Annotated in this window: 442 protein-coding genes, 4 tRNA genes, 6 pseudogenes, 3 riboswitches and 2 other annotated features (2 of these 457 only partly in view); of the genes and pseudogenes, 94 read left to right on the top strand and 358 right to left on the bottom strand. The window is 45.3% G+C overall.

Annotated elements, in window-relative coordinates:
* The 4 genes from AC6RGY_RS04960 to AC6RGY_RS04945 all read right to left on the bottom strand — a co-directional run.
* Positions 1 to 1,265: the 5' portion of a Glu/Leu/Phe/Val family dehydrogenase gene (locus AC6RGY_RS04960; RefSeq protein ID WP_499860136.1), read on the bottom strand. It extends 25 nt beyond the left edge of the window; the window shows 1,265 of its 1,290 coding nt (coding positions 1-1,265); its start codon is at positions 1,263 to 1,265; its stop codon lies beyond the left edge, outside the window.
* 389 nt (positions 1,266 to 1,654) lie between these two features.
* Positions 1,655 to 2,242 carry a genetic competence negative regulator gene (locus AC6RGY_RS04955; protein WP_499860134.1) on the bottom strand — a complete coding sequence of 196 codons (588 nt, stop codon included), beginning with the start codon at positions 2,240 to 2,242 and terminating at the stop codon, positions 1,655 to 1,657.
* A 290-nt stretch (positions 2,243 to 2,532) separates the two neighbouring features.
* A complete protein-coding gene (locus AC6RGY_RS04950) occupies positions 2,533 to 2,883 on the bottom strand; it encodes a hypothetical protein (RefSeq protein ID WP_499860132.1) in 351 nt (116 codons plus the stop codon).
* Between the two features lie 97 nt (positions 2,884 to 2,980).
* Positions 2,981 to 3,541: a CPBP family intramembrane glutamic endopeptidase gene (locus tag AC6RGY_RS04945; protein WP_499860131.1), complete on the bottom strand. Its 561-nt coding sequence runs from the start codon at positions 3,539 to 3,541 to the stop codon at positions 2,981 to 2,983.
* Positions 3,542 to 3,810: 269 nt separating this feature from the next.
* On the opposite strand from AC6RGY_RS04945, the gene AC6RGY_RS04940 reads away from it, so the two are divergent.
* Positions 3,811 to 4,029, top strand: coding sequence for a ferredoxin (locus tag AC6RGY_RS04940; protein ID WP_499860129.1), 219 nt, complete (start codon positions 3,811 to 3,813; stop codon positions 4,027 to 4,029).
* 35 nt (positions 4,030 to 4,064) lie between these two features.
* Here the strand turns inward: AC6RGY_RS04940 and AC6RGY_RS04935 are convergent, their stop codons facing one another.
* Complete coding sequence (locus AC6RGY_RS04935) at positions 4,065 to 4,394, bottom strand: rhodanese-like domain-containing protein (protein WP_499860128.1); 330 nt, start codon at positions 4,392 to 4,394, stop codon at positions 4,065 to 4,067.
* Between the two features lie 182 nt (positions 4,395 to 4,576).
* Between AC6RGY_RS04935 and AC6RGY_RS04930 the strand changes: the two genes are divergently transcribed.
* The 3 genes from AC6RGY_RS04930 to AC6RGY_RS04920 all read left to right on the top strand — a co-directional run bounded on the left by AC6RGY_RS04930 (position 4,577) and on the right by AC6RGY_RS04920 (position 7,719).
* Positions 4,577 to 4,888 carry a hypothetical protein gene (locus tag AC6RGY_RS04930; protein WP_499860126.1) on the top strand — a complete coding sequence of 104 codons (312 nt, stop codon included), beginning with the start codon at positions 4,577 to 4,579 and terminating at the stop codon, positions 4,886 to 4,888.
* A 272-nt stretch (positions 4,889 to 5,160) separates the two neighbouring features.
* Positions 5,161 to 5,661, top strand: a complete 501-nt coding sequence (locus tag AC6RGY_RS04925) for an inorganic diphosphatase (RefSeq protein ID WP_499860124.1) — start codon at positions 5,161 to 5,163, stop codon at positions 5,659 to 5,661.
* A gap of 198 nt (positions 5,662 to 5,859) precedes the next feature.
* The gene (locus AC6RGY_RS04920) at positions 5,860 to 7,719 is read left to right on the top strand and encodes a glycosyltransferase (RefSeq protein WP_499860123.1); all 1,860 of its coding nucleotides are present in this window, start codon (positions 5,860 to 5,862) and stop codon (positions 7,717 to 7,719) included.
* A 122-nt stretch (positions 7,720 to 7,841) separates the two neighbouring features.
* On the opposite strand, the gene AC6RGY_RS04915 is transcribed toward AC6RGY_RS04920, so the two are convergent.
* The 3 genes from AC6RGY_RS04915 to AC6RGY_RS04905 form a co-directional block, all read right to left on the bottom strand.
* A complete protein-coding gene (locus tag AC6RGY_RS04915; protein WP_499860121.1) occupies positions 7,842 to 8,009 on the bottom strand; it encodes a hypothetical protein in 168 nt (55 codons plus the stop codon).
* 87 nt (positions 8,010 to 8,096) lie between these two features.
* Positions 8,097 to 8,858 (bottom strand): DUF3050 domain-containing protein, encoded by a 762-nt coding sequence (locus AC6RGY_RS04910; RefSeq protein WP_499860119.1) that lies wholly within the window; start codon positions 8,856 to 8,858, stop codon positions 8,097 to 8,099.
* A gap of 13 nt (positions 8,859 to 8,871) precedes the next feature.
* Entirely contained in the window at positions 8,872 to 11,037 is a 2,166-nt protein-coding gene (locus AC6RGY_RS04905) for an ATP-dependent helicase (protein WP_499860117.1), read from the bottom strand.
* 247 nt (positions 11,038 to 11,284) lie between these two features.
* Here AC6RGY_RS04905 and AC6RGY_RS04900 point away from each other — a divergent pair, with 247 nt between their 5' ends.
* The 3 genes from AC6RGY_RS04900 (at position 11,285) to serA (ending at position 15,497) form a co-directional block, all read left to right on the top strand.
* Entirely contained in the window at positions 11,285 to 12,100 is an 816-nt protein-coding gene (locus AC6RGY_RS04900) for an enoyl-CoA hydratase/isomerase family protein (protein WP_499860115.1), read from the top strand.
* A gap of 358 nt (positions 12,101 to 12,458) precedes the next feature.
* Positions 12,459 to 12,688: a binding site (T-box leader), on the top strand.
* An 84-nt stretch (positions 12,689 to 12,772) separates the two neighbouring features.
* Positions 12,773 to 13,924, top strand: coding sequence for a pyridoxal-phosphate-dependent aminotransferase family protein (locus AC6RGY_RS04895; RefSeq protein ID WP_499860113.1), 1,152 nt, complete (start codon positions 12,773 to 12,775; stop codon positions 13,922 to 13,924).
* Positions 13,917 to 15,497, top strand: coding sequence for a phosphoglycerate dehydrogenase (serA, locus tag AC6RGY_RS04890; protein WP_499860111.1), 1,581 nt, complete (start codon positions 13,917 to 13,919; stop codon positions 15,495 to 15,497). Before AC6RGY_RS04895 ends, serA begins: the two co-directional genes overlap by 8 nt.
* A gap of 320 nt (positions 15,498 to 15,817) precedes the next feature.
* On the opposite strand, the gene AC6RGY_RS04885 is transcribed toward serA, so the two are convergent.
* Positions 15,818 to 16,363, bottom strand: a complete 546-nt coding sequence (locus tag AC6RGY_RS04885; protein WP_499860110.1) for a GNAT family N-acetyltransferase — start codon at positions 16,361 to 16,363, stop codon at positions 15,818 to 15,820.
* A 167-nt stretch (positions 16,364 to 16,530) separates the two neighbouring features.
* Between AC6RGY_RS04885 and AC6RGY_RS04880 the strand changes: the two genes are divergently transcribed.
* Together AC6RGY_RS04880 and coaA are read left to right on the top strand one after the other, a co-directional pair.
* Positions 16,531 to 17,550: an LLM class flavin-dependent oxidoreductase gene (locus AC6RGY_RS04880; protein WP_499860108.1), complete on the top strand. Its 1,020-nt coding sequence runs from the start codon at positions 16,531 to 16,533 to the stop codon at positions 17,548 to 17,550.
* 450 nt (positions 17,551 to 18,000) lie between these two features.
* A complete protein-coding gene (gene coaA / locus AC6RGY_RS04875) occupies positions 18,001 to 18,945 on the top strand; it encodes a type I pantothenate kinase (protein WP_499860106.1) in 945 nt (314 codons plus the stop codon).
* A gap of 188 nt (positions 18,946 to 19,133) precedes the next feature.
* Here coaA and AC6RGY_RS04870 read toward each other — a convergent pair whose 3' ends face one another.
* From AC6RGY_RS04870 to AC6RGY_RS04860, 3 genes are all read right to left on the bottom strand, one after another.
* On the bottom strand, positions 19,134 to 19,496 hold the full coding sequence (locus tag AC6RGY_RS04870) for a nuclear transport factor 2 family protein (RefSeq protein WP_499860104.1): 363 nt from the start codon (positions 19,494 to 19,496) through the stop codon (positions 19,134 to 19,136).
* 393 nt (positions 19,497 to 19,889) lie between these two features.
* Positions 19,890 to 20,021 (bottom strand): hypothetical protein, encoded by a 132-nt coding sequence (locus AC6RGY_RS04865; protein ID WP_499860102.1) that lies wholly within the window; start codon positions 20,019 to 20,021, stop codon positions 19,890 to 19,892.
* Between the two features lie 19 nt (positions 20,022 to 20,040).
* Entirely contained in the window at positions 20,041 to 21,366 is a 1,326-nt protein-coding gene (locus AC6RGY_RS04860) for a Na+/H+ antiporter NhaC family protein (protein ID WP_499860101.1), read from the bottom strand.
* Positions 21,367 to 21,472: 106 nt separating this feature from the next.
* A riboswitch (SAM riboswitch) is annotated at positions 21,473 to 21,582 on the bottom strand.
* A 248-nt stretch (positions 21,583 to 21,830) separates the two neighbouring features.
* On the opposite strand from AC6RGY_RS04860, the gene AC6RGY_RS04855 reads away from it, so the two are divergent.
* Positions 21,831 to 24,095: a type IA DNA topoisomerase gene (locus AC6RGY_RS04855; RefSeq protein ID WP_499860100.1), complete on the top strand. Its 2,265-nt coding sequence runs from the start codon at positions 21,831 to 21,833 to the stop codon at positions 24,093 to 24,095.
* A 117-nt stretch (positions 24,096 to 24,212) separates the two neighbouring features.
* Here AC6RGY_RS04855 and AC6RGY_RS04850 read toward each other — a convergent pair whose 3' ends face one another.
* Entirely contained in the window at positions 24,213 to 25,223 is a 1,011-nt protein-coding gene (locus AC6RGY_RS04850; protein ID WP_499860098.1) for a catalase family protein, read from the bottom strand.
* Positions 25,224 to 25,557: 334 nt separating this feature from the next.
* Here AC6RGY_RS04850 and AC6RGY_RS04845 point away from each other — a divergent pair, with 334 nt between their 5' ends.
* The 3 genes from AC6RGY_RS04845 to AC6RGY_RS04835 all read left to right on the top strand — a co-directional run bounded on the left by AC6RGY_RS04845 (position 25,558) and on the right by AC6RGY_RS04835 (position 28,125).
* Complete coding sequence (locus tag AC6RGY_RS04845; protein ID WP_499860096.1) at positions 25,558 to 26,253, top strand: SDR family oxidoreductase; 696 nt, start codon at positions 25,558 to 25,560, stop codon at positions 26,251 to 26,253.
* 97 nt (positions 26,254 to 26,350) lie between these two features.
* The gene (locus AC6RGY_RS04840; protein ID WP_499860095.1) at positions 26,351 to 27,052 is read left to right on the top strand and encodes a Gmad2 immunoglobulin-like domain-containing protein; all 702 of its coding nucleotides are present in this window, start codon (positions 26,351 to 26,353) and stop codon (positions 27,050 to 27,052) included.
* A 311-nt stretch (positions 27,053 to 27,363) separates the two neighbouring features.
* A complete protein-coding gene (locus AC6RGY_RS04835) occupies positions 27,364 to 28,125 on the top strand; it encodes a TspO-related membrane protein (RefSeq protein WP_499860093.1) in 762 nt (253 codons plus the stop codon).
* A 67-nt stretch (positions 28,126 to 28,192) separates the two neighbouring features.
* On the opposite strand, the gene AC6RGY_RS04830 is transcribed toward AC6RGY_RS04835, so the two are convergent.
* From AC6RGY_RS04830 to AC6RGY_RS04800, 7 genes are all read right to left on the bottom strand, one after another.
* Positions 28,193 to 30,079, bottom strand: a complete 1,887-nt coding sequence (locus AC6RGY_RS04830; protein WP_499860091.1) for an ATP-binding protein — start codon at positions 30,077 to 30,079, stop codon at positions 28,193 to 28,195.
* The gene (locus AC6RGY_RS04825; protein ID WP_499860088.1) at positions 30,076 to 30,795 is read right to left on the bottom strand and encodes a response regulator transcription factor; all 720 of its coding nucleotides are present in this window, start codon (positions 30,793 to 30,795) and stop codon (positions 30,076 to 30,078) included. The genes AC6RGY_RS04830 and AC6RGY_RS04825 overlap by 4 nt, the downstream gene beginning before the upstream one ends.
* Before the next feature lie 35 nt (positions 30,796 to 30,830).
* Positions 30,831 to 32,036, bottom strand: a complete 1,206-nt coding sequence (ccsA, locus tag AC6RGY_RS04820) for a cytochrome c biogenesis protein CcsA (protein WP_499860087.1) — start codon at positions 32,034 to 32,036, stop codon at positions 30,831 to 30,833.
* 18 nt (positions 32,037 to 32,054) lie between these two features.
* Positions 32,055 to 33,665, bottom strand: a complete 1,611-nt coding sequence (locus tag AC6RGY_RS04815; protein WP_499860085.1) for a cytochrome c biogenesis ResB family protein — start codon at positions 33,663 to 33,665, stop codon at positions 32,055 to 32,057.
* A gap of 100 nt (positions 33,666 to 33,765) precedes the next feature.
* Entirely contained in the window at positions 33,766 to 34,479 is a 714-nt protein-coding gene (locus tag AC6RGY_RS04810) for a pseudouridine synthase (protein WP_499860083.1), read from the bottom strand.
* Between the two features lie 254 nt (positions 34,480 to 34,733).
* A complete protein-coding gene (locus AC6RGY_RS04805; RefSeq protein WP_499860082.1) occupies positions 34,734 to 35,180 on the bottom strand; it encodes a DoxX family protein in 447 nt (148 codons plus the stop codon).
* 80 nt (positions 35,181 to 35,260) lie between these two features.
* Positions 35,261 to 35,944 carry an NAD(P)H-dependent oxidoreductase gene (locus tag AC6RGY_RS04800; RefSeq protein WP_499861464.1) on the bottom strand — a complete coding sequence of 228 codons (684 nt, stop codon included), beginning with the start codon at positions 35,942 to 35,944 and terminating at the stop codon, positions 35,261 to 35,263.
* A 167-nt stretch (positions 35,945 to 36,111) separates the two neighbouring features.
* Between AC6RGY_RS04800 and AC6RGY_RS04795 the strand changes: the two genes are divergently transcribed.
* Complete coding sequence (locus AC6RGY_RS04795; RefSeq protein ID WP_499860081.1) at positions 36,112 to 36,477, top strand: winged helix-turn-helix transcriptional regulator; 366 nt, start codon at positions 36,112 to 36,114, stop codon at positions 36,475 to 36,477.
* 211 nt (positions 36,478 to 36,688) lie between these two features.
* On the opposite strand, the gene AC6RGY_RS04790 is transcribed toward AC6RGY_RS04795, so the two are convergent.
* The 13 genes from AC6RGY_RS04790 to AC6RGY_RS04730 all read right to left on the bottom strand — a co-directional run bounded on the left by AC6RGY_RS04790 (position 36,689) and on the right by AC6RGY_RS04730 (position 49,829).
* A complete protein-coding gene (locus AC6RGY_RS04790; protein ID WP_499860080.1) occupies positions 36,689 to 37,351 on the bottom strand; it encodes a type 1 glutamine amidotransferase domain-containing protein in 663 nt (220 codons plus the stop codon).
* Between the two features lie 228 nt (positions 37,352 to 37,579).
* Complete coding sequence (locus tag AC6RGY_RS04785; protein WP_499860079.1) at positions 37,580 to 38,683, bottom strand: DNA glycosylase AlkZ-like family protein; 1,104 nt, start codon at positions 38,681 to 38,683, stop codon at positions 37,580 to 37,582.
* 236 nt (positions 38,684 to 38,919) lie between these two features.
* Complete coding sequence (nrdF, locus tag AC6RGY_RS04780; protein ID WP_499861463.1) at positions 38,920 to 39,849, bottom strand: class 1b ribonucleoside-diphosphate reductase subunit beta; 930 nt, start codon at positions 39,847 to 39,849, stop codon at positions 38,920 to 38,922.
* A gap of 71 nt (positions 39,850 to 39,920) precedes the next feature.
* The gene (gene nrdE, locus AC6RGY_RS04775; protein ID WP_499860078.1) at positions 39,921 to 42,005 is read right to left on the bottom strand and encodes a class 1b ribonucleoside-diphosphate reductase subunit alpha; all 2,085 of its coding nucleotides are present in this window, start codon (positions 42,003 to 42,005) and stop codon (positions 39,921 to 39,923) included.
* Complete coding sequence (gene nrdI / locus AC6RGY_RS04770) at positions 41,941 to 42,357, bottom strand: class Ib ribonucleoside-diphosphate reductase assembly flavoprotein NrdI (protein ID WP_499860077.1); 417 nt, start codon at positions 42,355 to 42,357, stop codon at positions 41,941 to 41,943. Before nrdI ends, nrdE begins: the two co-directional genes overlap by 65 nt.
* Positions 42,358 to 43,226: 869 nt before the next feature.
* Positions 43,227 to 44,084, bottom strand: a complete 858-nt coding sequence (locus AC6RGY_RS04765; protein WP_499860075.1) for a hypothetical protein — start codon at positions 44,082 to 44,084, stop codon at positions 43,227 to 43,229.
* A 280-nt stretch (positions 44,085 to 44,364) separates the two neighbouring features.
* Positions 44,365 to 44,901 carry a spore maturation protein gene (locus AC6RGY_RS04760; RefSeq protein WP_499860073.1) on the bottom strand — a complete coding sequence of 179 codons (537 nt, stop codon included), beginning with the start codon at positions 44,899 to 44,901 and terminating at the stop codon, positions 44,365 to 44,367.
* Between the two features lie 52 nt (positions 44,902 to 44,953).
* On the bottom strand, positions 44,954 to 45,544 hold the full coding sequence (locus AC6RGY_RS04755) for a nucleoside recognition domain-containing protein (RefSeq protein ID WP_499860071.1): 591 nt from the start codon (positions 45,542 to 45,544) through the stop codon (positions 44,954 to 44,956).
* Positions 45,541 to 46,692: a D-alanyl-D-alanine carboxypeptidase family protein gene (locus AC6RGY_RS04750; protein ID WP_499860069.1), complete on the bottom strand. Its 1,152-nt coding sequence runs from the start codon at positions 46,690 to 46,692 to the stop codon at positions 45,541 to 45,543. Before AC6RGY_RS04750 ends, AC6RGY_RS04755 begins: the two co-directional genes overlap by 4 nt.
* 157 nt (positions 46,693 to 46,849) lie before the next feature.
* Positions 46,850 to 47,638, bottom strand: coding sequence for a DUF6612 family protein (locus AC6RGY_RS04745; RefSeq protein ID WP_499860064.1), 789 nt, complete (start codon positions 47,636 to 47,638; stop codon positions 46,850 to 46,852).
* Positions 47,639 to 47,808: 170 nt separating this feature from the next.
* The gene (locus AC6RGY_RS04740) at positions 47,809 to 48,294 is read right to left on the bottom strand and encodes a spore germination protein GerW family protein (RefSeq protein WP_499860061.1); all 486 of its coding nucleotides are present in this window, start codon (positions 48,292 to 48,294) and stop codon (positions 47,809 to 47,811) included.
* Positions 48,267 to 48,944: a DUF2953 domain-containing protein gene (locus tag AC6RGY_RS04735; RefSeq protein ID WP_499860059.1), complete on the bottom strand. Its 678-nt coding sequence runs from the start codon at positions 48,942 to 48,944 to the stop codon at positions 48,267 to 48,269. The genes AC6RGY_RS04740 and AC6RGY_RS04735 overlap by 28 nt, the downstream gene beginning before the upstream one ends.
* Before the next feature lie 126 nt (positions 48,945 to 49,070).
* Positions 49,071 to 49,829, bottom strand: coding sequence for an alpha/beta hydrolase family protein (locus AC6RGY_RS04730; protein WP_499860056.1), 759 nt, complete (start codon positions 49,827 to 49,829; stop codon positions 49,071 to 49,073).
* Between the two features lie 118 nt (positions 49,830 to 49,947).
* On the opposite strand from AC6RGY_RS04730, the gene AC6RGY_RS04725 reads away from it, so the two are divergent.
* Positions 49,948 to 50,436 carry a hypothetical protein gene (locus tag AC6RGY_RS04725; protein ID WP_499860054.1) on the top strand — a complete coding sequence of 163 codons (489 nt, stop codon included), beginning with the start codon at positions 49,948 to 49,950 and terminating at the stop codon, positions 50,434 to 50,436.
* A gap of 51 nt (positions 50,437 to 50,487) precedes the next feature.
* Here AC6RGY_RS04725 and scpB read toward each other — a convergent pair whose 3' ends face one another.
* The 11 genes from scpB to AC6RGY_RS04670 form a co-directional block, all read right to left on the bottom strand.
* Positions 50,488 to 51,219, bottom strand: a complete 732-nt coding sequence (gene scpB, locus AC6RGY_RS04720; RefSeq protein ID WP_499860051.1) for an SMC-Scp complex subunit ScpB — start codon at positions 51,217 to 51,219, stop codon at positions 50,488 to 50,490.
* Positions 51,185 to 51,982: a segregation and condensation protein A gene (locus AC6RGY_RS04715; protein WP_499860048.1), complete on the bottom strand. Its 798-nt coding sequence runs from the start codon at positions 51,980 to 51,982 to the stop codon at positions 51,185 to 51,187. Before AC6RGY_RS04715 ends, scpB begins: the two co-directional genes overlap by 35 nt.
* Positions 51,983 to 52,107: 125 nt before the next feature.
* Positions 52,108 to 52,578, bottom strand: coding sequence for a 6,7-dimethyl-8-ribityllumazine synthase (ribH, locus tag AC6RGY_RS04710; RefSeq protein WP_499860044.1), 471 nt, complete (start codon positions 52,576 to 52,578; stop codon positions 52,108 to 52,110).
* A gap of 104 nt (positions 52,579 to 52,682) precedes the next feature.
* Positions 52,683 to 53,882, bottom strand: a complete 1,200-nt coding sequence (locus tag AC6RGY_RS04705) for a bifunctional 3,4-dihydroxy-2-butanone-4-phosphate synthase/GTP cyclohydrolase II (protein ID WP_499860040.1) — start codon at positions 53,880 to 53,882, stop codon at positions 52,683 to 52,685.
* Between the two features lie 16 nt (positions 53,883 to 53,898).
* Positions 53,899 to 54,549: a riboflavin synthase gene (gene ribE, locus AC6RGY_RS04700; protein WP_499860035.1), complete on the bottom strand. Its 651-nt coding sequence runs from the start codon at positions 54,547 to 54,549 to the stop codon at positions 53,899 to 53,901.
* Positions 54,534 to 55,655, bottom strand: coding sequence for a bifunctional diaminohydroxyphosphoribosylaminopyrimidine deaminase/5-amino-6-(5-phosphoribosylamino)uracil reductase RibD (gene ribD / locus AC6RGY_RS04695; RefSeq protein WP_499860033.1), 1,122 nt, complete (start codon positions 55,653 to 55,655; stop codon positions 54,534 to 54,536). The genes ribE and ribD overlap by 16 nt, the downstream gene beginning before the upstream one ends.
* Before the next feature lie 232 nt (positions 55,656 to 55,887).
* Positions 55,888 to 56,032, bottom strand: a riboswitch (FMN riboswitch).
* A gap of 167 nt (positions 56,033 to 56,199) precedes the next feature.
* Complete coding sequence (locus AC6RGY_RS04690; protein WP_499860032.1) at positions 56,200 to 57,174, bottom strand: COX15/CtaA family protein; 975 nt, start codon at positions 57,172 to 57,174, stop codon at positions 56,200 to 56,202.
* Between the two features lie 371 nt (positions 57,175 to 57,545).
* Positions 57,546 to 59,627 carry an SBBP repeat-containing protein gene (locus tag AC6RGY_RS04685; protein ID WP_499860031.1) on the bottom strand — a complete coding sequence of 694 codons (2,082 nt, stop codon included), beginning with the start codon at positions 59,625 to 59,627 and terminating at the stop codon, positions 57,546 to 57,548.
* A gap of 318 nt (positions 59,628 to 59,945) precedes the next feature.
* Entirely contained in the window at positions 59,946 to 62,528 is a 2,583-nt protein-coding gene (locus AC6RGY_RS04680) for an FtsX-like permease family protein (RefSeq protein WP_499860030.1), read from the bottom strand.
* Entirely contained in the window at positions 62,525 to 63,208 is a 684-nt protein-coding gene (locus AC6RGY_RS04675) for an ABC transporter ATP-binding protein (protein WP_499861462.1), read from the bottom strand. Before AC6RGY_RS04675 ends, AC6RGY_RS04680 begins: the two co-directional genes overlap by 4 nt.
* A 63-nt stretch (positions 63,209 to 63,271) precedes the next feature.
* Positions 63,272 to 64,540 (bottom strand): sensor histidine kinase, encoded by a 1,269-nt coding sequence (locus AC6RGY_RS04670; protein ID WP_499860029.1) that lies wholly within the window; start codon positions 64,538 to 64,540, stop codon positions 63,272 to 63,274.
* 219 nt (positions 64,541 to 64,759) lie between these two features.
* Between AC6RGY_RS04670 and AC6RGY_RS04665 the strand changes: the two genes are divergently transcribed.
* Positions 64,760 to 65,886 (top strand): IS3 family transposase gene (locus AC6RGY_RS04665; RefSeq protein ID WP_499860028.1). Its coding sequence is split into 2 segments (ribosomal slippage): positions 64,760 to 64,958 and positions 64,958 to 65,886, totalling 1,128 coding nucleotides; the frame shifts between segments, so codons are not numbered across the junction.
* On the opposite strand, the gene AC6RGY_RS04660 is transcribed toward AC6RGY_RS04665, so the two are convergent.
* The 16 genes and pseudogenes from AC6RGY_RS04660 to AC6RGY_RS04585 form a co-directional block, all read right to left on the bottom strand.
* Entirely contained in the window at positions 65,858 to 66,598 is a 741-nt protein-coding gene (locus AC6RGY_RS04660; protein WP_499860027.1) for a hypothetical protein, read from the bottom strand. The genes AC6RGY_RS04665 and AC6RGY_RS04660 overlap by 29 nt on opposite strands.
* Before the next feature lie 44 nt (positions 66,599 to 66,642).
* Positions 66,643 to 66,819: pseudogene (locus AC6RGY_RS04655) on the bottom strand (transposase); the annotation flags it as partial.
* Between the two features lie 136 nt (positions 66,820 to 66,955).
* Positions 66,956 to 67,651: a response regulator transcription factor gene (locus AC6RGY_RS04650; protein ID WP_499860026.1), complete on the bottom strand. Its 696-nt coding sequence runs from the start codon at positions 67,649 to 67,651 to the stop codon at positions 66,956 to 66,958.
* Between the two features lie 401 nt (positions 67,652 to 68,052).
* Positions 68,053 to 68,709, bottom strand: coding sequence for an SBBP repeat-containing protein (locus tag AC6RGY_RS04645; protein ID WP_499860025.1), 657 nt, complete (start codon positions 68,707 to 68,709; stop codon positions 68,053 to 68,055).
* Complete coding sequence (locus AC6RGY_RS04640; protein ID WP_499860024.1) at positions 68,710 to 70,137, bottom strand: DUF7948 domain-containing protein; 1,428 nt, start codon at positions 70,135 to 70,137, stop codon at positions 68,710 to 68,712.
* A 184-nt stretch (positions 70,138 to 70,321) separates the two neighbouring features.
* Positions 70,322 to 70,546, bottom strand: coding sequence for a hypothetical protein (locus AC6RGY_RS04635; RefSeq protein WP_499860023.1), 225 nt, complete (start codon positions 70,544 to 70,546; stop codon positions 70,322 to 70,324).
* Positions 70,547 to 71,099: 553 nt separating this feature from the next.
* The gene (locus AC6RGY_RS04630) at positions 71,100 to 72,356 is read right to left on the bottom strand and encodes a HEAT repeat domain-containing protein (RefSeq protein ID WP_499860022.1); all 1,257 of its coding nucleotides are present in this window, start codon (positions 72,354 to 72,356) and stop codon (positions 71,100 to 71,102) included.
* 111 nt (positions 72,357 to 72,467) lie between these two features.
* On the bottom strand, positions 72,468 to 73,049 hold the full coding sequence (locus AC6RGY_RS04625) for a hypothetical protein (protein WP_499860021.1): 582 nt from the start codon (positions 73,047 to 73,049) through the stop codon (positions 72,468 to 72,470).
* A gap of 104 nt (positions 73,050 to 73,153) precedes the next feature.
* Complete coding sequence (locus AC6RGY_RS04620; protein WP_499860020.1) at positions 73,154 to 73,468, bottom strand: hypothetical protein; 315 nt, start codon at positions 73,466 to 73,468, stop codon at positions 73,154 to 73,156.
* A 115-nt stretch (positions 73,469 to 73,583) separates the two neighbouring features.
* The gene (locus AC6RGY_RS04615) at positions 73,584 to 73,919 is read right to left on the bottom strand and encodes a hypothetical protein (RefSeq protein ID WP_499860019.1); all 336 of its coding nucleotides are present in this window, start codon (positions 73,917 to 73,919) and stop codon (positions 73,584 to 73,586) included.
* The gene (locus tag AC6RGY_RS04610; RefSeq protein WP_499860018.1) at positions 73,916 to 74,155 is read right to left on the bottom strand and encodes a hypothetical protein; all 240 of its coding nucleotides are present in this window, start codon (positions 74,153 to 74,155) and stop codon (positions 73,916 to 73,918) included. Before AC6RGY_RS04610 ends, AC6RGY_RS04615 begins: the two co-directional genes overlap by 4 nt.
* A gap of 48 nt (positions 74,156 to 74,203) precedes the next feature.
* A complete protein-coding gene (locus AC6RGY_RS04605; protein WP_499860017.1) occupies positions 74,204 to 74,818 on the bottom strand; it encodes a hypothetical protein in 615 nt (204 codons plus the stop codon).
* A gap of 259 nt (positions 74,819 to 75,077) precedes the next feature.
* On the bottom strand, positions 75,078 to 75,398 hold the full coding sequence (locus tag AC6RGY_RS04600; protein ID WP_499860016.1) for a hypothetical protein: 321 nt from the start codon (positions 75,396 to 75,398) through the stop codon (positions 75,078 to 75,080).
* A gap of 1,436 nt (positions 75,399 to 76,834) precedes the next feature.
* Complete coding sequence (locus AC6RGY_RS04595; RefSeq protein ID WP_499860015.1) at positions 76,835 to 77,167, bottom strand: hypothetical protein; 333 nt, start codon at positions 77,165 to 77,167, stop codon at positions 76,835 to 76,837.
* 143 nt (positions 77,168 to 77,310) lie between these two features.
* On the bottom strand, positions 77,311 to 82,941 hold the full coding sequence (locus AC6RGY_RS04590) for a DNRLRE domain-containing protein (RefSeq protein WP_499860014.1): 5,631 nt from the start codon (positions 82,939 to 82,941) through the stop codon (positions 77,311 to 77,313).
* 177 nt (positions 82,942 to 83,118) lie between these two features.
* Positions 83,119 to 83,265: a hypothetical protein gene (locus tag AC6RGY_RS04585; RefSeq protein WP_499860013.1), complete on the bottom strand. Its 147-nt coding sequence runs from the start codon at positions 83,263 to 83,265 to the stop codon at positions 83,119 to 83,121.
* A 305-nt stretch (positions 83,266 to 83,570) separates the two neighbouring features.
* Between AC6RGY_RS04585 and AC6RGY_RS04580 the strand changes: the two genes are divergently transcribed.
* A complete protein-coding gene (locus tag AC6RGY_RS04580; RefSeq protein WP_499860012.1) occupies positions 83,571 to 83,969 on the top strand; it encodes a DUF3224 domain-containing protein in 399 nt (132 codons plus the stop codon).
* A gap of 89 nt (positions 83,970 to 84,058) precedes the next feature.
* On the opposite strand, the gene AC6RGY_RS04575 is transcribed toward AC6RGY_RS04580, so the two are convergent.
* The 5 genes from AC6RGY_RS04575 to AC6RGY_RS04555 all read right to left on the bottom strand — a co-directional run bounded on the left by AC6RGY_RS04575 (position 84,059) and on the right by AC6RGY_RS04555 (position 89,025).
* Entirely contained in the window at positions 84,059 to 84,265 is a 207-nt protein-coding gene (locus AC6RGY_RS04575) for a hypothetical protein (protein ID WP_499860011.1), read from the bottom strand.
* 23 nt (positions 84,266 to 84,288) lie between these two features.
* Positions 84,289 to 86,376, bottom strand: coding sequence for an SBBP repeat-containing protein (locus AC6RGY_RS04570; RefSeq protein WP_499860010.1), 2,088 nt, complete (start codon positions 86,374 to 86,376; stop codon positions 84,289 to 84,291).
* 322 nt (positions 86,377 to 86,698) lie between these two features.
* Complete coding sequence (locus AC6RGY_RS04565) at positions 86,699 to 87,496, bottom strand: ABC transporter permease (RefSeq protein ID WP_499860009.1); 798 nt, start codon at positions 87,494 to 87,496, stop codon at positions 86,699 to 86,701.
* A gap of 1 nt (position 87,497) precedes the next feature.
* Entirely contained in the window at positions 87,498 to 88,388 is an 891-nt protein-coding gene (locus tag AC6RGY_RS04560; protein ID WP_499860008.1) for an ABC transporter ATP-binding protein, read from the bottom strand.
* A complete protein-coding gene (locus tag AC6RGY_RS04555) occupies positions 88,381 to 89,025 on the bottom strand; it encodes a TetR/AcrR family transcriptional regulator (protein ID WP_499860007.1) in 645 nt (214 codons plus the stop codon). The genes AC6RGY_RS04560 and AC6RGY_RS04555 overlap by 8 nt, the downstream gene beginning before the upstream one ends.
* A gap of 384 nt (positions 89,026 to 89,409) precedes the next feature.
* On the opposite strand from AC6RGY_RS04555, the gene AC6RGY_RS04550 reads away from it, so the two are divergent.
* A complete protein-coding gene (locus AC6RGY_RS04550) occupies positions 89,410 to 90,417 on the top strand; it encodes an NADP-dependent oxidoreductase (RefSeq protein WP_499860006.1) in 1,008 nt (335 codons plus the stop codon).
* Positions 90,418 to 90,590: 173 nt separating this feature from the next.
* The gene (locus AC6RGY_RS04545) at positions 90,591 to 92,066 is read left to right on the top strand and encodes an SBBP repeat-containing protein (RefSeq protein WP_499860005.1); all 1,476 of its coding nucleotides are present in this window, start codon (positions 90,591 to 90,593) and stop codon (positions 92,064 to 92,066) included.
* Positions 92,067 to 92,116: 50 nt separating this feature from the next.
* On the opposite strand, the gene AC6RGY_RS04540 is transcribed toward AC6RGY_RS04545, so the two are convergent.
* From AC6RGY_RS04540 to AC6RGY_RS04495, 10 genes are all read right to left on the bottom strand, one after another.
* Positions 92,117 to 92,983 carry an acetoacetate decarboxylase family protein gene (locus tag AC6RGY_RS04540; protein ID WP_499860004.1) on the bottom strand — a complete coding sequence of 289 codons (867 nt, stop codon included), beginning with the start codon at positions 92,981 to 92,983 and terminating at the stop codon, positions 92,117 to 92,119.
* A 94-nt stretch (positions 92,984 to 93,077) separates the two neighbouring features.
* A complete protein-coding gene (locus AC6RGY_RS04535) occupies positions 93,078 to 93,404 on the bottom strand; it encodes a DUF1428 family protein (protein WP_499860003.1) in 327 nt (108 codons plus the stop codon).
* Positions 93,405 to 93,469: 65 nt separating this feature from the next.
* Positions 93,470 to 94,063: a stage V sporulation protein SpoVABEA gene (gene spoVAEA, locus AC6RGY_RS04530; protein ID WP_499860002.1), complete on the bottom strand. Its 594-nt coding sequence runs from the start codon at positions 94,061 to 94,063 to the stop codon at positions 93,470 to 93,472.
* Positions 94,064 to 94,184: 121 nt separating this feature from the next.
* Positions 94,185 to 94,607, bottom strand: a complete 423-nt coding sequence (locus tag AC6RGY_RS04525) for a stage V sporulation protein AB (RefSeq protein WP_499860001.1) — start codon at positions 94,605 to 94,607, stop codon at positions 94,185 to 94,187.
* Entirely contained in the window at positions 94,591 to 95,214 is a 624-nt protein-coding gene (locus AC6RGY_RS04520) for a stage V sporulation protein AA (RefSeq protein WP_499860000.1), read from the bottom strand. The genes AC6RGY_RS04525 and AC6RGY_RS04520 overlap by 17 nt, the downstream gene beginning before the upstream one ends.
* Before the next feature lie 239 nt (positions 95,215 to 95,453).
* Complete coding sequence (gene sigF, locus AC6RGY_RS04515; RefSeq protein WP_499859999.1) at positions 95,454 to 96,224, bottom strand: RNA polymerase sporulation sigma factor SigF; 771 nt, start codon at positions 96,222 to 96,224, stop codon at positions 95,454 to 95,456.
* Between the two features lie 9 nt (positions 96,225 to 96,233).
* Positions 96,234 to 96,686 carry an anti-sigma F factor gene (spoIIAB, locus tag AC6RGY_RS04510; protein ID WP_499859998.1) on the bottom strand — a complete coding sequence of 151 codons (453 nt, stop codon included), beginning with the start codon at positions 96,684 to 96,686 and terminating at the stop codon, positions 96,234 to 96,236.
* On the bottom strand, positions 96,683 to 97,036 hold the full coding sequence (gene spoIIAA, locus AC6RGY_RS04505; RefSeq protein WP_499859997.1) for an anti-sigma F factor antagonist: 354 nt from the start codon (positions 97,034 to 97,036) through the stop codon (positions 96,683 to 96,685). The genes spoIIAB and spoIIAA overlap by 4 nt, the downstream gene beginning before the upstream one ends.
* Before the next feature lie 199 nt (positions 97,037 to 97,235).
* Positions 97,236 to 98,531 (bottom strand): D-alanyl-D-alanine carboxypeptidase family protein, encoded by a 1,296-nt coding sequence (locus tag AC6RGY_RS04500; RefSeq protein WP_499859996.1) that lies wholly within the window; start codon positions 98,529 to 98,531, stop codon positions 97,236 to 97,238.
* A gap of 177 nt (positions 98,532 to 98,708) precedes the next feature.
* Entirely contained in the window at positions 98,709 to 105,242 is a 6,534-nt protein-coding gene (locus AC6RGY_RS04495; protein WP_499859995.1) for a fibronectin type III domain-containing protein, read from the bottom strand.
* A gap of 471 nt (positions 105,243 to 105,713) precedes the next feature.
* Between AC6RGY_RS04495 and AC6RGY_RS04490 the strand changes: the two genes are divergently transcribed.
* Positions 105,714 to 106,019 carry a hypothetical protein gene (locus AC6RGY_RS04490; RefSeq protein WP_499859994.1) on the top strand — a complete coding sequence of 102 codons (306 nt, stop codon included), beginning with the start codon at positions 105,714 to 105,716 and terminating at the stop codon, positions 106,017 to 106,019.
* Between the two features lie 86 nt (positions 106,020 to 106,105).
* Here the strand turns inward: AC6RGY_RS04490 and AC6RGY_RS04485 are convergent, their stop codons facing one another.
* From AC6RGY_RS04485 to AC6RGY_RS04440, 10 genes are all read right to left on the bottom strand, one after another.
* Positions 106,106 to 106,618 carry a DinB family protein gene (locus tag AC6RGY_RS04485; RefSeq protein WP_499859993.1) on the bottom strand — a complete coding sequence of 171 codons (513 nt, stop codon included), beginning with the start codon at positions 106,616 to 106,618 and terminating at the stop codon, positions 106,106 to 106,108.
* A gap of 192 nt (positions 106,619 to 106,810) precedes the next feature.
* Entirely contained in the window at positions 106,811 to 107,584 is a 774-nt protein-coding gene (locus AC6RGY_RS04480; RefSeq protein WP_499859992.1) for a creatininase family protein, read from the bottom strand.
* A 104-nt stretch (positions 107,585 to 107,688) separates the two neighbouring features.
* Positions 107,689 to 109,011: a pyrimidine-nucleoside phosphorylase gene (locus AC6RGY_RS04475; RefSeq protein WP_499859991.1), complete on the bottom strand. Its 1,323-nt coding sequence runs from the start codon at positions 109,009 to 109,011 to the stop codon at positions 107,689 to 107,691.
* Complete coding sequence (locus AC6RGY_RS04470) at positions 109,011 to 109,838, bottom strand: purine-nucleoside phosphorylase (RefSeq protein ID WP_499859990.1); 828 nt, start codon at positions 109,836 to 109,838, stop codon at positions 109,011 to 109,013. Before AC6RGY_RS04470 ends, AC6RGY_RS04475 begins: the two co-directional genes overlap by 1 nt.
* A gap of 68 nt (positions 109,839 to 109,906) precedes the next feature.
* Positions 109,907 to 110,728, bottom strand: coding sequence for a purine-nucleoside phosphorylase (locus tag AC6RGY_RS04465; protein WP_499859989.1), 822 nt, complete (start codon positions 110,726 to 110,728; stop codon positions 109,907 to 109,909).
* 19 nt (positions 110,729 to 110,747) lie between these two features.
* Positions 110,748 to 111,941: a phosphopentomutase gene (deoB, locus tag AC6RGY_RS04460; protein WP_499859988.1), complete on the bottom strand. Its 1,194-nt coding sequence runs from the start codon at positions 111,939 to 111,941 to the stop codon at positions 110,748 to 110,750.
* 236 nt (positions 111,942 to 112,177) lie between these two features.
* Positions 112,178 to 112,423: a DUF4227 family protein gene (locus AC6RGY_RS04455; RefSeq protein ID WP_499859987.1), complete on the bottom strand. Its 246-nt coding sequence runs from the start codon at positions 112,421 to 112,423 to the stop codon at positions 112,178 to 112,180.
* A 60-nt stretch (positions 112,424 to 112,483) separates the two neighbouring features.
* Positions 112,484 to 113,617, bottom strand: coding sequence for an alanine dehydrogenase (gene ald, locus AC6RGY_RS04450; RefSeq protein WP_499859986.1), 1,134 nt, complete (start codon positions 113,615 to 113,617; stop codon positions 112,484 to 112,486).
* A 93-nt stretch (positions 113,618 to 113,710) separates the two neighbouring features.
* Entirely contained in the window at positions 113,711 to 114,220 is a 510-nt protein-coding gene (gene fur / locus AC6RGY_RS04445) for a ferric iron uptake transcriptional regulator (protein ID WP_499859985.1), read from the bottom strand.
* Positions 114,221 to 114,336: 116 nt separating this feature from the next.
* Positions 114,337 to 114,888, bottom strand: a complete 552-nt coding sequence (locus AC6RGY_RS04440; protein ID WP_499859984.1) for an NUDIX domain-containing protein — start codon at positions 114,886 to 114,888, stop codon at positions 114,337 to 114,339.
* Positions 114,889 to 115,033: 145 nt separating this feature from the next.
* On the opposite strand from AC6RGY_RS04440, the gene AC6RGY_RS04435 reads away from it, so the two are divergent.
* Entirely contained in the window at positions 115,034 to 115,171 is a 138-nt protein-coding gene (locus AC6RGY_RS04435; RefSeq protein ID WP_499859983.1) for a hypothetical protein, read from the top strand.
* Between the two features lie 4 nt (positions 115,172 to 115,175).
* Here AC6RGY_RS04435 and spoIIM read toward each other — a convergent pair whose 3' ends face one another.
* Positions 115,176 to 115,880 (bottom strand): stage II sporulation protein M, encoded by a 705-nt coding sequence (gene spoIIM, locus AC6RGY_RS04430; RefSeq protein ID WP_499859982.1) that lies wholly within the window; start codon positions 115,878 to 115,880, stop codon positions 115,176 to 115,178.
* A 181-nt stretch (positions 115,881 to 116,061) separates the two neighbouring features.
* On the opposite strand from spoIIM, the gene AC6RGY_RS04425 reads away from it, so the two are divergent.
* Positions 116,062 to 116,283 (top strand): hypothetical protein, encoded by a 222-nt coding sequence (locus tag AC6RGY_RS04425; RefSeq protein ID WP_499859981.1) that lies wholly within the window; start codon positions 116,062 to 116,064, stop codon positions 116,281 to 116,283.
* Between the two features lie 289 nt (positions 116,284 to 116,572).
* Here the strand turns inward: AC6RGY_RS04425 and AC6RGY_RS04420 are convergent, their stop codons facing one another.
* The 3 genes from AC6RGY_RS04420 to AC6RGY_RS04410 form a co-directional block, all read right to left on the bottom strand.
* Positions 116,573 to 117,943 carry a D-arabinono-1,4-lactone oxidase gene (locus AC6RGY_RS04420; RefSeq protein ID WP_499859980.1) on the bottom strand — a complete coding sequence of 457 codons (1,371 nt, stop codon included), beginning with the start codon at positions 117,941 to 117,943 and terminating at the stop codon, positions 116,573 to 116,575.
* Positions 117,931 to 119,124 (bottom strand): amino acid deaminase/aldolase, encoded by a 1,194-nt coding sequence (locus AC6RGY_RS04415; RefSeq protein ID WP_499861461.1) that lies wholly within the window; start codon positions 119,122 to 119,124, stop codon positions 117,931 to 117,933. The genes AC6RGY_RS04420 and AC6RGY_RS04415 overlap by 13 nt, the downstream gene beginning before the upstream one ends.
* 257 nt (positions 119,125 to 119,381) lie before the next feature.
* Positions 119,382 to 121,463: an SBBP repeat-containing protein gene (locus tag AC6RGY_RS04410; RefSeq protein ID WP_499859979.1), complete on the bottom strand. Its 2,082-nt coding sequence runs from the start codon at positions 121,461 to 121,463 to the stop codon at positions 119,382 to 119,384.
* A gap of 168 nt (positions 121,464 to 121,631) precedes the next feature.
* Between AC6RGY_RS04410 and AC6RGY_RS04405 the strand changes: the two genes are divergently transcribed.
* The gene (locus AC6RGY_RS04405) at positions 121,632 to 121,985 is read left to right on the top strand and encodes a four-helix bundle copper-binding protein (protein WP_499859978.1); all 354 of its coding nucleotides are present in this window, start codon (positions 121,632 to 121,634) and stop codon (positions 121,983 to 121,985) included.
* A 94-nt stretch (positions 121,986 to 122,079) separates the two neighbouring features.
* Here the strand turns inward: AC6RGY_RS04405 and AC6RGY_RS04400 are convergent, their stop codons facing one another.
* The 9 genes from AC6RGY_RS04400 to AC6RGY_RS04360 all read right to left on the bottom strand — a co-directional run bounded on the left by AC6RGY_RS04400 (position 122,080) and on the right by AC6RGY_RS04360 (position 131,475).
* Positions 122,080 to 122,481 carry a hypothetical protein gene (locus AC6RGY_RS04400; protein ID WP_499859977.1) on the bottom strand — a complete coding sequence of 134 codons (402 nt, stop codon included), beginning with the start codon at positions 122,479 to 122,481 and terminating at the stop codon, positions 122,080 to 122,082.
* A gap of 235 nt (positions 122,482 to 122,716) precedes the next feature.
* Positions 122,717 to 123,871 carry a conserved virulence factor C family protein gene (locus tag AC6RGY_RS04395; protein ID WP_499859976.1) on the bottom strand — a complete coding sequence of 385 codons (1,155 nt, stop codon included), beginning with the start codon at positions 123,869 to 123,871 and terminating at the stop codon, positions 122,717 to 122,719.
* A 245-nt stretch (positions 123,872 to 124,116) separates the two neighbouring features.
* Positions 124,117 to 125,235, bottom strand: a complete 1,119-nt coding sequence (locus AC6RGY_RS04390) for a M20/M25/M40 family metallo-hydrolase (RefSeq protein WP_499859975.1) — start codon at positions 125,233 to 125,235, stop codon at positions 124,117 to 124,119.
* A 188-nt stretch (positions 125,236 to 125,423) separates the two neighbouring features.
* Positions 125,424 to 126,542 (bottom strand): M20/M25/M40 family metallo-hydrolase, encoded by a 1,119-nt coding sequence (locus tag AC6RGY_RS04385; protein WP_499859974.1) that lies wholly within the window; start codon positions 126,540 to 126,542, stop codon positions 125,424 to 125,426.
* A gap of 58 nt (positions 126,543 to 126,600) precedes the next feature.
* Complete coding sequence (locus AC6RGY_RS04380; RefSeq protein WP_499859973.1) at positions 126,601 to 126,876, bottom strand: hypothetical protein; 276 nt, start codon at positions 126,874 to 126,876, stop codon at positions 126,601 to 126,603.
* Between the two features lie 480 nt (positions 126,877 to 127,356).
* Entirely contained in the window at positions 127,357 to 128,898 is a 1,542-nt protein-coding gene (locus AC6RGY_RS04375; RefSeq protein ID WP_499859972.1) for an acyl-CoA carboxylase subunit beta, read from the bottom strand.
* Between the two features lie 79 nt (positions 128,899 to 128,977).
* Positions 128,978 to 129,394, bottom strand: a complete 417-nt coding sequence (mce, locus tag AC6RGY_RS04370) for a methylmalonyl-CoA epimerase (protein WP_499859971.1) — start codon at positions 129,392 to 129,394, stop codon at positions 128,978 to 128,980.
* Entirely contained in the window at positions 129,391 to 129,801 is a 411-nt protein-coding gene (locus AC6RGY_RS04365) for a cobalamin B12-binding domain-containing protein (protein ID WP_499859970.1), read from the bottom strand. Before AC6RGY_RS04365 ends, mce begins: the two co-directional genes overlap by 4 nt.
* Before the next feature lie 21 nt (positions 129,802 to 129,822).
* Positions 129,823 to 131,475, bottom strand: coding sequence for an acyl-CoA mutase large subunit family protein (locus tag AC6RGY_RS04360; RefSeq protein ID WP_499859969.1), 1,653 nt, complete (start codon positions 131,473 to 131,475; stop codon positions 129,823 to 129,825).
* Between the two features lie 154 nt (positions 131,476 to 131,629).
* Between AC6RGY_RS04360 and prli42 the strand changes: the two genes are divergently transcribed.
* Together prli42 and AC6RGY_RS04350 are read left to right on the top strand one after the other, a co-directional pair.
* Positions 131,630 to 131,725: a stressosome-associated protein Prli42 gene (gene prli42 / locus AC6RGY_RS04355; protein ID WP_499859968.1), complete on the top strand. Its 96-nt coding sequence runs from the start codon at positions 131,630 to 131,632 to the stop codon at positions 131,723 to 131,725.
* A gap of 75 nt (positions 131,726 to 131,800) precedes the next feature.
* On the top strand, positions 131,801 to 131,971 hold the full coding sequence (locus AC6RGY_RS04350; RefSeq protein WP_499859967.1) for a hypothetical protein: 171 nt from the start codon (positions 131,801 to 131,803) through the stop codon (positions 131,969 to 131,971).
* Between the two features lie 256 nt (positions 131,972 to 132,227).
* On the opposite strand, the gene AC6RGY_RS04345 is transcribed toward AC6RGY_RS04350, so the two are convergent.
* The 10 genes from AC6RGY_RS04345 to AC6RGY_RS04300 form a co-directional block, all read right to left on the bottom strand.
* The gene (locus AC6RGY_RS04345; protein WP_499859966.1) at positions 132,228 to 134,255 is read right to left on the bottom strand and encodes an SBBP repeat-containing protein; all 2,028 of its coding nucleotides are present in this window, start codon (positions 134,253 to 134,255) and stop codon (positions 132,228 to 132,230) included.
* Positions 134,256 to 134,433: 178 nt separating this feature from the next.
* Positions 134,434 to 136,593, bottom strand: coding sequence for an SBBP repeat-containing protein (locus AC6RGY_RS04340; RefSeq protein WP_499859965.1), 2,160 nt, complete (start codon positions 136,591 to 136,593; stop codon positions 134,434 to 134,436).
* A gap of 253 nt (positions 136,594 to 136,846) precedes the next feature.
* Positions 136,847 to 138,175, bottom strand: coding sequence for a dihydrolipoamide acetyltransferase family protein (locus AC6RGY_RS04335; RefSeq protein WP_499859964.1), 1,329 nt, complete (start codon positions 138,173 to 138,175; stop codon positions 136,847 to 136,849).
* Between the two features lie 27 nt (positions 138,176 to 138,202).
* Positions 138,203 to 139,186, bottom strand: coding sequence for an alpha-ketoacid dehydrogenase subunit beta (locus tag AC6RGY_RS04330; protein WP_499859963.1), 984 nt, complete (start codon positions 139,184 to 139,186; stop codon positions 138,203 to 138,205).
* Between the two features lie 14 nt (positions 139,187 to 139,200).
* A complete protein-coding gene (locus AC6RGY_RS04325) occupies positions 139,201 to 140,202 on the bottom strand; it encodes a thiamine pyrophosphate-dependent dehydrogenase E1 component subunit alpha (RefSeq protein ID WP_499859962.1) in 1,002 nt (333 codons plus the stop codon).
* Positions 140,203 to 140,361: 159 nt separating this feature from the next.
* On the bottom strand, positions 140,362 to 141,786 hold the full coding sequence (gene lpdA, locus AC6RGY_RS04320) for a dihydrolipoyl dehydrogenase (protein WP_499859961.1): 1,425 nt from the start codon (positions 141,784 to 141,786) through the stop codon (positions 140,362 to 140,364).
* A 24-nt stretch (positions 141,787 to 141,810) separates the two neighbouring features.
* Positions 141,811 to 142,893: a butyrate kinase gene (gene buk / locus AC6RGY_RS04315; RefSeq protein WP_499861460.1), complete on the bottom strand. Its 1,083-nt coding sequence runs from the start codon at positions 142,891 to 142,893 to the stop codon at positions 141,811 to 141,813.
* 42 nt (positions 142,894 to 142,935) lie between these two features.
* Positions 142,936 to 144,027 carry a Glu/Leu/Phe/Val family dehydrogenase gene (locus tag AC6RGY_RS04310; protein ID WP_499859960.1) on the bottom strand — a complete coding sequence of 364 codons (1,092 nt, stop codon included), beginning with the start codon at positions 144,025 to 144,027 and terminating at the stop codon, positions 142,936 to 142,938.
* Entirely contained in the window at positions 144,027 to 144,962 is a 936-nt protein-coding gene (locus AC6RGY_RS04305; RefSeq protein ID WP_499859959.1) for a phosphate butyryltransferase, read from the bottom strand. Before AC6RGY_RS04305 ends, AC6RGY_RS04310 begins: the two co-directional genes overlap by 1 nt.
* A gap of 245 nt (positions 144,963 to 145,207) precedes the next feature.
* The gene (locus tag AC6RGY_RS04300) at positions 145,208 to 147,265 is read right to left on the bottom strand and encodes a sigma-54 interaction domain-containing protein (protein ID WP_499859958.1); all 2,058 of its coding nucleotides are present in this window, start codon (positions 147,263 to 147,265) and stop codon (positions 145,208 to 145,210) included.
* A gap of 164 nt (positions 147,266 to 147,429) precedes the next feature.
* On the opposite strand from AC6RGY_RS04300, the gene AC6RGY_RS04295 reads away from it, so the two are divergent.
* The 3 genes and pseudogenes from AC6RGY_RS04295 to AC6RGY_RS04285 all read left to right on the top strand — a co-directional run.
* Positions 147,430 to 147,708 (top strand): DUF2627 family protein, encoded by a 279-nt coding sequence (locus AC6RGY_RS04295; protein WP_499859957.1) that lies wholly within the window; start codon positions 147,430 to 147,432, stop codon positions 147,706 to 147,708.
* 248 nt (positions 147,709 to 147,956) lie between these two features.
* Positions 147,957 to 148,796 (top strand): DUF2785 domain-containing protein, encoded by an 840-nt coding sequence (locus AC6RGY_RS04290; protein WP_499859956.1) that lies wholly within the window; start codon positions 147,957 to 147,959, stop codon positions 148,794 to 148,796.
* Between the two features lie 357 nt (positions 148,797 to 149,153).
* Positions 149,154 to 149,834: pseudogene (locus tag AC6RGY_RS04285) on the top strand (superoxide dismutase); the annotation flags it as partial.
* Between the two features lie 146 nt (positions 149,835 to 149,980).
* On the opposite strand, the gene AC6RGY_RS04280 reads toward AC6RGY_RS04285, so the two are convergent.
* From AC6RGY_RS04280 to AC6RGY_RS04145, 28 genes are all read right to left on the bottom strand, one after another.
* A complete protein-coding gene (locus tag AC6RGY_RS04280) occupies positions 149,981 to 150,973 on the bottom strand; it encodes a vanadium-dependent haloperoxidase (protein WP_499859955.1) in 993 nt (330 codons plus the stop codon).
* A gap of 164 nt (positions 150,974 to 151,137) precedes the next feature.
* Entirely contained in the window at positions 151,138 to 151,845 is a 708-nt protein-coding gene (locus tag AC6RGY_RS04275) for a glycosyltransferase family 2 protein (protein ID WP_499859954.1), read from the bottom strand.
* Positions 151,846 to 151,926: 81 nt separating this feature from the next.
* Positions 151,927 to 152,700 carry a sporulation transcription factor Spo0A gene (gene spo0A, locus AC6RGY_RS04270; protein WP_499861459.1) on the bottom strand — a complete coding sequence of 258 codons (774 nt, stop codon included), beginning with the start codon at positions 152,698 to 152,700 and terminating at the stop codon, positions 151,927 to 151,929.
* Between the two features lie 130 nt (positions 152,701 to 152,830).
* A complete protein-coding gene (gene spoIVB, locus AC6RGY_RS04265; protein WP_499859953.1) occupies positions 152,831 to 154,165 on the bottom strand; it encodes a SpoIVB peptidase in 1,335 nt (444 codons plus the stop codon).
* Positions 154,166 to 154,313: 148 nt separating this feature from the next.
* Positions 154,314 to 156,002: a DNA repair protein RecN gene (gene recN / locus AC6RGY_RS04260; protein WP_499859952.1), complete on the bottom strand. Its 1,689-nt coding sequence runs from the start codon at positions 156,000 to 156,002 to the stop codon at positions 154,314 to 154,316.
* A gap of 12 nt (positions 156,003 to 156,014) precedes the next feature.
* Entirely contained in the window at positions 156,015 to 156,467 is a 453-nt protein-coding gene (gene ahrC / locus AC6RGY_RS04255; protein WP_499859951.1) for a transcriptional regulator AhrC/ArgR, read from the bottom strand.
* Positions 156,467 to 157,333: an NAD(+)/NADH kinase gene (locus tag AC6RGY_RS04250; RefSeq protein ID WP_499859950.1), complete on the bottom strand. Its 867-nt coding sequence runs from the start codon at positions 157,331 to 157,333 to the stop codon at positions 156,467 to 156,469. The genes ahrC and AC6RGY_RS04250 overlap by 1 nt, the downstream gene beginning before the upstream one ends.
* Positions 157,334 to 157,347: 14 nt before the next feature.
* On the bottom strand, positions 157,348 to 157,866 hold the full coding sequence (locus AC6RGY_RS04245) for a hypothetical protein (protein ID WP_499859949.1): 519 nt from the start codon (positions 157,864 to 157,866) through the stop codon (positions 157,348 to 157,350).
* 71 nt (positions 157,867 to 157,937) lie between these two features.
* Positions 157,938 to 158,756 (bottom strand): TlyA family RNA methyltransferase, encoded by an 819-nt coding sequence (locus tag AC6RGY_RS04240; RefSeq protein ID WP_499861458.1) that lies wholly within the window; start codon positions 158,754 to 158,756, stop codon positions 157,938 to 157,940.
* 10 nt (positions 158,757 to 158,766) lie between these two features.
* Complete coding sequence (dxs, locus tag AC6RGY_RS04235) at positions 158,767 to 160,659, bottom strand: 1-deoxy-D-xylulose-5-phosphate synthase (RefSeq protein WP_499859948.1); 1,893 nt, start codon at positions 160,657 to 160,659, stop codon at positions 158,767 to 158,769.
* The gene (locus AC6RGY_RS04230; RefSeq protein ID WP_499859947.1) at positions 160,640 to 161,263 is read right to left on the bottom strand and encodes a hypothetical protein; all 624 of its coding nucleotides are present in this window, start codon (positions 161,261 to 161,263) and stop codon (positions 160,640 to 160,642) included. The genes dxs and AC6RGY_RS04230 overlap by 20 nt, the downstream gene beginning before the upstream one ends.
* Before the next feature lie 791 nt (positions 161,264 to 162,054).
* Positions 162,055 to 162,942, bottom strand: a complete 888-nt coding sequence (locus AC6RGY_RS04225; RefSeq protein WP_499861457.1) for a polyprenyl synthetase family protein — start codon at positions 162,940 to 162,942, stop codon at positions 162,055 to 162,057.
* Positions 162,943 to 162,947: 5 nt separating this feature from the next.
* Positions 162,948 to 163,193: an exodeoxyribonuclease VII small subunit gene (locus tag AC6RGY_RS04220; RefSeq protein WP_499859946.1), complete on the bottom strand. Its 246-nt coding sequence runs from the start codon at positions 163,191 to 163,193 to the stop codon at positions 162,948 to 162,950.
* Complete coding sequence (gene xseA, locus AC6RGY_RS04215; protein WP_499859945.1) at positions 163,193 to 164,554, bottom strand: exodeoxyribonuclease VII large subunit; 1,362 nt, start codon at positions 164,552 to 164,554, stop codon at positions 163,193 to 163,195. The genes AC6RGY_RS04220 and xseA overlap by 1 nt, the downstream gene beginning before the upstream one ends.
* 25 nt (positions 164,555 to 164,579) lie before the next feature.
* Positions 164,580 to 165,446, bottom strand: coding sequence for a bifunctional methylenetetrahydrofolate dehydrogenase/methenyltetrahydrofolate cyclohydrolase FolD (gene folD / locus AC6RGY_RS04210; protein WP_499859944.1), 867 nt, complete (start codon positions 165,444 to 165,446; stop codon positions 164,580 to 164,582).
* Between the two features lie 209 nt (positions 165,447 to 165,655).
* Positions 165,656 to 166,084: a transcription antitermination factor NusB gene (gene nusB / locus AC6RGY_RS04205; protein WP_499859943.1), complete on the bottom strand. Its 429-nt coding sequence runs from the start codon at positions 166,082 to 166,084 to the stop codon at positions 165,656 to 165,658.
* A gap of 154 nt (positions 166,085 to 166,238) precedes the next feature.
* On the bottom strand, positions 166,239 to 166,646 hold the full coding sequence (locus AC6RGY_RS04200) for an Asp23/Gls24 family envelope stress response protein (protein ID WP_499859942.1): 408 nt from the start codon (positions 166,644 to 166,646) through the stop codon (positions 166,239 to 166,241).
* The gene (accC, locus tag AC6RGY_RS04195; protein WP_499859941.1) at positions 166,643 to 168,001 is read right to left on the bottom strand and encodes an acetyl-CoA carboxylase biotin carboxylase subunit; all 1,359 of its coding nucleotides are present in this window, start codon (positions 167,999 to 168,001) and stop codon (positions 166,643 to 166,645) included. Before accC ends, AC6RGY_RS04200 begins: the two co-directional genes overlap by 4 nt.
* 15 nt (positions 168,002 to 168,016) lie before the next feature.
* Complete coding sequence (gene accB, locus AC6RGY_RS04190; RefSeq protein WP_499859940.1) at positions 168,017 to 168,544, bottom strand: acetyl-CoA carboxylase biotin carboxyl carrier protein; 528 nt, start codon at positions 168,542 to 168,544, stop codon at positions 168,017 to 168,019.
* Between the two features lie 207 nt (positions 168,545 to 168,751).
* Positions 168,752 to 169,300, bottom strand: a complete 549-nt coding sequence (locus tag AC6RGY_RS04185; protein WP_499859939.1) for a SpoIIIAH-like family protein — start codon at positions 169,298 to 169,300, stop codon at positions 168,752 to 168,754.
* Positions 169,301 to 169,313: 13 nt separating this feature from the next.
* On the bottom strand, positions 169,314 to 169,937 hold the full coding sequence (spoIIIAG, locus tag AC6RGY_RS04180; RefSeq protein WP_499859938.1) for a stage III sporulation protein AG: 624 nt from the start codon (positions 169,935 to 169,937) through the stop codon (positions 169,314 to 169,316).
* 12 nt (positions 169,938 to 169,949) lie between these two features.
* A complete protein-coding gene (gene spoIIIAF, locus AC6RGY_RS04175) occupies positions 169,950 to 170,648 on the bottom strand; it encodes a stage III sporulation protein AF (RefSeq protein ID WP_499859937.1) in 699 nt (232 codons plus the stop codon).
* A gap of 9 nt (positions 170,649 to 170,657) precedes the next feature.
* Positions 170,658 to 171,866, bottom strand: a complete 1,209-nt coding sequence (spoIIIAE, locus tag AC6RGY_RS04170) for a stage III sporulation protein AE (protein ID WP_499859936.1) — start codon at positions 171,864 to 171,866, stop codon at positions 170,658 to 170,660.
* A gap of 15 nt (positions 171,867 to 171,881) precedes the next feature.
* Positions 171,882 to 172,271 carry a stage III sporulation protein AD gene (spoIIIAD, locus tag AC6RGY_RS04165; RefSeq protein WP_499859935.1) on the bottom strand — a complete coding sequence of 130 codons (390 nt, stop codon included), beginning with the start codon at positions 172,269 to 172,271 and terminating at the stop codon, positions 171,882 to 171,884.
* 18 nt (positions 172,272 to 172,289) lie between these two features.
* Positions 172,290 to 172,496, bottom strand: a complete 207-nt coding sequence (gene spoIIIAC, locus AC6RGY_RS04160) for a stage III sporulation protein AC (RefSeq protein ID WP_499859934.1) — start codon at positions 172,494 to 172,496, stop codon at positions 172,290 to 172,292.
* A 24-nt stretch (positions 172,497 to 172,520) separates the two neighbouring features.
* A complete protein-coding gene (gene spoIIIAB, locus AC6RGY_RS04155; protein WP_499859933.1) occupies positions 172,521 to 173,039 on the bottom strand; it encodes a stage III sporulation protein SpoIIIAB in 519 nt (172 codons plus the stop codon).
* Positions 173,036 to 174,010: a stage III sporulation protein AA gene (gene spoIIIAA, locus AC6RGY_RS04150; protein ID WP_499861456.1), complete on the bottom strand. Its 975-nt coding sequence runs from the start codon at positions 174,008 to 174,010 to the stop codon at positions 173,036 to 173,038. Before spoIIIAA ends, spoIIIAB begins: the two co-directional genes overlap by 4 nt.
* A 303-nt stretch (positions 174,011 to 174,313) precedes the next feature.
* Positions 174,314 to 174,763, bottom strand: coding sequence for a CD1247 N-terminal domain-containing protein (locus AC6RGY_RS04145; protein ID WP_499859932.1), 450 nt, complete (start codon positions 174,761 to 174,763; stop codon positions 174,314 to 174,316).
* A 156-nt stretch (positions 174,764 to 174,919) separates the two neighbouring features.
* Here AC6RGY_RS04145 and AC6RGY_RS04140 point away from each other — a divergent pair, with 156 nt between their 5' ends.
* The 7 genes from AC6RGY_RS04140 to AC6RGY_RS04110 all read left to right on the top strand — a co-directional run bounded on the left by AC6RGY_RS04140 (position 174,920) and on the right by AC6RGY_RS04110 (position 179,941).
* Positions 174,920 to 176,191, top strand: coding sequence for an MFS transporter (locus AC6RGY_RS04140; protein ID WP_499859931.1), 1,272 nt, complete (start codon positions 174,920 to 174,922; stop codon positions 176,189 to 176,191).
* Positions 176,192 to 176,471: 280 nt separating this feature from the next.
* Positions 176,472 to 176,822: a hypothetical protein gene (locus AC6RGY_RS04135; RefSeq protein WP_499859930.1), complete on the top strand. Its 351-nt coding sequence runs from the start codon at positions 176,472 to 176,474 to the stop codon at positions 176,820 to 176,822.
* A 294-nt stretch (positions 176,823 to 177,116) separates the two neighbouring features.
* Positions 177,117 to 177,854 carry an SDR family NAD(P)-dependent oxidoreductase gene (locus AC6RGY_RS04130; protein ID WP_499859929.1) on the top strand — a complete coding sequence of 246 codons (738 nt, stop codon included), beginning with the start codon at positions 177,117 to 177,119 and terminating at the stop codon, positions 177,852 to 177,854.
* Positions 177,838 to 178,848, top strand: coding sequence for an S-adenosylmethionine:tRNA ribosyltransferase-isomerase (locus AC6RGY_RS04125; RefSeq protein WP_499859928.1), 1,011 nt, complete (start codon positions 177,838 to 177,840; stop codon positions 178,846 to 178,848). Before AC6RGY_RS04130 ends, AC6RGY_RS04125 begins: the two co-directional genes overlap by 17 nt.
* Positions 178,797 to 179,225 (top strand): VOC family protein, encoded by a 429-nt coding sequence (locus AC6RGY_RS04120; RefSeq protein WP_499859927.1) that lies wholly within the window; start codon positions 178,797 to 178,799, stop codon positions 179,223 to 179,225. Before AC6RGY_RS04125 ends, AC6RGY_RS04120 begins: the two co-directional genes overlap by 52 nt.
* Before the next feature lie 226 nt (positions 179,226 to 179,451).
* Positions 179,452 to 179,646 (top strand): hypothetical protein, encoded by a 195-nt coding sequence (locus AC6RGY_RS04115; RefSeq protein WP_499859926.1) that lies wholly within the window; start codon positions 179,452 to 179,454, stop codon positions 179,644 to 179,646.
* A gap of 22 nt (positions 179,647 to 179,668) precedes the next feature.
* A complete protein-coding gene (locus AC6RGY_RS04110; protein ID WP_499861455.1) occupies positions 179,669 to 179,941 on the top strand; it encodes a spore coat protein in 273 nt (90 codons plus the stop codon).
* A gap of 354 nt (positions 179,942 to 180,295) precedes the next feature.
* Here AC6RGY_RS04110 and AC6RGY_RS04105 read toward each other — a convergent pair whose 3' ends face one another.
* Positions 180,296 to 180,934 carry a DUF4291 domain-containing protein gene (locus AC6RGY_RS04105; protein ID WP_499859925.1) on the bottom strand — a complete coding sequence of 213 codons (639 nt, stop codon included), beginning with the start codon at positions 180,932 to 180,934 and terminating at the stop codon, positions 180,296 to 180,298.
* Between the two features lie 226 nt (positions 180,935 to 181,160).
* Between AC6RGY_RS04105 and comA the strand changes: the two genes are divergently transcribed.
* From comA to AC6RGY_RS04090, 3 genes are all read left to right on the top strand, one after another.
* Complete coding sequence (gene comA, locus AC6RGY_RS04100; protein ID WP_499859924.1) at positions 181,161 to 181,961, top strand: phosphosulfolactate synthase; 801 nt, start codon at positions 181,161 to 181,163, stop codon at positions 181,959 to 181,961.
* The gene (locus tag AC6RGY_RS04095; protein ID WP_499859923.1) at positions 181,958 to 182,668 is read left to right on the top strand and encodes a 2-phosphosulfolactate phosphatase; all 711 of its coding nucleotides are present in this window, start codon (positions 181,958 to 181,960) and stop codon (positions 182,666 to 182,668) included. The genes comA and AC6RGY_RS04095 overlap by 4 nt, the downstream gene beginning before the upstream one ends.
* Positions 182,669 to 182,888: 220 nt before the next feature.
* Positions 182,889 to 183,344, top strand: a complete 456-nt coding sequence (locus tag AC6RGY_RS04090) for a DUF441 domain-containing protein (protein ID WP_499859922.1) — start codon at positions 182,889 to 182,891, stop codon at positions 183,342 to 183,344.
* Between the two features lie 209 nt (positions 183,345 to 183,553).
* On the opposite strand, the gene efp is transcribed toward AC6RGY_RS04090, so the two are convergent.
* From efp to aroQ, 3 genes are read right to left on the bottom strand one after another with little or no spacing between them, the layout of a single operon-like run.
* Positions 183,554 to 184,111 (bottom strand): elongation factor P, encoded by a 558-nt coding sequence (gene efp, locus AC6RGY_RS04085; RefSeq protein WP_499859921.1) that lies wholly within the window; start codon positions 184,109 to 184,111, stop codon positions 183,554 to 183,556.
* Positions 184,112 to 184,152: 41 nt separating this feature from the next.
* On the bottom strand, positions 184,153 to 185,229 hold the full coding sequence (locus AC6RGY_RS04080; RefSeq protein ID WP_499859920.1) for a M24 family metallopeptidase: 1,077 nt from the start codon (positions 185,227 to 185,229) through the stop codon (positions 184,153 to 184,155).
* A 3-nt stretch (positions 185,230 to 185,232) separates the two neighbouring features.
* Positions 185,233 to 185,694 carry a type II 3-dehydroquinate dehydratase gene (gene aroQ / locus AC6RGY_RS04075; RefSeq protein WP_499859919.1) on the bottom strand — a complete coding sequence of 154 codons (462 nt, stop codon included), beginning with the start codon at positions 185,692 to 185,694 and terminating at the stop codon, positions 185,233 to 185,235.
* A 213-nt stretch (positions 185,695 to 185,907) separates the two neighbouring features.
* Here aroQ and AC6RGY_RS04070 point away from each other — a divergent pair, with 213 nt between their 5' ends.
* Together AC6RGY_RS04070 and AC6RGY_RS04065 are read left to right on the top strand one after the other, a co-directional pair.
* On the top strand, positions 185,908 to 186,813 hold the full coding sequence (locus AC6RGY_RS04070) for a DUF1385 domain-containing protein (RefSeq protein WP_499861454.1): 906 nt from the start codon (positions 185,908 to 185,910) through the stop codon (positions 186,811 to 186,813).
* A 41-nt stretch (positions 186,814 to 186,854) separates the two neighbouring features.
* Positions 186,855 to 187,181: a hypothetical protein gene (locus AC6RGY_RS04065; RefSeq protein WP_499859918.1), complete on the top strand. Its 327-nt coding sequence runs from the start codon at positions 186,855 to 186,857 to the stop codon at positions 187,179 to 187,181.
* 76 nt (positions 187,182 to 187,257) lie between these two features.
* Here the strand turns inward: AC6RGY_RS04065 and AC6RGY_RS04060 are convergent, their stop codons facing one another.
* From AC6RGY_RS04060 to AC6RGY_RS04020, 9 genes are all read right to left on the bottom strand, one after another.
* Positions 187,258 to 189,372 (bottom strand): SBBP repeat-containing protein, encoded by a 2,115-nt coding sequence (locus AC6RGY_RS04060; protein ID WP_499859917.1) that lies wholly within the window; start codon positions 189,370 to 189,372, stop codon positions 187,258 to 187,260.
* 111 nt (positions 189,373 to 189,483) lie between these two features.
* Complete coding sequence (locus AC6RGY_RS04055) at positions 189,484 to 191,553, bottom strand: SBBP repeat-containing protein (protein ID WP_499859916.1); 2,070 nt, start codon at positions 191,551 to 191,553, stop codon at positions 189,484 to 189,486.
* A gap of 235 nt (positions 191,554 to 191,788) precedes the next feature.
* The gene (locus AC6RGY_RS04050; protein WP_499859915.1) at positions 191,789 to 192,763 is read right to left on the bottom strand and encodes an aldo/keto reductase; all 975 of its coding nucleotides are present in this window, start codon (positions 192,761 to 192,763) and stop codon (positions 191,789 to 191,791) included.
* A 108-nt stretch (positions 192,764 to 192,871) separates the two neighbouring features.
* Positions 192,872 to 193,807, bottom strand: coding sequence for an NAD(P)-dependent alcohol dehydrogenase (locus tag AC6RGY_RS04045; protein WP_499859914.1), 936 nt, complete (start codon positions 193,805 to 193,807; stop codon positions 192,872 to 192,874).
* 30 nt (positions 193,808 to 193,837) lie between these two features.
* Positions 193,838 to 194,149, bottom strand: coding sequence for an ArsR/SmtB family transcription factor (locus tag AC6RGY_RS04040; protein ID WP_499859913.1), 312 nt, complete (start codon positions 194,147 to 194,149; stop codon positions 193,838 to 193,840).
* A 470-nt stretch (positions 194,150 to 194,619) separates the two neighbouring features.
* Positions 194,620 to 196,677 carry an SBBP repeat-containing protein gene (locus AC6RGY_RS04035; RefSeq protein ID WP_499859912.1) on the bottom strand — a complete coding sequence of 686 codons (2,058 nt, stop codon included), beginning with the start codon at positions 196,675 to 196,677 and terminating at the stop codon, positions 194,620 to 194,622.
* A gap of 587 nt (positions 196,678 to 197,264) precedes the next feature.
* Complete coding sequence (locus tag AC6RGY_RS04030; protein ID WP_499859911.1) at positions 197,265 to 198,254, bottom strand: patatin-like phospholipase family protein; 990 nt, start codon at positions 198,252 to 198,254, stop codon at positions 197,265 to 197,267.
* A 168-nt stretch (positions 198,255 to 198,422) separates the two neighbouring features.
* Entirely contained in the window at positions 198,423 to 198,851 is a 429-nt protein-coding gene (gene mntR, locus AC6RGY_RS04025) for a transcriptional regulator MntR (protein ID WP_499859910.1), read from the bottom strand.
* 103 nt (positions 198,852 to 198,954) lie between these two features.
* The gene (locus AC6RGY_RS04020) at positions 198,955 to 199,422 is read right to left on the bottom strand and encodes a PCYCGC motif-containing (lipo)protein (protein ID WP_499859909.1); all 468 of its coding nucleotides are present in this window, start codon (positions 199,420 to 199,422) and stop codon (positions 198,955 to 198,957) included.
* A gap of 329 nt (positions 199,423 to 199,751) precedes the next feature.
* Here AC6RGY_RS04020 and AC6RGY_RS04015 point away from each other — a divergent pair, with 329 nt between their 5' ends.
* On the top strand, positions 199,752 to 199,895 hold the full coding sequence (locus tag AC6RGY_RS04015; protein ID WP_499859908.1) for a hypothetical protein: 144 nt from the start codon (positions 199,752 to 199,754) through the stop codon (positions 199,893 to 199,895).
* Positions 199,896 to 200,064: 169 nt separating this feature from the next.
* On the opposite strand, the gene AC6RGY_RS04010 is transcribed toward AC6RGY_RS04015, so the two are convergent.
* Positions 200,065 to 200,523, bottom strand: a complete 459-nt coding sequence (locus tag AC6RGY_RS04010) for a hypothetical protein (RefSeq protein WP_499859907.1) — start codon at positions 200,521 to 200,523, stop codon at positions 200,065 to 200,067.
* A gap of 208 nt (positions 200,524 to 200,731) precedes the next feature.
* On the opposite strand from AC6RGY_RS04010, the gene hutH reads away from it, so the two are divergent.
* The gene (gene hutH / locus AC6RGY_RS04005) at positions 200,732 to 202,261 is read left to right on the top strand and encodes a histidine ammonia-lyase (protein WP_499859906.1); all 1,530 of its coding nucleotides are present in this window, start codon (positions 200,732 to 200,734) and stop codon (positions 202,259 to 202,261) included.
* Positions 202,262 to 202,302: 41 nt separating this feature from the next.
* Here hutH and AC6RGY_RS04000 read toward each other — a convergent pair whose 3' ends face one another.
* Complete coding sequence (locus tag AC6RGY_RS04000) at positions 202,303 to 203,070, bottom strand: metallophosphoesterase (RefSeq protein ID WP_499859905.1); 768 nt, start codon at positions 203,068 to 203,070, stop codon at positions 202,303 to 202,305.
* 111 nt (positions 203,071 to 203,181) lie between these two features.
* Between AC6RGY_RS04000 and AC6RGY_RS03995 the strand changes: the two genes are divergently transcribed.
* A complete protein-coding gene (locus AC6RGY_RS03995) occupies positions 203,182 to 203,835 on the top strand; it encodes a GDSL-type esterase/lipase family protein (protein ID WP_499859904.1) in 654 nt (217 codons plus the stop codon).
* A gap of 83 nt (positions 203,836 to 203,918) precedes the next feature.
* Here AC6RGY_RS03995 and AC6RGY_RS03990 read toward each other — a convergent pair whose 3' ends face one another.
* A complete protein-coding gene (locus AC6RGY_RS03990; RefSeq protein WP_499859903.1) occupies positions 203,919 to 207,221 on the bottom strand; it encodes a vitamin B12-dependent ribonucleotide reductase in 3,303 nt (1,100 codons plus the stop codon).
* Between the two features lie 269 nt (positions 207,222 to 207,490).
* Here AC6RGY_RS03990 and dat point away from each other — a divergent pair, with 269 nt between their 5' ends.
* A complete protein-coding gene (gene dat, locus AC6RGY_RS03985) occupies positions 207,491 to 208,327 on the top strand; it encodes a D-amino-acid transaminase (RefSeq protein ID WP_499859902.1) in 837 nt (278 codons plus the stop codon).
* A gap of 45 nt (positions 208,328 to 208,372) precedes the next feature.
* On the opposite strand, the gene AC6RGY_RS03980 is transcribed toward dat, so the two are convergent.
* The 5 genes from AC6RGY_RS03980 to AC6RGY_RS03960 all read right to left on the bottom strand — a co-directional run bounded on the left by AC6RGY_RS03980 (position 208,373) and on the right by AC6RGY_RS03960 (position 213,136).
* The gene (locus tag AC6RGY_RS03980) at positions 208,373 to 210,229 is read right to left on the bottom strand and encodes a hypothetical protein (protein WP_499859901.1); all 1,857 of its coding nucleotides are present in this window, start codon (positions 210,227 to 210,229) and stop codon (positions 208,373 to 208,375) included.
* Between the two features lie 227 nt (positions 210,230 to 210,456).
* The gene (locus AC6RGY_RS03975) at positions 210,457 to 211,278 is read right to left on the bottom strand and encodes a lipoate--protein ligase family protein (RefSeq protein ID WP_499859900.1); all 822 of its coding nucleotides are present in this window, start codon (positions 211,276 to 211,278) and stop codon (positions 210,457 to 210,459) included.
* Positions 211,279 to 211,623: 345 nt separating this feature from the next.
* Positions 211,624 to 211,941 (bottom strand): hypothetical protein, encoded by a 318-nt coding sequence (locus AC6RGY_RS03970; protein WP_499859899.1) that lies wholly within the window; start codon positions 211,939 to 211,941, stop codon positions 211,624 to 211,626.
* A 41-nt stretch (positions 211,942 to 211,982) separates the two neighbouring features.
* Entirely contained in the window at positions 211,983 to 212,546 is a 564-nt protein-coding gene (locus tag AC6RGY_RS03965) for an O-acetyl-ADP-ribose deacetylase (protein WP_499859898.1), read from the bottom strand.
* A gap of 5 nt (positions 212,547 to 212,551) precedes the next feature.
* Positions 212,552 to 213,136: a putative glycolipid-binding domain-containing protein gene (locus AC6RGY_RS03960; RefSeq protein ID WP_499859897.1), complete on the bottom strand. Its 585-nt coding sequence runs from the start codon at positions 213,134 to 213,136 to the stop codon at positions 212,552 to 212,554.
* 360 nt (positions 213,137 to 213,496) lie between these two features.
* Between AC6RGY_RS03960 and AC6RGY_RS03955 the strand changes: the two genes are divergently transcribed.
* A complete protein-coding gene (locus tag AC6RGY_RS03955; RefSeq protein ID WP_499859896.1) occupies positions 213,497 to 215,197 on the top strand; it encodes a lytic polysaccharide monooxygenase in 1,701 nt (566 codons plus the stop codon).
* Between the two features lie 265 nt (positions 215,198 to 215,462).
* Here AC6RGY_RS03955 and AC6RGY_RS03950 read toward each other — a convergent pair whose 3' ends face one another.
* Complete coding sequence (locus AC6RGY_RS03950; protein ID WP_499859895.1) at positions 215,463 to 216,125, bottom strand: DUF1048 domain-containing protein; 663 nt, start codon at positions 216,123 to 216,125, stop codon at positions 215,463 to 215,465.
* Positions 216,091 to 216,456 (bottom strand): PadR family transcriptional regulator, encoded by a 366-nt coding sequence (locus AC6RGY_RS03945; protein ID WP_499859894.1) that lies wholly within the window; start codon positions 216,454 to 216,456, stop codon positions 216,091 to 216,093. Before AC6RGY_RS03945 ends, AC6RGY_RS03950 begins: the two co-directional genes overlap by 35 nt.
* 279 nt (positions 216,457 to 216,735) lie before the next feature.
* On the opposite strand from AC6RGY_RS03945, the gene AC6RGY_RS03940 reads away from it, so the two are divergent.
* Complete coding sequence (locus AC6RGY_RS03940) at positions 216,736 to 217,785, top strand: flavin-containing monooxygenase (RefSeq protein ID WP_499859893.1); 1,050 nt, start codon at positions 216,736 to 216,738, stop codon at positions 217,783 to 217,785.
* Between the two features lie 59 nt (positions 217,786 to 217,844).
* Here the strand turns inward: AC6RGY_RS03940 and fadH are convergent, their stop codons facing one another.
* From fadH to AC6RGY_RS03880, 12 genes are all read right to left on the bottom strand, one after another.
* Positions 217,845 to 218,612: a 2,4-dienoyl-CoA reductase gene (gene fadH, locus AC6RGY_RS03935; protein ID WP_499861453.1), complete on the bottom strand. Its 768-nt coding sequence runs from the start codon at positions 218,610 to 218,612 to the stop codon at positions 217,845 to 217,847.
* Between the two features lie 160 nt (positions 218,613 to 218,772).
* Positions 218,773 to 219,264, bottom strand: coding sequence for a tetratricopeptide repeat protein (locus AC6RGY_RS03930; RefSeq protein WP_499859892.1), 492 nt, complete (start codon positions 219,262 to 219,264; stop codon positions 218,773 to 218,775).
* Between the two features lie 18 nt (positions 219,265 to 219,282).
* Complete coding sequence (locus tag AC6RGY_RS03925; protein WP_499859891.1) at positions 219,283 to 220,446, bottom strand: GNAT family N-acetyltransferase; 1,164 nt, start codon at positions 220,444 to 220,446, stop codon at positions 219,283 to 219,285.
* 29 nt (positions 220,447 to 220,475) lie between these two features.
* Entirely contained in the window at positions 220,476 to 221,372 is an 897-nt protein-coding gene (locus AC6RGY_RS03920; protein WP_499859890.1) for a PhzF family phenazine biosynthesis protein, read from the bottom strand.
* A 78-nt stretch (positions 221,373 to 221,450) separates the two neighbouring features.
* On the bottom strand, positions 221,451 to 221,738 hold the full coding sequence (locus tag AC6RGY_RS03915) for a GNAT family N-acetyltransferase (protein WP_499859889.1): 288 nt from the start codon (positions 221,736 to 221,738) through the stop codon (positions 221,451 to 221,453).
* Between the two features lie 369 nt (positions 221,739 to 222,107).
* Positions 222,108 to 222,497, bottom strand: a complete 390-nt coding sequence (locus tag AC6RGY_RS03910) for an HIT family protein (protein WP_499859888.1) — start codon at positions 222,495 to 222,497, stop codon at positions 222,108 to 222,110.
* A 12-nt stretch (positions 222,498 to 222,509) separates the two neighbouring features.
* A complete protein-coding gene (locus tag AC6RGY_RS03905; protein ID WP_499859887.1) occupies positions 222,510 to 223,037 on the bottom strand; it encodes a GNAT family N-acetyltransferase in 528 nt (175 codons plus the stop codon).
* Positions 223,038 to 223,051: 14 nt separating this feature from the next.
* A complete protein-coding gene (locus AC6RGY_RS03900) occupies positions 223,052 to 223,660 on the bottom strand; it encodes a class I SAM-dependent methyltransferase (protein WP_499859886.1) in 609 nt (202 codons plus the stop codon).
* A 300-nt stretch (positions 223,661 to 223,960) separates the two neighbouring features.
* Positions 223,961 to 224,575, bottom strand: coding sequence for a DUF4328 domain-containing protein (locus AC6RGY_RS03895; RefSeq protein ID WP_499859885.1), 615 nt, complete (start codon positions 224,573 to 224,575; stop codon positions 223,961 to 223,963).
* Positions 224,576 to 224,867: 292 nt separating this feature from the next.
* Positions 224,868 to 225,410 carry a DUF420 domain-containing protein gene (locus AC6RGY_RS03890; protein WP_499859884.1) on the bottom strand — a complete coding sequence of 181 codons (543 nt, stop codon included), beginning with the start codon at positions 225,408 to 225,410 and terminating at the stop codon, positions 224,868 to 224,870.
* Positions 225,411 to 225,574: 164 nt separating this feature from the next.
* Positions 225,575 to 226,807, bottom strand: a complete 1,233-nt coding sequence (locus tag AC6RGY_RS03885) for an iron-containing alcohol dehydrogenase (protein ID WP_499859883.1) — start codon at positions 226,805 to 226,807, stop codon at positions 225,575 to 225,577.
* A gap of 47 nt (positions 226,808 to 226,854) precedes the next feature.
* Complete coding sequence (locus AC6RGY_RS03880; RefSeq protein ID WP_499859882.1) at positions 226,855 to 227,757, bottom strand: R2-like ligand-binding oxidase; 903 nt, start codon at positions 227,755 to 227,757, stop codon at positions 226,855 to 226,857.
* A gap of 285 nt (positions 227,758 to 228,042) precedes the next feature.
* Between AC6RGY_RS03880 and AC6RGY_RS03875 the strand changes: the two genes are divergently transcribed.
* The 5 genes from AC6RGY_RS03875 to AC6RGY_RS03855 all read left to right on the top strand — a co-directional run bounded on the left by AC6RGY_RS03875 (position 228,043) and on the right by AC6RGY_RS03855 (position 232,550).
* Complete coding sequence (locus tag AC6RGY_RS03875; protein WP_499859881.1) at positions 228,043 to 229,644, top strand: long-chain-fatty-acid--CoA ligase; 1,602 nt, start codon at positions 228,043 to 228,045, stop codon at positions 229,642 to 229,644.
* A gap of 16 nt (positions 229,645 to 229,660) precedes the next feature.
* A complete protein-coding gene (locus AC6RGY_RS03870; protein WP_499859880.1) occupies positions 229,661 to 230,830 on the top strand; it encodes an acyl-CoA dehydrogenase family protein in 1,170 nt (389 codons plus the stop codon).
* Between the two features lie 17 nt (positions 230,831 to 230,847).
* A complete protein-coding gene (gene fabG, locus AC6RGY_RS03865) occupies positions 230,848 to 231,612 on the top strand; it encodes a 3-oxoacyl-ACP reductase FabG (protein ID WP_499859879.1) in 765 nt (254 codons plus the stop codon).
* Between the two features lie 72 nt (positions 231,613 to 231,684).
* Positions 231,685 to 232,134 (top strand): MaoC family dehydratase N-terminal domain-containing protein, encoded by a 450-nt coding sequence (locus tag AC6RGY_RS03860; protein WP_499859878.1) that lies wholly within the window; start codon positions 231,685 to 231,687, stop codon positions 232,132 to 232,134.
* A complete protein-coding gene (locus tag AC6RGY_RS03855; protein ID WP_499859877.1) occupies positions 232,131 to 232,550 on the top strand; it encodes a MaoC/PaaZ C-terminal domain-containing protein in 420 nt (139 codons plus the stop codon). Before AC6RGY_RS03860 ends, AC6RGY_RS03855 begins: the two co-directional genes overlap by 4 nt.
* Before the next feature lie 259 nt (positions 232,551 to 232,809).
* On the opposite strand, the gene AC6RGY_RS03850 is transcribed toward AC6RGY_RS03855, so the two are convergent.
* From AC6RGY_RS03850 to gcvT, 6 genes are all read right to left on the bottom strand, one after another.
* Positions 232,810 to 233,553 (bottom strand): sulfotransferase domain-containing protein, encoded by a 744-nt coding sequence (locus AC6RGY_RS03850; protein ID WP_499859876.1) that lies wholly within the window; start codon positions 233,551 to 233,553, stop codon positions 232,810 to 232,812.
* 96 nt (positions 233,554 to 233,649) lie between these two features.
* The gene (locus AC6RGY_RS03845) at positions 233,650 to 234,045 is read right to left on the bottom strand and encodes a hypothetical protein (protein WP_499859875.1); all 396 of its coding nucleotides are present in this window, start codon (positions 234,043 to 234,045) and stop codon (positions 233,650 to 233,652) included.
* A gap of 182 nt (positions 234,046 to 234,227) precedes the next feature.
* The gene (locus AC6RGY_RS03840) at positions 234,228 to 236,321 is read right to left on the bottom strand and encodes an SBBP repeat-containing protein (protein ID WP_499859874.1); all 2,094 of its coding nucleotides are present in this window, start codon (positions 236,319 to 236,321) and stop codon (positions 234,228 to 234,230) included.
* A 337-nt stretch (positions 236,322 to 236,658) separates the two neighbouring features.
* Positions 236,659 to 238,125, bottom strand: coding sequence for an aminomethyl-transferring glycine dehydrogenase subunit GcvPB (gene gcvPB / locus AC6RGY_RS03835; protein WP_499859873.1), 1,467 nt, complete (start codon positions 238,123 to 238,125; stop codon positions 236,659 to 236,661).
* Positions 238,122 to 239,468: an aminomethyl-transferring glycine dehydrogenase subunit GcvPA gene (gene gcvPA, locus AC6RGY_RS03830; RefSeq protein WP_499859872.1), complete on the bottom strand. Its 1,347-nt coding sequence runs from the start codon at positions 239,466 to 239,468 to the stop codon at positions 238,122 to 238,124. The genes gcvPB and gcvPA overlap by 4 nt, the downstream gene beginning before the upstream one ends.
* A gap of 14 nt (positions 239,469 to 239,482) precedes the next feature.
* Positions 239,483 to 240,583 carry a glycine cleavage system aminomethyltransferase GcvT gene (gene gcvT / locus AC6RGY_RS03825; protein ID WP_499859871.1) on the bottom strand — a complete coding sequence of 367 codons (1,101 nt, stop codon included), beginning with the start codon at positions 240,581 to 240,583 and terminating at the stop codon, positions 239,483 to 239,485.
* A 162-nt stretch (positions 240,584 to 240,745) separates the two neighbouring features.
* A riboswitch (glycine riboswitch) is annotated at positions 240,746 to 240,910 on the bottom strand.
* Between the two features lie 303 nt (positions 240,911 to 241,213).
* Here gcvT and AC6RGY_RS03820 point away from each other — a divergent pair.
* Both AC6RGY_RS03820 and AC6RGY_RS03815 read left to right on the top strand, forming a co-directional pair.
* On the top strand, positions 241,214 to 242,911 hold the full coding sequence (locus tag AC6RGY_RS03820; RefSeq protein ID WP_499859870.1) for a DEAD/DEAH box helicase: 1,698 nt from the start codon (positions 241,214 to 241,216) through the stop codon (positions 242,909 to 242,911).
* Between the two features lie 12 nt (positions 242,912 to 242,923).
* Positions 242,924 to 243,739 carry a YqhG family protein gene (locus AC6RGY_RS03815; protein ID WP_499859869.1) on the top strand — a complete coding sequence of 272 codons (816 nt, stop codon included), beginning with the start codon at positions 242,924 to 242,926 and terminating at the stop codon, positions 243,737 to 243,739.
* 80 nt (positions 243,740 to 243,819) lie between these two features.
* Here the strand turns inward: AC6RGY_RS03815 and AC6RGY_RS03810 are convergent, their stop codons facing one another.
* The 7 genes from AC6RGY_RS03810 to AC6RGY_RS03780 form a co-directional block, all read right to left on the bottom strand.
* The gene (locus AC6RGY_RS03810) at positions 243,820 to 245,385 is read right to left on the bottom strand and encodes an FMN-binding glutamate synthase family protein (protein ID WP_499861452.1); all 1,566 of its coding nucleotides are present in this window, start codon (positions 245,383 to 245,385) and stop codon (positions 243,820 to 243,822) included.
* A 244-nt stretch (positions 245,386 to 245,629) separates the two neighbouring features.
* Complete coding sequence (locus tag AC6RGY_RS03805; RefSeq protein WP_499859868.1) at positions 245,630 to 245,788, bottom strand: hypothetical protein; 159 nt, start codon at positions 245,786 to 245,788, stop codon at positions 245,630 to 245,632.
* Positions 245,789 to 246,000: 212 nt separating this feature from the next.
* Complete coding sequence (locus AC6RGY_RS03800) at positions 246,001 to 246,213, bottom strand: hypothetical protein (RefSeq protein WP_499859867.1); 213 nt, start codon at positions 246,211 to 246,213, stop codon at positions 246,001 to 246,003.
* Positions 246,214 to 246,441: 228 nt separating this feature from the next.
* Positions 246,442 to 247,242, bottom strand: coding sequence for a DUF4097 family beta strand repeat-containing protein (locus tag AC6RGY_RS03795; RefSeq protein WP_499859866.1), 801 nt, complete (start codon positions 247,240 to 247,242; stop codon positions 246,442 to 246,444).
* Entirely contained in the window at positions 247,235 to 247,795 is a 561-nt protein-coding gene (locus tag AC6RGY_RS03790) for a DUF1700 domain-containing protein (protein WP_499859865.1), read from the bottom strand. Before AC6RGY_RS03790 ends, AC6RGY_RS03795 begins: the two co-directional genes overlap by 8 nt.
* Positions 247,788 to 248,111 (bottom strand): PadR family transcriptional regulator, encoded by a 324-nt coding sequence (locus AC6RGY_RS03785; RefSeq protein WP_499861451.1) that lies wholly within the window; start codon positions 248,109 to 248,111, stop codon positions 247,788 to 247,790. The genes AC6RGY_RS03790 and AC6RGY_RS03785 overlap by 8 nt, the downstream gene beginning before the upstream one ends.
* Before the next feature lie 296 nt (positions 248,112 to 248,407).
* Positions 248,408 to 248,635 (bottom strand): PhzF family phenazine biosynthesis protein, encoded by a 228-nt coding sequence (locus AC6RGY_RS03780; protein WP_499859864.1) that lies wholly within the window; start codon positions 248,633 to 248,635, stop codon positions 248,408 to 248,410.
* 96 nt (positions 248,636 to 248,731) lie between these two features.
* Here AC6RGY_RS03780 and AC6RGY_RS03775 point away from each other — a divergent pair, with 96 nt between their 5' ends.
* The gene (locus AC6RGY_RS03775) at positions 248,732 to 249,583 is read left to right on the top strand and encodes a hypothetical protein (protein WP_499859863.1); all 852 of its coding nucleotides are present in this window, start codon (positions 248,732 to 248,734) and stop codon (positions 249,581 to 249,583) included.
* Between the two features lie 57 nt (positions 249,584 to 249,640).
* Here AC6RGY_RS03775 and AC6RGY_RS03770 read toward each other — a convergent pair whose 3' ends face one another.
* The 3 genes from AC6RGY_RS03770 to AC6RGY_RS03760 all read right to left on the bottom strand — a co-directional run bounded on the left by AC6RGY_RS03770 (position 249,641) and on the right by AC6RGY_RS03760 (position 253,615).
* Complete coding sequence (locus AC6RGY_RS03770; protein ID WP_499859862.1) at positions 249,641 to 251,602, bottom strand: hypothetical protein; 1,962 nt, start codon at positions 251,600 to 251,602, stop codon at positions 249,641 to 249,643.
* A gap of 41 nt (positions 251,603 to 251,643) precedes the next feature.
* On the bottom strand, positions 251,644 to 252,897 hold the full coding sequence (locus tag AC6RGY_RS03765) for an ATP-grasp domain-containing protein (protein ID WP_499859861.1): 1,254 nt from the start codon (positions 252,895 to 252,897) through the stop codon (positions 251,644 to 251,646).
* 349 nt (positions 252,898 to 253,246) lie between these two features.
* Positions 253,247 to 253,615 (bottom strand): DoxX family protein, encoded by a 369-nt coding sequence (locus tag AC6RGY_RS03760; RefSeq protein WP_499859860.1) that lies wholly within the window; start codon positions 253,613 to 253,615, stop codon positions 253,247 to 253,249.
* 141 nt (positions 253,616 to 253,756) lie between these two features.
* Between AC6RGY_RS03760 and AC6RGY_RS03755 the strand changes: the two genes are divergently transcribed.
* Entirely contained in the window at positions 253,757 to 253,951 is a 195-nt protein-coding gene (locus tag AC6RGY_RS03755) for a YwbE family protein (RefSeq protein WP_499859859.1), read from the top strand.
* An 83-nt stretch (positions 253,952 to 254,034) separates the two neighbouring features.
* Here AC6RGY_RS03755 and gbsB read toward each other — a convergent pair whose 3' ends face one another.
* Together gbsB and betB are read right to left on the bottom strand one after the other, a co-directional pair.
* Positions 254,035 to 255,246 (bottom strand): choline dehydrogenase, encoded by a 1,212-nt coding sequence (gene gbsB / locus AC6RGY_RS03750; RefSeq protein ID WP_499861450.1) that lies wholly within the window; start codon positions 255,244 to 255,246, stop codon positions 254,035 to 254,037.
* Between the two features lie 103 nt (positions 255,247 to 255,349).
* A complete protein-coding gene (gene betB / locus AC6RGY_RS03745) occupies positions 255,350 to 256,819 on the bottom strand; it encodes a betaine-aldehyde dehydrogenase (RefSeq protein ID WP_499859858.1) in 1,470 nt (489 codons plus the stop codon).
* Positions 256,820 to 257,260: 441 nt separating this feature from the next.
* Between betB and cudC the strand changes: the two genes are divergently transcribed.
* Together cudC and AC6RGY_RS03735 are read left to right on the top strand one after the other, a co-directional pair.
* Positions 257,261 to 257,827 carry a choline uptake/conversion transcriptional regulator CudC gene (gene cudC, locus AC6RGY_RS03740; protein WP_499859857.1) on the top strand — a complete coding sequence of 189 codons (567 nt, stop codon included), beginning with the start codon at positions 257,261 to 257,263 and terminating at the stop codon, positions 257,825 to 257,827.
* Positions 257,828 to 257,836: 9 nt separating this feature from the next.
* Positions 257,837 to 259,501, top strand: coding sequence for a high affinity choline transporter 1 (locus AC6RGY_RS03735; RefSeq protein WP_499859856.1), 1,665 nt, complete (start codon positions 257,837 to 257,839; stop codon positions 259,499 to 259,501).
* A gap of 67 nt (positions 259,502 to 259,568) precedes the next feature.
* Here AC6RGY_RS03735 and AC6RGY_RS03730 read toward each other — a convergent pair whose 3' ends face one another.
* Positions 259,569 to 260,348, bottom strand: a complete 780-nt coding sequence (locus AC6RGY_RS03730; protein WP_499859855.1) for a carbon-nitrogen family hydrolase — start codon at positions 260,346 to 260,348, stop codon at positions 259,569 to 259,571.
* Between the two features lie 196 nt (positions 260,349 to 260,544).
* On the opposite strand from AC6RGY_RS03730, the gene AC6RGY_RS03725 reads away from it, so the two are divergent.
* The gene (locus AC6RGY_RS03725) at positions 260,545 to 260,721 is read left to right on the top strand and encodes a hypothetical protein (RefSeq protein WP_499859854.1); all 177 of its coding nucleotides are present in this window, start codon (positions 260,545 to 260,547) and stop codon (positions 260,719 to 260,721) included.
* A gap of 183 nt (positions 260,722 to 260,904) precedes the next feature.
* Here AC6RGY_RS03725 and megL read toward each other — a convergent pair whose 3' ends face one another.
* The 5 genes from megL to AC6RGY_RS03700 form a co-directional block, all read right to left on the bottom strand.
* Positions 260,905 to 262,104: a methionine gamma-lyase gene (gene megL, locus AC6RGY_RS03720; RefSeq protein ID WP_499859853.1), complete on the bottom strand. Its 1,200-nt coding sequence runs from the start codon at positions 262,102 to 262,104 to the stop codon at positions 260,905 to 260,907.
* Positions 262,105 to 262,129: 25 nt separating this feature from the next.
* Complete coding sequence (locus AC6RGY_RS03715; protein WP_499859852.1) at positions 262,130 to 262,477, bottom strand: hypothetical protein; 348 nt, start codon at positions 262,475 to 262,477, stop codon at positions 262,130 to 262,132.
* Between the two features lie 112 nt (positions 262,478 to 262,589).
* Positions 262,590 to 263,237 carry a hypothetical protein gene (locus tag AC6RGY_RS03710; protein ID WP_499859851.1) on the bottom strand — a complete coding sequence of 216 codons (648 nt, stop codon included), beginning with the start codon at positions 263,235 to 263,237 and terminating at the stop codon, positions 262,590 to 262,592.
* 290 nt (positions 263,238 to 263,527) lie between these two features.
* Complete coding sequence (locus AC6RGY_RS03705; protein WP_499859850.1) at positions 263,528 to 264,178, bottom strand: flavin reductase family protein; 651 nt, start codon at positions 264,176 to 264,178, stop codon at positions 263,528 to 263,530.
* A 75-nt stretch (positions 264,179 to 264,253) separates the two neighbouring features.
* Complete coding sequence (locus tag AC6RGY_RS03700; protein WP_499861449.1) at positions 264,254 to 265,414, bottom strand: homogentisate 1,2-dioxygenase; 1,161 nt, start codon at positions 265,412 to 265,414, stop codon at positions 264,254 to 264,256.
* A gap of 251 nt (positions 265,415 to 265,665) precedes the next feature.
* On the opposite strand from AC6RGY_RS03700, the gene AC6RGY_RS03695 reads away from it, so the two are divergent.
* The 5 genes from AC6RGY_RS03695 to AC6RGY_RS03675 all read left to right on the top strand — a co-directional run bounded on the left by AC6RGY_RS03695 (position 265,666) and on the right by AC6RGY_RS03675 (position 269,006).
* A complete protein-coding gene (locus AC6RGY_RS03695; RefSeq protein WP_499859849.1) occupies positions 265,666 to 266,562 on the top strand; it encodes an ABC transporter ATP-binding protein in 897 nt (298 codons plus the stop codon).
* A complete protein-coding gene (locus AC6RGY_RS03690; RefSeq protein WP_499859848.1) occupies positions 266,559 to 267,365 on the top strand; it encodes an ABC transporter permease subunit in 807 nt (268 codons plus the stop codon). The genes AC6RGY_RS03695 and AC6RGY_RS03690 overlap by 4 nt, the downstream gene beginning before the upstream one ends.
* A 24-nt stretch (positions 267,366 to 267,389) precedes the next feature.
* Positions 267,390 to 267,995, top strand: a complete 606-nt coding sequence (locus tag AC6RGY_RS03685) for a TetR/AcrR family transcriptional regulator (protein WP_499859847.1) — start codon at positions 267,390 to 267,392, stop codon at positions 267,993 to 267,995.
* A gap of 111 nt (positions 267,996 to 268,106) precedes the next feature.
* Positions 268,107 to 268,355 (top strand): SafA/ExsA family spore coat assembly protein, encoded by a 249-nt coding sequence (safA, locus tag AC6RGY_RS03680; RefSeq protein ID WP_499859846.1) that lies wholly within the window; start codon positions 268,107 to 268,109, stop codon positions 268,353 to 268,355.
* 129 nt (positions 268,356 to 268,484) lie between these two features.
* Positions 268,485 to 269,006: a GrpB family protein gene (locus AC6RGY_RS03675; protein WP_499859845.1), complete on the top strand. Its 522-nt coding sequence runs from the start codon at positions 268,485 to 268,487 to the stop codon at positions 269,004 to 269,006.
* Positions 269,007 to 269,078: 72 nt separating this feature from the next.
* Here AC6RGY_RS03675 and lplA read toward each other — a convergent pair whose 3' ends face one another.
* The gene (gene lplA, locus AC6RGY_RS03670) at positions 269,079 to 270,071 is read right to left on the bottom strand and encodes a lipoate--protein ligase (protein WP_499859844.1); all 993 of its coding nucleotides are present in this window, start codon (positions 270,069 to 270,071) and stop codon (positions 269,079 to 269,081) included.
* Positions 270,072 to 270,334: 263 nt separating this feature from the next.
* Between lplA and AC6RGY_RS03665 the strand changes: the two genes are divergently transcribed.
* Positions 270,335 to 271,102 (top strand): YheC/YheD family protein, encoded by a 768-nt coding sequence (locus AC6RGY_RS03665; RefSeq protein WP_499859843.1) that lies wholly within the window; start codon positions 270,335 to 270,337, stop codon positions 271,100 to 271,102.
* A 78-nt stretch (positions 271,103 to 271,180) separates the two neighbouring features.
* On the opposite strand, the gene AC6RGY_RS03660 is transcribed toward AC6RGY_RS03665, so the two are convergent.
* The 6 genes from AC6RGY_RS03660 to AC6RGY_RS03635 form a co-directional block, all read right to left on the bottom strand.
* A complete protein-coding gene (locus AC6RGY_RS03660; protein WP_499859842.1) occupies positions 271,181 to 271,696 on the bottom strand; it encodes an adenine phosphoribosyltransferase in 516 nt (171 codons plus the stop codon).
* Positions 271,635 to 274,046: a single-stranded-DNA-specific exonuclease RecJ gene (gene recJ, locus AC6RGY_RS03655; protein WP_499859841.1), complete on the bottom strand. Its 2,412-nt coding sequence runs from the start codon at positions 274,044 to 274,046 to the stop codon at positions 271,635 to 271,637. The genes AC6RGY_RS03660 and recJ overlap by 62 nt, the downstream gene beginning before the upstream one ends.
* A gap of 101 nt (positions 274,047 to 274,147) precedes the next feature.
* Positions 274,148 to 275,092, bottom strand: a complete 945-nt coding sequence (locus AC6RGY_RS03650) for a cation diffusion facilitator family transporter (RefSeq protein ID WP_499859840.1) — start codon at positions 275,090 to 275,092, stop codon at positions 274,148 to 274,150.
* Positions 275,093 to 275,156: 64 nt separating this feature from the next.
* Positions 275,157 to 276,068 carry a protein translocase subunit SecF gene (gene secF / locus AC6RGY_RS03645; protein ID WP_499859839.1) on the bottom strand — a complete coding sequence of 304 codons (912 nt, stop codon included), beginning with the start codon at positions 276,066 to 276,068 and terminating at the stop codon, positions 275,157 to 275,159.
* Entirely contained in the window at positions 276,058 to 277,299 is a 1,242-nt protein-coding gene (gene secD, locus AC6RGY_RS03640) for a protein translocase subunit SecD (RefSeq protein ID WP_499859838.1), read from the bottom strand. The genes secF and secD overlap by 11 nt, the downstream gene beginning before the upstream one ends.
* A 165-nt stretch (positions 277,300 to 277,464) precedes the next feature.
* Positions 277,465 to 277,761 (bottom strand): post-transcriptional regulator, encoded by a 297-nt coding sequence (locus AC6RGY_RS03635; protein ID WP_499859837.1) that lies wholly within the window; start codon positions 277,759 to 277,761, stop codon positions 277,465 to 277,467.
* A gap of 402 nt (positions 277,762 to 278,163) precedes the next feature.
* Here AC6RGY_RS03635 and spoVB point away from each other — a divergent pair, with 402 nt between their 5' ends.
* Positions 278,164 to 279,753 (top strand): stage V sporulation protein B, encoded by a 1,590-nt coding sequence (gene spoVB, locus AC6RGY_RS03630; protein WP_499859836.1) that lies wholly within the window; start codon positions 278,164 to 278,166, stop codon positions 279,751 to 279,753.
* Here spoVB and AC6RGY_RS03625 read toward each other — a convergent pair.
* Positions 279,729 to 280,427, bottom strand: a complete 699-nt coding sequence (locus AC6RGY_RS03625) for a DUF421 domain-containing protein (protein ID WP_499859835.1) — start codon at positions 280,425 to 280,427, stop codon at positions 279,729 to 279,731. The two genes, spoVB and AC6RGY_RS03625, sit on opposite strands and share 25 nt — an antisense overlap.
* Before the next feature lie 114 nt (positions 280,428 to 280,541).
* Here AC6RGY_RS03625 and AC6RGY_RS03620 point away from each other — a divergent pair, with 114 nt between their 5' ends.
* Both AC6RGY_RS03620 and AC6RGY_RS03615 read left to right on the top strand, forming a co-directional pair.
* Positions 280,542 to 280,907, top strand: a complete 366-nt coding sequence (locus AC6RGY_RS03620; RefSeq protein ID WP_499859834.1) for a TIGR04086 family membrane protein — start codon at positions 280,542 to 280,544, stop codon at positions 280,905 to 280,907.
* 123 nt (positions 280,908 to 281,030) lie between these two features.
* The gene (locus tag AC6RGY_RS03615) at positions 281,031 to 281,882 is read left to right on the top strand and encodes a phosphatase PAP2 family protein (protein WP_499859833.1); all 852 of its coding nucleotides are present in this window, start codon (positions 281,031 to 281,033) and stop codon (positions 281,880 to 281,882) included.
* 127 nt (positions 281,883 to 282,009) lie between these two features.
* On the opposite strand, the gene yajC is transcribed toward AC6RGY_RS03615, so the two are convergent.
* The 10 genes and pseudogenes from yajC to AC6RGY_RS03565 all read right to left on the bottom strand — a co-directional run.
* Complete coding sequence (yajC, locus tag AC6RGY_RS03610; protein ID WP_499859832.1) at positions 282,010 to 282,291, bottom strand: preprotein translocase subunit YajC; 282 nt, start codon at positions 282,289 to 282,291, stop codon at positions 282,010 to 282,012.
* Between the two features lie 46 nt (positions 282,292 to 282,337).
* On the bottom strand, positions 282,338 to 283,471 hold the full coding sequence (gene tgt / locus AC6RGY_RS03605) for a tRNA guanosine(34) transglycosylase Tgt (RefSeq protein WP_499859831.1): 1,134 nt from the start codon (positions 283,469 to 283,471) through the stop codon (positions 282,338 to 282,340).
* 350 nt (positions 283,472 to 283,821) lie between these two features.
* Positions 283,822 to 284,682 carry a DUF7948 domain-containing protein gene (locus AC6RGY_RS03600; RefSeq protein ID WP_499859830.1) on the bottom strand — a complete coding sequence of 287 codons (861 nt, stop codon included), beginning with the start codon at positions 284,680 to 284,682 and terminating at the stop codon, positions 283,822 to 283,824.
* 138 nt (positions 284,683 to 284,820) lie between these two features.
* Positions 284,821 to 286,503, bottom strand: coding sequence for a phospho-sugar mutase (locus AC6RGY_RS03595; protein WP_499859829.1), 1,683 nt, complete (start codon positions 286,501 to 286,503; stop codon positions 284,821 to 284,823).
* Positions 286,504 to 286,615: 112 nt separating this feature from the next.
* Positions 286,616 to 287,965, bottom strand: coding sequence for a glucose-6-phosphate isomerase (locus tag AC6RGY_RS03590; RefSeq protein ID WP_499859828.1), 1,350 nt, complete (start codon positions 287,963 to 287,965; stop codon positions 286,616 to 286,618).
* A 519-nt stretch (positions 287,966 to 288,484) separates the two neighbouring features.
* Positions 288,485 to 289,858 carry an alkaline phosphatase gene (locus AC6RGY_RS03585; RefSeq protein ID WP_499859827.1) on the bottom strand — a complete coding sequence of 458 codons (1,374 nt, stop codon included), beginning with the start codon at positions 289,856 to 289,858 and terminating at the stop codon, positions 288,485 to 288,487.
* 218 nt (positions 289,859 to 290,076) lie between these two features.
* Positions 290,077 to 290,373, bottom strand: a complete 297-nt coding sequence (locus AC6RGY_RS03580) for a hypothetical protein (RefSeq protein ID WP_499859826.1) — start codon at positions 290,371 to 290,373, stop codon at positions 290,077 to 290,079.
* 84 nt (positions 290,374 to 290,457) lie between these two features.
* Positions 290,458 to 291,297 carry a diaminopimelate epimerase gene (dapF, locus tag AC6RGY_RS03575; RefSeq protein WP_499859825.1) on the bottom strand — a complete coding sequence of 280 codons (840 nt, stop codon included), beginning with the start codon at positions 291,295 to 291,297 and terminating at the stop codon, positions 290,458 to 290,460.
* A gap of 91 nt (positions 291,298 to 291,388) precedes the next feature.
* Entirely contained in the window at positions 291,389 to 294,133 is a 2,745-nt protein-coding gene (locus AC6RGY_RS03570) for a calcium-translocating P-type ATPase, SERCA-type (protein WP_499859824.1), read from the bottom strand.
* Between the two features lie 341 nt (positions 294,134 to 294,474).
* A pseudogene (locus AC6RGY_RS03565) lies at positions 294,475 to 295,150 on the bottom strand (group II intron maturase-specific domain-containing protein); the annotation flags it as partial.
* 176 nt (positions 295,151 to 295,326) lie between these two features.
* Here AC6RGY_RS03565 and AC6RGY_RS03560 point away from each other — a divergent pair.
* A complete protein-coding gene (locus AC6RGY_RS03560) occupies positions 295,327 to 295,914 on the top strand; it encodes a hypothetical protein (protein WP_499859823.1) in 588 nt (195 codons plus the stop codon).
* A gap of 361 nt (positions 295,915 to 296,275) precedes the next feature.
* Positions 296,276 to 297,115 carry a phosphodiester glycosidase family protein gene (locus AC6RGY_RS03555; protein ID WP_499859822.1) on the top strand — a complete coding sequence of 280 codons (840 nt, stop codon included), beginning with the start codon at positions 296,276 to 296,278 and terminating at the stop codon, positions 297,113 to 297,115.
* A gap of 83 nt (positions 297,116 to 297,198) precedes the next feature.
* Here AC6RGY_RS03555 and AC6RGY_RS03550 read toward each other — a convergent pair.
* Together AC6RGY_RS03550 and mtnN are read right to left on the bottom strand one after the other, a co-directional pair.
* Positions 297,199 to 298,026: pseudogene (locus AC6RGY_RS03550) on the bottom strand (group II intron maturase-specific domain-containing protein); the annotation flags it as partial.
* Positions 298,027 to 298,602: 576 nt separating this feature from the next.
* Positions 298,603 to 299,310, bottom strand: a complete 708-nt coding sequence (gene mtnN, locus AC6RGY_RS03545) for a 5'-methylthioadenosine/S-adenosylhomocysteine nucleosidase (protein WP_499859821.1) — start codon at positions 299,308 to 299,310, stop codon at positions 298,603 to 298,605.
* A gap of 313 nt (positions 299,311 to 299,623) precedes the next feature.
* Between mtnN and AC6RGY_RS03540 the strand changes: the two genes are divergently transcribed.
* The gene (locus AC6RGY_RS03540) at positions 299,624 to 300,034 is read left to right on the top strand and encodes a hypothetical protein (protein WP_499859820.1); all 411 of its coding nucleotides are present in this window, start codon (positions 299,624 to 299,626) and stop codon (positions 300,032 to 300,034) included.
* 115 nt (positions 300,035 to 300,149) lie between these two features.
* Here the strand turns inward: AC6RGY_RS03540 and moaA are convergent, their stop codons facing one another.
* The 6 genes from moaA to AC6RGY_RS03510 all read right to left on the bottom strand — a co-directional run bounded on the left by moaA (position 300,150) and on the right by AC6RGY_RS03510 (position 304,518).
* A complete protein-coding gene (gene moaA, locus AC6RGY_RS03535; RefSeq protein WP_499859819.1) occupies positions 300,150 to 301,142 on the bottom strand; it encodes a GTP 3',8-cyclase MoaA in 993 nt (330 codons plus the stop codon).
* 34 nt (positions 301,143 to 301,176) lie between these two features.
* The gene (locus AC6RGY_RS03530) at positions 301,177 to 301,428 is read right to left on the bottom strand and encodes a MoaD/ThiS family protein (protein ID WP_499859818.1); all 252 of its coding nucleotides are present in this window, start codon (positions 301,426 to 301,428) and stop codon (positions 301,177 to 301,179) included.
* The gene (locus AC6RGY_RS03525) at positions 301,421 to 301,861 is read right to left on the bottom strand and encodes a molybdenum cofactor biosynthesis protein MoaE (protein ID WP_499859817.1); all 441 of its coding nucleotides are present in this window, start codon (positions 301,859 to 301,861) and stop codon (positions 301,421 to 301,423) included. Before AC6RGY_RS03525 ends, AC6RGY_RS03530 begins: the two co-directional genes overlap by 8 nt.
* Positions 301,852 to 302,385, bottom strand: a complete 534-nt coding sequence (gene moaC / locus AC6RGY_RS03520; RefSeq protein WP_499859816.1) for a cyclic pyranopterin monophosphate synthase MoaC — start codon at positions 302,383 to 302,385, stop codon at positions 301,852 to 301,854. The genes AC6RGY_RS03525 and moaC overlap by 10 nt, the downstream gene beginning before the upstream one ends.
* A 48-nt stretch (positions 302,386 to 302,433) precedes the next feature.
* Complete coding sequence (locus tag AC6RGY_RS03515) at positions 302,434 to 302,943, bottom strand: MogA/MoaB family molybdenum cofactor biosynthesis protein (protein ID WP_499859815.1); 510 nt, start codon at positions 302,941 to 302,943, stop codon at positions 302,434 to 302,436.
* A 213-nt stretch (positions 302,944 to 303,156) separates the two neighbouring features.
* Positions 303,157 to 304,518 (bottom strand): FAD-binding oxidoreductase, encoded by a 1,362-nt coding sequence (locus tag AC6RGY_RS03510; RefSeq protein WP_499859814.1) that lies wholly within the window; start codon positions 304,516 to 304,518, stop codon positions 303,157 to 303,159.
* A 294-nt stretch (positions 304,519 to 304,812) separates the two neighbouring features.
* Between AC6RGY_RS03510 and AC6RGY_RS03505 the strand changes: the two genes are divergently transcribed.
* Complete coding sequence (locus AC6RGY_RS03505) at positions 304,813 to 306,864, top strand: SBBP repeat-containing protein (protein ID WP_499859813.1); 2,052 nt, start codon at positions 304,813 to 304,815, stop codon at positions 306,862 to 306,864.
* Positions 306,865 to 307,201: 337 nt separating this feature from the next.
* On the opposite strand, the gene AC6RGY_RS03500 is transcribed toward AC6RGY_RS03505, so the two are convergent.
* From AC6RGY_RS03500 to AC6RGY_RS03470, 7 genes are all read right to left on the bottom strand, one after another.
* Positions 307,202 to 309,271 (bottom strand): SBBP repeat-containing protein, encoded by a 2,070-nt coding sequence (locus AC6RGY_RS03500; RefSeq protein ID WP_499859812.1) that lies wholly within the window; start codon positions 309,269 to 309,271, stop codon positions 307,202 to 307,204.
* A gap of 351 nt (positions 309,272 to 309,622) precedes the next feature.
* Positions 309,623 to 310,204, bottom strand: coding sequence for a tetratricopeptide repeat protein (locus AC6RGY_RS03495; protein ID WP_499859811.1), 582 nt, complete (start codon positions 310,202 to 310,204; stop codon positions 309,623 to 309,625).
* Positions 310,205 to 310,504: 300 nt separating this feature from the next.
* On the bottom strand, positions 310,505 to 311,437 hold the full coding sequence (opp4C, locus tag AC6RGY_RS03490; protein ID WP_499859810.1) for an oligopeptide ABC transporter permease: 933 nt from the start codon (positions 311,435 to 311,437) through the stop codon (positions 310,505 to 310,507).
* A 14-nt stretch (positions 311,438 to 311,451) separates the two neighbouring features.
* Complete coding sequence (locus AC6RGY_RS03485; RefSeq protein WP_499859809.1) at positions 311,452 to 312,414, bottom strand: ABC transporter permease; 963 nt, start codon at positions 312,412 to 312,414, stop codon at positions 311,452 to 311,454.
* 94 nt (positions 312,415 to 312,508) lie between these two features.
* Positions 312,509 to 314,197, bottom strand: a complete 1,689-nt coding sequence (locus AC6RGY_RS03480; RefSeq protein WP_499859808.1) for a peptide-binding protein — start codon at positions 314,195 to 314,197, stop codon at positions 312,509 to 312,511.
* Between the two features lie 163 nt (positions 314,198 to 314,360).
* Positions 314,361 to 315,350, bottom strand: a complete 990-nt coding sequence (locus AC6RGY_RS03475) for an ABC transporter ATP-binding protein (protein ID WP_499859807.1) — start codon at positions 315,348 to 315,350, stop codon at positions 314,361 to 314,363.
* Entirely contained in the window at positions 315,347 to 316,354 is a 1,008-nt protein-coding gene (locus tag AC6RGY_RS03470) for an ABC transporter ATP-binding protein (protein WP_499859806.1), read from the bottom strand. The genes AC6RGY_RS03475 and AC6RGY_RS03470 overlap by 4 nt, the downstream gene beginning before the upstream one ends.
* Before the next feature lie 229 nt (positions 316,355 to 316,583).
* On the opposite strand from AC6RGY_RS03470, the gene AC6RGY_RS03465 reads away from it, so the two are divergent.
* The 3 genes from AC6RGY_RS03465 to AC6RGY_RS03455 all read left to right on the top strand — a co-directional run bounded on the left by AC6RGY_RS03465 (position 316,584) and on the right by AC6RGY_RS03455 (position 320,416).
* Positions 316,584 to 318,311 carry an Rqc2 family fibronectin-binding protein gene (locus AC6RGY_RS03465; protein WP_499859805.1) on the top strand — a complete coding sequence of 576 codons (1,728 nt, stop codon included), beginning with the start codon at positions 316,584 to 316,586 and terminating at the stop codon, positions 318,309 to 318,311.
* Positions 318,312 to 318,432: 121 nt separating this feature from the next.
* Positions 318,433 to 319,347 (top strand): YheC/YheD family protein, encoded by a 915-nt coding sequence (locus AC6RGY_RS03460; protein ID WP_499859804.1) that lies wholly within the window; start codon positions 318,433 to 318,435, stop codon positions 319,345 to 319,347.
* A gap of 466 nt (positions 319,348 to 319,813) precedes the next feature.
* A complete protein-coding gene (locus tag AC6RGY_RS03455; RefSeq protein WP_499859803.1) occupies positions 319,814 to 320,416 on the top strand; it encodes a Maf family protein in 603 nt (200 codons plus the stop codon).
* A gap of 62 nt (positions 320,417 to 320,478) precedes the next feature.
* Here the strand turns inward: AC6RGY_RS03455 and AC6RGY_RS03450 are convergent, their stop codons facing one another.
* The 3 genes from AC6RGY_RS03450 to AC6RGY_RS03440 all read right to left on the bottom strand — a co-directional run bounded on the left by AC6RGY_RS03450 (position 320,479) and on the right by AC6RGY_RS03440 (position 325,171).
* Positions 320,479 to 322,506, bottom strand: coding sequence for a hypothetical protein (locus tag AC6RGY_RS03450; protein WP_499859802.1), 2,028 nt, complete (start codon positions 322,504 to 322,506; stop codon positions 320,479 to 320,481).
* A gap of 26 nt (positions 322,507 to 322,532) precedes the next feature.
* A complete protein-coding gene (locus tag AC6RGY_RS03445; RefSeq protein ID WP_499859801.1) occupies positions 322,533 to 322,892 on the bottom strand; it encodes a hypothetical protein in 360 nt (119 codons plus the stop codon).
* A 143-nt stretch (positions 322,893 to 323,035) separates the two neighbouring features.
* Complete coding sequence (locus AC6RGY_RS03440; protein ID WP_499859800.1) at positions 323,036 to 325,171, bottom strand: DUF7948 domain-containing protein; 2,136 nt, start codon at positions 325,169 to 325,171, stop codon at positions 323,036 to 323,038.
* A 295-nt stretch (positions 325,172 to 325,466) separates the two neighbouring features.
* On the opposite strand from AC6RGY_RS03440, the gene AC6RGY_RS03435 reads away from it, so the two are divergent.
* Positions 325,467 to 326,300, top strand: a complete 834-nt coding sequence (locus AC6RGY_RS03435; protein ID WP_499859799.1) for a YheC/YheD family protein — start codon at positions 325,467 to 325,469, stop codon at positions 326,298 to 326,300.
* 105 nt (positions 326,301 to 326,405) lie between these two features.
* Here AC6RGY_RS03435 and pyrE read toward each other — a convergent pair whose 3' ends face one another.
* The 44 genes and pseudogenes from pyrE to AC6RGY_RS03215 form a co-directional block, all read right to left on the bottom strand.
* Positions 326,406 to 326,984 carry an orotate phosphoribosyltransferase gene (pyrE, locus tag AC6RGY_RS03430; protein ID WP_499859798.1) on the bottom strand — a complete coding sequence of 193 codons (579 nt, stop codon included), beginning with the start codon at positions 326,982 to 326,984 and terminating at the stop codon, positions 326,406 to 326,408.
* A gap of 84 nt (positions 326,985 to 327,068) precedes the next feature.
* On the bottom strand, positions 327,069 to 327,818 hold the full coding sequence (gene pyrF / locus AC6RGY_RS03425) for an orotidine-5'-phosphate decarboxylase (RefSeq protein ID WP_499859797.1): 750 nt from the start codon (positions 327,816 to 327,818) through the stop codon (positions 327,069 to 327,071).
* Positions 327,819 to 327,999: 181 nt separating this feature from the next.
* A complete protein-coding gene (carB, locus tag AC6RGY_RS03420; RefSeq protein WP_499859796.1) occupies positions 328,000 to 331,221 on the bottom strand; it encodes a carbamoyl-phosphate synthase large subunit in 3,222 nt (1,073 codons plus the stop codon).
* Positions 331,208 to 332,308, bottom strand: coding sequence for a glutamine-hydrolyzing carbamoyl-phosphate synthase small subunit (gene carA, locus AC6RGY_RS03415; protein ID WP_499859795.1), 1,101 nt, complete (start codon positions 332,306 to 332,308; stop codon positions 331,208 to 331,210). Before carA ends, carB begins: the two co-directional genes overlap by 14 nt.
* 2 nt (positions 332,309 to 332,310) lie before the next feature.
* Positions 332,311 to 333,615 (bottom strand): dihydroorotase, encoded by a 1,305-nt coding sequence (pyrC, locus tag AC6RGY_RS03410; RefSeq protein WP_499859794.1) that lies wholly within the window; start codon positions 333,613 to 333,615, stop codon positions 332,311 to 332,313.
* Positions 333,616 to 333,646: 31 nt separating this feature from the next.
* Positions 333,647 to 334,549 carry an aspartate carbamoyltransferase catalytic subunit gene (locus tag AC6RGY_RS03405; RefSeq protein WP_499859793.1) on the bottom strand — a complete coding sequence of 301 codons (903 nt, stop codon included), beginning with the start codon at positions 334,547 to 334,549 and terminating at the stop codon, positions 333,647 to 333,649.
* A gap of 365 nt (positions 334,550 to 334,914) precedes the next feature.
* Positions 334,915 to 335,466: a bifunctional pyr operon transcriptional regulator/uracil phosphoribosyltransferase PyrR gene (gene pyrR / locus AC6RGY_RS03400; RefSeq protein ID WP_499859792.1), complete on the bottom strand. Its 552-nt coding sequence runs from the start codon at positions 335,464 to 335,466 to the stop codon at positions 334,915 to 334,917.
* A 212-nt stretch (positions 335,467 to 335,678) separates the two neighbouring features.
* Positions 335,679 to 336,428, bottom strand: coding sequence for a sulfotransferase family protein (locus AC6RGY_RS03395; protein ID WP_499859791.1), 750 nt, complete (start codon positions 336,426 to 336,428; stop codon positions 335,679 to 335,681).
* Between the two features lie 528 nt (positions 336,429 to 336,956).
* Entirely contained in the window at positions 336,957 to 337,892 is a 936-nt protein-coding gene (locus tag AC6RGY_RS03390; protein ID WP_499859790.1) for an RluA family pseudouridine synthase, read from the bottom strand.
* A complete protein-coding gene (lspA, locus tag AC6RGY_RS03385) occupies positions 337,889 to 338,380 on the bottom strand; it encodes a signal peptidase II (RefSeq protein ID WP_499859789.1) in 492 nt (163 codons plus the stop codon). Before lspA ends, AC6RGY_RS03390 begins: the two co-directional genes overlap by 4 nt.
* 212 nt (positions 338,381 to 338,592) lie before the next feature.
* Complete coding sequence (locus tag AC6RGY_RS03380; protein WP_499859788.1) at positions 338,593 to 340,662, bottom strand: SBBP repeat-containing protein; 2,070 nt, start codon at positions 340,660 to 340,662, stop codon at positions 338,593 to 338,595.
* A gap of 322 nt (positions 340,663 to 340,984) precedes the next feature.
* Positions 340,985 to 341,686 (bottom strand): TraR/DksA C4-type zinc finger protein, encoded by a 702-nt coding sequence (locus AC6RGY_RS03375; RefSeq protein ID WP_499859787.1) that lies wholly within the window; start codon positions 341,684 to 341,686, stop codon positions 340,985 to 340,987.
* Positions 341,687 to 341,719: 33 nt separating this feature from the next.
* Positions 341,720 to 342,040, bottom strand: a complete 321-nt coding sequence (locus AC6RGY_RS03370; RefSeq protein WP_499859786.1) for a DUF5665 domain-containing protein — start codon at positions 342,038 to 342,040, stop codon at positions 341,720 to 341,722.
* Positions 342,041 to 342,374: 334 nt separating this feature from the next.
* Positions 342,375 to 346,772, bottom strand: a complete 4,398-nt coding sequence (locus AC6RGY_RS03365) for a S8 family serine peptidase (RefSeq protein WP_499861448.1) — start codon at positions 346,770 to 346,772, stop codon at positions 342,375 to 342,377.
* Positions 346,773 to 347,366: 594 nt separating this feature from the next.
* Complete coding sequence (ileS, locus tag AC6RGY_RS03360; protein ID WP_499859785.1) at positions 347,367 to 350,114, bottom strand: isoleucine--tRNA ligase; 2,748 nt, start codon at positions 350,112 to 350,114, stop codon at positions 347,367 to 347,369.
* Between the two features lie 66 nt (positions 350,115 to 350,180).
* Positions 350,181 to 350,423, bottom strand: a binding site (T-box leader).
* A gap of 312 nt (positions 350,424 to 350,735) precedes the next feature.
* Positions 350,736 to 351,323 (bottom strand): annotated as a pseudogene (locus AC6RGY_RS03355) (DivIVA domain-containing protein); the annotation flags it as partial.
* Between the two features lie 242 nt (positions 351,324 to 351,565).
* The gene (locus AC6RGY_RS03350; RefSeq protein WP_499859784.1) at positions 351,566 to 352,345 is read right to left on the bottom strand and encodes a YlmH family RNA-binding protein; all 780 of its coding nucleotides are present in this window, start codon (positions 352,343 to 352,345) and stop codon (positions 351,566 to 351,568) included.
* Between the two features lie 4 nt (positions 352,346 to 352,349).
* Positions 352,350 to 352,622, bottom strand: coding sequence for a YggT family protein (locus tag AC6RGY_RS03345; protein ID WP_499859783.1), 273 nt, complete (start codon positions 352,620 to 352,622; stop codon positions 352,350 to 352,352).
* 4 nt (positions 352,623 to 352,626) lie between these two features.
* Entirely contained in the window at positions 352,627 to 353,040 is a 414-nt protein-coding gene (locus AC6RGY_RS03340) for a cell division protein SepF (protein WP_499859782.1), read from the bottom strand.
* 67 nt (positions 353,041 to 353,107) lie between these two features.
* Positions 353,108 to 353,800, bottom strand: coding sequence for a YggS family pyridoxal phosphate-dependent enzyme (locus AC6RGY_RS03335; RefSeq protein WP_499859781.1), 693 nt, complete (start codon positions 353,798 to 353,800; stop codon positions 353,108 to 353,110).
* A complete protein-coding gene (gene pgeF / locus AC6RGY_RS03330; RefSeq protein WP_499859780.1) occupies positions 353,797 to 354,636 on the bottom strand; it encodes a peptidoglycan editing factor PgeF in 840 nt (279 codons plus the stop codon). The genes AC6RGY_RS03335 and pgeF overlap by 4 nt, the downstream gene beginning before the upstream one ends.
* Positions 354,637 to 354,697: 61 nt before the next feature.
* Complete coding sequence (locus AC6RGY_RS03325; protein WP_499859779.1) at positions 354,698 to 354,982, bottom strand: YlmC/YmxH family sporulation protein; 285 nt, start codon at positions 354,980 to 354,982, stop codon at positions 354,698 to 354,700.
* A 239-nt stretch (positions 354,983 to 355,221) separates the two neighbouring features.
* Positions 355,222 to 356,001 carry an RNA polymerase sporulation sigma factor SigG gene (sigG, locus tag AC6RGY_RS03320; RefSeq protein ID WP_499859778.1) on the bottom strand — a complete coding sequence of 260 codons (780 nt, stop codon included), beginning with the start codon at positions 355,999 to 356,001 and terminating at the stop codon, positions 355,222 to 355,224.
* Positions 356,002 to 356,083: 82 nt separating this feature from the next.
* Entirely contained in the window at positions 356,084 to 356,806 is a 723-nt protein-coding gene (sigE, locus tag AC6RGY_RS03315) for an RNA polymerase sporulation sigma factor SigE (RefSeq protein WP_499859777.1), read from the bottom strand.
* A gap of 23 nt (positions 356,807 to 356,829) precedes the next feature.
* Positions 356,830 to 357,741 carry a sigma-E processing peptidase SpoIIGA gene (gene spoIIGA / locus AC6RGY_RS03310; RefSeq protein ID WP_499859776.1) on the bottom strand — a complete coding sequence of 304 codons (912 nt, stop codon included), beginning with the start codon at positions 357,739 to 357,741 and terminating at the stop codon, positions 356,830 to 356,832.
* A 142-nt stretch (positions 357,742 to 357,883) separates the two neighbouring features.
* Positions 357,884 to 358,996 (bottom strand): cell division protein FtsZ, encoded by a 1,113-nt coding sequence (gene ftsZ / locus AC6RGY_RS03305; protein ID WP_499859775.1) that lies wholly within the window; start codon positions 358,994 to 358,996, stop codon positions 357,884 to 357,886.
* Between the two features lie 31 nt (positions 358,997 to 359,027).
* Complete coding sequence (gene ftsA / locus AC6RGY_RS03300; protein ID WP_499859774.1) at positions 359,028 to 360,266, bottom strand: cell division protein FtsA; 1,239 nt, start codon at positions 360,264 to 360,266, stop codon at positions 359,028 to 359,030.
* A 131-nt stretch (positions 360,267 to 360,397) separates the two neighbouring features.
* Positions 360,398 to 361,114, bottom strand: coding sequence for a cell division protein FtsQ/DivIB (locus tag AC6RGY_RS03295; protein WP_499859773.1), 717 nt, complete (start codon positions 361,112 to 361,114; stop codon positions 360,398 to 360,400).
* Between the two features lie 120 nt (positions 361,115 to 361,234).
* A complete protein-coding gene (gene murA, locus AC6RGY_RS03290) occupies positions 361,235 to 362,506 on the bottom strand; it encodes a UDP-N-acetylglucosamine 1-carboxyvinyltransferase (RefSeq protein ID WP_499859772.1) in 1,272 nt (423 codons plus the stop codon).
* 14 nt (positions 362,507 to 362,520) lie between these two features.
* Positions 362,521 to 363,429, bottom strand: coding sequence for a UDP-N-acetylmuramate dehydrogenase (gene murB, locus AC6RGY_RS03285; RefSeq protein ID WP_499859771.1), 909 nt, complete (start codon positions 363,427 to 363,429; stop codon positions 362,521 to 362,523).
* Positions 363,430 to 363,753: 324 nt separating this feature from the next.
* A complete protein-coding gene (locus AC6RGY_RS03280) occupies positions 363,754 to 363,903 on the bottom strand; it encodes a hypothetical protein (RefSeq protein WP_499859770.1) in 150 nt (49 codons plus the stop codon).
* 3 nt (positions 363,904 to 363,906) lie between these two features.
* Positions 363,907 to 365,016: a stage V sporulation protein E gene (spoVE, locus tag AC6RGY_RS03275; protein ID WP_499859769.1), complete on the bottom strand. Its 1,110-nt coding sequence runs from the start codon at positions 365,014 to 365,016 to the stop codon at positions 363,907 to 363,909.
* Between the two features lie 35 nt (positions 365,017 to 365,051).
* A complete protein-coding gene (gene murD, locus AC6RGY_RS03270) occupies positions 365,052 to 366,425 on the bottom strand; it encodes a UDP-N-acetylmuramoyl-L-alanine--D-glutamate ligase (RefSeq protein WP_499859768.1) in 1,374 nt (457 codons plus the stop codon).
* A complete protein-coding gene (mraY, locus tag AC6RGY_RS03265; protein WP_499859767.1) occupies positions 366,425 to 367,447 on the bottom strand; it encodes a phospho-N-acetylmuramoyl-pentapeptide-transferase in 1,023 nt (340 codons plus the stop codon). Before mraY ends, murD begins: the two co-directional genes overlap by 1 nt.
* A gap of 13 nt (positions 367,448 to 367,460) precedes the next feature.
* Entirely contained in the window at positions 367,461 to 368,849 is a 1,389-nt protein-coding gene (locus AC6RGY_RS03260; protein WP_499859766.1) for a UDP-N-acetylmuramoyl-tripeptide--D-alanyl-D-alanine ligase, read from the bottom strand.
* A complete protein-coding gene (locus tag AC6RGY_RS03255) occupies positions 368,846 to 370,333 on the bottom strand; it encodes a UDP-N-acetylmuramoyl-L-alanyl-D-glutamate--2,6-diaminopimelate ligase (RefSeq protein WP_499859765.1) in 1,488 nt (495 codons plus the stop codon). The genes AC6RGY_RS03260 and AC6RGY_RS03255 overlap by 4 nt, the downstream gene beginning before the upstream one ends.
* Positions 370,334 to 370,464: 131 nt before the next feature.
* The gene (locus AC6RGY_RS03250) at positions 370,465 to 372,393 is read right to left on the bottom strand and encodes a stage V sporulation protein D (RefSeq protein WP_499861447.1); all 1,929 of its coding nucleotides are present in this window, start codon (positions 372,391 to 372,393) and stop codon (positions 370,465 to 370,467) included.
* Between the two features lie 112 nt (positions 372,394 to 372,505).
* Entirely contained in the window at positions 372,506 to 374,266 is a 1,761-nt protein-coding gene (locus AC6RGY_RS03245; protein ID WP_499859764.1) for a peptidoglycan D,D-transpeptidase FtsI family protein, read from the bottom strand.
* Positions 374,267 to 374,278: 12 nt separating this feature from the next.
* Positions 374,279 to 374,662, bottom strand: a complete 384-nt coding sequence (gene ftsL, locus AC6RGY_RS03240; RefSeq protein WP_499859763.1) for a cell division protein FtsL — start codon at positions 374,660 to 374,662, stop codon at positions 374,279 to 374,281.
* Positions 374,663 to 374,695: 33 nt separating this feature from the next.
* Positions 374,696 to 375,631: a 16S rRNA (cytosine(1402)-N(4))-methyltransferase RsmH gene (rsmH, locus tag AC6RGY_RS03235; RefSeq protein ID WP_499859762.1), complete on the bottom strand. Its 936-nt coding sequence runs from the start codon at positions 375,629 to 375,631 to the stop codon at positions 374,696 to 374,698.
* An 18-nt stretch (positions 375,632 to 375,649) separates the two neighbouring features.
* Positions 375,650 to 376,087: a division/cell wall cluster transcriptional repressor MraZ gene (gene mraZ / locus AC6RGY_RS03230; protein ID WP_499859761.1), complete on the bottom strand. Its 438-nt coding sequence runs from the start codon at positions 376,085 to 376,087 to the stop codon at positions 375,650 to 375,652.
* A 151-nt stretch (positions 376,088 to 376,238) separates the two neighbouring features.
* Positions 376,239 to 377,501, bottom strand: a complete 1,263-nt coding sequence (locus tag AC6RGY_RS03225; RefSeq protein WP_499859760.1) for an adenosylhomocysteinase — start codon at positions 377,499 to 377,501, stop codon at positions 376,239 to 376,241.
* A 71-nt stretch (positions 377,502 to 377,572) separates the two neighbouring features.
* Entirely contained in the window at positions 377,573 to 379,201 is a 1,629-nt protein-coding gene (gene bshC / locus AC6RGY_RS03220) for a bacillithiol biosynthesis cysteine-adding enzyme BshC (RefSeq protein WP_499859759.1), read from the bottom strand.
* Positions 379,202 to 379,487: 286 nt separating this feature from the next.
* Positions 379,488 to 380,111 carry a hypothetical protein gene (locus AC6RGY_RS03215; RefSeq protein WP_499859758.1) on the bottom strand — a complete coding sequence of 208 codons (624 nt, stop codon included), beginning with the start codon at positions 380,109 to 380,111 and terminating at the stop codon, positions 379,488 to 379,490.
* Between the two features lie 236 nt (positions 380,112 to 380,347).
* On the opposite strand from AC6RGY_RS03215, the gene AC6RGY_RS03210 reads away from it, so the two are divergent.
* Entirely contained in the window at positions 380,348 to 380,782 is a 435-nt protein-coding gene (locus AC6RGY_RS03210; protein WP_499859757.1) for an SRPBCC family protein, read from the top strand.
* Positions 380,783 to 381,104: 322 nt separating this feature from the next.
* On the opposite strand, the gene AC6RGY_RS03205 is transcribed toward AC6RGY_RS03210, so the two are convergent.
* The 12 genes from AC6RGY_RS03205 to AC6RGY_RS03150 all read right to left on the bottom strand — a co-directional run bounded on the left by AC6RGY_RS03205 (position 381,105) and on the right by AC6RGY_RS03150 (position 389,678).
* A complete protein-coding gene (locus AC6RGY_RS03205) occupies positions 381,105 to 381,932 on the bottom strand; it encodes a DUF1259 domain-containing protein (RefSeq protein WP_499859756.1) in 828 nt (275 codons plus the stop codon).
* A 173-nt stretch (positions 381,933 to 382,105) separates the two neighbouring features.
* A complete protein-coding gene (locus AC6RGY_RS03200) occupies positions 382,106 to 382,540 on the bottom strand; it encodes an SMI1/KNR4 family protein (protein WP_499859755.1) in 435 nt (144 codons plus the stop codon).
* 63 nt (positions 382,541 to 382,603) lie between these two features.
* Entirely contained in the window at positions 382,604 to 383,071 is a 468-nt protein-coding gene (locus tag AC6RGY_RS03195) for a PM0498 family protein (RefSeq protein ID WP_499859754.1), read from the bottom strand.
* 247 nt (positions 383,072 to 383,318) lie between these two features.
* Entirely contained in the window at positions 383,319 to 383,744 is a 426-nt protein-coding gene (locus AC6RGY_RS03190; RefSeq protein ID WP_499859753.1) for a hypothetical protein, read from the bottom strand.
* Between the two features lie 94 nt (positions 383,745 to 383,838).
* Positions 383,839 to 384,297, bottom strand: coding sequence for a hypothetical protein (locus AC6RGY_RS03185; protein WP_499859752.1), 459 nt, complete (start codon positions 384,295 to 384,297; stop codon positions 383,839 to 383,841).
* Between the two features lie 55 nt (positions 384,298 to 384,352).
* Positions 384,353 to 384,898, bottom strand: coding sequence for a hypothetical protein (locus AC6RGY_RS03180; protein ID WP_499859751.1), 546 nt, complete (start codon positions 384,896 to 384,898; stop codon positions 384,353 to 384,355).
* Between the two features lie 369 nt (positions 384,899 to 385,267).
* On the bottom strand, positions 385,268 to 385,540 hold the full coding sequence (locus AC6RGY_RS03175; RefSeq protein ID WP_499859750.1) for a barstar family protein: 273 nt from the start codon (positions 385,538 to 385,540) through the stop codon (positions 385,268 to 385,270).
* 256 nt (positions 385,541 to 385,796) lie between these two features.
* Complete coding sequence (locus AC6RGY_RS03170) at positions 385,797 to 386,246, bottom strand: contact-dependent growth inhibition system immunity protein (protein WP_499859749.1); 450 nt, start codon at positions 386,244 to 386,246, stop codon at positions 385,797 to 385,799.
* 328 nt (positions 386,247 to 386,574) lie between these two features.
* Complete coding sequence (locus tag AC6RGY_RS03165) at positions 386,575 to 386,832, bottom strand: hypothetical protein (protein ID WP_499859748.1); 258 nt, start codon at positions 386,830 to 386,832, stop codon at positions 386,575 to 386,577.
* Between the two features lie 231 nt (positions 386,833 to 387,063).
* Positions 387,064 to 387,549 carry a hypothetical protein gene (locus AC6RGY_RS03160; RefSeq protein ID WP_499859747.1) on the bottom strand — a complete coding sequence of 162 codons (486 nt, stop codon included), beginning with the start codon at positions 387,547 to 387,549 and terminating at the stop codon, positions 387,064 to 387,066.
* 1,065 nt (positions 387,550 to 388,614) lie between these two features.
* Positions 388,615 to 389,292, bottom strand: a complete 678-nt coding sequence (locus tag AC6RGY_RS03155) for a hypothetical protein (protein ID WP_499859746.1) — start codon at positions 389,290 to 389,292, stop codon at positions 388,615 to 388,617.
* A gap of 221 nt (positions 389,293 to 389,513) precedes the next feature.
* Positions 389,514 to 389,678, bottom strand: a complete 165-nt coding sequence (locus AC6RGY_RS03150; protein ID WP_499859745.1) for a hypothetical protein — start codon at positions 389,676 to 389,678, stop codon at positions 389,514 to 389,516.
* A gap of 283 nt (positions 389,679 to 389,961) precedes the next feature.
* Between AC6RGY_RS03150 and AC6RGY_RS03145 the strand changes: the two genes are divergently transcribed.
* Positions 389,962 to 390,348 (top strand): hypothetical protein, encoded by a 387-nt coding sequence (locus AC6RGY_RS03145; RefSeq protein ID WP_499859744.1) that lies wholly within the window; start codon positions 389,962 to 389,964, stop codon positions 390,346 to 390,348.
* Between the two features lie 10 nt (positions 390,349 to 390,358).
* On the opposite strand, the gene AC6RGY_RS03140 is transcribed toward AC6RGY_RS03145, so the two are convergent.
* The 22 genes from AC6RGY_RS03140 to AC6RGY_RS03035 form a co-directional block, all read right to left on the bottom strand.
* Positions 390,359 to 390,682, bottom strand: a complete 324-nt coding sequence (locus tag AC6RGY_RS03140; RefSeq protein WP_499859743.1) for a hypothetical protein — start codon at positions 390,680 to 390,682, stop codon at positions 390,359 to 390,361.
* A gap of 716 nt (positions 390,683 to 391,398) precedes the next feature.
* Positions 391,399 to 391,641: a hypothetical protein gene (locus tag AC6RGY_RS03135; protein ID WP_499859742.1), complete on the bottom strand. Its 243-nt coding sequence runs from the start codon at positions 391,639 to 391,641 to the stop codon at positions 391,399 to 391,401.
* 139 nt (positions 391,642 to 391,780) lie between these two features.
* Positions 391,781 to 392,056 (bottom strand): hypothetical protein, encoded by a 276-nt coding sequence (locus AC6RGY_RS03130; protein WP_499859741.1) that lies wholly within the window; start codon positions 392,054 to 392,056, stop codon positions 391,781 to 391,783.
* A 417-nt stretch (positions 392,057 to 392,473) separates the two neighbouring features.
* The gene (locus AC6RGY_RS03125) at positions 392,474 to 392,767 is read right to left on the bottom strand and encodes a hypothetical protein (protein ID WP_499859740.1); all 294 of its coding nucleotides are present in this window, start codon (positions 392,765 to 392,767) and stop codon (positions 392,474 to 392,476) included.
* A gap of 215 nt (positions 392,768 to 392,982) precedes the next feature.
* Positions 392,983 to 393,486 (bottom strand): hypothetical protein, encoded by a 504-nt coding sequence (locus AC6RGY_RS03120; RefSeq protein ID WP_499859739.1) that lies wholly within the window; start codon positions 393,484 to 393,486, stop codon positions 392,983 to 392,985.
* A 331-nt stretch (positions 393,487 to 393,817) separates the two neighbouring features.
* Positions 393,818 to 394,264, bottom strand: coding sequence for a hypothetical protein (locus AC6RGY_RS03115; RefSeq protein ID WP_499859738.1), 447 nt, complete (start codon positions 394,262 to 394,264; stop codon positions 393,818 to 393,820).
* Positions 394,265 to 394,868: 604 nt separating this feature from the next.
* Positions 394,869 to 395,150 (bottom strand): DUF6881 domain-containing protein, encoded by a 282-nt coding sequence (locus tag AC6RGY_RS03110; RefSeq protein ID WP_499859737.1) that lies wholly within the window; start codon positions 395,148 to 395,150, stop codon positions 394,869 to 394,871.
* Positions 395,151 to 395,333: 183 nt separating this feature from the next.
* Positions 395,334 to 395,669: a hypothetical protein gene (locus tag AC6RGY_RS03105; protein ID WP_499859736.1), complete on the bottom strand. Its 336-nt coding sequence runs from the start codon at positions 395,667 to 395,669 to the stop codon at positions 395,334 to 395,336.
* A 266-nt stretch (positions 395,670 to 395,935) separates the two neighbouring features.
* A complete protein-coding gene (locus tag AC6RGY_RS03100) occupies positions 395,936 to 396,289 on the bottom strand; it encodes a hypothetical protein (RefSeq protein ID WP_499859735.1) in 354 nt (117 codons plus the stop codon).
* 425 nt (positions 396,290 to 396,714) lie between these two features.
* On the bottom strand, positions 396,715 to 397,311 hold the full coding sequence (locus AC6RGY_RS03095) for a hypothetical protein (RefSeq protein ID WP_499859734.1): 597 nt from the start codon (positions 397,309 to 397,311) through the stop codon (positions 396,715 to 396,717).
* 239 nt (positions 397,312 to 397,550) lie between these two features.
* A complete protein-coding gene (locus AC6RGY_RS03090) occupies positions 397,551 to 398,213 on the bottom strand; it encodes a hypothetical protein (RefSeq protein ID WP_499859733.1) in 663 nt (220 codons plus the stop codon).
* Positions 398,214 to 398,305: 92 nt separating this feature from the next.
* Entirely contained in the window at positions 398,306 to 398,503 is a 198-nt protein-coding gene (locus AC6RGY_RS03085; RefSeq protein WP_499859732.1) for a hypothetical protein, read from the bottom strand.
* Entirely contained in the window at positions 398,490 to 398,753 is a 264-nt protein-coding gene (locus AC6RGY_RS03080) for a hypothetical protein (protein WP_499859731.1), read from the bottom strand. The genes AC6RGY_RS03085 and AC6RGY_RS03080 overlap by 14 nt, the downstream gene beginning before the upstream one ends.
* A gap of 156 nt (positions 398,754 to 398,909) precedes the next feature.
* The gene (locus AC6RGY_RS03075) at positions 398,910 to 399,470 is read right to left on the bottom strand and encodes a CPCC family cysteine-rich protein (RefSeq protein WP_499859730.1); all 561 of its coding nucleotides are present in this window, start codon (positions 399,468 to 399,470) and stop codon (positions 398,910 to 398,912) included.
* A 249-nt stretch (positions 399,471 to 399,719) separates the two neighbouring features.
* On the bottom strand, positions 399,720 to 400,310 hold the full coding sequence (locus tag AC6RGY_RS03070; protein ID WP_499859729.1) for a hypothetical protein: 591 nt from the start codon (positions 400,308 to 400,310) through the stop codon (positions 399,720 to 399,722).
* Positions 400,311 to 400,799: 489 nt separating this feature from the next.
* A complete protein-coding gene (locus tag AC6RGY_RS03065) occupies positions 400,800 to 401,492 on the bottom strand; it encodes an ABC transporter permease (protein WP_499859728.1) in 693 nt (230 codons plus the stop codon).
* Positions 401,492 to 402,340, bottom strand: a complete 849-nt coding sequence (locus AC6RGY_RS03060) for an ABC transporter ATP-binding protein (protein ID WP_499859727.1) — start codon at positions 402,338 to 402,340, stop codon at positions 401,492 to 401,494. The genes AC6RGY_RS03065 and AC6RGY_RS03060 overlap by 1 nt, the downstream gene beginning before the upstream one ends.
* Before the next feature lie 153 nt (positions 402,341 to 402,493).
* Positions 402,494 to 403,444: a LytTR family transcriptional regulator DNA-binding domain-containing protein gene (locus AC6RGY_RS03055; RefSeq protein ID WP_499859726.1), complete on the bottom strand. Its 951-nt coding sequence runs from the start codon at positions 403,442 to 403,444 to the stop codon at positions 402,494 to 402,496.
* Positions 403,445 to 403,912: 468 nt separating this feature from the next.
* Complete coding sequence (locus AC6RGY_RS03050) at positions 403,913 to 404,749, bottom strand: IS3 family transposase (protein WP_499861446.1); 837 nt, start codon at positions 404,747 to 404,749, stop codon at positions 403,913 to 403,915.
* Positions 404,750 to 404,760: 11 nt separating this feature from the next.
* A complete protein-coding gene (locus tag AC6RGY_RS03045) occupies positions 404,761 to 405,057 on the bottom strand; it encodes a transposase (RefSeq protein ID WP_499859725.1) in 297 nt (98 codons plus the stop codon).
* Positions 405,058 to 405,225: 168 nt separating this feature from the next.
* The gene (gene imm40, locus AC6RGY_RS03040; protein ID WP_499859724.1) at positions 405,226 to 405,567 is read right to left on the bottom strand and encodes an Imm40 family immunity protein; all 342 of its coding nucleotides are present in this window, start codon (positions 405,565 to 405,567) and stop codon (positions 405,226 to 405,228) included.
* An 84-nt stretch (positions 405,568 to 405,651) separates the two neighbouring features.
* Entirely contained in the window at positions 405,652 to 406,188 is a 537-nt protein-coding gene (locus tag AC6RGY_RS03035; RefSeq protein ID WP_499859723.1) for a DUF2247 family protein, read from the bottom strand.
* A 191-nt stretch (positions 406,189 to 406,379) separates the two neighbouring features.
* On the opposite strand from AC6RGY_RS03035, the gene AC6RGY_RS03030 reads away from it, so the two are divergent.
* On the top strand, positions 406,380 to 407,216 hold the full coding sequence (locus tag AC6RGY_RS03030) for a DUF1259 domain-containing protein (RefSeq protein WP_499859722.1): 837 nt from the start codon (positions 406,380 to 406,382) through the stop codon (positions 407,214 to 407,216).
* Positions 407,217 to 407,526: 310 nt separating this feature from the next.
* Here AC6RGY_RS03030 and AC6RGY_RS03025 read toward each other — a convergent pair whose 3' ends face one another.
* Positions 407,527 to 407,955, bottom strand: coding sequence for an Imm7 family immunity protein (locus AC6RGY_RS03025; protein ID WP_499859721.1), 429 nt, complete (start codon positions 407,953 to 407,955; stop codon positions 407,527 to 407,529).
* 278 nt (positions 407,956 to 408,233) lie between these two features.
* Between AC6RGY_RS03025 and AC6RGY_RS03020 the strand changes: the two genes are divergently transcribed.
* A complete protein-coding gene (locus AC6RGY_RS03020; RefSeq protein ID WP_499859720.1) occupies positions 408,234 to 408,902 on the top strand; it encodes a hypothetical protein in 669 nt (222 codons plus the stop codon).
* 156 nt (positions 408,903 to 409,058) lie between these two features.
* On the opposite strand, the gene AC6RGY_RS03015 is transcribed toward AC6RGY_RS03020, so the two are convergent.
* The 7 genes from AC6RGY_RS03015 to AC6RGY_RS02985 form a co-directional block, all read right to left on the bottom strand.
* On the bottom strand, positions 409,059 to 410,411 hold the full coding sequence (locus AC6RGY_RS03015) for an MFS transporter (RefSeq protein WP_499859719.1): 1,353 nt from the start codon (positions 410,409 to 410,411) through the stop codon (positions 409,059 to 409,061).
* A 43-nt stretch (positions 410,412 to 410,454) separates the two neighbouring features.
* On the bottom strand, positions 410,455 to 411,405 hold the full coding sequence (locus AC6RGY_RS03010) for a ketopantoate reductase family protein (protein ID WP_499859718.1): 951 nt from the start codon (positions 411,403 to 411,405) through the stop codon (positions 410,455 to 410,457).
* 252 nt (positions 411,406 to 411,657) lie between these two features.
* Complete coding sequence (locus AC6RGY_RS03005; protein ID WP_499859717.1) at positions 411,658 to 413,193, bottom strand: acyl-CoA carboxylase subunit beta; 1,536 nt, start codon at positions 413,191 to 413,193, stop codon at positions 411,658 to 411,660.
* Between the two features lie 13 nt (positions 413,194 to 413,206).
* Positions 413,207 to 413,980: an enoyl-CoA hydratase-related protein gene (locus AC6RGY_RS03000; RefSeq protein ID WP_499859716.1), complete on the bottom strand. Its 774-nt coding sequence runs from the start codon at positions 413,978 to 413,980 to the stop codon at positions 413,207 to 413,209.
* A gap of 78 nt (positions 413,981 to 414,058) precedes the next feature.
* Entirely contained in the window at positions 414,059 to 414,955 is an 897-nt protein-coding gene (locus AC6RGY_RS02995) for a hydroxymethylglutaryl-CoA lyase (protein WP_499859715.1), read from the bottom strand.
* A 25-nt stretch (positions 414,956 to 414,980) separates the two neighbouring features.
* Positions 414,981 to 415,193, bottom strand: a complete 213-nt coding sequence (locus tag AC6RGY_RS02990; RefSeq protein WP_499859714.1) for an acetyl-CoA carboxylase biotin carboxyl carrier protein subunit — start codon at positions 415,191 to 415,193, stop codon at positions 414,981 to 414,983.
* Between the two features lie 81 nt (positions 415,194 to 415,274).
* Positions 415,275 to 416,609: an acetyl-CoA carboxylase biotin carboxylase subunit gene (locus AC6RGY_RS02985; protein WP_499861445.1), complete on the bottom strand. Its 1,335-nt coding sequence runs from the start codon at positions 416,607 to 416,609 to the stop codon at positions 415,275 to 415,277.
* 202 nt (positions 416,610 to 416,811) lie between these two features.
* Here AC6RGY_RS02985 and AC6RGY_RS02980 point away from each other — a divergent pair, with 202 nt between their 5' ends.
* Positions 416,812 to 417,279: an N-acetyltransferase gene (locus tag AC6RGY_RS02980; RefSeq protein WP_499859713.1), complete on the top strand. Its 468-nt coding sequence runs from the start codon at positions 416,812 to 416,814 to the stop codon at positions 417,277 to 417,279.
* A gap of 315 nt (positions 417,280 to 417,594) precedes the next feature.
* On the opposite strand, the gene AC6RGY_RS02975 is transcribed toward AC6RGY_RS02980, so the two are convergent.
* Together AC6RGY_RS02975 and AC6RGY_RS02970 are read right to left on the bottom strand one after the other, a co-directional pair.
* Positions 417,595 to 418,206, bottom strand: coding sequence for an RsfA family transcriptional regulator (locus AC6RGY_RS02975; protein WP_499859712.1), 612 nt, complete (start codon positions 418,204 to 418,206; stop codon positions 417,595 to 417,597).
* 302 nt (positions 418,207 to 418,508) lie between these two features.
* Complete coding sequence (locus AC6RGY_RS02970) at positions 418,509 to 419,270, bottom strand: enoyl-CoA hydratase/isomerase family protein (protein WP_499859711.1); 762 nt, start codon at positions 419,268 to 419,270, stop codon at positions 418,509 to 418,511.
* A gap of 185 nt (positions 419,271 to 419,455) precedes the next feature.
* Here AC6RGY_RS02970 and AC6RGY_RS02965 point away from each other — a divergent pair, with 185 nt between their 5' ends.
* A complete protein-coding gene (locus tag AC6RGY_RS02965; RefSeq protein ID WP_499861444.1) occupies positions 419,456 to 419,674 on the top strand; it encodes a DUF2626 family protein in 219 nt (72 codons plus the stop codon).
* A gap of 27 nt (positions 419,675 to 419,701) precedes the next feature.
* Here AC6RGY_RS02965 and AC6RGY_RS02960 read toward each other — a convergent pair whose 3' ends face one another.
* The 6 genes from AC6RGY_RS02960 to AC6RGY_RS02935 all read right to left on the bottom strand — a co-directional run bounded on the left by AC6RGY_RS02960 (position 419,702) and on the right by AC6RGY_RS02935 (position 425,824).
* Positions 419,702 to 420,826, bottom strand: a complete 1,125-nt coding sequence (locus AC6RGY_RS02960) for a class I SAM-dependent methyltransferase (protein WP_499859710.1) — start codon at positions 420,824 to 420,826, stop codon at positions 419,702 to 419,704.
* 420 nt (positions 420,827 to 421,246) lie between these two features.
* Positions 421,247 to 421,564: a rhodanese-like domain-containing protein gene (locus AC6RGY_RS02955; RefSeq protein WP_499859709.1), complete on the bottom strand. Its 318-nt coding sequence runs from the start codon at positions 421,562 to 421,564 to the stop codon at positions 421,247 to 421,249.
* Between the two features lie 27 nt (positions 421,565 to 421,591).
* A complete protein-coding gene (gene resA / locus AC6RGY_RS02950) occupies positions 421,592 to 422,134 on the bottom strand; it encodes a thiol-disulfide oxidoreductase ResA (protein WP_499859708.1) in 543 nt (180 codons plus the stop codon).
* Between the two features lie 40 nt (positions 422,135 to 422,174).
* Positions 422,175 to 422,891: a cytochrome c biogenesis CcdA family protein gene (locus AC6RGY_RS02945; RefSeq protein ID WP_499859707.1), complete on the bottom strand. Its 717-nt coding sequence runs from the start codon at positions 422,889 to 422,891 to the stop codon at positions 422,175 to 422,177.
* Between the two features lie 12 nt (positions 422,892 to 422,903).
* Positions 422,904 to 423,518 (bottom strand): TlpA family protein disulfide reductase, encoded by a 615-nt coding sequence (locus tag AC6RGY_RS02940; RefSeq protein WP_499859706.1) that lies wholly within the window; start codon positions 423,516 to 423,518, stop codon positions 422,904 to 422,906.
* 215 nt (positions 423,519 to 423,733) lie between these two features.
* On the bottom strand, positions 423,734 to 425,824 hold the full coding sequence (locus AC6RGY_RS02935) for a DUF7948 domain-containing protein (RefSeq protein ID WP_499859705.1): 2,091 nt from the start codon (positions 425,822 to 425,824) through the stop codon (positions 423,734 to 423,736).
* Between the two features lie 113 nt (positions 425,825 to 425,937).
* Here AC6RGY_RS02935 and AC6RGY_RS02930 point away from each other — a divergent pair, with 113 nt between their 5' ends.
* A complete protein-coding gene (locus AC6RGY_RS02930; RefSeq protein WP_499859704.1) occupies positions 425,938 to 426,135 on the top strand; it encodes a hypothetical protein in 198 nt (65 codons plus the stop codon).
* A gap of 144 nt (positions 426,136 to 426,279) precedes the next feature.
* Here AC6RGY_RS02930 and copZ read toward each other — a convergent pair whose 3' ends face one another.
* From copZ to AC6RGY_RS02915, 3 genes are read right to left on the bottom strand one after another with little or no spacing between them, the layout of a single operon-like run.
* On the bottom strand, positions 426,280 to 426,486 hold the full coding sequence (gene copZ, locus AC6RGY_RS02925) for a copper chaperone CopZ (protein ID WP_499859703.1): 207 nt from the start codon (positions 426,484 to 426,486) through the stop codon (positions 426,280 to 426,282).
* Between the two features lie 33 nt (positions 426,487 to 426,519).
* Entirely contained in the window at positions 426,520 to 428,916 is a 2,397-nt protein-coding gene (locus AC6RGY_RS02920; RefSeq protein ID WP_499859702.1) for a heavy metal translocating P-type ATPase, read from the bottom strand.
* A 25-nt stretch (positions 428,917 to 428,941) separates the two neighbouring features.
* Positions 428,942 to 429,205, bottom strand: a complete 264-nt coding sequence (locus tag AC6RGY_RS02915; protein ID WP_499859701.1) for a metal-sensitive transcriptional regulator — start codon at positions 429,203 to 429,205, stop codon at positions 428,942 to 428,944.
* A gap of 9 nt (positions 429,206 to 429,214) precedes the next feature.
* Between AC6RGY_RS02915 and AC6RGY_RS02910 the strand changes: the two genes are divergently transcribed.
* Positions 429,215 to 429,409, top strand: coding sequence for a hypothetical protein (locus AC6RGY_RS02910; RefSeq protein ID WP_499861442.1), 195 nt, complete (start codon positions 429,215 to 429,217; stop codon positions 429,407 to 429,409).
* A gap of 1 nt (position 429,410) precedes the next feature.
* On the opposite strand, the gene AC6RGY_RS02905 is transcribed toward AC6RGY_RS02910, so the two are convergent.
* From AC6RGY_RS02905 to AC6RGY_RS02845, 13 genes and pseudogenes are all read right to left on the bottom strand, one after another.
* Positions 429,411 to 430,238 (bottom strand): aldo/keto reductase, encoded by an 828-nt coding sequence (locus AC6RGY_RS02905; protein ID WP_499859700.1) that lies wholly within the window; start codon positions 430,236 to 430,238, stop codon positions 429,411 to 429,413.
* Between the two features lie 104 nt (positions 430,239 to 430,342).
* Positions 430,343 to 431,878, bottom strand: a pseudogene (gene tnpB / locus AC6RGY_RS02900) (IS200/IS605 family element RNA-guided endonuclease TnpB).
* Between the two features lie 183 nt (positions 431,879 to 432,061).
* Positions 432,062 to 434,155, bottom strand: coding sequence for a heavy metal translocating P-type ATPase (locus AC6RGY_RS02895; protein WP_499859699.1), 2,094 nt, complete (start codon positions 434,153 to 434,155; stop codon positions 432,062 to 432,064).
* A complete protein-coding gene (locus AC6RGY_RS02890; RefSeq protein ID WP_499859698.1) occupies positions 434,148 to 434,534 on the bottom strand; it encodes an ArsR/SmtB family transcription factor in 387 nt (128 codons plus the stop codon). Before AC6RGY_RS02890 ends, AC6RGY_RS02895 begins: the two co-directional genes overlap by 8 nt.
* Before the next feature lie 359 nt (positions 434,535 to 434,893).
* Entirely contained in the window at positions 434,894 to 436,186 is a 1,293-nt protein-coding gene (gene aroA, locus AC6RGY_RS02885) for a 3-phosphoshikimate 1-carboxyvinyltransferase (protein WP_499859697.1), read from the bottom strand.
* A 10-nt stretch (positions 436,187 to 436,196) separates the two neighbouring features.
* Positions 436,197 to 437,351 carry a prephenate dehydrogenase gene (locus tag AC6RGY_RS02880; protein ID WP_499859696.1) on the bottom strand — a complete coding sequence of 385 codons (1,155 nt, stop codon included), beginning with the start codon at positions 437,349 to 437,351 and terminating at the stop codon, positions 436,197 to 436,199.
* Positions 437,341 to 438,150 carry a tryptophan synthase subunit alpha gene (gene trpA / locus AC6RGY_RS02875; protein WP_499859695.1) on the bottom strand — a complete coding sequence of 270 codons (810 nt, stop codon included), beginning with the start codon at positions 438,148 to 438,150 and terminating at the stop codon, positions 437,341 to 437,343. Before trpA ends, AC6RGY_RS02880 begins: the two co-directional genes overlap by 11 nt.
* On the bottom strand, positions 438,147 to 439,361 hold the full coding sequence (gene trpB, locus AC6RGY_RS02870; RefSeq protein WP_499859694.1) for a tryptophan synthase subunit beta: 1,215 nt from the start codon (positions 439,359 to 439,361) through the stop codon (positions 438,147 to 438,149). The genes trpA and trpB overlap by 4 nt, the downstream gene beginning before the upstream one ends.
* On the bottom strand, positions 439,339 to 439,989 hold the full coding sequence (locus tag AC6RGY_RS02865) for a phosphoribosylanthranilate isomerase (RefSeq protein WP_499859693.1): 651 nt from the start codon (positions 439,987 to 439,989) through the stop codon (positions 439,339 to 439,341). The genes trpB and AC6RGY_RS02865 overlap by 23 nt, the downstream gene beginning before the upstream one ends.
* Positions 439,986 to 440,768, bottom strand: coding sequence for an indole-3-glycerol phosphate synthase TrpC (trpC, locus tag AC6RGY_RS02860; protein WP_499859692.1), 783 nt, complete (start codon positions 440,766 to 440,768; stop codon positions 439,986 to 439,988). The genes AC6RGY_RS02865 and trpC overlap by 4 nt, the downstream gene beginning before the upstream one ends.
* Entirely contained in the window at positions 440,758 to 441,795 is a 1,038-nt protein-coding gene (trpD, locus tag AC6RGY_RS02855) for an anthranilate phosphoribosyltransferase (protein WP_499859691.1), read from the bottom strand. Before trpD ends, trpC begins: the two co-directional genes overlap by 11 nt.
* The gene (trpE, locus tag AC6RGY_RS02850; RefSeq protein ID WP_499859690.1) at positions 441,792 to 443,330 is read right to left on the bottom strand and encodes an anthranilate synthase component I; all 1,539 of its coding nucleotides are present in this window, start codon (positions 443,328 to 443,330) and stop codon (positions 441,792 to 441,794) included. Before trpE ends, trpD begins: the two co-directional genes overlap by 4 nt.
* Before the next feature lie 487 nt (positions 443,331 to 443,817).
* A complete protein-coding gene (locus AC6RGY_RS02845) occupies positions 443,818 to 444,156 on the bottom strand; it encodes a hypothetical protein (RefSeq protein ID WP_499859689.1) in 339 nt (112 codons plus the stop codon).
* A 235-nt stretch (positions 444,157 to 444,391) separates the two neighbouring features.
* Between AC6RGY_RS02845 and AC6RGY_RS02840 the strand changes: the two genes are divergently transcribed.
* A complete protein-coding gene (locus tag AC6RGY_RS02840; protein WP_499859688.1) occupies positions 444,392 to 445,909 on the top strand; it encodes an L-lactate permease in 1,518 nt (505 codons plus the stop codon).
* A gap of 7 nt (positions 445,910 to 445,916) precedes the next feature.
* Here the strand turns inward: AC6RGY_RS02840 and AC6RGY_RS02835 are convergent, their stop codons facing one another.
* Positions 445,917 to 446,174, bottom strand: coding sequence for a hypothetical protein (locus AC6RGY_RS02835; protein ID WP_499859687.1), 258 nt, complete (start codon positions 446,172 to 446,174; stop codon positions 445,917 to 445,919).
* A gap of 205 nt (positions 446,175 to 446,379) precedes the next feature.
* Between AC6RGY_RS02835 and AC6RGY_RS02830 the strand changes: the two genes are divergently transcribed.
* Positions 446,380 to 446,763, top strand: coding sequence for a hypothetical protein (locus tag AC6RGY_RS02830; protein WP_499859686.1), 384 nt, complete (start codon positions 446,380 to 446,382; stop codon positions 446,761 to 446,763).
* Between the two features lie 93 nt (positions 446,764 to 446,856).
* Here AC6RGY_RS02830 and AC6RGY_RS02825 read toward each other — a convergent pair whose 3' ends face one another.
* The 3 genes from AC6RGY_RS02825 to AC6RGY_RS02815 form a co-directional block, all read right to left on the bottom strand.
* On the bottom strand, positions 446,857 to 447,414 hold the full coding sequence (locus AC6RGY_RS02825) for a beta-class carbonic anhydrase (RefSeq protein ID WP_499859685.1): 558 nt from the start codon (positions 447,412 to 447,414) through the stop codon (positions 446,857 to 446,859).
* 29 nt (positions 447,415 to 447,443) lie between these two features.
* Positions 447,444 to 448,091, bottom strand: coding sequence for an MBL fold metallo-hydrolase (locus tag AC6RGY_RS02820; RefSeq protein ID WP_499859684.1), 648 nt, complete (start codon positions 448,089 to 448,091; stop codon positions 447,444 to 447,446).
* A 95-nt stretch (positions 448,092 to 448,186) separates the two neighbouring features.
* Entirely contained in the window at positions 448,187 to 448,642 is a 456-nt protein-coding gene (locus tag AC6RGY_RS02815) for a pyridoxamine 5'-phosphate oxidase family protein (protein ID WP_499859683.1), read from the bottom strand.
* A 150-nt stretch (positions 448,643 to 448,792) separates the two neighbouring features.
* Here AC6RGY_RS02815 and AC6RGY_RS02810 point away from each other — a divergent pair, with 150 nt between their 5' ends.
* Both AC6RGY_RS02810 and AC6RGY_RS02805 read left to right on the top strand, forming a co-directional pair.
* Positions 448,793 to 449,131 (top strand): DUF5665 domain-containing protein, encoded by a 339-nt coding sequence (locus AC6RGY_RS02810; protein WP_499859682.1) that lies wholly within the window; start codon positions 448,793 to 448,795, stop codon positions 449,129 to 449,131.
* 19 nt (positions 449,132 to 449,150) lie between these two features.
* A complete protein-coding gene (locus tag AC6RGY_RS02805) occupies positions 449,151 to 449,351 on the top strand; it encodes a DUF2197 domain-containing protein (protein ID WP_499859681.1) in 201 nt (66 codons plus the stop codon).
* A 127-nt stretch (positions 449,352 to 449,478) separates the two neighbouring features.
* Here AC6RGY_RS02805 and AC6RGY_RS02800 read toward each other — a convergent pair whose 3' ends face one another.
* From AC6RGY_RS02800 to AC6RGY_RS02780, 5 genes are all read right to left on the bottom strand, one after another.
* Positions 449,479 to 449,754 carry a hypothetical protein gene (locus tag AC6RGY_RS02800; protein ID WP_499859680.1) on the bottom strand — a complete coding sequence of 92 codons (276 nt, stop codon included), beginning with the start codon at positions 449,752 to 449,754 and terminating at the stop codon, positions 449,479 to 449,481.
* Positions 449,755 to 449,775: 21 nt separating this feature from the next.
* A complete protein-coding gene (locus AC6RGY_RS02795) occupies positions 449,776 to 450,072 on the bottom strand; it encodes a YlaH-like family protein (protein ID WP_499859679.1) in 297 nt (98 codons plus the stop codon).
* A 35-nt stretch (positions 450,073 to 450,107) separates the two neighbouring features.
* Entirely contained in the window at positions 450,108 to 450,944 is an 837-nt protein-coding gene (locus AC6RGY_RS02790) for a deoxyribonuclease IV (RefSeq protein WP_499859678.1), read from the bottom strand.
* A gap of 59 nt (positions 450,945 to 451,003) precedes the next feature.
* Positions 451,004 to 451,738 carry a glycerophosphodiester phosphodiesterase gene (locus AC6RGY_RS02785; RefSeq protein ID WP_499859674.1) on the bottom strand — a complete coding sequence of 245 codons (735 nt, stop codon included), beginning with the start codon at positions 451,736 to 451,738 and terminating at the stop codon, positions 451,004 to 451,006.
* A 280-nt stretch (positions 451,739 to 452,018) separates the two neighbouring features.
* Entirely contained in the window at positions 452,019 to 452,210 is a 192-nt protein-coding gene (locus tag AC6RGY_RS02780; protein ID WP_499859668.1) for a YkzI domain-containing protein, read from the bottom strand.
* Between the two features lie 286 nt (positions 452,211 to 452,496).
* On the opposite strand from AC6RGY_RS02780, the gene AC6RGY_RS02775 reads away from it, so the two are divergent.
* The 3 genes from AC6RGY_RS02775 (at position 452,497) to AC6RGY_RS02765 (ending at position 455,465) form a co-directional block, all read left to right on the top strand.
* Entirely contained in the window at positions 452,497 to 453,135 is a 639-nt protein-coding gene (locus AC6RGY_RS02775; RefSeq protein WP_499859663.1) for a DUF1054 domain-containing protein, read from the top strand.
* Positions 453,136 to 453,370: 235 nt separating this feature from the next.
* A complete protein-coding gene (locus AC6RGY_RS02770) occupies positions 453,371 to 453,877 on the top strand; it encodes a hypothetical protein (protein ID WP_499859661.1) in 507 nt (168 codons plus the stop codon).
* A gap of 112 nt (positions 453,878 to 453,989) precedes the next feature.
* On the top strand, positions 453,990 to 455,465 hold the full coding sequence (locus tag AC6RGY_RS02765) for an aminotransferase class I/II-fold pyridoxal phosphate-dependent enzyme (RefSeq protein ID WP_499859656.1): 1,476 nt from the start codon (positions 453,990 to 453,992) through the stop codon (positions 455,463 to 455,465).
* Between the two features lie 178 nt (positions 455,466 to 455,643).
* Here AC6RGY_RS02765 and AC6RGY_RS02760 read toward each other — a convergent pair whose 3' ends face one another.
* Both AC6RGY_RS02760 and AC6RGY_RS02755 read right to left on the bottom strand, forming a co-directional pair.
* On the bottom strand, positions 455,644 to 455,778 hold the full coding sequence (locus tag AC6RGY_RS02760; RefSeq protein ID WP_499859651.1) for a GapA-binding peptide SR1P: 135 nt from the start codon (positions 455,776 to 455,778) through the stop codon (positions 455,644 to 455,646).
* Between the two features lie 360 nt (positions 455,779 to 456,138).
* Positions 456,139 to 456,588 carry a hypothetical protein gene (locus AC6RGY_RS02755; protein WP_499859647.1) on the bottom strand — a complete coding sequence of 150 codons (450 nt, stop codon included), beginning with the start codon at positions 456,586 to 456,588 and terminating at the stop codon, positions 456,139 to 456,141.
* A 329-nt stretch (positions 456,589 to 456,917) separates the two neighbouring features.
* Here AC6RGY_RS02755 and AC6RGY_RS02750 point away from each other — a divergent pair, with 329 nt between their 5' ends.
* Entirely contained in the window at positions 456,918 to 457,319 is a 402-nt protein-coding gene (locus tag AC6RGY_RS02750; protein WP_499859643.1) for a DUF1885 family protein, read from the top strand.
* A gap of 78 nt (positions 457,320 to 457,397) precedes the next feature.
* Positions 457,398 to 458,621, top strand: coding sequence for a DNA polymerase IV (dinB, locus tag AC6RGY_RS02745; RefSeq protein WP_499859638.1), 1,224 nt, complete (start codon positions 457,398 to 457,400; stop codon positions 458,619 to 458,621).
* Between the two features lie 28 nt (positions 458,622 to 458,649).
* Here dinB and AC6RGY_RS02740 read toward each other — a convergent pair whose 3' ends face one another.
* The 5 genes from AC6RGY_RS02740 to AC6RGY_RS02720 form a co-directional block, all read right to left on the bottom strand.
* The gene (locus AC6RGY_RS02740; protein WP_499859633.1) at positions 458,650 to 459,171 is read right to left on the bottom strand and encodes a phosphatase PAP2 family protein; all 522 of its coding nucleotides are present in this window, start codon (positions 459,169 to 459,171) and stop codon (positions 458,650 to 458,652) included.
* Positions 459,172 to 459,297: 126 nt separating this feature from the next.
* Positions 459,298 to 459,372, bottom strand: a tRNA-Val gene (locus AC6RGY_RS02735).
* A gap of 26 nt (positions 459,373 to 459,398) precedes the next feature.
* Positions 459,399 to 459,474, bottom strand: a tRNA-Ile gene (locus AC6RGY_RS02730).
* A gap of 8 nt (positions 459,475 to 459,482) precedes the next feature.
* Positions 459,483 to 459,558: transfer RNA gene (locus AC6RGY_RS02725), tRNA-Asp, on the bottom strand.
* A gap of 15 nt (positions 459,559 to 459,573) precedes the next feature.
* Positions 459,574 to 459,649, bottom strand: a tRNA-Met gene (locus AC6RGY_RS02720).
* Positions 459,650 to 460,099: 450 nt separating this feature from the next.
* Between AC6RGY_RS02720 and AC6RGY_RS02715 the strand changes: the two genes are divergently transcribed.
* On the top strand, positions 460,100 to 460,624 hold the full coding sequence (locus AC6RGY_RS02715; protein WP_499859629.1) for a 2'-5' RNA ligase family protein: 525 nt from the start codon (positions 460,100 to 460,102) through the stop codon (positions 460,622 to 460,624).
* A 16-nt stretch (positions 460,625 to 460,640) separates the two neighbouring features.
* Complete coding sequence (locus AC6RGY_RS02710; RefSeq protein ID WP_499859625.1) at positions 460,641 to 461,075, top strand: GNAT family N-acetyltransferase; 435 nt, start codon at positions 460,641 to 460,643, stop codon at positions 461,073 to 461,075.
* A gap of 109 nt (positions 461,076 to 461,184) precedes the next feature.
* Here the strand turns inward: AC6RGY_RS02710 and AC6RGY_RS02705 are convergent, their stop codons facing one another.
* Positions 461,185 to 461,373, bottom strand: partial view of a hypothetical protein gene (locus AC6RGY_RS02705; protein ID WP_499859620.1) — the 3' portion only. Its footprint extends 27 nt past the window's final position; the window shows 189 of its 216 coding nt (coding positions 28-216); its start codon lies beyond the right edge, outside the window — the gene reads right to left on this strand; it ends in the stop codon at positions 461,185 to 461,187.

The following is a 461,373-nucleotide window of genomic DNA, read 5'->3' as shown; positions in this document are numbered from 1 at the left end:
GCTTCTGCCATTTTGCGCACACCAACCATGTAGGCGGCTAAGCGCATATCCAGCTGACGGGTCTTGGCCGTATTATAGACATTTTCAAATGCAGAAACCATCACATCATTTAACTTCTTCTCCACTTCTGATTCCGTCCAATAGTAGCCTTGATTATTTTGTACCCACTCGAAGTAAGATACCGTCACCCCACCAGCACTGGCGAGTACATCTGGAACAAGCAAAATATCGCGCTCAGACAAGATTTTGGTCGCCTCTAGTGTCGTTGGACCATTGGCTGCTTCCACAACAATACCCGCACAAATGCGGTGTGCATTCGCAGCTGTAATCTGGTTTTCTACGGCAGCTGGTACCAAAATATCGCAATCAATCTCCAATAGCTCTTGGTTGGTGATCGTATCCTTAAATAACCTCGTTACCGAGCCAAAAGAATCCCGACGATCCAATAAATAATCGATATCTAGTCCATTTTCATCCGTTAAGGCTCCATAAGCATCCGATATTCCAATAACATTCGCACCTGCATCATGCAGGAATTTCGCAAGGTAACTACCTGCATTCCCAAACCCTTGAATGACAACCCGCGCTTTCTGTATATCCAGACCACGCTTTTTGGCCGCTTCACGAATCATAATGGTAACCCCTTTGGCCGTTGCCGTCTCACGACCACGAGAACCACCTAGCACCAAGGGCTTCCCTGTAATAAAACCGGGTGAATCAAACTCTTTAATACGACTGTACTCATCCATCATCCACGCCATGATCTGCGAGTTGGTAAATACATCAGGAGCAGGAATATCCTTTGTAGGTCCTACAATCTGACTGATCGCTCGCACATATCCGCGAGATAAACGTTCCAACTCACGAAAGGACATTTGTCTAGGATCACAGACAATCCCGCCCTTGCCTCCACCATAAGGGAGATCCACAATTCCCGACTTCAGGCTCATCCATATAGAAAGCGCTTTCACTTCATGTTCCGTAACATCGGGGTGAAAACGAATCCCCCCCTTGGTTGGTCCAACCGCATCATTATGCTGTGAGCGATAGCCTGTAAACACACGAATTTGGCCATCATCCATGCGAATAGGAATCCGCACATGCATAAAGCGCATCGGCTCTTTTAATAAATCAAAAACATGACCTGGATACCCCAATTTCTCTAGTGCTTTCTTAATCACCGTCTGGGTCGAAGCCAAGACATCTAGGTTTTCCTGCGGTTCCACTGGATCGCGTTTCGTTGTTACATCTGAATTTTGCCCCATCCCTGACCACCTCAACAAAAGAGTTCCCAACAAATCCACTACCAAGTATACAATACTTGGCCGCAGAAAGAGAACAGGATATCCGCCTTTTGAAAAGTTTTTGTACTGCTCTCCATTCAGTTACAAAGTTCATTCACATAGCACGGCCTAATTATTGTAAAGAACGCAACCTCTTTCGTATATGGCAACTATCAACGCAATGGCAACACATGACCAAAGAGAGAAACGCCCTTCATCACATTTCTGTCTAAAATCCTTGCCTACGTTAGATCTTCATCTGTGTTCAGCGACATAGAAAAATAGCCAAAGGCATTTAATATCATAAAATAAAAATTGCAAGAGGAAGCGGCACTTCCTAGTAGGCCGCTTTCTCTAACCCTATCCTTCGCTCAAGAGAAATAGCGAACAATTTCATCCAGTGCGTTTTCTTTCCAAATAATCTTTCCATATTCATATAAGACAGCTTCACTCATCGAAGCAGCTTCACCATATTCCGTCAGAACGGCTACAAATCCTTGCAGATGCTCAGCATCCTCTTTGGCATCAATCAGCAGGTAGTATTTATCTTTGTAGTAAAACACCTTTCCTCCACCGATTCCAAGTGTTTTCCCTCTTTTAGCCGCTTGAATAAGGTCCTCAAAGTCATAAAATTGAAAGGCGACTTCATCACTTTCTTCCATCGTCACTTCTAATTCATACATGGCATCATAATCGTATTCGTCCCCTATTTTGGAGGAGGTTCCGCGTGTGACGACGACAATCATCCCCTGTGCCGGCATGGCGTATACCTCAACGGCGACTGGACCTGACACCTCAAATCCCAATTCATGGTAAGCTTGCTCCATCATATCATTAAAAAGTTCGTGTACTTTCGGCATATCATGCCACATATCTTCTTTTTTGATTCCTCGTTCGGCCAGATCATCCAGGGATAAAAAAAACCGAATCTTGTCCCGATCCAGACGTTCCACACGCATCGTTTACCCTCCCTCTTGTGAAGACCCCTCTTATAGCGTATGAGGACTCCTCATCGTTGGTTACGCTATCGCACAGTCTCACTTTTCTTTACCTTTAGCATACATCATTTTATGCTTGTTTGCATCCGGAAAGTTGAGTAGATTCAAAGAGAATGAAACAAAAAAGAACCCTCGATCAAACAATGCAACTGGTCTCGGATTCCTGCACAAAATGCAAATGAACTGCTTATTTTCCTTCCAGAGACAAACCTTTATGTAAGGATGGTGCGACCACATTATACGGTGTTTCCTTACACCTCGTCAAGCGAGCTCTTCTTTCTCATGATCGCCCTTCGCTTTTTGAATACTTCCCATCCTTCGCGTGCAGAGAAGAGAACGAGCCAGAATAATGTCAATTCTGGAAATTCAATAAATGAAACACTGATACTGATAACCACCAACAGCACAGGGACTAAATACTTCCATCTGTGGATAGAGAAAAGAGGCCCTGGCAATTCCACCAACCATTGAATCGCCTTTACCGCACAGCGAATGCCTAAGAACAGGCTAAAAAGCAGACAGACCCACGTAAAGAGATAAGTAACAGAAAAGTAGGTCCAAACCCCCTCAAATGCTAACTCATCCGGATAAACCCCGCTCACGATAAGTGCCAGCAGAAGGGAAATCGTCCCTCCTAATGTATAGTAGAACAGAAACCATCCCCCCTTCCCTCATTGTATACGAGAGCGAACGTCCTCATCACTCCTTTTTGGTTACAATCCACTTCTTACTGATCATCATTCCTAAGAGAAAATCCAACACAAAGTGGGCGGCGATCGCAGGAGCGAGCGTTCCTTGCCAATCCACTAACCAGCCGAACACGTAACTAATAGCGAAAACCACAATCATCAAGAGCCAGCTTTTCAGATAACGAACATGAATCAGCGTAAACAAAAGGCTGGTAAGAAAAACACCCAGCCAATATTGAAGCACTCCGCGAAACAATAATTCCTCCGCTATGGCCGCCGACAACGCGATAAGTGTCACTTGCCACCAAGAGCGATCCATAAAGAGGGCTTCATTAATCCCTCCGTCATCAAATAAACGAGCGGGGGCCCATCGATAGATAGCGACATCCAGTATCACGACAAGCAAGCCAACGCTTCCACCTATAAGCCAACCCACATCGTTTTGCAGACCGAACAGTTCCCACCTCAGTCTTCCTTGTACCAATAGTAATATGAAAGCACTTATCAAAATAAATCCTTGTGTGATAAAAAGACTCATAAGTAAGCCAAATCGCCATTCCGGCGATGTCATATTTTGTTTCACTCCAACGATTTCCCTTTCTCCTCAGTACAATTTCGTTACCGAGATTGCGAAATGACTGTATAAATATTTATCTATCATTCTATTGCTTACAATCGTACACTTCTAGTAGAAATAAAAAAGATTACCAGGATGAAAACAACTTCCGCGGCTAAAATAGTGATGTATTCCTTGCAATTGTTGATGGCTCATTCTACAATAAAAATGGGGATTGGGAATACATTCTCTCTTGGAATATAAATGGGAGGAGACTAAAGCCAATGCGTACTTGGGTCGATAAAGATACTTGCATTGCGTGCGGAGCTTGTGGGGCTGCAGCACCTGATGTATATGATTACGATGAAGATGGGATCGCCTATGTGATTCTTGACAATAATACAGGGACTGCCATCATCGACGAATCGTTGCATGAAGAAGTCCTCGACGCCCAGGAAGGTTGTCCAACGGATTCCATTAAAGTGGTAGAAGAGGACGATTAATCCGTTTAAAAGCTGAGCTGCTCTTGAAGAGTTGCTCAGCTTTTATCTGTGTAGTTAGGATTTTCAAGATAAAGTAATACTTTGGTAATCCCGCCTTCTACATTCACCACATCTGTAAAACCGGCAGTATTTAAATAATGGGTGGCATGCTGACTGCGCACACCGTGAGCGCATAGTACATAGATGGTCTTTTTCCGCGGTAAGCGGGCAAGGGCTTCCGGAAGCGTTTGAAGCGGAATGAGCTCAGCTTCCTCCAAGCGGTATGCCTCCCATTCGTGCGTCTCACGCACATCGATAAGCTTCTCCTCCTTCAACCCATTCTCACGGTACATCTCCGCAAATTGTTGCGCTGTGATCTCTTTCATCCCATTCTCTCCTCTCACTATTCTCCTTATGTATTCTAACACGAGGCTTCTCTTCTCAAAACCCATCCACCATCCAACCCATTCGAATCCAATTCCAGGCGAGATTAATTATATGAATCTAGTAGATATATACAAACAAAAGTTAATTTATAGAATATATATATTATAAGGAGAGTGATAAAATGGCGAGAGTAATATTTAGAAATATAGCTGCAAATGTAACTTTACGAGCAATTTCAAACTATACGATTCCAACTAGTAATGAAATAATAAATGATGTAGCCCTTGTTCCACCTACTCAAACACGCTTTTTCTTTGTTCCTGATAATGCAGAAAATGTCGCTTTTACTATTGCTTCAAGTTCAGGTGCTGCATCTAGTTTTCAGGTAGTGGATACAATCACCTTAGCCAGAACACCTGTATCCGCCGAATTTATTGGGGCAGAAGCCAATGGCAATGTCGTTATTGTGTCTAATTTAGTAAAGAGGGCATAAGTTTATCCAGTAGGCAATCGTTCTGACAGTCTTAATAATTGAGAAAAACTACAATGCGAAGAATTATGAGTAGTCAGATGAAGAAGGGCGACTTTTTTTGTCTGACTTTCTTTGTTTGAGCTAATACAACAAATGTTGCCATCACTCACCCAATCGTCGATTAACCAACGGCTTATCTTATTGATTCTTGTGCGCGAAGAGAATACAATAGGATTGGTTCATCCTTTCTATACATAGGGTGCGTCACTACTACTTAAGGAGGTCTGTCACTTATGACCAACCAAGAACTCATCGTCGATGCCATCGTCGAAATCCCTACCGGGAGTCAAAACAAATACGAATATGATAGCGAAATCGGAGCTTTTCGCTTGGACCGCGTCCTTTATTCTCCTATGCATTATCCAACAGAATATGGGCACCTACATCATACATTAGCTGAAGATGGCGATGAACTGGATATCTTGGTTCTCACCAGCTTCCCTACCTTCCCTGGTTGCGTCATTTCGAGCCGAGTGATCGGAGTATTGATGATGTCCGATGATAAAGGAAAAGACGAAAAGCTACTCGCTGTTCCTACAGAAGACCCACGGTGGAGCGAAGTTCACACACTAGAAGATGTTGCTCCTCATGTTTTAAAAGAGATTGAGCACTTCTTTACTGTATACAAAGATCTGGAGAACAAAAAAACCATCATTGAGGGCTGGAAAGGTGCCGACGTAGCGCAAAAGCTTTACGAAGATAGCGTTCAGCGTTACCAAGCAAACAACAGCTAAATAATCTCTATAATAAAGGCTTTGTGAGGCTTCCCTTACAAAGCCTTTATTCATGAAGCTTCTTATCATTTGTCTGGCAACAACCAGAAGTGACCGCCTTCTCCCCACAAAAAAAACGATTTCCTCATAAACATAAAACGCATGTGCCTTCACATATAATGCTGATGAACCATTTAAGGGGAAAGGAAGGAACCCTCCATGAAAGAAAAGCGACTATTAATCGCAAGCCCGATCCATCTCTCCCCCGGTCCGATGCGCGAATTTTTCCTCTCCCTTTTCGAATTGGATTCAGCGGGTTGTCAGGTTGACTATCTTTTTAGTGATCTCAATACTGATCAAGAATCGAGCCTACTCTTAGCAGAATTTCGAACACGTGCTGAAAATGTACATATAAGCAAACCTCGCCCCTGTCCGCGATGGAATCAACAACCACAACTAGAATTGTACCAAATAAAAAATGCGTTCTTACAGTATGCGCAAGAGGAAGGGTACGATTATCTGCTCATCCTTCTTCCCAACCTGATCCTTCATCCTTATACGCTCAAATTACTCTTACAAGCGAACAAAGACATCATATCTCCTGTTTTTTGGATACAAACAGAGGAACACCCTTCTCCCGTTCCTCAGGTATGGAGCTACAGGGAGAAGCAAGATGAACCTGCTTTTCATGCGCGTCTTCAGCAACCGGGTGTCTATCCTGTCGATCGTGTTGGTGGATGCATACTCATTCAAAAGAATGCGATAGACAAAGGCGTCACATTCTCCCCCACTCACAGTCCCTTGGTCAAAAATGAAGATGATTGCTTCAGCCACAACGCACGGCAATGTGGCATTTCTATGTACGTGGATACTCATCATCCTGCCTTCCCTCTTATTCGCACAAGTGATATAGCTAAACTTTATGAATATAAAAAAGAAAACAACAATCAACTTTCCGCCATAGACAAAAAGATCAGTATTAGCCTTTGCATGATCGTGAAAAATGAAGAAGACGTCTTAGAGCGCTGCCTTCGTTCCGTTGAAGGAATCGTAGATGAGTGGATCATCGTAGATACCGGTTCCACCGACCGCACGAAAGAAATCATTGCGAAATTTTCAGATCAGATTCATCAGTTTACCTGGATTGATGACTTTTCAGCCGCACGCAATTATGCTTTCAGCTTAGCTACCAAAGATTTTATCTTGTGGTTGGATGCAGACGATGTCTTACCCGCAACGGATTATCAAAAATTGATGCATATCAAGCACTCCATTGAACCTACTACGGATATTGTCAGTATGGCTTATCATACATCCTTCGACGAACATGGCAACATCGCTACGAGTCAACGACGCAACCGCCTCGTGCGTCGATCATGCAATTTTAAATGGATCGGCTTTGTACACGAGTATTTAGATGTATTTGGAAACACATTCCACAGCGATATCGCCATTCATCATTTGAAAGAAAGAGAGCAATCTGAGCGCAACCTCAACATTTACCGCATGCATATTTCCAAAGGCAGTACCTTTTCACCAGTGGATCAATATCATTATGGTAAAGAATTAGTCAACCATGGCTTTTATGAGGAAGCTACCCAAGTCTATTCGCAATTTCTCATCGATGATAAAGGATGGAAGGAAGGTTATATATATGCTTGTTTGGCGACGGCAGTCAGTTACTACCGTCTACACGAGCGTGAGCAAGCCCTAATGTATGCGTTAAAGACCTTTAAGTATGATCTCCCCCAAGCAGAGGCGTGTTGCCGCATTGGTAGCTACTTCATGGATGATGGGGGGTATCGAGAGGCTATCTTTTGGTTTGAGCAAGTATTCAAACTAACGAAGCCACAACACAGCTACGGCAATGTAGAAAATGACTTATGGACCTGGTATCCACACCTCAAATTGTGCATCTGTTATGACCGCTTGGGCCAGCCCGAAAAAGCGAAGTACCATATTGATCGCGCTTATGAGTTTAACCCTAACCATCCATCCATTCAACATAATAAGCGCGCATTCGACCAATTGATGAGCTTAGGAAACACACAAGCCGCATCGCAATTTCATCGGCGTTAAGAGGAGAGTGTAAGACCTCCCTTTCTTTTTCACCTCTTCACTATACAACAAAATGAATACTACAACAGCCAATAGAGGATATCTATTGGCTGTTGTAGTAAGTAATATCCGATATTCATCTCTTAGCTGCCTGGAAGTTTATCCATACACAATAATATCGCCGTAGCAATAGGACCTAATAGAAGCGATAATAAGAACCAATTAAGACCGGAGCGATTCTTTCCTTGAGCCAGCCCACCATTGATCAATGCTAATGTCCCCCAACCAACATAAAAATCATTAATCTCCATCAACTTCATCCCATTCTATCCTCATCTTATAAAGATAGCCCACTTTATTAGGAGAATAAATAACCTAATAGAGGAGGATCATCCTCCTCACAATCCCTTTGCCTCAATCTCCCGCATCACACCGTCCCATAGCTGAATCCGCATGGCTAACGAGGCTAGTGCCACCTTTTCCGCATCTTCGCCACGAGTAGTATCCTCTCCACATAGGGAGGTAAGAAGTTTCTCCGCTAGAGGACCATGCTCATCTTGATCGAGTTCAATGTGGCGCTCCAAATAGTAGGGTAGCCACTTAACAGATAGCCCACTTTGTTTCATACCCTCGACTAAAACAGTGAACATGTCAGGAATAAGCCCCTCTCGACCATAGAAGAAAGCCGACGCTACTTCATGGGACTGACCCGTCTTGGCTAACTCTACATGGTGAGCGATAAAAGCGGTGACCACTTCTGGCAGATGGCCACTCGCTGCTTCCAAGCTCTCTCCTTTTTGCAGAGCAGAAAGGAACAGATTGATCGGTTCACTATCCGCTCCTACCTCTTCCATCGCCCGCAAGTACAGTTCAAAGTGACTTATATATCCTCCCTCGCCATCTTCATCTGTCTCTTCTTCCAAAACGATCTCATTAATAAAGCGCGCATAGCTCGTCTCTTGCATAGGAAGCCAGGGAAGAGTGATACGGGTAAAATCCTGTTGGAGACGTTTTAGTAATGTCATGAAATCCCATACAGCGAACACATGATACTTCATAAATACCTTCACACGCTCAGGACTGGTCATTGCTTGATACACAGGGTGTTGTAATAGCTCGTTTCGTTGTGTTTCAATCGTTGCTACATCAATCGTACGCATATTCTTCTTCCTTTCATTCTAAATCCAAATCGCTTTTTAGAAGGCCTAGCTGGCGTGAAAGCTCATAGTGAATACTCTTTTGACCATCGACAAAGTTTACTGCCACGTTGCGCCCTGCTGTCAACCCCGTGATAAACTCAATTTTCATCACTTGTCCGCTTCCCCAGCGGGTATGATGAAGGGTTGATCCCACTTCAATTTCTTCATGAGCAAATTTTTGATGGGGCTGTTCATCCTGATAGGGAGTGGTCGAGGATCGTCTTCTTATGCTCTGTGTGGCTCCCTGCCTTACCCTTTCTTTTCCCTCTTCCTTTTCTATCGCTTCAGGATCAATCCAACCCAGTTCCTTCATAAAAGGAGAAGGAGCTACCCGCTTTCCTTGACGGCTCCGGCTGATGGAAAGAATGAGCTCAGATTGTGCACGTGTCAACCCAACATAGAGCAGGCGCCGCTCTTCTTCCCATGCCCCCCGCTTCTTCGCTTCCGGTACATCGAGGCTTCTGCGGTGAGGAATCGTCATCGCATGCAGACCAATCAAAATCACTCGTTCAAACTCTAGTCCTTTTGCTCTATGAAAGGTCATCAAATGGAGCGTCGGTACTCCGCGTGGATTACGAACCGCTTGTTTCACTTTTTCTACATGCTGCAAAAGTGCTTGTCCATCATGGAAACGAGTTGCCGCCAGCGAAAGCTCCTCAACCGGTTCCAATAATCCAGTCGCATCTTGACTGGCATGTTTGGCAAAATCACGCAAGAAGCGATCGTAGCCAATATGATGACGAATGAAGGAGAGCTTATCACTCGCGCGTTGCACTTGAGCTAATTGCTTGATCTCACTCGTTAGCTTTCGCAGAGTACGCTGTTGGTACACCTTTAACCCAGGTAGATCCGGTAACACCTCTATTAGAGACTTTTTCTTCTCATGCGCCAGCAAAATGGCAGTCTCAATCCATTCCTCACCTACTAGATATCGTTTCGGTTTATTCATAATCCGCTTTAGCGCCATTCGGTGATCTGGATTCTCTGCTAACTGAAGATAGGCGAGAAGATCTCGCACCTGCCACTGCTGATAAAACCAAGCATCTCCACTAGAAACGGAGAACGGGATGTCTTGTTGAACGAGGGCATCAATCAAGGCACGTGCTTGGGTTCCGCTACGATATAACACAGCGGTCTGCATCCCTTCTTCTATATAGGATAGCAGTTGATTGGCTTCTTCCTCTTCGTCTGCTGGTGTAAGCCACACGGGTTTCGCTCCTTCTTGATCCGTCCCCGTTAACCGCTTCTCCTGTCTCTCCTGATTTCGATGAATAAGACGTTGGCTCAGACTAATGATAGGGTCGCTACTACGGTAGTTGGTAGACAACACGATTTTTTGACATTGAGGAAAAATCCGCTCCATCTCCAACATCCACTTGGGATCGCTTCCCCGAAACCCATAGATCGATTGATCATCATCCCCGACGACAAATAGATGATGGTGCTCCGACACCAAGCCTTGTAGGGCTTCAAATTGCACCTTGTTCACGTCTTGAAATTCATCTACTAGCACAACATCGTAGGTAGGTACCCATGTGGAAGATTGCTTCAGCACAGATAGAAAGCGAACGAGTATGTCATCAAAATCCCACACACGCTCTCTTGTTTTGCGATCTTCATACGCTTGGTACAGCTCTCCAAAACGCACATTCTCTTTTTTCTTTACTTGGAGCGATTCTGGATAGATGCGATGACTTTTACAGAGCCCGATACGATGGATAAGGGTTTGCACTTCATCATCTTCAGCCGGAAGATCCGCCTCCAACAAGATTTGGCGTAACCAGGTCCGCTGCCTCTCTTCCCCGATCAGATCCGGCGACGAGTACCCTAGTTGGCGGAATATCTTAAGATAAATAGAATGAAAGGTACCAATCATCAGCCGATGTACCTGGCTTCCAATCAACGGAACCAGTCGCTCCTTCATTTCATCAGCCGCCGCCTTGGTAAACGTCACCACCATCATCTTCTCCGGTTGAAAACCATTTGCCAATAGATAGGCAACCCGCCTAGTAAGTACAGTCGTCTTCCCACTTCCGGGACCAGCAAAAACAGCCACCGGGCCAAAAGAATGGGTAACCGCTCGCTGTTGGCTTTCATTTAATCCTCGTAGTAAAGAAGAGGTATCCACAGCGATACTCATCCCCGCGTTCCTCCCCTCTATCAAACGTTCTCTGACCCTATCATATCACAGAATAACCTCTCCTCTATCCGAAAAAATTAAGGATATATGAATCTCGAGACCGTGATAAATGTTGTATTTTGCGCAAATCTTCCTTTCTCTGATGTGTATATAATTTAACAGTATTGGTGAGATTAGCTTTTGACCAACAGACACCATAATTGAATAACGATCATTTCATCAAAACATCGTTTTGGAGGTATAAAATTTGAACCATATTAAAATCAATAAAAAGACCCCTCAGTACTGGTGCGTTGTATTTAATAACCCTCCTCTAAATCTGGTGAACGCCGATACCTATACTGATCTATTGGACCTACTGGATCAGGTGGAGCATGATGCGGAGGTGAAAGTCCTTGTTTTTGAAAGTGCTAATGAGGATTATTTCCTCGCTCATTTTGATGTTGCCCGCGCAGCAGAAAAAGTGGACAAACCGATTGCCTCAGAGTTACCAGCGTTTATCGATATCGCTACTCGATTAGAAAAATCTTCTGTAGTTAGTATCGCGAAAATCAGAGGCAGAGCTCGTGGCGTGGGGAGTGAATTTTCCCTTGTTTGTGACATGAGATTTGCAAGTATAGAAAAAGCGATTCTTGGTCAACCGGAGGTAGGCACCGGGGTAATACCTGGAGGTGGCGGTATAGAGAGGCTTTCTTTATTAGTGGGACGTGCTCGAGCTCTGGAAATTGTCTTGGGTGGTGAAGATTTTAATGCGGAATTAGCGGAACGCTACGGTTGGATTAATCGAGCGATTCCAGATAATGAATTGGACTCATTTGTTGATCGCTTTGCCCGTCGTTTGGCATCGTTTGATAAACAAGCATTAAGCGAGGCAAAGAGATTAATGAATCGCAATGGTCTTCCTAATATTGGGGACTTATTAGAAACCCTAAAAATATTCCGTTCCGCAGCCGCTTGGGAAGGAGCACAAAAAAGAATCCCTACCGCTCTAAAAATGGGGTTAGGTCAACCCGGAGATTTTGAACTTCGATTTGGCGACTATTTGAATGAGATCAATGACTAAATAAAATATTGAAGTACTAGCTTCTTTTGTATCGTCTCAGGGACAGTGAATGGATTTTCTAATTCCCCTGTTCATGTTATCTCGGTTTTTATGCTCTCCTTTCGGGCTATCCGGATGAGTACATCATTTCCGTTCGCATCCCTCATACCCACCTGATAGTCTGGAATGTTCCTTTATAGAAACTCATCTCACACGTGGTCCACATGTATACAATTTTCACATCTTCTATTCTTCCCACCCTCTTCCTTTCGGAGTTGCAATTTTTATGCCAATCACCATTGACTTTCTTCACTCTTCCATGTTAAAGTGATAAAAATCACAAATCGCTTAATAGTGCGAAATGTAAATTGAATCGATCATTATGACGTTGATGGAGAGTAAGAGTCCTATTGAACCCTCAGAGAGCCGGTGGTTGCTGTAAACCGGCGGTCAAAGGTTTCTGTCCACTCCGGAGTCGACCCGCTGAAATCTACCAGTAAGCAGGTCCGGTCTTTCCGTTAACAAAGAGGAGGAGCAATCCTCCACTAAGGTTGTAGGCGTAAGTCTATAGCAAATGAGGGTGGCACCACGAGGTCTCTCGTCCCTCACACGAAGGTATTTATCTTCGTGTGAGGGACGAGGGACTTTTTTTATTTCTTCAGCTCGATTTACCTCGACAAGGAGGACAACAACATGCTCATCCCAGAAAAAATGAATTTACGCATCCCTGGACCGACCCCCATTCCCCCTCAGGTTCAGCATGCCATGAATCGCCCTATGATTGGGCATCGCAGTGAAGCCTGTAGTCAGCTCATTCAACAAACCAGTAGGCGCTTACGCCCTTTCTTTGGGACGAATGAAGAGGTATTAATCCTTAGTGGGAGTGGAACAGCCGCTTTGGAAGCGGCGGCTATCAATTGCGTAGGTCCGGATGAGGAAGCTGCTGTTGTAGTAACAGGCAACTTCGGCGATCGCTTTGCCAATATATTAAATAGCTATCAAATTCCTACTCATCGTCTCGACCTTCCTTGGGGAAGTGCTTGTACACCCGAGGTGCTGGAACCCTTTTTGAAACAACATCCCCATGTACGTGCTGTTTTTCTCACCTATTGTGAGACATCTACTGGTGTGCTCAATCCCATCCGTGAACTCACTCATCTTATCCGGCAAAAGTCAGAAGCACTTGTCATCGTAGACGGAGTCAGCTGCTTGGGTGCACTCCACTGTCAGATGGATGAATGGGGCGTTGACGTTTTGGTAACGGGTTCGCAGAAAGCGTTGATGTTACCTCCAGGGCTTGCTTTTCTCGCGGCTAGCCAGCGTGCTCAGACACAGATGAAGAAACAGAAAAACCCTCGCTTCTTTCTAAACCTCGTCACCTACTATGAACAGATGGAGAAAGGGAGTACCCCCTATACTCCCGCGGTTTCACTATTATTTGGCTTGGATGCCGCTTTAACGATGTTAGAAGAAGAAGGATTAGAACACGTCGTTCGTCGTCATGAACAAATGAGGGAGATGACGCGTCGTGGAATTGAATCGCTTCACCTCCCCTTACTAGCAGAGGAAGCTTTCTCCTCTCCCACCGTTACCGCAGTGAGGGGGACAGACGAGGTCGATTCGGAAGCCATTCGTGCCTATTTAAAAGAACACGGTATCTTGGTTGCAGGAGGACAGAAGCAACTAAAAGGTGAGATTTTTCGCATTGGACACATGGGTTATTGCGATCCGATGGACCTCTTCCCCGTACTAGCAGCAGTCGAGATGGCACTTACACATCTAACACCGAATAAATTACACGGTATCGCAATCCAAGCAGCCGAGGAGGCAATCAACCATGTATGAAGTATTGGTTACAGACCCACTTAGTCCACAAGGTTTGGCTCAATTTGAAAAGGAGAAGGACATTCGCGTCATCCAAAGATATGATCTCACTCCAGAGGAACTAGAAAATGCCATCTCCACGGCGGATGCTTTACTGGTGCGTAGTCAAACCCAGGTAACGGCTGAGCTATTGCAAAAAGCAACTCGTCTCAAAGCAATTGGACGTGCGGGAGTTGGCATCGATAATATTCACATCGATGCTGCCACCCAGCGTGGAATTATTGTCATCAATGCGCCGGATGGCAACACAATCTCCACCGCTGAGCATGCCTTCGCCCTTCTCATCTCCTTAGCACGCAATATACCTCAAGCACACGGTTCCACCATCTTAGGGGAATGGAAACGCAAACGATTTACCGGAACCGAATTAAAGGGAAAGGTACTCAGTATTATTGGCGCCGGGCGGGTTGGCTCCGAATTAGCCAAGCGCGCAAAAGCATTTCAGATGGAAGTACTCGCTTTTGATCCTTATCTCACAGCGGAACGTGCACAGAAACTTGGCATACGAAAAGCAGATTTTGACGAAGTGATTGCGCAAGCGGACTTTCTTAGTGTTCACACTCCCCTTACCAAAGCGACTCATCATCTCATTAACCGTGATGCGCTAGCGCAAATGAAAACCGGAGTCCGGATCATTAATTGCGCACGAGGTGGCATTATCGACGAACAAGCAGTGGAAGAAGCAATACAAACAGGACGTGTGGCTGGTATCGCCTTAGATGTTTATGAGACGGAACCACCACAAGCGCATCCCCTCTTTCGCTACCCACAGGTGATTGCAACTCCTCATCTCGGGGCATCTACTGCGGAAGCGCAAGAAAATGTAGCCATCGATGTGTGCCAGGAAATGATTCATATTTTACGTGATCAACCCTTTCGCAATGCCATTAATCTGCCTTCCCTCCCTGCCGATCTACGGGAAAAGATCCTTCCCTATCAAGAGTTAGCAGAGAAATTGGGTCGATTCGCAACGCAAATCTGTCACGGTGCTCCCACGCGGATCACATTATCTTTTGCCGGAGAATTGACAGAATGGGACACATCCTATCTCACCCGTATTGTGCTTAAAGGGGTGCTTTCTCCTCACTTGGACGCGATCAACGACGTCAATGCCCCCCTTATCGCAGAACAACGTGGGATTGTGGTCACCGAACAAAAAACATCCCTACGCCATGGATTTACCAATCAGATTTCCGTAGAAATAGGAAGCAATCACCAACAACATACTGTCGCCGGAACCTTATTAAATGGATTGGGAGCACGTTTTACCAAAGTGGACCAATATGCGATCGATGTCGCTCCCTCTGGTCACCTGCTCTTTATCCATCATCATGATCGACCTGGTGCAATCGGGCGAGTTGGTTCACTCTTAGGAGAGTTGGAGATAAACATTGCAACGATGCAAGTAGGGCGCAGAGATCGTGGAGGTCCTGCCATTATGATGTTAACAATGGATCGACCGGTGACGAGCGAAGGCATAGAGAATCTTCGACAGCTAGAGGAGATAGACGAAGTGGTAGAAGTGGAACTTTGACACTCTTCCCCACACATAAATAGAGGAGATTATGTATAGTGACAGATGTATTCCAATCTTAGACGGTTTACTCGATTGCAATGAATCGGCTTTCCGTCATTCTAGATGTTCCGGAAATTGTACTTGTCTCGATCATGATGTGTATCACACACTAGACAGGTACGCTCCCTTTCATTAAGATTTTTCATCTCCTTTTTCTTAACCACATCCCAGAGTGTCTGATCAAGAATATAGGGCGTCGGTCCATCAACCTCTTAGCAAAGAAGGAAGCACTCTTCTTTGCTATCTCTTTTCTTTCAAGGTATTAGGCGATTAACGCATCATCCACAACATCTACCCATAACAACCGTGTTGTAATACTTACCATCCGAGAGTATGCGATCGTTTTTTAGTACACCTTCAACTTCAAAGCCCATCGTTTCATACAACTTAACAGCCTTCTCATTGGTTTCTACAACAGATAGTGACATCTTCTTTAATCCATTGGCATCAGCCCACACAATGGACTCTTTTAGTCGGTTTTTTCCGATGCCATATCCCCAAAACTCCTGTAGTACACCCACACCAAATTCCGCTTTATGTGAAAATCGCATTAACGAATGGCCTGCACATCTCGCGTACCCTACGATCTGCTCCTGAACAGTCGCAACTAAAAATAAGTTTTTGGGATTAGCCCGATCTTCTTTTATAACCTCTTCAAACCCCTCTCGATCAATGAATGCTTCTCCTTTCTCTCTGTCCATATTTTCTGTTTCACCATCAATCTGCACCCGTAAATTAGACATTGCTTCTGCATCTTCATGAGTGGCACATCGAATCGTATAGGTTAGGTCTCTACTGTGGAATGTTTGTTCGTTTATCACCATGATTTTCCTCTCAGTACGATGGTTTGTCTAATCCTCAATTACTAAGTATATCCGATCGTTCCAAGCTTTCCATCGCTTACGGAAGGAATCGATCCCTTTGGTTTTGTCTTACTACCGAATGGGAAAAATAAAGGGACGTCTTTCAACTTATCCTTTGAGGTGAAATCATGATAAAACTTAGCATACTAGACCAAACACCTATCCCCGCAGGAAAAACAGCCGCGGAAGCACTTACCGATACCCGCCGATTAGCACAAGAAGCAGACCGCCTGGGGTACCACCGCTTCTGGGTATCCGAGCACCACTATTCGCCTAGCCTGGCCGGCTCCAGTCCAGAAGTACTGATTAGCCATCTCGCAGCCACAACAAAACAACTGCGCGTTGGATCAGGTGGTGTGATGCTCCCTCACTATAGCGCATATAAAGTAGCAGAAAATTTCAAGGTACTAGAAGGACTTTATCCTCATCGCATTGACCTCGGAGTCGGACGCGCTCCTGGTGGTATGCCCCTGGCAACGCGCGCTTTGCAAGAAGGGCGGAAGCATGATCGAGACCGCTACCCCGAACAGTTAGATGACCTTATCACTTACTTATCTGACCAAGCCGATGAAAAACATCGCTTTCCTGGCTTAATGGCTACTCCCGTGTTAGAGAGCTCCCCCGAAATGTGGCTTTTGGGGTCCAGCGGAGGAAGCGCCAGACTCGCAGCCGAACGAGGCATCGGTTACGCCTTTGCACAATTTATTAATGGAGCCGGTGGAGCGAAAGTCGTAAAAGATTATGTGAAACATTTCCGTCCTACAGTCGTCAACTCCTCCCCGCAAACCTTGCTAGCGATTTTTGTCATCTGTGCAGAAACGGCAGAAGAAGCCGAGAGACAAGCAAGTTCATTGGACTTGGCTCTTCTTCTATTAGAGAAAGGAATGCGCATGGGCGGAGAGCAAGGAATCCCTTCCATTGAAGATGCGCAGAACTACCCCTACTCTACAATGGACCGCTTCATCTTAGAACGTAATCGAAACCGCATGATTGTTGGCACGAAAGAACAGGTAAAAGAGCGTCTGCTACAATTGAAGGAAGAATACGCTACCGACGAATTCATGCTGGTAACGATCACGCATGAATTTGAGGCGAAGCTCCGATCCTATCAGTTGGTCGCAGAAGCCTTTGCGTTGCAATCGTCCTGAAAAAAGGTGGAGAGAATCTCTCCACCTTTTTCCTTGTAGACAAGCCTAAAGCCGCCTATTATGTTAAGACGAATTCAGTTTGCTCACGAGCACATTTGGGGCCACAATCTGGGTGTGAAAAGCTCGATGTTTCATCTTATGATGGAGGAACCCTATTGGGGATCGATTATCTTTAGGAACACCGATTCTACTAGATCCTGTGACCCATCTCTGTATTCATTTTCTCATTGCTGTTGCCGTTTTAACAATCCAGGTAGACGCATCAAGAATAGAAGTTTATGATAAGTGGGAGTAGAAATACGTACTTGGGCAAGTTGGATCCTCTTGCATACATTTCCTATCATCATTCATACTACGATGAGATGATCCATCTTCTATAACAAAACTTTCGGACAATACAAGAAAAGACTTATTCAGATAACATGTCACACGCGTCTTTAGGGAGGAAAGATGAAGCAATCATTTTCACCATACTTAACTTTTTCAAAAGAGGATTGGGCAAATTTACGTTTTCATACACCGATGACATTAACCGAGGCGGATCTGGATGAACTACGTGGGATTAATGAATCCGTTTCCATCACGGAGGTAGAAAATATCTATCTCCCATTAACACGCCTTATTAATCTCTACACAACGGCGTCACAACAACTGCATGCCGTCACCGACAATTTCTTCGCACGCAGTACACGCAAAGTCCCTTACATCATTGGAATTGCTGGAAGTGTGGCTGTCGGAAAGAGTACCACGGCACGAATCATCCGAGCCCTTCTCTCCCGCTGGCCCAATCACCCACAAGTAGAGATTATCACAACCGATGGATTTTTGTATCCCAACGCTGTATTAGAAGAAAAGGGATTGATGGAGAGAAAAGGATTCCCCGAGAGCTTTGATCTACCCTCGTTGATTGCCTGCTTAGATCAGCTGAAATCGGGCTCAGGTGAAGAGGTGTCCGTCCCGCTCTATTCCCACCTCGTATACGATGTTCTCCAAGAGGAGAAACAGCGCATTTACCGACCCGACATCGTGATCGTAGAAGGAATCAATGTCTTACAAGTTCCTCAGGCTAACGATGGAACACTTCCCAGTGTATTTGTATCCGATTTCTTCGACCTTTCCATCTATGTCGATGCTGCCGAAGAGGACCTTCATGCTTGGTACATAGAACGCTTCAAAAAGCTACGTGCCACTTCCTTCAGTGACGAGAAATCCTATTTTCATCGGTTTTCTTCTCTCTCTGACGAAGAAGCCGAAGGCATTGCGACGGATGTGTGGAGACGGGTAAATTATGTCAACTTGAAAGAGAATATCGAGCCGACCAAAAGCCGAGGAGATATTATTATGAAGAAAGCCCGTGACCATTCCATCTCCCAGATTCATTTAAGAAAGGTGTAGAGAGCGGTACATAAAGTAGAGAAATTCCTTTTGAAATAAAGCGAAAGAACTCATCCGCTACATTTTAGTGGATGAGTTTTTTCCTAACCAGCTTGATTACTTGTAAACTCTGCTTCACTTATTGTCTTGCCACACTTCCACCCCTATAATCCATAAACAATTATTTTTGACAAGAGAAGCGAAGCGCCCTATTTGATACAATAAGAATCAATTCTTTGCAGTTCATCTTTGTCATTAAAAATGTAGACATCACAGGCTGAAACAAAAGATAATCGTTCACCATTGCGAATAAATTCAGCTGTTCCATTTACTGCAACGCGATTTTCTTCGGAAATCACATTTAATGTAGTGAAATTGGTGGTTATCGTTTTGAAATAATCCGAAATTTGTTTGCATTCTTCTATTACTGCTTCTTTACCTACTAAGGTTCTTTCACCAACGACATTCCATTCAACCGTTTCTGATAGAAATGGAAAAGAGAGTTCAAAGTCGCCATTAGAGTATGACTCTGCAATTTGTTTTTGCGTAAGAACATGGCTTTCTGAAGTCATGGTTTCATTCCTCCTCGAATAATTGGACAAACTTCTCACCTGGTCTAGTAAAAGAAAATAGCTCTTGCAAGAAAGCACCCACAATCATAACCTAAACCAAGTTCGAAATTTGCAGGTTATTCACTTCCTCTTCTATATTCATTAGCGACATCTTATCAGATTTCCTTCATCCGCTTATGTATTTATTCCTGCGAATGCTGTAACTGTTCTAAGTCTCCAGCCATTTAACCTGTTTTCTAATGTACGGTTGGCTTCTTTCATATTCCCCTTTAACAAGGAGAATCTTATCTACAAAAAGTTTGCGGTCATGGTTACGCTCTTCTCGATTTTTTCTTAGAGTTAGCTCCATGTAGATGAAATAACTGCCCTTGAAGATAAGGATGAAACTTCACCTTAAGAGTAATGGGAAGAGGGACGAGCGACTTCTCCTTGAGAGACTTTGAGCTGTCGATCATGCAACCAAGGAGTTGCCACCGCCCATCCACCACATTGCGAGAGAACCTGACGCTCGCAGTCTGCTTTCATCCGAGGTGTGTAATCCTTTTTATTGATTTACCACCACCGCGGAAGATGACTTCTTTTCTTCCCTTTTCACCAATCGAGGAAAGCCGAAAACGATCGCGGCAATTCCACATAGACCAATCAATGCGGGATAAAATGCATACGGAATGATTGACAACGGGGACACGCCTGCTGTCTCAGCAACTAATAGCATTTGTGCACCATAGGGAAGAAGTCCTTGCACTGCACAAGAGAGGATATCCAACAAACTTGCTGATTTGCGATGATCCACAGCATAGGTGTCAGCTAGCTCTTTTGATACGGGACCCGCAAATAGAATCGAAATCGTATTATTAGCCGTCGCGACATTAGCAAGACTGACGACACCCGCAATTCCTGCCTCTGCTCCTTTCTTGGAGCGCACACGACGATGAATCGTCTCCAGTAAGTACTGCATCCCACCATTGGCTCGAATCAGTTCTACCAAGCCACCAATAAGCATGGAAAGCAGGATCAACTCGGACATGCTCACCATCCCTTCTGAAACCGTCTGTGCAACATTCCCAAGCGTATAGCTCCCATCGATCCACCCAATGCCTACTGAAAGTAGAATGCCTCCTGCTAATACCGCAATCACGTTCACACCGAGTACCGCAGCGATTAGGACACCGACATAGGGCAACACCTTCATGATCTGATATTCGCCAACCGCCACTTCCGACGTGCTTCCTGATCCTAAGAAGAATAAAATCAGTATGGTCACGACTGCAGCCGGTAAAACAATCCAAAAGTTTGTTTTAAATTTATCGCTCATCTTCGTTTTTTGCGTCCGCACGGCCGCAATGGTGGTGTCAGAGATGATGGAGAGATTATCACCAAACATGGCTCCTCCCACGACCGTTGCCATCACGAGTGCCAGTGTGATATCCGTTTGTTCACTAACACCCACCCCGATTGGAGCCAGGGCAGCAATGGTTCCCATAGAAGTACCCATTGCGAGCGAGATAAAAGCTCCAATAATAAAAAGACCGATTAAAATCAGGTTTTGCGGAATCCAAGCCAAAGCGAGATTAACCGTCGCATCGACAGCCCCCATGCCATTTGCTGTGCTACTAAACGCCCCAGCCAAGAGAAAGATAAACACCATTACGATAATATCCGCTTGGCCTGCTCCTCTCGCCAACCGCTCGACCTTATTTGTTAACGTTTCCTTCCGATTCAGCACTAGCGCGGTGGCTACCGCTAGTAGAATAGCCACGAGTGCCGGTAATTGATAAAAGTCTCCTGTTAGGATTCCTGAACCTACAAATAGTACCAAGAAGACAGCTAGTGGTAAGAGAGCAATTGCACTTCCTTTTGTTTGATTCATATAAATGACCCATCCTTTGTCAACAAGTTACTATCAAAAAGAAACGACCCCTTCTAAAGAATAAGAAGAGGTCGTCTTACTTGTTTATAAACATATAAGCTTCCTCTTCTTATCTTTCAAGCGAATAGTTTCGCTTGCTGGAGTTGGCACAGCACTCCTTACAGAGTAGTTGCCGAGGTTTCAAAGGGCCAGTCCCTCCACCTCTCGGGATAAGAAGATTGGATCGTATTCGATTATCTTAGTTCTTTTTACTGTAAAGCGTGTAAGCCGATTTGTCAAATGGGTATTTACTTTCGCAACAAATACTGAGAGTGGCTATTACGAAAATCTTATCGAAAATGGTGTAGCCGATCCAGAAACCATCCCGAAAGTCCTACAGACATCATTTCTTTTCTCTCCCCATTCTCTACTCGAATATTGTAGACTAGTATTACAACCTAACCTTTCGAAAGGAGGACCCCATCATGAAACTCGTCATTGCAGAAAAACCAGACCAGATGCGAAAGCTAGCCGCTTGCTTCCCCATACAATCAAAGTCGAGAGAATCCATCCAAATTAAACCGTGTCCTGCCTTTCCACAGGGAGCTGTCTTCGTCACTTGTTATGGACACATTGTTCGTTTAAAGGAACCTCATGAAATTGATCCGTCCCTTAAACGATGGAGCCTCAAACAATTGCCGATTCTACCGGAGCGCCTTGAGTATAAAGTAGAAAAGAACAAAGCCAATAGTTTTCAACTCATAAAAAAGTACGTGCAAGACGCCAAGATTGATACGGTCATTATCGCCACCGACCCGGCGCGTGAAGGTGAAGCGATTGCCCGCCTTCCTCTGCTTCTCGCACAAAATCGCAAGCCAATCAAACGTTTGTGGACCTCCTCTCTAACGGAATCAGCGATAAAAAAAGCGTTTATGAATGTAAAGGATGGGCGCGAAACCTATCCCCTATTTGAGGAGGCTCAAGCTCGTGCTATCTCTGACTGGATGATTGGAATGAATGGCAGTCGCACCTATACCCTTCTCCTCCAACAAAAGGGCGTAGGAAAAGAAGTCTTCTCCGTCGGACGAGTTCAAACCGCACTCCTTCGTCTTCTATATGACCGAGAGATCGCGATCGAACGTCATGTTCCCACCCCTTTTTACGAAGTGTTTGCCACCTTCGATATCAACGGCAAAATTTATACGGGAAAAGCCTTTAATGAAAAAAGCGATCGCCTCGATAAGCGCGAAGATGCAGAGAAAGTAAAAGCGTATTGTCTCGATAAAGACGCACAAGTAAAAGAAGTAAAGAAAGAACGGCAAGTCGTGCGCCCGCCCAAGTTATTTGACTTAAACAGCCTGCAAACAACGGCCAATCGGCGCTACAAATTTGCTCCTTCTAAGACGCTGAAAATCGCACAATCCTTATATGAAAAATCGTACATCAGTTATCCACGAACCAACAGCCCGTATGTATCTAGTGAGGAAATCAATGACTTTCCTCCTATCCTAAAACAATTTCAACAGAAAGGAATATTATCTCCTTTTTTACCAACACCTAAAGCACCAGCAGACCTTTACAAAGACAAGCGCTACTGCTATCCACAAAAGATCGAAGATCATTATGCGATCATACCAACAGAAAAAGTACCGACACTCACGAAATTGGGTGCAGATGAGCGAAAGATCTATGAGTTAATCGCACAACGATTGGTGTCCGCGCTCTATCCTGATGCCCTTTATGACACCACGGAAGTGATTACAGCTGTTCACAATCGCCTTCTTTTTCGTAGCAAAGGAAAGGTCTTAGTGGATCTCGGCTGGAAAGTCGTCTACGGAGGAGAAACGAAAGAGGACGAAGAGGACGGAAAAGCCAAAGGAAAAAAGAGTAAGAAAGACGAAAAAAAGAACAAAGAAGAGCAAGAAACAACTTCTCTACCTCCATTGGAAGAGGGAGAGCAGGGGCAGGTTCAATCGGCTGAAGTCAAAGAAAAGATGACACAAGCAAAACCACGCATTACCGCGGGACAGCTGATCAATGTGATGAAAAATGCCTATGATTACTTGGAAGACAAAGAAAAGAAACAGTTCAAGAAGAAAGAAATGAGTATCGGCACACCAGCTACTCGCGCCTCCATTATCGATACGCTGCAACAGCGCAACTATATTGAGACCCACAAAAATGAGATCTACGTCACTTCCAAAGGACGTGTCCTCATCGAGGCCATTGGTGATCACCTGATTACCTCTCCCATCATGACGGCTTCCTGGGAAGCCTACCTGATGAAAATCGGCAAAGGGGAGAAAGCAGCAGAACCCTTTATTGCTCAGTCAAAGAAAGTATGTCAAGACTTGCTTCATCATGCACAAAAACAGGCCCGTTCTTGGCGTTTTCCTCCACTTGCACCGACTGTCGCCGCAACGGCAAAAAACCAAAAAACGGAGAAGAAAAAGGGTTCCTCCACTATCAAGGAAGAAGCCAAATCCATCGCTCCTTGTCCGCTTTGCCAAGAAGGTTCTATCGTTGATCTGGAAAAACAATATGGTTGCACAACCCGTTCTTGTTCCTTTACCCTTCCTAAGAAATGGTGCGGAAAGCCGGTTTCTGCCCGCTCGGTAAAAAAGATAACAGGTGGTGAGGCCACTCAAGTATTAAAAGGCTTTAAAAGTAAAAGTGGCAAGGTATTTGATGCCCAATTAATCTATGACAAGACGAAACAGAAAATCATTCCTTTATTTAAAAAGGCATAGAGAGGCTAGCGAGCCTCTCTATGCCTTTCCCTTCTGTTTGGACAACCCTGACACCGAAACCAATTTCCATTAGACCGCATACTCTTTCACGAACATAGCATCATGGAGCATCGATCATCACTTCTCATCTGCCCTTGGCTCTAGCATAGGACGGTGATCTCGTTGATGACGGAAGTGAGACATTGTTTTATAAATGGCCATTCTCGCACGATTGATTCCTCCAATCGGCTGGTGTTCCTTTCTGGTATGACCCGGAGAGAAAGAGAGCGCCTCTGCCAATTGATTCCGCTCCTCTGTCCAAAAGTCCTGAGGAGGAATGTGTATGGTTGCCACTTTAACAAATGGTGAATCTTCCTCACGCCATTCTACTCCTGCATCTTCTATCGGCATCTTTTTGGGATCTGTACGTAGTTGCACCATAAAATCAAAAGTTGCTTCGTGCTCCACTAAATGTGATTGTGTATTTTCACGCAAATAGTGATCTGTCAACACATCTGGGAGTCTACTCCGATAAGAAGACGTCGGAACGACCGAATATTTCACCACCTGATTCTCTCCGAACAAATAAGGAGTCGTGCTCCAATAACGAATATCCAGTGGAGACGAAGGATTGGTTTGTCCTCTTCTTCGATCTGCCAGTTTTGACGCATTTCCACTAAGTAACATGCGGGCAAGAAACAACAACGGAGAGCGTTTAAGAGTGTAATAGACAGCGTCCCGAAATAGCTTTACCGTTCCGAGTGGCATAATCGGAAAAGACATCAGGACAAAATCCTGTGTTTTCTCCTCCTCATCCTCTAGTATTTTCTCCCCTTCAACATCCATTAGTTTGATAGCAAAACCACGAAAATCCTTCTTTTTGTCCGATTGAACTTTCCCGCTCGCATGAGATAGACGAATCCAAGCATCGTACGAGCCAGGTTCTTGAAATATTCCTTTTGCTAATTCTGATGGTAAATCTGGTTCTACTACAAACTTCGCCTGTAAAAGACCCACATGTTTTGGGTGTGCATCCCTTTTTGTTTCACCTACAGGGTAACTCTTCTCTAACTCTTCACGTAAGATCATGGTCATTTCTTCGATATTCTGATGTTCATTCTTTTCTATGCTTTCAAATTTAGTAAGCATAAGACCATCCTCTCTCACAATTTAATTGTGCACAATATTATTTTGTATTATATTTATTGTAATCCGCATGCTAATCTCTGTCAACTACTATTATCTCACTCCCCTTCTGCTTGCATGGTATGCTAAAAAATCCTTTCTAATCCTCTAGTATTCTCTATGAATATTGACCGCATTCCCTCTGCTCCTTGCTCACTCCACATTCTGACTCTGCCTGTAACCTTTCAACCTTCTTGAAAAAGGTTTGGGCTCGCGCATTCAGTGGAAATATAACGCTGTCCGCCACAAAGAAAAAGGTGCATTCTCAACACCTAGAATATAGGAGGAATCCAATCAAATGAAAGAGAATCAAAATGTAGCTATCGTGACTGGAGCCAGCCGTGGCTTAGGAAAGGCCATTGCAGAAAAGTTTGCACGTGAAGGACTCCAAGTGATTGCGGCCGCTCGGAATGAAGAGGAACTGAAGCAGTTAAGTGAGACGCACCCGCAACACATCACCGCTATTCCCTGTGATGTCACTTCCTCTGAACAAGTAGAGAGCGTAGTCCAGAAAACCCTACAACTTCACGGAAGAGTGGATTTCCTGATTAACAATGCGGGCATTGGTCATTTTGCACCTGTTCATGAATTATCTGAGGAAAAGTGGGATCAAATGATCGATGTTAACCTAAAAGGAACCTTTCTCACCTGTAAATACACCATCCCTTCTCTCATCGAACACAAAGGACATATCGTCAATATCTCTAGTGTCGCGGGAACAGTTACCTTTCCCAAAGGTGGCGGATACTGTGCCTCTAAGTTTGGAGTGGGAGCACTTTCTGATGTCTTGACACAGGAGCTAAAACAGCATCAAGTAAAAGTGACCACACTCTGCCCCGGCTCCATTCAGACTCACTTCTCACCATCAAACAAATCGTATGCCCTCAAACCCGAGCAGGTGGCGAACACCGTATGGTCCATTATCTCTGCAGAGGAAGAAATCATCTATAATCAAGTGATCATGCGACCTCAGGTTCCACCAGAACAGCAATAACCCGAAAGCGCAAAAAAATTGTAAATAAATATTAAAAGAAGATTCAAAAAAGAGTGGATTGTGTTATAGTATCTATGAAAATGAAAGGAGGAGACCAATGAAGAAGTGGGTGCTCTCTTTGGTCAGTTTATTGATGGTATGTGTGGTTTTTACTCCGATGGCGGAAGCAAAGATGGAAGAAACGTCTTCATTTCGTAATGTGGTGATTTCCGAAGCCGAAGTGCTTTACTCGATTCATGGAGAGGCGCGCACCTTTGAAGGTTCCTACTCGTATGCCGTAAAAGATGGAGAGGAAACGCTACTTGAAGGTTATGGTACCGCATCTGCAGGCGGTCCACTCTGGGGAGTAATTGCGTTTAACATCCAGCTATCTAAATCCGATTTTCCGAGCGATCACTCGCTCACGCTGGAGCTATTTGAGTACTCCGCCAAAGACGGGTCCAAAGTTAATATTTTGTCCGTTCCGCTACAACCAGGGTCAAGCAGTGCAGAAAATACCGCTTTTCGTGGCATTACCATCGAGGAGCCACAATATCAATATACGGTAACCGGTGAAGCTCGCACCTTTGAAGGCGTTTATCACTATGCTGTCAGTGACGGACATAATTACCTTCTCAGCGGATATGGCACCGCATCTGCAGGCGGTCCCTTATGGGGAGAATTTACTGAAGTCCTTACTTTTGAACAAGCGGATCTCCCTATTAATGGCGCGATCATTCTAGAACTATCCACGCAATCAGCAAAAACAGGCGAGCTCATTCTAGAAGACTTCTACTTAATCGATATCTTCCCATGGTAGATTGGAAAATAGCGAAGAGAAGGCAAATCAGAGAGCTCGACACACCAGCATTTTCTTAAATGTATGAGTCCCTATTTCGCTTAGAGATAGCAAAGTAGCTCAACATTCCTTCGCAAAAAGGTATCCGTTAAACAGAGGGGCTCTCACACCCCTCTGTTTTATTACAAAAATCCCAAGATAAACAATGTGAGCAATAAACGGCAGGCCAAATGCATAATGATCAACCATACATTCATCTCACTATCCAATATTCACACAGCTAGTGTGATCGCTTTGGAACCTTTTATCATTCATTCTACAGGAGGAATACCATGAAGAGTGAGAATACAATGCTTCTAAAGATAGGGAACATCCTTGCCTTTCTGGCCATGGCAGTGGTTAATTTCCTAGCCAACTGGCTCCCGATCAACGGCAAAACGACCGGAGAGCTGTCCGATCAGTACCCGGTACTCATTACTCCGGCGCCCTATGTTTTTTCCATCTGGGGCTTAATCTATCTCTTATTGGCTGGTTTTGTGCTTTACCTTTTTTTCTTAGCAAAAGAAGAATCCTCAATCATCCAGCGGATTGACGGGTGGTTTATCCTTAGTTGTGTACTTAATATCTCTTGGATCTTCTTATGGCATTACGAGCAGGTTGGTTGGTCGGTCGTTGTCATGATTCTTCTTCTGCTCTCACTCATTGTTCTTTATCATAAAGTACATGCAAATTCCAGTGCCGCTGCAGATACGATCGGACAAAAGCTGTTCGTACGCCTCCCCTTCAGTGTCTACTTGGCGTGGATCTGTGTCGCTACCATAGTCAACATTAGCGTCTATCTATATTCGATTGACTGGAGTGGCTGGGGTCTTTCCGATGAAATGTGGACTGTCATCATGTTGGTCGTCGCTGCGCTTCTTGCCGTCATCGTCAGTAGGCGCTACCTCGATATCGCTTTCGTGTTGGTCTTTGTCTGGGCATTCGTCGGAATTGCTGTTAAACAACAGCAAGACCCTATCATCGTCACGGCAACGGGATATGTTCTCTCGCTTGTTCTACTCGGCTATACCTTTTTGTTGGCTAAAAAGCAGTAAGAGGGAGATGACCTCTCCCTCTTACTTTCTTTCGCTTCGCTTCCGTATTTCGTATATGGACAGGCCTCTAATACTCCTCCACCCCATCCTCACACTTTGTGCAAGGAAGTTGCATAGTGAAGGTAGTCCCTTCGTTCATCTGACTATCCGCCATCACATTGCCACCATGCGCCTCTACAATGTGCTTGACAATCGCCAGTCCAAGCCCAGTTCCCCCTTGCCCTCTTTTACGTGCTTTGTCTGCTTTGTAGAAGCGTTCAAAGATAAATGGCAAATCTTCTTCTGGAATGCCACTTCCCGTATCTCGCACGGTCAATTGGATGATCTCGTGAGACGCTTCCTGAAGCATTTCCGCTCCTACTTCAACTGATCCACCTTCTGGTGTATGACGAATCGCATTATCAATTAGGTTCGTGAGCACCTGCTCCATCTTATCCACATCCCAATAGCATGCGGTAAGTGGAGACAAGGCATCAACATTAACGTGTAGCTGGATCTTTTGTTCCGCGGCCAAGCCATGAAACTTGCGTTGCACGCGTTTCAACCACTCCTGCACATCCACCTGCTCGCGGTGCAGGCGAATATGACCGGACTCCATGCGTGCCAGATCCAACAATTCACGTACCAACCGACCCATTCGCAAAGACTCATCATGGATCACTTTCGTCAGCTCTTGTCGCTCTTCAGGAGATTGTGCTACTTCGTCCAGCAACGCTTCGCTATATCCTTGGAGCATAGCCAGTGGTGTACGCAATTCGTGAGAAACGTTGGCTACAAAATCTTTTCGTAATTTGTCCAGACGCTTCGCTTCCGTTACGTCCCTAAGGACCGCTACCCCACCTCGCACTTGTTCCTTAGCGTAAAGCGGAGCCATCACGACTGACCAGGTACGTCCCCTCACTGTGATCTCTCCACTATGGTCTTCTTCATCCTGCACAACCGTTTGAAAGATTTCCTTCAACGGAGCGGGAAGGTCTTCTTCCCATAATTGAACCGGAGCATCATTTGTCTCTTGATCACGCCATTGTGTGAGCAATCGCTCAGCCGGAGGGTTGGTCACAACTACACGTCCATTGGCGTCCATGGTGATGACTCCATCCACCATGCTGCGCAAGATACTAGCCAGTTGCTCCTTCTCCTGCGAAAGTGCGGTTACCGACTCATGAAGCCTGCCCGCCATACGGTTAAAAGTAATCGCCAAATCACCTATCTCATCTCGCTCGTATATACGTACCGGAATACGGCGTGCAAAATGACTCTGGGCCATCTCCTCCGCTGCTTTCTTCATCAGAATCAACGGCTTGGTAATTCGTGAAGATAAAAAGAAAGCAAAGAAGGTGGTCAAAAGGATACCGATGAGTGCAGAGTAGAAAATGAGCTGATGCACATGTGGCTCATCTATGGGCTGGTAAATCACTACCGCTCCCTCAACGCTATCTCCAGTACGGATCGGAACGGCCACCAGGCGACTCTCCTGCGTAAACAAGGAGAATTGGCTTAAAGGAACCATGCTCGCTCCTTCTTCCTGTTCATCACCAAAGTCTCCTTGTAAGGTGACCTCTTCGCCATCATATACCCGATCCAACTCAATTTGATCGGCAAAGTTGGACCAAGAATAGGAAGGAACATTATCCGATGTGGCTATCGGTTTTGCTTGTTCCTGTGACCCAAAGAGAATCACATGCGAATCAAACTGGGTTGTCACAGAGAAGACGTCTTGAATATATTGCTCTTCATCAAAATCGGATTGATCGCCACCATCGATGTCCAACCACGATAAACCCTCTAACGTTTGCTGAATATGGTGGGCTAGTTGAAGTAGGTTTTCCTCCTGGCGTGACCCATAGGTCTCTACGATCTGTTCACTAATGAAAACACCAAGAACAACCAGAATCAAGGCAACCAGCCCAATAATCGTTAACCATAGCTTTCCAACAACACTGCGCCAGATCACTCTTTAGGCACCTCAAGTTTATACCCAACGCCCCACACGGTTTTGATCATTTCCGCTGCTCCCTCAGAAGCGCGGCTCAACTTTTCGCGCAAGCGTTTGATATGCGTATCCACCGTGCGTAAGTCTCCGAAAAATTCATATTGCCATACATCCCGCAATAAATCTTCCCGAGAAAAAACCTTATCAGGTGACCGTGCCAGATAATGAAGCAGTTCGTATTCCTTGGGAGTAAGAGAGACCGATTGCTCTCCTGCCCTTACTTCATGAGCATCATGATCGATAACCAGTTCAGGGAAAACGATCACATTATGTGTTTCTGGCTCTGGCGATAAAAATGCGGTTGCTGACGAACGGCGTAACACAGCCTTGATGCGGTGAACGATCTCACGCGGACTAAAGGGTTTCACCACATAGTCGTCTGTTCCCGCTTCAAACCCTTCCACGCGGTTCATTTCTTCTCCCCGTGCCGTCAACATAATAACCGGTGTTGCTTTTTCTTCGCGTAAACGGCGACACACTTCCAATCCATCCATACCCGGAAGCATCAGATCCAATAAAATGAGATCATAATCCACCTCAATCGCTTTCTCCAAGGCAGACTCTCCATCTTCCGCTTCTTCAATCTCATAACCTTCACGTTCCAAATACATGCGTAAGAGGCGACGAATACGATCCTCATCATCAACGACTAAAATATGAGCATGTTGTTGTTCCAACGACAAACACCTCCAAAGATAGGGTGATCTCTACTTTAGGCATAAGAATGTAAACCTGAAACCACTAAGTTAATCGCAATCAAGTTGATCATAATGATAATAAAACCAATGACCGCAAGCCACGCCGATTTTTCCCCTTGCCAATCACGCGACAAACGCAAGTGCAAATACGCACTATAGAAGAGCCAAGTAATGAGCGCCCAGTTTTCTTTCGGGTCCCATCCCCAAAAGCGACCCCAAGCTTCATGTGCCCAGATCATGGCAAATACAAGACCGCCTAAGGTAAAGAGTGGATAACCAATTACATTGGCACGGTAACTGATTTCTTCCACCAATTCTGGGTTAAGACCTTTAAGTGGTGGATAGAAGAGCTGATAAAGTGGTTTACGCGTGATAAGGCGTACCAATCCATATAAAATCAGGCCCGTGATGAACGACCAGATGACCGAGTTTAATTGTTTCGCTGCGCCTTCTCCTTTCATCCAAGAGGGGGCTTCAAACAAAGGCTCTTCTTGACCGAGGAAAGGATCGATTGATTCTACTTCCCCATTGTATGGCGCTACAATCACGGGCATATGATACTCCTGTGCCACCTGTTGTCCATTAAAGGTGTATTTAATATTGGCTTCATAGCCCGCAAACGAAAACGCAAACGACGTAATAATAAAGCCAATCACCAGCATCACCATTACCAGTGACGACTCTAGAAAGAACGCGCTCTTGCGATTCGGTTTTTCTCCCACAATACGTATTAAGTAGATCAATCCCACAACGAAACCAATGGCAAATGCTCCTTGACTCAAAGCGACGACCGTCACGTGAATATAGAGCCAGTAGCTTTGAAGAGCCGGGATCAGTGGCTCTACCTCGCGTGGAAAGACGGATGCATAGGCTAACAAAATCACCGCCAGTGGCATCGCAAAAGCACCAATAGCCACCATACGATAAAGATAAAAAATCACCACAAAAAAGATGACGATCCCAAAACTTAAAAATGCCATAAACTCAAACATGTTACTCGTAGGGAAATGACCGCTAATAAAAATGCGTGTCACCGTAAACGCCAATTGTGCCAATAAGCCGATGATGGTGACTACCATCCCCGCTCTTCCCCAGCGACGCACATGTTCTTCTTCGCCTGACTGCACCTTCTTTCCCACAATGGCACCGATAAAAATAACCGATGCCAATAGGTACAAGAAGAAGGTACCTAACAATAGCCAATCCATTATCTCAATCATACCCCGATCCTCCTACACCTACCGTTTTTCCGTTAAGGTTAGCGACCATGTGACCCCTTCTGCTGCTCGCTCTACCTCTTTTTTCAATCCAAACCAGTTTTTATTGGTATGCGTACCTACATACATCGTTCCCTCTTCAAAGCGGAACCAGACACGACGGTGCTGCCAATAGAAACCGACGATCAAACCGAGCATTCCGATCGCTGCTCCCAAAAAGATTACCGGCAGACTCTTTTCCGTCCGTACCATTAAACCCGTTTCATTGGTAAAGCCAAATTGACTAAAATTGATGTTATAGCGGTTCTCCGGCATCTCTTTTCCCCAATCCGTCCCCGGAATCACCCACATCTTCTCCCCTTCTGGCTTTTCCGGAGAGGTGACACTAAATACCATGGCAGGATTGTTAGGAATATTGGAGCGCGTTGTCGGCACACCTTCCTCCACGAAAAAGTCAGGGAAGTAGTCCAGCATTCGCACTTCGCTACCATCCGCTAACGAGAAGACTTGATCCGGATCATTCTCATAAAGGTTGACAGTAAACGTTCCTAGATCTTTTTCTTCTTCTTGATCAACCAATACCAATTCCAGTTCATTCATTCGTGGTTCCAAAGCCGACTGATAGAGGAGCAATCCTTCATATTTAAAGGGATCGTTCACCTCTGTAACCCCTTCTTTTACAGGAGTTAGCTTGCCTGCACCGTCATCCTTATACAAGATAAGCTCCGTGCGATACTCTTTGACTGCCATAACTGACTGGCTCTTGTCCACACCAGGAGCGAGCTCACCCTGTTTATAGGGTACACTCTCTGCTTTCACATTCTTTACCTGATAGTCTGAATAAGGTGCGGGCAATTGCTTTGTTTCACCGTTACGAATCCACACAAACTCATCCATCGACCAGCCTGGAATCAAGCGCAGAAAGGTTCCAAAAAAGAAAAGAATCAATCCGACGTGCAAGATATAGGGACCCCAACGACTGATGCGTCCCTTCTCTGCCAACATCGCTCCTTCTTCTTTTCTTACTTTGTAACGCTTCTTCTCTAGAGCCGTTTTCATCTCTTCCATGCGCGCCTCTGCCTCTTCTTCTGTTAACTCTTCCTCCGCATGGTAACGCTGTCTCGTTAAAAAGAGCGGGCTTTTTTGTACCCGTTGGTTTTTCAGCGCTTGATAAAGCGGTACCACGCGATCCAAGCTACAGATGATCAGCGAAGCAGATAATAGCGCGAGTAGAAGCATAAAAGGGATGGAGGCGTACACATCATACAGCCCCGTCTCATAGTACATCTTCCCCCAGAACCCGTATGTTTGTTCATAGTATAGTTCTGGACGGTTGGAAGGAATATATCGTTTCTGTGGAAAAATCGTCCCTAGAGCGGAGACGATCAAAATGATCACAATCAACCAAATGGCTACTTTTACGGACGAAAAAAAGTTCCAAATGCGATCGACGACGCTATTTTTGAACGTCTGTGAGCGCCTTGCTTTTCCTTCATAACGCATATCGATCGGACCATCGCCCGCCGCTTTCTCATCCAACGGTTTCCCACAATACTCACATAAGACCGTACCTACGGGGTTGGGATGGCCACATTCGCATTTTATCTCATTTATCATTTGTGCTTCATTCACCCCTTGCCGCCTACCTATATTCGTCTAATCTACCCCTCATTATATCTTTCCTATTTCGCTCGTTTGCTCGTTCATTATGAAGATTATTTGAAAGATCCTCCTATCGGAGTAGCTTATACAACTTCTGCACTTCCCCTGGACTCAATTCACGAACCTGACCGCGTCCCAGTCCTTTTAGGCGCAAAAAGGCCACTTGCGTTCGCACCAATTGCTGGACTGGATGGCCCACCGCTTCACACATACGCCGGACCTGACGGTTTTTCCCTTCGTGAATCACCAGCTCCAACACCGTCTGCCGTCCAGTCGTCTTAATCCGCTCCACTTGAGCAGGCTGTGTCCAACCGTCTTCCAAACGTACTCCTGCTTGCAAACGCTTCACAGCAGCGTCTGTTACCTTGCCTTTCACTGTCGTTAAGTAGGTTTTTCCAATTTCATAGCGTGGATGCATCAGACGATTGGCCAATTGACCATCATTCGTCAAAAGAAGCAATCCTTCCGTATCATAATCGAGTCGCCCTACCGGATAGACCCGCTCGGGGATAAAGCGAAGATAGTCAGCTACTGTTTTTCTTCCTTCTGGATCCGACATGGTAGTCATTACGCCTGTCGGCTTGTAAAAGAGAAAGACCCTTTTCGTTTCTTGTTGAATTGGACTTCCCTCTACCTCAATCACGTCTGATTGGGGATCTACTTGTGAACCTAGCTCGGTGACCACCTGCCCGTTCACCTTTACTTTCCCTTCTTCAATCAGGCGCTCGCATTTGCGCCGCGAGGCAACACCTGCATGCGCCATCACTTTTTGTAATCGTTCCATCTTTTTCACCTCATTCTCTATTGTAACGGTTCGCCTATGGTAAAAGCGAGCGCAAGCAGTTTATTGATCATCAGCCGCCGTCGTCCACTCCCACGTAACCTGCTATTTCTGACCCTAATAGCCAATAGGTCAGTGGCTCCTCATGAGGTTTAATGCAAATCAACAGATAAAACGCATTCCATGCAAAAACAGCCAACGATCAAGCTCGTCAGCTGTTTTCCCTTACTTTAGATAAGTGTGTGAGGCAATCGTGATTACCATTTATCCCATTGCGTAAGCGCTACAGCCACAATAAAAATCAATTGCAGGAGAAGGCGTGGGATTAATGGTGGATTTGTTTTCTTCCCAATGGGAAGTTTTTTACGTGCGGCATAAACATTGGCTGGGAACATCAATATCATGAGCAAAATCAGTCCGATGGCTGCCGCTTTCGAAGTGAAAGGAATGAGAAGTCCAATCCCTCCCAATAACTCCAATACTCCTGTAATATTCACCCAAAATGCAGGAGCAGGAATGGAAGGTGGGACCATGCGGATAAAATCTGCTCGATTTTTGCCCCAATGTGCACTCGCAGCTAAGATAAACATGAGCGCCAGTGTGTAGCGGAGGGCAATTTGCCATTCTGCGAGTGGCAACCCAAAAGCATAGCCGATCAATAAAAAAATAAAGAATGCAACGATGAGCAGGATAGGTAGTAACATTGTCGCTCCTCCTTTACTATCTCTTATCTAGTAGGAGATGATCTTAGGCGTGAGTTGCACCAATCTTTCGTTTGATCTCTTCACTCGATCCATTCCACTACTTCATCAATCGATTGCCTTGCTTTTGGTCGGCGTGGCTCTTCTGCACGATAGCCAAATGCCACCATGGTCGACAAACCAAATTGCTTTCCTCTTATGATTCCTTCCTCTCGTAAGATCGTTTCTGTCGCCTCTTTATCAAAACCTTCGATCGGACAAGAATCAATGCCAATCTGTGCTGCTGCGGTCATCATATTGCCTAAAGCAATATACGTTTGTTTGCTGGCCCAATCAAAAATAGCTCGCTCGCTTTCCAAAAGAGAGAAATCCGACTCCTGAAATTTTTTGACAGCGCCCTGTTTCCACTCAAGCACGTCTTCAGGCATTTGTCGAATTTCCTTGTCCATATAAGAAAGATAGGAGGAACCGTAGTGCATATCCTCTACCGTTCGGGATAAGATCAAAACAAAATGGCTCGCTGTCGGCAGCGTCCCTTGTGCTCCCCATGTAACCGGTAAAAGCTTCTCTCGCAAAGACTCCTTTTGTACCACGACAAATTTCCAGGGTTCATATCCAAAAGAGCTAGGAGACAGTCTCCCTGTCTCTAAAATAAAAGCAAAATCCTCTGCGGAGATTTTGCGCGAGGGATCAAACTTCTTACAGGCATGACGAAAACGATAGGCAGCCAAAATTTCTTCCTTGCGTGTTTGGTTATCCATATTCATTCCTTCCCCTTTCATCAAATAACGATCGAGATCGAAAATGTTCATCCCTCCTTAAATTAAGGAGAGTTTCTTTACAAGATCTATTATAACCGCTACAATTAAAATTAGAAGTACGCACATTTATGTTGTATAGTATACTTTTTTATACTGTAAAGGAGGGAAAGTTCTTGTCATTTCCTACAAAAGAAAAGTGGGCATCCGATGTCTTTGCTTGTCCAGTGGAAGTAACCATCGATGTGGTAGGCGGAAAATGGAAAGCGATTATCCTTTATCACCTCATGAAAGAAACTCGACGCTTCAATGAGCTCCGGCGATTAATTCCTGAGATTACCCAGCGGATGCTCACTCTACAATTACGAGAATTGGAACGAGACGGAGTCATTCATCGTAAAGTATATAAGCAGGTCCCACCCAAAGTGGAGTATTCCATTACAGACTTTGGTCAAACCCTGACACCCATCATCCATCAGATGATGGAGTGGGGAGTCGCACATACCGAACAACTTGCTGCCTCACGCAAAGAAAATACGTAACTGCAAACATAGGAAAAATTCGTTTCAACCCCTCTTTAATCTGGCAAGAATGATCTGCCTATGTGTTAAAGAAATTTGATTATCCGTACCCCATACAATGACGGAAGAGCGGAATCATTTATAGCTACAAAAAAGCGAGGACCCCTTATAAACGGTCCCTCGCTTTTTTATTTATATGCGCTATACACCTGGTTCCAACATTTTGTATGCTTTAACCTAGTAATTTTACTACTTCGTCTGCTACGCTTTTACTCGATTGTGGGTTTTGCCCCGTAACCAAGTTCCCATCTACTTCTACGTGATCCTGCCAGTCAGCGGCGACAATCACTTCAGCCCCTTGTTCACGCAGTTTGCTTTCCAAGAGGAATGGCATGTGAGAAACCAAGTCGACCGTCGCTTCTTCTGAATCCGTAAAGGCGGTAACCTTCTTCCCAGCCACCAATGGCTTTCCACTAGCGTCTTTCACATTGACCAAGCCAGCAGGACCATGACAGACAGCGGCGATCACTTTATCGCTCTTAGCAAAGTATTGCAGAGCCTCAATCAGATCGGCGTTATCGGGGAAGTCAAACATGGTCCCATGACCACCAGGCAAAAAGATGCCATCAAATCCTTCCACGTTAACCTCCGCTAAGGGCAATGTGTTTTCACACTTGCTTAGCACTTCTTGTGATTCTTTGATATCACTTTCATTAGAAATACTATTGGGGTCCAATGGTACCTTGCCACCTTGCGGACTGGACAAGGTAACCTCGTATCCTTTTTCTTTAAAAGCCTGATAAGGAACAGAGACTTCTTCCAACCAAAATCCCGTTGGCAGATCATCCGTAATCTTATCGTGGCTTGTAATAACAAATAATATTTTTTTACTCATGATCCTACCCCTTTCACTAACATGTCCAAGATCTAGGAGTCAGCTTCGCTCCTCCAACTACTATACCCGTTTGAACCCATATTCAAAAGTACGCACATTCTTGTGATTTAGTACCCTCTATGATACTAGGTAGATAGAGGGACTACGAAGGGCTTTGCCCGGTTAGTTTCTTTCTTGTTAACCTGGAACGACATCATATCTCTTCTTCATGGTTCTGGATATCCACAGTTACCCAAAGTAACCTGGATCATTGTACAAGTGATTTTCTTCGAGTGTTTTCCCAGCAAACTTTCGGATTCTCGTTGTCTCAGGATGATACTCGCTTCGTATTTCATGGATGATCTCTTCTGTGCGCTCGGAAATTTCATCTTCACTCATCAGTAGGGTAACATCATCAATATCATGTGGACCGATCTTCCATTGCCCCTGCACTGCCCCTCTAAACTCTCCATCTATGAATAAATACTGCAGGACCTTTTGTGCATGAAACTTCTCTTTTAGTTCGGCCATATGGGCGCGAACCAGTATATCCGACTTATTCATCATCCTTACTAGTTTCGGTACAGACTGGCGCTCGAGGTCCACATCTTCCGGTTTGATAAATCCGTCACCTAAGCCTTCTACGTGGACTTTCATCAGCTTGTTTTCGACTTGAAGATGCGTTATTGCCTTATTTATCTCGATCATCTTTAGCCTCGACCAGCTTTTCATTTGTTCCGGCGTAGTAAAAACAAAGAGATGTTGAAAGTTGAGTATAATTTGTGCAATGGCTTCTTCCCTGGTTAATTTTATCTCCTCTATGTCAAACCATTCTGTCTTAAAATCAAACCAACCAGTATTCCAGTCTGTGTCTATTTGATCTTCGTAAACGAAGAAAGCTTCTTGTAATTGTTGCAACGCTTGAGTGATCTCTTTTCCGCTATAATCTAGCTCCGCTTTTAATTCCTCTTTTGATATCCCACTCATCGTTTTTATGGCTTTCAATATTTCCTCATGAATTTTCTTAGGCCTCTTAAGTTCTTTTTTAAACACATAGGAATAAAGCCTCAAATCTTCCTCTAGTACATAGCCAACTAATCCTCCTTGAAATCTCCCCTTCACAATCTGATGCTTTTTTCTCCAGTTGCTAGTAAGGAATGCATCATTAAATTCTGTTCTATATCTCAGCCTGGGTGGTTCACCAGGACGCGAGTTAAACACTGGCGCCACCGGTTGATGAAGCTTAAACAGCTGTCTATACTCCTCCACATCCTGACTCTCTTTTAGTGGATCAATCAGTCTTTGCCTCTGTAGACGTGTGTATAATACCGTCTGTTTCTCTATTTTCGCCATATTCCGCTCTCCTCCTAGATTATTGATTACATTAAGTATTTTAAGGGCATTAACTCTATCATCCGTATTACTGATTCGGAGTCCTAATAGTCTTCTCCATACTGTTCCAGGTCACAATCCACTCTACCTGCTTCCAAATACAACAGAAAAAAGCTTGTCGTTGATCTTATCTTCGACAAGCTTTTCCTAACTCACTTTATTCGTAATCTCTCACCGTGTTAGACAGACTCCATCTCTTACGCAAACAGAAAATCATCATCCGTCAGCCGCTCCACATTTAGCGCTTTTACATATCCGTTCCCCTTCGTGGAGAAGAAGTCATGGGTCTTCGTTTCTGTCTTAATCCCATTCTCTACAATCGGGTTAATGGTTGGGTCCGCGAACACAGGGTCTAATCCTATATTCATCAGAGCTTTGTTCGCATTATACTCTACGTAGTTAATCACTTCGTCCGTCAGCCCGATTGGATCATACATTTCAGCCGTATACTCTCGTTCCAACTCATACAACTGCTCCATGAGAGACGAGACGTCACTTTTGAGGCGTTGCTGTTGTTCTGCGGTCATCTCACCTAATAACTCTTGTGCCAATAGCCCCACGTAAACACCGTGGATCGCTTCGTCACGCAGAATCAAGGAGATGATTTCACCGGAGGCCGTCAATTTTCCTTGCCCCGCCAGATACAAAGGATAGAAAAAACCACTGTAAAAAAGAAAACTTTCTAGGAAAACACTCGCCACCATCGCCATGTACACTTCTTCTTTGCTCGCTTCTGGCTTGAGCAAGGCATGATAATACTTCAAAACCAGACTGGCTTTCTTCTGTAAGAGCGGATTTTCTTCTACCCAACGGAAGATGGCATCGTTTTCCTCATCCGTCACCAGCGTGGTAAAAATACTACTATAGCTCTTGGCGTGGATCTGTTCCATCGCACCAAAGAGGGCGAGCACCGCTTTTTTCTGTAATCCTTCCACATGGGTCGTCAGAAGTGGCATGCCCTCGCCACCTTGCTGTGTGTCCAGCAGGGTGAGTCCGCCTAGCACCAGCTTATACGTCTCTTTCTCCGCTTCAGATAATCCTTTCCAGGTATTCAAATCCGCAGAGAGTACAATCTCCTCTTCCGTCCAAAACTGTTGTATTTGTTGCCGATAAAACATCAAACTCATCTGATCTTCTTCGCGATTCCAATTGACGGCTTTTAAGGTCAAGCCGATCCCTCCCCAACAACAAACTTAAATCAAACCGAACAAGATAAACACTCTTCCACATCTAGCTTACGGGTACGTGTGTAATAGAGGCTTTTTAACCCTTTGTGATTGGCATAAACATAGTAGCGCGCCAATTGACGCGTGGAAATGTCGCTATTAACAAAGAGGATGGCACTAATCCCTTGGTCGATGTGCGCCTGTGCTTCTGCCACCAGATCCATCACTTTCATCATGTCCATATCATAAGCGGATTTATAGTACCAGAAGTTTTCCCGTGCAAGGAACGGCATGGGGAAATAGGTGGTCGCATTGGCATAAGTTCTCGACTCAATCGCACTCGTGATTGGCATAATGCTGGATGTCGCATTTTGTAAGTACGAGATACTTCCCGTTGGGGCAACAGCCAAGCGATAAGCGTGATACAATCCATGTGTCTGTACCTGCTCCATCAACTGTTGCCAATCCGTCTTCGTAGGAATATCCATATCTGCAAAGAGCGAAGCAACACGTTCACTACGAGGCGAGAAGTCCTCCTGCAGGTATTTCTCAAAGTAGCGACCCGTAGCGTAATCGGAGCGCTCAAAATCTTTGAAGGTCTCCCCTTTTTCTTTGGCGATCATCATCGATTTCTCAAGTGAATAATAATTGACGATCATAAAGAAGGTGCGTACGAAGTCGCGTGCTTCTTCCGATTCAAACATGATCCGATTTTTGGCGAGATATCCGTGTAGGTTCATCGCTCCTAAACCGACAGAATGTAACTCCTCGTTCGCCTTGCGCACGGTCGGAGCATTCTCGATGGTCGTCATGTCAGAAACCGCCGTGAGTGCTTCCATCCCGGTATGAACCGCTTCACGAATCTTCGCTGATTCCATCACATTGACGATATTTAAGGAGCCCAAGTTACAGTTGATATCACGTTTGATGATATCCGGTTGGCTGTAATCGGTGATTTCACTCGTCTCCATCATCTGGAAAATTTCCGTGCATAAGTTGGACATCTTCACTTGTCCAATCCCTTGAAGAGCATGGGCTCGGTTGGCATTAGACTTGTACATGATATAGGGATAGCCCGATTCCAATTGGATGGCAGCAATCTTGGATAAGAAGTCACGCGCACTCATCAATATCCGCTTGTTTACATTTGGATTGGCTACCAGCTCTTCATAGCGCTCATCCAAATCCATATCGTCCAAGTGCTCTCCATACTCCGCATAAACAGAATAAGGGGCAAACACATAGAGTGGTTGATCCTCTTTCGCTAACTGGAAAAGCTTATCGGGTACGATTAATCCGATGGACAGAGAGGCAATCCGTGTCTTCTCATCCGCGTTAATTTTTTTGGAATCGAGAAACTCATTCACATCCCAATGGAAACAATTGAGGTAGGCTGCACCAGCACCTCGACGCTGTCCCAATTGATCCACATAGGAGAAAATATCTTCTAACAGTTTCAGCACCGGCATAACGCCACTCGCCGCTCCTTCAATTCCCTTGATCGGTTCTCGACGGGCCCGCAAACGGGAGAGATTAAGGGCAATTCCGCCCCCATTTTTACTCAGTTGTGCCGCAGTGTTCACATTAAACATAATCGAATTCAAGGTATCATCCATACCCAAGAGGAAACAACTGACCATCTCACCACGCCGGCTTTTACCCGCATTTAAAAAGGTAGGCGTAGCCGGCTGATACCATTGGTTCATCATCGAAATCACAAAGCTTTTGGCTTTCTCTACATCTCCTTGTGCCAAATAAAGAGAAACAGCCACTACCCGGTCTTCGTAAGTTTCAAGGTATTGCTTCTTATCATTGGTTTTTAGCGCATAATCCGTGTAAAACTTTGTGATGGCCATATAGGAATCAAAGGTGAAATTCTGTTCATAGGCTAGTTGATAGATCGACTCAATCGCAGAGAGTGAGTATTGTTCCAACAAGCGCGGATCATAGTAATCCTTCTCTACCATATACTCCATCTGTTCTTTAACAGAGGAGAAGCGAATCAGCTTTGTCTCTACCTCTTTTTGGAATTCAGCAATTGCTTCATGATCCTTATGTAGCTGATAAAACCCGTCCGTCATTTTCGTAACTTCGTTGTTCAACTCGATATGATTCATGCTCTAACTCCTCCACCCTTTCCTTAAAGATCTCTCGATCGCTCTTGGTTCCAGAGAGCTCAAATTTATGAAGAATGGGCACTTGATACCTCGCCCCAATAACATCTGCACTGCGCGCAAAGTGTTGCGCAAAATTGCGGTTACCACTCGCTGCTACGCCTTGTAAATAATCGCCGTTCGTCTGCAAGAATGTTTCCACCGTCGGGGGAACTTGTCCAAAACCCGTCGTAAACGTAACCAAAACATAAGGTTCTTCTATTACCAGGTCAGGTTCGATCTTTATCGCATCCCAACCAAGATGTTTCATAAAGCGGTCCACATTTCCCGTTTTGGAGTCATAGATTACGAGCATCCGTCTTCCTCCTAGCAAGCAAAAAGAGAAAGAATAGTGTCAATGCTTCTTTCTCCTCAAGGTGTGTTAAACACAAGATATAGTATGTATATAGTAAATCGTATTCAAGATCCTGTGTCAATAAAGAGAAACAGAGGATTTTTGTCAAGAAGTTTTTGAGGGGTTTTTAAGGATCTCTTTCTTTATTTAGGGGGAAAAAGAGAGAGAAAATCATAGAGGAAATTCGTCACCTTGAAAAGTGTAATCGCGGACGAAGCAGTTGTCAACGTGCTAGCAAAAATAAAAAAGGTTTTATAGTTACCGGCAGAGGAGAGATGGAACGTAAGTGTTCTGTCATTTGTTTTGTCTAACATAGGAGGCTTATTCTCCGACTGACATTCATTCGTTATCATTAAAAATATGAACCCCAATAAGAAATGTAATCAAAAAATAAATCATGTTTGTAATATCATCTATTTCATTTAATAGAAGGAACAATACACCAAATAGCAAAGTTGCATCCGTTATAAAAGCGTATATTCGATATAGTGATCCTTGAAAACTAATACGTATGAAACTTGAAATTATAGTAAACAGACCGAATAAGAGACATATAAGAACCAATATACTAATATCAAGGGATGAAATAGAAATGTCTGCAATTAGATAGAGAAGAAATAGGACAAAAATATAAGTAAGCCCTGTTGAAGCTATCTCTTTAAAGTATTTCATAGAAAATAAGCCTCCTGCTAATGTTGAAATTAGGGGATATATCTACTTGTCCACTAACCCTACCCTCCCCATAGAAAGACCCCTCCATAGTTAACAGATGAAAATGGTTTCTTTTCTCTGTCCACTATAAGGGGATCATATCACGAATGAGGAATCCCTTATTTACTCATTCCCTGTTCTCGGAGTAAGTACTGAAGAGAATCCGGTGACAGACGAGGTTTTATTGTCGTCATGTTAAGGAGAGTGGAAAACGTCTCCCCTTCCACTTCATACTTGAGTCGAGGGCGAAAGTAGACGTATCCATCCGTCTCTTCAACATTGAAAGCACGATGGAGACCATAGCTCTCATCGGGGGGAATCGTACCCAGAATGTTTCCCGTCTCTTCCTCTAGCTTAATCTGATCGATATTATGTTCAAAAGAAAGCAAAGTTATCTCTTGGTCATAATGATTTTCTAGTGTATCAGAAAAAGAGAGGGAAATCACGGGAAGCTCCGTTTCCTGCTCCATACCTCCTTCACCACCCGCTAGTAAGGACTCTTCTTCTTTTTCTTTCACTTGAAAGTAAAAATCTCCTATATTCACACGATACTCTTCATCTGTTTCAGAAGTAATTACTACCTCCATGCCTTTTGCATGCAATTCACCTATTTCATTCGGGATCAGATCAAAAGAAAAGATATAGTGCGTAAAATGTTTGTACTGACCTGCTGGATCTAACCGAGAGTTATCTATCTTAAACCCATCTGGTTGAGGAAATTGTATCCCATAGCCGACCAGTTCATCAGAAAAATCGAAGAGATCTACTTGCAGACGAATCCGCTCACCTTTTATGGCAGAGATGTCTCCCACCCAACCAGGTTGCGCTACTACCCCATCAATATCCCTTGCAAAACTGTATTCATCTGTATATTCAAGGTACAAATGTGTCGCTAACACACCCATAAGAAAGAAGGAGAGTGCGATAAAAATAATAAACAATCCTTTTCTATCTATAGCCATTTTTCTCTTCAACAAGTACATTCCCCCCTGTCTATTTCTATACTTTTATATTCCACATTTTCTTGCTCTTCCCTTCACTCCAAGTGGCTGTTCGTACACATAAAATAATCCTATAGATAAATGACTCAGTTTAATTGTCTTTCCTCAAACATAGAGAAAGAACAGAAGTCCTAATTAAAAAGCGATCTCTGAGAAAATAAATAGTCTAGTCACCATTTTTTGATCGATTTTATGCTCCTATAAATGGAAAAGTTTTGCTACTCCCAGTATACAAGCCATTCCATACTACCCGCATTCAAGCACCCATCATCATGCTTACGATCAACCAAGAGGCCATCAGCCCTGCGAAGTCAGCCATAAATCCAACCTTTACAGCATACATCGAGCGACGAATACCGACAGATCCAAAGTAAACCGTGAGTACATACAAAGTAGTATCGGTACTTCCTTGCATAGTGGAAGCCAGCACCCCTAAGAATGAGTCCGGCCCTTGTTGCTGAAAAATATTTTCCATGAAAGCCAGTGCTCCCGCTCCTGAAATAGGACGCAACAACCCCAGTGGAAGTACTTCCTTTGGGAAATCCACCCATGAAGTAAGGGGAACTAAGAGATTAAGGTAAAATTGGAGCGCTCCCGATTCACGAAAAACGGCTACTGCCACCATCATCCCTACTAAATGAGGGATGATTTGCACAATTGTTGGAATTCCTTCCTTCGCTCCCTCAGTAAAACTTTCATAAATGGGTACTTTCCTAGCGAGTGCATAAACAGGAACAAAAGCTAAGATCACGGGTAACATCCATTTGGACAAAGCGGTTATCCACTCGATCATCGTCATCCCTCCTTCCCCACGGGTTGATGTCTATTCGCTGATGAGAATGGGCTTATGCATCACTCCCCCATGTTCGCCGGCGATACCAACGATCCAAAAGCACCGCTACCACCGTCGAACAGAGAGTGGCTAAGATGGTGGTCCCAATCACTGCAGCCGGTTCTACCGAACCATATTGCATGCGGAGGCCAATAACCGTCGTCGGCACCAGTGTCAGACCTGAGGTATTAATTGCTAATAGCGTGCACATAGCAGGTGTGGCCGTCTTCTTATCCGGATTTAATTTTTGTAGTTCCTCCATCGCTTTCAACCCCATGGGTGTAGCGGCATTTCCTAGACCAAAGAGGTTGGCCGACATATTGGAAAGGATATACCCCATCGCAGGATGATCACGCGGAATACCCGGAAATAAAAAACGGGCGATGGGTCCCAGGAGACGAGCCAATTTCTCAATGAGGCCTGCATCTTGCGCAATCCGCATCATTCCCAACCAGAAAACAAGAATACTGAGTAGACCGAAGCAGACGGCAATCGCATCTTTCGCCCCGGTCAAGGCTGCTTCCGTAACGAGTTCGATATTGCCCTGTGCAGCGGCCGCGATAAATCCACTCACCAGCATAAACAGCCAAATATAGTGGATCATACTGCCTCCTCCTCTCTCATGCCCAACACGCGCCCTAGCACTTTAAGCCATGAGGAAAGAAATGTTTCTTCCTCCTCCACCTTAACTACCAGCGGGATGGACCCAATGGGTTCACTCTGAAAGTAGATACGCAGTGTCCCTGCTACTTCCCCTTCTTGTCCAATTTGATCAATCGGAAGGGTAACAAGTGGTTCCAACTTAATGTCCCCTTCTTCTTCCTCCGTCAATGGATAGGAAAATCCGCGTGCTGCAACCAAGTGAACCGCCTCATCCTTGGTCGTTCGAATCGATTCTTGAACGATTCCTCCTTCCGTAACAAGCTCTCGTAAAGGGTAGTTCTGAAAGCCATACTCAAACATATGCATCGTATCGTTCCAATCATCCGGTGCATTTAAGGTGACGGCAACCAGTTGTTGTCCTTCACGTGTAGCGGAAGAGACCAGTGTGCGCCCAGCCCTTTTGGTATAACCTGTCTTTACACCATCCGCTCCTTCATAGAAACGCAACATCTTATTTTTGTTATACCATTTGCGATTCCACTCTTCTCCTGGCCATGGAACAGTCGCCACTTTCGCCTTAACAATTTTCTGGAAATCTGGATTCTTTAATGCATAAGCACTTAAGATCGCAAAGTCAGCAGCCGAAGAATAATGTTGGGGATCATCAAGACCATGAGGATTAGCAAAATGTGTATTGGATAGCCCTAAATATTCCGCCTTTTCATTCATCAAATGAACAAACCCTTCAAGCGAACCGCCTACATGCTCAGCAATCGCTACAGCTGAATCATTCCCGGAACGAAGCATTAATCCATAGAGAAGGTGCTCTAAAGGAACCTTCTCTCCCGCTTTTAGATAAATGGAGGAACCTTCTACGCCTTCTGCTCGAGAGGTAACCGTTACTTCCTCCTCTAAGTCCCCTAGTTCGATCGCGATAATCGCCGTCATGATTTTCGTAATACTCGCAATGCGCATTTGCTTATGCGGTTCTTTCTCATAGAGAACCCTGCCTGAAGTCCCATCAATCAGAACAGTAGCTTCTGCACTCACCTGAGAGAGGCGTGGCTCTTGTGCCTGTCCAGTACTAGAGATCCCCCAGAGAGGAAGGGTAACCAATCCACAACAGATCCATTTCATCATCCGCTCCATGCCTCACCCATCCTTCACCTCAATTATTCGCTCGTTTCATATATATGTCGATAAGACAAGGTTATGAGGACAAACCTTACGAAGAGGAATAGAATCGATCATTGACATACAAAAAACACGCCCCCTTTTTGGTAAGCGTGCTTTTTATGTCTCCAGCTTATTTTGCGCTCTCTTTCACTTCTTCTGGAATCGTGATCTCCTCTTCCAACTCTCCAGTCAAATTCATTTCATAGTTTAGAGAGAAGGAACCGGCTGAACCTTCTATCTCGATATCATAGGTTTGCACGACTACTTGCTTTTCCGGAAGAAGCGTCTCTTTACTAACATGTACTTCCCGTTTTTCTTCAACCAGCTCTACTTTCGTCATACCGGAATCTTCACCCATCGCCGCCTGCAAATTTTCTTCTGTTCTCTCGAAGTATTCTTTCATATACTCTTTCATTTCTTTTTTGGTCAGTTTAGCTTCCAAGATGTAGAGACCCTCTTCTTCTTTCATTTCCGTTTTGTCAGATGCCTCCGACAGGAATAGCAAGCCTGTCATGGGGTCAAGAATGTATACATCCTCTTCTGCATAAGGGGTTTTCATCCATTCCCCTGTTTCCGACATTTCGTAGAGGGCGCCTTCCTCCATGTAGCTCTCAACCGTTTCTTCGCCCATTCCTTCAATAGATACCGTTTCTTCTCTCGCCATTTTATAAGGTTCATACTCTACGTCATACTTGCCCGTCGAGTCCAATTCGATCGATTGTTTCATGCCTTGTTCCTTCACTTCAATGGTTTGCACACCTTTTGTTTCAAAAGATATTCCTTTTTTCTCAATCATAGCCGATTGTGCTTCGCTCAAAACACCCTCTGCACCCATGATGGCAATCATGATATTACTGCAACCCGTAAACACGAGAGATAAAATAAGTACTACAGCCAAGGAAAAAAATCGTTTATTCATTTCTAATCTCCTCTTTACTATGTATATATATATATTTCTTGAACTACTATATTATTCTATAATAAACAGCCAAAAAAATCTATACTTTTATAGAAAACATCCTGAGCTGTGAATCTGAGGAAAATAATAATATAATATAAAAACCCCGGAAGCACCCGGGGCTTTTACTCCTAGATATCGTTTTTCGGTTCAGCGCATTTATCTTCTTTCTTTCCTGACTTCACCATGCCTTGAAGCCGATCCATCAAATGGGGAGCTGCGTCTAATAAGCGGTCATATAAGTGGGTTGTGCCTTCCATATTGAGAATACGAATGCCTTTGCCATTAACAACCAAGAAAGCCACTGGCGAGATCGACATGCCACCCCCGCTCCCGCCACCAAAAGGGAGCTTTCCCGAGGAAGAGCTTCCATCCCCGGAAGCAGAACCGCCACCGCCTCCACCACCGCTATCTTCGTCATTGCCTTCCTCAGAAGACCTGCCACCTTTAAATTCACTACCACCAGCGGCAAAGCCAAAGCCCACCCTGGAGACTGGAATTATCACACTTCCATCAGGTGTTTCCACAGGATCTCCGATAATGGTGTTCACATCCACCATCTGCTTGATGTTTTCCATTGCCGTTGACATTAAACCTTGTATGGGGTGTTCGGCCACTCCAGATTTCCCCCTTTACGTGAGTATCGCAGAATACGAATTCCCGTAAGGATAGCTTGCCCTACCCGAAAACGGATCATGCAATCCACTTCTGTCTGTAAAATTGCCTCATTAAAGCGAGGAATCAGTTGGATATCTGGTGGATCGATCCACTTGATATACGACCCGAGAACACCCACAAGGGTGCTTTTCACTCCCCATCCCATTCCTGCAAGTACACCTGTTTCGGCTGCATCACCTGTCCCCAGTGAAGTATGCCAGGTCAACTCCTCACAATAAACATGGGATAAAAAACGCTTCATGATACTCGACAATCCAAATACATCTTCTTGCACCTGCTTCACTTGTTTGCGCAATCGCTTCACAGTGCCTAAGGTTATCCGATCCGTCCACGTTTTCTTTTCCTTCGCACCTGAAGCATCGGTTTGTTCTGTCCGAACATCTACTCCGCCTTTAGCAGATAAATCAAGGGAAGGCAACTGATAACGAAAGCGTATCAATCCCCACAGCAAGTAAATCTGCAAGCCTGCATCATCATCTTCGCCGCGCCGGGAGTAATAGAGGTGGATTCGTACACTGGTGAAAAAGAAAATCAGTACGCACATTAGCAGGAGAGCTACGATGATTAGGACAACCTTTATTTGACCCACCCCCTGTCTTGCCTATATTATCCACAAACTAGCCATGGATCATGCAAAGACAAGGAGATTTCATCCAATTTGAATCAACCCAATCAGCAACCACATGATTGAACACAAAGTGAAGATGAGTCCCCCCTACTCCAACCATTTCTTATACCATGAAAGAGCGAGTTGTTCCAATTCGTTCATATGATTATGAAAATGATGTTCTGCTCCAGAGATGATTTCTATACGAGATGAAGGGGGTAACCACTGCAAGGCTTTACGAGAGTAAGTGGCAAGAAGCCTTTCTTCTTCTCCTTGATCTCCATGGATGATTAGAACTGGACAAGTGATAGTAGGGAGTAAAGTTTCCTGCTTTATTTCTGCAAAATCAGACAAACTTTGTCGCTCGTGTCGCACTTCTTTTCGCCATACAAGCGATTCACGATGAAAGGTAATGGTGCCATCACGCTCTAGCTCCTGTTGCTCTTCACTGGAAAGCAGAGCGTCCCAATCGTATTCCATCGGTCCGGTTAAAGCACCCGTTAATACCATCGCTTCCACATCGACTTCAAATGCGCGCAAAGCTACGTAGCTACCATGACTATGTCCATGAAGAGCGATTCGGCTAAAACTTTGTGATCTCACCCACTGAAGCGCTGCACACAAGTCTTCTTCGCGCTTGGTTACGGTGACGTTCTCCCCATCACTCTCACCGTAACCAGCCGAATCGAAGGCAAAGACATGATATCCCGCACGAGTGAACGTATTGGCTAGCCGATCAAATCGCCCCTCCGATGATTTATCAGAGACAAAGCCATGAAGGAGAACAATGATGGCCTCCCTTGTCGAAGGATAGTAATGACCCACCAACCGTTGATTGCGCGCATTGTAAAAATAAATCTTCTCCATTACAGCCCCCATCCTTCGTTTCACTGCTCTCACTTTCGTTTGTGATATGATGTGCCTAACCCTACAGACAGTCATCATCTTATATCTAGTAAAACCTCAGAGACAGGAGAATGAGCGTATGGTCGTTTTACCAGCTGGCATCACCGGATTCATTGACTATGATAATAACCATTCTCGCTCTTCCTCACCTTCTGTCCGCGAATGGAAAAGCATTTGCTCCCACGCAGCATTCCACTTACAAGGAAGCATTCTTGCCTTTCACGAGCCTGATGTTACCCCCAACTTTTATAGTTGTCACGCCGCTTTTGATAAACAAGAGGTCCATATTCTCCTTCATACCCTTCATCCCTATGTAACCATCGCTCATACTGCTACGTTCTCGGGGATTAAATTTATTGATCATCCAAGGTTAACAACCTTCTTGCAAAAAAATAGTCCTTATACCGTTCTCACCGAAGAAGCGTGTGAGACTCCCCTTGAAATTCGCTTTAAAGGTCAAGAGGTTCAGCTCTCTCAACCTCAAGAACTAAGCCAAAATGAGCTACGTGAGGTTGCCTACTGGAAACCGCAAACAGTTGGAGAGCTCATCTTCAATTTTTGGGATTAAAATCTTTATGAAAAGGAGAGTTCTTTCAACCTCCCCCTTTCGTAAGAAATATTAAGATGACTCTTCTTCTTTATCCTCACTAGAATCGGTTATTGTTTCTTCCATAGTTATAGGCTCGCTTTCCTCTTGACTCTCAACGAGTTCGAGCTCGCTCTTTCCTTCCTTGTCTTCTTCAACCGCTGAAGCATCCAGCATGACTTCTTCTCGACCAACACCTAAACGCTGGTACAGCGCTTCTCGCTCCGATTCCCACTCCGCCCATTCAAAGAGAGAGTCCGGCTCGGGCAATTCTTGCAGGTGGCTCAACCCTAAATATTCCAAAAATGCTTTCGAGGTACCATACAGAATCGGACGTCCGATCGCTTCTGCTCGACCCACCTCTTTCGTCAAACCTTTCCTTCCTAGTGATTGAATCGTTTTATCACACTTTACTCCACGAATTTCTTCAATCTCAATACGGGTAATCGGTTGCCGATACGCAATGATAGCAAGTGTCTCCAATGCCGCACGTGACATTTGTGCACGATTGGAACTAGAAGCTAGCTTCGTCAGGTAAGGAGCATGCTCGGCCAATGTGGTCAGCTGATATGCTTCCGCAACCCGGACGATTTGCACCCCCCGCCCCGCTGCTTTCCAGTCGGACTGCATTTCTTTGATCAGCGTTTTCACTTCTTTGGCTGTTACTTCCACCACCTCAGCCAATTCACGCAGCGTAAGCCCCTCTTCTCCTGCAGCTAGGAGCAATCCTTCAATAATCGCTTGCTTCTGCTGAGATGGGTTCACCAACATCCTCTCCTTCTCTCTCTATAGGTTCAATAATCATTTCCTCATCACTATGGTGTTGCCACACACGAATCCGCTTCAATTTCATCAATTCAAGCACGGCGAGAAAGGTGGTAATCACCCGTTCCCGTGTCCACACTTGATAGGAGAGTAGCTCGGTAAAAGAACGCTTTTTCGTCCTCGTCATCTCCGTCATAATTTCATTCATCCGATCACTAACAGAAATTTCTTCCCGTGTCATATTGGTCATGGGTTCTTCTTCCTGCTCGCGTTCTTGTTGCTGCCGGAGCGCTCCGACAAACACCTCCAATAAATCATCCGGACGTACCCCTTGCACTGGGTTGGGTGTTTCCATATAGGAAGAAAGATCCATCGGATCGCGTGTATATACCTGTTGCCAGTTGCCCTCACGTTCACGCAATTCTTGTGCCAAACGCTTGTATTTCTTATATTCCAACAGCCGTTGAACCAGCTCTTCCCGCGGGTCCAGCATCATCCCATCTTCCATTAAAGGATCATCAACAAAAAGCTCTTGTTTCGGAAGAAGCATCCGACTCTTAATCGACAATAATGTCGCCGCCATCACCAAAAACTCACTTGCTACTTCCAAGTGTCGCTCCTGCATCTGATCCAGGACAGATAAATACTGTTCCGTAATGCGTGCAATAGGTACTTCGTAAATGTCCATCTCTGCTCGCTCAATCAGCTGCAAGAGCAAGTCGAGTGGACCTTCAAACGTCTCTAATTTAATCTTAATATCCATTTTTCGCACACCCCCCTTTCCACTTTTCATCCCCATAGAGAAAAGAAGGGGGACACGTACCCCCTTCTTCCCTATCCATCCCTTATCCTACCCGCAAAGCATCACTCAAGAGGTGAAATTCTTCTTTATTTCCCTAACGATCGGGATAAATTGGCCATCTCAATAGCAGAAGCCGCCGCTTCCCAGCCTTTATTCCCCGCTTTGGTTCCCGCCCGTTCAATCGCTTGTTCAATGGTGTCCACGGTTAAAACACCGAAGATGATGGGAAGTCCATGTTTCAGGTTGATCGCAGATACGCCTTTCGCTGCTTCGTTACAGACATAGTCAAAGTGCGGGGTCGATCCACGGATAACCGCCCCCAATGTGATGATGGCATCGTAACGCCCTGAATCCGCCATCTGATCCGCAATCAATGGAATTTCGAATGCTCCTGGTACCCAGGCAATGTCCACTCCTTCTTCGTCAACGCCATGGCGACGGAGGGCATCCTGCGCCCCGCCCAATAACTTCCCCGTGATAAACTCATTGAAACGGCCAACAACAATGCCAATACGAAGCCCTTTTCCCACCAGATTGCCTTCATATGTTTTACCCATCACAAACACGCTCCTTCGTTACAATAAATGTATTTTTGGTAATCGTATGTTTCCCCTCCTTATGCGTAACTTTCTATCGCAGGAGGGGAGTAAGTGCTTTTTCATTAAAAATGTAGCAGATGGCCCAACTTGCTTTTCTTCGTATATAGATATTGTTCATTATTGATATTGGCAGGCATTTGAATAGGTAAGACTTCGACCACTTCTAAACCGTACCCTTTCAATCCCGTGATTTTACGCGGGTTATTGGTGAGAAGACGCATCTGACTCACGCCGAGATCCCGCAGAATTTGCGCACCAATCCCGTATTCCCGCAAGTCAGGACCAAACCCTAACTTCTCATTGGCTTCCACCGTGTCATACCCTTGTTCTTGTAACTCGTAGGCACGTAGTTTATTTAACAGCCCAATCCCGCGCCCTTCTTGCCGCATATATAGAAGGACGCCTGAACCTTCTTCACTGATTTGCGCAAGTGCTGTGTGGAGTTGTGGCCCACAGTCACAGCGATACGAACCGAAGACATCACCGGTTAAACATTCCGAGTGGACACGTACCATTACGGGCTTCGTCGGGTCAATCTCTCCTTTGACGAGAGCTACATGTTCCTTGCCATCCACTTCATTTTTGTAACCAACCGCTCGAAAATCGCCAAAGGCAGTCGGCATCCGCACCGAGGCAACCCGTTCTACTAGCTTCTCTTTTTTGTTCCGATATTGAATGAGGTCTTGAATCGTAATCATTTTCAAGTCATGCTCACGCGCAATCTCCATCAGATCAGGTACACGAGCCATCGTTCCATCTTCCTTCACTACTTCACAGATGACCGCTGCCGGATAAGAACCGCACATCCGTGCCAAATCTACGGAAGCTTCCGTGTGACCGGCGCGCCGTAATACCCCACCCTCTTTTGCAATCAAAGGGAAGATGTGTCCCGGTCGGCGGAAATCACGAGGCTTCGCATGAGGATCAATCAGAGCACGAATCGTGTCCGCCCGTTCATAAGCAGAAATTCCTGTCGTACTCTCATGATGATCCACGGAAACCGTAAAAGCGGTACCGTGCGTATCCGTATTGTGATTAACCATGAGGGGCAAATCCAATTCTTGTGCCCGTTCAGCTGTGAGGGGTGTACAAACCAAACCACGACCGTGCGTAATCATAAAATTGATAACCTCTGGCGTCGCTTTCTCTGCTAAAACAACAAAATCCCCTTCATTTTCACGGTCCTCATCATCTACAACGATAACCACTTTCCCTTGCATCAGATCATAAATGGCATCCTCAATCGGGTGAAATGCATCCATTTCGTTATCCCCCTTTTTAGGCAAAACCTAGACTCGTTAGTTTCTCTTTCGTTATTCCTTCTTCACCTGGTTCTTTAATCAGCTCTTGCAACTGCTTCCGTATATATTTCCCCATCATGTCGCACTCAATATTAACTGAATCACCCACACTGGCTTGCTGCAATTGCGTTTCTTCCAAGGTATGCGGGATAATCGAAACCGCAATATGGTCACTCGATACCTCAAAGAGAGTCAGGCTGATCCCATTTAGGGCTACTGATCCTTTTTCAATCATATTGCGGGTCAACGTAGAGGGTACTTGCAAACGGAAGAGGATGGCATTTTCCACTGGCTTGCGTTGTACGATCTCACCGACCCCATCCACATGACCTTGCACAAAATGACCACCAAAACGGTCACCCGCTGCCATCGCCCGTTCCAAGTTGACGAGAGAGCCACTCCGTAGTGCGCCCAATTGCGTATGCAACATCGTCTCTGGCATCACATCCGCTGTAAATGAATCATGGTCAAAGCGAACCACCGTGAGACAAACCCCATTGATAGCGATGCTGTCACCCAGTTTCACATTTTCCAGCACCTTTTTACAGCCAATGGTCAGTTTCATCGTCAATCCTTGTTGCCTCTTCTGACGAACCGTGCCGACCTCTTCTATCAGTCCTGTAAACATGAATCACCCTCGCTTTCCTTTTTCACGTCTCCTTTGATCATTACATCATCCTTGTAGGTTTTTAGCGTAAGGTTTTCCAGCTCAACTGCGTCCTTCATTTGTTCAAAGCCCGTCCCCTCGATCGGAGTTGGACTGCTTGAACCACCAAGTAATTTAGGGGCGACAAACGCCACTACCTGGTCAATCAGGCCGGCAGTCAGAAGGGAGCCATTTAACCTACCGCCTCCTTCTACCAAGACCGACAGGATATTCTGCTTACCCAGATAGGTAAAAAGCTGATCCAGATCGACACGTGCTCCACTTCCACAAGGGATCACTTTGACACCCTTCTTCTCCAGCTGTTCTCTTTTCTTCTCGTCTACTTGGTTCGTACAGAAGACCCATGTTTCCGCTTCGTTCGTATCCACCACGGGTGTATCCAACGGAATTCTCAGAGTAGAATCGACGATCACACGGATGGGGTGTTTGCCCCCTTCCGGCAACCGTGTGGTCAAACGAGGGCGATCCGCCAGCACGGTACCAATACCCACCATGATCGCATCCCTGTCATGACGCATGCGATGGACAGCTGCTCGCGACTGCTCATTGGTCACCCATTGGCTATCCCCTGTTGCTGTCGCAATTTTGCCATCCAAAGTCATCGCCGTCTTCAGCGTCACCAGTGGGCGACCGGTGAGGCGATGATGGAAATAAGCTTCATTTAGTAGCCGACATTCCTCTTCTAATACGCCTACTTCTACTTCCACTCCCGCTTGACGCAGGCGCTCAATGCCTGTACCAGCCACGCGCTCATCGGCATCTTCTACGCCAACCACTACTTTGGCGATACGGGCATCGATGACGGCGTTCGTACAAGGGGGAGTCCGGCCATAATGACTACAAGGTTCTAAAGTAACATAAAGCGTCGCCCCAGCTGCGTTTTCTCCCGCCATCGCCAGTGCGTGCACTTCCGCATGCGGCGTTCCTGCTTTTAGATGGGCTCCACTGCCAATTAATTGTCCATTTTTCACAATCACCGCACCAACCATCGGGTTGGGGGATGTTTGTCCTTGGGCACTGCTTGCCAAGGTAAGCGCCAATTGCATCCATTCTTCGTGTCGATTCATCTATAGCCTCCCACCATTCATCAAAAAAAGCCCCGATTCGTTTCGAGGCTTTTTCATGAGGGAATCAGGAGGGTCCATATCTAGCGACAACGCAAAGAAGCGTCATCTCTTAGACAACAATCTCAATCGATTCTGATGACAAATGAGCGCACACGTAAAGAAACCTCGAATAGTAAAAATTACCAATCAAGTAAACTGCACTCATCGCTATCATTCATCGTGACCGCTCCTGTTCACCCTTCTCCCATCCAGACTTTCACTGTCGGCCCCGGAGTTGCACCGGATCCACCGCAAAGTTGCGGGTCACGGACTGAAGGGGAGTGCAAGACTTCCCTATCACCGCCGGTCGGGATTTTCACCCAGCCCCGAAGGATGTACAGTATGCTATTTACTTTCGTACATCTACCGTAAGTATACTGGATTGCGTAATGAATGTCTATTCAATATTAAGATATGGGCAAGATCATCCATAACGAAAGAAGCCAAAAAGCCCCTTCCTCTATTCGAGAAAGGGACTCTCTTCATTAGAATGGTCAAAGGAACATTATACCGATGAGTTCTTCTCTTTCGTCGATACCTTATTGCCCTTCTTCCACGGCCATCCTACTTGCATGCATAGATAGCAGAGGGCGGCAAAAAAGAGCGATACAATGGTGGTATGAGTTAATGCCATCATCAAATAATAGCGCACGGGAAGGAGGACAATCGAAATTCCACTGGCCGCTTGCAATGTAACAAAGAGAAACCCGAGAACACTTCCCCAGTACAAGTCACGTCGCTCTCGATAGTGACGGATGATCCATACCATCAACATCAATGCCAACAACCAAGCCACTATCGCAAATAGACGGTGCGTAATTTGTACTCCCGCAGGAGTTATCAGGTCAGGGAGGAAGCGATCCCCACAGAGAGGAAATGAAGGGCATCCCATGGTAGCTCCAGCATGACGAACATAAGCACCAGTATAAATCACTAGATAAACATAACAGGCATACACCCAGATGAATGTTCGCAAACGGTTACTTAAGCCCCGGCGCTTCTCCTTTGCCTCCATCACTCGTCCCGCTGTCTTTTGAAATAAATAAATGGATAATAAGGCAACCGCGGCGAAACAGATAAGAGAGAATCCAAAGTGGAGCGCCATCGTCATATCTTCACGCCATGCCGTACCGTCTTGCCCCCAAACCACCGTAGCGGCTCCCAGTAGTCCTTGTAAGATGATAAAAAAGACACTCGTAAAGCCGAGAAATTTCACCGTGCGATCCTGACGAAAGGCCAGCCATGACCAGATGGCAAGAACGACGACCACCAGACCGACAAGTCCTGAAACTGCGCGATGACTATATTCAATCATCGTGGTTACCGTCGCATAGGTAGGGAAGACCTCACCATGACAAAAGGGCCACGTTCGCCCACAACCTTCTCCCGAATCTGTCTTGGTAACCAGTGCTCCCATAAGTAAAATGAGATAGGTGCTAAAAGCAGCAAATACGGAAAATCCTTTTAACGAACGGTGCATTTGTACCCCCTCCTTCACAACATATATCTCGAATCATTGCTCACTTAAGTTTTTTAAATCTCGCTTACTCTCCTTTATTCTCGGAACGACTTTCATTCATTCCGCTGTCCTGGAGGCATCGAAGATTTCCTATTTTCTATAAAGAGTCAGCATCACAACATCGCTATTTATTCTACCACAACACACAAATCCATCATGCACAGGCTATCGTTTCGGCACAAGATAGTCACAGACAAAGGTAGCATACAAAAATAAAAGCACTCTATTTTACTGGCCGTTACAATTTTGATTGGCCAGGACAGAATGCTGATTCAACTTCCCTATCAACTATCATGATATGAAACTTCCCCTGAAAAACCCTGCTTAGGATGCTACAGCCCCATTGCTCCTCCATCCGTACCACGCGGTCCTCTCGGCCCTCTTGGTCCTCGTCGCCCTCGTGGACCTGGCATTCCTATTGCACCTGTTGGACCAATTGGACCAGTCGGACCCGTTGGGCCCGCTGGACCGGTTGCAACAATAGGGGGCAATTCCCCTATTTTCATAACGAAGGCATCGGAACCTCCTCCAAAAATACTCTGAAAAGCATTAGAAGTGACAGGGAAGTTCGACGAATTTGTACTTCCTGTAAAATAAGCATTACCGAGCGTGTCAAGGGCCACACTCAATCCTTGATCTATATTGCGACCCCCTAGATAGGATGAGAAAGAAAGTCCTTGACCCAAAAAACTAAGTTGCGTGATAAAGGCATCTTGAGTTCCAGTTAGGCTGTCTTGAAAAGCATTAGATGTTAGCGGAAAGTTATTGGACAGTGTGTAACCCGTCACCCAAGCTGCTCCAAGTGAATCCACTGCAATGTCGTTGCCGACATCAAATTGATTTCCTCCTAAGTAAGTAGAATACACCAGGGCGTTTCCGTTCGCATTGAACTTGGTCACAAAGACATTTTCAGTCCCCCCCAACATTGTCTGAAAAGCATTGAGGGTGGTGGGGAAGTTTGCTGAGGTGGTTGATCCAGTTACATAAGCATTCCCATCATCATCCAGAGAGATGCCATTGCCTGCATTAAAGGTAAACCCTCCATTTCCACCTAAAAAGGTGGAATAAATTAAGCTACTTCCTGCCCCGTTCAATTTGGTCACAAAGGCATCGGTAATTCCTCTTAATTGAGTTTGAAAAGCCCCCGATGTCACAGGAAAATTGACCGATGATGTCTGTCCCGTTACATAGGCATTGGCGTTTTCATCCAATGAAATTCCAAAACCTGTACTTTCTTCACCCAACAAGGTGGAGTAAATTAAACTGCTACCTATCCCGTTCAACTTTGTTACAAATCCATAGTTTCCTTTGACAGATGCGGTCTGAAATGCACCTGAGGTTGTTGGAAAATCGGTGGAATTTGTTTGACCTGTTACATACGCATTTTCTGATTGATCGATGGCCAGATCACATCCTGAATCGAAACCACTTCCTCCAAGATAAGTGGAATAAAGAAGAGAAGTCCCGGTGGAGTTAAGCCGAGTCACAAAAGCAGCACATGGCCCGCTCAATGTCGTTTGAAAAGCGCCAGATGTAACAGGAAAGTTTGTCGATACAGTTGAACCAGCGATAAAAGCATGACAACTTGCATCATCTACCACAATCCCAGTAAAGGCAGGAAAGGCAATCAGTGAACCTGTCCCTCCAAGATAGGTGGAATAAATCAAGGATGTTCCCGTGGCATTAAACCGCGTTATAAAGAAATCAATCCCTCTCACGATCGTTTGAAAAGCCCCGGATGTAATAGGAAAATCTGTAGACGAGGTTTTCCCCGTAATATACGCGTCTCCACCCGCGTCAACTGCAATCCCTTGCCCTTGATCAAAGTTATTCCCGCCTAAGTAAGTGGAGTAGAACACCACAGGGTCAATGATGAGTAGTTGGGTTGAATCATAAGTCGCTAGGCTAAACCCAAAGGAAGCATCGGGAAGAAGGCGAAACACTGTTGCAACCATTCGCTTCTTCCCTTGCACCCACTGAAAGCTCATCGGTTGTTCTTCGTTGAGAAGTCCGTGTGGCGTATGGATCAATAAATCTCCTTGCTCATTTAATGCCACTCCGTCTCCACCCTCATATTTCAGACGAATATCCTCCACACTTGCCCCTGGATGAACCACCACATCATACTTCAACTGTTCTCCCATCCCAGAGAACACCACATCAATTCCCTGCCACACGCTTTCGTAGACAACCTGCTGAATTCTCTGTTCTTCTTGATTTCTCCGTCGCGGGCTGACATCCTTACGCGCATCCACAAATCGCAACATCAACTGCGTCGATTCGCCCAGCGTATACCTTACTCCCTCCGGCAAAAAAGTGTACAGAATCCCCTGACATTCTGCCGTATAAATACCTTTGTCATCTCCCCAGTCACACGCTTCGAATAGAAATCCAGCCTTCTTTATACTCTTCACTCCATATCCCTCCGTTGAATGTCACCCTGATGCTTTATCCTATGATCAACATCCATCCTGGGTATGGGCATGATGACACAATCCCGTCGATTGAAGTATACACCCCGCTCTATTGCGTCATCCTTGAGGTGTTCGCTTGGTTCATACGAGCTCCATTCATACCTCTTCTCACGTAAAAAATTGGTTCGTGGTAAAGGCCCCACCGGTTCCCAGTCCCACCCCTATCCGTTTTTAGGAGGACCAATTCAAACTGAAAGGAGCAACCTCTCCGGTCTTATACCGAAGCAAGGTTGCTCCAATTCACATCATCCACTCTATCTAATCCATCATCCGAATATCTTCCATAGTGTGGATATTACTAAGTCGCTTCAGCGGAGGCAGCGTAGAAAGAACCCCTATCCCTACAGTCACTACGACGATGATCCCTATATCAAGCCAGGGAGTGGACCAGGCGATACCCAATTCGCGATTCATCGTCATATGCAGCAAGTAAGAGAGAGGCAATCCAATAAGGATCCCATAGGTCGCACCTGTTAACCCATAAAACCCTCCTTCTGTCACCATCATGATCTGAAGTTGGCGTTTACTCATCCCAATCGATTGAAGCATCGCAAACTCTCGCTTTCGAAGTAGCAGGTTGGTTGTCACTGTATTAAAGATGTTGACACTACCAATCAAGGCGATGACGGAAATAAAGCCATACAAGAAGACCAGAAGTTGAAGTGTAACTGCTTTGTTCGCCTGTTTCTGCTCCACGACATCCATCACTTCGACGGTGTCCTCATCCTCTGTGATCGCTTTCAGTTCTCGTTTTACCTGCTCATAATCCTCTTCCGAGCGAAGTTGGATATCATATCCACTGACCTTGGTCACTTGGGGAAGAGTTCTTCTTTCATTCTCATAGCTCTCCTTATCGATCTTGGACACCAATGACTTGGCGACCTCTTGCGTGGTTATCAATTCAAACCCTCCACTAACATAAGCAGAATCATAGGGAGAGGATTCAAGAATCGCCATCACTTTGACCTGGGGCGTCCGTTTCCCTTCTTCCATCTTTTTTTCTTGTGAATTTCTTTCTCCTATCCCGCCATAGAGATCAAGAGTGAGTCGATCTCCTACGCGGATATCCGCTATGTCCATAAAGGAGGTCTTCTCTTCATTGTAGAGGATATTCTTCATAACCAGGATGACGCCGTTTTCTTCTTCCAATTTCTCTGCGTCGATCTCCCCTGACTTTACATACTTCTTAGCTACTTCCAGCCTTCTCTCGTCATAAATCTCTACAAAGGAATCGATGAATACCTTTTCTTTCTCCGTTCCTGTGGCATCTTGGATGGCTTCATGAAAGATATATTCCTCTGGATCAATCGTTAAATCTTTGCGCAAGAGTAACGTATCCACAGTGAAAGAGTCATATCGTGGATAGACATCTGCTTCCAATCCCTCTATTTGTTGAATAACACGATCAGATAGGAAGAGGGATTCGTCATGTATACCTTCCTCATTCTCATACACCCTATTTTCTAATTGAAAACCCAAATTCATATCTTCATTCATCTGACTTTCGACTCCTGCGTCCATGTAAAAAGAAATGAACGTATTAAATACTAGAAATAATACTACGCTGATCATGACAGAAAAAGTGGTTATCCAGTAGCGCTTCCGGTTTCGACGCATATTTTTATATGCCATCAAGGGTTCAATCCGCCAATGACGGACCACCCACCCTCGTTTACGTTTGATTTTCTCCTTCGTTACTTCCCCCCGTCCCAGAATGGCGTCCATCGGTGAAATCTTACCAGCGCGCCTAGCGGGTAGAAAAGCCGAGATAAAGATGGCACCTAGCGCAATAGCCGTACTAATTAGCAATAAGCGAGGAGAGAGAGAAAGGGAACCCTCGTTGATCCATTCTGTGCCAAATAAATAAAGGATGAGATAAAGAGACCCTACCCCGAATATTAACCCGAGCGGAATCCCCACTAGGCTATAAAAGATTGCTTCTGAAAAAACCAATCGCCGCACCTGAGTAGGTGTCGCGCCTATCGAACGAAGTACCCCAAATTGCTTGGTCTTCTCCAGTACAGAGATGGAAAAAGCGTTATAGACGACAGCAATCGTAGCGATCACCACCAGAGACGTTAAAATTCCGCCAACGATGATCATCGACAAAAACATGCCACTATCACCTGACTCACCAATTAGATCTAATAAATTACTATTTTCATAATAAAAACTTATTGATTCAGAATTTTCTTCTAGCTTCTGAAACTCCAATAAGTTTTCTCGGATGGAAGTCTCCGCTTTTAGTTCGGCATACACATGAGTCCTCTCGTCTACTTGAGAGCGGTCCCCCAATAGAGTGATCGCTTGCCCCTTTCGTTCACTCTGCGAAAAAAGATCGTTTCGCAAGATCCCTACCACCTGAAAGGACCTTTCCTCCTCTTTCACGGTCAAACGAACCGTATCTCCTATTTGTGGCTCTGGATTCATCTTGTCTACGATCCATTGCTCTATCACGAGTTCATTCTTTCGCTGTGGAAGCTTTCCTTCTACTAGGTGGATGGGAAGCAATTGAAAAGCACCTTCATCGTATTGATCCACTCGCACAGATACATCCTCTTTAATGGGAATCGGCTCTCCACGATCCACCACACCTGTCGTCTCTACTTTTGTATGATTCTCTAGTATAGATAGAGTCGTAGTATCGACTCCTTCATAGGCAAAATGGTAGCTTCCCGCATTTTCAATTACATCTGTAATTTCCTTCTGCTGCAGACTATGAAGCATCGTACTAATCGAGCTGATAAGAGAGACAGCCATCACAATACCTACAATGGTTAGGATCGTACGGCGCTTCTGCTTTTTCAAATAGCGCCAGCCAATCGTGCGATAGCCCTTCATTCTTCCACCCCCTCATCTTGTACGAGCATGCCATCTTGCATGGTCAAGATGCGATCCGCTTCTGCCGCTAGTTGCAGGTCGTGCGTAATGAGAAGTACGGTCTGGTTGTATTTCTTGGCTGTTAGACGTAATAAGTCCATCACTTCGTCTGTACTTTTGGAATCCAGATTGCCTGTGGGTTCGTCCGCTAACAAGATCGAGGGCTTGTATGCCAATGCGCGTCCGATAGCCACTCTTTGTTGCTGTCCTCCTGATAATTCAGAAGGAAGGTGATTCCTTCGTTCGCTCAGCCCCAGCAATTCTAATAGTTCATCGATATGTGCTTGATCCACCTTTTGATGGTCCATTAATATGGGCAAAGTCATATTTTCCTCTACATTAAGGACAGGGATGAGATTGTAGAATTGAAAGATGAAACCCACCTTCCGTCGTCGAAAGACGGCCAAATCTTTTTCCTTAAGTCGTGAAAGTGAAGTCCCTTCGATTCGAATCATGCCCGAGGTCGGCTGGTCCAGTCCACCGATCATATGTAATAACGTACTCTTTCCCGAACCACTCGCTCCTACCACTGCTACAAATTCTCCTTTGTCAATGCTGACATTCACTTCTTTTAATGCTTCTACCTTCGTCTCTCCGTTACCATAGGACTTATGTAAATCGATGGTTTTAATCACTTCCATCATGAAATCCCTCCTTTCTTCTCATCATAGTAGGCGAAGCTTTCATTCCCGTGACATCTTCACTTACGATTTTGTAAGGTGATGAAGAGGCTTGTAGAAAGTAATCGTGAACGTACTTCCCTTTCCTTTTTCACTTGTCACTTTGATCATCCCATCATGCTGATGGACAATCGCTTGTGTGAGGGAGAGACCAATACCAACACTATCTGGACGAGCATTTTGTGCCTTATAGAAGCGACGGAACAGAAAGGGTAGATCTTCTTTGTCTATCCCTCTTCCTTCATCTTGAAAGCGAATTTCGATCACAAAGGGAGATTCCGCAATCGCGACGGTAACCTTCCCACCCACATCAGAGTGTTCAACGGCATTTTTCAATATATTTGTAAATGCTTCGCTCAACCAATTCCCATCATGGACCAGAACCTTCCCTTCAGATGAGGATCGAATCTCTACCTCTATCTCCTTTTGCTCTATTTCAAATTTTAACTGCGAGACACTGCGCTTAAGCGTTCCCAATACATCCTTTTCTGTGCGAACAAGCGTAGTAGCACCTGCCTCCATTCTGGCTGTTTGTAAAAGGGTGGTAATCAACCACTGCATGCGCGCCAATTGTTCATGGAATTTGGAGAGTAGACGTTCTCTTCTTTGTTCATCAAGATCGGATTTTTCTAGTAAGTCTGTTAGAAGAAACATCGAAGCAAGTGGCGTTTTTAATTGATGAGAAACATCCGAGAGAAAGGTTTGTAAAAACATTTTCTCTTTCTCTAAATCTGATATTGTCCGTTTTAGCCTTTCCATCATCAGGTGAAGGTGATGAAGCAGCAGAGAAAACGCTCCTTCACTCGTATCTTCTAGTTCCAATACAGATTGAAATCGACCTTCGACGGCATCCTCTACTCGCTTCGTTACGAGCCTCAGGCGACGAAAGTTTCTAAGATATTCTATATAGACCAACCCTAGCACGGAGCATGCATTTAGGAGGAAAAGACATAGTCCACCCCATTCCACTTCCGAAGAGAAGGTACGAAAGGCTGGAACCATCTCTGCTTCTAAGCCAGTTCCTAGTCCAACCTTTTCAGCCACTTCCTGTCCAGTCGCCACCTCTTCTACTGTTGGATCCTTCGTAAACAGGTGGATAATCTCCTCTTCTAAAGAAGGCTCTTCAAGTAAGACTTTTCCTAAGACGGCTGTTTGTTGTTCAATCCACCTTTGCTTTAATTGCTCTTTCTCAAACGTCACCCATGCCCACAACAGCATCATCCAACAAACTTGTATTAATAGTAGTTTCCATGTGATTCGTTTCACTTCTGGATTTTGAAAAAAAGATTCCATCTCGCTCCTCCTCCATAGATAATCCCCTCTATTTCCCTATACAACAAATACAACGAGAGAGTTCCTCCTCCCTCGCTACGTGAGCGACGGGAAAGAACTGGATCGGCACAGTAGATTGGACAGAAAAATTACGGTCAGGTAGTTCAATCACTAAAGAGGGGCGAACCGATCATGACAAAAAGAAAACAACGCACGTTTACGCACGAATTCAAGCAGTAGATGGTACGATTGCACGAGAATGGCAAGCCAAGAAGAGAAATCATTGAAGAATATGAGTGGACAGCATCCGCTTTTGACGAGTGGATAAGACAAAGCCAGAATAGCGGTTCGTTTAAAGAAAAAGATAACCGCACTCCCGAGGAATCAGAGTTAATGAAGCTAAGAAAAGAAAATCAACGTCTTTTAATGGAGAACGATAGTTTAAAGCAAGCTGCGCTGATCACGGGACGAAAGTAAATGTGATCCGAAATAATCGGCACAAATACTCGGTATCAGCAATGTGCGGTGTCCTACAAATCCCAAGAAATTCATACTACAATGAGAAGAAAAATGAGCCATCGCGAGAGGAAGAACTTGTGGCGATCATTATCGAGATCTTTCATAAGAGCCGTCAAACCTACGGGACACGGAAGATCAAAGTGGAGTTGAAGAAAGAAGGCTGGGCAGTATCTAGAAGGCGAATTGGAGGAATTATGAGAAACCAAGGCCTTGTATCCAAGTACACCGTTGCTCAGTTTCGACCGAGTAAAAGCACCTGTAATGAGTCCAATCTAGCCAATCGGCTCAATCGTGAGTTTCATCAAGATCAAGCGCTGAAAGTGGTTGTAAGCGACTTAACTTACGTCCGTGTTCAGCAGGGGCATGACATCTGTGTTTTTATCGACCTCTTCAATCGCGAAATCATCGGGTATAGTGCGGGAGCGAAAAAGGATGCCCTGCTGGTATACCGTGCCCTTTCTTCCATTCAGCAAGACTTATCAAAAATCGAACTCTTTCATACGGACCGGGGCAATGAATTTAAGAATAGGCTCATTGACGAAGCTCTTGAAACCTTTGAGATTCAACGATCCTTGAGTTTAAAAGGCTCCCCATATGACATTGCCGTAGCAGAAGCCATGTTCAAGGTGATCAAGACAGAGTTTGTTAAAACAGTGCATTTTGAAAGTCTGCAACAACTAGAGTTAGAATTGTTCGACTATGTTCACTGGTTTAATCACTTTCGAATCCACAGCACACTCGATTATTTAACACCGGTAGAGTACAAACAGAGACACCTTAAAAATCTGTCTAGTTTGCTGTTGACAATCCACCCTTTCACTATTTCACACTTACAAACTTATCTTTAAACATATCCCTGACTGGTTCAATCCAAAACACACTATTAATCATCATTCCTAAATGACCATTAGCATTTCCAGATTCATATTCCTTATATAACATCTGTATTTGGGGTTCGTTTGGATCTCCGGCTAATTCATTGAGGTGATTTCTAATATCATCTGTGAAAAAATTGGTAAACTCTTCTGTTGTCCCAGAAATCTTGTATATTTGTTGATCAACTGGGACTTCAATGTACACTTTCTTTACTTCTTCCGGGTGTAACTTAGAAATTAGCAGAGCGTGTGTAAAAGCATCTGAAAGACTCCATACATTTTGTGTGAATTGGTTATCTTCTAAGCCATGCTTCGCATTGCTATTTCTCCACCATAAAAACTCTTCGTTTGACATGAGCCGTGAACTAGAACTAAATTCTTTTGCATAGTCATTATAGGAACTAAAGTAAATGAATTTAGCCACACCATCTTTTATTTCCGCCCTTTTCAAAAAAGATTCAGGGGAAATGGTACGTTGGATGTATTGTTCAAATGTCCCTTCTGATGCTTCATCTCCACTGTTGTTTACCTCATTTTCAGTAGCTTTTTCCTTCTGTAGCTCTATCTCCATATCCATACAAGCAATAAGAATTATCCCCATCATAATGATAATGAGAACGATAAAGAATGTATTTTTTTTCTTGTTCCACTGCACACCTTTATATATTTTCTCCATTTTCCCCAACATATCGTCTCCCTTTCCAGTTGACGTTCGGAACAAATACCCTACAAATAACCAAGGGACATCATCTTAAAGAGAACCACTGGATCGATGGAAGGACGACCGTTGTTCTCACAATAGAGCCCCCGAACTTTCTCGATAATGAAAGAAAAGTCAACATACTGATCCACCTTCCGTAGGAGGTGATCCTCAGGAACCCGCTCCTCAATACAGACGAATTCCATTTCACTTTGTTTCTATTTATTTGAATGTAACATCTCAATCGCCCTCCTCTTATCTATTTCTATATTAATCCACTAAGGACAAACAGAAAAGAGCAAAAAAACAAGCTGCCGAGAAAGTCTCGGCAGCCTGACCGCTTCAGGGGAAGCGGTATCCCATTCCTCTAACCGTCAGGATATATTGAGGATGGGTGGGGGCGGGCTCAATTTTCTCACGCAAGCGGCGGATATGGACAGAAAGGGTGTTGTCATCGACAAAGCCACCCGTAGGATCCCATATCTTCTCCAATAACTGTTGCCGCGTAAGTACTTGTCCCCGATGTTGGAGAAAAAAGTAAAGCAACTTGTATTCAATCGGAGTTAATTCTAGCAACTCACCTCTTCTTCGCACCTGTTGTTCCAGCGGATCCAATGCTAGCTGTCCACTGATGAGGACCGCATCTGCTTCTACCTGTCTATCTTTATGTAGCGCTGTTCGACGTAGGGTAGCTCGAATGCGAGAAAGCAATTCACGTAGACGAAAAGGCTTGGTAATGTAATCATCTGCTCCTAAATCAAGTCCCATCACCACATGAACTTCTTCATCACGCGCGGTAAGAAAAAGGATGGGAACAGAATCTCGTTGGCGTATGCTCCGACAAAGGTCAAAGCCATTGCCATCAGGCAAGGAGACGTCTAATAAGATGAGGTCAAATGTGCCATGCTCATAACAAGACCAGCCTTCCGAGACATGCGTGGCTACCGTTACCTCCATTCCTTCATCTTGAAGGGCATATTGAATCCCCATTGCCAGCGTTTCATCGTCTTCTACAAGGAGAATTCTTGGCATACTCATCCCTCACTTCCCTCTAAATAAAGTAAATCTATTTTCTATATGTAAGGACTCACCTATCTTTTAATTCACCGAAGATCAATTTTTCCTTAGCTATATCCACATCTCCACCTTGCTTTCGTCACCTAAATGCTATCCATTATTGTATCACTTCCAAATACATCCTCCCACCCCGCTTTTCTAGCACGCCTTTTCAAGGCAAAAAAACACCCTTGTCATAAGAGTGTTCTGTAACATTGTATGAATAAGGTTTTGTGATGATCTGTTACTTCCTAAATGATCGTCTCGATCTCTCATCATTTATAAAAGTTAGCTTTTTTGCCATTGTGACCTTCTCATTTCCTCATCCAGATCTCTAATTGCCTCGTCTCATCTATGCATCTATCATGAGGTGTATTCTCCCCCTACCTTCCCACCTCTCCCTCACCTGCACCACGTGATCCTCTCGGGCCTCTTGGACCGCGCCGTCCTCTCGGGCCCGCTGGGCCTTGCGCTCCACTTGTTCCTGTTGGACCTGTCGGACCCGTTGGACCCGTTATGCCTGCCGAAGTAAGCTCTCCCACTTTCATGACGAATGCATCTGTTGACCCTGCCAATTGAGACTGAAAAGCCAGGAAGGTAACTGGAAAATCAGATGAATCCGTATTTCCAGTAAAATACGCACTTTCCTCTGTGTCGACCGCTACATCAGACCCGACATCCGCATTCCTTCCTCCGAGGTATGAAGAAAAGGAGATCCCTTGACCTGAATAACTCATTTGCGTCACAAAAGCATCGCTGTCCGTACTAACAATGCTCGCATCGCTATCTTGGAATGCATCTGATGTAATGGGGAAGTTAGTAGAAGTAGTCAAACCCGTCACCCATGCATTTCCAAAAGAATCAACGGCAATTCCATTCCCTCTATTCGATCCGCCGCTCCCACCTAAATAGGTAGAATAGACCAAAGCACTTCCCACTGGATTAAGTTTTGTCACAAACGCATCAAAAGTACCTGATAAACTCATCTGAAAAGCATTGTTGGTAGTGGGAAAATCAATAGACCTCGTTTCTCCCGTCACTTACGCATTCTCACCACCATCCAAATCGATGGATCTTCCTATATCCCCAGCCGATCCGCCTAGTAAAGTGGAATACAACAAGGAGGATCCAGCAACATTCAATTTGGTGACGAAAGCATCACTTGCTCCACCAAACACGGTTTGAAATGCACCTGTGGTTGTTGGAAAATCTGTCGATGCTCCCCCTGTGATATAAGCTTGATTGCTATTATTGATAATAATCCCTAACCCTTGACTACTTCCATTTCCCGCTAAAAAGGTAGAGTACAGAAGAGCTGTTCCTGCCGGATTGAACTTCGTTACAAAGGCATTGATTCCTCCGCCTGAAATCTGTGTCTGAAAAGCACCACTAGTAGTAGGGAAGTTAGTGGAAAGAGTAACTCCTGTTACATAAGCGTGATCCGTTTCATCAATATCGATGCCAAATCCGCGATCAAGACTATTTCCTCCAAGGAATGTCGAGTAGATCAGAGAAGTTCCTGTTCCATTAAACTTTGTTACAAAAGCATCATCAACTCCATCACCATACACGGTTTGAAATGCACCCGCAGTAACAGGAAAATTTGTTGAGCTTGTTCGTCCCGTTACATAGGCAATCCCTGATTCATTCACAGCAATGTTTTCTCCTCTGTCAGAGTTCGTCCCTCCAAGATACGTGGAATAAAGAAGGGAACTCCCTGATTCATTAAACTTACTGGTAAAGGCATCAAAGCTTCCCTGTCTAACTGTTTGAAATGCACCAGATACAACAGGGAAATTATCGGAAGCTGTACTCCCTGTTATATAAGCGCTCTTCACTGCGTCTACGGCAATTCCGATTCCAAAATCTGCACTTGATCCTCCTAAAAAGGTAGAATAGAATACGATTGGATCTATAATAAGTACCTCTTCAGAATCATACTTCTCCCTTTTAACATTAAAGCGGAAAATTCCATTCGGTTCTAGTTGAAAACACGTATCAACCACTTTCTTTCCCTTATCTGTCCATTGAAAGCTGACTGGCTTTCTTTCTCGGAGAACACCCTGCCGCGAATGAACAAATAAGTCGCCTTGTTCACTCAACCCCACATCCGAGCCACCTTCATACCGTAATCCAATATCCTCGATCTCCGCACCCGGATAAACCACCACATCATACTTCAACTGCTCTCCCTGCCCATAGAAAACCACATCAATCCCTTGCCAGACCGCTTCGTAGACAACTCGTTCCATCCCTTGCGCCTGTGGCTTAACTCCCTTGGGTTCAACTCCTTCACGTGCACCTACAAAATGCAAGAACAATTCTGCCGATCCATCTATCGTAAACTGGACTCCTTCTGACAGAAAAGTGTACTGAATTCCCTCTCCTTTCGCAACAAAAATACCTTTCAGATTGTTGTTTCCTCTACACTCCTGAAACCGCAACTCTGCCACATTCACACTCTTCACCCCATATCCCTCTATTGGATATCACCATGATGCTTTATCCTATGATGAACACCCAATTTTGGGAAGGGCATTTACCTCTAAAAAATTATATAAACTCCTCTTTTATAAGAATCCGTCTCAAAATAAAATTCGCAATAATATACAAAAAAACACAAGTGACTATTTAATGCTACTAGTTATATTTTTATCCTAGATAAACCATTACGTTTAGTAATAAAATCACCATACCCAATGAGATGAGTAGCAACTTTGTTACAAACCACGGAAGAATCGAGAGTAGTATCACTACTATCTCTCCAAATGAATTACCGTATACCTCCACTTCTTCTGATCCTTTGTGGTACCTAACACCAGAATAAATAAAGGCTAACCCTATTCCTGAAATAAACACATGGACCAATACGAACATTCCTTCACCCCACACTACGAGGAATATTATCTGAATTTTTATACATAATATTAATCAATACCAACATCACCATCACACAAAAACCTACTATACCAAAATTATAAATACCAATTCATCAATAATGGATTTGTAATCCAACCAAGAGATAAAAAGATTATACAAAAAGAATAGAAACTATTTCTACTCTATCCATTTGATAGTACTCCTTGCAAGATTGGTTTTCTTCTTTTAATTGGTCGTAATCATAACGATCTTCATATTTTCTTTTTCTAACCACTAGATCTAACTATCTTATTCCTCCATCCATCCAGTAGATACGATCACACTACCATAATAGCTCCACTTTCACGGTAATAGCGGTCAGATATCGATCAAAAAGCGGTCAAAGACTCAGTCATTCTGTCAATCTAATAACCTAAAAGACCTATTAACATAAAAAATCCAAAAATAATCAATCCCACAGCTACTTTCTCCAATAACCCTCTTGCTGGATCAAATAATGCAGGAAAATAGGCCCTCATACACATCCACTACTTAAGCTACACATAAGGCGTCAAGTTTCTTTCTTTAGATTCTTAAGGGTATTCACTAAGACTTCTTTGACATTTTTATTTTGTTCAAATTTATATAAATTTTCTAATTTAGTTAGTATTTCTTTTCGTTTTTCTACATCCTCAAAGCCTATTTCTTCTAAATAATGTATAGTCGCCTCACGTAAATCAGAGTCTTCACTGGATAGGAATGAGAAGATATCTTGTAAATATTTTTCATTTGTGTGATACAATCCATAATACATTCTTAAACGAGCACAATCTTCAACCTCTGATTTGACTTTAGCTAAAAGAATTTCTCTTACAGAAGATAGTCCTACCTTACCTAATGAAGCACCGGCATAACCTCGAACAAGGGGATTAGGATCATCCAACGAATTCAATAATGGTTCTATCACATCTTTGTTCCCACCTTCGTGAAGCCCAAGACCTTGTACAGCATAAATCCTTGCCAATATTTCTGAATCATTGAGACCATTTATACACGTTTCAACTACTTTTTCGCCAGCAAACTGAGTTAAGGAATAATATGCGTAGTACCTTATTTTTGAAATAGGGCTTTTCGTACAGTTTATTAATAAATTTTCTGCTTCTTCATAGTCCGAGTAATTTTCAAGAACATCTATTATAGATAATTGAATATCTAGAAGCTGACATTTATATAGATAAAGTAGTTTATTTAGGTTTTTGCGATTCGGCTTGCTTAATTTCTCAATATTTTTGCACATATCTTCTATGAAGTCATAGACGATTTGCTCTTCTTTATTTTCCGCTTCCTCTTCGTCAAATGGTCGATCATCTAACCACTGGTCATAATGAGTTAGCTCATGAGCGATCAATGCTAGATAAGAATATAGAGCCATGCCCTCTTCACATTCTAATTGAAGAGCATCATATCCTCCAGTAGCAACTTTAGCGTAAGGCTCATCCGCCTTGCTATAAGGGGCGAAAAATAATGCATTCACTCTCTCCCCATTCCGATTGAGTATCAGTTCTTCTTCTTTCAAGTAAACCACTACTCGAATGGGAAAATCTCTATTCTCCCTTAACCACTTTGCAAATAAGTGTACTGCCTGCTTGATATCCGAATGAATCTCTTTTGTACTTCTAATAAATAAACCTGTTCTACTTCCCAATGCTGTCACCTCTATTGTTCTAGCTCTATACAGCATTTGTTCTATACTACTTTCCTGAAATACTGTATTTTTATTATATTTCATAACTAAGGTAATGGAGTTAGTATAGTTTTGTGGACACAAAACTATACTAACTCCACTATCCCGGCATACCGCTCTCATATATAACAGTGAGAAAATATTTTCTAAAGAGGACTAGAATTTTTGCAAAATTCAATTAGTGGTCAAGTGGCGTCAATGTTTTCCTGATCCGTTCCGATGTCGAAACAGCAGTTCCAAATTCATTTCATCCACACTTTTGAAATTCATTTTGATGATATCCTCAAGCAGAAAGGTGGATTCACCATCGTACTCCCCTTGATAAGTAACCCTTGAAATCGCAACCGCTGTATCATCGATCACATTGACAAAACCTACTATGTCACCTGATTCTCCAGTTTCGTCTATACAAATGGTCACCAAACTCTTTTCAACTTTAGCGAGGTTGAGACAAAGAACAACCAAATCTGACTCTTTACTATCTGGCGTCAATTTGAATCCCTCGTGTCCCTGATTTCTTAATGTGTACAGCAACCCAAGCCTTTGTTCATACTCACCATTCATATCCACTCTAAAAACATCTTCAAGCTTTCTTACAATAAAACCATCACTAAAACCCTCTGGCGTTATATGCTTCATCACAAAATGCTCAGTAGACAAATTACTGACAAACCCTACGGATGAACTTTCAGGTTGACTTCGATCTGTATATACTGAAATGATCAATTCTTCTTCCATCGATCTCTTTAGTGCTACTTTTAATTGATTTTCTGACATATTTTCCATCTCCCGAATTTAATACTTGAGAAAGTTGAATCGATGTCAATACACCGATCCAACTTCAGCGCTACAAAATATTTTATCTAAATATTTCCATATTTTTATTTCCATATAAAAAAGAAGAATACAGATGCTTGAGCAATTACGGTAGTAATAGTAAATACATCAATTATTTTAATTAATTTTATATTTCTACTACCTTTGGCTTTCACATATTTACGGTATTTCTTCTCTCTATTCAGGACCACTACAGTCAACAAAACCAATAATATTACTCCTACGTGTTGATAAAGTTGGATCTCTAATAACCAGCTTAAACAGATAAAACCCGATATTATGAATATCCTACTTAGAACGATGAAAAATATAGCTTTTTTACTATCACTTCTGAATAACTCTCTTTGATTGCTAGCCATTTGTCTCCTCCTAAATTAAATAATTTGTCTTCAAAAGGCAGGGTGGAGGGGTATTGCCTCCACCCTTATTAAACCTAATTCCACTTTTTCATATAAACTCTGTGTCTCCATACTTTCATTTTCCTTTTTGCTTTCGCAAGAGGACGAACCCATTAGAGTACCGATGAAGAGTTATCTTTGTACCTTTTTTCCCAATATATGTGCTAGCTTTGTACGATAGCATTCCAAATATTATTGCGCCTAATCTCCACAATCCAGGAATGAACCCAAAAACAGCTGCCAAACCAATAAGTCCTTCAACAAGGAGATGCATATATCTAGCACTAACATAGTATGTCTTTTTCCAATACCCCTCTGGATCAACATTTATTAAAGGACTGTTATGGACATAAATATACTTGTGGAGGCTAATTGGATCTTCCTCAAACCCTTCAAATGTATCCCTCGTCAAGAACCTCCCCGTTGCCGGATTGTAGTACCGACCTGTAGATAATACATCCCTGTCTCTTCATCATACCGATACCCGGCATAACGATACGGATTTTCTACATCGCCCGTCTCGCTGATTAGGTTACCATAGGCATCATAATCATACGTTGCTATAGTAGCTCCCGACGAATCGGTTAGTGCTACTACATCCCCACGATAATTCGTCTGATAATGATACGTCTTCCCATCACGCGTCATGTGAAAGTATGGCCACCAAACGCTTCAACGCCTCCTAATGCACCCACCTCAAATTTTATGAACAATTACGTTGGAAGGTAATATCTTCTGTACTCCTTCCAGATCCATATAAGATTGTTCATTTGAAAAAATACACACACCACTTGAGTCGAAGTCTGCCCAAAAGAATGTATCATTTTCATTCATAGTAATAGTTATATCTACTTCTTTATGGTCTCTGGTTAATTTGGAGAAGAAACCATAGCATGATTTTTCTTTGAGTTCATAGTTTAATTTTAGCTTGTCATACGACCAACAAACAAAGTTATTATTACTAGCCGCAAAATACAGCATAGGAAAAACAGCTTTTAATTCAACATCATTTCTTATCCATATATTGTAATTGATTACTTTTCTGATTGTTCCTTTAGTATGGTCCATATCAAAATTCTTTAGGACACTATCTAGTTGTTCTTCTTGGATATCAAATGGTTCTATTATCATGTTAATTGGATAATTTTGTTGTTTCAATAGTAACTCTTGTAGAAATTTCTCGTCTTTATTTTTTGTTTGTTCAACAAATATTAAATAGACTATATTATTTATATTTCCATTTACTTTGAAAGGAAAATGATCTTTTCTGAGCTTATAATCCGAATTCATTTGTACATCAAGGTGATACATACTTCAAACCTCCTTTTAGTGTAGCTTTGCACTTAATCGAGTGCAAAGCTACACTAAAAACTCCATTATTCACTAGAAACACCCAATAAATTTACTATGCCGTGTGTAATAGTATAATAGCGAAAACAAAAAATACAAATCCCTAAAAAGACCCTTTTTATGCGAATACTAAATAAAATCAAGACTATCCCAATTATTCTTATAACTCGTCATCAGCATTAGAAACTTTACTCTTAACTAGAATCTTGGATTTTGTATATTACCATATGAACATATCAAATATCCACATTTCAATCACAAACATAACAAACAAAAATATGTTCAATACTCTCAAGAGTAACGAAAATCGAGTTCCTTTTAGTTTATCTGGTATTTTGTATTTCCTTCTTACATTAACAATAATGAAAGGTGGAGCAAACCAAATCAAATATGACAAAAGAAGGGCAGCAACCCCTAACTGAAATCCTAATATCAAATTAAACAAGATTGAACCTAATAATAAATAAAATCTCCAAAATATTTCTATTAAAGCTATTTTTTTATGTTTTCCTTCGAATATACTCTCCAGCTCTTTAAACATAATTCCCTTCCTCCTATATTTTAAATAGTGCTAAGATAGACAGGTAAAATTTATACTCTGTCTATCTTAGCAAGTACTCTGTTGCTAATTACCAAATGCCAAATTGGACATATAATAATCGTTGATCACTTGAAATATTGAATAGAATACTCTCTTTTACTCGTAAAGAGTTAGAGAATTCCACAGTTATCCATCAGAAGAGAACCAACTCAGTCTCTTGCTCTGATACTCACACTATAACTAGTAGACCTATGCTTGTAACCTTAGCGATGCGAATATCTCCAAACTCTCCTTTTTATTATAGTAATTTTCGATCCCCTACCACCAACATACACTCCATCAAAATATGCGGTACCAATTGCAGTTGCAACAGCAGCAGCTGCCCACCAACCTATTCCAGGTATCAAAGCTAAAATAACTCCAATTCCTACTGCACAAGAGATCCACCATCACATTGTTTGTCTTGAAATATAGTAAGTTTTTTTACTCCAGTGATATTTGTTCTGGACAAAGAAGGGAGACCGTCTATTTGCTTTTAAGAGTGTGTAAGTTGAGATTTAACGAGTATCGATTTAGCTCCATACAAAGAAGTAGAAACATAATGTTTGAATAACTGTAAACCCGATAGCACATAGATCAATTTTCATCTTTATATTCCAGAATCCAAGTCCTTTTATCCTCCTAGATATCCTATATTTGTTGTTTATTTCACCGAATGCTCCAGTTAAAAGAATCCAAGACACCAAAAAGAAAATGAGCGTATAATCAGAACGATGAAACTCTGCCAGCCAATTAAAACATACAAATCCTAGTACAACAAATAGTCTACTAATAATCAAAAACCAAATAACTTTTTTGGTATTCTCACCGAATATATCTCTTAAATTATGATTTATTCTTATTGTCTCCTTCAGCAAACATCAAGATATTTACTGTATTTAGAATTTTACTCTGTTATCCATTCCGTCTGTTATAGTTCATTAATTTTCAGATTAGTGTGCTATCCTTTTTCTCTACATACCCCTTTATAAGCAATTCCCTCTTTAAATAAATTGCAGGTGAAGGAAAAACCTCCGCCACAATATTAATTCCATTTATTTGGATGAAACTAGGAAATGAACTTTCCATTTTTCAGCAGGCAGTGGTCTGACCCATTTATACGTTATACTTACAGTGAATTTCGTCCCTTTTCGGCCAACATAATGTCTGTCTAGCTGCCAAAGAATCATTGCAGTTAGTGCTTCAGCAAGTGCCCACCAGATTGCCTTTCAGCAATGTATGAAAAGTCGAATTTACATATTATAGATAATCAACAAACCTGCTATTATCTTCTTTTCTTCCAACTATCCCTGCTTTGCAGATAATATAGCCCTATTTCATAATGATCTCCCCTATATGCCTCGTCTTTCGAAAGAATATAATTCTATCAATAAAATTTATTTGTTATCTTTGATTATATAAACTCCAACAAGAACTACGATTGAAAATAAAGTGATATTTGTAACACTATCTATTTCATTTATCAATAGTAAAGTTACACCAAATAGTAAAGTTGCATCCGCTATAAATGAATACCATTTATATGTAACTCCTTGAAATCTAATACTTATAAAACTCGAAATTATAGTAACTAAACTAAATAAGAGGCCTATAAGAACCAAGATACCCACATCCAGGGATGAAATAGAAATACCTGCGATTAGATAAACAAGAATTAATAAAAAAATATAAGTAAACCCTATTGATGCCATCTTTTTAATATATTCCATCAAAAAAATAAACCTCCTTCTAAGAGTACAGAGATGGATAATTTTAGCAATATACCTAATTATCCATTGACTCGATACTCTTATTTTAATATGCTACCTGATAAGCTGAACCTCACAGTAATTAATAATATATTATATCTAAATTACCATTTAGCTCTTTTCCAGCCAGTATCAGAATAGACTGTTGAACCTTTGTATACTTTATTTCTCAAATACCATTTGTTTGTTCCCTTTTTTCTTCGGTACGTCAATTTAATAGTTGATCCTTTAGGTGGAACAGTCCATAGAGTATCTTGTATTCGATAAATAGTGTAGCTTATAATTCCCCACTTAATACGTTCACCACGACCCTTCATGATATTATAAAGTGGTTTTAATACTTTACTAGCGTACCAAGAAATCCATGTTGCAATAGCCCACCTTAATCCATGGGATATATTATAACTTAACCATGATTGCGTATACTTCCTTTCATAGTACTCGTACTTACTAGTATGCCAGTTCTTGTATCCGTGGTACCCTTCAGGATCAATCTTCATTACAGGGTTATTCTCTACGTATACATATCTATTAAGACTTAAGGGAGAATCCTCAAACCCTTCAAATGTATCCCTCGTCAAGAACCTCCCCGTTGCCGGATTGTAGTACCGACTCTGTAGATAATACATCCCTGTCTCTTCATCATACCGGTACCCGGCATAACGATACGGATTTTCTACATCGCCCGTCTCGCTGATTAGGTTACCATAGGCATCATAATCATACGTTGCTATAGTAGCTCCCGACGAATCGGTTAGTGCTACTACATCCCCACGATAATTCGTCTGATAATGATACGTCTTCCCATCACGCGTCATGCTCACCAATTGATTGTTTGCTCCGTAGGTGTAGCTTGCCATTACCTTGTTCTCTTTATCTGTCTCGTAGGTAACATTTTTATTCTCGTCATAGTGAAAAGTAGTTACTTCGTTCCCTACTGTCATCGACTTCCGCATGCCATCCGCACGGTACGTATAAGAGGAAATCGTCGCTCCGCTCTTATCTTTTACTTTCGTTAGACGATTCTCTGCATCATACTCATACGTACGGTCCCCGTCACTAAGAAGGTTTCCATTCTTATCGTGGGTATAGGCTGCTTCATTCACTTTCACTAATTGATCAGCTTGATCATAGGAGTAGGTTGTGGTTGTCGCCTTTCCTTCTTTCGTCACTTTCATGGAAAGACGGTTCCCGACTTCATCGTACGTATACTCATAGATGGTCCCATCCGGACGAGTTTCTTTGAGCAACTGCTCACGATCATCATACCCATACTTGGTGGTGCCGGCTGCACTTACGATCTGAGTGATATTCCCTTTCTTATCATACGTATAAGCAAACGAATCGAGGGTTTCTCCCGCTTTGTTTAGGATGATCTGCTTGACCAGGTCACCTGCGCCATTGTAATGGAAGAGCGTCACGCTTCCGTCTTGGTTCTTTCGGCTGGCTACCCGGTCATTTTCATCATAGGTATACGTTGCGCGACTAGCGCCATCTTCTTGAATACCGGTCAATACTCCATTTTTGTTATACGTATAACCCTGCTTGAGAATGGAATGGCCCGCTGTTATCTCTTGACCTGTTACATTCCCATTTTCATCATAGGTGTAAGCCGTCTTGTTTCCATCTGCCCTAGTAACAGATGTTATTTTGTTGTCATGGTCATATGAATAGGAGGTATCTTCGCCTGTCAGATGATCCGTCTCTTTCGTCACATTTCCATTGGGATCATAGGCGAAGGAGTAACGCTCTTCGCCATCGTAGACAACTGAGGTCAGGCGATCCACCGCATTGTAACCATATGATAAATTCATTCCATTGGGTTGCGTGATCGCGGTTACATTCCCCGTGATATCATAACCGTACGCTGTTGATTGTCCCAGTGCATCGGTGGTTTTCTTCACTTGGTTAATTTCATTGTATTCGTAAAGAGTCGCTTGATTTTTTGCATTCGTAACCTTGGTTTTGTTTCCATTTGGATCGTATTCATACTGGGTGATTGCTGTGCTCTCTACAACTTCAGTCAGACTATCCAGTGCATCGTATGCATAAGAGGTGTTCTTGTCATCTTTTTTTACGAACGATAGATTCCCCTGTTGATCATATTCCATTTCTACTACTCGACCTTCGGGGTCAATGGTCTTCGTTTCCTCATTCCCAGCCGAGTCATAGGTATGATGGGTTGTAATAGAACCCACAATCACCTTGGCGGTATCAAACCAAGCGGTTCCCGATTGCTTACTGTACTCATAATAGACACGAATGGAATCAAAGTCTTTTTTGGCTTGAATCTCGGCCGCTTTATGCTCCCAATCATGCGATTTTGACTTATCAAAGTTGAAGGTGAATCGTTCCTGTTCAGTCGTTCCAAGCAAACCTTTCTTGTAGGTTTTGATGATGTACCCATAAATCCCACCATTAGGATTGGGGTCTTCTACCTTAGAGAAACCAGAGACAGTAAATACTGAACCTGCCTTACCACTGACAGGGAGATCTTGATAGTACTCTTTCCACTGTGATGTGTTGCCAACAATTTTCGCAGACTTCGCTCCCACATAACTTTCCGTCGCATCGATACCATCTCCCGCCGATGTATCTCCAGATAAAGACCACCGATCCGGAATCGCATCCAAGGGATCATCATTTTTCTCAAAGTCCCCGTTCTCTACAAGATTGTACCCACCGTAAAACCCTTCTTCCACCTGAAAACCATCAAAGAGATAGGTTCCATCATAGCTGCCCTCTTTTTTGAAGACAAAGCCCCGTATGCGGAACGTAGTAGTCTTTTCTCCTAAGGCTCCTGGCTCAAGTGCCACATGCAGACGCGTGGGCCCTTGGGTTCCGGTAATCACATTGGACTTGATCTCTGTGGTTATATTGCCTTGAGCATCATACCCTGTCGCCCGAATTCCCACGATTCCCTTGGCGTCAATGGTTTGGACATATCCACTGAGGAAATAGGTATTCTCTCTGTCATAGGTGATTTTATTGCTATTTCCCACGTAGAAATTTTCTCCTGGATCAACCACCTTCAGGTGGCGTTCGCCCAAAGAGATCCCATCCATAATCAGGCCTTTGTCATTCCAAGTCCCTTTACTTCTTCCACTGGCTGTCCACTGGTACCAATCATCCGGCCAATTATTGCTATCGCGATCAATTTCCAAGCTCCCGTTATACACCAAGTCGTATCCCGGACTCATGAAAGCGGTTTCTTCCGTTACATTCCCGTACTTGTCCACTTTTTGTGCTGACGATTTCTCCACTGCATCGGTTGTCGAAGTTAGATTCCCTTCATCATCATATTCGTTGGTAGTGCTATTTCCTTCGGCATCTATCTCTTTTACTGGGTTATTGTCCTCGTCATACTCTGTTGTTGTTGTCTCCTTCAACGGATTGATCACCTTAGTCAGGTTGCCCTGCTCATCGTACTCGTAGTTGTACGTTGCATCGCTTCCATTGGCATTGGCGTTTGCGTCCTTCTGACTCGTCATTTCATTGCGATCATTATAGGCAAACGATTGCTTGTAATTTAAACCTTGAGGATCTTCCGTCATTTGAATAACGTTTCCATATTCATTGTGGGCATAGACGGTTTTCGTTCCTTTGGCATTGGTGACCGTAGTCAGCTTGTTAACCGAATCATACAATAAGGTGGTGGATGCTGTCTCACCCTTTCCCTCTATCGTGATGTCATAGGTCAAGCGGTTAACTTGATCACGATCATTGTACTCAATCAACTGCTTGTTTCCATTAGGGTCAGTGATGGCTGTCAGGTTATGCTTCTCATCGTATTCGTACAATACGGTCGATAAGGTATTCCCCTTGTTGTCTTTCTTCGTTACCATCGTCTGATTCCCCTTGTCATCGTAGGTATACTCTACCCTGCGATTAGAGGAATCCGTCACTTTTTCTATTAGATGATCGCTATTAAGCGAAAGCTGAATCACCCGTCCCGATGCATCCTGGATACTGGTGGGGAGAGAGTTGGTATATCCAATGGTCGTTGTATTCCCATTGCTATCCTTCATCGTAGTAAGTTGACCCTTAAGATTAAATTTCCATTCCGTCTGAGCACTATCTAAGATCGTATAGGAACCATCCGCTTCTTTCGCCAGCTCCAGATAAACCCCATCAGGTGCTTGGTACGTCCCATCACGATTGGGGGTGAAAGTATGAGGCGTTCCGTCACCATCTCGATAAAGAACAGGTCCTGCTCCACTATCTGTAATGCTCTGTTCCATGATCGAAGTCCATCCGTAACCAAACCATCCATTCTCTTTCGAACGGCTATTGTAAGCGCGATTCACGGTAGCCGATATTCCGCGTCCTTCTAAGCTCACATCGGTTTCTGAAAGGTACAAGTTTCCGTTATAGGTATTCACATTGCTACTCGTCGTCGTCCAGTAACTTTCTTCCCCTACGGGGTCGATGGTATATTCAATCGTCAGTTTTGGGGCTTTTGATTGGTCTTGTCCATAATCGCTCGAACGAAACGATTTGCGATCCCCGCTCTCTGTCTCGTGCTTCAAAGCCACCCCGTATTGCGTGGTGGTGCCACTATACCACTCTTTCACCAAGGAAGTGACATCCCAATGGTATGCACCTACTCCCCCTACCGTGGTTGAAGATAACTTCTCTCCTAAACGAGGTTGGGCATTCCAAGTGATGGTACTTGAGCTCCAATTTTCTGTCACCGGATAGAGATTCACTTTCTGATTCCCATCAGTTTTATATTGATCCAGGACCAAGGAAGCAGAAGTAATATCCGCACCACTTAAAAGCGGTTTCAGATCAAAGTTGATGTATGAACGATTCATTCCATAATCCGGATGAGTACCAGTAATGAGGTAGGTTTCACTTCCGAAATTCGTGGACGGCAAGCGACTGCTGACATAAGCGTCAAACGTGTCGTGGACTCCTTGTACAGACAAAGAAGGGTCCACTGTTACAGGGAATTGACGTTCGGGTTCCGCTAACCACTCTTCATCTGCCACGAGATCCAAGTACGTTTTCTTTCCTTCGGTACGCACTTCTACTTGGATATCATGAGAAAAGCGGTCATTGGCATCATACATGACCGGACGAGGGATCGAAAACAACACCTCACCCTTTTTATCGATAAATTGAATCGATCCATCCGCTTGTGGATTTGCTTCCACGTCCTTCATATTCAAATCCATGGTAAAGGTAGATCGATCGGGTCTCTTATGTAATACCCACTCTTCCTTCACGCCACCACTATTCACGTAGTACACCAAATCGGTATTGGCATACACATCCGGATAAGTAACTTTATTTTCTTCTTTTTTCGCGGTGACGTTCTTCGCTCCAATCAGGCCAAGGTCTACATAGGCTTGTCCCAACTGAAAACGAATCAGCTTCTCTGCTGTGGTATGTTTCGCAAAGCCAATCTCATAAGCATTGGCTTCATTTCGATAGGGAAGATCCGTATCCACTTTTTCATTCCCAGAGACAGCAGTCACACGGTTATCAATCTCTTCCCAATTCCCTTTCTCTTCGTAATGAATAGGTTCCAGGTACTCTTCTAATACGTAGGTCTTATCTCCCTTGATGTATGTTTTTGAATTTTCCGTTCTAAGCTCAGGGATTTCAATCTTTTTGTGTTTTTCCTTTTCAGCCGCAAGTGCTTCCGAGTAATCAGGCAGAAGCAACGTTGCCAATAGACAGACTATTAGCAATAAAGAGAGTGAAGATACTATTTTTCGCTTTGACATCTTGTTTTTCTCCTACTTCCATAAGGTGTACTTCACCATGAACGAGAAACTCTCCACTCGAAGTAGATTTATTATACTTCCCTTTCTATAGAAAAGGAATATACTTTTTTCTGTTGTTAAAAATAAAATTATTCATTTATATCTGCTTATATTGAAGGGACAACATCATTTATTTGCTTAGCCCGTATACCCCTCAAATAATAAGCGACTCCATCTAGCCACATAGCGAGATAGAGTCGCCTCAACATGTCCCTCCGCTTCTACCCCCTCCTCCTGCACCACGCGGTCCTCTCGGTCCACGTCTTCCTCTGGGTCCTCTCGCACCTTGTGCTTCCGTTGTTCCTACAGGACCCGTCGCTCCTGTTGGGCCGGTTGGGGCCAGTAACGCCTACTTGCCTCTCCTATCTTCAACACCTCACCATCGCTAATATTAGACTGTCGAATCCTTCATTGCACGATTGGGTACTCCTATGTCGATACTCTCTATAAGCTGACATATAGAAGTTGGTATAAAATCACGAAATATGATATGATGTTAAAAATATTTATAATTGTCTATGGTGTAATGCTCAACAGACTGTCGAAGTGATTGTGAATCAATCGGAACATGAAATGAGGGAGATTAAATCATGGAAACAACTTTTACAGTGAACAAATGGGAAGAGAAGCCCCTTGATACAACAAGATCAGAATTCCCTATACATATAGCTCATGTAGAATATGTAATGAGCGGTCTACTAGACGGAAAAGCTTCTGTAGAATACTTGCTTTATTATACTGATTTAAATAAGGAAAACCCACATTTATCAACTTCTAAGATTTCAGGATTCTTACATTTTGAAGGAACATTAGGAGGAAAAAAAGGTAGCTTTACAGCAATTGAGCAGGGAGAATATGATAAAGGACAGTTAAACTCACCTGGTCGAATCGTAAAAGCAACGGGTGAATTACAGCACTTACAAGGTTCTTATCAATATCAATTTGATGAAAAGATTAGCAAATTGATATTCGACCTTACGAATGAATAAAAAAAGAAAGCAAAAAGGTCATTCTTTTTGCTTTCTTTTTTAAATGTAAAGTTATGGATAGGGAAAACCAACGTAATAGATCCAATATTCTAATATCTTATCGGATCGAAACCCAATAAAGTATCTAATATCATAAGATAAACAGCAATCCACACCAAATCCAACGTCACCGCGACCTTCTGCATCTCTTCCTTCTTACTTCCGTTTATAAGTAACCTTCCGAATGATGAACGACTCCATCCGATCTCTTTACCAAATGGAATCGTTCGCACAACTTCCTTCCGCCATCTCTCCATAATCCTATCTACTCCATCCGCTTCTACAGACCGATCTCCCCTCCTCCTGCACCACGCGGTCCTCTCGGCCCCCTCGGTCCACGTCTTCCTCTAGGGCCTCTCGCACCTTGTGCCCCTGTTGTTCCTATGGGACCCGTCGCTCCTGTTGGGCCGGCGGGGCCAGTAACGCCTACTTGCTCACCTATCTTCAGCACAAAAGCATCCTGCTGACCTCCAGATTGACTTTGAAAAGTTCCAGAGGTGACGGGAAAATTCGTCGACTGTGTATTCCCTATAAAGTACGCATTCTCTTGATTATCCACTTGCGTAGCAAACCCAATATCCAATCCTGCCCCTCCTAAATACGAGGAAAAGGAAATCCCTTGACCGGAGAAGCTCATCTGGGTCACAAAAGCATCTAGTCCACCAGCCAGGCTGTCTTGGAAAGCATCCGAAGTGACAGGAAAATTAGTGGATTGGGTTCGACCCGTTACCCATGCTCCTCCAAAAGAATCGACCGCAATCCCATCTGCACGATCCTGACCATCTCCACCTAAATAGGTGGAGTACACCAACTGACTCCCTGAGGGATTCAGTTTGGTGACGAACGCATCTTGTGAACCATTGTATAGGGTTTGGAAGGCATTGTTGGTGATTGGAAAATCTGCGGACTGAGTGGGACCTGTCACATAAGCATTGTTGTCTCCATCAACATCAATACCCCTCCCAATGTCGGAATTATTCCCACCTAAGTAGGTGGAATACATCAAGGAAGACCCTGTTGGATTGAGTCTCGTAACAAATACGTCTTGACTCCCTCCATTAAAAACGGTCTGGAAAGCGCCTGAAGTTGTTGGGAAGTTGGTCGAGTTCGTTCTTCCCGCTACAAAAGCTTCATTACTGGTATTGAGAACAATGCCGTTTGCCAGATCGCTATTGTTTCCTCCTAAATATGTGGAGTAAACCAAGGAAGATCCCATTGGATTGAGCTTGGTGATATACGCATTTTCTACTCCCCTTAACATTGTCTGAAAGGTGCCAGATGTGATTGGAAAGTTTGTGGACGAGGTATTTCCGGTTACGTAAGCATTCCTCCCATCATCTATAGCAATGGAAGTTCCTGTGTCCTCAGCCCTCCCTCCCAAAAAGGTGGAGTAAATAAGAGAACTTCCTTCCGTATTAAATTTTGTAATAAAAGCACTTCTCACTCCTATTGCTGGAATCATGGTTTGAAAAGCACCTACCGTTGTCGGGAAATTCATGGAGTCTGTCATCCCTGTCACGAAAGCACTTCCCGTAGAATCAACTACGATTGCATTACCAATTTCGCTTTCACTCCCACCCAGGTATGTGGAATAAAGTAACGAACGACCTGTCTCGTTAAATTTGGAAACAAACACATCACTTGCATTCGAAAATACCGTCTGAAAAGCTCCGGTTGTAACAGGAAAATTATTCGAATTCGTACTTCCCGTCACATATGCGTTACGAGTGGAATCAACGGCAATGCCCAATCCATTTTCGTCTTGGGTCCCTCCTAGATAGGTGGAATAAAAGACGACCGGATCAATGATCAACAGGCGGGAGTTGTCGTACTCTTCCTCCTCGATGGCAAAGCCAAACGAACCCTCTTCCTTTTGTTGAAATTGGGTTGGTATCACATTCTCTCCTTGCGTCGTTAATTGAAAACTGACAGGCTTTTCTTCACGAAGAATACCTTCTTGCGTAAAAATCAGCAAATCGCCTTGCTCACTCAGTGTAAGACTTCTCGCTCCTTCATACCGTAAGCGCACATCTTCCACAGAGCTACCTGGATGAACCCTCACATCGTACTTCAACTGCTCTCCTAGTCCGTAGAATACGACATCAATTCCCTCCCAGACATCCTCGTAGACAACCTGCTCATTATCTTTTTCATGTTGCTCCTCTCTTTTGGGTATCACACCTTCACATGCATCGACAAATCGTAAGGTGACTTCTGTCCGTTCATTTAGTATCAGCCGCACTCCTCCTGGCAAAAAGGTGTATTGGATTCCCTGTCCTTCGCCAATCCGAACTTTCTTACCTTCTCTATCTTCCTCACTGAGACTAAATCTGGTCGCTGGCAATCCAACTTCTCTGACTCTTTTCATTGTCTACCCTCCATTGGATATCACGTAAGATACTGTATCCTATGAGGTGACATCCCGTCCGGGAATGGGTACCTATCTATAAAGCGGAACAAATCACCTTCATCCTCCTTCTCGATAAGCTTTCTATTCCAACAAAGTGTAGCACCATGCGACACCCTTTCGAACAAGGCGCTCTCCTCATCGCTATAAGTCGTTCCTGGTACATCTTATCTCTTCCTTTTGAACAAAACTCCCTCCTTCTAAACCAACAAACCCCTATTCTCTCTGTAAGGGAGAGGGAATAGGGGGGAGATACAAAATTACTTATTTTCTTAAAGCATGTTTAAACATCCAATTCCTTACGTTGGAACGTCACGAGAGCAGCGAGGAAAGCGACTGCTCCTATACCCAGCAGAATGAACAAATGACCAATCTCTCCTTCGCCGACAAACCACTGACTGCTGTCATAATAGTAGGCAAATGAGAGATAGCGTAGTGGCTCCATCTGTTCGCTGATCCCGCCAATCATATTGAAGAGGTAACTGGCGAGGAAGAGTCCCACAGACGCCATGGTTCCCTTTTGTTGTTCGTTTACCAGAGTGGAAAGGAAGAAACCAATGGAAGAAATCGCAAACAGCATACATCCTCCGGCTCCGATACTTTTCGCAATTCCTCCCCAATCAGGTGAATCTTCCACGGTAAATAGGGCTCCCCACAAAGCGAACGTGACTAGGGCCACAAAAACGACAAGGAGAAGGAGCATCGCCATATACTTAGATACAGCTACTTGTGTCCGACTGTAAGGACGAGAAAGCAACAGCCCTATCGTTTTTTGTTCTACCTCACGTGCAATGAGTGTCCCACCCAGCACAGAGGCGAAAAGTCCCCCCACAAGAAGCCAATTGCTCTGGAAGTACTGTGATGCCAAGTAACCATCGATCGTGGTTATAGAGAGCAATTGGTCACCCATCATGTTTTGTAGGAAATCAGGTAGACTGTCCACGTATTCTTGCAACGCAGGGTCCCCACTCACCGATGAAAAGGCCGGTATCGTCAACAGGGTCATCCCGATGAGAATGAAACTCCAGATCAGCAAAGAACGAAAACGCTCCTTCAAACTCTGATTAAAGATAGCGTACACGTCACTTTCCTCCTTCTTGACCTTCATAATATTCAGAGTAAATCTCTTCTAACGAGGCATCTCGCAGGTTCATGTCATGAATCGGCAGTTGTTCCAACTTTGCCAGAAGCAACGGCAATTCGCCTTGGTAGTGGAAGGTATAGCGCTTCTCCCCCACTTCTGTGCAATCCATCACTCCGAGAGAAGTTAATTCCTCCGCCTTCATCTCCTCTGTCAAAAAGAGCTCCACGACTTTTTGACGTTGATGCTTCAACTCTTCCATCGCTTGCACCAGTTCTAACTTCCCATGGCGAATGATCCCGACGTGGTCACACGCTTTCTCTACTTCGGTGAGGATATGGGATGACATAAAAATCGTTTTTCCCCGCTTCTTTTCTTCTAACAACAACTCGACAAAAGCACTTTGCATATGAGGGTCCAACCCCGAAGTGGGTTCATCTAAGATGTAGCAATCAGGGTCATGTTGGAAAGCTTGGATAATTCCAATCTTTTGCCTCATCCCCTTGGAGCAATCCCGCATCTTCGTCGACATAGAACTAGCAAAACGATCCACCAATTCTTTCTGCCGCGTCGGATTAACTCCACCATTAAGCTTCCCACAGTACTCCAGCAACTCGCTTCCTGTCATGGCACCATATAGCGCCACATCACCTGATAAAAAGCCGATCCGTTTCTTGATCTTCACGGCATCTTTTTGACAATCCAGACCAAAAATCTTAGCTGAACCCTTGGTCGGCCGAATGAAATCCAGCAAGCACTTGATGGCAGTCGTTTTTCCTGCACCATTGGGTCCCAAGAAACCAAAGACTTCTCCTGTCTCCACGCGAAGTGTCACCTCATCCACCGCTCGCTTTTTTCCATATACCTTGGTAAGTCCCGTCATCTCAATCATTTGTCTCCCCCTTCCGCAAGTACAAACCGTGCCGCAAAAGTTCTAGGTACTCACCCATCTCCTTCATCATCTCCGGCAACTTCTCCAAGCTACGATCCACATCTCCTTCCACCCTCGCCATGAGTCGCTCAAACAAAGATTCATTTACCAACTGAATCAGTTGGAGCGCTTTCTCACGGTCGATTCCTCTGTGCATCTGGCTCCAATCAATTCCCGCAAAGAAGTCTTCTTTCTTTTCGGTTTGCATCTTCATAAAATAACGTTCTAAATCCTTTTGTACCTCAGGCGGTGTATCGTGCCAAGCCTCGATCACGAGTCGGTAAATGGCAGGACGTCTCATGAATAGACGCAACTTCGCTTCTCCTAATTGCAAGACCCGCTCAAAAATATCCGAGGAAAGGGTACGCATTTCGGGAAGCTCGGTTTGTGACTCTTCCACACAATAGCGAACGCACGTTAGATACAAGTTCTTCTTACTGCCGAAATAGTGAAACAATAATCCTTTCGAACTGCCTGCTTTCTCAATAATCGTGTTGGTTGAAGCTCCTTTGTAACCTTTTTCTGCAAATTCTTCAATAGCGGCAAACAACAAAGCACATTTCTTTTCTTCCGCTGATGATGGTGGCAATGACGACATCTTTCTTTCCTCCAACCTATTGACCATATGGTCAATATCTGTTCCTTTATAGTGTACTGCTTTTTGACCACATGGTCAATGGGTTTTCATTGACGTTTTGTTTCTTTCTTAATACAATTGGTTTAAACGATTAATCTCTTTGACTATTGTTTGCACTAGCCCGTTAACGGGGAAAGTTAGAGTGGAGTCTTCTCACAAGACCCCTTCAAAAAACTTTTCTCCTTAACGATGGCTCTACAGGAAAAGAGAGTAAAAGCTTCTACACTTACATGACGAAAAACCTCTCTTCTCCAGAAAGCGCTGGCTTAGGTAGCCAGCCTGGAAAGCGAGGAGCACGAAGCAAAACAAAATATCTTTTACCAATATACTTAGGAGGAGTTCACTATGACTACAACCAACCGTCAGATTCTTTTTGCCGAACATCCAGAAGGAATGCCTAATTCATCCACTTTCCGCTTGGAAGAGACCAGCTATCCACAACCAGCGGATGGTCAGTTTGTCGTACAGACGTTATATCTTTCCGTAGACCCTTATATGCGCGGACGCATGAGTACCGCCAAATCATACATTGAACCCTTCGCTCTAAACAAACCACTAGAAGGAGGGGTTGTTGGGCGCGTCGTCCAATCCAACCACGCCGACTACCAAAAAGGCGAAATCGTGAGTGGCATGTTTCCTTGGCAAGATTACTCCCTCTCAGATGGCTCCAACGTCATTAGCAAACTGGATCCGAACCTGGCGCCGATCAGTACTTCCCTCGGAATTCTCGGTATGCCTGGTTTGACCGCCTACTTCGGCTTATTGGATATCGGCGAACCAAAAGAAGGAGAAACCGTTGTCGTTTCCGGGGCTGCTGGCGCAGTAGGAAGTATCGTTGGACAAATCGCCAAGATTAAAGGTTGCCATGTTGTCGGTCTCGCAGGCTCAGATGAAAAGCTGGCATACTTAAAAGAACTTGGTTTCGATCACGTCATCAATTACAAAACAGAGCACGTACCGGAAGCGCTGGCAAAAGCTTGTCCTGATGGAGTAGATGTCTACTTTGACAACGTGGGTGGAGACATCACCGACGCTGTTCTTTCTCTTATCAACCGGGCTGCCCGCATCGTTGTTTGTGGACAAATCTCCATGTATAATTTGACAGAACCAGATATCGGTATGCGTCCCCAAGTGCACCTTGTGAAAAATAGTGCCTTGATGAAAGGCTTTATTGTCAGTGACTACCAAGATCGGATGGCAGAAGGCGTTCAACAACTGGCCATGTGGCTACAGGCCGGTAAATTAACCTATCGCGAAACGATGGTAGAAGGGCTAGAAAATGCTCCTTCCGCCTTCATTGGACTGTTCAAAGGCGAAAACATTGGGAAGCAGCTGGTAAAGGTAGCCGAATAGGCGAAGCAAGTCTACTCGATGCAACTATCCCTTAAGATTCATAGGAAGCCCCCTTCGAACCACACCATGTGGTTCAAAGGGGGTTTTTTAAGTAAATTAAGACATCGTAAACTCACACAATAAGAGCACCGGAATAAAATAGGGTGAAAGATAGTGAAAGGGGAATACAATGTATGGGAAATGTCATCTATAGTAGTTTTTTAGGGGGTAGCCTGTTTGATAATGGACTATCGATTGCCGCTGACAACGAAGGGAACGCCTATATAACTGGAGATACAAATTCTAATGACTTCCCGATTACATCAGGTGCCTTTCAAACAGTCAAAGATCCTTCTCCTTTTTCTTTTGCTGCCTTTGTAAGCAAAGTGAATCCGAATGGAACGTCACTCATCTACTCCACCTTCTTAGCAGGCAAAGCCAATGATGCGGGAACCTCCATCGCAGTCGACGTTAGCGGGAACGCCTACGTAACAGGTATAACGGGTTCTACCGACTTCCCCATCACCTCAGGAGCTTTCCAGACGAAAACCAGCGAGTGTTTTGTCACAAAATTAAATCAAACAGGGTCCGCGCTTGTCTATTCCACCTTTTTGGGAGGGCGTAATGAGGACTTTGGCAGTGGCATCGCGGTTAATGAAAATGGGAATGCCTATGTGACCGGATGTGTTGGATCAAGCGAATTCCCAACTACTTCAGGAGCCTTTCAAACAAAGAAGGGGCTGATTGGATCCGATGCATTCGTCACTAAGTTTTCTGTTAGCGGAAGCACCTTAATTTACTCCACCTTGTTAGGCGGAAATTTAATCGATGTCAGTAGTGATATTGCTGTTGATGACGTTGGAAATGCCTATGTTTTTGGCCAGACCGATTCCTTCGATTTTCCTGTTACGTCGAATGCTTTTCAGCCCACCAAAGCAGGGGAGCAGGATACCTTTATCACCAAATTTAACGCTACAGGTTCCGCTCTCATCTATTCAACTTACCTTGGAGGACGGGACAAAGATTTCAGTTTTGGTATCTCCCTTGATGGAGCCAACAATGCTTACGTCATCGGTACGACCAGTTCTAGTAACTTTCCCACAACGATCAATGCCTTCCAGGAAGTGTTTAATGGTGCCTCGGATGTCTTCGTAACAAAAATAAATGAGACCGGAGAAACCCTCACCTATTCCACTTTCTTAGGAGGGAATGGAATTGATCGAGGAGGACAAATCGCCGTAGATGCCTTTGGAGCTGCCTGGGTAACAGGGGTTACCTTTTCCACTAATTTCCCAATTGCGTCCAACGCGTTTCAAGATCAAAGAAATGGGGATTCCGATGCGTTTGTAACCCAACTAAGCTACTCCGGACAAGGAATTAATTTCTCTTCTTATTTAGGCGGAAGTGGAGAGGAAAATGGCAGTGGAGTCGCAGTCGATCGCTTCCAGAGCGCCTATTTCACAGGAACCACCTCTTCACAAAACTACCCTGTCACTTTTAATGCCTTTCAACGCCGTTACGGCGGAGGAGAAACAGATGGGTTTGTGTTTAAACTGCGAGAAGGGCAAATCGGACCCACTGGCCCCAACGGGGCTACTGGACCCAGGGGACCACGAGGACCGCGCGGTGCCAGAGGGCCTCGGGGAGGCGAAGGAGAGTTTGGAGGTTAATTAAAACCCCTTTCTATTGGGATATTCTCCAATAGAAAGGGGTTTATTTCTTACAACTTGCTTTCTGGTAAGTCAAAACAGCTATTCATGCTCCTAGCATAGCGGGTTTGAAAGGGTTGCTCCTCGATTTCCAACTCTTTTAACACCCTTCCATTCGGTGTGTCTCCAATCTTCAAGATGGGGACCTCCGCCTTTCCACCTTTCTTCCACAATGCTTTCATATTCTTCTGCACCTGAAAGGGCGCTTTAAAGTTGGTTTCACTCTTCAATAAGTCTCCCTCTAACTTGGAGTAAAGGTAAGAGGAAACATCAAATTCGGTATTGGTACCTTCCATCGGAATCGAGAGTTCAAAATAAGGTGTACCATCTTCTTCTTTCGCTTCTGTGACACAACGCCCCGCCTGCTCAGAAATGTTGATCTCTTGCACTTTTTTAGGTAGACCCCAGATTTTATGACCACGAATTTGATTTTCCAGTGAGGTAACCGGCATGGAAAAAACATAGTAACCGAAGTTAGGAAACATCTTCTCTGCCACCATAGGCAAGAGGGGTGGATTCCACTTCGCTTGCACCTGAACTGGAATGGTCATGGCAATTTCATTGTATGGGGGAACACCCATTACATTTTTATACTCATAACAAGAGAAAATAACCAGAGAACGGCCTTTTGTCATACGAACCGGCTTCATGCGTGGATCGATCATCATCTTCTCTGCTTTTTCGTAACTACAATGAAAAATTCCAATCGCGCAAGTAACATCGCTATAAAAAGTAGGGAATAAATAATTTTTAGAAATGTTTTCATCCAATTGAAGGGGTTGATCACCATGTCTTAACTGGAATCTTGCAAAAAACTCATCCGTAAATTGATCCTGATTCTCCATTAGGGAGTCATCATACTGAATTGTCGGCTTCATATCCTACCCTCCATTACGTTTATCATCTTCGACATTTATTTTAACATAGAATGATGGAGAGAGGGGGCAAAGTCCAATACATTTTACCTGCTTTCTATACAATTCGCTGAGAGGTGCTTCTTAACACATAACCATGCTCTATACATTGCTCAAGCTCTTCCATTAGAATTTGCATTCGTACGTCTGTCTCCACTCTTTCCATTACTTCTTCGTAGTGGGCACGGTCGCGAAATCGGCGAATATGGGTATATATCTGTTCCTCTCCTGTAAGCGCTTGCATACCGGAGTATTCATTTGTTCGATACGTTGCATCATCGACCACTCCATGTTTCTTCATCAGGTGTGAGGTTGCCTGTTGAATCCGAATAAAAGATTGAATATTCGGCTTTTTAATGTGATAAATGTGTACGTTTACATACACGCTCATCCCTCCCTTTCCATTAGTATACACGATGAGAGGGTCTTCATAAATATTTTCCAAGCATTCTATTTGTATAATCCTTGCTCACTTTTTTTCGCCAAGATTAGCTTAACCGCTTTCATGGTAATAGGAGCTCCTGACACCAACTCGTCATGCTGATCCATCTTTCCGATATCTCCAATCCCCACGATCAACGGCACCTCACGCAACTCGTTGATCACCCCTACCGTATCCCCATAAATGCGTGGCGATTTTTGCTGGGGACACACGGGCGGCTGGGCCACACCATACTTATTTACTCCATAAGGGACCTCTCTTCCCTGTTGATCCAATGCCACATCCACATGCGCCCAACGGGCCAATTGGTTATGGGATGCAACCGCAATCACCCCCAATACGTTGATGTCAGGATGAGTGGCCACATACTTGAGGGACATCTCTCCTTGTCCCACCCCACGAGCACCACAATCATCAAACATGACGAGGACAGGATCGTACTTGGCCTGGTGAATCCGCTTAACAATCTCAGTCCCAGATAGGGGTGTCGGATTTCCGGCAGAGGTGGAGATACATCTCCCACCAACACGTCGTGCCACATGCTCTAACACTTGACAGGCAATACGATCTCCATCAGTCACCAGGATCACGTCCCGTCTCATCCTTTCACCTCCCATCACGCAAAACTCATCTCCCAAGAGGATGGTTCCACCACAAGCGAGGCAAAATCCATATCTACGCTTGTTTATACGACCCTCTACTTATTTACTAACGAAAGAACGTTTACGGAATTCCAATGATCCATTGTATGAGTGAACCGATCACCTTGCCAAAAACCATCGCCATCAAGAGCGTGATCACATGAGACTCCATTCGCAACCGCTTCGAGAGAATGGGCAATACGTTGACCACTTCCGTAAGGGCACCTGCCAAAAACCCCACAAAACAGCCCGCGAATATCCCTAAAGGCACGGTAATGAAGGCGGTTAATGAGAAGTGGATATTCCGGAAGTCCATCCATGTAAACACGATGGCTCCCCAGATAAAAGCATACTCATATTTATGAATCGCCTCTGGACTTCGCGAAAACCGAGCCATGCGAGGAACGATATCCAGTACGGTGATAAAGGCAACAAATCCACTTCCGACGGCAATTCCCCCAGCAAAGCCAATCAGTATGAGGAGAAAGCTACGGAGTAGGTCCACGAATGGTCGACTCCCGTTCTTTTTCATTATCGATCACGTATTGATCGAGATTTTCTTGATAAAGGAACATCTCTACTTCCAAGGGGCTGGGTTCATCATTAAATTTCCGTTTAAAAAGGTGGTTAAAAAAAAGGATCATTCCCACACCAATCCCGATGGAGTAAGGAATTTGCATCAGCAACGGACGAGATGCTTCCACCCCTGTGATCAGGTAATAGATGCGTTGGAGAACGGCTTCCATGCTCACATCTTTGTGAAAGTTCATAATGGCTAGGCCCGATCCAATAAAGAGCAACACCCATACAAAGGAAACGAGATAAGACTTCGGTATCCAGTGGGATGTCTTCCACTCAATGATCGTCTGACCAACTCCAACATTGCGTACATCTAAAGAGGGTGCTTCTTGATGAATCCGTTGAATCACATCGATCACGTCAATCACTGCTAAGGTACCATCCGAGAATTTGGATTGGTAAATCGTAAGTTCACGAATGGCTTGGTACGACTCATCCACAATGAGTTGACAAATGTCTGCCAAGCGTAGGAGTTGACCCGGTTGAGCACGCACCCGTTTTTTCAAGCGAATATAGACGATTTTCGAATGCATAGTGACCCCCCCCATTCTGCCATACCATCTCAACCATTAGTATGCATCGGGCAGAATAGAAAAAAACATCCGCAGCAGTATGAATCCAATCATCGCAAAAAAATGCATCCTCTCCTAGGCTCTATGAGAGACAGGAGTGCACAAAAAAATATCCACCTAGCCAAGGTGGCACTTGTCCAATCATATTTACCCTTTATCGGTTTAAGAAGAGAGAAAAATTCGTTATTTCATCTCCTTCCTTATCCCTCTTCTGACTGCGCTTCAATTTCCTCCCGCATACGGCGAATAATCTTTTTCTCCAAGCGTGACACTTGTACTTGTGAGATTCCCAAACGCTGGGCTACCTCTGACTGGGTTTGATCTTTATAATAGCGCATCATCACAATGAGTTGTTCTCGTTCAGATAACCGTTGAATCGCTTCTTTTAAGGCGATCTTGTCAAACCATGCTTCCCCCGACTCATCCGAGATCTGATCCATCAACGTGATGGGGTCCCCATCGTTTTCAAAAACGGTTTCATGTATGGAGGTGGGAGAGCGATTCGCTTCCTGCGCAAACACGATTTCTTCCGGTTCCACATCCATTCGTTCCGCTATTTCATAGATGGTGGGCAAGCGACCCAGTTCCTTCGTCAATTCATCTTTCGTTTTTCGTACATGATTGGCCAGTTCCTTCAGGGAACGACTTACTTTCACCATCCCATCGTCCCGCAAAAAGCGTTGAATCTCTCCGATGATCATGGGAACAGCATAGGTGGAGAACTTGACCCCATAGGTAAGGTCAAACTTATCCACCGCTTTTAATAGACCAATACAGCCGATCTGAAACAAATCCTCCGCTTCGTACCCACGATTTAAAAACCTTTGTACAACAGACCAAACCAGGCGAATATTATGCTTAACCAATCGATCACGTGCGGCTTGATCCCCTTCTTGGCTCGCTATAATTAACGACTTCACTTCCTCATCCGACAGGTGAGCATGTTTGGAATTGCGTACATCTGAATCCATGGAATCCCCTCAATGACTCGTCGTTTGACGATGAGATTTTAATTGCTTGATAAGCCGGACCGTTGTCCCTTTTCCATTTTGTGAGAGGATCTCCACATCATCCATGAAGTTTTCCATGATAGTAAAGCCCATCCCTGATCGCTCCAACTCTGGCTTGGAGGTATACAGGGGTTGTCTTGCTTCTTCAATATCTTGAATACCAACCCCATTATCCACAATCTCGATTTTGATGCCTGCATCATTGAGCTCGGTACGAATATGAACCACTCCTTCCGCATTCTCCTCGTATCCATGGATGACCGCGTTGGTGACCGCTTCGGACACCACTGTTTTGATATCTGTCAACTCTTCTAGTGTTGGATCCAATTGGGATACAAAAGAAGCTACTGCCACGCGGGCAAACGATTCATTTTCAGAGCGACTCGCAAAAGAGAGCTCCATAAAGTTATGTACCTTGGTCATGACGCCACCCCACAAGCATGCAAAGCTAATTCTTCCGTATCATAGACAGTTAATATTTTGAAAATACCTGACAGTTGAAACAGACGAGCAATCGTAGGCTGAATGGAACACAAGCGCATCGTTCCTCCTTGTTCAGCCATTCGTTTGTACCTCCCCAGCACGACTCCCAATCCAGAACTATCCATAAAGGATAAATTCTCTAAACTAAACACAAGATCATGATAAAAATCGCGGTCCAGTTCCTCCTCAACACGCTGACGAACCAAATCCGCTGTATGATGATCCAACTCACCTGATAAACGAACCACTAATACATTCCTATGTGGAGCCAACTCAATTTGCAAACTCATCGCTTCCACTCCTTCCATTTTCTCTATCCAATTCTCCATAAACCCGGCCGTTCCTTCTATCTGACAAAATAACTAAAAAACCGAGGGTATCAGTAAAGATACCCTCGGTTTTGCTATTGCACCTCACTAGACTAGTCCACTTATAAAAAGGGGGACGAAACCCATCCGGAAAGCAGAGGCCTTATCCCTCCAATCCCCATCACTTTCTTGCTGGAACAACCTTTTCTAAAGTAGCGTCCGTTTCCTCTTCCTGCGACTCTTCTCCTTTCTCATCCTTGATCTCACTTTCCTCATCATCCTTCTTTTTCACTTCGGGATCTTCCGCTTCATCCGGCAAGAAGAGAATTTTCTTCGTCGAACGCTTTAGCAAGGTCCACCATCCTGCACGACCAACATCTTCACCACTAGTAAGAACAAAGTTCTCAATTACTTTTCCTTCTTTCAGCACCTGCACTTTCCCTACTGCGTCTCCTCTATGAATTGGAGCTTCCAGCGGGTCCCACAAAATGGACTGTGTATACTCCTCAGGCTTTTCTCCCTTTTTGATCAAGATACTCAAGCGATGTGGCGCTGTCACCCTTAGTCGTGGGGCTTCCCCCTTACTTATCTTGCGTGTATCGATCACATCTCCTGTCTCATAAAGAACATGAGAGCGATACTGACTAAAAGCAAAGTTCATCATCTTCGCGATTTCTTGATTCCGTGATTTGGGATCAGGTTCTCCCATAACGACAGCAATTAAGCGAAGCCCCTCCCGCTTGGCGGTTGCTGTTAAACAATACTTGGCTTCTTGAGTAAAACCGGTCTTTAATCCATCCATGCCATTATAAAACTTTACCAGTCGGTTCGTATTCACCAACCAGAAAGGGTTGTCCGACTCCTGACGCAAATAATCTTCATAGACACCTGTATACTTCGTGATTTCCGGATGCTTTAAGAGCGCTTTAGACATTAACCCAATATCACGAGCCGTCGTATAATGATCCGGCTCCGGTAAACCATTGGTATTACGGAACTGGGTATGCGTCATACCAAGATCTTTGGCCTTGCGATTCATCTTTTGTACAAATGCTTCTTCCGTTCCTGCTAGATGTTCAGCTACTGCCACCGTCGCATCATTGGCAGAGGAGATCGCTATCGCCTTTAATAGCTCATCTACTCTCATTTCTTCCCCAGGCTTTAAGAAGATTTGCGAGCCTCCCATGGAAGCCGCGTGTTCACTCGCTTGTACAGCTTCATCCAAACGGAGATTGCCCTCATCGATCGCTTCCATAATGAGAAGCAACGTCATCACCTTGGTAATGCTAGCAGGCGGTAATTTATCGTCCGCATTTTTTTCATAAAGAACGGTTCCTGTATCTGCATCCAGCAGAATGGCAGATCGTGCTTTATCAGCTAATTCTTTTCCCTCACCCACTACCGTCTTTCCGGGCAGAACAAAGCCGGCTAATAGCAAGCAAGATAAGAACACAAGCAAAATTTTATGGATTCGCATCGGATCTTTCCCTTCTATTCAAGCTACACATTAGTGTGAGCGATAAATAGGAGGATTATTCCATAATGCATCCGCAAAATACTTCCACTCGGGCAGTATAGTTTCTGCTCACATCAACAGAAAAGCCGGAGCTTCTGCCGCTCCGGCTTTCTTGGATAAATCCATTACGATTGCTCTCTAATCCAACTCATCTTCCAAGTACATGCTGGAGAGAAGTCCAGCCAACTCAGTCGCAGTAAGATCAGGGGTAATTTCTTGTAATACGGCGATCGTCTCCTCTGCGGAGTAATGATTTTTGGACATGGCACGGGCGAGGGAATCATGTGAAAGGTGAGGATAATAAGTTTGGAACGCTTCTGCCATTTCACTCTCCGAATAACCCTTTTCCTTCAATCTCAAAACAAACTGTTCTGGCTCTTGATAAGCATAGTGGAATTGCACTTGATGGCTACAAATGGAGTAGACATTGTCTGAATACGCGCGAACTTGAAGCAAGTAATCCCGATCAGGAATGAGTTGAGTGGCGTCAATGGTAGCCGTATTCCCTTCATAGCGAATCGGGGGTGCCGGTTCCACCTTGTCTTTCTCCTGATCCCAAACATATAGGAAATAGCCTGTAGCTTCTGCGATTTCTTCCCATTCTACTACCACCAACGAGCCTCTGTTTTGAATGGAGGTAATGACAGGAGTGGGTAAATCGGTCACTGTTAGGAATTCTGTGCGCCAACCACTCTCTGCGGTAGCAGAAATCGCTTGCACGGCAAATTGAATTTTCTTCCCATAGAGCGCGGGGAACTGATCCACTGACCAGGAAGCTGAAGTTTCTTTAAATGAAAGTTTAGGCTGGGGAAAGTGTGGTTGAGGGAACAAGGAGTATCCTCCTTCGTCCCGTATTTCTACAACGTAACCCTCTGCCTTCTTCGATTCTGTCCAGACCGCACACACGCTTCGCTTTTCTCCGTCATAATGAAGTTGGAGTTTGGCCGGAGCGGAAAGTGACTCAATTTTAAAGGAAACTGGCGCACAGTAGCACCCTGTAGCATTCTCAGCTGTCGCTTGAAAAGCCACCTCAATATCCAACCCTTCAATCAAGGCACTACCATGGATAAACGCTTCCGTACCATTAAATAAAATTTCCGGGTGTGGTGTGAGGAGCTCACCATTCTTGTAAGTTAGGCGTCCGACATAGCTGGTTGCTCCCTCTACCGGTTGCCAACGAGCGACCATGACGGTGTTTTTCATACTCAGAGTGAGCCCTAATGGTGGCGCCAGCTTCTTAATCACCAATGGAGTCGCTTCGGACCATGGGCTTACCGCAGTTGGCGATGTTGCACGTACCTGCACATAAAACGCGCCTCCATCAGCAAAGACGGCCGCACTCAGCTGTACTTCTTCTTTCTCTGACTGTGCTCCAATAATCGTGCGCCCTTCCTTATTCGTCACACTTACTTCATATTGTTGAGAGTCGTTCACTCCTTGCCACTTCACATACAATACTTCTTTGATAAAGGTGACACGAGGAGCAACCGGCGCACACAGCAATCGTAAACTTGTGCTCAGGCTAGGCTCGCTCATTCCACCACTTCCTGAGGCAAAAAGTTGCACAGATACTTCTTCACCAAGAAAACGAGACTCGACAGGGATCATCACCTCTTTGCCTGATACCGCCGACAATGGCATCAGCTCTTCGCCGACCTTCAATATGATGCCATAATGATGAGACTTGCAACTGGTGAAGTCATCACGTTCTTCCCAGCGAATAACAAGATGATCTGCTTCAAAGAAAAGGGACGGGGCTGCTGGCACAGGTGGTATGGCGCGATCCGCTTCTTTTCTATCCAGCTCTCTCTCTCGTTTGTTCGTTCCCTCTTCAGTCACAATCGTTACCATCCCTTCCGCAATCGTTGCAATCACACCACCGATAGGGAGTCCTCTTCCTCCCGTTGACACCGGAATTGTTCCTATTTCCGCTGACGAAGCCAGTTTTACTAGACGCTCTGCCTCTGTTGCGATAAATCCTCTTCGGATGAGCTCTTCCCTCAATGCTGCTTGCGACCACGTACACCCTTTGGCCACGAGGAACTTTGCTAATGTGAACGCGTTCTCCATTCCTTTCGTCATCTCGGTTTGTAAGAAATGACGGATCTTCTCCACAATCAACTGAATGAAATCATGCCATGTAAAGGACCCTTCCTCTGGCAACGACAGTACAAAAGCAGGTACGATGAAAGGAAGATCAAGGGAATCATCCGCAGCATAAGCGCGGCTTTTCAAGTCAAGCGAAAGGCTACCCTTTATCTCTACCCGTAGTTTCGGTGCAGATTCATCTGTAGGAGGAAGAATAGAGAAGTTGATCTCCAAGTCGGTCTCAGTATCCAACGGTAGTTGTTTGATCAGTGGAAGGCTAGCGGATGCAGAGGCATATAGATCGTTTAACGTAAAAGTCGGTAGGGAAAAGGAAGGAAGCCTCCAGTTCCGCACATGGAAACCCGCTTCGTCCCAAAGAAACGGAATCGGAGAAGAAGGTACGCTATCATAAACGTCGGAGAGTACCAAGCTACCCGTTAATGCCGATTCATCTACTTGCATCTTTACACGTGAGATCTCTTCCGTGAACAACGTGAGGTCCGATTCCAATGTCATCGACTCTTCCACTGTATCCAACCATATCTGTGGGCCTACCCCATCTTCTTGTTCTTGTGTTCCAGCAAATGAGATAAATCCCCAATCGATGATTTCATTAAACTCGGCATATCCGTTCCACATTTGTGGATTCCGATCCTCTGAAGCTGCAAAGCAAATTTCAAAGGTGACCTCTGGAAGAAAGAGCAGGTGGGTTCCAAACAGTCCGTGGAAACCAGGAGGATAAGATACCTCTTGATACATCACCTCATCGCTTCCTGGTACAAACCAAATCTCCCCATGTTCCAACAGCAGATCGGGAGCGTCCGACCACTCTTGCCCTGTTAAATGACGATATAGCTGGCTTATTTTCATCGGAGAATCTTTGCCACGCCGATCCGTTAAGGACATCCATACCATCTGTGGCTCATCACTTAAGAGAGGGAGAATCGCTTGCATCGGCGTACCCTCAATCTGCGCCTCTCCAATCAGATGGGCTGTTTCCTCATATACACTCTCTTCCTCAAAGGAACAACTGGCCACCAATCCAATACGGTCCAAATTCACCGCTGGCATACCCAATGGATTGGCTATGGACTTCTCTGTCATGGAAAGAAACTCAGCCGTTTCTTTGCCCACATGGAGTACACCACTAAAGATATGTTCGTCTGTATCCATTTGCACATGAATCTGTCCTTGCAGATGCACTTGCGAAGAATCATCCGACTTGTTCCAGTAGATCGGGTATTGCAATTCCACATGGTAGCAGGGCAAGAAGCCAAAGAGAAACTGATTGCCAAGATCAGCCCGTAAAAGAATCCACTCACTCTTCTCTTCAGGCAATGTGCACTCCACCAACGGACTCCCTTCTGTAGAAAAAATCGCCTGTGTGTTGGTCAAGAGAAACCCTTTTGCAAAATGAAGCAGGGAATGCAGATGACTTCCTGGTAAAATCCTCAATACCTCTTCTCTACCCAACCACTCGGTTGCGTAGGATTCTGCATAATCAAGTGATGAAAAAGAAAGAACCGCTCGTTCTCCATCTAGTGCGATCTGCTCATCCCAATCAGCAAAATAAGGAAGGTAATCTTTCAGACGCTCCTTCTTCATCTGTGTTAGTAGCATGAAGCCCCACTTCTCTTTGTCTCGCTCCTTTCGTCCAAGAAAAAGTTCCATCTCTTGATCATAACCGGTTCCCTCTTCCCCATGCTTCGCCTCACCTGTTAGGATGAACTCCTGTTCTTGTGGATAGTACCTTCCTTCCATATCAACCATCAAAGGAACAAGTGGCAAGTACTTTGGTGGACGTGAGTCAAAAAAGACAGAGCGTCCAAACCAATCTTTTAGTGTGGATTTTACCTCCAGCGGTTCCGCAATCTCTGTTAACTTGATACAAACATCTTCGTGTGGGTTCAGTGCAATCGATGCTTTCCCAGTAATTCCTCCAAAAGTAAACAAAGCACACAATTGACCGAGAGTCTGGCTTTCCTTTTGCCCTTCATCCCAGCCCTCATGATAAAAATCACCAGATAATTGTTTTAAAGTAAGGGAGGAATTTGCAATAGGAAACACGGCTTCATCTTTCCCCCTACCCGTCAAATGAATTTCTGTCGTTTGCGGATTGCATTTTATCTGGGCTTGGTCGAAAGTCAGGTCAACAGGTAACCCATCCTCTGGTATCCATACACTCAGATCAAGCTGTTCCAACGCTCGACTAACATGAAGGGACCCACCAGATTCCATCTCGCCGTGGAAAGACCATTCTTCTTGTGACTCTTCCTTATCGGCCTGTAGTTCAAAGGAAGCTCCTCCAAGACGAAGCATCCCCCAGATGAGACCACTTAGTTGCAATTCCTTTGTTGATCCCCGATCGAGGGAAAGATCGAAAACGATGTCTTCTAGAGATGAGAGACCCACAAACTTCTTCCATGTTGTATGGCTTTTGAGCAGAAAACGTGCGCTGCTCAGCGTAAAGTCGGAAGCGTTCACCTCCACTTCCCATCCTTCCAAACCGTACGAGGTCGTGAGAGGCATCGCTTTCGGTAAAAAAGCAGCTAACCGGTCATAGGAGATGAGATCTTCAATAACATCCAATCCTGGAAGAATCGAAGAGAAAGTGGCTAGACGTACGGTCCATGTATCCTCTTCACCCGCTATATACGAGGCATAAACCCCAAATTGCACTTCTTTCAATACCATCCAGCCATTAATTTTCCCTCTACTGTTTCTCAATGTGCGAGATTGTGGATAGTCAACCTCCCAATCCATCGACACATCTTTCGCACCGAACCAATCCATACCCGGAATCGACCACTCATTTCCTCTTAATTGCAATGAAAGGGAGTCAATATGAGCAGGAAATTGATCGGTACAAGTAAACGAGAGTGCCTCAACATCCTTTACCTTCCATACGCCAAATTGATTCACTCGCTCTGTAAGGTAAGCAGCATCTCCATCAAAGAAGGCACTCACTTTCTCTAGTTCAAACGGACAATCCGCATATTCGGTCGTCACGGAAAATGATCCATCTACTGCTGGCAAAGCAACCTTGGCCTTGGTCAAATATTCTTCTCCTACACAGAGAGAACCGATGAGGGAACCGAGAAAGCGATGCTGATTTTCCATTGCTGACCACGTCATCTGCACTTGAAACTCCATTCCCTGCAAAGAGACCCTATCCGGAATCATCTCCCATGATTGATGCTCATCAGCAGGTGCAAAGGTGGCTTCTACCCGCCATGTAGCCGGCGTAGCAACCATCTCCATCTCAAAATGGCGTAAGCGAAGTGCAGCTTGTTGCGGAATAATTGGTGGGAAATTCCCTTCAGATAGATGCAGGAAGGAGAGAAGTTGAGTAAAATCTTCTATTAAACATCCTTCTGCTGATTCTGAAAAAAGTTGCACCCTCGTCCCTGTTCCTCCCTTGGGAAAGGTGAGCTTTACCGGTACATCGATCCCTTGGCCACCCCATTGCAACGAGGCTTGAGCCGTTGCTTCGAAGAGCATTTTCCCTTCTGCTGCTCTCTGTTTGCAGAAGTAGGGGGATAACGAGGTAAATGTAGCTTGCTTCCCTCCAAGCAGGAGCTTCCAATCGGTTTCAATGGCTGTCAACGTTACTGCTTCTTTAGCGGATTCCAAAATAAGCTCCACCTGCTGAAAAGAGGGTAGCTCAGCATACCACTCCACCATTTCTTGTTTACAAGCAGGAATCATTCCCTCTTGTAACAACTTATACAACGAACAAGTTGCAATAGAGGCACGTAAGTCGCAATTTAATTCTCCTTTCTTCATAGAAAAAGCCCATTTGACGGTTTCTGCTCGTGCAAACGAAAATTGTGCCTCTCCCTGTAAGGTGATTTGTTCTGAATCATACTCTAATTGATATCCCTCCATCGGAATGCCTTCCTTCGCTCCCAAAAGCTCCTGTAACAAAGAAGCTAACGAAGAGGAAAGCCAATCGAAAGAAAAGAAAAAATCCTTATCTTGTTCTTCTGCACCCTTTTTCATATTGGCTAACAGTGCTCTTAATGCATCATCATCTGGCAATTTTTTATCTAACTGAAAGGAGGTTGCCTGAATCCACTCACTATAGGACCCTGCCTTCACAGCACGCACAGCCACCTTGTAAGATTCCTGATCTGTCAACTTGTCTCCCGCAATTTTTAGGTCACACTCGCCTTGAGATACATGATAAGTATGTGTTTCTCCTTGGTCCCCTCGTATCTCTACCTCAAAGCCATCCTCTTGAAAAGTGACCGACTTCCATCCTATGGTCAGTTCATTCTTCCTCCACTCCACTTGAACCTCTTTTACCGGCTCCACTTCACTAACCACAATTCGTTTGGTCTGACTCCAAGGCGAATAAGCACGTACTCGCGCATAATATTCTTCACCTTGTGCTACCTCATCGATCAACACCGCCTTGCCCTCTTTCATCTCTAGTCGAGGCTGTGGTGATAGTGGTTTGCCTTCGCGATCCACGAATTGAACCGATAAGTCGTATTGGTCTGGAAGGGTTCCTTCTTCCCAAAGAAGCATCGCCTTGCCCTCTTCATAACGAAAATCAAATTCCATCTTCTTTTCTTTCATCCTATATCCTCCCTCTAACAGCAATCAGAGAAATGGCTGTTTTCACTTCTTCCTCCCTACATCCATTATTCAAAGAAGATAGAAATTAGACATGGAGGACAGGCTCAAATGATAAGAATAGCGACGTACTAAGGAAGAGCTTTCCTATCTTTCATTCGAAATCACTTTTGGTTCTAGTCACTACACTAATACAGGGGAGTAAGCAATCTCTTATGTGATTGCATCTGTTCTAACTTTGGGTGGTCGAAGTGCGAAGAAGGTATAAAAATGAAATGCCTACTTTAATCTTGAAAGTAGATAAATTCGAAGAAAAAAATGCTCTATTCTTCATTCATGATTTCAATTCTTCATCTATAAGGTGCAGGTAATCCTATCTATAACTTAAACCTATCTAATCTCATTGAAAAAGTTCTATTATTTTGATATTTTAGTCTTGAACTTGATTGAAATATTTTGAAAGGCGGGGATTTAATGAAGAAAGTCCTGGTAATGATGTTGACTGTTGCATTACTGCTTGCCGTACCGACCCCAGCTTTCGCTACTTCCAGTAGTGAAGAGGATCTCTCACCACAATTCGCAAAAAGTCGGTATTTCACAGAGTACTTCTACTTCTCCAAGATTCTTTACCCTAGTTGGTTGGACATCCCCTTCAGACAGGGCCATCAGGAGTATTACAATGGCGACTTGTATCAAGGACTTCTTCGAAAGAACACCTGTGTGGACATTCAAACGCAATGGCTTTGTACCTATTCTGGATACCTATTTCATTTTGATTGAGCATAAAAAAGAGGCAAGCCTCTCAAAGCTTGCCTTATGTAATCAGAGCTTGCAATCTACTAATCACTTCCCTCTATGTCAGTGATCTATGATTGACGAGCAAAAGGTGATTCATCCGCTGTTGGGCCATAGATCGAAGGGAGCGGTACATCCAATAAGCGTAGGTAGACGGAAAGTTGACCACGATGATGATAAAGGTGGTTCAACATCATCGATCGAATCACTGCCACCCGGGGAGCGGTAAACATCTCCTGCTCTTTATTCATCAGTGACCATTCCTGCATGGCTTCTTCAGGAGATAGGGAACCCAAAAAGGCCAGCGCTCCCTCTACTCCTTGATCAAAAAGATCGATAAACTCTTGCCTACTCTCCGGTAGAGAAGGTCCCTTAAAGCCACTCGCATCTACTTTTTCTTCTTTAAGAATGGCAGCAATCCCTCCAACCGACTCCGCTATATGCTTAGCGAGCACGCCAAGTGGCATCGATTTCGAGTGTGGTCGCCACTCCAGTTGATCCTCTGGAACTCTCTCTAGCATGGTTCGTGTCAATTTCGCTTCATGACGAAGTTCCATTTGCAATGATTCTAAGTGTCTACTCATTTCTCCTCCACCTTTCATGTGGTCATCATGAACAAACATCAGGTGACCGCCACTTTATCAATCTATTTGTTTTCTGTATTTCAATAGATTATCTTCACGATCGACCTTGGTTCACTTTCTGTATATACCTATTCGAGATAGAGAGTGGAAATCCCCCCTGAACGGCAAATCTCGTGGCGGATAAAAGAATACCTATCCTTCACCCTCTCCCATCTTCATCTTCCAAGCAGTCTGCACATGATTGAATAAACTTTCTGCTTGCTTTGGTAAAAAAGTGCTCCAAAAATGAGTTCCCATCTCTGTTAACTGCTCTTTTGTCCACTGCTCTTTCACAAATCGACCCCAGCTTCCATCCGTAGTAATGTTTCCCCATCCAAGGTAATCCATCCACTCGTTCCATGCAAATGGGACATCTCTACCAAAGTCTTGTAAGCTCTCCCAATCAATCGACTCTGGACAGAGATAAAGTGCCGTCGCTAAAGCAAACACCCCTCCATGCAAGTTATTATCATCAGGAAAGCCTGCTCGCTCGACGGCATCCTGCCAGTTTCGGCGCGCATTGCGATGAGCATCCACCACCAATATGTCCGGATAACGAGCGTTAAGATCTTTGATGAGAGGAGCCAACCACAAAGCCCCTCCATGTCCCGTACTTAGCACAAACTTTCGAAACCCTTGCATCCGCAGTTGATTGATGATCTCTTCTGTTACGATCATCATGGTTTGTGGTCGAAGACTGACTGTCCCGCGAAAACCAGCATGCTCTTCACTCGTGTTGTAAGGAAATACCGGAAGAATATAAGCATGCAAAGCCGTTCCATAATGGCTCGCATAGGCCGTCGCCATGTGACAATCGATATCCATCGGCAGATAAGGGCCAAATTGTTCGATAGAACCAAACGGGAGGATCGCGGTATCTGTTTCATACTTCGTAAGCTGGTTCGTTGAATGCTTGGTTGTAATCAAAGAATTTTTCTCCTCTTTCCGAATACTTTTTTCAAAAAAAGTCGAAGCCCTTTCTCAACATAGAAGAAGGCTTCGACTTCTATTCTCTCATCATTTTGCTTAGGTTAGAACGGTTTAACGCCTTCACGCGTAACGACGCAGCGGATTAACTCAGGAGCGGTTACCTTCTCCTGCGAGATCTTCACTGCCTCCATCAATCGCTCACTTACCTGCTTCGCTTTGGCTTCATCATTGGCGTAGAGCGTGGCAATCGCCTCACCGGCTGTTACCGAATCCCCAACTTTCTTATGAAGCATCACACCAACAGATAAATCGATCTCAGAAGCTTTCGTCTCTCTCCCTGCTCCTAGTTGCATCGCACACAAACCGATTTCTTCGGCTTGCATGCTGGATAGATAACCACTTTCTTTCGCCACCACGGGGAGGTGATAAGAAGCTTGTGGGAGTCTTTCCCCATCGTCAATGACTGTGGCGTCGCCTCCTTGACTGGCAATAAACTGGCGAAACTTCTTCAGAGCACGGCCATCATTAAGCCTCTCTTCTAACTGCTGACGCGCTTCTTCTGCAGTCAACTCGGTGGCGAGTGAAACCATGTGCGCTCCCAAAGTTAGGGAGAGTTCTGTCAGGTCAGCGGGACCTTGCCCGCGCAGGGTATCGATGGCCTCTTGTACCTCCAGCGCGTTGCCAATCGCCAATCCCAGGGGTTGATTCATATTGCTAATCACAGCCACCGTCTCACGTCCAACTTGATCCCCAATCGCCACCATGGCTTGCGCAAGCGTAATGGCATCCTTCTCTTCCTTCATAAATGCCCCTTGTCCGTATTTCACATCGAGCACGATGCTATCGGCACCAGAAGCAATTTTCTTACTCATGATGGAACTAGCAATCAAAGGAATAGAGTCGACCGTGGCTGTCACATCGCGAAGCGAATACAACTGCTTATCAGCAGGGGTCAAATCTTTCGATTGACCCGCAAGGGCGATGCCAATTCGATTCACCCGTTCGGTAAAATCAGCATTGGTCATCTCGGTTGAAAAGCCAGGAATCGCTTCCAGCTTATCAATCGTCCCTCCGGTATGTCCGAGACCCCTCCCCGACAATTTCGAGACAGGGACATCACAGGAGGCAACCAATGGACCTAAGACAAGCGTCGTTGTATCCCCCACGCCTCCTGTACTATGCTTATCAATCTTCTTCCCATGAATCGAAGATAAGTCTACTTGTTCCCCTGACTCTACAATCGCCATCGTCAAGTCAGCCGTTTCTCGCGCACTCATGCCTTGAAAGTAGACAGCCATCGCCCACGCTGCCATCTGATAGTCTGGAATTTCTCCTCCTGTATAGCCAACAATCAGTTGATGGATTTCCTCACGGGTCATTTCCTGACCATCGCGTTTTTTTCGAATCCAATCCACCATTCCCATTACTGCTTCACCTCTGCTACAATCCCCTTAACGAGCTGGATGAAGCGCGGACGTGTCCGGTCGGCCACTGCCATGACTTGCTCGTGGGTGAGCGGCTCCAATTCCTCACCGATTGCCATATCTGTAATGCAAGACATACCAAGAACGGTCAGCCCCGCATGACGTGCTGCAATCACTTCAGGTACGGTAGACATTCCTACGGCATCTCCACCTAAGTTCCGGAGCATCACCAATTCAGCTGGAGAGAGGTAGTTAGGACCACTAATCCCTGCATAGACGCCTTCTTGAATCTTTGTATCTTGTTTCGTAGCAACGCTCTTCGCCACTGCACGTAGATCTGCACAATAAGCAGTAGACATATCAGGAAAGCGTGGACCTAACTCTTCCTCATTGGGTCCAATCAACGGGTTACTACCCGTCATGTTCAAATGATCCTCGATCAACATTAAGTCACCCGCTTGGAAGTTTTTATTCATTCCACCAGCGGCATTGGTTGCCATCAGGGTATGTACACCCAATGCTTTCATCACATAGACGGGGAAAACCACTTCTTGTTGGCTGTACCCTTCGTAGTAGTGAAAACGACCTTGCATGGCAACGACGGTCTTCCCTTCTAATTGTCCAATAACAAGTTGTCCAGCATGTCCAGCTACCGTGGAAACAGGGAAATGAGGAATTTCATTATATGGAATGTGAATAGCCTCTGTAATTTCGTCAGCCAGCACACCTAACCCAGATCCTAAAATCAACCCGATCTGTGGTGATTGTTTTATTTTTCCTGCAATATAGGCACGAGCCTCTTCTATTTTTTTCATTCGATTATTCATGGTTTCTTCCTCCTGATTATACGTTTCTCATTTTCGCGCTTATTCTAACGGTGGCACAAACCCATCCACTATGCCTGCCGGAGAATGCCTCGTACCAACTCAATAAATCGAGGCTTTACTTGCTCCGCTACTTCCATGACTTCCGCATGAGATAAAGGTTGGGGAAGGATTCCTGCCGCGAGGTTTGCAATGCAAGAGATTCCCACTACTTCGATTCCCATATGACGGGCGATCACGACTTCGGGTACAGTGGACATTCCCACGGCATCCGCCCCTAATTTGCGCATCATACGGATTTCAGCTGGTGTTTCATACGAAGGACCTGTCAGCCACAAGTAAGTACCTGCTTGTAAGGTAAAGTTCATCTCTGTCGCAACGGAATGTGCCACTTTTCGCAGAACAGGGCTATAAGCATCCGACATATCTGGGAAACGAGGACCCAACTCCTCCTCGTTAGGACCCATCAAGGGATTCTGGAAAGCAAAATTGAGGTGATCCTCAATCAGCATTAAATCTCCTGCCGCAAAATTCGTATCAATGCCACCAGCCGCATTGGTAACCAACAACTTTTCAACACCCAGTGCTTTCATCACCCTCACTGGGAAAGTAACTTCTTGCACCGAATATCCTTCATAATAATGAAAACGGCCCTGCATCGCGATAACAGGCTTACCTTCCAGCTTCCCGATAACGAGCTGACCCGCATGTCCTTCCACAGTGGAAGTAGGAAAGTAAGGAATCTGGTCATAGGAGATGGTGACGGCATCTGTAATTTCTTCTGCCAGTACACCCAAACCCGAGCCTAATATGAGTCCCCATTCTGGAACAAGTTCTGTTTTTTTCTTGATTGAAGCACTCGCTTCATTCATTTTCTTCAAGATTTCTTCCATTGATAATCCCTTCTTTCCATCAATCTCTTCGTAATCGTATCTCTTGTAAAAAACTACGTCCATATAGAGGTGCTTCTACTTTAAAGTTGTCCGCAATCGTCGCGCCAATATCGGCGAAGGATTCTCGTATACCCAGAGAATCTCCCACATCGGTACACTTCGGACCCGTCACTAATACGGGAACGTATTCACGGGTGTGGTCCGTACCCCGATAAGTGGGATCGTTTCCGTGATCAGCTGTAATAATAAGCAAATCATCTTCTCGTAGCGCAGCTAATATTTCAGGAAGACGTTCATCAAATGCTTCTAAAGCATCGCCATAGCCCATGGGATCACGGCGATGACCAAATTTCGCATCGAAATCAACCAAATTGACAAAAGCCAAGCCAGTGAAAGGTTGATTTAAAACGTCAATTAATTGATCGACTCCATCCATATTGGACTTCGTTTTCACGGAACGAGTAACTCCCTCACCATCATAAATATCAGAGATCTTGCCTAGGGCTATCGACTCTAGTCCTGCATCTGCCAAGCCATTCATCACCGTCGGTTGAGGCGGCTTCACAGAGTAGTCCCTGCGATTAGCAGTGCGCTCGAAGGAACCGGGCTCGCCGACAAAGGGACGGGCAATCACCCGTGTTACAGCAAAGCGCTCATCCAATGTTAACTCACGTGCAACCTCACAAATGTGGTACAACTCTTCTAGTGGGACCACATCCTCGTGAGCGGCCACCTGAAGCACACTGTCAGCAGATGTATAAACAATGACGGAACCACTCTTCCTGTGCTCTTCACCTAATTCATCGATAATCGTGGTGCCCGACGCTACTTTATTTCCTAACACTCCCCGTCCAATTCGCTCGGAAAAAGCATCAAGTAGCTCTTGCGGAAATCCATTTGGATACGTACGAAAGGGGACAAACGTCGGAACTCCCATTATTTCCCAATGACCTGTCGTCGTATCTTTGCCCTTGGAGACCTCCATCATCTTTCCATAGCTTGCCTGCGGACGCTCCACTGCTGGAATGCCTTCCACCGCTTCAATATTTCCTAATCCTAGCTTCATCATGTTGGGCATATGAAGCCCGTTGCGATAAGAGGCAATATGTCCTAACGTATGTACATCATCATCACCAAAATCTTTTGCGTCAGGTAATGCCCCAATCCCCACGCTGTCCAGTACAATTAAGGCAACGCGCTTGAATGATTTCATATTCCGTACACCTCACTTTTTTCAAACAAAAAACCCCGCAAAAGGATAACCTCCTTGCGGTATAGATGGTCCACTTCCATTGAGAGATAAGTTTAGCATCAAACGGATACTTGTCAATCCCCACTTTTATCTAAGTGCGGTTTGCCTTGCATCACAGAACCAGCTATCTTAAGCTCATAGACCAGATGTTGCCCCGTGCAAGAAGGAGATGCTTTTCCAGTAAACACCCTTTGCTCCTACTCTCCCAACCAGTAAAACAACAGCCAACGCTCTTCCACCTCATGTAGATGACGAGCCAGACCCTCTTCCGCATAAGCAGGCGCCATCACCTTCACGGCTCGTCCGCGTGGTTCGCGGTACTGGTGAGTGGGCATTTTCATTGCTGAAAACCAGTGAATAAGCTGAAAGAAGAGGGCACACAAGATAACGAACCACATTAACCACTTACACCACTGTCCGATTCTTCGTATTGAGATGATCATGTGCTTCGATCCTTTTCCATGACTTTGTTTTATCCTATGGAAAAGGATGTCCCATTATGATTATTGAACGAGCTGTTCACCCAAAACATCCATCAAAGGAACGTAGGGAAAGTTCAAATCTTCCGCTACCGCCTGATACGTCACTGCACCACCCATGACGTTCACCCCTTTTGCCAATGCGGTATGATTCATGACCGTTTTGCCCAAGCCTTGAGTGGCAATCTTTAAAGCATAGGGGATGGTCACATTGGTCAGCGCAAAGGTGGAAGTTCTTGGTACGGCACCAGGCATATTGGCAACCGCGTAGTGGACCACTCCGTGCTTTTCATAAGTTGGGTTGGAGTGAGTGGTCGTACGATCAATCGTCTCGATGGAGCCACCTTGATCAATCGCCACATCAACAATAACGGAGCCTGCGGTCATGTCAGCCACCATCTCATCTGTTACCAATTTGGGCGCACGATGGCCGGGAATTAAGACTGCTCCGATGAGGAGATCCGCCTTCTTCGCCGCTTCTGCCAAATGGTAGTTATTTGACATAAGTGTTCGAACATGTCCATCAAAAATATCATCCAATTGCCTCAAACGATCCGGATTGACGTCTAGCAGGGTAACATTGGCACCCATGCCAAGAGCGATCTTGGCTGCATTGGTCCCGACCGTGCCTCCACCAACGATGACGACCTCACCGGGTAAAACTCCAGGTACGCCACCAAGGAGTGTACCTTTGCCTCCCTTGGTTCTCTCTAAGTACTGTGCTCCGATTTGGACAGACATGCGTCCTGCCACTTCACTCATCGGAGTCAACAATGGCAAAGAACCATTTTCTAACTGGATGGTTTCATAGGCAATGGCAGTTACCTTATTTTCCATCAATGCTCTTGTCAGATCAGGTAGCGGGGCTAGGTGAAGATAGGTAAAAAGAATAAGCCCTTCACGAAAAAAGCCGTATTCGCTCGGTTGTGGTTCCTTCACTTTGAGCACCATATCTGCAGTATTCCATACATCCGCCACATCTTCTACAATTTCTGCTCCACGTAATGTGAACGCTTCATCTGGAAATCCACTACCTACTCCTGCCTCTTTCTCTATTCTTACATGGTGACCTGCTCGTACGAATGCATCCACTCCAGCAGGGGAAATGGCCACGCGATTTTCATTATCTTTGACCTCTCTCGGTACGCCAATAATCATAACCCGTCCCTCCTTTTTCCCTCTTATCATACCACTGTCCACTCGTTGTTCATACTCGTATCATATAAAAACGCGAGATCGATGTCCTCAATCTCACGTTACTTTTGAACCGACCAGTTTTCCTGGATCTTTTACGAGATCTTTACAACGATAACAGACACCATGAAAGGTAAGACGGTGGTCCACGATCCGGAAATCCAATTCCCGTTCCACCCGTTCCTCTACCTCTCCCAACCAGTCATCCATAATCTCATCCACCGTACCACAATGTAAGCAGATGAGGTGATGATGATGATGCTCTGCTCCTTCAGCACGGAACTCATAGCGTGTGACTCCATCACCGAAGTTAAGCTTATGAATGATGCTGAGCTCACTTAATAGTTCCAGCGTGCGATAGACCGTCGCTAAACCAATCTCTGGTGATTTATCCTTCACCAGTAGATAGACATCCTCCGCACTAAGGTGGGCTTCTACATTTTCAAGGAGAACACGAACTGTTGCTTCCCGTTGAGGGGTCAATTTGTAACTATGGGATGACAACTGTTGCTTAATTTGGCTGACCCGATCTTCCACATCCACACCCCCCAATATCTCTTCCCTCATTATATTGGAGAGATAAGGGAGAAGTCAAACAGATAACAAGCAGTATCAAGTGAGAATAATTATAATCATTTTGCATACGGGCAAAAGATGCTGTGCAAGGGGTGCCCGTATCTATACTACATTTCCCCATTTTGTAGAAGTGAATTTTGCCAATGATAAATGGCCGTTATGGTTTTGGCATCATGAATTTCTTGGCAAGCGATCTTTGCTAATGCCTCATCCAAAGTTAATTCTACAGTTTCCACAAACTCATCCTCATCTGGCTTCGCCTCTCCTGAAGTTAAGCCTTTTGCCTCAAATATGTATATGATCTCATCCGCATAACCAGGAGAAGTATAAAATGAGATCACTTCTACCATTGATTGTGCACGATAGCCTGTCTCCTCTTCTAGCTCACGATGGGCACACGACTCAGGTGCTTCTCCTGGATCGATCTTCCCAGCTGGGATCTCCAAAATCGCCTTCTCTAGTGGTTTGCGATATTGGCGCACCAGGACGATTTTTCCTTGCTCCGTTACGGCTAATACGGACACCGCACCGGGGTGCTTCACCAATTCACGAGTAGAAGTATTTCCATTAGGAAGGGAGACTTTGTCAATCTGCACCTTAATAACGCGCCCTTCAAAGAGAACTTCACTTTCGATTGTTTTCTCTTCCAAATGACTCATGATTCTCACTCCTTACACCTTAGCCTCATTCATCCATTCTAACACACACATTAGCGAAAAAGGAAAAAGGTTTATTGATACCGTCTTTCGAGTAAACTGTTAGGCATATATTCAGGTAAAACCATTTTACAGGAGGTGACTAACCATGAGAATGGACACAGGGCGAAATCAATTACGGATCGTAGGAAAAGGGTGGCAAGTAAAGGCCATGCTGAGGCAATTAGCCCAACACGACCTTACAGTAAAAGAGTTTTTACTTCGTGTAAATGGCCATAACAAGTAGCTATCTACACAAGCATGGTTACCAGGATCGCTGCTTCAGGGATCGCTGAACGCATCAGAAGAGGGGATAAATACGCTTCCATGAGTGAAGCCGCCAGGAAGACACCTACTAAGACCATCGCAACCATCGCGTAAGACAAGAACTGCGGATAAATGCTCCCCCGACGTGCAATGAGACGATTTTTTATGAGTAATGAGGCAAATTGCATCGCCCACACTGCCAAGATCATCATTGCTGGAACCACGAGTAAATTTTGAGGGACGACCGACAATGAAGCGAACCAAAGTCCCTGCCATGAGAGTTGGTTGACAAGAAAACCAATGGTAAAGCCGATGACCAACCCCTTGAAAAAAACCAATAATAACACAAAGGGAATCCCAATGACTGAGAGCCCCAAAATCCACATGAGCCCTAGCGTCTTTAAATGGTTTCCTAAAGAATGTTGAAACGCCATCTTCGGATCAGCAATCGTCTGTTGGTCCAATCCCTGAAAGAAATAACCCATATAATGAAGTAATTCCTCTTTCTGTGTAGGTGATAGTGTATTTACAATGACCGCACCGAAGATGAGGCCCATAATAAAGAGCACCAGTACAAACACATATTGCGAAAAATGGAGTTGGATGTTTTGTTTGATTTTCTCACTCAGTCGATTTCTTCTCCTTCTTCCCGCCCCACTCTTTCGTTTGCTCACTATATTCTGCTTCATTTTCCCTGCCTCCCCTTTCCACTCATTTCTTTCTCTATCTCTATGTGCAAAGAAGAGAGATATGATAGTTTTCACTATATTTTTTGTACTGACCCTACTCTCAAAAACTTGTTCTCATAGAAGGAATACCCTAGGTAACAAGTCGAATACCCTCTTATATTTGTATAGGAGGAGGAGGTTTATGTTTACAACCATTAGTATTCTTTTGGTTCTAGCTGGTCTACTCTTGCTCTATATGGCGAAAGTGGCGATGGGAAATCGTGATGAGGGTTACATGGATGCACAAGTAGAAAGCAATCGTCCCAAGCAAGAAAAAGAGAATAATGCCCGTCGTGCTACTCTATATGTTGTGATTGGTTGCGCTCTATGTGGTGTCGGTATCGGTTTATCGATGTTTACTTGATGGGAAATCCGCTCGCCCATCTTCCAATCATTCTTAGCATGGTTGGTGCCACACGCCCCGGATGAAAGTGCACTACCTGAGAGCACCCTGTTCTCTCGGTGCCTGATTGATAGGCAGGCGGCATCTTCCATTCATCTTTAGGGGAGCTTTCACCCCTATCTTCAACAGCCGATTTCTCATAAGTGGAAATAAGCGGCATCACATAGAGACTTTCATAGAAAAGACGATCCTGTGTAGGACCGTCTTTTCTATAAACATCTATTTAGTGAGGTATTTTCCTATCTCTCTATTATCCCGTTTGTACTCCCACTGTTTCTCTTTCTCTTGTCTCCAATCCAAACACCCTCTTCAGATAAGGGTTAAGAAAGACACCGGTCGGGTCTAATTCTTGTCGCACGCGTAGAAAGTCCTCCCACTTGGGATATCGATTCTTCAACTCTTCGGCAGTCAGTGTATGCATCTTCCCCCAATGAGGACGCCCCTCATGCCGAAGGAAGATCTCCTCCAAAGCCGCGAAATACTCCTTATAGGGCATTCCTTTATACATATGAACGGCAATATATGCGGAATCACGACCATAAGCAGGACTCAGCCAGATATCGTCTGCTTTCACATAGCGGCATTCCAGTGGAAAATGGACAGCAAAGCGGTACTTCTCTATACAAGCTTGTACCTCCTTTAATACTTGCGAAAGGCGTTCCGCTGGTATGCTATACTCCATCTCATGAAAGCGAACCAACCGAGGGGTAGCAAAGAGGCGATGGCTTTCATTTACTTCCTTTAAGCTAGGTACAGCACGCGCCGACAGCTTACTAACGGAACGGCTGGTTTGTGGGATAAGGCGAGAACATTCGGATACCAACCAAAACATTCCATTTTCAACCACGGTTTTATTAAACCGGTTCCATAAAGTTGAGCGGGTCGCTTCCTCATTCGTTTTATCTAATGTTTTCTTCTGAACCCAATCCGTATAGGGAAACCAGTAGAACTCAAAATGACGGTGCTTCTCATTATATTCATCTAGTCGGTCCAGACACTCCGACAAACGGACACGTTCACTCTGAAAACGCAGGTGATATTTCGGTTCCAGGGAAAGAGTCAAATTGGTTACGATCCCTAGAGAACCAAGGGTAAGTTGGGCTGCTGGGAACCATCCTGCCTGCTCTTCTCGCGAGAAGGTGCGCTCTACTCCTTCTGATGTCAGAATTGTAACCGCTTTCACTTGTGTTGCTAAACTTCCAAAAGCACGTCCTGTTCCATGAGTTCCCGTACTGATGGCACCTGCAATCGACTGAACATTAATATCCCCTAGGTTTTCCTGCGCAAATCCCCGCTCTGCCAATGCATCGCCAAGGGTGTACAACTTCGTCCCTGCCCATACCTTTGCTTCTGCTTTCTCCGCATCCAGCTGAATGATGCCTTGTAGCTCATCCAAGGAGACGATCGTATCATTCGTCTCTACCAGAGGGGTGAAAGAGTGACCCGATCCAACGACGCGCACACTTCTTCCCTGTTCATAACTGGCTTTTACAACTTCTCTTAGCTCGTCCACTCCGCTAGGGGCGACCCATTGCTGAGGCGTACATTGCACGTCTCCAGACCAATTGCTCCATGATTTCTTTTCTTTTCTTTCTTTCGTGTCTAGTCCTATAGAAAGCATTGTTCATCACCTCGATAAGTGGTTACACGCTCAATAACTTTACGATTGCGATAAAGGTATAAATAACGAAAACGTTCGCATAATTCGCCCGCTTTGCTATGGCGAAAGAAGACGGGGTCTCCTATTTGCAAGTCGAGCCACTGCGGTGCACGAAAAGGGGTTTGTACTTCACCTGCCCCTTCCATCGACAATAACTTTAAACCTTCTGGTAAATATGGTTTGGGCGTTTTATCTTTTCCTGTAGCGCCCGAAGCGATATAACCGCCGCCCAAACAGGTATAATGCCTGGTGTCTGGTTCTCGCACGATCTCTAAGGCGAAGCCAGCAGCAGGTTGAAAGCGAAAATCACGATAGTAATCAAACAAAGCGGGAGAGAAAAAGCCTGAGCCGACCGTTACCTCGGTAACGGCTTCCTCACGACAAGTGGAGGCAAGGCTTCCTGTACCGCCTCCATTCACAAAGCGAAGCTGAGCTCCTCGATCGCGAAGTGCTGTAACCACCTCTGCTCTTTGCTTCTGTATCTGGGGGATGGATCGCTTTTTTAACCATTGGACCAGTTTATTCTTCATCCATTGCTGGGGATAGCGATCTCCCACTCCCGCAATTTGTGCTTCGTACCCCATCAGTCCTACTAGCTTCAGATAAGAAGAAGCTAAGATAGCCTCAGCAAGCTGAATCACATCTTCTGTGGTTCTTAATGGGGAGCGACGGACCCCAAAGTGTAATCCCGGTAGAGAAAGAGAGAGATCGAGATCGATACAAAGATCCAATTCTCCTGCTTCTTGTTTAGCGATTTCCTCTAAATGATGAACATGAGCAATAGAGTCCACCATTAAGGTAATGCCCGCTCCTTTTTTATGTGTTTGCACAACCTTTTCCAGATGGGTACGCTCCCACATGGGGTAAGCAACCAATAAATCTCGTAAGCCGTTATCCGCTAAATAGAGCGCTTCTTCCGCTGTAAAACACATTACTCCTCTGATACTAGGGTGAGAGGTAAGAAGGTGTCGAATAAGAGGAAGACTACGGATCGATTTACTGGCAATCCTTATGTTTTTTCCCTGTGCTCTCTGCAGGATCGCTGTCACGTTTTCATCCAATAGATCCAGATCAACATAGGCAAACGGCTTGGGTACTTGAGCAAATGCCTTTTGATACTGCGAATATGTCCGAGACAATATGGAACCCCCTACTTCCTACTTACTGAATTACCATGAATTCAAAAAGAAAAGCTGAAAAATCGTATATAAATATAATTTTAAGAAAGATCGGGCAAAAAGTACAGCTTTTTATCTTGATCCGTATCGAAGGTCTATGCCAATTCAAACAAACAAAGAGCTTCCTCACCAATGTTTAAATTGGGTGAGGAGGCTAAATTCTAGAGTGAAAGATTATCTTCCCATTTGCATGCTAACTCCTTTGCAATCCGAAGATATCCTTAATTACCCTTTCCCGCCTCTCCCCGAGCACCCCTCGCGCCTCTTAATCCACGTTGGCCACCAGGTCCAACCGATCCTGTTGCGCCTCTCTCGCCTGGGGGAGTGACAGAGCCCACTTTTAATACGAATGCATCTCCACTCCCGACACCAGAGTTAAGACTTAACTGAAAAGCTCCTGGTGTCACAGGAAAATCCCGAGCTGATGTTCCACCGGTAACATAGACTCGCTCCAACTCATCGATCGCAAGCGATGTCCCATCATTCTCTCCATCCCCTCCAAAATAAGTAGAGAAGATCAAGCCGGTCCCGGCATAATTCACTTGTGTGAGGAAAATGTCTGATAAGCCGACAAACCGTCTCTGAAAGGCATCCGCTGTTATTGGAAAGTTTCTAGCCTCTGTCGCTCCTGTTACCCACGCATTTCCAAACGAATCCACCGTGATTCCGTCTCCTTCCGAGGCATCGTTTCCAGCTAGAATCGTCGAATAGGCGAGGGCTGATCCCGACAGGTTTAGTTTGGTGACAAAGACCGCCCCACCAGTAATCGGGACAACGGTTTGAAAGGCGCCAGGAGTAACAGGGAAGTTTGCCGAATTGGCTTCCCCTGTTACATAAGCAGAGCCCGTCGCATCGACAACCAACGCATTGCATTGATCATTCGAATTCCCACCTAGATAGGTAGAGTACAGAAGCGATGTTCCATCTCCATTTAGTTTAGAAACAAAGCCGTTGTCTGCAACACCCCCTCCTGGACTCTTCGTTTGAAAAGCTCCGGGTGTCGTGGGAAATTCCTGAGAATCCGTCCTTCCTGCGACATACGCATTCCCTTCAGGGTCGATATCAATAGCCATTCCAATATTAGAAGTGTTGGATAGGCCCCCACCCCCTAAGAGAGTTGAATAGACAAGAGTAGAACCATCTATAGACAATTTACTAATAAATGCATCAAAAAAGCCCGCGGTCATGGTTTGAAAGGCACCGCTAGTGACAGGAAATCCCGGGCCATTTGAACTCCCTACCACAAAAGCGAATCCATTATCATCGATTACAATGCCATTCCCAAGAGTCTCTGCCGTATTTCCCAGGTAGGTAGAGTAAATCAATGAGGAGCCGGAAGGGGCTATTTTGGTAACAAATGCGCTTGCTAGTGGACCGGTCACTGTTTGTAACGCACCCAACGTAACAGGATAATTGGTGGATGTTGTTGCTCCTGTAACATAGGCAGCCCCTTCAGCGTCCACGTCAATCGAGGAACTAAACTGACTAACTGTCCCTCCCAAAAAAGTGGAATAAACGAGCGAGGAGCCTGTACGGTTGAGTTTGGTCACAAACACACTTTGTGCGACAGCAGGAAATTTCGTTTGAAAGGACCCCGATGTAATGGGAAAGTCAGCAGAAATGGTAAACCCGGTTACATAGGGGCATTGGAGATTATCAACAGCAATTCCTTCGCCACAATCATCATTACTGCCTCCCAAATAAGTGGAAAAAAATACAATGGGATCAATCGTAAGTGGTTGAGTGGGGTCATACTCCTCTGCCAGTTGAAACCCTATAGTCTGATCGGCAAACAAAACAAATTGGGTATCCAGTTCTCTTCCCGCTTGATAGCTGATGGGTCGCTTTTCCGTTACCGTTCCACTCTGCGTCTCTATGCGTAAATCTCCTTCTGCCAAACGGGTAATCTTTGTACTCCCTAAATAAGAAAAACGGATATTTTCAATACTCGCTCCTGGCTGAAGGGTAAATTCGTACTTCATTTGCTCGGCATTTCCCCAAAAAGTGGCTCCAATTCCTGGCCATATCTCCTCATAGTGAACTTCGCCAGCCTTTTTGCCAAAGAAAAAAGTAGGCTTGGTTTCTACTAATCGGGGAAATGAAGTCTCAATATTGTGGAACTGCATCACTAAATGAACATAAGGCGCATGAATGGTAGGCGATAACTCTTCTCTCTCAAATCGAAACATCACGCTGTCCTCATCAAAAGAATAGTCAGCCCGTCTTCTTGCGTTCTCAAATCCAAAAGAGAGATTTTCTTGAACAGGCAGATTCTCCTCTTTACGAACTTCTTGTCCGAACACGCTTATCACTTCTCCTCATTCACTCCAGACTAAAGTATCCTATGCAGAAAAATGAAAGAGCGTCATTTCCCACCGTAAATATTGCCGACTCTTTATCTTGTTGTATATTCCTCACTCGTCTACACATACTTTGAGGAGAATGACCCTAACCAGAAAGAAGTGACCGCAATGCCGACGATGACAAGCCCTACTTTTACAGAATCTATTCAAGTATGTATCGATGCTTGCAGAGAATGCAGTCAAGCCTGTCGTATGTGTCTAGCCGCCTGTTTACAAGAAGCCGATGTTGCTAATCGGGTGGATTGCATTCGCATCCTACAGGATTGCGCTCAGATCTGTGACACTGCCACCCACTTTATGACGTCCGGCAGCCCCTATGCTTCACAATTGTGTGACTTATGTGCCACCATTTGCTCCGCGTGTGCGCAAGAATGTACACAAATGAGTGACGATCATTGCCAACAATGTGCTACTATTTGTCAGAAATGTGCAGACACTTGTCGAAATATGATCGCTAGTTGATCAAAAAAGCAATCGAAAGACAAAGTCTTCTCGGTCTTAGGGTATGTAAGTTAAGTAGAGGCTGATTCCAAGGAATCAGCCTCTACTTTAAGTTTTAATAAGGTTGAACACGAGAGTAGTTATTTCCATTATCTGAATTTAGATTGAAATTAATAGGGAAAGAGCGAACGCGATTGCCTTCCCTAACAAACAAAACGAAAGCTGTTGGATCATCTTGGCTGACCTCAAATTGTTGAATACGTAGAAGTTGTGTTCTCACGGACCTATTCGGAACTTCGACGACACGCAGAGTGGAAACAACCCTCGTACAACTTGGACTAAAGCGAAACAGTACACGGGAGGTCTCTAATTCACGGACAACATCAATAACGACATTGACTGCAGCCAATCGCAAAGGACGTTGGTCCAGTAACCCTGTTGGAAGCTGGGCCACTACATTGTTTGGACAAGGGCCATTTGATCCTAAAATAACATACCTCTGAGCTACCGGCTGCAACGTCGTATAATCTCCTGTGAGAGCAGCACGAACAGTCTGTTCATTTCTATTAATCTTGATTCACTCCCTTCTACTTTATACTATGAAACGGAACAACTAATTGACTAAACACCGATTACCTTCGGGCAGAGCAATAACAACACAGTACCCTTTATAGAACCACATAAAAAAAACAACTCAGCCCCTCTTTTGATGAGCTGAGTTGTTAGGGTAGCATTCTTGCGATAGGCTCCCTCTATTTTTCTTCTCGATCCGCTTCCAAACGGCGAGTCATCTGTTGCCACACCGAGCCACTCGCTTCATGACCACCTTCAATTCGTTCAATCGCGAGCTGAGCTTGCATCTTCACTTCAAATTCAGGATCATCTGCCGCTTTCCGCAAAGCAGGTAGAGCCTTTTCATTCCCTACTTCAAAGAGAAAGCGGGCCGCACGCCAACGGACAATACGATTCCGATCCTCTAATGATTCACACATGACATCCATCGCTTCCGGATCGCCAATATCGGAGAGTGTGTCGCCCGCAGTTCTCCTCACCGTAGCTGAAGCATCTTTCATCGCCTGATAAAGATAAGGCAATGCTGCCGTACGATCATCTACTTCCCCTAAGAAAGCTGTTGCCAAGCGTCGGACGGACATATTATCATCCTGTAGTGCCTTACCTAGTAATGGCATTGCTTCCTCATTCATTTCGATACGGGTAAGTGCCGCATAACGCTTTTTCCAATCTGACTCATTTAATGCCTGCTCCACTTCCTCCGTCGATAACTTCTCCAACGGCTCCGGTTCAGCTGTCACCTTCTCATCACGCAGGGCACGTTTAACAAGTGACCCTAACCGTTTTTCATCGTAAGAGGCAGCAAATTCCTGGGCCACCGTCTCGGCTACCTCCTCTAACTCTCCGTAGCGGATATCTTGTTCGATCCACTTGCGTTCCATAACCATATTGTCTGCTGCCGCTTGTGCCTGAAGCACCGCCTCGGCAAAACGCTCTGGTAATGCCACGCGCTTGGTTTCCTCACCCGCTGTCACTTTAACTTGTACAGGCAACCCACGGAACATCTGAACAGATACCTGTACTTCACCAAAGTGATCATTCAGCTCTTTCTCCTGTTGTACGGCAGATAATGATTCCTCTTCACCAAATACGGAGCGTACTTGAGGCAAGATTGTCTCCCAACCTACCTTTGGATGACGATCGACAGCGAGAAAGTCACGTACTTGAAAGATACTTTTGACTCCCTCAATCTCCATCAGCTTTTGAATATAGTCAGGAGCTTCTCCTTTATTTTCTGCACGAATACTATACCGCACCCCTTCCGGTAGCGGCTGATCTACATTAATCTTCATCGATAACGGGCTTGGCGTAGGCTCAATAGACGTAATACGCATGAAATCCCTCTTTCTACAACAATTTACTACTCGCTTTACTAACAAACACTTGTATCAAATCATCCCACGATAACAAACGGGACCTACTCGCATTCAATCTTTGAATCCACTTTCGATTTGCGTCCATTCGGCTCTTTACGTCCTCAGAAGGATATGATCTTTGTGATCCCACACCAACTCTAAGGAATGACTCTCTCACACTTTATCATGGAAATTCGAAACCATTCAACTGGACACCTTCCACTTTAAGTAGCAGAAACCTCAATTAGTGCAACGACCAAGGCTGCTGCTTTGTATAATTCTTCTAATGGCATGCGTTCGTTAGTCGTATGAATTTCTTCATATCCGATGCCAAAGTTCACAGTGGGGACACCCATTCCAGCAATGACATTGGCATCACTGCCACCCCCGCTTGCTACCAATTCAGGTGTTCTCCCTACTTTTTCCACAGCAGTAATCGCTTTTTGCACCACTTCATCTTGTTCCGTAAATTTATAGGCAGGATACATATGATCCACTGCAATTTCCACTTGCGCTCGGAGAGCGTCGGCCGCTCCCTGTAATGCTTGTACCATATGGTCTACCTGTGCCTGCAACTTATTGTTATCCCGACTACGTGCCTCCGCTACGATCTCCACTTGCTCCGCCACCACATTCATGGCTGTACCACCATGAAATTTCCCCACGTTGGCAGTGGTTTCTTCATCGATTCTCCCCAAGCGCATGTTGGCAACCGCTTGCGCTGCTACTTGGATCGCACTTATTCCATCTTCAGGATTCACACCAGCGTGAGCCGACTTCCCTTTAATCGTAGCCGACAAGCTGGCTTTGGCAACGGCAGAAGTATAGATTTGTCCCACTCGACCATTGGAATCCATAGCAAAGCCGAAATCAGCCTCTATCAGCGATGCCTCCAATTGTTTTGCGCCAACAAGACCCGACTCTTCCCCTGCTGTGATAATAAATTGAATTTGACCATGCGCAGTTCCTAGCTCCTGTAATGCACGTACTCCCTCCAGCATCGCAGCTAAACCTGCCTTATCATCTGCTCCTAGCGTCGTTGTACCGTCAGTGACCACGTATCCATCCTTGATCGTAGGCTTTACCCCTTTGCCCGGAGCAACTGTATCCATATGAGCCGTGAAGTAGATCGCTGGCAACCCTTCCTTCGTAGCAGGCAAAGTGGCGATGAGATTACCTGATCCGTGGCCGGTCACCTCAGCTGAATCGTCTTCTTTAACCGTAAAGCCAAGCGCGTGCAACTTTTTGGTCAGAAGGTCACACAACTCCCGCTCTTCTCCCGTTTGGCTGTCCGTCTGTACCAATTCTAGAAATTCATCCAACATCCGTTCCTCATTCACCATGCAACTTTCCTCCTCGGTCATTCTTACGGTCCTCCGCAGTTGAAGCTTCACCCCGGAAAACCTTCATCAATTATTGAAATAGAGGTCATAAGTCCTCTTAAGTACTCTTGCTGCTTCTCTATGTAACTCGCCTCATAAGCCAGAATGGACGGCTCATGAAGCGAATCTTATGTTTGTTAATTGCTCTTTTACTCCGCAGCAACTTCAATTAATGCGACAATTAACTCCGCGGCTTTATATAACTCCTGCAATGGCATTTTTTCGTTCGTGGTGTGAATCTCCTCATACCCGATACCGAAGTTCACTGTGGGAATTCCTAGACCAGCAATGACATTGGCATCACTGCCGCCTCCACTTGCCAATAACTCAGGTGTTCTTCCCACCTTTTTCACGGCAGCAATCGCTTTTTGCACGATTTCATCTGACTCCGCAAATTTATATGCAGGATACATTTTATCCACGTCGAATTCAACGCTAGCTCCTAATTCAGTCGCCGCTTCCTCAAATGCCTGCTTCATATGATCCACTTGCGTCTGTAATTTTCCTTCGTCACGACTTCGCGCCTCTGCAATGATCTCCACCTGCTCAGGCACGACATTCATGGCCGTTCCGCCTTGGAATCTACCAATATTGGCGGTCGTTTCTTGGTCAATTCTTCCTAAGCGCATTTTGGAAATAGCACGGCTGGCTACCTGTATTGCACTCACCCCATCTTCTGGGTTGACACCCGCATGAGCAGATTTCCCCTTGATGGAAGCTTTAAAGAGCACCTGCGAAGGGGCAGAATTGACAATGTGACCCACCGGTCCATTGGAATCAATCGCAAATCCAAAATCTACATCAATCAGTGAGGCATCAAGCGCTTTTGCTCCTACTAAACCCGACTCTTCCCCAGCAGTAATAATAAATTGGATGCGACCATGCGGGATATTCTGTTCCTGAACGGTCTTCACCCCTTCTAACATCGCTGCCAAACCTGCTTTATCGTCCGCTCCCAAGGTAGTCGTTCCATCCGTGACGACGTATCCTCCTTCAATGGAGGGTTTCACGCCTTTCCCTGGGGCAACGGTATCCATATGAGCGGTAAAATAAATGGCGGGTGCCTCTTCCCGTGTAGCTGGAAGAGTGGCCACTAAATTGCCTGATCCGTGTCCTGTCACTTTGGCGGAATCGTCTTCGACAACGTCAAAGCCGAGCTTGGTTAATTTTTTCGTCAAGAGATCACACAGCTCTCGTTCTTCTCCTGTTTGACTATCTGTGGTTACTAATTCGAGAAACTCTTCAAGAATACGCTTTTCTTGTATCATGATCCTCTTCCTTTCCTCTTGGTTACTACTTTCTCGTCATGCTTATATGGAAATATCCCTACGATCGCTCTCCTATACGCTTTTCCCGTGGTACTTTACGTTTTTGTGATTGATCGGTCCATTTGCCACGAACCAGGGATGCACGTTGTTCGATTTGGGCTAATCGACCTTCTTTACTCCAAGGACAATCATCCTTTGGACTTCGAATAAATGTATAATCGATAGCAGGGGAAGGCAATTTCAACAAGCTACTCACTTCCTTTGTCGTGCAGTAACAAGCATAAGGGGGGTGCTTTTTCACGTTCCAGCGGACATCTTGTTTATAGAACCGCATGCTCTACCTCTACACGCCCGGATGAGAGCAGTTAACGTGGGAGCACCATGTTCTCTCGCTACGTGGTTGATGGGCGGCGGCATCTCCTTTCGCTGCCTGATCCACGGCTCAGAGTCTCTCAAGGAGAAACCGCTCGCCCATCTTCCAACCACTCTTAGGGTGAGCTCTCACCCTTATCTTCAAAGGTGATTTTTTCATCTAATGAGATCGAGTCTCACCTAGTGAAGGATTGTATTGAAAACACTCATGCTCCCTCAAAGCAAACTACGTGAGAGTTTCAGACTTTCTCATCACATGGCGGAGGGCCAGGGAATTCTTCTTCATGACGGTTGCACGGAAACATTGTCAAGGTCACTCCGAAGGACACCCTGCACACTCTTCCATCCATGAAAAGGGCGAGTTTTCACCTAGTAAAATCAAATTTCACTAAGTGGATGCTTTCATAGAAGTACTTTTTTCTCTTGTAAATGACTTTCATCTCTACAATGGGATATTCCCATGCTTTTTCGTTGGGCGACTTTCTCGCTTCGTCTTGAGCATCTCCAAAGCTTCTTTCAGCTTTTTCCGTGTCTCGCGTGGGTCGATTACATCGTCTATCATTCCATGAGAAGCAGCGACGTAAGGATTAGCGAAACGTTCACGGTAGTCAGCAATTTTTTCTTGACGGGTGGCATCCGGATCTTCGCTACCCGCAATTTCGCGGCCATAAATAATATTGGCAGCTCCCTCTGGTCCCATTACCGCCACCTCTGCACTTGGCCAAGCAAATACCATATCGGCCCCGATCGCTTTTGAATTGAGTGCTACATACGCTCCACCGAAGGCTTTGCGGGTAATCACCGTGATTTTGGGTACCGTAGCTTCAGAGTAAGCATACAAAATCTTCGCACCGTGGCGAATGATTCCACCGTGCTCCTGTTTAACCCCAGGGAAGAAGCCGGTTACATCCACAAACGTAATAAAGGGGATGTTAAAGGAGTCACAGAAACGAATGAAACGGCTGAGCTTGTCCGAAGAATTGATATCCAAACCACCCGCCATCACCTTGGGTTGATTCGCAGCAATCCCTACCGTTTGCCCATCAATACGAGCCAAACCAACAACCACATTCTTTGCAAAGCTTTGCTGTACTTCCATAAAATCGCCATCATCCACAACGAGATTAATTACTTTGCGTATATCGTATACCTTGGTTCCCTCAATCGGCACCACTTCCGCCAGCTCTTCACGCCATTCTTCCTCTTCTTGATGAAAGAGGCGGGGAGGATCTTCAATATTGTTTTGCGGGAGGAAACCCATGAGACGGCGAACTTCGTCAAGCACTTCTGGCTCGCTCTTGCCCGTGAAATGAGCGTTCCCACTGATGGTAGAATGAACCTTGGCACCACCCAAGTCTTCCGAGCTAATATTTTCTCCCGTAACCGTTTCGATTACCTTGGGACCCGTGATAAACATCTGACTGGTCTTCTCCACCATAAAAACAAAATCCGTAATAGCAGGAGAATAAACGGCTCCTCCCGCACAAGGGCCCATGATCACCGAGATCTGCGGAACAACTCCTGAATAGATGGAGTTCCGATAAAAGATATGTCCATAACCATCTAAGGACATCACTCCTTCTTGAATGCGGGCTCCGCCAGAGTCATTTAAGCCAATGATCGGCGCTCCATTCTTCGCAGCTAGGTCCATGATACGGGCAATTTTGAGCGCATGCATCTCACCTAATGCTCCACCAAAGACAGTGAAATCCTGTGCAAACACATAGACCAGCCGTCCGTGGATTTTCCCATAACCCGTTACCACCCCTTCTCCGGGTGCCTCTACTTGATCCATCCCTAAGCTAGTCGATCGGTGTTCGATAAATGAGTTCGTCTCCACAAACGTATCCTCGTCTAAGAGTAAATGGATTCGTTCACGGGCGGTCAATTTACCACGAGCATGTTGCTTCTTCCGTCGTTCATCTCCACCGCCCATCTCCACTTGACGGCGACGCTGATACATTTCATCGATTTTTTTATGCATCATATTGCCCCCTCTATATCATGCAAGCGATAATCCAACCTTTAATGGAACTCTCCTTATTCCTTCGTCTTTCCTTGTATTACTCTTCTTTCGGTTCACACAGCTCATAAAGCACACGCCCCGTCGACTTCGGATGCAAAAATGCCACTTTCGACTGGTGTGCACCTTCTTTCGGCTGTTCATGAATTAAGCGAATGCCCTCTTGAGATAAAAAGGAAAGTTTCTCTTCCATTCCCTCTACGTTTAACGCAATGTGATGGATGCCTTCTCCTCGTTTATCCAAATACGTGGCGATGGCACTCTCTGGCGATAGTGGCTCTAATAGCTCAATACGCGTTTCTCCAATCTTTAAGAAAGCGACGCGTACTTGCTCACTGGGTACCTCTTCTGTTCCTTCCCATTCCAACCCGAGAATGTCTGTATAGAATGGAAGCGAATTCTCTAAGTTACGCACTGCAATCCCGATATGGCCAATTTTGTCTGGGGAGACTGTCATGATGTTGTCTTCCTCTCTGCTAAGGCCTGCCGGATATAATCCGCCGTCTCCTTGGTCGTTGTTCCCGGTGTGAAGACTTTGGCAACCCCTTTTTCTTCGAGAAAGCGAATGTCCTCTTGCGGAATTACCCCTCCGCCTACAACGAGGATATCTTCTGCCCCTTTCTCTTGCAAAAGACGCACCACTTCTGGAAACAACTCATTATGCGCACCCGATAGACAGGAAAGACCAATCACATCCACATCCTCTTGGATCGCGGCTACAGCAATTTGTGCTGGCGATTGACGTAAACCTGTGTAGATAACTTCCATTCCCTCGTCTCTTAGTGCTTGTGCAATGATCAACGCTCCACGGTCATGACCATCTAATCCTGGTTTCGCTACCAGTACCCGAATCGGTCGCTCCATCTTCTTCACTCCCATTTCTTATTAAACCGGTTGATATTCCCCAAATATGTCGCGCAGGGCATGACAAATTTCACCCACCGTCGCGTACGCTTTTACCGCCGCCAATATGTGGGGCATCAAATTGTCCGTCCCTTGGGCCGCTTTTTTTAGTGTTGCCAGCCTTTGATCAACCAGAACCTGATCACGTTGCGCACGCACCTTGTTAAGCCGTTCGACTTGCTCTCTGCCCAAAGCAGCATCCACACGATACAACTCTGGCTCTTGTTCGTTTTCCATACGGAAAGCATTCATCCCAACAACCACTTGCTCGCCCGACTCAATCGCGCGCTGTGTCTCCAAGGCTACACGGTGAATTTCTCTTTGCATATAACCTTGTTCTACAGCACTCACCGCCCCTCCCAACTCATCGATGCGGGAAATGTACTGGCTCGCTTCCTCTTCCATCCGATCCGTCATCGCTTCAATGTAGTACGAACCCCCTAACGGATCGACCGTATCCGCAATCCCGCTTTCATGCGCCAAGATTTGTTGCGTACGTAGCGCCAAGCGAGCGGATTCCTCCGTCGGTAACGCTAACGCTTCATCGCGTGCATTGGTATGTAAACTTTGCGTTCCGCCCAGTACGGCTGAGAGCGCTTGCATAGCGACGCGCACCACGTTGTTATCTGGCTGCTGTGCTGTCAATGTGGACCCACCCGTCTGTGTATGAAACCGCAATTGCAAAGAACGCGGATCTTTCGCGTGAAAACGCTCTTTCATGATACGGGCCCACATACGGCGTGCCGCACGAAACTTGGCTACTTCTTCAAAAAAGTAGTTGTGCGCATTGAAAAAGAAGGATAACCGCGGAGCAAACTGATCCACATCCAATCCAGCTTCCAATGCAGCTTCCACATAAGCAATCCCATCCGCCAAAGTAAACGCCATTTCCTGTACTGCGGTCGAACCCGCCTCACGAATGTGATAACCACTAATACTAATGGTATTCCATTTGGGTACCTCTTTCGCACAGAAGGCAAAAATGTCCGTAATTAAGCGCATTGATGGCTGAGGTGGAAAAATATAGGTTCCACGAGCAATATACTCTTTTAATATGTCATTTTGGATCGTACCCGTCAGTTTCGCTAACGGAACCCCTTGCTTCTCCCCTACCGCTAGGTACATCGCCAGCAGAACAGAGGCAGGAGCATTGATGGTCATCGAGGTACTCACCTTGTCTAAGGGAATCTCCTGCAAGAGAATTTCCATATCGGCTAATGAATCGATTGCTACTCCCACTTTTCCAACTTCGCCTGCCGCCATCGGATCATCGGAATCGTATCCGATCTGCGTAGGCAAGTCGAAGGCGACACTAAGTCCAGTCTGACCTTGTTCCAATAGATAACGGAAGCGCTTGTTCGTCTCCGAAGCAGAGCCAAACCCTGCGTATTGACGCATCGTCCAGTAACGTCCACGATACATCGTAGGGCGAATCCCACGCGTATAAGGATACATTCCCGGAAGACCGAGCTTTCCATCATGCGTCTCTCTTTGTTCATCATCCGTATACAACCGTTCCACCTGAATACCCGATAAGGTGGAAAATTCTTCTTTTCGTTCAGGGTATTTTTCTAAGAGCTTTTGGGTCTGGGCTTCCCATTCCGCATACAGCTCTGCAAACGATTTTTCTGACACGTCTTCTTCCTCCCACACTGCAGTTGCTTAGACTTTCTCTCCTTCTAATATATCAAAAAAATGAGCTTCTGTCGGTGATTATGGACAGCCGGGACAGATTTCGCTACAATTAAACATTGAAGTAAGTTGTCCACACGTTAGAGGTGAACTATTTATGCAACCAAAATGGATTCGTGTAGTTGTTTATATTATCATTGTCTCAATGGTTATTACCACACTCTTCGTTGGTGGCGGAGCATTGTTCTTTTAGTGTTCATTGTTTTTTCGCTTGGATTTTGCTTATAATAAGAAGGATCGATTTTTGAAAGAAGCGAGGGAGATACCTATGTATATGGTCATAATCATGATCATCATGTCTATCTTAGCGGTGGTGGGAACGCTTTATAACAAACGGACGGATAACAAGCCCGGCTTTGTCATCGGTGGGGTCTTTAGTCTTGGACTAGTCGCGTCCACCCTCCTCGCTATCTATGATGCCATCATTGGATTGCAATAATCCACGAACCGTCAACCATTTTTATTACATAGGTTGGCGGTTTCTATTTTTTTTGTGCCTATTAAGCAACTATTCCAATCAACAGAAAGAGGGACAGCCGGGGTACTGTCCCTCTTTCCTTCGCTAACCTCTCACTACAGGGGCCTTTCAAACCATCTTTGCAGGAGCTTTCAAATGCTTTTGTCACAAAATTCAATCCAACAGGATCCACTTCCTGCTATCAGTATATGCACAAAGCTGTCAATGTTTCATGATTTTAATTTTTTATCTCTCCATCGATCCCTCTTGCCCCTCTCGCTCCACGGGGACCGCGTGGACCTTGTGCTCCGATTGCCCCTGATGGTCCCGTTATCCTTCTCAGCGAACCAACTTTTGCAACAAAAGCATCTTGGATGCCCTCCTCAAAATTCTTCTGGAAAGCACCAAAAGTAGTGGGGAAATTTCCAGAGAACGTACACCCTGTGACATATACATTCCCCTGACTATCCAATACTAAATCGTTTCCCTCCTCACTACTGCTCCCACCAAGATAAGAAGAAAAAGAAATTCCTTGACCGGCATACTGGAGTTGTGTAAGGTAAGCATCCGAAATCCCAGCTTTTCTCCTTTGAAAAGCATCCGAGGTTACTGGAAAATCAAGCGACTCCGTAAATCCTGTAATCCAGGCACCTCCAAAGGAATCTACTGCAATGCCCAACCCTTGATCAAGAGAACTTCCTCCGACAAATGTAGAATATTGTAACGTTTCTCCTCTGCTATTCAATTTTGTGACAAAAGGAGAAGCAACCTTTACGATGGTCTGAAAAGCATGTGCGGTGATGGGAAAGTTACTGGAGGCGGTTGTGCCAATCACATAGGCGTTGCCCTCTCCATCCACATCGACAGCATTTCCTTGTTCTACAGATCTACCACCTAAATAAGTAGAGTAGACGAGTGACGATCCAAAAGCATTCAATTTGCTGACAAAAGCATCGCTGCCTCCTCCACCATACATCGTTTGAAAAACACCCGCGACAATAGGAAAGTTAGTGGAATTTGTGAATCCCGTCACATAAACCTCGTTCTCGTCTGTTCGTGCGATCCCATTTCCGTTATCACATTTCGTTCCACCTAGAAACGTGGAGTATAATAAAGAGCTACCTGATCGACTAAACTTCGTTAGAAAAGCATCCTCCTCTCCACCTAAAACGGTCTGAAACGAACCAGGGGTAACCGGAAAATTACGAGAGGCTGTGGTTCCTGTTACATAAGCATGGAGGTCTTCATCCACTACGATATCATTTGCAAAATCGATGAGTCTTCCGCCGAGATAAGTGGAGTAAATCAATGAGTTCCCTTGTGCATTTAGCTTGGATACAAAGGCCACCAAACCGAAATTTACTGTCTGAAAGGCGTTAGGGGTGATCGGAAAGTTCTCTGAATCTGTAAATCCTGTCACATAGGCATCTCCCACCTTATCTACGGCTACACTCGCACCCGAATCATTGCCTATTCCACCGATAAAAGTCGAATAAACGAGTGAACTTCCACTAGGTGTAAACTTGCTAACAAATGCATCAATATTTATAGAATTTAATGAAGTTTGAAATGCACCTGAGGTAACAGGGAAATTGGGTGATTCTGTCTGCCCTGTGACATAGGCACTCCCTGCATCATCCACAGCGATTCCACGCCCAATATCCTCCAATCTGCCACCTAAGTAAGAGGAATAAAACACCACGGGATCAATCACCAGAATTTTTGTTGGATCATAACTTTTGCGGCTTAGTAAAAAACCGATAGAGCCATCCGCATGCAATTGAAACTTCGAGGGGACCCTCTTCTTTTCATTCCCGACATATTGGTAACTGAAAGGTCTCTTCTCATGGAGAACTCCGTAAGAGGCGGTTACAACTATATCTCCCTGCTCACTCAAAGCGACTTCCTCTCCACCCTCATAGCGAAAACAAATATCACTTATCGTAGCTTCTGGATAAACAAGGACATCATATTTCAATTGCTCATCAGTGAGTAGAAAAACCAGATCGATTCCTTTCCATAGCTCTCTATAAATAAGATGATATTCGTTAAAATAGACCTGAACATTGTTCATCGGATGAACATTTTCAAAGCGAAGGATCAATTTTTCCTGATGTGAATCGGTGAAAAAAAGGAGCTCGACGCGATCAATAAAAAAAAGAACATCGCCACGCTCCCCTTGTGCACGATAAATAGGAGCACTTTTTTTGGCCTCAACATTCTCCACGGTAAAGCGTGGGGATAAAGGCATAGCCTCTTGTTTCACTTATTCTCCTCCTTATAAAAACGAAAGAATGAGGGGCAACCGAGCTACTCATCCCTTTCGCTATTTTGTAGAAAACCCGCATGGTTGGTGCCACACGCCCCGGATGAAAGCAATTAAACATGGGAGCATCCTGTTCTCTCGCGCCTGGTTGATGAGTAGTCTAAAATGCTCGCCATTCCTAATGACTAATTTCTCCTCCACTCGAACGGCCTCTCGCTCCACGAGGTCCTCGTGGCCCTCTTCTGCCTTGTGGACCTCGTGCACCTACTGGACCGGTTGCTCCTCTCTGTACACGTTGGCCTAGCTTGAGGACATAGGGATCAAGTCCCCCAGCAAATTTCCTTTGAAATGCACGGGATGTTGTAGGAAAATCTGATGCCGTAGTAACACCTGTAAAGTAAACATTATCTTCCTTATCAATCGCTATCCCTGAACCTAGAGTTGCCCCCAAACTCCCACCTAGATAAGAAGAATAACTCAATCCCGTTCCTGCAAAACTGAGCGAGGTTAGAAAAGCGGCACTAACTCCTCGTTTGTTCGCTTGAAAAGCATCTGAGGTAAGTGGATAATCAGTCGATATCGTGCTTCCCGTCACCCAAGCCTCATCAAATGAGTTCACTACAATACCCAGTCCATTTTCAGAATCACTCCCCCCTAAAAGAGTGGAGTAGCATAGAAAACGACCAGAGCTCTCTATTTTCGTCACAAAGGCATCTCCTCCTCCTGAAAGGAGGGTCTGAAAAGCCCCCATGGTAACGGGAAAATCAGTGGATTCCGTTCTACCCACAACATAAACTTCATTGATCTCATCAACCGCAATCCCCTGCCCCCTATCCTCCTCTCGACCACCTAAGAAAGTAGAGAACAACACCGTCTCTCCATCCGCAGCCAATTTGGTTATAAAGGCGTCTGTTTCTCCTTTGTAAACCGTCTGAAAAGCTCCATTCGTTACGGGGAAATCCATTGACTCCGTCTCTCCTGTCACATAAGGGCGGAAAAGCGAGTCCACAGCAATGTCACTGCCCATATCTTCCGCACTTCCTCCCAGAAAAGTGGAAAAGACCAGAGACGAGCCACTCGTGTTCAATTTGGTGACAAAGACATCCCCCATCCTCCCCTTCTGGGTTTGAAAAGCATTGCTTGTAATGGGGAAATCAGTTGATACCGTTTCTCCTGTCACATAGGCAAAATTCAGTGAGTCTACCGCAATGCCGAAAGCAAAATCACTACCATCTCCTCCTAAATAGGTGGAATAAATAAGGGAGCTTCCTGTCGCATTTAATTTGCTAACAAAAATATCGATTATGCCCTTAAACTGGGTTTGAAAGGCACCACTAGTCACCGGATATTGAGTAGACGTGGTGACCCCGGTCACATAGGCGTTATCCACTGAATCCACCGCAATGTTCGAACCAATCGCATTCTTCCCCAGATACGTCGAATAGATGAGGGAAGACCCGGTACTAGCTAGTTTGGTTACATAAGCACTTGCCACCCCGCGTAATTGAGTTTGAAATACACCACTTGTTACGGGAAATTGGGTGGAGGTTGTTTGGCCTGTAATAAAGGCATTTTGCTCTGAATTTACCGTCATTTTATTCAAAAAAATGATCGAAGCATCTATTCCCGGTCCCCCAACCAAGGTAGAGTAAATTACAACCGGATCAATAAGCAAGGGAAGATCGTGGCGATACGCTTTTTCCACTTTAAACCCGACACTCTGGTCATCACGGAGGATAAAAGAGGTTGGAATCCGCTGAATTTCTCCATTAACTTCTTGAAAGCTTATCGGCTTCTGCTCGTATAGTATTCCTCGTGGGGTGTGAATAACCAACATGCCATTGTCAATAGACATTTGATGAGCCCCTTCGTATCGAAAAGCAATATTCTCTATGGGAGCACCCGGCTCCACCATCATATCGTATTTTAAATGCCCCTGTTGCCCAGAGAAGATCGCAGAAATACCGGACCACATCTCCTTATAGACCACTTTCTTAAATTCACCGGAAACGCAATGGGGAAGAGGCTCTCTCCCTTCCATTCTCCCCTTCCCATCTGTATGTAGAAAGCGAAGAGTAAGGAAGGGAGAAGGAGGAAGAACAGGGGAGGACAAGTTGTTTTTTTCTTGCTCGTTCATACCACTAGCAGACACATGCTCCATCATGGTAGTTCCGTCGACAAACTCCACTCCATCAGCCGTACAGATAAGTTGTAGCCAATCCTCCTCTAGTTGTGTGCCTCTTACTCTATATCGACCTTCATCATGAACAAATGTTAGCAGGTCCTCTGCTAGCACCTTAGACCTTGTCTGTATTTCGTTGGAGGTTTTCACTTTCACCGCTACCCTCTCCCCTCTGCCATTCACTACCTTAGCATATGAAGAGAATGGGGGATTGGTTAAGATGGATATAGCGTTCCAAGACCTAGACTGCGAGTTTTGAATACGAAAGAGACGGATAGACCGGATGGGATCGCCCTCCTATGATCACCCCATCGAAGCAGATAAACAAATAGCCCTTCCCTTCGCTACAGAAGTGGCGAAGGGAAGGGCTTTTCTTATCAATAATATTTCGGTGTGATCTCTTCTGTGATTACAACTGTGTTTGCGGGCCGTACGCTTCTAGACGTTCTTTGACACGTTGCAAGAAGCGTCCTGCCATCAACCCATCCAGGATGCGATGATCCAAAGAGAGACAGAGGTTCACATGATCACGCACGGCAATCATATCGTCTTTGATGACCGGTTTCTTCACGATCGATTCCATCGAGATAATGGCCGCCTGTGGATAGTTAATAATCGGCTGTGAAGCGATCGAACCAAAGGAACCGGTATTATTCACCGTGAAGGTACCACCTTGTAGATCCTCCATCGATAATTTCCCATCCCTGGTTTTTTCAGCAAGACGATGAACGGCTTTCGCCAGCCCCAGCACGCTCTTCTCATCCGCATCATGGATAACAGGAACATAGAGAGCATCATCAGTCGCCACCGCGATCGAAATGTTGATGCGCTTCTTCAAAATGATCTTGTCTCCACCCCATACAGAGTTCAGGTGCGGGAATTCCTTCATCGAATCGACGACAGCCTTGATAAAGAATGGCATATACGTCAGGCTAATGCCTTCCCGTTGTTTGAAATCATCTTTCATTTTCTTACGTAGTTGCACAAGTCCCGTCACATCCGCTTCTACCATCGTCCAAGCATGGGGAGCTTCGTGCTTACTTTGCGACATGCGTTGGGCAATGGTTTTGCGCACGGTCGTCAACGGGATTTCTTGATCGCCTTCTTCTAAATCAACCTCTTTTGGTGCTGATGCCGGCTTAGAAGTGCTAGCAGGCGTTGACGACGGAGCGGTAGAGGGCGCCTCTGTAGTCGAAGATGACGCTTCGGCTGCCGCTGGGGTTCCTCCTTGTTCAATCACCTGTAAAATATCCTTACGGGTGATCCGTCCTCCTTTGCCCCTGCCTGCAACCTGCGTGAGATCAATATCATTTTCTTGCGCCAGTCGCATCACCGCTGGGGAATAGCGCGCTTTCTGCGAGCGATCTTGTTTCGCAGGAGATGCCTTCTCTCCTGCCGGCTGCTTCGCTTGAGATGAAGAGGGTGCTCCTGTAGATGCTTGAGTAGATTTCTCCGCCGTTTTTCCTGAGGATGCTTCTGGTGCGGGCGTTGCTGCTTCACCCTCTTGTTGAATGCGACAGATCAATTCGCCCACGGCGATGGTCTGCCCTTCCTCTGCCAAAAGCTCTGTCACCTTGCCTGCAAAGGTAGCCGGTACTTCTGCATTTACTTTATCCGTTTCTACTTCGCATAAGGGCTGATACTTGCTTACTTCGTCACCTGGTGAGACCAACCAATTGGAAATGGTCCCCTCGGTCACACTCTCGCCTAATTGCGGCATCGTAACATCGGTTGCCATGAATTTTCCTCCTTCCAACTATCGCAATTAAAACTCCGCCAATTCACGGATGGCAGTAGCTACTTTTTCCGGGTTGAGCATAAATTCTTTTTCCAGTGGTCCACTGTAGGGCATCGCCGGAACGTCCGGGCCACACAAGCGTTGAATAGGGGCATCGAGCTCAAAAAGGGCTTCTTCTGCAATAATCGCGGATACTTCGCCACCCACACCACCTGATTTATTATCTTCATGAACAATAAGTACTTTCCCCGTCTTGGCCGTCGCCTCCAGAATCGCTTCTTTATCTAGCGGTTGCACCGTACGAAGATCCAAGACATGAACACTGATGCCCTCTTTCTCCAATTCCTCTGCCGCTTGCAGCGCAAAGTGGAGCGTCAGTCCATAAGAGATTACCGTCACATCCGTGCCTTCCCGCTTCACATCCGCTTTCCCGATCGGCAAGGTGTAATCCTCATCCGGTACTTCCCCTTTGATCAAACGGTAGCAACGCTTGTGCTCAAAAAAGATAACAGGATCTTCGTCGCGAACGGCTGCCTTAAGTAGTCCCTTCACATCGTATGGCGTCGAAGGCATCACCACTTTAAGACCTGGCACAGAAGTAAACAGCGCTTCCACACTTTGCGAATGATAAAGGGCGCCGTGCACCCCTCCCCCATAAGGAGCACGAATCACCATAGGGCAGTGGAACGTATTATTGGAGCGATAGCGCATTTTGGCGGCTTCACTCACAATCTGATTCAATGCGGGCATAATAAAATCAGCAAATTGCATCTCTGCTACCGGGCGTTTGCCGTAGACCGAGGCACCGATGGAAACACCTGCAATAGCCGATTCGGTTAAGGGAGTATCTATTACGCGCTCTTCGCCAAACTCTTCGATCAGACCAGCGGTAGCACGAAATACACCACCGCGTACACCCACATCTTCCCCTAAGACAAATACATTTTCGTCGCGTCGCATCTCTTCTGCCAACGCTTTCGTCACAGCATCAATATATGACATTACCGGCATATCTCACTCGCCTCCTATTCCGCTTCCTCTGCATATACATGTGTTGCCATTTCACTTGGATCAGGCAAGGGAGCGCTCTCCCCAAAGTCTGTCGCTTCATCAATTTCGTGTGCGATCTCATCGTTCATCGCTTTTTCCTTCTCTTCCGTCAGCACACCTGCTTCCAATAAGTAAGCGCGGAACTGGACCAAAGAATCTTGTGCGCGTGCCTCTTCCACTTCTTTCTTCTCACGATAGGTACTATCATCATCATCACTGGAGTGTGGAACCAGACGATAGGAAATCGCTTCGACCAAAGTAGGACCATCGCCACGGCGAGCACGATCAACTGCCTCTTTCATCACTTCATATACAGCAAGGGGATCATTTCCATCTACCTGAATTCCTGGCATACCATAACCTGCGCCACGTGCTGCCACACTTCCTCCAGCCAATTGTTTGCTCAGTGGAACGGAGATGGCGTATTTATTATTTTCACAGAGGAAGATCACCGGCAATTTATGTACTCCGGCAAAGTTGAGCCCCTCATGGAAATCACCTTGGTTGCTGGACCCCTCGCCAAAGCAGGTAAGGGCCACATGATCTTTGCCTTCCATTTTACCCGCCAATCCAATACCCACGGCGTGCAGAAGCTGGGTCGTTACCGGGCTGGAACCAGAGACGATACGGTAGCGTGCATCCCCATAGTGTCCCGGCATTTGACGACCACCGCTATTGGGTTCATCTTTCTTGGCAAAAGCACATAACATCTGATCCTGTGCCGTTTGTCCAAAGACAAGGGCCATCCCTAAATCACGGTAGTAGGGACACAACCAGTCCTTTTCGCGATCCAAAGCGAAAGTTGCTCCCACTTGAATCCCTTCCTGTCCTTGACAAGAGATAACAAAAGGGATCTTGCCTGCACGGTTTAACAACCACATGCGCTCATCGATACGGCGCGCTAAGAGCATGTAGCGGTACATGCTAAGTACATCTTCATCTGTTAATCCTAATTGAACGTGCCTGGATGTTGCCATTATTGTTCACTCCTTTATTGGGAAGCTAGAGGTTGAAGACAGGAGGCTAGAATCAGCTTTGCCTTCTTTCTCCTCCTTCTTCACCCTACTCTACTCCCTATCTTTACACTCTGTTATTTCTTTTTTCCTGCTTCTGACTGCCTACCTCTTCTCTTTCACTTAACCGTGTATCGCCTTACCATCTACCTTCATCGCACCCTCTGCGTAGATCTCAGATAGTGTTGGATGAGGATGAACAGTATGACTGATCTCCCATGGTGTTGCATCCAATACTTTCGCCAATCCTGCTTCCGATATCAGGTCGGTCGCATGAGGACCAATAATATGAACCCCTAAAAGGTCTTCTGTCTCTTTATCCGAAATAATTTTGATAAAGCCGTCCACTTCGCCGTATACGATGGATTTCCCAATGGAGCGGAAAGGAAGCTTGCCCACCTTAACATCAAAGCCTTGCTCCTTCGCTTCCGCTTCCGATAGCCCAATACTTCCTACTTCAGGACGACTGTAGGTACAGCGGGGTACCATCGATGGATCGAGTGGATGCGGGTCTCCTCCCGCCAGATGTTCGGCTGCCGTTATGCCTTCGTGAGAAGCCACATGGGCCAGCTGATAACCACCCACAATATCCCCAATAGCATAGATATGTTTCTCCGCTGTCTGCATCACATCATTTACCTGAACGATGCCTTTTTCCACTTTGATGGCCGTATTTTCAATGCCAATTCCTGCGGTGTTCGGCTCGCGACCCACGCAAACCAAGACACGTTCCGCCTGCAGATCCAACGTTTTCCCATCTTTTTCTGCCTGGAGATTGACGCTTCCTTCTCCCACCTGAACGCTGTCTGACAAGACTTTCGCGTTGGTGTGTACTTTTACTTTTCGTTTTTTCAATAGGCGGGTCATTTCTTTGCTCACGTCCACATCTTCAAAAGGAAGAATCCGCTCAGCAAATTCCACAACAGTCACATCCACACCAAAGTCGTTTAACATGGATGCCCATTCAATTCCGATCACGCCACCACCGATGATCACCATCGATGCTGGTAACTTCTCTAATTGCAGAGCATGATCGGAGTTAAGAATATATTCGCCGTCTAGCTCTAGACCAGGAAGCGAACGCGGACGCGAACCGGTTGCGATGATCACATTATCCGGAATCAGCATCTCCGCTTCACTACCATCTGCTTTTTCAACCGCTATCGTTCCCGGTTGAGGGGAAAAGATCGAAGGTCCTAAGATGCGCCCAATCCCTTCATAAACGGAGATATCGTGTTGCTTTAAAAGGCTCTGCACCCCTTTATGAAGCTGGTCCACTACTTTGCCTTTGCGTTGTTGCACCAAATTCATATCGAGGCGCACATCGCCCACCGCAATCCCATATTCTTCACTATGCTGCATCTGGTGATAGAGCTCGGCACTACGTAGCATCGACTTGGAAGGAATGCATCCTTTGTGTAAACAAACGCCGCCTACCTTTTCTTTTTCGACAACGGCCACCTTTTTTCCCAGTTGTGCAGCTCGAATGGCTGCAACATAGCCACCGGGACCGGCTCCTAATACGACGACATCATAATTGGTTGCCAACCTCTCCACTCCTTTCTCTGATTCCTATAATGATGTATAGATGGCGGCTTCTTCTTGCCCGCGCAACACACGCAAAGCTCCTTCTGTAAGCGCTTGCATCTCATTTTCTCCCGGAATGACCTCCACATCGGCAATCCAAGAGACTCTTTCACGAATCCAATCACAAAACACCTGACCGTAAGCAAGCCCGCCTGTGAGAATGATGCGATCGACTTGTCCTTTCAATACGGTCGCATAAGCACCGATTTCTTTCGCAACTTGATAAGCCATCGCCTCATAGACTAAACGCGCTTCTTGCTCTCCCTGTTCCATGCGCTCTTCTACCTCACGTGCATCATTGGTCCCTAAGTAACCCATCAGCCCACCGTTTCCAACAATCATTTTCATGATTTCGCTCGCAAAGTACTTCCCGGAGAAACTGAGTGCGATGAGGTCTCCGACGGGCAGGGTGCCTGCTCGCTCTGGGGAAAACGGACCTTCCCCATGGAGGCCATTATTCACATCGATCACTCGTCCCCGCTGATGAGCACCGACCGTAATTCCGCCCCCCATGTGGGCGATAATGAAGTTTAGCTCTTCATAGGGGCGATCCAGCTTCATCGATACACGCCGCGCTACGGCTTTTTGATTCAACGCGTGGAAGATACTGCGCCGTTCTATCTCCGGTACGCCAGAGACACGGGCGATGGGTTCGTATTCATCCACCACGACGGGATCCACAATAAAAGAGGGGATGTTTAAGCTAGAAGCAATCTCGTGAGCCAAAACCGCCCCTAAATTGGATGCATGGGTCCCATACTGGCCAGATCGGAGGTCGTTAATCATTTCTTCATTGACGGGGTACGTTCCTCCTGGTATCGGACGGAGCAAGCCCCCACGACCCACCACCGCATTTAGTCGCGTCAGATTAATCCCTTCCCGATCCAGCGTCTCCAAAATCAACTGCTTGCGATACTTATACTGGTCAAATAACTCGGGGTAGTTCGCTAAGGTCTCCCCGTCATGGCGTAACGTTTCTACTACGACTTCTTTTTCATCGTCATAAACGGCGATTTTGGTGGAAGTCGATCCCGGGTTGATCGCCAGTACCCGAATCGTCTCATGCACATCCAACACTCCATTTCTCCTACTACCAACTAGCTCGAAAGATTAGCGGTCCAAAATACTTTGCTCATTGCGCAAGAACATACTGCGCGATTGACGCACCGATGCGATTCGCTCTTCCGCCATCCGATCCGCTGCTAAATTACTCGAAATGCCATCTCGCTTGGCAATGGTAAATACACGCTCAATGTTGTCATAAATACTTTCTACACGCTTCATCGCCCGCTCACGGTTATAGCCGATCAGCTCATCGGCAACGTTAAATACGCCACCTGCGTTGATCACATAATCTGGCGCATAGACAATCCCACGTTCTTGTAATTCTTTTCCGTGATGGTCTGCTTTTAGTTGGTTATTGGCAGCACCAGCAATGACTTTGCATTGAAAGCGTGGCAGGGTATCGTCATTGATGATGGCCCCGAGAGCGCATGGTGAGAAGATGTCACAGGCAACATCATAAATTTTATCCGGCGCTACGGTTTCTGCACCGAAATCACGCACCGCTCGTTCCATGTTTTGCTTATTGATATCCGTTACGATCAGTTTGGCCCCTTCTTCATGCAGGTGCTTACACAACGTATAAGCTACACTACCTACCCCCTGCACAGCCACCGTTTTTCCTTCAAGGGAATCATCGCCAAAAGCCTCTTTGGCTGCTGCTTTTACGCCACGATAAACACCGTAAGCGGTTACTGGAGAAGGATTCCCGCTGGAACCAAACTCTGGGGAAACACCGGTAACAAAGTTGGTCTCTTGATGAATAAGATCCATGTCCTCCACTGTCGTCCCTACATCTTCCGCTGTAATGTAGCGGCCATTAAGCCCTTGAATGTAACGACCAAATGCGCGGAACATCTCTTCACTCTTATCTTTTTTCGGGTCACCAATAATCACGGTTTTTCCGCCACCAATATTTAAGCCTGCAGCAGCGTTTTTATATGTCATCCCACGAGCCAGTCGTAAGACATCCTCGATCGCCTCTTCTTCGGTCTTATACGTCCACATACGTGTTCCACCTAAAGCAGGTCCTAACGTCGTATCATGGATACAGATAATGGCCTTGAGGCCGGAGTTTTTATCATGACAGAATACCAATTGCTCATAATCGTATTCCTCCATGCGAGTAAATAAGTTCATTACAAACTCCTCCTTGTTCTTGCTTTTTGTTGGCGCGCTTGTAAAGCGGCTAATGCGATCGAGCGCAACTTGTTTTCATGACCATCTGCACGAGAAGTAAGCACCACAGGTGCAGATGCTCCTACAACCAATGATCCGATCTGGCTGTGGGCAAAATACGAAAGTGCTTTGTATAAAATATTACCTGATTCGATATTGGGCACCATCAATACATCTGCCTGACCCGCAACAGCACTTTCAATTCCTTTTTGCTGCGCTGATTCCCATGAGATAGCACTATCTAGGGCCAGTGGGCCATCCACAAGAGCCCCTTTAATTTGGCCTCGGCGATTCATTTGCGTCAGCACAGCAGCATCCATCGTAGGTGGCATATTGGGGTTTACCAATTCGATCGCCCCTAATATGGCTACCTTCGGTTCTGCCACTCCTAACGAATGACCGAGAGAGACAGCATTCTCGATGATTTGCTTTTTTTCGTTTAAAGTTGGTGCAATATTTAATCCAGAATCCGTCACCAACACCAGCCGGTCATAGCCAGGAATCTGAAAAGCCGCCACATGACTTAATACCTTCCCTTGTGCTAACCCGTTTTCTTTATGCAGAACGGCACGCAAGAAGTCGGCTGTCTGAATCATGCCTTTCATCACGATATCTGCTTTTTGTTCTTTCACGAGTCGCACGGCTTCGCTAGCCGCTTTTGCCTGCACAGGTTGATGAATCACTTCCACCTCTTGCAGGGAAAAGTGGTTCAACTCAGCAATCCGCTCAATCTCTTCACGATCATCAATCAAGATGAAGTTGGCAATTCCTTGCTGTTGCGCATCGGTGATGGCTTCCATCACATTACGATCGGCAGCCGCCGCTACGGCAATCGTAACAGGCTCGTATGCTTTGACTGTATTTATTACTTCATCAAAATGACGTAGGAGAGTCATCTATCCCACCTCGTCTTTCTACATTTCTTAGTACTAGCTGGCACGAGAGCCTTTCACTCTAAATTAAATGCAATTTCCATGCCAACTTTTTGAGAGATACAAAAAAAAGGCTTCTATCCCTGGTTTGACAGTCAAAAAAAGTCTTCTTCTGTCAATTAAAAAGCGAATTCCATTCCGAAAGTCTGCAATCATTTGCAGAGATAGCGCATGTCATTGCCTGCAAAAAATTGCAGACATAAAGGAGGTTAGTGTGAGTCAAGTTCGTATTTTTCCAGTTTATAGTAAAGACTGCGAATGGAAATGCCTAGCTGCTTCGCCGTCTTTGTCTTGTTCCCATTATTATCTTCCAATACCTGATAGATATGTTCCTTTTCCGTATCATCCAGTATCTCTTGTAGCGATGGCTGTTCACTCCGTTCGTGATTCTTCGCCACATATCCCCTGTCTCTTCTCTCCGATAACAGAGGGAGATGATCCGCTTGCATGACACGCTCATGAAAGGGCATATGAATCATCGCTCGACCCAATACATTCTCCAGCTCTCTCACGTTACCCGGCCAATAATAACGTTGTAGCTCGCTAATCGCCTTGGGGTTAATCTCTTCTACATTACGGCCATACTCTTGATTAAACTTCTTTATTAAGTGAATGGAGAGAGCATGCAGGTCTTCCATTCGCTCTCGTAGTGAGGGAATGAATATGGGGAGTACATTGAGACGATAAAAGAGGTCTTTCCGAAAACGTTGCTCCGAAATCGCCTGTTCCAAATCAACATTGGTCGCTGCCAGCACCCGTACATCGATCGGAATCGGTTTCGTGCCACCGACACGCACGACTTCCTTTTCCTGCAGAACGCGTAACAATTTTGCCTGAATGCCAGGTGCAAGCTCTCCAATTTCATCTAGAAAAATTGTTCCCCCGCTCGCCTCTTCAAATAATCCCTTTTTCCCACCGCGACGAGCCCCCGTAAATGCCCCTTCTTCATAACCAAATAGTTCACTTTCTAACAGGGATTCAGAGATAGCAGCACAATTGACTCGGATAAATTGATGGTACTTCCGATCCGAATCGTGGTGAATGGCATGGGCAAAAAGCTCTTTTCCTGTCCCAGATTCCCCCCGCAAGAGTACGGTCGCAGGTGTACTGGCGGCTTGTTTTGCTTGCGTAAAAGCCGTTTGCATCACTTTGCTATCACCAATAATATCAGAAAATGTATATTTCGCTTCCAAGGTACGGATAATACGCCTCGCTTTTTCTAATTCATTATAGAGCGATTTCATTTCCGACATATCATGAATAATGCCGACGCTCCCTTTCTGCTCTTCTCCAATGACAATCGGCGCCACGTTGACCACAACATCTTTACGTAGAGGGCCGACCTTCATCCGTGCACCACGAATCGCTTTATTGGTACGAAGAACTTTCATGTGGATGCTTTCCCCTTCTGATATATCGGTCTCCGCCGGCTTTCCAATCACATCCTCCGGGGAAAGCCCTGTCAAACGCGTATATGCCGGATTAATCAACAACCCCTTCCCATTCGCATCCACAACTGAGATGGCATCATCGGATGAGTTGATAATCGCTTGCAGGAGACTTCGCATACTTTCCAAATCCGTCACCTGTTGCGTAAGTGACAGAACCTCCGTCACATCGCGAAAAACGGCTACCGCACCAATCACTTCGCCCGCTTTGGTCTTCACCGGAACGCGGTTCGTTACAATACTTACCCCATTGATTAGCTTTTGCTGACGGTTCAGTTCCGGTTTTCCCTGTTGCAGCACATAGTCGAGGCGCGTATTGGGGATCGACTCTTCTACCCAGGTCCCCATCACCGATTCTGCAGACAGACCAATTAAGCGTTCCGCCGCCCGATTAAAGAGTGTCACTTTCCCCTCTCGATTGACGGCAATCATGCCATCATGAGTAGAATTGACGATGGCATCCAATTCGCGCTGGCGGATTCGCCACGCTGCAAACCATTTTTCTTTCTCTACAATCAGCTGGAGCATCAAGCTGGCAACGGCACCCGAAACCACTAAGGCACTTTGACCTACTTTTTCACACAATGCTTCGTATACCTTTGGCTCCCCTGTTACCTCTAATATGACATCCGGGTGAAAACGCAAAAAGGGTTGCACTTCTTCACCCGTGGGGATTTCCCAAGAGCGAGCGATCTCCATTGCAGGGGCATGTGGATCAATATCGACCACACCCACAACAGAAATATTCTCCAATCCATGAATCGTACGTAAGAGGGCTGTTCCACCTTTGCCTGCTCCAACAATCAACAGCCTTTTCATACACATCCCCCTTCCCCATCGCTCTACTTCCTATCTTATCATATGATCTGAAGATGAATCCCTTGATCTCGTAGATGATCTCCGCATAGTCATCACACAAAAAATGCGTTACGATAGAGAAGGTCTACTCTAGTTATCGGAAAACGAAAGGCAGTTGACAATACATGATCTATCAACGGTTAGGAGCATTAATCATCCTTTTGCTCCCTGGTGTGGCCAGCATCTGGGGCTGGACCATCATGCGCGACGTCACCTATGACTTCTTCGCAGGCGAAGGATTTGCTTGGCTTCCTTTTAGTGGCGGGCTCTTCTTGTTACTAATCGGTATCCTGTTTATCGGTGGCTTCATTCTAAGACATGACTCCAAACGAAATTATGTACAGCCGATGATTCAGAAAATCCTACGCCGAAAGAAAAAAGAACACCACACTGAGAAGAAATAGTCCTGTCGGAAGTTGACATAAATGCCGTTTCCTTATGGTTTCATTATCCCACCTGAGATAAAAATCAATCTATTTTAGAGAACATACCGCTCATCTTCAGCCCTCTCTGAGCGGTATTCCTGCTCGCAAAAAAATGATCAGCCCAATATAAACAACACTGACAAGTATATGTCAGTGTTGTTTTGCTATGATCGCATAGAGAGACATAAAAGAATTTCACTCCAATATATTTAAGGGGATAAATCACAATGAAAAATGATCAGTTATTTCAAATTCTGAAGGAAGTAGAAAAAAACGACTATACTATTCAGCAAAAAGATCAGCTCAAGATCATCATGGAAGCCATGTTAGAGCATATAGGAGATACAGATCCGATTTTACGCGACGAATTAATTTATCCCACATTTTATCATTGGATTATTGAAAAACAATATTTTGAACCGATCGAACTCCAACAGTTACTAGACATCTTGCTAGATGACCAACATTTATTTTCCGGTATCGATAAAAAAGAAGATGATGCTGTATTTACGAGGGCGTTCTCCTCTCTCGTCATTGCCTTGATTTTGCATCAACACCGGAAACACCCCTGCTTGTCCAAGAAAAAAATACACACTACCACTGAACAGTTTCTTCACTATATCCACAAAGAAAAGGATCTTCGCGGAATGGTCGAAGGAAAAGGATGGGCTCATGCCGCCGCTCATGGCGCTGATGTACTGGATCAACTGGCATTATGTGAGGAATTAGCGGAACAACACTTTCACCAAATTTTATTAGCCATTGGTCATACCTTATTAAATAATCATTCTATTCTTCACCACGAGGAGGATGAGCGTCTAACTACCGTCGTCTTTCATTTAATACAACATGACAAACTGGCTTCATCTGCCATCACCTCATGGATAGAAAGTCTCACTCCAAAATGTATGTATGGATCGCAGCCAATGGATCACCATCAATATATCGCCCGCATCAACCTTAAAAATTTTGTTCGAAGCTTGTTGTCACGCTTAAGCAAAACCAATCTTTTTGCGCTAAGAGATTCCTTGAGTACAGCCGAATCCAATCTGAATCGCTTTATTTAATCGTTCTTTTTGGAAGCCAGGTGAGGAAGCATGCTCACCTTTCCCCCCTCCTTACATACATTATACAAAGACCCAGACGTACGAGGAGCGAGCTAGATGTTACATGCCCATTGTCGTGCGCAAGCAGATGCAATCAGCCAAAGTGGTTTGTGGATTCTTGATGGCATGAAAAATCACCATGCAGCAGCACTTTCCTCTCAAGAGATCATACAGATCGAAAAGCAATTCCACCATCTTCTCTATCAAGCCAAACGAGGGCCAAATGATTCGCTCTACCTTGCTTCGCTAGCCCATCAAGCCTGGAACCTGTATCAGCACCTTACCCTTCATGCCATGCAGCAACCCGCAAACAGGGGAGGAGCAAACAGCCTCCCTCCTACCATGACCAAAGAGGAGCGAGACTCCCTTCATCCCACACCCATCGGTCAACACCGCCTTCCTCCTCTTCCCTATCCATATAATGCCTTGGAACCTTCCATTGATGAAAAAACGATGCGCTTGCATCATGATATTCATCATCGAGCCTATGTAAATGGACTGAATCAAGCAGAAATCGCTCTCGAACACGCACGGAAAAAGAAAGATTATTCATTCATTTCTTATTGGGAAAATCAATTGGCGTTTAATGGTGCTGGCCATTATCTACACACCATCTTCTGGAACATTATGAGCCCCAACGGTGGAGGGGAGCCTGATGGCTTATTGCGTCAACAGATTGAGCACTACTTCGGGAGCTTCTCTCATTGCAAAGAACAGTTTTCTGCCACCGCGAACAAAGTACAAGGGAGCGGATGGGCGATCCTGACATGGAATGCTCGCTCACAACACCTCGAAATCCTGCAAGTAGAAAAGCACCAGTTAGGTACTCAATGGGAGACCACTCCCTTATTGGTGCTCGATGTTTGGGAACATGCTTATTATTTGAAGTATAACAATCGGCGGAGTGAATACATCGATGAATGGTGGAAAGTGGTTTATTGGCCTGCTGTTGCTAAACGTCTAGAAAAAGCACGGTGTCTTCGTTGGAAGGCAGATTAATATAGAAGATGCATGCCCCCTAGATGGCGGAAAGATGGGCGAGCAGTTTCACCTACTCTCGAAACAGAGTCATCGATCATCCCGCCCATCCACCCCTCTATCGAACTCATGTTATACTCGCTTGTTTGTTTTTACGTGATATCCACTTAATCTCTCCGCCTCGTTCTCCTCGTAGCACGTCTTTTTGCTGGAGGCCTTTTCCTGTCTCTACTTGCCTTTCGTACTCTCCTCGTCTGGTTAACCTGTGCCGATGGACGCACTTTGCGTCGTTTTTTCTTCCTATTTTTTCTGAAAATGAGTTTGGATTCACAATCTGAGGGGAAAGGAAAATCGATACTCTGCTCATAGGGGGGTGGGATCAATTTGGCATCTCCTTGATAACGGACAGGAGAATCCACAGCATGACGCATGTCATCCTTATCATTGGATAAAGTACGTACAATCGCTCGACCCACGGAGCGACCTAATCGCAATCCTTGATAATTATCAATAGGGAAATTAACCAATCCGTAAAGGCGAGAAAGCGCCGCTTCTTCTGCTAAAGCGGTCAATTTCTCTTCTTCTGTAGGAAAGAAAAAGGAGAGTATCGTTGAGGAAACTCCTGCGATAGAAGCATGCCCAGATACATACGAAGGGTGACGCGGAGTACATGTGACGGTACCCAACTCGGAGTTTAGCTGATTCGGACGAGCTACGTTCAGTTTATATTTGAGATACCAAGCAATAACGAGGGTATCATTAATTCCAGCATGAAGAGCAGCCAGGATACGAGCAGCCCACGGAGCGGAAACAAGAAAATTTCCAGAATTTCCTGCTGAGATGTAAGTATCAAGCAGTCGATCTGCCATCGGGGCCCACTGCTTCGTTCCAGGACCTGCACCCCAATATTTGGCGATCGCAATCTTTTCTGGTGTCAATCCCCGTGCGGTTTCCTCCACCACATTTAGTTGCGCATTCCAGTCAATCCTCTCTGGATCGCGCACCATCCCGATGGGGCTTCCAGCCGGATCTAGAAACATTCCATTGGGCGCTCTTCGTAGAAAAAAGAGAGGCCACGTTCCTGCAAGTGATTGTTCCGCATTGCGTGGTGCTTCCTCTTCACCTGCATATGGGAGTTCCGTCCAGCGTTCATAATCCATCTATCTTCCACCTCGCTTTCAATCCCTACTATCATACGTGAAAGCGAGACTTTTGTTCAAAAAAATAGGATGAGCCCCAGAAAAATAGATAAATACCGTTACACTTCGTAAGGGTTTATGTAAAGTAGGCTCATGGAGAAAGGTTAGAAGAAAGAGCACATTCCTTAGCTTCCGGATTCCTGTTTTTTGCTTGCTTCATGGGAAACTCTCCAAAGACGAATAAAGGTAGCAAAAACCCCCCATGCCTCCCGGCTTTTCTTAAATACTGGGATACGTTTTCCCAGATAGGTAAAGTCAATGGGGAGAGGAATTTCTTTCACCACATAGCCCCTGTCCAACGCTTGTATCATCATACTAAGCTCCATGCCCCATCCTCGAGGCTGATAGATCAGGTGTGAAACAATTTCCCGACGTAATGCTCGCTGGCCAGACAAAGGGGCTTGTATCTTTTTCCCTGTGAGCAAATGCACACCCACAGAGGCAAAGCTTCGTAACCGCAACAAGTGCGGACTGCTTTCCTCTGCGGGATAGCGTGCCAAGGTCATATCCGCTTCTCCCCGAAGAAGGGGAGATACCAACGCATGGCAAAGCTTTACTCGCTCCTTCGCCTGCGCATCCAACAACAAAAAGATCGCTCCCCTAGCTGAGCGCATCCCTTCCAACCAAGCTAAGCCTAGTCCAACCTGCTTGGGAAAAATGACTGTTTGGTCTGCATATCGTCTCGCAACCTCATCTGTGTGATCAGAGCTCCCATGATCGACGACTATCACTTCGTCAATACGGCTGGCTTGTCGTAGAGCTCTTAACGTTATGCGCAAGGACTCGGCTTCATTTCTTGTCGCAATCACGGCACTGATCAACGGTTGATCCATCCAGCGTTAGCTCCCTTTTCACCATTTTCTATAGTATGAGGAGCAAAATAAAAGCGCATGTAGAGTAATAACTACCAATTACTAGCCAACTTTGTGTTCAATACGCAGCTTGTCGGCAACCATGGCGATAAACTCGCTATTGGTTGGTTTCGCTTTGCTGACATTGATGGTATAGCCGAATAGGCTTCGTATGGAATCCATGTTTCCACGACTCCATGCCACCTCAATCGCGTGGCGAATCGCACGCTCGACCCGACTAGGGGTGGTATCGTATTTGTCTGCAATTCGTGGATAAAGCGTTTTTGTTATGGCTCCAAGTAGCTCCACTTCGTTGTACACCATATGAATGGCGTCTCGTAGGTAGAGATACCCTTTGATATGAGCCGGTACGCCAATTTCATGAATCACATTGGTGATGCTGGCTTCTAGATTTTGTGGCTTTCTCTGTGTCACGGCAGAAGTGCGAACAGTCTCCGTGGGCCTCCCTTTGATTTGCCGGATCCGATGGGTCAAGACTTCCATATCAAACGGTTTTAAAATATAGTAGGCTGCACCCAATTCGACTGCACGTTGTGTCACATTCTCTTGCCCAAAGGCTGTCAGCATAATGATCTTGGGCATCGGTTGAATGTGACTCGCTTGCAATTTTTCTAGTACACCCAATCCATCCAAATGAGGCATGATAATGTCCAATACTAATACATCAGGAGGATCTTGCTCAATCAACTGCATCACTTCGTTCCCGTGATGTGCAACGCCGATTACCTCCAAATCGTCTTGTTCAGATAAGTACTCTTCTAATAGCCCAGCAAACTCTCGGTTATCGTCTGCTAAGACGACACGAATGGTATCCAATCGAACCGCTCCTTTTCTCCCCACAAAAATCCTCTTTTACTCTCGTTTCTATCTCGTCTTAATTGGTTTCGACACCTACTTATATCAATCCTGCAAAGCTCCACCTATTTTCCGAAATTTTCCGTTTTGCTCATCCGGAAAACAGCGGGCTCAAGTGAGACCCGCTGTCTGTGATCGGAGGAAAGCTACCCGCATCCCTTAACATCCATTCAATGAACGTGGCGTATCCGGAAGTTGGATCATTAACAAATACATGAGTGACCGCCCCGATCAGCTTACCATTCTGTATGATGGGACTCCCGCTCATTCCTTGGACAATCCCGCCCGTCTTCTCTAAAAGCTTGGGATCCGTAATACGGATGATCATTCCTTTAGTAGCTGGAAATTTTTGATCGGATGCATGCAAAATTTCAATATCAAACCGCTCCACTTTTTGTCCTTCAATCACCGTCAAAATTTGGGCGGGTCCTTCTTCTACATCTTCCGCTAATCCAACGGGAACGGTATCGTCCACCTCGCTCCCATCAGGGGCATGCTTCATCTCACCAAAAATTCCAAAGGAGGTATTGCGAACGATCGAACCCAATACATGGTTTTCCTGCATGAATATCGCTCTTTTTTCACCCGGTTCCCCTGATGTTCCCCGTTCGATCGAAGTCACATTGGAACGTACCACCTGGCCGCCCCCAACCTTGATGGGCTCTCCCGTATCGATATCAGCGATCACATGCCCTAAGCCACCGTACACTTGATTTTCCGGATCATAGAAGGTGAGTGTCCCGACACCAGCCGCCGAATCCCGGATATACAAGCCGATTCGATACATTCCCTCTTGTTGATCGTATTGTGGCCTTAGCGAAAGGGATTTTTTCTTCCCTTTACGCATGACCTCCAATTGGAGTGGGTCTCCATTCTCTCCCGCTTCTTGTACGGATTTCGCAACATCCTGTACATCTGTAACCTTCTCACCATTAATCGATTGGATATAATCTCCCACGTAAACAGGTGATTTACTTGAGGATTCTCCTTTTGCCTGCAAGTGATGATGCCCTACTACCAGTACCCCATGCGATTTTAATTTCACCCCGATGGATTGTCCACCTGGCACCACCTTGATTTCGGGTAATACCGATACATGGACTGTCTTCAAGGGCACCTTGCCAAACAAACGCAAAGTAAGTTGTGATTCCCCTCTGTGCTTTGATAAAACAGTCAACGGGTCTTTTAAATTGATGGAGATGGGGGCATGTCCTTGTTGACCATTCACCTCCACGACATCCGGATTAGAGATGGTTGCTGTCGCAAGGGCTGGGAAGGGAAAACGCAATTGTTGCTGCGCACCCATAGTTAAGCGAAGCTCTTTCGGAAAAGAAACAAACTGCTGAAAAGGTGTGGACGTATAACACCAAATGAAACACCAAGCAACGAATAAAACCATCCATTTTTTTCTATCTGTTGGCTGCAAGCGGATCACACTCCTGCTCCTTGCCTACACCTCCACTTTCGATGATGGGTCATCGTAAACTTAAGGTATCCGTGCTGGTTTGCTTTTATGTCCATCAAATGATTCCTACGAACACAAAAACCCTCCACCAGGTTTTTGCTGGAAGGTTTTATGGGAGCATTGCTTTATTTTGATTGGCCAATCGCAACATTTCACGCGCATGATTGCGTGTCGTCTCTGTCACTTCCACGCCACCAAGCATACGTGCCAATTCCGTGATGCGCTCTTCTCCCTCTAATACACGAACACGCGTGGTCGTACGTTGATTTCCGCTTTCCTTGTAGATATAAAAATGTGTGTCCGCCATACAAGCAACTTGTGGTAAGTGGGAAATCGATAACACTTGGTGGTCATTTCCGAGAGCCACCATTTTTTCTGCTATCGCTTGAGCCGCACGACCACTTACCCCCGTGTCGATCTCATCAAAGATAAGTGTATTCAACGTTCCAGCATGAGCGAATAAGGACTTGATTGCCAACATCAAGCGAGAAAGTTCTCCACCAGATGCAATCTTAATCAAAGGCTTGAGTGGTTCACCAGGATTAGGGGCAATATAATACTCCACCTGGTCTTTGCCCGTCTCCTTCCATTCTTCTGCCGGTTCGATGGAAACATGAAATTGGGTGCTCTTCATATTTAGTTCCGATAACTCTTTTTGCATCTCTGTTTCAATGAGACGAGCTAAGGATTGCCGTCGACCGGTTAGTCCAGTGGCACACTCCTCCATCTCAGGTGAAAGGGCATCTAGGCGAGTTTGTAGCGCCTCTTTCCGTTCATCCCGAAAGGTGAGTTGATGAATTTCTTCCTCCACCTGTTGTCCATGTTGCAAAATATCCGCAATCGTATCACCATATTTTCGTTTTAACTGGGTGATATTGTACAAACGTTCGCCTACTTGTTCCAAACGTTCAGGATCAAATTCCACGTCATCCCGATAGCGTCCCAATTGCCGTGCCGCCTCTTCTAATTGGTAATAAGCCGACTGAACCGTCTCTAAAATAGGAGCCAGTGACTTATCGACGGGCACCATATCTTCTAAATGAGAGATCACTTGATGAAGGTTATCCAATCCCTTGCCATCCCCGTGCAAATAATCAAACGCTTGCGTGCTTTCGCTTAACAGCCGTTCTGCATGAGACAAACGCTGTTCCTCTTCTTCCAAAGATTCTTCCTCATCGACACGTGGCTGTACACGATGTATTTCATCCAATTGGAATTGCAGTAAATCCAAGCGTTGTGCAATTTCTTTTTCATTCTGTTCCAGTGTCTGCTTTTCTTGTAGCAACTGTTTATACTCTTGGAAAAGCAAGCGATACGTTTCCACCTGTGCAAGGTGATCGCTTCCACCATAGGCATCCAACCAGTGAAGGTGAGATTCAGAAGACATAAAGGATTGATGTTCATGTTGTCCATGAATATCCAACAGCGTCGTACCCAACTCCCTCAGCAAAGAGAGTGTTACCACCCGTCCATTTACACGAGAGAGGCTCTTCCCATGTTGTGTAATTTCACGACGAATGACCAACCATGGATCCACATTCTCAATCCCATTTTCCTTCAGCCAGAGCTGAGCGGGATGATCCAAGTCGATGGAGAACAAGGCTTCGACTTCCAGCTTTTTCGCTCCATGGCGGACAAACTCCTGTGAACCTCTTCCCCCTACTGCGAGGGAAAGCGCATCGATGAGAATCGATTTCCCAGCTCCGGTCTCTCCGGTAAGGACATGAAAGCCGCGATCAAACTTTATTTGTAGCTGTTCGATAATGGCAAAATCACGAATGGAAAGTTCAACTAACACCGATAACCACCCCTACAACATATCAATAAGACGTTCAACCAATTGCGGTACCTTTTCTCGATCACGACAAATAATGAGTATGGTATCATCCCCGGCAATCGTTCCGATGATATCTGGCCAATCCAAGCTATCAATTAAGGCTCCAACCGCATTGGCATTACCAGGAAGCGTCTTCATGACTAATAAATTTTCACTCGTTTCGATTCCGACGAACGACTCTTTCAGCATACGACGTAACTTCTGCATCGGATTAAAACGCTTATCTGCAGGAAGAGAGTACATGTACCGGCCAAAATCTGTTGCTACTTTTACCAGACGTAACTCTTTAATATCACGCGATACTGTCGCTTGTGTGACATTGTAGCCGGATTGTTGCAACTCCTCGACTAACTCTTCTTGCGTTTCAATATTTTTGCTTGTAATGATTTCTCGAATGCGAATATGTCGCTGTGCTTTGGTTTTCATCACTTTTCCTCCAGCAACTCTCCATGCAGTTTTTTCCTTACAACCTCGAAAAATGACCGCTCTTTCCACTTAATTAAGGTTGTCTTACAGCTTGAGCGACGGATACGAATCACATCATCCAACTGCAAACGAAAACCCCATTGACCGTCAATTGTCAGCCCAATATCTTTATGAGAAGCACTCACAACAATTTCAATGATCGGATCCGGTGGCAAGACAATCGGACGTGCGGTCAACGTATGTGGACAAATTGGCGTCAACAGTAATGTTTCTACATTGGGCCAAACAATGGGTCCTCCACAGGAGAGCGAGTAGGCTGTAGAACCCGTTGGCGTGGAGATGAGTACACCATCTCCAGAATACGTTCCTAGGTAAGCATGATCCATATAAACCTTCGTCGTAATCATCCGGCTAAAAGAGTTCGCAATACCTACTTCATTTAAAGCAATGCTCTTTTCCAAACGAACTCCATCTCGCAGTACCTCGGCCTCCAACATTAAGCGCTCTTCTAATATGTAATCTTCCGCCAATACCATGTCAATCGCACAGGCCAGATCCTCTGGTTCTGCCTCTGATAAAAACCCTAAGTGTCCCAGATTAAATCCGAGGAGAGGGAGATCATAGGAGGCAAACTCCCGCGCAATGCCCAATAACGTTCCATCTCCACCTAACACAAATAAAATGTCTACGGTGTGGGGAAATTGGTGAAAGTCTAAACCCAGCTCAGGTCTTCCCATATTTTCTGCAACTTCAACATCCAGGTAGACATCCGCCTTGCGCTTTTCCAATAGCAACACCAGTTCTGCTGCAACTTGTGGTGCTTTCGGTTTATCATTGTTTAATGTGATACCAATCTTTTTCGTCATGGTCTCCACCTCAACTATTGCAAAAGGATAGCCAAGCAGGCTCCCAGACCAACTGCTACCAAGTAGGAAATCCAAGGGCGACGTGGGGAAGGAATGTGCGCAGCCTCGACTCGAAATCGGATCTCCTCAATCCGTCGTCGATCCAGATCCACGTACAAAATCCCTTCTGGCTTGAAAGCGAGGTAATGGGCTAAAAAATGGTCGCGCACAGAAGATCCGGTCATGCGAAGGGGTTTTTTCCGCTTCGCAATCACTACCAAAAAAACCTGGTTGGATCTTGTGACCACATAGTCTGTATACAAGCGACTTTCATACGCTTTTTTCCCTACATGTACCCAGACGGGCGTTCGCTGTTTTGCCGCTACAACGACATACCCTTCCTCTTGTAGCCACTCTGGTATCTCACCTGTTATTTCTTCTTGGCGATTGTTCCAAGAGGGAGTGGGAGTTGAATAAGATAGACGCTTAAACAAGAAATAGACCAATCCCAATAAAAACAGGAAAAGGAAGACGATGTCGCCTCTTTGCAACATAGGTCAAACCTCCTTCTCCTATTGATTCTAAGGGAACAGGGATTATTCCTCTCTCATTCGCTCTTTTACCCTTATGGGCGCTGACTCACTTCGTTCATTACCTGCCCAATCATCCGTTCCAGCTCAGCCATGTCCGTTTGTCCTGGCTCACTTTTCTGTAGGTAAAGCAAAAACTCAATATTGCCTTCCCCTCCCTTAATAGGAGAAGGTGCAAGCCCTTTTACCTGAAAGCCGACTTCATCTGCCATCCTTGTCACTTTGCGTATCACTTCACGATGCACATCTGGATCACGCACAATTCCTTTTTTCCCAACAGCCTCTCGTCCTGCTTCAAATTGTGGTTTTACGAGGGCCACCACTTCCCCCTCCTCATGAAGAAGCAGATACAAAGGAGGGAGAATATGTGAGAGAGAAATAAAGGAGACATCGATGGTGGCAAAATCAGGTTGTTCATCGCTCAATTCCTCGCGTGTGAGGTAGCGAAAATTTGTCCGCTCCATGACACGTACATCAGCGTGCTGACGCAGTTTCCAAGCAAGCTGACCATATCCCACATCGACTGCGTACACAAGGCTCGCACCGTTTTGCAAGGCACAATCGGTAAAACCTCCGGTAGAAGCCCCAATGTCAATCACTGTGCGTCCTTGTAACGCTAAGTGAAAGCGCTCCACGGCTCCTTGAAGTTTCAAGCCACCCCGGCTCACGTAAGGGTGAAGACGCTCTGTCACCGATAGGTGAGCGTCTATATTCACCTTGGTACCCGCCTTGTCCACTCGCTCTTGGTCAGCAAAAACAATACCTGCCATGATGGCACGCTTGGCTTGTTCCCTGCTTTCGAAAAACCCTTTATTTACAAGTAGTACATCTAAGCGCTCTTTTGCCACGGCAATCTCCTTGCTCTTAAGCCCGCTGACGCTTGCTCGGTAGCAATGCTCGTGCCACATGAGCAATATTTTCCGACGTCAAGCCCACTTCTGCTCGTTGTTGAGTGGAGCTCCCATGCTCCACATAGTAATCAGGCACACCCATCGTCTTCACCATCATGCCGTACAAACCTTCTGCTTCATAAAATTCCATCACACTACTACCAAAACCACCCATGATGGCTCCCTCTTCAATGGTAACAATCGGGATTTGCCTTTGGTATAGATCAAGAAGCATCTCTTTATCTAATGGCTTCACAAAGCGAGCATTAACAACGTGAGCAGAAACTCCCTCTTGTGCTAAAAAGTCTGCCGCTCGACTAGCCAGCTCCACCATCGGTCCTAATGCTAGTAATGCCACATCTGAACCTTGCTTTACCACTTCCGACTTTCCAATAGGCAACTCTTTAAATTGTCCATCCATGGGCACCCCTACGCCTGTTCCACGAGGGAAACGGACGGCAACCGGCCCTTCTGTAAAGTTGGAAGCTGTGTACAGCATATGCTGAAATTCATTTTCGTCTTTCGGCATCATAATGGTCATGTTAGGAATACAACGCATAAACGGAATATCGTAGACTCCCTGATGGGTTTCTCCGTCTTCACCCACGAAGCCAGAACGATCAATGCCTATTACCACATTTAAGTTTTGGCGGGCAATATCATGGATCAGCTGATCATACCCACGTTGCAAGAAAGTGGAATAGATCGCGAGAAACGGTTTCATCCCTTGAGTCGCTAGTCCTGCTGCATAGGTAGCCGCATGCTGTTCCGCAATGCCCACATCAAATGAACGTTCGGGAAATTTTTCGTGAAATTCAATTAAACCAGAGCCCTGTAACATGGCCGGAGTAATCGAGACGATCCGCTCATTCTGTTCCGCGAGGCGAACCAGGGTATTTCCGTACACTTTTGCATACTTAAGCGGACTTTTCTTTCCTTTTTCTTTCTCGGCCGCCGTTTCCCATTTTCCTGCTCCAACACCATGATAAGCGATCGCATCCTGTTCAGCTGGTTCATAACCTTTGCCCTTCTTGGTTTTCACATGCACCAACACCGGACCTTTGGTATTTAGGCCCTGACGCATGCATTCCATCAATTCGGGCAACTTGTGTCCATCAACCGGACCCAGGTACGTGAAGCCAAATTTTTCGAACAGTACTCCGGATACAAGAAGGTATTTCATACTATCTTTAATGCGTTCCAACGTTTTCGCCAAAGGCTCGCCAACGGAAGGAATACGCTTTAAAAGACTTTCAATATCTTCTTTTACTTTATGGTAATGCTTATGCGTACGCAGTTTTCCTAAGTAATTATGAAGGGCACCCACGTTGTCAGTAATCGACATTTCATTATCGTTCAGAATCACCATTAAATCACGCTGTTCCTCACCAATGTGATTTAATGCTTCCAGCGCCATTCCACCTGTGAGCGCACCATCTCCGATCACAGCAACGACTTTATTATCTTCACCTTTAATATCTCTAGCCACCGCCATACCCATTGCGCCAGAGAGCGAGGTAGAACTATGCCCTGTTTCCCAACAATCGTGTTCACTTTCTCTCATCTTAGGAAAGCCACATAATCCTTCGTATTTCCGTAAAGTAGGAAAAAGCGCTTGCCGTCCCGTCAAGATTTTATGAACATAAGCTTGGTGACCTACATCCCATAAAATTTTGTCTTTCGGACTATCCAACAGAGTATGAAGCGCTAGCGTTAATTCGACAACTCCTAAGTTAGAGGCAAGATGTCCGCCTGTTCCCGCTAAACTCTCTATCAAGAATTGGCGAACCTCTTCTGCTATCCGAGGGAGTTCTTCTACAGGTATATCTTTTAGTTTCGCTGGTGAATCAATCTGTTCGAGGTTCACGAAGAACACCTCGCTTTCGCTTTCTTTTCTTCTTTTTAGGGTGTACATCAAACAATCGAATATGAAAATTCTTTTCTAGTATATATAAAAACTTGCCGACCTTAAAGATGATCTCGTTTGCATAACGGATGGAGTAAGCTTTTCCTAAAGCTTTTCCTCCGACTGTAATCGCAGACAGAATGGATACCATCAGCACATCCAATAGCCACCGGTTGGTCATCCCATCAAAATCATGGACCAGTGTGACAACCACAGCAGCACCCGCTGCCCCACTTATAATTCCGCTGATGTCACCAACGACATCATTACAAAACGTAGCAAACTTATCCGCTTTACGAATGACGCCGATCGCTTGCTTAGACCCAGGCAACCTTTTGGCAGCCATAGCATGAAAAGGGGTTTCACGAGCAGCCGCTGCGGCAAGCCCAAGCATATCAAAAGTAACGCCGATGGCAACAATGACAAACACCACCAACAGCCCACCATTCCAAGGAAGGCTTTGTAATATATTAGTGGATAGAATAGAAAGAATCATCGCAATCAGCGCAGTGACCAGTCCAATACCGATCGCCCAACCAATCGATTTGCGAAACGTCTCCCCCATGGATCTATTTCAATCTCCTCTCCCCGTTAGGGAAACGGAACACTTCCACTTTTTATTCGCGAAATATTCGCACGCCGAATAAGGAGTGGCGACTACTTAGGTAAACCCTGCGGCTTAGGTCCAGTAGGATTTCCCAAAAAAGTATCCCGATCGTTGCCAATCAGGCGGTTTCCCTTTATAACTTTTCTCGATGCTGTCACCAGACATCGGACTGGATTGCCACTTAGTCCGCACTTCAATCCCTAAGTAGCCCTGCTCAAACTTTTAAGAGCAAACAGTCTAGGAGTTTTCCTCGGGCAGTCCTCACGTCCTCCTAGCCTCTTTTGCAGTACAACTTTCAGCGCGACACGGCTTCCCCATTGCACCACGCAAGGCAGGCTACGCTGCAACAAAGGCATTTTTGAAACTGCCCTCATGAGCAGGTTCTTCCCCCAAGCCATAGACCCCGTACGGTAACGGCAATCTACGCACTTGGGCCTCCACGGAAAACGGGTCAAACGCCCACATGCCCTTGTGGATCGCCCTTCTTCCTTAACTCTCAGCATCAACCCCCGACTGGGCGTCGAAAGCCAACACCAAGAACTTCATCGATGTGCCCTTTAGCGGATTTTTAGGCCCGCCTTCAGAGGACAAGAACCGACTAGAATACTGCACCACTCCACCTTGCTCACGATTATATCATAGGATTGTCGCACTCCACAACGAAGTTGACTTTCGCTATTAAGTACGTGTCCGGCTATGTGAAATAGGGGTGATCCTTTTTGAGAGAGGAATATTGCGTAACAGAAGGTTCAGCGGTCTCGTTCCAGCAAATAATCGACAAAGAGAAGCAAGTGTTGTCCATTAATGCTCGGCTCAGCTGCTATCACTTGTTTGGCTTCTTCTGCTAGCCTTTGCATCCATCTGTGTGATTCTTCTAGACCCATCAAACCAGGATAGGTCGATTTTTGTTTCGCCTCATCACTTCCGACGGGTTTTCCTATTTTCGTTTGGTCTCCAATTACATCTAGTATATCGTCCTGGATTTGAAAAGCAAGCCCAATCCGGTCCGCGTATTGACTAAATGCGTTCAGCTGGACTTCATTCGCCCCACCTAACATCGCCCCTAGCCGGACAGCAAAAGAAATTAAGTCACCTGTCTTACGTCGGTGAATACTTTCTAGCTCTTGTAAGCTGATTTTTCGTTGCTCGCTTTGAATATCGACGACTTGTCCTCCAACCATTCCTTCCGCTCCCGCACGCGTGGATAACTCTTCGATAAGTTCCAGCACAACCTCTGGCGCGAGTCCCGCTTTCTTACCTGAGCGAGCCAACAGTCCAAATGCTTTCGTCAAGAGAGCATCTCCTGCTAAGATGGCCATCCATTCGCCAAAAACTTTATGGTTGGTTGGGCGACCTCGCCGTAGATCATCGTCATCCATGGCCGGTAAATCATCATGGATGAGGGAATAAGTATGAATCATTTCGACCGCACACGCCACAGGTAATGCTTTCTCTTCTTCCCCCTGCAGTGCTTCGCTTGCCATCAGTACCAAAATTGGACGAAGACGTTTCCCTCCCTCTGCTAGAGAGTACGCCATCGCTTCCTTTAACTCAGGCGGGATCATGGACCAGTCCGCTATATTCTGCTCTATTTCCTTTTGAATGCGCTTCTCTTTTTCTTGTAAATAGGATCTCATTGCACTCACGGCGTCTCCTCTTCCTCCTCCAACTGAAACGGAGTCTCTACCCACTCTTGGTCTTTCTTAGTCAGAATGGCTACTTTTTCTTCAATTCGTCCCAACTTCTCTTCACAAAGCTTCGCAATCTTCGTTCCTTCCTCAAACAGCTCGACAGACTCTTCTAGCGAGGTTTCGCCCCTCTCCATTTTTTCAACAACTTCTTCTAAGCGGGTCATCAACGTTTCAAAATCAGCCGCCCGATCGGTCATCATTCTTCCTCCTTCTTCTCTGTTACTTCGGCCTTTATCTTTCCGTCTGCCATCCGAATCTCCAAGGTGTCTCCTACGCTAACCTCAGCAAGGGAGCGAAGCGCAACTTTTTTTGGTTCGTGATAGACAAGAGCATACCCTCTTGCCATCACTTTAAGTGGACTTAAATCATCCAGCCTCTCCACAAGACGAATCCATCGTCTTCGCTGTTCGACCAATCGCTTCTCTATCCCTTGCTGTAGTTCACTCGTTTGTCGCGTTAGCTCGGCACGTGGCCTATCCACCATCACGCTTGTCCGCTGTGCCTCCAAGCGAAAGCGAAGGCGTTCCACTTGGCGCTCTTGTTGCGCAATAACCTGGGAGATCCCTTGATGCAAGCCTGCTGTAGCCATATCGAGACGCTGTTCCCACTGCTGCAAACGCTGAGCAGGGCTCGCTAGCAGCAAGCGATTGCGCAACCCATCTGCTCTTCTCTCCGCTTCCTTCATCCGTTGTTCCTGTGCATACAGAAGGCGAAGTTGATAGTCCCTCAGGTATTGGCGAACATCTGTCAGCGAAGGCGCGACCAGTTCCGCTGCAGCGGTCGGGGTAGCCGCCCGAACATCTGCAACAAAATCCACAATGGTCACATCGCTCTCATGGCCTACAGCAGACACGACCGGAATACGTGAACGATCCACGCTCATCGCAACTGCCTCTTCATTAAATGCCCACAATTCCTCGAGTGATCCCCCACCTCTACCCACGATAAGCACATCGATATCTGCTCGTTCGTTCAGATGATCGATCGCTTCTGCAATGGCATCACCTGCTCCCTCCCCTTGCACCGGCACGGAGCGAATAAGGATAGAAACCATCGGTGCTCGACGCTGGATAGTAGAGACGATGTCACGCACGGCAGCCCCACCCGCCGCCGTGATCACGCCGATCCGTTTAGGCAAGTGAGGCAATGCTTTTTTCTTATCCGAGGCAAACAGACCCGCTTCCTCTAGCTTTTCTTTCAAGCGCTGATACGCTAGGTAAAGATCGCCCACACCATCCGGTTGCATATACTGTACATATAGTTGGACGGTTCCTCCTCGTTCATAGACGGAGACATATCCACGTACCAATACTTGATCCCCATCTTTGGGACGAAAGCGCAAGCGTCGATTGTTCCCATGAAACATGACTGCTTTCAGCTGACTCGTCTGATCCTTCAGTGTAAAGTACATATGACCTCGTTCATGGTGACGAAAGTTGGAGATCTCCGCTTGCACCCAAACCCGACTTAAAACGGGATCTTCTTCTAAATGTCCGCGCAAGTATTGAACGAGATCACTCACTGTAAAGGTTTGTCGTTCTTCTGTCAGGTGATCCATGTCAGCCGCCCCCATCCCTTCTCGGTCAGCTTCTACTATCTATTTCCTTTGTTGCCGCCTCCACTGTATTATATAACAGCATAGCGATCGTCATCGGTCCCACTCCGCCAGGCACCGGTGTAATATGAGAGGTTAGCGGACGAACCGCTTCAAAGTCTACATCCCCGACCACTTTCTTGCCACCTAAACGGTTCATACCCACATCGATTACGACCGTCCCTGGAGAGACATGCTCCTCCGTAATCACGTGTGCTTTCCCCACAGCAGCAACAAGAATATCCGCCTGTCTTGTATGGTTAGCCAAGTCTCTTGTACGAGAATGGCACATCGTAACCGTCGCCTGCTCTCGTTGGAGCAGAAGCGAGACAGGTTTGCCTACAATGTTACTCCGTCCAACGACAACTGCATGCTTTCCTGCCAATTCAATCTGACTTCTACGCAACATTTCGATGATCCCATGGGGAGTACAAGGAAGAAGGCTAGGCTGACCAATCATTAAACGCCCTACATTTTGTGGGTGAAATCCATCGACGTCCTTCTCTGGATGAATGCGATCAATCACGCGGTCCGCACACACCTGTGAAGGGAGTGGCAATTGGACCAAGATCCCATGAATATTAGGATCAATGTTCAACCGGTCGACCTCAGCTAACACGTCTTCTTCTAGCACATCGCTTGGGAGTATCACTTGTTCTGAATAGACGCCTACCTCTTCACACGCACGCACTTTCCCACGTACATACAACTGCGAAGCTGGATCTTCTCCCACAAGGACTACTGCTAATCCAGGCTTTACCCCATGCTCGATCTGCCTGTCCACCTTGCTTTTTAATTCCTGTCGGATCGTCTTTGCCATTTCTTTTCCGTCGATCAGCATTCCTGTTTGTCGCATATGAAATAAGCTCCTCTCTTCGTCTTGCTGTTAACAGTGTAGCTTGTCAACAAAACAATGTAAAGAGAAAACGCGAACGTTCACTTATTAAATTTGATTATCGTTCGTCTTTAAAGGAGTGTCCGTTCCTTTCGAACCCTAAATAACCCACTCTACAAGCATTATCTCCTTGGTCACTTGAGAATAGGCTCTTTCTTTATCCATCTTCTCTAGCTTTCTTTCGTCAATTCGCGTGCCAGATTCCCTAACACCCCATTAATAAAGCGACTGGATTCCTCCGTACTAAACGTTTTTGCCAATTCGACTGCTTCATCGAGGGTTACCTTAACCGGGATATCCTCTTCGAATAGTAGTTCATAAGTAGCCAATTGCAGAATACGATGATCCACTTTAGCTAAGCGAGAGGGAGACCAGCCTTTCTTCAAAAAGCGCGCCAGATTCTCATCCAAAGTTTTTTCCTCTCGACGAATCCCTTCCACCAGACGCAAATAAAACTCCTTTTGCTCGGGCTCGTCCTCTGTCAATCGATTGATCGTGCCGGAAATGGCCTCATCGGCTTGTTCAGCATCAAAAGATAGCTGATATAACGTTTGAATGACCCTCTCCCGTATTCGTCTTCGTGTCGATTTCTTGCTCATCATGAACCTCCCATACTTGCCTCACGTTACTTGTACTTTTCTCTTACTATATGCGAAGAGGGGCCCCACTTCGCTTGGGTGAACCAATGTCCCGAAACGATAGAGCCCCCGTTAGATTCGTTATTCCCCTTAAGGGTGAATGACGCTTTAGACATTATTGCGGTTTGTTGGTATCTGATTCTGGCTTTTCTTTTTCCTGCTTTGGAAACTGCACATGAACGATATGAACCCGAATATGATTAACATCGAGGCCGGTCATCATTTCAATCGCATTTTTGATCTTTTCCTGCACAGACCGCCCCACATCCGGAATGAAATGACCATACTCAATGACCAGGGATACTTCCAAAGAAAGCCCTTCATCAATGTGGACTTTCACCCCTTGCTTGACGTTTTTACGCCCAAGCCATTGCGTCAAATCATTCACCACTCCACCGCCACCAAGGCCAAGAACACCTTTGGTTTCAAGCGCAGCTAGACCGGTAATGGTCTGAATCACTTCAGGGGCAATCTCGATTTTTCCTAATTTCGTGCTTTTATGAACTTCTTGCATCTCTGTCATTGTTCATCCTCCTCTGCCAGTACCGTGCTCTCTAGAAATTGTATATGAACATCACCGGAAATGAAACGGGGATGGCGCAGAAGTTTCAGATGATAGGGGATCGTCGTTTTCACCCCTTCCACGGAGAACTCCCTCAGGGCTCGCTTCATTCTGGTAAGTGCTTCTTCGCGATCCTTCCCCCACACGATCAACTTGGCAATCATGGAATCGTAAAAGGGAGGGATTTTGTATCCTGGATAAGCGGCACTATCCACCCTCACACCAACGCCTCCTGCCGGTAGGTAGAAATCAATCTTCCCTGGTGAAGGCATAAAGTTCCGATCCGGATCTTCGGCGTTAATGCGGCATTCGATTGACCAACCATTCCATTCTACTTCCGACTGCTGAATGGAAAGAGGCTCACCTGTTGCCACCAGAATTTGCTCACGTACCAAATCGACTCCCGTTACCATTTCTGTAACAGGATGCTCCACTTGGATTCGGGTATTCATCTCCATGAAGTAAAAGTGGTGATCCTTGTCCAACAGAAATTCGACCGTCCCCGCACCAGCGTAATCGACCGCTTTGGCAGCGGCAACTGCCGCCTGTCCCATGCGTTCGCGCAACTCAGGGTCAAGCGCAGGAGAAGGCGCTTCCTCGATCAGCTTTTGATACCGACGTTGAATCGAGCAATCCCGTTCTCCGAGATGAATCGCATTTCCATGTTTATCTGCTAACACTTGAATTTCGATGTGGCGAGGTTCGACTAAGTATTTTTCTAGGTAGACACCTGGATTACCAAAGTTGGCTTCTGCTTCCTGTTGAGCGGTCTGTACAGCGCGTTTCAATTCACTTTCACTGTGAACCACTCTCATTCCTTTGCCTCCGCCACCCGCGGTCGCCTTCACAATAACCGGGTATCCAATCTCATGCGCGCGCGATAATGCGTCCTCTATGGTGGAGATGACGCCTTCTGTTCCAGGAACAACAGGTACCCCTGCCTTCTCCATGGTTGTGCGCGCTGTGGTCTTGTCTCCCATGCTGGTAATCGCTTTCGGATCTGGTCCGATGAAGGTGATATTGCAAGCTGCACATAGCTCAGCAAAGTCCGCATTCTCCGCCAAAAACCCATATCCAGGATGAATAGCGTCCACCCCAAGCAAGGTAGCTATGCTCATCAGGTTGGTCATATTTAAGTAACTATCTTTTGATGGGGCCGGTCCAATACAATAAGCTTCATCAGCCAATCGGACATGCAAAGCTTCTTCATCTGCCTCAGAATAGACGGCAACTGTTTCGATTCCTAAATCTTGGCAAGCACGAATCACACGAACCGCAATCTCTCCTCGATTGGCGACCAATACTTTTTGAAACATCCTTATCCCTCCCACCTATGAGGTGGTCTTCACTTGAAAGAGTGGTTGACCATATTCAACGAGCTCTCCATTGTCGACGAGTACCTTAACAATCTTCCCACGTGTTTCTGCCTCGATCTCATTCATCAATTTCATCGCTTCAATGATACAGACAATCGTTGTTTCTTCCACTTCGGCTCCCTCTTCTACATACGAAGCTTGATCAGGAGCTGGCGCACGGTAAAAAGTTCCTACCATGGGCGATGTGATCTCATAAAGGTTCCCATCTGCTTTTTCGCTCGGCTTCTCCGTCACTGGAGTTGGAGCGGGAGCAGGAGCCGATTCCTGTTTCTCAGGAATGGAAGGAGCAGGTGGAGCAGATGTCTGGATATTCTCCACACGCGCCGTTCTTTCCTCCACGGGAGGTGAGAGAACCTCTGCCCCTCCAGAAGACTTTTTCTTGATTTTAATCTTGGTACCTTCGTTTTCTAATTTAAATTCTTCAATTTGCGACTCATCCACTAGCTGAATCAGTTCGCGCAACTCATGCATTCGTAGTGGCATGAGAATCACTCCTTTCCAACGAGCTCCCTTATCGGTGTCTAACTCTTGGCTAAAGGGTATAATCAATTTAATGATAATGCTTTTTGCTGGGATTGACTACCCCTACTTTCTCATTCCTATTGTTAACCGATTTCAGCAGAAAAAACCCTCAAGTGGAGAGGGTTTCGTCAGGGTGACTTCCGTGATCAAGCGTGAATATGATCGCATTTAAGGGCGATAAGTAACCGAAACCTGGTTGGTCGCCACACCCAATTGTTTTTTTGCCAGGCTTAAAAGATTGACTACCTCTTCCGATGTTAACTCGTCGCTTTGTACAATGACATTGACATGTTCATCATTGTTGATGACCACGGCATCCTGGTAGCCTTCTTCACGAATCAGCTCTTCCAATACCGTTTCCGTCTGATCCACTTCCATCAAATCGTTGATTTTCGCCTGTGCTTCATCAATCTCTTCCTGTGTCGCTTCAGGGTCTGTTATTTTCTCCATGTATTCAGCGGAAATCTTTGACCGGAGTGCTTCTCTTTCCATATGATAGCCGACAAAATAGTCACCCGCTTCCTGCGCGGTTTCTTCACTTGGCTCTTCTGCTCCCGTCGTTGTGTCCACTTCGCCATTCACTTTCTCTGCACTTTGCTTTTCTTTTCCTTGCTCATCTGCTGGCTCCACCGGGCCTGTCACTACGTAGTACGCAGACAGTACCACCATCAACGTCAACATGGTCACCAACCACACCGTTTGTCTATTCATTTTCATCCTTTACACCCTCCTAGCCTTTTGGCATTACAGAAATTCGATGAGGCGGAACATCAAGCGACCGTTCAATCGCCTCCATGATGGCTGCCTTCACTTTCAGATTCTCTGCCCCTTTTGCTACTACCAACACCCCACGCACTTCCGGCTTCACCTTTTTGATGATCAACGGTTCTTCTGTCTGCCCGTTCTTATAAATCACCACCTTTTCGTCACTCGTCTCTTCATGAATTTTACGAGAACCTCCCTGACGGTCCGTCTCATCGGTCATCCTTTCCTGTTTATGACGGTCTTTTTCGATCACTGTTTCCATCGACGCATCTAAATTGATCATCACAGAGACTTGTTCCACTCCAACAATGTTCTCTAAAAGTTTCGTCATTTCTTCTTCATACATTTGTTCAAAATCTTGAATCGTGATGTCATCGCTTGTATTTTTATCTCCAAAAGTGGCACGCTCTTCGGCTTCGCTATTTTTTTCTGTTACAGGGGGAGAGAGCCCCTCTGGGTCGACACGAAAAAAGTTGGCCACAATCATCACAGCAAGTCCAATACATCCTATTAACAAAAGCCAGCGAATCGACTGCGCTCGACCTGCCCCCCACTTCTCTTCCACCTGATCCAACAGCCGTTTGATCACCCCATTCCCTCCTCATCCCTTACTTTCATTAATAAATATCACATGGGTCTCATCCAGCCCCCATACTTCTTTCACATGGGCTTGGATCAAATGAGTCAACCTCGTCTGCGTCGCCGAGGGCATCACCCCCTCTTTCTGCATATTACTAGCAGGTACCGTCTCTTCGCTTATTTCCACCTTCCCAATCGGTTCCACAGGTTCGATTTCTATCGCTTCTATCTCCGCTGTCTCGGCAGACTCATCCATCTGTTCGTTGCCACTACTTTCTTTTACATATACGGTTAATCCCTTTAGTTCTGCTGGCTGACCCTCTTCGCCCCATTCAATCAGCAATTCCGCTTGGCTAGTGTGGATGGAAAATCGCTTCTCGATATCCTTTACCATTTCCTCTTCCAATTGCTTGTTCACCTGTGCTCGCATCCACTGTTGTTGTTCGCTTTCTAATCGTTCTGATTCTTGCTTAATCTCATCCAATGAACGCATGGATCCTGTCGCTAGCTGCGTGTCACTTTCCCAGGTCCACTGCGAAATATCCAAATCATCATTTAAAAATTGAAAGATAGGAGCCAAAATAGCGAGAATGATGAGCAAACCCATCACTAATTTCACATACCGATCCAGCGCATGGTTGGGTAAAAGCAAGTCAATAAAGCTCGCCATCAGAACCAATAGAATGATGGGCTTGAGCCAATCACTAATCAATTCGACCATCTGTGCCACCTACCGCATCATCACTGTAATATTGCCCGCCGTAATCATGATGGTCACAGCGAGAAAGAACATCAAACCTACTGTAGCGAGGGCCGCGAAGATATAGATGAGCGTCTTTCCGATAACCGAGAGGACCCCGATAATGGGACTATTCCCCAGTGGTTGCAACAAAGCTGCCGAGAAGTTGTAGATAAAGGCAAGTGACAAAATCTTAATAGCGGGAAAGGCGCAGATGAAAAGAAGAAGGAGTACCCCTGTAATCCCAACTGCATTTTTCACCAAAAGAGAAGCACCTACCACCGTATCCGCCGCATCCGAGAAAACCCTCCCTACGACGGGTACAAAGTTGCCTGTTACATACTTGGCCGTACGCAAGGTGACGCCATCAGCTACAGCCGCTGTGGCCCCTTGCACCGAGATAATGCCAAGGAAAATTGTCAGCATCCCGGCTAGTAAACTCATCCCCAGTTTTTGCATGAAACCAGCCAGTTGGTTTACTTGGTATTTCTCCGACAAGCCACTCACGATGTGCAAAATAGCCGAGAAGAAAAAGAGAGGGAAGACAACAGTGTAAATGATCGTTCCCACTGCATGGATCATGAACACAATCAGCGGATGAAACATCGCCACCGATCCAATATTGCCAACCGAAGCGAGCAAGGTGAGAATGAGTGGGACGAGTGCGATCATAAAGTCGATCATGGTGGCAATGGCCGACTTAGCGGAATCCACGGCAACCGTAAAGCTCTGAATGGCTAAGATGATAATCACCATGAACGCAATCGCATAAGCTACTTTACTTACTTGGTTTCGCTCAAACGCCGTCTGTAAGGTTTGTAAAATCATGCTAAAAACTGTCAACACGATGATGGTCCCAATTAGCTTACTATTGTAGAGAAGCTCGTGGAAAAAGTAACGAACCATCCCTCGTGAAATTTCCTTAAAAGAGAAGCCTTTCTCCCCACGCTCCATAATTACTTCAAACAGGCTTGGCTGTTCCGTCGGCAGGTAATCATGATAAGTAGACTGAATTTGCTCCCAAAACCCTTCTACCTCGTCTGTTTGTAGATACTGTAATTGCTCCTGTACAACATCATCTGCCACTGTTGATGGATCACCCGTCTCCTCTTCTCCAGTCGCTAAAGCGATGCTTGGCCATAAGCATAGTGTGAATACGAGAAGTGCGAACAGGCGAGTGATCGATAAACGCACCCTCATGTGTCATCATCCTTCTCAAGCAGGGAGTATTTCCACTACCGTTTCGATAATCGTCGTAATAATCGGGATCGCTAATACCATGATGAGAATTTTCCCAGCTAGTTCGATCTTGGAAGCAATCGCCCCTTGCCCAGCATCACGGGTCACTTGTGCACCAAATTCGGCTATATAGGCAATACCAATAATCTTTAGTATGGTTTCTAGAAAGACCGTGTTCACGCGCGCTTGATTCGCAAGGTGGATGAGAATCTGAATAATATCTGAGATTTTTCCGGCGACACTGATAAAGATCATGACCCCAGCAAAGGTTGCGAGCAGGAAAGCAAAAATCGGTTTTTGTTCTTTTAAGACCAGAATGAGAAAGGTGGCGATCAATCCCAAGCCCACAACCTGGATAATCTCCAACTAGACCGCCTCCACAGCTTAAGATCGAAACAAGAACACACTTTTAATCGTCTGAAAGAGGTCCTCAATATAGGCAGCAACCATGAACAAAACCACGATAAACCCAATCAAGGTGACCCAATGGGCCATATCCTCTTTCCCCATTTGTTTTAATACCGTATGAATCATCGCAATGATAATCCCTATACCTGCAATCTGAAAGATGGCATCCACATCATATGGCATGGTTCACCCTCACCCCTATTAACATTAGTACAGCAAGATAATGATGAGGGCTCCGCCAAGAACCCCAAAACTTTTGCACATTTTTTCATACTGTCTTTGCTCATCCCTTGCATGATTCTCTTCTACTTTTAGACTGCTAATCGCCATTTCCAGATGATTCAATTGATCATCGCGGTCGGATAGTCCCAATGTTTTGCCAAAAGCGAGGAGGATTTCTTGCTCCGCTGCTTTTAGATGCAGGTGCGACCAGGAGGCTTTGACGGCTTTTTCCCAGCATTCATAGGTGGAAGCACCATCTAGCTCTTGTAGATAAGTGGCACAGGATCCGAAGACCCGTCCCACAGGAGATCGTTCACGAGTAGCAATATAAGTGAAAGCTTCTTTCAAAGGACGCGAACCATAGATAATATCGGTTTCTAGCAAAGATAACGCTTGACATAATTGACGAATCTGCCGTGGCCTTTCAGAAAACCCGCGTGCGAGCATAAAGCCAACCAACGTAGTGGAAGCAAGGATGAGTGCCGCACCGATGAGTTTCATCATGAGGACTCAACCACCTGGCTCGTTCGTCCTGAATGAAGGAGCCGTCGTCGCTCTTGATCATATACTCCTTCAATGGTACCGGGTCCCTTACGCCGACTAAGCACAACATAGCGAGAAAAGACCCCTTCGCGAATCAGAGCGGATAGCACTGGCCTTCTGCAAACATCTTTCAGATCAAAACCATGCGCGGTCGTAAACACACGAACACCGGCGTAAACCGCTTCATGAATCGCTTCACCATCTTCTTGTCGACCGATCTCGTCCACAATTAATACATCAGGGGACATAGAGCGAATCATCATCATCATGCCTTCTGCTTTTAGACACCCATCCAGTACGTCCGTGCGAACGCCCACATCATGTTGCGGAACCCCATGGACACAACCCGCTATCTCCGATCGTTCATCGACAATCCCTACCTTGAAAGCCAAACGATCTCGGCCACCGTTACTTGTCAACCGCGCAAGATCACGGAGCAAGGTTGTTTTTCCACACTGGGGGGGTGAAATAATAAGCACGTTTTCTGCTTGATCTTTCTGAATAATAGAGGGGATAAGAGACTCTCCCACACCTTTCACTTGACGAGCAATACGAACGTTAAACCCTGTCACATCGCGCAGGTGCCGTACCTCGCCTTTTTCCATAATAACCTTCCCAGCCAGTCCCACACGGTGACCGCCAGGGATCGTAACGTAACCACGCTTGAGCTCTTCTTCCATCGCATAGAGAGAATGGTTGCTTACCAGGTTGAGCATCTTATGACAATCTGTTTGCGACGGTTGATACGCTTCACCTGTAGCTTGTGTAAGCCTCCCCTTTGTATCGATGAAGCAGGACCGATGGGTGAATATCATTTCCAATGGACGCCCCTGTCGAATACGAATCTCTTCTAGTTGGTTGGTCAAGGTATCAGGCAGTGCTTGCACCATATTACGCAACGAAAGCGGTAGTACTTCTAACACTGGTTTCAGCAATCTCCACCTCCTGTTCGATCGTTTACCTAATCCATATGAACGGCTTGTTCACAATATGACCGTAAGTGATAGAAAGAAAGAGAGGAGAGATGATAGAGGGAAAACTAAAAAAAGTCTCCTTAGAAGCTCCTACCACTGGAGACTTCACTCTCATGCAAACGGGAGAGGACGAACATTGAAGTAATGCCGTCATAATCATTACGGGTTTAAATTAGAAAATTGAGATCATTCAGCATAATTAATATAGAGCTGGCTATGCCAATACTTCATGGCATTCACCAGCTCCTTATCCTATACACCTTAATGCGGGCTACTCATATTCATTGTTCCATAATCGTTAGTCGAATCATCTGTACCCGACAAAGTTTCCGCTTCTTCTACTTCGTCTGTCATTAATAACACTTCTCCACAACAGGGGCATTCTATTTGTTTCATTTCGTCCGATCCTAACAATTGTTCGTCAATCACTACCCCTTCATGGCACTCTGGACACTCCAATTCAATTAAGTCCTCTCCTGCCTCATCATAGAGAAGAATTTCCACATCATTTAAATCTTCATCTATCGCCTCTACATACTCTTCCAGTTCGTCTTGACGACGGAGTAACAACTCTGCTTCTTCCACATGTTCATCGAAGAGCCCGATAAGCCGCGTCAATACTTTGTATTCCACACGATTCTCGTTGTTGGTTGAGTCCATCATGCCATGCAAATAAGACAGCTCACGCCGTATGTGTTCAAACGATTCCATTTTCCATCCCTCCATGGCGAGTGTGCGTTTCTATTCTCACCACAACCATGCCTCGCCATACCTCCAGTAGAAGAGACAAATATCTGGTAAGAAGGAAGGGTAGGATAAAGGAGCATGTGATATAGATCTTTCAATTTGAAACATGAGGTGAGCGCGTTGCAGAGCCACTCAAGGAACCAAGAGTCTCCCCGTCCTGCCATCATCGTCGTATTAAGTACCATTCCCTTATTAATGGTGCTAGGCAATTCGATGATCATACCGGTGTTACCCGCAATGGAAAGCCAATTACATCTTACCTCCTTACAAGTAAGTATGGTTATAACCGTTTTCTCATTATCTGCGGGCATCGTCATTCCCTTCAGTGGTATTCTCTCTGATCGGGTCGGACGGAAGAAGGTGATTCTCATCAGTCTCATCATCTATGGCGCCGGCGGAATCGTGGCCGGAACGGCAGCGATCATCGGAGGAGGTTCCTATTCGATCCTTATGGCCGGACGCATCATTCAAGGGATTGGTGCGGCGGGAACTGCTCCCATTGCCATGGCGCTAGTGAGTGATTTGTATGTTCAAAAAGAGCGAAGTAAAGCTTTGGGAATCATTGAAGCTGCCAATGGCATGGGCAAGGTACTTAGTCCCATCCTTGGAGCCCTCATTGGACTGATTACTTGGTATGCTCTTTTCTTTGCTTTCCCTCTCCTCATTCTGCCGACGATTATTGCTTTTTGGATCGTCATTAAAGAGCCAAATACAACGCGTAAGCCTCCTTCTCTCGCTCAGTATAAAAAACATCTATCCAAGACATGGAAAAGGCAAGGGAGGTGGATGACCGTTGCTTTTTTATCCGGAGCGGTTACGCTCTTCATCCTATTTGGGGTTTTGTTTTATCTATCGGATAGTTTAGAGAAAAGGTACGGAGTGGAGGGAGTGCTCAAAGGGCTTATTCTAGCCATCCCATTACTTTTTCTTAGTGCTGCCTCCTATTGGACCGGTGTGCATATACAAAAAGCCGTTCGTCACATGAAGCCGTTAATCCTCATAGGCTTATTCACCTCTGCTATCGTCATGGCAATCGTTCCATTCGTACAAAATACCTACTTACTCATCGGTTTGCTTGTGTTTGTTGGCGCGGGGGGTGGCTTGGTTTTGCCTTGCCTCAATACCATGGTCACTTCTGCTGTCCATTCAGAAGAGCGTGGAATTGTTACCTCCATTTATGGTAGTGTCCGCTTCCTAGGTGTCGCTTCTGGTCCACCTGTATTCGGCGCACTCTTGTCTTCTCCATTTCTTCTGTTTATCGGGAGTAGTGGGCTAGCAGCAATCATCGGATTGCTGGCACTTCTTCTCATCCATCCACCACACCGTCTCAAAAGTCCCCATGGGCATTCCCGATTGCTGGTGCGTAAGAAAAGACTACGGCCTATCAGTTAGTGCCCTTCTCAAGCATCTTTTCTTTTCTCTCGTTGCAACTAAGAAAGAGACCCTCAGCAAGAAGAGGGTCTCTTTCTTAGTTGCACATCCATGATGGATTCCTCGATACGATAGTACAGAACATCAAGCAAAGAGAGACCGATGTCTATTCGTTGATGGGGCACTCGTTCGTTCCTTCACCACACAGTAATATGAATAAAATAGTTGTTTTTCTCTCTTTAACCATCCAAGCAGACAGATAGACCTCCACATACGTTATGTAATGAGAAGGGGGAGTGAGATGATAATGAAAATTGTTAATGTAGATGGTCGGGTATTCCTTGTTATTCAAGATCCACAAGGGAGAAATTCCATTGTCGGCATTAGTTCTCAATATGCGGAGCAACTAAAGCACAAATACCATATCCCCATCATTCAAGTAAATCAGCCTCAGCTACCACACCGATCTCCATCCGTGAAGCCACTCCAAAAGCCAACACCACCTGACCCACCTGTTGCAGAATTTGAACTGCCTGATCAAATCCTACCTATTGCCAATCAAACAAAGAAAAGATCACAAAGTGAGTCCAATCCACTGGCTGAGCTAGAAGAGTTGCTCGAAGAGTATCGCGAGAGAAAGCTTAAACCATAACAAGCATGCGATGCCAGGAAGAGAAAATATCCTTTTCTATCAGACGGCAGGCTTCTGCCGTTTTTATTTATGTTTCTTTCGGAGAAACCGCTCGCCCATCGATGACCAATCTCCTTCGATGCTCGTGCTGGTTCAGACACGAGTCGTTGCATATCAATTCCTTTCCTTTTTTCCGTCTAAAGTCGTAATCTTGCTTCCTCCTATTTCATGAAAGCCTACCCCTCCCTCTTTCCGATTCTTTCCCGGTTAAACCTCGATACAATAAAAGCAACAACCAAGGAAAGAGGGATAATCATGAAAAATCAAGTAATTATGATCAGCGGAGCATCGAAGGGACTAGGGAAAGCATTGGCCATCTCCTTTGCTAAGCAAGGAGCGAAGCTTGCCATCTGTGCACGTGATGAAGTGAACTTGGAGCAGGTTCGCCAAGAAATCGCTCCCTTCGCGCAAGATGTTCTGGCGATCCGAGCTGATGTAGCCAATGAGCAGGATGTGGATCGCTTTGTCTCTGTCACTGAGGCCACTTTTGGAAGCATAGATGTCTTAATTAACAACGCCTCCATATTTGGACCAGGCCCCACCCTTCTAGCCGATTACCCCGTAGATTCGTTCGAAGACGTACTTCGAGTAAACAGTCTCGGCCCTTTTCTTCTCACCAAGCGGGTTCTACCGGGTATGCTTGCACGAGACCGCGGAAGTATTATCAATGTCACTTCAGAAGCGGGGAAGACTGGTTATGCTGAGTGGGGGGCTTATGGCATCAGCAAATTTGCTTTAGAAGGGTTAACGCAAACGTGGGCAGATGAACTGACAGACACCGGTATACGGGTTAATATGGTTGACCCAGGAGAGATGGATACCGAAATGCACGACCTAGCTGTGCCTGGCTGTGACTATCCACTAGCAGCTCCCGCTACGGTTACAGAAGTCTTTCTCTACCTTGCCAGTGACCGTTCACACGACATAAACGGGCAGCGTCTAGAAGCTCAAGCATTCGGTAAGGAGGATAAGAATCATGCTTCATTCGATTAAACCCTCGTTTGTGGTCCCTCCTCATCTGCACGCCTCCTCACCACCCACTAGGCGGGAAGATGTACGCATGATGATCTTGGAGCGGGAAACAGGAAACATCCAACATTCTCACTTCCAAAGCGTCCCCTCCTTTATCCAACCAGGTGATTTAGTCGTCTTAAACAATAGCCGGACGATCCCAGCTAAGCTCATCATGGATGGGGTAGAAATTCGCTTGTCCAGACAAATTTCTGACCAAGAATGGGATGCACTGGTACTAGATAAAAAGGCGAAAATCGGTAGCCACTACTCCCTCCATGAAGCGTTATCTGCTGTTGTTACGGGAAAAGGAAGTGAACCTCCCCTCTTACGCCTCTCTTTCTCGCAGAAGGGGGCACAGCTACTGGAATCCATCTATCAGTACGGTGCCCCTATCCATTATGACTATGTTGATCGACCGTGGGAACTCGCACATTATCAAACCATTTATGCCTCACAACCCGGCTCCGTAGAGATGCCTTCTGCGGGGAGGGCGTTTACCTGGAACATTCTGAAGGAGCTCCAACAGCAGGGAGTACAAATCGCTTTTATCAGTCTACATGCCGGTTTAAGCTATTATCAGGATGATCACTGGCCTCAGCCGACAGAGCACCCGGAGCAGGTGATCATCTCACAAGAAGTAGCCGACCAAATTAATACCACTAAGCAAAAAGGCGGAAACATCGTTGCTGTCGGCACGACTGTCGTACGTGCTTTAGAGGCAGCGGGACAAAAAGGAGCAGTCTCTCCTTATCATGGATCGACCAATCTGTATATCCAAGAAAACTATCCTCTACAAATAGTAGATGGGCTCCTCACCGGTTTTCACGAACCAGAAGCGAGCCATTTGCAACTATTAACTGCCTTCGTGAGAAAAGAACTACTGTTTCGCGCCTATACAGACGCATTGGAAGAAGGGTATCTATGGCACGAATTTGGCGATCTCAATCTTATCCTGCCACAGCAGAGACGATAATGCAGGTTCACCATATCGGCTTCTCCGTATCAGATGTGGAAATGGTCAGCCTATGGTTAGAGCAACAAATGGGCTTTACACAGGAGACTTGTCTTAAATGGGCGGGGGAGAGCATCATCTTTTTAACTCGAGGGTCATTACGAATCGAACTTGTGCAGACAGAAAAAAGAAGTAGTAAGGATATGCAAGACGAACAGGTTCACGTCGCTTTTACCGTGGATTCACTAGAATCAGCACTTCCATACTTTACACTCTTAGAGGGACCTTATGTTCTAGATAATGGATGGAGAGTGGCGTTTGTTGAATGGGGTGAGGAGAGATGGCTGGAGTTGATTGAATTGAGCTACCAACATCCATCCTTTGAGGAGAGTGATTGATACAGTTGCCTTGCTTAAACAGCACAGAAAGCCAACATGGTCTATTCCAAGCTCGGATGAAAGCAGACCGGCGAAGAGGTGTCTAGGTGTCTGACTTTCTCGGTGCGTGGTGGATATTTTCATATGAAGATCGACTTCCATTTATTATCATCATAATTTTCGTATAGAGAATCATCCTATAAGGGGTACACCCCATTCACCTTCTTAAGAAAAGGAGAACGTTTCTATGAACACTGTCAATCAACTTTCCGAGCTGGATTTGCAAAATCTGCGTCATCTTATTGGCGGGCATGAAACCGTTGCTAAGAAGCTCGACTTTTATGCTCAACAGTGTAATGATCCCCAATTTAAACAGATGCTTCAGAAGGACGCCGAAGATGCAAGAAATACAAAACAACGACTCTTGTCGTTTTTAGGCTAAGGGAGGCAAAGTGATGAACACCATGAATCCAACCATCAGTGGTACATTAACAGAGAAAGATATGATCAATGACTACCTCTCCGCGATTAATGGTAATCTTACTGGTTACGCCAATATGATTGCCCAGACGGAAAATCCACAGTTACGCCAAACCCTACAGGAAATCCGCAATGGCGATGAGAACAGACAATTCAACCTGTACCAGGCCGCCAAACAAAAAGGGTATTATCAACCGGCTGGTCCTGCGAATCCTGGTCAAATTCAACAGGTAAAATCGCAGCTTAGTCAAGGATAAAGGGTTAACGTGTAACAGCCTACTCCCACTGGGACGTAGGCTGTTATTATTTAAGTGCAAGGAGTGAATCATCGCAACAAAGAGGCATTACCAAAGAGGAACCATATTAGGTTCCGAGATGCATGGTTGTTCCTCATCATTCATTCGGATTCGGCTACCCTGTCATTACCACTATTTGTATAACTTCCACTCGACTAAGTAGAGTAAAACGGTATCGGATCAAGGATGAGTTTCGTGACTGGACAACGATCTTCCCCTACCATAAATCCCAAACGGGCCATTAGCATGCAAAGAATCTCCGGATATGCTCAAACAAAATGTGAGCTAAAATTAACCCTCTTTACAGCTCACTACTCACCTATCTAGCCCAACTCTCTTTCTCAGCATGGTATCCTCAATCTCATAAGGACGCTCCTTCGGAATAACCAGCTTGTCTAACTCCTCGTTCCGAACATGCTGACGCTGTTCTCGGACAAACGAGGATACATCTTCGATACGGTATATCCACTCTGTTGCATAACGCCTCAATGTCTCCCCTCTTAAGCCCAATTGAATTGCACGGCGTTCTACTTTGTTTCCCATGGGATCATGATCGGGGTCCCATTGCAGACGCACATCCGTCTGTACGCCTGCCTCTTTCCAATCTTCGTATGAATGATAGTCAAGCGGATCAAATGAAGATGAGACTGCTTCTCGCAAAATCGTATGAAAAGCCTCCCGCTTCAACCAGATCGCTAACACCCTCTCTTGATTCTCTTTCATCCCCCAACCACAGCGGTACATCATCCAAAGGAAATTAGGTTTGATCCAACTCATCCGCGTAAATTTAAACCCGCCTCCAAACTGCTGATGCAACGCAGCGTACTCCCCAATGGAAGGATGATACGCCTGATACACCACAATGGCTTCTTCATCGTACTGTGCTAAGATATGGCGACCTGTTGACGGCCACTGCTTAATCTGCTCTTTATATGGCTCTGTTATTAGCTTCATATTGTTTATCCCTTCTCTCAGAATCGTTTTGTACTCTTAAGATCATCCGCACTCGAATCCATTCAACCGCGGAACGTAAGCCTCACTTTTATGCGCCTTTTATCCACGATGCCTATACGTCCATATTTTTTACTTATTGATTATAAAATCCATTTTCTAACTATAGGCACATGTACGCTACCTCGCGCATAGGTATACCTATGATGTGATGAGGGAGGCGAATGATATGACGACATCTTTTCCACAGTGGGAGCCTAACCTTCTTGATCCTACTCGTAAGCGATCTGGTAAGCCCCGCTCAAATGGAATAACGATGGTGATTGATAAAGGAATCGGAATAACCTCTTTTCAAGATGTGCTCGAATTGGGATCTCCTTATATCGATTTTATTAAGCTAGGCTTTGGGACCTCTGCTCTAACCCCTCGCCCACTTCTACAAAAAAAAGTGGAGCTAGCTCAGCAATATCAAGTGGCTCTTTATCCCGGTGGCACCTTCTTCGAAGTCGCATACAAAATGCAACTACTGCCTTCTTATATCCAAACCCTGAAAAACCTCGGCTTTCAATGGGTAGAGATCTCAGATGGTGGCATATCGCTTTCTAGCGATGAACGTTCTCAAGTCATTGCTCTAGCAGTAAGCAGTGGCTTACGTGTCATCACAGAGATCGGAAAAAAAGAAAGTGGTTCATTCATTGAGTGCGAAGAGCTCCTCAAAGTGTATCACCAAGATCGAAAAGATGGTGCCACGTGGGTGATTGTCGAGGGACGTGAATCCGGTAAAGGAATCGGAGCCTTTGACGAAAGGGGCAAAACCGATACCTCCTATGTTGAAAGTATTCAGCGTGCTACCAATGGAAAGCAACTTATCTGGGAAACACCACTGAAAGAACAGCAGGCTACACTCATTCAAACCGTAGGACCTGAAGTAAACTTAGGAAATATTGCCTCAGACGAAGTCATTGCTTTGGAAGCACTGCGTAGAGGGCTACGTGCCGATACTTTTTCCTTATGGAGTACAAAATCATGAATGTAACCATTGAAGCCCATGTTGATGATATCCAAAGCGACCATCTCGTCAATAAAACCGTCATTGTCATTGATGCCTTCCGCGCCTCCACCAGTATGGTTACAGCCATGGCCAATGGTGCAGCAGCCATCATCCCTGTCGATACAGTAGGAAAAGCACGCAACTTAGCACAAAAGAATGAAGAGGCCCTTCTCGGAGGAGAACGCTTCGGAAACCGCTTAGATGGATTCGATTTCGGTAACTCTCCCGAAGAATATACTTCCTCACGCATCCAAGGAAAAGAGATTATTCTTACTACTACCAATGGAACACGAGCCCTGATTAAGGCAACCCGTGGTAGCAAAGTTCTTATCGGTTCCTTTATCAATGCGGCAGCCTGTGCGGAAAAGGTAAAGGGGATTCATAAGGATGTCGCCATTTTATGTGCAGGGACACGTGGTTCCTTCTCTTTTGAAGATGGGTTAGCCGCTGGTTGCATCTTGGAACGCTTATCTACACTCATTCCTTCTCTTGCGATCGATGATTTGGGATGCGCCTTGCTTCATAGTTATCGTCAATGTCAACACCAACTGCTGTCTATCCTTGCTTTTAGTCAGTCTGGACAACGGTTAATGCAACGTGGATTAAAAAAAGACATAGAAGATTGTCTCGAAGTTGACAAGTTTGCACTCGTTCCCATTTTCACTAATAATAAAATTATCCTATAAATTTCTATATTTTTGTCCTTCATCCCAGTCATTCATCCTAATCATACAGGAAGCAAATAGAATTTACAGCAGTCATGAGAGTGAACAGCATTACTTTCTTCAACCCCGTTCTCCAAAAGAGAAGGGGGTTCTTTTCTTCTCTATGGGAGGACAAACTCTACTATTCAGCCTTCACTCAACATACAGTGGTACTAATCACCTTGGGACAAGGAGTTCATACATGAAACCAGAGCTCATTTTGGTCATTCTCATCGTTATCGGTTTGCTCGGTCGCTCTCCTATCATTGCAACAGCCGCCAGCTTACTTTTAATTATTAAGCTCATTCAGTTGGAGCGGTTTTTTCCAGCAGTAGAAAGGCGGGGATTGGAGTTTGGGTTATTATTTTTAACCATATCTGTCTTAGTCCCATTCGCAAGCGGAAAAATCACCATGAAAGAGGTACTGGCTGTCTTCACCAGTCCGCCTGGTGTATTGGCCTTGATCGGAGGTGCGATCGCCACCTATATGAATGGAAAAGGGTTGGATCTCTTACGATGGGACCCACAGATGATTGTCGGGCTGGTGATCGGATCGATCATCGGTATTTTGTTCCTCCGTGGAATCCCCGTTGGTCCTCTTATGGCGGCTGGGATTACGGCACTCTTGATTAAATTGTTTTCCCTCTTTTGGCCGTGAATAGAAGCAAAGAAAAGCTTCTATAACAGCAGGTCCCATCCTCTCCAACAGATGCGTTCCGTACAAGAATAAAAAATCCCCCGTCATGGGGACCTTCTTTTCGGGACAGGAGGCGCACGAACATCACCTTCATCTGTCCTCTTGATAGAAGTCCTACGCATGGTTGGAGGGATTTATTAACCAAGAAAGTCCACTTGGTTCGCTTTTAATTAGGCCCGGGAAATGTAATCGCCACTACGTGTGTCAATCAAGAGGTGTTCCCCTTCATTGATAAACAGCGGCACCTGAACAGAGTAACCTGTTTCTAGTTTCACTGCCTTCGTCGCACCCGTAGCGGTATCTCCCTTGATTCCAGGTTCTGCTTCCACCACTTCCAACTCCACGGTGTTAGGGAGTTCCATTCCGAGAGTAAGGCCGTTGTAAGTAACAATGCTCACATTCATATTCTCTTTCAGGAATTGCAATTCGTATTCCAGTTGTTCACGTGGAAGCTCTAATTGCTCGTACGTTTCCGTATCCATAAAAGTGAACACATCACCACTATCGTACAGATACTGCATTTGACGCCTCTCAACATGAGCACGTGGAACTTTCTCCCCTGCACGGAAGGTTTTTTCCTGAATCGTACCCTTTTGTAGATTACGCAATTTGGAACGGACAAAAGCAGAACCTTTTCCTGGCTTCACATGTTGAAAGTCGATGACCTGCCATACTTCCCCTTCCAGTTCAATCGTCAAACCACTACGGAAATCGTTGGTTGAAATCATGTTAACTTCCTCCTTATTCAGTTAAAAACGGTGATAGACTGCTATTTAATGATCATTAACTTTTTTGATGTATGGGTGAGTACTTCGTAACCTTGCTCGGTAACCACCACATCATCTTCAATACGTACGCCCCCGAAGTCCGGTAAATATATACCTGGCTCCACGGTAATCACCATTCCTGGCGCAAGCTGTTCACTTCCTCGCGCCGACACCCCGGGCGCTTCATGTACTTCCATCCCCAGTCCATGACCTGTACTGTGACCAAAGTATTCCCCATAGCCATGCGAGGCAATGTGGTTTCTTGCCACATCATCGATGTCTGAAGCCTTCACACCAGGAGCGATCGCTTTAACTGCCTTCTCCTGTGCCTCTAATACGATTTCATAAATTTCTCGTTGTTTCTCATTCGGTTCTCCCAACATGAACGTGCGCGTCATGTCCGAGCAATACCCCTGATAGAGTGCTCCAAAGTCAATGGTTACCAAGTCGCCTTCCTCCATCACTTTATCACTAGCCACTCCATGCGGAAGGGCAGAACGATGGCCGGAGGCAACAATCATATCGAAACTGGAGCTGGTCGCACCCATCTCCCGCATCAAAAATTCCAATCGCATCTCTACTTCACGTTCTGTTTGTCCAGAACGAACCTCTTTTATGAGAATAGCGAAGGCATCATCGGCAATTTTGGCTGCCTTTCGCAACAACTCCAGCTCCGCCGGACCTTTTCGTTTACGTAGGGATTCAACCTTACCATCGGAGGGAACAAGTGATGTCTTTTCCAAGGCATCCTTCAAGGTCTCCGCTTGACGATACGTTAGATGATCCTGTTCAAAGTGGAGAGAGTGAATTCCTAATCGTTTGCATTCCTCAGCTACAGTCGTCAGCGCGTCGCGCTCCTGTTTCACCATAGTGAGATGAGGGGACTGCTCCTGCGCTTGTGCAACGTACCGGAAATCGGTTATCAGGAGTTGTTCTTTTTGTGAAACCAACACTAGCCCCGCCGAACCAGTAAATCCCGATATGTATTGGCGGTTAATGGGATGGCTGATGAGTAGGGCTTCCACTTGTTGTTCTTTCATGACTTGCAATAGGGCTTCCGTGCGTGTTCGTTGTTCCATCCACTATTCCTCCTTCGGCTCTATGCATTCACTCTTTTCTGTCGCAATCTGATAGAGGGCCATTTCATAACTACGAAAGCCGAATCCGCTAATTTGCCCACGACAAACGGGCGCAATCACCGATACGGAGCGAAAGGGCTCTCGCGCATGAATATGAGAAAGATGCACTTCAATCGCTGGTACAGAGACAGCAGCAATCGCATCGCGTATCGCATAGCTATAATGCGTGAAGGCCCCTGGGTTAATGATGAGATAATCGTACTCTTCATCATCCGCTGTTTGAATCCGATCAATAAGATCTCCTTCATGGTTGGACTGGAAGGCATCAACCGTTATCCCCCACTCTGCCGCGCCGGCATGAAGGCGTTGATGAAGATCATCCATCGTCATGCTACCATAATGCTTACGTTCTCGCTTGCCCAATAAGTTTAAGTTGGGGCCTTGAATCACCAATACCTTCGTCATCCGAAACCCTCCAACCCGCAATCTTCCCTCGTCTGTGGTACCCCATCGTTTATTGTATCACAAATTGTGCCACTTGCCGTGTAAAGGATTTCCCCTCTACCACACCCTCTATGATAGAATGAGGGTAAATTCAAGTGTTTGGAAGAAGGAGTGGCACATAACTTGGAGAAAAAACCAACTCTTTATGGTGGTCAAGCCGTGATCGAAGGGGTTATGTTTGGTGGAAATCGCGCGCAAGTGACCGCCATCCGGCGAAAAAACGATGAAATTGAACTATTCGAGACTCCTAAAAAAGAGAGCTCACGCTTAAAACGATGGCAGTTTCTTAAAAAGATACCTATATTGCGTGGAAATATCGCTTTGATTTCAGCTAGTGCATCCGGGTCCAAGCACTTACAGTTCGCTAGTGAGCGTTATGATGTGGAACCTGGTGAGGAGAGTGCAGAAAATCCTTCTAAGTTGGAAATGGTTCTCGGTGTCGCACTTGTCGGAGTCCTCTCCCTTATCTTCGGGAAGATCGTATTTACCGCTCTGCCTGCTTTTCTCGCTAGTATCCTCTTCGACGCATATGTAAGCAACATCATCTTACAAAACTTGATCGAGGGTGGCATCAAAACACTCCTCCTGCTCACCTATCTTCTGCTGATTGCACGTACGCCCATCATCAAGCGCGTCTTTCAATATCATGGAGCAGAGCACAAAGTGATTAATGCATATGAAGCTGGGAAAGAATTAACAGTAACCAATGTACTTGCCCAATCTAGGCTCCATTATCGTTGTGGAAGTAGCTTTATTATCTTATCCATTATCGTCGGTGTCGTGGTTTATTCTTTTTTTGGCTACGATAGTGTCTGGGAACGCATCGGTATCCGCTTACTCTTACTCCCTGTTGTCATTGGACTTTCCTTTGAAGTCTTAAAGCTAACCAATGCCGTCCGTGAGATTCCCGTTCTCACCTATCTGGGTTACCCCGGATTGTGGCTACAAAAACTAACGACCAGCGAACCGGATGCGGCTCAAGCAGAGGTAGCCATTGCTGCGTTCCAACGCATGCACGAACTGGATCACGTAATCCACACGCATGCGTCGTCTTCATCTACAATGGATCATGCAGGGTAAGTAGTTGGTACTATTCAATTAGCAAGGAGGAAGAGCTTATCATGAACAGTCAATCCGGTTTACGCCTCCTTATATTATTGTTCGTCGGCATCGGGCTTATCAATCTCATCCTCACACGCCCTTATATGGGGGGGATCATCGTAGCGCTCATCGCGGTGGGATTTTACCTTTACAAACGACCTCCTCGTTGGCTGATGCGGTTTGCCCAGCCCTCCTCTACGCGTGTGGTGAAGAAAAAAACACAAGCGAAGCAAAAAAACAAAAACAAAAACAAAAAGATGTCTCTCAGCAAGCGGCTCAAGCGACGCAAACGTGCTTTCCGCGTCATTGACGGAAATAAAAAAGACTCTTTCCGGAAGCATTTGTGAAAGAAGTGCGCACAAGCATCAAAAAGAAAAAGCCCCAACACAACCCCAGTCGCTACGTTGCGGCTTTTTCTTTTTGCTAACCGCCCAACCCTCTACCCCTCGCACCACGCGGTCCCCGCGGTCCCCGCCGGCCCCTCGGTCCTCGCCGTCCTCGTGGCCCTCTTGCACCTTGCATCCCCGTAGCACCCATCTGGCCTGTTCTCCCCGTAGGGCCCGGAAGAGGAACCGAAGACGGGTCTCCTACTTTTGTAACGAAAGCTGAATCGTTTCCAGTGCGTTGATCCTGAAACGCATCAAAGGTAATCGGAAAATTATTGGAGTTCGTCCTCCCTGTCGCATAGGCACTTCCATCCCCATCCACTGCGATCGCACCTGCATCGTCGTTATTACTTCCTCCTAAATAAGAAGAAAAGGCTATTCCTAAACCAGAGAATCTCATCTGCGTAAGTGTTACGTCAAAATCCCCCCTCAGTGAATCTTGGAAAGCATCTGAAGTAACAGGGAAGTTCGTCGAATTGGTCGATCCTATTACCCATGCCATGCCAAAGGAACCTACCGCTATACCGATCCCATCACTAACCCCTGTTCTTCCATGTAGGTAGGTAGAATACTTTAAAGTGCTCCCCGCAGGGTTCAATTTCGTGACAAATATACTGGAGCGACCACCCACAAAGGTGGTTTGAAAAGCATTACTGGTTGTAGGGAAATTACTAGATTCTGTGATTCCTGTCACATAGGCATTTCCCCCACCATCGATATCAATGCCTAATCCGCCATCTAGACTCACTCCACCCAAATAAGTGGAGTACACTAGAGTTGACCCCGTAGCACCCAATTTGGTGACAAAGGCATCTTCTAAATTATTTGCCTCCCCTTTGAAAATTGACTGAAAGGCTCCGGAAGTTATCGGGAAATTAGTAGATGCCGTCATTCCTGTTACGTAAGCTCGATTGCGCTTATCTGCCTTGATCCCGTTCCCTGTGTCGTCTCCTCTGCCACCTAAATAAGTCGAATAGAGAAGAGAAGTGCCCTGTACATTGAATTTGGTAACAAACACATCCCCACCCCCACCTCCAAATAAGGTTTGAAAGGCATTGGATGTAACAGGGAAATTTTGCGATTCTGTACCTCCCGTCACATAAGCACCCTCTGATGAGTCCACTGCTATACTATTACTTACACTATCACCTGATACTCCGCCCAGATAAGTAGAGTAGATGAGAGAGCTCCCACTCTCATTCACCTTCGTTACAAATGCTTGAATACTACCCAGAGCCCCCGGTTTGTTCATCTGAAAAGCTCCTGAGGTGACCGGAAAATTTAATGAATCGGTTTCACCCGTAATATAAGCATGGTTGGATTCATCTACCGCAATGCCATACCCAATATCTTCACCAAAACCACCAAGATAAGTAGAGTACAAAAGAGTAGAACCTGCCTTGCTAAACTTACTAACAAATACATCAAATAAACCCACTAACCTATTCATCGTCTGAAAAGCTCCTGGTGTCACTGGGAAATCAGGGGAATCCGTCGCACCCGTCACATAAGCATGATTTCCCGTATCCACCGCAATCCCATTTCCAACATCCGTATCAGAACCACCCAGAAAGGTGGAATAAAAAACCACAGGGTCTATCACAAGCAAATGGGAAGGATTGTACGCTCTTTGCCCGACAATAAATCCGATAGAGCCATCGGGAAGGTGTTGAAATTGGGTGGGAACTTCTCTTATCTCGTCTTCTAGCCATTGAAAGCTCTCCGGTTTTCCTTCACGGAGTATGCCTTGTCGTGTATGAACAAACAAGTCTCCACTTGCATCCAGCCTGACCGCCTCCCCCCCTTCATAACGCAGGCGTATATCTTCGATACACGCACCAGGGTGGACAATCACATCATACTTTATCTGTTCCTCATTTCCATAGAAGATTAGGTCAATCCCGCTCCAGACCCCTTTATAAGTAAGCTGACCCTCTTCGCCCAACTGTATGTCTACATCTGCATGCGCATCGACAAATCTCAGAGCAAGCTTGACGTCCTCTTTTCCCTCTCCAGCCACACTAAAACAAAACTCTACACCATCATGGGTAAAGGTAAACGCGCAATCTTTTCTGTCTGCACGGTACCCATCCCCTTCATTCCTGCTTTCTCGGGGTACGAACAGAAGCGCGCGGGTGGCATTCTTATTCACGTTCCTCTTCCTCCTTCTTTCCGCTCCATCGGGGATTTCCACACCCTCATTCTATTGTTTTGCATCTGATTTACGTTCTCATTCCCCTTCTATTATTGAAGGAGCAAGACGCTAATCACCCCCACTCATCCCTCCTAGACCACGCAGTCCTCTTAGTCCCCGCCGTCCTCTCGGTCCTTCTGGACCTTGCTCACCGGTAGCTCCAGTTGGTCCAGTAGCTCCAGTGGGACCGGTAGGTCCGGTGGCACCAACCGACGTAGGTTCTCCCGCCTTTATCACAAAAACATCATCGTTTCCCGCACGTTCCGTCTGAAACGCGCCAAAGGTCACAGGAAAATTATTGGAGCTTGTGAAACCTGTCATATAAGCATTCTCTTCTCCATCAACCGCTATCGCATTAGCAACATCTAGACCGCTCCCCCCTAGATAAGAAGAAAAGGAAACTCCTTGCCCCGAGTAGCTCAATTGAGCAATAATGGCATCAGCACTTCCCCCCAGTGAATCTTGAAAAGCATCTGAAGTAACAGGAAAATTAGTAGAGGCGGTGCTTCCTGCTACCCAAGCCATGCCGAATGAATCGACCGCTATGCCCGAGCCAAAATTACCTTGTGATCCTCCTAAGAATGTAGAATAAATCAAGGCATTCCCCAGCGGATTCAGTTTCGTTACAAATATTTGAGATAGACTAAGAAGTGTTTGAAAAGCATTATTGGTTATGGGAAAATCTCCAGAAAAAGTTCTCCCTGCCACATAGACAAATCTTCTTCCATCAAGATCGATGCCTGCCCCTACATCTTCTTCACTCCCACCCAAGTAGGTGGAAAACACGAGAGATGTTCCCATAGCATTCAATTTACTGACAAAGGCATCAGTCCCCCCAGCGAGAATCATTTGGAAGGCTCCGGCAGTGGTTGGGAAGTCAGTGGAATCCGTTCCTCCCGTCACGTAGGCCAGATTGCTACCATCGACGACGATTCCATTCCCAACATCTCCACCACTCCCACCCAAATAAGAAGAATACACGAGGGAAGAGCCCGTAGCATTTAATTTGGTTACAAACGCATCTGGTCTAACCCCTCCCCCTGTCGTTTGAAATGCATTACTGGTAACAGGAAAATTTGAGGATACCGTCTGTCCCGTCACATACACACTCCCTACCCCATCCAATGCGATCCCCAGACCGGAAGTATCTCCTATATTTCCACCCAGATAAGTGGAGTAGATGAGGGAAGTCCCACTCACATTCACCTTTGTCAAAAAAGCTTGAGAATTCCCTGGATTGATTGTCTGAAAAGCACCCGAGGTCACGGGAAAGTCTGTTGAACCTGTCTCACCCGTCACATAAGCCTGATTGGCTTCATCTATCGCAATACCATTTCCGACATCGGTGGCGCTTCCTCCCAATAGAGTCGAGTATAGAAGCGAAGAGCCTGCCTCATTAAACTTACTGATGAAAACATCACATCCTCCGGCGTTGACCGTCTGAAAGGCCCCTGAAGTCACCGGAAAGTTATTCGATAGCGTCTCACCCGTTACATAGGCACTTCTCTCCGCATCCACCGCAATACCATTCCCAAAATCCACATTGGAGCCTCCGAGAAATGTGGAATAAAAAGCCACGGGATCAATCACAAGCACATGGGAAGGATCGTACTCTCCTGGGGCCACGACAAATCCAATAGACCCACCGTCATGGCATTTGAATTGAGTGGGTACTTCTCTTCTCTCTTCTTCCATCCATTGAAAGCTCACCGGCTTTCCTTCACGGAGTACACCTTGTCGTGTATGAACAAACAAGTCTCCGCTCGCATCCAGACTGACAGCCTGACCGCCCTCATAGCGCAAGCGAATATCCTCGATACACGCCCCAGGATGGACGATCGCATCATACTTTAAGTGCTCCTCATTTCCAGAGAAGATCAGGTCAATTCCGCTCCAAATCCCTTTATACGTAAGCTGACGATCTCCATCCATCAGTATTTCTACTCCTGGATTCACATCGACAAAGCGCAGAGCAAGCTTGACTCCCTCCTCGCCCTTTATAGACTCTGCAAAGCAAAACTCCACGCGATCATGAAAAAAGGTAAATGCACAACCTTCTCCGTTTGCGTGATACCCATCCACTTCACTTCTGCCCTCTCGAGGGACAAACAGAAGTGCACGGGCGACATTTTCACCCACGTTCCTCTTCCTCCTTTGTTTCCGTTCCATATGGGACTTTCTATCCTCATTCTATTCGTTTGCCTATAGGAGGTGCGGACGGACGTTGCTTTAATAGAAGCAGGAACGCTTCCTGGAACATCTTACTAGAAGCTTGGAATCGATCCAATCACTCGCTAGGAGCTACCCAGCGACTGAAAGAACGGCCTATAGTGAATCCCCCACCTCTTAGCAGAGGTGGGGGAGGTTCATTCACTTATAAGCTGACTACTTGTCTTGAAACTCGATCAATTTCTTCTAATTCGTCTTCATTCAACCGGAAGGAAAGGGAAGCAATGTTATCTTTAGCATGTTGAACTTTTGTTGCCCCGGGAATCGCTACGACGGTATCTCCATGGAATGTGATTAGCCAATTCAAAGCAACTTGGGTCGCTGAGACCTGATACTTGTCTGCAATTCGTTCCATCGTATTAATTAAAGGTTGTGACTGAGCTAAATTTTTGTGTTTCTTTCGACTGGTAAGACGACGTGCGATCGACATCTTTTTTATCTGTTCTGGGTTATGGTGAAACTTCCCTGTTAATAGCCCTTGCTCTAAAGGAGAGTAAGCAATAATCGTCATCCCTAATTCCTTTGCTGTCTCGATAATCTTGCTTTCCTCCACCCTTCGATCCAATAAATTATATTTCACTTGGTTTGACACCAGAGGAATTCCAACCTTTGCTAACTCTTCGTGCGCTTCGCGCATCTGCGTGGCACTAAAGTTACTAACCCCTACCGTTACAATCTCCCCTTCTTGAACCAGTTCTGCCATGGCCTGCATCTGCTCTTTTATGGGGGATAGAGAATTGGGTTGATGAATCTGATACAAATGAATGGTTCTAGAATCAAGATTCGCTTTGCGTTGACCAATGGTTTGCGTGATGGAAGAAGCACGACGATAAGCTGGCCACCATTTGGTCGCAATGAACGCTTGACTGTCTGGCACATCCAATTTGTTTAAAATACGTGCAAGTGTTTTCTCCGATTCGCCTCCTCCATATGCTTCAGCTGTGTCAAACCAGTTTATCCCTCCTGCCAGAGAGGTTTGAATAATCTCCGCAATTTCGCTGTCTTCTAAGGGTGACCAGAACTTTCCGGATAAACCCTTCCCTTTGCTAAATTGCCAACATCCTAGACCTAGTGGAGAAATCTCCAGCTCTGATTTTCCTAATTTCCTATTGTATAGCATGTTTTCTCTGCTATCAGACCACATCCTAGAATCGAGCTTATACACCTCTACGTAACCCTATTCTAGGATGTTATTCGTCCATAGCAGATTTCACCTACCTTCCTTATTTTAATGGACGTTAATAATAATTTTTCCACTGGCTCGACCCGACTTACTTATTTCATAGGCTTCGGTTATGTCATCAAGGGGAACGACACGATGGATCGGTGTCGTAACTTTTCCTTTAGCCATTAATTTGCTGATTTCATTCAATTGTTTCAACCCACGAGTAGGAATTAAAATAACCGTTGCTTTTTTACTACCAAAGGAAAGCTTTCCTTTTAGTTTCCCCATGAAATTACGGAATGTCGTAACAGAAGTAACATACTGGCCTCTTTTTTTAAGGAGAGGGAAGAAATCCTTATAGTGTTCAACGGACACCAAATCTAGAACGAGGTCAAACTGGCCATACAGAGAGCGATCTTTGACAACACGATTTTTGGTATAATCAATGGCACGATCCGCCCCTAATTCTTTTACTAGTTCCAGACTATCGCCTCCGCTTACCCCAGTCACCTTGGCTCCTAGAGCTTTTGCTATTTGGACTGCATAGGCGCCTACACCTCCTGATGCGCCAATGATGAGGACCTTTTGTCCTGCTTTCACTTTCCCGTAAGTGACTAAACCGTGCCACGCTGTAATGCCAGCTGTAGGAACACCAGCGGCTTCTTCCAATGAAACCGAATCGGGTTTACGAACCACCTGATTTTCATGAACGGTAAGGTATTCACTGGCCGCTCCTCCTCCGGGTCCCTTATGGGCAAATACAGCATCCCCTTTCTTAAATTTGGTTACTTTATCCCCTACTCCTTCAATGACACCACTAAAATCTGCCCCCGCATGATAAGAAAGGCCGTATTTCGCAAATCTCTCTTGCATCTTCCAGTCGGATGGATTCACACTTGAAAAGTGTACTTTTACTAATAATTCATGTGACTTAGGGGTTGGTTTCGGTCTTTCTCCCACGATTAACTGTTTTTGTTTATTGACAAAAGCTGATTTCATTTTTTAAAACCTCCTATTATTTTGTGTTCATTATTCTTCGCATCGTGAACCTAAAACCTCAGAAAGCAAGCGAAGATTTGACGATAAGACCTTACGATCTAACCAGTAGTAGACCTCTTGCCCTACCTTCTGGTTGTTAATAATCGAAGCCTCTTTAAGAATTTTAAGGTGGTGGGAAATCGAAGGTCTACTTATATCGAAGTGTTTGGTTAGTTCCCCTACATTTAATTTCCCTTCCTCTCCCAGAACATAGGTTATTTCCAAACGAATGGGATCTCCCAGTGCAGTAAAGAACTTGGTAATTGTTTTCCCATCGTTTAAATCAATACTATATTGAGCCATAGAGACACCTCCCTTATATAGATTCGTTTGAACTTATCTACCTATTGCGCAGCCCTGTGTATCCCAGTTAATTGCTTAACCAGATCTATCCCTGGGGTTTTATTCAAATAAAAGAGCTTGTCTGGTTTCCTTACTACATGGTTCCCTCGAATGGGTTGACCTCCACTTCCTACACCTCATTTCCTGGACAGATACAGCCTCTCCACTTTTATATGGGGTCACTTTGTCCCTCTTTTTATTGTGATTTTGAAGCGATACACTCATTTAATTAGATGAACTTAAACATATCTACAAACAGAATATATCACGTTCTTTTGTGTGTGTCAATGAAAAGACTGTAGAATACCCGATATTTTTATCGGTAAATAAAGGTATTTTATCTTTCGTTAGTAAAAGGTAAGTCCGTAATAAAGAAGGCATTCATTAAGAATGATGCTAATGAATGCACGTATACTTTCTCATGGCTAATACTAAAAATCTATTTCTCCTTCGCCACCTGCGCCGCGCGAACCTCTTGGACCCCGTGGTCCACGTCTTCCTCTTGGTCCTCGTGGACCCAGCGCGCCGGTTGCTCCCGCAGGACCTGTTGCGCCCGTTGGTCCCGTGACGCCTAGGGAAGTAAGGGTACCAACTTTGGTGACGAAGGCATCATCAGGACCAGCATTTTGAGACTGAAATGCAGCAAATGTAACAGGAAAATTCGTTGACGCGGTATTACCCGTAAAATATGCAGATCCGATATCATCAACCGTCACATCGAATCCTTGGTCCCTTAACGTCCCTCCAAGATAAGAAGAGAACGACAACCCTTGACCAGAAAAACTCACCTGCGTGACAAAAACATCATTGACACCCGCCAAGCTGTCCTGGAAAGCGTCGGAGGTCACAGGAAAATTGATCGAAAACGTTTCCCCCGTCACCCAAGCCGCTCCAAATGCATCCACTGCTATACCAAATCCTCTATCAAAAGCATTGCCACCTAAATAAGTAGAGTACACCAAAGCGCTCCCACCAACATTTAATTTAGTAACAAAAGCATCGTTCCCAGACACCAACGTCTGAAACGCATTATTGGTTATAGGGAAGTTAGTCGAATTCGTTCCCCCTGTGACATAAGCATTATTGGCCCCATCCAAATCAATCGCACTTCCTCTTTCATCGTTATTTCCACCCAGAAAGGTCGAATACACGGGTGATGAACCTAGAACGTTTAATTTTGTGATAAAGACATAAGTACCACCGGCAAATACGGTCTGAAAGGCGCCCGAAGTCACGGGGAAATCAGCAGATTCTGTTTCTCCTGTGACATAAGCATTTCCTACATCATCCACTGCAATGCCTCTTCCCCCATCAACGCTACTCCCTCCTAGGAAAGTCGAATACGCCAGCGACGTTCCCAGAGTATTGAACTTTGTCACGAAAGTGTCTGTTCCACCGCCAAATAGAGTTTGAAAGGCGCCAGGGGTTGTTGGGAAGTTATTTGCTGTTGTAGAACCAGTGACATATGCATTAAAACTGCCATCCGACACGATACTGGCCCCAAAAGAATTTCCGGTCATGCCACCTAGGTAGGTTGAATAAACTAACGAAGATCCTGCGGCATTCACTTTGGTGACGAAAGCACTCAGTGTAGAGGGTAACATCGTTTGAAAAGACCCAGATGTGACTGGATAATTAGTGGAAGCGCTAACACCCGTCACGTAGGCATTATTCAAGGTATCCAATGCAATGGCTACCCCAACATCGAGGTTACTTCCACCAATGAACGTTGAGTAGAGAAGTGAGCTACCCATCGCATTCAATTTGCTAATAAATACATCCACATTACCCGCATTCGTTGTCTGAAACGCGCCCGATGTAATGGGAAAGTTAGTAGACAATGTCTGCCCCGTTACATATGCATTACGCCCCTCATCCACCGCAATACCAATTCCGACATCTGTATTATTTCCACCTAAGTAGGTAGAGTAGAAGACGATTGGATCAATAATGAGCACCTCCGCTGGATCATATGATGGCCCCTTCACCGCAAATCCGATGGATCCATCAGGATACAGACAGAACTCCGTCACGATCGTCTTCTTTCTCTCCGCTGTCCATTGAAAACTAACCGGCTTTCCCTCTCGGAGAACTCCGTGTGACGTATGCACAAACAAGTCTCCCTGTTCATTTACTCTCACTTTGTCTCCGCCTTCATATCGTAATCGAATGTCCTTGATACAGGCTCCTGGATGGACGATAATATCGTATTTCAGTTGCTTCTCATTGCCGGAGAAAACGAGGTCGATTCCGCTCCATACCTCCTTATAAATGACTCGGCTTGCTTGGGAATCGATATCGATCTCCCCATCCGGATTCACGTCGATAAACCGTAAAGCAAGAGGTGGCGCATCCTGTTCGATATCAAGAAAATCCAATGCCACGTGATCACGATTAATATAAAACTGACATCCTACTCCATCTGCTCGATAACAATATTTCGCCTTCCCACCTCGCTGTTCGAAGACAAGCGACCTAGACCCTTTCACTTTGTCTGTCTCCTTTCAGATAAACTCCGTAGTCAGTTCCTCATCCTAGTTATACGTCGTCATCCAAAAGACGGTGTAGGCGCTACAAACCATCATCTCTATTAGGCATGGGTACTGAGCCAACAAATATCCTTCTCATACCGATACGCTAACGCAACCCATATACAATCGATCTTTCATCAAAGGACGCTGCATCATGATGACCCTTTCGAAGATAGTTCATCATTCGCGTGACGGTATCCGGATCATAGCAAATGAACTTTGCCAACTTTTCGCGGTTTAAATTGGAGGACATCGAGGTCTCTTTCATCCGGGTTTGAACAAAGGTAATAGGTCTTGAAATGAAAAAACGGCAGGATCTTTATAGCATCCCTGCCTGATTAAGCGATAGCTTTCCACTGAGTTCGCGCCTCTTCACTTGATACAATTTCGTAAAGGATTCACCCTTAATCAAAGTTTCCTGTCGTGTAATAGGTAGGCTGCGTTATATTTATTACTGCGCTCATTCTTCGTAACCTCGATCATATTAACTCCTGCAATTGGTCCAAGATCTCTTTCATGGCTTTTTTGACGCGAACCAGCATCTTCTAAATATCGTCTTGTTTTAACTCCTTCCCCTCGTTAACCAAGCGCCCCCGCTTTTTCACCCCGACCCGGTACGACGGCTGTATCTTTTTACCACGAACTGCAAGATAGGTCTGAAAAGAAAAGTCAGAGAAAAAAGCTTCAGCAGCTTCCACACCCGCTTGAAAAAGGCGTTCCCTTCCCTTTCGATCAATGTCGAAATCGTCCGTTCTATATCCCAAGGTTGGAACAAGGATAGAACGCAATTTATCCAGTTCTTTAATCGCACGATTATCATGTGCATCCATCATGGTCGAAAATAAAGCACGAAACAATGACAGAGGACCTTTGATTTGATGCGGTTCTCCAAATGAATCAGTAATTAAGCGAAAACCAATCGTTGGCCATCTTGGCTCCGCTTGATCATATAACCATACAGGAAAATTGCTTAAGACACCGCCGTCCACAATATAACTAATCGATTGCGATGGCTCATGCATAAAGGTTACGGGGTCGAAAAAATAAGGAATACTGGTACTCATCCTGACGGCTCTTGCCACTGTCAAACAATCGCGCGGACAGCCGTACTCACCCAATTCATCTGGTAGCACCAAGAGCGACCCGCGACTAATATCAGAAGCGATGATGGATAATTGGCAATTCTTAATATCATTAAAGGTATAGACTCCTTTCTTTGCTAAGAGCCCACCTACCCATTCTTCCAAGTCATCACCATTGTATAAACCTTGTCGTAACCATAGACGTATCGCCATTACACCAGGTATATGGTGATACCAAGACTTGGGCGTCAATTCTTTAAAATCCTTCTCCAGCAAGATAGTATAGATATCTTCACTCGAGTAGCCCGCTGCATACAACGACGCCAAAATAGCTCCAACGGAAGTTCCTGCTAAACGCTGAAATCGCACACCCATCTTTTCTGCTACGCTGAGTGCTCCCACTAATCCAATGCCCTTTATCCCTCCACCTTCAAAAACCGCATCTGCTTTCACCCTGCTTCACCCCTTCGTTGCCCCGATCCATGGCATACAAGATATAAGACGAAGAAGCCATGCTTTATTATCTTATTATTAAGACTATTAAAGTGTTTCTAACTTCTTGACAGCCGGACAATATCCTTCTTTTGCCCGGCTGTCTATTTTTCCTGAGCTTTTCTTTCCTTAACGATTGAGCGCATCATACTTCTCTTTAAACGATTGAAATTCCGCAATTCTCTCAGGGTTTTGTTGGAAGTATTCGACGAGGAGTTCAATACACATAATGGAATCCCAACTTAGGTGGTGCTCAATGCCTTCCACATCGTCATAAACCAACTCCTCTTTCACCCCGATCACACGCAGGAATTCTTCCAGTAAGCGATGCCGATCAAGTAAGCGTTTTCCGAACTTCTCTCCCTTAGGAGTTAAAACCAATCCTCGATATTTCTCATACACTAAGTATTCTTTCCCGTCCAATTTCTGTACCATCTTGGTAACGGATGATGGGTGAACGGATAAGGCTTCTGCAATATCCGATACCCGCGCGTACCCTTTTTGATCGATTAACTTATAAATATTTTCTATATAATCTTCCATACTTGGTGTCGGCATACAAAGACCCTCCCTATCATTCAACCTCTGTTCCCGATCAAGGAACATTTATTTTACCACAACCCGCTCTTATAAACTGGCTCGCCGTAACAGCAACCCAAACTTATAGGTTTTCAGGAGGGTATGGGGTGTTGGTCGGTTCTTTATCTACACCAATCGTATTATCCACTTCTTGTCGAATTTGCTGCAATGCCTTTCCCTCTTCTAGACCCACTTTTGTTTCCAGAGCGATATTGACACAAATGTCACAACCTGCCCCATGCTCATTGAACGAAACACCCTCTTCAGCATGATCCTTGATGAAACAATCACGCACACTCTGATGATCAATTCGACCACATTGACAGTAACACGGAATGTAAGAGAGTTCTTCTGGATGATCCGCAGCAAATGCATAAGCGTCTTTCGCATAGGTTACGCGTGATGCTTCTACAAACGCGGGGAAAGTGTATTCATTCTCACTTTGGTAAGAGTAATCTTTTCCATTTGCTTCGTGATCCTCACTGGCACACCCGATCACGCCCCCTGCCAGCAGTATTACTACAGCAAGTCCTAGCCACCAACGACGCATTAAATCCCCTCCTCTACTTGGTCAATATACTCTTATTTTATCATATTTCGCTATACAAATTCGAAGCGAAGATTGTCACAATACCGTGACCACACTCTCTATAACTAATCCAGTCCGTTCTCAAACGACCTCATTGGTCCATCCTTCATCTGTTCCCACTCCCCATGTTTATAGACTGTATACTGAAAATGGAAGAATGATCGATTTATCCCGACTCATTGATGAACCCGAGTGGACGCCTATTTTTCACCTCTGTATTAAAACAGTATTTACAAATCCACATCTGTTATAGTATACTGAAGTTACACCAACAAACGGAGGGTTACGATATGAATAAGCAAAATGAAGTGAAAAATCATACGAATACTTGTCCAGAGTGTGGAAACCGCATCGAAAAAGAAACGGAATCTGGCCTGAATGAGTGTTGCTCACAATATTGGATTAAACAACAATTAGATAATCGTTACTGGTAAGGATTACTATCCTCCCATCACGGGGGCTTTTTTTTGTTTATTTCACACATACATAGTAGCCAAAAGGTGCCTCTAGGAGGCACCTTTTATTTTTGAAGTACAAGAGAATATCCACTCTCTACTCTCATTTCAGAAGCGCATAACATCATCGTATTCTCTTAGAAGAACCCTATTCTGCTTTCAGTCTAATATTTTCCAGTATGATACTGCCTCTTACCACAGAAAAAACAACAGCTACGTGTCGAGCATTCGATGGTGGAGGAGAAACAACCACGTAAAAACGATTAAATTTGTCTTGTGGTTGTTTATTCGGAGAGATTTGCGCTTCCGTAGTGGTAATCGGATGATGGTTCTCATCTAAAAAAGCGACTTGAGCATAAAGATAGGGAATCACCTTCTTCGGATTCATATTAAATATACGAAATCGCAAATAGTATTTCCGACCCTCTTCAAACGGACCAGGAATCGCTTGGCTGACAACACCAGGGTGCTTCGGTCCTAATTGCAATGAGGTAACCCCTTCTCGTCGCGGATGAGGAACAAAATTGAGATTTTTCCCTCCCCAGTGCTTTCTTCCATTCTTTATATTCTTATCTTTCACTAGATTCCTTCTTCTCCCTTTATTCATCACTCTTCCCTCCTTCAATCCTATTTATATATCATATGAATTTTCTAGAATAGCGACTGGACAGTTCGGCAAAAATAAAAATATGATAAAATAGACTTGAAGAATCAATAGTGAGTCAAATCGTCTGACTAAAGATGAAAGGAGGGGATCGGCTAAGGCCAATCCCCTCCTTTCATTCGCTTTACTTTGATAATGGAGGAAAGTAATCATGCAACCATTCATATTAGATGGGAATCACCTTACGCTAGATGAATTTCAACAAGTCGTTTATCACCATCGATCGGTAACATTATCCCCTGAAGCGATAGAAAGAATGGTTCAGTCACGAAACGAAGTAGAGCGCTTGGTTACGGATGGAGATACCGTCTACGGTATTACCACTGGATTTGGTAAGTTTAGCGATGTCTTGATTGATCAGGACCAATCCGCCGAATTGCAACTTAATCTAATTAGAAGCCATGCGTGCGGAGTTGGCTCCCCTCTATCAACCGAAGCTGTACGTGGGATCATGCTATTGCGAGCCAATGCACTTACCAAAGGCTATTCAGGAGTACGCCCGCAAACTGTACAGTTGTTGCTTCATTTCTTGGAACACCGTATTCATCCTATTATCCCCGAAAAAGGATCTTTGGGTGCTAGTGGTGACTTAGCTCCTCTCGCCCATATGACGCTCCCTATGTTAGGTCTAGGAGAAGTAGAGTATCAGGGACAGCGTATGGAAGGGCGACAAGCCTTGCAAAAAGCGGGCCTTACTCCCATTCAATTAGAAGCAAAAGAAGGTTTAGCACTTATAAATGGAACACAAATGATGACCAGCTTGACAGCTATCGCACTCATCCAAGCGAAAAACCTCCTTCTCTCTGCAGATGTGATCTCTAGCTTAACGGTCGAAGCCTTAGCTGGCATTCCTCATGCTTACCATCCACTCTTGCATCACGCTCGTGGACAACAGGGACAAATCATCACAGCAGAAAATCTACTGCAATTACTCCAGAAAAGCAAACATACGACCTTACCTGGAGAAAAACGTGTACAAGATGCCTATAGCCTACGCTGTATTCCTCAAGTACATGGCGCTACAAAAGATACGTATCGGTATGTGGACGAAATCATTGCTCGCGAACTAAATGCCGCGACGGATAATCCACTTATCTTTTCGGATGAAGGAGAATTCATCTCAGGTGGCAACTTTCATGGTCAACCGATCGCACTCGCCGCCGATTTTCTTGCGATCGCACTCTCTGAAATAGGAAATATCTCAGAACGGCGTACAGAGCGACTCGTCAATCCTCAATTAAGTGGCCTCCCTGCTTTTCTCACTAAGAATGGCGGTCTCCATTCTGGTTATATGATTTTACAATACTTAGCCGCTTCCTTGGTTTCAGAAAATAAAACCTTATGCCACCCCGCATCTGTCGACTCCATTCCCTCCTCTGCTAACCAAGAAGACCATGTGAGCATGGGCTCCATCTCTTCGCGCAAACTATTACAGGTGATTGATAACCTCTATCATATTTTAGCTGTCGAGTATGTATGTGCGGGACAAGCTCTTGAGTTTCAATCACAACTTCAGCTGGGAGTGGGTACGCGTGTCGCTTATCAGCTGTTACGAGAGCAAGTCGATCCACTTACAACCGATCGTGAAGGGCATCGCGATGTAGAGAAGGTGGTCGCACTCCTGCAAAAAGGAACATTGGTCCAAACCCTTACGAACCAGCTCTCATTACGCTTAAACTAATGCAAAACCCGATCACTTAAAGTGATCGGGTTTTCTCGTTATCATTCCAATTTTATGGGGCGAAAGTTGAGAGAGTCACATGAAACCAGATAGAGTTGAATGCCTTCTACTTCTCCCTGAATACCTTCTTTTGTAGAAGTACCATGTAAATGTCCATAAATACACGTTTTAACCCCAAATTCTTTCATCGTATCCATGAAGCTGGACTCCTGTGAATACTTGTTCACGGGTGGATAGTGGAGCATGGCGATTCGTTCTCGGTCAGGCTCTTCTTTAGCCGCTTGCTCTAATGCCATTCTTAAGCGACCCACTTGCCGATCATAAATACGCCGATCGCGTTCTTCTTCCCAGAAGCGATCACCTGGCAGATTCCATCCTCGCGTGGCTACGACCACTTTTTCTTCCACTACCGTATAATCTCCATCCAGCCAAGTCATTCTTTCCGGCAACGCGCGACGCACCTTGGACTTACTCTGCACATAATAACAATGGTTCCCAGGTGAACACACCTTTTTTCCGGGAAGTTGATTAATCCAGTTAAAATCGTGAATGGCTTGTTCCATTTTCATTGCCCAGCTAATATCACCTGGTATCAAAACCGTATCTTCTTCCGCCACTCGCTCCAGCCAGTGGTCCCGTATCTGATCGTAATGATACTCCCAGCCGAAAACATCCATCGGCTTCTCAATATCTTTCTCGGCTTGAATGTGATAGAGATCAACGGGTTTATTAAAAGATAAATGCAAATCACTTATCGCATAGATTGCCACACATTTCACTTCCTTTGCCTTTTCATCCCCAACCGCCATTCATTGCTCTCTATTATACCAAATGTGGAAAATGAGGTGGCTTCGCCGTCTCACTCCTTCATCAATTTCCATATTATATAGAAAACAAAATTGATGATAGGAGGGAGTGATATGTCCTCCTTTTACTATACCGCTCTAGGGGATTCGATCACTGCAGGGTATTCCGCACCCATGAGGCGAGGATTTGTCGATCTATTTACGGAACGTCTCCTATGTATCTACCCCCATACCTGTCTGTTTAATTACAGCAAGGGAGGGATTTCTAGTGGCGCATTATACCGACGGATCCGAAGTTCTAATCCCATCCGCTGTGCTATTTGTGAAGCCGATCTTATCACGCTCACCATCGGTGGAAATGACTTGTTATATGCTTATCTCAAAGCTTCCTTCCTCCAAAACCCTGTTGCCTTTCAGCAAGCAAGCGAACGCTTCGCTCTAAATTTAAACGGGATCTTCCAATGCATCCGCAGGCTGACTCCCGCTCCGGTCTATATCATGAATTTGTATAATCCTTTTCCACTCTCTCCCCTCGCCATCCATTGGATCAATGTATTTAATAACATCATTCAGTCTACTGCTTCTTGTTGGAATATCGGAGTCATTGACTTATACTGCCTTTATAGTGGACATCAACCCGAACTCATCTCCGGTTACAAAGGCGGAGAGCTCACCGGCATCCGTCTTGTGGGTGGAAATCCCATTCATCCAAACTTACAGGGACATGAACTCATTACGCAAACGCTTTGGCAGACAGCCATTGGATAATACTTTTGAAAAGAAGACCGCCCGAGGGGTATTCGGCACGGTCTTCCTTCTATCCATCTTTTTTTTAAGCGGCTCAACCTCCATCAAGAACAGCCCGTGGTAGCTCCGCAATCCAGGCAGACATAACAAGATCCATTTCGCTTCGTCATGCCCCCACAGTCAATACATAAGGGAGCTCCACTGCTGGCACGAATGGCCTCTAAGTTCTCTCTTCGTGTCTCTTCCGATGTTCCTGTTACTTCTTGATATCCTCGATTCATCTCGCTCTGCGCCCCTGATGGAGGAAAAGAAGAGAAATCTTGCTCCTTCTGTTGCTTCTGCGCGTACAAACGCAATTCTTCTAAGCTGGGAGGAACTTGCACAAAGTCGGTCTTTTCTAGATACTCCATTCCGATCATGCGGAAGACATAATCAATGACCGAAGTGGCCATCTTCACATTGGGATGATCCACCGTACCGGCTGGTTCAAAGCGCGTAAAGGTCATGGCTTCCACATATTTCTCTAAAGGGACACCATATTGCAAGCCAAGGGAAACAGCAACGGCAAAGGCATCCAACATCCCACGCATGGTACTCCCTGCTTTATGCATATCAATAAAGATCTCACCCAAAGAACCATCTTCGTATTCGCCCGTTCGGACAAATATTTTTTGACCGGCGATCCGTGCTTCCTGTGTAAACCCTTCTCGCTTGCGTGGCAAACGTCGACGGATACTGGGAACATGCCCCTTAGCCACTTCCTCTTGTAGTTTGGTAACTGCCGTGAGGGAGGCTGAGGAAACCATCTCCTCTTTTTGCTCTTCATCCGGTTGCTTATCTTCCTCACTCTCATCACTTTTCGCATTGAGTGGTTGAGAGCTCTTGGATCCATCTCGATAGAGGGCAATCGCCTTCAAACCCAATCTCCACCCCTCTTCATAAGCGTGCAAAATGTCCTCCACGCTCGATTGATGAGGCATATTAATGGTCTTCGATATGGCCCCGCTCAAAAACGGTTGTGCAGCCGCCATCATCCGCAAATGCCCCATATAATGGATATAGCGTTTTCCCCGTTTCCCACAAGGGTTGGCCGTATCGAAAACAGCATAGTCCTCGGTTGAAAGGTGGGGAGCGCCCTCTGTGGTCAATCGACCACAAATTTCTTCACTCGCTTCTTCTATTTGTTGCTTCGTAAAACCCAAAGCTCGTAGAAGTTGGAAATCAGGCGCACGATATTCTTCTGCTACAAACCCAAGTCGCTCCATACATTCTTCGCCCAATGTCCACACCGTGAAGGCAAAAGGCAGATCAAATACCGAAGGCAAAATCTCTTCTACTTTAGCCAAATCGTCTTCCGTCATCCCTTTTTCTTGCAATGTTTCCCGATTAATATGAGGAGCTCCCTGCAACGAGAGGGTTCCCGTAACATAGCGCAAAATGTCTTCAATCTCTTCCACTTCATATCCGAGATTAACTAAGGCAGGACGGATAGACTGGTTCGCAATCTTAAAATAACCACCCCCTGCCAACTTTTTAAACTTGACCAAGGCAAAGTCGGGCTCAACCCCTGTTGTGTCACAATCCATCAAAAGTCCGATCGTACCTGTAGGAGCAAGCAAGGTGGTTTGCGCATTGCGATACCCATGTTCCTCTCCTAATGCGAGGGCTTCATCCCAACTCATCCGCGCTGCAGCCAATAAATCTGCTGGACAGTAAGACGGATCGATCCCTTTTGGCTGAATGGTTAACTCTTCATATTCTGCTTCATCCGCATGATACGCCGCCCGGCGATGGTTACGCATGACACGCAACATCGACTCGCGGTTGGTTGCAAATGCTTTGTATGGACCTAGCTCCTTCGCCATCTCAGCGGAAGTTTTATAGGATGTCCCCGTCATCAAAGCAGTTACCGCTCCTGTAATGGCTACCGCCTCTTGGGAATCATAAGGAATTCCTGCGACCATCAACACCGTGCCAATATTGGCATATCCCAATCCCAGCGTTTGGTATTCATAGGAGCGTTGCGCAATCTCTTGCGAAGGATACTGCGCCATCAAGACAGAGATCTCCAATACCACAGTCCACAAACGAGTCGCATGTTGCAACGCTTCTAAGTGGAAAGAGCGGTTCTTCTTATTAAAAAATTTAATCAGATTAAGGGAAGCAAGATTACAGGCCGTATTATCTATAAACATATACTCTGAGCAGGGGTTAGAGGCATTAATCCGATTATGCCTTGCTCCGAGCTTGCCATCCATTCCTGCTGGACTCGTGTGCCATTCATTAATGGTGCCATCGTACTGTACTCCTGGATCCGCACACTCCCATGCCGCTTCGCCAATTTGCTTCCAAAGATCTGGCGCACGTAAGCGCTTATTTACTTTGCCATCCGTTCGATTCTTTAACTCCCATTCTCCTTCGGCCTGCAACGTCTCAAAAAAGGAATGAGGGATACGAACCGAGTTATTGGAGTTTTGTCCAGAGACCGTTTCATATGCCTCCCCATTGAAGGAAGGATCAAAGCCAGCTTCGATTAACACACGCGCTTTTTTCTCTTCCTTCGCTTTCCATTGAATAAACTCCTCTACATCGGGATGATCCAAGTCTAACGTCACCATCTTGGCCGCTCTTCGCGTCGTTCCACCAGACTTAATAGCGCCTGCGGCCCGATCACCAATTTTTAAGAACGAGAGCAATCCCGAGGAAGTGCCGCCACCAGACAACTTCTCTCCTTTTCCACGGATGTTAGAGAAGTTGGTTCCCGTCCCGCTTCCATATTTAAAAAGACGCGCTTCTCTTACCCATAAGTCCATGATGCCACCCTCATTGACGAGATCATCTTCAATCGACTGAATAAAGCATGCATGAGGTTGTGGGCGTGTATACGCATCATCACCTTGCCGCAATTCTTCTGTTTCGGGATCAACGTAGTAGTGGCCCTGCGCTTTTCCTTTTATATTGTAGGCAGAAGCCAAACCTGTATTAAACCACTGCGGAGAGTTAGGAGCCGCCATCTGATGAAGAAGCATGTACACGAGTTCATCATAAAAAGCTTCTCCATCCGCTTCTGTATCGAAGTAACCATAGCGTTGTCCCCATTCTCGCCAGCAGTCAGCCAAGCGATGAATCACTTGCTTGGCACTTCTTTCTGGACCCGTGATCTGCTTTCCATTTTCATCCCTTAGAAGCTCTCCGCTTTCATCAACCTGTGGCACACCCGCTTTACGAAAGTACTTGGAGACCATAATATCGGATGCCACTTGGCTCCACGTCTCAGGCACTTCAGCACCCTGCATTTCGAAAACCACAGATCCATCTGGGTTCGTAATTCGACAATCTCGCCATACATAACGAATCGACTGGAATGGATCTTCCCCTGCTCGTGTAAAATAGCGGTTGATCTTCATCCTCTTCTCCTCCACTCAGCTATAGATTGGCGATCGATACACTCTTCTTGTTGGTATCTCCAGGTTGTGGATCGCTATATATTGATGTAACTTATTATACCACTACAATATGTAGCGATCCAAGGGGTTATTGGCAAGGCTTCCATACTGTAAGCTAAATGATGAAAATAAAAAAATTGTTACGAAATTAGGTATACAAGCAAGCGTTTTTCTTCACTTTGGTGTAGAATGGAGCAAAAGCAATTTATTTTATTCTAGGAGGTTGTAACATGATTTTATATAATGATCAATTGATAGAGAGAAAAGACGCTCCCATCGATATTGAAGATCGTGGCTATCAATTTGGAGACGGTGTTTACGAAGTGATTCGTGTATATAACGGCCGTCCCTTTTTTTTAAAGGAGCATTTGGAGCGTTTTAAACAAAGTGCCGGTGAAATCCGCATAGCATTTCCTTATGAGCCAGACCAGTTACACCAATATCTTGAACAATTAGTCGAAAAGAATAACTTACTAGAGGGAATTGTCTATCTGCAAATGTCTCGTGGTATTGCACCACGTTCGCATCCCTTTCCTCCAGACGCGCGACCACTCATCGTCGCTTATACCATTCCTTCCCCTCGTCCACTCTCAAACCTAGAGAAAGGCATTGGCGTCATCCAAACCGAAGACATTCGTTGGCTTCGCTGTGATATTAAGAGCTTAAATCTCTTGGGAGCCGTACTAGCCAAGCAAGAAGCTACAGAAAAGGGTTGTCAGGAAGCGATTCTGCATCGTGATGGTCGTTTAACAGAGGCGAGCGCATCCAATGTTTTCATCGTGAAAGATGGGACCATCTATACTCATCCTGCAAACCACCTCATTCTACACGGTATTACAAGAGCCCTCACCCTCGACATTATTAAAGAGGCAAACCTTTCTCTCAAAGAAGAAGCCGTACTTATCGAGCAAGTCAAGGAAGCAGATGAAGTATTTATCACAGGAACGACGGTAGAAATTTCTCCTGTCATTGAGGTGGACGGACAACCGATCGGCAATGGCAAACCTGGTCCCATTACCCGGCAGCTACAAGCAAGTTATGAAAAACTGATTGAACTAGATAAATAAAGAAAAAAGGAGCGACTCCCTCTTAGGGGATTGCTCCTTTTTTCTTTACTTTGTGATGATTTCCATCGACGACTCGCTTTGAATCGCAATATGTTCAATCTCCAGTTTCTCCATAAAAGGAAAGTGGGTATGAATCTCGTTGGAAGGTCCCTGCGAGATCTCAAAGGCCAGATTTTTCCCTTCGGTTTTGACTCCCACCTGAGTATCTAAACCTGGTTCCCAATTCCAAGCAACGTCCTGGCTCGCTACTTCTTCTTTTTGACCCTCATTAATCATTTTGTTCAGCGTGAGGCGATCATCTGCTGACCAAATCAACTCGTATACCTGACCATTACTTTCTTTTACATAGAGATGTAGTGGGTTGCCATTAAAACCCGCTGGCCTTTGGAAAGTAATCGGCTTCCCTTTGATCGACTCGTAATCCGCCTGAAGAACCACATGATCATATAAGTTCAAAGCATGCGAAGCCATAAAGGCCACACCAGAGACCACATCCCATCCGTGCCCCATATTCCATTCCTGGAGGACAGACTCAGAGTCACTGAAAGCAACCTCTGTCGGTGCGGCGATCGAAGTCTCTTCCCGATTACCAATCGCCTCCACAAAATATTCTCCCTCAGATAGTTCACTTCCCGCCGCTAACCAGCGCGTCTTGTCACCCTCTTTGGAAATGGAGACTCGAAAAGGTTCATTCGGCATGTAAATCATAGAAATTTGATAACGCGTGTCTGGCTGCAACACAAAATCATCGCCTGAATGAGCCATTGTTCGTGTCGTATTAACGAGTGATTGGAAGAGCTCCACTCGACCATCTTCATTCATACGCAGACCAAAAGTTTGTTTCCCTTTTAGTTGGATCGTAAAAGGAGTTACATCCTTCTGCTCCAACGTCAAATCAATTTTCGTCGGTCCATTGATTTGTTGCTCCCCAACATAGAGAGAAGAGCCTTCTAAGTCATCACTTTTCTCTTTGCTTACTTCCCCCGCATTAATTCCTGCTAGTTGAACAATTTCCGTCGCATTCGCCTCGGGTGCCTGCTGCTTGGTGGAGCCGAGAAAGAGAAAGACAAATAATCCAATTGCCACTGAAGCCATGGCCAGTGTTGTCCCAATCAGCATCCAGCTTTTCTCCGGAGTTGGTGGTTCAGGAAGCTTGGGCAACTTCGGCAAAGACGGTACAACACTCTTCTTGTTCACCATGTTGTCCATCCGCCGTAAGATTGAATAAACCGAGTTATTCTCGATTAGCGCTTCCAGGGCAATATCTTGAATGGGCTGAGGAACTTTATGTTTTTGCAACTCCTCTTTCTTGTTTTCTATCCCGCTTGCTTGCCGTCCCGTAAGCAAATAGAAAAGCAAAGAACGCCATTTCGAATCGGTTTCTGTCTTCCATTTATTATCAGGCTCTCGGTGACCGTAGGCAGCATCACCATAAAATATAATGTACGGACAATCGCTATCCAGGATGATATTTCGCGGATCCAGTGTGGTATAGAGGGGCAATGATATCCGAGTTAAATCGAGCATGGTATAAGTAAGGCGTTGTGTCAACTTCAACGCTTTAAATGGTTCCATCGGCCCTTGTTCCTTCATAGCAAGTGGCAATGGCTCCCCCTTCAGTGGAGGATGGACCAAAATCATCCGTTCCGGTTCCTCGATTATATTCATCACAGGAGCGAGGTGGGGATGGTTCAGATGCAAGAGTAATTCTTTGAAATCTTGCGGTATAGAGCGGGGAAGAGGAATCTCTTGCAAAAACACTTGTGAACCATCCGGTGCAGAAGCACGTAACAGTTGCCCGGAGAAAAACATAATCTCATCACTTATGACATAATTCCCTACTTTACTTCCAGGTTTATATTTCTTTTCTTCCAACATTTTCCCTCCCCAACCAGTCTGCACAAACGTCCCCCATAAATCAGTCTCTATTAGTATCATAGCGCTCTGATAGAAAGGATTTTGTCTTTATCCTAACCTTCTTTCTGATAAAAATCAAGCAGTTTCGACATATCCCGCTTCCATTCCAAACAGTGCATCATTCAATTATTTTATGAATAAAAATATATTAATATTGGCTGGTTCCCCAATCTTTTCACATGAGAATCGACGATCGTTCGTCTCTTCTTTCATTAGCGTCGCAAATTCCATTCATCCGTCCCATAACGGGATTGACATAATTGCTCAGCAAGGTCTTGTTCATAAGGGGTGAGATCTTCCTTGACAAGGTCAATTTTCATCCCTCTTATAAAACCTTCACGAAAGGCAGAAGACATCTCCTCCATACTTACGGGCGTTGATCGCAGTTGATGGATGGATACCGCTTTTTGTGTAAATTTCTCCTTCATTCTTTCCTTTTCTACAACAGAAGAAAAGCGTAAGACGTCAAATAAAGCTTCTGCATCCAACTCGAGCGGAATAGAACCATGTTGCAAGATCATTCCTCGCTGTCTCGTCTGAGCACTTCCAGCTACCTTTCGTCCTTCTACCACTAATTCGTAGGAGGAAGGAGTGTCAAAACAAGCAGAAGTCGTGATTTTCATTTTCTCTTCCAGTGGCGCTGTCATTTGTGCCGATAAACCCAGTTGACGGAACCCTTCCACCAAACCCTGACTAATGATGCGATAAGAATCTGTTACGGAAGTTGGCATCCCTGGATAAGATTCCGGCAAAATAACGCTATAGGTTAATTCTTGCCCATGGAGGATCGCTCTCCCTCCGGTAGCTCGTCGCACAAAACCCAATTCTCGCTCTTTTACTTTGCTAAGATCAAGCTCTTTATGTACACGTTGAAAATATCCTATCGATATCGTCGCTGGATTCCAGCCGTAAAAACGAATCGTAGGCAGGACTTTTCCCTCGCTATTGGCAATCAAGATCGCTTCATCAATTGCCATATTTTCTGCTCCCGACAAACATCCACTTTCGACAAAACGCCAACGTTGCTGAGTCATATCAGTCACCTCTCACTGGCCTGGTTCCGCTTTTTCTTCCTCTATTGTATCTTCCCTTTGCCTTAGACACAAATCTCTTTCTATGAAAGTCTCCACGTGGTGAAACAATATTTCGTGTTATAAGGAGCAACTCACCTTTTGATAAAGGATGAAAGCTCACCCTAAGATTGATTGGAAGGTGGGCGAGCGGTTTCTCCTTGAGAGACTCTGAGCCGAGTGATCAGGCAGCGAGAGAAGATGCCACCGTCCATCAACCAGGCACCGAGAGAACATGGTGCTCTCAGGTAGTCCACTTTCATCCGGCGCGTGTGGCACCAACCATGCGGGGGTTTTTATATCTGACTTTTATTCTTCCTTAATGGAGCAACACACAGGGGGATTGGGGTGAAAGAGGGTAAACTTGCCTGTTTGTTGATCCCAATCGATTTGCACTCCTTCAATCTGCTTTTCTTCCTGCGGGTGCCAAACAATCGGGATTCCTTCAATCCACATACATCGAAAGAGCGACCGGATTTCCGTAATTTCTAGTGCATAGGAAGGCGTTTGACAGCCAGAAGTGCGAGGAACCACTCGCACGGAGAGTGACCCTTCTTCATCCATCTCTTCTTGATGCAGCAGGACACGTAAACGAGCTATAGCCAAAGGGCTAATCGACAGATTCATAGCAAGACCTCCTTAATACCTTAATACTTGAAAGATGACAGTCACTCCTTAATCGAATCAATGCCTTGCTCTATTTTTTCTTCGTATAACCGATAAGACTCTTGATCAAATAAGATAAAGCGAATCTCTTCTATGGAGCTCTTCTCATTCGAGATAAAATCATGGCTTGCGCGCAAAGCAACCGCAGCTGCAGCCTCCTTGGGAAAACGATAAATCCCTGTACTGATCGCTGGAAAAGCAATGCTATGTAGTTGATGTTGCGTCGCTAGCTTGAGCGATTCAACATAACATCGATGGAGGAGATTGATCTCTCCCTTTTTTCCTCCATTCCAAACAGGACCCACCGTATGAATAACATGATCAGCAGGTAGATTTCCTCCCACAGTAATGACGGCCTCCCCTACTTGGCACCCTCCCTGTTTTGCTCGAATTTGTTGACACTGCTCTTTCAACTCTCTGCCCGCCGCTCGATGGATGGCACCATCCACTCCCCCTCCTCCCAGAAGGCTCGTATTCGCAGCATTCACAATCGCATCTACACGTTCTTTTGTGATATCGCCTAACTTAATAATGAAATTTACTTGATGGTGTTCCCATCGAAACATCTTTTTCACTCCCATTGTCCACTATGGACTCTACGAAATAAATTCGGATAATCCCATACAACACCATCTTCATCAACAACTAAATCAGCCGTAAAACCGGTCGTTATGGAGTGATAGCGAAAAGTACTTCGCTCCCCTGCTCGTTTTATACATTGATATGTCTGCCACACTTTATGTATCTGCATCTCTTCAATATCAATATAAACAACGGCAAGTGGATCGGATTTCTTACCTTCTTCCCACAAATGCCTGCGTATGGGGAGGGTATTGGTAAAAGGAGTAAGAGAGATGTCCACATCCGTACAACCTTCCAGATCCACTATGTGTTGCCCCCATGCATTCGTCCATCTTCCTGTTCCATCTCGATATAACGCGATAGGCTCGCTCCCGTTCCGATCAATCTGACAGTGAGAAACATTTCCCTCTACATCGCATGTTACTTGGTAATGAACACGAAGCGCTTCTCCACCCACTCTTTCAATAATACAACCATCCACTCTGAAACCATCCATGCTTTTGAATAAAATCAAGTGCTCCAATCCCGTTCCATCCCAGGTTTCCCACATGATTTTCCTCTGTTCCTGTTTCACCAATCTCCCTCACTCTCTCCGAAATCCTCATCTGCTCGTTTGTTTGGTCGTTACTACGAACCGTCCCTTTAGCTGATTTTCAGAAACAAACGGAGATTTCCTCTTTCCTCTATAATGATAATCCCTAGAGCAATGCCTCCAAAAATAGAAATTACCATATTCCTTTCTCAAGCTTACTATATTCCGCCTCTATTCACACGTAATCCAACCATTTTCCTTTTTTGCAAATTTTCATGTCACCTTAACCTTTCTCCAAGTAAGCTCGCAAAAGTTTCATAGTAATAATTTCTACTAAATATTCACTATTCTTATTCGTGTTTTAATGATAGCATGATAAAAAACGCGAAAGGATGATGGATATTGAATCTATTCAAGAAAATCTCGAAGCGTTCATTTGAAATTATTACTCTTATGATCGCGCTCGGTGCCGGTTTTACCCTAGCTGCTGATAGCGCCTATGCGCATGGGTACATCGAAGAGCCCGCTAGCCGAGCCTACACTGGGAGTCTAGAAAAAGAAACACTTGGCTACTATGATGCCTATGAAAAATATGGAGAAGCCATGAACTGCCCACACTGCGTCGAAGGACCCAAAGGATTCCCCGATGATGGACCCGTTGACGGTCAAATCGCTTCGGCCGAAGGTGGTTATGGACAAATAGATTTCGTGATGGATAATCAAACAGAAGATCGATGGGTCAAACAAGATATCAAAAGTGGTATGAATACATTTACATGGTCTTACGACGCACCACATTCTACTGCAAAGTGGCACTACTACATCACAAAAGAAGGATGGGATCCCAATGAACCTTTAAAGAAAGAAGACTTTGAGCTCATTGGTACGATTGAACACGATGGTTCAGCGGCAGATACCAACTTATCGCACGATGTCGATGTACCCGAAGATCGAAGCGGTTACCATGTTATCCTAGGTGTATGGGATGTAGCGGATACCGATAATGCTTTCTACCAAGTCATCGATGTCAATGTTAATAGCAGTGACTCAGTGCAAGAGGATAAGGAAGCCCCATCAAAAGTAACCGATCTAGAAACCACCGTTGTGACAGACCGTCAAGTGACCCTGTCATGGTCCGCTGCTGATGACAATGTGGGTGTAGATCAATATGAAATATACCGAGATGGCGAAAAGATCGGTGAATCTTCTAATCCAAATTACACAGATGAAGAGGTCGAAGCAGACACCTCTTATGTATATACCATACGAGCCATTGACCTTGCAGGAAATCAATCTGACGTGAGTGAAGAATTGGAAGTAACCACTGCTGAATCTTCCAATGATGAGGGTAATGGACTGAGTGCCCCCACCGGATTACACATGATGGCGTCCTATGATGACTCGATTGATCTGATGTGGACAGCTTCAGAAGATAGCGAAAACATCGAGGAGTACGAGATCTACCGTGACAATGAGAAGGTGGGTTCTACGCAGGAAACTCGCTACGTTGATGAAGGATTGTCCCCTGGAACAACGTACACTTATTTTGTAAAGGCCGTTGATGCAGAGGGGAATACCTCCGAAAACAGTAATGAAATTACGGTAAAAACAAGTAACCACGAAGGGGACACAGATGACGGGGAAACCGGCGAAGGTGATGATGGTGATACCGGTGAAGGTGATGAACCTACAGGTGAGTTAGAAGAATGGGACCCTAATAAAACCTACGAAAAAGGGGACCGTGTTTTATACAATGGTGCAGAGTATGAAGCTTTATGGTGGAATACCAATGCTCAACCCAATCTCCTCTATGAGTGGAAGCTTATCAGTGATGATGTCTTAGAGTGGGAAGCAGAATCGACCTACAGAAGTGATAGTCTGGTTATCTACGAAGGGGAAACCTACCGTGCAAAATGGTGGACAAAAGGAGATATACCCGGCGAGAGCGATGTTTGGGAAAAAACGGACGATGAAGCACTCAGTAATAGCATAGTAGAGGCGAAAGCGAGTGATGATGATAAGATTACATCTTCATCTGATAAGAGCACCCTATGGGAGAAGTTCAAAGTTGCCTGTACAAGCTTTATAAAGAAGTTTGAGTGAGTGAAACGAACAACGTGAAGGAACTACAAATTTCAATAAAATGACCTCTTAATATAAAACGGCAAAGAGGATTACTCCCTTTGCCGTTTTTTTCGTCGCTGGGAAACCCAACCTAGTATGATGAGTGGACCTGTAGTTAAGATGGTTAAGCCGACAATCATCCACCATTCACCTGAAGTCATGGGGATTCCACCTCATTTCGCCATTTTCGTTAGCGTTCCCCAAAGGAAATCTCCTCATGCTTTCTAGAACATCATTCCTCTTATCACGAAAAATCTCTTTTTAATATCAAACGAACAACCGCATATCCAGCCCCTGCTAGTATGAGGCTTATCCATGGGGAGAGTTGAAAGGTAGGTGCATCTTCCCATACTCTTGAAATAATGATAGATGGAAGAAGGAACAACAAAAACGCCGAACCCAGTATTAACGCCCCTTTCAGAGCTTTTCCACCCTTCGTTTTTTCAAAAGCCCACCAGCGAAATAGACGGATAACGACAAGGACATACGGGATAGCAAAGAGTGCACTAACGGTAGCTCCCAGTCCAATATCCTGACTAAATTCGATTCCAATAAAGGGCAGAAACAGTCCTAGTACACTATGAGCGAGAAGCCATGCAACAGCAAAGCTACATAACATTAGTAGGCCAAGGGATATCGCCTCTTTCTTTCTTTGTTTTGGCAAAATCCCTACCAGTTCATCACAATAAGCTTTGGCATCATCTCCAATTACCTCTTCAACCGACTTCCCTTCTTTTTGTGCCGCTAGCAAATGATCCAGTATTTCCAACAATAATTCTTCCACTCTTCTTGTCGATTCGGAGCCACTTCGTAAGTAAACAACCATCTCTTCGTATACTTCCAAACTTTCAGGTGTTAGCTGGTTGCGGCGTTCATTGTTTATTTGAGTCATCTCGCTTACCTTCATGATGCTCTCCTCTCCCTTTCAATATGCTCCTTACTGACACCTGAAGTTGGTGCCAATCCGTTTGAAATTGATTCAATGCTTCTTCTCCTTGCTCTGTCAGTTGATAATACTTCCGCTTTGGTCCCGCTGGTGAATGACGAAACCCTCCCTTAATCAATTGTTGTTTTTCTAAGCGCAAAAGTAATGGGTAAATACTCCCCTCGCTGACAAACGAAAAGCCGTGATCTGCCAGGCGAACGGTCAATTCGTATCCATAAGTCTCTTTGTCTGCAATCAGTGCAAGGATACAACCTTGCAAAACACCCTTAAGAAGTTGGCTTTGCTTTGCCATCACCATCGTACCCCTCTTACCTTGTAATACAAGATAGTTGCGTTTGAAGTAGCTAACTTGCAATGCAAGTTAGCTACTCTAGCCTACCAAAGTATTGGAGAATAAACAAGTGAGAAATCATCACCTTGCTCTTACCTCTGAACTGAATTCCCCGCTAAGCCTCACGTTCGAGGTCCCACTATCTAATTTTTCAGCGCGATCATTCAAATAAACAGTTGAATGTTTGATCGATCTCCATTACACTATATTCAAACATACATTAGAATGAGTGATTATATAATGTTTAACTATGATGTTATTGTTATCGGGGCAGGACAAGCAGGACTAGCCATGGGATTTCACTTGCAGAGAACAACCTTAACTTATTGTCTATTAGAAACGAATGAGCGGATAGGGCAAAGCTGGCGAAACCGATATGATTCCTTGAGATTATTTACACCGAGGAGATATAGTCATCTACCCGGTCTTCCTTTCCCAGGTTCACCACAAGCGTATCCAACTAAGGAAGAGACAGCGGATTATCTGGAGCAGTATGCACAAGCTTTTTCTCTCCCCATCCGTTTCAATACAATGGTATATTCTTTGCAGAAGAAGGAAGAGGCTTATCTTATTCGGACAAATCAGGGGAACTTTTCTGCTAGGCAGGTGGTAGTAGCTACAGGCCCTTTCCAAAAACCGACGATCCCTTCCTTTTCTAAAAAACTGGAGTCAACGATCTATCACGTCCATTCCTCTTCTTATCGTCATCCGAATCAATTGCAAAAAGGAACTGTTTTAGTTGTTGGTGGAGGCAATTCAGGAGCTCAAATTGCACTCGATTGTATGGAGTGGGGAAGGACCTCCCTATCCGTGCGCCATCCACTTCAGTTTGTCCCTGAACGAATTGGTGGACAGAGTATCTTCTGGTTCTATGAGAAGTTTGGCTTTTTAGATGCCAATATAAAGACGCGAAGAGGGGAATGGCTAAGGAGAAGGCCGGAGAAAGTATACGGACTAGAATTGAAATATAAAATGAAAGAAGGGAAAGTAGAAGGTAAACCAGAAGCGATTGACGTCCTCGAGGGGCGTAAGATCCTATTTGCTGATGGGACTTCTATTAAACCGGACAATATTATTTGGGCAACAGGTTATCACTCGGATTATCGTTGGATTCAGGTGGAAGGTGCTCTTAACGAACAAGGGGAACCTTTGCATCGCCAGGGACGAAGCCCTGTTCCCCACCTCTACTTTGTCGGTTTGCGCTGGCTTTCTACGCGAGGCTCTGCTTTACTCGGATGGGTAGGTAAAGATGCTGAGCGACTAGTTACAGAAATCACGAAGGAAGCGTAAAAGAAGAAAGAGTTGCTTCCTCTAGGGGAGCAACTCTTTCTTTAACATGCTTTATTATGCTACATAAAACGCGCACCGTTGAGCGACTGTCCTCCATCAATCGTAATCACATCACCATTAATATAACCTGACTCATCAGAAAGAAGGAAGGAAGCAAGGCTTGCAATTTCGTCCAAGCGACCAAAGCGTTTCAGCGGAACGCTTTGTAGCGCCATCTTGTGCATCTTATCGGACAAGATGAGTTTATCGGTTCCACCTGTATCTTCAATTGGGCCTGGCGCGATACAGTTAACACGAATTCCATACTTTTCGCCCCACTCGACTGCAAGCGTACGGCTCATGGCAACCACACCTGCTTTAGCAGACGCAGAGTGAATCACGCCAGCGGCACCTGACTGTGTATACGTAGTCACGATGTTAACGATGGAGCCTTTGTGGCCATCTTTAATCCATTCCTTCCCAACCGTTTGCGTACAGTACCAAGTTCCATTCAAGACAATATCAATAACGGACTTCCAACCATTCACCGAGAGGTCTTCTGCATTTACTAGAAAGTTGCCCGCTGCATTATTAACTAAGTAATCAATTTGACCAAAGGTTTCCTTCGTCTTCTTCACCATTTCCTGTACCTGCTCTAAATCACGAACATCCATGGAAATCGTAAGAACCTGCCCGTCGAAGGTCTCCATCTCTTTTTTCGCTGCATCCAGTTTTTCTTGGTTACGACCGATAATAACGACGTTGGCTCCATCTTGACAGAAACGGGTAGCCATTCCCTTGCCCATGCCGTTGCTACCACCGGTTACGATTGCTGTTTTTCCTTGCATTTTTCCTGCCATTCCACACACTCCTATCAAATTAATATTAAGGATGTTAAATTTCAAGATTATAATGAATGATGCATCATTCATTGAAATGAATCAATTGAATCCGCTTTCACGACCCATTATACCGTTATTTAGTATTCTTGTGAAGAAGCGATAATCTTCAGTCCTTCCAAGTCTGATCGAGTCGCTCGGAATAGTAGAGTAGCGCTTTTTGATAGTCTTGCAACTGCGGATCTCGTGTGGTTTTCGCTAAACTCTGCAAGAGAATCTGCATCGCCTGCTCCATTTCTCCCAGATTATACAGCGTCATAGCAAGAAAGACTTTTAGCGGATGACTTTCAGGAAACCGTTCCAATCCTGTGAGCAGGGTGATTTTTGCTTTCTCATACTCTCCCAGACAGCGATAGGTACTCCCCAAGCCAAGCATCGCCTCTTCGAGGTCTTGGCCATCCAATCCTTCTGCTATCGCCTTTTCGTAATGAGGAGCTGCCTGACGCTCTTGGCTCATGTTATCGTAGACCCATGCAAGTCGGTAGTGAAACGCGGCAGACGTAGGATCGTCTGCCAGTAGAGCAAGCAGACGATCTCGTGCTTCTTCTAACTTCCCTGCTTGATGTAGATGAATCGCTTCAGTAAATGCTGCTTGCTTCATGATGTTTAACCCCTTCGATTAAAAGATATCTACCATCCATGGTTGGGGACCTGCAAAGAGAAGTAACGCCTTTTGTAGCTCCTCTTCGCTATCCGTTTGTAAATATCCTGTTTGAATTAATTGTTGTGGTGTTTGACGCCCTGTAAATAATGCCGCCAATCCTCTTACATCCAGAGAGATGCGCCCTTTCCCTCCGCGTTGAACGCTGGCCTCTCCATGCTTCGATAGAGTGAGGAGAAAGCGACCACAGTTTTGTTTAAACCAAGGATCAAACACTTCAAGGTGTAGCTTCATCGGCAAACCTGATGGATAACCTCGCAAGGTAAGGGCCTTTTCTACGTCCAAAATCCGTAGCATCCATTCCTCGTAACGATCCACACTCAAATCAAAGGGATTTTCCAGCAGTGGGACAGTGGGGTCTTGTGGTCCTCCCCACCATTTCACCTCATCAAACATCGTCCCGTGATCCTTAATAAAAGCGAGGAGGCGCTGGGCCGCATCATTCGTATTGGTCAGCATTTCTCGCACGACGAGGGTGGTATCTTGTGCCTCTTGTGTCAGATAGATATACCCTTCCATCTGCCCATCTCGTTCCACACGGTAAAGATAAAGGTCGTGTTCGGGCAGGAGAAATAGCTTATCCCACATCTGCTTCGTCCGCTCAAGGAAGCCATTGGCGCGTGCAGCATGCTCTTGGTAAAAGTGAGCGATCTGTTCATCGTAGCCAGCAGGAACCTTCACCAACTCCAATGCATTCATCGTCCCACTCATTTGATCTAAGGGTAGGCGATAGAGATAGCGGGTACCTGCTAAAGCAAATCCAGCCTTCCGATACAGCGAAACAGTAGCCGGGTATAAGGTAACAAGTGGGAAACCATCATGGAAAAGTTCCGTTAAGCTCGCGCGCATGAGCTGAGTGGCAACTCCTTTTCCTCTTCCCTCTGGTGCGATAGCCACAGCTGATATCCCTGCCATGGGAAGGGACTTCCCTCCAAACCACTGCCCCATGCGTAGCAAGCAAACACTACCAACAATCGCTTCCCCTTGAGTAACAACACGCATGTTGGCATGACCCATCCAATTCAACCACTTGTCTGTAAATTCCTTCTCAAAATTAAAGGACTGTTGCAATAGCGAGCGCAGATGAGGAACTTTTTCTTGAGCAATTGGACCGTAATGCATGACAGGCTCCCCCTTTTCGTATAAACAAATTATACCGCCACTGTAACCGCTCTACCGCGTAAACGAATCTGCTTAATTACTCCATCCTCCTGCTGCATTTCCACCTGCATTTTGCTAGGTGCATCCATTTCCACTCCTTGACCCACGCGAAGAGTAAGCCAATCCCCTACCTTTTCACCGAGTGAAGGAGCATATTTAGTCAGGTAAGCACCCAAAGCACTGGCAGCGACACCCGTAGCCGCATCCTCCACATACCCTACCTGGTTAGGAAACTGACGCGCTTCAACATGATATTCGCCTGAACCATCCAAGACGACGAAGGGATAGACACCCGTCAAATCGTAGCGATCACACATCCTCCACAACGTTTCAAAATTAGGCTGGAGTAGCTGCAGAGCTTCTCGACCTTGGAGTGGCACCATTAATTTGTTGCTTGCAGTTGAAACGGCTTCGACTGGTCCTAAGGCAAGATCCATATCGTGCTTCGTTATCCCTAGGGCAGCCGCTACTTCGAAGTCAGCGGGAACGCGCTCTGAATACTGCGGTAGAAACTGCTCCACCACGACATCAATTTGTCCGTCTCGATGGACCCAATTGGCTGTCACCATCCCTTTCGCTGTTTCCACACGAAAGGGAAAGGGGTGAACCCCCACTCGATGCCGTAGAATGGCTGTCACAGCAGCGACCGTACCATGAACACACATATCCAGCTCTTTACTCGGAGTAAAAAAACGTAGGCGAATATCACATTCTGGGTGAGAAGAAGAGAGAAGGAAGGCTGTTTCCACCCCTCTTTCCTCAGCAATACGCAGCATTTCTTCGGAAAGAAAATCGTCCCCATTCATGATGACCGGACAGGGATTTCCACCCTGTGGACTTGCTCCAAATACTCTTGTATGTACAATCTCTAGATGTTTCACTTTCATGCCGATCCTCCTCATGCTTCACACCTTGCCATCTGTCCACTTCCCCATCATTAAAAGGTCCACGTATTCCCCCTCTCTTCATACAGCCTTCCGTTTGCGGCCTTCTTGACTGAAGCCAGCCGATTGAAATAAGCGGACATCAGCAATATTATCTGGATAAACTTCCAATTCCAAACGCTTGCACTTCAGCCATTTCTCATTAAAGTCTATCACATGAGAAAGCAAAGCTGTACCAATCCCTTGTCCTTGCCATTCATCATGCACCGCCATCCCAATGGCACCAACATGAGCTCTGACTCCACCATACTGTTGAAGGGTAATGGACCCACGACTCTCCTTTCCATTTCTGCGCCAAAAGCGTGACATAGGCTCTTCTAATAGAGAAGCCCACTTGTCAAAAAATTACTTTCGGGATAGGATAAAGTCCCATGGATCACCTGCGGTTGCCTCTTAATCTGGTAAACATCTTCTGCATCCGCTTGTATCAATGGCCGAATGAGACATCCACTGTGTGCTTCTGCCGTCTTGTCTCCACCCCACGGAAAATCATTAAAGCATAGAATGATTTTATTATTCTGATTCTATTATTATATACTGTTCATAGCTCCCTGGCGATGAGAAAATGAAGGGAGGCGATGGAGGCACTCTAAAAATTCTAAGATCGTGTACATAAAAAAGGAAGAAGATCCTCTTCGCGACGGATTTTCTTCCTTCTTGTCGTCCTATCATAAAAGACTACCGACGTAGATTTTCCGGTTGCTCCAGCCAGTACCGGATTCCTCGACCCGCATAGGGTTCATCTTGATAACGTAAGATAATGTGCATGTGAGCATGATGAATCTCTTGTCCGGCCACTTCCCCACTATTCCACCCGATATTGTATCCGTCCGGCTGATAGGCTTCATCTAGGTAGAGCTTCACTTCTTGCAACAATTCATATGTAGCCTCCCATTCTTGCGGTGTAAGATCAAAGACCGTCTCACGGTGCGCATTCGGAATAATGAGTCCCGATCCTTTGAGGACAGGCTGTGGCTTTTGCACAAATGTACATAAATCGTTACTTAACATCACTCTTTGGTCAGATACGAGATCCAATTGACAAAAAGGACAGTTTGACTCTTTCATCTCTTATCCACCTCACGACTTCTCTTTATAGGGACCGTCTATAATTTTGGCCATATAGTATTCATCGATATAGTGATCTTCCAACCATAATGAATCTTTCTTGATCCCCTCTTTGTGAAAACCCATTTTGTGATAAAGCGCGATCGCCCGATCATTATGCTTCATCACCGTCAACTCTAGACGATGAATGCCCTGCTGGATCGCCCACTCTTCTAAAGCAGTAAACAAACGAGAGCCTAACCCTTTTCCTGTGTATGCTTGTAGTAAACCGACAATAACATAAGCCGTCCGGCCATTACGACGATATGGACCGCCGATCGCCGCTAAAAACCCCACCAATCTCTGTCCCTCTTCCGCCAGCAGGATGGTTTGATTCTCTTGTGCTACGATCTCTTCAATTTTCCTTTCCTCTTCGTCAACCGTGCTTATTCGTTCATCCGGCTCCAACATCATAAAGGATGATTCCTGTTCTAGCGTTTGTGTCAACAGCAAAAATTCTGACGCATCTCCTCTGCGAATCGTACGAATAATGATATCCATTCCAACCCTCTTCCCTACTCCTTTTTACGCAAAATGACAAGATTGCCGTCCAAACCATATCCGCCTTTATTGGAGACCATTTGAAGCGGAAGGACTGGTCCATAATCAAAGTGGGGTGCGAAGAGCCGTTCAATCACCTCACAGGTAACCGGAATAAACGATGCTTCCTCGTCCGGATTTTTACGGCATCCTCGTAAGAGTATTCTGCCACCGGGCTTTAACACGCGCACCATCTCTTCTACATATTGGGGGCGATCCTCTTCCGCAATAAGGTGAAAACATCCACGATCATTGGCAAAATCGATCGATTCCTTTTCTACAGGCAATTGCAATGCATTGCCCAGCCGAAAGTCTACCTTCGTCCCTGCCTGTTCTGCTCGTTTCTTGGCAATTGTAAGAGCTTTCTCTGTCATGTCTATCCCTATGACAGAGAACCCTTGTTGTGCTAAAAAAATAGCCTCCCGTCCTCCACCACAGCCTACGTCAAGCACGGCTCCTTGTGCAGGAAGCAAGCCTGTCGCCGTAAAGGCAACCAGCTCCTGTGACGGGTACTGATAGTCCCACATCTCGAGAAATTCCCCACTGCCGTAAAGATGGTCCCAATCACGTAATTTTTCGCTCAATCTCCTTCACTCCTTTCATCTCTATCCAGTCATTCTTTTTTCTTTTGTGATTTCCTTCCTATTATTGCATTTGTCTCATTTTATTCATAATGGGTATTTTCAGAACAAAGCCCTTTTTCTTTTGCCTCATCATCTACTTTGAACACGAAAGTATATTCTTCTATTCTAGAGTCAAAGAGCAACTCATGAAAAAAATCCTGTCGTTGGACAGGATTCTCTTCTACAACCTTTTTGTTAGACAATAGTAAGCAAACTACACGTACCTGCAACCTTTCCATCTACTTCTAAGTCAATCCTACCTTATGAGACGTGCATAGGGCGACGATCCTTGTTTTTCTCCATTTCTTGTATCACTTGAAAACGTGTTTCTTGGCGCTCTGTCAATTTCTTCAGCAATAAGATCGTCCACACGAGGGCAACGATCGCCAAAGATTGTTGCAGGATATCCAACCAATGATTCGTAACCAGCGTAGATTCATACGTAGAAACATCCGTTAGAGTAGCAACTTGACCATTATAATAGACGCTCTTCATGATTCGCGTCACTTCTTTGCCGATCCAAAACAACCACCAAAAAAGAACAATACCTGAAACTGCCTTCCTTATTCCCTCTCCCCGTTCTTCTTTTTCAGGCGAAGCTGCGTTTGCATGCCAGGCTTCATTCGCTACCTGAAAAGGCACAATCACGTTAGCTAATGGGATAAAAAACCACCCTACTGCCCATCCAGGAGTAAAATCGATGTCCGTCGCTCGTAACGAAGGAGCATTACGAAAAATACGGTGAAACCACATTAAAAACCAGATAAATGCCAGCAGAATAAAAAGGTAATAAATAATCCGAACAAGCGAATGCAATCCAATCTCAGCCAATCTCACCTGCCGCGAAACCATTTCCCCAGTCATAACTTTATTCATTGCCCATATAGAAAATCCATCTAATATGATAATAGATACTAATAAAGGTATGCATATACTACATAATATGATTGCGATTCTCGCTCTTCCTCTCGCAGATTCATAAGGAATTACTTCTTTGTCAGACATGTCTTCTTTCTCCTCTCTTTGCGACGCACAATTATTGATTATGACATGAGTAAAGCCCTCTAGCAAGAATTTCTCCTATATATCGGAAAGTGATTCTTCATAAATAAAAAAGCTGATGACAAGTGCTTCCGCACTTTACCATCAGCTTGATGCAAAACTCGCTTTAGTAATAAGGAGAAATCATTAAGTATACGATCACTCCGGTCAAGCTTACATACAGCCAAATCGGCATCGTCCAACGAGCAATCTTGCGATGGCGGGGTTTGTCCATTTTCCAGCCATAGTAAATAGAGAACAAAGCTAGAGGTACGATGATAGCTGCTAAGAAGATGTGTGTCAGTAAGATGAAGAAATAGATATAGCGAATGGGTCCTTCCCCACCATAAGAAGTGGATTCAGCTAGCGAATGATAGGTCAAGTAGGTGACCAAAAAGAGGGCTGTCGCCGTAAAAGCAGCTAAGATAAAGCGGCGGTGCCAGGTAATGTTTTTTTGCTTGATCATGATCAAGGCCGCTACCAAAAACACAAATGTAAAGCTATTTAATACCGCATTGATCAGCGGAAGAAATGTCAAATCCATATGGCTAAATTGATCTGATTTCGGTATAAAAAAGAGAATGGCCACAATGGCATTAATCGCAATAGAGAGTGCGACGATTACTTTGGTTGCCATTCCCGATTTCGCCGATGTCTGCTGATTGGGCATACTGATCACCTCGTCTATCCATCGTTTTCTCCAGTTTACCACGAATGAAAGGTTGCTAGACCTTCAACCTTAACAATTGCGTGACCAACGCTAAAAAGCAACCTCCCATTCCCACAGAACGAGGTTGCTCGATAGCATAGCTATATTGACACTAGCAAAAATGCCTACAAACTTTTCTCCATTCTCACCTGCCCTACGTGTTGCACCACCTCACCGATCTTCTCCTCAGCAAGTGGAAAAATTCGTGCAACCGGATCGTTTTTGACCGCTTCCACAACGCGTGCAAATGCTTCTTCCTCATCTTTTTCCCCTGCCATCCTTGCATTTTCATCTGAGAAATCCTTCGGTAGCCCCACTTGGTGCCGAAATTCCTCGATGTGGCGAATAACAGCCTGTAATCGGTCTTCTCTACACCCAGTGGCTTCAACAGTGAGTGCCTGTGCCAGTACATCTACTTTTGGTAAGTACAAGTCTGGAAATACCTTCATCACCACAGGTAAAAAGAGGGCATTCGCAAGTCCATGGGGAATGCGAAATAATGCTCCATAAGCATGCGCAAAGTTGTGCACAGGAATCGCCTTAAGCGATAGGCTAAAAGCAGTAATGGCCATGGCACTAGCTTCCAGCATCTCCATACGAGACAACAGGTTCTCCCCTTCTTGTACAGCGAGCGGGAGGTTTTTTTCAATGGTACGAATCGCGTGTAATGCTAAAGCGTCCGTATACGTATTGGAGGCTGGAGAGGCTACCGCTTCAATCGCATGCGTTAGCGCATCAAAACCAGTAAAAGCCGTGATAAATGGAGGTAGGCTAACGGTCAATTCAGGATCTAATACCGCCATATCCGATGGTAAATGCGGATGAATCAAATTGGACTTGATCTTCTTCTCCTCATTATAAATAACGGTTATGGGAGACACTTCTGATCCGGTACCCGCAGTGGTTGGTATCGAGAGATGCGGTATTTGGAAAGGTCTCGCTTGGGGCCATTTTTCAGATATAATCCCCTTCGTCAAAACTGACTTTATATCCGTTAATTCGTGAGCGAGAGAGTACTTCACTCCTTTTACCGCATCCATCACACTCCCTCCGCCCACTGCCAATAGGGAATCTGCTCCTAGCTCACGGGCAAAGCGAGCTGCCTCATTCACACACTTACTCGTCGCATCTTGATCCAAATCCAAAAAAGTCCCTACAAGTTCTGGACCTGCCTGATCAGTCTGAGAAAAGACAGCTTCTACTTGTTCCACTACTCCTGATCTTTTTAACCCTTGATCGCTAAACAGAACCACACGTGAGCCTTGCATTCCCCGAAAGAGATCGGGAATCATCGCACGAGTACCCGCTCCATTATGAAGAACGGTTTTCAATGAAAAAGGGTGATAACTCAAAGGCATCCTCTACTCCTCCAATCCATTTTATCTATCTATCACTGACATCCGTTTTACCGAGACCGCGTAGTCGGTTGAACATCTGCTTCATTCATCTTGTAGATTTCTTCCACTGTTTTTCCTCGCGCACGTGCCAAAACATCCATGCGAATCGTTAATTGTCTCGTCATAAACTGGCTCACTCGATCGAGATCATTACCAAATGACCCGGTATTTCTTCCCTTGCTATTTTCCATATACATCTCTACCGCGAGAGGGGCCAATTCATTCATCTTTTTTTCCACCACCTCATACAAACGAGCATCTTCTGCAATATACCGTTGCAAGAGGTACGTGCCAAAGGCAATGTGACGGGACTCATCTTGTTTCAAATGACCAATCCCCTTCAGTAATCCTGGCATCAATCCTTCCTTCTCCAACGATTGATAGAATGAATAGTACCCTGTCTCCGCCAATACTCCCTCTACAAACAAGTTATACACGGTGGATGCTTCGACAACCGCAACCGCAGAATCATCATGAGTGAGTCGTTGCATGGCCTCAGGTAAGACTTCATAAAAGATCTTGCGATAAGAATCCGTATGAAAGCGACTCAAATCTCCTGTATCCTCGACATTCTTCAGGAATCGCCCGAAAAATTCGGTATGCTTCGCCTCTTCATATAGAAAAGTAGTTAAGTACATTTCTTCATCGAGGCGCCCCTCTTTGGCAATCACCATCATCAAAGGCAAAAGATCCATGGTAACTGCCTCTTCCCCACCTTGAAACTGAGCAATGAGTCCCAAGATATCCTCCTGCTGTTTGGAAGATAACTTCTGCCAATCTCTCTTGTCCTGTGAAAAATCAATCTCTTCTGGATTCCATATGCCAAACCGCTTCGCCTTGCGATACAAACGCATCGGAAAAGAATCCTCTTTTAGCCCTTCACTACTCGTCGTCACCATTCTTTCTCTCATCCTTCTCCCTCCTCATGTATTGATCTAATGAAGAATCTACCGTATACTAGTTACATATTTATTAGCAGAGAAATGTAAGCGATTACATCTTGATCACTTAATCTAACCTATACGTCGAAATGTTTAAGATATCCTCCCACATCTGAATTACTACTTCATGATTTGTAGAGGTTGTTTTTTTGCAATCGATGCAAAGAGCCTGGAAAACGACCTATCCACCAGTGAACGTAGATATTGTGGCAGGGATGAATTCTGAAACATTAGACTATTAAGGAGGATAGTATCATGGAACGAAGACCCTGGAACCAACACGTTGCTAACGGCAATCCAAAAGAAGTGGAGTTACCTATCTGCTCATTACCTGAATTTCTTTATCAGTCTGTAGAAATGTATCCGAACCACACCGCTGTTACCTTCTATGACACTTCGCTTACCTATGGGGAGCTCTATGCGAAGATCCAACGCTTCGCTCGTTGCCTGCAACAATTGGGGCTTAAGAAAGGGGACCGCATCGGCATCATGCTCCCCAATAGTCCACAATATCCCATAAGCTTCTATGCCGCTCTCCTCTGTGGAGCCACCATTGTCCAACTAAGTCCCATGTATAAACCGGGAGAACTACGCTATGCCTTAAACGACAGCGATGTCTCCTTCTTAATCATCCTGGACAAACTTCTCCCAGTAGCCAACTCCATCCTCGGAGAAACCTCTGTCAATCAAATCATTACGACCTCTTTAGAGAAGGATTCTTCTTTTGATGCGCTTCTCGCCCAAGCTGAGAATAATCCTCCTCTTCTCCCTGCTGACATTGATCCTCAAGAGGATATAGCTGTCATCCAATACACTGGTGGAACCACTGGTCGCTCCAAAGGAGCGATGCTAACACACTACAACATTGTTTCGAACACCTTACAATGCGCTGCTGCCTCGTACATCAAGACGCGCAAGGGAGAGGAGCGCATTTTGTCTATTGCTCCTCTGTTTCATGTGTACGGCATGACGGGTGCGATGAGTCTCACCTTTTATCATGGCGGAAACATGATTCTCGTCCCTAAATTTGAAGTAGGCGAAGTGGTTGAGCTAATCAAAAAGACGAAACCTACCTCTTTTCCTGGAGCCCCTACCATGTACATGGCACTCCTTCAGTATCATGAGAAATCTCCCTTCGATTTAAGCTGTTTACGAAGCTGTACGAGTGGATCCGCTCCCTTGCCACTTGAAGTTCTTCATCGCTTTAACAGCCTAAGTGGCACAGAAGTCGCTGAGGGATACGGATTATCGGAAGCTTCACCCGTCACTCACCGCAATCCAGTGGAAGGGTTGCAGAAAGCGGGTAGCATCGGCATTCCCCTTCCCAATACCGATGCCAAAATCGTCGATGCCAAAACGGGTGAGCAAGAAATGTCCTGTGGAGAGATAGGAGAACTGATCATTCGTGGACCACAAGTCATGAAAGGATACTGGGGAATGCCTGAAGAGACCGCAAGAGCATTGCGTGATGGCTGGCTCTATACAGGTGACCTTGCCAAGATGGATGAGGATGGATTCTTTTATATCGCCGGACGCAAGAAAGAATTAATTATCGCCAGTGGATACAATGTCTACCCGATCGAAGTGGAAGATGTACTCTATCGCCATCCAGAGATTGTAGAAGCAGCTGTAATCGGGGTACCTGATCATTACCGTGGCGAAACCGTCCTCGCGGTCATCGCTGTGAAAGAGGGATCAACTTTAACAGACGAAGCATGCATCAGCTACTGCCAGGAGCATCTCGCCACCTATAAAGTCCCCACCTCCATCACTTTCATGGAGGAATTACCTAAGTCAGATGTAGGGAAGATCCTAAAAAGAAAAATAATTGAGGAACTTTCTATCAAACAAAATTAATGTGGGAGGAATGAAGATGAATTTCCGACTGACCGAAGAACAACAGATGGTGCAGAAAACGATTCGTAAATTTGTCCAGAAAGAATTAATGCCACTTGAAAGCGAAGTTCTGCGAAATGAACGAGAAGGAAAGCCCAGCCTTCCTCCTAGTACCATAGAAGCACTTCAGCAAAAGGCCAAGCAGGCGGGATTCTGGGGGATTAGCACCCCTACGCAGTATGGAGGTGCTGATCTGGGAAATATGATGCTAGCGATCGTGTTGATGGAGGTATCCAAGACATTCGTTCCTTTTCGCTTCGGAGGATACGCTGATAATATTCTGTATTATGCTAATGAACAGCAAAAACAGAAGTATCTCCTCCCTACGATCAACGGAGAAAAGAAATCTTGTTTTGCCATGACGGAACCCGATGCTGGCTCCGATACACAAAACATTAAAATGACAGCCACTCGAGAGGGTGACGAATGGATTTTGCATGGTGAAAAAACCTTCATCACTGGGGGGAATGAAGCTGATTTTGTCATGGTAATCGCTGTAACGGATAAAGAGAAGAAACGCGCCAATCCACGGGATGGGATTACCTGCTTTATCGTCGACCGCGAGATGGGATGGCGTTCTGAATACATTGATACCATGGGGGATTGGGGTCCAGCTTCCCTCATCTTTGACCAAGTACGGGTGCCCCATGAAAACGTACTGGGAGAAGTCCATCGAGGGTACGACTTGGGCTTAGAATGGATCGGTTTCGCACGCTGGATTGTCGGCGCAAGGGCCGTTGGAGCAGCGGAGCGACTGCTTCAAATGGCCATTCAATATGCCAGAGAACGCGTTACTTTCGGAAAGCCGATCGCCGAACGGCAAGCCATCCAATTTATGATCGCTGACTCCGCTGTAGAAATCGAAGCCGCCAAGTGGTTAGTGCTAAATGCTGCCTTCACATTGGATCAAGGAGAAGATAATCGACACGTTGCCTCCATGGCAAAGTTATATGGATCCAATATGGGATGTAGAGTCGTGGATCGTGTACTACAGATTCACGGTGGCATGGGCTATACCAAAGAGCTACCCATTGAGCGTTGGTACCGTGAAGCACGCCTCTGGCGTATTTACGATGGTACCGATGAAATACAACGCCTCATCATTGCCCGCAATCTACTAAAAGAGCACGTTAAAGTTGGACAATAGCCAAGGGAGGAAGCAACATGGAGAAGCGCTTTAACAACCGCGTCGCCTTCGTGACCGGAGGCAGTCGCGGAATCGGCAAAGCGATTATCGAACAATTTGCTAACGAGGGCGCAAGCGTCGCCCTCGTCGATATCAACGAGGACTCCTTGAGCCAAACGGCACGCGAGTTACGAGACAACGGGGTTAATGTTTTTGCCAAGGTTGTGGATATCGTCGATGCTGAGCAGGTAGAAGTGGCCATGAAAGAAGTCGTAGACACCTTCGGTTCGTTGGACATTCTTGTCAACAACGCGGGTATCATTCGCGATAACCTTTTATTTAAAATGAGCACGGACGACTGGCAACAAGTAATGGATGTTCACCTCAAAGGGTCGTTCCAAGCCGTTCGTGCGGCACAAAAATACATGGTAGAGCAAAAGTATGGACGGATCATTAATCTCTCTTCTACTTCCGCACTCGGTAACCGCGGGCAAGCAAACTATTCTACTGCCAAGGCAGGATTACAGGGATTAACCAAAACATTGGCTATCGAACTGGGGCGTTTTGGGATCACTGCTAATGCGGTTGCTCCGGGCTTTATTGAAACCGATATGACGAAGGCAACAGCCGAACGACTCGGCATTTCCTTTGATGACCTCGTACATGCTAGCATCGACACCATTCCTGTGGGTAGAAGCGGTCATCCTGCCGATATCGCCCATGCAGTCCTCTTTTTTGCCGATGAACGCTCCTCTTTCGTTAATGGGCAAGTGCTCTATGTGGCTGGTGGCCCCAAGGTCTAAGCGACCTCTGGGACATGAGCGTCATCACATGACAAAACAATGCTTCATATCCATCGGAGGAGGTTGAGTCATTTGCTAACCGATTTCATTGGAAAGCGATCCACCCCTGTGAAAAATATCGTGGAGCGAGGAGCGATCAAGAAATTTGCTCATGCAATAGGAGATCCTCATCCCCTTTACACCAACGAAGAATGTGGGCGAATTTCACATTATGGAGCCAATGTGGCACCCCCCACTTTTCCTGTTACATTCGATTATGGCGAAATCGCCTCGCTATCTCTACCAAAAAAAGGATTGATTCATGGGGAACAACACTTTCATTACGAACGCCCCTTAATTACCGGGGAAGAAGTAATGTGCTCTCAAGAAGTGGCCGCTTACACAGAAAAAGAAGGGAAATTAGGACTGATGGGAATCTTACGTGTGCAACGTCAGGGTCATTCACCTGAAGGACAACTGATCTTCTCTTCTGAACAAGTGATCATTCTTAGTAGCATCGTCAGGAAGGAGATGGGGGTATGACTGCCCTTACTCAATTGCAGACAGGCGAAACACTTAGCGAGATCACCTTGTCTCCAGTCTCCCGCTTGGAGCTAATCAAATATGCAGGAGCTTCCGGTGACTACAACCCTATTCATACCATTGATGAGGACGCAACCCAAGCGGGCCTTCCCGGTGTCATCGCACACGGCATGTGGATGATGGGACAACTATCGAAACTTTTTACTCCCTATCATGAAGAAGGATTTATCCAAGATTATGCGGTTCGCTTTCAAGGGATGGTCTTTTTGGAGGATGTGCTAACCCTAACGGCACGTTTACAAGAGCGTACACAAAATAACCTCCACTTTGCCGTTGCAGTTACCAATCAAGATGGGAAGGAGATTATCGGAGGAAAGGTGGATTACCGCTTACACCTTTCATTTACGAGACCATAAACAAGAGTCGGAATAAGAGAGTAAAGGAGAGTACAAACAGAGGCAAGTGACTTTGTTTGTACTCTCTTTTTTTCCATTCACTTCTTATGATAGCATTACAACAGCTACATCCAACTCGTTTTTCGCTCATGTTGAAACATAAGAAAAGCATGCGGGAATGGACTTCAACTGATCAGAAAAACCCCTGTTAGACGTGGGAGAGAGTAATCCCATCTAAAAGGGGTGAATCAAGACCTGCTATGTCACTCATCTACTGATACTATGACCATCCGAAGTCTCTATCTAACAGCTGATATAGTTGCTGATTATAAGGAGTGAAATATTCTATTAACTCCTCACGCGTCTCTGCTTTCATCGATGGATAAGTTGGATTGGAGGTAATCAGGTTATCCAAAGTATGGGAGGGTAGATTTAAAAAGTGAAAAGCCTCATCCAACACCTTTTGAGGATTATCAAAGTAATCTTCACTGCGAATAATAAGAAACTGCTCTCGTGGGAAGAAAGCAAACCATCGCTGCAACTGCTCCACATAAATGCCTCGCTTTAAAAACGTATCAAATATCATAAATAAAGGAGGAACTACTTTCTGCTCTCGCTTACACCGTGCAAACACATCTTGTTCGATGGCAATAGCTTCCTCAAAGGAGATAGCGGGGTTGGTACTTCCCATACCCATATAATGAAAATGAGAATAGGCACGTTCGATCGGATTGCGTAGGAGAACAATGAACTTCCCAAGTGGAAGATGCTGCACCACTTTGTAAGGTACTGTTGGATCAAAGAGATAGCGAGGACTTCCTTCACCCGATACATATGGGGATTTCCGTAAGGGAAACTGCACCCGATACCAGTAGATCCCTTTCCGATAATGACCACTATCAAAAAAATGAATCTCCTTCATCACTGCAGGCTTTATGAGTGGATGTTGGATAAGGTTATCGTAAAAAGTGGTGGTGCCACACTTCATGCCTCCAAGGATTAAGAAGTCAGGTAACCGCTTCAAAGTAGCCCCTCTTTCCCTATGAGTGGATTACTAATATGGTATGCCTGGGTTGTAGGAATTATGGGAAGGGTTCTCGTCAAACTCCTTTTTAAAAAATCAATGAACCCCTGATAAAATATCCCGTAAATCCTCTACATGCTCGGCAGCTAGCCTCCCATATGTCGTTTCATTCACAGAAGACTCCCTCAGCACTTCTGCCTTCCCACTTTCCCTCCACCAGATGGCGTAGTTCTCTACCTCCTCCCTTTCTGCATCCATCATTCGTAGGAGTAGGTCTTGCTTCCTTGCCATCGAGGGGCCCCCCTTCTCCCAATCCACCTCCTCCATCAACACCGATAGTTCCTTCACTTGATCCCTATCCTCTATGATCTTCTCATCTTCTAGCGACTCCACAATCACTTTGCTCGTCTCAATCGTTGATTCCTCCTGACAACCTAGTAATGCAGAAAATAAACCGAGAAAAAGTGCCCCTATACAAAGATTTTTGTGCATGACCTTCTCCTTCCCCACCAAATATATTGAATTTATTCAAGCGAGAAATTTTAATACTCTCCCTGCTGTCTGCTTTCATTAGGGGCATATGGCATAGGCCATAAATGGTTTGTTAAATAGGAAGTTCTGCATTCCTAGAGGGAACACCTATGCCATGAGTGATCAGTTTTTTTATTCTGTCTTTATCCAGATAACTCTCCCTCTCCACTGCCTCGTGGACCACGAGGGCCACTGGGACCCCGTCGTCCTCTTGGTCCTCTCGGACCTCGTTCTCCTATCGCTCCTTGCGGACCTGCCGGACCTGTTGGGCCTGATGGGCCTGTTGCTACCAGAGTAAGCTCTCCTATTTTCGTTACGAAGGCATTTGTTGATCCCGCTAATTGACTTTGAAAAGCTCTAAAGGTAACAGGAAAGTTAACCGACCTTGTACTCCCCGTAAAATAAGCATTCTCCTCTGTATCGACTGCTACCCAAGCACCTCTATCCGTACCACTTCCCCCTAGATAGGAAGAAAAAGAGATTCCCTCTCCCGAGAAGCCCATTCGCGTAACAAATGCATCCACTTCACCAGCACTACTATCTTGAAAGGCATCTGATGTAACGGGAAAGTTGGTGGAAGTAGTTTGACCGCTCACCCATGCTGTTCCAAACGAATCAACGGCAATGCCCACACCCGTGTCACTTCCACTCCCAGCTAAAAAAGTAGAGTATACAAGTGCACTGCCCATGGGATTCAACTTTGTTATAAAAGCTGCGATAGTTCCTAGAAATACAGTTTGAAACGCGTTGTTGGTTATCGGAAAATTAGTGGACTGTGCTGCCCCTGTCACGTAGGCATTGTTTCTTCCATCTAAATCAATGCCATTACCCGTATCCGAGACATTCCCACCCAAATAAGTGGAATAAATCAATGAAGAGCCAGCAGTATTCACCTTACTCACAAATGCATTTCGCCCACCATTTAACATCGTCTGAAAGGCACCCGCTGTCGTTGGAAAATTGGCTGAGGTTGTTTCTCCAGTAACATACGCCTGATTGTTGCTATCCACTACAATATCTCTGCCATCATCATCTCCATTTCCCCCTAAGTAAGTGGAATAGACGAGAGCCGTTCCCGTTGGATCAAATTTTGTGAGAAATCCATCTTGAGGTCCTCCTCCATACTGTGTTTGAAAAGCACCCGTAGTTACGGGGAAATCATTCGCACCCGTAATCCCTGTCACATAGGCGTTTCCCAATCCATCTACAGCAATTCCTCTTCCTGATTCCGAACCATTTTGACCGCCTAGGTAAGTAGAGTAAACAAGAGAAGTACCTGTTCCATTTACTTTTGTTGCGAAAGCAGATGAATTACCAGGCAACACCGTCTGAAAAGCGTTAGAAGTGACGGGGAAATCGGTGGAACTAGTCAAACCTGTTACATACGCATTTCCTGATCCATCAACGGCAATACTTGTTCCAGTGTTACTATCTGTTCCACCTAGAAAGGTAGAATAAAGAAGGGAGCTACCCGACATATGAAACTTACTAATAAATGCGTTGGAACCATCTGTCCCACCAGTGTATATTGTCTGAAAAACACCTGTTGTCACAGGGAAATCTGAAGAACTAGCCGACCCGGTCACATAGGCATTTCGATTTCCATCGACAGTAATCCCAATCCCACTATCAGATTCGCTTCCCCCTAAGTACGTAGAATAGATGACAACAGGATCAATCACCAATAGGTTGGTGTTCTCATCATATCTATCTACATCAAAACCAATCGTCCCATCGTCTGACAGTTGAAACCGAGTGGCAACCTCTTCTCTCTCCCCCTCCACCACTTGATAACTTACCGGAGTTGGTTCAAATATTACTCCATTAGAAGTATAAACAAACAAACCTCCCCTTTCACTTAATGTCACACCGTTCCCACCTTCATACCGCAACCGAACATCCTTCACACAAGCACCGGGATGAACCACCACATCGTACTTCAACTGTTGTCCATATCCATAAAAAACAACATCAATTCCCACCCAGACATCCTTGTAGACTAGACATTCAATCCCTTGCTCATTTGGATTGAATCCCTTGGGTGCCATTCCCTCACCCGCGCCAACAAATCGCAAAGCCACAACATCCGATTCACTTAACGTAAACTGTACGCCCTCTGACGAAAATGTACACTGGATTCCCTGTCCTTCTGTAACATAGGCACCCTGCTCATTCTCATCACAACGCTTAAACCGAAGCGATTGCCTTTCGTTTTTCATCCTTTTCATCCTTTTCATCCTACAACCCTCCATTGATTATGACCCTGATGCCCTATTATATGGTCAACAACCATTTCGGGTATAGGCAGCATCACACCATCTCTCATTCGTCACAGACTGAATCACCCTCAACTGTACTTCTTACTTTCCTAGTCCTTCTTCCATGCCTTGCTTTTGTAGCACGGTTATTTCTTCATAGATTTCACCTCTCTTCACCTTGTGGACACCTTTGCCTTAGGCTAACCACTACCGCTACCTTCTACATTCTGAATTTTCAGTCTATTAATGCACCATACCCAAACAAAAAAAAGACGGACCACCCCTGGTCCGCCTCTCCACTCCTTATTTCTTCTCGTTACGCTTGCTCGTTCTTCTCCCATCGCAAGACGGGTTTTCGTGCTGCTACTACTTCATCTAAGCGTTTGACCACCGTATGATGGGGTGCCTCTTGAATCACTTCCGGGTTTTCTTCGGCTTCCCGGGCAATTTGAATCATGGCCTCAATAAAATGGTCGAGTGTTTCTTTGCTCTCCGTTTCGGTAGGCTCAATCATGAGACACTCTTCTACAATTAAGGGGAAATAGATCGTGGGCGGGTGCACACCAAAGTCGAGCAGGCGCTTGGCCATATCGAGCGTGCGGGCCCCTTGTTTTTTCTGCTTGGCTCCTGATAGCACAAATTCGTGCTTACAATGTTGTTTAAACGGAAGGTCGTAATATGGCTCTAGTTTACGCATCACGTAATTGGCATTGAGAACGGCATTTTCGGATACCTGCCGCAAGCCTTCGGCACCCATTGTCCGGATATAGGCGTATGCACGCACATTGATGCCGAAGTTACCATAGAAGCCTTTGATGCGTCCAATCGACTTGGGCACATCTTCGTTAAGGTAATAGCCTTCATCCCCTTTTTCGATCGTCGGGGTGGGGAGATACGGAGCCAGTTTGGCGGTCACACCAACCGGACCCGAACCAGGTCCTCCGCCACCATGAGGGGTGGTAAAGGTCTTATGCAAGTTAAGGTGCACGACATCAAAGCCCATGTCCCCTGGGCGGGTTATACCTAAGATCGCATTGGCATTGGCCCCATCATAGTACAATAGGCCACCTGCTTCATGAACAATATCCGCAATTTCCCGGATTTCTTCCTCAAACAAACCGAGCGTATTGGGGTTGGTTAGCATCAAGGCAGCCGTATCGGGACCCACTACTTGACGCAACGCTTCCACGTCGACATGACCTTTCTCGTTGGAGGGAACCGTAATGGCGTCAAAACCGGCGACGGCTGCACTAGCTGGATTGGTTCCATGAGCCGAATCGGGAACAATCACTTTGTTGCGTTGCGTTTCGCTACGATCGCGTAAATAAGCACGAATCAACATCAAACCAACCCATTCACCTTGTGCACCAGCGGCTGACTGTAAGGTAACCTTGTCCATTCCAGTAATCTCTGCCAACGCGGTTTGCAGTTCGTGCATTAACTCCAATGCCCCTTGCACCGTCTCTTGCGGTTGGTAAGGATGAATGCGTGTAAAGCCCGCGAGACGCGCCACATCTTCATTCACCTTTGGATTGTACTTCATCGTACAAGACCCGAGAGGGTAGAATCCGTTATCAATCCCATGGTTGCGACGTGAGAGCTCCGTAAAGTGACGGACGAGATCCAACTCAGAGACTTCCGGCAGTTCCGCCGGTTTTTCGCGCACCATACCTTGAGGTAGAACTTCTTCCGTAGACAAAACCGGCACATCTGACTCAGGTAAGCTATAGGCTGTACGCCCTGGTTTGCTCATTTCGAAGATTAATGCTTTCTCCTGGCTCATACCAATCCCTCCAATACGCGTGCAAATGCCTCGATTTCTTCTTTCGTCCGCATTTCTGTCACCGCTATCAGCATACACCCTTCATGCTCAGTATCTACTCGTCCAAGATCATAACCCCCGATCATTCCTTGTTCGAGCAGTGCTTGGTTTGCTACGGACACCGGAATAGGCAAATGTAGCGCAAATTCATTAAAGAAAGGCTGGTCAAAACAAGGACGAACACCTGGGATCTGCGCCATACGTTTTCTAGCATAATGAGCTTTATCCAAATTCATCTTGGATACTTGTTGAAATCCTTCTTTTCCGAGTGCGGATAGATAGACAGCTGCTCCCAGCGCATTTAATGCCTGATTAGAACAAATATTAGAAGTCGCTTTCTCTCGCCGAATATGTTGCTCTCGTGCTTGCAAAGTGAGTACGAACCCACGCTGACCTTCTTCATCTACGGTTTGTCCTACAATACGGCCCGGTATTCTACGCATCAGCTTCTTGGTGGTGGCAAAAAAGCCACAATGTGGTCCACCATATTGCACAGGAATGCCCAAAGGTTGCGCATCTCCTACGACAATATCCGCACCAAAGTTGCCCGGTGGATTAACAACTCCAAGGGACATTGGGTTGGTACTGACAACAAACAAACCTTTTTCCCGATGAGCGATTGGTTCAATCGCTGCGAGGTCTTCTAGATTGCCATAAAAGTTAGGCGATTGAACCATCACAGCTGCGGTTTCTTTATCACTCATCTGGGACAGGGAATCGAGATCCGTAACGCCATCTTTCGCTGGGACTATAACAATTTCTAGACCCATTCCTTTTGCTTGAGTATGGATAATGGCCTGTGCTTCCGGGTGAATCGCTTTGGACACAAGAACTTTTCGCTTGCGGTTGGTAGCCAGCGCAACACCCGCTGCTTCTGCCAAAGCGGTCGCGCCATCATACATAGAAGAATTGGCTACTTCCATTCCAGTCAACTCGGCGATCATGGTCTGGAATTCAAAGATGGCTTGCAATTCACCTTGACTCACTTCCGCTTGGTACGGTGTGTAGGCGGTGTAGAATTCGGAGCGCGATGTCATGTGCCCCACGACACTAGGGATATAGTGCTCATATGCACCAGCGCCTAAAAAACAAGCTGCTTCATCAAAGGAGGTGTTCATTCCTGACAAGCGTTGCATATGACGCACAAGTGTGGGTTCGGCTAAAGCAGGAGGAAGGTTTAATTCCCCCTGAAAGCGAACGTTTTCAGGAATCTCTGCAAATAACTCTTCTATCGAATCCAAACCGAGAGAGGATAGCATCTCTTGGCGATCTTCTTCCGTCATGGGTAGGTAACGAAATTTCATCCCTGGTTCCTCCTCTATTTCTGTGGCCGCTTGTAAAAAGGAGTGGCGACAATTTTTGCTATGATGCGTTTTCCACGAATCTCTACCTCGACTTCGTTTCCTTCCACAGCTTCCATCGTTTCAATTAGCGCAAGACCCACATTTTTCTTTAATGTTGGGGAATGCGTACCGGTGGTCACTGTACCAATCTGACGTTCAGCCAAATAGATGGCATAGCCCGTACGAGGGATGCCACGCTCCACCATCTCGATTCCTACCAACTTCCGCTTTAGTCCTTCGTCTTTTGCCCGCATGAGGCTCTCTTTACCAATAAAATCATCTTCTTGTTTTAGCTTAACTGCAAAGCCAAGACCCGCTTCGAGTGGAGAAATATCTGGAGACAATTCATTGCCGTACAATGGTAGACGAGCTTCAAAGCGAAGGGTATCACGTGCACCCAGTCCACATGGCTCTACGCCTTCTTCTTCACCTACCTCCAGGATCTTCTTCCAAAGCGTTGCCGCCTCATCTGGAGCGAGATAAATTTCAAATCCGTCTTCTCCGGTATACCCTGTACGTGAAACCAACGCCCGCACTCCTGCCAGCTCGACGTCCATCTGGAAACGGAAAAAACGAATTTCAGCTAAATCTACAGTAGTTAGCTTTTGTAGTACCTGTTGCGCCAATGGTCCTTGCAAGGCCAATTGTGCCGTCTCATCCGATGTGTTGACGACAGTTACATCACCTACAGCATGCTTCTCAATCCATTCCACATCTTTATCAATGTTGGCTGCGTTTAGGACGAGAAGATAGCGCTCTTCTTCTAACTGGTAAACCAGAAGGTCATCCACTGTTCCGCCATCCGGGTAACACATCAGCGTATACTGTATTTTTCCCGGTTCCAATTTGGAGACATCGTTGGTCGTCAGCTTCTGTACCAAAGAAAATGCACCAGGGCCACGAATCTCTACTTCCCCCATATGAGAGACATCAAATAGACCCGCGCGTGTACGCACCGCTTCATGCTCTTTTTTAATCCCGGTAAATTGAACCGGCATTTCCCACCCGGCAAAAGGGACCAACTTGCCTTCCTCGCGATAAACCTCATACAGGGGGGTGCGTTTACATTGTGTCAACCTCTCCACCTCCAGCAAACTCTTTCACTTCTTAAGAATGTGCTCCTCTTTTCTTTTTAGCACTGGCATTCACTCTGTCCCATAACCAGAGAGTTTACCCGACACAAGTGGTCGAATTGCCCCTTGGGTGGTCTTATATTGGCAAGACACTCTCCAGAGTTGCGTCCAGCGGGCCTCCTTTTGCCTGAGAGATTCACCCGATGCTCCCACGATCGCTGGTCGATCTTCATCAAACTGGCGATCCTTTCATTATGCGTTCTGCCAGGCTGGCATGGGTTTGCTCCTTCGGCGCCACTCTCTTGCTGTGGACTCTCCTCCCGCCTTCAATCGCTCGCTTTCCTCCATTCCATTGTGCCATATTCTCTCTTCCTTTTCGATACCCTACTTTATAAAGTCTCACGAATTATTCCATACTATAAAAGATCCCTTGAGGAAGACTAAGGTATCCACTTGTTGAAAACAGAAGCTTTTAGTAGGAAATATGCTTCTTTGTATCCTTTCTTGCCCGTAAAATCTAATGATTTGTTGGGAAAGTGTCCATCCTAACTCCTACACCCTTACGCTCCCAAGCCAAAGGGTCTCTTGAAAATCATCAATTTGCTAGCATTCACATTATGGGAGGTAGCTAAAATGGAGAGTGTCCCTATTCGTTTCGATCGAACGTGGCTCCATCACTTTCAGCATTGCGTTGAAAGTGACCACAACTGGAGTACATGGGAGCGTTACCAACTGGCACTAACCGCAGCAGAGATTCAGCTGGTGCGAGAGTTTGACGAACTGCATTGTCTAAAAACACTTTCTAACTTCACACCCCTTCCTCACCAAGTTGAAGCAGCCCGGCGAGTCATTGGAGAGATGCGTGGGCGAGCCATCCTCGGAGACGAAGTTGGTTTGGGAAAAACGATCGAGGCCGGTTTGGTGCTTAAAGAATACCTCTTGCGAGGCTTGGTAAAGCGCGCCTTAATTTTGGTTCCCTCTTCTCTGGTACTCCAGTGGACACGCGAGCTGAATCAGAAATTTAACATCCCCGCAGTAGCGCAGAAGAAAGCGTGGATGTGGGAGAAATATGACATTCTGGTGGCTTCTATGGATACAGCCAAACGCTCACCACATCGTGAAACCATCCTGGAACAATCTTACGATCTCTTATTGGTGGATGAAGCCCACAAACTAAAAAATAAGCGTACGAAAAACTGGCAATTTATCTACCAACTCCAGAAGAAATATTGCCTATTGCTTACGGCCACCCCGGTACAAAATGAACTGAGTGAACTATTTAATCTCGTCACCATTTTGAAACCCGGTCATTTAGGTCAAGAACAAGCTTTTCAAAGCGAGTACGTCGCCGGCAAACGTAAAGCAAAGAAGGAGGAGCAATTACGATCCGAAATTCAACGTGTCATGATTCGTAATCGCCGGCAAGATGGAAATATCTCTTTTACCAAAAGGCATGTTCATACCATCTCCATTCAATTAACACCGGAAGAACGGGACCTCTATGAAGGCGTCACGCGTTTTATCCGCCAACAAGTAAAGACGAACGGGAAGAGCCTCAGCAGTATGCTTTCCCTGGTACTCTTGCAACGGGAAGTATGCTCCAGTCGTGATGCCGCCTTTTTAACCTTATTTAAGCTTTTTAAGCGAAAAGAAGGAGAGCAAGAAGCACTCTCTCCCGAAGTAGAACACCTCGCTCACTTGTTACGTGCTGTCAAAAAACCAGCTAAAATAGAAAAAGCCCTCGCTCTTATTCAATCCATCCCGGAAAAAGTGATCCTCTTCACCGAGTATCGTGCTACGCAAGAAATGATCTTGCGCTCACTGGCAGCAGCAGGGATTGCTGCGGTTCCCTACCGTGGTGGGTTTAATCGCAATAAAAAGGATTGGATGATGGAGATATTTAAAAAGCGTGCTCAGGTGATGGTTGCAACCGAGGCTGGAGGGGAAGGTGTCAACTTGCAATTTTGCCACCACATGATTAATTTTGATATGCCCTGGAATCCCATGCGTGTGGAACAACGCATCGGACGCGTCCACCGCTTTGGACAGACGGAAGATGTTCACATTTACAATTTTGCCACAGTAGATACCATAGAAGAGCACATCATCTGGCTTCTACATGAAAAGATCGACCTCTTTCGAACCGTCATCGGTGAAGTGGAAACGATTCTAGAAGAAATAGAGATGAAGCGAACACTGGAGAATCATTTGATGCAAGCCGTCTTGGAAGCCCACAGCGACGAAGAGATAAAGAAAAACATCCTCCATCTCGGGGAACAGATTCATGATGCACGTGAAGGAGTGCCAGGCAAAACCATGCTATCCAAGTGAGGAGGAAGCCATTTGAAAAAGGAAAAAGTACAAGCCTTCACCAAACAATATTTATCCGCCTTCGATTGTGAGATTGCAGATGAATCCCCTACTACTCTTACCACGCGACTCTCCATTGAGGTGGATCAAGACCTCATGAATCGTCCTTTCTACTGGATGTACGTCGACAAAATGGGGCTTACGCCTCAACCTGCTACCCTATCTTTTGCTTTTGATACGCATACGCTACCACCAGAAGGAAGGCGGGTAGAATATCTTTCCTACGGTTCCCCTCGCTTTACCAAGATGCTAGCTTCAGCACAGAAAAAACCGGCTTTTGTGCGTCTGTATGAATCCCCTCCTACGGGACACACGTCCAACCTTTCTGCACGTTCACGTCCTTATCTTCCCTGGCTGGGAATCCATTACCTCACTTCCTACCAATGTGATCAGAAGAAAGAGGAGATCTACTCTCTTGGGATCAACTTACACAGCGGAGAGATTGAGGAATCATTTTCCCAACGGCTCACCAATCGGGGCTGGAGTCCCAGGCTCCCTTCCTATCACCATACCACCGAGCCACAACTTACGATTGGTGAAGGGGTAGGCTTACTCGAAAAACACTTGCAAGATACGATTGAAAAAAAAGATCATCAGTGGGCGCGAGAGGCACAATCCTGGATGCAACAAGAATTGCTCCAGCTGGCTCGCTACTATGGAGAAGAAGAAAAATTAAGCGCAGAAAAACGCGCCGAGAAAACCCAGCGCGTTAGAGAAACCATCAGGCAATACCATCCCCGGATTGAAGTTGTCGTCATCAATGCCGGACTCTTTTACATGGGCGCTTAGAACTCATGAGCGCTCATTTTGTGTACGTACCCTTGCCCGCCCAACCCGTTTCTCTTGAAAAAACGCACGACATCCCCATATCACCCCACCTCAGATAGTTTGTTGGTACTGGTGGCAACAGGTGAATACTCCTTCATCCATTCTTCAGTCGAGAGTAGTTGCCCTGAGGCATTCTGATACGTAAGGTGGGAATGCGTAAACTTCGTGGGAGTATCCAGACCTGTAGCGGCTGCCACTCGGAAGAGCCCTTGTCGAAGGGCAACCATGTAGTTAAGTACACGGTATTTCTTTTCGTCCACGACCAACCCTTTTTGTAGATCAGGATCGGTTGTGGCAACTCCTACAGGACATTCATTTGTATGACACTTTAACGCTTGAATACAGCCAACTGTAATCATCAAGCTACGTGCCATGCAAACGAGATCTGCTCCCAAAGCGAGAGCGGTGGCTATCCGGTCCGGTGTAAACAATTTTCCCGAAGCGATCAAGGTTACCCGCTGTCTTACTTGGAAGCGGCGTAATGCTTCATCCGCCAACGCAAGCGCCGGCTTTAAGGGTAAGCCAACTCCATCCGCCAATTCCTGATAGGTAGCACCGGTTCCTCCTTCACCACCATCTACTGTGATAAAGTCGGGGCCTTTGCCTGTCTCCTGCATATATTGCGCTAGTTCATCCAACATTCCCCTGCCACCCATCACGATTTTCATGCCTACGGGTTTGCCAGTATGTTGACGAATCTGCTCAATGAGGTTTATCAAGGAGGGGACATCGTGAAATTCGTTAAAACGATTGGGGCTGTCAATGGTTTTGTACGGTTCAATCTTACGAATTTCTGCAATTTCTTCCGTTACTTTCGCACCACTCACATGCCCTCCGCGAATCTTGGCTCCTTGCCCTAGCTTTAACTCAATCGCTTTGACTTGAGGCAACGCAGATTTCTCTTTTAAAGTTTTCCAGTCTAAGGAACCATGAGAATCGCGTACTCCGAACAATGCCGGACCAATCTGTAGAATTAGGTCAACATTCCCTTTGAGATGATAAGGAGATAATCCACCTTCACCTGTATTCATCCAGGTCCCTTTCGCCATTCCCAACCCTTCTGACAATGCAGTGATGGCCTGGTCACCTAGCGCGCCGAAGCTCATTCCTGACATCCCTATTTGACTTCTTACCCGAAAAGGCTGTGGACAGTGGGGTCCGATCACAACAGCGTCCTCCTCTGGCAAAAGGAATGGCTCCACTTTCTCTTCTTCCAAGTGCTCTTTGCGCGAGAAAAGTCCATCGTGATCGAGAGAATACCGCTTTGTTTGGATCAAAGGAGAATTATCCACGCGAAGTTCCTTCATCTGTTTAGGGAACATCGCATTGCGAAGAAAGAAACCAGGGGCTTCAAAGTCACGCTGTGAACCAAATCCAATCTTCGTCTGAAAATACTTTGCTCGCTTCACAATCGATAAGTAATCCACCCGAGAAAACGGCTTGCCTTCCGTATCGTGATCAAAGAGGTACTGCCTTAATTCGGGACCCATTTTCTCAAGGATAAATCGCATGCGCCCCAATAACGGGTAGTTACGCAAGACCGAATGTTGATCTTGTTTGCGGTCCACCGTATGCAGATACAACAGAATTAGCACTGGGGTTATCATAAAAAAAACAACAAGAAAAAAGAGAAGGTATATAATTGTCTGTGTCACGATTCAATTCCTCTCCTGTTCTTCACTTCTTTTATTCCAGCCTAACATTCTATACCCGCTCACGGAAGGGACCAATCGCCGTAACAAAGATCTTCATACTCAGTCATCAGCCCACCTTGATTTCAAAAAAAAGAGAGACATCTCGTCTCTAAAATAATGAAAACACTTCAAATACGAAGGTTTTGTATCAAAGGTGTTAGCAGCACCCATAACCTCTCTGTTGATAACCTCCATAAACTCCACATCCGCCGAGGCAAAAGACGAAGATGGTCGCAATCACGAGCAAGAAAATGAGTAAACTCTTATATCCAATACCACCATAACCCGCATAACCAGCACCAGCATAGCCACCCATATTCACATACCTCCTTTGTAATTCTCTATATTTTTATGCTAAACATGGTTTAGCGAAAGGGATAAATGACTCTTCTCACTGAGAAAATAGGTGGCTAGCCCATCACTCGTCGGTTATTTCGTGGTCCAACTGATTCTTTCGCTTTCTCTTTAACGTAGACTACTTCTGAATTTCTTGATAGGTTCCTTTATAAACCCATTCAAGGAATCTCCCTAATAAGGACCCCATCTCCTCCATCCATATCCCATGTTAGGGCCAAGTCCATACCCACGTCCGTATCCATAACCCGGTCCAAAGTTGGGCCCATAGCCATAACCCCGGCCCACTCCATAACCCGGCCCGACTGGTCCAACTCCATAACCAAATCCAGGTCCATACCCAAATGGACGTCCATAGCCAAACGGAGGAAACTGTGATGTATACATCCTTTTTTCTCCTCTCCAATGATAAACTGCCTACTCTACAGGCTATTCAACCTGGACTTTTCTGCTCTCAGCTGACGTCTATCTTTAGCCGAAAGAACGAAAAAAATGGGTGGTCCTGCCTAAGCCATTCTTTTGAGAGAATCCTGTATCCCATCTCCTCTGAAAATGATAAGAAAAAAGATAGGAGGAGCTTATTCTCAAGCCTGCCATTACCCTACTTACTCTCTACTATTCCACTACGATTGACCCGTTGGTGGTTTCCAATTCAATCCGATGTTCTCCATCCCCAAGAACGGCATGATGATCATATTCTCCAAAGATACTCACGCTTCCATTCACTGTTTCTACGTCAATCTGAGCATTCGTCGGCTCTTGATCCGTCTTGAGAATAATCGAACCATTGGTGGTCGCAAAATCCATACTCTCATCGAGGGTTTTTGTAGTAATCTCTATTCTCCCATTTGTCGTTCCACCTGTCAGGTTTCCGTCGCAATCGAGGAGTTGGATGGAGCCATTGGTTGTCTCCACCTGGATAACGGACGAATGAACCTTCTCCATGACGATTGCCCCGTTCACTCCGAGAAGATTCACGTTACCAATGGATAGATCCTCAACCTGCATCGCACCGTTCCCATTTTCTACTTGCAGAAGGGCATATCCTTTTTCTGGTAGAAGCACTTCTACCTGTAATCTTTCAGATACAGAATTCCACGGAAACCAACGCTCTTCTACCGCTGAGTCGTAGCGTATAGATAATTTCTTCCCTTTCACATTGGTCGTTATCTCTTGTTCGCTACTTTCGCTTCCTGTTCCAAAAAGCTTCACTTTTATTCTGTCCCCATCAGTCGGTCTCACCTTCACTGATGGGGACACCTCTACTCGAATCTCTTCGATCCCTGCACTCTCTATTACTTTTTCATCGGAAATCTTCACCTCTGTATCTGAAAATGCGTAAGTCGCCACGCTTCCAATGACCCCAATCACCAGCAATACCGAGCCAATAATTAGGACCAGCCAACCTTTACCCATGTTTCAAACCACCTCTCACAAATGAAATGTTATAACGCAAATAACGAACAAATCCTTTGCTCACAAATCGAGTCACATAGACCATTCCGACAATCATCATGAGACCTAAACCCGTGCATGCCAGCGAAAAGAACCCAGCATATAATGAAAGGGGGGTAGAAAAAAACCAAGCATCGATGAGAACAAGTAGCGGACAAATGAGTAATAACCCACTCATCATCCACCCTGCAACAACCAGACCAAACAAGGCCAGCATTGGCCCCAGCACAAACACAAGGTTAAAAAATCCCAATCCCATCACTGCCCACGTCGCCCGTAAGAGATTGCTTGCATTTCTTTCTGCTTCAACCTTCTCCAGATGATACGTAGCCAATATCTCTTTCGCCATCTGTATGGGAGAGCCGAGGGCTGCTGCAATCTCTTCTTCTCCTTTCCCCTCTACTAAGCCCGCAACAAAATGTTCCTGATAGTCTTGTAAAACCTCTTGCCGCTCGCCATCATCCAAAACATGTAGCTCTTGCTCCAAACTCTTCAGAAATTGGTGCTTAGTCATGGAAACCACCTTCTTGAATTAATTGAGTTACACCTAGCGAGAAACTTTGCCATTCTGTTAATCGCTCATGCAGATAGGTCCGCCCTTTGTCAGTCATTCGGTAGTACTTACGCGGTGGACCCTCTGAAGATTCTTTCAAATAGGTGGTAAAGACCTCCTCTTTCGTCAGTCTGCGCAGGATGGGATAAACCGAACCTTCTGTAATCTCAATGCGACGCGAAATTTTCTGCACCAACTCATACCCATACCGATCTTGTTTATCCAGTAACACAAGAACACAAAGCTCCAAGACGCCTTTCTTCAATTGCGCATTCACTGTCATCACCCATTTTTTGTTTGCCATCTACAATACATTGTATAGTACCAATCAAAAGATAATACCTTACATGAACAATTTATCACATAGTACTGTTTAATGCAAGGTACTGAATCAATTTCTTTTAAAATGAGCTAGAGCCTTTTAAAACGGTAATTGCCTGACCACTTATATAAACACGCTCCCCTCCATCCCATTGAAGATGGAACTTTCCTCCCCTTGACGATGCTTGAACATATTTTCTTTACTCAACTTCTTCCCCCAGTAGGTGGCTAGTAAGCAATAAGCCAATCCCGTTACTTATCCTCATCTATCCCAATCGCCGGTGCATAAAACCGGGAGACAAAATCGAACTCCTGGCTCTGTGACCGTGCCGTTACGATCACACCCCGATTCCCTTTGGTCCATCGCCCAAGTTGGTTAAAATCAGGGTTAAGTTTTCGCACGCCATCTTCTGATGATAGTGCCAGCATAATATCCTCCCTGCCTTCCACTTCTGCAACAATAACAAGCGAAGAACCCAACGCTTCTACTCTTCCTTATTCCACCTAATTATCTTGATTCTGTATCAAAAAAACTAGTATCGCATATTATATATTAATAGAAAGGAAGAGGTGAGTATGTACAAACAGACGATAAGCGATCCTGCACAAATCGTGGGGGAGCTTGTATTCTGGGCTAACCAACAATTAGGAAATACGAATATACAAGTATGGAACCCGGCCTTGGATCCACAGATTCTCACTACGCTACAGTCGTTCCGCGCTGTATTCCTACAGATAGAAAACGAAGCCATCGAAATTATGGAAGCGATCGTCTACCACAAAAACACGATCAATAGAAAGCTTCTCCAGCGAATTCGTAATCTGGTAAACCGATCGGCTCATGAAACTAAGAAATTCCGCCTTTTTTATGAGAGAATTTCTTTAACGAATCGGGTAATTCAAAATGACGCTCGTTTACTCGGAATAATCAATAATATCAATAAAGAATCAGACTATTTTCTCGGAATTTTAAATGTTTTCCAATCATCATCTTCCCAGCCAAAGGAGACAACGATACCCGATCGAACTCCATCACGAGATGTACGAATCACATGGGAGATCTGCTTTTTCAAAAATCAAGAAATCGGCAATACGATCATATCCACTTGGAATCCCTCTCTTGGGGAGAGAAGCATCCAAGAACTATTAGCTTTCAAAGCAGCATTTATTCGTATTGAAAATATAGCACAGCAATTGTTGGAGACCTTACTACGAACAAAACAACCAGTGGATAATACTCTCAAAAAAGCTGTTAATCAAATCGCTGTTATTGCGGTTAAACAGAGCAAGCAATTCATTCTTTTTTTGGAGAAACTCCTTGCTCATAACTCCATTGTTCTGCAAACACCTATCCTAGAACTGATCATTCGAAACCTCAAAGCGGAGTCAGATTACTTTATTGGGGTCATTGCATCATTGACGCGCTAGGAAAAAAGAAAGCCCGGATGGTTATCCGGACTTCTAGTCTGGTATGGATCATGCACCCTATTCCTGCCACACATAATTCTCTCCCCAACTGGTACGAGAGAGTTCCTCCACCTTTTGCACGATCTCATCCTCTACTGCGTAAGCATCCCCTTTTTCATAAGGGTTATAGTGAAAAGCGTACAGACGGGAAACAAATTGATGGAAAGGTAGCGAAGCTTCGCCCTCTTGTTCACCATGTCCACGTACGCTCGGTTCAATCCCTTGCCCCCAATCTTGACTACTATCATTATTGGGGTTGTAGAAATAGATACGTACTTCCCCTTCTTCATCTTCGTGGATCTTCTGAATCGAAACTGCATGAAAACCGAGTAATTTTCCATACACATTGGTGATGAAGATTCCCACAGGATTGGGGTAAATCAAATGGTGATCATCATTATAATCCGGATGGTGAGTGGCATAAAATAACCTTACAAATCCCGGATAATCACTTACAACACCTAATGTATCTATGACGTTGGCAAACCCACGCCCTACCCAGTCTCCATAGAAGGCTGGATTCACCCATTTGTGACCATCATCACCTCGCAAAGCGACGCGTTTCATCATATCATTGTAGATACGATCCAGATGAGGCACCAACACCAGCGAGACCGGGTCTAACTCCTCGTGGAGGTTTGGAGCCAATCCATCCAGAGCGCGCTTCGAATGAATGGTTATTCCCTCAAACGTCATGTCAATATCATTATCGCGAGCGGCACGTGCCACAAGGTCGAGGAGGTATCCTGGCGCATGTTGGGCCCACAAACTAATCCCACGTGCAGATTGACAGGTAGGATTCATCCCTTGCCCTACGCCAAGTGGCTGACCAAGGACACTGATTACTCCTGCTAACAAAAGGTCATTTGCCGTCAATCCTTCTTTCTCATAAGGCTTCAACAACACTTTCCGGACTTCCGGATGGATATCCAGTTCGATCAGTCGCTTCAGCCCAGGAATCACCGGCGCGCTAGAAAGCACTCCTCGATCCAATAAACAGGCAAGACCATACACGGATTGATGAGTAGCCGGGTGAATGGCAACTTTGATCAGACGATGAACGAGCTCAAAATATTCCTCTATATTTGCTTTTCCTTTATCACTTAATTGCAGAGCTAGTGGTAGCAGGTCCCACTCATAGCGATTACAGTACCGCACCAATAGAGCATGGTGCCGCGATACGAGCCCGGTCTCGCGCATGGATCGACCGAAAGCCTCCGCTTCCTTCTTTAAAATCTTCCATGAGGCACGGCGCAATTCTTTCCGATATTCGGCCAACTTGGGAAAGCGCTGACTCATCGGAGAAGTCCCTTCCACCGCCTCAATATAGCGATTTAATGCTTGGCGATCCTTTTTATCCATCTCTTTGGTCATTAATGATCGACTTTTTTCGATCATCATAAGAATACGCTTAATCAAGATGGGACGTTGTGCGAGCAATTGGTCCATCTCACGGACAAGCGCACGTGAAAATTGTGTCACGGAGATTTCTTGTAAGAGAAAGTGAAAGAGGCGCACCCCATACTTGCTTTTCCCTTTCTCGTCGATTCGCCCTTCTTCCGTTTCCTTAGGAAAAAGAAAAGGCAGATTAGCGGCCATCACTTCGTTAAGATAACCTTTCGCATCTTCCGGTGAAATCTTCTCTTCCCGTTGCTCTCCCTTGGCAATTGCCAGCATACGTAGTTCATTTAACACCTCTGCTGCTGCGGTCACGCCTCCTGACAAAAGTGAACCGCTCACTAAACCCGGTTGTAACTTTGAAGGATCCTCCCATGGACCTCCGACAAACACGCCTGCTGGATGAAGACGGTGGGCATAACTCCGGAGTAACAAGATGCCATTCTCCGCTTCCAACATACGAAGTACTTCTTGATACACATCTCCCTGGTACTGCACTTTGGCATAAGAAGGAGCCGACTCCAACTTTTCAAATGCCACCAAAAAACGTTTTTCCAACTCTTCGCTCGTCTTGGTTGTCACGATCTCTCACTCCCCCTCTCTTCGTGGTGCTTGGAATTTTCTTATACATAAAAGTCATGTTCCTCGTATTTTTCTAACAGCTCTCTCATGATATCACTATCTTCTCCATAGAGATAAATGGTTCCATAGTGATTCCCAAACCCTGTTCTCTCGACAACCCTCGATCCCGTCATCGGGGCGAATACATTATGTTTGGAAGTGGGAGAAAACATGTTATGACGCTCAAAATAAGAATGCCCTTCTAATTCTTCAGGAAAAGCCAACTCTTCAATCACTTTTACACGTGGATGCACCATGAGACATCCGGCATAACTTCCTGGATCTTCTTCATCGCTAGGGAAGAAGGCTTGTAGTTCCTCCTCTGTCGTCTCGGGATCACTACACAAAATTTGTGCTTGGAAGGCGTTAAATCCATATGCTCGCTCAATCATTTCAAAGATATGACCACCGGGTACACGAGCAGCTACCTCACCAAAGTGCAGACTCCCATCGGCGGTAATAAAGTACTCAGGGTGAATCACGCCCCACTTGATTTCAAATGCATCAATCAATTGTTGCACCGCTTGCCGTATGAGCGGTCGCTTCGATGACAACGACTCCGATGCTGGCACAAAGTTGGAATAACCCAATCGAACATATTCCGTAATATTTAAGAATTGGATCTTCCCATTATGAACGAAGACTTCACAAGAAAATTCTTGCCCATCTAGATGGCTTTCCATTAAACAGGGAAAATAGCTTTCGGTTAACGTTTCAATATCCTCATTGCTACGTACCACTCGATGATTAAATGACCCCGCCTTATCTAGTGGTTTAATATGAATAGGATCATTTCGATCACCCTCTAGTTTCAAGAGTGCCTCGTTCACTCGTTTGAGAAAACGGTACACATCCTCTTTGTTGCTAGCCTCCTCAAACACACCTACCTTGATCCCGGCAATCTGTGCTTTTCGTTTCATCATCCCCTTATTTCTAAGAAGAAGCGAGCGGTTAAATTCGCGAGGATTCTCGCGAAAACGTCCATTCAACGCTCCTGCCCACTCCACCGTCTCTTCAAATAAGGGAACAGCTAGGCGGACATTTAACTCCGATAGTTGCTTATAGAGTGAATCGGACCCTTCATTCACCCACTCAAAGTTCCAGCTAACAAATTCTATCCCATGCTCTTTCGCATAAGGCTCAAAACCAGAAGGTCCTACAACAACGAAAGGTCTATTTAATTTATCGATCGCCTCGATCGCTGGTAAGCTCCACCCCAATAGTGCCGTCCGATATGACTTCGTTGCTTCGGTCATAAAATTCGTTCATCCTTTCGTGTTAGTATAGTTTGAAAAATCCGACCTAGTAGGTACTTACCCTGATGCAGATTATTTAAACAATGTTTTCAAGAAAGCACTTTATGAGAGATGATTGTTTGCGGAGTACCACCAGAACCTTTTTCGCACCGATCTCCCAAGGTGTCACGAGTTAATCAGAGAGAAGTTTTTACTGAATATAAAAAGGAAGGAAACCCCTCCGTTTCATCCATACGATAGACGCATATCCAGATAAGAGGGTTTCCTTCCCTATTTGATTAGCATGATCAAAAAACGAATTTGCTTATATGCGAGAAGTTGATTAACAATTTTCTTTCCCCCATCGATGCTACGATGATTTCTTGGCAGTGGATCCTTTGAAAAATAAGAGAAATAGTGACAATAAAAGAAAGATGGCTGCTGGTATCATATCCTGGGCTGCGTGTCCTGCTTGCATAAGCGTACCCAAAGCACCAATCATGATCACCACGATGAGACCTGCAGAGAGAGGGACAAGCTTGGCTCTCCAGAAACCGAAGAATAGGCCAATAGCAGCAAGTACTTCTAATGCCCCAATAATGTACAAAAAGGCGAGCGGGAACCCAAATTCATCTGTAAATCCCTCTTTCATAGCCTCCAACCCCAGCAATTTCACTCCACCAAAAAATAAAAAAGACAGGATTAAGATAACCTGTATTGCACACCTAGCATAGTTCATCTTGATTCCACCTCTCCATATAATAACAAACCATCCACATCCATTTTATTCTATGAGGATTGTCTCATATGCCTGGACGATCCTTCCTTTACCCCTGTAGTATAATGGAGAAGAGGTCTCTAGAACGAGGAGGAAATTTGAATGGATGGTCGACAGCGGGCTCATATTCAGCCAGGGGCAAACGTGCAAATTGTATTGAAGAAGGACCAACGAACGGGGAAATTAACCTCTGGAATCGTCAAAGATATCTTAACTAAATCCCCCACGCATCCACACGGAATCAAAGTACGGTTAGAAGACGGACAGGTCGGACGTGTCAAAGAAATAATCAAATGAAAAAACCCCCTCAGGACAAAGACCTGTCCTAAGGGGGTTTTTGGTTGGGGGGTTTGTACGAAAAACTAGGATCGTTTCACAACTTAATAAATCGTGGACTCCTCAAGGCCGAGACAACGACGGTAGATCCACTTGTATCCTTCAATGTTGATAATACGTGGGTTACCAAATGTTTGTGGATCATCGTATGCCGCTTGCGCATAACGGTCGATTTCATCCGGGTTCACACCCTGCTCCAACAAGGATGGAATCTCGACGTCACGAATCATGTTTTCTACCTCAATAACAGCCATACGAGCTGCATCTTCCTTAGACATACCAGAAACATCAACTCCTAGGGCTTCTGCAATACGTGCAAACTTGTCTGGGCAACCTTTCCAGTTGTATTCCATTACTGGTGGTAGCATAGCAGACACACACTGACCGTGCATAACCGGTACCATTCCGCCCAGGGTTTGTGCCATCGCATGTGCAGCACCAGCAGAGTCACTTCCGTAGGAGAGACCCGCCAGCATGGCCGCTTGAGCCATTCCATAACGTGCTTCGATGTCTTGTCCATTGGCAAAGGCACGACGGACGTATTTGCCTACGTATTCGATCGCTAAGAGCGCATAAGCGTCCGTTAGCGGTTGCGATTGGTGCATGGTATAACATTCGATCGCGTGGGACAACGCATCCACACCGGTCGCAGCAGTAATGTGTGGTGGCATCGAAAGATGAAGCTCAGGATCGATGATTGCTACGTGTGCCGGAATGAGCGGACCCCCGACGTTAAATTTAATTTCACGCACGGGGTCTTTAATCACAGCCCATTGCGTAACTTCACTACCGGTACCAGCCGTTGTCGGGATGGTTGCCAAGGGAGGAATCCGATTTTCGAGCGGTTTACCGTTATCGGAAGCTTCGTAAGTTAAGAGTGGTTCTGGATGAACGGCTTCTACACCGATCGATTTGGCCGTATCCATGGAGCTTCCGCCACCGATCGCAACGAGCCCATCACAACCTTCTTCCTTAAATGTACGGCTTCCGCGGGCGATCAAATCAGTATCTGGTTCACCTTGGATCTCATTGAAGACGAAAACGTCAATGCCGGCATCCTTCAAGCTCTGTTCTACAGGAAGCGTGATCCCTGCATTGTAAATGCCTTTATCGGTAACGATCATCGCTTTGGTAACACCCAAGGCTTTTACTTCTTCCCCTGCGGTTTTGGAAGCACCAATACCGGATTTAACTTTTGTTGGCAAAACAAATTCTTTCATCTCTTGCATCTGTTCAAAACGCATGGTCATGTGAATGCCCTCCTTAGTGATTGGCAATATCTATTTCTCTTTTCTTTCTCTCTATACGAAAGTTATGCTTTGGTCTCGATATCTCTATCTTGAAACAAAGAAATTCCGTCTATCCAAACCATTTCATCGGCTGTGGATCAAGGTTTTGGAAGATATGTTTTTGCTCCGTATACTCTTCCAGACCGGTTTTACCAAGTTCGCGTCCGATACCGGATTGCTTGTAGCCACCCCATGGGGCTTGTGGGAAGTAAGGATGGAAGTCATTAATCCAAACCGTACCCATGCGAAGTTGCTTCGCTACGCGTTGCGAACGGTTGAGATCTTGTGTCCATACCGCTCCTGCCAAGCCATAGACAGAATCATTGGCAATCGCGATCGCTTCTTCTTCCGTTTTAAAGGTTTCAATGGTCATAATTGGGCCGAAAGTTTCTTCTTGCACAATCCGCATCCCCGTATGACAGCCATCAAAGATTGTCGGTTCGACGAAGAAACCGTTCTCGAATGGAGCACCTTCTGGCCGTTTACCACCGATGAGCAGTTTCGCTCCTTCTTGCTTCCCGACCTCAATATAATTTTCTACTTTCGCCCGATGTTCAGCCGAAGTTAATGGCCCCATCTGTGTGGACTCATCCATGCCGTTCCCCATCTTGATGTTCTTCACTCGCTTCACCAATTCCTCAACAAATTGATCATGCAAGCTTTCTTCGATGATGAGGCGGGCACCGGCCGAACATACTTGTCCAGCATGGAAATAAACAGCGTTTAAAGCATAGTCAACGGTTGTTTCGAAATCACCATCAGCGAAGACGATATTCGGATTTTTCCCACCCAATTCAAGTGCGATTTTCTTCATGTTGCCTGTCGCAGCCGTCATAATCTTACGTCCAGTCTCAATTCCTCCAGTAAAGGAGATGAGATCGACCTCAAGAGACTCCGCAAGGGTAGCACCCACAGCTGATCCAGGTCCCGTTACCACGTTGACTACACCTGCTGGAATCCCCACTTCTTCCATCATCTCCGCCACACGGAGGGTGGTAAGAGGTGTAATCTCACTTGGCTTAATCACCATGGTACAACCTGCTGCTAAGGCAGGAGCCAATTTCCATGATGCTTGCAAGAGTGGATAGTTCCAAGGGGTGATCATCCCACATACCCCTACAGGCTCACGAACCACTTTACTTGTTGCATTTTCCATCGGTGGATCGATCGTTTCGCCACCATCTTTGTCCGCTAAACCTGCATAATAACGGAATACATTGGCGATATCATCCATATCAGCCTGACTTTCAATGAACGTTTTGCCTGAGTCCAAGGTCTCAAGACGGGCAAGTTCATCCCTATGTTTTTCAATCATATCCGCGACACGGGAGACAAGTTTCCCACGCTCTGTCGCAGGCATATGTGGCCACGGACCTTCGTCAAATGCTTTACGCGCAGCTTGAATGGCCAGCTCCGCATCCTCTCCATTCGCTTCCGGTACCATCGCAATCACTTCTTGGTTATAGGGGTTAATCACTTCACGGGTTTTGCCAGAAATCGCATCTACCCATTCCCCATTGATAAACATTTTCTTACGCAAGGGTAACCCTCCCTTTCGTTAAGTTCGTACAGTTTTTTCTGTACAAACTGTTCAATTCGGAGTATATCATTCATTATTCAAGGTGTAAACGATTAAAACTAAAATCCGTTACAAAAAGAATGGTTCCAAATTTATCCTCGATTGCACAAAAGCTGTTTCACGCTCACTCAGGGGCAAGCATTCTCTATCCACTATTGTAGAGGGCAATTGGGATAAACCAGATTTTTCTCTTCATCAATAATCTCTTCTCTCTCTTACTCATAGTTGAGGAAAATCATGTTCAGTTTTACCACTCGAGCTGTAGTCTACCCTGTTTTTTATTTGACAAACGGAATATTTTTGTTACGCTTGTACAGTATAATCTGTACGGGCTTGCTTACCGGATGATTCTGCGCATCATCCCCTTCTGATGGGATTGATGGTCTTTTATGGATCAAGGAGGTGAACATCCTGCCTTTCAATCAAAAATTAGAAGAAGCACGCCGTGATTACATTGAATCGTTAGCGGAAACCATGGAGATGTACGGTCTAAGCCCCTCGATGGGACGGTTGTATGGAACCATGTTTTTGCATGAAGAACCCATGACGCTAGATGAGATGTGCCATTTAACAGGGATGAGTAAAACGAGCATGAGTACGGGTGTACGAGCACTCTCATCCTTAAAACTGGTCCACAAAAAATGGCGAAAAGGTGTGCGCAAAGACTTATATGAAGCGGAATATGATCAAATGCGCTCGTTCGTTGAATTTTTTTGTCACCTATGGGAGAAAGAAATTCAATTGAACGATCAGGCGATCCGAGTGACTGAGTCTCATCTGACAAAACTACTAGACGATGAGAACTTGTCCAGTCAAGATCGTACAGAGGTAAATAAAAATCTGGAAAAAATCCAACATTCCAAAGAGTATTATGCTTGGCTTCGTCAACTGGTCGATGCTTTTGAAAGTCGGGAAATTTTTCGATTTATACCTATGCCATCAAAGAAGCAAGCAGCACGAAAGGATTGATGTGGAAACATGAGTACCGAAAGTAATAAACCGTCATCGGGGCAAGATTCCCCCTCATTTTGGACCGGCGGGAAGATAGGACTTGCTCTCATTCTCGCCATATTTGCGATTGTCATTGTGTACGCCCTCGTTACAGAGAGCCCCGTTCACTGGGGTGGGCTCATCTTCATGTTCATTTTTTACCTCGTGATTTATTACATCGGAGCTATCACGGGTGGTAAGCAATCCGAAGACCTGAAAGATATGATGCTAGCCGGCCGAAAGATGCCTTTATGGATCGCGATGTTTACGATGGCCGCTACATGGGTCGGTGGTGGCTATATCACCGGTACAGCAGAGTATACTTACTCATCAGGAATTGTATGGGCTCAAGCCCCTTGGGGTTATGCCTTGAGTCTGATCATCGGCGGGATCTTCTATGCAAGGAAGATGCGTCGTTATGAATTTACCACTATGCTCGATCCTCTTGAAGCCCGCTTTGGTAAGAAGGTAACGGGTGTACTCTTTATCCCCGCTCTCACTGCGGAGATCTTCTGGAGTGCTGCCATTCTTACTGCACTAGGAACGGCGTTTGGTACCATCTTAGGTCTGGACGTCACCACTTCTATTATCTTATCCGCTGCAATTGCTATCGCTTATACCGTTGTCGGTGGACTCTGGTCTGTTGCTTATACCGACGTTGTTCAGTTGCTCTTAATCGTTGTCGGATTAATTCTCGTCATTCCATTTGCTCTCCAATCTGGAGATGCCGGTGGTTGGAGCTTCGTTTGGAATAATTATGTTACTGAAATGGAAAAAATGGGTACAAACTATGCCAGTTTATTCCCACCACTCGATGGCTGGAAAGATCCCTCCTGGGGGAACTGGTATTGGAACTGGTGGGACTATGCGCTATTGTTGATCTTCGGCGGTATCCCATGGCAAGTTTACTTCCAACGTGTCCTTTCCTCCAAGAATGAAAGCACCGCTATGTGGTTATCCATCTGGGCCGGTGTATTCGCTATCATTGCCGCGATCCCAGCCGCGATGATTGGGGTTATCGGATTTAATGTAGATTGGGCTTCCATGCCTGGTGGAGAGCCTGAGAGTGCTTCACTGATCTTGGCCTATGTTTTGCGATACATGACTCCTGAATTGATCGGGGCGCTAGCACTGGGTGCATTGGCAGCGGCTGTTATGTCCTCTGTTGACTCGTCCATGCTATCTGCTTCCTCCATGGCTTCATGGAACGTGTATCGTCCATTGATCAAACCACAAGCATCACAAGAACAAATCCAAAAGGTTATTAAGCGTTCGATTGTCATTATCGGGGTAGCGGCTACCTTGATTGCCCTCAGTGTTGAAAGTGTCTATGCACTCTGGTATCTATGTAGTGACTTCGTCTATGTGATGTTGTTCCCACAATTAACGATGGCGCTCTTCTTTAAAGGAGCAAACCGTTATGGTTCCATTGCCGGACTGATTGTCGGCTTCATCCTACGTTTCGGCGGAGGCGAACCCGTTCTTCACATCCCAACACTTATTCCGTATCCAATGATCGAAGATGGCGTTGTCCTCTTCCCATTCCGGACGTTCGCAATGGTCTGTTCCTTGATCACAATCTACGTCGTCTCCAAATTGACGGCTAAGATGGATCCACCACAGCCATTGCAAAACCTGAAAAAAGTTCACTAAGACATGATAAAAAAGACTGGTCGAACCTGCTTATCAGGTTAAGACCAGTCTTTTTCTACTTCAAAGCTTATAACCGATAGTAAATAACCATCCGATCCTGATAGATCGGAATTTTCTCCCTTACACGTTTTACGTCCGCTAAATCGAGATCGATCGTTAGTATTTCCTCTTCTTCTCCTGCTTCCGCCACAATTTCACCCCACGGATCAATCACCATCGAATGACCGCAAAACTGGGTTCCCCCCGACTCACCCATCCGGTTCACTGCCAAGACGAACATCTGATTTTCGATGGCACGCGCTTGATTAAGCACGCGCCAATGCTGCAGTCGAGGATGAGGCCATTGTGCAGGAACAAAGAGCATCTTCGCACCGTCTAATGCATACGAACGGATAAACTCAGGAAAGCGAATATCATAACAGATGGCTGTACCGACAGGATGCTCTCCTAACTTCATCATACCCCGTCCGTCCCCGGCCTCTAGAAATTTTTCTTCTTCCATTAAACGAAAGAGATGAACCTTACGGTATGTCCCGACCAAGCTACCCAACGGATCAAAAGTATAGCTGGTATTGTATAACTGTCTCCGGTGTTTTTCTGCGATGGAACCTCCCACTAGATGTATGCGGTATTCTTTAGCTATAGAGGCTAGCCATTCTTTTAGTGATCCATCGTCCGCAATCCGATCTAAATCGGCTAAAGCATAACCGGTATTCCACATTTCAGGAAGGACGACCACCTCAGCGCCTTCCTGTACAACTGCTTGGGTCACTCTTTCTTCCACTCGTTTTTTATTCAACTCAGGTTCTCCCAAGACAATATCCATCTGTATTAGAGAAACACGCATCCTCCCACCCCTTCTTTCTGAGTGAATCTTCATCCCTATTCTCCAGAATAAATAATCAATGAATTAGGTACTTTCACACTATATCACCCTCCAGAATCCCTGTAAAGCAAGGTGCCTCCTACATTTCATTGGCAAGTCATCCAGGGATGAGGACAATAGCAAAACATCCATACTTAAGGCTAAGGGGGGTGAAAATATGGCTGAAAAACATCGCACCTACCGCAGTGGTGAAATCGCTCCTCATCCTGGAGAATACCAAACTACCGCAGGTGTTACCCGCTCCTATGATAAGGGAGAGAAGTTTGATAACTGCCCAAAATCAGGAGAAGAGACAGAGTGGATCATCAACTATGATGATCGCGGCTGTTGCTAGCGAATATACCCAAGGTTCAATTGGTAACTCGATCACGGGATGGAAAAAACCCACTTGTTAAAGTGGGGTAGAAGTGTGAGGCTATGTCTATCAGAAAGACCCTATTGGGAGGAGCCTGTAGAAAGAGGCTCCTCTGTTTCCATAAAGAGCGAAGCATCCTCGTTTTCGTGCTCTGCCCAATGCTTATCTATCTATTGAAATATTATTTAAAGCTTGTTTGAGATCTGCGATCACATCACTCACCTCTTCAATTCCAACGGATAAGCGGATTAGATTCTCCTTGATTCCCATCTGTTCACGTTTTTCAGCTGGAATCACTGCATGTGTCATGGTAGCTGGGTGTTGGATCAAGCTAGATACCTCTCCCAAACTGACTGTTAGCTTACATAGTTGAACGGAATTAAGTACTTGCTTAACTTCATGCGTCCCCCCTCGCAGTAGAAAGCTGATGACGCCACCTGGGGCTCGCATTTGCCTTTTGGCTAGCTCATATTGTGGATGTGAAGGCAATCCTGGATAGAGCACCTCTTCCACTTCTTCCTGTTCCGCTAGATAAGATGCGATCTTTTTCGCGTTTTCTACATGACGATCCATACGCACACCCAACGTACGAATTCCTCTTATCAACAACCATGCATCAAAAGGGGAAAGAGCACCGCCTATATCTTTCAAGGTTGTCTGGCGAATATGCTCCATCCTCTCTTTGCTCCCTACAGCAATACCAGCAATCACATCTCCATGCCCACCGATATACTTGGTGGCACTATGCACCACAATATCCGCCCCAAGTAGTATGGGTTTTTGCAAATAAGGGGTGGAAAAAGTGTTATCAACAACAACACACGCCCCTTGACGATGAGCCATCTGCGAAATCAATTGAATGTCGATCATTTTCATCGTTGGGTTAATCGGTGATTCGAGAAAAAAGAGGGTAGTCGTTGGTCGAATAGCCCCCTCCACTTGTTCCAAGTTGGTCATATCCACATAGTCGGCTTCGACACCAAACTTTTCATTTAACATCGATAACAGGCCGAAGGTGCATCCATAGACCGCATCCGAACAGAGAATATGGTCACCACTTTTGACCATTCCCATCAAGACGGCAGAAATCGCTGCCATTCCTGACGCAAAAGCAATGCCTTCCTCCGCTTCCTCCAGACGCGCCATTTGCTCCTCTAACATCGTCAAGGTGGGATTACCTAAGCGTGTGTAAATATATCCCTTCTCTTCTCCCGCGAAACGTGCTTCTCCTTGATCCGCATCGGCAAACACGAAGGTTGATGCTTGATGAATCGGGGGAACAATCGCACCCGTTTGTGCACACGGCTGGATCGATCCATGGACCATTTCCGTCTCTATCTGCCACTTTCTCTCCACTTTCATCCTCTCCTCTTTGTAAGCGCTTTCATTAATGGTTAGTGCGTAAGATCTGTACCAGACGGGCTACTTGTCCAATCTGACAAGCACTGTACTGGTCAGGTAACGGCTCCAAGCGAACGGCTACTTTAAGATCGGGTTGTTTAATCTGCTTTACCAAATCTCCGATCAACTGATACCTCTTTCCATAATCTGTTTCTAAAACCCAACATCCGCCTTCCACAGCGTAATACCGCATGGTTCCTTCCACCACTCTCACTTCTTTTTGTGCATCGCTACGATGATTAAAAGCAACCGCTTCTGGATAAGTGAGAATAGGAAAGTTTGCATACAGGAGAAAAAGAAGTGCCACCACGACGAGGGTTCGCGCTCTTTTCATAATCGCATCACCATCCTTTTATACCTAGGATGGCACAGCGGAAGCGATTCTATCACTATATGGTTAAGAGGCTACTGCGTTCTCCGATCTCGAACCCCTTTCTTTAGACAATCTATCCCTTCTTTTTCTCCATATAACTGCGCCGCACCTCAATACTTTCTTGCATTCGCTCCACTCTTTCACGCCAGTTCCCTTTCCATCCCTGCTTCTCTGCAGTGAGGGCAATATTCATTGCTTCTTCATACTCGCCTTGTTCCGCTCGAATCGTGTAAAGCACAAGGTATCCCGGATGTGTTGGGAGTTCTGAGGTGAGTGGATCGTCCTGGAAAGCACGTAGAGCAACCGGAGCATACTCGATCTGTGCTTCACAGAAATAAATCGCTTGCTCTGCCGCCGTTGTAAAGCGCTTGCGCTTCTCCTCATGCTTCTCAATCTGTTTACTAAAATAGTCATGTAGACTAAGGTATTTTCTTGCCATCCAATGTTCATGCATCCGAGGATCTGTTACTGTCTGTTTTACATTCTCATAGGCTCTTTTCGCTTCATCATATACTGCTGCTTCGTCACGCGTAAGTGGCATGCGAAAATCCAAGTCCTTGTCGCGAAATTGGAGTTCTGCCACGTAGGGGGAGGATGGGTGAGAAGAAGGAGAAGCATGTTGAGATCTTCCTTCACCGTTCCCGAGTCCTTTGATCTTTTTAACACTACCGCTCAACAACCGAATAATGTTCTTCCAACCATCAATGAATAATTTCAACATGATTCACCTGAACCTCCTTCTCACAAAATCTGCGATCATCTTAATACTTGCTCCATTATAGCATGTGAAGCAAGTATGGGTGTAGGCAAGAAGAAGTTCGTACAGGTAGTATTTTTCATTTTAAATGAAATAATCTTGAACATCATGAACGTACAGGTGCACACACTATAAACCCGGGACACTTGTGGCTTACTCCCTCAAAGGAGATACAACCATTCCCTTTCATTTCCTTATTACGATGAAGAGAACTCCTATTCGCATCCCATTATTTACGAATGGGATCACTCCCTTTATTCGTACTTCCTTTCTTTCCACTCTTCATAGGGCAAGCGTGGCATCTCCACCGTTTCTCCTATTTTCCCATATGCTAACCCTGCCAGCCTTCCTAATGGATCCAAACCTTTTGTATCTACTCTTCCTTGATCAAGCAAGTCATCTTCAATGTGGAAAAGGAGAATCTCACCTAAAATTAAGTCCGCATTAGGGGCCCCATTCTCTCCCACACCTAAAGGTAAAATTTGATGAAGACGGCACTCCATCTGAACCTTAGATTGTTTGATTCGCGGAGGCTTTACTTTTATGCTGGGAAGCAAATCGAGGCCTACCATTTCCATTTCACTCACATCAGCCGGGAAATCAGTCGAGGTTTCGTTCACCAAGGAAACATTGTCACTATCAACCACATGGACGACAAATTCCTCGGTTTGGCGTATATTACGAGCGGTATCTTTCTCAATCCCGCCTGGCTTACGAATACAAGCGATGCTAATCATCGGTGGATTGGTAGCAATCACATTGTAAAAGCTAAAGGGTGCAGCATTGAGCGTTCCGTCACCTGACTGTGAGGAGACAAAAGCAATGGGACGTGGCAAAATGCTTCCGATCAGTAACTTGTAGTTCTCTTTCGTCGATTGTTGTGCTGGATCAAGTTGCACACACATCCTCCTTCTCTATCCTTCTTCCATCATCCGCGTTTCGTCACTCCACTTCACCTTTATGGCAAAGATCAATCACGTCTACTCTTGCGGTAGCCAACTTGTTAAGTAGGATTCATCTTCCACAGTCAACGCTGTTTCCGTTACGTGGAGCGGGCGAAATGTGTCCACCATCACTGCCAACTCTTCTGTCCCCTTCTTTCCGATACTCTTTTCAATTGTGCCCGGATGAGGGCCATGTGGAATACCACTCGGATGCAGCGTCACCGCTCCTACATCTACACCCTTTCGGCTCATAAAGTTGCCTTCTACGTAATAAAGTACCTCATCACTATTCACATTACTATGTGCATAGGGAGCCGGAATCGCTTCAGGATGATAGTCGAACAGACGAGGGGCAAATGTACACACCACAAAATTAGGGCCGGTAAACGTTTGATGTACAGGTGGCGGTTGATGAATGGAACCTGTTATCGGTTCAAAATCGTCCGCACTTAAAATCCAAGGATACAAATATCCATCCCAGCCAATCACATCAAAGGGGTGGGTTCCGTAAGTATAAGCATGCAACTCGTTCCGCGCCTTAACGCGCACCTCAAATAACCCTTCTTCTGTATACACTTCCAACTGTTCTGGTACCCGGATATCCCGTTCACAGAATGGACTATGCTCCATTAATTGGCCGTGTTCATTGCGATACCGTTTCGGTGTTGTAATTTCCCCGGTGGACTCAATGACAAGAAAGCGGGATGTTTTACTCGTCAATTGCAAGCGATAGGTTGTACCTACAGGGATGATGATATAATCTTTCGGTCCGAAAGATAAGCGACCAAAAGTCGTCTCCACTGTGCCTTCTCCCTCATGAACAAACAAAATCTCGTCTCCATCGCTATTCCGGAAAAAGTAAGACATATCTTCTGTTGGAGAAACCGTAGCTAACGCAACATCCTCATTAAGTAAAAAATGCTTTCTTCCAGTGATCAGATCCCCACCAGGAGAATATTGATCTGTGCGCAATAAACGATGTCGATTCGCTCCCGATTCCTCTAGTGGAGGGTGCCAACCACCAATCTTCCGAGCGGTTTGAATCTGAGTAGGTGGGTGCAAATGATAAAGAATAGATTGAATACCCGAAAACCCTTTTGTCCCCATTACTTGCTCCCAATAGAGGCTATCGTCTGATTTGCGGAACTGTGTATGCCTCTTCTTGGGGATCTTCCCTAAACGATAATAGTGTGGCACTTCTTTCATCGCTCCCTTCTCATGATTAGAAATGAACCCCTTCTCCATTGTATCAGATATGAGTGAAAAAATAGAATCAACACACGATAATTTCTTCTTCATGTAAAAACAGGCTCGATTTCATTCGTACAAGAACGATCGTTCGGTGACGGAAAAACCAAAAGCTCCCCGACCTTCTTGACGGAGATTCCTCCCTTTGTTATTCTTTAATTAACCGACCGGTTAGTTAATATCACAAAGGAGTGTGATCCATGATCCACGTACAAAGCTTATCGAAAGAGTTTTCCAATGGGAAAGGAATCTTTGATCTAGACTTCACTATTCATGAGGGAGAAGTCTTCGGCTTTCTTGGTCCTAATGGTGCGGGCAAATCAACAACCATTCGGCTCTTGATGGGCTTTATGAAACCAAGCACTGGAGAAGCCACCATAGCGAAGATGGATTGCTGGCAGGAAGCTGCTTCAATCCAAAAAAGAGTCGGCTATCTCCCTGGAGATGTCTCTTTTTTAAAAGGGATGAAAGGAACGCAATTTTTAGACTTATTAGCAGGAATGCGTGGAATGGTTGACCGCAAGCGCCAGCAAAAACTACTTGAGCGTTTTCAGTTGGATGCCTCAGTACCCATCCGCAAGATGTCCACGGGAATGAAACAGAAAATAGCTATTGTTGCTGCCTTTATGCACGACCCAAAAATACTCATTTTAGATGAACCCACCTCTGGTTTAGACCCCTTGATGCAACAGTCATTCATCGACTTAATCTTAGAAGAAAAAAGTCGAGGAAAAACGATCCTCATGTCTTCTCATCACTTCTCTGAAATAGAAAAAACTGCTGATCGAGCTGCGATGATTCGAGCAGGCAGACTCATCGCCGATGAATCGTTGACCACACTTCAAGCTCAGCAAAAACGTATTTACGAGGTGATCATGCGTAACCCCAAGGATATCTCACTCATAAAAAAGGAGAACTTACCCGTTACCTCTCTCACAGAAGATCACCTTAAGATTGCGATTCAGGGAGAAGAAGAGGTCAATCGTCTCATACGTACCTTGGCGCAGATTGACCTCGTCAGCCTGGATGCTCAATCCCTTCATCTTGAAGAACTGTTTATGCACTATTATGAGGAAGAAAGGGGAGCGAATAAATGAATCCAGCACTTCTCAAAGCAATGATAAAAATGTACGCTCTTCGTGTGTTCCTGTTTTCCACGGCTTCTCTCTTCTATATCCTCGTATTGCTTTGGGTTTTTCCATCCATTGCTAATGAAGATGGATACAATCAACTAATTCAGGCGATGCCAGAAAACATGTTAAAAGCATTCAGTTTAGAAAACGGTATTCAAAATCTGGGTGGCTACTTAGGTGCGGAATTTTATAGTCTAGTTATGCTTTTTCTACTTCTTGGCTATTGCGTCCTCACAGCTACTCATTTATTGGCCAGCCTAGTGGATCAAGGGTCACTTGCCTATTTACTCGCTACACCCGTATCACGAGCACGCATTGCCCTGACACAGTTCTGCTTGCTATGCGGTGGGTTGTGGGTCATTTTCCTTTTCACCACGATCGGTGGTATCGGGGGAATGTCTTGGTTTATAGCAGAGACGGAGCTTTCCACCACTGCCTTCGTACAAATGAATACCGTTTACTTTCTCCTGTTCTCTGTTATCTGCTCCTATTCGTTCCTCATCTCTTCACTTCTCAATGATGAACGTCGTTCGTTAATGATTTCAGGAGGAGTCACCTTACTCTTCTACATGCTTGATGTCATCGGTAAAATGAGCACCCAAGTTTCATGGATGCGAAATCTCTCCCTCTTCTCTCTCTTTAGACCCCAAGAAATTGCTGATGGGAGCTTTCACTTCTGGCCAACCTCTCTTTCTCTGATCGCTATTACCTTGATTTTTATGGCGCTTTCCGTTATCATTTTTCAGAAAAGAGATTTACCACTTTAAGCGTAATGAACCGGTTAATTTGAGGTGATTCTAATACCAGAACAACGCTCTCCTGCCCCCTCACGCCGGGAGCAGATTATCCAAGCTGCCATGTCTCTCTTCTCTTCTGAGGGTATTCATCAAGCTAGCATGGAGAAGATCGCCAGAGAAGTGGGCGTGACGAAAGCCGCTCTCTATTGGCATTTCAAAAGTAAAGAAGAGATCATAGCCGCTATCTTAGAATATTTCTTTGGCAGAGAACTGACTAGCATTAAGCACATTCAACAACACTCGCTCTCAGCAGAAAAGCGTATTCAGTTATTTATTGAGCAGACATTGGCAGATATTGACGAAATGGTGAGTATCCTGCCACTCACCTTAGAACTTTATGCAACCGCCACCCGTCATGAGCAAATTCGGGACGTGATGCAATCCTTCTTTCAAGCTTACCGAAATCGCTTGATGCCCTTGATCAAGGAAGGCATACAAGCGGGGGAATTTCGCCCATTGGACCCTGACCAAACCGCTCTTTCCATCATTGGCATGGTTGAAGGCTCCATCATTATCTATGTGGTGAACCCAGAGAGTATCGATTTGAAGGAGCAAGTAACCGCATCGCTCCAACTTCTCTTACAAGGAATGAAACCTTGATTGACCCTGTTGATTAGCCATGCAAGAAGAGACACCACCTTTCGGTGGTGTTATATTTTTACCCTTCTCACGAATACTAAAGGGAGTTTCTTTCATGAGAGGTGTCCAATATTGCTTCGTAAAATGATGATTTTTTTCAGCGGATTTTCCCTCTTCTTTCTCTTACTCATGTCTCCTTTTCCACTCGCTCATGCCCATACCGATGATATCCGTCATATCGTACAGTCTGGAGAAAGTATGTGGAAGATCGCGGTTCAGTATCAAGTGGGCGTAGGTGAGGTCATCCAAGCCAATCCACAGGTTGAGAACCCTGATCTCATCTATCCAGATCAAGTACTTAAAGTACCAGCTATATCCTGACATTTATAAGGCAAGCGCTTCATCTAATCGGAGATGCTTGCCCTTATTTTTATATTTCGATATTTATATAATAAACAGAGATTTTTGCCTGTCATTGACCAAGATCCATTACAAAGGGAGGGTGAACAGATGAACAAGATGATTGTCGTACCGTATCAGTCCCACTGGTCGTTACAGTTTGAGCAAGAGAAAAAATTATTGGCGAGGATCATGAAAGACCTCGTTGTCAATATCCACCACATCGGTAGTACCTCAGTCCCAGGTTTGATGGCGAAGCCAATCATTGATATCCTTCCCATCGTTACGCATATCGAAGCCGTTGATGAGCTGAATTCTTCCTTTGTGGAGCATCAATATTCACCGCTAGGGGAGTATGGTTTATCTGGCCGTCGCTTCTTTATTAAGGGTGAAGAGACACGTACCCACCACGTCCACATCTTCCAAGAGAATAATCCCGCTGTTGAACGTCACCTTGCTTTTCGTGACTATTTGCGTCACCATCCCCCTATTGCAAATACGTACGGTTCTCTCAAGCAAGAATTAGCTCAGATACATCGTTTTGATAAAGGGGCATATATCCAAGGAAAAGATCCCTTTATTAAAGAGCATGAGGCCAAAGCACTTCACTGGTATCGCCAGCTATCACAATAAAGCCCTCGCTTGGACATCCAATAAAGATGTACCTCAGGGAGGTACATCTTTTCCATCACATGGTTCCACTTCTTAATAGACGAGTTCAATAAACTCATTCTTTGTAATCTCCCCGAAATAGTGTGTAACCGCTACATCTGACAGTGCTTCCTCAATCGCGGCTCGATCATAACGTGTCCCTATGAGACACTGTTCTACATCATGTACGTCGCCCATTCCGAAGAAATCACCGTAGATCTTACACTGCTGGATCGTATTCTTCGCCACATTGAGACGAACATCGATTGTGCCGATAGGAAAGCGCTTGGAATGATGGACATTAAACTTAGGCGACTTTCCAAAGTTCCAATCCCAATTCTGATACCGCTCTTGTGAAATTTGTCGAATGACTGTCCAATCTTCTTCCGTCAACTGATAACGCGCTACTTCTTTTTCCCCAGAGAAAATATATTGAAGCAACGTCTGCTTAAATTCTTCAATCGTCATATCACGATCGAGGTATTCTCGAATATTTCCCACTCGGCTTCGAACCGACTTTGTACTCTTGGATGTGAATTTTTCCTGTTTCACATTTAATGCATCTGCCACATCTTCTAAGTTCACATCAAACATTAACGTGCCGTGGCTAAACATCCGTCCTTTCGTCGTAAATTGGGCATTTCCGGAGATCTTTTTCTCCCCCACTTGAATATCATTTCGACCTGTCAGTTCCGCATGAACCCCCAACTGATGCAATGCTTCTATTACTGGTTGCGTGAAGCGACGAAAGTTTAAGAAGCTATCCCCATCATCTCGGGTAATAAAGCTGAAGTTAAGATTTCCGAGATCCTGATAAACGGCTCCCCCACCTGATAAACGGCGTACCGTATGAATACCTCGCTCATGGACTTTATCCACGTGAATCTCTTCGACCATATTCTGATTCTTCCCTACAATGACACAAGGTTCGTTTATGTAGAATAAAAGATAAGAATCCTGCTCCACATCCAGATGTTTTAAGAGGTATTCTTCTATCGCTAAGTTGATTCTTGGATCCGTATGGTTCTCATTGTCTATAAAGCGCATTGCCTAACCCTCTTTCTTGGTTGCTTAATTATAGGTAGCTTTCCTTTCCCTCATTGTACATAAAGAAAGCACTCGATGAAAGAAGGGTCATTTTCCAGTATCATGATTCTACACTTTGGAAGCGGCTTCTCTTTTACCCTTCTATGACTCGTGTTCGCCTAGTACAATCTTTTATTTTTTCTAATGAGTAAACAGAACTCTATACAAAACTACTTTCTCCAGAATAAGATACATCATTGCTACATCATATTAGATATGAGGGAATGATCATCATAAAAGGGGAAAAACGAACAAAACGAATTTGGAAAGGAAAAATGCTCCAAAGTCACCTGTTGGCTCAACATTCACCCACGAAGACCTTTATTCCGACTGCCCGCCCCTTTACACAAGAAAACCTAACCTTGATGCTGGGTCATTTCTCTTGTGTCTATTTAAAGCCAGATCTAAGTGCTCATGGCCGAGGAATCTATCGGATCGATCAAGCAAATAACACCTACACCTTGCGAACTCAGGGGAACAAAAAGCGCTACTCAAATCTAGAATCATTATTACAGGAGCTCCCTTCGTCACTTAAGCGCAGGCCTTACCTTATTCAGCAAGGAATCCAAAGTATCACGCGAGAAAAATACCCATTCGATATACGAATTCATACCGTTTATTTAAATGGCAAATGGCGTGTCGCCGGAATCGTAGGAAAAATCGCTCCTAAGCATGCCATTGTGACCAACTGCCATCAAAATGGAAGAGGCATTCCAATCGAAAAGCTCCTTCATCAGCATTTAGCATGTAACCATCAACAGCAAAAGCGCATTCTAGATCAACTAAAAGTCTTGTCTATTGAAGCTTCCTCCATCATGAGTCGTGTCTATAGAAATCAGAAAGCCTTCGGAATCGATGTGGGGATCGACCCCTCCTTGCACATATGGTTTTACGAACTGAATATGAACCCTGGTGGAAACGTTTTTCGCATAGCCGATAAAAAATTGTATCAGAAGGTTCGACGCTTACACTATATGGCGATTGCTAAGTAAGAACAGAGACAGTTATCGAGCAGACAAAAAAAACCGCTAGATGAGGCTAGCGGTTTTTTCACTGCTTTCATTTAACCCTTAATACTGTACAAGCGTATTGATCTTCATATCCTTATCCAGTTGATCGCGTCCATTTAAATAGGTTAATTCGACAACAAAGGAAGCTCCTACGACATTGCCACCTAGCTGACGTACTAAATCTACCGTTGTACGCACCGTTCCCCCGGTTGCCAGCAGGTCATCCACGATTAGTACCCGCTGTCCAGGTTGAATCGCATCTTTATGAAGAGCCAATTGATCTTTTCCGTATTCCAAACTGTATTGTGCAGAAATCGTTTCTGCTGGTAACTTTCCAGGCTTGCGCACAGGGATAAATCCTACTCCGAGAGCATAAGCAAAGGGGGTTCCCACAACGAAACCTCTTGCTTCTGGACCAACCACCAGATCAATCTCTTCTCCTTTTACTTGTTCCACCATGGTATCAATCGCGTGTTTAAAGGATTTTCCGTCTTTTAATAAAGTGGTAATATCCTTAAACTGCACTCCCTGCTGAGGGAAGTCCTCCACGACACGAATCTTGTCCTTGAAATCCATTTTTCTTTCCTCCTAAATCTATATGAAACAACGCATGTTCTTGAATATATTTTTGTAATTCCAGTGTGGATGAGTAAATCAGTTGTGATGAGACCTGGGCATCTGCTTGCCGTTGGCGGTATAGAACAGAGTCGTCTAACTCCCGTTTAACGGGCTGTGGGACAACCGCTAATCCACCGCTCTCTTCTGTCAGAAACTCCAATTCCTTAAAGACCTTTAACATAAACGCAATCATCTCGGGAGACAATCCTGTTGACTTTGCGAGCATCGGAAGGTCTGTTTTTTTAATGGATTTTTGACCACGCATGAGACGTCCATACAACTGCTTAAACTTATCCCGATCGAGCGAGTACCAATCCCCTTCCCACTCTGCCTCTCCAAAAAGAAAGTAGAGGCGTTCCACGCTTTTCAGCGTGCCTAACCAATCCTCAAAATGAGAGAGGGTAGGAGGAAGATCGGAAACAATCCAGTTCGTGTATTGTTGCGGGTCCAAGTGAGACACTCCACATCTCCACTCTTCCCATGAGATCACTTCCAAGTCCTCTGGAATCAACGCCCGCTTCTTTTCAGATGCGATGACGATCGCTTGAGGGAGTCCTGACACCTTCTTTAGCTTTTCCTCTAAGCTGGTATTTCCACGCCAGTCAAAGACTTGTACTTGTGGAATCTTAAGATCCCGCAGGAGCAATTGGGGTGTACGCCGGCCATTCCATTCATTAATGGACAACTCTCCCAATAGCTCAGGATGCGCAGTCGACGCCATATGATCGGCTAATTCCGCCATTCGAAAGCCAATCACATCCAATTCGCTTTCTCCGCTTCCCATGCGCAATTTGAGATGATTCTTTTGCTGACCAATCACCTGCAATCGCTTGATTTGAGCTCCCGTTATGCGGATCGATGGCGTGGGATTATCTACTCCAAAAGGGGCGAGTGCCGCCAATTGTTCCAATAAAGAAAGATCCACTTCTTCCACAGTGACGTCAGCATCCACTCGTGAAAGAGGAATATAATCTTCTGCACTCAATGCATCCTGCGCCACCTGGCCTAATTGTTCATGCAACGAGGAAAGGTTGTCCGCCGGCAAGCTCATACCAGCCGCCATCTGGTGTCCACCAAACTTCGATAGGAGTTCCTGGCATTGACTTAATGCTTGATAAAGGTCGAATCCCACTATGCTCCGAGCTGAGCCTTTGGCCATCCCGGATTCTGGATCAATCCCGAAAACAAGTGCCGGTCGATAATATTTTTCCACCAGTCTTGAGGCGACAATGCCAATCACCCCAACATTCCAATCTTCTCCAGCAACTACAATCACCTGCTCATGGAAAGCCGGATTGCTCTCCACTTGAGCGATTGCTTTTTTGGCCATCGTTTCTACCATTTTCTGTCGCTGACGGTTTAATGCGTCCAATTCAGTCGCCATCTGGTAGGCCTCTTCACGGTCTTCTGCCAATAGCAATTCTACCGCTTGCGCCGCTGACTGCAGACGGCCACTTGCATTAATACGTGGACCAATAGAGAAACCCACATGTTCAGCTGCAACTTGTTCAGCCACGCCTGCAACATCCAGGAGAGCGTTTAGTCCCACCATCCGACGCAAATTCATCCTTTGTAAGCCCAGTGCCGCCAATACGCGGTTCTCTTCCACCAACGGAACGAGATCGGCAATCGTTCCTAGGGCAACAAATTCCAATACTTCTTCAGGAATCTCACCCAGTAGGGCATGGGCCAGTTTAAATGCCACACCCACACCGGCCAGACTAGCAAAAGGATAGGAACAACTCTCTTTTTTAGGGTTGATCACACAGTACGCCTGTGGCAGAACAGCTGGAGGTTCATGATGATCCGTAATAATCAGGTCGAGGCCGAGATGCTTGGCTACTTCCGCTTCCTCGACCGCACTGATACCCGTATCCACCGTTACAACGACCCGGCAACCAGTTGCCTGTATCTTTTCTAATGCCTCTTTATTTAATCCATACCCCTCAGCAAAACGATTAGGTATGTAATAATCTACGTCGGCGTCAAGTGACTGGAATACTTTCATCATCAAGCTGGTGCTGCTTACACCATCCGCATCATAATCACCATAGATGACGATTTTCTCTCTCTCTGCTATTGCTTCATGAATGCGCTCAACCGCTGCTCTCATGCCATCGAGCAAAAAAGGGTCGTGTAGCTGATCAGGGTGAATCGATAAAAACCGTTGCGCTGTTTGAGGGGTGTCGAACCCACGAGAAACCAACAGGGAGGCAACCAAAGGTTTTACACCCAATTCATCGGTTAAACGCTCGATTTTATCTTGTTCACTCTTCATCGTTTGCCAGCGCGTTTTTGATTGTAACATAAGGGACTCACCTCGCTTGACCGACTTCATTATAGCATAGATGTCCAGGTGCCTCATTTGAAAAATAGGATTGACTCTTTGAGGCACTCCTGGTAATCCCTTTAGTCTTCATTCTTACTCTCTGCTTCGGGTTTCTCTTCTTGATAGGGATTAATATGGACCAATACATCGGAGACATGATCAAATTCGTACATGAGGGCAAATTTCACCCGTTTTCCTATCTTATGACCTTTCTCTACCGTGATCTGTGGGTCCACAGCTACCTTGACGTCCACAATGACATAGTACCCATGCTCACGCGCACGAAGTTCATCAATGTTAAGGACTCCCTCCACGCCAGCGGCGGCAGCAACCAATTCCTCTGCATCTTCTTTATGCAACACGTGGTCCAATGTATAGTGAATCGACTCCTGAGCTAATTTGTAGGCCATACGTAAAACCAATAAGGAAACAACCATTCCAGCGACTGCGTCCAAGTAGACAAGCATCTGAATTCCTAGCTTTTCCCCGAGAATCGCTCCTCCAATTCCGAGTAAAACCGCCACCGAAGAAAAAACATCTGAGCGATGTTCCCATGCATTGGCTACGAGTGCTTGGCTACCGATTTTTTTCCCTAAACGGTACTTATATTGAAACATACCCTCTTTTACTACAATTGAGATAACAGCTGCAATCATGGCCATGCCTGCAGGAGCATGTACCGGTTGAAACAACATCTGGAACGAGCCATAACCAATTTCAACCCCCACTACCCCTAGCAAAACCGAAACAATAATTGCTGCAATGGATTCTGCTTTTCCATGACCATAGGGATGATCCTCATCCGGTGGCATACGTGCAGCACGTACGCCGATGAGAACAGCAAGCGACCCAACGACATCAGATGCGGAATGTGCGGCATCGGCGATCAAGGCACGGCTGTCCGCAAGCAAGCCGACAATCCATTTGAAAATCGCTAATAAGAGATTCCCAACAATCCCGATCCATGCACCTTTTTCCGCTTGCTTGTAAGGATTTTCTACTTGCTGATGAGATTCACTTCTCATTCCATCACCGCCTTTCATGGGATAGAGAAGGCCGCGGTGTTTCCCGCGGCTCTTCTAAGGAAGGTTATTCAGCAGTTTGCGCTTTTAATTCTGCTTTTTTCATCGAACGCCACTTCCAACCTATCCATACCTGACTGGCAATGAAGATGGAGGAATATGTCCCAGCTAACAAGCCGAGTAAGAGGGCCAGCGAGAAGTAACGAATGCTTTCTCCACCGAATAAGAACAAAGCAGCAGCGGCAAAAGCAACCGTGAGCACAGTATTAAAGGAGCGAACAAGTGTCTGTTGAAGACTCTCGTTGACCACGTGTGACAGCTCGTCCCACGTTTTCGGTTTCACCAGTCCCAAGTTTTCACGAATCCGATCAAAAATCACAATCGTGTCATTGACCGAATACCCCACTATGGTAAGAATGGCCGCGATAAAGACGAGATCGACTTCCCATTGAAAGACAGAGAACATGCTAATGACGAAGAAAGCATCATGGAAGAGAGCGATGACCGCTGCAACGGCAAACCGATATTCAAAGCGAATGGTCACATAGAGGATGATCCCAATCGATGCAATCAGCACAGCCAAGATCGCATTCTTTGCTAACTCTTGCCCAATGATGGGGGTTACTTTCTGCTCCTGCTTCCCCACATCTTCTCCATAAATTCCTTGGAAGTGTTGGTGGATCTTCTCTACCTCATTACTACTTAAGGCTTCTCCTGTACGAAAAACAAGGATATCATTCTCATTGCCTGCGATCCGCGTATTGGGCTCTTCATAACCAAGGCTTTCTAGCTCTTCATTCGCTTTGGTCAGATCAAACTCTTCCCCTATCATCAAATCGACGCGTGTCCCGCTGGTAAATTCAATACCCAGGTTTAAACCTTGCAAGAAGAGAGAAGCGATTCCCAAAACAAGAATGACAAGAGAGATGAGAAAAAATGTTTTTCTTTTGCCTACGAAATTAAGTGTTTTATAGTTCACGAATCTCATCCTCCTTCACCGCAAATAAGGCCGGTCGTTTCACCACATTGGAGCGAATCAGTAAGGTAAGAAGGAGACGAGCCAGTGCGACCGCTGTCACAAAGCTGATCACAATGCTCACAATAAGCGAAACAGCAAATCCTTTTACCCCTGCTGTACCGAAGTAAAGAAGGACGAGTGCCGCGATGACGGTTGTCACATTGGCATCAAAAATCGTCAGGAACGAACGGCGAGAGCCAGAACGCATAGCAGCTGGAATCCTCTTTCCAATTCGCATCTCTTCTTTGATTCGTTCATACATAATGATATTGGCGTCAACGGCCATCCCAATCCCCAACACAAAAGCGGCAATGCCAGCTAACGTCAAAGTAACATTAAGGAGGGAGAACGTGAGCATCACGAGATAGGTATAAGTAATCAACGTGATCACTGCAACCACTCCAGGTAGGCGGTAGAAACCAATCATAAAGAGAAAGATCAAAATAACACTATAAATACCTGCTGTCAGGCTCTTTTGAAGCGAGTCTTGTCCGAGACTGGCACTAACAGCAAAGCTATGTTTTTCCACCAGTTTGACGGGTAACGAACCAGCATTTAATAAGCTGGCTAACTCTTTTGCCTCTTCTACCGTGAAGTTCCCGCTAATGGTGGCCTCACCACCGGTAATGACATCATTAATAGTAGGATAGCTCAATTCTTCCTCATCCAGATAAATAGGTACCGGTTGGCCTAAGTATTCCCGAGTGATATCTGCAAATTTATCAGCATCTTTCACTTTAACGGTAACAATCGGATTGCCCGACGGGTCAAAGTTTTGGCCAGCTCCACCCTCAGCCAGGTCTGCCCCACGCATCAAGATCTCTTTCCCATCGGGCGCACGAAAGGTTAGTTCTGCGGTTTTTCCTAGAAGCTCGCGCGCTTCCTCTTGACTCGGTACACCTGCTAGCTGAACGCGAATGCGGTCCTCTCCTTCAATCGTGATGGATGGCTCCGCTACACCAATCGCATCGACACGCCGTTGCAACGCATCGGAGGCAGCAAGCATCGTCTTTTGATCAATTTTCTGCCCCTCTTCTAACGGCTGAGCCTCATACAAGACTTCAAATCCACCTTGCAAATCCAACCCCAAGGTGATGTCTTTGGCAATTCGATCACTCGTCAGCGTGGCCGTCACGAGAATACTCACAACAATCAGCGCAAACAGAATGAGTTTACCCCAACGAACTTTCATTGACTGCTCCTCCTTCGCACATATACAACACTCCCATTATCCCAACTGCTAGACTCCATGTCAATTTTCAAAAAGAAGAGGAATCGTGTTCATCTCCCCATGAAAAAAGCCACCGGCTTCACTTACACCGAAGGCTTCCACCTACGAAAATAGGATGGCTGTTTCTCATTCATTGGGCTGTTTATAAACACTCAGCATCAACCAGTTCATGAAGCGTGCTGGCTTAAGGGACATGATATCGTTCACCAAACGATTCAACCGTGGCCATCCACGTCGATAATCTTCTGATATACAGGCCCATACCTGTTCCCAGGTCACCTCTTCATATCCATAAAGACGAAATTCTTCCGCCTTGCTGCTACACAAATCTTCAATACACTTCATCAACTCTTCTTCGCTTAATAGCTCAACGGACGGGGACTGTATTCTTTCTCGCACAGGACGAAGCGCTTTTCTAACCATCTTGCTCCCTCCTCTCTCCATCTACCTTCATTTCCTTCTAAGATTTACCCCTTCCACCTATGAAAGATGTGGGCTTACTGAAAGCGTGTGAGGCCTAGGTGAAGTTCGCCTCTTCATTTCATCCGATAAATGATCCTTCACTCATTCAATATACCGTAAGCAGCTTGGATCTCATCGAGAGGGACGAGATCCAAGCTATATCAGTATGATTCTACCATCATTAGGATGAAGGTGCAAATGGAAATCCCTCCTCCATCTCCATATATCTCTTCCCCTACCTCTTCCTCATCAAGGGGTGATTTTCCTGCTACTTCTCCTCTTTTTCGTGATGCTTGTCATCATTAGACAGGTTGATGTCATAAGCTTGTATCACGGAGTAAATAACGAAGAGAGGGTCCCTCCTTGACCAAACAATCATTTCTACGCGGTACGTTTATATTAGTGGGTGCAGGCTTTATCACCAAGGTACTTGGCTTTGTTTATCGCATTGCGCTCTCCCGTTTAATTGGCGACGAAGGAGTGGGCCTCTTTCAAATGGCCTTTCCCATCCTTATCTTCATCATTGGCTTAGCCACAGCCGGACTTCCCGTCGCCATCTCAAAATTGGTCTCCGAAGCAGAAGCAACAAAAAACGAAGACCGCATTCGTTCCATCATTCTCGTTTCCATCGTTATCGTCACAGGTACTAGCGTCGTGTTCACTTCTCTTACTCTCCTATTCGCACCTGTCATCGCAAAAACTTTGTTGACAGATGAACGAGCACTCTATTCTTTGATGGGAATCGCACCGATCATTCCGATTGTGGCTGTCTCCTCTATCTTCCGTGGCTACTTTCAAGGAAGACAAAACATGAGCCCTTATGCGCTCTCGCAAATCGTGGAGCAGACGATTCGTATCTTTACCGTCATTCTTTTTGCTACCTTGCTTCTTCCGTATGGTGTCGAATATGCGGCCGCTGGTGCCATGGTGGGTATGGTCATAGGAGAAGGAGCAGGATTATGGGTTTTGCTCCGTTCTTATCGAAAAGATCCAAAACGTCCTCCCTTACGCCTATTTAATCAAGGAAAGGTCCCTCTTTCCGCTCGTTTCTCCTCCTTGAATAGCACCTTTCGTCGCTTGATGAGGATTGCTCTTCCCGTGACAGCGAGTAGAATGGTGGGTTCTCTCGCTTATGCCATAGAGCCGATTGTGGTTGCACAAAGTCTGGCGATAGCAGGTTTTGCAACAGCAGCTTCTACCGCCTTTTATGGTCAATTAGAAGGAATGGCCATTCCATTGGTCTTCTTTCCCGCTTTTATTACTTACGCGTTGTCCGTCTCGCTCGTTCCTGCCGTCTCGGAAGCGGCAGCCCATCAACATCACCGTCTCATCGAACACCGCTTAAATCAGGCCATCCGTCTCTCTCTTATCATCGGGGGACCCTGTGCGGTTATTTTGTTTGTCTTAGCAGAACCACTAACCATCCTGTTGTATCATCATGCTGAAGTGGCACGCCTTTTAAAAATCATGGCACCCTTCGCCATCTTCCTCTACTTGCAAGGACCCTTTTCCGCGGTCCTTCAAGGAATGGATCGCGCTAACGAAGCGATGCGCAACTCCATCTTTGGTGCAATCATCAAAACCATACTTATCTTCGTGCTCGCTTCAAGGCCCCAGTTTGGGATTGATGGGGTTGCCCTTGCGATTAATAGTGGACTGATAATCGTCACTGTCCTTCACTTTCTCACGATCTTACGTTACATCTCGCTTTCCATCGAGGGAGGGAATTTATGCAAACTAGCCCTTGCACTGGGTATCATGGGCTTTACCGCTCATTGGTTCTTTTCTCATAGCGACGGCTCCTTGCTCTTACAAGTGATGGTTTCGATTGGAACAAGTGGTGCGGTCTACTTTATCCTCTTGATTCTGCTCTCGCTCCTCCAAAAAAGTGATGTTCTGCGCCTGCCTTACGTCGGTCGTTATCTAGCTTATCTCTTCCCTGGACGATCTTGATAGGTGTCAATATACAGCCTTCCATTGGAACGTGCACTAACAAAAAACGTCTCACCCAATGAGGAGTAGCCATACCTTTTTAGCTCTTGGTAGAGCCACTTCTCATCCTTATGTATTTTCTGTAATCCATCTTCCTGAATCTCTCCATCGATCACCAACGGAATAGCGAGTGGATAATGATCTTGCTCTTCGGGGAAAAAGTCCTCTCGACGAATTAAGTCCTTCCCCTTAACGGGGAAAACACTTAGTTTACCTGATGTTTCGAGAATCGCATATTCGACATCTGCCACGTCATCCAAATTGCGCTCGCGCAGTTGAGTCATCAGATCGTCCATATTGTAGCGATTCTTCTTCATCTCTTTCTCCATCACCCGCCCATTTTGTATGAGGACAGCCGGACTGCCATCAATCAGATGACGCGCGGTTGCACTCTTCATAGAGAGATACGCCACCAGTATCTGTGCAGCGAAAAACGTAGTAATGGGAATCAAGCCATTCCACAGAGATACCTTTGGGTCCTCGATCACAATGACAGATAGGTCTGCGATCATGATCGAAACCACCAAGTCAAATACGGACAATTTCCCAATCTCCCGCTTTCCCATCAAACGCATGATAATCAGTACCAAAAAGTAAATAAAGAGCGACCGCAAAAAAATGATTCCCAATTCCATCGCTTCACCTCCTTACTTATTTTTCATCACCCGCTCTTCTTTTACACATAAACAAGCCATTTCCCTCATACCTTTGTACAAACCTACATCCTATTTAACAGAGGAGGTGAGTAGATGCGAATAGGATCACCTTATCTATATGGAATCGGTATGGTATGGGGAATCATCCTTGTTGGATCGTTGCTCGTCTCATCACTGCTACGCTTTACGAGCCTCACAGAGGATATTCTCCCTTATTTCACCTATGGGATTAATGGTGTTTCCTTACTAGTAGGTGGGTGGGTCGCAGGTAGAAGGACCCTGCAACGAGGCTGGGCCGTAGGCGGAGGAATTGGACTCTTATATGGAATTATCGTCCTTATGATCGGTTTCCTCGCCTTTAACGCCAACATGATCGTTCACCCTCTCTTCTTTTTGCTTGCTGTTACCTCACTTAGCTCGTTAGGTGGCATCCTTGGGGTCAATTCAAAAAATGTTTAATCACCACTTTTTGTGGGATCGGTATGATATAATAAGTCAAAAGCCGCTTCGGCGACGGCCAGAAGCGGTATTTGTGATTAAGCAACTTTTTGATTTTGTGATGAACCTCAAGGAGTGTCTTTCATGTTTCCGTTTCAATCTTCTCTGACCATCTGGGCCGCTTCGCTTCTTACTTTCTATCTCTTGCTTTGGGTCTGTCTGCGGCGAAGTCCATTCGGTGTGGTCAGTCGTTTCACACAATCCCTCTTCCGTGATCGGATCTTATTCTTCCATATCGGTGGGGTACTGTTGATTCTCTTCATTAATAAAGTTGAGCTTATGATAGAAAAATATTTAGAAAAAGGGACAGATTTCACTCCCTTTATCTTCATGTTCGAAGGAAGCCTTACCCCTTTTGCACAACATACCTTTATGGATACCGGGCTAACCTTTTTTACAACTTACTTTTACGTGATCGTTTTTTCTGTGCTCCTCTTTTCTGCACTGTTTGTTTACTATGAAGAAGGAGAATATCCTCTACTATATACATTACTTTATGCGATCTCGCTCAATTATCTAATTGCCATTCCCTTTTACTTATTCGTACCGGTAAATGAAACGTGGGTACTTCATCATGACGTCCGTTTTCTCATTCCTGACGTCTACCCACTATTTGAAGAGCAGTATCGAGCCTTCTCAGGACTAGACAACTCCTTCCCTAGCTTACACACTTCCCTTTCCATTACGATGGCTTTCATCAGTCTTCGCTCGCGCAATCGACTTTTTAAAGCCTTCACCATCTTTTCTGCTGCCGTCGTCTTGTTCTCTATCATTTACCTCGGTATTCACTGGTTTAGTGATCTTGTGGCCGGTATTGTCTTAGCAAGTATCAGCGTCGGTCTTGGGACGTGGCTCAGCCGTTTCCCCTTAGGAAAACGCAAGCTACAAAATGTAGTCAATCCGGAAACGACTTCATCTACACAACATGCTTCTTGAAACTCCTACAGCCGAGGCTAAAGGGGATTCTTGGGGAAGCGAAAGTGCTTCTGCAGAAAAAGATTTCATGAACAAACCCCTCAGGACCGTACGGTCCTGAGGGGTTTTGCTCTTCCTATTAAAATACTTACTTCTCTTCCTCGTCTTCACTTGTCACAGCATTGATTGCACTGCGCTCAAATACCAGTCTGCTGTTTTCGCCTACTTTAAGAGTGGCTCGTTCATCCGTCAGGTCCATGATGGTTCCATGAAGCCCTCCAATGGTGATGATCTTGTCCCCTTTTTTCAACGCAGACAACATTTCATTCCTTTTTTTCTGTTGTTTCCGCTGTGGACGAATCAAGAAAAAGTAAAAAATCACGACTACCCCAATAATAGGTAACCAACCTACAATTCCACCAGGTTCCATAAGATTCATTCTCCTTCCTATTTATCTATATTTTAAGCAGGTTCGCTTAAAATGCACGGTTAGGTTGTTCTCCATAGTACGTTGCGAAAAATTCCTCGCGAAAATCAGCTAGACGATCGTCACGAATCGCTTGACGCACTTGCTCCATCAACTTCACAAGGAAGTGTAAGTTGTGGTAGGTAGTTAAACGGAGGCCGAACGTTTCATCTGCCTTGATAAGGTGACGAAGATAAGCACGTGTGTAATTTTGACATGTGTAACAGCCGCAATTCGGATCTAATGGTGTGAAATCCCGCGCATACTTCGCATTTCGTACAACCACTCTACCCTGGCTCGTCATGGTTGTCCCATTGCGGGCAATGCGCGTAGGCAGTACACAATCAAACATATCAATCCCACGAAGGACCCCTTCTATTAACGCATCTGGCGAACCCACACCCATCAGATACCGTGGCTTATCGCTTGGTAAGAGTGGGGTGGTATAGGAGAGAACTTCATACATCTCTACTTTCGACTCTCCCACGCTTAATCCTCCAATGGCATAGCCAGGTAAATCCATCGAGGTAATCTCAGCGGCACTTTGCCGGCGCAAATCCTCGTACATCCCACCTTGAACAATGCCAAATAGCGCTTGCTCTTGTGGGCGCTCGTGTGCGTTAAGACAGCGCTCCAACCAACGAGTCGTTCGTTCTAGAGACTGCTTCACATAAGCATGTTCAGCTGGATGAGGTGGGCATTCGTCAAAGGCCATAATAATATCCGCACCTAAGGCATTTTGAATCTCCATCGCCTTTTCAGGACTGATAAACAACTTTTCACCGCTAAGGTGTGAGCGAAAAGCGACACCTTCTTCCGTAATCTTACGCAAGTCGCTCAGGCTAAAGACCTGAAACCCTCCACTATCGGTCAAAATCGCACCGTCCCAATTCATAAAAGCATGCAGTCCACCTGCTTCACGAACAATCTCATGTCCCGGTCGCAGATACAGATGGTAAGTATTACTTAGGATCAAACCCGCTCCCAACTGCCGAATCTCTTCCGGACTCATGGTTTTCACCGTGGCCTGCGTACCAACTGGCATAAATACAGGAGTTTCAATCGTTCCGTGTGGAGTATGTAAGCGGCCCAGACGAGCCCCTGTCTGTCGACATTCTTTAATCAATTCATAACGAACAGCCACATTGTTCTCCTCCTACTGGTACCATTATAGCGCAACAAGGGTGATAGATAAACCTTCTCACCCCATCGATTGTACCACAGAAGGTTTTTGTAGAGCTCAGGGCGCAATCCTTCCTTGATGGTAAAAAAACCTAACCCTCTTCGATTCCTCTCATCGTTCATATTCCCTTGTAAATCTTGTACTATGGATTGTATAGCCATGAGAAATGGGTTCTATCCACCGATGAGACCCGTTACGAAAAGAATGAATGTTACGTCCCCATTCTTCATCCATGGGTATTCCCTCTGTTATCCATCACAAAAAGAGCCTCTCCCAGTAAAGGAGAAGCCTTTTCATCTTTAGCGGGTTAACTATAGAAGATTGTTATACATCAACGCCGGATCAATAATAAGCGGAGCAGACTCATCTACCTCTTCTTCCAGAACAAAGCCAATGGTTTTATCCTCGTGGATGACAAAGCGTGTCGCCAACTCTTTTTGCTCCTCGCCCACGGTTTGGTAACTAATCGGCCTCTCTTCAAGAATGGTTCCGTAAGGTGTCTGTATCTCCAGTTTCCCTTCATCGTTTAGCACCACGTCATCCGCCCCATTATAAGAGAAGCGGATACTGTCTACCGATGCCTCCGGTTGCAAAGTAAAGTCGTATTTTAATTGCCCTTTTCTTCCGTAGAATTTAGCATCCACTCCAGGCCACAAGCCCTCATAGACGAGCTCCTTATACATCGGAAGTCCACGAATCCAGTTCTCTTTCTTTCTACCGCGGAAATAGTTCACCGTTCCACCCGCTTCTTTCTTGCCTTGTGGCTCCACATCTTTGGCATCGTGAAAGCGGATAATCAGATTGATGCCCTCCGTCTTCGAATACTCCGCTTTCTTTTTGTTAAATCCTTTTCTCCTCAGTTGTTCAGCTACTTGAATCTCTTTCTCCTGCCCCTTCTCTTCCCCAGCATCTTCTGCCTTCGCTTTCTCTTTCACTCGTTTATAAAACGTCAAAATAACTTTTTCTTTCTTAAAAGCAAAGCGAAAACCGCTTCCTGTGGCATAAAGGGAGTATTCCGACTTCATCTGACCTCTATTGGGCACAAAAGTAAGTGGAATGTTCCCGTATTTTTGCATCACTTCATGCTTAATCTGAGCTTCGTTTTTGGGTTGTTCTTCTCCCGAAGCCTGGGGTTGTTGCTCTTCATGGGGTTGCTCTTTATCAGATGCCATTTGGCTTCCTCCTTCAATCGTTCAAAATGAGAGTACTTGCTTCCCATTCATCTATATGCAACAGAACAGCTGTCCCATACCCCATGCTTTTAGGAAAGAAATTTTGATACGAAAAGGCTAAAGAACAACATCCATTCTCTACTGCTGAACCAACTCTTCTACATACCGCTTCAGACCCTCTAGCTTCTGCTCGGCTTCATCGTCGCTCTTCCCCACAACGCCTAAATAGAATTTTACCTTTGGCTCTGTCCCAGAAGGGCGAACAGCAATCCAGCTTTCATCCGCTAAAAAGTACTTTAAAACATTGGCCGGAGGAAGACCATCTATTCCATTGCGGTAATCCTTCAAACACTCCACTCGCGTATCTCCCACCTGACGAATAGGATGACTACGCAACTGTTCCAACAAGAGGGTCATTCTCTCTTCTCCACTTTTTCCACTAAATGAAAAAGAGCGAATCTCCTCTTTATAATATCCGTACGTTTGGTACAAGTCTTCTAAACCGTCAAAGAGGTTTTTGCCTTGCCATTTATAGAATGCTGCCATCTCTGCACATAGAACAGCCGCTTGTACCGCATCCTTATCTCGGACAAAGTCTCCGATGAGGCACCCGTAACTTTCTTCGTAGCCAAAGAGAAAGGAATAGGCACCGCTCTGTTCACATTCTCCTATCTTCTCTCCTATATATTTAAACCCCGTTAGGGTGTCCTCCATCTTCACAGAAAAGTGTGCGGTAATTTTGCGGCCCAATTCGGAGGTGACAATGGTCTTATAGGCGATCCCTTTCTCAGGGAGGCTCCCTTGTTCTTGTCGCTGACTCAACAAATAATGAAGGAGCAGAGCCCCTATCTGGTTGCCATTGAGAAGTTGGTAGGTTCCCTCCTTCTTCGCAGCGATTCCCAAGCGATCAGCATCTGGATCGGTAGCGATCACTAGATCAGCTGACACCGCTTCCGCTTGTTTGATAGCAAGCTGAAAAGCCTCTGGCTCTTCTGGATTGGGTATCTCTACGGTTGAGAATGACCCATCGGGCTCCCTTTGTTCTTCTACCACTTGTACCTGAGAGAACCCAAGAGAGGCCAGTGCCTGTGGAATCGCTTTGGCACCCGTTCCATGTAAGGGGGTATAAACGACATGAAGCTCTTCCTCCATTGCTTGCACAATATCTGAACGTAACGACAATGCCTTCACTTGCGCCAGGTAAGCTTCATCCATCCTTTCATCCAAAAGATGAATTCGTCCACAGCGTAAGCCCTCTTCCCATGTCATGGTGGGCAAATGTAATTCATCTTCGATATTATTCATTTCCTGTAAGATTCCTTGAGAGGAGTGTGGAGGCAACTGACCACCATCTTTTCCATACATTTTGAGCCCATTATATTGTGATGGGTTATGACTTGCTGTAATCATCATTCCACCACTTGCTTCCAGTTCACGTACGGCAAAGGAGAGCATAGGAGTGGGTCTAAGGGAAGGATATAGATAGGCATTCACCCCATAATAGGCCAATGTGCCTGCCGTTTCCTGAGCAAATTCAAAAGAACAATAGCGCGAGTCGTAAGCGATAGCAACACGAATGGTCTTCTCTTCCACTGTTTGAACTAAATAACGCGCCATTCCTGTCACTGCTCTGCGTACCGTATAGCGATTCATCCGATTGGTCCCTGCTCCAATCAATCCACGCATGCCTGCCGTCCCAAAAGGTAAATAGCGATAAAAACGGTCTTCTATCTCTTGCGGGTCAAAAAGAGCAACCAGTTCTTTCATCATCTCTTGGTCTAAGTGGATCGCTTGTTTCCAACGTTGATAATGTTTCTCCATGATTTATCCTCCATCTATCTCCCGTCATCTTCTAGCGTCTTGGATTCGTCTAATCAAACGAAAAAGCCTATTCTTATACTAGCACGATCGATAAAATCTCTTTTCTACTAAATCATAATCGTTCAAGTAGCTGCTCTTTCTCCCACTCATGCCCTGGCTTCTCTAACAAAGCAAACATATTTTTCTTATACGCTTCTACCCCTGGTTGGTCAAATGGATTGACACCCAGCACGTAACCACTGATCGCACACGCTTTTTCAAAAAAGTAAACCAGTTGACCAAAGACATGTGCACTGATTTCCGGGATAGATACGATCAAGTTAGGAACTCCACCATCTGTATGGGCCAACAACGTTCCCTCAAACGCTTTTTCGTTTACCTCATCAAGTGAACGCCCTGCAAGGTAATTCAATCCATCTAAATCATTTCTTTCATGAGCAATTAGTAAGCGGCTTGTCGGCTTCTCCACATGTAATACCGTCTCAAACAGATTGCGCAGTCCATCTTGAATATATTGCCCTACGGAGTGCAGATCCGTTGTAAAATTGACCGAGGCAGGAAAAATGCCTTTCTGATATTTGCCCTCACTCTCTCCAAACAGTTGCTTCCACCACTCGGCAAACATTTGAAAAGAGGGATCATAATTGACCAGCAATTCTACTGTTTTTCCTTTCTGATAAAGCACATGCCGTATTGCGGCGTACTGGTAACACTCATTCTCCGCAATCCGAGGGCTAAGGTAGGCTTCATGAGCGGCCTTTGCCCCTGCCATCACCTGCCGAATCGGAATTCCACTAACAGCCATCGGTAACAGACCAACCGCCGTCAAAACCGAATAACGACCGCCCACATCATGAGGAATGACAAAGGATTCATACCCTTCCTCCTCTGCTAACGTGCGTAAGGCCCCTTTTGTGCGATCCGTCGTGACAAAGATTCGTTCTCGCGCTCCCTCTCGGCCATACTTCTTTTCCATCCATTCGCGAAATAAGCGAAAAGCAAGTGCTGGCTCCGTGGTGGTACCTGATTTTGAAATGACATTCACACTAACTTCTTTATCTTTTAAAATCTCCAATAACCCATTCCAGTAAGAAGCACTTAAGTGGTGACCCACGAAGTAAATTTCAGGTGCTCCTCGTTTGGACCGTGGCAATTGATTATAAAAATGAGGATGCAGAAAATCAATCGCGGCATGAGCCCCTGCATACGAACCACCGATGCCGATCACGACAAACGCATCGGATTGTGCACCAATCTTTTGCGCCGCTCGTTCGATTGCTTTAAGCTCTTCCTCATCACCTTGACAAGGAAGATCTAACCATCCCAACGATTCACTTCCGGCCCCGGTTTTGTGATGCAACTGCTGATGAGCTTGTTCAACAAACGGGGTTAACTGCTCCACTTCTTGCTCTCGAATAAATGAAGCCGCGTATTGATATTGAAATGATATCGAGGTAGACATCGGTATTCCCTCCTTTAATCCGTTCCTGTAACGATCACTCTTAAAGGCATTTATTGACTGTTCCTTCGTTCCTGAGCTCATTAAATACCTATTCACTATGACATCTTTATATTTTTGCAAACAGCAATCCCCTCGCTTTAACTATAGGGATGCCAACAAGCATCAACCCGATTGCTATTCATCTTACACGCCTCTTGTGTCATGCATGAGTCAATCCTTCGAAACCTAGTTTATATTTAGATAGAAAACCCACTTGATCTACCTCCACAAGCCCCGGATGAAAACAGAGGCCATGGGAGCATCACGTTCTCTGGCAGACGTGATTGATGGGTGGTGTAAGGCCTATAATTTGCAGATAATTCTTTCTATATAGGTTATACTACTGAAGGAAAGCCTTCTCCTTCCTTTTTCAACTGTAACTGATTAAGACAATCACTCTCGTCAGGGTCAGGGGAAACGAGGAAAGAGCCAAACCACATTGTTTGACTCAATGGGTTTGGCTCTATGTTTGTTCTCTACTTAGCGACGACCTTTGTGCATGGTTTCCTTAATCTGATGAGCGATCATGGTGTTATCGATGGTTCCCGTAAGCATCTTGGAACCTGGTCCATAGCTGTACACGGGTACGTTCACACCTGTATGTCCTGTCGTAGTCCAGCCAATCAAGGAGCGATCACTAATCACTTGGGCAATTCCTAAGTAATCATATTCTGCAGTACGAATCGTTTCCAATTCTTCTGCCGTCAAATTGTTGATTCCTGCGTATTGCTCAACCACTTCCGCAGCATTGCTCCGGTCGTCATTTAATTGATCTCCCATAAATTCAGTGGTGCGCTCTACTTTTTCAATCACTTCGGTATTGTAACCATACGTACCATTGGCACCAAGAGACATGCCACCCGTTTCGTGGTCAGCGGTTACAATCACCAAGGTGTCCTTATGCTTGCGAGCAAATTTGTACGCTTCTTTGACTGCTTCATCAAAAGCGAGCATATCCGTTACGTTAGCTGCTGGCATATTGGCATGACCCGCATGGTCAATGCGTCCCCCTTCTACCATCAGGAAGAAACCATCACGATCCTTTTTCAGAACATCCAAAGACTTCTTCGTCATCTCAGCGATGCTAGGTTCCTCGGTGTCCGCTCGATCCAACTCATAATTTAAATGACTATCATTAAAAAGTCCCAATAACTTCTTCGCCTTGCTATCTTTTAATGACGCTCGATCTTCTACAATCTGGTAACCCTTCTCCTCTGCTTCAGCCAATAGGTTGACGCCATCTTCTCGCTTGCCACCTTCCGCTTCAGTGACAAAGTGGCGTTTCCCACCGCCCAGTAGTACTTCAATGTCGTGATCCAACATTTGCTGTGCGATATCATTCTCCTGTCCACGACTTTCTACATGAGAAGCAAAGGCTGCAGGAGTCGCATGTGTCAAGCGGGTCGTTGTCACCAGTCCTGTCGCTTTCCCTTTTGACTCTGCCATTTCTAAGACCGATTGCACGTCGAAGTGCTTTTCATCTTCGGTATGCTCTAGCTCTTCGGGAGCTTGTCCCACAACTCCGTTGTCGGTTTTATGCCCAGCAGCGAAAGCGGTCGCAGCAGCAGCGGAATCCGTCACTCGATTATCATGAGCATAGGTGGTTGCAAACCCTACGTTCTGAAAACGATCCAATGTCAGCCCACCAGCAGCATAACCTTCACCCTGAAGATAAGCAGCCGCCGATATTTGTGTTGGTCCCATACCATCTCCAACAAGCAAGATGACATTTTTCGCTTTTTTGGGTGGTTTATGATCCATACCCGCATCTGCATTTAACCCCGCAAATAGCGTAGTTACTCCAAGTGCTCCTACCAATGCTATTCCTGCAATTTTTTTCAGTTGTTGAGTCACAACCCATCCCCCTTGAGTCTAGTTATCTCATCATTCCCGTCTACTAGAATACAAGGAAAAGATAAAGTTTTGATGAAGTTAGAATAAAAGGTGTATTAAATATTTAATAAGAGGGGGCGAAATGCTGTCTCTCTACCATTAAAAATCAGCGAACTTCCTTTCGAGAAATCAAAAAAGCCTGACCCCTCGTTCCTATACGATAAGATCAGGTTCATTTTCTATTTTTTTATCTGTTGCTCCGTACCCTTCGCTTCTTTTTCTTTAATCCCTTTGTATATAAAATAGCTTCCTAGTCCTACAGCAGATAGGGCCATGATTACGCCAATAGTCAAGAAGGTATTTGAATAGCCTGGAACATCGGAGGCAACAACATTCTCCACTAATTGAATCCCTAAAATCTGTATAGCAATGCCTCCACTACCAATCCCCGTGTCTAATAGGTCTTCTAATTGCAGAAATTTATGGATCGATACAATCGCGATAAAGGTTAGTAACCCCGGCCAAAACCAACGCATAGATAAGCCTCCTCGATGTATTCTGGTAGATTGTTGTTTCTTCTATCATAGTGCATTTCCCCAGTAACCGTCAAAAGTCTTTAATCATGCTTCTAGTAGCCACTCACCATCATATACCATCGTGGCTGGCCCTTCCATGTAAACACGTCCATCCTCTTCATTCCACTCTACCAAGAGGTCGCCCCCTTTGAGGTGAACGGTCACAAGCCGTGCGGACTTTTCATTTAGAACACCAGCAACGACAGCCGCACAAGCACCTGAACCACATGCATAAGTTTGTCCAACACCACGTTCCCATACGCGCAAATCCATCTCATCTTGGTCATGAACCGTGACAAATTCGATGTTGCTCTTGTTTGGAAAAAATGGGTGTTTCTCTAAGTTGGGGCCCACTTCTTCCACTGGATAATGGATCGCATCTTCAACAAAAAGGATCGCGTGGGGATTGCCCATGGATACTGCGGTGATGGAATAAACTTCATCCTCCCAAGAAAGTGAATGACCCACCACGATCTCTTCTTCACTTTGTGTAGGAATTTGCGATCCCTGCAGAATGGGCTCACCCATATCGACACGGACAGCATTCACACATTCATCTTCTACATGTAACCACACCCGCTGTAGTCCAGTATTCGTCTCCACTAACAACTCCCTCTTCTGCAGTGGGGTTCGTTCATATACGTATTTAGCGATACAACGAATGGCGTTGCCACATTGCTCGGGTTCTGTTCCATCCGCATTAATGATCCTCATGCGCACATCGCCTTGCTGAGAAGGCAGGATGAAGACGACTCCATCTGCCCCCACCCCATAATGGCGATCACATAGCTTGCGTGCGTGTTCACGATCTTGTTCATTCAATGGAGTATTCCGTTCCATCACGATAAAGTCATTTCCCAACCCGTGCATCTTCGTAAATTTCATCGCACTTTCTCCTTTTCCACTACCATCTTTCCCAATCTTGCCTTCTTTTCACCCTCTGATCCTGCCTACGAAATCAGTCACTTGACACAACTTATGTTTGTTTCACATTCGGAACACGCTTCCCTAACCCCTTGATCGTATCCAAAAGTCCCGCCATAAGAGTCGGCGTAGCCGCTGCGACGAGCACCAGTATCCACTCACGTACTCCCAGGGCTACCGTATGGAATATCGGTTGAAGGGACGGAACATACATCACGACTAAGAGCAGAGAGGCAGAAGATGCCACTGCCAACAAGAGCCACCGATTGTCCCAGGGAACACGCTGAAAAACAGAGATTTGACTACGACAGTCAAAAACATAAATCAGCTGTGCAAACACCAATGTAGCGAAGGCAATGGTCTGCGCCCGCACCAAGTCATGTGGCATCTCATGATAACTCACCACAAATGCAATCAAGGTGCACGAGCCTATCAGAAGGCCCCTCGTGAGAATTTTCCATCCTACTCCTCGAGCAAATATATTTTCACGGCTATTGCGCGGTGGACGCTTCATCGCATCCTCTTCTGCCGGATCTACACCCAATGCCATAGCAGGTAAACCATCCGTTACCAAGTTGACCCACAAAATCTGAATCGGCACCAGAGGCAACGGCATTCCTGCCAACATGGCTAGAAACATCACCAGAATTTCGCCAACATTGCTCGCTAATAAGTAGCTGATAAACTTTCTTATATTATCGTAGATATTGCGTCCTTCTTCAATAGCGGACACAATGGTAGAGAAATTATCGTCGGCCAACACGAGTGCCGACGCCTCCTTGGATACATCTGTTCCTGTTATCCCCATCGCAATGCCAATATCAGCGGCTTTGATCGCTGGAGCATCGTTCACCCCGTCTCCAGTCATAGCAACAACATGACCTTGTCGTTGCAATGCTTTCACAATGCGTAATTTGTGTTCCGGTGAGACCCGCGCATAAACACGAATATGATTCACTTTCTCGTCCAATTCGGCATCGCTCATACGAGCCAACTCCTGTCCGCTAACGGCTAAGTCACGCGAACCGGCGATACCGATCTTCCTTGCAATCGCCTTGGCCGTAATCTGATGATCCCCCGTGATCATCACCGTCTGAATGCCTGCTTGTCGACAAAGCTGGATGGAATCCTTCACTTCTTCGCGCGGGGGATCGATCATCGCCGCTAATCCCATAAAGACCAAGTTGCGTTCCATCGCTTGTTCATTCTTACTTATACTACCCGCCACTTCACGATAAGCAAAAGCGAGGTTCCGTAGCCCTTTTCCCGCTAATTTCTCCATCGTTTCGGCAATCTCACGACGAAGTGGCTCTGTCAGTGTCGTCACCCGCCCTTGGTAGACGAGGTGGGAACAGCGCATCAAAATGACTTCCGGTGCTCCCTTACTTAATAGTTGCTGCTTTCCATCTTTGCGCTCGACGAGCACAGACATCATCTTCCGTCCTGAGTCAAAAGGGTACTCACGCACTCGTCGCCATGTTCGGCCCGTCTCTTCAGCAAAGCAATCCCCTTTGCCTCCCAAAGCGAGCAACGCTCCTTCTGTCGGATCTCCATCAATACGCCAATGAGCCTGCCTGCGACGTAGCATACCCGTTCGCTCTGTCTCTTCAATAAGATGAGCGTTGTTACAAAGGACGCCAATCTGCAGTAACCGCTCAAGGGCATGATGATCCGCTGGAGTCACTTTGCGCGTGCCACTGTGAAAACCGCCCTTCGGCTCGTAGCCCTTACCATCTACAGAAAAGAGGCGACCATCCGCCCACACGTGAGTGACCATCATTTTGTTGGTCGTCAGTGTCCCCGTCTTATCGGAACAGATGATCGATGCACAACCGAGGGTTTCTACTGAAGGCAGTTTGCGCACAATCGCCCGGCGACGAATCATGCGCTGCACGCCCAATGCAAGTGCAATCGTCACAATCGCTGGAAGCCCTTCAGGAATCGCTGCTACAGCTAAGCTCACTCCGGCGAGAAACATTTTATAAGCTTCCTGTCCATGCCAAATCCCTGTAAACACCACCACTGCGGTTAAGAGAAGAGAGACAGCAATCAAGATTTTTCCCAATTGCTCCAATCGCCGCTTCAGTGGAGTTTCTACTTCTTCCGTCGATTCAATAAGATGGGCGATGCGCCCCATCTCCGTTCCCATACCCGTCGCTACCACGACGCCTTGTCCACTTCCTCTCACCACCATCGTACCCATAAAACCCATATTGGTTTGATCGCCTAGTGGTACCTCTCCATGTGGAAGACGGTCCGCTGTTTTCTCTACAGGGAGGGACTCTCCTGTCAGAGCAGCTTCTTCTATTGAAAGGTTGTCCGCTCGCAACAGGCGAATATCTGCGGGTACACGATCTCCACTCTCCAAGAGAAGAATATCTCCTGGGACCACCTCTTGGGCAGAAATACGTGCTACACTGCCTCCACGGATCACCTTGGCTGTGGGAGCAGCCAACTGCTTTAAAGCATCCAGTGATTTTTCAGCACGATATTCCTGTACAAACCCCAAAATGGCATTCAAAAAAACGATCGCGATAATGGCAATCGCATCGGTATATTCGCCTAACAAACCTGAGATCAAGGTGGCTACCAGCAGAACCAGCACCATAAAGTCACGAAATTGCGCAACGAATAAGGTGAAAGGAGAGACTTTCTCCCCTTGTGCCAACTGATTGAAGCCGACCTGTCTTAATCGTTTCTGCGCTTCTTCTGGCGCCAATCCTTCCCGTGCTTGCACGCCAAAATGCTCCAACACCTTGTTTGCCTGCCAATCGATCCAGCGACTTTGCTTTGCCACACTTTCTCCCCCTTCTCCTCTTTTCCACTCATGCTTCACTCTATTCAGACAAGCTCTTATTCATGACTCATTGAACAGGGAGCTTTCGGTTCAGAGATTGGACACTTTCGCGATGTTTCCCGTCGATCCAAGAAAAAGCAAGCAGATCCCCTAACCATTCATTGATGAAAGCTCACTCTAAGCGAAAACCTGAAACTCCCCCGCTATCTACTTTCATCCGAGACGTGCGGAACAGACTATGAGTGTTTTCTAAAGTAGCTAATTTGTTGAAATCGAGTAAGAGGGGGTGACTAACCCCCGACCTCTCACACCACCGTACGTACCGTTCGGTATACAGCGGTTCATTTAAGTCTGACGACATATCGATCTCCCAAACTCTTGAGACCTTGGTTTCTCCAAAAAGAGTTACCCAAGGTTCGGTGGAGAATGGGACTACAAGCTATACGCCAGTACTTCTTACGGGCGTTTCCCGTTTCATAGGCTTTTCCCTTAGGTACTCCTAGGGCGATGAGCCTTTTTGTTTTGGTCTTTGGCTTCTTCCATTGTTTCCATAGACACAGGCGGTGCCTTCTTCTCACCCATTCATCCAATCGATTGAATGGGTGGGCCTGTCCGTTAGGGCGAAGTAGTTACACCAGCCCACGAGGAAGGCATTCAGTTGCTCCACACTCTCCTCTCGGGGTCGGTTTCGAGCACGAGGTGATCCCCCGTATCCTTTTCTTTGCCCGTTGGATGCTCTCTTTCGCTAAGCGAATCTTTGGCTGGCGATGGTGGGTAAAGCTGAACCCCAGAAAGGTTCGTCTCCACGGTCGATCTACCGCACTCTTCTCTTCGTTTACCCGTAGTTTAAATTTCTCTTCGATAAATTTCGTAATGGATTCTTTGACTCGGATTCCCGCTTTTCCTACTCTTCACATAGAGGTTACCGTCGTCCGCATAGCGCACGAACGGATGTCCTCTCGCTTCCAGCTCCTTGTCTAGTATGTCCAGCATGATGTTGGACAAGAGCGGGCTCAACCCCCTTGAGGGACCCTTTGTTCACTCCTGACTTTGCCGCGTAAATATGATTGTTAAATCTTATTTAATAGATATTGTCTATTTTTTGCTGTGTTGCTATAATAAAAAAGTTGACTTAAGCGAAATATACCCCCTTTTGCATTATTATTAATTTCTTATTTACAAGGAGGATTCTTATGTATACTAAGTTTACAAAAATTATGTTAGCATTCGTTCTTTGTTTTTCATTCTTAGCTTTTGCACATAATAGTGCAGAAGCAGCCTTTTCCTACAAAGAAGGTGATGTGTTAATTACTGACGACACAAGTTTTAAAGGTGCTACAGGGCATTCAGGAATAATAGGACGTTCAGCAGATGGCCTACTTTATGTAGTACATATTTCAGGGCCTGGAAAGCCAATTACAAAAATATCGATCTCAGATTGGAATAAGAGATACAATAATACAGCAGTTTTTAGACATTCCAACTCAGTTGCAGCAAAAGCAGCTGGACAAAAAGCCATTGATTTCGTTCGATACTACGGTTCAGAAAGTAATTACCAAGCACCTTATTCAATATTTAGTGAATCCGCTTTAGATAGAACAAATAAAAATGCTATGTACTGTAGTAAGTTGGTATTTGCAAGTTTTTATTATGGATACGGATATAATATTGGTTTTGATCCAGATGTTAAATTACCAATCATGCCATACAATTTAGTTGATGTAAAAGACTTTACATTTGTGTATGGGGATGAAGGAATCAGAAGGATAGTGGGTAAGTAATAGATCATTATTACTAATAGGGAGGGCTAGAAAGATAGACCTCTCTGCTTTTTCCCCGTCTATATGGTTCATTTGCATCGATCAGCAATGCTGAAAAACAACACCTAAAACACCATTAATATCAAAAGTTTTCGCTAATTCCACCTTTTCGAGTAGATGGGCAAAAATTATGCTTCTGAAGCTCCTGCATAGATCTATTCATGGGTGTGTTTAGGTACTTCTATTCAAAAGATCTTATAAGTTGTATAGGATCAGTCTGTCCAATTTTATCGGTAAATACTGTTAGGTAATTTTCTCATCTGGCGATAATTAAAATAAGTATCGCAATCAATAATATTCGCTTATATCTGGAGGTTATAGGATGTTTAACACACTAAAAAAAGTCACACGTATTGGACTGGCAATTACAACAGTGTTTGCAGTATCAATAGTTGAAGGAAATGTAGATTCCGTACAAGCAGCACAAACCGTGTATGACGGACCAACTTATGATTACATCGTTACAAATGATTTTCATGTTATTAAGACACATGCAAGTAATATCAAAGCCGTAAAAATTAATAAAGCACTTCCTTATACAGATTACTACGGTATAAACGGCGGGCTCTTTAATTTTGCTACAGCATCTACACAAGCTTCTGCATCAAACATTTTCTGGGAAAAAAGTATGGATGGAGTACCAAATACACTAAATGATGAAAACACAGGTGGAAATTATCGTGGAACCCTTGTAACTTATAAGGACCCAGTAAAAGGTACAGTAGCAGTGGTTAAGAATTATACAAACATGACTGCCGTTAAAAAGGACTTAGGTGCCAACTTAGATTATCGAAATATGCTTGGTGGAGGAAATTTACACCTCCGACAAACCCAAGACTATTTTACAAATGCATTCTATGCAGAAAAATGGGACACGGCAAACCATCAACCAGGTGCTACGGGAGCAAATAGAACTGGTATTGGTGTGAAATATGAAAATGGTCAATCCTACCTTTATCTATTTGCATCTAAAGATCATACTTCACTATATAATCTCAGAAATACTATGAAAGCTTTGGGATGTACAGAGGGAATCTGGCTAGATGGAGGCAAATCCACTCAAATGCGAGTTTATGATGGTTCTAAAATTGTTACAAAAGCAGACTATTATAATGGTCAGCTTCGTGCTATTCATCATGCTGTAACGCTTATTAATAAATAATAATATAATCGAGTAGGAGGGGGTGACTAACCCCCGACCTCTCACACCATCGTACGTACCGTTCGGTATACGGCGCGGTTCATTTAAGTCTGACGAATTCGGACATATCGATCTCCCAAACTCTTGAGGCCTTGGTTTCTCCAAAGGAGGGACTACAAGCTATACGCCAATATTTCTTACGGGTGTTTCCCCATTCATAGGCTTTTCCCTTAGGTACTCCTAGGGCGATGAGCCTTTTTGTTTTGGTCTTTGGCTCCTTCCATTGTTTCCAAAGACACAGGCGGAGCCTTCTTCTCACCCATTCATCCAATCGGCTAAATGGGGTGGGCGTGTCCGCTAGGGCGAAGTAGTTACACCAGCCAACAAGGAAGGCATTCAGTTGCTTGATCCTCTCCTCCATCGGGGTCGGTTTCGAACGCGAGGTGATCCCCCCGTATCCTTTCCTTTGCCCGTTGGATGCTCTCTTTCGCTACGCGAATCATTGGCTGGCGATGGTGGGTAAAGCTGAACCCTAGAAAGGTTCGTCTCCACGGTCGGTCTACCGCGCTCTTCCCTTCGTTTACTCGTAGTTTAAATTTCTCTTCGATGAATTTCGTGGATGGATTCTTTGACCCGGATTCCCGCTTTTCTACTCTTCACGTAGAGGTTACCGTCGTCCGCATAGCGGACGAACGGATGTCCTCTCGCTTCCAGAGTACGTCCAGCATGATGTTGGACAAGAGTGGGCTCAACGGACCCCCTTGAGGGACCCTTTGTTCACTCCTGACTTTGCATCCATTTGCCATCACACCCGCGTTCACGTACTGACGAATCAGCTTGAGTAGGAATTTGTCTTTCACCCTCTTCGCCAGGAGTCCCATGAGTTTGTCCTGGTTCACTCGGTCGAAGAAAGCATCCAAGTCCATGTCGAGGTAACAACTCCTTCTATAACATTAGACGATTTGAAGAAGGTTTAGCGGGAATGGAAGTCCCACAATTCTTAAACATCGAGCTTTCCTCCGCATCCTACACCACGGGATCCTCATGGTCCTCGTCTTCCCCACCTACGCTAAGAAGTGGGGGATTCACCATAGGCACTTCTTTCAGTCGCTTGGGACTCCTATCTAGTGACATGATCTATTCCAATCTTAAACCGTCGTCCCGATGGCAGAATATGTGTGTTTGTATTTCTGTCAAGTAATCAGATATATCCATACAGTTTCACCTTTACAAATCTATGTTCTAACCTAGCGACCCATACTGTAAAAAATCAATAGAGACGGATTTTCTTATTCGTCCGCTGATACTGTTGTCCAAGTATCTTCATCACTATTGCAAGTAAAAGCGCATTTATTTGAGGGTAGGCCGGTCTTATATTCAGTTCGCTCACCAAATAAAGGTGAGCGATTATACTAGAACTGCAAAGCACCACAAACAAAATAGCTAAAATTAGATTATGCCTCTCATCTCTCTATCTCCTCAACCTAGATATATCACTCATTTATCTATTAAAGCCCGTACTTCTTCATTGTAGACAATAATTCCAAGATAATGATCTGAGAACGATTTGTCGCTCTACGAACGACCTCTATGGGAGCAGGCTCATTTTGCTCTGCTGTATCCGTTACCCCACGTACTGAAAGATAGGGAATGGAAGAAAGGAGAGTGGTAAGCCCTATACTTGCGGAAGAAGTCTCTACTACTTGACCGCCAAATGTGAGCCGTAGTCTCTCCTTAAATCTCCTAAGAGTAACAAATTGGTCACCAGTTAAAACTTTCCCGGTAACCGTACGAATGAGCGGGATTCTCTGTGCACCCTTCACTGCGAGCTGTACTAGTTGCCTATTCGTATTATAAACAGATACTCTAAGTGAGGGATATTGACTTAAAGGAACACCAATTTCAGTATAGTTTACATCATGATACTGTGAACCTGTGGCAATGACAACATCCCCCGATTTTAAATTTGGATTAAGAGCACCTGCTGTTCCTGAAGATAGGATAATATTCGACCGAAATGTTTTAATTAAGCTCTGTATGCCAAGAGCAGCATTCACTTTACCAACACCGGAACTACAGGCAATGACCTCGAAGCCGCGTAATGTCCCTGCAACGCACTCAACTTGAGAAGATAAACGAACCTCTCTAACCACTTTCATCTCTTCAACGATAAGATTTAAGTCCCCCAATCCCGCCGCTTGTATTCCAATTCTCATCATATATTCACCCTTTAAATATAGTAATTACATAATAATATATGTAAGGAAATAAAATTAGTGTAATCATTTCAACTATTAACGGATGTACTGTATGAGTTGGGTGCTGGTTTTGTAAGACTAAATATGTACGATCGCTTGATCAAACCCTCTTTTCCTATTGTTCTTGTACCACTTCCAACAAAAAAGGTAATCTTCGATCCCTTCTCTTTTATATCCCTATTCTATTGACGCCGGTCCAAACAAAAATTCATGTAATTGAATAGAATAGCTAGAGAAACAAATAACTTTAGTACGAAGTGAGTTGATTCTATTGAACTTTATATTAACTGAATCCATCACATTAAATACAGATCGCTTCATACCTGGTTTCGGAGCAAGTCGATTAAACTTGCTTACATTCCAAATACTAGAAAGCGGTGCGCCAGCTAGTGACACCGGCTTCACCGTTTCTGTAGATTCTATTCAATCTGTATTTAATCGCACGATCGGTATACGATGGTTTAATCGAACCCTCATTCAAAGGGGCGTCGTGCCAAATGTTGCTCTACCCCTCCCTCCATTTCGTGTTAATTTCGCCCCCAGTGTAGAAAACATTTCGCGCAATGTATTTATCGCTTTTTCGCCTGTCATTTCACAGCTTTTCGGCTCAAGATTGCTCTCTGTTACTGCTCGAGACCAATCGTTTGCAGCAACTTTTCCTGTTAATGGAGTAATAAGATAGCTCCTAGCTATCAAGTGAATAGGTTTTACAACTAAATAAATCCAATATTATTAAGACCTTTTATCCCTCTACCAACGGTTTCAAAATCTGTCATCGTTGGAGAGGAATATTCATTTTATCCCCCAATATAGTTCATTTCTATTTTTTTTATATTCGATTGAGATAATCTCGTCCTTTCCTCAGAATAGCGATCCTTACGATGACTCCATAAATCTTGTATTTCAGCTGATATATCTTCGTCACCTGCTCCTCCTCTTAGTAATGGAGCTAAATCTAATCCATCATTGGCAAACAAGCAGGTGTACAGTTTCCCATCGGAAGAAATTCGGGCTCGGGTACATGAACCACAGAACGTATCTGAGATAGAAGATATGATGCCAAATTCTTCAGTACTTCCCACATATCGAAAGCGTTTTGCTACATCTTCAGAATGACCTTCTACTACTTCGAAAGGCATATCGGCTTCCCGGATGGAACGCAAAATCTCCGATTTAGGCACCACTTTATCTAGATTCCATTTGTTTTGATTTCCAACATCCATAAACTCGATAAAGCGTACCGTATGGCCTGTTCCTTTAAAATAGCGAGCCATGGGGACGATTTCTTCATCATTCACTTCTTTCATGACGACCATATTCACTTTTACTTTCAAACCTACTTTTGCCGCAGCTTCAATTCCTCTAAGAACGTCTTGTAATTCAAAGTGTTTGGAATTTAATTTCTTAAATACCTCTTCTTTTAGTGTATCCAAACTTACATTCACACGCATAAGTCCCGCTTCTTTCAAGACCTCAGCATACTTACTTAGTAAAACACCGTTAGTCGTTAGCGCGATATCTTCTATCCCCTCTATATCACGAAGTTGCCGAATAAAATCAGCCAATCCCGTACGCAACAAAGGTTCTCCACCTGTTAAACGCACCTTTTTCACGCCGAGTTGGGAAAATAAATTTACTAAACGAAGGAGTTCATCAAAAGAAAGCAATTTGTCAAAAGGTAAGAAATCCAAACAAGAATCTTCTGGCATACAGTAGAGACAACGGAAGTTACACCGATCTATAACGGATATACGTAGATCCTTCAAGAGGCGTTGGAACCTATCTCGCATGCTAACACATCTCCTCATCTCTACAAACTTCTTATCAACCTCCACTAACGGGAGGGAGGATGGCAATTTCTTCACTCCCGGTAAGAGCAGTTTTGTCATCAACACATGACTGATCTACAGCAATCAAGCTTGAACGTACAATGGGTTCGCTCGAAGGGTATTCTTCCATTAATTTTTCCTTTAGCTCTTGCAATGTACAAGGGGTTTTCATCTGAACCTCTACCCGACTCCCTATTTCTTGACGCAATGCACCAAAACAGAAGATAGAAATCATTCTACTATCCATCGACTTCTCTTCCTTTCCCCATCCCTACCCAATAGGCTGTACTTTCTGTTATTTCTTTCTTCCAAATAGGAGCTCGCATCTTCAGCTGTTCAATTGCGTACTGACATCCCTGAAAAGAAGCCTCTCGATGAGCTGATGACACTGCTATAGCAACGGCAATATCACTAATTTCCAGCTTCCCTATTCGATGCACAATCGCTGCTTTTTTACAAGAATATCGGCTAATCACTTCATTGCCTATTTGCATAAAGATTTTTTCTGCCATCTCTGTATACGCTTCATACTCTAGACGGACGGTACGTTGACCATCTGTCATTTCTCTAACGACACCAGTAAATGAACAGATCGCACCTGCATTTCGATCTTCCACCCATGGATAAAGAGTATCCACTTGAATGGGATCTGTTGTAATAGAAAAGTTACTCAGTTCCATTGCCCTGTCCCCTCATCCCGCGGGAATATTTGCTCATTCGTTTCAGCCTTAAAATCCCCACTCTTTCCACCTTTTTTTTCAAGCAAATAGGTTGGCCCTATGATCATCTCTTTGTCCATTGCTTTGCACATATCATATATAGTCAAAGCAGCTACACTTACAGCCGTCAAAGCCTCCATTTCGACTCCAGTAACACCCTGAGTCTTTACGATGGAACGAATCCCTAACGTATTTGACTCCATATAGGAAAAGTGAATATCAACGCTGCTTATAAAAAGAGGGTGACACATAGGGATTAGATCAGATGTTCTTTTTGCAGCTAAAACTCCTGCAGTCTGTGCAACGGATAGTACATCTCCTTTAGAAACATCTCCCTCTCTGATTTTCGAAAGTGTCACTTCTTTCATCTGAATGCGACTTAACGCGACCGCGATACGTAAAGACGATGCCTTGTTCGATACATCCACCATTCTTGATCGATGCTGTTCATTAAAATGCGTAAAAGCCAGATCCGATTCGTTCATCCTATCCCTCCTGATCCTGATTTTACTGATTTTGAATGAGTTCCTTATTTATTGACGATTCAAATCCCAAACAATATGTCGTAACTCAGGTAATATCAATTTATTCATAGCTAAATTTATAGCATTTCGTGATCCCGGCATAGAAAAAACTGCTTTTCTTCCAATGGTCCCAGCGAGTGCTCGACTCATCATGGCCCCACTACCTATCTCCTCATAGCTAAGGATTCGAAACAATTCTCCAAAGCCAACGAGCTCTTTATCCAATATTTCAGACACCGCTTCGTACGTAATATCATATCTTGCTATACCTGTCCCTCCTTTGGTTAATACAACATCAACAACTGGATTCTCGCAACCAGCCTGTATCGCTTCCTGAACCAAGCGGATATTTCCTTTTACAATCTCATAGTCAGCGATAGTGAATTTTTTCTTTTCTAACAACTCCATCAGCAGTCTTCCGTTCTCGTCGGTTTCTATTGTACGTGTATCAGAAACCACAATCACCTTACACCCTACCCCTTGTGTAGATGCGGACTTTTTATGTTCGTCCATACTCATTTCCCCATACCCTCCAAACAACCGTTATCCGCCAGCCGTTCTTTTTAACCCTATGCACAAGAAGAGCGGAGTGAGGGGTTCTATACAAGTAACCCCATGACTATCCTTTAATTTGGTGGACTTGTGATAGTTACGGGACACTCCTTCTTTCTCTTGCTAGATGAACCCCTCACTTGCATATTACGCAAATGACATGCTTTTTATATTCTTTCATTAATCCCGGACGGATTGAGGTTGACCAAATAGATCGAGTGGATCAAATTCACGATCGATTCTACGCAATCGATCCAAGGTAGGTGGGTAATATTGCCGATCGGGATCTTCTAACAATAGATCGACCCAACCAGAGTAAGCTTCTTTTGTTCTGTTTCTCTCAATACGAAGACGTAAATTGTTCACCCACGCAATGCGCTCTGCCCGATTTGTTACAGGTTGCTCCCAACTATTCGAGATTTCTACTGCATATTTAGCATTCCGATGTCCATATACACTCTCCGCTGTGGTTCGATCTCGTACGGCACCACCTAACGCATTGAGCATGAGAAAAGATGACGATGGAGCTATCATAAATTGTTTAACGATTGCCTCAATTTCACTGTTACTAAATACGCGATCAATGAATACTCCTGTATTCTTGAAGAATAGTTGCTCTTTCCCTGTCATGGTCTGATACCAGATATCCTGAGTAACTACTCGATCAAATGCATTTTGAATGGAGGTAGGTGGTTCGATCTCTACAATGTCCGGCTGTGTATCGAGTAATGGTTGCAATATTCTCCTCAATTGCTCTTGAGAGCCGACAAACATTCCGATTGCCCGAGCATCTGTATTTGTAATCGCAAACGAAGAAGTGAGATCACGCGTAACTTCCGATCCCCAAAATTGATAGATGTTTAGTATTCTTCCTATTTTACTGAAATCACTAGGGTTGTTTACATTCCATTTCAATAGGAAGGTACTAACATTCACCAAAGGTCGTAATCGGTAGTGTAGGCGGGTAATAAAGCCAGGTACATTCAAACCACCACCTTGAGTTGCCCAGAATAAGTCTTGAAATTTATTCGCATTTGCATGCACCAGCGTGGGAAGTTGATTCTTGCCTTTTGCAATAACGATATCCACTCCTGCCAAGCTATCAATCGTCAAGCCAAATTTGCGTGTAAGGTAGGAAAAGCCCCCACAAATATTGCCTGACATACTTGTAGCTAAAGCGGATGGTGGGATAAATCGATCAAACTTAGCCAACTCTTTGTTCACATCTCCCATGATTTCTCCTGCTTCTATTTTTGCTATTTGCCTAGACGAATCAACATTCACCCCTTTCATCAATTCTTTCGAGATCATTAGCTGGCCATCTGCACCATCAAAACCTTCATAACTTCTTCCTCTCGACTTGACTCTAAGCCGCATCCCATTTTGGATTGCGAATGAAATCGCTCTTATTGCTTCATTATCATTTCTCGGAAGGATAATTAAATTGGGGAATTTGTCAAATCGGTCATTGAATAATTTCCGAATCTCATTGTATCCAACTCCATTCGGACCAATAACAACCAACCCATCTAATGAACTCATTTTTCTCCCTCTTTCCTTTGATGATCGCCATATTGTATGTGGGTTATTTTCATTTCATGCTTAATCTAAACAAAGGGCACAAGTACCCACAGCCAAAGAGGTTGAACCGCTCCCACCTACTCACTTGCAATCGATTGCCCTAAAAACATAGGGTTTCTTCTAAAATGAGAAAGACCCATATTATTTTCGGATCGAGTTTAATTTACTGCTCTTATATCGTAAATGAATCACATACAATTATAAAAACACATGGCCTAAAACCAATAATTTTCTCAAAAGAAGGGAGAAAATGAGATGGAAACAGGAATACAGCGGATGAAATCCGATCGAAACTCTCACTTGATTTCCTCTGAATACAGCGGGAATGGGAGCTATTCGATGGTTGGAGAGGGTATAAGTGCTATATTCTCTTCTGATCGAGTAACTTTTCATTTTGCAGAAAACGAAAAAAGTTGGGAAGAGCATCTTACACTCCGATTTTTGAACAGCCATCCACAAGTGGGCATAGAGCAGTGCCAGCAAGATAGGATCAGCTATCAGGAGCTGTGGACAGGGATCGATCTGGTTTTTTATCAATCCAAAGGGCAATTCAAGTATGATGTAGTGGTTTCCCCAGGTGCTTGTATCGATGATATTCGTTGGATGTATGAGGAAAGCAAAGGACTTTCCATTGGAGAAAATGGAGACTTAGTGATTTACACTTCTCAGGGCTTTCTCTGCGAAGAAAAGCCAATCAGTTTTCAACAAGAACAAGGAACAAAACGATCTGTCTTCACTACTTACCAACTTCACCCAGATCAATCGATCGGTTTCCGCATCGGTCCGGAATATGACCCAACGAAGCAACTGATTATCGATCCTGTTGTCTTCTATTCCACTTATTTAGGTGGTAATCGATCAGATGAAGCAAATGGGATCACCGTAGATGGAGAAAGAAATTCCTATATCGTCGGAACCACGGATTCGACTGACTTCCCCGTGACGTCAGGTGCCTTTCAAACACGTATTGTATTTGGGAATAGTGTTTTTGTATCCAAATTGAATCAAGCAGGAAATTCTCTGGTTTATTCTACTGTTTTAAGTGGGAACTTTGAAGATACAGGCAGAGCCATTGCAGTCGATATGGATAACAACGCCTATATAACCGGCTTTACACAATCCACTAATTTCCCTGTTACTTCAGGAGCCTTCCAGATGAATTTCGGTCCTCTTACAGGATTTCCAGATGCCTTTGTTAGTAAGCTAAACCCGTTGGGCACATCGTTGATCTACTCTACCTTTCTAGGAGGCCAACTCTCCAATGTTGGTGAAGGAATCACGGTAGATGATAGTCAACAGGCCTATGTAGTGGGGCAAACCAATTCGTTTGACTTTCCAACAACATCAGGTGCCTTTCAAACCACCTTTGGGAACGATATCGATGCCTTTGTTACCAAGTTTCATGCTACTGGCTCTTCGCTTGTTTATTCAACCTATTTAGGCAGGTCAGGAAAAGTGGATATTGGATTAGGAATTGCTTTGGATGATCGCAATCGAGCCGTTGTAACAGGTTCCACTACCTCAACGGACTTTCCTGTAACCACGAATGCATTTCAAACGAAGTATGGCGGTCAAGGTGATGCTTTCATTACACAGTTTAATGAAGCTGGATCAGATCTTGTTTATTCTACTTTCTTAGGTGGAAGTGGGAGTGACCAAGCATGCGCCATCGCGCTTAATCTGGGTAACCAACCTTATGTCACAGGGCTGACAAGTTCCAGTGACTTCCCGACAACAGCAAATGCCTTCCAGACGACAAAGGCCGGAGGAGTAGATGCGTTCGTAACCAACCTGGACGACTCAGGATCGACGCTGATTTATTCCACTTATCTAGGGGGGACGCGAACAGATCAAGGCCGAGGGATTGGGGTCGACTCCTTTGGTACAGCATGGGTAACTGGCTTTACGCAGTCCAGCAACTTCCCTGTAACTTCTGACGCTTTCCAAGATAGGTTTGCAGGTGGCACACTGGATGCATTTGTCACCCAAATAAGCTTCTCAGGACAAGGACTCTCCTTTTCTTCGTATCTTGGCGGTAGGGGGAGCGACGCAGGAAATGCCTTGGCGGTTGATAGCACCGAAAGTGCTTATGTATGTGGATCGACTGAATCGCGCAATTTCCCAGTTACTTTTAATGCCTATCAATCTGATTTACGAGGGCCTGGCGATGCTTTCATTCTAAAAGTGGGATCCCTTTCTGCGGTAGGTCCAACAGGACCAACCGGAGCCATTGGACCCCGCGGACCACGTGGGCCACGGGGAGCAAGAGGTCCACAGGGAGGGAGTAGTGGGGAATCAAGCTTTTAGCTACTAGTAAAAGAGTGGATCTCTCTCTACTTCTAAGAGCTACTTTAATCCAACTAGATTTTGTTCTTCTCACAGTTCTCCTCAAATCGATTGTCCAATGAGTACGGCTCTAGGTGGTAGCTTCATCCTGAAAGCCTTGTAGGAGAAGCTACCACCTGCCCTTAAGATTTTTCGAGCGGGATGGAAAAAGAATCACAGTGTTCTGAGCCCCATATAAATGCCACATTCAACAAACGGCACAGTATATAAGCCTCATTCTCATATTTGCAGATAAAAACACCTTTTTGAAAAGGATGCAGTGGATTTGGCGCAAATCCTTTTGACCTGTGGTAATATACTACCCCTCTAACTCCCCTCCTCCTATACCACGTGGCCCTCTTGGTCCCCGCGGTCCACGTCGACCTCTCGGACCTCTGGGTCCTATTGTACCTTGTGCTCCGGTCGCTCCAGTGGGACCCGTCGCCCCTACCGATGTAAGTGCTCCTACTTTCATCACAAACCCGTCCGTTACTCCTCCAAATCTTCTCTGGAAAGCATGGAAGGATACAGGGAAATTAGATGAAGCAGACCCAGTAAAATAAGCACTCTCTTGCCCATCAATCGCGACATCCAATCCCTCATCAGCACCACCTCCACCTAGATAAGATGAAAAGGAAAGACCGCGACCGGCAAAGCTCATCTGTGTCACAAAGGCATCGGATGGCCCAGCTAAGCTGTCTTGAAAAGCATCCGAGGTAAGGGGGAAGTTTGTTGAACCTGTTATGCCAATCACCCAAGCCGCTCCAAACGAATCAACCCCAATTCTCCCTCCAGAATCCGTACCCGCTCCACCGAGATAGGTAGAGTACACCAGAGAATCGCCTGTCGACTCCAATACAGTCACAAAAGCATCTTGCCCTCCAGTTAAGCTCGTTTGAAACGCATTGAACGTCGTCGGAAAATCGTTCGAAGCTGTATTTCCTGTCACATACGCGTTACCTGCTCCGTCCAAATCAATTCCACTTCCCTCTTCCCTTTCCGCTCCACCTAAATAGGTCGAATAGATTAATGAAGATCCGGAAGTATTCAATTTCGTAACAAAGGCATCTACACCCCCTCCAAAGATTGGCTGAAAGGCATTGGTAATTGGAAAGTTTGTTGAATCTGTATCACCTACTACATAAGCCTGATTGCTATCATCGATAATAATGTCAAATCCCCGGTCAGTCTCTCTCCCACCCAAGTATGTGGAATAAGCAAGGGCTGATCCTGTTGGGTTTAATTTAGTTGCAAAGGCATCCACCAATCCTCCGCCATACACCGGTTGAAAAGCCCCGGTTGTGGTTGGAAAATTGGTGGACGATGTGACACCAGCTACATATGCGTTATTCAAAGCATCTACAACAATGCTAAGTCCTGTATCCCCTCCACTCCCACCAAGAAAAGTGGAATAAAGAAGAGAAGTTCCCCTATCATTCAGCTTAGTAACAAATCCATTGTCGGCAGTTGGAGCCGATTGATTTACCGTCTGAAAGGCCCCCGAGGTAATAGGAAAATCAGTCGATCGGGTTTGTCCTGTCACATAAGCATTTTGGGATGCATCCACCGCAATTCCTAATCCTACCTCGATTCCACTCCCCCCAATCAAAGTAGAGTAGACAAGTGAGCTACCAGCTTCATTTAACTTGCTGACAAACACATCGGCAGATCCATTAAGTAGGGTCTGGAAAGCGCCGGAAGTAACGGGAAAGTTACTAGATAAGGTCGGACCGGTTATATAAGCGCTTCGAGCAGAATCCACCGCGATACCATTCCCCGACTCTCGATTTATCCCTCCAAGATAAGTAGAGTAAAACACCATGGGGTCAATAACGAGTAGACGTGATGGATCATAGGCTCCTTTCTCAACAGAAAACCGAATCGATTCATCCGCATACAACTGAAATGCCGTTGGCACCATCTTCTTCTCCTGTCCCGCCCATTGAAAACTTACCGGTTTTTCTTCACAGAGGACACCCTTTCGTGTATAAACGAACAAATCGCCACACTCGCTTAATCTCTGCTTCTCACCACCCTCATATTTGAATCCGATATCTTCAAGACAAGCACCTGGGTGAACAATCACATCATATTTCAGTAAATCCTCTTTTCCATAGAACACAACGTCAATTCCTTGCCATATCCTTTCATAGGCAACCCGAATAAACCCTGCGCCATTTTGCTCGATCCCTCTTGGAAATACCATTTCGTGCACTTCCACAAACCGTAGCATCAACTCAGAACCTTCAAGACTATAGCGCACTCCCTCTGGCAAAAACGTAAAATGAATTCCTGATCCTTCGGCAACATAACCCTTTCGTCCGCGTCCATTTTCTTCAGAAGGCTTAAACAGTATAGATGGTGTCCCAATATTCTTCACATCCTTCATTTCGGACCCCTCCATTATCATGGTGCTTTATCCTATGCTGCATAGGGGTATCAGTGCCTAAAAGGATAGGGGTATACCTATCATTCCCATCATCTCACCCATTTTGGGTTGTACCTCATCCCTTACCCACTTCTGCATTGAGTGAAGTCAGAATCTACTCCATGGTATTAACTAAACAAAATCATCATTGGAGGAACCAATGATGCGTATATTTTCGTAAAAGAATCTCTCAGAGCTTCTGAAGCGACGGGAGCACAGGACCATATGAAGCGATAGAATGCACAAGGACCACGGGGAGCTCGCAGGAAACTGACCAAGAAAAGGTATCGGGGTTACACCATTCTCCCTTGATTACCTTTCCTCCCTCACCTTCTCCAACGCCAAGGTCGTTGATTGAATTAATGATTGATCTCCCTTCTTCATTCTTATGGTAAGAGCTTTTTCTAACAACACTTCCGCCTCACTGAGCCTTCCTTGTTCCCACATCATTTTTCCCAGATGCTGAAGAGCAAAATCTTCGTATGTGACCACCGGATAGGTGGTACACCATTGCATCGCTTTCAGAAAAAGCTTCTCTGCATAATCTACCCTTCCTTGGTACTTATACGCTTCACCCAGCCGAATCCATGCTACTATGAGTTGACGAGGTTCATTCCTTTCCTTCGCGATCGCTACGGCTTCAGTTAGATAGGTTGTGGCCTGTGACAGATTTCCCATCACGCGGTAAGCATTACCAAGGTAGCCGAGCAGAAAAAGGAGAGACGCTTCGTCTCCTTTTTCTTTTACTTCCGATAGCCACTTCTCTGCTTCCTCGATCGCTTCTTGTAGTCGACATCGATCTATAGGAACTTCTCGTAACCGATGATTAAAGTTCCCTAGAGATTCTAATGAAGGCAATTGATTTTTTAGAAACGAGAGCGTAATAACGGTCACTCTCCTACCTCCTCTTCTCCTATTGAAATCCAACTTGGACACAACCTTACCTATTTTCTCTTTTTCCTTATTAACAAACGAAGGCGAGGGGTTCCTTTCTAGTAATGAAGAAGGAACCCCTCGCCTCGCCTATCCCACCAACCTATGATGAGAAGGTGTCCAACTATTCCACTGTATCCCCTTGCTAGCTCTGCGGACTCTGCACTTAAGGTGCATGATACATAGCAAACATACCACCGATGAACAAAGCTATGATAGCACCGTAAATCACAAGCCTTCCATCGAGCAACTCTTCCCTGTTTATCGTCTGGTCGACTTGGTATCAAACGCATCGCGCAATCCATCACCGATAAAGTTGATCGCCAAAACGGTAATCACGATCAGTGTGCCTGGAGGGATCCACCGCCACGGCTCATTGGAGAGTGTACGGATGTTTTTAGCTGAGTTAAGCATATTTCCCCAGGTAGGAGTCGGCTCCGGTACGCCAAAACCAAGGAAACTGAGTGAGGACTCAATCGTAATCATCAAACCCATCAAAAGCGTCGCATTCACAATCAAAGGCGCGATCGCATTGGGGAGGATATGACGCGTGATAATGCGAAAGTCATGACAGCCTGCCGCACGTGCACTTAACACAAATTCACGCTCCCGCAATGACAAAAACTCTGCTCGCATCAGCCTTGCCGTCTGTGGCCACACGACCACCATCAAAATTCCGATGAGAATCCACATGTTTGATTCCCCGATAACGGCCACAACAAACAGAATTAATAGTAAGAAAGGGAGCGCCAAGACCAAATCGGTCAGCCTCATCACAACCGTATCCACCCATTTCCTGTAGTAACCAGCTAAAGCCCCCAAGGTAGCCCCGATAAAAACAGTTCCCAACATCGTAACCACACCAATTAAGAGTGAGACACGCCCTCCATACAGTAATCGGGTAAAAATGTCCCTTCCTGTTTCATCCGTACCCAAGAGATGATCACTGCTCGGCTTCGCCTCAGTATTGTACAAATCGGTTTTTAATGGATCTTGTTCACTTAACAGAGGAGCAAAGACAGATAGGACAGTCACGAAAATCAATATGAGAATACCGACAATCGCCATTCGGTTCTTAAAGAAACGACGCATCGCCAGTTGCAGAGGCGACTTTCCTTTCTTTTCTTTTGGTGAAGGTGTAGGTCCTGTAGATGGTACTTTGACTTCAGATTGTTGGATTGCTGGCTCTTCCATATTCAAGTCACCTCTCAATCATAGCGAATGCGCGGATCAACCACCGCATATAAGATATCAGCCACCAGATTCCCTAACAATACAAAGAAAGAGGCCATGACGGTTACCGCCATCATGATTGGGTAATCTCGATTGACAATCGACTCATATAATAATTGCCCCAGTCCTGGCCAGCTAAAGATGGTTTCTGTGATCACTGTTCCACTCAGAATAATGCCAATATCCAAACCAAATAGGGTAACTAATGGTAAAAGGGCATTCCGAAGCACGTGTTTCCGCAAAACCTTCTTGCGTGGTACACCTTTGGCATAAGCCGTTCGAACATAATCTTGCAATTTAGCTTCCAAAACACTGGCACGTGTATATCGAGTGTAAGATGCCATGTTAATAATCGAGAGCGTTACTGCAGGTAAGACGAGATGATGAAGCTTGTCCGCTATCATGGAAAAGCCCTCATTGTCCCCGCCCGCCGTAACCGTACCGCTGAACGGAAAGAGATCTATCTGAAAAGCGAATAAATAGATGAGTAACAAACCTGCGAAAAAGCTAGGCATCGATAATCCGATAAAGGCAGCCCCGGTTAAACTATAGTCCGCCAATGTGTATGGACGCTGTGCAGAGTATATTCCCAGTGGAATCGCAATGAGGTAGGTTAATAACAATGCACTAACCCCAAGGAGGACGGTATTCCCAATACGATCTCCTATCAGTTCCGCTACCGGAATCTTATGCCGAAAGGAGATGCCCAGCTCTCCTTGCATCGCATTTTGTGCCCAAATAAAGTATTGCTGGGTTGGACTCTTGTCCAATCCAAACTGAGCGCGCATTTTCTCATAATAAGAGGCATCCAAATTGGGGTCAAACTGACCCGTAAAGGCATCACCAGGTGCAATCTGAATCAAAGAGAACAAAATAACCGAAATAATGATCATCATCGGAATAAAGATCAACGTGCGACGAATGGTATATTGTAGCAAGAATGCTTGCCCCCTTCCTGATATCAAGAAAGGGCGTACAGCGTGTCATCCCGCTGCACGCCCTTCTTCCTTCTATCCCGGTCTTCCTATTCAACTATTGCTGATCTTCGGGAATCCACCACTTGTGGAAATCAGGATGTTCCACTGCCCCACGCCAGTCAAAGGTTACCCCTTGCACCCGATTGTTCCAAGCTTCAATTCGATTTTGTGCGTAGAGGAAAGCATAGGGAGATTCTTCGCTAACCAATTCCGTCCATTTCGCATAATACGCCTTACGCTTTTCTTGATCCGCAACTGCATCTTCTGCCGCGACAGCGCTCGTAATTAACTTATCGCTTTCTTCGTTTTCCCAACGTGGGAAGTTCCATTGATCCGTGCTCAGCCAAATCCCCGATGGATCTGGATCCGGCGTCAAACTCCAACCAGCTAAGAAAAGCTCATATTTACTTTGTTCTACATTTTCATAGTAAGCCGCTACTTCTGCCGGTTGATCCAACTCCACATTTAACCCAACAGCCTTTAAATTTTCCTGAATGGGTGCAGCTGATTGCTCCCGTACCGGATTTCCCGTTGGATAAGAGAGCTTGAGCGAAAGTTTGTTCCCATCCGGATCTTCTACAAATCCATCTCCATCTTTATCTTCATATCCAGCCTCTTTTAAAAGCGACTTGGCTTTCTCTGGATCATACGAATAAGCATCCTTTAGCTCTTCGTTGTACGCCCAACTAGCTTGTGGCATATGCTGATTCAGGATCGCACCGTGCCCTTTGAGAAGTCCATCCACGATCCCTTGACGGTCGATCGCATAAACCATCGCTTGACGCAATTTAGCATCTTGCAATTTCTCCAGGGTCAGATTGAAGCCCATGTACTGATAAGCAAAATCTTGTGTTTCTTTTACCGTCAGATTCTCATCTGATTCCAATGTTTCAAATTCTTTCGGTGCAATTTGCGTCAAGAAATCGATTTCTTCGTTTTGCAATGCCCCCAAGGCAACATCTTGCGAATAAACTTTCCAGACAATTTTGTCAAGGTAAGGTTCACCATCGAAGAAGTCTTCGTTTCTCTCTAGTACAACATACTCGTTCGGCTTGATTTCTTTAAATTTGAATGGCCCACTGCCGATCGGTGCTTTCTTGGTCGCATCAATATTGGGCATGTCTTTTACTGGTGTATCCTTGTACAAGTGCTCCGGAATAGGCATATCCCACAAGTTAGAGAGATGATTGGCACGCGCTTCGTTAAAGGTTACTTTCACTGTTAGATCGTCTACCTTCTCCAGACCGGAGATGGTGTCGGCTTTCCCTTCGTTCTTTTCTGTGGCTCCTTTGATAGTGGACACCATGCTGAGGCGTGGACCCGTATAGTCTTTATCTGCAATGGTCTCCCAGGTAAAGATCATATCGTCAATCGTGAGATCTTCTCCATCATGCCACTTCAAATTCTCCTTCAGGGAAATGGTCAGTTCCGTCCCATCCTCTGAGAATTCATATTCTTTCGCTAGGTTGGGCTGCAAATTCAAATTTTCATCGTACTCAAACAAATCTTCAAATGTATAGTTGAGTACATAGACGTCATACTGATCCTCGTAAAAGATCGGATTAAAGATTCCTTTCGGTGCACTAAACATAGCCAGCGTGACGGTTCCCCCTTTTACTGGATCACCTGCACTCTCCCCTTTATCAGAGGGATCTGCATTGTTTTCATCCGAACCACAAGCCACCAAAAATACAGATAATACCATTATGAGCGCTAGACTCAGCAAAAAAGATTTGCGTTTCATCTTCATTCCCCCTCAAACCCCTTCCATCTATTTGTGATTTCATGCCCTTCCACAAGTGATCTAGGTAAACCTCCTTCTGGCATCACCTCCCTTTCATCCTTTGAGATAGGTGCGATTCCCTCTACATTCTATGAGACCACGCCTAGCAATATGGTTCTTCTCATTAAGTATTTATTGCTTCCTTCTCATCAAACAGATGACAAGCAACATAGTGATCTGCATCCAACTGAATCAACTCCGGTCGCTCCACCTTACAACGATCCATCACTTGTGGACATCTTGGATGAAAAGCGCATCCCTGCGGTGGATTGGCTGGACTGGGGACATCTCCACTTAAAACAATGCGTTCCTTTCTCCTTTTCGGATTGGGAATTGGCACAGCAGATAGGAGGGCTTGTGTGTAGGGATGTGCAGGCTTGCGGTATAACTTCTCTTTCGGAGCAATCTCTGCCATTCTACCGAGGTACATCACACCCACTCGATCTGCCATGTGCTTGACCACACTAAGATCATGCGAAATAAAAATATACGTCAGATCAAATTTTTCCTGCAAATCTTCCATCAAGTTCAACACCTGCGATTGAATAGAGACATCCAAGGCAGAAACAGGTTCGTCCGCGATAATTAACTTGGGATGAAGAGATAATGCGCGTGCTAAACCAATTCGTTGCCTCTGTCCACCAGAAAATTCATGAGGATAGCGTTGCATGTAGCTAGCATTCAACCCCACCGTCTCCATCAAGCTCTGCACCTTCTCTTTTCTCTCCTGACTGGAACCAATGCCGTGAATGCGCATCGGCTCCTCAATCAGCTGACCTACCGTCATCGTCGGATTCAGGGAAGCATACGGGTCCTGGAATACCATCTGTAAATCACGGCGTGCTTGACGTAAGCCCCTCCGTGAGAGATGAGCAATATCCTGCCCGCGAAATAACACTTGACCCTCTGTTGGATCAAGAAGGCGCATCAAAGTACGCCCTGTGGTCGTTTTGCCACAGCCTGATTCGCCTACCAATGCAAAGGTTTCCCCCTTCTTCACGGAGAAACTAACCTGATCAACCGCTTTCACCTGACCAATCGTTCGCTTCAATACTCCCCCACGAATCGGAAAGTGCTTACTCAATTGTTTGACTTCGAGTAGAGAATCACTCATTCTTTTCTCTCTCCTTCCGATTCAATCACTTCTTGATCATATAGAAAACAACGAACTCGGTGCCCAGTAGAAGTTGGAAGCAACTGCGGTTCTGCTTGAAAGCATCGTTCCCATGCCTGATCACAGCGAGGGGCAAATTTGCATCCTGTCGGCCATTGATCAGGAGAAGGGACATTGCCCCGAATGGAGTACAGGCGACCATCGATATTCTCCTCATCCAAATTGGGAACCGACTTCATCAAACCTTGTGTATAAGGATGGGCAGGCTCTTCAAACAATTCTTCCACCGGTGCCTCCTCTACCACTCGTCCCGCATACATGACAACCACACGGTCTGCCATCTCTGCGATAACTCCTAAATCGTGCGTAATCAATAAAATCGAAGATGAAAACTTCTCCTTTACTTCTCGCATCAAATCCAATATCTGCGCTTGAATCGTCACATCCAAAGCGGTCGTCGGCTCATCAGCGATCAATAGTTTGGGATTACAGGACATGGCCATCGCAATCATCACGCGTTGCCGCATCCCACCCGATAGTTGGTGAGGGTATTCTTTCATCATCTCCTCCGAGCGCGCAAATCCTACCATCTTCAACATTTCAATGGCTCGACTCCGCGCTTCTTCTTTATGAAGTTTATGATGTAAAAGAAGTCCTTCTGTCAGTTGATCACCAATGGTTAGTACAGGATTAAGAGAGGTCATCGGCTCTTGGAAAATCATTGATATATCTTTCCCGCGAATTCGCCCTAATTCTCCTTCGGACTTTTTCGTTAAGTCGTGCTCTTCAAATAAGATTTTCCCTTCAACAATTTTCCCTTTTTCCGGAATTAAGCCCATAATCGAGAGTGAGGTCATACTTTTCCCGCATCCAGACTCTCCAACAAGTCCGAGTGTCTCTCCTTTATGTACTTCCACAGTAATCCCGTCGACAGCAGGAACAATGCCATCATCAGTGAAAAAGTGCGTTTTAAGATTGTGTATTTGTAACAATGGTTCGGACACTTGCTCCCCTCCTGAAAAAACGAATAATAGAATAATATTTCTCGAATGAATAGAAACACTAATAAAAACAATCTGATATTGTCTTGTATAGTACTATTCGTTGTACTTTATCATAATCCCTTCCTCAGAATCATTTGTCCTATTCTTTCGGACACAAATCCTCTCCTTTGTCACTTATGATCATGTATACTAAACTAGAAGAAAAGGAACGTTGGAAAGGGGGATCCTCATGGCATTTGATGGCATCGTCACACGGGCGGTCGTAGAAGAGCTCCAACAACTACGACGAGGACGCATTACAAAAATCTATCAACCGACAGAAAATGAACTACTGCTTCACCTACGCTCTCACGGAGAAAATAAACGTCTACTCATTTCTGCTCACCCTGCTTACTCACGGGTTCATTTAACTCATTACCCAGTAAACCAACCCAAGCTTCCCCCGATGTTTTGTATGCTTTTGCGCAAGCATTGCGAAGGAGGCATTATCGAAAACATCACACAGGTTGGTTTAGAACGAATCATTCACGTTGACATCCGTGCACGTAATGAATTAGGAGATGAAGGGATTCGCCGGCTCATTATTGAGATGATGGGGCGACATAGCAACATTATATTAATCGACCCAACAACAGATAAAATTTTGGATGGCATTCACCATGTAACCCCCGCCATTAGCCAATACCGGCAAGTGATTCCGGGTGCGACCTATCTCGCTCCACCGGAACAACAAAAGAAAAATCCGTTGGAGACGGAAAGAGATGCTTTTATCCAATCCATTGATCTCAATCGCGGACGAATGGATCAACAACTCATTGAGCGCTTTCTTGGTGTTGGGCCCCTCGTCGCCCGTGAGATTACGCATCGTGCGGGATTGGGACGACGCGAAGAATTATGGGAGTCCTTCCAGGCTGTTTTTTCAGAAGTACGTCAGCATCATTACCAACCGCTGACGGCTGAAAATGAAAAAGGAAAGCTGATTTTCTCAGCGATCCCTCTTACTCACCTTAACAAGAAAAAGACTGTCTATCATTCGATGAGCGCTTGTTTGGAAGCCTACTTTTATGGGAAAGCTGACCGGGACCGTACGCGCCAACAAAGCTTAGACCTTATCCGAAAACTGAAAAACGAATTAGAGAAAAACAAAAAGAAAGTAGGGAAGCTAGCAAAAGAATTAAAGTCTGCACAAAACGCTAACCAATACCGAATCTACGGTGAACTTTTAACTGCCTATATGCATGAAATCAAGCGGGGAGACACTTCCTTTACGACCATCAACTTTTATGACCCAGTGGCTCCAGAAGTAACGATCAAACTGGACCCCGAACAAACTCCTGCTGAGAATGCACAGCGATATTTTAAGAAGTACAATAAAGCAAAAGCCGTACGCAAGTGGAACGAAGAGCAGATCAACAAAGCAGAGACAGACAATGAATATCTCGAAACGGTTTTGGTACAATTGGAGAATGCCTCTATCTCCGATTTAGAAGAAATCCGCGAAGAACTACAGGAAAGTGGCTTTCTCAAAGCACAAAAAAAATCTAGCAAAAAGAAGAAGAACTCTCAACAACCCGCTCCCACTTCCTACTACGCCCATGATGGCACTCTTATCCTCGTAGGCAAAAATAATAAGCAGAACGATCGTTTAACCCAGCAAATGGCTTCCGCAAGGGATACTTGGCTTCACACCAAAGACATCCCTGGTTCTCATGTTGTCATTCGTGGAGACTCCGTGAGCGAAGAAACCCTCCACGATGCCGCCATGCTCGCCGCTTATTTTAGTAAAGCACGCAGTTCTAGCCAAGTGCCTGTGGACTATACCTTGGTCAAACATGTACGCAAACCCAATGGGGCCCGTCCCGGCTATGTCATTTACGACGAGCAAAAAACCCTCTTCGTCACCCCAGATGAAGAGAGCGTCTATCGCCTATTGGAAAACAGTAGAAAACAAAAATAATGTACTCCTATATCAACAAGAGCCTCTTCTTTCTTATACATGAGAGAAACAGAGGCTCTTTTTCTTACATTCTATAAGAAAATATCGTTAGATATCATGAACCGAACCAGTTTCTCTACATATGATAGTAAGAAGAAATAGCTTCGTAGAAGCTTCCCGTCCGTTTGTAAATTTCGTCAGTAAGGGAGAGAAAAGTGAGATGGTTCAATTAGGATACAAATGGAAGATTCATAAGCGCATGTCCTCTTGCTCTAGAATTTCTTCTTTTTTACCGGAGACACAATTGTGGAGTATTCCTAAAATGTGGGAAATGCTTAATAAGTACAAAGCTTTAATTTTAAAGCCTTCTGGAGGAACTGGTGGATATTCCGTTATCCGAGTCGCTTTATTAAAAAATCATAAAATTGAAATACGTTATGCTGAAAAGCGGTTTACCCACAAAAACAAAAAACAAATTAACAATCATTTAAGACGACTTGTTACCTGGGGAGGTTCTCGCTATCTCATTCAACAATATGTTCCGCTAGCCACCATCAATCAATGTGCGGTCGATTATCGATTTATGCTCCAACGGAAAACGAAAAACTCCCCTTGGGTCGTAACCGGGTATTATGGAAAAAAAGCTGGAAATAAGCGATTGGTCATTACAAACCATAAACGGGGGAAAGGAGCGATCCTACCTGCTTCAAAAACAATGGCTCTTTCTACCGCTCCCGTCAACCCTGAAGCTACCATTAAAAAGATAAAAAACCTTAGTCTAAGAGTGGCGAACCATACAGGAACTTCTCCTAAGTGTAGAGAAATTGGGTTAGACATTGCTCTGGATAGAAAGGGTCGGATTTGGATTATCGAGTCGAATCCACAACCCGATGTCCAACCCGTCGTAGGTGGTTTTCGTAAGTTGCCCACAAGGAAAATGTTTAACAATATTATATATTATCGTGGCAGTCGCTATCCAAGAAGGTTTGAAGAGCCGAAAGAAGTGGACATCGATTTGATTAAGCGTGTGAAAAAACAAAATCCAATGGAATCGTAATAGAAAAAGACAATCGTCTACTCTGAGCCACTAATGAACTCGTGAATTCTTTTCACGGGTTCAATTTATATGTAGAAAACTCGCATGGTTGGTGCCACACGCCCCGGATGAAAGCAGTCGATATGGAATATTTGGTTCTATCGTAGCATGGTTGATGGGCGGGTGGCATCTCCCTTCCTTCCATGATCCACAGCTCAGAGTCACTCAGTGAGAAACCGCTCGCCCATCTTCCAACAACTCTAGGGTGAGATTTCACCGTTATTTTCCATCTAGCGAAACTTAATTTCAATAGTGAAGACTTTTCATAGAAATCCCGAAGTCACTCGAATCACTAGAGGTTCGCCCTAAAAGAAATATCCTGTTCATGCCATCGTTTGCTATCCAACCTGGCTTCACGTACAATCAAAGAAGTTCCATCTTATGACGCTATAACCTATCCGTCTCTGCAGAAAGTGAGCGAATAAAAATGTCCACTCCACTCATACTTGCGTCCGGTTCACCCAGAAGAAAAGAACTTCTTACACAGTTAGGCCTTTCTTTTCAGATTCACTCCAGTGACGTAGATGAAACCATTGACCTTCAACTCCCACCATCAGAAATCGTTCAGTCCCTTGCTCTGCGTAAAGCAGAAGCTGTCGCTCCCTCTTATCAAAATTCAATCATTATCGGATCAGACACGATTGTCGCGCTTGATGGAGAGATCCTTGGAAAACCACAAAATACGGAAGAAGCCAAACAAATGCTCCAACGATTGCAAGGACGCATGCATCAGGTCTTCACCGGAATTTCCTTGATCGAGATGCAAAATGGAAAAATCACACGTAAAACAAAGAGTTGCCGTACCACCCATGTATGGATGCGTTCGCTTTCCCCTTCCCTGCTCACTTGGTATTTACATACTGGAGACTCGCTTGACAAAGCAGGCGCCTATGGAATTCAAGGGGTTGGCTCTCTTCTTGTCGATCGCATTGAGGGATGCTATTTTAATGTAGTGGGACTCTCCCTCACTCTGCTGGATGAAATGTTTTCCTCCTGGGGATATCAGCTTACCGATTTTTCACAACAGTAACGATATCCTCTCACAAAAAAGGGTGATGGGTCTAGCCCTCACCTGGGAGAACCAATGCGCCCCTACCCTGCTCCTCCCCCAGCAAGTTGCCCATAGAGCCCTTGTGGCTGTTTTTCTAACCATTGATATTCCTTTCCCCAGCTTTCCCGTGCCAAATTCTCCACTCGTTTCACAATCTCTTCACCCACCGCATAGGCATCTCCCTGCTCGTAAGGATTAAAATGGAAAGCATAGAGACGGGAAACCAATTCATGAATAGGCAAAGAAGATTCGCCCGGCTCTTCTCCATGGCCCACTACGGTCGCTTCAATCCCTTGGCCCCAGTTCTGTGAACTATTATTGTTGGGATTATAGAAGTAGACTCGCCATTCTCCCTGCTCGTCATGATCAATCCGTTGGATAGAGATCGCATGAAAGCCAAGGAGCTTACCATGGATATTTGTGATAAATATCCCTACAGGGTTCGGATAGATCAATCCATACTGACGACCACTAAATTCAGGATGGTGGGTAGCATAGAAGAGACGCACAAAACCGCCAAAGTCAACAATATTCCCTGTCGTTTGATCCCACACCGTCTGAAATCCACGCGAGATCCAATTTCCATAAAAGGCCGGATTCACCCATTTATGACCGTCATCAGGCCGAATCGCCACACGACGCATCATTTCATTGTAAATCTTATCAAGGTGAGGTACCAACACCAAGGAAACAGGATCCAACTCTTCGTGTAACTCATCCACCAACCCTCCAGGCAAATCTTTGGAATGAATGAAGGTACCCTCGAAAGGCATCTCAAGATCGCCATCGCGCGCCGCACGAGGAATCAACTGTAAAAGATAACCTGGTTCATGTTGTGACCACAAACTTATCCCACGTGCCGACTGACAGGTAGGATTTAGTCCTTGTTCCACTCCCAACGGTTGTCCCAACACACTGATCGTTCCAGCTACCAATATGTTATTGGCAGTGATGCCATCGTTTCCTTCCCTGCCTTCACAAGCGTTTAACAGGATGGAGCGCACCTCTGGCTGAATATCCAGCTCAATCAGGCGTTTGAGACCAGGGACGACAGGAGCAGAGAATAACACGCCTCGCTCCAACATGCGGTAAAGTCCATACACTGTCTGTGCTGTCGCAGGATGGATCGCTACTTGCACCAGCTGTTGAATGAAGTCCGCATGTTCCTCCAGATCGGCTCGCCCTTTTGCACTTAACCCTAGACAGGCTGACAGGAGCCCAAGATGATGTTTGCTTACATAGCGAACGAGTACCGCATGATGCTTGGCTACCAATCCCGTCGACAACATCGAAGCAACAAAACCAATGGCTTCCTGCTTCAACTTTTCTGTATCGGCTCCTTGTATAAACTTCCGATAGGCAGCTGGCGTTCGATGCTTTTTACTTCCCCATGTCGGACCATTCACCGCTTCAATAAAGTGCTCCAACTTTTGCTGATGCTCTGCATCGGGACCATTGTTGACCATCTTCTCCGCTTTTTTGATCATCTCCACCACTCGTCCCACCAAAATGGGACGTTGAACCAGTAAGCACTCCATTTCTTGTGTAAGCGAACACACCAATCTCTCCACAGAAAGGTGCTCCATCAAAAACTCCAATAGACGCCTTGCTCGCTCTTTCTGTTCTTCATCTCCCGCTATCCGATCCGCTTCCGTCTGATTAGGAAATAAAAATTCCAAGCTGTTCGCCATCATTTCATGGAGAAAACGACGCGCTTTCTCAGGAGGGACGTTAGCATGCTGAAGTGTCTCTTCCGCAATAGCCAGCATCCTCAACTCACTAAGAATCTCCTTGGTCGCTACCGCCCCTTCTCCTTTAAGGGTTCCCGCCACCAAACGGGGCTGCAATTTACACGGATCACTCCACGGGGAATTCTCAAAAATACCTGCATCCTCAAATTGGTCAGCATACGCATAAAGCGCCTCGGCACCTCCTTCCTGACTCATAAGATGATTGGCTTTCTGTAAGACGTCCGTGATATACAATTCCTTCGCATAGGCATCTGCTTGTTTTAAGGTTCGTAGTGCCTCCTCAAATTCCTGTGTGTCCACTTCTACTGCTTTGTTCATACAACAGATCCTCTCTCTTTGCTCTATTAGGTGAGCAGGTCTCGAATCCCCTCGCAATCTTCTCCACAAAAAAATGGCCCCATGAGGCAAGCGAAGTCCTCTTGCTCGATCACCTTTCCTGGCATAGGACTAAATAACGTATGCCTCTTCATCTCCTCATGTCCGACTATCCCCTCTAGAAAGTCTAAACGCATCACATGCGCTTTTCGTGGGTAAAGCGAGACGGCACGCTCCAACCTAGTAAAGCAATTTCCTGCTGTAGAGTCATTCTCATTCTCCTCTTTAGCCTGTCTGCTCAAATAGTGTTGCACTTTTGCACACTCTGTTATGCAGTAGGCTAAGGGGAAGTAGGAGAGTTTCCTTACTGGATTTTCCCCCATGGACATGGCGGTTTTTCATAGATGAATGAGAAACTCCCTTGAGAAGATCCCCTATCACCGGTTACGAGCATCTAAAGAAAAGAGGGAGAGGGATCACCATTGGAGTCCCTCTCCCCTTCTATCTCATCCACAAATTAGAAATGAGCGTGCTAGCCGACCTCTCCTCCCCCTATCCCGCGTGGTCCACGCGCTCCGCGAGGTCCTCGTGGTCCCTGAGGACCGGTTGGTCCTGTCGGACCTAGAGCAGAAAGCGATCCCAATTTAAAAGCAAAAGCTTGTGAACTCATGAAACTCACAGGTCCAAAGGACAGTTGAAATGCACCAAAGCTGACTGGAAAATCAGTGGAAAGTGTAATTCCAGTAAAATAAGCGTTTTGTTGTGAATCGATCGCAACATCCGCGCCTGCATCTGTATTATTTCCCCCTAGGAAGGAAGAATAGGTAAGCCCTCGTCCGGAATAACTTACTTGTGTGATAAAGGAATCGGCCACACCCCCAAATCGATCCTGGAAAGCATCCGATGTCAGAGGAAAATCCCGCGAACAAGTGCAGCCTGTAACCCAAGCACTTCCTAATGCATCGATCTCAATTCCTGTTCCTGTATCATCCAATGAGCCACCTAAAAAAGTGGAATACAATAAACGGCTCCCATCGTCATTAAACTTGGTGACAAAGGCATCCAAATCTCCTAGTGGTAAGATCGTTTGAAAGGCACCACGGGTTGTTGGAAAAGTAGTTGAATCGGTAAAACCAGTCACATAAGCATTATTGGCCCCGTCCAGTGCAATAGCCGCACCTTCTGTATTCATGTTTCCCAAGAGTGTAGAGTAGACCAATCCGCTTCCCGCGGCATTGAGATTTGAGACAAACGCATAAAAATTTCTTGGGAGAGCGATGGTCTGAAAAGCACCTGGAGTCGTCGGAAAATTGGTTGATAAAGTGGACCCCACCACATACGCTTGATTGCTTTCATCCACGGCAATGCCCGCACCTTGATCCAAATTGATCCCGCCTAAAAAAGTAGAGTAAATTAGAGCAGATCCTGCTGGATTAAATTTGGTGACAAACGCATCTCCCTCGGTAAGAATCGAACCTTTCTCCCTAAAGATCGTTTGAAAAGCACCTGGTGTTGTTGGAAAACTGGATGAGTTTGTGGTCCCTGTAATATAAGCATGATTAGACGCATCTAAGGCGATCCCCATACCGCAGGTTTCACTCACAATACCTGAGCCACCTAAGAATGTAGAATAAATAAGAGCCGTACCGGTATCGTTTATTTTCGTCACAAAGGATTGGTTATTCGCGTTATTAAACTGGGTTTGAAAGCTTCCAGACGTAATAGGAAAATCAGGTGATGTTGTCGCCCCGGTCACATAAGCATTTCTAGCACCATCAACCGCAATCGAGACGCCAAAGTCTTGTTGATTTCCAGCTAACAGAGTAGAGTAGATCAGCCCACTACCTTCAGGGTTAAATTTTGTTACAAAAGCGCTATCCTCTCCGATATTAATTGTCTGAAAAGCACCTGTAGTAACGGGAAAATTAAAGGGGGAAGCGGTAGAGCCGGTCACATAGGAATTGCCCATCCCATCCACCGCAATACCATTTCCTTGATTTCTTCTCGTCCCTCCCAAATAGGTGGAGAAAAAGACGACGGGATCAATAACAAGTACCTGATTCGCATCATAGGTTTTTGCCACATCAAAACCGAAGGAGTCGTCAGAATAGAGATGAAAGGAGCTTGGGATAACGATTTTTTCACCCTGATCTTCTTGATAACTTAGCGGATGTCTTTCACATAAAACACCATGCGGAGTGTAAAGGTACAAATCCCCCTTCTCACTACAGGTCAACCCTCCCCCACCTTCGTAAAGAAAGCGTATATCTTCGATGCAAGCTCCGGGATGAACGATGACATCATATTTTAACTGTTGCTCATCTCCATAAAAAACCAAATCAACGCCTTGCCATACCTCTTGGTACACCAATCGTTGATAGCGAAGACCTGGATCCTCTACATCCTGAAACCAGCCATCATCAGCTACGTTTTCCCTTACAAGCATCCGGTTCCTGCTGGGCTTAACCCAGCGGAAGTAAAGCGAAGATACCCTCTCCTCTTCCACACTGTTTGCTACAGGAAGTGTAAACCGTACTCCTTCTGGACCAAAGGAAAATAATACGCCTTGTCCACAAGCTGTAATCCCCTTCTTGGCACCACCTTTCCCTTCAACTTCCCTTCTAAACTTGCGTCTACCATCTACTCTTCCACCCTTCCTATTCATCATAAATAATCCCTCTCCATCCATTCATTGATGCTTCATTTTATGCCAAATTGATTGCAGGGTGACACTCCATTCAACCCTTTCATACGGAGGCAAGATGCTCACTTACACCCCCTATTAGGATTCAATGAATATCATGAACCAACGAGGGAGAAAGAACATAGAATGGGAAAGGTAGTTTGATCATAAAAAAGCAACATGGAATCGGAGTAACAACCTTCCATCTAATAGTCCATAAAGAGTGGATAGTGGATGAACGTGATAGATAAAGATCATTTCGAGAAGGAGCGTAGTCACTTTGAACGATTCAGGATACAAATGGCGTGTTTATAGACAAATCGCCAAAAGTTCATCCCTTTCATCCGCCCTTCCAGAAACCCGAATATGGAGTCTTTCCAGCCTGTGGGAGATGCTTCATCGTTATGGAAGCATAATCTTAAAGCCTTCCGCAGGTATGGGCGGATATGCGATTATCCGGGTCACCTTGTTAAAGAATAAGAGCATCGATATACGCTATTCAGGAAAGCGCTATTTAATAGAAAATAAAAAAGAAGCAAACCGCTATCTAAATAAGCTCACCCGTTGGGGAGGGTCGAAATACCTGATACAACGATATATCCCTCTCGCTACAGCCGCAGGCTGTCCCATTGATTACCGGGTGATGGTACAACGAAAAAAAGCCACAACCCCTTGGGCTGTGACCGGTATGCATTCACGAATGGCGGGCGATAAACGTTTTGTCGTAACCAATGTCTGGCGAGGAAAGGCATCCGTCTTAACCGTATCGAAAGCACTTTCTCTCTCTAAAGTGAAAGCTCCCGCCATAAAAGTGATGAAGGAAATGAGGCGGATTAGCCTTCTCATTGCACAGCAAACGGCAACATCCCCGCAATGTAAAGAGATTGGAGTCGATCTCGGAGTGGATACACAAGGAAGAGTATGGATCATCGAATCCAATCCTCAACCGGATGTCCAACCCGGCATTAAGGGTTTTAAGAAATTACCTTCGAAGAAGATGTTAAACAAAATCCTTGAGTACCGTGGTCACAATAATCCTGAGAAATTCAAAAAGAAGATAGTGAATAGAAAAAAGCTCAAACAGTTGAATCAGAAGAATCCATTAGAACCATAATGTGCAAAAAAGATGATGGGCAGTAGGATTACTTGTTCTGCTACGGTTTCAAGGCAGAAGAATTCCCATAAAGGTCACGCAACAATCCGAGTCATAGAGTGAGGACTACACCTTTTCACGGCTTCCCGGCTTTGTGAGCGGAATCCCCTCTTGACAAAGTGGGCAATTCTCTGGTTCATAGCTTTCAACCATTAACGACATCAGTGCCTGAAAGGGTTGAGTAAACGGAGAGCTCCCACCGCTGCGGTCGATTAATGCGCCAACTCCGATCACTTCGCCACCCAAGGATTGCAACAGCTGCATCACTTCCTTGACCGAGCCACCCGTTGTCACCACGTCTTCAATCACCAGGATGCGATCCCCTGGTTTAATCGAAAACCCGCGTCGTAACTGCATTTCTCCTTGTTTACGTTCTGTGAAAAGACAGGGAACTCCTAAGGAGCGAGCCACTTCATGACCGATGATGATCCCCCCCATGGCCGGACCGACCACTAGATCGATGGCTTCTCCGCGAAAACGATCTGCCAGGTTATGTCCCGCCGCTTCTGCTTCATCGGGATACTGTAAGAGTTGTGCACATTGAAGATACTGCTGGCTATGTTTACCCGATGACAGCTGAAAGTGCCCTTTTTGTAATACTTTCTTTCTCTCAAGTGCTTCTTGTATCGTCCAATTCGTACTCATTGGCGCACTTCCTTTCCAATATTATCCTAAAAAAGCGGAGATGATTCGGTAAAAATATCCACTACTATCTTGTTCGATTTGCGCTCACCTTTTCTCCCCTGCCATCTGCTGTACAATGGTTTCGACCATACGTTTGGGATCCTGTGCGCGTGTAATAGAACGCCCAATAACCAAGTAATCTGCCCCTCTTTCCAACGCTTGTAGGGGAGTTACCACTCGCTTCTGATCCGAAGGGTCATCTCCCGCTAACCGAATACCTGGTGTAACAGTAAAAAGTGAGCCACTTGTCTCGCTTTTGATCCGTGGCACTTCAAGCGCAGAACTAACAATTCCATCCATTCCAGACAACTGAGCCAACTTGGCTAAGCGAAGGACGGAGTCTTCTACACGACCTGCAATGCCTAGATCATCATTTAACATGTGCTGATCGGTACTTGTCAGATGCGTCACACCCAACAGCTTTAACCCCGTCCCACTGCGATCTACTGCGGTTCGAGCCGCCTCCATCATCGCTCGGCCTCCACTAGCATGAATGGTTAATAGATCAATCCCTAAATCCGCCACGGAAGCAACCCCACCCGCTACCGTGTTAGGAATATCATGTAGCTTTAAATCAAGAAAGGTCTTGTATCCCCGCTCCTTTAACTGACGAACCCAAGCGGGACCCGCTGTATAAAAAAGCTGCATGCCTACTTTCACAAAAGGTCTCTCTGCGCTCTCTTCCCACAGGGAGAGAAACCCTTCCGCCTCCTTCACCGTAGCATAATCCAAGGCGATAATGATTCGATCACGTACCAACAGTGTAGACCCTTGCTCGCTTACCTGTTCTGTCATTTTCCCCACTCCATCCATTTACCTCACCAATTCAATGAGGATGATAGACATCCGTTTCCTTTTAACCAAGCATGTTCGCGGCACAAAAGACGGTAGGGAGCCTCTTTACCCATCAAGGTACGAAGAGATAATGAACATAGACTCCCTATTCTCTTCTATCGCCTGTGAGGGTAGCTTGTCTTCACACCGTTACCTGACTGCCCTCTCTCTTTTTCGTTGGAGGTTGAATCGCTTCGGCAGACAGGTGAATGGATTCCAATGTCTGTAGTAGCGCATCCACCGTATCAAGTGAAGTGAGACAAGCTATCCCATGTTCAACCGCTTCGCGGCGGATACGGAATCCATCACGGGCAGGTGTTTTTCCTCGTGTCCACGTATTGACAACCAAGTCCGCCTCTCCTCGGCGAATGAGGTCGAGAATATGCGGTGAGCCATCTTTCAACTTGTTTACCCGCCTCACGGGAAGCCCCGCTTCCACAAGCATGTCAGCTGTTCCTTCCGTTGCTACCAGCTGGTATCCCAAGGTATGGAAACGTTTCAGAAGTGAGATGGCTTCATCTTTCTCTTTATCGGCGATGGTAGCTACCACCGTCCCAAAGCGAGGAAGAGAAATCCCTGCCGCTAACAAACCTTTATAGAGGGCTCTTGCCACATCACGGTCACGCCCCATCACTTCGCCCGTCGATTTCATCTCCGGTCCCAAGGTAATATCCACCCGGCGCAATTTGGCAAAGGAGAAGACGGGTACTTTAACAGAAACAGCATCATCTTCCGGCCACAAACCACCTGGGTACCCTTGTTCCGCTAGCGATTGACCCAGCATCACCCGTGTCGCTACCTGCGCCATGGGAACGCCCGTCACCTTACTTAGGAAAGGAACCGTCCGCGATGCCCGTGGATTCACTTCCAACACATAGATCTCATCGCCATGAAGCACATATTGGATGTTGATCAACCCGCGTGTATCCAACGATTGCGCAATATGCGTTGTCATTGCGACCAATCGTTCTTTCTGTGCTTCGCTGATGGACTGTGTGGGATAAACGGCGATCGAATCACCAGAGTGGACGCCCGCACGCTCGATATGCTCCATCATCCCTGGGATGAGCACACGTTCTCCATCGGAGACTGCATCCACTTCCAGCTCTTTCCCTTGCAAATACCGGTCGATCAATACAGGGTGAGCCGGATTAATTTTAACGGCTTTCTCCATATAGGTGCGCAATTCACTTTTACTGTATACAATCTCCATTGCTCTTCCACCAAGTACATAAGATGGCCTCACCAAGACAGGAAAGCCAAGTTCCCCTGCTTTTTCGATGGCTTCATCTTCTGAGGTTACCGTTACGCCCGGAGGTTGTGGAATGTGAAGCTCCCTCATCAAGGCTTCAAATCGTTTGCGATCCTCCGCTCGATCCAATGCATCCAGATTGGTTCCTAGAATAGGGATTCCCGCTTCATCTAAATCCCGGGCTAAATTGAGCGCTGTCTGCCCTCCAAACTGGACAATCACTCCCAGTGGCTTTTCTTTCTCAATGATGTGCATCACATCTTCTGTGTGGAGAGGCTCAAAATAAAGGCGATCCGAAATATTAAAGTCCGTCGACACGGTTTCTGGATTGTTGTTCACGATGACTGCATCCAAGCCCTGTTCACGAATGGCAAGGATCGCATGCACCGTTGCGTAATCAAATTCAACCCCTTGTCCAATACGGATCGGGCCCGATCCAAGGACCATGACAGCCGGTTTTTCTGTTAATGTCACTTCATCTTCTTGCTCATACGTGGAGTAATAGTAAGGCGTTTCAGCTTCAAATTCAGCGGCACATGTATCCACCATCTTGTAAACCGGTTCAATGCCCTGCTCTTTTCTACGCTGTCGAACGCTTTCCACTGTCTCCCCAGTTAAACGTGCCAACGTCTTATCGGTTAGCCCTGCCCGTTTGGCCTGCCATAATCGTTCGTGGCTATCCAATCCTTCCGTAGCCACTTCCCGTTCCAACTTGACGAGACGTTCTATCTTCTCCAAGAAGAATGGATTGATTTGTGTTAGGGCTTGCACCACCTCGACTGACCACAGCCTTCGGAATGCTTCTGCCAGCAAGAATATGCGCTCATCATCAGCCATGTGCAGGCGACGCTGCAACTCTTCATCAGACAATTGGTCAGACCCTGGCAACGTGAGGTCATCGGCTTCCAGCTCCAGTGAACGAATCGCTTTAAGGAGAGATTCCTCCATTGTTCGTCCAATCGCCATCACTTCACCCGTCGCTTTCATCTGCGTCCCCAGTTTCCGGTTGGCAGAGGCAAATTTATCAAAGGGCCAGCGAGGAATTTTACTCACAACATAATCAATCGTCGGCTCAAAACATGAGTAGGTCTGCTTCGTCACCGGATTCTTCAATTCATCCAAGGTATAACCCATGGCAATCTTCGCGGCAATTCGTGCGATCGGATAACCCGTCGCCTTCGACGCCAGCGCACTGGAACGGCTCACCCGTGGGTTAACCTCGATCACATAATGCTGTCCACTGTGCGCATCCAAGGCCAATTGTACGTTACATCCCCCTTGGATATTAAGGGCTTCAATAATTCTGAGAGAGGAAGTACGTAAACGTTGGGCTTCCCGGTCGCTCAAGGTTTGCACCGGGGCAAACACAATGCTATCCCCCGTATGAATCCCGACAGGATCGAAATTTTCCATGTTACAGACCACGATGCAATTGCCTACTGCATCACGCATTACCTCATACTCCACTTCTTTAAAGCCAGCGATACTCTGTTCAACCAAACACTGACGAATGGGGCTTTGGCGAAGTCCATTCTCCACCGTTTCCCGTAACTCATGTTCGTCTGTACAAATACCGCCCCCGCTTCCGCCAAGTGTATAAGCCGGACGAACGATCACAGGGTAGCCAACATGATTGGCAAAGGTTAGTGCCTCCTCTACCCCTTCTACAATCTCACTTTCTGGGACCGGCTCTCCTAATTCTTTCATCAGCTGACGAAATTCATCACGATCCTCTGCGCAGGTGATCGCCCGCAAATCCGTTCCCAATAGACGAACATTTTCCTGTTCTAACACGCCACGCTTAGCAAGCTCTACTGCTAAATTCAACCCTGTTTGCCCCCCCAGACTGGGAAGGAGTCCATCCGGTCGCTCTTTACGAATCACCTGTGTAAGAAATTCCGGTGTTAGAGGCTCCATATACACCTTATCCGCCATCTCGGTGTCCGTCATGATCGTGGCCGGATTGCTATTCACCAAGACAACTTCGACCCCTTCTTCTCGCAGAGCTTGGCACGCTTGGGTACCTGCATAGTCAAACTCGGCGGCTTGCCCGATGACAATCGGTCCGGAACCAATCACCATGATTTTCTTAAGCGTTTCATCCTTTGGCATAAAGCTGTCCCTCCTGCTCCTGTGTTGTTTCCATCATCTCGATAAATTGGTCAAACAAGTAGGCCGAGTCAAAGGGGCCTGGGGCTGCTTCTGGGTGATACTGAACCGAGAAAATGGGTAGCTCCTTATGTCGAAGACCTTCTACTGTATCATCGTTCAGTGCTAGGTGTGTAATCACAAAGGGGGTTTCATCAATGGAATCCGCACAAACCGCGTAGCCGTGGTTTTGTGATGTGATAAATGTCTTCTTTGTTGCTAAGTCCTTCACGGGGTGGTTACACCCCCGATGACCAAAGCGCATCTTCTCGGTATCCCCGCCAAAGGCTAGTGCGAGCAACTGGTGCCCTAAACAGACGCCGAAGGTGGGATAACGCTCTGCTACTTTTCTTACCACCTCAATGGCATAAGGGACATCCTTCGGGTCTCCAGGACCATTGGATAAGAAAATGCCGTCCGGTGAGAGGCGTTCAATCTCTTCCACCGAGGTATCGTGAGGAACAACAATCACTTCACATTGACGCTTCACCAATTCTCGCTTCAGTCCTGCTTTCGCTCCATAGTCAATCATGACCACTCGCTTGCCGTAGTGTGGAATGGTATAGAGGTTTTTCGTGCTCACACGTTGCACCTGATCACGCATGATCTCATTATCCTCTAAGTGTTTTTTCATCTCCTCCGTAGCCATGGATTCCGTCGTAATCCAGCCCTTCATCGTGCCATGTTTACGTAGTTTACGCGTTAACATACGGGTGTCAATACCAGAAATCCCTATAATACCATGCTGATCTAGCCATTGGCTTAAGGTTAACTCTTTGAGCCAATGCTCTGGTGCCTCCGCATGCTCACGGACAACAAAAGCATGAACATGGGGAACCATGGCTTCCATGTCATGACGATTGATGCCATAATTCCCTATTAGTGGATAAGTCATGGTCACGATTTGTCCACAGTAAGAAGGGTCCGTCAAAATCTCTTGGTAACCGGTCATCCCTGTATTAAAGACCACTTCCCCAACCGTCGAGCCTGTTGCGCCAAAAGACTCTCCGATAAATAAGGTACCATCTTCAAGTAATAAGTTTGCTTTCATCCTTATTCGCCTCCTACTTTCCAGTCTTCTTCTGCCCAAGCAATGCTCCCATCCACTATGGTGAGCTGTGGCCACCCTTTCACCTTCCAACCGTTGAAGGGCGTATTTCTTCCCTTGGACAAAAAGCTTTCCGCATCAATCGCCCGTTCTTCTTCCAAATCGATTACCGTCAGGTCGGCTACTTCACCCACGCGGCATTCTCCACTGCCTAGTCCAAAAAGTGCTGCCGGCTTGCGTGTCATCTTATCGATCAGCTCGATCAAGGTTAGTTCCCCTGTTTCTACTAGATGGGTATACAAGAGAGGAAAAGCTGTTTCCAGACCGACGATCCCAAAGGGAGCCCGTGACATCGATTGCGCTTTCTCTTCTGCCGTATGAGGAGCGTGGTCGGTGACGATGATATCGATCGTGCCATCCTTTAATCCCTCCAGTACGGCATCGCGATCCGCTAACGAACGCAAGGGGGGGTTCATTTTATATTGTGCTGACGGAGAAGGGATATCCTCCTCGCATAAGAGAAGGTGGTGTGGTGTTACTTCAGCGGTTACTTTTTGTCCCCTACTTTTGGCTTCGCGCACCAGGCGCACAGATTCTTTGGCACTGATGTGACAAACATGATAATGAGCGCCTGTATCTTCTGCCAGGAGAATATCTCGTCCTACATGAACGGATTCTGCTTCGTTAGGAATGCCCTTCAATCCATGACGTTTGGCAAACGCTCCATCATGAACACATCCACCGTGTGCCAGCGTATTGTCCTCGCAATGAGCCACGATGGGTAGATTCAAGCGACTCGCTTCTATCATGGCCTCTTTCATCAGCTGACTGCTTTGCACACCTACTCCATCGTCAGAAAAGGCGATTGCTCCCGCTTCTTTTAATGCCTCTAGGTCGGTCAATTCGCGGCCCAGTTCGTTCTTACTGATCGCCGCTAAGGGGTATACCCGCACCGCCCCTTCTTCTTCCGCTTTATTTAGAATGCCACCAATGACAGCAGGTGAATCCGTAACGGGCCGCGTATTGGGCATACAGGCAACCGCGCTAAATCCACCACGTGCCGCAGATTGGGTCCCCGTAGCGATCGTCTCTTTGGCTTCAAATCCCGGTTCACGTAAATGGACATGCAGATCAATCAGGCCATGAGAAATGAGGCGTCCTCCGACGTCAATCACCTTAGCTGATTCCTCAATCGTTAAGTTCTTTCCAATCTCGGCAATCCGATTTCCTTCGATGCGGACATCCGCTTCTACCAGCACTTGTTCTTCCCAGTCGATCAAGCGACCGTTTTGCAAAATGATGTGTGCCATTCTCTTCTCCTCCTTTTGGGTGATATGTTCGCTAGATATTTCGATCGGTTGCTTTTAAGGCTCGATCGAGCACAGCCATTCGCACCCAGACCCCGTTTTGCATCTGCTCTGTAATCTTGGAACGAGGGTGCTCGATCCACTGATCGGCAATCTCCACACCGCGATTGACCGGACCCGGATGCATGATCAGGGTATGAGGTTGCAGCCGCTCGCCCCGCTCCACGGTAAGTCCATACTGCTCATGGTATTCTTCTTTCGTTCGCTGCAACTGTTCATGGTGCCGCTCAAGCTGAATACGTAACATCATCACCACATCTGCTGCTTCCATCGCTTCATCCACTGGTACATACGGTGCATGTTCTTCTAATAATGGTGAGCGCATCGCTTCCGGACCGCTCAAAAGAACTTCTGCCCCCATCGTCTTTAATAACTGTACATTGGAGTGGGCCACACGACTGTGAGCGATGTCTCCAATAATCGCGACCTTCAACCCACGTATCTCTCCAAAGTGATCCATCATGGTAAATACATCAAGAAGTCCTTGTGTCGGATGAGAGCACGTACCCTCCCCTCCACTGATCAGGCGGATACCGACCCCTCGATCCACCATCTCTTGCAAGACTCCTTCTTGCTTGATGCGAAGGACGGCCACCTCCACGCCAATCGCCGCTAACGTTTGCAATGTATCATAGAGCGATTCTCCCTTTGTTGCACTAGAATGCTCTTCACTCAAATTAAGAACATGGAGGCCCAGCCGCTTTTGTGCAACTTCAAAGGAAAAATGAGTGCGCGTACTCGGTTCAAAGAAAAGATTGGCCACAAAACGGCCTTCCTGTCTCTTTCCCTCTCGTCGCTTTCTCCACTGCTCCGCCTCTATGAGAATTTCTTTTATTTCTTCCTCGGATAAGTGCTGGGTGGTAAGGAAGTGACCCATAGCATTCCCCTCCTAGCATATTATTTGAATAAAAAGCTCCTTCTAGTAAAAGAAGGAGCTTTTTAGACAGAAGGAAGTGGCTTCTCTTGCTGGTACCTTCTCAACAGCAAACCGTGTTGTTTGAAGTACCGGCAAGAGCGATGCCTCCTCTTTCGCTCCTTCACAGACTCACAGGACTGTAATTAAAGGTGCTACTCTATTCAGATGTTATTAAATCCCATTTAATGAACACATGTCCCATTGAGAGTGGAAACAGGGGGTTTTTCCAGAATAAAACCTCTTTACCTATTGGCAAAGAGGTACAACGAAGCCTTACCCCTTTATGGGTAACAACTTCACCCCCTTGCCAGTCTCACGGGACCGATTTAAAGGGAATCTTCTTTTGTTTTATACAGCCAGACTCCATCTTTCTCATCTACTTCGCTCAGCATCACTTTCACAACTTCTTGCCCTGAAGTAGGAACATTTTTGCCCACATAATCCGCGCGAATGGGGTATTCACGGTGACCACGATCGACCAGCACCGCTAGTTGGATTAATTTAGGACGTCCGTGATCAATCAGTGCATCCAAGCCTGCACGTACCGTACGTCCCGTATACAGTACATCATCTACGAGAATGACGGTCTTTCCTTCTACCGCAAAGGGTATGTCGGTGCCCCGTACTTGAGGGTGCTCGTCTTTCTCCGACAGGTCATCACGATAAAGGGTAATATCTAATTCGCCCACTTCGATTCGCTTTCCCTCGATTTGCTCAATGCGATCAGCTAGCCGTTTCGCGATGTAAATCCCCCGCGTACGAATCCCGATGAGGACACATCCATCTACTCCTTTATTTCGTTCAATGATTTCGTGAGCGATCCGCGTCAACGCCCGTCGCAATGCTGCATCATCCAATATCGCCTTGTAATCTGGCACCTGACTCCCTCCTTTCCAAAAAGTTCATAAAAAAACTTCTTCCCACCTTAAAGGTAGCAAGAAGTTAGTAGGCGCAACAATAGAAAACCGTTCACGGTCCTCTGGTATCGCCTTCGCCAATGTCCGTCTCCTTGCCAGCCTCACAGGACTGAATTAAAGGACATATGCAATTGCACTTAGTATGACGGAACGGACAAAGTATGTCAAGAGGATTAGGAGAAGAATTTCTCTGGTTCACGCAAACTATATCCAAACGTTAGAAATTTATCTTCGAATTCTTGTAGGAGAGGTGCGCGTGTTTCTTCTGGTAATTTACTCCATTTTTCGAAGTATTTTTGATTTTCGCGCGCTGAAATCGATAGCTGTTGCTTGTGCAGTGGAGCTTCTACCATCCGATAAACCGAATCCAAATGCGCCTGTGGGCGTCGCACAAACTCTTCGTATTTAAAAATTAACACATTGTTGAGGTGACGAAGATCTTGTGTCATTTGTTGATGACAAACCAACCAGTGAGCAAATAATTCCTTCAGATGGAGACGCCTAATACCCACATTAGAAAAAGAAACAGCAATGGGGTGACGTTGAATAATCGTAAAGTACGAATTCGGAAACATCGCCTGTAAGAAGCGCATGCGAATAATATTAGGAGGTGATTTTTCTAACAAAATGGGCTTCGAGAGATCCCAATACCGGCTCCATTCTTCATATAGTTTCTGGCGATTTTCCTCTGTGACCAGAGGTGAATTTTCTGTCAAATATGCCTGTTTGTTAAAACCAAAATAGCCAGGCCCTCCATATTCACGAGCGGGCCGATAAACACTTTGCAGAAATTGCCCTTCATTCGCCGGCACTTTCACCCCTGTAAATCCACTAATATCCGGATTTTCTTGTAGGCTTCGTGCCAAAACAGTCGTTCCACTTCGGTGAAGACCTGCTACAAATAAAAATCTTTTTGTATCCATTTCTGTCCTCCTCTACGAGAGATTTGCCAGTAGGAACGATCTTTCCATACTCGCATTATATTCACTTCTATCCATGTTCATGAAACGGGACAGCAAAGCGGATGCATATAGACCGCATGGGAGTATCTGGTTCTCTCGCTACCTGGTTCATGGACGGCAGTATCTCCTATCGCTGTCTGATCCACGGCTCAGAGTCTCTCAAAGAGAAACCGCTCGTCCATCTGCTAACCGCTCTTAGGGCGAGTTTTACCCTTATATCAAAGGTGGTTTAGCTATTGATTGAGTTTCACCAGGTGGGAGGTAAGTATTGAAAACCCTCATGTTCTATGCACACGCCCCCAGATGAAAGCCAGCATGGGAAGCTTTAGGCTCGCAACCAGGTGGAGAGTGAGCTTTCACCCCTTTCGAAAGAGGAATGACTTCATCTAATGAAACAACGCTTCACCAAGTAGGGTTTATCCTATAAAAAAATACCGTAGGGCTAAGATCCCTACGGTTTTCCAGTGAAAATCTATTCCATTCACATCGTTATTCGCCTTGCTCTCTCTCTAATTGCTGGTACAATGCTTTCATATCTTGCGGAAGTTCTGCTTCTAATCGTACTTTCTCGCCCGTCCGCGGGTGGATAAAGCCAAGAACTTGAGCGTGGAGAGCTTGTCCTTCCATCACGGGATAGTGATTCTTTTTCGGGCCATAGACAGGGTCTGCCAATAAGGGATGGCCAATGTGCCTTAGATGAACACGAATCTGATGCGTACGCCCTGTCTCCAAGCGACACTCGATCCATGTTGCTTCCTTAAATCGCCTTTGCACAGTAAAGTGCGTAATGGCTGCCCGACTATTTTCTTGAATAACCGTCATTTGTTGTCTATTGCGGGGATCGCGTCCGATTGGAGCGTCAATCGTTCCTGTCTCATGGGGGATGCTTCCACGAACAGCAGCCACATAAAGGCGTTCTACTTCACGTGCCTGGAGCTGCGCAACGAGCGATTGATGGGCCGAGTCATTCTTCGCTATCATTAAGAGCCCTGAGGTATCCTTATCGATTCGATGAACGATTCCGGGTCGCATGACGCCACCGATTCCAGATAGATCTTGACAGTGATACAGCAGAGCATGCACCAAGGTCCCTACTTGATTGCCCGCCCCTGGATGAACCACCATACCTCGTGGTTTATTTACCACAATCACATCTTCATCTTCATAGCGAATATCCAGAGGGATGTTTTCGGGTTGCAGCTCCAATTCCTCTGGTTCCGGTATGTGGATTGAAATTTTGCTTCCTGCTTTCACCTTATGATTACTTTTGACCGTCTTCCCTTCGACACGGACATGCCCATCGCGAATCCAGGTTTGTACCATCACCCGTGACCAGTCCGCTTCTTGTTGCGATACATACTTATCCAGTCGCTCTCCCGCGTCTTCTGGATTAACAACTAACACATTTTCTTCATACTCTCTCATTGATTCTCTCCTGCTTCTGAAAGGTGCTCCTTTGTTTTTGAACCTGAATAAAGAAGTGTATCTAGTAATAGTAGCCCTACTCCGATCACGATAGCGGAGTCCGCTACGTTAAAAATAGGGAAATTAATTAATTTAAAATGAAGAAAATCCACCACTTCGCCCAAACGTAGACGATCGATGAAGTTTCCGATCGCTCCGCCCAAAACAAGCGCGAATGACCAGGTCGCTAAATTTTTCTCTTGCGTATTTCTCCAAATATAACCTATAAGAAAAAGCACAACGACCGCGGTCACGACAATAAATAACCATTGTTGGTTTTGTAAGATTCCAAAGGCTGCTCCGCGATTACGGGAGGAAGTAAAGTGAAAAACCCCGTCCCACAGAGGAATCGTTTCATATAAGCTCATCTTGGTCTCGACCAACCACTTAGTGAATTGATCACAGGCAATAACGACCAAAGCAAGCACATAATATTGAAAAGCTTTCAATCGATGGCTCCTCCTATCTCTATCCAAATCGTTCTCTTCTTCCATCGATTGTAGCACAGCCAGGGTGTCCCAACAACAAAAGAGGAAGAGCAGGCGAGACAGACTGATGATTCATCCAGTCCTCCTGAGGATAAACCAGCCCTCCTCATGTATCATTTGTTCCAGACTCTGATAACAACCAAATCCGCTCCTATCGCATGAACACCTATACCCTACAATCCCGTCTCTCCTCCGCCTACACCACGTGGCCCTCTCGCTCCCCTCGGTCCACGTCGTCCTCTCGGCCCACTTGGTCCTTGCGCTCCAGTTGATCCCACCGACGTCAGTGACCCTACTTTTATAACAAAGGCATCCTCAAGCCCTCCCCCAAATTGACTCTGAAAAGCAGCAAAGGTGACAGGAAAATCAGATGAATCCGTATTCCCAGTAAAGTAAGCATTCTCCTGACTATCGACGACAACGTCATTTCCTATTTCATTTAAACTCCCTCCTAAATACGAGGAAAAGGAGATTCCTTTACCAGAGTAACTCATCTGAGTTACAAAGACATCACTCGCTCCGTCTAAACTATCTTGAAAAGCATCCGAAGTAAGAGGAAAGTCCGCCGAAGTCGTATTGCCTGTCACCCATGCTCCACCAAAGGAATCAACGGCAATACCCGCAATCGGCCCAACTACTACCGTGTTCTCAGAACCACTTCCACCCAGGTAGGTGGAATAGACCAGCGCATTTCCCAGCGCATTCAACTTTGTTACAAAAGCATCTCGCGATCCGGATAAAGTTAATTGAAAAGCACTGTTGGTTGTAGGAAAGTTGGTTGACTCGGTACTTCCTGTCACATAGGCATTCTCTCCCCCATCTAGATCAATCGCAAATCCCCTATCAGCCATTAAACCACCTAAATAGGTGGAATATATCAGAGATGACCCAGTCGTATTTATTCTAGTAATGAACGCATCAACGTCTCCAAAGACTCCACCAATCGTCGTTTGGAAAGCACCTGTTGTTACGGGGAAATTAGCAGACATTGTTGCTCCGGTGACAAACGCCTGGCGGCTATCGTTGAGAACGATACCTTCTCCTCGATCAGGTAAGCTTCCACCTAGAAAAGTAGAATACACAAGGGATGACCCTAAAGCATTTAGCTTCGAAATAAACGCATCTTGCGAGCCTCCAAAGGTCGGTTGAAATGCTCCAGAGGTTGTTGGGAAGTTCGTCGAAAGAGTCACACCAGTGAGGTAAACATTATTTGTCTCGTCAAGAACCACACCGCTACCGATATCACCCTGGCTTCCTCCAAGGTAGGTGGAGTATATGAGAGAACTTCCTGCTTCATTTAGTTTCGTGACGAAGGCATCACTTCCACCCCCGAAAATTGTCTGGAAAGAGCCTGCCGTAACAGGATAGTTGGTCGAATCTGTCCTGCCTGTCACATACGCGTTGTTCAAACCATCCACGGCAATGCTATTTCCTATATCAAGAGAGGTTCCCCCAATCAAAGTAGAGTAAAGGAGAGCGCTGCCATCTTCATTCAACTTGCTTACAAAGACATCGCTATTTCCAGCTTGGATGGTTTGGAACGCACCCGTAGTAATGGGGAAGTTTGGTGAGTTGGTCGTGCCTGTCATATACGCATTTCTGTCACCATCCACGGCAACACTATTACCAGTATCAAACCCCGTGCCACCTAAGTACGTAGCATAGAAAACAATCGGATCAATGACGAGCAATTTTGTTGGGTCGTATGCTTCTTTATCCACAACAAAACCAAAGGACTCGTCCTTCATCAACTGAAAATGAGAGGCAATCCCCCGTCTCTTTCCATCCATCATCTGATAACTAACTGGCTTTCGTTCAGATATCACCCCTTGTGGCGTGTAGACAAACAACTCCCCTTGCTGGCTAAGAGAAATTTCTCTTTTCCCTTCGTAAACCAAGCGAATATCTTCGATGCGCGCACCCGGATGAACCATCACATCATACTTCAAGCACCCTCCATCTCCATAAAAAAGCACATCAATTCCCTGCCATACACCTTCGTAGAGAACCTGCTGGAATTTCCCTTGTCCTTCTTGCTTCACACCTTGCGGGATCAGATCTGCGCGCGAATCCACAAACCGCAACCATATTAACTCATCCGTTCCATCTAGCGTATACCGCACACCCTCTGATAGAAAAGTAAATTGGATTCCCTGTCCTTGAGCAACATCGGTATCCTTAGCCTGTACATTGCCTTCACTTGGATTGAATAGAAGCAACCCTATCTTTTCCACACTTTTCATCCTATAACCCCTCCCAATTATCACATGATGCTTCATCCTATGATGAGCACCTACTTGGGGTATGGGCGTTTCCCGCGATGAAGCAAACTTTTTTCATTCTCGACCCGAGGGAATCACTCTTGCCTTATTTTTCTCGTGTTTCTGCTACTTTATCGAAAAACAAAGAACAGTCCCCTCTTGATATGTTTCAGGAGATGGCCACTCCAATTCATTTGCACCTATCGGTATCCATCGATTTGGAATAAGTAATCTCTTTTTACTGGATTTATTATTTCGCGAAACAATATTCCATATTATGGACTTCACATAGAAGCCCTTTCAATTACGTCTCCCCACGCTCTCGTGCTTCATATTCTTCTTCTGCACGTCGGTAGGCCGCATTGTGAGTAATCTCGGTAATCTCCTCTGTGTTGCCTTCCGCATCCGTAATCGTAAACCCCTCAAAATTGTCGACATAGCCACGCGGTTCGTCATCTTCCGTTGTTAACTGATTGTAGCTCGTGCCATCACGGAAATAGTCAGGAGGATTGGATGTCCCATAACGCTCCACTTCTTGCCAGGCATCTTCGGCATCAAAAGCGGAACGTTCCTCGCGCTCATCAAAGTCATGTTCTCCAAAAGGCGGATGAATCACCTGTTCTTCAACCGGTCGCCGCATGGATGAATGCGAATCTGGTTCATGATCGACGCAATAAGCCGCCGTCGGTTTTGCTTCCAGTCGTTCATACTGAATCGATTCACCACAGGCAAGACACTGCCCATACGTTCCCTGTGCCAGGCGGAAGAGAGCATCATTAACCTGTTGCAATTCTTCCTCTGCCTCTTCATTTAAAGCAATATCTTTTCCTCGTTCATACAACTCCGTCCCAATGTCCGCAGGGTGATTGTCGTATCCCGACAATTCCCCAATCGAATCATTCATCCCATTCTCTAATCCAAAGTGGCCATTCTCTTGCAAGCGGCCTTCCAGTCGACCTTTTTCTTGCTTGAGATGTTGCTCCAGTGATTCATAAGATTGATTCATTCCCTATCCGCCTCCAATACCTGCTGTTGTGTGCTAGTTGTAATTTCCATCCAATTCCAAGCGAGCTTGTACAATCTTGACGATATCGGCAATAAAGTCCCCGATAATGGGCAGATTGAGTGCACCTAACGCTTGCAAAATATAGATCAGCGTAACTGAGATAATGGTAAATCCAAGAGTGATTCCTACTCCTCTAGCAATTCCAGTAAAGAAATTGATAAAAATCAACCGACGTGGTCGGCGTAGCATCTCTAAATATTCGGCTATATGACTCGCCTCCATACGTTTACCTAGCTCTTCCACTTGCTCATTTAGTTTATGTAGTAGCTGCTGATTCTCTTCTTCCTGGCTCACCCTCTTCACCTCGTGCTCTTAGTTTGCCCTTAAATCCTTGATCAGATGCGTACCTTTGATCCTGACTTGACGGTCCACACTCCTCCTCCAACACCATAAAAATCAGAAGCCCCACTACCCCAATCCCCTCCAACTTTTACTAACTAACTGCCAGGAAAAACCGATGAAAAGCAGGAACCCCATCCTTATAATGAAGTAGCTCGGCGTACTTCATTTCACCATTTCACCATTTCACCATTTCACCATTTCCTCTCACGATGCATAAATAATACATGCTAAAACCCACCCCCGTAGGGGGGTGGGTTTTATATAAACACTTTTACCTTTTTGTAGATCAATCGGTGTTGATAAACAACTTCCCATCGGCTAGTTGTTGCGTTTTGTTGCCATATTCATCTTCTACACGCACCTCGATGCGCGCACCATTTGCCACCAAGTTGGAGGTCGCTGTCCAGTAACCGACGTAATGCCCGTCACTGGTTTCCATCAGTGGTAGCTCGGTCGGTACATCCACCATCATGCGCTGTGGACCTTTTTCCGAGTGAATGAATAGGGGGTTAGCCAACGGTGCATGGATGACAAAGGAAGCATCCAAACCAGGTTCGCTGTCAAATCGGATGAGCACCGACTCTCCCGCAGATAGGTGTTTGTCTTCTGCCGGTTCCAGATTTTCAATGACAGGAGCCGTAAATTTCGCATCAACGGTGACACGCTCCCGCTTTTTGTTCCCTGCTTTATCCTTAGCGAGTACGGTAATCACATTTTCGCCCTCGTTGAGGATAATCCGTTTGGAGTACGTGCCCTCATCACTTACCGTTACTTTTTGACCGTTTACTTTCAGCCATTGAAGTGCTTCATTATCTGACACACTTCCGCTGACGGTCACCACTTCTTTGTTCGTTTTCTCACCATCAGCTGGTGAATCGATCGTCAAGGTTGGCTTCTCTTGATCAAGGATAACGGTAACAGCCTCTGATGGGTCCGTAGTACCAGCATCTGTTGAAGCCGTCGCAGCCAAGGTATTCTCACCTGCATTCAATTCAATCTCTGCCGCGAATGTCCCCTCATCGGATGCTGTGGTAGAGCCCACCGCTTCCTCATTGTTAAGGATCTCGACTGTGGTGCCTGGCCCAGCCGTCCCTTCAACCGTGATCGTCGATTCTTTGGTATACGTACCATCCGTTGGTGACGTGATTACAGGAGGAGTCACTTCATAATCCACTTTCGCACGGATCATGTAGTTTCCTTCTGCTTGCGGTGTCTTCGCCCACGAACCGCTTACGTAACTCCAACTGCGATCCACATATTCTCCATCTGTGTCCGTTCCTAATCCCGGTGTATTCGGGTTGGCGTGACTTTGTAAGAAGACCATATAGAAGTCTCCTTCCACCATGATTCCTTCCCCAGTCAGATTTACTTCGGTCCACTCACCATTACGCAGAGCGGTTGCATCGATCGGTCCGGCCAATTTCTCACCTGGAGCTCCATCTGTTCCACTCGCATCATAAACCGCTACTTGGAAATCAGTTCCTCCAGGAGTAGGCCAGTCTTCTCCCCAGAAACGGAAGAGTCCAGCCGTAACCAGCGCACGATCTTGTCCTTCTTCCAGTGACATTTTAACTGCCCATCCATTGCCGGCATCAAACATTGCACGCGCATCTTCCGCCGTGCCATCATCGTAGCCGATTTCGCCTGGATAACCGATAAACGGTTCTAAACTGATCTCAACCTGCGTTGTTTCTCCACCGTCAATCGTGATAGACGTATCTTCACGGTAGAAATGCGGTGCAGTTACACGCAAGGTATAGCTTCCTTCATAGGCTGTAAGTGAGAAGGAACCATCTGCGTCCGTCTGTACCGGTTGAATCGCTGCATCTTCGACGAGTAATACCGTCGCACCTGCGATCGGTTCTCCCGTCGCATCATTGAGAACGGTCCCGCTAACGGTCCCTTGTGGAATCGGTTCTAACACAAAGTTGGCTGTGCTCGTCTCATTCTCAACAATTTGAACAGACTGCGTTTGTGATTGATAGCCATACGTTTCTGCTAAGAGAGTATAATCGCCTGCCGCATGCAATAGGTTGTAGCTACCATCAGCAGGATTGGTGTGAACCGAACGGCCACTTTCCACTACACTCACAGTCGCGTCGAGCGGAAGCGCTTGTGGTGTATCCGTCGTTTCTTGTTTCCCTGCTGTCGGAGCAGTTGACAAGTCTACTCTCTTCTCTTGCGGAAGGAGTTTCTTCGGATCTACTTTTTCCTTTTCAGCTGCCTCTCCCTGAGGCTCTTCGCGGGTTACATTATCTTGGTCTGCTGCTTTTTCAGAGTTGGTCGGTGCCACGAAAGGAGCGTCGCTGATGCGAACATCATCGAGGTACCAGCCATCTTTGGTAATGCTAATATCCGTTTCCACATGGAAACCGATTTGCACTGTTTGTCCTGCATAGGAGGTTAATTCAACCTCTTGGTCTTGCCAGTTTTCAGTTGTTCCATTCATCTCCGCTAGTTGTTCCCAATTGGAACCATCCGTGGAAATGACCACATGTCCATAGTCAAAGAAGCTTTCTAGGTCATACCACTCACGGAATTGTAGATACGCTTCTTCTCCTTCTGGAAGAGCCACTGGAGGCATAACAAGCGTCATATCCCCATCATTTTCGTACATGCCTTCGAGGTTGGTGGCATATACTTTCTCACCAGAGAATGCTTCACCTGGTCCAGATGTTGGAATTCCCCATTGCCATAGATCATTTGCACCGAAGGAATACCAACCTACAGGTTCGGATTCAAAGTCTTGTTCATACCCTACCGAGATCGGCTCTAGTAACTCGACTTCATAAAGGTCCGATGTCACTTCGTGATTACCAAAGTCCACAATGGTCCACTTGTATTGAATAGAGTCACCTGTAAGAGCTTCACCTGGAATGTTGGCTGCGTAAACACCGTCACGATAATTGCCTTCCACCCGCTCAGCAGGAACGCTCTCCCATTCATCTCCTACTGCATACTGAAGGGTAACTTCTTTGATACTGATATTGTCTTGCGCTGATAGGGCCAACGGGAGGGCCATTCCTTGGTAGCTAGATGCAGGAGCCTCGTGTTGATAAGTTGGCTCTTCTGTATCCTCGCCTTCTTTTAATACTTGACCTTCTACACGTCCTAGTCCTGTCGTCACAGCGGAGACCGCATCATACGCATTGACTAGACCCGAGCCATAGCCGTTGTTGGGTGACTCAGGGAAAGTCGCATCTGTTAGCGGGATAGCCGTCTCCATCAAGATTTGTTCAATTTCATCCACCGTAAGCGAGGCATCCGCCTGCTTCATCAACGCCACCACCGCAGACACGTGCGGTCCGGCCATGGAGGTGCCATTCCAGCCACCTTCATAACCGCTACCCGGAACGGTGGAACGAATATTCACACCTGGAGCAGAGATGTCTGGTTTAATTTCATCGTATGGGGATGGACCTTGCAAGGAGAACCCTGCCAATTGATCATTGATATCCGTGGCCCCTGTAGCAAACGACTCCGGATAGTTAGACGGTGTCGCTACCGAGCCCGGTCCACCTGGATTTGTCAACGTTGTATTGCCTGCGGAGAATTCAGGGAATATGTCAGCTGCCCGCCAGTTTTGTACCATGGGGCGGTACCACTCGTCCATTCCCGGTCCGCCACCCCATGAATTGTTAACCACATCGGGGGCCTTTTCAGGATGTGGATTGCCTTCCGCATCTTTCGGTGCCAAAATCCACTCTCCCGCTTCCAAGAGGTCGACGTCGGTTCCACCAGCTGCGGTAAAAGCTTTAACTGCGATCCATTTTGCACCCGGGGCCACTCCCACTTGGTTGGATCCATCTTCTTCTACACCCACCATGGTGCCCATCGTATGCGTACCATGTGCTAGGTCATCATAAGGTACCGCTTCTTCAGCAACCGCGTCAAACCAGTTCGCTTCATGGTCCACTTCGCCTGTTGCTGCATTAAAACCACGGTATTGATTCTGTAGCCCGGGATGATCCCACTGTACACCCGTATCAATATTGGCGACCACGATGCCTGTCCCATCGATTCCCATATCCCATACTGCTGGAGCACCAATGTGGTCGATGTTCCACTCAATGGATTGGGTTTCAGCATCACCCGGAACATTACGAGGTGCCTTATCTGCTTTCTTCGCACCTTCTGAAGCAACTTGTTGCGTGGGTTGAAGTTGCCGCGTTTCATTGGGTAACACCTTGTCCACTGCTGCAAATGCAGCAACCTCTTCCATTACTTCTTTCGTTCCTGTTATCGCCAAAGCATTGACGATATAGAATGATTCGATATCTTTAACTTTTCCGTCTTTTTTCTGCTGGCCAAGCCATGCTTTCAGTTCGTGTTGCGTTTCAATCGAGGTCGAGCGGAGTGCAGACACTACCGCCGAACGTTTCATCAATTCCGTCTTAGACGGACTCGCATTCTCTTTTTTAGCTAGCTCTTCTGCTTGTTGAGCCGCTTCCTTGGTATCTGCTTGTTCTTTTAGTTTCACTAAAAAGGTAAGCTCTTCTTCCTCTTTAAACTGTTCTAGTAAGCGATCGCTTACTTTCTCTCCTACAGTATCAGCGGAGCGACCTAGCTTGGACACATGATCCTTCAACTCTCCTGTATCCACCGGCTGAGCGAAGGCAGCCCCCGGAACCATTAACGTCATCACCAAAGCGACAACCATGAACCAGGATAGTGACCGCACCATCATCCTCTTTCTTCTGAGCAAATGCTCATCCCCTCTCCCCTAGATAGCTAGAACGTTCTTTTTTCTTTCACACTTTATCTGCGATGCTATTTCCTGATGTTGTCTCCATTTTATCTCAACCGTATAATATTGTCATTAATTTTTTTATATTTTGAATTATATATAAAGAGAAATGATTTCGGAGTTAGACTAATAAAACTATATTTTACTGTGAAAGAGCGTTGGAAAAAAGAAGAAAGATCCCTCATAATAAAATGACTATCAGCGGTTAAAATCTTTCGGTAGTCCAACTATATTATTATATTAAAGTACTATAGGGAGGATCACTTTAAGTGAATATGACTAAGTATTATAAAAATAACTATTCATATTCTCAAAGGAAGACTGATGAAATCGACTTCCTCTAGCCATTTCAGCTTTTACTTCAATTCCGTTACCTGACCAACAGGCTGAATAGGATAACCCCTTTTCGGGTTTCCTTATAGGCTCCATTCCAGAAAAAAAAGAGGGGGAATCCCCCTCCTTTCCAATCACTATCTGCTATATACAATCTCCTCACACTTCTCTTTCAAGAAGACCTTTTGATTCTTACCATTACTCCAGCTCTGCCACTGCCTCGACACAGCGATGGCACAGGGTAGGATGGGTTTCGTCCTCGCCAACGGTAGGTGAGATCACCCAGCACCGTTCACATTTCTCTCCTGTGGCAGGTTGAACACGTACCACCAGTTCCTCGTTCTCTGTACCGCTTTCTTTCGCAGAATGAACGGTTACCGCAGAGGTGATAAAGAGTTGTGTTAGGTCACCCATTTGCGTGAACAATGTTTCTTGTCCAACTGTTGGATATAGATGAACAGCCGCACCCAACGAATTCCCAATTGTTTTCTCCGCGCGCGCCTCTTCAAGGGCTTTTAAAACGGTACTACGCACATCAAGGAATTCGTCCCAGCGTTCTTCTAAAGCCGTATCCTGTGTGGATTCGCTCTGTGGCCAATCGGACAGATGCACACTCTCCTCATCTACTCCTTCGATGTGTTGCCATACTTCATCCGCTGTGTGAGGCAAGATGGGGGCCAAGATTTGGCTGAGTACGACAACCGTATCGTACAACACGGTTTGTGCGGAACGACGCACCTGATCCGCTTGGGGCAAGGTGTAGAGTCGATCTTTTAGGATATCCAAGTAAAACTGACTCAAGAAAACCACACAGTGCTTATGAATTTGACTATAAACTTGGTGGAACTCGTAGCGATCATACGCCTCTTCTACCTCTTTGACCAACCGGCTCAACTTGATTTGGGCATAACGGTCGATTTCCTCTAACTGGTCAGAGTCCACACGATCTACCGCTGGATTAAAGTCTGCCAGGTTCCCTAGTAGGAAGCGGAACGTATTACGGATTTTGCGGTATGCTTCGGCAATTTGCTTTAAGATATTATCCGACACACGTACATCTGCTTGATAATCAACAGAGGATACCCACAAGCGTAAGATGTCCGCTCCGTACTGGTTCATCACCTTTTGTGGATCAATGGTATTCCCGAGGGATTTGGACTGTTTGCGTCCTTCTCCATCCAAGGTAAAACCATGGCTGACAATTTGTTTATAAGGTGCTTTGCCCGTCGTCGCAACCGCAGTCGAAAGAGATGAGTTAAACCAGCCACGATATTGGTCTGACCCTTCCAAATAAAGGTCAGCCGGACGACATAGCTCTTCACGTCGCTCTAAAACCGCTGCGTGACTGCTCCCTGAGTCAAACCAGACATCCATCGTATCTGTCTCTTTCACGAAGTGGGTGCCACCACACGCTTCACACTTCGCCCCTGCAGGTAATAACTCACTCACATCCTTGGCAAACCAACTAGAAGAACCCTCTTGAGCGAACAGTTCTGCTACGTGATCAATCGAAGCTTCTGTAATATGAGGCTCTCGACAGGAATCACAGTAGAAAATAGGGAGAGGAACACCCCAAATCCGTTGCCTGGAGATACACCAGTCACCACGGTCGCGAATCATATTGGCAAGACGCACTTCTCCCCATGCCGGTTTCCAATCGACCTCTTTGATTTCCGCTAACATCTTTTCGCGGAAACCATCAATGGAAGCAAACCACTGTTCGGTCGCACGGAAGATTATCGGCTTTTTTGTTCGCCAATCGTGGGGATATTGATGCGTAATAAACCCGAGGTGAAGGAGCGAACCTACTTCTTCTAATTTTTGGGTGACAGCTTTGTTTCCGTCCTCATAAAACATCCCGGCAAAACCAGGTGCTTGCTCAGTAAATACGCCCTTTTCATTAACGGGACACAAAATTTCCAAGCCATGTTGCTGTCCGAGAGCAAAGTCATCTTCTCCGTGTCCAGGCGCCGTATGCACACAACCCGTTCCCGCTTCCAACGTCACATGCTCCCCTAGCAGGAGTGGACTGGGTCGATCATAGAAAGGATGACGGCAAATGACCCCCTCCAGTTCCGCTCCTTTATAAGTAGCAAGCTCCTGCCAAGAGGATTCCTCTATTTTTTCCATGACGCCTTCTACAAGCTCTTTGGCTAGTACCAGCTTGCGTCCACTTACCTCTACGAGGCTATACTCAATGTCCGCATGCAACGCAATCGCCATGTTGGCAGGAATCGTCCAAGGAGTGGTCGTCCAGATTACGACTTCACTGTCTTGTGGCAACTTGCCTAGCCCCTCCGCTACGGGGAAGGAAACATAAATCGACGGTGAACGCTTATCTTGGTATTCAATTTCTGCCTCGGCCAACGCCGTCTCCGATGTAGGAGACCAATAAACTGTTTTTAGTCCACGGTAGATGTGATTCTTTTTCACCATCTGACCAAAGAGACGAATCTGTTCTGCTTCATACTCTGGCTGCAGGGTTACGTAAGAATAAGACGGATCATCACTTATACCCATGCGCCGAAACTGTGCTTTCTGTTTTTCTACAAAGGAGAGCGCATATTCCTTACACATTTCACGGAATTCAACAGGATCTAGTTCTTTACGCTTTACCTTCTTCTTTTTAATCATCGCATTTTCAATCGGCATGCCATGCGTATCCCAGCCGGTCACGTAGGGAGCACGAAAACCTGCCATTGATTTGTAGCGGACAATAAAATCCTTCAGTGTCTTATTGAGTGCATGACCAATATGAAGGTCTCCATTGGCATAGGGTGGACCGTCATGCAGAATAAACGACGGTTTCCCTTCATTTTTCTTTTGTCGAGCCTGGTAAATATCCATTTCTTCCCACTGCGCTTGCATTTCCGGTTCCCGGTTCGGCAGATTGCCTCGCATCGCAAATGATGTTTGGGGGAGATTTAATGTTTGCTTATAATCCATTTTCCTTCATCCTTTCGGTCAGGATTTCCCATCCTTCTTATAAACAAAAAAACCCTCAACATCCCCCTAAGGGACGAGAAGGTTCCCGCGGTACCACCCTATTTCACCCAACCCTTCGGCAAGCCAAACGGATTGGATCCACTTCACATTCGTAACGAGAATGATTCGGTCTACCCTACGACCCTAGTGGTGTTCAGGTGACAGCTCCTGGGTGATCTTCAATAGAAGGTTTCCGGTTAGGCTTCCACCGTCCCTAACTCGCTGCCATCGGAAGTCTCCTCCATTTACTCTCCCGTTCCATGCTTGTCCCACATATTAATACATGGCTTTTTTCTTCAGTTTGCGCGACGTCCGTCTCAGTTCACGGCGCGGCTCTTCCTCTTCCATGTATCCTTGTTCCATGTAGCCCTGTTCTTGCTCCATGCCTGTACCATACTCATCGGTACCATCATGATAGGCATCTTCGGCGTATTCATCGTGGTAAGCGTCTTGATAAGTATCTTGGTAACCTTCTTGCTCTTCATATCCGTTGTAAGGATCACTTTCCTCAGCAGGTTGTTCCAAGAGTCTCGTATTAGGATCCCCCAATGACTCCAGTTGCTGTCCTTGTTCATCCAAACCTTCTTCCAGATCATCAAGAGACTCCCAATCCGTGTTATCCAGGATATCTAAGTGAGACTGCACCAATGTACGGAAACGAGCACGATAGACTGTTGCTTTCTGACGTAGATCCAAGAGTTCGCTATGAATGGCACGTGCTTTTTGCAATGCTTCATTGATAATACGGTCTGCGTTTTTCTCCGCTTCTTGCACAATCAACTCTGCTTCTTTCTTCGCATTCAGACGAACCTCTTCGGCTACTTCTTGTGCTACGCGAATCGATTTGTGGATGCTTTGCTCCATCGATGCCAATACACTCTCCGACTGATGATGTTGCGGAGCCGGTGGTTGTGGTTTTGGTTCTGGTGGTGCTTGAAAGCGAGCTGTTGTTTTTGGTGGTGCCATTGGCGCTTGTGGTTGTTGCTCCAATGTGCGCTCCAAATCCTCCTGCAGATCTTCTACTTGTTGTTCCAATTGTTGCTTCTCGCGTACGAGAAATTCAAAGTCCTTGATAATTAGATCAAGAAAATCGTTCACTTCATCCACATCATATCCACGGAATGAACGTTTAAACTCTTTTTGATGTATATCCATTGGCGTTAATGCCATTCTCCGCACCTCCTAAATATAGACACTGTCTTTCCTATTCGACAATGGTACCAAAAATCCTTCTTGGATGCCACTACACCTTTGTGAAGTTCACACCTCTTGGGGGAATCGGGACTTCATACCATTCCTCACCCGCAGGGCATCTTCGCTAAAAACACGCTCAGCAAATCTAGTCGCAAACATTCGACTTGCTCTCTCGTTACCCCTTGCATGCATCAAAAGGCCTGTCCTAAATCATAACGCTAGATATAGCGATAAAGGTTCACCCATTGTCGTCCTTTCTTTGACACTCCACCAATCGCTCCCACCTTCAGCCGTCCATAACCTCGAAGCGAAATCATATCACTTGGTTCGACTGCAAACGACGGTTCCTCAATATCCGTCCAATTAACTCGACATTTTTTGCTCTGAATCAACAGAGCCGCTTTGCTTCGGGAGAGCGAATACCCTTCTGCAACAATACGATCCACGCGCAACGATGCCACCGTTGCTTGGATCTCCTTTATCTTGGGAAGCGCGACCCGGTATTCTTCGCGCGAGATGAGCTTCAAAGAGATATGCTGGGATCCTATCTGCGTCCACATGGAACGAAGGTAGTCCATCATCTCCATCGTCACAATAATGTGTGTATGATAAGTGCTAGTCGTAATATCCCCTATCTGCTCCCTTTTAATCCCTAATCCTAGTAAGGAACCCAGTACATCTTTGTGCTGCCAGCCCATGTTTCCGCTTCTCGCCTCTACCTGAAGATAAGAGAGGCCAAAGTCACTCTCGTCCGGAAAAGCATAGTCAGGAAGAATAAGTGCTCGCGCACGTTCCGCTCCTTCATAGCCACCATCCAGCTTCAATTGTACATCCGAATTCTGATTAACCAGCGTCTCCAAGATGTACTGCTGTCGCGGATCTAGGAAGGGGGTAAGATTCCACTGATGCCGTGTATAGGTACGTTCGATCCAATCCTCACAGCGCTTGACAAAGGGATGTTCGCTAGCACGAAAATGGCAATAACGAGACGGGTTCACGATATCACAACCCACCTGCTACCAGCTGTAAAATGGTAATTAGCCCTTGCCCAGCAAACTGTAAGGCTAAAATTGCCACTATCGGGGATATGTCAATCATCCCTATCGGTGGGATAAAACGACGGAATAAGCCTAAGTAAGGTTCTGCAATGCGCCCCAGCGCTTGCCCCAGTGCCGAATCCCTGGCTTGAGGAAACCAAGATAATAAAATGTACCCGATTAATATATATGAATAAGCCCTAATTAGCAAGTAAATCACTGAAATAATTGTTCCCATCGGCTCACCTCAACCAGTCATTAGTCATTTCATTCTTCAAAAAATCGGTCATACTTCCTTGAATATCCACATTGGACGGTGTACAAAAAAAGATATGTGTTCCCAACTTCTGAATGTTTCCTCCCAGAGCATAAACCGTTCCACTCAGAAAATCAACAAACCGCATCGCTGTTTCCCGTTGAATCAATTGCAAATTGACGACCACAGGGCGGTGGCTTTTGAGGTGGTCAGCGATTTCTTGAACTTCATCATAGGTTCTTGGTTCTAAAAGGACCACCCGAATGTTTTTTTGCGAGTGGATGGAAACAACATTTCTCTTTTTATTAGACGCCATCCTCTCTTCCGGTTCTTCTATATATTCTTCTGTCTCTTCGTCATCTACACCAAAAAAACCCATGACGCGTTCTAAGAAACTCACTGTACTCCCTCCTTTAATCCCTACTTAAACAGCTTCGCTTATGGAGGAAAAGCCATTCATCTAGGGTTTACTTTCGTTGTTCTCCGACCAATGTTGAACCGAGACGAATCCATGTCGCTCCTTCTTCAATCGCCACTTGATAATCTCGTGACATGCCCATCGATAAATGAGGCAACCCCGCAGATGGGATAGAGGCGGACTGCACCTCTTGTTGAATGCTTTTTAATTGACGAAAAACAGGGCGAACTTCTTCCGGTTGCGCACTAAACGGGGCCATTGTCATTAGACCGACTAGATCAATATGTGAAAAAGAAGCCGTTTCCTTAACAAAGTCCAACACTTCCACTGGCTCCAATCCCTGCTTACTCTCTTCACCAGCAACATTTACCTGTACAAAACAAGGCATGACTTTATTTACCCGTTCTGCTCTTTTTTGAATCTCTTTTGCTAGAGAGAAGCGATCCAAAGAGTGGATATAATGAAAGCGACTCACAATTTCTTTCACTTTGTTTCGTTGCAAGCGTCCAATGAAATGCCATGTTCCCCTATCGCCTAACTTCTCCCATTTTCGAGTTCCTTCTTGTACACGATTTTCTCCAATATGTTCAATTCCACTGTCAAGTACTTGACAGGTAGTATCGTCATCAACATATTTCGTAACAGCGACGACATGAACGGAACGAGGATCGCGACCCACGCGCGCACATGCTACACGAATTTCTTCATCTATCTTCTCTTTTCTCTCTTTTATCTCTATCATGCCTGGCTCCCTTTCTTTCCTATCCAAGCAACCATACGACCCGCTCTCTCCTGATCCCGTCGATGCGAATGAAAGTCACGGTTGCAGGATGTACAGTGTGAGGAGACAAGAATTTGGTGAGCCTGTATCCCTGCCTGAAGGAGTAGTTTTTGATTCGTCTTTTTCAAGTCCAACCACCACTTACCTTCTTCTTCAGCAGGTGCCAACACTTCGTTTGCTTCCTTGCCAAGTTGTTCACGAACAGGAGTCATCACGCGTTCGTCCACTTCATAGCAACAGGGACCGATTGATGGAGCGATTGCCACTTGGATATCAGAGAGAGTAGCTCCCCTCTCCGTCAACACATTCACCATTCGTGGCCCGATTCCTCCTACAGTTCCTTTCCAACCTGCATGTGCGACACCTATATCCCCATTTACTGGACTATAAAACAGTAAGGGAACACAATCCGCATAAAAGGAAGTCAACAGAAGCTCGTTCTCCCTTGTGATCAATCCATCCGTGTCAGGTAAAGAGGAAGCTAAGGAGGTATTCCCGCGACCGCGCTCGCTCGCCGTGACTTCTTCAATGTGAACCCCGTGAACTTGATGTCCACTTGTCCATGCATCGAAGGAAAATCCTAGTTCTTCTGCTAGTTGCCTACGATAAGGAATGACAAGGTCCGGTTCCTCTGCTCGCACATGCAGAGCATAGTGATAGGAACAGCCGGTATCCTCCTGATCGCTGGGATGACTACGTAGACTCATACCCACCGATAAACCCGGTTCCCTCTCCTCCCACTGGCGAAGACGGAGCTGAGGGACTCTACCTGCTTCATGAAGTTGAAAAGGCTCCATATGTTCCCCTCCCTCGATCATATATTACCACATGCAACCGCTAAACTAAAACTTTTCTCCGTTACTGCGAGGGAGTAAACGGTGGCTGTGCTGGGGGAGAGTCAAATGAACGCTGTTCCAGTCGTACCAAGATCACATCCGCTCCGATTTTCACGATGTGATGCCAAGGAATGATCCATTCTTTCCCGCTCGACAACAACCCAAACAACTTCGTATCACCAGGGATGATAATCGAGATGACTTTTCCTTTATGAAGGTCCAGCTCTAAATCGTAAATATGTCCCAATTTCCGTCCATCCGTTATACTGACGACATCTTTGGCCTGTAGCTCCGAAATTTTAATCATGTAGTTGCTCCCCTTATTCTTCTTTCTACAATATATCGCTAGCAACGCGAAAACATGTTTAAGAGGTGGATGCCAAAAAAAATAGCTGTCCCAAAAAAAGGTACAGCCCTAGCCCTTCATCAGTAATAACTTGCTGGGATTGGCGGATCGAACAAATCAAGTCCTCTATCAGTGAATAGACATGCTGCAGTTTCGTTACGCGATGTCCGGCGCTCTCAAGAAAGCCCGCATCAAGGAAACTAATGGATAAACTTTTCCATCTGATGAATCGCTGCTTTTTCCAAACGGGAAACCTGCGCCTGCGAGATCCCAATTTCCGTAGCTACTTCCATTTGTGTTTTTCCTTCAAAGAAACGCATGGATAAGATCATTTTTTCCCGGTCATTTAGCCTACCCATCGCTTCACGAAGCGCGATCTCTTCAATCCAGTTGATATCCTTATCCCGATCATCACTTAGCTGATCCATCACAAAGATAGGGTCTCCTCCGTCTTGATAAATAGGCTCAAACAAGGAGACCGGATCTTGAATCGCATCCAGGGCAAAGACGACTTCTTCCTTGGATACATTGAGTGTATGAGCAATCTGTTGCACTGTAGGTTCGGTGGAATGACGATTGGTGAGGGTATCTCGTGCCTGCAATGCCTTATAAGCAATATCACGCAGAGAGCGCGACACCCGAATGGGATTGTTATCACGTAAATAGCGACGAATTTCTCCAATAATCATCGGTACAGCATAGGTGGAAAACTTTACATTTTGACCGAGGTCAAAATTATCAATGGCTTTCATCAACCCAATGCAACCTACTTGAAAGAGATCGTCCACATTTTCACCACGATTGTTGAAGCGCTGAATAACACTTAACACCAAGCGCAGGTTGCCATTAACCAGTTTTTCGCGTGCGGATCGATCTCCCTCCGTCTGCAATGCACGAAACAGCTCGCGCATTTCCTTGTTCGTTAATACGGGGAGTTTGGAGGTATCAACCCCGCAGATCTCCACTTTATTCCGTGCCATGGATTCCCCTCCTAGGAAAGCTTATTGCTTAGTATCTCCTGAGGAGGGAAATTTATAATTTCCACCCATATGCAGCGAACTTTTAGACCATTTTGTTAAATTCTTTCTGCAAGCGCTTAATAATCCGTTTTTCTAAGCGGGAAATATACGATTGCGAGATGCCTAACATATCGGCTACATCTTTCTGGGTCTTTTCTTCACCGCCATTTAGACCAAAGCGCAGTTCCATGATCTTACGCTCACGATCCGATAACTTTAAGAGTGCGGTTCGTAAGATTTTTCGATCCACTTGATCTTCAATATCGCGATAGATAATATCTTCTTCTGTTCCCATGACATCAGATAAAAGCAATTCATTTCCATCCCAATCCGTGTTGAGTGGTTCGTCAAACGATACTTCCGAGCGAATCTTGTTGTTTCGACGAAGGAACATGAGAATTTCATTCTCTATACATCGAGAGGCGTAGGTGGCTAGTTTAATCTTCTTAGAAGGGTCAAACGTATTGACAGCTTTTATGAGACCGATCGTTCCTATCGAAATGAGATCTTCAATATTAATTCCCGTGTTCTCAAATTTTCTGCTGATGTACACCACCAATCGTAAATTGCGCTCAATCAGCATGGCACGAACAGCAGAATCTCCATCAGGCAATCGCTCCAGCAGGTATTTCTCTTCATCTCGATCCAGTGGCGGAGGCAATGCTTCACTACCACCAATGTAGTAAATTTCCTCCCCTTTAAGACCCAGATGGATTAATAGCCGATAGAGTAATAACTGAAAGGCAAGCCTCCATTTGACCAACATCAAACAACCTCCTAGAGAGAAGTTTATGATCCTGTAGCCGGTAGACAAGAGGGATGAACAATCGCCTGGTAGGTTCCATCCGATGAGAGCCGATTTCTTTCTAATCCTAACAACACACGCTTGGTTACATGCACCTGTTCACCCACTCTTACTTCGATCTGATCTGGTTTGATGGCAAGGAGCATCTTTCCATCATTGCCAGCTCCGCGATAAGGCACGATGCGAATTCGCGTCATCCAATCAGCAGGCAGATGGTGCAATTCATCCATCCAATTGGGTTTCCCTAATATTTTTTGCAAAGATTCAGGAAGAAAAGAGGCGCAGGAAGACCATTCTATCATGATCACTGGGTCTCGTGACAAAGGATCACGCAATTGATTGCCTGTATCCACCAACCCCACACAATGAAAGTGCTCTTCTCCAATCGAGATCGTCAGGGGTGTCAAATACTGATGAATCGCCCCTTTTTCTTGGAGAGAGCGGAAAGAGATGCGCGTATAATACCACATAATAGGGAAAGCCAACAGAATAAACAACCAAGAGACGGGCGATCCCCATCCAGTTACTTGCGTGATCAACATGCCACCCGCTACGTGACTGCCCCCTGTGATAAACGAATGAAGAGCATACATCCCTCCTCCTGTCACAAAAGAGATCAGATAGAAAACACCCAAATTTCGCAAAAAAGCGGCAGAAGAGATATAGCTAAATGCTATCCAAACCATGACCATAGAAAAAAGGATTTTTGCTGGCAGGGCATAAGAAATCGTTCCTGCTAACCACAGATGGGTGACAGAGTAGCATGCCCCAGTCACCGCTGCCAAGAGAAACCTGCCATAGCGAAAAGGCTGGCGTCGAATGGCTGCTGTCAACCACAGGAGGAGAAAGTCGATACACAAATTGAGGAGAAAGACCATATCTGCATAAATAACCATTTCGATTTCTCCCTCGTTTTCATCCTGCAAACAGTATATCCTAATCTATATTTCAGAGTCTGTCTAAACTTGACGCTTTCCCTAAACTTTTTTTGTCGAACGAAAAAAGATGCCCTTTTGTAGGACATCTCCATTCTATGCATCACTTTTTGCGTTTATGACGCAGAAACGTAGGAATTTCCAATGAATCTTGTTCATCAGGCTGGAAGGAACGAATATCAAACTCGCGCTTGCTATTGGATTCGCCTTCCTCTTTCGACTTAAACTGTGGCTTTTTCGGTTGGGATGACGTATCTTTCTCCTTTTGATCAAATCCAGTCGCAATTACCGTTACTAAAATTTCATCCTTCAATTCTTCGTTGATCACTGCACCAAAAATCATATTGACTTCCGTGTCGGAGGCTGATTGAACGATATCGGCTGCTTCATTCACTTCGTATAGGCTAAGATTCTTCCCGCCGGTAATATTCATCAGCACACCGCGCGCGCCTTCGATGGAGGTTTCCAGTAGCGGACTACAGATAGCTTTCTTGGCCGCTTCTGCCGCTCGCTGTTCTCCAGTCGAAGTGCCGATCCCCATGAGCGCAGAGCCTCGCTCGGTCATAATCGTCTTCACATCGGCAAAGTCCAAGTTGATCAATCCCGGCACCGCAATCAGGTCAGAGATCCCTTGCACACCTTGACGCAAGACATTATCCGCCTCAAGGAACGCATCCACAATCGGCGTGTTTTTATCCACGATTTCCAAGAGACGGTCATTCGGAATGACGATGAGGGTGTCTACGTGTTCTTTGAGTGCTTTCACACCATGATCCGCTTGCAAAGAACGCTTACGTCCTTCAAAGGTAAAAGGACGCGTTACTACACCCACCGTTAAAGCACCGAGATCGCGTGCGATTTGTGCGATAGCAGGGGCTGCTCCCGTTCCTGTTCCGCCTCCCATCCCCGCGGTGACAAACACCATATCGGAGCCTTTCAGTACATTTTCTAACGCTTCTTGGCTCTCTTCTGCCGCCTTCTTGCCCACATCTGGATTGGCTCCTGCACCCAATCCCCTAGTCAGTTTATCACCAATTTGCAATTTCACCGGTGCTTTCGAGCGGTTGAGTGCTTGCGCATCGGTATTGACAGCGATAAACTCCACTCCCTGGACACCACTATCAATCATGCGGTTTACAGCATTGCTTCCTCCGCCACCTACACCAATTACTTTTATTTGTGCGATTTGTTCGATATCCATATCAAACTCTAACATATCTAGTCCCTCCATAGGTATAGGATCATTCTTAAATAAACTCACTGAACCAACTTTTCACTCGTTCATAGGGGGAAGGACCTACCTTTTTCTTTCTGGCGCTTTTTAGTTGACGGTTTTCCTCTTTTCCCCCACGGTGATGGCTGTATTTTTTCGCCAGGTATGTTACCAGACCAATTCCACCGGAGTAGGAGGGATCTTGATCTCCGATCGCATCCGAGATGGCCGTGCGCACGCCGTGCTCACCGATACGCTCTGCCATCTCCACCATGCCAGCGAGATTAATCGCTCCTCCTGTTAAAACCCATCCGCCAGCTAAACTTTCATAGCCCAATTCTGCGATCTTTTCGCGAATAAGCAAATAAAGTTCCTCCACACGCGGTTCAATAATCTGCGCCAATTCCAGCTGGTTCACATTCCTTTTTTGATTGCTCCCAATACAAGGAACGGGAAAAATCGTTTCTGGGTTCGCCAGCGATGTCAAAGCAGACCCATATTTCACTTTTACCCTCTCGGCCGCATCTCGTTGCGTTCGGAGACCGATGGCGATGTCGTTGGTAATATTTTCTCCACCAACAGGAATGACTCCTGTCGCCAAAAGCTCCCCTTGCTGAAAGATGGTTAGCGTCGTGGTTCCGCCCCCAATATCGATTAAAACGACTCCGAGATTTTTCTCATCGCTCGATAAACAGATTTCGCTGGCGGCTAGTGGCAATAGTGTCACACCTGACACGTTCAAAGAGGCCTTCTCCACACAGCGCAACATGTTGTGAATAACCGTCTTTGCTCCCGTTACAATCATCGCATCCACTTCCAACCGCACACCGATCATCCCACTCGGATCTTTGATCTCGCGCAGACCATCCACGACGAATTGTTTCGGTACCACTTCAATCACGGCTCGTTCGGGAGGAAGCGCGATCACACGAGCCGCTTGCAACACGCGATCAATATCCTCCGGTCCGATCTCACGGTCCTCATTCGAGACAGCTACCACACCATGGCTCGGAGTAAGAGAGACATGGCCACCTGTTAAACCGATGTACACATCATGGATTTCTATCCCTACCATTCGCTCCGCACTTTCAACGGCTTCACGAATGGAATCGACCGCTTGATCAATATCAATAATAGCCCCCTTCTTCATCCCTCGTGAGCGGGCTGAGCCTATCCCAATGATTTGTATATCACGTTCTGCACAATCTGCAACAACCGCACGAACTTGAGACGTCCCAATATCTAGCCCAACAAGTAAGCTACCACTGCTCAACTCCAAGACACCTCCTCGCCCAAAACCTGGTGGTGGAAAGAGGTGGGTTCGGGGAGAAGTGAGGACTTGGCCCTCGTATTTACTTTGGTATGCATATGATCTCTAATTCAACAGTCAATAAACGATTCCCTTTATCCATTCTTATTTTTTTCCGGAACAAACCAAATACTATCAAGAAGATAAAGTTTTCCCGGCGGTTTATCAAGAAACGATTCATATTGGACAAATTGATCTAACTCAGACATGCGGATATAAACATAGTGATTGCCAGCGGTTGCTATCTCCACCACATCATCATACACCTCATCTTGATGAGGGAAAATGCGTATGATTTTCTCTCGCAAGGAAGAAGGGATCTCTTCTAAGGCTTGTCCAATTTTTTGGGCCCGCTTCTCTTCCCATCCTACCAGCAACAGCATATCTGGTTCCATCTCCCAAGGTTGATCCAGAATAATCTGACCGTTTGCCAGCATGGGATACAATTGATGCTCATGCTCCCAAAGAGCGACTCGCTCATGCTCACGGATATGTATATTCACAATACCTGGGAATTTTTTTATCACTGCTGCTTCGGCCACGGATGAATGAGAAACGATCGCCTCTTTCACTGGCTCCGTATTCCAGCCAAAAAAGGATGATCCTTCATCGATCGCTGCACGCTGACGAATGTCGGCTTCTTTTACCCATTGATTCCCTTCCACTCTCACTTCTGATACTTGTCCAAGCGGAGAACGAAGAAATAGTAGAATGAACACTGCCAGAAAGAATAAAAAGATCAGCCCAATCACTCTTTTAATGGGCGGCTTGGATCGAGTAGATGTCGGGAGCTTGGGGATCGTTCGTGTCATCGCTTTTCCCCCTCATCCCTTGCATATATTCGACTCTCTTCAGCCTAAGCCTAGCATGAACCCGAGCTTCCAGTATATTTTACCACACATTGAAAAGCAGCGACATGGGAGGCGCTGCTTTTAATATAAAGGAATTTTGGCTTCCATTCGTTCCATTTTGCCACCCAATTGACGAACGGTCTCTTCCAATTGCTCATACCCGCGATCAATGTGGTGAGTGGCATGAACCTCGGTCTCTCCGACAGCAGCAAGACCAGCCATGACAAGGGCTGCACCTGCACGTAAGTCTGTGGCATAAACTTGAGCACCGTACAGTTGGGGCACCCCATCAATTTGGACGGAATTTTGTTCCGCTAGCAAATGCGCCCCCATCTTCCGTAATTCATCCACATGCTTTAGCCTAGCGTTGAAGATTCTTTCTGTGATCAGGCTGGACCCCTCAGCTAAAGTGAGCAACACCATCATTTGCGGTTGCAGATCTGTAGGAAATCCGGGATAGGGTGCTGTGGTAATGTGTGGGATGGCTTTTAACTGAGAAGCTCCTCGTACCCAGATCGCATCTTTCTCCATCTCCAGCCGAGTCCCAGTCTGCTGTATATAATAAAGGAAACTCTCCAGATGAGCAGGCACCGTATGATGCAGGGTTACTTCTCCACCTGTTGCTGCTGCTGTGGCAATAAGTGTACCCGCCACGATGCGATCGGGAATGACCGTGTGCGAAGTTGGAGTAAGCCGCGCCACACCGTCAACAATGATGGTATCCGATCCTGCTCCCTTCACACGTGCTCCCATCCGGTTAAGAAAGGATTGTAGATCCACAATTTCCGGTTCTCTCGCTGCCCGATGGATCACCGTCTTTCCTGTCGCCTTCACGGCAGCCATCATCACATTCTCGGTCGCACCCACACTGGGCATTTCTAATGTGATTTCGGTTCCTTGAAGACGCGAAGCACGACAAAAGATGTGGCCCTCACGTTCATCGATCTCACATCCAAGCGAGCTTAGCCCCTTGAGATGCAAGTCGATCGGTCTTGCACCAATCGCGCATCCACCTGGACGAGAGACGCATACCTCTTGTAGTCGCGACAATAACGGACCCATTAAAAAGATAGAGGAACGCATTTTTCTCATGAGTTCGTCAGGAATATGGGAAGTGTTGAGTTGGAAGGTATTCACCCAGACCGTATGTCCAATGCGAGTGATACGTGCCCCTAAGGATTCCAAGATATCGATCATCACTTCGATATCTGACAAACGAGGGACATCACGAATCTCATACACTCCTTCTGCTAATACTGTGGCCGCCAAAATCGGCAGTGCAGCATTTTTCGCTCCTTGAATGCGCGTCGTTCCCATCAGCCGACGGCCACCTTCGATGGAAAAGTGCGTCAATGTTCCACCTCCGTTTACTCCTCTCCCACCACCAACACTTCCGGTTGAAGGGATACCCCAAACTTCTCCTCCACCGTTTGGATGATATGATCAATGAGGGTGAGAACATTGTTGGCCGTAGCACGGCCTCGATTAATAATAAAGTTGGCATGAAGTGTGGATACTTCAGCGTCCCCCACGCGATACCCTTTTAGACCTGCCGCTTCCACCAGTCGTCCGGCATGGTCGCCAGGCGGGTTACGAAACACACTTCCTGCACAAGGGTGTTGCAAAGGTTGAGTCATGCGACGCCGATCTTTAAATTGGGACATGGCTGCACCAATCTCATCTCGATCACCTGGTTGCAATTGAAAAGTTGCCTTTGTTACAATACCCGGCATCTCTTTTTGTAAAATCGATGTTCGATAAGAAAAGCCCATTTTTTCATTGGTAAGATGAGTCCATTCACCTGTTTCCAACAAGATTTCTGCTGATTCTAATACCCTCATCACATCTGATCCGTGCGCTCCTGCATTCATATAGACAGCGCCACCGACCGTTCCTGGAATTCCGCCTGCAAATTCCAATCCAGAGAGTTCTTGACGCGCGATCTTATTAGAGAGGCGTACCATCGAGTATCCCCCACCAACGGTTACGCGCGTTCCCTCTATTTGCAATTCATCAAAGCCTTCTTCGAGACGAAAAACAACGCCGCGCAAGCCACCATCACGAACCAATAGGTTGGAGCCACGCCCCACGACACGCCACGGTATTTGATGCTGATGTACAATACGCATAGCGGCTTGTAATTCATCCCGTGTTTTAGGATAGATCAACAAGTCGGCAGGTCCTCCTACCCTCCAAGTGGTATGTCGGGACATCGGTTCATTGGGTCGGATATCTTCTATATTGGCTACTTTCAGCTCTTGTATAATCTCGTTCACTTGGTTGGTCCTCCTTCGATCAAGGGCATAACGCGGTATACCGTATCTTATGCCTATGCTCAATATGTGTGACGCCTGCCCAAAAAAGCAGGCGCATGTTGGATAAAGTCTCTCCCATTTTAACACCACTGACCTCTATTTGGCACCTATAGTCTCGCGATAAACGGCTATCTTTGTGAGAGTGAGGTTTTCGTACAGCGGTTCAGTACAAAGCACGTTCTACTTCTCTCGCCCATTTCATGAAAAATCCCTCCGGGATCTAATGGGTATCTTCCGAAGGGAGAAATATGCCTACTAATATGAATGAAATACATGCACGAACAGCTATTCCATATTGCTAGCACCTGCTTTTGCTTTTGCTTTTGCTTTTGCTTTTGCTTTTGCTTTTGCTTTTGCTTTTGCTTTTGCTTTTGCTTTTGCTTTTGCTTTTGCTTTTGCTTTTGCTTTTGCTTTTGCTTTTGCTTTTGCTTCCAAAGCCTATCTCGCCGGTTCCTCAGTGAAGCGTGAGATATTTAAGAGAATTCCAACCGCAACAAGGTTGAGTGTCAAGGAAGAACCCCCATAGCTTAAAAAGGGAAGGGTAATCCCTGTGATAGGGAAGGCACCCGTTACCACACCGATGTTAATGACGGCTTGAATGGTGATCATGGCGGTAATACCGGCCGCTGTCAAACTCATAAAAAGGGTGGGCGAGGTAATCGCAATGCGAATGCCTCGCCACACCAAGAGAGCAAAGAGGCAGATAACCGTACCAGCCCCCAAAAAACCCAATTCCTCCGCCAAAATGGAGAAGATAAAGTCGGTATGGGGCTCGGGTAGGTAAAGATGCTTTTGTCTACTCATTCCTAGCCCTAAGCCCATCAACCCTCCCGGACCAATGGCGTATAAAGACTGAATCAAGTGATAACCTGCACCCAGCGGGTCTTGCCAGGGGTCCAGAAAGGCGGTGATGCGTTTGATGCGGTAGGGTGCTGCCAACACCAAGGCAGTAAATCCTCCTAATCCGAGCAGACCCAGCCCCATTAGGTGCTTGAAGCGTGCACCCGCAGCAAACAAGATAGCCAGGCCCGTCCCCACCAACACGGTTCCTGTTCCTAAATCGGGTTGTAGCATAATAAAAGCAAATGCAAGGCCTACCAAGGCCAGCGGGGGAAAAAGGCCCGTCCAGAATTGGGAGAGGCGGTGAGCATGCTTCGCCAAATAAGCAGCCAGAAAAAGGATAAGCGCCAGTTTCATAAACTCAGAAGGTTGAATACTAAATGCTCCAATTCCTAACCAACTACGGGCCCCACCTCGCCATAAGCCGACACCCGGGATTAAAACCAACGTGAGTAAGGAAAAGCAAATCAAAATGGCCGGCTTGGACCACCGTTCAAACAAGTCCGGAGAAAGATTAGCCACCAGAAACATAAAAAAAACACCCAAAGTGGCAAATAAAAGTTGCCGCTTTGCATAAAAAAAGGCGTCTCCATATTTATGAAAAGAGAAGGCGGCGCTCGCACTGTACACCATCATAACTCCGATCGCAAGAAGCAAGAAAATAACGACAACCACTGTATAATCCACTGTGTGACGAGAGGGAGACACGAGAATGCACCTCTTTCGCTCGGGGCTTGGCTCTATTACTTAAGCCTATGCACAGCTTGTTTAAAAATGCTACCCCGCACCTCAAAAGAAGGATACATGTCCCAACTGGCACAAGCAGGCGACAATAAAACCACACTGCCCGACTCGGCCCACTCTGCTGCAATCTGTGTTGCCTCCGCTACATCCGTTGCCTGTACCGTACGTATACCTGCCTCCTGCCCCCGCGCGATCAAAGTAGGGGCAGCTTCGCCATACGCCACCATAGCTTGTACTCGTTGCTTTAAAGCAGGCAGTAAATCCCTAAAATCAGTGCCACGATCCAAGCCACCTGCGATCCAAATAATCGGTTCCGCAAAGGATTCCAAGGCAAGGCGAGCAGCTCCCGTATTGGTCGCTTTCGAATCATTGTAGTAACGAACTCCCGCCCGTTCGGTCACATATTCTAAGCGGTGTTCCACTCCCCTGAAGGAGCGAAGCGTCGCTTGAATAGAGGATAGAGGACAGCCCGCACGGTAGGCAATGGCGGTAGCAGCAAGCGCATTCTCCAAATGATGTTGTCCCGGAAGAAGAATCTCATTTACAGAAAGGACACGCTCACGCTTTCCTTCAGCTGAATGAACAACCACCCAGCCCGCTTCTTCGATCTCTACTCCTTGTGGCACCGCTTCCTTGCGGCTAAACCACCAAACTTCTGAGGATAGCCTTTCGCCAATTTGTCGGCAGTGTGGATCATCCCAATTAAGCACAGCTGTATCTGCTGCTTGCTGTTGCGCAAATATCCGCTCTTTGGAAGCCGTATAGTCTTCCATGCCCCCATGGTAATCCAGATGAGCTGCGGTCACATTGAGCAAGGCTGCGATTTGTGGGTGAAACTGCTCTGTTCCTTTCAATTGAAAGCTACTTAATTCAGCGACCAACCAGGCTCTAGGATCAATCTCTTGTACAACTTCGGCTAAAGCGGTACCAATATTGCCCGCAATGCGGTGATCCATCCCTGCATTGGCCATCATGTCTCCTACCAACATCGTCGTGGTGGTTTTCCCATTAGAACCGGTAATCCCGATTATGGGAGAACGACAAATTTGCCCAGCAATCTCCACCTCGGTTACAACCGGGATATGGAAGCGCTCTGCCACCTGAATCGGCGGAATATGGTAGGGAATTCCTGGGTTTTTAACCACGAGGTTAACCCCTTCGTGGATCAAATCAACGGGGTGTCCGCCATAAATTACTTGGATTCCTCGCTCTTCAAGCGTTATAGCCTCACTCGATTCCGAGCGTGGTTTGGCATCGTTGACGACGACATGGGCACCCAGGGAGTGAAGCAGTTGGGCTACAGCCACTCCACTTTTCCCCAATCCTATCACCACTACCGTCTTTCCATCCCACAAGGCTGTTTGGTCACTCATCACACTAACACCTCAAGTGAATAAAGAAATATACCCAGTATGGCAAAGAATAATCCCATCAACCAAAAGGAGGTCACCACACGCCACTCTGACCAACCTGACAGTTCAAAATGATGGTGAAGAGGGCTCATGCGGAAGATTCGTTTACCACGTAGCTTAAAAGAAGAGACTTGCAGCATGACGGAGAGGGCTTCAATAAAGAAGACAGCTCCAATGACTAGTAAGAGTAATTCCGTCTTGGTAATGATCGATAACGCAGCCAATCCTCCCCCGAGAGCAAGGGACCCTGTGTCCCCCATAAAGACTTTGGCGGGATGGGCATTAAAGACCAAGAAGCCCAGCAATGCTCCCACAATAGCGGCCGAAAAAATAGCAACCGAGTGGTTCTCTTGCATCAAACCAATGACGGCATAGGCTCCGTACGCAATCGCAGCGGTTCCAGCTAACAGACCATCCAATCCATCCGTTAAGTTGGTTGCATTAGAAAAGCCAATCATAATGATAAGAAGCAAGGGGAGATAGAGCCAGTTCAAGGATAGAATCATATCCGTTCCTGGAATCACCACTTGAAAGATAGCTTGAAGCTCCGATTCAGGGTCAATAACCCGCACCTCTAACAACACCCAAAACAGAATGGCTCCAATAAAAAATTGACCCAATAATTTCTGTCTAGCGGTAAGACCCAGGTTTCGTTTCATGACCACTTTAATGTAGTCATCTAGAAAGCCTAAGATACCATAACCAATCGTGGCAAATAATAAGAAAAAGAGGTCTGCATTCACACTAAGAAAGCCTTCAAAAATATTGCTTACAGGTAATGCGGTCAAAACCAGTGCAATGAGAATCAAAATCCCACCCATGGTTGGGGTGCCTGCTTTTTTAGCATGTGCTTGGGGACCTTCCGCTCGTATACTCTGACCAAACTTCAAGCGACGTAGGCCAGGAATCATCATCGGTGCAATCACGACACAGATCCCAAATGATAAAAGAAGTGGAATAATAAGCATAATCTCTGTATTCATCGGTATTTCTATATTAATGGTTCGTCTCCCCTTCACATAACTGATTTACAACAAGTTCCAGACGAGCTCCTCGTGAAGCTTTGGCCAACAACACCACTTGTTCATTTCCCTCTTTCAGTAGCGTTTGCACCGCTTCTTCCTGCGAGGAAAAATGCTCAATATGGGATATCCCACCCGCTTCTTCGGCTCCTTGAGCAATCCACCGGGCTCGCTCACCAATTGTATATAGCCTCATGACTCCTTTTTGAGCTGCATAGTGACCCACTTCGCGGTGATAGCGCTCTTCATCGGGGCCCAGCTCCAATATATCTCCTAGTAAAATCCACTTTTGCCGATCTGCCTCCATGTCCATCAATAGGTCGATGCAGACACGTACGGCACTGGGGCTCGCATTGTACGTATCATTTATCATCAGCATGTGGTTTTTTGCTTGTAGGGTTTCTAAGCGCATCCCAGATACACGTGCTTGCGATAACCCTTCTTTCATTTGTTCTTCCGAAAGATGGAGTTCTCGCCCTACCGATAATGCCATCAAGGCATTCATGGCATTATGTTCACCTAATAGCGGAAGGGTGTATCGATATTGCGAAAACCGTGAAACAAATGAGATGCCTTCGCGTCCAATTTCACATTGGAGTGGACCCTCATCATTTTCGCGACCGTGACCGACACGCACCACCTTTTGTTTTACATCCTGGAGCCTCTTCTCAAGCAGTGGTTCATCCCCATGAGCAATGATGATGCCTTCCTCTTTCAATCCATCCAGAATCTCCAATTTCGCTCCCGCAATCGCCTCACGACTACCAAGGTGTTCCAGATGAGCTTCTCCAATATTCGTTATAACCGCCATATCTGGTTGGGCAATCGTAGAGAGCTCATGAATTTCCCCTGCGTGATTCATTCCCATTTCCACTACCGCTACTTCTGTTTCTTCCGGCAACGCCAACAGAGTGAGCGGTAGGCCAATGTGGTTATTATAGTTTCCTTCTGTCTTATGCACGCGATAGGAAGGAGATAAGACAGAAGCGGTCAAATCTTTTGTCGTTGTCTTTCCATTACTCCCCGTAATAGCTACGATTGTGGCACTGCATTCCTGTCGATAAGCCGCCGCCAATTGCTTCAGCGCTTCCAGCGTATCTTTCACCACAATCACAGGGATTTCCAGCGAATCTGGCAGAGGGACATCCTCCTGCCAGAGGGTACACGCTGCACCCAATTTGGCCGCTTCCTCAACATAATGGTGCCCGTTAAAACGCGTTCCCACTAGGGGAATATACAGATTGTTGGTTTTCAGCGTACGCGTATCGGTGGAAACACCCTGGACCAGCCGATACCGATCGGAGGCTCTGCCAAAAAGGCGACCAGCCGTCTGCGTCCGAATCCAGTCACATGTTCGCTTCATTCCGTTCCTTCCTCTCTTTGCATCAACCCTCGCACAACCTCTCGGTCATCAAACGGATAGCGAACACCGCTTACTTCTTGATAGGTTTCATGCCCTTTTCCAGCAATCAGGACGACATCTTCCGCAGTCGCTAATGCTAATGCCTGCGCGATCGCCTCTCGCCGATCCACCGTCACCTGATAGCGATCCGCCCATTCGGCAGGTATGCCTTTTTCCATATCTTGCAGAATGGCCTCTGGTGACTCGGTTCGAGGATTGTCTGAAGTAAGTACAACATGATCACTATATTTTACAGCGATTTCTGCCATCATCGGCCGTTTCTCTCGATCTCGATCACCGCCACACCCCACCACACAGATGATTTTTCCTGTGCAAAATTCTTGGATTGTGGTCAAGACATTTTCCAAACTGTCCGGTGTATGAGCATAATCCACCAAGACAGCAAAGGGGGCTGAGATCTCTACTTTCTCTAGGCGACCCTCGACTCCAGAAATAGTAGACAAGCTTTGTACAATAGAGGAAAGCGGAATTCCTTCTCCCAAGGCAATCGCAATCGCCGTCAAAGCATTGTAGACGTTAAATTTCCCCATCATCTGTAGGAAGACATCACTGTCACCCGCATAGGTGGATAAGTGAAACTTCGTTCCCTCTACCGACACCTGAATATCTGAAGCTTGCACAGTGGCCGTCTGCTCCATTCCATATGTAATCACTTGCGCTGGCGTAATCTGCGCAAAATATGGAGTAGCCGGATCATCTTGATTAAGTATAGCTAAAGGAAAGCGATCTCGCTCATTATCGTAATGATTCCCTAGTTGGGAGAACAAAAGACCCTTGGCTTCACGGTAGGCCGTCATCGACTCATGAAAATCAAGGTGATCTTGTGTGAGGTTGGTGAAAGCAGCTGTATGATACTGACAACCCCTTGTCCTACCCAAGGAAAGAGCATGAGAAGAAACTTCCATAACGACATAAGTACAACCGGCCTCTTTCATACGCCTGAAGTTTTGCTGCAAAATATCAACATCTGGTGTCGTATTGGCCGTGGGATATGTTTTTTCTCCGATTAGTATCCCCGTCGTCCCTACAAGACCGGTTTGAAAACCTGCGTCTGTCAGAATACGATGAACCAAGGAGGCCGTCGTTGTCTTCCCATTGGTTCCAGTAATACCAATCACTTTTAAGTCGTGGCTCGGGTAATTGAAAAAGCGAGAGACCAACACAGCCATCGCCCTTTTGGTATCAGGCACGTGGATGGCGGTCATCCCAGTGGCTTCTCCTTCTTCCAGCACCACCGCCACAGCACCTTGCTCTTTGGCTTGCTCGATGTATTGATGCCCATCCGTATCAAAGCCACGCAAAGCAACAAATAGGTCACCCGCTTCCACTTCACGCGAATCCGTCTTGATTCCCAGGATTTCGACATCGAGTGAACCCTTGGAGTCATAGATCACCAGTGGCTCTAAGAGTTCCTGTAATCGCATGTCATTCCTCCTCAATCGATAGGTCATCGCTCGTCACGTTACAAGATCTCGTGATCAGAGAATGATCCCTTCATCTGTTTTCACAAAAAAAAACAAGAAGCACGCTTCTTATAATGATGAACATATATATTTTAATCCCCTTGGCTCGATTTGTCACCTAGATAGAGTTGAATTGGCGTTCCTTTTTTCACTCTTTCCCCTGGTTTCGGTAGTTGATCGATCACGTAAGCCCCATCCCCACTCGTCGTCAAGGAATAATGATGCAAGCTCTGCCGAATTTGATCTAAGCTTTGTCCGACCAAATTGGGGACGGTCACAATATCGGGTGAAGTTAATGTTTTTTCTGGAGGAATCTGATCCTCTCGCCGTTTCACTCCTAAATGCATCAAGCTATCTTCCAAAATATTTTGTACAATCGGGGCAGCCACGACCCCACCAAATTGGATTCCTTTGGGATTATCCACCGCCACATACACAATTAATTCGGGATCATCCGCTGGAGCAAAACCGAGGAACGAGACAATATGATTGTTCTGCAGATACCGCCCATCAGGCCCTACTTTCTGTGCGGTTCCCGTCTTTCCCCCTACACGATAACCATCAATAAACGCTTTGCGTCCCGTCCCTTGCGCTACTACACTTTCCAATGTTTGCCGAACTTTAGCGGAGGTTTCCTCCGAGATGACCCTCTCTAGCTCTTCTGGTTCAAAAGACTCCACTGTCTCCCCTGTTTCCGCTTCGAGCCATGCTTTTGCGAAATGGGGACGGACCCGCGTTCCACCATTGATCGCTGCCGCGACCGCCGCCACTTGCTGAATGGGCGTAACAGATACCCCCTGTCCAAAGGAGGTGGTCGCCAATTCGACCGGACCTGCCCGTTCTTCTGTAAACAAAATGCCTGTGGCTTCTCCGTTTAGATCCACTCCCGTTTTTTCCCCAAAGCCAAATTTGCGAATATAGGAGAATAAGGTTTCCTCCCCTAGCTTTTGTCCCATGGCGACAAATCCGGGGTTACAGGAGTTTTCTACTACCTCCAAAAAGGTTTGCGATCCATGCCCTCCTCTCTTCCAACAGCGAAGGTGAGCACCGCTTACTTCAATGTAACCCGGGTCATAAAAAGAGTCATTTAAGTTGATTTTCTGCTCCTCTAATGCAGCCGCTAAGGTAATGATCTTAAAAGTGGAACCCGGTTCGTACGTCCGCCAAATCGGATAATTGTGATTATAAATATCCGGATCGGTATTGGCGATATCATTGGGCTGGAAAGATGGGCGCATACCCATTCCCATGATCTCACCTGTCTTGGGGTTCATGGCGATGGCGAGAACGTTCTCAGGATCGTACTGGGCCATGGCTTGATCCATCTCCCGCTCCAACACAGTCTGGACATACTTATCGATGGTAAGCACCAAATCCATTCCATCCTGTGGAGGAGTGAACTGCTCTTCGGCTCCAGGCAATTTTCTCCCACCTGCATCCGCGCCAAAGGATACATAACCTCGACTGCCGGAAAGCCCTTGGTCATACGTTAATTCAATTCCAGCCAGCCCTTGATTATCAATGCCCGCAAATCCGAGCACATGAGCTGCAAATTCCTCCATTGGGTAGTGGCGCTTATTATCATCCGAAATCGCAATCCCCTCTAAACGCAAGGCCTGGACTTCCTGGGCCAACTCCTCCGATATCTTTTTTCCCCCAGGCACATACACCATAAGCGACCGCTTCGTAATCGTTTGATAGATCTCTTCTTCCGAACCTTCCAAGTGCCTAGCTAGGGTACGAGCCGTCTCCTGCGGATCTTTGATCTGCGCGGGGATAGCGATAATGGAAGGCGTACTAATATTGTATGCTAGCTCGTCTCCATTGCGATCCAATATGCGCCCCCGCTTCCCCTGAAAGGGAATATCGCGATTCCACAAATCTTTTGCTTGCTCTGCCAGTTCATCTCCCTGCACCAATTGAACAAAACCCAATCTCCCCAATAGCCCAGTAAAAACGAGTAATACCGTTAGCAAAGCCGCCCATAACCGCCGCCTCACCAAGCGATTGGTCAGACGCAACTCATCATCCCCTTCCATCCCGAGGTTGTCCCTTCTCTAATAAGGAGCCTATTCCTCTTTCCTAACGGATAGAACGAAATACCCCTCCAAGCATGGATTGCCTGAAGGGGTTTTATTCCTCTGTTTTCACTTTTAATGAGGATAACGTCTTTTCCAATATTTCTTTTGCCACAGGGGCTGCCACCGCTCCGCCAGACGGCGAACCATAACCGGGTTCATCGAGTGCGACGTAAACCACAGCTTGCGGATCATTTGCCGGGGCATATCCAACAAAGGATACATAATATTTCCCATTGGCATAGCCACCCGCACCATCAGGCTTTTGTGCTGTCCCCGTCTTTCCAGCAATTTCATATAGATCGGACTGTGCCTCTTGACCAGAGCCCTCTCGTACCACGCCCGTTAAAAGCTCTGTTACCTCGCTAGCCGTTTCCTGCGAGACGACACGCTTCCCTTTAACTTTTGTTTTTTCCACTGTCTTCTCTGTCTCAGGGTCCACTACTTCATCTACCAAATATGGACGGTGTAGCACGCCACCATTGGCGACAGCTGCAACAGCAGTCACACTTTGAATAGGCGTAACGGCAATCCCTTGACCGAACGAAGCAGTCGCCAGCTCCGAGGCATGAAGCGATGGATGTCCGTAGAAGATGCCTTTTGCTTCGGCAGGTAAATCAATGCCAGTCATCTTCCCAGTCGATTCGGTCACCTTGCCAAAACCAAACCGGTCCACATACTCGACAAAGCGCTCTTCGCCTAATCGTTGCCCCATATGAACAAAGGCCACATTACTCGACAGGTTTACACCCTCGCGATAGCTAATTTCACCCCAACCCGTGCGGTTCCAATCACGAATAGTTACTCCCCCCACTTGGATCGATCCCGATTGGAATGTGGAGTCTGCGTCAAAAACTCCTTCCTCAATCGCAGCTGCGAGTGTCACAATTTTGAAGGTAGATCCGGGTTCATATTGATGGCTCACCGCAATATTATGTGCGTTATTTCTTCCATTCACCTCTTTCCCATAGGTAGCGCTATATTGATTCGGATCAAAGCTAGGAGTATTGGCAAGTGCCATTATCCCTCCATTATGAGGATCCATCACAATCGCTGTCGCTGCCTTGGAACCAGATTCTTCTACGGCTTCCTGAAGGATGGCTTCTACTTCCCGCTGGACTCTCGTATCCAACGTTAATTTTAAATTATGACCGGGTTGCGGTGGGGCAAATTGATCCGGCTCGGAAATCATCATCCCATCCTTATCCTTTTGATAAGAAATGTTCCCTTCCTTTCCACTCAGAAGGTCATCATAAGCCAGCTCCAGTCCCCCATTCGCCTCTCCTTCGACATTGACGAAGCCAAGTACGTGTCCCGCCTCTGGCTTGCTTACATAATCCCTACTCGGAAGCGGAATCCCACGGATACCGTCCCACTTTTTGTCCATTACTTCTTCATACACCTGTCTCGATACCTTATAATCTCCACCAAATCGCAACTCGACTTGTTTGGCTTCCTTATTCTGCAATTTGGCTAACACTTCTTCTTCTTCTACTTCTAGAAGAGTAGATAATTGCTTGGCAATTTTCTTTTTATCCTTCTTCTGTACCTGGTTAAGATCTGCTACAAGTAAGTATTTTTCTACTTCCCAGGCTAAGGGATGACCGTTTCGATCTACAATCTCCCCGCGCTCGGCATGAATCGCTTTTTGCTTCTCCCATTGCACTTTGGCCTGTTCTAAGTAGGCATCTGCTTTCACTGTCTGTAGCAAAAAGACGCGTCCCAACACCAGTACAAAAGAGAAAAGCACGAACAAACCGATGAACAGACTGCGAAACTTCTGGTCACGGGTCAATCTCTTCAGACGTTCCTCCATAACTTCCCTCCACTAATCGGACGAAGTTGCTGACGCGCTTGGAAGCGGCTTAATCTCTTCGCTTGGAATCATCCCTTGTGATTCCGCAAATTCACGAATGCGCTCAGCGTCTTCCAGCTCTCGCTTTTCCGCTATTAACTCTTTCTTCTCTTGTTTCACCTGCTCAATGTCTTGATTGACGGCGTGGATTTTAACATTCCACTCATTGACAGTGGCATGTTGTGCCACGACCAAGAGTGCCAGCCCCACACAAACGACAACACTGAATAAATACAGAATTTTTTCACCTTTGGGAAGACCTCTAACTTGTGCCAGTCTCTTTTTCTTTTGGGTTGGCTGACCAGAGAGATGATCAAGAGAATCTAAAGCGGTATTCCCTCGGATTCGTTGATCCATCGTAATACCCTCCTGCCCCTTTATCTTTTCACCCTACTCTCTTTTCTCTGCGACACGTAATTTGGCGGAACGCGCACGTGCGTTCGCTTCAATCTCTTGTGGAGAGGGTACGATCGGTTTTTTGTTGACTAACGTCAGAGTAGGGGTATTCCCACATGTACATACGGGGAACCCAGGAGGACAAATGCATCCTCTCGCATACTCCTGAAACGTACGTTTACAGATTCGATCCTCTAAAGAATGGAACGTGATCACCGAGACGCGTCCCTCAGGAGACAAGAGATGAATCGCTTGCTCCAGTGCCCGTTCAAACACCCCCAGCTCATCGTTAACAGCGATACGAATCGCTTGAAAAGTGCGACGCGCCGGATGAGGACCCGTTCGTCTGGCTTTAGCTGGAATCGCCTGCTTAATCACTTCCACTAGCTGGCTAGTTGTTTCCAGTGGTTGCTTCGTACGGGCTTCTACCACCATACGGGCGATTCGACGGGCAAATTTCTCCTCTCCGTAGCGATAGATGATACGGCTGATCTCCTCTTCGGGCCATTCGTTTATCACTTCATAGGCACTTAAAGGCTGATCTTGATCCATCCGCATATCCAAGCGGGCATCATAGTGGTAGCTAAAGCCGCGCTCTCCCTCGTCCAATTGCGGTGAGGAAACACCCAGATCGAACAAAAAACCATCTGCCTGCGTCAGATCCAAATCCTCCAGTACCGCTGTCAGGTGTTCAAAATTGCTCTTTACCAAGTGCAACTGGCAGGTCGCAGCGGAGAGACGATGCGCAGCTTCCTTCAAAGCACGTTCGTCTTGATCGATGCCGATCAATCTTCCTTCTGGTCCCAGCTGCTGGCTGATGAGTTGACTATGTCCACTGCCCCCCAAGGTGCAGTCAACAATCACACTATCGGGGCGAATACGAAGACCCTCTACAGCTTCTTGTCGGAGTACGGTTTCATGGTTAAACATCTCTTCTCTTCCTTTACCCTATAAATCGATATCGAAATCCACTAGTTTTTCTGCTATATCGTTGAAAGACTCTTCTGATTCGGAATAATACGTGCCCCATTTCTCATCGCTCCAGATCTCCACTCGACTGGAAACCCCGATCACCACACACTCTTTGGTGAGATGAGCATACTGACACAAATGCGTTGGAATATTGATGCGGCCTTGCTTATCCAGCTCAACTTCCGTCGCACCGGAAAAGAAAAAGCGTGTAAATGCACGCGCATCGGAGCGCGTAAAGGGCAATGTCTTCAGCTTTTTCTCTAGTTGTTTCCATTCATTGATCGGATATACGAATAGGCATTGGTCCAAGCCACGGGTGACGACAAACGAAGGAGCAAGCTCCTCACGAAATTTTGCCGGCATGATGAGCCGACCCTTGGTATCTATCGAATGCCGATATTCTCCCATGAACATGTCCGTTGCCTCCCCTCATCCCCCCTTTTCCTCCACTTTCCCCCACTTTCCACCACACTGTAAATTATACCACAGGCATACTGAAAAATCCTGCACCCAAGGGCACAGGATTTTGTAAAGCATTTGCTTTTTTTGATGAGGGTTTTGTGGATTAAACTTGCCAGCTTGCCAAGTACTCCTCTTGTTCTTCTGACAACTCATCAATTTCCAATCCTAGGGATTCCAATTTAAAGCGAGCCACTTGCTCATCCAAGTGATACGGAACATCGATCACGCGTGCACCGATTTTCTCGTACTTTTCATTAATATAGAGAAGACCCAAAGCTTGCAGAGCAAAGGTCATATCCATGATTTCCACCGGATGGCCGTCGCCTGCCACGAGGTTAACCAAGCGTCCTTCGCCCAAGAGATAGATCTTACGCCCTTCAGCTGTTTTGTATTCCGTGATGTTTTCACGTACCACACGGGTATCCACAGCGTGGTCTTGCAACCAGATTTTATCAATTTCTACATCGAAGTGACCTGCGTTAGCCAGAATGGCACCATCTTTGAGATTGTCCAGCACATCTCCACTTACTACTCCACGGTTACCGGTAACCGTCACGACGAAATCGGCCTGCGCAGCCGCTTTTTCCATTGGCATAACCGTATGGCCATCCATATGCGCTTCTGTCGCTTTAATGGCATCCACTTCCGTCACAATCACTCGTGCGCCTAAACCTTGCGCACGCATGGCCACACCGCGACCACACCAGCCATAACCAACAACCACAACGGTCTTCCCTGCTACCACCAAGTTGGTCGTGCGGTTAATACCATCCCAGACGGATTGTCCGGTTCCATAGCGGTTATCAAACAAGAATTTGGAATAAGCATCATTGACCGCTACCACAGGGAATTTCAATTCGCCTTCTTTTTCCAAAGCACGCAGGCGCAGGATCCCGGTGGTGGTCTCTTCGCAACCACCTTGCACTTGTTCCATCAAGTCTGGACGCTCACCGTGAAGAATACCGATCAAGTCTCCTCCATCATCAATAATCAGGTCGGGACGTGTTTCCAGCGTCCGTAGGAGATGCGCTTTGTATTCTTCTGGGGACGGATCATGCTTAGCAAAAACGGTAACTCCCCCTTCAACCAGTGCCGCACAGATCTCATCTTGTGTGGATAAAGGGTTACTTCCCGTGATCACAACATCTGCGCCAAAGTCACGCAATAGTTCCGCGAGGCAAGCGGTTTTGGCTTCCAAGTGAAGCGAAATCGCTACCCGCTTTCCTGCCAACGGCTTCTCTGGGGCCAATTGCTCACGCAAACGATTAATCACTTTCATGTGCTCTCGTGCCCAATCCATTTTGAGGCGACCTTTCGGTGCCAGTGAAATATCGCGAATATCGCTTTGATGTTCTGTCGTACTCATAATAGGCTCCTTTCCTAATCAAGGAAATTTATTTTTCCTGACTTAAGGGAATGTAAGTATGATTCCTCTACTTATATTTTTACCACTTGATGGTCGAAGGAGGAAAGAGGTTGTTGGATCAAAAAATCAATCCACTCCGTTCCATAGCAGTTCCAATAGGGAACCACATTATACACTCTTTCCTGGTGGCTTTCTGCTGGAAACAAGAGCGTGCGAAGCGTCTCAAAATGCGAACGTGCCACTTGATGCCGCTGATTTAACGCTCCCCATGCTTTTTTCTCCAGATAGTGGAGTTCCTTTTGCACCCGCTCACGGTTGGTTTCCCCTAATTCTGGTAAGTCGGGACGAATGGGCGAAATCCCATCAATCAAGGCATGATACAAGCGGTCAATTTCCTTATTCGCATCCGCAAATAGCTGCTTCACATCGGGCTGTACTTGTCCGCGAAGCCAAGCCTCCCACTTCTCTTCCCATTTCTCCATGATATCATACACGGTCAACTGATACTTCTCCAATAAACGGTGACTCGTACGGTCCACCAACGTCCAGCTCCCACGAGGCATCACCAACGGCATTTCCAATCCTACTTGGGAGAAAGCACGGCGTAACAATCCCCAGTAGGCGATCTCCCCTGGTCCGGCTACAACCGCCAGCGTAGGAAAGACCCACTCCTGCATGAGGGGGCGTGTAACCACATTATTACTCAATCGCTGTGGATCACTGACTGCTAGCGCCAGCAACTCTTCCCGCGACCACTCCTTATCTCCCTCTCGTAAGCGATAGCCAGTCTCTGTTCGCATCAGCGGATGACGCTTCTCCTCTTCATAGAGAAACAGGTTGGTATGGTCCGGTTGTTCCGCTAGTTGGGATGGATACCCGGCTGCTTCTACTTCACGCATGCTGGTGGACACAGCATCCGCTATGCGTCCTTCTTGCTCGATTAGCGTCTGAAAGAAGGGGGCTTCTGCTGTACGAAGAGGAGGGAAGGAAGCATCAATCTGTACGAGACCATAAGTACCAAATAAATGATGCATCACCCGCGCAAAAAAGCGGGACAGACTGATACCCCCTTGCCCCAACTTTTTGAGCGTGGCAATCAGCTCCTGCTTCTCCTTTGTATCGGGTAACAGTTGTTGCAAGTGATCCAGCCATTCCTGAAGTTGACTCTCCTCGGGGTGAACCGAACTAGCTGATTGCTGCTCGTAATCGCGCAAGGAAAAGGAATGTTTCTTCCTCTCCTTCTCTCCCGTCAGCAATTGAATGTGATCAATCTCTTCCAAGTCATGGTCTTCGCCCGCGATCCAAAAGACAGGAATCACGGGGATACCCAACCGCTCTTCTTCCCGCCGTGCCATCTGGATAATAGAGACCGCTTTATATACCGTATAAAGAGGACCTGTTAAAAGCCCCCCTTGCTGTCCCCCTATCACTACCACACTCGCGGGGTCTTTGAGTCGCTCCATGTTTTTCTGCACTTCTGGGTGCATCAAATCACCAGCATGATATTGTTGCAACACTTCCACTAGCTTTGCTCGCTCCATCCCTTCCTCTCGCTTCTGGACATGCGCAAGTCGTCTATGGAAGCTGGTGGCATCCTGTGGATTGTATGTATACCAATCAGAAACCGAGTTAAAGGAAGTGAGAAATTGCTCCACCAATGGATGACTCGACTTCAGCTTCATCGTTTCTATCTCCATCATCGCTATCCTTTCCTCCGTCTGAGGCTTTAAATATGCATTCGTGAATTCCATGTTAATGGGATCGATCCGCTATTCGGTGTAAAGTCGATCCTCTGTCTAGTATAGCACGGATGTTCTTGATGGTGGAAATGGTGTGGGGAGTTTTTGAGGAGGGGAGGGGTGGGGGAGGGTTGTTTTGCTCAGAATAGGTTGTAGCTTGCTGTCCCTTTGCTTAATGGATTTAGGATCGATGAAGGACGAGCAATATTCTCATCATGTAGGAGGCGAACTCCCCCTGGGATAGGTGTTATGATAACTTCTCCTTCAATCTGTAAAGCCTCAGTCCTTCTGCTACTGGTTCTCCTTCTTCAACCAAACCAAATTTTGCATATAAATCTCCGGGTAACAAGAAGTTTTCCTTGTAGATATCCTGAAATAACAACTCTTCTCTATTGGTCAAACCACAAACCTCTTCTCCTATCATTGCAAAATCAAAAGGTGATCCTCTGAATATATCACCTGCTAATTTGATAAGTAAATCATCCACGACTAACAACCAGGGGTTTAACGATGAAAGCAAAGGATATCTGTACGGATATATTTTCTCCAAAGTATTCTGTGGAATGGATATGTCTATCCAATCTGACTCCCCTTCTACTCTTACGATTCTTATCTCGCATTCGACTACAAACTGATCCATATTCATCAAACAATACCATGGTGAGTTTATATTAGATAAGGAGAGGGGAAATTGGATAGGAGGGTTGCCATATTCACCTTTTTCAATCCAAACACCGTGGATAATAGGGCTTTTAGAAAGCATTAACAGTGCGTCATTAAGTCTTTTGTCGTCCCCAGTTGGATGGAGCTCAATAGAAAGTTCGTAATAACCACCACTCCAATCTGACCTTATAAACTTTTTATTTCCCATGATAAATTCCTTTCCATTAATTCGTAAGTACATCAAGCCAAAGAAGCTCGATGTACTTGCATTATTAGTCTTCCCATTAACTTGGTCAAGCAAAGTTGTAGCGGTCAGTAAAATATGATTAAACTGAACGTACCTCCATAGGAGTTTTTCCGCCTAGAGTACGATGAGGTCTCACATGACGGTAAATAACGAAAGATATAATCCATGATGAGGTCATTGGAAGGAGAAATATTAAAATGAATAATCTTTCCCAAATTAGAATTCAAAAGCCGGCGAATGAGATTTTCGAGGCATTAGTTGATCCTGAAAAAATAGGATACTTTTGGTTTTCTTCAAGCTCCGAAAGATGGGAAGAAGGAAAGACTGTAACATTAAGATATGAGGAATATGGCGCTCAGGGAGATATTGATATAAAAGAAATTCAAGAAAATAAAAAAATTGTTTTTGAGTGGGCTGGCAATCATGTAGTAACAATCAAATTTATCCAAGAAGATAACCATAGCACAATTGTAGAAGTGAATGAAGAAGGTTTTAATGAGAAAAGCGAAAATCTAATTGGTCAACTACTAGATAATAAAGAAGGTTGGGTTTATATGCTTACTTGCCTAAAAGGATACATGGAATATGGAGTTATTCTAAGAGCATCACTGATTAAATGCGACACAAATTAATATAAAATGCTTGTAGTTTTGAGTGTTAATCAAAAAAAGGGCCACGAAGAATAGAGAATGCCACAATAAATAAAAGTAAATCCACTCGATGTGTCAGTAATGAGAAGATATAATCGAGAGTTTAAAAAACAGACGGTCGAGATGACTCAAAGGTACACGCGCCACCTTGTGGTAGAAGCCGGATCATGAGAGTCCTTCTGAAAGGCCCTGTTCGCATGCTCAAAGGTCGTCCTAAATAATTTGCTAAAAGAAACGGAAGGATGTTTCTCTTCTGTACCCACTGAGGACTTTGAGAGAAACGGTCCTTCCGTTTCTTTGTTTCTTATAACCCTAGCACCCGTAAAGTCTTCCTTGTCTCCAATGCGAACGTGATTGGATTGACGATGGCAAGGTATCGTAACAACACCACTTCGGGAGTTTCAAACCAACGGCTTTCCATTCCTGAATGGACAATCCCCGTCTGTCTGTTCACAGCTTCTAAATAGGGCCGTACTTCCTCTGACAAAAGTCCTACACTACCAATACAGAGTGCGTTTCCCTGGGGATCAAATGATTGAAAAGAGAAATTGAGTAGCCCTACACTTCCAATCGTGGTCGGAATCCCCTCTATTCGTACATTCAGGTTACGGGATTGTAGTACATCGCAAGATGTACTGAAGAATTCAGCCGAACCGCCGATCCCGATAATGTCTCGGAATAATGTACATAACCGCTGTACAACGGGAGAGGCAGGGGTAGATATTTGTGGTTGTGACCGGGTAAGAAGGCTCAACACCCGTGCCTTTTGAGCAAACGCGAAGGGGCTCTCAACTGATTGGAAATAAACATCGACGATATTGGGCTTGGTAAATGTGCTGTACTGTGTTATATCGGTTACTTTAAAACCTTGACGAATTAATAGTTTGGTTAAGGGAGTCACTTCTTGCTCTAATAATGCTAAGAATCCAACATTTAGGGTTTTTCCGGGGATCGAAGTACTTTGTAGCCAAAAGGCATTATTCAGAGGGTCTTCCGAGTTTCGATTCAAAACGGTGGAGCTAAAAGGGCGCAAATTCGTGATCAGGCAAGTGTTCTCCACATCACCAAACGTGCTGACATTTCCATTAATGACCTTACTGAGTACTTCACATAGCTGAGGTGTGACATTCATGATCGACATCCCTACTTTATACCTTTGAATATATATTTATAAGGTATTCAAAGTAGTAGAGGTTTGAAATAGAGCATCGTCTATGAAAGAAAGAAATGGAGTGAGTATGGTTTTGTGGACACAATTGAGAAGCAGAAAGGCAAGAGAGGACTGGACCTGCAAACCCTCCAAATTTAATGCAAGCTATTTATAAAATCTCCGAATGTATCTCCGATTTTATAAATGACCTTCCTTTCCGTCTCATTTTGTTTCTCTACATATACGACTGCTGGAACAGCCTCATCACTACGATAATCAAAGCAAAACAAATTATTCCTTAAGTCAATTGCAAAAGGGATTAAACCATCTACCAAAAATCGCTTATTAACATTATACCAATCCAATATATCCAACTCATCAAATGCTACAAACGATAGTAGGTACTTCAATTCAATTTCTCTTGACTCTTCTATCATCACCTTTTTTACTGAGGGTTTTCCTCCATGGAATAGTATCATAAGATGACAGAAATCACTTGGGAACTTAACACCTAGCCGATTCTCTACCAGTTTTATCACGGCCTCATCTGCAATATCATAATCAGTACTCCAATTCACTTCGCCTATCATTTATTGTTTACTCTCTCCCTTCTATTAATTCCATTTGGTTGCTTCTTCAGAAAGTCAATACGACTACATCTCAATAACTAGAACACCCTCTGCATAATCTTCTATTGAACTTACATTTACCCAATGTGGCTCATCATTTCGGAACTTATGAAAGCGCAGAGTAGTTTCCTCTCCATCGAATGACAAAATTATATTAAACTCACTCGAAGGGAACATCCCTTTTATTTTATACATCCATGCTTCCATCAAGCCGAGTGAAATCTCTAAGCCTTCAAGTGGATGATGTTCAACAAAATCAATATAATCCCCTAGGTGAACATGATTATAAGTAGCCTCAAATCCTGTTCTATCTGGACAAAACCGATTCGCTCTAAATTCCTTAGGTAACTCCGACGAATCCTCTTGCTCCAAAAGCACACACTCATCCCAATCTATAAACTGAGGGAACAAGATCTGCTTCACTTTAGGATAGTTCAAGGTAATCGAGTGTTCTCTTTCATCTCTTACTAATAATTCAAGGTAGTTTTCCATCGTCTTGTTCAAGTATTTCTTCACTCCCCTTCACCACTTCCAATCATTTGTAAGATTATACGCTAAAATAATTAGTCAGCCCAACATTAAGTTTCTTAACGAGTTCCATGTCTTTCAGCATTATGCTCCTCCTATTTGGTGTTACGTTCCAGGAAGGATGATCACCCGTGGTTTCAATGGTCTCTCCGTCCACATAGAATTTGCAAGAAAAGTTCTTCGGACAATTACTTCGCGATAAATAGATTTCTTAAAATTCCCAGTTGGACATCTCTAATAAATCAGCACTGCTAAAAACAACCTCTAACCAGGGCTTCTCTAAATCTAATGTATATATTTTTGCAAAATAAAGTGATTTCCCATTATCCTCTCTACTATTACCATCCTTTATGAGTTCTCCTATCTCAAAGACTACAATTGTAAACCAACTAAAAATTTGAGCTGGTGATAATTCCTTTTTGTAATTTTGATGTACCATATCACTATAACTAAGATTAATATTAAGACAATTTTTAAGCACTAGCTTTAATATCCTTGTTTCCTTATTTTCACCCCAATAATAATCTATTACTATTTCTAAATCTGTTAGGTTCTCCTTTAATTTCAGCTCACAAACAATACTATCCGTGAAATCAAACTCCTCCGATATAAAGTTGATGTCATCAGAAATAAGCATATTGGTCCTCCTGAATATTTTTTAAATAAACTCTCCCTGGGCAGTCCTCACCAGTCCAATATACACTCAAATATCAATATTTTAGAAGTTCCACTTATGAATCTGGAGAAGAAATGCGCTTGGGCTTGAGCCAAAGAGATTTTAAACCGTTTTCCTCTAAAACAATAATAGTGCTTGTAGCAATCTCTATTATTTTATCTTCGGAAACACAATTTCTTCTTCCTATACATATCCACCCTGAATCGGCATCATAGTATGAATTCCAATCCCTGTAGATATCTATTATTCCATCATCTATATATCGCTCCTCCAGATAAATAATACCAGGTTCGCTCAGAGGAGCTTTTAAGCTTTCTATACTACAACGACCGAGAGGATAGTAGCCACAAACATACTTTAGTTGACCGTTCCCACCATCAATTTTTATTTCGAGCGTATCAATCAGGATGGTGCTATTTGCAGCCAATCTAGGCTCATAATCAAATGAGTGACCATCTTTATAGACTAGCTCCCCGTCAAAACATATGGAAGAATCCCGTTTAACAATAAACAACACAACCACTCCAACAATTGAATGATGAATTTGAAGCAATAAGTAATAGATTCACCTAGCAGGGAGATTGAGTAATCTTTAAATGAAATGAATCTAGCCAATTAAGAAAAATATCTTCGTTAACTAGACTCGGGCATACCAGCCTTCCTATCCTAATAAAATCACTTAGGAGATTTAAGAAAATATATTTAACCTCTTCCTTATCTCTAACCTGCATATTAGGATTCGGATTCCAATCAGTACTACTCTTGCAAATTAATCTTACATTGTTCTCATCAATATCTTCGAACAAGACTTCTCTCTCTACCCCTTGTTCATAAAAATCCAATGAAAAATTGTAGCAACTACTTTTGATCTTTTTTAATATTTCTGGTGTTTGTTCCATTGCTATTGGTAGATCAAATAAGCAATCTACGGGCCAGTTTTGTTGACCAAAACCAGAAACACGAAAGTTCACTTTCCCTGTTTTTTGAAAAATTTCGCAGATGTCATCTATTATAGATATTTCATTATCTAATTCAAGATCATATTTTTTATTATCCTGTATTTCCCTGGTTAAACCCGTCGAGAGATTTTCACTCACTAATTTCATATTAAACAACACAACCACTCCTTACCTTATTTCTTCAATGCAAGAGCCCGGATTAATCCTGTTACAACGCTCCTACTTCCCAGGGAAAATTCTCTTTCAAACTGCTTTTTTTGTCGTACTCAGTAATAACAAGGTATTACTCTAACTCACTAGCAATTTAGATAACCTACTTCGCTTCTTCTTGAACCCTCTGGAGGTCAACTTTGTAATAAGGTCCTGATTATATCTTTTCGTTTCTGACACCTTGAACATTTTTTCTTTTATTATGGTATTCTCCATTCTTCTTATCCTCATATTAGACTAACACCCAATAATCCAGTCCCTCCTAATCAAGGGAACACAGTTATAGATAATATTTACTGAATTTTTGACCAGTAATCATTCTAGAATCAATTTGAATTCCCCTCCTAATTCTTCTTCTGCCTCTTTCATCAAATCCGCAATAGCATCTCCATATTCTCCTAAGTAACCTTTACTAATTCTAAAGTCTTTCCATAGAATTGTGAGTGGCAAATCTACTCCTCCAGTTAGGCAATCCCATAATGCATCTAAATTTTTTCCGTAATAATTCGGTAAATCTAATTTTCCCTTTATAATCCTGTGAAATTCTTCTACAGAAACAAACTCAGTACCGGAAAGTACTACTTTCATATCTGTATATACCCCATTTCTATAGCAGGCGCCCGAGGTCGGTCTCTGCTATGTATATGATTGAATGCTTAGATTGTGCTCTGTTGAATTGGAAAAGAATCGCTCTCCTTAAATATCAAACATTTAAAGGGAAGAGCGGTCCTATGTCAAATCGCACACGATTTCTATTCTAACTACTAGCCGTTCTCGTAGAAGAAGTACATGATGTCGGGTATCCTGATACGGCTCGGAAATCCTCTTCTTTTTACTCTGCTGCTCAAATCTGATTAAACATTCTAATCATTGCATTTAACATCTCAATCGTGCTGTTCTTTTCATCCTCATCAATGAAAGGTTCATCTATACCTGTATCCATTTTTACTACTTTCTCTTTAGCATCCACTATCTTCGAAAGAGTTTCTACTGTAATATCCTTTCTATCTATCCAATAGCTTTTTTTTACATTAAACAATGCAACAATCATTTGTCCATCATAACCACCACACAACGGATCTAAATCTAACCTTTTCAAGGCCTCCAATATTGTGCAATCTAAAAATATTTCCTGTCTAATCAATCTAGAAATATCACTATCTCTGATTTCAGAAAGAGAATAGTGCCTAATCCTATCGTACCACTCCGGAAGAGATCCCTCATAACAAATTTCTGTTTCTTCATCATACTCTTCACCATAAATAGTCTCTAAATTTTTTATTTTTAAATCCATCTCAATATGTACCTCTTCATTAGAAAGTTCACCTATAGTATATAATTCCCTTTGGTCACTTTCATTTTTTATTCTACTCATTAATTTTCTATATGCTTAATATTCGGTTGCCCGTAGCAAACTAGACAGAATTTTAGAGTATCTCTGTAGGCACTCTATCGGTGTTAATTACACAAGTGTACTGTGGATTCGAAAGTTACTAAACCAGTGAACATCTTCGAACAATCCTAACTCTATTTGTTGCAGATGTTCATTCTGCGTACCGATGGCTTATATTAAGAACCTTTTTTTCTCAACAATTCTTCTCTTATAATCACCTTTCATACTTTCATGCAAAATGAACCATTTGATCAGGAAAGTCACTACCATCTTTCATTTCTCTTAGTTCTCTTGCCAAACGCTGTCCTGCTCTTCTATAGTAAAAATTATCTTTCTCTTCTTTTCCAGGCACCGGATTTAGTTGATGTAACGATCGGGTATTTTTATTATACTCTAGTCGTCCCGTCACTTGATCAAACGGTCCATACATGTATATTACTACCTCTTCATCTTCTTTTTCTTTTACAAGAGCTACTGATATAGCCATATTTCTCACTCCATATTTAACCAACTTCATAGTAAACACCTATTTCTAACTACTGCTTCGTATGCTTCTTCATAAAATGATTTGAGCAGACTCTCAAATTTAGATTTAAGATACTCATGGTTTAATAAAATCTGCATTTTCCATTAAAGTATTTTTAACTCTTCATTTAACAAACTTCCTAGTAAAAGCGTTCAAACAACTACTGACCTAACACACCTTCCCACTTTCAATTTATTGGCCTAATAAATCACTCGAAAAATCAATCGGATAACCCCAACCGCCGTCTTCTTCAACCTTAGATTTTCTATAAATAACTATATCAGGAAGTGGAATGTCATTTTCATTTAGAATTCGAATAACATTCATTAGAGGGGTTAGAGAAAAATGATCTCTAAAGGCACCATATAAATTCTCAGCGCCAATATCATATACTTCTACAATTAATTTGAATAACTCTTCTTTTTTATAAGAAGATAGATGTTCAAACCCAAATGCTTTTGCATATATCATAGATTCTTCTTTTGGAAAAATGTGATCTAGCCTACTTTCCCATTCACTCAAGTCTTCAGAATACGTAAAACTAAGTAATTCCAATACAAGGTTATTCAATTTCTCCGATTTAACTCCCCATGTTTCAATCACTCTAATTATGCAATTTACTCCGAAAGCCATACGACCTCGTATTGCAATTTCCTCAAAATCATTTCTTAAATACATGATACCTCTCCTTTCTAACCCTCGAGAGATGAAATCAAGTAAGAGAGCCCAGCCAGACCTCGAACTCTCACACCAACGTACCACTGAACGAAATAAGGCGATTGATTTAGGCCTGATGAATTTAGGCACATCGATCACCCAAACTCTCAATAACTATTTTACCATAATGATATCCAAGGGTTGGGTGGAGTATGGGCATGCAAACTATACGCCAATTTTTACGGATATTTATCTCAATATAAAACCCATCCCTTGTGGCGAGGGATGGGTTTTTCCGTAAGAGGAATGTGAGTGGTTTTCTCGATCTCCTCTTTTCATCGAGGAGATCGAGAAAACCGCTTATATTTTAGTAGAAAGCTCCGCCTCTGCAGAAAGAAAATATAACTGCTACGAGGAGTATGAAACATAGTAAACCAATACCAGGATATCCACATCCACCACTCATTGTATTTCCCCCTTTCCTTATATTCATAATATAATATGTGGAAATAGAAATTATGTAAGTGCGAATATCATAGTCTGAAAAAATAGGCTTAGATTCATAGTTAGAAAAACGATAGGAAGAATTCAATGGTGCACAACGCGAGATGAAAGAAGGAGGTATCAAGAATCTGCAGTACTTCTTTCTGGGTTATGTCCAAATAGGGTACACTCTGTTTGAACAACTGTAAATGCAGTAAATCCAGGTTAGGGTTGTTCACTGGATAATACGATCAATGTATCTTAATTTTCAGTTTATTATATCCCAGTGGCTAGTTGCTGCTTTCCCCTAACACGAGGGATTTCTTCATATCAATATTTACTAGGCATAGGTATGAATGGAAAAGGTGGCCCTTCCATTGATGTGGCAATCGCCCTGAAGGTCAACGACAGGAGTGTTCGATCTTACTAGCCACTTTTTCACTCAGGATATCATCAAACAAGCCGAGATAGTTGAACGTCATCGTTTCCTTTTCTTCCGTCCGGTCGTACCGGTCCTATTCAGCGTACGGTCAAAAGCATCGTGCGTGTGTTCATAATGTCATCTTCTTGATACTTGTTCTTGATTAACCAAATAGACTAACACTATAACTCGTAACCAGTCAATTTACTAACCCAATAACCCCCAAGATGTATATAGATATCGCTATTTTTATCTTCGATAAGAGAATGCCACTCATACAGCTCCCCTTCATCCAAATAGACTATGAGACTATCCTTTATTTGCCTTCGTTTTATCCTTACGATCTCATTACAATGGTTTATATTTTCTAATGACATCAGCCAACTATACACTTTAACAAGTCTATGATCTTCCTGATGGGAGAAGTGAAATCTCAAATGATCAACTGTTCTCTTTGTAAAATCAGCAGATACAGATACTCCACTATTTAGAGCCCAGATATATTCAAAATCTTGTTCTGTGCAATATAGGAAATTAGAGCTGTCCCCCGAAAAGTCGTACCCTGACAGAGACCATAACCTCTCCATGCCTTGCAAATCTAATACAATCAACCCCTCCTGAGTCCAATTAAACGATTTTTCTTTTACTGGTATCCAAATAAAAGAGTCTTCTATTCTTTTGGGTACTATTCTCAATGACTTATTTACATCAAATTGATTCAACCTTATTTCAACATAACCATTTAAAGATGTAATTAAATCATCACTATATCCATCAAACAACAATCTACCTCTATAAAAAAGTTTGCATTTATCTTCTGCTGGCTCGGATATCCTAGCACTGGTCTCAATACTCAACATAATAAGTCCCTCCTTTTTCTTTAGCTCATCCACTTTGGAAGGCCATTTCTCCTAGGATATCTTGACCAACTACTTTTAGTAATAAATAACCAATGTATTTTTCTATCCCTGCCCGAGATGATAGTTGAAAATGAAATTCTTCTACCCATGCATCTGCCCGTCGTAAGAGATCGTCAACTGAACAAGGAGAGTACGCCCAAGCAAATCCTACTAGTTTATCATTAGGTAAGTATCTTTATTACTTTTCCATGACCAAATACCACCCCACCATTCTTAAAGTTGAATACATATCCGGCAACTATCTTATCACTTAGGGATAATTCTTCATCTAAGATACGCTTATTAGGTATTAATATCTCCACTTCGTATTCTTTTCCCTTCTTCATGATTTGCTCCTACTCTCCATAAAGAATCTTGCATGTTAATAAGTTAGAGTCAATATTAATCGGTATCATCATCCCAGACCACCCGAACCTAACCATCGAGGATTCTTCAAAAAATAAAATTCTAGCAATAAATCTCAGAGAATCATTTTTCATACTCATAACCTCCATTAATTAATGCTATACCCATGGTACTAATTAAATAAATATAACTCTACCCTTGTCGAAGAACGGATTGGTAATATCCTCAAGACTGCACACTGCCTGAAAAAGGATATTAGAGTAATTGTTTGTAATAACATCCAAAAGAACAGTTAAGGGTACTTTCTTCGTTCAGCCTCAATCCAATCAGAAAGAGTCCATAACCAAGCCTTTTCGTCGTCTCATTCGTTCCAAAAGGAAGCAGATTGCGACCTTTTTTTCTGGTCTTGCAGATACCTTTCAATTAACCGACTACGAGTCCCTTCTTCATTGGGCGTTCTCTCAAGATGGACAAGTTCATCGGTGGAAAGACCTTTTCTCAACTAGCACCATGGGTTCAATCAATTATTGCTACTATTGTCAATTACTATTTGTCATTAATCCCACTATCTTAATGACTTCTACTTCTCCCACTCTTCTATTGCCTTCTATAAAATATCCTTTTATTCCAATCCCAATCTCGTTTCTATGAACTTCTGTCCTCATTTCATGAGAAACAATCCACATCCTCGCTGTACCTTCTGGGGGACCTTTCTTATATCCAAAATTATATTTCCTTCAGCATTATTAAACTCCGGATATATCATATAATTACTTGTTACATCACTTTCATATGAAAAATCCCAACGTATTCCTTGATAGGGAATTGATCTTCTCCCGCCTTCTTTCTCAGAATAAATTCGATAATTAACATCAAAATCTTGTGACTGTAGCAATCTCTCTTCATATGGAATCCAAGTGTACTTCTTCTTGATTTTTTTAAAAACATTTAATAGAGAATAAAGTAATCCCTGTTTTTTCGTCATTTCCAATAAACTCCTATTTAATGGGTTCATTGTAGCTTAAGATAGCAGAAAGCCTATCAGGATTTGATAATTCAAAGCTAAGTGTTCCATCTGTTTTTTTCAGTCGGCTAAATGGAGTAGCGTGTCCGTTAGGGCGAAGTAGTTACACTAGCCAGCGAGAAGAACGTTCAGTTGTGTATTCTCCCATTACATCTAACAGGATCGGTTTCGAGCGCTAGGTAAAACTGACCCCTAGAAACTTCAGTCTCCATGGTCGGCATATCTCACTTTTCTGCTCGTTCACCAATAGGTTGAGAGTTGCTCTGCTATGTATTCTTTGCTCCCCCTACTTCATCGTCTCCTCTTTTTTCTTAACGATGCTCGCTTATGTCCGATCCAAACGGGGCGTAACTTGCGAAGTGTTTTCTTGAATGAGCGACCCAACATGTTAGAAATGCAATGTCCACCTCAAGACCATTTCAAAACCTCGATCCGTCTAATGGCAACCAATTCATAGGCTTCTTTGTGATAGCATTCTTTACCCGTACTGCCGTTCTTCCTAATTCGCACTTGATAGATGCACGATTCAGGCTTCTTCTCGTAAGTAGCATACCTCTCACAGACATGGCCGAGAGTATCCGATTACATCGTTTCTAATAGATCAAAGCTTTATTTCCATTTTTTAGAAGTGAGGCTTTCTTAATAATATTTCAGACATAATGCTTTTCACTTGTCAATTAGGATATATGAAATAATTTATTAGGGAAATTACACTCTTTTTTCATTTCCCTAGTTGCACATCTTGCTAGTCGTTGAGCGGTACTATTAAAATCAAACAAAGTGTGTTCTTGTCCCGGAACAGAGTCTAGGAGTAGGATCATTTGAGTTTTTTTGTTAAGCTCAATCCTGCCCAACTGTTCTTCACTTGGGCCGAATTTGTATATCACTCTAATATCATCTTCGGTTTCTTTAATCAACATGCAATACGCTCCCAACAATTAACTCTCCTTTTTAATCAACTTCTCCCTAGAGTATTCGTTCTTTATAGCTAATTCATATGACTAGCGACGGACAAGTCATCGTTGGAAGAAATTCATTCTCATATGCCACGGATATTATCTATGAATCATAATATAATGTATCTGGAAAAATACCGCCTTCTTTCATTACACATCTAGCTAAGCGTGTTGCCGCAACTTCAAAGTATTTTTTGTTTTTTTTAACCCTAGGTATTGACTCTAACTGACGGAATGATTTGTTAATTTTATCTAATTCTATTCTACCTAATAAACTTTTGTCATATCCGATTTCAGGAACATACTCATTTGGTCCATACTTATAAACAACTCTTTGATTGTCTTCAAATTCTTTATACATTACAATAGACACACTCATTACAAAGCTAACTCCTTTCCCACATACGTCTCCCTTATTATCATACAATATTTACATGTCGTTGTGGTATTGGTTCTATAGTAGGCAGGCTTGGCCTTTTTCATGGTCGTCATCTACAGACGCTCATCCCATAGCTCAGAAATGTAGATATGATTTATTTCACCAACGTTATCTTCACTCAGGATGTCTTAACATTACGAGGTAGTTAAAGGTGTTCGTTCCCTCCTTTTCCGTCCCAGCCATATCTGTCTAGCTCAATGTAGGGTCAAAGGCAAGGTGTCATTTGTATACGCCAACGTGTTCAACGTGCATTCTTTTTGAGGCTTGATGAACTTTCATCAAGACGTCGAGCCATCGCGTTTTAATTATAAAAACAGGCTGTCAAGATTCTCGCAAAAGCCCACAAATATCATACCTTCATAACTGGTTTATAGTTGAAGATATAAACCAGTTATGCTCAAGAAAAATGGAAAAGTTCATCAGGGAAAACGCTACCTTCTGTAAACTATGGAAATAATATCTAGATAAACGTCCCCCTGCACGATTGTAGTAAGTAAGCCCTTTTTCTCCAGGAGCCGGTTCTATTTGTTGGAACATAAGAGTTTCTTTATTAAGCTCGATTCGTCCCATTGATCGTTCATTTGGTCCATACTTGTAAATGACCCTTTGTTCATCTTCCATCTCTTTTAGCAAAAGCACAGAAATACCCATATTATAATTCACTCCCTAATACCAGAACCCTAAGGACGCCAAGGATCTACAGTCTCCCCTTCCACCGTCTGTGAGGCGGTGTTATCAGCCGTTTTAGCCACTGAGGTATAGTAAACTTGTTACTACAGGTTATCTGCATAATAAAGAAATGCTTTACTTCTACTGATCGTTACAACTTTGCTTGGTCAAATTAACTCATTATCACTGTTCTCCTCCTAAAACGACCTCTGACTAACTTCGCGAATAATTTCCTCCATATCCCCTGAGTTGTACTTTTTCTTCCTTATGATAAGCTCATCTGAGATACATTCAATAGTAGAATCTTGGAGGCAAAAGATAAAGTGCTTCTTGTTTGTTAGTTTTTCCGGTGTGTACGAAGGATGAATTTGAGACTGTTTATCTAATTCAATTATCCATTGCGAGTTCTCGACTTGAAATACTCCTAATGATTGCAACCCCTTCTCCCATAGCCGATGACTTCTACGGATTTCTTCGTTTGGAGTCCCTGATTGAAATTTCATACAATTAGGAAGTTCCATAATAACTATTTCATCTTTATAATCACTATTAGAAGATGGATCATTCCAAACAGGTTCATTTACATAATTGAAAATCAAAATAGTTTTTCTATCATTAGAGAGCAAAAATGGTTCTGATATGTTCCATCCAATTAAGCTCTCAACAGCTGTTACTACTTCTTCATTATCTTTGAAGTTCAAATTAGCCCTCCTCCACTTTACTTTTAAATGACTGCACTAGTAACCTGTTACAGTCGCTTCACATGTTACATTTCCTACTCAAGACTACTCTAAAATATTTTATAATATCTGTCTGCCATTAACGTAACACCTATCCTCAAGTCGTGATCTTAACAGAATAGTGAGTGGACAGAAGACCGGACAGGGTACCGCTCCTTTGTACAATTACAAGTCTAGTGAGCAAATCCATTAGTTTATTAGTTCATTCAGATTATGCAGTGAGTTTGCACCCCTATAATTTTGATCAAAAGAAAACTCCATTCCTCCTAATTCGAAAGACGCTCAACTCTGTTTAATTATATTCAATGGTTCTTATTTCATCAGCAATAATAGCCACCAAAATAGTACTAGAGAATAGAAATTTTATTCCCCCGTATTCAAGCTGAAAATTAATCACTTTATTTTCTTCTAGCCAAACGGTAAAGCCGTTTTCAATATGCTGAACAAACGTACCACTATCTGGTGATAATTCAATCTCTAAAACAGGAAAGCCTTTTTTATATCTCATATTTTCTGAGAATGTACAAAGACTCTTATCTATAATACTAGGGAACATATCCAATTCTGCTAGGCAATTATTATCATCCAACCACATCATTGCCAATCTATTTACCCGATAGTTAATACAATCATCAGACATAAAATTTGTTATAATATTGTAGTTTCCAGCCTCAGGAGCATACGAGGCCTCTACCACTGCTCCATATTTTTCTTCCCTCACACCTCTTAGATATACCATAACAATCCCCCTGGAGTAAAAGCTACAAGACCATTTAAAAGAGGAGTCAATCCTCCCTGACTAGTAAATTAAGCTCCTTCTCTTGCATGACATGACCTCTATTGACGCATTTCATATATCTTTAATGGATTTTAGAATGTTGCACTCCATCAAATTGCCGTATTGGTAGATGTAAGTGCACCATCTATGAAACTATCAAGGACAGTCTGAGAGAATGAGAGCATTAAATTTCCGAATTAGGCTCCTTCTTTTCCATAGTCTTTTAAGGCGACCCAATAGAATAATTACACTTATTATAATAAAATCCTTTTTTTAGTATAATACTTCGAAGGTCCGCTTTCCCAATAGGTTACAATCAAAATCAACCAAATTTAATTCAGATACCACAAGCTCAACAGACAATTCTTTCTCTAATTCAACTACAAAATCTTGATTTGACCACCCTGTACTTTCTGAATAGATCTTATTTCCCAATTTCACTTCCATATTAATAATTGGCATTAAATGCTTACACAACATCACCTCTATATCACCTACTTTTATAATTTGTACAACTGAAGGACTACGATAATCTTAAATGAGGTGTGTTGTTCTAATGCTCACACTAAACGAGAGGTCCTACTTTAGATCTCCATTCATTTAAAAATTCATTCCTCGGTATCTCTGTTGCCTCAAATTCTTTTTGTGCAGAGATTTCTTCAATAGTACCTACAGGGACTGGAGATAAGAAAGCTCCCATTTCCAATGTCTTTGTCGCGTATTTTACCTTCCCATCTCTATATAACACTATCTTTCGAATTTCATAACCTTCTTGATCAACTTCTAAAAAATACGTAGTAGGCTCATCTTGCAATTCATGGATCCAAGTTACTTTCATATATTTCATTAGTATAAACTCCTTGTTTGAAAAAGACATTGTAACCTGTATACCTAGATACGATAACCAAAACAGAATACTTGTTGTAATCCACTAACTTCCAAATTTGCACATCTTGAAAGGGCCTCTTCCCTTTTCATGAAGTCTTACGTCCCACTCATCCTAGGTGTCAATCCAGCCACAAGAAAAACACTAGTCCCCTGCAATATGAATTCTACTTATCTTTTTATTCGCTAGATTTTCAATTATAAAATCCAACTCAAAGAGATACCGTTCGTCCACTCTATTCTTTATTTCGCAAAGTTGTTGAATTAATTTATCTATATCTCGCTCTTTTAAGGTTATATCTGTTTTATAGTAGTCTTTGATTTTTCTAAGAATTAGATGACTACTCCAATTAGAAGTAGAACTAAAAATACTTTTACGTAGCTCATTTGAAATTTCAATAACATGTAGGTTAAAACCACCTTCACTATAAATCACTACATCAAGCCCCATTATTATCCTTCTTTTATTTTTCGCATCCATATTGTCTATGTATCCTGAGTTTGTTCCCAAAATTGCCTACCTTAATCATGTTTCACTGATTTCTCTTCTAAGAATTTCTTTATTCGAGAAATATTCTCCCCTGCCTTTCCACTCAGAATATCTTCCGACCAGCAGGGATAGTTGAACGTTGTCATTTCCTCTTAATAGCGACCGAAGATTGGTCAAATAGTGCCTATCCCTAGAATTACTCATATAAATAGGTAGCTTCCATAAAAATGGTGGGGTATTATCTAGCAATACGAGCCTTACTTCGTCAAAGTACTGACTTCCACAGAGATTTGAGGTTGGATTTTAATAATAATCCGTGTATACGCATCTTCATAATCAAATATACTCTCGAGTATATCATTACCTCTCCAATTATCCACTCTCATTACTACTCCATTTTCAAATGATAAACAAGAAATAGTGCTTCCTAAGTACTTCATTATCACTTGGAATGACTTTTCAATAGCATTGAGAGAGATCCTCACTTCTATATCTCTATCTTGAACTTCATAACACCAGAACCCATCCTGCGGGTCAGATTCAACCGGCTCATCTCCGAAAAAGCCTATTAATGTATACTCTTCCGGAATGTCAAACTCCCAACTATTCATTGTTTAAATCATCACCTTGACTTTAATGACTTCCTAGGAATAACTGTGGTTAATCTGCGAGACCGACCATCCAATATTCCCTATTTAGACTCGAAAAATGTAAAGGACATATCCATACAGCCAGAGAGGATATTCCTTTGTCTTGTTGTCTTAGATAGGACATTGCCGCCCACTTCAATCTCTACGATAGACTTTCCACCTTCAGCAGTAAGGACCTTCGTTCTATCCACAAAGCAAAAACTAGGAAGCACATCTATCACTGCACCATTTATAGTTCACTTTGCCCTGTCAATGCTCACCCTGCTTCAGAGAGTATTAAAATAAATTCCCGTCCCTCTTGATCCAAGCGACTCTTAGCGTTATTGGTAAACAAGATTAGTTTATAATCAAGCTTAAGGCGGAAGTGCCTGCATCAATTATATAATCTATCTCGAATTACTTATCCATCCATATCCTCCACCGCTCTTACCCCCACAATTAGGGCAACGTTTGACTAATCGATTATTTGGCTCCCAAGTATATGTGCAATTTGTACACATGTACCATCCGTCACCTAAATTTTCTGCCGGCATTAGAGGGGATAGGATAATTTCTTCTCCAAAACGACTCTCTCTACCCATCCAGTCTGAAGCATCACGATATAGCATCCTTGAACATGTAATTTTATTGCAATCAAAATCAAGTTTAATGCATTTTTCCCCGTTCATTTTATTTACCTTGTATTCACCAAATGCATTAGACAAATAGTTAGACTCCACCAAATCTAATTTTCTAACGTTGCCAAGTAATATCTCTATCGCAGATGGGCTTTTCCATTGCCGTTGAATGAGAATTCTGAGGTTATATTGGAAATCAATCGACATTGACAAATCACCATCTATATAGGCTTCATTTAAGATATGCATCTCTTTAATTAAGCCATCATGAAGATTATGTGTTAATTTAAAGAAGTCATCAAGCTTTTCTTGTGAGTCTACATCTACAAAGCAATCGAGAGGTTTATAATCTAAAAAATTTTCCATTTTTCTAACACTCCTATTACGATTTGATTAGTAACCAGTCATAAAAAACACATGACAGGTTACATACAACATTTATCTATAAATGTTAAAACTCTTCCCCTTTATCTATCAATCCTTTCATCATTATGATGGATTTCTCTTGCAAGGACTATTCTTATTTAACTAGCACCACAAGTCACAGATAAAAGCCCGTTCCACTTATCCAAGTCACAATTAATGTAGATCATTAGATGAAGGATTTATTGTCTTGAATTTTCTATACGGAGTAATTCATCTTTAATAATTTCACTACTATCAGTCTTCAGCATCTCCATTGCCTTTGCTAGGAAGTTTGAAGAGGATTCCCTTAATATTCTCAAGGAAACATACCTTATCATCTCATCATCATTAACTATCCTTCTAAATGCTTCTTCATTCGCAACATCTGGATTTGTTCTCGCTAAAGAAATCAGTGCTCTTCTTTCAACATACTTATTTTCATCTTCTAATAGATGCATTAGATGACTTTTAAAGTTGCAATCGGTTTTTCTGCCGATTAGCTCTGCAATTTGCCATCTCGTACTGTATAGTGGGAAATTAATTCCCACTGAAACTATGTGTTCTAACCTTTCATCATCGACTTTTTCAGTTAATAGATCAAGAATATCTTCTACTTCATGATCAAGACCGAGGACAGTAAGAATTAAGGGTATAAAATCTTGTATATCAATTTCAGATGCAGTAATTTGACTAATGAGTTCAGCCGTTAATTTAATTACCTTTCTCCAATTAGGATATAGAGTAGCATCTATTTCAACCGTTGACTTCCCATAATTAATTTTATCAATTCCAGCCCAATTCCAAAATTCGTTTAATTCCTTTTCAACTTCATGCCCGATGAGCCATTTGATCAGGAAATTCACTTCCTCCCCTTACTATATCAGGAAAAGAGCCTATCGATACGGGCACCACGTTGATCATCCCTTCCCGCTTATGCAAGTTGACCTTGTCGTAATTAGCCAGCGAGATTTGGCCACTCGGAAAACGGCGGAATGCCTTTGTCAGCAAGTAAAGTATATTCCTTCTTCTTGTTCACTTCCACAAAGTCCATCGAATCACTTCTTTTCATAGCAAAAAATACCCTCGTTACAAGAGTGCTTTGCTGTTTCGCTATTGTAATGGCGAACCTGTCCTGCACTTCAACGTAGGACATTCCATATTTCCTTAACTGATTTTCCATCAATACGAGCTTGCTCAAGCATTTCTTCTCCCGTCTCATACCATTGTTCATTAATTGGACCTGACTGATAAAAAAGCCAACCTCTCCCTTGGTGATGTGGAATCATCCAGTATTCCTTCCCATTATAGTGGAAGTCTATTTCATCACCCCAACTAATTCTCTCCAAGAGATCTTCATATGATTCCCTGTCCATCCCCATATTTTCATCAAACACTCCCCTCAAGTAGAACTACACCTTCAACAGAGAAACAGAGCTATCCGTCATCAATAGGTGGAATCCAAGACACGACTAGCCACATACTGTCATTCTAAATAATAGGTTAGCAAGCTAGCACGTAATGGGACCTTCTAGTATATTAGATTACCACAATCCCCTTATTCATCCTCCATAGTGATAGCGTTTTTTTGCATCTCTCTTGATAAATTTCACTGATCCTTCATCAATAGCTCCAAACACACAAAAATTTTTTATGGCTTCCTCAAGCGTCATTCTATTTGGGAGGCTATACACCGTTAACGTCTGATCATCATTCCCATCATCCTCCCAAAAACAAACTGGGCAAATGTCATACTGACCCCTTTCTTCTATTGTCATGTACCGACAGCAGGGACACGTGAATAACTGTTCTTCTGATCCTTCACTCTCTATCTTTTCTCCTTTAATCCAAGAAAGTTGGGAGGAAATGTACTCGTTTTTTACACCGAACCAATCAAACTTTAATGACTCTATGAGAAGAGGGTTATACCTCTGGCTCGTTATGTCCTCTGTTGGTTCTTGGAATCGACTTAACTCAAACTGCAATTCCTTTGGAAGACATAAATACTCAGGATCTTCTTGGTCAATTCCCCACCAGTCTAGTAGTCTTGATTCACGCTCTTCTACTGAAAGCTTCTCCAAATCATACAAAGCAATCATTAAAATTGCTCTTCTTCTCTCCATATTCGTTCGCCCTCGCACCTTTTAACTCCACTGAGTTTTTCTGCCGTCTCAATCGCTTATTTATAATAGTGAAGAAATTCCCTTATCAGTTCAGTTTAACAAAGATTAATTTAAAAATGAAAAACGTCGAGAAAGAATCATGCTACTCTTTCCTGAAAAGTGATCTCGTTTCTGTCATCTATTCAAGATGAAAAGAGCAATCCTTCGGATTAGTGAGGGATTGCTCTTTTTTACTCCATCTTGCACTTATCATCGTTCGAATGGGTCATCCACACGTATTCCCCAGTGAAACCCACGGTCGTAGAGGAGCCTAGCGTCGGAATCTGTGGCGATCACCATGTCCTTATCGCCACTGAGTTGCATGGTGCCGTCCGCCTGTTCTTGGACTATCAGGTCGAAAGTCTGCTCGGGTATGGACTCGTACTCCTCCACAGTCTGTCCCGGCATACGTAGCTCACGCAATTTTAATTGGACGGTTTCGTCTCCTTCACGTTGATAGGTTCCTTCCAAAAGCGATCCGTCAGCGACTCGAACCTGGACGTTTGCGATCCCATTGGTCTCTACATCACCAAATGCGATCTTTTGCCACCGCGTGTCCTCAGACAATTGTGCAGCTGGAGCCTCCGAATCTTCCTGCACAACCCAAACTCCAGCGGGTGCGGACTCGTTGATATCTCTTATTGGCTGAGTAGTGAATGCTAACCAGCCTACGAGTCCTAGTATCAATAAACTGGTAATAGGGCCGGCGATCCTGGTCGCGCGTGAAAATTTGGGCCAAGGGATAAGTAATGGTGTAGTAGCGGTTGAGATCTGTCCCTGACCAAACATCGACTTTGACATACGTGTCATCCATGGCAGAAGAACGATCGCGGACATGATAAACAGAGCAAGCGATATCTGTTTTCCCGGCATATCGTAGCCTAGATTCAGAACGAAAACAAACGACATCGTGGCCAGACCTAGCATCGCACCGAATGCGACGGTGCGATGCCAAATCAGAGCAATGGCTGCACCGACCTCAGCAACTCCGGCGAGAGTTTGAAACAGCGGAGAAAACGACACCATTCGTGACAGTAGACCCATTGGACTCATCTCGCCTTGAGAAATCAGTGCGTCTCCCAGATCAGGTACCCCGAACTGGCCAAGGCCAAGCTTGATCGCACCGTTGTACATAAGGGTGATAGCCAGAAGGAACCTTATAGCGCCGTGTATCCACCACATAAAAGTCCGCCTTTTTTCTTTGTGATCCATAATACGCTCCTTTAAATGTATTTTCCTGATTAAACCATCCAGCAGTTCGTTCATCACTTTGCCAGTCTCAAAAATCGCTTAGTCATCAGTCATGACCTTTCGAAAACAAACATACGTAAACAATGCTGCACCGATTACCCAAACGGCAATTATTCCCAAATGGAGCCAAAAGCTGTTATCCAGCATTTCGATTGCTTGCATGACTGGAAACGTATTGGTAATTTTAATCACTATACTGTCTTCAGCAAGGTTAAAGAATCCAACCATCGGTGTGAATCCAAACAGGAACATGACTGGAATCAAGTAACCAGATGTTGCAGCTAGCGATTTCGAAAACAACCCTATACCGATACCCAACAACAAAAAGAACAAGAACATCAAGACAAGTCCCACGATTGCCCTGAAGTTCAAAATCGGTTCAATTCCAACTATCATTAGCGAGACTACAAGGCAAATAATAGTGATTATTCCGGTGACCAGACTTTTTCCGATAATGATATCCAAAAGCGATGCAGGAGACTGTATCAATCCGCGCATTGTATTCCTCTCATTTTCTTCGGCCATCATAGTCATTATGGTGCCTGTTGTAACCATTGAAAAAGTTCCACCTATAATCACATAGATAAAATTAATTTGAAGTTCTCCATCACCAATCAAGGAGTAAATTAACGCTATTAAGATAGAACTTATTGGTATCACCAACAGCGTCATGTTTTTCGTGAAGTCTTTTATGTCTTTTTCAAAAATGGCATTTATTCGTTGAACGCTCATTATTCCAGCTCCCTTCCAGTCACTTTTATAAAGATCTGTCCAAGTGTCGGATTATCAGTATGCATTGCTTTTACTTGACCGCTTGCGACCAGTTCTCTGATTTGATCGGCTTTCTCTGGTTGATTTTCAATGACCAGTTGATTACCTGCAAAAGTTTCCACATGAAAAGCATGGGTCGAGTATTTGTAGCGTAGTGAGTTCGGACTGTCTAATTCCTGTAGTCCACCATTATGCAAAAACGCAACACGGTCACATAACTCAGTTGCTTCTTCCATATTATGGGTAGTCAAGAAAATTGTTGTGCCGGCCTCATTCAGCTTTTGCAGGCCACGGTGAATGTGTGCCATATTTCCAGGATCCAGAGCAGATGTCGGTTCATCCAGAAATACCAGTTCAGGCTTATGAATAAGAGCTTTGGCCAGCAGTACACGCTGCTTCATTCCTTTTGACAGCCTCGAGATCGTTTTGGAACGCTCATGGTGCAAATTAACTTCCCGTAGTACCACGTCAATTTGATTCAGTGGTGCACTATATAATTTACAGAATAATTTCAGGTTATCATAGATGGTCAGCCGCTCATATAACGAGCTGTTATCCGATAATATCCCAACCTGGGATTTGAAATCTGATGTTCCAAACTTTGCCGAATCAATACCGAGCACTTTCACGTCACCAGAGGTTTGTGATAGCTCGCCGGTCAATATTTTAACTGTAGTTGTTTTGCCAGATCCACTTGGACCAAGAAATCCGAAAATTTCCCCCTGCTTAACATTGAAACTGACATTTTTAATGGCGGTTTTTGTGCCAAAAACTTTCTGCATTCCTTTTACTTCAATTGTATTTTTCAACTAGAACCCTCCTTTGATCAATTGCCTTAATCATAGTGGATTGAGCTGTAAGGTTCAGTCATATCACTACGAAACATACCAAAAAGGAGGTGAACTGTACCACATTCAAGTTAACAAACTCTCATTATTCTAGCTTGTAATGGTGAATTGTATCTATTTAAGGCTTAATTTCTCCTGGATATCCTGAATTTTGGAACGAGACAGTGGAATGGTTGACATATTTTTATTATTAATTCTAAGTGAGTATGTGTTTTTCGACCATGTAATGATCTCGCGTACCTTTTGCAGATTCACTACATAGGACCGGTGACAACGATAAAATCCATAACCCTCCAATTTCTTATTAACTTCGGTCAGTGTGGAATCCATAGCATATGACTCCTCATTGATGATAATCATCGTCTTTCCATCCTGGCTTTCTATATAATCTATCTCTGGCGGGTCAAATAGAATCATTTTATCACCCACCTTTGCCGAGATTTTGAATATATCTGCAGTAGTTGGTTCGATGGAACTCTCCAGTTCAGGCGTTATTGAGCTCCCTTTATCAATTTCAACTTGCTGAATACCATTTTGCTGAAGCTCGTACGCAATGTCACCAAGTAAAAGCGCGTGTTCCATATTAGATACTAAAATGAGTACAGATATCGGCAATTCCTTTATTTTTCGAATCATATTGATAAACGTATTTACTGTTATGACATCAACACCATGTATTGGATCTAGAAATACCATTGAATTAAAACCGCTTAAAAAATATTTAGCGAAGAAAACTCGGCGGATTTCGGATTCTGAGCACTTGTACAAAGTTTTCTTTGCACAACTGTACAGTTCAAACTGCACGAGAATTTCTGATAACTGCATCTTACATTCGAACCACTTATGAAAAAAAGCGATATTGTCTTCTACCGATAAACGCATATATAATCCCTCTTGTTGATCAAAAATCGGAATGTTGGTATTGTTGCGGAGGACCTTCACCAGCTCAGTCTGCACCTCCGTATCACTGTAAACAGAGGTTGTTTGCGAATCGCTGATGGTAAGGGAAAATAAGGGAAGCGACTTTCCATTTATCATCTCTTTGTCGATTGTAAAATTGGCCATTTTTCCATCCTTTCTTTTACTTTCAATTAAATTTTCGTAAACGAGAGGTAACCTGCTTTCACTGGTTCACTTTTATTTTCGCTTTGATCATTTTCCTGTTAATTTTCATTTGTCATATAACATCTGTCACCTTCAATTAGGGATGAGAGCACTTATTAGATTTATTAAGCAACTTAGTATTGGGATTTACAATAAAGATTACCCAAAACAAGTTATTTTATCCACATAGTATTTCTAATAATCACAGTCAAAAAATATCAAGGCATAAATGGATAAAAGTTTCGCAACTTCCTTCAAAAAATCGCGACTTTATTTCAAACCTACGACTAAATGTTAATGTCATACCAGGCGTTTTGATTTGCCTTAATATATAAATTCGAAGACGGCAATCTACTATTTATTCGAGAATTGAAAAAGGACCGATCTCTGACCTGGTCAAGCAAAGTTGTAACGGTCAGTAGAAAAAGATTAAGCTGAGCGTGCCTCCATGGGGGTTTTCCCACCTAGAGCACTATGGGGTCTTACATTGATGGTAATAACGAAAAATATATCCGTGATGAGTTCGTTGAGATGTCCATCGTCATCGATGACGTAATGATGAAGGTGTTCATTTTTTAGTTTGCCGAAGAAGGACTCCATAGGTGCATTATCGTATGGGCATCCCGCCTGACTCATGCTTTGTTTGATGCCATTCTGCTCACAAAAATGAATAAAGGCTTTAGAGGTGAATTGAACCCCTTGATCACTATGTAAAATCAGCCCTTTCTTTGGTGAATGTTGATCGAGTGCTTGTTGCAAGGTTTCGATCGCTAAGTCTGCCGTAATATAGGCGGCGGTTTTCGTTGCTACAATGCTACGATCCTTCAAATCGTGAATCGAACAATTGTTTCTCATCCGTCCATTTGACAGGCGGATATAAGTGAAATCCGTACACCCCCGCTGGTCTGTGTGGGAGGGAGAGAAATCCCTATTAAGAATATTCGGAAATACTTTGTGAGGCTTTCCCTTTAGATAAGGAGATTTCCTTTTATATACAATCGAACGTAGGCCGAGTTCTTTCATATACTTATGAACGGTTATCGGACTAAACGATTGACCCTCTTGGGAAAGTTGACGCTGAATCATCCGGTAACCCATTTTCCCGTTATAACAATGGTAAATATCCGTGATTGCCGATTGCGTAGCTTCTTTCTGTTTGAAATACGCCGCTTTTCGTTCCTTTCGGTAGTTGTAGTAGGCATGGGGAGATAACTGGAACCGCTTGAGTAGCCATCGGACACCAAACTCAGGGGCATGTTCTCTTATGAACGGATAGATTACTGATCGATTTCCTTCGCAAAGAATGCGGCCGCCTTTTTTAGGAAGCGGACTTCCTTTTCTAGCTCTTCTTTTTCTTTCCTTAGTTGAGCCAGTTGGTCAAAAGGATCGATCTCTGGTGCTCCGTTCGTTTGCTGACTGTTTAACCATTCTTTGCGGTATTGCTTCACCCATTTGTTTAGGCTTCCGTTCCCCAGACGATACTCCCTCGTCAAACTACTCATGGTTCGTCCGTCTTCCAAATGCATACGGACCAACTTTTCTTTAAGTGATTCATCGTAATGTTTTCTTCCCATTTGGCAACACCACTTTCTTTGATTCTAGTATATCGTTTTTATTCTACGTGGTGTTACAACTTCACTATATCACGTCACTTATAGATTACCACCTCCTCATCTTCTTTTTCTTTAACTAGAGATACAGAAATAGCCATATATCTCCCTCCACCTATTTCAACTAGTTTTCTATTGCTTTTCAGCACTATATACTAACGCATAGTAATAACTATTCCCATTTCTATTACTGTAATCAGCAATAAATTTTATCGCTCTCTTTTTACTTTCTAATATAAAATCCCCCCATTTTTTATTGTCACCTCTATTAATGTACCAATTATCATAGGTTATCTCTAATTCACCTTTTTCCAAGATATAGACATCACCGCCTACAATCGCGAACCCTTTTTTAGTGAGGTAATCTATCACCCGAAAAGAATCCTCTTTTCCCCATGCATAGTTAGATACACCTATCCTCTCTAAAGAGTAGGCCTTATTTACCATTTCTAAGGGATAATCATTTGGAAACACTCATCATTGCTCCTTTACTCTATATAATTGTCCATTTCTATTTATCCTCCAGTCAAACTCTTTAAACCACAATACATAAATAAGCTACCATCCATTACTCATTATATGATTCAAGTGACACTTCTCTCTTTTAAGCCAATCATAATGCTTTTCAATCATCTTTTCATAAAATTCCTTTGAATAATACTCTTCAGGTTCAATATTGTTATTTTTCCCTTGAACAATATGCGGACTATCCATTGGATAGTTAAACCCCTCCCAAAACTCAGTCAAACTAATCATTCCATACAGAGGATCTCGAGAAAGATCTTTTAAAGCTTTCTTTAATAGAAGCAGTCTCCATTTTCGAATCTCTATTTCTCTAGTACTACCTACTTTCTTAGACAACTCTCTTAAACTGTTTTTTATACTTTCATATTCCGAATCATATGCCGATGCAATGGAAATGACATTTTCATCTGATAAATCATCTGGTACTCTACTTAACTCTTCAACTGCAAAACTGATAATATCTATTACATCAATTAGAGGAGTATGATTTACTGGTCCATCCAGACCGATTAGCAAAGTCATCCAATTAACATCGATGTTTTCCTCTTTGAACAAATCAATATAACTCATTTCTTAATTGGCACCCCTATAAATGCAGTAATACCCACATTACATCTTCTTGTTGACATTGGTCATTCGATACTAGCCTCTCTTAAGATCACTAATTATACTTTCATTTAATTTCATCATCCAATCAGATAACATTCTTTCTCATAATATATTATATACCACATATATTATGAGAAAGGATGTTCAGATAAATGGCCAATAGAGAAGCCATATTAAACTTCCTCTGTAATCGTTTTGCGAAAATAATCAATGGGACTGCGTTCGGTGTTTTTAATGGTTTTTGTGATGCAGGCGTACAAAGAAATATCCCCGTCCGTATCCTAGGACGTTCTGCCAATCAAGCTGGGCTCGCTACAGGCGCATTTTTTAATTTTGGAAACTTCGACAGTCAAGGAAGAGCACTAAATGTGGGTCAGATCCCCCTCTTACCGAAAGAAGTTGACCCTTTCGTTCAGTCACTACTTTCAGATCGTCTTATTGTGAGTGGGGTCAATATTCCTTATCTGACAGCCGAGCCTCAAATCGTTGATATTGGTGTTGAAAGCATTGAAAACCCTCTTTCATTTGGAACTAAAATTGCTCGCGCGTTCAATACGCTCTCAATAAAGCCTATGCCTATATCACAGAGAGACTCATTCTTATGCGACCTATTCGCAAATGCCCTCGGCGCCACGCAAAACTTTGGTGTAGTAGGTGAATTTTGTGATGCAGGCATATTTAGAGATTTTCCAGTGGAAATCCTGGGCCGGTCCGCCATCGGTGCGAATGAGGTCACCTCTTCTTTCTTTAATTCTGGAAGTCTAGACAAACAAGGAGTAGCCTTAAACCTAGCACAGATTTCTGTTCGTCCACAAGAAGTCAATCCGATTGTTAACGCTCTACATGCAGAAGGGATCCCAATATCTTCTGTCGATAACCCCTTTTTATTTTCTAATCCTTTGATTAACCAAGTGCGTGCGGAAAAGCTCGAGAATCCAATAATCTTTGCGAGAAAGATCGCAAGAGCATTTCAAGTATTGAAGAGATAAAGCAAGATATCTGCGGTTGCGGTAAAACCTGTTATACGACTTAAATGCACTCCTCTTTGAACAAATAAATATAGCTCATTTCTTAATTGACACCCTATTTTATACTTCCTTGAATGACATCACTCTGCGTGTACTTTTACTCGATCAAAACTTCCAGTGGGTGCTTTTTCAAGAATTCTTTTATCTTTTCTCTTTGAGCAAACCGCTATTTTATGTTGACCTCATCCATTTTTCACCACTATTTATCTGTAACCATCAGACTAGCTAAAACCAGCTACCTACAGAATGTAGGCTTTACCTCCAAAGCAATTTAAAAATCTAACCCCGCATCATACGGGTCTTCCACCGTTGGAATAAATGGTGAGAAAAAGGAATCTGCTTGTTGTGTTAATTCACCTCTTCTCATTGCATAAGCTTGAGTTTCAGTCTCAGTAATAGCACCGTGATCAATGATATAGAGAAGACCATATGATCCAGGTGCTAACTTTGCTACATGCCTGAAAAATTCTATAGGACAAGTACCATCCTGATTTTTCTTTGAAGGCACGCGATTTCTTACTCCTGCAGTATGTAAATAGTAACAGCCATTTACGACACCCAACTTAAGAAGGTCATTACCCCACTTCAGATCTTTCATCCTCATTTCGATTAAATGAATCACTCTATCCAATTCATCATCATCAACTTCTTCAACACCCGGAGATAATACTAATGAAGCCCACCCATGAAACTCGTACATTCTTAATCCCCCATAATATTCTAGTGGCTTGACGAGCCAATTTCCTCTTAGTATTTCTATTATACAACTCAGTTAGATAAAGAAGATTGGGTATCTATCATTTAAACTACCTCTACCTTTATTAATCCCGATTCATAGTACTACTGTTCTCTTCTGCATGAAGAGTACTCATTCGATGAGCAATTTGAGAACACTAGAGCTGAAGGAGCTTGTTTTGTTAAAAGTACTTGTGGTATGGTACTTTCAACCAATAACAAGGGATAGTGGAGGGGAATGTTATGAGAAAAGTGATTGTAGCTACGGTAGCTATATCCTTGGCTTTATCGGGATGTAGCTTCAATCCAGATACCATATCGGCAAAGATATACAAGAAAATCACTCTATCAAAAGAAGAGAAGGAACAAATCGCCAAGAAGGCAAAAACAATGGACGAAACCCATTTCCCTTCAATGATAAAGGGCTATAAGAAGAAAGAAGATACAGTTAATATTGAACTATATGGCTCATTTGATGAAATGGACAAAGAGTATTTAAAGAAGTACAACAAAAATTTAACCGGCTACCAGCAACCATTTAAGAGTAAAGCAGACTTTAACAAGTATTGGTTTGATCAAGACAATGACGGCAATTATGATGAAGAACCTTCGAAATGGGATTTGTTTTTTCAGGCTCAGAAACAATTCCTTTATCTCCCTGAGGTTGATAAAGTAAATATCGCCACCTCTCATAAAAATCACACATACACTATATCAGTAACCCGTGAGGAAATGAGTGATTTTGTAGGAGTTAATTATTCCAAGCTATCTCCTACCTTCATACAAGACGAATTAGTAGGTAGAGAGTTATTCGATATCGATGACGAAGAACATAAGGACTACATAGACAAAGTATATTGGGATGATTCGATTGCTGATCGGTTGTTTGAAGAGTTTGGAAGCATCGAATGAGAAAGAGTAAGGGGAGCGAACGTCGAATCAATAATGATAGGAGAGCAAAGATGAATATTCTCTACTTTCCTGAGTTTGACGATCGTTCCCCATCCTTACTGGCTTCAGATCCGCTAGACCGCCACCTCTACTCTGCATCCAACCATCACCCACCACTTACCCCATCTCATCATCCGAACCAATTAAGAGCATCGCCAACAGGAGCCCCAATACACAAAGAACCGCTTGGAACGTCCAGCCCGCTTGGAAGGATTCGAAGGTGCCGCTGGGGAACTGACTTCCAATTACATTCGTTAAGAGCAATACCCCTAGCGCTCCTCCCATTGCGCGAAGCATGCCGAGGGTCATGAGGACGGCTTTCACTTGACGAGCGGAGACGCGGGCAAAGATTCCTTCGTGCAGAGGAGCACCAATCATAAAGCCCATGCTCAGCCCCAATAGAAGTAATGCCACAATACCCACTTCCCAGCCCTCTACGATAGAGAGAAGGTAATAAGCGATCGCGCCTGTGAGAAAGCCCAGCACGAGAACCAGGGTATAACCAAAGCGTATCGCTAGTTGTCGACATAATGGGAGCACCACCCAGGCACATGCCGTCACAATCGCCAATGCCAGCCAACCCAGACTTGGGTCCTGTAAAAGCTGGCCCGCCCATGCGGGCAATAGGACGACTGCCATCCAGCTTGCCCCCGTTAGGATCACAATCAGATGGAGGAGAAACATATGACGATCACGGGCAAAGTGTCCTCTAAAGAGGGGACGGACAGAAATTCGTTCCATCATATAAAGAGGAACCATCAACCCAAAGCCCAAAAGCCAGTAGGGAAGAGAGGTCGGCTCCCAGAGCGACAGTGGGAAGGATTCGACCTCCAAGAGGGTCATGGCTAACATAAGAAAGAGAAAATGAGAAAAGAACAATCCGAGGCTCCCATAAGAAAAAGGCTTTAAGCGCTCAGCCGTGTCTTGGATATATCGCGGAAAAAGGAGGAGCACAACCACAGCAGCAACAAAGTAAAGGAAGAAAACACTTCTCCATCCCCACCATAGCCACACAGCGGTTGAGGCACCAGAGCTCGCCACCATCAGGATAATAAAACCCGCTACCATTCCTTTTCGCTGGATGGGGGCGCTTTTCATCATTTTTCTTCTAAGTGTTTCTGAAAACAGGGGCACAAATCCACCCGCCCCCACTGCCTGCAAGAGGCGACCACTAAGAAACAAGGACCAACTTGTGCTGACGCTTGCCAAAAGGGCACCGAGGGCAAACCAGACAAGAGAGAGCACAAACCATTTCTTTTTCCCTATCACTGCCGTTCCCATCTCCATCAATAATAGCGACACCGAAAAGACGGCTAGATGAAGAGCAAGTGCCCACGCACTCCACTTCAGCGAAAGGGAAAATGTATCTTGTAAGGAGGTCAGCAAGGGAGCGATCATAGACAAGTCTAATACACTAACAAACAAAGCAATAATATAGGTTTCCATTGGCAGTGCCTTTTTTGCTCCCATCTCTTTCTCTCCTTTCTGTTTCCTAAGGTCTGGTGTTTGCCCATTACTTTCTCTTCTCTTCTACCCCCTTAATCAAGTGGACCAATAGTTCATTGACAGGAGTAGAGATGCCATGTTGCTGCCCGTAAGAGACCAATGCCCCATTAATGGCTTCCACTTCTGTCGAACGACCCGCCTGCCGATCTTGCAACATAGAGGAGGTATTCCGTGCGGTCTTCGTATACACGCTCTCTACTTTTGCTTTCATCTCTTCCATCGTCGAAACCTCGATCCCTTCTGCTTCAGCCACTTGCATTGCTTCTCGTAAGATGAGCTCCATCACTTCATTCATAGGAAGACGAGTTAAAAACCCATTGGGTTCCTCAAGCAATGTTGTCAGCGGATTGATGACACTATTAATCATCACTTTTTCCCACATACGCGACCGAATCAGTGGCTCGTAATTGATAGGATAAGAAGCCTCACGACATTGCTCGATAAATGGAATAAACCAGTCCGGTAGCGGGCGATCGGCTACCATTGGACCCACTCTGGAGAACCCCGCTCCTGTGTGCCATACTTGGTTCCCTTGCTTCCGCAAGGCACCTTCCGTCGTAACAGCAGCGCATACATGCGGGGAAGGAGCCTGATGAAAATAGGTTTCTTGTCCCAATCCATTTTGCCACAGAACAAGCACAGTCTCCTTATGGGTATGGGCCAAGATCCGCTCTGCGACAAGTGGCAGATGGAATTGCTTCAAAGTGACGAACAAGCAATCAAACACGGGCATGTCCTCTAACTGGCCATGGTCTGCCTCTACCGCTGGATCCACCCTCACATCGACCCAGACTCGCTTCTCTTCCCCCGTCAGGGTGCGTAACTGTATCCCTTGTTGCTGAATGAGCTTTGCTTGTTCGTGCGTCCGTGTGATGAGAACGGTACTGCGTTGGAGCTCCTGTATACGGGTACTCCACAGTAACCCCAGTGCTCCTCCTCCCCATACTCCAATGTTCACGCTCTCACCTCGCTTTATTCTCCCTCCATCCTATTTCACTTCCCCGCTAGATGCAATATGAACAATCCTTTATCTAAAGAAAGAGAGCCGACATTTTTTGCCGGCCCCGTAATCTACACCCTCTCACCTACTAAGGTCCATCTGAAAGACAGAGAGGGCATGTCCCATCATCAATCTATCCCTCTTTCTTTCTAACCCGAAGCACTCCTTCTTTTCTAGCCCTAATGACGAAGCACAGGGCTTTGAAGAAGGTTACACGGGATAGACCGGATGCTTTCTTTTAGCAAACGCGGTCTCTTTTCCTTCATAGGCTACTAAACGAGCGATCAACTCTGTTCGCAACGCATCAGGAGCAACAATATCATCCACGATTAATTCCGCGGCGAGTCGATAGATATCGATATCTTCCATATACTCGGCTCTCTTCTGCGTAATAAATTGTGTGCGCTCCTCTCCTTCGAGGGCTGCAATGTGATTGCTATACACGGCATTGACAGCTGCCTCAGGCCCCATTACGGCAATCTGTGCCGTCGGAAGGGCAAGACAACAATCTGGTTCAAAAGCAGGACCTGCCATCGCGTACAAACCGGCGCCATAAGCTTTTCGTACGATGACTGAGATTTTGGGAACCGTGGCTTCCGACATGGCAGCTATCATTTTGGCCCCGTGTCGAATAATCCCGCTCCTCTCAACCTGAGTTCCAATCATAAACCCAGGCACGTCAGCTAAAAAGAGCAGGGGAATCTGAAACGCATCGCACAAAGTGATAAAACGGGCAGCTTTGTCTGCCGTATCGGTAAAGAGGACGCCTCCTTTTACTTTAGACTGATTGGCGACAATGCCGACGGCTTTCCCGTCCATTCGAGCAAAGCCTGTGATAAGCTCCGGAGCAAACAACTTCTTCATCTCAAAAAAGGAGTCCTCATCTATCAAAGAATCAATCACTTCCATCATGTCAAAAGGCATATTCTGATGATCAGGAACAATATCGGCAATCGGTCGGGCTGATGAAGAAGGATGCTTCGCTTCGATAACAGGCGACGGGTGACGATGGTTTCCTGGGAAATAAGAAAGGTAGGTTCGCGCCAGCGCAATGGCTTCCTCTTCTGATTCCGCTAAGACGTCCCCACATCCACTCTGCGTACAGTGCATGCGGGCTCCTCCCATTTCCTCTAGTGATACCTTTTCTCCAATCACCATTTCCGCCATGCGAGGCGATCCGAGGTACATACTGGCATTTTGATCAACCATAATCACCACATCACAAAAAGCCGGAATATAGGCTCCTCCAGCTGCGGATGGACCAAACAGCAGACAGATTTGCGGGATGTTACCCGAGAGTTTCACTTGGTTATAAAAAATACGTCCGGCCCCACGTCGACCAGGAAACATTTCAATCTGATCCGTAATCCGTGCGCCTGCCGAATCCACCAAGTAAAGCATCGGAACACCCAGACGTTCTGCCGTCTCTTGAATACGGATAATCTTCTCTACTGTACGTGCTCCCCATGATCCCGCTTTTACCGTAGAGTCATTGGCCATCACACATACCTTTTGCCCATGAATCTTGCCGATCGCCGTTACTACCCCGTCAGCCGGCAGAGACGCTTCATTCGCGTTGGCAAACAAACCGTCTTCCACAAAGCTCTCTTCATCAAATAACATTTGCAGACGATCTCTTACAAACAACTTCTCTTGTTGCTTTAAACGTTCATGATACTTGGGAGCTCCCCCACTTTCTATTTGTTCACGCCTCTGGTGTAAGGTTGATTGCGTATCTTTGTTCATAGAAATCCTCTCCTCATTCTCCTAGATAGATCGGTTTTCGTTTCTCTCGAAAAGATTGTAGCCCTTCTATGCGATCTTTGGTTGGTATGAGTGCTTCATATGATTTCGCTTCCAACATCAGTCCCGTGTGAATATCTACTTCCATCCCTTGGTCAATAGCCGATTTGGCTTGAGCCACTGCCAATGGAGCGTTGTCAGAGATCATTTCCGCCAACGACAGGGCACGAGGCAATAATTCTTCCGCTGGTGTCACCTGTGTCACTAATCCGATGTGATGAGCTTCTTCTGCCCCGATTCTTTTGGCGGTAAAGATCATTTCTTTTGCGATCGCACTCCCTACCAGTCGCGGGAGACGTTGGGTCCCACCCGCTCCCGGAATAATCCCTAAAGAGGTCTCAGTCAAACCAAAAAGCGCTTTCTCGGAAGCGATTCGGATATCGGCGGCCAGCGCCAACTCCATTCCTCCTCCCAGCGCCCATCCATTCACTGCTGCAAAGACAGGCTTCGGTAGTTGGGCGATCTCATGAAATGTTTCCCGGATCGTTTGAACATAGTGACGCACTTGATCTGGGGACATCCCGCGTCGCTCTTTCAAATCGGCTCCTGCACAAAAGGAAGAACCGCTTCCCGTCAGAATGACCGCTCGTGTCGCTTTGGAATAATACAGCTCAGCAAAAACCTCACGTAGTTCCTGTAAGGTAGGTAGGTTGAGTGCATTATTCACTTCCGGTCGCTGGAGAGTAATCACTGATATTCCTTCTCTTCGTTCCCATTCAATCGTGTTCATGGATAGCCCCTTTCTGTCTCTTGTAGAAATTAGACATTAGAAGAGAATATTTGGCTAATTTTAAAATAAAACTTTCATTCAGCTCTGAGCCAACACACTTTGTAATACTTTGGAGGGCAATGTTTTTTGTAGATCGGTTTGCAAGGAAGCGCTAATCTCGCACAATGCTTCTAGATTTACTCCAGTATCGATGCCGTTACCTTCTAGCAAATAAACGAGGTCCTCCGTTGCCATATTGCCGGCTGCCCCGGGCGCATACGGACATCCTCCTAAGCCACCAAAGGCTGTATCCAAGGTGCGAATTCCCTCTTCCAGAGCAACATAGCTATTAACCACGGCCATCCCGCGCGTGTCATGAAAATGACCCGCCATTTGGCTGATGGGAAAATCCGCTTTTAGTGTTTGTAACACTTGCTTGACTTGTTTGGGAACGGCCACCCCAATGGTATCCCCGAGGGAGATCTCGTAGACACCATACGATAATAGCTGTTCACAAATTTCACTCACTCGCTTCAGTGAAACTTCGCCCTCATAGGGACAACCAAAAACGGTAGAGACGTATCCACGAACCTTTTTCCCTTGATCCTGTGCGCTTGTAATCACTTCTCGCAGACTCAGTAGCGATTCTGAAATCGTTTGATTCACATTTTTGCGATTATGGGTCTCGCTTGCAGAGAGAAATACCGCGATTTCATCGATACGGGTCCCTTCCGTCCGCTCCAACCCTTTCATATTGGGAACCAAGGCACGATAGCAGACATCGCTACGCTCTGGCAAAGAAGATGCCAATTCGCCCGCATCCTTTAGGGCGGGAATCCATTTGGGATGAACAAAAGAGGTTACTTCCAACTGCTTTAGACCTGCTTCTACTAATTGTTGGATCAGTGCGCGTTTGCGCGCAGTCGGTATAAATATCGCCTCATTTTGTAGTCCATCCCGCAATCCCACCTCTACGATTTTAACGCTGTCCTTCATTCGTCCCCTCCTGTTCGCTCTGTCATCATGCAATCACGATGAGGATATCTCCTTCTCCCACAAAAGAACCATTCTCTACTTTCACTTCTTTGACCACCCCATCTTGTTCGGCGGCGATGGGTACTTCCATCTTCATCGACTCTAAGATAATCACTTCTTGGCCCGCTTTCACTTCTTCCCCTTCCGCGACTAAGATTTTAAAAACGGTCCCTGCCATCGATGCTTGAATTTGCTTCATTCTCTTCATCCTCTCATCATGCGATCGTTACGTACCCTCTTCTTACCTATATTAGCGAACGACTACCATAATCCTTCTCCATCAAGACTTCAACAAACGCTCAAGAAACTGGGTGTCTACCTTGCCCACCTGAAACGCTTCTGTTTCTAGCACCCGTAGGAGAAGAGGAATATTGGTTTTAATTCCTTCTATTTGGATCGAGGCAAGTGCATCGGTACTTCGCTGAAGCGCTTCCGCTCGATTGGAACCGCTTACAATGCACTTAGCAATCATCGGGTCATAAAAAGGAGAGACACTATTCCCTTCCTCCACCCCCGCATCGATGCGAATCCCTTCCCCTGCTGGATAAGAAAGGCGCGCAATCTGTCCTGGTGATGGAAACAAGGTTTGTGGGTTCTCAGCGTAAATACGATATTCAATAGCATGTCCACTTGCTTGCACCTGATCTTGTCGCATGGTTAGTGGCTCGCCTTGCGCGATTTTTAGTTGCCAGTAAACCAGGTCATACCCCGTCACAGCCTCTGTTACAGGATGTTCCACCTGTAAACGCGTGTTCATCTCTAGAAAATAAATGTTTTCATCCTTATCTACCATAAATTCTACTGTTCCTGCGCTCGTATAATTGACTGCTTTGCCGGCTTGCAGAGCCGCATCAAACAAACGTTGACGTGTATCTTCTTGAATGGAAGGAGATAAGCTCTCTTCGATCACCTTCTGATTGCGTCGCTGTACCGAACATTCACGCTCAAACAAGTGGAGAAGGTTCCCCTGATCATCTCCCAATATTTGTACTTCCACGTGCCGTGGCTCCTCAATATATCGCTCAAGAAATAAGGTTCCATCCCCAAAATAGGCTTCCGCTTTGGCCTTAACAGAGGGCAATTGTTTTAGTAGCTCCTCTTCTGTTTTGGCCACTACCATACCAATCCCGCCCCCGCCACTGCTCGCTTTCACCATGAGCGGATAACCAATGCGGGTCGCTTCCGTCAGAGCTTGCTCTACCGATTCAATCCCCTCCGTACCAGGAACGACCGGAACGCCTGCCTCTTCCATCAGGCGACGTGCCACCACCTTTTCTCCCATCTGTGCGATCACTTCCGCTGTCGGTCCAATAAAGAGAAGACCTGCATCGCGAACCGCTTCTGCAAAAGAAGCATTCTCAGAGAGAAGACCATAACCAGGATGAATGGCGTCCGCCCCTGTTTCTCGAGCCGCTTTTAAAATGGCATCGATATGTAGGTAGCTTTGCTTTACTGGAGGTGGTCCAATGTGAACGGCTATATCCGCCTCCTGGACATAAGGCATATCCTTATCGGCATCCGAATAGACCGCTACAACCTCTATACCAACCTTTCTACATGTTCGTATGATTCGGCGCGCAATCTCGCCTCGATTCGCTATGAGGACTTTCTGTATCGCCATATATGTTCTCCCTTCCCATCTAAAAATAATCATTCACCTATTGCAATATTGGCTATTGACGTTCACATGAGAAAAATTCGACAAATTATTCGTTTTTCCTGCTTGCCTCTGTCAGTTAGAGAAAATTACGCTCCTCCTACTTAGTCATGTTATAATGAAAATGAAGGTTGGACACATAGAGGAGGGTTCCATCCACATGCAAGTAGAACGTCTCAAAATCAACTACAAAACCTTAGAAGAGTTCCGAAAGTTTCAAGAGTACGGCCTACAAGAACTTTCTATGTTGGAAGATCTACAGGCCAACCTAATTGAAAACAATAGCAACTCGCCTTTTTGGGGAATTCATCATGAGGGTAAGCTCATCGCCCGCATCAGTTTGTATCCCATTGATAAAAAATACGATCCCTTTTTTGAACCGGCACACGATTACTTCGAACTGTGGAAGTTAGAGGTTCTTCCCCCTTATCGGGACCAAGATTATGGTACGGCGTTGATTGAGCACGCCAAAAGCTTAGGGAAACCGATCAAAACAAATGCGCGACGCGGTTCTGATGATTTCTGGGTCAAAATGGGGTTCACTCCTGTCAACTATGACCCGGTGCGTGATCGTGGCGAAAACCCTTATGTTTGGTTACCTGAGGGAGTCAAACTAAAAGAGATCTAAATGGATGATCCGGATAGAGAGAGGACCCATTCACTCCTCTGAGAGGAACTGCTTCACCTGTGTCCCCAGAGGATGGGTTCGTAAAAATGAATCATATGGGGTTTTGAATATAGGACGGGGATCACTCTCTGGGTCTCCACCCTCGCTTAAGAAATTCTTTTGATTCAGAGTGATTCCGCCTCTTCTACGCTATCCAAGGGAAGTCCTGCAAACTCATCTTTTCTTGCGCTTCCCAACCTAACCTTTTCTCAAGGTGCCCTATTCATGCTCCAAAACATGAAATAACCCACCCAAGTCCTTGGTGGGTCATCCCCGCTATTTATCCACTCTTTCTAAGTTTCCATTCGAATCCATACGAAATTTTGATTTTAGGTGATCCGCTTCCTGCTCTTCGAGGAATGCCATCTTACGTGCACGGTCCATGATTTGAATCAAGGCTCTGTAATCGTCGTTTACCACCTGATAATCGGTCTCTACGTTATCTAAGCGGCCACGCATTTCACTATTTTCAACTTCCAAACGAGAAATACGTTCTTCACGCTCATTTAAATCCCTTTCCAATCTTTCCTGATAGCTTTTCATCTCTCGTAATTCATGCTTGTAGTGACGCAAAAAACGAATGATCGAATCGATGGACAAACTTTCTTCTTTACCAAACTCATCCGTGAACGTGACACGAGAAGACCTGCCTCGTGATTGCGCATTCTTTTGCCGTTGTGATTTGGCAATCTGAATCGCTGCATCATATTTTTTGCGTACATAGCTGTTCCAACGGAAACCGCATGCAGCCGGTGTTCGCCCTAGCTTTTCTGCTACCTCTTCAAATGCGAGTAGCTGGGTACTTCCTTCTCTTATATGGCGCAAGGTAACCTCTGCTAACACAAGATCGTCTTCCGATGTCCATGCATCTTGTCTCTTCGCAACCATCATCGGACCTCCTATTTCCTCTTGAAAATAACTCACGTTGTTTTATCTGTATGCTAGAGATATAAAACGTAGTATATGGGACTACTATTTTTTATATCCCAATTTCACTTTCCTTATACACACGTAAGTGGGTGAGGAGGTAGTTGATAGACAATCCCGTACTCTAAATGCCTCTATTAGTAGGCGTACAAGGTTTCTTTCAAGTCAATGATGATGGCGATTTTTTTGGTTGTTCCCATGAATGGGGTGAATGCTACCCGTTGCAAACTTGTAAGGACTACCCTAGCATAAACCAAGTAGCTTTACACTTTGTGTCGCTTTGTTTTCTTCTGTAAGAAAGCGTTGACCGCTTGCCGATGCTCTTCAGATTCCCATAACCGGGAACAAAACTCACTCTCCTGACGACAATCTTCTCGTTGCACCTTCCCATCTCTTGCAGCCTGCGCTACTTTCAGATAGGACTGAATGACAGGAAGAGGGGCTGTGGTTAATCGCTCCGCTTCTTCTTGCACAGAAGAAGAAAAGTCCTTGCTTGCGATGATGCGATCCGCCAAGCCCAACGTTTCTGCTTGTTCACTAGCCAACCGCTCGCCTCCCAACAAGAGCGGGAGCGCCTTGCTATAGCCAATTTTTTGCACCAGCCGGCTGCCACCTCCCCAGCCAGTGGTAATAGCCAGGTGAACTTGCACAAAGCCAAACGAGGCCTGCTCAGTAGCAAAAATTAAGTCGCAACTTACCGCCACCTCACATCCGCCTCCAATTGCTGTCCCATCCACTGCTGCCACCGTTAGCTTGTCCATGTTTTGCAGTTTATCTAAGCACTGATTCATCTGCCACATCACAGGGTAGATTTCCTCGTAACTCTCTTTCTCGTGAAACTCGTTTAAATCTCCACCAGAGAGAAAGGTACGATCATCCCCTGTTAAGACAACTGCTTTTATTTGTGGATCTGCTTGGTAGATATCTAATGCTTGCTCCAGCTCATCCACCATCTTTTGATTCACTGCGTTTCGTACATGCGGACGGTTAAATGTAATCCATCCAACCCCATTTTTTCTATCCATTTTAATGGTCTCCATTGGTTCCTTCCCTTTCTGTCAAGAAATTGCCTTGAAAATCGTCTTTTGGCTTATCCCTGTTTTATGGTATCATAACGATGGGTATCATTCCGGTCGATATTGGGATGCTAAAGGATAAACGGATATTTATCGCTACATAATGTCAAAAGGGGTGAAAACCATTGGATAAAATGTTTCGTGTCTTAGGATTTTGGACATTTGCCATCGCGCTTATGTTCCTCGCAGGCGGAATGAATGTGCTTGCTATTCTCTTCTTAGTAGAAACCGCTATCTTCGTGATTCTTGGTTATATGCGTTTTACTGAACGAACCTATATGTACCTGTTTCACGCCTACATGATTATCACCTTTATAGGGATGGTCACCTATTCCTACTTCTTTATGCACTAAAAAGCTCCCGTGAGGGAGTCTTTTTTATTATAGAATTTCGTTCCTGCTTTGAATCAGCACTTTAAACCTTTCACCCATCGCTTCTGGTAGAATAAGTTGCTTAATCGATCGCAACTGACGAGCTTCTTGACTAAAGGGGTCTCGGTCTAGTGAGAGATTCCTGATCTCGTCTAAGATCCCTTGTCTTATGAGAAAAGAGGATTGTGTCTCGTAGGAAACAACCTCCCACCCCGCTTTTTCACCCCACCTTTTTAATGCACTAAAATTAACATCATAGGTGATATCATCTGCTCCTGGAGAGCGAAATACTTCGTCGTGTACCTGATGATGAGAAAAACAACGTAAGCTTCCCTCCATCCGTGCAGGTGAATAAACCTCTGCTGTCTCTCCCCCGTAGTCGATCGTCACCAATAGGGATCTTGCGAAATGGCTCCCTATCTTCTCAAGCCATGCGCGCGAACCTAAAGAGACCTCTACCACTTGTTCCCGAAGTAACCTATAATCCAATTGTTGAAAGTAACGGTCGTATATCGTGACTTCCTGAGGAGTAAGAAGCGAATATCGTTCTACGAAAGAATCCCCGTCACTTTCCACTGTCACCATCTGCTCTTCCCAAGCTCCATTCCGCTGACGTACACGCGCTGTAGGGAGTGCATCAAAAAATTCATTGCTAATCACTATCGTAGGGAGGTCTCGCGAAACCTCTTCTATCCTCTCCACCCACTGACATGGACGGAGGTGCTCACTGGAATCTAACCGTTTATGTTGCCGATTTTGGTGGTCGTGACTCGTATCCAGCAAATAATAGACAGCAGGCCCATCTCCCTGCTCTTGCCATGCTCCCATTAATTGTTCAGCTAACCGCCCATCTCCTGCCCCCAGCTCCAATACCGTCCACTCTTCTCCGCTCCATCTCTCTTCCTTCAATTGAGAAAGCGCTCGTGCCAATACACGACCAAAGACAGAGCCCACTGCGGGACTAGTATAAAAGTCACCCTCTCGGCCAATCTTCGTCCGCTCTTGCTGATAGTATCCCCACAAAGGATGATATAAAGCCAGTTCCATATAACGTGTGAAGGGAATCGCTTGTGTCGGGGAGGATTGAATCTCTTTTTTGATTTGTTCTTTAAGAAGGGTGTGCTCGGGGTGCATGGATTAACCTCCCTATCACTCGGAATAGTATGTATTTTCGGGTTATGTGTTTCAATTCCAGCATGGATACAATTCAAACGAGGAGGTGACAAGCATGAACATCAAAGTGGGTGAATGGGTTTCAATTCCAGCATGGATACAATTCAAACCCTTCTTCACAGTACCACAGCACCAACGGCTTTTCCACCTCATACCAAGCCAAATGTCTGTGAACCTCCAATCTTGCAAAAAACCCGGGAGGTTCACAGACATTTAATAAAATCCAGATAAAACCATATCAGTGTGACTCTCAGACTGGAAATCTTGAATCTACACCCTTCTAGATGAAGGCGACTTTTTTCAACTGGAACAGGGTAAAATTCGCCTCATATGAAAAGAGCATTTAACACAACCATGGTAGCGTGGTATTGCTAAAAATCTCTATTCCACCGGACCGGTCCATTCCAGCATACCACCCTTTAAGTTAAAGAGAGAGGAGAAGCCTTGTTCCGCGAGGTAATAAGCTGCCATTTCGCTTCGTCTGCCACTACGACAAATCAATAGGAGATCGTGGTTACGATACGACTGTAGCTCGTCTAATCGTTCTTCCAATTGATCAACGGGGATATGAAGGCTTGCTGGAATGTGCCCTTCAGCAAACTCTTCCTCTGTTCGCACATCTACCAAGGTGTATTTTTTCAGCTCTTGATCAGCGGCACCTAACTTGCTTGCTTCAATATCTTGATAGGGTTTATTCATTTACTTTTGCTCCTTCCATGGGATTTCTTATTTTTGCTCATACTCTTCCATCATATCGTGAATCCATATCTCCATTTGCGATTCTGTCATCGCGCCTTCATGCCGGCGGTGAATTGTTCCATCTGGTAATATAAAAAGTGTAGAAGGCAGGTTGCCCACGACGTACTTTTTCGATATGACTTTATTGACATCCATCCAAATGGGGAAAGTAAGATCGTACTGCCGGACAAAGCTAGATACAGCTACTTTGGATTCTTCGAGATTTACACCAACAACGACGACATCTTCCTCCTGATAACGCTTATAAGTATTTTCCAGTGCCGGCATTTCTTCTTTACAAGGGGCGCACCAGCTCGCCCAAAAATTTAGAAGCACATACTTCCCTTGCAGGTCACTTAGCTTCCCTTGCTCTCCGTTCACCGTATCGAGGACAATTTCTGGAGCTTTATCGCCTGCTTTCGGCTTTTCTTGCCCTCCTTCTTGCATGGTTAAGTATATCGCAAATCCGACCATCAGGATCAGTAAGATCATTGTGATGCGTCTTACCCAATAACGTGTCTGTTTCTTCATGATCCATTCCCTTTCCTTCCTTTAACCTTCCCTATTACTACTAAAACCCTTGAAATCCACCCATTAGATTGGTAAACCATTGCGTAATCACGGTCATCTGATCAAAGTAGAGTAAAACTCCAAAAATGACCATAATTGCACCGCCCACTTTCATCACTTGGCCGGAATATTTTAAGATCCAACGAGCTCTTCCCACAAAAAAGGCCATGACGAAAAAAGGAACGGCGAATCCTAAAATGTACACCACTGTATACAAAATTCCCCGACTTGGGTCTGAAGCTGCCATTGCCAACACCACCGACAAAATGGGACCTACACACGGTGTCCAACCTGCAGCAAAAGCAATTCCCACCAATGTTGAACCGAGGTATCCCATCGGCTTTTTGGTCACTTCAAACCGACGCTCATGAATAAGGAACTGAGGTTGAAAGATGCCCATCATAAACAGACCCATAGCGACGATTAACACCCCACCCAGCATCCGAATCAGTGATTCATACTGAATAAATGCTCCACCAATCCAGGTGAAAAAAAATCCGATAGCAAAAAAGACAATCGAAAATCCAAAAATAAAGAAGAGGGTGTGTAACAACATCGCCCGTTGCATCTCTTTTGTTTGCCCGGATCGATCAGAGAGTTGGCTCACAGACATACCCGTAATATAGGAAAGGTAAGAAGGGTAAAGAGGAAAACAGCAGGGGGAGATAAAAGAGAGCACCCCTGCTCCAAAAGCCAGCCATATTGTAATTTCTCCCATTCTCTACGCTCCTCACTGCTTTAACGTATCTTCAATCATTCGGAAAATATCTTCACGCGACATTTCGCCTACAATTTTCTCGTTAATTTTACCATCCTTGTCTACCATATAGGTGATCGGTGTCGCTTGCACCTGATACAGTTGTACCGCTTCTCCTGTTTCGTCAAGGAGGACTGGAAAGGTATACCCTGTCTTTTCTATATACTCCTGCACATCTTCTTTTGAATCACTCGACGTCCAATTCACCATCATAAAGTTGGCTTTCTCTTTATATTTCTCGTAAGCTTCCTGCATGTAGGGCATCTCTTTCTTGCAATACCCGCACCAGGTCGCCCAAAAGTTGATCAGCGCCGGCTTACCTGACTCCAACTCAACCGTTTTGCCATCCAATGTATTTAAAGCAAAAGAAGGGGCTTGTTCTCCTACTCTCGTCCCTACATTCCCTGCCTTGTCTTGTGATGTCGTCTCCGCTTCCTCAGATTGGCCTCCTTCCTCTACCTTCTCAGTAGAAGAAGTGTTCGTACTTGGTTCGTTCTCATCCGACCCATCCGAACCCAGTCCTTGCCACAACGAAAGTGCAGCAGCTACCACCAATACCACTGCAATCACCAGATTGCGTGAACGCACCAGCGCCACCTCCCTTTCTTCATGAATCGTCTCCATTGTAAACCAAGGCGCACGATGATCATACTCCTATTATTATATCGTTTGTCCCACAAATATTTGTGAATAAGTGGTGAGAAATCAAAAAAGAAAAGAGATAGACTCTCTTTCCTCTTATCAAAGCCCTGCCATTAAATCTTATTGACGTGGAGCTAGCAGTTTCTTATTCTCCTCTTCCACTACCCTTCTCCCGTTTCACTCGCCCCTCTCGCTCCCCTTGGCCCGCGTGGTCCGCGCCGTCCTCTTGGTCCACGAGGACCGGTAGCTCCTAGAGTACCTGTCGGTCCAGTAGCTCCCGTTGGGCCTGTTGGACCAATCGAGGTGAGCGATCCTACTTTTGTGACAAAGCCATCGACAATACCACTACCAAATTGGGTTTGAAAAGCAAGGGATGTTGTTGGAAAATCTGATGAATCTGTTCCCCCTGTAATATAAGCGCTTCCGCTATTGTCAGCGGCTACGGCGAACCCAACATCCACAATACTTCCGCCAAGATAAGAGGAGAATAGAAGGCCTTGACCCGAGAAACTCACCTGCGAGATAAAAACATCTAATATTCCGCCCAGGCTATCTTGAAACGCGTCGGAAGTAACAGGAAAGGTGGTGGAATCGGTCGTCCCTGTAACCCAAGCATTACCAAAAGAATCAACTGCAATGCCCAGTCCAGCGCTGAGTCCAGTATCTCCAGTCAAAAAAGTGGAATAGGCCAGGGCACTTCCGCTTTTGTTTAGTCTACTTACGAAGGCTGACTCTACCGCGCCAGGCGGAAACGTTGGTTGAAAGGCATTATTGGTTGTAGGAAAGTTGGTCGAACTCGTATTTCCAGTAATATAGGCATTACCCGCCCCATCTAAGTCGATCGCCTCCCCACCATCGAAAGAACTTCCTCCGACGAAGGTGGAGTAAATCTGCGTTGAGCCCGTAGGGTTTAACTTTGTGACAAACGCGTCCGATCCTCCTCCGAAGATGGTTTGCAATGCACCGGCACTCACCGGAAAATCGGTTGAACTCGTCTGCCCCGTCACGAAGGCATTCCCTTGACCGTCCGCCTTAATGCCAAAGCCAAGGTCAACACCGCTACCTCCTAAGAAGGTCGAATACACGAGAGAAGACCCTGCCGCATTCACCTTTATCACAAAGGCATCCGTTGACCCAGCATATACCGTTTGAAAGGCACCCATGGTGACCGGAAAATCAGATGAATTGGTGAATCCAGTGACAATGGCACTTTGATCGTCATTGACTACGATCCCTTCCCCAGCTGCCCCGCCAGATCCATTCATATAGGTGGAATAGAAAAGGGAAGTCCCATCCGCATTCAGCTTAGTTACAAAAGCGTCGGTTGTGCCCGATAAAATCGTTTGGAAAGCGCCTGCAGTAACTGGGAAGTTAGTCGATTCCGTAAGCCCTGTCACATACACATTTCGCGTAGCATCAAGACCAATGTCATTCCCCGCATCTACGCTACTCCCACCCAAAAAAGTAGAGTAAAGAAGCGAGCTACCTGATCTATTTAATTTAGAAACAAACACATCCGATGCCCCAGTGGATAACGTTTGGAAGACACCCGTGGTAACTGGAAAGTCAGACGATGTTGTTGTCCCCGTTACATAAGCATTCCGTTGATCGTCCACGGTAATGCCATTCCCTAAATCATAAGCACTTCCTCCCAAATAAGTAGAGTAGAAGACCACTGGATCAATCCAGAGTCTCTCTGTGGGATCGTACGCTTCTCCTATCTGAAAGCCAAAAGAACCATCATCATGGAGGAGAAAATGGGTTGGGATCGTTCTTCTCTTCCCCCTCTTCCATTGAAAACTGACAGGTTTCTCTTCCCGTAAAACACCTCGCCCCGTATAGACAAGTAAGTCTTTATCTTCCGTGAGGCGGACCTCTTTTCCACCTTCGTATTCGAAATGTATGGTTTTCAGATCCGCTCCTGGACGCACAACGATATCATATTTTAATCGTTGCTCGATTCCATAAAAAACGATATCCATTCCTGGCCATACTTCTTCGTATAGGACTTGCTCAAAAATCTCTCCGCATTCATCATACTGTTTGATCCCCTGTGGGATGACATCGTTATCCGCATCCATCCAGCGTAAATGCAGTTCAGGAGACCCATCTAGTGTCAGTAAGACGCCTCCCTGTTGAAAAAGATAATGGATTCCCCCTATCTTCGCTTCATAATAGGGTAGTCCTTCCTTTCCGCTTCCACGAGAAAAGAGCCGCTTTTTTACATTCCTCTCCATTCCATTTACTATCATCTAACTTCCCTCCCTACCTTGTTGCTGTATCCTATGATGTAAAGGCCTTCTTAGTGAAGTACTTCCTTTTCCTGTGAAAGCATCGGGTATCATATAGGTAAGGAGTGATTCAGATGGGAAAGCGGAAGGAAGACTTACACCTCCTGATCGATCGCTTAGAAAATGATAAGGTGAACTGGGCGTCAGAGGATATCAATAACAAGACCCTCGCAGAGCTCGATGACGAAAGAGAACACAATGAATGGGCTAAGGTCCGCGATTCTCGTCTCAGGGAGGGCAAGATACACAGGGTTCCAGAGGGAAAACAATGACGAATAGGCTACTTTTGAAAAAATATATAAAAAAGGACTGGCGGCTTCGCCAGTTCTTTTTCCTGTTCGTTGCTATCTCGAAAAAATATCTCTTCCTTGTTTTACTCCTATCTTTGCTTAGAAGAGGGGAGCCACTCTTTTATACTACTCTACCTCATATCCTTGCTCTTCAATGGCTTCTTTCATCTCTTTTTCTGTCACCGTATCGGGATCATAGGTGACCGTCGCCACCCCTTTGTCTACCTCCACTTTCGCTTCTTTCACTCCATTCAGCTTTTCTAATGCTCCTTGCACTGCCCGCTTGCAGTGGTCACAACTCATTCCTTGTACTGCCAATGTTCGCTGTTCCATTGCTGAAAACCCCTTTTCATAAAATGATATTGGCTATTTTTCTTCGTCCAGTTTAACCCCTTTTAATCGTAAGGCATTCGTAACCACAGAGACGGAGCTAAATGCCATCGCGCCTGCCGCTACCCATGGGGCAAGTAAGCCTGCCGCGGCAATCGGGATGCCGATGGCGTTGTAAAAGAGCGCCCAGAAGAGATTTTGCTTAATGTTTCGCATCGTTATCTGGCTTAAGTGGATCGCGGATGGGATCACACGTAGATCTCCTCGCATCAGGGTAACATCGGCTGTCTCTACAGCTATATCCGTCCCCGTACCCATTGCCATTCCAATATCGGCGGCTGCTAGAGCAGGTGCGTCGTTGATCCCATCACCCACCATCGCGACGCGGTGCCCTTGTTTTTGTAACTGATGAATCTCGTCTACCTTCCCTGCTGGCTTCACCTCAGAGCGGACGTGTTCAATCCCCACCTCGCGAGCGATCGCACGCGCCGTGCGTTCGTTGTCTCCTGATACCATCCACACTTCGATGCCCATACTCTGCAACTTCTCTACTGCCTTCTTGGACGTCTCTTTTACCGTATCCGCTACCGCCACGATACCAATCAGCTCACCATCCACTGCAACCAGCATCGCTGTCTTGCCTTCATTTTCTAGTAAGGCCATCCTCTCTTCGTGTTCGCCCATCCTAATTCCTTGTTCATTCATCAACCAGCGAGTCCCAATCCAACCTTCTTTTCCAGCGACGGTGCCTCTAATCCCATTTCCCGTAATGGAAGTGAAGTTCGTTACTTCCATTAGTTCGATACCCCGGGACTCCGCTCCCTCTACCACTGCCGTCGCGAGCGGATGTTCCGACATCTTCTCCAGTGAAGCGGCCCATTGCAGAATGTGATCTTCATCCCAATCCGTCAGTGAGATAATATCCGTTAGCACGGGTTCCCCATAGGTGATCGTGCCGGTCTTATCCAGTACAATCGCATCAATTAAGTGAGTTTGTTCGAGATGAGCTCCTCCTTTAAATAAGATCCCATGCCCTGCTCCTTTGCCCGTTCCAACCATAATCGAGGTGGGGGTAGCCAAACCGAGCGCGCAAGGACAGGCGATCACCAGCACCGCTGTCATATTGACCAGGGCCGTCTCCACATCTCCTGGAGCCAAGAAAAGAATCCATAAGAGGAAAGTAAAGAGAGCAATCCCGACTACAATCGGGACAAAAATGCCCGAGATCCGGTCAGCCATTCGCTGAATAGGAGCTTTTTCTCCCTGTGCTTCCTCTACAATCTGCACGATTTGAGCTAAGACGGTCTCTTTGCCCACTTTGGTCGTACGGAAGGTAAGACTCCCATTCTGATTGATGGTCGCACCAATTACTTCATCGCCCACCTTCTTATCTACGGGAACACTTTCACCGGTAAGCATCGATTCATCGACAGCCGACTCACCGGTTTCGACTATTCCATCAACAGCAATCTTCTCCCCTGGTTTAACACGAATCAAATCCCCTACCACAACATCTTCTATCGGAATTTCTTCTTCCTTATCTTCTCGAATCACGCGGGCGGTCTTGGCTCGTAGCCCAACTAACTTTTTGATCGCTTCCGATGTTTGGTTACGTGCCCTTGCTTCTAACCACTTCCCTAATAAGACTAAAGTGATAATGATCGCGGCCGACTCAAAGTATAAATGGTCTCCTCCACTTAACACTACGTATACACTGTAAAAATAAGCAGCAGATGTTCCTAATGCCACGAGTACATCCATATTAGCCGAACCATTCTTCAGCGCTTTATATGCCCCGCGATAAAATGCACCGCCCGCGTAAAACTGTACAGGGGTAGCCAAAGCCCATTGCACCCAACCATTATGCAGGATATCCACCTTTAAAAAGGGAACCCACATGCCGATCATCGCCCATAATAGTGGCAGGGACAACACCGCAGATAACCAAAATCGACGTTTCTCTTTCTTAGTTGGATCTTCGTCACCTGTTGTTTGCTCCTGGTTTCGCAGAGAGGCTTCATATCCTAAGTCAGCTACCTTTGCCACGAGGGAATCTTCTGTTACCATTCCTGAGATATACTGGACTCTCGCTTGGTGCGTTGCGAAGTTGACTTGCGCCTCCATTACTCCTGATAACTGGTTGAGTCCTTTTTCAATTCGTGTCGCACAGGCAGCACAGGTCATCCCATCGATGGTTAATTCGATCGTTTCTTGCTTGACGTCATAACCGAGGTCCTTTACCTTCTCCGTCAAATCCTCCAGACTTACCTTTTCTTCATTCAAGGTTACGTTCGCTTTTTCCGTCGTCAGATTTACATGTGCATCTTGGACCCCCTCCATTTTTGCTAAGCTTTTTTCAATCCGATTGGAACAGGCCGCACAGGTCATCCCCTCTATCGGTAAAGCGATTGACCGCTTCGAATCACGATTCATCATTTTTTCCTCCTCTCTAATGGTTTCACTTTACAAACGAGCGTAAAACATTCATCATTTCATCAATAGAAGCTTCTCCTTCTCCCGATTGAATCGCGTGTGTCAAACAACTCTTTGTATGCTCTTCCAGCAAAGACAAGCCAATGCGATTCGTTGCTGATTTAATCGCTGCCAACTGAATCAGTATATCCATGCAGTAGCGGTCTTCTTCCACCATCTTGTGAACACCGCGCACTTGACCTTCTACACGCTTTAAGCGCTGAAGTAATTTTGCTCTCTCTTCACTCATGTCAACCTCCTGGAAAGTAATTATTTATACTATACCCTAGTAGGGTATAAATTGAAACAAATTTTTTTTACAAAGACGTCCAAAATGCCCAAAACTCCTTATGGCATGCTTAACACAAACTTTCGTGCAAAACATAAAAGACGGAGGCAAGCGTCTTCGCCTACCTCCAACTGCAGCTTCATTTCTTTTTACACTCTATCATAAACTAAAAATCGAAGTTATCGGGATCCGGACCATAACGCTTATCCTGATTCAAGTTGTCCAATTGATTCATATCATCAGGAGACAACTGAAAATCAAAGAGGTCTGCATTTTCATCGATTCTTTTTTTGTTACTCGATTTCGGAATGACAACCACACCATGTTGTAGGTTCCAACGAAGGGCAATTTGCGCTGGTGTTTTCTGATGCTTTTCCGCCAACTGACGGATCACAGGAACGTTGACGATATCCCCTTGCATAAGAGGACTCCAAGCTTCTAGTTGAATGTCATGCTCCCGGCAGTAAGATAACAATGGTTTCTGTGTGAGATAGGGATGGCACTCCACCTGGTTCACCATCGGCTTCACATTGCTATCTTGTATCAAATCCTCAAGGTGCTCTATTTGAAAATTACTTACCCCAATCGCACGAACTTTCTTCTCTTTGTACAAATCTTCAAGTGCTCTCCACGTATCTTTATACTTTCCTGCGACCGGCCAGTGGATAAGGTATAAATCGATAGTATCCAAACCAAGGTTTTTTAAGCTTCGCTCAAATGCTTCACGCGTAGAAGCATACCCTTGATCTTCGTTCCACACTTTCGTAGTAATAAAGAGCTTTTCTCGTGGAATGGTTGACTCTCGTATGGCCCGCCCCACTTCCTCTTCATTTTTGTATATCGTTGCTGTATCGATGTGCCGATACCCTGACTGGAGAGCGGTATGAATGGAATCGTCGACGGTCTTCCCTTTCATTTTCCAAACACCCAAGCCCAGGGCAGGCATCTCCACCTGATTACTTAATGTAAACGTATTGCTAATGGACTGAACCATGATGTCATCCTCCTTGTAGTTAATTGAACCTCCCCCACCTACGCTACGCTAAGAGGTGCGGGATTCTTGGGAGCTCCCATCTAGTGACAGGATCGATTCCAAGCTTACACCGTCGTCCCAACGGCAAGAATCCTTAATCCTTCTTTCAAGATGTTCAGGGAGGCGTTGATGTCTCGGTCATGATGGGTGCGACACGCTGGACATGTCCACTCCCTTAGATTGAGGTTTTTCACCTCCTTGTTTCGGTAGCCACAGGAAGAGCATAGCTGACTGGAGGGGTAGGATTTCCCTACCTTCATGACCGTTCTCCCATACCACTTGGCTTTATACTCGAGCATGGCGACAAACTCCGACCACGAAGCATCGGTGATAGACTTCGCCAACTTGCGGTTCTTCACCATGTTTTTTACCTGTAGGTCTTCGATGCAAATCGTTTGGTTTTCACGTATCAGCTTGGAAGACAGCTTATGTAAGAAATCATGGCGGGCGTTCGTGATCTGTTCGTGGATGCGAGCCACTTTGATTCTCGCTTTGTGCCAGTTGGAACTACCTTTGGTTCGACGACTCATGATGCGCTGTGCCTTCGCCAACTGTTTTTCATAGTGGCGGAAATACGCAGAAGGCTTGACTTTCGTCCCATCGGTAAGGATAGCGAAATCCTTGAGACCAAGATCCACCCCAACCGATTGATTGGGATTGACAGGAGCATAAGGGCTTTGGTTCACCTCGCACAGGACGGATACAAAGTACTTGCCTGATGGACTGCGACGGATGGTAGCCGAAAGAATGCGTCCTTTTACCTCGCGGGACTTGGCAAACCTCACCCATCCTAGCTTAGGTAGCTTGATTCGATTGGCGACGATACTGACACGAGGACGCTGATTCTTCTTTTCAATCTTGGTTGTGTAGGATTGAACCATGTTCCGTTTACTTTTAAAGCGGGGTCGCTCGTTTTGTTTCTTGAAAAATCGCCCAAACGCATCATCGAGGTTTCTAAGAGAAGATTGCAGGGCGTGAGCATCCACTTCTTTTAACCAATCAAACTGTTTTTTCAATTCCGTAAGGAGCTTCACGGAAGCGGTGTACGTTAATCTTTTACCAGACTCTTTGTATTCTTCGTGGGATTTGGCAAGAAAGTGATTGAATACAAAACGACTAGAGCCAATGGATTTGTTCATGAGCGTCGTTTGTTCCTTGGTTGGATACAAACGGAACTTAAACGCCTTGTGCATCTTATCCCCTCCCTTTTTCCCTTGATTCTGAATAGAACTTTTGATCACGTCCAACGGCGCTCCACCCGTTGTGAACAAACAAAAACTTCTTGACCAAAAATACGCTTTCCATCATTCCTTTCTTACATGGGGAAACTCTTTTTTGATCACACGAGAACTCGCACTCTTATAAGCGTTAATAAACGTTGACAATTCTGTTTTCGGGTGGGCTTTAAACAACACATGGACAGGATCATGATCATGGTTCCATTCTAGTAAGGTAATAGGATACTTGCTACCGATATGAACGAACATTTGCCTAGCTCTCTCTGATAATGGATCATTGATTCCTTTTCTTCGGTATTTAATGACAAGAACCAAGTGATAAGTGAGACTGAAGGCTGAATGATTATTGCTATCTAATTTCATTTATATAACAACCTTTTTTCTAGTTAATTCTGAATATATCATAGAGGGCGCTCTCAAACAAGAGCCTTTCGGCTATCGCCGAACTGAAATTCACCACCCACTTGAGCCTCGCTTGAAGTGGGTGGTGAATTTCAGCAAGAAGGATAGATCTATCTCTAAACAAATACCCTTCATCATCCCTCCTCACTTAGACCGAAAGAGTCTCATTCCATTCAGCGTAACGAGTAGGGTCGCTCCCATATCGGCGGCAATCGCAATCCACAAGGTGAGAATGCCTGGGAAAACGAGTAAAACGGCTAACAGCTTGGTCACGAGAGCAAAGGTTATATTCTGCTTCACAACCCGCATCGCTTTTTTTCCTAAGCGAATGGTAAAAGGTAGACGGGACAAATCATCCCCCATCAAGACAATATCGGCGGTTTCCAACGCTGTATCCGATCCAGCCGCTCCCATGGCGATGCCTACTGTAGCTGTCGACAAAGCAGGAGCGTCGTTGACACCATCCCCGATCATCCCTACACGCTGATGCTTTTTGATGAGAGCGTGCACTTGTTCCACTTTCTCATCAGGTAATAATTCGGCATACACATGACCAATTCCTACCTGCTGGGAAATGGCTTTGGCGGTATCTTGATGATCCCCCGTCAGCATCGCTAGATCGGCGATGCCCGCTTGATGGAGAGATTGCACCATGGACTTACTTTCTTCACGCAAGCGATCCGCTAAACCAAGCATTCCCTCTACCTGTAGAGGCGTACCAACCATAATCACTGTTTTTCCTTGATCGCGTAACTGAGAGGCTCTTACCCTCATCTCTTCATCGACACAACCGAAAGATTCGAAGAGTGCCAAGCTACCTACGTAGACTTCCTCCCCATCTACTTCCGCACGTGCTCCTTTACCCGTAAACGCCTCAAAGTTCCGACTTGCCAATAGCGGGTAATCATGATGTTTCGCATCATGGAGAACCGCTCGCGCCAAGGGGTGTTCGGAGTACCGTTCCACCGAGGCGGCACGCTGGATCAATGTCTTCTCATCCATGTCGGCATAGAGAACGCGATCTGTCACTTCGGGCTCACCATGGGTGAGGGTTCCCGTTTTATCAAAGGCGAGCGCACGTAAGTTAGCTACTTGTTCTAGATAAACGCCCCCTTTAACCAAGACACCTTGCTTGGCAGCGTTACCGATCGCTGACAAAATCGTCACGGGTGTGGAAATAACCAAAGCACATGGACAAGCGACGACCAACAGGGTAAGGGCACGATAAATCCATTCTTCCCAGCTCGTCGCCAATAAAAGTGGCGGTAGTATGGCAATCGCAAGCGCTAGCCCCATAACCAGCGGGGTATACCAGCGCGCAAACCGGTCGACAAAAGCTTGAGCAGGTGCTTGTTGCGCTTGCGATTCTTCCACCAAGCGAATGATCTTCGCGATGGTTGTATCTTCTACACGCTTCGTAACAACCACCTCGAGCGAACCACGCTGATTCAACGTTCCTGCAAACACTTCGTCATCTATCTCTTTCGCTACAGGGACCGATTCACCCGTAATCGCCGCTTGGTTCACCATGCTTTTACCAGAGCGAACCATTCCATCCATCGGGATTTTCTCGCCTGGACGCACCCGCACGATATCTCCCACTTCAATCTCTTCTACGGGAAGGCTCACTTCTTTTCCATCTTTTACAACCAGTGCGGTCCGTGGTGCAAGATCCATGACAGAGCGAATCGAGCGACGAGCGCGATCCATCGAGGCTTTCTCTAGCATTTCACTAATGGCAAACAGGAGAGCGACGACCGCTCCTTCCCGCCATTCACCGATCAAGGCCGCCCCCGTTACAGCAATCGTCATCAGGACGTTCATATCAAATTGGAGACGCGGTAGATTGCGCAATCCGCGGAGAAACATCGTATAGCCACCCGTCAGCGCTGCCACTCCATAAAACCATACGCTTGTTGCACTACCTATCTGTCCAGTCCAATCCGCCCAAGCACCAATAAGAAGAAACAACATAGATAAGAGGACGCGGGTACGGGTCATATCCCATTTCTTTTTTTGTGATCCTTCTGTTGCTTTCTCCGCTTCCACCACTTTGATTCCATCAAATTTCCCTGCTTCGTTCAACTCTTTTAAGGTAGCCTTTCCTTCGACTCGCAATTTGAGCGAACCAAAGTAAACCGTAGCGTCCTTGACACCAGAGATGTCCTTCACATTATCTTCAAACTTACGAGCGCAGTGAGCGCAAGATAAATTTTCTAATTTGTATGTGCTACTCATGACTCTTCCCCTCTTTCGCATGTTCCAGCGCCATCTGAATCATGGTGATTACATGGTCATCGTCCAGAGAATAGAATACCCATTTCCCCTCCTTGCGCGACTTCGCCAAGCCATGGTTTTTCAGGAGGCGAAGATGGTGAGAAGCGGTTGCGATCGATGTTTGCAATACATTGGCGACATCACAGACGCAACACTCTCCCTCCTCTGCTAACATATAGGCGATCTGGAGGCGCGTATCATCTCCCAACGCTTTGAAGATACTAGATACCCCTCCAAGGTTCCAATCCAGTCCTTTTAATCGCTTCACTTTTGCTTCGTCGTAACAAACCACATCACACGTTTCTTTCTGTTGCTTAGGATTATTCTTGGTAGATGCCATGCCTTCTCCTCGATTCATTCTTATGTTTATTTGATTGTAGTGTAGCATAAGGAGGAAACTCATTTCAATGTTCAAATGAACATTTTATTGTTATTGTATAGTAGCCCATGAGAGCGAGCGGTAACGGGAGATTTGTGCCTCTTCAAAACCTTACTCTTCTTACGTCCATGCGGGGCACCTCGTTCAAGAAGATGTGCCAGCACTTTTGCTGTCGCACATATTTACAGTAAACGGCTTGCACACGAAAAAACCGCACCCTCTAAGGTACGGTTTTTTTGTTGCCTGCTATTCCCTCTATACAAAGAAAACATCTACTCCCAGTATAGCCAAAGAGTGCGATTCTCTTTGTAGAGCCTTCATCAATCAAGCATCAACTGCTGAAAAACTTCCACAAACCCCGGGAAGGAAACATCGATCGCCTCTGCATTTTCCACTGTTACTCCACCAGTGGCAATCAGACCAGCGACAGCCGCCATCATGCCAATGCGGTGATCGCCATGACTATCACAGGTGTTTCCCGTCAGCGGTGTGGGTCCTTCGATGACCAGTCCATCTTCGGTCTCCTCCACTTGCGCTCCGAGTTTTATTAATTCCGTCGCAGTGGACCGAATGCGGTTCGTCTCTTTTACCTTTAATTCCGCTGCATCCGTGATGAGCGTCCGCCCTGTTGCTTGTGTTGCCAGTAGCGCAAGAATCGGGATTTCGTCAATGAGGCGCGGAATAAGTTCTCCCCCGATAGGTGTCCCTTTCAGCTCGGACGGATGAACGGTGATATCTCCTACTGGTTCTCCGCAGTGGGTCGCCGTTTCGACAATGGTCAGCTCCGCTCCCATCGCCTGCAAGGCATCCAAGATGCCCGTTCGTGTCGGGTTTAGCCCGACGCTGCGAATCGTTATCGTACTCTTCGGTACAAGGAGGGCGGCTACTAACACAAAGGCGGCAGAGGAGATATCTCCCGGTACCTGTACTTCGGTTGCCGTCAACTCTTGTCCTCCCTTAACCGCTACTGCGCCTTCCTCCACCGTGAGATCGATGCCAAAACTGGGAAGCATCCGCTCGGTATGATCCCGCGACAGCGATGGTTCGCTTATACGCGTCACACCTTCTGCTTGTAAACCGGCTAACAGGAGACACGACTTTACTTGTCCACTGGCCACCGGACTTTCATAATCGATTCCCGTCAGTTCGCTTCCCCGAATTCCCAGAGGCGTATAACGACCACCTGCTCGCCCATCTACCTGCGCACCCATTTGGCGTAGTGGACGGATTACGCGGTCCATCGGCCGACGGCCGATCGACTCATCTCCCTGTACCGCAGAGTAAAAAGAACAACCTGCTAAGATACCGACCAAAAGGCGAATGGTGGTACCAGAGTTCCCCACGTCCAAAAAGGAAGCAGGTTCCGTCAATCCCCGCCATCCTTTTCCTTCAATAATAAGGGACGTTTCTGATTCCTGCCGAATCGCTACACCCATGCGTCTGAAACAGTCTACCGTCTGCCGGCAATCGGCACCAGGTAAAAAACCTTCCACACGGGTCGTGCCATTGGCGATGGCACCAAACATGACGGCACGATGGGAGATCGACTTGTCTCCCGGCACCGTCACCTCTCCTTGCAGACGCCTTGGCGGTTTGAGTTGGATTTTTTGCATCAACATCGCCTCATTTGTTTTCTTTCTTATCTTCACCATCATAGACCGGATATCCATGGTTTCGCAAGACGGAGAGGGCTCGATTGAGCGCTTGTTCCTTCGCAAAAACCAGCCTCATCACTCCCTCACGATCCTCGCGGTTTTCCATCACTCCGATGTTCTGGATGTTTACTTCTTCCTTTGCAAGCAGCTGAGACACTTCAGCGATCATGCCTAAGCGATCGGGCACATCGAGATAACATTCGTACACCGCAGGTAAGGCTCCGCGTTTTCGTTCAGGCAAACGTTCGCGTGAGGATTTAGCCTGAGCAAAGAAGGATTCAATTCCGTCGGCATCCCCTGTAGCAATCGCCGAGCGAATCCCCTTCATCTCCTCCAACCAATCATCCATCAAGTTGAGCAGGGGCTCTTGATTGGATAAAAGGATATCACGCCACATAACAGGGTCAGCTGCCGCCACACGCGTTAAATCGCGAAATCCTCCTGCAGCCAAGCGATGAAACCACTCATTCTCTTCATTATAATGATCTACCTGTTCCACCAATCCCGAGGCAATGATGTGAGGCAAATGGCTGATGGCTCCCACCACCCGATCGTGATGAGCAGGGGCCATCATCACCAATTTGGCACGCGTGGCTTCTTCCAGAAGGCGCGATAATGCCCCTACGTGTGCCAATGGAATATGAGGAAGTGGCGTCAAAACAAAGTAGGCATTTTCAAAGAGAAGCGCATGTGCCGCTTGTACACCGGTCCGATGGGAACCGGCCATCGGATGACCTCCGATGAAGCGGTTTCTCAACTGTGGCAACACGTTTGCATGCTGCACGATCTCTTGCTTTGTACTGCCTACATCGGAGATGATGCATCCTCCTTTTAGAGGCATGCTATCCAACTGTGTCAGTAACTCTTTAGAAGCCCTTACTGGAGTAGCAAGGAAAATAAAGTCCGCATCTTGAACAGCGGGCGCAAGCTGGGTATGCCCCCGGTCGATCACACCGAGAGACTCTGCCACCACGAGGCTTTCGCTCACCGCATCATACCCTTCAACAATCAGGTCGGTCCGCTCTTTTAAACAGAGTGCCAGCGACCCTCCGATAAGACCAATTCCTAAAACCACCGCTTTTAACGACTTGGATGAGTGTGATACACCGTTGTTATTTCTCATGGTCATCTGCCACTAACGCGCGAAAGAATTGTCGAATCTCTTCCCAAGCGGTTTCCGCATTCTCTTCTTTTGTCAACACAGCCGCACGTTGCTCTATCTGTCGGACCAGCGCACTTCCAACAACAACTGCATCCGCTTGTTGTAAGAAGCGATCCACATGCTCCCTATTGGAGATGCCAAATCCAACCGCCGTCGGCACCTTTGATACTTCCCTTACCGTTTGTAAAAAAGAATCGACACTGCTGGCGAAAGAAGCGCGGGTACCGGTCGTACCCAGTGAAGAGACGCAATACACAAATCCGCGCGCGGTCTCTGCAATTTTTTGCACCCGTTCCTCTGAAGTGGGAGCGACAAGGGGAATGAGACATAAGTCAGCCTCGTCGGCCAACTGGCGCAATTCCTCGCTTTCCTCGTAAGGAAGATCCGGTACGATAAAACCATCCAACCCGTGATTTTTCGCTTGTTTCACGAGTTCGTGCAAGCCAAATTGGAGAAGGGGATTAATATAGGAAAACAGAATAAGAGGTGCCTTCACCCCACGTTCACGCGCCGCTTGTGCAAGTTCCAACACCCCACTTAGGGTCATGCCCGCTGACAATGCACGCGCCGATGCATCCTGAATCACAGGTCCATCGGCCAACGGATCGGAATACGGAACGCCCAATTCGATGGCACACGCTCCTTCTTGATCCAACAATTGAATCAATTGCAGGCTCGCCTCTCGATTGGGATCACCTGCGGTTACGAAGGGAATTACCTTTCGTCCTGCTTTTTGAAATGACTGTTCAATACGATTCATCCTTCTCTCCTCTCCAGTCCCGCACGAATGGACTCTACGTCTTTATCGCCACGCCCAGAGAGACAGATGACGACGATTTCGTCGGGTGCGCGTTGCGCAGCAATACGCACCCCTTCAGCTACCGCGTGGGCAGATTCAAGTGCTGGCAGGATTCCTTCTTTCTGAGACAGCAATTGCACAGCATCCAGTGCCTCTTCATCGGTTGCTGTGGTATAACGAACACGGCCACTATCTTTTAAATAGGCATGTTCCGGTCCTACTCCAGGATAGTCTAGACCTGCCGAAATCGAATGCGGAGGAGAGATCTGTCCATGCTCATCTTGCAGAAGATAGGTAAGTGAACCATGGATCACGCCAGGTCTCCCTTTCGTCAAGGTAGCAGCGTGCTGATCGGTCTCTACCCCATGACCAGCAGCTTCAACCCCATGTAGGCGCACTTCTTCATCTTCTACAAATGGCGTAAACATGCCAATCGCATTGCTGCCACCACCTACACATGCAATCACATCGTGGGGGAGTTTCCCTTCTTTCGCTAGTACCTGCGCCCGCGTTTCATCCCCGATAACGCGCTGAAAATCACGTACCATAGTGGGGTATGGATGTGGTCCCACCACAGAACCGATGAGATAGAAAGTATCATCTACGTGGCTCACCCAGTAGCGGATCGCTTCATTGGTCGCATCCTTTAGAGTGCGTGTTCCCGATGTGACGGGAATCACTTCCGCTCCCAAGAGCTCCATGCGAAAAACGTTTAACTTCTGCCGTCGGACATCTTCTTCTCCCATAAAAACTTTGCATTCCATTCCAAAAAGAGCAGCCACGGTAGCCGATGCTACTCCATGTTGGCCCGCTCCTGTTTCGGCGATCAATTTCTTTTTGCCCATCCACTTGGCGAGTAGCCCTTGCCCGAGCGTATTGTTTATCTTATGTGCACCCGTATGATTGAGATCTTCCCGCTTGAGATAAATACGAGCACCACCCGCATGCTTCGTCAACTGCGGAGCAAAGGTCAGAGGGGTCGAGCGACCCGAGTACTCTTCTAGCAGAGTGTCCAACTCCTGGCGGAATCCTTTATCCGCTATCGCTTGGTGATAACCCGCTTCCAGTTCATCTAATGCATTCATTAATGTCTCAGGTACAAAGCGACCGCCAAATGCACCAAAACGGCCCTTCAACCCTTCATTCTGTTTACTGCGCTGTTTGCTTGTCATAGCTTCTCACCCTCTCCACAAACTGCTCCATCATCCGACGATCTTTGCTGCCATTCTGCTCAATCCCGCTGGAGACATCTACCCCATCTGGCGCATAAGTCCCCACTAGTTGGCCCACATTTTCTGGAGTGAGACCACCAGCCACCCATACATCGACCCCCTGCGCACGCCAAGGATTCGCAAACTCGGGAATGCCTTCCCATGAAAAGGATTGACCCATTCCGCCAACGCCGGAATCGAGTAAAACCTTTTCCACATAGGGGGCGTAGGCTCCTACATCCAGAGTACTTTCACCTTTGTCCATACGAATCACTTTGATCAAGGGGACACCTAGCTGTTCATACAACTGCCGACATTGCTCCGCCGATTCCTCTCCGTGAAGCTGAATCTGATCGAACGTGGCGTCAGCCAGCCAACGGCTCGCCTCAGCCACTGTCGGATTTTTCATCACACCCACTTTGACAATGGAAGAGGGTAAGCGCTTCGTCAACGTTGCCGCATCCTGCGGTGTAACGGTCCGTTTGCGATTGGGAACGAGTATAAAACCGGCCGCATCGATATCAAGAGAGGCACAAATGTCCACATCTTGCAGACGTTGCAGGCCACACAGCTTAATTTTTGTCCTCAAACCGATTGCCCCCTTAGCTCGCGCAAGGTAGAAGCCGGATCTGCCTGCCGCATGAGGTACTCACCAATGAGTACACCGTCCACCTTGGCAGAAGCTAACCGTTCGTAATCGGCAAGCGAGTGGATGCCACTCTCACCGATAATCGGGAGAGAAGAAGGGAGTTGCGGACGTAGCCGCTCAGTCTGAGCAAGGTCCGTCGTAAATGTAGAGAGGTTCCGATTGTTCACACCGATAACATCCGGCTTGGCTGCAACCGCACGAGCAATTTCTGTCTCCTCATGGATTTCCAGCAATACTTCCAAGCCAAGGGAGTGCGCCGCCTGTGTTAGCTGAATCAATCTTTCTTCTTCTAGTAGTGTCGCAATAAGAAGAATCGCATCCGCTCCCAAGAGGCGACTTTCCAATATTTGCCGTTCATCTAGAATAAAGTCCTTGCGCAGAACGGGCAGTGCAACCGTTTTTTTGACCAACTCTAAGTTTTTGGCGTCAGCCTGAAAAAAGGAACGATCCGTCAGCACGGAAATGGCCGCCGCACCGCCTGCTTCATATTGTGTGGCAATCGCCACCGGATCGACCTGTTCCTGAATCACCCCACGCGAAGGCGATGCGGGTTTTACTTCGGCAATGATCGCCGGACGCTCATCTGTCCGTTTGATAACCGCTGCCAGCGAACGACAAGGAGGAAGGGAGGCGACACGCGCCTCTTCTTCCTGGGGAAGTCGCTCTTTTAAGTGGGTGATCTCTTCTTGCTTTACCTTAGCAATCCGTTCAAGAAACATGAGAGATCCCCTCCTCGTCGCGGAATTTACCTTGTACCATCTGGTTTAGTTTCTCCATAGCACGGCCGGAATCGATCGCTTCCGCCGCCATCGTGATTCCTGCTTGAATATCATGGGCCAGCCCGGCAAGCTCAATGACAGCACCTGCATTGGCTAGAACCACATCTCGTTTCGCTCCATGCTCACCCTGTAAAACTTGACGTGCCAGATCTGCGTTCATTTCCGCATCGCCTCCCGCTAGATCGGCTAAGCTGGAACGTTTTAACCCTAATTCTTCAGGAGTCACCGTATAGGTGGATACTTCACCATTTTTCCCTTCCGAGATCTTCGTTTCTGCGGTGACGGAGATCTCATCAATGCCGTCCATCCCGGCAACCACCATGACATGCTTTGCTCCCAAAGCCAGCAGAGCTTGCGCCACCGGTTCGGTTAATGCCGGATCAAATACCCCCACCAATTGCCGTTTCACCCCAGCTGGGTTGGCGAGCGGTCCGAGCAAGTTAAAGCTAGTACGAAAACCGAGCTCTTTCCTTGTTGGCATCACATGCTTAATCGCTTGATGAAAGAGAGGAGCGAAGAGGAAGCAAATTCCTGTCGTTTGCAAGGCACGGGCCGCCTCTTTCTCCGAGAGACCAATATCGACACCCAATGCCTCCAAGACATCCGCGCTTCCGCTCTTTCCCGAGACGGCTCGGTTGCCGTGTTTAGCCACTTTGACGCCGGCGGCCGCCGCGACAATGGCGGCTGTGGTAGATACATTAAATGTCCTACCGCCATCGCCTCCCGTACCACACGTATCGACCGCATCTTCATCTACACCAGTCAGACGAAGGGCTTTATCACGCATAGCCGCTGCTAAGCCGGCTAATTCCTCTACGGTTTCTCCTTTCATACGCAAGGCTGTCAATGCTGCACCCGCCTGAGAGGGAGTCAGATCCCCTTCCATCATGGTCGCCATCAGTCGACTTGCTTCCTCGCGTGATAAATCGTGTCCGCTGACCATTTTTGATAGTGTTTGCTGGATCATTTCTCTTTCCTCCCATGTAGTTCACCCGTGTGAAATAAGTGTTCTGCGACTTGGAGCGCACGAATCATGCCACGTGCCTTATTACAGGACTCCTCGTATTCTTTCTCCGGTACCGAGTCTGCAACGACACCACCGCCCGCTTGGATGGTGGCTTGTCCTCCTTTAAAGTGAAGGGTTCGAATCGCAATACAGCTGTCCAGATTGCCCGAAAAAGAAAAGTAACCAATAGCGCCCGCATAGGTTCCACGCGGACCGGGTTCCATCTTCCCGATCAATTCCATCGCTTTCACTTTAGGTGCACCACTTACCGTTCCTGCTGGAAAGCAGGCCGTAAAGGCATCCATCGCTGTGTTCTCTTCTGCCAACTCTCCGGTCACATGCGAAACCATGTGCATGACGTGCGAATATTTCTCAATTTGCATCTCTTCCGTCACTTTGACTGAACCATAACGTGCCACCCGTCCGATATCGTTGCGACCGAGATCAAGAAGCATCACATGCTCGGCCCGCTCTTTCTCATCCGCTAAAAGCTCTTGCGCCAGTCTAGCATCCTCGGCTTCATTTGCTCCACGTGGACGAGTGCCTGCAATCGGCCTTGTCTCCATCAAGCCATCGGTCACACGCACCAGCATCTCAGGTGAGGTGCCCACTACCTTCTCTTCCCCTAGCGAAAGGTGATACATATAGGGAGAGGGGTTAAGAGTTCTTAGCACTCGATACACCTCGAGAGAAGAAGGTGCATCCTCCCACGTCCACCGCTGGGAAGGAACAATCTGAAAGATATCGCCTCGGCGAATATGCTCTTTGGCTTGCTCCACCACCTGACAATAGGCTTCCTTGGTCGTATTGGAACGTACACGTGCCTCGTCCAGCACAACATCCAACGGATGGATAGAAGAGACCGACGCCGACTCCCTGTCGGGAATTTGCAACTCTTCGATCCACGCTTCAATCTCTTTTTTCGTTTTTTCTATCTTGGCAGTCAGTGTCGCTTCATCCACTTGTGGCGGAACGTGTAGGTTGATGACTAAGGTTAAGTCTTGCTTCAAGTGATCATAGATCATCAACCGATCACAAAAAACCACGTGTACATCATCCACATCAGGATCATCTTCTCCCTCAGGACGTGCAACCGCTTCAAATGTTGTTACGGCTTCGAAACCGACATAACCGACACCCCCACCTAGAAAAGGTGGTGCGCCTTCCAGTTGAGGTGCCTGATAGCGAGCGAGAATCTCCTCTAACACCTTCATCGGTTCATCCGATTTCATTTTTTCTGTTTGATCCCCTTCAGTCACGCTCACTACGCCTTTGCGGGAGCGAAAAATCAAAAAAGGGTCCGTGCCAATAAATGACCATCGGCCCCTACGCTCCCCTCCTTCAGCGCTTTCCAGTAAAAATGAATAGGGTTGGTTCGCCACTCGTTGGTACAAGCGAATGGGCGTTTGCATATCGGCAAACAGTTTCTTGCCAATCGGAATCATCGCATACTCTTGTGCGAGTTTCCGCAACTCGGTCATACTTGGAAAATACACATCGGATCCCCCCTTATATTTCACTCCCTAAAAGACATAAACAAACGTGCAGAAAGAAGTAAATTCTACCGTTCATCTTCCCTTTTACTTAGACAAAAAAGTTCGCCATCCCATAAGACGCACGAAAGGAGAAGAAAGTCCACCTATAAAAGAACCAACAACAACCTCTACCGTGAGATCGTTGATGGTATAAAAAAAGACGAAGGCTTCCCTTCCTCGTTCTATCTTGCGACAAATGGTTTCTACTTTTTGTCTATCAAAAGGTACGCTTTTAGATAATAACTACTACTGTAAAGTAGTTAAGTACGTTTGTCAATCAAGGAGAACACAAAAAAGATGAACGAGGCCCACTCAGGAGTCTGTTCATCGAGAGCAAAACTGCGCCGAAACGTTTCTAATAGAGTAGATTCAAGAACGAATGAAAGTTTCTTCGCTTGTCTCTATCGAACACGATTCATCGATCCGAGTATTGCTCAAAGAATCAAAATCAAGCACCGCTCGCTTTAGCAGGATGAAATAATGTACTTTCCCCAGGGTTCACAAAAGCCACAGCAACATCGTTTGAAATCTGTTCGCCGGGTGGAATGTTCATCAGCAAAACATGACCAGACCCATTATTCAATATAGACAGTTTTTCACTCCCGAAAACAAGGACGGCTGTCCCACGCTTAACTTCGAAAGGAGCACCTACCGCTGTCGCCAACCCATTAGCAACCAGTACATTTCCCTTTAATGTCGCTAAATTAAACATGGGAATACTCTCACCATCACTTGGGACATCTCCCAAATTAACCGCTTGGTTGATCGATAATTCAGATGTCTGCATCACCTGTTACGGAAAAAAGCTCATTAGCTTCGGGCTAATCCCTTCCCGTAACAACTTCACCTCCTTATCCGTCATCTATTTATTATATCGACTTTAGGGAATATTGATTGGGTCATGTGCCTTTATAAGAATCTTTTTCCTTAACTCTGGATTGTAACCAATTTCGACATATGATAATATAACAAATAATTCCGATTGGATAACTTGTATTTACATAGAAAAGGAGTGAAAACATTTGTTCCACTTTATCCTGGCTATCTCCCCCATCTTGCTCGTACTATTTATGCTCTTCTTCTTGCGTCAATCCATTGTACGTGCCGGTCTCGCAGGGTGCCTTTTCGCCTTATTAATCGCCTTTCTCACCTTTCAATTAGCCATTGATGATGTGAGCATTCCCCTAATCAAAGGGGCCCTTACTACTTCTTCTGTCGCTTATTTTTTATTATTCGGTATTTTTCTTTTTCTCTTATTAAATGAACACGGTGTCATTCGTTCCTTCGCCTCTTTAATCGCCCAATCGACGACCGATCCTGTCCGACAAGTACTTATCTTAGCTGTCTCTTTTTCTCCCCTGGTCGAGTCTGCAAGTGGCTTTGGTCTCGCGGCGATCGTGATCTGTCCGATTTTGATTGCTCTCGGCTTCCCACCCTATCGCGCCACACTTCTCTCACTCATTAGCTTGACAGCCGTCCCTTGGGGTTCACTCGCAGCAGGTACTGTCATCGGGGCTCACTTAGCTGGAATGTCCGCACAAGAGTTAGGAATGGGGTCCGCTCTCCTTTCTCTTCCTACCTTTATTTATTTTGCCCTTGTGATGAGCTGGCTCGCAGGTGGATGGAATGGACTCAAACGGCGCTGGTTCGAAACCTTGTTAACATCCGCTACATTAGGAGTATCCGTGTGGGCTTTTACTACTTGGGTAGGCGTAGAACTAGCAGGGATATTTGGTGCCCTTAGTGCCTTAAGTGTGGAAATGGGACTTATCTATTTGTCTACCTTCATCCAAGATAAGACCACTCCGCAAGCAGAGGCCGCAGCTACCCTCATACAGGAGGAAAATACGAATCAAGGAACATGGAGATTGCTCAGCCCTTATCTCTTCTTAATCGGCATGCTCCTTTTCTCTCGGTTGCTACCCGGAGTAGCTGGCTTCTTACAATCCTTTGGTACGCTTTCTCTACCTAGCTATCAGTTCACCCTGTCTCTCTTCTATTCGCCCGGATTTTTTCTGATTCTAACTTCTCTTTTTACGATATGGGTGTTTCGCATTCCGCTGGAGACCATCAAAAAGAGCGCTCTTCAGACATGGAACTATTGGTATCCCGTCATTGCTTCTACACTTTTGTTTGTCATCATGGCCGAAACCATGGCCTTATCCGGCATGACTACAGTGGTATCACAAGCCGCCGCAGCAACATTTGGCTCGGTCTATCTCTACCTTACACCCCTTATCGGAGGATTAGGTGGTTTTCTTGTTGGGAGCAATACGGGTTCCAACTCGATGCTCATACAGATGCAAGTGAGTACCGCCCAACAACTGGGTTTACCCGCAAATTTGGCGGCATACGCACAAAATACAAGCTCCTCGCATCTTCTAATGGCCAATCCTGCCAAAGTGGTTTTAGGAGCCTCCCTGGGCGGACTACGTGATCAGGAAGCTACTCTTCTGAAACACATGGTCTGGGTGGGGTTAGGTACCATTGCTATTATCGTCATCCAACTCATGCTAGCACAACAATGGGGACTCTATTGATATCGTTTCACTGATCGGAACCTTTTTTAGCAGAACCCTTTCCTTTTCTCGATAGCACAAGGCTACAGATCACTCCCGTAACAAATGAAAGCATGATTTTCACAGAGACGTGCTCAGTAAGTCCCGCTATTAGATGCCCTTGTATCTTTTGTAACAGTGTGGCTCCGTGAACCCAGTCAATCACATATCCTATTCCTAGTATTGCGGGGAGGCTCATGACGATATAGGTAAGAATAAATCCCAGTAGAAACGGCTTGATTCTCATTTTTCCCATCTCCCATTGTTCATTTTTATGGCGGAATAGCCCTTGCAGCTAACTATCCCTTTCGACATATGGTAGGATAGTAAACGATATAGCAATAATTTGGAAGGAGTACTCTCTTACTCTCTAGCAAGATGATATTTCTGCTGGAAAAGCTCATCATGATACCTTGTAGTTCAGATTACTAGCTAAAGGATTTGAAGAAATAATGTTAAAGTGGTTTCGCAACAAAAGCAAGTTGCAACAGCGCGTGCTTCTCTATTACATTACACTATCTATTATTTTTCTTGTTGGTCGTTATGGGATTATCTTCACTAAAATACAACCCGAAGAGTTAGACAGGAAAGAAAGGCTTATGGGATTTGAGCTATTATTTCACTGGGTCTCTCTTTTCGCTTTACTGTTTATTCTCTCCACTATCCTATTGTTCATCTGGAAGCAGTATCAACAGAACAAGAATACAGCCGAAGAAAAAAAGTCGATCACTCTCACCCTTCTTAAAATCACCCTATTCGTTCTTCCATTCGCTCTGGTTCTCTCCTTTATTTTTTACATGGTTTTCATCCTCACTTTTTATGGATTCGCTCCATAAGGGAATTCCAATTTAATGAAAAACAAAAGCAGGAAACTGGAGATACTCCTCCAGTTTCCTGCCTTACTCTCAGTCTCTAAGATGCTTTGTCCTCTAATACCCCTTCGTCACAAGATCAAGCTTTCCCGTCTCTGGATCAATCACCAGTCCATGTACGGGTATTCCTGCAGGGAGTAGCGGATGTTGCCGGATGGTTTCTACACTGGCTTGCACACTTTCCTCCACCGAAGAAAAGCCTTCTAGCCATTCTTCCAACTCCATACCCGCCTGTTCCAGTGTATCGATGGTCGAGCGCGATATGCCCCGCTCTACCATCTTCTCCACTGTTCGAGTCGGTTCAATTCCCCCCATCCCACAATCGTGATGTCCCACGACACACACTTCTTCTGCTCCTAATTCATAGATTGCAACAAAGAGGCTGCTGGTTACACGGTCGAACGGATTTCGTACAATCGCTCCCGCATTGCGGATAATCTTGGCATCACCGTTACGCAAGTTCATCGCTTGTGGTAATAACTCGATCAAGCGGGCATCCATGCAGGTGATGATTGCCAACTTTTTCTCTGGAAACTTCGAAGTTTGATACGGTGTGTACTGCTCTTCATGAACAAAGGATTGATTATGCTCCATTATTTCATCTAGTCGGCTCATCTTGTTTCTCCTCTCCGTTCCTTGATTTATTAACCCATCATGCCTGTTAAAAAAGGGTTGGTCGCTTGTTCTTGTCCAACCGACGTCTGGGGTCCATGACCAGGATAAACGGGCGTTGCTTCTGGCATTTCCATCAGGTGCTCGTGGATCGAACGCATCAGAACTTCATGGTTTCCCCCAGGGAGATCGGTACGACCAATAGAGCCGGCAAAGAGGACGTCTCCACTAAACGCCCCAATCCCTTCTATATAGAATGTCACACTGCCTGGCGAATGCCCCGGTGTTAATAGCACCTTGATGTTTTCCCCTAGGAAAGTAAGGACTTCGTTCCCTTTCAACAGGTGCTCCGCCGGCTGGCACTCGATCGGTGAAAAGCCGGGCCACATCCCCGATCCGTTGCTGTTTGCATCGGTCAGCCAATCTCGTTCTATTTCGTGAATATAGACAGGAGCTCCTGTCTTCTCTCGCACTCTTTCCAGCCCGCCGATGTGATCAAAATGAGCGTGTGTCAAGAGAATCGCTTGCACCTGTAATTGCAATTCTTCAATCTCTTTAATCACTTTTTCCGGCCCCATTCCGGGGTCGATCAGGATCGCTTCTCTGCTCTCCTCGTCATACAGTAAATAACAATTCGTCGCTAACGGTCCCAATGGGTACATAGTAACTTCCACTTTCATTCACTCCTTCTCCACTCCCAAACGAGCGAGGACTATCTTCTCTATGCGCTATAGCCCACCCCTTATGAAAAGGAATGGGCTCCTCTCAAGGTGAACTAACCTTCTTTTAATGCACTCAATACCTGTTCGTCCAGTTTATCCGCCGCTTCTTTATCATATGTCTTGTCAAAGCGAGGCTCTTGGATCATCTTCGCGCCATAAAACATCACATCTCTTACTGACTCTACTTCTGCTTCCACCATCGCCAACTTTACTTTGCATTCTCCTAGAGGTCCCTTCACATCCTTCACCCGACAAGAAATCTCATAGGTCGTTCCTTCGGCAATCATGGTAATGGCTAATTTCGGATTGCTTTTCACGTTTTCTACAATGCGTGATTCATCATGCACCGCAAGGCGAATACATTGATCATTAGGGGCATACACCCAAGAGATTGCATTCATTTGTGGAGCTCCGGTTTCCTTTTCCACTGTTGCGAGCAATACATACGCCTCTTGTTGCAACTTATTAAATAGAGGGCGCGCTAATTTGGTTGTTTCTTGGTTAGACATCAAGCATTCTCCCTTCGTTTTACTTAAGATGATTCCTCTTACCTTTCACCAGACTTCCTTACGATACCCTACTTTTCCTTCCCCATCCGTCTGTTGATGTGAAAAAGTGGGTATTAGTATAGTAATCCAATCAGAAAGGAACGATGTATGATGAAAACGAATAAAATGACGGAGTATCCCGAATGGATCAGACAGAACGAAAAGCTGTTAGAGGAAACCGATCAATTAAATCAAAAACTCCATCACCTCTCCATGTGGATGGAAAAATCACGTGTCCAAGACCTGCTCTTTCATTACACCAATCCCAAACGCGTAATCTGGATTAATTTATTGGCTGGTCTAAGCCGAGGGCTTGGACTCACCATCGGAACGGCGATTGTCATCAGTTTACTCAGTATCCTTTTATCCCAACTCTCAGACCTTCCTTTCTTAACCGACTTGGTCCGAGAATTAAAAAGCATTATTGACGGTTCGGCCCCTAACCCATAACAACAAAGGAGTTTGATCCATGGAGCAGCTCACTTGCATTTTATGTGACCGCCCCTTCACACCAAGTACTAGACAATCTCAACGACTGAAAAAACATCCCCATCGCATGTTCCTCTGCCCCCAGTGCGATGAACGCATCACCTATAAGACCATCGCACGCAGGCAAGCCAAGACCGGGAGTGATGCTCCGTATTCTTCCTCCAAAGGGATGTATGAGTGAAGAATCGCCCTCTTCCTCCCTATGCTCTAATTATCTATTTGAATGATCATAATGGAAGAAAAACCCTCTTTGTTCCTAGGAGGGTTTTTTGTGTATTTAGCTTGCTTCCTTGAGTAGAGCTGGAATTTTATTGCCCGTTGTAACGCGGTTCCGCCTGTATCATCTGTAGCAATTGCTCAGCCAACTCAAATGGATAGCTCTTCGTCTGCTCTTCCCCTTCGTGCTCGTAGGAGATAAGAAAGGTAGACGCTTCTCTTTCGACTCGTATTGACTGGACTCCGTGATCCTCTTCCAATAGGTTAACAAAAAACTGTTCGGTGTCTTTTGCAGCACGATCATGAGGCCTCGCTTCACACACAACTTTCATCTGAAGCCAGTTTAAGAGCGCATCGTCCATTTTCATCTCAACCTCTTCCCCTTCCTATCATTCTCCCTCACTACGCTTCTCCCGATTTGTCTTTTTGGACCCACCCATGCGCAAACGAGCAATCACGATGAGTGCAAGGGTGATCAGTAGAATTTCAATAATAGGGGCACTCATAACCAGATACATAATCATAAAGAAATAACAGCCGATCGCCAATACCACGTAGACGACAATCGACTTCAGTAGAGGCAACTCTCTTGCGAAAGCCACCTTATAAATGACTACGGTTGCTAAGAAGATAACCAGATAAGCAATCCAGGGGGAACTCTTTAACCACTCATGTATTTCTGTCAAGGGAGTTCTTCCTCCTCTCTTCTCTTTTTATTTCTTTAGGACGACTTCTTTAACCCATGTAAATAGCGAATCTCGTCCTCGTACTCCGCTTCATCCTTCACCGGGGTTTCAAGTATAATCGGTTGCGCGGAAAAAGCATCACTTCGCAAAAACTTCGCCAGTCCAGCCTCACCAATCTCCCCTTGTCCAATCTTTTCATGGCGGTCTTTGCGACTATTATAAGGCATCTTGCTATCATTAAAGTGAACAGCGACTAAGCTCTCCAGATACCCCGTCTCTTTCATCGTTTTTACGAGCTCATCAAAAGAATTTTCTTCCCAGGCTCCGGCTGCAAACCCATGGCAAGTATCAAAACAGAACCCGATTTTTTCCGGATAATCGGTCGCCTCGCGTATCTTCACCAAGTCTTCGATTTTCAAACCTAGTTCAGAACCTTGCCCCGCTGTATTCTCTAGTAACAACTTGGTTTGGCCTTCATAGCCATTTAAGATTTTATTCAGGGTTTCAACCATACGCTCCGTTCCGTATTCTTCCCCTTTACCCGTGTGCTTCCCACAATGAACCACGGCTCCTATCGCACCATAGGTCTCAGCAATATGTAAATCTTCCTTTATCGAACGAATCGTCACTTCGTGTAAATCTTCCTTATACGTAGACAGATTGGTGATATAGGGCGTGTGTGTCACCAAGGTTATGCCGTGTTCACGACAATACTCAGACCCCTTCTCCGCATCCTTGTAATCGATCTTCTTGGGTCTTAATCCCCGCGGATTTTTGGTGAAAACCTGAAACGACTCGGCGCCCAGTTCATGCGCTCGTTTCGATGCCTTATACAATCCTTTAGCAACACTGATATGACAACCTATCTTCATTTTTTAACCTCCTGCTTACTCATCAATATGCTTTTCCCTACTCCAACCGATACTTCCCTCTACTTTGCTTGCGGTACCAATCGCCTTAAACGATCGGGATGATCCGTCATGATCGCATCCACCCCGAGAGAGATCAGCCGTTTCATCTCATTTTCCTCATTAACGGTAAAGGTACGCACCGGGATGTCATGCTTGTGGCAACCTGCCACCACCTCTTCTATCACTGTTCGATGATATGGATGAATCGACGAAAAACCTTCCTGCTGGCAGTAAAGCCAGGGCCTTAGCATGCCCGCCATGTAGAGAGGGGCAATATCCACCGTAGCGTCTAGAGCTCGTAACTGCTGGAGATGTGCGTGATTAAAGGATGAGAAGACCGTTTTTTCTAACCATCCATACGCTTTCACTTGTGTGAGTACCGCCTGTTCTAAGCGAGGATCGATGTAGCTTGCGCTCTTGATTTCAATGTTTAATTCCAAGTCGTGCTCGCAAACCAAGCGCATGACCTTGTCCAAAGTGGGAACCTGCTCTCCTCGAAAGCGATCATCAAACCACTGGCCCGCATCTAGACGCTCCACTTCCATCAGAGTAAGATCTCCGATGGCTCCACCCCCGTCCGTCGTCCGATCCACTGTCTCATCATGAATAATGACCGCATGCCCGTCACTTGTCAACTGTACATCTAATTCCAGGCCGTCTGCCCCTGCTTCCACCGCAGCGCGAAAAGCAGCCATGGTATTCTCCGGTGCCGTCGCCGAAAAGCCACGGTGTGCATATACCTTTACTTGTCGCATTTCGTTCTCCTTCTATCCGGATTCATTGATTTATCAATCTACTCCCATTGTTCTTTCCAATGACGAGCCTTCACTCCTATCTTAAAGATACCAAAAACCAAAGGGACATGCGAGTCGTCTTCCTTCGAGGAGAAGCAGAGCGGGCTTGTCCGAGTGTTTTTTCCAAGACAAAAGTGCACCCCCACTAGTGGGATACACTCATTATCATGCTATTTTGCTTTCATTTAATTTTTTGTCTTGCAAGAATATTCCTCATTCCTCTAATCAGGTGCATTCCAATCTACAGCGCTTCGAGCATCATCATTTCTTTACGAATCTCTTTTAAGCGCGCTTTACATTGATCCATGCAATGGGTGTTCTGTTCGACGATGGCCTCATAGAGACGCGCCAATTCATAATCCAATTCTAACCGCAAAACAGGAATTCTCTCCTCCGGCGTCCGACACTTAAAAGCCTTAATTACTTCTTCCACCGTTTCACTGCACCCCTTTTCTCCTCACTTTTTGTTCATGATAAGTTTCATTCTTGCAACACGGCTGGTTTTTAAGTTTCTGGCTCCAGCATATCCCCAATAACGATGAATTAAACCTTGAGCGCGAAAAGTCCGTATTTCTGGTTGTTACTATAATTTACGCAAAGCACCCGCTATTGGTCACTGCTATATACCGAATCCTCAATATTTTTGGGGGCATCTTTCCTTGTGTTATCATGGGAGAAGCCATAAAGATAGCAATTCATTTGATAAAGGAGGATGAATCATGGCAACGGATATCCGCTTTACAGAAAGCGATTTTGCTGTTTTTTCTATACCTGGACTAGAAGAACGTATGGAAGCACTAAAGACAGAGATTCGTCCGAAATTTGAAGCACTCGGGCAATCCATCGCCCCCTATCTATCCACTGCATTAGGTGATGAATTTACCTTTCATGTAGCCAAGCATGCGCGCCGTACGGTGAATCCACCAGACGAAACTTGGGTCGCTTGGTCCACGAATAAAAGAGGATATAAAGCGCAGCCTCACTTTCAAGTAGGCTTGCGTCAAGAGGAAGTTTTTGTGCTTTTTGCTCTCATCTATGAGTACCCCAACAAAGCTGAATTCGCTCAGGCACTCCAGGAAGAGATGCACACGATCTGGAATGACCTACCCAAAACCTTTGTGGTCTCCAATGACCATACCAAGCCGGAGCATACACCTATCCAGGCCTTGAGTGATTCAGAACTGGATCAACGATTGGATCGACTGACACGCATCAAGAAAGAGGAATTTCTCTGCGGTGCCATCATCCCTGCTACCGATTCCCTCTTAGAAGACCCAGAGATGTTGGTCCATACGGTGGAATCGACTTTTGCTACGCTTTTTCCACTCTATCAATTGGCTGTACAATTGAAGTCTTAAGTCCCCCTCCCTTCGCTCCTCTTACTAAGAGAGAGCGAATTGAATATAATATCGGTATTTCGTGTATTTTTAAAAAATTATACATGATCTTCTTCCAACCGTAAACAAGAGTCTATTGGAATGCCTTCCTAATGCCACCTTGACTCCCAATAGAGGGACCTCGAGGAACCCTTTCTCCCTTCCTTTCATAGCCTATCATTAGCCACCTTATGCGTACGACGAAAGGAGAGCTCTCATGATGTTCGGCTTTTATCCCCATCCTTCTGCGTTTTATTGGAGAAAAGATTTGGCCTACTTTTATGATTACGGCTTCTATCCTGTCCCTGTTCCAGGAAATCCACACCCTCCTATCGATCCCCATCCCCATGTCGGCCGTCCTCCCGGTGGAGGTCGCCCCCCCATAGGTGGACGACCACCCATTACAAGGCCCATTGAAGCTCGCCCACCTGGAGGAGGACGGCCTCCGATCACAAGGCCCATTGAAGCTCGCCCACCTGGAGGAGGACGGCCTCCGATCACAAGGCCCATTGAAGCTCGTCCCCCTGGGGGAGGACGCCTACCCGTTCCACAACCAATGCAAGTGCGCCCGCCCATTACCCACCCCATCGATGCGAGACCTGTCGTTCCAGGACCACCCTATCCCATTGAGCCACGGCCGATCCGACGTCCCCGTCCAGTCATCCCCTTCCCTAGTCAACCCATCTATCCCCCATACCCCTATTACCATCCTGGATATTATTAAACATTCTATTGCTGAAAAATCATTTTCCATAAAAGATATTCAGCTTTCACTGCCCGTTTCATTTTGCTATACTGTGCAGAGACATTTACAACTATGAAAGCAGGATCTGCCGATGCAAAAGAAACACTACCAAACGCCGTTATTTTCATGCCTTCAAGAACATGCTCAACGTCAAACGGTTCCATTCCACATTCCAGGCCATAAGAAAGGCAAGGGCATGGACCCAGAGTTTCGGGATTTTATCGGTCCCAATGCCCTTGCCATCGACTTAATCAATATCGAACCGCTGGATGACCTTCACCGCCCCCACGGAGCAATCGAAGAAGCACAAACGCTTGCTGCAGAAGCATTCGGGGCTGATTATACATTCTTCTCTGTACAAGGAACAAGCGGAGCCATCATGACGATGGTCATGTCTTGTGTACAACCAGGCGATAAAATCATTGTGCCGCGCAATGTCCATAAGTCGGTCTTAACCGCTGTCATCTTGGCAGGGGCTTCTCCCGTCTTTGTTCACCCCGCCATGGATGAGCAGCTAGGGATCGCTCATGGAGTAACAGAACAGGAGATCATTCGAGCCCTAAAGGCCCATCCAGATACCAAAGCTGTACTCTTAATCAACCCCACTTACTATGGGATTACCGTCAACTTAGAACAAATCATCACACGTGTTCATCAACATGGCATCCCTGTCATCGTGGATGAAGCCCATGGAGTCCATACGCACTTTCATGATCAGTTGCCACTATCCGCCATGCAAGCAGGAGCTGATATGGCGGCCACCAGCATGCACAAGTTGGGGGGATCATTGACGCAGAGTTCGGTCTTGAATGTACGCTCCGATCGCATCAATCCCCATCGCGTTCAATCCATCATCAGCATGTTGACAACCACATCTACTTCCTATGTCTTACTGGCATCATTAGACACCGCTCGCCGTTACTTGATGACTCAAGGAACCCAGCTGTTGGATGAAACATTAAGACTAGCCCGTCAGACACGGGAGCGTATTAATGAAATTCCAGGCCTATCCTGTTTTGGTCGGGAAATATTGGACGGGGATGCACGCTATGATATGGACGAAACCAAACTTACGATCCACCTTCAGCAAATGGGCATTACAGGTTATGACGCAGAGAAATGGCTACGCGAGGTTCACCGCATCGAAGTAGAGCTAAGTGACCTCTACAACATTTTGTGTATCATTACACCTGGGGACACAAAAGAATCGGTACAAGCCTTGGTGAATGCACTTGCTGACCTGGCTCAAAAGTTTTACACTCCGGATGAACGTTTGCTAGAAGATGCTCGTCTGCCTGATATCCCCGAGCTAGCTGTTTGTCCACGCGATGCTTTTTATGCCGATACGGTTGCAGTGGATTTTAAAAATTCGGCGGGTGCGATTACGGCGGAGTTCGTCATGATCTATCCCCCTGGGATACCCGTTCTCCTTCCTGGAGAGAGGATCACTGAAGAGAATATCCAATACATTGAAGCACATATCCGTGCTGGTCTACCTGTCCAGGGCCCGCAAGACCCGGATATTAAGACGATCCACGTGATTCATACGAAAGAAGATAACAATTAAAAGATTCCTCCCGAAAAGAACGACTCCCTTTCTTTACAAATAAAAGAGACTAGGATTTCTCCTTTTTGCTAGGAGATTCTCCTTGTCTCTTTTTTCTTTTCAAAATAAATCGATTCATCTGTTGTTTTCTTCCATCTAAATGACTTTATTGCCGGTCTTGTAATTGAAGGAGCACTACTTACTTCTTTATGGCGTGCTTCACATGATTCTTTCCATCTTTACAGGTATCACATCGACCATAAACCGTTCCCCACTTCTCCGCATTCATATACGAAATCACCTGGTCACAGCCTTGACAGATAAGCAATTCCATTTTTATTTCCCCCTCTATCGTTGTTAACGGTTTCATTAGCGTGTTACATTTATTATATTCAGCTATACTAATTTCGTCAATACCCGTTATCTGGATGACGTTTTCTTCACAAAGAGGCTTAATAATGTGGTGACAACAAAAAGAAGACCACACATCCTCAAGGAAATGTCGCCTTCTACACCGCTTTACTTAGATCGATCTTCTATGATGGGTAGGAAAATCAGCCTATCGTACATTTATATCTTAGATGAAAAAAACATGGGCTCTCTTTCGTGTCACCTGCAGTATGGGCTTTCACTTTCGCTCTTCCCCATGCTGCTATATGACCTGTTCGGGAGACAATTACACTCTCAAAGCCCTCTATCCCTCATCGCGGATCGTATTTTTCACTTTCGTCTCAAACAGGGACGCTACTTCGCGAAACAGCGCCACATCCTCTTCATCTATACTGCCTAACTCTTCACCGAGAACAACCAATTCACCTACTAAATGGTGACCGTGATAGAAGGGAACATATACTTCCAAGCTAGTCCCAATCTCTTCACACACTACATCTCCTCGAACGGCAGCCAAGCTATGTAGACCTTCTCCAAATCGGATGACAGGTGGGTAGGGGCTATACCCTCCCTGGAATATACACTCAAACTGCGTCTTGCTTGATAGGTAGACCGCCACGGACTGATAAGCAGGCACTTTCTTATACAAGGTCCCTCCAGTCACTCGATACAGCCTACGGATATCGGTGCCTATCTTATCGGACGCAAGACCGATGTCGGCACGGACTTCGTCCAAAAGATCCGCTTTTCGCATCCGTTCATCCCCCATCGTATCTTTATCATCTATTCGGTATCATTTTACCACAGAGACCCCCTAAACACAATTGAGAAATCATAATATTTTATAGATTCTATTTCCATTTTATTCACTTTTCTATGCTTTTTTCCTTCCCTTCCCTCCCATTCTCCGCCCTTTTTCCGATCTGTAGCAACATGATCACAAAGAAGTGAACTCCTATTCATTCTAACTCTATCAAGAGAATTGTCATTGCTGGATGTTTTGTATTCATTCCCTTTCGGGCCCTCCCTTCTCATGGTATGATGAGAATAGTCTGTTATTTTCAATCGAAAGAGGGGATTCCGATGACTAACCGCGCTGTTATTCACTTAAATAGCGAACTTTCAATAAGCGACCTTCGTACAAAACTGGAAGAATACCAACACCTCACCACACGCACGGGTGAACAATTAAGTTGGTCTTACGCAAAAGCTGCTTTTCCTTACACGATCCACCCTCATCCAAAATACCCTCAAGATTGGCTCTATTTAAAAGGGATAGATTCTTCTCGCTATCACTCCTTGATGATCGGGATCGAACGAAGCAGCTCTCTAGAGAAAACCCTTTCTTCTATTCAGCTTTTCCTTCCTCCCGCCTCCACGTTCGGCGATAAAGGGAAAGCCAATGAATTGTGCCGATTTTTAGCGAAATCCTATCAAGCAAAGGCCACCTTATTCAACGGCCGCGTTCAACCTTTTTCTTCTTGAAAATATCTCCTGTTGATTCCTGCTCAGCAGGCCGTATAATAAGAACAAGAACAAACGTTCCTGATGGAGGGAATCGTGATGAGTCAGTCCGAACGAACCATCTTATTGGCTGATATGAATGCCTTTTATGCCAGTGTCGAACAGACACTTTACCCTTCATACCGCCAACAGCCTATTATCGTCTGTGGGGACCCTTTGAAACGGCATGGGATTGTCCTTGCCGCCTCTTATGAAGCCAAGAAATTCGGTGTCAAAACCGCCATGCCTGTCCACGAGGCCAAAGCTCTCTGCCCATCCGCTCGGCTCGTCCCCCCACACATGGGAACCTATCTACAAGTTTCCACGCGCATTTTGCAGATTTTGCAACAATTTTCTCCGCTTGTAGAGCCTTTTTCGATCGATGAAGCCTTCGTCGAACTAACCGGGTGCGAAAAACTCATGGGAGAGAGTCAGCAGGTGGCACAAAAAATCAAGCAACGTATTGCAGAGGAAATGGGCATCCCTTGCTCGATCGGAATTGGCCCCAATAAATTACTGGCAAAGATGGCTGCTGAGATGGACAAACCAGACGGGTTGACCAAACTCACTTTAGAAGATGTCCCACAAAGGATTTGGCCACTATCCATCAAAGAACTCTTTGGAGTGGGCAAACGCATGGAGAGTCACTTTCACAAAATGGGCATTCGCACCATTGGAGACCTTGCACAAACCGATCCCCAACGATTAAAGCGTCGTTTTGGTATCATCGGTCGCGCTCTACACCAATCGGCCCACGGAATCGATCCCAGTCCAGTGGACCCCTTCTCGCTAGAAGGAGCAAAATCCATCGGACACCAATTCACCCTTCCCTACGATTATACAGAGGAAGAAGACCTGCTGCTCGTCCTTCGTGAACTAGCGGATGAAATCGGGAGACGAGCACGCTTAGCCAATTCACTGGGACGCACGGTTTCTCTTGTCCTCAGAAGCACCGATTTTCAATCCATTCAACGGAGCCTCAGTCTAAACGAGACCACCAATATTGGCCTGATCATTTATCAAGCAGCTGAGACACTTTTTCGCCGGCACTGGAGAAACCAGCCCATTCGTTTGATCGGACTCACGCTCTCTAACTTGCAAGATACCAGCGATGGAATTCAGTTAGATTTATTCGGTACAACAGAAAAAAATCGACGGCTTGCAACAGCCGTCGATACGATTCAAGAAAAGTACGGAAAAACCAGTGTCCTGTATGCTCATTCCCTGCTCGATGCCAGTATCTTCAAAGACCGCTCGAACAAGATTGGCGGACATCACATTTGAGCCTAGAAGCACAGAGAACAGGACAAATCTAGTGGAAAAGCATCATGGTTCCCCAAGCAAAGAGCCAACCGATAAAGGCACCAATCATCACATCGGTGGGGTAATGCAAGCCAAGATACATGCGTGAAAAACCTACCATGGCCGCAAGTATCAGTAGAGGAAGTGACAGCAAGGGTGCATGAAAGAAAAAGACACCCGCAATCGAAAAAACAGCCGTGGTATGACCAGAAGGAAAAGAATAGTCCGAAAGTGGATTAGGAAAAGTGTGCAACTGCGTCAAGTGCAAATAGGGACGCAAGCGCGGAAGAACCGCCTTAATCAACCGCACCAACAGGTGGCTTGTTCCCAATGCCAATAGCCCTTCAATTGCGATCTCGGAGAAAGGGGTTAAAAACCACCATGCTAGTAAAAACAGTATAGTCACACTGGCATCACCCGCATGGGTAATCCGTGGCATCCACCAATCAAAAGGGCGACATTTCCACTGGCAATTAACCAGCGAGATCAAGCGATCATCATAATCTTGAATCCAGGTAACCAAGCGCTCCATTTTTGGTATTACCCCCAGACCATCGGCATTGTAAACTTATCTTAACTCTATAATATGAAGGGAGCATAAAACATACATGAGGATTTACTAAAAAAAACAAAAACACCCCTCTGGGTGCTCTTCTGCTGGTGGGCAGTATTGGAATCGAACCAACGACCTCTTCCGTGTCAAGGAAGCGCTCTCCCCCTGAGCTAACTGCCCCTACTTTATCGGTAAAAGACATCGACTGGTGGGCCCAACAGGACTCGAACCTGTGACCTATCGGTTATGAGCCGACTGCTCTACCAACTGAGCTATAGGCCCAAAAAAAATGGCGGAGCTGACGGGATTCGAACCCGCGATCTCCTGCGTGACAGGCAGGCATGTTGACCCCTACACCACAGCTCCATGTGAGTTAAGTATTGGTTGCGGGGGCAGGACTTGAACCTGCGACCTCCGGGTTATGAGCCCGACGAGCTACCAACTGCTCTACCCCGCGTCATTACTATGATTTGTTCGTTTTCGTGAGTGCTGTTTGCCAGCGACAATTAATACTATACTACATCCATTTGGATCATGCAAGGGTTTTTTTATATTTTTTTCGAATGTCATCAGAGCACCGAAAACTGGGACATCGTACATTTTGCAAAAGTGCGGATACGGGCACCAATACAATCGCATACTATGCAGTAACAAACGAGGATATCGTTTGTTACTGCAAGACCATCTGAACCTGCCATTGGACAGATGTTCCCTCCTCGAATAATGAGCAGCCCATAAGCTGCTCCTTTTCTGTTGCCCACATCCCTCGCAAAGGGGGCTTTTTTTTGCTATAATTTCTTCCAAAGGCCTTTATTTCACTCTTGCGGGGCATAATAATGTGAGCTTCTATGCAAAACTTGCTCCTACAAGGGATCTTATTTTGTTGACAGATTGAGGAGGCGGTAACATGATTTACGGAGTGGCCATCTTTCCTGAAAAAAAGGTGCAAGACGTCGCAAACTCCTATCGAAAACGATATGACCCTCACTACGGGCTCATCCCACCCCATATTACACTCAAAGAAGCATTTTCACTGGAAAGAGAAGAGGAGCAAGAGATCGAAAGAGTGGTTCATCACTTAGAGGGAGTTTCCAAACAAGCTTCCCCCTTCACGATCCACTTCAGCAAAATTGGCACTTTCCATCCAAACAGCCCCACCCTATACTTAGCTTTGGGAGATGGAACAAAATTGGGGGAACTACATCAAAAAATAAATTCTGGTCCCCTTGACCTTCCAGAGACACATGCCTTTATTCCTCATATCACCATTGGACAAAAACTTCCTGAAGATGAGTTGCTTGATGTTTATGGAAGTTTACGTATGACAGACATCAATATCGAGACCCAAGTAGACCGGTTTCACCTGCTTTATCAATTAGAAAATCAGTCATGGTCACTCTATCAAAGCTTTCTTTTAACTGGTGACCAATAAAGGAGAATGGAATCCATTGGATGTACTAATTGTAACCGCACAAACACCACAACAGATCCAGCAGGCCTTCCAGATTCGACAGACGATTTTCGTTGAGGAGCAACATGTTCCAGCAGAGGATGAAATCGATCAGCATGAAGAAGAGTCTACCCACTTTCTCGCATTGATTAATGGAAAACCCGTTGCAACCAGTCGTGTCCGCTTTCTAAACAATCATACTGCCAAAGCAGAGCGAATTGCTGTGCTCAAGGAGCACCGCAAGGAAGGAATCGGTCATAAACTCCTGCAACGCATGGAAAGCTTCGCCCGCGAACAACGAGCTCAAAACATCGCGTTACATGCGCAGGTTCGAGCCCAAGGATTTTATGAGCGCGCTGGCTATACACTGGCAGGTGCACCTTTTATGGAAGCAGGGATCGAGCACATAAAAATGAGTAAAACGCTTGCATGAATCATGGACTCGTAGCTAGCTACTGGGTTCATGATTTTTCCATAAAAACAGGACTAATCGAGAGGCACCCAGTGGGTGCCTTTTTCGATTAGCCCTTTCACACTCAACCTCAGTTCAGCTCTTCCAATTCCTCTTCTAACTGTTTTCCAAGTTGCTCCTTACTCTCGCCTGACTCTTTTGTTGCTTGCCGCTCTTCCTTCTGCAAAAACTCTGCACCAAATTCATTCATGAGCTCCTCCAAATTCCGGTTCTTCCCCTTCTTCGGACCGGCCTGTTTATCATCGTCACCCATGCCTTG

The sequence above is a fragment of the Mechercharimyces mesophilus genome (assembly GCF_059818345.1).
Note: the sequence above shows the minus strand (reverse complement) of the source record. Positions and strands in the feature narration are given on the sequence as shown.

Bases quoted from the DNA above. Each gene is read 5' to 3' on its own strand.
- AC6RGY_RS04955 (WP_499860134.1), bottom strand. From the start codon at position 2,242: ATGCGTGTGGAACGTCTGGATCGGGACAAGATTCGGTTTTTTTTATCC.
- AC6RGY_RS04945 (WP_499860131.1), bottom strand. From the start codon at position 3,541: ATGACATCGCCGGAATGGCGATTTGGCTTACTTATGAGTCTTTTTATC.
- AC6RGY_RS04940 (WP_499860129.1), top strand. From the start codon at position 3,811: ATGCGTACTTGGGTCGATAAAGATACTTGCATTGCGTGCGGAGCTTGT.
- AC6RGY_RS04935 (WP_499860128.1), bottom strand. From the start codon at position 4,394: ATGAAAGAGATCACAGCGCAACAATTTGCGGAGATGTACCGTGAGAAT.
- AC6RGY_RS04930 (WP_499860126.1), top strand. From the start codon at position 4,577: ATGGCGAGAGTAATATTTAGAAATATAGCTGCAAATGTAACTTTACGA.
- AC6RGY_RS04925 (WP_499860124.1), top strand. From the start codon at position 5,161: ATGACCAACCAAGAACTCATCGTCGATGCCATCGTCGAAATCCCTACC.
- AC6RGY_RS04920 (WP_499860123.1), top strand. From the start codon at position 5,860: ATGAAAGAAAAGCGACTATTAATCGCAAGCCCGATCCATCTCTCCCCC.
- AC6RGY_RS04915 (WP_499860121.1), bottom strand. From the start codon at position 8,009: ATGGAGATTAATGATTTTTATGTTGGTTGGGGGACATTAGCATTGATC.
- AC6RGY_RS04910 (WP_499860119.1), bottom strand. From the start codon at position 8,858: ATGCGTACGATTGATGTAGCAACGATTGAAACACAACGAAACGAGCTA.
- AC6RGY_RS04905 (WP_499860117.1), bottom strand. From the start codon at position 11,037: ATGAGTATCGCTGTGGATACCTCTTCTTTACTACGAGGATTAAATGAA.
- AC6RGY_RS04895 (WP_499860113.1), top strand. From the start codon at position 12,773: ATGCTCATCCCAGAAAAAATGAATTTACGCATCCCTGGACCGACCCCC.
- serA (WP_499860111.1), top strand. From the start codon at position 13,917: ATGTATGAAGTATTGGTTACAGACCCACTTAGTCCACAAGGTTTGGCT.
- AC6RGY_RS04885 (WP_499860110.1), bottom strand. From the start codon at position 16,363: ATGGTGATAAACGAACAAACATTCCACAGTAGAGACCTAACCTATACG.
- AC6RGY_RS04880 (WP_499860108.1), top strand. From the start codon at position 16,531: ATGATAAAACTTAGCATACTAGACCAAACACCTATCCCCGCAGGAAAA.
- coaA (WP_499860106.1), top strand. From the start codon at position 18,001: ATGAAGCAATCATTTTCACCATACTTAACTTTTTCAAAAGAGGATTGG.
- AC6RGY_RS04870 (WP_499860104.1), bottom strand. From the start codon at position 19,496: ATGACTTCAGAAAGCCATGTTCTTACGCAAAAACAAATTGCAGAGTCA.
- AC6RGY_RS04865 (WP_499860102.1), bottom strand. From the start codon at position 20,021: ATGAAAGCAGACTGCGAGCGTCAGGTTCTCTCGCAATGTGGTGGATGG.
- AC6RGY_RS04860 (WP_499860101.1), bottom strand. From the start codon at position 21,366: ATGAATCAAACAAAAGGAAGTGCAATTGCTCTCTTACCACTAGCTGTC.
- AC6RGY_RS04855 (WP_499860100.1), top strand. From the start codon at position 21,831: ATGAAACTCGTCATTGCAGAAAAACCAGACCAGATGCGAAAGCTAGCC.
- AC6RGY_RS04850 (WP_499860098.1), bottom strand. From the start codon at position 25,223: ATGCTTACTAAATTTGAAAGCATAGAAAAGAATGAACATCAGAATATC.
- AC6RGY_RS04845 (WP_499860096.1), top strand. From the start codon at position 25,558: ATGAAAGAGAATCAAAATGTAGCTATCGTGACTGGAGCCAGCCGTGGC.
- AC6RGY_RS04840 (WP_499860095.1), top strand. From the start codon at position 26,351: ATGAAGAAGTGGGTGCTCTCTTTGGTCAGTTTATTGATGGTATGTGTG.
- AC6RGY_RS04835 (WP_499860093.1), top strand. From the start codon at position 27,364: ATGAAGAGTGAGAATACAATGCTTCTAAAGATAGGGAACATCCTTGCC.
- ccsA (WP_499860087.1), bottom strand. From the start codon at position 32,036: ATGATTGAGATAATGGATTGGCTATTGTTAGGTACCTTCTTCTTGTAC.
- AC6RGY_RS04810 (WP_499860083.1), bottom strand. From the start codon at position 34,479: ATGGAACGATTACAAAAAGTGATGGCGCATGCAGGTGTTGCCTCGCGG.
- AC6RGY_RS04805 (WP_499860082.1), bottom strand. From the start codon at position 35,180: ATGTTACTACCTATCCTGCTCATCGTTGCATTCTTTATTTTTTTATTG.
- AC6RGY_RS04800 (WP_499861464.1), bottom strand. From the start codon at position 35,944: ATGAATATGGATAACCAAACACGCAAGGAAGAAATTTTGGCTGCCTAT.
- AC6RGY_RS04790 (WP_499860080.1), bottom strand. From the start codon at position 37,351: ATGAGTAAAAAAATATTATTTGTTATTACAAGCCACGATAAGATTACG.
- AC6RGY_RS04785 (WP_499860079.1), bottom strand. From the start codon at position 38,683: ATGGCGAAAATAGAGAAACAGACGGTATTATACACACGTCTACAGAGG.
- nrdF (WP_499861463.1), bottom strand. From the start codon at position 39,849: ATGAGTTTGATGTTTTATCGGCAACAAATACAACAGTTTTGGACGGAA.
- nrdE (WP_499860078.1), bottom strand. From the start codon at position 42,005: ATGAATCATATCGAGTTGAACAACGAAGTTACGAAAATGACGGACGGG.
- nrdI (WP_499860077.1), bottom strand. From the start codon at position 42,357: ATGCTCGTAATCTATGACTCCAAAACGGGAAATGTGGACCGCTTTATG.
- AC6RGY_RS04760 (WP_499860073.1), bottom strand. From the start codon at position 44,901: ATGATCGAGTGGATAACCGCTTTGTCCAAATGGATGTTACCCGTGATC.
- AC6RGY_RS04755 (WP_499860071.1), bottom strand. From the start codon at position 45,544: ATGATCCACTATATTTGGCTGTTTATGCTGGTGAGTGGATTTATCGCG.
- AC6RGY_RS04750 (WP_499860069.1), bottom strand. From the start codon at position 46,692: ATGGAGCGGATGATGAAATGGATCTGTTGTGGATTGGTTACCCTTCCT.
- AC6RGY_RS04745 (WP_499860064.1), bottom strand. From the start codon at position 47,638: ATGAATAAACGATTTTTTTCCTTGGCTGTAGTACTTATTTTATCTCTC.
- AC6RGY_RS04730 (WP_499860056.1), bottom strand. From the start codon at position 49,829: ATGGAGAAGATTTATTTTTACAATGCGCGCAATCAACGGTTGGTGGGT.
- AC6RGY_RS04725 (WP_499860054.1), top strand. From the start codon at position 49,948: ATGGTCGTTTTACCAGCTGGCATCACCGGATTCATTGACTATGATAAT.
- AC6RGY_RS04715 (WP_499860048.1), bottom strand. From the start codon at position 51,982: ATGGATATTAAGATTAAATTAGAGACGTTTGAAGGTCCACTCGACTTG.
- ribH (WP_499860044.1), bottom strand. From the start codon at position 52,578: ATGGGTAAAACATATGAAGGCAATCTGGTGGGAAAAGGGCTTCGTATT.
- AC6RGY_RS04705 (WP_499860040.1), bottom strand. From the start codon at position 53,882: ATGGATGCATTTCACCCGATTGAGGATGCCATTTATGATCTGATGCAA.
- ribE (WP_499860035.1), bottom strand. From the start codon at position 54,549: ATGTTTACAGGACTGATAGAAGAGGTCGGCACGGTTCGTCAGAAGAGG.
- ribD (WP_499860033.1), bottom strand. From the start codon at position 55,655: ATGAATCGACACGAAGAATGGATGCAATTGGCGCTTACCTTGGCAAGC.
- AC6RGY_RS04690 (WP_499860032.1), bottom strand. From the start codon at position 57,174: ATGCACCGTTCGTTAAAAGGATTTTCCGTATTTGCTGCTTTTAGCACC.
- AC6RGY_RS04680 (WP_499860030.1), bottom strand. From the start codon at position 62,528: ATGAAGGGCTATCGCACGATTGGCTGGCGCTATTTGAAAAAGCAGAAG.
- AC6RGY_RS04675 (WP_499861462.1), bottom strand. From the start codon at position 63,208: ATGGAAGTGATTAAAACCATCGATTTACATAAGTCCTATGGTAACGGA.
- AC6RGY_RS04670 (WP_499860029.1), bottom strand. From the start codon at position 64,540: ATGGAATCTTTTTTTCAAAATCCAGAAGTGAAACGAATCACATGGAAA.
- AC6RGY_RS04650 (WP_499860026.1), bottom strand. From the start codon at position 67,651: ATGAGTATGCCAAGAATTCTCCTTGTAGAAGACGATGAAACGCTGGCA.
- AC6RGY_RS04635 (WP_499860023.1), bottom strand. From the start codon at position 70,546: ATGTTCGTATTGGTCCATGTGTTTATTTCAGGAATAGGGTTAGCCTTT.
- AC6RGY_RS04625 (WP_499860021.1), bottom strand. From the start codon at position 73,049: ATGTCAGAAAATCAATTAAAAGTAGCACTAAAGAGATCGATGGAAGAA.
- AC6RGY_RS04620 (WP_499860020.1), bottom strand. From the start codon at position 73,468: ATGGCTAGCAATCAAAGAGAGTTATTCAGAAGTGATAGTAAAAAAGCT.
- AC6RGY_RS04610 (WP_499860018.1), bottom strand. From the start codon at position 74,155: ATGACGCGTGATGGGAAGACGTATCATTATCAGACGAATTATCGTGGG.
- AC6RGY_RS04605 (WP_499860017.1), bottom strand. From the start codon at position 74,818: ATGTATCACCTTGATGTACAAATGAATTCGGATTATAAGCTCAGAAAA.
- AC6RGY_RS04600 (WP_499860016.1), bottom strand. From the start codon at position 75,398: ATGTTTAAAGAGCTGGAGAGTATATTCGAAGGAAAACATAAAAAAATA.
- AC6RGY_RS04595 (WP_499860015.1), bottom strand. From the start codon at position 77,167: ATGGAATATATTAAAAAGATGGCATCAATAGGGTTTACTTATATTTTT.
- AC6RGY_RS04590 (WP_499860014.1), bottom strand. From the start codon at position 82,941: ATGTCAAAGCGAAAAATAGTATCTTCACTCTCTTTATTGCTAATAGTC.
- AC6RGY_RS04580 (WP_499860012.1), top strand. From the start codon at position 83,571: ATGGAAACAACTTTTACAGTGAACAAATGGGAAGAGAAGCCCCTTGAT.
- AC6RGY_RS04575 (WP_499860011.1), bottom strand. From the start codon at position 84,265: ATGGAGAGATGGCGGAAGGAAGTTGTGCGAACGATTCCATTTGGTAAA.
- AC6RGY_RS04570 (WP_499860010.1), bottom strand. From the start codon at position 86,376: ATGAAAAGAGTCAGAGAAGTTGGATTGCCAGCGACCAGATTTAGTCTC.
- AC6RGY_RS04560 (WP_499860008.1), bottom strand. From the start codon at position 88,388: ATGATTGAGATGACGGGACTTACCAAGGTATATGGAAAAAAGCGAGCG.
- AC6RGY_RS04555 (WP_499860007.1), bottom strand. From the start codon at position 89,025: ATGTCGTCATTGCCACCATCATCAGCGGAAGAAAAGAAATGTGCTTTG.
- AC6RGY_RS04550 (WP_499860006.1), top strand. From the start codon at position 89,410: ATGACTACAACCAACCGTCAGATTCTTTTTGCCGAACATCCAGAAGGA.
- AC6RGY_RS04545 (WP_499860005.1), top strand. From the start codon at position 90,591: ATGGGAAATGTCATCTATAGTAGTTTTTTAGGGGGTAGCCTGTTTGAT.
- AC6RGY_RS04540 (WP_499860004.1), bottom strand. From the start codon at position 92,983: ATGAAGCCGACAATTCAGTATGATGACTCCCTAATGGAGAATCAGGAT.
- spoVAEA (WP_499860002.1), bottom strand. From the start codon at position 94,063: ATGAGACGGGACGTGATCCTGGTGACTGATGGAGATCGTATTGCCTGT.
- AC6RGY_RS04520 (WP_499860000.1), bottom strand. From the start codon at position 95,214: ATGCATTCGAAAATCGTCTATATTCGCTTGAAAAAACGGGTGCGTGCT.
- sigF (WP_499859999.1), bottom strand. From the start codon at position 96,224: ATGGATTCAGATGTACGCAATTCCAAACATGCTCACCTGTCGGATGAG.
- spoIIAB (WP_499859998.1), bottom strand. From the start codon at position 96,686: ATGACCAAGGTACATAACTTTATGGAGCTCTCTTTTGCGAGTCGCTCT.
- spoIIAA (WP_499859997.1), bottom strand. From the start codon at position 97,036: ATGAGTTTGCAAATTGAGTTGGCTCCACATAGGAATGTATTAGTGGTT.
- AC6RGY_RS04500 (WP_499859996.1), bottom strand. From the start codon at position 98,531: ATGCGAATCCATAAAATTTTGCTTGTGTTCTTATCTTGCTTGCTATTA.
- AC6RGY_RS04495 (WP_499859995.1), bottom strand. From the start codon at position 105,242: ATGAAAGAAAAGAAGATGGAATTTGATTTTCGTTATGAAGAGGGCAAG.
- AC6RGY_RS04490 (WP_499859994.1), top strand. From the start codon at position 105,714: ATGAAGAAAGTCCTGGTAATGATGTTGACTGTTGCATTACTGCTTGCC.
- AC6RGY_RS04485 (WP_499859993.1), bottom strand. From the start codon at position 106,618: ATGAGTAGACACTTAGAATCATTGCAAATGGAACTTCGTCATGAAGCG.
- AC6RGY_RS04475 (WP_499859991.1), bottom strand. From the start codon at position 109,011: ATGGGAATGGTGGATTGGATTCGAAAAAAACGCGATGGTCAGGAAATG.
- AC6RGY_RS04470 (WP_499859990.1), bottom strand. From the start codon at position 109,838: ATGAATAATCGAATGAAAAAAATAGAAGAGGCTCGTGCCTATATTGCA.
- AC6RGY_RS04465 (WP_499859989.1), bottom strand. From the start codon at position 110,728: ATGGAAGAAATCTTGAAGAAAATGAATGAAGCGAGTGCTTCAATCAAG.
- deoB (WP_499859988.1), bottom strand. From the start codon at position 111,941: ATGAAATCATTCAAGCGCGTTGCCTTAATTGTACTGGACAGCGTGGGG.
- AC6RGY_RS04455 (WP_499859987.1), bottom strand. From the start codon at position 112,423: ATGATCATCTCAATACGAAGAATCGGACAGTGGTGTAAGTGGTTAATG.
- ald (WP_499859986.1), bottom strand. From the start codon at position 113,617: ATGATTATTGGCGTACCGAGAGAGGTCAAAGATAATGAAAATCGCGTG.
- fur (WP_499859985.1), bottom strand. From the start codon at position 114,220: ATGAGGGAAGAGATATTGGGGGGTGTGGATGTGGAAGATCGGGTCAGC.
- AC6RGY_RS04440 (WP_499859984.1), bottom strand. From the start codon at position 114,888: ATGAGTCATTTGGAAGAGAAAACAATCGAAAGTGAAGTTCTCTTTGAA.
- AC6RGY_RS04435 (WP_499859983.1), top strand. From the start codon at position 115,034: ATGAGAATGGACACAGGGCGAAATCAATTACGGATCGTAGGAAAAGGG.
- spoIIM (WP_499859982.1), bottom strand. From the start codon at position 115,880: ATGAAGCAGAATATAGTGAGCAAACGAAAGAGTGGGGCGGGAAGAAGG.
- AC6RGY_RS04425 (WP_499859981.1), top strand. From the start codon at position 116,062: ATGTTTACAACCATTAGTATTCTTTTGGTTCTAGCTGGTCTACTCTTG.
- AC6RGY_RS04420 (WP_499859980.1), bottom strand. From the start codon at position 117,943: ATGCTTTCTATAGGACTAGACACGAAAGAAAGAAAAGAAAAGAAATCA.
- AC6RGY_RS04405 (WP_499859978.1), top strand. From the start codon at position 121,632: ATGCCGACGATGACAAGCCCTACTTTTACAGAATCTATTCAAGTATGT.
- AC6RGY_RS04395 (WP_499859976.1), bottom strand. From the start codon at position 123,871: ATGCGTATTACGTCTATTGAGCCTACGCCAAGCCCGTTATCGATGAAG.
- AC6RGY_RS04390 (WP_499859975.1), bottom strand. From the start codon at position 125,235: ATGGTGAATGAGGAACGGATGTTGGATGAATTTCTAGAATTGGTACAG.
- AC6RGY_RS04385 (WP_499859974.1), bottom strand. From the start codon at position 126,542: ATGATACAAGAAAAGCGTATTCTTGAAGAGTTTCTCGAATTAGTAACC.
- AC6RGY_RS04380 (WP_499859973.1), bottom strand. From the start codon at position 126,876: ATGCGGTTCTATAAACAAGATGTCCGCTGGAACGTGAAAAAGCACCCC.
- AC6RGY_RS04375 (WP_499859972.1), bottom strand. From the start codon at position 128,898: ATGCATAAAAAAATCGATGAAATGTATCAGCGTCGCCGTCAAGTGGAG.
- mce (WP_499859971.1), bottom strand. From the start codon at position 129,394: ATGACAGTCTCCCCAGACAAAATTGGCCATATCGGGATTGCAGTGCGT.
- AC6RGY_RS04365 (WP_499859970.1), bottom strand. From the start codon at position 129,801: ATGGAGCGACCGATTCGGGTACTGGTAGCGAAACCAGGATTAGATGGT.
- prli42 (WP_499859968.1), top strand. From the start codon at position 131,630: ATGCAACCAAAATGGATTCGTGTAGTTGTTTATATTATCATTGTCTCA.
- AC6RGY_RS04350 (WP_499859967.1), top strand. From the start codon at position 131,801: ATGTATATGGTCATAATCATGATCATCATGTCTATCTTAGCGGTGGTG.
- AC6RGY_RS04335 (WP_499859964.1), bottom strand. From the start codon at position 138,175: ATGGCAACCGATGTTACGATGCCGCAATTAGGCGAGAGTGTGACCGAG.
- AC6RGY_RS04330 (WP_499859963.1), bottom strand. From the start codon at position 139,186: ATGCCGGTAATGTCATATATTGATGCTGTGACGAAAGCGTTGGCAGAA.
- AC6RGY_RS04325 (WP_499859962.1), bottom strand. From the start codon at position 140,202: ATGGCAACATCCAGGCACGTTCAATTAGGATTAACAGATGAAGATGTA.
- AC6RGY_RS04310 (WP_499859960.1), bottom strand. From the start codon at position 144,027: ATGAACTTATTTACTCGCATGGAGGAATACGATTATGAGCAATTGGTA.
- AC6RGY_RS04305 (WP_499859959.1), bottom strand. From the start codon at position 144,962: ATGACTCTCCTACGTCATTTTGATGAAGTAATAAATACAGTCAAAGCA.
- AC6RGY_RS04300 (WP_499859958.1), bottom strand. From the start codon at position 147,265: ATGAAAAGGCTGTTGATTGTTGGAGCAGGCAAAGGTGGAACAGCCCTC.
- AC6RGY_RS04295 (WP_499859957.1), top strand. From the start codon at position 147,430: ATGATCTATCAACGGTTAGGAGCATTAATCATCCTTTTGCTCCCTGGT.
- AC6RGY_RS04290 (WP_499859956.1), top strand. From the start codon at position 147,957: ATGAAAAATGATCAGTTATTTCAAATTCTGAAGGAAGTAGAAAAAAAC.
- AC6RGY_RS04280 (WP_499859955.1), bottom strand. From the start codon at position 150,973: ATGGATTATGAACGCTGGACGGAACTCCCATATGCAGGTGAAGAGGAA.
- AC6RGY_RS04275 (WP_499859954.1), bottom strand. From the start codon at position 151,845: ATGGATCAACCGTTGATCAGTGCCGTGATTGCGACAAGAAATGAAGCC.
- ahrC (WP_499859951.1), bottom strand. From the start codon at position 156,467: ATGAAAACCAAAGCACAGCGACATATTCGCATTCGAGAAATCATTACA.
- AC6RGY_RS04250 (WP_499859950.1), bottom strand. From the start codon at position 157,333: ATGACGAAAAAGATTGGTATCACATTAAACAATGATAAACCGAAAGCA.
- AC6RGY_RS04245 (WP_499859949.1), bottom strand. From the start codon at position 157,866: ATGTTGCAAAGAGGCGACATCGTCTTCCTTTTCCTGTTTTTATTGGGA.
- AC6RGY_RS04230 (WP_499859947.1), bottom strand. From the start codon at position 161,263: ATGGGGGAGACGTTTCGCAAATCGATTGGTTGGGCGATCGGTATTGGA.
- AC6RGY_RS04225 (WP_499861457.1), bottom strand. From the start codon at position 162,942: ATGAGATCCTATTTACAAGAAAAAGAGAAGCGCATTCAAAAGGAAATA.
- AC6RGY_RS04220 (WP_499859946.1), bottom strand. From the start codon at position 163,193: ATGACCGATCGGGCGGCTGATTTTGAAACGTTGATGACCCGCTTAGAA.
- xseA (WP_499859945.1), bottom strand. From the start codon at position 164,554: ATGGATCACCTGACAGAAGAACGACAAACCTTTACAGTGAGTGATCTC.
- folD (WP_499859944.1), bottom strand. From the start codon at position 165,446: ATGCGACAAACAGGAATGCTGATCGACGGAAAAGAAATGGCAAAGACG.
- nusB (WP_499859943.1), bottom strand. From the start codon at position 166,084: ATGAGCAAGAAATCGACACGAAGACGAATACGGGAGAGGGTCATTCAA.
- AC6RGY_RS04200 (WP_499859942.1), bottom strand. From the start codon at position 166,646: ATGACAGAGATGCAAGAAGTTCATAAAAGCACGAAATTAGGAAAAATC.
- accC (WP_499859941.1), bottom strand. From the start codon at position 168,001: ATGTTTCAAAAAGTATTGGTCGCCAATCGAGGAGAGATTGCGGTTCGT.
- accB (WP_499859940.1), bottom strand. From the start codon at position 168,544: ATGCCACTACGAATGCATGAGTTGCGCGAACTGATTCAGCTAGTGGAT.
- AC6RGY_RS04185 (WP_499859939.1), bottom strand. From the start codon at position 169,300: ATGAAAATGAATAGACAAACGGTGTGGTTGGTGACCATGTTGACGTTG.
- spoIIIAF (WP_499859937.1), bottom strand. From the start codon at position 170,648: ATGGTCGAATTGATTAGTGATTGGCTCAAGCCCATCATTCTATTGGTT.
- spoIIIAE (WP_499859936.1), bottom strand. From the start codon at position 171,866: ATGAGGGTGCGTTTATCGATCACTCGCCTGTTCGCACTTCTCGTATTC.
- spoIIIAC (WP_499859934.1), bottom strand. From the start codon at position 172,496: ATGCCATATGATGTGGATGCCATCTTTCAGATTGCAGGTATAGGGATT.
- spoIIIAB (WP_499859933.1), bottom strand. From the start codon at position 173,039: ATGATGAAACTCATCGGTGCGGCACTCATCCTTGCTTCCACTACGTTG.
- AC6RGY_RS04145 (WP_499859932.1), bottom strand. From the start codon at position 174,763: ATGGAATCGTTTGAACACATACGGCGTGAGCTGTCTTATTTGCATGGC.
- AC6RGY_RS04135 (WP_499859930.1), top strand. From the start codon at position 176,472: ATGATAATGAAAATTGTTAATGTAGATGGTCGGGTATTCCTTGTTATT.
- AC6RGY_RS04130 (WP_499859929.1), top strand. From the start codon at position 177,117: ATGAAAAATCAAGTAATTATGATCAGCGGAGCATCGAAGGGACTAGGG.
- AC6RGY_RS04125 (WP_499859928.1), top strand. From the start codon at position 177,838: ATGCTTCATTCGATTAAACCCTCGTTTGTGGTCCCTCCTCATCTGCAC.
- AC6RGY_RS04120 (WP_499859927.1), top strand. From the start codon at position 178,797: ATGGCACGAATTTGGCGATCTCAATCTTATCCTGCCACAGCAGAGACG.
- AC6RGY_RS04115 (WP_499859926.1), top strand. From the start codon at position 179,452: ATGAACACTGTCAATCAACTTTCCGAGCTGGATTTGCAAAATCTGCGT.
- AC6RGY_RS04110 (WP_499861455.1), top strand. From the start codon at position 179,669: ATGAATCCAACCATCAGTGGTACATTAACAGAGAAAGATATGATCAAT.
- AC6RGY_RS04105 (WP_499859925.1), bottom strand. From the start codon at position 180,934: ATGAAGCTAATAACAGAGCCATATAAAGAGCAGATTAAGCAGTGGCCG.
- comA (WP_499859924.1), top strand. From the start codon at position 181,161: ATGACGACATCTTTTCCACAGTGGGAGCCTAACCTTCTTGATCCTACT.
- AC6RGY_RS04095 (WP_499859923.1), top strand. From the start codon at position 181,958: ATGAATGTAACCATTGAAGCCCATGTTGATGATATCCAAAGCGACCAT.
- AC6RGY_RS04090 (WP_499859922.1), top strand. From the start codon at position 182,889: ATGAAACCAGAGCTCATTTTGGTCATTCTCATCGTTATCGGTTTGCTC.
- efp (WP_499859921.1), bottom strand. From the start codon at position 184,111: ATGATTTCAACCAACGATTTCCGTAGTGGTTTGACGATTGAACTGGAA.
- AC6RGY_RS04080 (WP_499859920.1), bottom strand. From the start codon at position 185,229: ATGGAACAACGAACACGCACGGAAGCCCTATTGCAAGTCATGAAAGAA.
- aroQ (WP_499859919.1), bottom strand. From the start codon at position 185,694: ATGACGAAGGTATTGGTGATTCAAGGCCCCAACTTAAACTTATTGGGC.
- AC6RGY_RS04070 (WP_499861454.1), top strand. From the start codon at position 185,908: ATGTTTGGTGGAAATCGCGCGCAAGTGACCGCCATCCGGCGAAAAAAC.
- AC6RGY_RS04065 (WP_499859918.1), top strand. From the start codon at position 186,855: ATGAACAGTCAATCCGGTTTACGCCTCCTTATATTATTGTTCGTCGGC.
- AC6RGY_RS04050 (WP_499859915.1), bottom strand. From the start codon at position 192,763: ATGCTATACAATAGGAAATTAGGAAAATCAGAGCTGGAGATTTCTCCA.
- AC6RGY_RS04045 (WP_499859914.1), bottom strand. From the start codon at position 193,807: ATGAAATCAGCTTTTGTCAATAAACAAAAACAGTTAATCGTGGGAGAA.
- AC6RGY_RS04040 (WP_499859913.1), bottom strand. From the start codon at position 194,149: ATGGCTCAATATAGTATTGATTTAAACGATGGGAAAACAATTACCAAG.
- mntR (WP_499859910.1), bottom strand. From the start codon at position 198,851: ATGCCGACACCAAGTATGGAAGATTATATAGAAAATATTTATAAGTTA.
- AC6RGY_RS04020 (WP_499859909.1), bottom strand. From the start codon at position 199,422: ATGCGTCGTTGGTGGCTAGGACTTGCTGTAGTAATACTGCTGGCAGGG.
- AC6RGY_RS04015 (WP_499859908.1), top strand. From the start codon at position 199,752: ATGAATAAGCAAAATGAAGTGAAAAATCATACGAATACTTGTCCAGAG.
- AC6RGY_RS04010 (WP_499859907.1), bottom strand. From the start codon at position 200,523: ATGAATAAAGGGAGAAGAAGGAATCTAGTGAAAGATAAGAATATAAAG.
- hutH (WP_499859906.1), top strand. From the start codon at position 200,732: ATGCAACCATTCATATTAGATGGGAATCACCTTACGCTAGATGAATTT.
- AC6RGY_RS04000 (WP_499859905.1), bottom strand. From the start codon at position 203,070: ATGGCGGTTGGGGATGAAAAGGCAAAGGAAGTGAAATGTGTGGCAATC.
- AC6RGY_RS03995 (WP_499859904.1), top strand. From the start codon at position 203,182: ATGTCCTCCTTTTACTATACCGCTCTAGGGGATTCGATCACTGCAGGG.
- AC6RGY_RS03990 (WP_499859903.1), bottom strand. From the start codon at position 207,221: ATGAAGATCAACCGCTATTTTACACGAGCAGGGGAAGATCCATTCCAG.
- dat (WP_499859902.1), top strand. From the start codon at position 207,491: ATGATTTTATATAATGATCAATTGATAGAGAGAAAAGACGCTCCCATC.
- AC6RGY_RS03975 (WP_499859900.1), bottom strand. From the start codon at position 211,278: ATGACTCAGCAACGTTGGCGTTTTGTCGAAAGTGGATGTTTGTCGGGA.
- AC6RGY_RS03970 (WP_499859899.1), bottom strand. From the start codon at position 211,941: ATGAATCTGTCGATTAGCCCTTTGGCTATAGCTCGTTTACGTGTCCTG.
- AC6RGY_RS03965 (WP_499859898.1), bottom strand. From the start codon at position 212,546: ATGTTTCGATGGGAACACCATCAAGTAAATTTCATTATTAAGTTAGGC.
- AC6RGY_RS03950 (WP_499859895.1), bottom strand. From the start codon at position 216,125: ATGAAGGTAAGCGAGATGACTCAAATAAACAATGAACGCCGCAACCAG.
- AC6RGY_RS03945 (WP_499859894.1), bottom strand. From the start codon at position 216,456: ATGGCAAAGCAAAGCCAACTTCTTAAGGGTGTTTTGCAAGGTTGTATC.
- AC6RGY_RS03940 (WP_499859893.1), top strand. From the start codon at position 216,736: ATGTTTAACTATGATGTTATTGTTATCGGGGCAGGACAAGCAGGACTA.
- fadH (WP_499861453.1), bottom strand. From the start codon at position 218,612: ATGCAAGGAAAAACAGCAATCGTAACCGGTGGTAGCAACGGCATGGGC.
- AC6RGY_RS03930 (WP_499859892.1), bottom strand. From the start codon at position 219,264: ATGAAGCAAGCAGCATTTACTGAAGCGATTCATCTACATCAAGCAGGG.
- AC6RGY_RS03925 (WP_499859891.1), bottom strand. From the start codon at position 220,446: ATGCATTACGGTCCAATTGCTCAAGAAAAAGTTCCTCATCTGCGCTCG.
- AC6RGY_RS03920 (WP_499859890.1), bottom strand. From the start codon at position 221,372: ATGAAAGTGAAACATCTAGAGATTGTACATACAAGAGTATTTGGAGCA.
- AC6RGY_RS03915 (WP_499859889.1), bottom strand. From the start codon at position 221,738: ATGTCACGCTTTTGGCGCAGAAATGGAAAGGAGAGTCGTGGGTCCATT.
- AC6RGY_RS03910 (WP_499859888.1), bottom strand. From the start codon at position 222,497: ATGAAAGAGTCAAACTGTCCTTTTTGTCAATTGGATCTCGTATCTGAC.
- AC6RGY_RS03905 (WP_499859887.1), bottom strand. From the start codon at position 223,037: ATGGATATCATTATTCGTACGATTCGCAGAGGAGATGCGTCAGAATTT.
- AC6RGY_RS03895 (WP_499859885.1), bottom strand. From the start codon at position 224,575: ATGAATAAAGTTATGACTGGGGAAATGGTTTCGCGGCAGGTGAGATTG.
- AC6RGY_RS03890 (WP_499859884.1), bottom strand. From the start codon at position 225,410: ATGCCCAATCAGCAGACATCGGCGAAATCGGGAATGGCAACCAAAGTA.
- AC6RGY_RS03885 (WP_499859883.1), bottom strand. From the start codon at position 226,807: ATGCCTTTGAGTTATCACCCTTTTTCATTGAAAACCGTTCTTCATAAT.
- AC6RGY_RS03880 (WP_499859882.1), bottom strand. From the start codon at position 227,757: ATGAGAGAAAGAATGGTGACGACGAGTAGTGAAGGGCTAAAAGAGGAT.
- AC6RGY_RS03875 (WP_499859881.1), top strand. From the start codon at position 228,043: ATGGAACGAAGACCCTGGAACCAACACGTTGCTAACGGCAATCCAAAA.
- AC6RGY_RS03870 (WP_499859880.1), top strand. From the start codon at position 229,661: ATGAATTTCCGACTGACCGAAGAACAACAGATGGTGCAGAAAACGATT.
- fabG (WP_499859879.1), top strand. From the start codon at position 230,848: ATGGAGAAGCGCTTTAACAACCGCGTCGCCTTCGTGACCGGAGGCAGT.
- AC6RGY_RS03855 (WP_499859877.1), top strand. From the start codon at position 232,131: ATGACTGCCCTTACTCAATTGCAGACAGGCGAAACACTTAGCGAGATC.
- AC6RGY_RS03845 (WP_499859875.1), bottom strand. From the start codon at position 234,045: ATGCACAAAAATCTTTGTATAGGGGCACTTTTTCTCGGTTTATTTTCT.
- AC6RGY_RS03840 (WP_499859874.1), bottom strand. From the start codon at position 236,321: ATGAAAAGGATGAAAAGGATGAAAAACGAAAGGCAATCGCTTCGGTTT.
- gcvPB (WP_499859873.1), bottom strand. From the start codon at position 238,125: ATGAGCCAGGAGAAAGCATTAATCTTCGAAATGAGCAAACCAGGGCGT.
- gcvPA (WP_499859872.1), bottom strand. From the start codon at position 239,468: ATGAAATTTCGTTACCTACCCATGACGGAAGAAGATCGCCAAGAGATG.
- AC6RGY_RS03820 (WP_499859870.1), top strand. From the start codon at position 241,214: ATGGAGAGTGTCCCTATTCGTTTCGATCGAACGTGGCTCCATCACTTT.
- AC6RGY_RS03810 (WP_499861452.1), bottom strand. From the start codon at position 245,385: ATGATAACCCCAGTGCTAATTCTGTTGTATCTGCATACGGTGGACCGC.
- AC6RGY_RS03805 (WP_499859868.1), bottom strand. From the start codon at position 245,788: ATGGGTGGCTATGCTGGTGCTGGTTATGCGGGTTATGGTGGTATTGGA.
- AC6RGY_RS03800 (WP_499859867.1), bottom strand. From the start codon at position 246,213: ATGTATACATCACAGTTTCCTCCGTTTGGCTATGGACGTCCATTTGGG.
- AC6RGY_RS03795 (WP_499859866.1), bottom strand. From the start codon at position 247,242: ATGGGTAAAGGTTGGCTGGTCCTAATTATTGGCTCGGTATTGCTGGTG.
- AC6RGY_RS03790 (WP_499859865.1), bottom strand. From the start codon at position 247,795: ATGACTAAGCACCAATTTCTGAAGAGTTTGGAGCAAGAGCTACATGTT.
- AC6RGY_RS03775 (WP_499859863.1), top strand. From the start codon at position 248,732: ATGTACAAACAGACGATAAGCGATCCTGCACAAATCGTGGGGGAGCTT.
- AC6RGY_RS03765 (WP_499859861.1), bottom strand. From the start codon at position 252,897: ATGACCGAAGCAACGAAGTCATATCGGACGGCACTATTGGGGTGGAGC.
- AC6RGY_RS03760 (WP_499859860.1), bottom strand. From the start codon at position 253,615: ATGAACTATGCTAGGTGTGCAATACAGGTTATCTTAATCCTGTCTTTT.
- AC6RGY_RS03755 (WP_499859859.1), top strand. From the start codon at position 253,757: ATGGATGGTCGACAGCGGGCTCATATTCAGCCAGGGGCAAACGTGCAA.
- AC6RGY_RS03735 (WP_499859856.1), top strand. From the start codon at position 257,837: ATGAGTACCGAAAGTAATAAACCGTCATCGGGGCAAGATTCCCCCTCA.
- AC6RGY_RS03730 (WP_499859855.1), bottom strand. From the start codon at position 260,348: ATGCGTGTTTCTCTAATACAGATGGATATTGTCTTGGGAGAACCTGAG.
- AC6RGY_RS03725 (WP_499859854.1), top strand. From the start codon at position 260,545: ATGGCTGAAAAACATCGCACCTACCGCAGTGGTGAAATCGCTCCTCAT.
- megL (WP_499859853.1), bottom strand. From the start codon at position 262,104: ATGAAAGTGGAGAGAAAGTGGCAGATAGAGACGGAAATGGTCCATGGA.
- AC6RGY_RS03715 (WP_499859852.1), bottom strand. From the start codon at position 262,477: ATGAAAAGAGCGCGAACCCTCGTCGTGGTGGCACTTCTTTTTCTCCTG.
- AC6RGY_RS03710 (WP_499859851.1), bottom strand. From the start codon at position 263,237: ATGTTGAAATTATTCATTGATGGTTGGAAGAACATTATTCGGTTGTTG.
- AC6RGY_RS03705 (WP_499859850.1), bottom strand. From the start codon at position 264,178: ATGTGTGTGCAACTTGATCCAGCACAACAATCGACGAAAGAGAACTAC.
- AC6RGY_RS03695 (WP_499859849.1), top strand. From the start codon at position 265,666: ATGATCCACGTACAAAGCTTATCGAAAGAGTTTTCCAATGGGAAAGGA.
- AC6RGY_RS03690 (WP_499859848.1), top strand. From the start codon at position 266,559: ATGAATCCAGCACTTCTCAAAGCAATGATAAAAATGTACGCTCTTCGT.
- AC6RGY_RS03675 (WP_499859845.1), top strand. From the start codon at position 268,485: ATGAACAAGATGATTGTCGTACCGTATCAGTCCCACTGGTCGTTACAG.
- lplA (WP_499859844.1), bottom strand. From the start codon at position 270,071: ATGCGCTTTATAGACAATGAGAACCATACGGATCCAAGAATCAACTTA.
- AC6RGY_RS03665 (WP_499859843.1), top strand. From the start codon at position 270,335: ATGATCATCATAAAAGGGGAAAAACGAACAAAACGAATTTGGAAAGGA.
- AC6RGY_RS03660 (WP_499859842.1), bottom strand. From the start codon at position 271,696: ATGGATTTCAAGGACAAGATTCGTGTCGTGGAGGACTTCCCTCAGCAG.
- recJ (WP_499859841.1), bottom strand. From the start codon at position 274,046: ATGTTACAATCAAAAACGCGCTGGCAAACGATGAAGAGTGAACAAGAT.
- AC6RGY_RS03650 (WP_499859840.1), bottom strand. From the start codon at position 275,092: ATGAGAAGTGAATCTCATCAGCAAGTAGAAAATCCTTACAAGCAAGCG.
- secD (WP_499859838.1), bottom strand. From the start codon at position 277,299: ATGAAAGTTCGTTGGGGTAAACTCATTCTGTTTGCGCTGATTGTTGTG.
- AC6RGY_RS03635 (WP_499859837.1), bottom strand. From the start codon at position 277,761: ATGGTTAGAAAAGCGCTTCGTCCTGTGCGAGAAAGAATACAGTCCCCG.
- AC6RGY_RS03625 (WP_499859835.1), bottom strand. From the start codon at position 280,427: ATGGAATTGGGAATCATTTTTTTGCGGTCGCTCTTTATTTACTTTTTG.
- AC6RGY_RS03620 (WP_499859834.1), top strand. From the start codon at position 280,542: ATGCGAATAGGATCACCTTATCTATATGGAATCGGTATGGTATGGGGA.
- AC6RGY_RS03615 (WP_499859833.1), top strand. From the start codon at position 281,031: ATGTTTCCGTTTCAATCTTCTCTGACCATCTGGGCCGCTTCGCTTCTT.
- yajC (WP_499859832.1), bottom strand. From the start codon at position 282,291: ATGGAACCTGGTGGAATTGTAGGTTGGTTACCTATTATTGGGGTAGTC.
- AC6RGY_RS03600 (WP_499859830.1), bottom strand. From the start codon at position 284,682: ATGGCATCTGATAAAGAGCAACCCCATGAAGAGCAACAACCCCAGGCT.
- AC6RGY_RS03595 (WP_499859829.1), bottom strand. From the start codon at position 286,503: ATGGAGAAACATTATCAACGTTGGAAACAAGCGATCCACTTAGACCAA.
- AC6RGY_RS03590 (WP_499859828.1), bottom strand. From the start codon at position 287,965: ATGTCTACCTCGATATCATTTCAATATCAATACGCGGCTTCATTTATT.
- AC6RGY_RS03580 (WP_499859826.1), bottom strand. From the start codon at position 290,373: ATGCGTTGGTTTTGGCCGGGGTTACTAACCTTTATCGCGATTGTATCG.
- dapF (WP_499859825.1), bottom strand. From the start codon at position 291,297: ATGAAATTTACGAAGATGCACGGGTTGGGAAATGACTTTATCGTGATG.
- AC6RGY_RS03560 (WP_499859823.1), top strand. From the start codon at position 295,327: ATGTATACTAAGTTTACAAAAATTATGTTAGCATTCGTTCTTTGTTTT.
- AC6RGY_RS03555 (WP_499859822.1), top strand. From the start codon at position 296,276: ATGTTTAACACACTAAAAAAAGTCACACGTATTGGACTGGCAATTACA.
- mtnN (WP_499859821.1), bottom strand. From the start codon at position 299,310: ATGAGAATTGGAATACAAGCGGCGGGATTGGGGGACTTAAATCTTATC.
- moaA (WP_499859819.1), bottom strand. From the start codon at position 301,142: ATGCGAGATAGGTTCCAACGCCTCTTGAAGGATCTACGTATATCCGTT.
- AC6RGY_RS03530 (WP_499859818.1), bottom strand. From the start codon at position 301,428: ATGGATAGTAGAATGATTTCTATCTTCTGTTTTGGTGCATTGCGTCAA.
- AC6RGY_RS03525 (WP_499859817.1), bottom strand. From the start codon at position 301,861: ATGGAACTGAGTAACTTTTCTATTACAACAGATCCCATTCAAGTGGAT.
- moaC (WP_499859816.1), bottom strand. From the start codon at position 302,385: ATGAACGAATCGGATCTGGCTTTTACGCATTTTAATGAACAGCATCGA.
- AC6RGY_RS03515 (WP_499859815.1), bottom strand. From the start codon at position 302,943: ATGAGTATGGACGAACATAAAAAGTCCGCATCTACACAAGGGGTAGGG.
- AC6RGY_RS03510 (WP_499859814.1), bottom strand. From the start codon at position 304,518: ATGAGTTCATTAGATGGGTTGGTTGTTATTGGTCCGAATGGAGTTGGA.
- AC6RGY_RS03505 (WP_499859813.1), top strand. From the start codon at position 304,813: ATGGAAACAGGAATACAGCGGATGAAATCCGATCGAAACTCTCACTTG.
- AC6RGY_RS03500 (WP_499859812.1), bottom strand. From the start codon at position 309,271: ATGAAGGATGTGAAGAATATTGGGACACCATCTATACTGTTTAAGCCT.
- opp4C (WP_499859810.1), bottom strand. From the start codon at position 311,437: ATGGAAGAGCCAGCAATCCAACAATCTGAAGTCAAAGTACCATCTACA.
- AC6RGY_RS03480 (WP_499859808.1), bottom strand. From the start codon at position 314,197: ATGAAACGCAAATCTTTTTTGCTGAGTCTAGCGCTCATAATGGTATTA.
- AC6RGY_RS03475 (WP_499859807.1), bottom strand. From the start codon at position 315,350: ATGAGTGATTCTCTACTCGAAGTCAAACAATTGAGTAAGCACTTTCCG.
- AC6RGY_RS03465 (WP_499859805.1), top strand. From the start codon at position 316,584: ATGGCATTTGATGGCATCGTCACACGGGCGGTCGTAGAAGAGCTCCAA.
- AC6RGY_RS03460 (WP_499859804.1), top strand. From the start codon at position 318,433: ATGATAGTAAGAAGAAATAGCTTCGTAGAAGCTTCCCGTCCGTTTGTA.
- AC6RGY_RS03455 (WP_499859803.1), top strand. From the start codon at position 319,814: ATGTCCACTCCACTCATACTTGCGTCCGGTTCACCCAGAAGAAAAGAA.
- AC6RGY_RS03450 (WP_499859802.1), bottom strand. From the start codon at position 322,506: ATGAACAAAGCAGTAGAAGTGGACACACAGGAATTTGAGGAGGCACTA.
- AC6RGY_RS03445 (WP_499859801.1), bottom strand. From the start codon at position 322,892: ATGTCCATGGGGGAAAATCCAGTAAGGAAACTCTCCTACTTCCCCTTA.
- AC6RGY_RS03440 (WP_499859800.1), bottom strand. From the start codon at position 325,171: ATGATGAATAGGAAGGGTGGAAGAGTAGATGGTAGACGCAAGTTTAGA.
- pyrE (WP_499859798.1), bottom strand. From the start codon at position 326,984: ATGAGTACGAATTGGACGATACAAGAAGCACTTGAGAGAAAGAAAGTA.
- pyrF (WP_499859797.1), bottom strand. From the start codon at position 327,818: ATGACAGAACAGGTAAGCGAGCAAGGGTCTACACTGTTGGTACGTGAT.
- carB (WP_499859796.1), bottom strand. From the start codon at position 331,221: ATGCCAAAGGATGAAACGCTTAAGAAAATCATGGTGATTGGTTCCGGA.
- carA (WP_499859795.1), bottom strand. From the start codon at position 332,308: ATGAAAGCAAACTTATTACTTGAAGATGGTACCTTATTTATCGGAGAG.
- pyrC (WP_499859794.1), bottom strand. From the start codon at position 333,615: ATGGCACACATCATTTTGCAAAACGGTCGCTTGATCGACTGGGAAGAA.
- AC6RGY_RS03405 (WP_499859793.1), bottom strand. From the start codon at position 334,549: ATGGGTCACTTCCTTACCACCCAGCACTTATCCGAGGAAGAAATAAAA.
- AC6RGY_RS03395 (WP_499859791.1), bottom strand. From the start codon at position 336,428: ATGGATACAAAAAGATTTTTATTTGTAGCAGGTCTTCACCGAAGTGGA.
- AC6RGY_RS03390 (WP_499859790.1), bottom strand. From the start codon at position 337,892: ATGAGAGAGTATGAAGAAAATGTGTTAGTTGTTAATCCAGAAGACGCG.
- AC6RGY_RS03380 (WP_499859788.1), bottom strand. From the start codon at position 340,662: ATGAAAAGTGTGGAAAAGATAGGGTTGCTTCTATTCAATCCAAGTGAA.
- AC6RGY_RS03375 (WP_499859787.1), bottom strand. From the start codon at position 341,686: ATGAATCAATCTTATGAATCACTGGAGCAACATCTCAAGCAAGAAAAA.
- AC6RGY_RS03365 (WP_499861448.1), bottom strand. From the start codon at position 346,772: ATGGTGCGGTCACTATCCTGGTTCATGGTTGTCGCTTTGGTGATGACG.
- ileS (WP_499859785.1), bottom strand. From the start codon at position 350,114: ATGGATTATAAGCAAACATTAAATCTCCCCCAAACATCATTTGCGATG.
- AC6RGY_RS03345 (WP_499859783.1), bottom strand. From the start codon at position 352,622: ATGGGAACAATTATTTCAGTGATTTACTTGCTAATTAGGGCTTATTCA.
- AC6RGY_RS03335 (WP_499859781.1), bottom strand. From the start codon at position 353,800: ATGATAGAGATAAAAGAGAGAAAAGAGAAGATAGATGAAGAAATTCGT.
- pgeF (WP_499859780.1), bottom strand. From the start codon at position 354,636: ATGGAGCCTTTTCAACTTCATGAAGCAGGTAGAGTCCCTCAGCTCCGT.
- AC6RGY_RS03325 (WP_499859779.1), bottom strand. From the start codon at position 354,982: ATGATTAAAATTTCGGAGCTACAGGCCAAAGATGTCGTCAGTATAACG.
- sigG (WP_499859778.1), bottom strand. From the start codon at position 356,001: ATGGCACGGAATAAAGTGGAGATCTGCGGGGTTGATACCTCCAAACTC.
- sigE (WP_499859777.1), bottom strand. From the start codon at position 356,806: ATGTTGGTCAAATGGAGGCTTGCCTTTCAGTTATTACTCTATCGGCTA.
- spoIIGA (WP_499859776.1), bottom strand. From the start codon at position 357,741: ATGGTTATTTATGCAGATATGGTCTTTCTCCTCAATTTGTGTATCGAC.
- ftsZ (WP_499859775.1), bottom strand. From the start codon at position 358,996: ATGTTAGAGTTTGATATGGATATCGAACAAATCGCACAAATAAAAGTA.
- AC6RGY_RS03295 (WP_499859773.1), bottom strand. From the start codon at position 361,114: ATGACACGAACGATCCCCAAGCTCCCGACATCTACTCGATCCAAGCCG.
- murD (WP_499859768.1), bottom strand. From the start codon at position 366,425: ATGAGTGACCAAACAGCCTTGTGGGATGGAAAGACGGTAGTGGTGATA.
- mraY (WP_499859767.1), bottom strand. From the start codon at position 367,447: ATGAATACAGAGATTATGCTTATTATTCCACTTCTTTTATCATTTGGG.
- AC6RGY_RS03260 (WP_499859766.1), bottom strand. From the start codon at position 368,849: ATGAAGCGAACATGTGACTGGATTCGGACGCAGACGGCTGGTCGCCTT.
- AC6RGY_RS03255 (WP_499859765.1), bottom strand. From the start codon at position 370,333: ATGCGATTACAGGAACTCTTAGAGCCACTGGTGATCTATGACTCCAAG.
- AC6RGY_RS03245 (WP_499859764.1), bottom strand. From the start codon at position 374,266: ATGGAGGAACGTCTGAAGAGATTGACCCGTGACCAGAAGTTTCGCAGT.
- ftsL (WP_499859763.1), bottom strand. From the start codon at position 374,662: ATGGATCAACGAATCCGAGGGAATACCGCTTTAGATTCTCTTGATCAT.
- rsmH (WP_499859762.1), bottom strand. From the start codon at position 375,631: ATGTTTAACCATGAAACCGTACTCCGACAAGAAGCTGTAGAGGGTCTT.
- mraZ (WP_499859761.1), bottom strand. From the start codon at position 376,087: ATGTTCATGGGAGAATATCGGCATTCGATAGATACCAAGGGTCGGCTC.
- AC6RGY_RS03225 (WP_499859760.1), bottom strand. From the start codon at position 377,501: ATGAGTACGACAGAACATCAAAGCGATATTCGCGATATTTCACTGGCA.
- bshC (WP_499859759.1), bottom strand. From the start codon at position 379,201: ATGATGGAGATAGAAACGATGAAGCTGAAGTCGAGTCATCCATTGGTG.
- AC6RGY_RS03215 (WP_499859758.1), bottom strand. From the start codon at position 380,111: ATGGGAAATAAAAAGTTTATAAGGTCAGATTGGAGTGGTGGTTATTAC.
- AC6RGY_RS03210 (WP_499859757.1), top strand. From the start codon at position 380,348: ATGAATAATCTTTCCCAAATTAGAATTCAAAAGCCGGCGAATGAGATT.
- AC6RGY_RS03205 (WP_499859756.1), bottom strand. From the start codon at position 381,932: ATGAATGTCACACCTCAGCTATGTGAAGTACTCAGTAAGGTCATTAAT.
- AC6RGY_RS03200 (WP_499859755.1), bottom strand. From the start codon at position 382,540: ATGATAGGCGAAGTGAATTGGAGTACTGATTATGATATTGCAGATGAG.
- AC6RGY_RS03195 (WP_499859754.1), bottom strand. From the start codon at position 383,071: ATGGAAAACTACCTTGAATTATTAGTAAGAGATGAAAGAGAACACTCG.
- AC6RGY_RS03190 (WP_499859753.1), bottom strand. From the start codon at position 383,744: ATGCTTATTTCTGATGACATCAACTTTATATCGGAGGAGTTTGATTTC.
- AC6RGY_RS03175 (WP_499859750.1), bottom strand. From the start codon at position 385,540: ATGAAAGTAGTACTTTCCGGTACTGAGTTTGTTTCTGTAGAAGAATTT.
- AC6RGY_RS03170 (WP_499859749.1), bottom strand. From the start codon at position 386,246: ATGGATTTAAAAATAAAAAATTTAGAGACTATTTATGGTGAAGAGTAT.
- AC6RGY_RS03165 (WP_499859748.1), bottom strand. From the start codon at position 386,832: ATGGCTATATCAGTAGCTCTTGTAAAAGAAAAAGAAGATGAAGAGGTA.
- AC6RGY_RS03160 (WP_499859747.1), bottom strand. From the start codon at position 387,549: ATGTATTTAAGAAATGATTTTGAGGAAATTGCAATACGAGGTCGTATG.
- AC6RGY_RS03155 (WP_499859746.1), bottom strand. From the start codon at position 389,292: ATGTTGAGTATTGAGACCAGTGCTAGGATATCCGAGCCAGCAGAAGAT.
- AC6RGY_RS03150 (WP_499859745.1), bottom strand. From the start codon at position 389,678: ATGAAGAAGGGAAAAGAATACGAAGTGGAGATATTAATACCTAATAAG.
- AC6RGY_RS03140 (WP_499859743.1), bottom strand. From the start codon at position 390,682: ATGACGAAAAAACAGGGATTACTTTATTCTCTATTAAATGTTTTTAAA.
- AC6RGY_RS03135 (WP_499859742.1), bottom strand. From the start codon at position 391,641: ATGTTGATTAAAGAAACCGAAGATGATATTAGAGTGATATACAAATTC.
- AC6RGY_RS03130 (WP_499859741.1), bottom strand. From the start codon at position 392,056: ATGAGTGTGTCTATTGTAATGTATAAAGAATTTGAAGACAATCAAAGA.
- AC6RGY_RS03125 (WP_499859740.1), bottom strand. From the start codon at position 392,767: ATGGGTATTTCTGTGCTTTTGCTAAAAGAGATGGAAGATGAACAAAGG.
- AC6RGY_RS03115 (WP_499859738.1), bottom strand. From the start codon at position 394,264: ATGGTATATCTAAGAGGTGTGAGGGAAGAAAAATATGGAGCAGTGGTA.
- AC6RGY_RS03110 (WP_499859737.1), bottom strand. From the start codon at position 395,150: ATGAAATATATGAAAGTAACTTGGATCCATGAATTGCAAGATGAGCCT.
- AC6RGY_RS03105 (WP_499859736.1), bottom strand. From the start codon at position 395,669: ATGGATGCGAAAAATAAAAGAAGGATAATAATGGGGCTTGATGTAGTG.
- AC6RGY_RS03100 (WP_499859735.1), bottom strand. From the start codon at position 396,289: ATGAATAGTTGGGAGTTTGACATTCCGGAAGAGTATACATTAATAGGC.
- AC6RGY_RS03095 (WP_499859734.1), bottom strand. From the start codon at position 397,311: ATGGAAAATTTTTTAGATTATAAACCTCTCGATTGCTTTGTAGATGTA.
- AC6RGY_RS03085 (WP_499859732.1), bottom strand. From the start codon at position 398,503: ATGTCCTACGTTGAAGTGCAGGACAGGTTCGCCATTACAATAGCGAAA.
- AC6RGY_RS03075 (WP_499859730.1), bottom strand. From the start codon at position 399,470: ATGGAGAGAAGAAGAGCAATTTTAATGATTGCTTTGTATGATTTGGAG.
- AC6RGY_RS03070 (WP_499859729.1), bottom strand. From the start codon at position 400,310: ATGTCAAAGTCGATGTTTGGTCAGGGACAGATCTCAACCGCTACTACA.
- AC6RGY_RS03065 (WP_499859728.1), bottom strand. From the start codon at position 401,492: ATGAGCGTTCAACGAATAAATGCCATTTTTGAAAAAGACATAAAAGAC.
- AC6RGY_RS03055 (WP_499859726.1), bottom strand. From the start codon at position 403,444: ATGGCCAATTTTACAATCGACAAAGAGATGATAAATGGAAAGTCGCTT.
- AC6RGY_RS03045 (WP_499859725.1), bottom strand. From the start codon at position 405,057: ATGGGAAGAAAACATTACGATGAATCACTTAAAGAAAAGTTGGTCCGT.
- AC6RGY_RS03035 (WP_499859723.1), bottom strand. From the start codon at position 406,188: ATGAGTTATATTGATTTGTTCAAAGAGGAAAACATCGATGTTAATTGG.
- AC6RGY_RS03030 (WP_499859722.1), top strand. From the start codon at position 406,380: ATGGCCAATAGAGAAGCCATATTAAACTTCCTCTGTAATCGTTTTGCG.
- AC6RGY_RS03025 (WP_499859721.1), bottom strand. From the start codon at position 407,955: ATGTACGAGTTTCATGGGTGGGCTTCATTAGTATTATCTCCGGGTGTT.
- AC6RGY_RS03020 (WP_499859720.1), top strand. From the start codon at position 408,234: ATGAGAAAAGTGATTGTAGCTACGGTAGCTATATCCTTGGCTTTATCG.
- AC6RGY_RS03015 (WP_499859719.1), bottom strand. From the start codon at position 410,411: ATGGGAGCAAAAAAGGCACTGCCAATGGAAACCTATATTATTGCTTTG.
- AC6RGY_RS03005 (WP_499859717.1), bottom strand. From the start codon at position 413,193: ATGAACAAAGATACGCAATCAACCTTACACCAGAGGCGTGAACAAATA.
- AC6RGY_RS03000 (WP_499859716.1), bottom strand. From the start codon at position 413,980: ATGAACACGATTGAATGGGAACGAAGAGAAGGAATATCAGTGATTACT.
- AC6RGY_RS02995 (WP_499859715.1), bottom strand. From the start codon at position 414,955: ATGAAGGACAGCGTTAAAATCGTAGAGGTGGGATTGCGGGATGGACTA.
- AC6RGY_RS02990 (WP_499859714.1), bottom strand. From the start codon at position 415,193: ATGAAGCAAATTCAAGCATCGATGGCAGGGACCGTTTTTAAAATCTTA.
- AC6RGY_RS02980 (WP_499859713.1), top strand. From the start codon at position 416,812: ATGCAAGTAGAACGTCTCAAAATCAACTACAAAACCTTAGAAGAGTTC.
- AC6RGY_RS02975 (WP_499859712.1), bottom strand. From the start codon at position 418,206: ATGGTTGCGAAGAGACAAGATGCATGGACATCGGAAGACGATCTTGTG.
- AC6RGY_RS02970 (WP_499859711.1), bottom strand. From the start codon at position 419,270: ATGGATAGAAAAAATGGGGTTGGATGGATTACATTTAACCGTCCGCAT.
- AC6RGY_RS02965 (WP_499861444.1), top strand. From the start codon at position 419,456: ATGTTTCGTGTCTTAGGATTTTGGACATTTGCCATCGCGCTTATGTTC.
- AC6RGY_RS02960 (WP_499859710.1), bottom strand. From the start codon at position 420,826: ATGCACCCCGAGCACACCCTTCTTAAAGAACAAATCAAAAAAGAGATT.
- AC6RGY_RS02955 (WP_499859709.1), bottom strand. From the start codon at position 421,564: ATGAATAAACCCTATCAAGATATTGAAGCAAGCAAGTTAGGTGCCGCT.
- resA (WP_499859708.1), bottom strand. From the start codon at position 422,134: ATGAAGAAACAGACACGTTATTGGGTAAGACGCATCACAATGATCTTA.
- AC6RGY_RS02945 (WP_499859707.1), bottom strand. From the start codon at position 422,891: ATGGGAGAAATTACAATATGGCTGGCTTTTGGAGCAGGGGTGCTCTCT.
- AC6RGY_RS02935 (WP_499859705.1), bottom strand. From the start codon at position 425,824: ATGATAGTAAATGGAATGGAGAGGAATGTAAAAAAGCGGCTCTTTTCT.
- AC6RGY_RS02930 (WP_499859704.1), top strand. From the start codon at position 425,938: ATGGGAAAGCGGAAGGAAGACTTACACCTCCTGATCGATCGCTTAGAA.
- copZ (WP_499859703.1), bottom strand. From the start codon at position 426,486: ATGGAACAGCGAACATTGGCAGTACAAGGAATGAGTTGTGACCACTGC.
- AC6RGY_RS02920 (WP_499859702.1), bottom strand. From the start codon at position 428,916: ATGAATCGTGATTCGAAGCGGTCAATCGCTTTACCGATAGAGGGGATG.
- AC6RGY_RS02915 (WP_499859701.1), bottom strand. From the start codon at position 429,205: ATGAGTGAAGAGAGAGCAAAATTACTTCAGCGCTTAAAGCGTGTAGAA.
- AC6RGY_RS02905 (WP_499859700.1), bottom strand. From the start codon at position 430,238: ATGGTTCAGTCCATTAGCAATACGTTTACATTAAGTAATCAGGTGGAG.
- AC6RGY_RS02895 (WP_499859699.1), bottom strand. From the start codon at position 434,155: ATGAGTAGCACATACAAATTAGAAAATTTATCTTGCGCTCACTGCGCT.
- AC6RGY_RS02890 (WP_499859698.1), bottom strand. From the start codon at position 434,534: ATGGCATCTACCAAGAATAATCCTAAGCAACAGAAAGAAACGTGTGAT.
- aroA (WP_499859697.1), bottom strand. From the start codon at position 436,186: ATGCAAAAAATCCAACTCAAACCGCCAAGGCGTCTGCAAGGAGAGGTG.
- AC6RGY_RS02880 (WP_499859696.1), bottom strand. From the start codon at position 437,351: ATGAGAAATAACAACGGTGTATCACACTCATCCAAGTCGTTAAAAGCG.
- trpA (WP_499859695.1), bottom strand. From the start codon at position 438,150: ATGAATCGTATTGAACAGTCATTTCAAAAAGCAGGACGAAAGGTAATT.
- trpB (WP_499859694.1), bottom strand. From the start codon at position 439,361: ATGACAAGCAAACAGCGCAGTAAACAGAATGAAGGGTTGAAGGGCCGT.
- trpC (WP_499859692.1), bottom strand. From the start codon at position 440,768: ATGTTTCTTGAACGGATTGCTAAGGTAAAGCAAGAAGAGATCACCCAC.
- trpD (WP_499859691.1), bottom strand. From the start codon at position 441,795: ATGATCCAGCAAACACTATCAAAAATGGTCAGCGGACACGATTTATCA.
- AC6RGY_RS02845 (WP_499859689.1), bottom strand. From the start codon at position 444,156: ATGCAGACATCTGAATTATCGATCAACCAAGCGGTTAATTTGGGAGAT.
- AC6RGY_RS02835 (WP_499859687.1), bottom strand. From the start codon at position 446,174: ATGAGAATCAAGCCGTTTCTACTGGGATTTATTCTTACCTATATCGTC.
- AC6RGY_RS02830 (WP_499859686.1), top strand. From the start codon at position 446,380: ATGTTAAAGTGGTTTCGCAACAAAAGCAAGTTGCAACAGCGCGTGCTT.
- AC6RGY_RS02825 (WP_499859685.1), bottom strand. From the start codon at position 447,414: ATGAGCCGACTAGATGAAATAATGGAGCATAATCAATCCTTTGTTCAT.
- AC6RGY_RS02820 (WP_499859684.1), bottom strand. From the start codon at position 448,091: ATGAAAGTGGAAGTTACTATGTACCCATTGGGACCGTTAGCGACGAAT.
- AC6RGY_RS02815 (WP_499859683.1), bottom strand. From the start codon at position 448,642: ATGTCTAACCAAGAAACAACCAAATTAGCGCGCCCTCTATTTAATAAG.
- AC6RGY_RS02810 (WP_499859682.1), top strand. From the start codon at position 448,793: ATGAAAACGAATAAAATGACGGAGTATCCCGAATGGATCAGACAGAAC.
- AC6RGY_RS02805 (WP_499859681.1), top strand. From the start codon at position 449,151: ATGGAGCAGCTCACTTGCATTTTATGTGACCGCCCCTTCACACCAAGT.
- AC6RGY_RS02800 (WP_499859680.1), bottom strand. From the start codon at position 449,754: ATGAAAATGGACGATGCGCTCTTAAACTGGCTTCAGATGAAAGTTGTG.
- AC6RGY_RS02790 (WP_499859678.1), bottom strand. From the start codon at position 450,944: ATGAAGATAGGTTGTCATATCAGTGTTGCTAAAGGATTGTATAAGGCA.
- AC6RGY_RS02785 (WP_499859674.1), bottom strand. From the start codon at position 451,738: ATGCGACAAGTAAAGGTATATGCACACCGTGGCTTTTCGGCGACGGCA.
- AC6RGY_RS02775 (WP_499859663.1), top strand. From the start codon at position 452,497: ATGGCAACGGATATCCGCTTTACAGAAAGCGATTTTGCTGTTTTTTCT.
- AC6RGY_RS02770 (WP_499859661.1), top strand. From the start codon at position 453,371: ATGATGTTCGGCTTTTATCCCCATCCTTCTGCGTTTTATTGGAGAAAA.
- AC6RGY_RS02765 (WP_499859656.1), top strand. From the start codon at position 453,990: ATGCAAAAGAAACACTACCAAACGCCGTTATTTTCATGCCTTCAAGAA.
- AC6RGY_RS02760 (WP_499859651.1), bottom strand. From the start codon at position 455,778: ATGGAATTGCTTATCTGTCAAGGCTGTGACCAGGTGATTTCGTATATG.
- AC6RGY_RS02755 (WP_499859647.1), bottom strand. From the start codon at position 456,588: ATGCGAAAAGCGGATCTTTTGGACGAAGTCCGTGCCGACATCGGTCTT.
- AC6RGY_RS02750 (WP_499859643.1), top strand. From the start codon at position 456,918: ATGACTAACCGCGCTGTTATTCACTTAAATAGCGAACTTTCAATAAGC.
- dinB (WP_499859638.1), top strand. From the start codon at position 457,398: ATGAGTCAGTCCGAACGAACCATCTTATTGGCTGATATGAATGCCTTT.
- AC6RGY_RS02740 (WP_499859633.1), bottom strand. From the start codon at position 459,171: ATGGAGCGCTTGGTTACCTGGATTCAAGATTATGATGATCGCTTGATC.
- AC6RGY_RS02715 (WP_499859629.1), top strand. From the start codon at position 460,100: ATGATTTACGGAGTGGCCATCTTTCCTGAAAAAAAGGTGCAAGACGTC.